Annotated in this window: 381 protein-coding genes, 3 tRNA genes, 2 pseudogenes and 2 riboswitches; of the genes and pseudogenes, 138 read left to right on the top strand and 248 right to left on the bottom strand. The window is 65.6% G+C overall.

Going from position 1 to position 403,098, the window contains the following annotated elements; translation table 11 throughout:
• A partial coding sequence (locus CXY77_RS12170) for a hypothetical protein (RefSeq protein WP_140425524.1) occupies positions 1 to 594 on the bottom strand: 594 nt, incomplete at its 3' end.
• Between the two features lie 289 nt (positions 595 to 883).
• Here CXY77_RS12170 and CXY77_RS12165 point away from each other — a divergent pair.
• The 5 genes from CXY77_RS12165 (at position 884) to CXY77_RS12145 (ending at position 4,544) form a co-directional block, all read left to right on the top strand.
• Entirely contained in the window at positions 884 to 1,756 is an 873-nt protein-coding gene (locus CXY77_RS12165; RefSeq protein WP_104130128.1) for a hypothetical protein, read from the top strand.
• An 87-nt stretch (positions 1,757 to 1,843) separates the two neighbouring features.
• Entirely contained in the window at positions 1,844 to 2,467 is a 624-nt protein-coding gene (locus tag CXY77_RS12160) for a LysE family translocator (RefSeq protein ID WP_092338871.1), read from the top strand.
• Between the two features lie 47 nt (positions 2,468 to 2,514).
• On the top strand, positions 2,515 to 3,018 hold the full coding sequence (locus tag CXY77_RS12155; protein ID WP_233197369.1) for a hypothetical protein: 504 nt from the start codon (positions 2,515 to 2,517) through the stop codon (positions 3,016 to 3,018).
• A gap of 4 nt (positions 3,019 to 3,022) precedes the next feature.
• Positions 3,023 to 3,517 (top strand): DNA alkylation repair protein, encoded by a 495-nt coding sequence (locus tag CXY77_RS12150; protein ID WP_104130127.1) that lies wholly within the window; start codon positions 3,023 to 3,025, stop codon positions 3,515 to 3,517.
• Positions 3,518 to 3,566: 49 nt separating this feature from the next.
• Entirely contained in the window at positions 3,567 to 4,544 is a 978-nt protein-coding gene (locus tag CXY77_RS12145) for an NAD(P)H-quinone oxidoreductase (RefSeq protein ID WP_104130126.1), read from the top strand.
• A 117-nt stretch (positions 4,545 to 4,661) separates the two neighbouring features.
• On the opposite strand, the gene CXY77_RS12140 is transcribed toward CXY77_RS12145, so the two are convergent.
• On the bottom strand, positions 4,662 to 5,870 hold the full coding sequence (locus CXY77_RS12140; RefSeq protein ID WP_104130125.1) for a CdaR family transcriptional regulator: 1,209 nt from the start codon (positions 5,868 to 5,870) through the stop codon (positions 4,662 to 4,664).
• A gap of 284 nt (positions 5,871 to 6,154) precedes the next feature.
• Between CXY77_RS12140 and ald the strand changes: the two genes are divergently transcribed.
• A complete protein-coding gene (gene ald, locus CXY77_RS12135; RefSeq protein ID WP_092338879.1) occupies positions 6,155 to 7,291 on the top strand; it encodes an alanine dehydrogenase in 1,137 nt (378 codons plus the stop codon).
• 98 nt (positions 7,292 to 7,389) lie between these two features.
• Entirely contained in the window at positions 7,390 to 8,856 is a 1,467-nt protein-coding gene (gene cycA / locus CXY77_RS12130; RefSeq protein ID WP_104130124.1) for a D-serine/D-alanine/glycine transporter, read from the top strand.
• 45 nt (positions 8,857 to 8,901) lie between these two features.
• Here cycA and CXY77_RS12125 read toward each other — a convergent pair whose 3' ends face one another.
• Positions 8,902 to 10,692: an NAD(P)/FAD-dependent oxidoreductase gene (locus CXY77_RS12125; protein WP_104130123.1), complete on the bottom strand. Its 1,791-nt coding sequence runs from the start codon at positions 10,690 to 10,692 to the stop codon at positions 8,902 to 8,904.
• Between the two features lie 143 nt (positions 10,693 to 10,835).
• Between CXY77_RS12125 and CXY77_RS12120 the strand changes: the two genes are divergently transcribed.
• On the top strand, positions 10,836 to 12,161 hold the full coding sequence (locus tag CXY77_RS12120; protein WP_104089758.1) for a helix-turn-helix domain-containing protein: 1,326 nt from the start codon (positions 10,836 to 10,838) through the stop codon (positions 12,159 to 12,161).
• Between the two features lie 70 nt (positions 12,162 to 12,231).
• Here the strand turns inward: CXY77_RS12120 and CXY77_RS12115 are convergent, their stop codons facing one another.
• The 4 genes from CXY77_RS12115 to CXY77_RS12100 all read right to left on the bottom strand — a co-directional run bounded on the left by CXY77_RS12115 (position 12,232) and on the right by CXY77_RS12100 (position 15,884).
• Entirely contained in the window at positions 12,232 to 13,791 is a 1,560-nt protein-coding gene (locus tag CXY77_RS12115; protein ID WP_104130122.1) for a PTS ascorbate transporter subunit IIC, read from the bottom strand.
• Positions 13,792 to 13,839: 48 nt separating this feature from the next.
• A complete protein-coding gene (locus CXY77_RS12110) occupies positions 13,840 to 14,112 on the bottom strand; it encodes a PTS sugar transporter subunit IIB (protein ID WP_104089755.1) in 273 nt (90 codons plus the stop codon).
• Positions 14,109 to 14,588, bottom strand: coding sequence for a PTS sugar transporter subunit IIA (locus CXY77_RS12105; RefSeq protein ID WP_092338891.1), 480 nt, complete (start codon positions 14,586 to 14,588; stop codon positions 14,109 to 14,111). The genes CXY77_RS12110 and CXY77_RS12105 overlap by 4 nt, the downstream gene beginning before the upstream one ends.
• Positions 14,589 to 14,723: 135 nt before the next feature.
• Entirely contained in the window at positions 14,724 to 15,884 is a 1,161-nt protein-coding gene (locus CXY77_RS12100; RefSeq protein ID WP_092338893.1) for an ROK family protein, read from the bottom strand.
• A gap of 56 nt (positions 15,885 to 15,940) precedes the next feature.
• Here CXY77_RS12100 and CXY77_RS12095 point away from each other — a divergent pair, with 56 nt between their 5' ends.
• From CXY77_RS12095 to CXY77_RS12080, 3 genes are all read left to right on the top strand, one after another.
• Positions 15,941 to 17,986, top strand: coding sequence for a transketolase (locus CXY77_RS12095; RefSeq protein ID WP_233197368.1), 2,046 nt, complete (start codon positions 15,941 to 15,943; stop codon positions 17,984 to 17,986).
• Positions 17,987 to 19,119: 1,133 nt separating this feature from the next.
• Positions 19,120 to 19,599, top strand: a complete 480-nt coding sequence (locus tag CXY77_RS12085) for a 2'-5' RNA ligase family protein (protein WP_104089749.1) — start codon at positions 19,120 to 19,122, stop codon at positions 19,597 to 19,599.
• Between the two features lie 54 nt (positions 19,600 to 19,653).
• Positions 19,654 to 20,316: a hypothetical protein gene (locus tag CXY77_RS12080; RefSeq protein ID WP_104089747.1), complete on the top strand. Its 663-nt coding sequence runs from the start codon at positions 19,654 to 19,656 to the stop codon at positions 20,314 to 20,316.
• On the opposite strand, the gene CXY77_RS12075 is transcribed toward CXY77_RS12080, so the two are convergent.
• The gene (locus CXY77_RS12075; RefSeq protein ID WP_233197379.1) at positions 20,313 to 21,134 is read right to left on the bottom strand and encodes a nuclease-related domain-containing protein; all 822 of its coding nucleotides are present in this window, start codon (positions 21,132 to 21,134) and stop codon (positions 20,313 to 20,315) included. The two genes, CXY77_RS12080 and CXY77_RS12075, sit on opposite strands and share 4 nt — an antisense overlap.
• Positions 21,135 to 21,400: 266 nt before the next feature.
• Between CXY77_RS12075 and CXY77_RS12070 the strand changes: the two genes are divergently transcribed.
• Entirely contained in the window at positions 21,401 to 21,610 is a 210-nt protein-coding gene (locus tag CXY77_RS12070; protein ID WP_092338902.1) for a hypothetical protein, read from the top strand.
• 4 nt (positions 21,611 to 21,614) lie between these two features.
• Here CXY77_RS12070 and CXY77_RS12065 read toward each other — a convergent pair whose 3' ends face one another.
• Together CXY77_RS12065 and CXY77_RS20160 are read right to left on the bottom strand one after the other, a co-directional pair.
• Entirely contained in the window at positions 21,615 to 22,088 is a 474-nt protein-coding gene (locus CXY77_RS12065; RefSeq protein ID WP_104130120.1) for a heme-degrading domain-containing protein, read from the bottom strand.
• A 52-nt stretch (positions 22,089 to 22,140) separates the two neighbouring features.
• Entirely contained in the window at positions 22,141 to 22,821 is a 681-nt protein-coding gene (locus CXY77_RS20160; RefSeq protein ID WP_158252826.1) for a hypothetical protein, read from the bottom strand.
• A 159-nt stretch (positions 22,822 to 22,980) separates the two neighbouring features.
• On the opposite strand from CXY77_RS20160, the gene CXY77_RS12055 reads away from it, so the two are divergent.
• On the top strand, positions 22,981 to 23,919 hold the full coding sequence (locus tag CXY77_RS12055; protein ID WP_104130119.1) for a DUF1524 domain-containing protein: 939 nt from the start codon (positions 22,981 to 22,983) through the stop codon (positions 23,917 to 23,919).
• Between the two features lie 11 nt (positions 23,920 to 23,930).
• Here the strand turns inward: CXY77_RS12055 and CXY77_RS20665 are convergent, their stop codons facing one another.
• Positions 23,931 to 25,664 (bottom strand): response regulator, encoded by a 1,734-nt coding sequence (locus CXY77_RS20665; protein WP_233197367.1) that lies wholly within the window; start codon positions 25,662 to 25,664, stop codon positions 23,931 to 23,933.
• A 157-nt stretch (positions 25,665 to 25,821) separates the two neighbouring features.
• Here CXY77_RS20665 and CXY77_RS12040 point away from each other — a divergent pair, with 157 nt between their 5' ends.
• Positions 25,822 to 26,475 carry a hypothetical protein gene (locus CXY77_RS12040; RefSeq protein ID WP_104130117.1) on the top strand — a complete coding sequence of 218 codons (654 nt, stop codon included), beginning with the start codon at positions 25,822 to 25,824 and terminating at the stop codon, positions 26,473 to 26,475.
• 76 nt (positions 26,476 to 26,551) lie between these two features.
• Here the strand turns inward: CXY77_RS12040 and CXY77_RS12035 are convergent, their stop codons facing one another.
• Positions 26,552 to 27,181, bottom strand: a complete 630-nt coding sequence (locus CXY77_RS12035; protein WP_104130116.1) for a nuclease-related domain-containing protein — start codon at positions 27,179 to 27,181, stop codon at positions 26,552 to 26,554.
• Between the two features lie 432 nt (positions 27,182 to 27,613).
• On the opposite strand from CXY77_RS12035, the gene CXY77_RS12030 reads away from it, so the two are divergent.
• Together CXY77_RS12030 and CXY77_RS12025 are read left to right on the top strand one after the other, a co-directional pair.
• A complete protein-coding gene (locus CXY77_RS12030) occupies positions 27,614 to 28,492 on the top strand; it encodes a hypothetical protein (RefSeq protein ID WP_104089735.1) in 879 nt (292 codons plus the stop codon).
• A 153-nt stretch (positions 28,493 to 28,645) separates the two neighbouring features.
• The gene (locus tag CXY77_RS12025; protein ID WP_104089733.1) at positions 28,646 to 29,218 is read left to right on the top strand and encodes a hypothetical protein; all 573 of its coding nucleotides are present in this window, start codon (positions 28,646 to 28,648) and stop codon (positions 29,216 to 29,218) included.
• 20 nt (positions 29,219 to 29,238) lie between these two features.
• Here CXY77_RS12025 and rraA read toward each other — a convergent pair whose 3' ends face one another.
• The 6 genes from rraA to CXY77_RS11995 are packed head-to-tail and all read right to left on the bottom strand — an operon-like array spanning position 29,239 to position 34,493.
• Positions 29,239 to 29,706 carry a ribonuclease E activity regulator RraA gene (rraA, locus tag CXY77_RS12020; protein WP_104089731.1) on the bottom strand — a complete coding sequence of 156 codons (468 nt, stop codon included), beginning with the start codon at positions 29,704 to 29,706 and terminating at the stop codon, positions 29,239 to 29,241.
• Between the two features lie 48 nt (positions 29,707 to 29,754).
• Entirely contained in the window at positions 29,755 to 30,558 is an 804-nt protein-coding gene (locus tag CXY77_RS12015; RefSeq protein ID WP_304466265.1) for an amino acid ABC transporter ATP-binding protein, read from the bottom strand.
• A complete protein-coding gene (locus tag CXY77_RS12010; protein WP_104089730.1) occupies positions 30,555 to 31,526 on the bottom strand; it encodes an amino acid ABC transporter permease in 972 nt (323 codons plus the stop codon). The genes CXY77_RS12015 and CXY77_RS12010 overlap by 4 nt, the downstream gene beginning before the upstream one ends.
• On the bottom strand, positions 31,526 to 32,455 hold the full coding sequence (locus CXY77_RS12005; RefSeq protein WP_104089728.1) for an ABC transporter substrate-binding protein: 930 nt from the start codon (positions 32,453 to 32,455) through the stop codon (positions 31,526 to 31,528). The genes CXY77_RS12010 and CXY77_RS12005 overlap by 1 nt, the downstream gene beginning before the upstream one ends.
• A 29-nt stretch (positions 32,456 to 32,484) precedes the next feature.
• Entirely contained in the window at positions 32,485 to 33,594 is a 1,110-nt protein-coding gene (gene menC / locus CXY77_RS12000; protein ID WP_104089726.1) for an o-succinylbenzoate synthase, read from the bottom strand.
• Entirely contained in the window at positions 33,591 to 34,493 is a 903-nt protein-coding gene (locus CXY77_RS11995; RefSeq protein WP_104089724.1) for a chorismate synthase, read from the bottom strand. Before CXY77_RS11995 ends, menC begins: the two co-directional genes overlap by 4 nt.
• Positions 34,494 to 34,594: 101 nt before the next feature.
• On the opposite strand from CXY77_RS11995, the gene CXY77_RS11990 reads away from it, so the two are divergent.
• From CXY77_RS11990 to CXY77_RS11980, 3 genes are all read left to right on the top strand, one after another.
• Positions 34,595 to 36,184: a helix-turn-helix domain-containing protein gene (locus CXY77_RS11990; protein ID WP_104089722.1), complete on the top strand. Its 1,590-nt coding sequence runs from the start codon at positions 34,595 to 34,597 to the stop codon at positions 36,182 to 36,184.
• A 37-nt stretch (positions 36,185 to 36,221) separates the two neighbouring features.
• On the top strand, positions 36,222 to 36,491 hold the full coding sequence (locus CXY77_RS11985; RefSeq protein WP_104089721.1) for an acylphosphatase: 270 nt from the start codon (positions 36,222 to 36,224) through the stop codon (positions 36,489 to 36,491).
• Positions 36,492 to 36,563: 72 nt separating this feature from the next.
• Entirely contained in the window at positions 36,564 to 37,217 is a 654-nt protein-coding gene (locus CXY77_RS11980) for a Pr6Pr family membrane protein (protein ID WP_092338937.1), read from the top strand.
• Positions 37,218 to 37,234: 17 nt separating this feature from the next.
• On the opposite strand, the gene CXY77_RS11975 is transcribed toward CXY77_RS11980, so the two are convergent.
• The gene (locus CXY77_RS11975) at positions 37,235 to 38,644 is read right to left on the bottom strand and encodes an NAD(P)/FAD-dependent oxidoreductase (RefSeq protein WP_104089719.1); all 1,410 of its coding nucleotides are present in this window, start codon (positions 38,642 to 38,644) and stop codon (positions 37,235 to 37,237) included.
• A 124-nt stretch (positions 38,645 to 38,768) separates the two neighbouring features.
• Entirely contained in the window at positions 38,769 to 39,566 is a 798-nt protein-coding gene (locus CXY77_RS11970) for an SDR family NAD(P)-dependent oxidoreductase (protein WP_104089718.1), read from the bottom strand.
• A 145-nt stretch (positions 39,567 to 39,711) separates the two neighbouring features.
• Between CXY77_RS11970 and CXY77_RS11965 the strand changes: the two genes are divergently transcribed.
• The 3 genes from CXY77_RS11965 to CXY77_RS11955 are packed head-to-tail and all read left to right on the top strand — an operon-like array spanning position 39,712 to position 41,788.
• Positions 39,712 to 40,083 (top strand): GntR family transcriptional regulator, encoded by a 372-nt coding sequence (locus tag CXY77_RS11965; protein ID WP_104130115.1) that lies wholly within the window; start codon positions 39,712 to 39,714, stop codon positions 40,081 to 40,083.
• Positions 40,080 to 41,009 carry an ABC transporter ATP-binding protein gene (locus CXY77_RS11960; RefSeq protein WP_092338944.1) on the top strand — a complete coding sequence of 310 codons (930 nt, stop codon included), beginning with the start codon at positions 40,080 to 40,082 and terminating at the stop codon, positions 41,007 to 41,009. Before CXY77_RS11965 ends, CXY77_RS11960 begins: the two co-directional genes overlap by 4 nt.
• The gene (locus CXY77_RS11955; protein ID WP_092338946.1) at positions 41,006 to 41,788 is read left to right on the top strand and encodes a hypothetical protein; all 783 of its coding nucleotides are present in this window, start codon (positions 41,006 to 41,008) and stop codon (positions 41,786 to 41,788) included. The genes CXY77_RS11960 and CXY77_RS11955 overlap by 4 nt, the downstream gene beginning before the upstream one ends.
• Here the strand turns inward: CXY77_RS11955 and CXY77_RS11950 are convergent, their stop codons facing one another.
• From CXY77_RS11950 to CXY77_RS11925, 6 genes are all read right to left on the bottom strand, one after another.
• Entirely contained in the window at positions 41,789 to 43,324 is a 1,536-nt protein-coding gene (locus CXY77_RS11950) for a methyltransferase (protein ID WP_104089713.1), read from the bottom strand.
• A 26-nt stretch (positions 43,325 to 43,350) separates the two neighbouring features.
• A complete protein-coding gene (locus CXY77_RS11945) occupies positions 43,351 to 44,475 on the bottom strand; it encodes an NAD(P)/FAD-dependent oxidoreductase (protein WP_104089711.1) in 1,125 nt (374 codons plus the stop codon).
• Complete coding sequence (locus tag CXY77_RS11940; RefSeq protein WP_092338951.1) at positions 44,475 to 45,173, bottom strand: class I SAM-dependent methyltransferase; 699 nt, start codon at positions 45,171 to 45,173, stop codon at positions 44,475 to 44,477. Before CXY77_RS11940 ends, CXY77_RS11945 begins: the two co-directional genes overlap by 1 nt.
• Positions 45,174 to 46,379: a type III polyketide synthase gene (locus tag CXY77_RS11935; RefSeq protein ID WP_092338953.1), complete on the bottom strand. Its 1,206-nt coding sequence runs from the start codon at positions 46,377 to 46,379 to the stop codon at positions 45,174 to 45,176. It abuts the gene before it with no gap.
• 69 nt (positions 46,380 to 46,448) lie between these two features.
• A complete protein-coding gene (locus tag CXY77_RS11930; protein WP_140425708.1) occupies positions 46,449 to 47,354 on the bottom strand; it encodes a phosphatase PAP2 family protein in 906 nt (301 codons plus the stop codon).
• 64 nt (positions 47,355 to 47,418) lie between these two features.
• A complete protein-coding gene (locus CXY77_RS11925; protein WP_104130114.1) occupies positions 47,419 to 47,646 on the bottom strand; it encodes a zinc-binding dehydrogenase in 228 nt (75 codons plus the stop codon).
• A gap of 246 nt (positions 47,647 to 47,892) precedes the next feature.
• On the opposite strand from CXY77_RS11925, the gene CXY77_RS11920 reads away from it, so the two are divergent.
• The gene (locus tag CXY77_RS11920; RefSeq protein ID WP_104130113.1) at positions 47,893 to 48,831 is read left to right on the top strand and encodes a phosphodiesterase; all 939 of its coding nucleotides are present in this window, start codon (positions 47,893 to 47,895) and stop codon (positions 48,829 to 48,831) included.
• On the opposite strand, the gene CXY77_RS11915 is transcribed toward CXY77_RS11920, so the two are convergent.
• The 4 genes from CXY77_RS11915 to CXY77_RS11900 all read right to left on the bottom strand — a co-directional run bounded on the left by CXY77_RS11915 (position 48,761) and on the right by CXY77_RS11900 (position 54,508).
• On the bottom strand, positions 48,761 to 50,557 hold the full coding sequence (locus tag CXY77_RS11915; RefSeq protein WP_104089709.1) for a stealth family protein: 1,797 nt from the start codon (positions 50,555 to 50,557) through the stop codon (positions 48,761 to 48,763). The genes CXY77_RS11920 and CXY77_RS11915 overlap by 71 nt on opposite strands.
• Before the next feature lie 282 nt (positions 50,558 to 50,839).
• On the bottom strand, positions 50,840 to 52,819 hold the full coding sequence (locus CXY77_RS11910) for a thioredoxin domain-containing protein (RefSeq protein WP_104089708.1): 1,980 nt from the start codon (positions 52,817 to 52,819) through the stop codon (positions 50,840 to 50,842).
• A gap of 36 nt (positions 52,820 to 52,855) precedes the next feature.
• Positions 52,856 to 53,530, bottom strand: coding sequence for a nicotinamide riboside transporter PnuC (gene pnuC / locus CXY77_RS11905; RefSeq protein WP_104089706.1), 675 nt, complete (start codon positions 53,528 to 53,530; stop codon positions 52,856 to 52,858).
• Between the two features lie 144 nt (positions 53,531 to 53,674).
• Positions 53,675 to 54,508 (bottom strand): aldo/keto reductase, encoded by an 834-nt coding sequence (locus tag CXY77_RS11900; protein WP_092338966.1) that lies wholly within the window; start codon positions 54,506 to 54,508, stop codon positions 53,675 to 53,677.
• A 103-nt stretch (positions 54,509 to 54,611) separates the two neighbouring features.
• On the opposite strand from CXY77_RS11900, the gene hrpA reads away from it, so the two are divergent.
• Positions 54,612 to 58,685 (top strand): ATP-dependent RNA helicase HrpA, encoded by a 4,074-nt coding sequence (gene hrpA, locus CXY77_RS11895; RefSeq protein WP_104130112.1) that lies wholly within the window; start codon positions 54,612 to 54,614, stop codon positions 58,683 to 58,685.
• Positions 58,686 to 58,780: 95 nt separating this feature from the next.
• Here the strand turns inward: hrpA and CXY77_RS11890 are convergent, their stop codons facing one another.
• The 3 genes from CXY77_RS11890 to CXY77_RS11880 are packed head-to-tail and all read right to left on the bottom strand — an operon-like array spanning position 58,781 to position 61,442.
• Positions 58,781 to 59,533: an amino acid ABC transporter ATP-binding protein gene (locus tag CXY77_RS11890; RefSeq protein WP_158252828.1), complete on the bottom strand. Its 753-nt coding sequence runs from the start codon at positions 59,531 to 59,533 to the stop codon at positions 58,781 to 58,783.
• Between the two features lie 14 nt (positions 59,534 to 59,547).
• Positions 59,548 to 60,531: an amino acid ABC transporter permease gene (locus CXY77_RS11885; protein ID WP_092338972.1), complete on the bottom strand. Its 984-nt coding sequence runs from the start codon at positions 60,529 to 60,531 to the stop codon at positions 59,548 to 59,550.
• Positions 60,532 to 60,551: 20 nt separating this feature from the next.
• Positions 60,552 to 61,442, bottom strand: a complete 891-nt coding sequence (locus tag CXY77_RS11880) for an ABC transporter substrate-binding protein (RefSeq protein WP_092338974.1) — start codon at positions 61,440 to 61,442, stop codon at positions 60,552 to 60,554.
• A 166-nt stretch (positions 61,443 to 61,608) separates the two neighbouring features.
• Between CXY77_RS11880 and CXY77_RS11875 the strand changes: the two genes are divergently transcribed.
• Positions 61,609 to 62,133, top strand: a complete 525-nt coding sequence (locus tag CXY77_RS11875) for a GNAT family N-acetyltransferase (protein ID WP_233197366.1) — start codon at positions 61,609 to 61,611, stop codon at positions 62,131 to 62,133.
• A gap of 64 nt (positions 62,134 to 62,197) precedes the next feature.
• Here the strand turns inward: CXY77_RS11875 and CXY77_RS11870 are convergent, their stop codons facing one another.
• The 5 genes from CXY77_RS11870 to CXY77_RS11850 are packed head-to-tail and all read right to left on the bottom strand — an operon-like array spanning position 62,198 to position 67,185.
• Complete coding sequence (locus CXY77_RS11870; RefSeq protein ID WP_104130111.1) at positions 62,198 to 63,199, bottom strand: iron-siderophore ABC transporter substrate-binding protein; 1,002 nt, start codon at positions 63,197 to 63,199, stop codon at positions 62,198 to 62,200.
• 50 nt (positions 63,200 to 63,249) lie between these two features.
• A complete protein-coding gene (locus tag CXY77_RS11865; RefSeq protein WP_104130110.1) occupies positions 63,250 to 64,113 on the bottom strand; it encodes an ABC transporter ATP-binding protein in 864 nt (287 codons plus the stop codon).
• Positions 64,113 to 65,162, bottom strand: coding sequence for an iron chelate uptake ABC transporter family permease subunit (locus CXY77_RS11860; RefSeq protein ID WP_104130109.1), 1,050 nt, complete (start codon positions 65,160 to 65,162; stop codon positions 64,113 to 64,115). Before CXY77_RS11860 ends, CXY77_RS11865 begins: the two co-directional genes overlap by 1 nt.
• Positions 65,162 to 66,187, bottom strand: a complete 1,026-nt coding sequence (locus tag CXY77_RS11855; RefSeq protein ID WP_233197365.1) for an iron ABC transporter permease — start codon at positions 66,185 to 66,187, stop codon at positions 65,162 to 65,164. Before CXY77_RS11855 ends, CXY77_RS11860 begins: the two co-directional genes overlap by 1 nt.
• 20 nt (positions 66,188 to 66,207) lie before the next feature.
• Entirely contained in the window at positions 66,208 to 67,185 is a 978-nt protein-coding gene (locus tag CXY77_RS11850) for a siderophore-interacting protein (RefSeq protein WP_104130107.1), read from the bottom strand.
• Between the two features lie 108 nt (positions 67,186 to 67,293).
• On the opposite strand from CXY77_RS11850, the gene CXY77_RS11845 reads away from it, so the two are divergent.
• Complete coding sequence (locus CXY77_RS11845; RefSeq protein ID WP_104089697.1) at positions 67,294 to 68,502, top strand: MFS transporter; 1,209 nt, start codon at positions 67,294 to 67,296, stop codon at positions 68,500 to 68,502.
• Between the two features lie 9 nt (positions 68,503 to 68,511).
• Positions 68,512 to 69,327: an aldo/keto reductase gene (locus CXY77_RS11840; RefSeq protein ID WP_104130106.1), complete on the top strand. Its 816-nt coding sequence runs from the start codon at positions 68,512 to 68,514 to the stop codon at positions 69,325 to 69,327.
• A gap of 3 nt (positions 69,328 to 69,330) precedes the next feature.
• Here CXY77_RS11840 and CXY77_RS11835 read toward each other — a convergent pair whose 3' ends face one another.
• The 11 genes from CXY77_RS11835 to CXY77_RS11785 form a co-directional block, all read right to left on the bottom strand.
• The gene (locus tag CXY77_RS11835; RefSeq protein ID WP_104089695.1) at positions 69,331 to 70,596 is read right to left on the bottom strand and encodes an MFS transporter; all 1,266 of its coding nucleotides are present in this window, start codon (positions 70,594 to 70,596) and stop codon (positions 69,331 to 69,333) included.
• Positions 70,596 to 71,582, bottom strand: a complete 987-nt coding sequence (locus CXY77_RS11830; RefSeq protein WP_104130105.1) for an aldo/keto reductase — start codon at positions 71,580 to 71,582, stop codon at positions 70,596 to 70,598. Before CXY77_RS11830 ends, CXY77_RS11835 begins: the two co-directional genes overlap by 1 nt.
• Positions 71,583 to 71,647: 65 nt before the next feature.
• Positions 71,648 to 72,559, bottom strand: coding sequence for a carbohydrate kinase family protein (locus tag CXY77_RS11825; protein ID WP_158252824.1), 912 nt, complete (start codon positions 72,557 to 72,559; stop codon positions 71,648 to 71,650).
• Between the two features lie 93 nt (positions 72,560 to 72,652).
• Complete coding sequence (locus CXY77_RS11820; protein WP_092338997.1) at positions 72,653 to 73,957, bottom strand: thymidine phosphorylase; 1,305 nt, start codon at positions 73,955 to 73,957, stop codon at positions 72,653 to 72,655.
• Positions 73,954 to 74,379 carry a cytidine deaminase gene (locus tag CXY77_RS11815; RefSeq protein ID WP_092338999.1) on the bottom strand — a complete coding sequence of 142 codons (426 nt, stop codon included), beginning with the start codon at positions 74,377 to 74,379 and terminating at the stop codon, positions 73,954 to 73,956. Before CXY77_RS11815 ends, CXY77_RS11820 begins: the two co-directional genes overlap by 4 nt.
• Positions 74,376 to 75,665: an ABC transporter permease gene (locus CXY77_RS11810; RefSeq protein WP_092339001.1), complete on the bottom strand. Its 1,290-nt coding sequence runs from the start codon at positions 75,663 to 75,665 to the stop codon at positions 74,376 to 74,378. Before CXY77_RS11810 ends, CXY77_RS11815 begins: the two co-directional genes overlap by 4 nt.
• A complete protein-coding gene (locus CXY77_RS11805) occupies positions 75,662 to 76,954 on the bottom strand; it encodes an ABC transporter permease (protein WP_369827308.1) in 1,293 nt (430 codons plus the stop codon). Before CXY77_RS11805 ends, CXY77_RS11810 begins: the two co-directional genes overlap by 4 nt.
• Complete coding sequence (locus CXY77_RS11800) at positions 76,951 to 78,471, bottom strand: ABC transporter ATP-binding protein (protein ID WP_092339003.1); 1,521 nt, start codon at positions 78,469 to 78,471, stop codon at positions 76,951 to 76,953. Before CXY77_RS11800 ends, CXY77_RS11805 begins: the two co-directional genes overlap by 4 nt.
• Positions 78,472 to 78,565: 94 nt before the next feature.
• Positions 78,566 to 79,672, bottom strand: coding sequence for a BMP family protein (locus CXY77_RS11795; protein WP_092339005.1), 1,107 nt, complete (start codon positions 79,670 to 79,672; stop codon positions 78,566 to 78,568).
• 142 nt (positions 79,673 to 79,814) lie between these two features.
• Complete coding sequence (locus tag CXY77_RS11790; RefSeq protein WP_092339007.1) at positions 79,815 to 80,876, bottom strand: BMP family protein; 1,062 nt, start codon at positions 80,874 to 80,876, stop codon at positions 79,815 to 79,817.
• A 43-nt stretch (positions 80,877 to 80,919) separates the two neighbouring features.
• The gene (locus CXY77_RS11785) at positions 80,920 to 82,041 is read right to left on the bottom strand and encodes a mannose-1-phosphate guanylyltransferase (RefSeq protein WP_104089693.1); all 1,122 of its coding nucleotides are present in this window, start codon (positions 82,039 to 82,041) and stop codon (positions 80,920 to 80,922) included.
• A 96-nt stretch (positions 82,042 to 82,137) separates the two neighbouring features.
• Between CXY77_RS11785 and CXY77_RS11780 the strand changes: the two genes are divergently transcribed.
• The 10 genes from CXY77_RS11780 to CXY77_RS11735 all read left to right on the top strand — a co-directional run bounded on the left by CXY77_RS11780 (position 82,138) and on the right by CXY77_RS11735 (position 91,261).
• The gene (locus CXY77_RS11780; protein WP_104089692.1) at positions 82,138 to 83,310 is read left to right on the top strand and encodes a glycosyltransferase family 1 protein; all 1,173 of its coding nucleotides are present in this window, start codon (positions 82,138 to 82,140) and stop codon (positions 83,308 to 83,310) included.
• Positions 83,311 to 83,420: 110 nt separating this feature from the next.
• Positions 83,421 to 83,834, top strand: coding sequence for a succinate dehydrogenase, cytochrome b556 subunit (sdhC, locus tag CXY77_RS11775; protein WP_104089690.1), 414 nt, complete (start codon positions 83,421 to 83,423; stop codon positions 83,832 to 83,834).
• A gap of 11 nt (positions 83,835 to 83,845) precedes the next feature.
• Entirely contained in the window at positions 83,846 to 84,298 is a 453-nt protein-coding gene (locus tag CXY77_RS11770) for a succinate dehydrogenase hydrophobic membrane anchor subunit (RefSeq protein ID WP_092339013.1), read from the top strand.
• 17 nt (positions 84,299 to 84,315) lie between these two features.
• Positions 84,316 to 86,124, top strand: coding sequence for a succinate dehydrogenase flavoprotein subunit (gene sdhA / locus CXY77_RS11765; protein ID WP_092339015.1), 1,809 nt, complete (start codon positions 84,316 to 84,318; stop codon positions 86,122 to 86,124).
• Positions 86,124 to 86,885 (top strand): succinate dehydrogenase iron-sulfur subunit, encoded by a 762-nt coding sequence (locus CXY77_RS11760; protein WP_092339017.1) that lies wholly within the window; start codon positions 86,124 to 86,126, stop codon positions 86,883 to 86,885. The genes sdhA and CXY77_RS11760 overlap by 1 nt, the downstream gene beginning before the upstream one ends.
• Positions 86,886 to 86,998: 113 nt before the next feature.
• Entirely contained in the window at positions 86,999 to 88,024 is a 1,026-nt protein-coding gene (locus tag CXY77_RS11755; protein ID WP_140425522.1) for a YihY/virulence factor BrkB family protein, read from the top strand.
• 9 nt (positions 88,025 to 88,033) lie between these two features.
• Positions 88,034 to 88,891 (top strand): exodeoxyribonuclease III, encoded by an 858-nt coding sequence (locus CXY77_RS11750; RefSeq protein WP_104089686.1) that lies wholly within the window; start codon positions 88,034 to 88,036, stop codon positions 88,889 to 88,891.
• Positions 88,888 to 89,892 carry a tryptophan--tRNA ligase gene (gene trpS / locus CXY77_RS11745; RefSeq protein WP_104089684.1) on the top strand — a complete coding sequence of 335 codons (1,005 nt, stop codon included), beginning with the start codon at positions 88,888 to 88,890 and terminating at the stop codon, positions 89,890 to 89,892. Before CXY77_RS11750 ends, trpS begins: the two co-directional genes overlap by 4 nt.
• 11 nt (positions 89,893 to 89,903) lie before the next feature.
• Positions 89,904 to 90,500: a GNAT family N-acetyltransferase gene (locus tag CXY77_RS11740; protein ID WP_158252823.1), complete on the top strand. Its 597-nt coding sequence runs from the start codon at positions 89,904 to 89,906 to the stop codon at positions 90,498 to 90,500.
• Positions 90,497 to 91,261, top strand: coding sequence for an HAD family hydrolase (locus CXY77_RS11735; protein WP_104089682.1), 765 nt, complete (start codon positions 90,497 to 90,499; stop codon positions 91,259 to 91,261). Before CXY77_RS11740 ends, CXY77_RS11735 begins: the two co-directional genes overlap by 4 nt.
• A 158-nt stretch (positions 91,262 to 91,419) precedes the next feature.
• Here CXY77_RS11735 and glpK read toward each other — a convergent pair whose 3' ends face one another.
• From glpK to CXY77_RS11720, 3 genes are all read right to left on the bottom strand, one after another.
• Positions 91,420 to 92,934 carry a glycerol kinase GlpK gene (gene glpK / locus CXY77_RS11730; RefSeq protein ID WP_092339028.1) on the bottom strand — a complete coding sequence of 505 codons (1,515 nt, stop codon included), beginning with the start codon at positions 92,932 to 92,934 and terminating at the stop codon, positions 91,420 to 91,422.
• 71 nt (positions 92,935 to 93,005) lie between these two features.
• Positions 93,006 to 93,740, bottom strand: a complete 735-nt coding sequence (locus CXY77_RS11725; RefSeq protein WP_092339488.1) for an MIP/aquaporin family protein — start codon at positions 93,738 to 93,740, stop codon at positions 93,006 to 93,008.
• 189 nt (positions 93,741 to 93,929) lie between these two features.
• The gene (locus CXY77_RS11720; RefSeq protein WP_104089680.1) at positions 93,930 to 95,672 is read right to left on the bottom strand and encodes a glycerol-3-phosphate dehydrogenase/oxidase; all 1,743 of its coding nucleotides are present in this window, start codon (positions 95,670 to 95,672) and stop codon (positions 93,930 to 93,932) included.
• A 110-nt stretch (positions 95,673 to 95,782) separates the two neighbouring features.
• On the opposite strand from CXY77_RS11720, the gene CXY77_RS11715 reads away from it, so the two are divergent.
• From CXY77_RS11715 to CXY77_RS11685, 7 genes are all read left to right on the top strand, one after another.
• The gene (locus CXY77_RS11715) at positions 95,783 to 96,757 is read left to right on the top strand and encodes a sugar-binding transcriptional regulator (RefSeq protein ID WP_338061540.1); all 975 of its coding nucleotides are present in this window, start codon (positions 95,783 to 95,785) and stop codon (positions 96,755 to 96,757) included.
• A gap of 59 nt (positions 96,758 to 96,816) precedes the next feature.
• Positions 96,817 to 96,953: riboswitch (FMN riboswitch) on the top strand.
• Between the two features lie 90 nt (positions 96,954 to 97,043).
• Positions 97,044 to 98,078 carry a bifunctional diaminohydroxyphosphoribosylaminopyrimidine deaminase/5-amino-6-(5-phosphoribosylamino)uracil reductase RibD gene (gene ribD, locus CXY77_RS11710; RefSeq protein ID WP_233197364.1) on the top strand — a complete coding sequence of 345 codons (1,035 nt, stop codon included), beginning with the start codon at positions 97,044 to 97,046 and terminating at the stop codon, positions 98,076 to 98,078.
• Between the two features lie 7 nt (positions 98,079 to 98,085).
• Positions 98,086 to 98,733, top strand: coding sequence for a riboflavin synthase (locus CXY77_RS11705; protein WP_092339032.1), 648 nt, complete (start codon positions 98,086 to 98,088; stop codon positions 98,731 to 98,733).
• Positions 98,730 to 99,989, top strand: a complete 1,260-nt coding sequence (gene ribA / locus CXY77_RS11700) for a GTP cyclohydrolase II (RefSeq protein WP_092339034.1) — start codon at positions 98,730 to 98,732, stop codon at positions 99,987 to 99,989. Before CXY77_RS11705 ends, ribA begins: the two co-directional genes overlap by 4 nt.
• Positions 99,989 to 100,465 carry a 6,7-dimethyl-8-ribityllumazine synthase gene (ribH, locus tag CXY77_RS11695; protein ID WP_104089679.1) on the top strand — a complete coding sequence of 159 codons (477 nt, stop codon included), beginning with the start codon at positions 99,989 to 99,991 and terminating at the stop codon, positions 100,463 to 100,465. The genes ribA and ribH overlap by 1 nt, the downstream gene beginning before the upstream one ends.
• Positions 100,466 to 100,498: 33 nt before the next feature.
• Complete coding sequence (locus tag CXY77_RS11690) at positions 100,499 to 100,855, top strand: hypothetical protein (RefSeq protein WP_104089677.1); 357 nt, start codon at positions 100,499 to 100,501, stop codon at positions 100,853 to 100,855.
• A 142-nt stretch (positions 100,856 to 100,997) separates the two neighbouring features.
• A complete protein-coding gene (locus CXY77_RS11685) occupies positions 100,998 to 102,350 on the top strand; it encodes an MFS transporter (protein ID WP_167552410.1) in 1,353 nt (450 codons plus the stop codon).
• Positions 102,351 to 102,403: 53 nt separating this feature from the next.
• On the opposite strand, the gene CXY77_RS11680 is transcribed toward CXY77_RS11685, so the two are convergent.
• From CXY77_RS11680 to CXY77_RS11670, 3 genes are read right to left on the bottom strand one after another with little or no spacing between them, the layout of a single operon-like run.
• Complete coding sequence (locus CXY77_RS11680) at positions 102,404 to 103,228, bottom strand: ABC transporter permease (RefSeq protein WP_233197375.1); 825 nt, start codon at positions 103,226 to 103,228, stop codon at positions 102,404 to 102,406.
• A gap of 11 nt (positions 103,229 to 103,239) precedes the next feature.
• Complete coding sequence (locus tag CXY77_RS11675) at positions 103,240 to 104,103, bottom strand: ABC transporter permease (RefSeq protein WP_104089675.1); 864 nt, start codon at positions 104,101 to 104,103, stop codon at positions 103,240 to 103,242.
• Entirely contained in the window at positions 104,100 to 105,041 is a 942-nt protein-coding gene (locus CXY77_RS11670; protein WP_104089674.1) for an ABC transporter ATP-binding protein, read from the bottom strand. Before CXY77_RS11670 ends, CXY77_RS11675 begins: the two co-directional genes overlap by 4 nt.
• Before the next feature lie 67 nt (positions 105,042 to 105,108).
• Between CXY77_RS11670 and CXY77_RS11665 the strand changes: the two genes are divergently transcribed.
• Positions 105,109 to 107,034 (top strand): ABC transporter ATP-binding protein, encoded by a 1,926-nt coding sequence (locus tag CXY77_RS11665; protein ID WP_369827307.1) that lies wholly within the window; start codon positions 105,109 to 105,111, stop codon positions 107,032 to 107,034.
• An 89-nt stretch (positions 107,035 to 107,123) separates the two neighbouring features.
• Here CXY77_RS11665 and CXY77_RS11660 read toward each other — a convergent pair whose 3' ends face one another.
• Both CXY77_RS11660 and CXY77_RS11655 read right to left on the bottom strand, forming a co-directional pair.
• Positions 107,124 to 110,168 carry a glycoside hydrolase family 38 C-terminal domain-containing protein gene (locus CXY77_RS11660; protein ID WP_104089672.1) on the bottom strand — a complete coding sequence of 1,015 codons (3,045 nt, stop codon included), beginning with the start codon at positions 110,166 to 110,168 and terminating at the stop codon, positions 107,124 to 107,126.
• 194 nt (positions 110,169 to 110,362) lie between these two features.
• The gene (locus CXY77_RS11655) at positions 110,363 to 112,213 is read right to left on the bottom strand and encodes a phosphoenolpyruvate carboxykinase (GTP) (RefSeq protein WP_104089670.1); all 1,851 of its coding nucleotides are present in this window, start codon (positions 112,211 to 112,213) and stop codon (positions 110,363 to 110,365) included.
• A 178-nt stretch (positions 112,214 to 112,391) separates the two neighbouring features.
• Between CXY77_RS11655 and CXY77_RS11650 the strand changes: the two genes are divergently transcribed.
• The 3 genes from CXY77_RS11650 to CXY77_RS11640 are packed head-to-tail and all read left to right on the top strand — an operon-like array spanning position 112,392 to position 115,891.
• Complete coding sequence (locus CXY77_RS11650; protein WP_092339050.1) at positions 112,392 to 113,834, top strand: helix-turn-helix domain-containing protein; 1,443 nt, start codon at positions 112,392 to 112,394, stop codon at positions 113,832 to 113,834.
• A 57-nt stretch (positions 113,835 to 113,891) separates the two neighbouring features.
• Positions 113,892 to 114,863: a nitrilase-related carbon-nitrogen hydrolase gene (locus CXY77_RS11645; RefSeq protein WP_092339051.1), complete on the top strand. Its 972-nt coding sequence runs from the start codon at positions 113,892 to 113,894 to the stop codon at positions 114,861 to 114,863.
• Entirely contained in the window at positions 114,860 to 115,891 is a 1,032-nt protein-coding gene (locus CXY77_RS11640; protein ID WP_104089669.1) for an agmatine/peptidylarginine deiminase, read from the top strand. Before CXY77_RS11645 ends, CXY77_RS11640 begins: the two co-directional genes overlap by 4 nt.
• On the opposite strand, the gene CXY77_RS11635 is transcribed toward CXY77_RS11640, so the two are convergent.
• Both CXY77_RS11635 and CXY77_RS11630 read right to left on the bottom strand, forming a co-directional pair.
• Positions 115,892 to 116,185, bottom strand: a complete 294-nt coding sequence (locus tag CXY77_RS11635) for a hypothetical protein (protein ID WP_104089668.1) — start codon at positions 116,183 to 116,185, stop codon at positions 115,892 to 115,894.
• Positions 116,185 to 116,490 carry a hypothetical protein gene (locus tag CXY77_RS11630; protein ID WP_104130104.1) on the bottom strand — a complete coding sequence of 102 codons (306 nt, stop codon included), beginning with the start codon at positions 116,488 to 116,490 and terminating at the stop codon, positions 116,185 to 116,187. Before CXY77_RS11630 ends, CXY77_RS11635 begins: the two co-directional genes overlap by 1 nt.
• A 154-nt stretch (positions 116,491 to 116,644) precedes the next feature.
• Here CXY77_RS11630 and CXY77_RS11625 point away from each other — a divergent pair, with 154 nt between their 5' ends.
• Together CXY77_RS11625 and CXY77_RS11620 are read left to right on the top strand one after the other, a co-directional pair.
• Entirely contained in the window at positions 116,645 to 117,496 is an 852-nt protein-coding gene (locus tag CXY77_RS11625) for a hypothetical protein (RefSeq protein ID WP_104130103.1), read from the top strand.
• On the top strand, positions 117,493 to 117,837 hold the full coding sequence (locus tag CXY77_RS11620; protein ID WP_092339061.1) for a transcriptional regulator: 345 nt from the start codon (positions 117,493 to 117,495) through the stop codon (positions 117,835 to 117,837). Before CXY77_RS11625 ends, CXY77_RS11620 begins: the two co-directional genes overlap by 4 nt.
• Here CXY77_RS11620 and CXY77_RS11615 read toward each other — a convergent pair.
• From CXY77_RS11615 to CXY77_RS11580, 8 genes and pseudogenes are all read right to left on the bottom strand, one after another.
• Positions 117,797 to 118,579 carry a 3-hydroxyacyl-CoA dehydrogenase gene (locus CXY77_RS11615; protein WP_104089662.1) on the bottom strand — a complete coding sequence of 261 codons (783 nt, stop codon included), beginning with the start codon at positions 118,577 to 118,579 and terminating at the stop codon, positions 117,797 to 117,799. The two genes, CXY77_RS11620 and CXY77_RS11615, sit on opposite strands and share 41 nt — an antisense overlap.
• 43 nt (positions 118,580 to 118,622) lie before the next feature.
• Positions 118,623 to 119,807 (bottom strand): thiolase family protein, encoded by a 1,185-nt coding sequence (locus CXY77_RS11610; protein WP_104089661.1) that lies wholly within the window; start codon positions 119,805 to 119,807, stop codon positions 118,623 to 118,625.
• 66 nt (positions 119,808 to 119,873) lie between these two features.
• The gene (locus tag CXY77_RS11605; protein WP_104089660.1) at positions 119,874 to 120,680 is read right to left on the bottom strand and encodes an RNA methyltransferase; all 807 of its coding nucleotides are present in this window, start codon (positions 120,678 to 120,680) and stop codon (positions 119,874 to 119,876) included.
• Between the two features lie 74 nt (positions 120,681 to 120,754).
• Positions 120,755 to 121,375: a DUF4397 domain-containing protein gene (locus CXY77_RS21120; protein WP_369827313.1), complete on the bottom strand. Its 621-nt coding sequence runs from the start codon at positions 121,373 to 121,375 to the stop codon at positions 120,755 to 120,757.
• 213 nt (positions 121,376 to 121,588) lie between these two features.
• A pseudogene (locus CXY77_RS21115) lies at positions 121,589 to 122,065 on the bottom strand (DUF4397 domain-containing protein); the annotation flags it as partial.
• Positions 122,066 to 122,167: 102 nt separating this feature from the next.
• The gene (locus CXY77_RS11590) at positions 122,168 to 122,995 is read right to left on the bottom strand and encodes an anti-sigma factor (RefSeq protein ID WP_104089658.1); all 828 of its coding nucleotides are present in this window, start codon (positions 122,993 to 122,995) and stop codon (positions 122,168 to 122,170) included.
• Complete coding sequence (locus CXY77_RS11585) at positions 122,982 to 123,536, bottom strand: RNA polymerase sigma factor (RefSeq protein WP_233197362.1); 555 nt, start codon at positions 123,534 to 123,536, stop codon at positions 122,982 to 122,984. The genes CXY77_RS11590 and CXY77_RS11585 overlap by 14 nt, the downstream gene beginning before the upstream one ends.
• A 253-nt stretch (positions 123,537 to 123,789) precedes the next feature.
• Complete coding sequence (locus CXY77_RS11580) at positions 123,790 to 125,271, bottom strand: NAD-dependent succinate-semialdehyde dehydrogenase (RefSeq protein WP_104089656.1); 1,482 nt, start codon at positions 125,269 to 125,271, stop codon at positions 123,790 to 123,792.
• A 279-nt stretch (positions 125,272 to 125,550) separates the two neighbouring features.
• Between CXY77_RS11580 and CXY77_RS11575 the strand changes: the two genes are divergently transcribed.
• The 7 genes from CXY77_RS11575 (at position 125,551) to CXY77_RS11545 (ending at position 132,848) form a co-directional block, all read left to right on the top strand.
• Positions 125,551 to 127,002 carry a fumarylacetoacetate hydrolase family protein gene (locus tag CXY77_RS11575; RefSeq protein WP_104130102.1) on the top strand — a complete coding sequence of 484 codons (1,452 nt, stop codon included), beginning with the start codon at positions 125,551 to 125,553 and terminating at the stop codon, positions 127,000 to 127,002.
• The gene (locus tag CXY77_RS11570; RefSeq protein WP_104130101.1) at positions 126,990 to 127,697 is read left to right on the top strand and encodes a GntR family transcriptional regulator; all 708 of its coding nucleotides are present in this window, start codon (positions 126,990 to 126,992) and stop codon (positions 127,695 to 127,697) included. Before CXY77_RS11575 ends, CXY77_RS11570 begins: the two co-directional genes overlap by 13 nt.
• A 2-nt stretch (positions 127,698 to 127,699) precedes the next feature.
• The gene (gene hpaE / locus CXY77_RS11565) at positions 127,700 to 129,214 is read left to right on the top strand and encodes a 5-carboxymethyl-2-hydroxymuconate semialdehyde dehydrogenase (RefSeq protein WP_104089654.1); all 1,515 of its coding nucleotides are present in this window, start codon (positions 127,700 to 127,702) and stop codon (positions 129,212 to 129,214) included.
• Between the two features lie 159 nt (positions 129,215 to 129,373).
• A complete protein-coding gene (gene hpaD / locus CXY77_RS11560) occupies positions 129,374 to 130,450 on the top strand; it encodes a 3,4-dihydroxyphenylacetate 2,3-dioxygenase (RefSeq protein ID WP_092339081.1) in 1,077 nt (358 codons plus the stop codon).
• A 12-nt stretch (positions 130,451 to 130,462) separates the two neighbouring features.
• Positions 130,463 to 131,248, top strand: coding sequence for a 2-oxo-hept-4-ene-1,7-dioate hydratase (hpaH, locus tag CXY77_RS11555; protein WP_092339083.1), 786 nt, complete (start codon positions 130,463 to 130,465; stop codon positions 131,246 to 131,248).
• The gene (locus CXY77_RS11550) at positions 131,233 to 132,054 is read left to right on the top strand and encodes an HpcH/HpaI aldolase/citrate lyase family protein (RefSeq protein ID WP_092339085.1); all 822 of its coding nucleotides are present in this window, start codon (positions 131,233 to 131,235) and stop codon (positions 132,052 to 132,054) included. The genes hpaH and CXY77_RS11550 overlap by 16 nt, the downstream gene beginning before the upstream one ends.
• A 59-nt stretch (positions 132,055 to 132,113) precedes the next feature.
• The gene (locus tag CXY77_RS11545; RefSeq protein WP_092339494.1) at positions 132,114 to 132,848 is read left to right on the top strand and encodes an IclR family transcriptional regulator; all 735 of its coding nucleotides are present in this window, start codon (positions 132,114 to 132,116) and stop codon (positions 132,846 to 132,848) included.
• A gap of 19 nt (positions 132,849 to 132,867) precedes the next feature.
• On the opposite strand, the gene CXY77_RS11540 is transcribed toward CXY77_RS11545, so the two are convergent.
• Entirely contained in the window at positions 132,868 to 134,145 is a 1,278-nt protein-coding gene (locus CXY77_RS11540; protein WP_092339087.1) for a hypothetical protein, read from the bottom strand.
• Positions 134,146 to 134,381: 236 nt separating this feature from the next.
• Between CXY77_RS11540 and CXY77_RS11535 the strand changes: the two genes are divergently transcribed.
• On the top strand, positions 134,382 to 135,728 hold the full coding sequence (locus tag CXY77_RS11535) for an MFS transporter (RefSeq protein WP_092339089.1): 1,347 nt from the start codon (positions 134,382 to 134,384) through the stop codon (positions 135,726 to 135,728).
• Positions 135,729 to 135,990: 262 nt separating this feature from the next.
• On the opposite strand, the gene CXY77_RS11530 is transcribed toward CXY77_RS11535, so the two are convergent.
• The 6 genes from CXY77_RS11530 to CXY77_RS11505 form a co-directional block, all read right to left on the bottom strand.
• Positions 135,991 to 137,433 (bottom strand): aldehyde dehydrogenase family protein, encoded by a 1,443-nt coding sequence (locus tag CXY77_RS11530; protein ID WP_092339091.1) that lies wholly within the window; start codon positions 137,431 to 137,433, stop codon positions 135,991 to 135,993.
• A 130-nt stretch (positions 137,434 to 137,563) separates the two neighbouring features.
• Complete coding sequence (locus CXY77_RS11525) at positions 137,564 to 138,295, bottom strand: alpha/beta fold hydrolase (RefSeq protein ID WP_233197360.1); 732 nt, start codon at positions 138,293 to 138,295, stop codon at positions 137,564 to 137,566.
• Positions 138,292 to 138,882, bottom strand: a complete 591-nt coding sequence (locus CXY77_RS11520; RefSeq protein ID WP_104089650.1) for an isochorismatase family protein — start codon at positions 138,880 to 138,882, stop codon at positions 138,292 to 138,294. Before CXY77_RS11520 ends, CXY77_RS11525 begins: the two co-directional genes overlap by 4 nt.
• A gap of 19 nt (positions 138,883 to 138,901) precedes the next feature.
• Entirely contained in the window at positions 138,902 to 140,236 is a 1,335-nt protein-coding gene (locus CXY77_RS11515) for a D-alanyl-D-alanine carboxypeptidase/D-alanyl-D-alanine-endopeptidase (RefSeq protein WP_233197359.1), read from the bottom strand.
• A gap of 184 nt (positions 140,237 to 140,420) precedes the next feature.
• Positions 140,421 to 141,407 carry a Gfo/Idh/MocA family protein gene (locus CXY77_RS11510; protein WP_092339095.1) on the bottom strand — a complete coding sequence of 329 codons (987 nt, stop codon included), beginning with the start codon at positions 141,405 to 141,407 and terminating at the stop codon, positions 140,421 to 140,423.
• Positions 141,404 to 142,786 (bottom strand): DHA2 family efflux MFS transporter permease subunit, encoded by a 1,383-nt coding sequence (locus CXY77_RS11505; RefSeq protein WP_092339097.1) that lies wholly within the window; start codon positions 142,784 to 142,786, stop codon positions 141,404 to 141,406. The genes CXY77_RS11510 and CXY77_RS11505 overlap by 4 nt, the downstream gene beginning before the upstream one ends.
• 48 nt (positions 142,787 to 142,834) lie before the next feature.
• Between CXY77_RS11505 and CXY77_RS11500 the strand changes: the two genes are divergently transcribed.
• Positions 142,835 to 143,104: a hypothetical protein gene (locus tag CXY77_RS11500; protein ID WP_092339099.1), complete on the top strand. Its 270-nt coding sequence runs from the start codon at positions 142,835 to 142,837 to the stop codon at positions 143,102 to 143,104.
• Positions 143,105 to 143,114: 10 nt separating this feature from the next.
• Here CXY77_RS11500 and arsA read toward each other — a convergent pair whose 3' ends face one another.
• Positions 143,115 to 144,869, bottom strand: coding sequence for an arsenical pump-driving ATPase (arsA, locus tag CXY77_RS11495; RefSeq protein WP_104089815.1), 1,755 nt, complete (start codon positions 144,867 to 144,869; stop codon positions 143,115 to 143,117).
• Between the two features lie 20 nt (positions 144,870 to 144,889).
• A complete protein-coding gene (gene arsD, locus CXY77_RS11490; protein WP_092339101.1) occupies positions 144,890 to 145,264 on the bottom strand; it encodes an arsenite efflux transporter metallochaperone ArsD in 375 nt (124 codons plus the stop codon).
• Between the two features lie 95 nt (positions 145,265 to 145,359).
• Here arsD and arsM point away from each other — a divergent pair, with 95 nt between their 5' ends.
• Positions 145,360 to 146,124 (top strand): arsenite methyltransferase, encoded by a 765-nt coding sequence (gene arsM / locus CXY77_RS11485; RefSeq protein WP_092339103.1) that lies wholly within the window; start codon positions 145,360 to 145,362, stop codon positions 146,122 to 146,124.
• Positions 146,125 to 146,273: 149 nt separating this feature from the next.
• Here the strand turns inward: arsM and CXY77_RS11480 are convergent, their stop codons facing one another.
• Positions 146,274 to 146,807: a GNAT family N-acetyltransferase gene (locus CXY77_RS11480; RefSeq protein WP_092339105.1), complete on the bottom strand. Its 534-nt coding sequence runs from the start codon at positions 146,805 to 146,807 to the stop codon at positions 146,274 to 146,276.
• Between the two features lie 96 nt (positions 146,808 to 146,903).
• Entirely contained in the window at positions 146,904 to 147,455 is a 552-nt protein-coding gene (locus tag CXY77_RS11475) for a hypothetical protein (RefSeq protein WP_104089648.1), read from the bottom strand.
• Between the two features lie 73 nt (positions 147,456 to 147,528).
• Here CXY77_RS11475 and CXY77_RS11470 point away from each other — a divergent pair, with 73 nt between their 5' ends.
• From CXY77_RS11470 to CXY77_RS11460, 3 genes are all read left to right on the top strand, one after another.
• Positions 147,529 to 147,957: a GNAT family N-acetyltransferase gene (locus tag CXY77_RS11470; RefSeq protein ID WP_092339109.1), complete on the top strand. Its 429-nt coding sequence runs from the start codon at positions 147,529 to 147,531 to the stop codon at positions 147,955 to 147,957.
• Between the two features lie 189 nt (positions 147,958 to 148,146).
• On the top strand, positions 148,147 to 148,416 hold the full coding sequence (locus CXY77_RS11465; protein WP_104130099.1) for an RNA polymerase sigma factor: 270 nt from the start codon (positions 148,147 to 148,149) through the stop codon (positions 148,414 to 148,416).
• Positions 148,413 to 148,961, top strand: a complete 549-nt coding sequence (locus CXY77_RS11460) for a hypothetical protein (protein ID WP_104130098.1) — start codon at positions 148,413 to 148,415, stop codon at positions 148,959 to 148,961. Before CXY77_RS11465 ends, CXY77_RS11460 begins: the two co-directional genes overlap by 4 nt.
• 233 nt (positions 148,962 to 149,194) lie before the next feature.
• On the opposite strand, the gene CXY77_RS11455 is transcribed toward CXY77_RS11460, so the two are convergent.
• From CXY77_RS11455 to topA, 6 genes are all read right to left on the bottom strand, one after another.
• A tRNA-Thr gene (locus CXY77_RS11455) sits at positions 149,195 to 149,270 on the bottom strand.
• 46 nt (positions 149,271 to 149,316) lie between these two features.
• Complete coding sequence (locus CXY77_RS11450) at positions 149,317 to 149,955, bottom strand: TetR/AcrR family transcriptional regulator (RefSeq protein WP_104130097.1); 639 nt, start codon at positions 149,953 to 149,955, stop codon at positions 149,317 to 149,319.
• Between the two features lie 29 nt (positions 149,956 to 149,984).
• Positions 149,985 to 151,520: an alpha/beta hydrolase gene (locus CXY77_RS11445; protein WP_104130096.1), complete on the bottom strand. Its 1,536-nt coding sequence runs from the start codon at positions 151,518 to 151,520 to the stop codon at positions 149,985 to 149,987.
• A gap of 106 nt (positions 151,521 to 151,626) precedes the next feature.
• Positions 151,627 to 152,829, bottom strand: a complete 1,203-nt coding sequence (locus tag CXY77_RS11440; RefSeq protein ID WP_092339119.1) for a DNA polymerase III subunit delta' — start codon at positions 152,827 to 152,829, stop codon at positions 151,627 to 151,629.
• Positions 152,830 to 152,954: 125 nt separating this feature from the next.
• Complete coding sequence (gene tmk, locus CXY77_RS11435) at positions 152,955 to 153,575, bottom strand: dTMP kinase (protein WP_233197358.1); 621 nt, start codon at positions 153,573 to 153,575, stop codon at positions 152,955 to 152,957.
• A complete protein-coding gene (topA, locus tag CXY77_RS11430; protein WP_092339123.1) occupies positions 153,572 to 156,565 on the bottom strand; it encodes a type I DNA topoisomerase in 2,994 nt (997 codons plus the stop codon). The genes tmk and topA overlap by 4 nt, the downstream gene beginning before the upstream one ends.
• Positions 156,566 to 156,771: 206 nt before the next feature.
• Here topA and CXY77_RS11425 point away from each other — a divergent pair, with 206 nt between their 5' ends.
• Positions 156,772 to 157,008 carry a hypothetical protein gene (locus tag CXY77_RS11425; protein ID WP_092339125.1) on the top strand — a complete coding sequence of 79 codons (237 nt, stop codon included), beginning with the start codon at positions 156,772 to 156,774 and terminating at the stop codon, positions 157,006 to 157,008.
• 13 nt (positions 157,009 to 157,021) lie between these two features.
• Here the strand turns inward: CXY77_RS11425 and CXY77_RS11420 are convergent, their stop codons facing one another.
• The 5 genes from CXY77_RS11420 to CXY77_RS11400 form a co-directional block, all read right to left on the bottom strand.
• Positions 157,022 to 157,438 carry an Rv3654c family TadE-like protein gene (locus CXY77_RS11420; protein ID WP_092339127.1) on the bottom strand — a complete coding sequence of 139 codons (417 nt, stop codon included), beginning with the start codon at positions 157,436 to 157,438 and terminating at the stop codon, positions 157,022 to 157,024.
• Complete coding sequence (locus tag CXY77_RS11415; protein ID WP_167552411.1) at positions 157,435 to 157,791, bottom strand: TadE family type IV pilus minor pilin; 357 nt, start codon at positions 157,789 to 157,791, stop codon at positions 157,435 to 157,437. Before CXY77_RS11415 ends, CXY77_RS11420 begins: the two co-directional genes overlap by 4 nt.
• On the bottom strand, positions 157,772 to 157,975 hold the full coding sequence (locus tag CXY77_RS11410; RefSeq protein WP_092339129.1) for a DUF4244 domain-containing protein: 204 nt from the start codon (positions 157,973 to 157,975) through the stop codon (positions 157,772 to 157,774). The genes CXY77_RS11415 and CXY77_RS11410 overlap by 20 nt, the downstream gene beginning before the upstream one ends.
• Positions 157,976 to 158,060: 85 nt before the next feature.
• Positions 158,061 to 159,089, bottom strand: coding sequence for a type II secretion system F family protein (locus CXY77_RS11405; protein WP_092339131.1), 1,029 nt, complete (start codon positions 159,087 to 159,089; stop codon positions 158,061 to 158,063).
• A gap of 42 nt (positions 159,090 to 159,131) precedes the next feature.
• The gene (locus tag CXY77_RS11400) at positions 159,132 to 160,388 is read right to left on the bottom strand and encodes a TadA family conjugal transfer-associated ATPase (protein ID WP_369827305.1); all 1,257 of its coding nucleotides are present in this window, start codon (positions 160,386 to 160,388) and stop codon (positions 159,132 to 159,134) included.
• Positions 160,389 to 160,850: 462 nt separating this feature from the next.
• Between CXY77_RS11400 and acs the strand changes: the two genes are divergently transcribed.
• Positions 160,851 to 162,824, top strand: coding sequence for an acetate--CoA ligase (gene acs, locus CXY77_RS11395; protein ID WP_104130095.1), 1,974 nt, complete (start codon positions 160,851 to 160,853; stop codon positions 162,822 to 162,824).
• A 198-nt stretch (positions 162,825 to 163,022) separates the two neighbouring features.
• A complete protein-coding gene (locus CXY77_RS11390; RefSeq protein WP_158252822.1) occupies positions 163,023 to 164,267 on the top strand; it encodes an acyltransferase in 1,245 nt (414 codons plus the stop codon).
• Positions 164,268 to 164,273: 6 nt separating this feature from the next.
• Here the strand turns inward: CXY77_RS11390 and CXY77_RS11385 are convergent, their stop codons facing one another.
• Together CXY77_RS11385 and CXY77_RS20345 are read right to left on the bottom strand one after the other, a co-directional pair.
• Complete coding sequence (locus CXY77_RS11385; protein ID WP_092339137.1) at positions 164,274 to 164,744, bottom strand: RidA family protein; 471 nt, start codon at positions 164,742 to 164,744, stop codon at positions 164,274 to 164,276.
• Positions 164,745 to 164,746: 2 nt separating this feature from the next.
• On the bottom strand, positions 164,747 to 164,914 hold the full coding sequence (locus CXY77_RS20345; protein WP_166789918.1) for a DUF4177 domain-containing protein: 168 nt from the start codon (positions 164,912 to 164,914) through the stop codon (positions 164,747 to 164,749).
• 71 nt (positions 164,915 to 164,985) lie between these two features.
• On the opposite strand from CXY77_RS20345, the gene CXY77_RS11380 reads away from it, so the two are divergent.
• The 16 genes from CXY77_RS11380 to CXY77_RS11310 all read left to right on the top strand — a co-directional run bounded on the left by CXY77_RS11380 (position 164,986) and on the right by CXY77_RS11310 (position 186,815).
• Entirely contained in the window at positions 164,986 to 167,601 is a 2,616-nt protein-coding gene (locus CXY77_RS11380; RefSeq protein ID WP_233197357.1) for a transglycosylase domain-containing protein, read from the top strand.
• Positions 167,598 to 168,590: a metallophosphoesterase gene (locus CXY77_RS11375; protein ID WP_092339142.1), complete on the top strand. Its 993-nt coding sequence runs from the start codon at positions 167,598 to 167,600 to the stop codon at positions 168,588 to 168,590. Before CXY77_RS11380 ends, CXY77_RS11375 begins: the two co-directional genes overlap by 4 nt.
• A 63-nt stretch (positions 168,591 to 168,653) precedes the next feature.
• A tRNA-Pro gene (locus tag CXY77_RS11370) sits at positions 168,654 to 168,727 on the top strand.
• A gap of 135 nt (positions 168,728 to 168,862) precedes the next feature.
• Positions 168,863 to 170,356, top strand: a complete 1,494-nt coding sequence (locus CXY77_RS11365; protein WP_104089635.1) for a DHA2 family efflux MFS transporter permease subunit — start codon at positions 168,863 to 168,865, stop codon at positions 170,354 to 170,356.
• A 30-nt stretch (positions 170,357 to 170,386) separates the two neighbouring features.
• A complete protein-coding gene (locus CXY77_RS11360) occupies positions 170,387 to 170,860 on the top strand; it encodes a VanZ family protein (protein WP_104130092.1) in 474 nt (157 codons plus the stop codon).
• Between the two features lie 46 nt (positions 170,861 to 170,906).
• Positions 170,907 to 171,785: a hypothetical protein gene (locus tag CXY77_RS11355; RefSeq protein WP_092339148.1), complete on the top strand. Its 879-nt coding sequence runs from the start codon at positions 170,907 to 170,909 to the stop codon at positions 171,783 to 171,785.
• A gap of 47 nt (positions 171,786 to 171,832) precedes the next feature.
• Complete coding sequence (locus CXY77_RS11350; RefSeq protein WP_104130091.1) at positions 171,833 to 172,927, top strand: acyltransferase family protein; 1,095 nt, start codon at positions 171,833 to 171,835, stop codon at positions 172,925 to 172,927.
• Positions 172,924 to 173,490: a YdcF family protein gene (locus tag CXY77_RS11345; protein ID WP_092339152.1), complete on the top strand. Its 567-nt coding sequence runs from the start codon at positions 172,924 to 172,926 to the stop codon at positions 173,488 to 173,490. The genes CXY77_RS11350 and CXY77_RS11345 overlap by 4 nt, the downstream gene beginning before the upstream one ends.
• A 143-nt stretch (positions 173,491 to 173,633) precedes the next feature.
• Positions 173,634 to 175,100 (top strand): O-antigen ligase, encoded by a 1,467-nt coding sequence (locus CXY77_RS11340; protein WP_104130090.1) that lies wholly within the window; start codon positions 173,634 to 173,636, stop codon positions 175,098 to 175,100.
• A gap of 84 nt (positions 175,101 to 175,184) precedes the next feature.
• On the top strand, positions 175,185 to 176,225 hold the full coding sequence (locus CXY77_RS11335) for a GDP-mannose--glycolipid 4-beta-D-mannosyltransferase (RefSeq protein WP_104130134.1): 1,041 nt from the start codon (positions 175,185 to 175,187) through the stop codon (positions 176,223 to 176,225).
• Positions 176,222 to 179,137, top strand: a complete 2,916-nt coding sequence (locus CXY77_RS11330; RefSeq protein WP_104130089.1) for an oligosaccharide flippase family protein — start codon at positions 176,222 to 176,224, stop codon at positions 179,135 to 179,137. Before CXY77_RS11335 ends, CXY77_RS11330 begins: the two co-directional genes overlap by 4 nt.
• The gene (locus tag CXY77_RS11325; RefSeq protein ID WP_104130088.1) at positions 179,134 to 180,363 is read left to right on the top strand and encodes a glycosyltransferase; all 1,230 of its coding nucleotides are present in this window, start codon (positions 179,134 to 179,136) and stop codon (positions 180,361 to 180,363) included. Before CXY77_RS11330 ends, CXY77_RS11325 begins: the two co-directional genes overlap by 4 nt.
• Positions 180,360 to 181,409: a polysaccharide pyruvyl transferase family protein gene (locus CXY77_RS20155; RefSeq protein ID WP_158252821.1), complete on the top strand. Its 1,050-nt coding sequence runs from the start codon at positions 180,360 to 180,362 to the stop codon at positions 181,407 to 181,409. Before CXY77_RS11325 ends, CXY77_RS20155 begins: the two co-directional genes overlap by 4 nt.
• Positions 181,406 to 182,443 (top strand): glycosyltransferase, encoded by a 1,038-nt coding sequence (locus CXY77_RS11320; RefSeq protein WP_158252820.1) that lies wholly within the window; start codon positions 181,406 to 181,408, stop codon positions 182,441 to 182,443. The genes CXY77_RS20155 and CXY77_RS11320 overlap by 4 nt, the downstream gene beginning before the upstream one ends.
• A gap of 549 nt (positions 182,444 to 182,992) precedes the next feature.
• A complete protein-coding gene (locus CXY77_RS11315; protein WP_140425521.1) occupies positions 182,993 to 184,396 on the top strand; it encodes a right-handed parallel beta-helix repeat-containing protein in 1,404 nt (467 codons plus the stop codon).
• Positions 184,397 to 184,901: 505 nt separating this feature from the next.
• On the top strand, positions 184,902 to 186,815 hold the full coding sequence (locus CXY77_RS11310) for a right-handed parallel beta-helix repeat-containing protein (protein ID WP_104130085.1): 1,914 nt from the start codon (positions 184,902 to 184,904) through the stop codon (positions 186,813 to 186,815).
• On the opposite strand, the gene CXY77_RS11305 is transcribed toward CXY77_RS11310, so the two are convergent.
• From CXY77_RS11305 to CXY77_RS11275, 7 genes are all read right to left on the bottom strand, one after another.
• On the bottom strand, positions 186,810 to 188,096 hold the full coding sequence (locus CXY77_RS11305; protein ID WP_104130084.1) for a glycosyltransferase family 4 protein: 1,287 nt from the start codon (positions 188,094 to 188,096) through the stop codon (positions 186,810 to 186,812). The two genes, CXY77_RS11310 and CXY77_RS11305, sit on opposite strands and share 6 nt — an antisense overlap.
• Positions 188,093 to 189,175 (bottom strand): polysaccharide pyruvyl transferase family protein, encoded by a 1,083-nt coding sequence (locus CXY77_RS11300; protein WP_104130083.1) that lies wholly within the window; start codon positions 189,173 to 189,175, stop codon positions 188,093 to 188,095. The genes CXY77_RS11305 and CXY77_RS11300 overlap by 4 nt, the downstream gene beginning before the upstream one ends.
• Before the next feature lie 23 nt (positions 189,176 to 189,198).
• A complete protein-coding gene (locus tag CXY77_RS11295) occupies positions 189,199 to 190,185 on the bottom strand; it encodes a glycosyltransferase (protein ID WP_199181916.1) in 987 nt (328 codons plus the stop codon).
• A gap of 87 nt (positions 190,186 to 190,272) precedes the next feature.
• Entirely contained in the window at positions 190,273 to 191,748 is a 1,476-nt protein-coding gene (locus CXY77_RS11290; RefSeq protein WP_104130082.1) for a polysaccharide biosynthesis tyrosine autokinase, read from the bottom strand.
• Positions 191,749 to 191,853: 105 nt separating this feature from the next.
• Positions 191,854 to 192,771 (bottom strand): alpha/beta hydrolase, encoded by a 918-nt coding sequence (locus CXY77_RS11285; RefSeq protein WP_104130081.1) that lies wholly within the window; start codon positions 192,769 to 192,771, stop codon positions 191,854 to 191,856.
• On the bottom strand, positions 192,768 to 193,823 hold the full coding sequence (locus CXY77_RS11280; RefSeq protein WP_158252819.1) for an acyltransferase family protein: 1,056 nt from the start codon (positions 193,821 to 193,823) through the stop codon (positions 192,768 to 192,770). Before CXY77_RS11280 ends, CXY77_RS11285 begins: the two co-directional genes overlap by 4 nt.
• 224 nt (positions 193,824 to 194,047) lie before the next feature.
• A complete protein-coding gene (locus tag CXY77_RS11275) occupies positions 194,048 to 194,815 on the bottom strand; it encodes an HAD-IIB family hydrolase (protein WP_092339174.1) in 768 nt (255 codons plus the stop codon).
• 83 nt (positions 194,816 to 194,898) lie between these two features.
• Between CXY77_RS11275 and CXY77_RS11270 the strand changes: the two genes are divergently transcribed.
• Positions 194,899 to 195,522, top strand: a complete 624-nt coding sequence (locus CXY77_RS11270; protein ID WP_092339176.1) for a flavin reductase family protein — start codon at positions 194,899 to 194,901, stop codon at positions 195,520 to 195,522.
• On the opposite strand, the gene CXY77_RS20340 is transcribed toward CXY77_RS11270, so the two are convergent.
• From CXY77_RS20340 to CXY77_RS11220, 9 genes are all read right to left on the bottom strand, one after another.
• The gene (locus CXY77_RS20340; RefSeq protein ID WP_199181918.1) at positions 195,467 to 196,486 is read right to left on the bottom strand and encodes an SGNH hydrolase domain-containing protein; all 1,020 of its coding nucleotides are present in this window, start codon (positions 196,484 to 196,486) and stop codon (positions 195,467 to 195,469) included. The two genes, CXY77_RS11270 and CXY77_RS20340, sit on opposite strands and share 56 nt — an antisense overlap.
• Before the next feature lie 396 nt (positions 196,487 to 196,882).
• Positions 196,883 to 197,503, bottom strand: coding sequence for an acyltransferase (locus CXY77_RS11255; protein WP_092339180.1), 621 nt, complete (start codon positions 197,501 to 197,503; stop codon positions 196,883 to 196,885).
• Positions 197,504 to 197,615: 112 nt separating this feature from the next.
• Positions 197,616 to 198,737 carry a Gfo/Idh/MocA family protein gene (locus CXY77_RS11250; RefSeq protein ID WP_092339182.1) on the bottom strand — a complete coding sequence of 374 codons (1,122 nt, stop codon included), beginning with the start codon at positions 198,735 to 198,737 and terminating at the stop codon, positions 197,616 to 197,618.
• Positions 198,734 to 199,723: a Gfo/Idh/MocA family protein gene (locus tag CXY77_RS11245; protein WP_092339184.1), complete on the bottom strand. Its 990-nt coding sequence runs from the start codon at positions 199,721 to 199,723 to the stop codon at positions 198,734 to 198,736. Before CXY77_RS11245 ends, CXY77_RS11250 begins: the two co-directional genes overlap by 4 nt.
• 13 nt (positions 199,724 to 199,736) lie before the next feature.
• Entirely contained in the window at positions 199,737 to 200,579 is an 843-nt protein-coding gene (locus CXY77_RS11240; RefSeq protein ID WP_092339186.1) for a carbohydrate ABC transporter permease, read from the bottom strand.
• Complete coding sequence (locus tag CXY77_RS11235; protein WP_092339188.1) at positions 200,572 to 201,534, bottom strand: carbohydrate ABC transporter permease; 963 nt, start codon at positions 201,532 to 201,534, stop codon at positions 200,572 to 200,574. Before CXY77_RS11235 ends, CXY77_RS11240 begins: the two co-directional genes overlap by 8 nt.
• Positions 201,531 to 202,808, bottom strand: a complete 1,278-nt coding sequence (locus tag CXY77_RS11230; RefSeq protein ID WP_104089607.1) for a sugar ABC transporter substrate-binding protein — start codon at positions 202,806 to 202,808, stop codon at positions 201,531 to 201,533. The genes CXY77_RS11235 and CXY77_RS11230 overlap by 4 nt, the downstream gene beginning before the upstream one ends.
• A 29-nt stretch (positions 202,809 to 202,837) precedes the next feature.
• Complete coding sequence (locus CXY77_RS11225; protein ID WP_104089605.1) at positions 202,838 to 204,151, bottom strand: ROK family transcriptional regulator; 1,314 nt, start codon at positions 204,149 to 204,151, stop codon at positions 202,838 to 202,840.
• Positions 204,152 to 204,323: 172 nt separating this feature from the next.
• Positions 204,324 to 205,013 carry a FadR/GntR family transcriptional regulator gene (locus CXY77_RS11220; protein ID WP_092339194.1) on the bottom strand — a complete coding sequence of 230 codons (690 nt, stop codon included), beginning with the start codon at positions 205,011 to 205,013 and terminating at the stop codon, positions 204,324 to 204,326.
• Positions 205,014 to 205,241: 228 nt separating this feature from the next.
• Between CXY77_RS11220 and CXY77_RS11215 the strand changes: the two genes are divergently transcribed.
• From CXY77_RS11215 to CXY77_RS11200, 4 genes are read left to right on the top strand one after another with little or no spacing between them, the layout of a single operon-like run.
• Positions 205,242 to 206,477, top strand: coding sequence for an aminotransferase class V-fold PLP-dependent enzyme (locus CXY77_RS11215; protein ID WP_092339196.1), 1,236 nt, complete (start codon positions 205,242 to 205,244; stop codon positions 206,475 to 206,477).
• A gap of 47 nt (positions 206,478 to 206,524) precedes the next feature.
• The gene (locus CXY77_RS11210) at positions 206,525 to 207,829 is read left to right on the top strand and encodes a sugar ABC transporter substrate-binding protein (RefSeq protein ID WP_233197356.1); all 1,305 of its coding nucleotides are present in this window, start codon (positions 206,525 to 206,527) and stop codon (positions 207,827 to 207,829) included.
• Between the two features lie 11 nt (positions 207,830 to 207,840).
• The gene (locus tag CXY77_RS11205; RefSeq protein WP_104130078.1) at positions 207,841 to 208,821 is read left to right on the top strand and encodes a carbohydrate ABC transporter permease; all 981 of its coding nucleotides are present in this window, start codon (positions 207,841 to 207,843) and stop codon (positions 208,819 to 208,821) included.
• The gene (locus CXY77_RS11200) at positions 208,818 to 209,654 is read left to right on the top strand and encodes a carbohydrate ABC transporter permease (RefSeq protein ID WP_092339200.1); all 837 of its coding nucleotides are present in this window, start codon (positions 208,818 to 208,820) and stop codon (positions 209,652 to 209,654) included. Before CXY77_RS11205 ends, CXY77_RS11200 begins: the two co-directional genes overlap by 4 nt.
• A 1-nt stretch (position 209,655) precedes the next feature.
• Here the strand turns inward: CXY77_RS11200 and CXY77_RS11195 are convergent, their stop codons facing one another.
• The 4 genes from CXY77_RS11195 to CXY77_RS11180 form a co-directional block, all read right to left on the bottom strand.
• Entirely contained in the window at positions 209,656 to 210,489 is an 834-nt protein-coding gene (locus CXY77_RS11195; RefSeq protein WP_092339202.1) for a class II fructose-bisphosphate aldolase, read from the bottom strand.
• A gap of 23 nt (positions 210,490 to 210,512) precedes the next feature.
• Positions 210,513 to 211,403: a carbohydrate ABC transporter permease gene (locus CXY77_RS11190; protein WP_198412720.1), complete on the bottom strand. Its 891-nt coding sequence runs from the start codon at positions 211,401 to 211,403 to the stop codon at positions 210,513 to 210,515.
• A 2-nt stretch (positions 211,404 to 211,405) separates the two neighbouring features.
• Positions 211,406 to 212,374, bottom strand: coding sequence for a carbohydrate ABC transporter permease (locus CXY77_RS11185; protein WP_092339204.1), 969 nt, complete (start codon positions 212,372 to 212,374; stop codon positions 211,406 to 211,408).
• Positions 212,375 to 212,438: 64 nt separating this feature from the next.
• Positions 212,439 to 213,692: an extracellular solute-binding protein gene (locus CXY77_RS11180; RefSeq protein WP_092339206.1), complete on the bottom strand. Its 1,254-nt coding sequence runs from the start codon at positions 213,690 to 213,692 to the stop codon at positions 212,439 to 212,441.
• Between the two features lie 292 nt (positions 213,693 to 213,984).
• On the opposite strand from CXY77_RS11180, the gene CXY77_RS11175 reads away from it, so the two are divergent.
• Genes CXY77_RS11175 through nagA form a run of 5 tightly spaced genes read left to right on the top strand, consistent with a single transcriptional unit; the run spans position 213,985 to position 218,763 of the window.
• Positions 213,985 to 214,878 carry an SIS domain-containing protein gene (locus CXY77_RS11175; RefSeq protein ID WP_092339208.1) on the top strand — a complete coding sequence of 298 codons (894 nt, stop codon included), beginning with the start codon at positions 213,985 to 213,987 and terminating at the stop codon, positions 214,876 to 214,878.
• Positions 214,875 to 215,846, top strand: a complete 972-nt coding sequence (locus CXY77_RS11170; protein ID WP_233197355.1) for an ROK family protein — start codon at positions 214,875 to 214,877, stop codon at positions 215,844 to 215,846. The genes CXY77_RS11175 and CXY77_RS11170 overlap by 4 nt, the downstream gene beginning before the upstream one ends.
• Positions 215,843 to 216,784, top strand: coding sequence for a 1-phosphofructokinase family hexose kinase (locus CXY77_RS11165; protein WP_104130077.1), 942 nt, complete (start codon positions 215,843 to 215,845; stop codon positions 216,782 to 216,784). The genes CXY77_RS11170 and CXY77_RS11165 overlap by 4 nt, the downstream gene beginning before the upstream one ends.
• A gap of 45 nt (positions 216,785 to 216,829) precedes the next feature.
• Positions 216,830 to 217,618, top strand: a complete 789-nt coding sequence (locus tag CXY77_RS11160) for a DeoR/GlpR family DNA-binding transcription regulator (RefSeq protein ID WP_092339212.1) — start codon at positions 216,830 to 216,832, stop codon at positions 217,616 to 217,618.
• Positions 217,615 to 218,763: an N-acetylglucosamine-6-phosphate deacetylase gene (gene nagA / locus CXY77_RS11155; RefSeq protein WP_233197354.1), complete on the top strand. Its 1,149-nt coding sequence runs from the start codon at positions 217,615 to 217,617 to the stop codon at positions 218,761 to 218,763. Before CXY77_RS11160 ends, nagA begins: the two co-directional genes overlap by 4 nt.
• Here nagA and CXY77_RS11150 read toward each other — a convergent pair.
• Entirely contained in the window at positions 218,760 to 219,545 is a 786-nt protein-coding gene (locus CXY77_RS11150) for a glucosamine-6-phosphate deaminase (protein ID WP_092339216.1), read from the bottom strand. The genes nagA and CXY77_RS11150 overlap by 4 nt on opposite strands.
• 94 nt (positions 219,546 to 219,639) lie before the next feature.
• Here CXY77_RS11150 and CXY77_RS11145 point away from each other — a divergent pair, with 94 nt between their 5' ends.
• Positions 219,640 to 220,350, top strand: coding sequence for a copper homeostasis protein CutC (locus tag CXY77_RS11145; protein ID WP_158252818.1), 711 nt, complete (start codon positions 219,640 to 219,642; stop codon positions 220,348 to 220,350).
• 83 nt (positions 220,351 to 220,433) lie between these two features.
• Here CXY77_RS11145 and CXY77_RS11140 read toward each other — a convergent pair whose 3' ends face one another.
• From CXY77_RS11140 to CXY77_RS11105, 8 genes are all read right to left on the bottom strand, one after another.
• A complete protein-coding gene (locus CXY77_RS11140; protein ID WP_104089597.1) occupies positions 220,434 to 221,513 on the bottom strand; it encodes a YeiH family protein in 1,080 nt (359 codons plus the stop codon).
• Between the two features lie 102 nt (positions 221,514 to 221,615).
• Positions 221,616 to 223,013: a DMT family transporter gene (locus CXY77_RS11135; protein ID WP_140425517.1), complete on the bottom strand. Its 1,398-nt coding sequence runs from the start codon at positions 223,011 to 223,013 to the stop codon at positions 221,616 to 221,618.
• A 111-nt stretch (positions 223,014 to 223,124) separates the two neighbouring features.
• Positions 223,125 to 224,435 carry a UDP-glucose/GDP-mannose dehydrogenase family protein gene (locus tag CXY77_RS11130; protein ID WP_092339224.1) on the bottom strand — a complete coding sequence of 437 codons (1,311 nt, stop codon included), beginning with the start codon at positions 224,433 to 224,435 and terminating at the stop codon, positions 223,125 to 223,127.
• Positions 224,436 to 224,629: 194 nt separating this feature from the next.
• Complete coding sequence (locus tag CXY77_RS11125; RefSeq protein WP_140425704.1) at positions 224,630 to 224,863, bottom strand: hypothetical protein; 234 nt, start codon at positions 224,861 to 224,863, stop codon at positions 224,630 to 224,632.
• A gap of 56 nt (positions 224,864 to 224,919) precedes the next feature.
• Positions 224,920 to 225,807 (bottom strand): aminodeoxychorismate lyase, encoded by an 888-nt coding sequence (locus tag CXY77_RS11120; protein WP_104089592.1) that lies wholly within the window; start codon positions 225,805 to 225,807, stop codon positions 224,920 to 224,922.
• A gap of 195 nt (positions 225,808 to 226,002) precedes the next feature.
• Positions 226,003 to 226,923 carry an anti-sigma factor domain-containing protein gene (locus CXY77_RS11115; RefSeq protein WP_104089590.1) on the bottom strand — a complete coding sequence of 307 codons (921 nt, stop codon included), beginning with the start codon at positions 226,921 to 226,923 and terminating at the stop codon, positions 226,003 to 226,005.
• Entirely contained in the window at positions 226,920 to 227,504 is a 585-nt protein-coding gene (locus CXY77_RS11110; protein ID WP_166789926.1) for a sigma-70 family RNA polymerase sigma factor, read from the bottom strand. The genes CXY77_RS11115 and CXY77_RS11110 overlap by 4 nt, the downstream gene beginning before the upstream one ends.
• A gap of 436 nt (positions 227,505 to 227,940) precedes the next feature.
• Complete coding sequence (locus CXY77_RS11105) at positions 227,941 to 228,570, bottom strand: DNA-directed RNA polymerase subunit beta (protein WP_092339233.1); 630 nt, start codon at positions 228,568 to 228,570, stop codon at positions 227,941 to 227,943.
• A 95-nt stretch (positions 228,571 to 228,665) separates the two neighbouring features.
• Here CXY77_RS11105 and CXY77_RS11100 point away from each other — a divergent pair.
• A tRNA-Lys gene (locus CXY77_RS11100) sits at positions 228,666 to 228,738 on the top strand.
• 254 nt (positions 228,739 to 228,992) lie between these two features.
• On the opposite strand, the gene CXY77_RS11095 is transcribed toward CXY77_RS11100, so the two are convergent.
• On the bottom strand, positions 228,993 to 229,544 hold the full coding sequence (locus CXY77_RS11095; protein ID WP_104089589.1) for a pyridoxamine 5'-phosphate oxidase family protein: 552 nt from the start codon (positions 229,542 to 229,544) through the stop codon (positions 228,993 to 228,995).
• Between the two features lie 209 nt (positions 229,545 to 229,753).
• Here CXY77_RS11095 and CXY77_RS11090 point away from each other — a divergent pair, with 209 nt between their 5' ends.
• The 4 genes from CXY77_RS11090 to CXY77_RS11075 all read left to right on the top strand — a co-directional run bounded on the left by CXY77_RS11090 (position 229,754) and on the right by CXY77_RS11075 (position 235,471).
• Positions 229,754 to 230,236 (top strand): hypothetical protein, encoded by a 483-nt coding sequence (locus CXY77_RS11090; protein WP_104089587.1) that lies wholly within the window; start codon positions 229,754 to 229,756, stop codon positions 230,234 to 230,236.
• A gap of 101 nt (positions 230,237 to 230,337) precedes the next feature.
• Positions 230,338 to 230,826, top strand: a complete 489-nt coding sequence (locus CXY77_RS11085; protein ID WP_104089585.1) for a hypothetical protein — start codon at positions 230,338 to 230,340, stop codon at positions 230,824 to 230,826.
• Positions 230,823 to 231,356 carry a hypothetical protein gene (locus tag CXY77_RS11080; protein ID WP_140425516.1) on the top strand — a complete coding sequence of 178 codons (534 nt, stop codon included), beginning with the start codon at positions 230,823 to 230,825 and terminating at the stop codon, positions 231,354 to 231,356. The genes CXY77_RS11085 and CXY77_RS11080 overlap by 4 nt, the downstream gene beginning before the upstream one ends.
• Positions 231,353 to 235,471 carry a LamG domain-containing protein gene (locus tag CXY77_RS11075; protein ID WP_104130074.1) on the top strand — a complete coding sequence of 1,373 codons (4,119 nt, stop codon included), beginning with the start codon at positions 231,353 to 231,355 and terminating at the stop codon, positions 235,469 to 235,471. The genes CXY77_RS11080 and CXY77_RS11075 overlap by 4 nt, the downstream gene beginning before the upstream one ends.
• Here CXY77_RS11075 and CXY77_RS11070 read toward each other — a convergent pair.
• Positions 235,456 to 236,733, bottom strand: coding sequence for a GAF domain-containing protein (locus CXY77_RS11070; protein ID WP_104089581.1), 1,278 nt, complete (start codon positions 236,731 to 236,733; stop codon positions 235,456 to 235,458). The genes CXY77_RS11075 and CXY77_RS11070 overlap by 16 nt on opposite strands.
• Positions 236,734 to 236,801: 68 nt before the next feature.
• Positions 236,802 to 238,139 carry a DUF445 domain-containing protein gene (locus CXY77_RS11065; RefSeq protein ID WP_104089579.1) on the bottom strand — a complete coding sequence of 446 codons (1,338 nt, stop codon included), beginning with the start codon at positions 238,137 to 238,139 and terminating at the stop codon, positions 236,802 to 236,804.
• A 280-nt stretch (positions 238,140 to 238,419) separates the two neighbouring features.
• Between CXY77_RS11065 and CXY77_RS11060 the strand changes: the two genes are divergently transcribed.
• From CXY77_RS11060 to CXY77_RS11050, 3 genes are all read left to right on the top strand, one after another.
• Positions 238,420 to 239,016, top strand: coding sequence for a DUF305 domain-containing protein (locus CXY77_RS11060; protein WP_233197353.1), 597 nt, complete (start codon positions 238,420 to 238,422; stop codon positions 239,014 to 239,016).
• Positions 239,016 to 239,603, top strand: a complete 588-nt coding sequence (locus CXY77_RS21110) for a multicopper oxidase domain-containing protein (protein WP_338061542.1) — start codon at positions 239,016 to 239,018, stop codon at positions 239,601 to 239,603. The genes CXY77_RS11060 and CXY77_RS21110 overlap by 1 nt, the downstream gene beginning before the upstream one ends.
• A gap of 103 nt (positions 239,604 to 239,706) precedes the next feature.
• A complete protein-coding gene (locus CXY77_RS11050) occupies positions 239,707 to 241,905 on the top strand; it encodes an HAD-IC family P-type ATPase (protein ID WP_369831302.1) in 2,199 nt (732 codons plus the stop codon).
• Between the two features lie 116 nt (positions 241,906 to 242,021).
• Here the strand turns inward: CXY77_RS11050 and CXY77_RS11045 are convergent, their stop codons facing one another.
• A complete protein-coding gene (locus CXY77_RS11045) occupies positions 242,022 to 243,935 on the bottom strand; it encodes a primary-amine oxidase (RefSeq protein WP_104089576.1) in 1,914 nt (637 codons plus the stop codon).
• A 161-nt stretch (positions 243,936 to 244,096) separates the two neighbouring features.
• Between CXY77_RS11045 and CXY77_RS11040 the strand changes: the two genes are divergently transcribed.
• A complete protein-coding gene (locus tag CXY77_RS11040; RefSeq protein ID WP_104089574.1) occupies positions 244,097 to 244,693 on the top strand; it encodes a TetR/AcrR family transcriptional regulator in 597 nt (198 codons plus the stop codon).
• A gap of 126 nt (positions 244,694 to 244,819) precedes the next feature.
• On the opposite strand, the gene CXY77_RS11035 is transcribed toward CXY77_RS11040, so the two are convergent.
• The gene (locus CXY77_RS11035; protein WP_092339249.1) at positions 244,820 to 245,038 is read right to left on the bottom strand and encodes a hypothetical protein; all 219 of its coding nucleotides are present in this window, start codon (positions 245,036 to 245,038) and stop codon (positions 244,820 to 244,822) included.
• Between the two features lie 244 nt (positions 245,039 to 245,282).
• Here CXY77_RS11035 and CXY77_RS11030 point away from each other — a divergent pair, with 244 nt between their 5' ends.
• Together CXY77_RS11030 and CXY77_RS11025 are read left to right on the top strand one after the other, a co-directional pair.
• A complete protein-coding gene (locus CXY77_RS11030) occupies positions 245,283 to 246,248 on the top strand; it encodes a helix-turn-helix domain-containing protein (RefSeq protein WP_092339507.1) in 966 nt (321 codons plus the stop codon).
• Between the two features lie 205 nt (positions 246,249 to 246,453).
• Positions 246,454 to 247,959 (top strand): APC family permease, encoded by a 1,506-nt coding sequence (locus tag CXY77_RS11025; RefSeq protein ID WP_104130073.1) that lies wholly within the window; start codon positions 246,454 to 246,456, stop codon positions 247,957 to 247,959.
• Between the two features lie 162 nt (positions 247,960 to 248,121).
• Here CXY77_RS11025 and CXY77_RS11020 read toward each other — a convergent pair whose 3' ends face one another.
• Positions 248,122 to 249,045: a DMT family transporter gene (locus CXY77_RS11020; RefSeq protein WP_104130072.1), complete on the bottom strand. Its 924-nt coding sequence runs from the start codon at positions 249,043 to 249,045 to the stop codon at positions 248,122 to 248,124.
• Between the two features lie 72 nt (positions 249,046 to 249,117).
• Between CXY77_RS11020 and CXY77_RS11015 the strand changes: the two genes are divergently transcribed.
• Entirely contained in the window at positions 249,118 to 250,014 is an 897-nt protein-coding gene (locus tag CXY77_RS11015; RefSeq protein ID WP_104130071.1) for a LysR family transcriptional regulator, read from the top strand.
• Here CXY77_RS11015 and CXY77_RS11010 read toward each other — a convergent pair.
• Positions 250,011 to 250,952 carry an aldose 1-epimerase family protein gene (locus tag CXY77_RS11010; protein ID WP_104089570.1) on the bottom strand — a complete coding sequence of 314 codons (942 nt, stop codon included), beginning with the start codon at positions 250,950 to 250,952 and terminating at the stop codon, positions 250,011 to 250,013. The two genes, CXY77_RS11015 and CXY77_RS11010, sit on opposite strands and share 4 nt — an antisense overlap.
• Positions 250,953 to 251,078: 126 nt before the next feature.
• Here CXY77_RS11010 and CXY77_RS11005 point away from each other — a divergent pair, with 126 nt between their 5' ends.
• Positions 251,079 to 251,621, top strand: coding sequence for a gamma carbonic anhydrase family protein (locus tag CXY77_RS11005; RefSeq protein WP_104130070.1), 543 nt, complete (start codon positions 251,079 to 251,081; stop codon positions 251,619 to 251,621).
• A gap of 169 nt (positions 251,622 to 251,790) precedes the next feature.
• On the opposite strand, the gene CXY77_RS11000 is transcribed toward CXY77_RS11005, so the two are convergent.
• Together CXY77_RS11000 and glyA are read right to left on the bottom strand one after the other, a co-directional pair.
• Positions 251,791 to 252,675, bottom strand: a complete 885-nt coding sequence (locus tag CXY77_RS11000; protein WP_104130069.1) for a bifunctional methylenetetrahydrofolate dehydrogenase/methenyltetrahydrofolate cyclohydrolase — start codon at positions 252,673 to 252,675, stop codon at positions 251,791 to 251,793.
• A 205-nt stretch (positions 252,676 to 252,880) separates the two neighbouring features.
• Complete coding sequence (gene glyA / locus CXY77_RS10995) at positions 252,881 to 254,173, bottom strand: serine hydroxymethyltransferase (RefSeq protein WP_276326780.1); 1,293 nt, start codon at positions 254,171 to 254,173, stop codon at positions 252,881 to 252,883.
• Positions 254,174 to 254,194: 21 nt separating this feature from the next.
• A riboswitch (ZMP/ZTP riboswitch) is annotated at positions 254,195 to 254,283 on the bottom strand.
• A gap of 198 nt (positions 254,284 to 254,481) precedes the next feature.
• Between glyA and CXY77_RS10990 the strand changes: the two genes are divergently transcribed.
• Positions 254,482 to 255,669 (top strand): LLM class flavin-dependent oxidoreductase, encoded by a 1,188-nt coding sequence (locus tag CXY77_RS10990; RefSeq protein ID WP_104130068.1) that lies wholly within the window; start codon positions 254,482 to 254,484, stop codon positions 255,667 to 255,669.
• Position 255,670: 1 nt separating this feature from the next.
• The gene (locus tag CXY77_RS10985; protein ID WP_092339264.1) at positions 255,671 to 256,315 is read left to right on the top strand and encodes an FMN reductase; all 645 of its coding nucleotides are present in this window, start codon (positions 255,671 to 255,673) and stop codon (positions 256,313 to 256,315) included.
• 81 nt (positions 256,316 to 256,396) lie between these two features.
• Here CXY77_RS10985 and CXY77_RS10980 read toward each other — a convergent pair whose 3' ends face one another.
• Positions 256,397 to 256,984 (bottom strand): hypothetical protein, encoded by a 588-nt coding sequence (locus CXY77_RS10980; RefSeq protein WP_140425515.1) that lies wholly within the window; start codon positions 256,982 to 256,984, stop codon positions 256,397 to 256,399.
• 1,210 nt (positions 256,985 to 258,194) lie between these two features.
• On the opposite strand from CXY77_RS10980, the gene CXY77_RS10970 reads away from it, so the two are divergent.
• From CXY77_RS10970 to CXY77_RS20860, 3 genes are all read left to right on the top strand, one after another.
• Positions 258,195 to 258,683, top strand: coding sequence for a hypothetical protein (locus CXY77_RS10970; protein ID WP_104130065.1), 489 nt, complete (start codon positions 258,195 to 258,197; stop codon positions 258,681 to 258,683).
• 138 nt (positions 258,684 to 258,821) lie between these two features.
• Positions 258,822 to 259,796 carry a DUF222 domain-containing protein gene (locus CXY77_RS10965; protein WP_104130064.1) on the top strand — a complete coding sequence of 325 codons (975 nt, stop codon included), beginning with the start codon at positions 258,822 to 258,824 and terminating at the stop codon, positions 259,794 to 259,796.
• A gap of 88 nt (positions 259,797 to 259,884) precedes the next feature.
• Positions 259,885 to 260,007, top strand: a complete 123-nt coding sequence (locus CXY77_RS20860) for a hypothetical protein (RefSeq protein ID WP_255410018.1) — start codon at positions 259,885 to 259,887, stop codon at positions 260,005 to 260,007.
• A 336-nt stretch (positions 260,008 to 260,343) separates the two neighbouring features.
• On the opposite strand, the gene mnhG is transcribed toward CXY77_RS20860, so the two are convergent.
• The 6 genes from mnhG to CXY77_RS10935 are packed head-to-tail and all read right to left on the bottom strand — an operon-like array spanning position 260,344 to position 266,680.
• Entirely contained in the window at positions 260,344 to 260,688 is a 345-nt protein-coding gene (gene mnhG, locus CXY77_RS10960; protein WP_092339272.1) for a monovalent cation/H(+) antiporter subunit G, read from the bottom strand.
• Complete coding sequence (locus CXY77_RS10955) at positions 260,685 to 260,954, bottom strand: monovalent cation/H+ antiporter complex subunit F (RefSeq protein ID WP_338061543.1); 270 nt, start codon at positions 260,952 to 260,954, stop codon at positions 260,685 to 260,687. The genes mnhG and CXY77_RS10955 overlap by 4 nt, the downstream gene beginning before the upstream one ends.
• On the bottom strand, positions 260,951 to 261,544 hold the full coding sequence (locus CXY77_RS10950; RefSeq protein ID WP_104089559.1) for a Na+/H+ antiporter subunit E: 594 nt from the start codon (positions 261,542 to 261,544) through the stop codon (positions 260,951 to 260,953). The genes CXY77_RS10955 and CXY77_RS10950 overlap by 4 nt, the downstream gene beginning before the upstream one ends.
• The gene (locus tag CXY77_RS10945) at positions 261,541 to 263,148 is read right to left on the bottom strand and encodes a Na+/H+ antiporter subunit D (RefSeq protein ID WP_104089558.1); all 1,608 of its coding nucleotides are present in this window, start codon (positions 263,146 to 263,148) and stop codon (positions 261,541 to 261,543) included. The genes CXY77_RS10950 and CXY77_RS10945 overlap by 4 nt, the downstream gene beginning before the upstream one ends.
• Positions 263,145 to 263,690, bottom strand: coding sequence for a sodium:proton antiporter (locus CXY77_RS10940; RefSeq protein WP_092339278.1), 546 nt, complete (start codon positions 263,688 to 263,690; stop codon positions 263,145 to 263,147). Before CXY77_RS10940 ends, CXY77_RS10945 begins: the two co-directional genes overlap by 4 nt.
• Entirely contained in the window at positions 263,687 to 266,680 is a 2,994-nt protein-coding gene (locus CXY77_RS10935) for a Na+/H+ antiporter subunit A (protein ID WP_104130063.1), read from the bottom strand. Before CXY77_RS10935 ends, CXY77_RS10940 begins: the two co-directional genes overlap by 4 nt.
• A 287-nt stretch (positions 266,681 to 266,967) precedes the next feature.
• Between CXY77_RS10935 and CXY77_RS10930 the strand changes: the two genes are divergently transcribed.
• The gene (locus CXY77_RS10930) at positions 266,968 to 268,527 is read left to right on the top strand and encodes an amino acid permease (protein WP_092339510.1); all 1,560 of its coding nucleotides are present in this window, start codon (positions 266,968 to 266,970) and stop codon (positions 268,525 to 268,527) included.
• On the opposite strand, the gene CXY77_RS10925 is transcribed toward CXY77_RS10930, so the two are convergent.
• On the bottom strand, positions 268,524 to 269,801 hold the full coding sequence (locus tag CXY77_RS10925) for an MFS transporter (protein WP_092339511.1): 1,278 nt from the start codon (positions 269,799 to 269,801) through the stop codon (positions 268,524 to 268,526). The genes CXY77_RS10930 and CXY77_RS10925 overlap by 4 nt on opposite strands.
• Positions 269,802 to 269,997: 196 nt before the next feature.
• Between CXY77_RS10925 and purU the strand changes: the two genes are divergently transcribed.
• Positions 269,998 to 270,858 (top strand): formyltetrahydrofolate deformylase, encoded by an 861-nt coding sequence (gene purU / locus CXY77_RS10920; protein WP_104089555.1) that lies wholly within the window; start codon positions 269,998 to 270,000, stop codon positions 270,856 to 270,858.
• A 149-nt stretch (positions 270,859 to 271,007) separates the two neighbouring features.
• Positions 271,008 to 271,364 (top strand): YrdB family protein, encoded by a 357-nt coding sequence (locus CXY77_RS10915; protein ID WP_233197351.1) that lies wholly within the window; start codon positions 271,008 to 271,010, stop codon positions 271,362 to 271,364.
• 61 nt (positions 271,365 to 271,425) lie between these two features.
• Here the strand turns inward: CXY77_RS10915 and CXY77_RS10910 are convergent, their stop codons facing one another.
• From CXY77_RS10910 to CXY77_RS10880, 7 genes are all read right to left on the bottom strand, one after another.
• Positions 271,426 to 272,082: an alpha/beta hydrolase gene (locus tag CXY77_RS10910; protein WP_104089554.1), complete on the bottom strand. Its 657-nt coding sequence runs from the start codon at positions 272,080 to 272,082 to the stop codon at positions 271,426 to 271,428.
• Positions 272,079 to 273,080 (bottom strand): ring-cleaving dioxygenase, encoded by a 1,002-nt coding sequence (locus tag CXY77_RS10905; protein ID WP_104089552.1) that lies wholly within the window; start codon positions 273,078 to 273,080, stop codon positions 272,079 to 272,081. The genes CXY77_RS10910 and CXY77_RS10905 overlap by 4 nt, the downstream gene beginning before the upstream one ends.
• 216 nt (positions 273,081 to 273,296) lie before the next feature.
• A complete protein-coding gene (locus CXY77_RS10900; protein ID WP_104130062.1) occupies positions 273,297 to 274,532 on the bottom strand; it encodes an MFS transporter in 1,236 nt (411 codons plus the stop codon).
• 279 nt (positions 274,533 to 274,811) lie between these two features.
• The gene (locus CXY77_RS10895; RefSeq protein WP_104089549.1) at positions 274,812 to 278,486 is read right to left on the bottom strand and encodes a S8 family serine peptidase; all 3,675 of its coding nucleotides are present in this window, start codon (positions 278,484 to 278,486) and stop codon (positions 274,812 to 274,814) included.
• Between the two features lie 257 nt (positions 278,487 to 278,743).
• Entirely contained in the window at positions 278,744 to 282,310 is a 3,567-nt protein-coding gene (locus CXY77_RS10890; RefSeq protein WP_233197350.1) for a S8 family serine peptidase, read from the bottom strand.
• Between the two features lie 256 nt (positions 282,311 to 282,566).
• The gene (locus CXY77_RS10885) at positions 282,567 to 284,510 is read right to left on the bottom strand and encodes a heavy metal translocating P-type ATPase (RefSeq protein ID WP_104089546.1); all 1,944 of its coding nucleotides are present in this window, start codon (positions 284,508 to 284,510) and stop codon (positions 282,567 to 282,569) included.
• 121 nt (positions 284,511 to 284,631) lie between these two features.
• Positions 284,632 to 285,846: an NADP-dependent isocitrate dehydrogenase gene (locus CXY77_RS10880; protein ID WP_104089545.1), complete on the bottom strand. Its 1,215-nt coding sequence runs from the start codon at positions 285,844 to 285,846 to the stop codon at positions 284,632 to 284,634.
• A gap of 159 nt (positions 285,847 to 286,005) precedes the next feature.
• Here CXY77_RS10880 and CXY77_RS10875 point away from each other — a divergent pair, with 159 nt between their 5' ends.
• Both CXY77_RS10875 and CXY77_RS10870 read left to right on the top strand, forming a co-directional pair.
• Positions 286,006 to 286,458, top strand: coding sequence for a GNAT family N-acetyltransferase (locus tag CXY77_RS10875; protein WP_104130060.1), 453 nt, complete (start codon positions 286,006 to 286,008; stop codon positions 286,456 to 286,458).
• Between the two features lie 17 nt (positions 286,459 to 286,475).
• Entirely contained in the window at positions 286,476 to 286,799 is a 324-nt protein-coding gene (locus CXY77_RS10870) for an MGMT family protein (protein WP_104130059.1), read from the top strand.
• A 56-nt stretch (positions 286,800 to 286,855) separates the two neighbouring features.
• Here the strand turns inward: CXY77_RS10870 and CXY77_RS10865 are convergent, their stop codons facing one another.
• Positions 286,856 to 287,872, bottom strand: a complete 1,017-nt coding sequence (locus tag CXY77_RS10865) for a LacI family DNA-binding transcriptional regulator (RefSeq protein WP_092339299.1) — start codon at positions 287,870 to 287,872, stop codon at positions 286,856 to 286,858.
• A gap of 250 nt (positions 287,873 to 288,122) precedes the next feature.
• On the opposite strand from CXY77_RS10865, the gene CXY77_RS10860 reads away from it, so the two are divergent.
• The 4 genes from CXY77_RS10860 (at position 288,123) to CXY77_RS10840 (ending at position 293,520) form a co-directional block, all read left to right on the top strand.
• A complete protein-coding gene (locus tag CXY77_RS10860; RefSeq protein ID WP_104089542.1) occupies positions 288,123 to 289,358 on the top strand; it encodes a maltose ABC transporter substrate-binding protein in 1,236 nt (411 codons plus the stop codon).
• A gap of 97 nt (positions 289,359 to 289,455) precedes the next feature.
• The gene (locus CXY77_RS10855) at positions 289,456 to 291,069 is read left to right on the top strand and encodes an ABC transporter permease subunit (protein WP_104130058.1); all 1,614 of its coding nucleotides are present in this window, start codon (positions 289,456 to 289,458) and stop codon (positions 291,067 to 291,069) included.
• Positions 291,066 to 291,968, top strand: coding sequence for a sugar ABC transporter permease (locus CXY77_RS10850; protein WP_092339305.1), 903 nt, complete (start codon positions 291,066 to 291,068; stop codon positions 291,966 to 291,968). Before CXY77_RS10855 ends, CXY77_RS10850 begins: the two co-directional genes overlap by 4 nt.
• Before the next feature lie 1,156 nt (positions 291,969 to 293,124).
• On the top strand, positions 293,125 to 293,520 hold the full coding sequence (locus CXY77_RS10840) for a cupin domain-containing protein (RefSeq protein WP_233197349.1): 396 nt from the start codon (positions 293,125 to 293,127) through the stop codon (positions 293,518 to 293,520).
• A gap of 20 nt (positions 293,521 to 293,540) precedes the next feature.
• On the opposite strand, the gene CXY77_RS10835 is transcribed toward CXY77_RS10840, so the two are convergent.
• The gene (locus CXY77_RS10835) at positions 293,541 to 295,346 is read right to left on the bottom strand and encodes an ABC transporter ATP-binding protein (RefSeq protein ID WP_104089537.1); all 1,806 of its coding nucleotides are present in this window, start codon (positions 295,344 to 295,346) and stop codon (positions 293,541 to 293,543) included.
• The gene (locus CXY77_RS10830) at positions 295,343 to 297,205 is read right to left on the bottom strand and encodes an ABC transporter ATP-binding protein (protein ID WP_092339311.1); all 1,863 of its coding nucleotides are present in this window, start codon (positions 297,203 to 297,205) and stop codon (positions 295,343 to 295,345) included. The genes CXY77_RS10835 and CXY77_RS10830 overlap by 4 nt, the downstream gene beginning before the upstream one ends.
• A gap of 545 nt (positions 297,206 to 297,750) precedes the next feature.
• On the opposite strand from CXY77_RS10830, the gene CXY77_RS10825 reads away from it, so the two are divergent.
• The gene (locus CXY77_RS10825) at positions 297,751 to 298,440 is read left to right on the top strand and encodes a DedA family protein (protein WP_092339313.1); all 690 of its coding nucleotides are present in this window, start codon (positions 297,751 to 297,753) and stop codon (positions 298,438 to 298,440) included.
• Positions 298,441 to 298,601: 161 nt separating this feature from the next.
• Here CXY77_RS10825 and CXY77_RS10820 read toward each other — a convergent pair whose 3' ends face one another.
• From CXY77_RS10820 to sucC, 6 genes are all read right to left on the bottom strand, one after another.
• On the bottom strand, positions 298,602 to 299,681 hold the full coding sequence (locus tag CXY77_RS10820) for a Glu/Leu/Phe/Val dehydrogenase dimerization domain-containing protein (RefSeq protein WP_104130057.1): 1,080 nt from the start codon (positions 299,679 to 299,681) through the stop codon (positions 298,602 to 298,604).
• A gap of 137 nt (positions 299,682 to 299,818) precedes the next feature.
• Positions 299,819 to 301,486 carry a bifunctional phosphoribosylaminoimidazolecarboxamide formyltransferase/IMP cyclohydrolase gene (gene purH / locus CXY77_RS10815; protein WP_104089534.1) on the bottom strand — a complete coding sequence of 556 codons (1,668 nt, stop codon included), beginning with the start codon at positions 301,484 to 301,486 and terminating at the stop codon, positions 299,819 to 299,821.
• Complete coding sequence (gene purN, locus CXY77_RS10810) at positions 301,483 to 302,076, bottom strand: phosphoribosylglycinamide formyltransferase (RefSeq protein WP_104089806.1); 594 nt, start codon at positions 302,074 to 302,076, stop codon at positions 301,483 to 301,485. The genes purH and purN overlap by 4 nt, the downstream gene beginning before the upstream one ends.
• A gap of 10 nt (positions 302,077 to 302,086) precedes the next feature.
• A complete protein-coding gene (locus CXY77_RS10805) occupies positions 302,087 to 303,334 on the bottom strand; it encodes a DUF6350 family protein (RefSeq protein ID WP_104130056.1) in 1,248 nt (415 codons plus the stop codon).
• Positions 303,335 to 303,571: 237 nt separating this feature from the next.
• Positions 303,572 to 304,459 carry a succinate--CoA ligase subunit alpha gene (gene sucD / locus CXY77_RS10800; protein WP_092339322.1) on the bottom strand — a complete coding sequence of 296 codons (888 nt, stop codon included), beginning with the start codon at positions 304,457 to 304,459 and terminating at the stop codon, positions 303,572 to 303,574.
• A 13-nt stretch (positions 304,460 to 304,472) separates the two neighbouring features.
• Positions 304,473 to 305,642: an ADP-forming succinate--CoA ligase subunit beta gene (gene sucC, locus CXY77_RS10795; RefSeq protein WP_092339324.1), complete on the bottom strand. Its 1,170-nt coding sequence runs from the start codon at positions 305,640 to 305,642 to the stop codon at positions 304,473 to 304,475.
• A 252-nt stretch (positions 305,643 to 305,894) separates the two neighbouring features.
• Between sucC and CXY77_RS10790 the strand changes: the two genes are divergently transcribed.
• Both CXY77_RS10790 and CXY77_RS10785 read left to right on the top strand, forming a co-directional pair.
• Positions 305,895 to 306,605 carry a VIT family protein gene (locus CXY77_RS10790; protein ID WP_092339326.1) on the top strand — a complete coding sequence of 237 codons (711 nt, stop codon included), beginning with the start codon at positions 305,895 to 305,897 and terminating at the stop codon, positions 306,603 to 306,605.
• A gap of 58 nt (positions 306,606 to 306,663) precedes the next feature.
• Entirely contained in the window at positions 306,664 to 307,074 is a 411-nt protein-coding gene (locus CXY77_RS10785; RefSeq protein ID WP_104089533.1) for a DUF3054 domain-containing protein, read from the top strand.
• A gap of 19 nt (positions 307,075 to 307,093) precedes the next feature.
• Here CXY77_RS10785 and CXY77_RS10780 read toward each other — a convergent pair whose 3' ends face one another.
• On the bottom strand, positions 307,094 to 307,705 hold the full coding sequence (locus CXY77_RS10780; RefSeq protein WP_104089531.1) for a DUF6518 family protein: 612 nt from the start codon (positions 307,703 to 307,705) through the stop codon (positions 307,094 to 307,096).
• A gap of 66 nt (positions 307,706 to 307,771) precedes the next feature.
• Entirely contained in the window at positions 307,772 to 308,416 is a 645-nt protein-coding gene (locus CXY77_RS10775; protein ID WP_104130055.1) for an NADPH-dependent F420 reductase, read from the bottom strand.
• Positions 308,417 to 308,549: 133 nt separating this feature from the next.
• Here CXY77_RS10775 and CXY77_RS10770 point away from each other — a divergent pair, with 133 nt between their 5' ends.
• Positions 308,550 to 309,050, top strand: coding sequence for a MarR family winged helix-turn-helix transcriptional regulator (locus tag CXY77_RS10770; RefSeq protein ID WP_104130054.1), 501 nt, complete (start codon positions 308,550 to 308,552; stop codon positions 309,048 to 309,050).
• A gap of 154 nt (positions 309,051 to 309,204) precedes the next feature.
• On the opposite strand, the gene CXY77_RS10765 is transcribed toward CXY77_RS10770, so the two are convergent.
• From CXY77_RS10765 to CXY77_RS10740, 7 genes are all read right to left on the bottom strand, one after another.
• The gene (locus CXY77_RS10765; protein ID WP_233197348.1) at positions 309,205 to 310,047 is read right to left on the bottom strand and encodes an FAD:protein FMN transferase; all 843 of its coding nucleotides are present in this window, start codon (positions 310,045 to 310,047) and stop codon (positions 309,205 to 309,207) included.
• Positions 310,048 to 310,056: 9 nt separating this feature from the next.
• On the bottom strand, positions 310,057 to 310,683 hold the full coding sequence (locus tag CXY77_RS20655; protein ID WP_233197347.1) for an FMN-binding protein: 627 nt from the start codon (positions 310,681 to 310,683) through the stop codon (positions 310,057 to 310,059).
• Positions 310,680 to 312,104, bottom strand: coding sequence for a ferric reductase-like transmembrane domain-containing protein (locus tag CXY77_RS10755; protein WP_233197346.1), 1,425 nt, complete (start codon positions 312,102 to 312,104; stop codon positions 310,680 to 310,682). Before CXY77_RS10755 ends, CXY77_RS20655 begins: the two co-directional genes overlap by 4 nt.
• Before the next feature lie 65 nt (positions 312,105 to 312,169).
• Positions 312,170 to 312,328, bottom strand: coding sequence for a hypothetical protein (locus CXY77_RS20150; protein ID WP_158252816.1), 159 nt, complete (start codon positions 312,326 to 312,328; stop codon positions 312,170 to 312,172).
• A 32-nt stretch (positions 312,329 to 312,360) separates the two neighbouring features.
• On the bottom strand, positions 312,361 to 312,627 hold the full coding sequence (locus CXY77_RS10750) for a hypothetical protein (RefSeq protein ID WP_092339336.1): 267 nt from the start codon (positions 312,625 to 312,627) through the stop codon (positions 312,361 to 312,363).
• An 88-nt stretch (positions 312,628 to 312,715) separates the two neighbouring features.
• On the bottom strand, positions 312,716 to 315,253 hold the full coding sequence (locus CXY77_RS10745; protein ID WP_104089527.1) for an ATP-dependent helicase: 2,538 nt from the start codon (positions 315,251 to 315,253) through the stop codon (positions 312,716 to 312,718).
• Positions 315,254 to 315,309: 56 nt separating this feature from the next.
• Positions 315,310 to 316,371 carry a glycerophosphodiester phosphodiesterase family protein gene (locus CXY77_RS10740; protein WP_092339340.1) on the bottom strand — a complete coding sequence of 354 codons (1,062 nt, stop codon included), beginning with the start codon at positions 316,369 to 316,371 and terminating at the stop codon, positions 315,310 to 315,312.
• A 198-nt stretch (positions 316,372 to 316,569) separates the two neighbouring features.
• Here CXY77_RS10740 and CXY77_RS10735 point away from each other — a divergent pair, with 198 nt between their 5' ends.
• Both CXY77_RS10735 and CXY77_RS20145 read left to right on the top strand, forming a co-directional pair.
• The gene (locus tag CXY77_RS10735) at positions 316,570 to 317,388 is read left to right on the top strand and encodes a Bax inhibitor-1/YccA family protein (protein WP_104130053.1); all 819 of its coding nucleotides are present in this window, start codon (positions 316,570 to 316,572) and stop codon (positions 317,386 to 317,388) included.
• A gap of 90 nt (positions 317,389 to 317,478) precedes the next feature.
• On the top strand, positions 317,479 to 317,631 hold the full coding sequence (locus CXY77_RS20145; RefSeq protein WP_158252815.1) for a hypothetical protein: 153 nt from the start codon (positions 317,479 to 317,481) through the stop codon (positions 317,629 to 317,631).
• A gap of 77 nt (positions 317,632 to 317,708) precedes the next feature.
• Here the strand turns inward: CXY77_RS20145 and CXY77_RS10730 are convergent, their stop codons facing one another.
• Positions 317,709 to 318,623 carry a DMT family transporter gene (locus CXY77_RS10730; protein ID WP_104130052.1) on the bottom strand — a complete coding sequence of 305 codons (915 nt, stop codon included), beginning with the start codon at positions 318,621 to 318,623 and terminating at the stop codon, positions 317,709 to 317,711.
• A gap of 44 nt (positions 318,624 to 318,667) precedes the next feature.
• Between CXY77_RS10730 and CXY77_RS10725 the strand changes: the two genes are divergently transcribed.
• Positions 318,668 to 319,222: a MarR family winged helix-turn-helix transcriptional regulator gene (locus CXY77_RS10725; RefSeq protein WP_104130051.1), complete on the top strand. Its 555-nt coding sequence runs from the start codon at positions 318,668 to 318,670 to the stop codon at positions 319,220 to 319,222.
• Here the strand turns inward: CXY77_RS10725 and CXY77_RS10720 are convergent.
• The gene (locus tag CXY77_RS10720) at positions 319,166 to 319,639 is read right to left on the bottom strand and encodes a DUF1990 family protein (RefSeq protein WP_104130050.1); all 474 of its coding nucleotides are present in this window, start codon (positions 319,637 to 319,639) and stop codon (positions 319,166 to 319,168) included. The genes CXY77_RS10725 and CXY77_RS10720 overlap by 57 nt on opposite strands.
• Before the next feature lie 121 nt (positions 319,640 to 319,760).
• Here CXY77_RS10720 and CXY77_RS10715 point away from each other — a divergent pair, with 121 nt between their 5' ends.
• The gene (locus CXY77_RS10715) at positions 319,761 to 321,020 is read left to right on the top strand and encodes an MFS transporter (RefSeq protein ID WP_104130049.1); all 1,260 of its coding nucleotides are present in this window, start codon (positions 319,761 to 319,763) and stop codon (positions 321,018 to 321,020) included.
• A gap of 43 nt (positions 321,021 to 321,063) precedes the next feature.
• On the opposite strand, the gene CXY77_RS10710 is transcribed toward CXY77_RS10715, so the two are convergent.
• From CXY77_RS10710 to CXY77_RS10685, 6 genes are all read right to left on the bottom strand, one after another.
• Entirely contained in the window at positions 321,064 to 321,648 is a 585-nt protein-coding gene (locus CXY77_RS10710) for a GNAT family N-acetyltransferase (RefSeq protein WP_104089519.1), read from the bottom strand.
• A gap of 233 nt (positions 321,649 to 321,881) precedes the next feature.
• Positions 321,882 to 323,429 carry a glutamine-hydrolyzing GMP synthase gene (guaA, locus tag CXY77_RS10705; RefSeq protein ID WP_233197372.1) on the bottom strand — a complete coding sequence of 516 codons (1,548 nt, stop codon included), beginning with the start codon at positions 323,427 to 323,429 and terminating at the stop codon, positions 321,882 to 321,884.
• 83 nt (positions 323,430 to 323,512) lie between these two features.
• Positions 323,513 to 323,947 (bottom strand): DUF3817 domain-containing protein, encoded by a 435-nt coding sequence (locus tag CXY77_RS10700; protein WP_104130047.1) that lies wholly within the window; start codon positions 323,945 to 323,947, stop codon positions 323,513 to 323,515.
• 9 nt (positions 323,948 to 323,956) lie between these two features.
• Positions 323,957 to 324,736 carry an SURF1 family protein gene (locus CXY77_RS10695; RefSeq protein ID WP_092339360.1) on the bottom strand — a complete coding sequence of 260 codons (780 nt, stop codon included), beginning with the start codon at positions 324,734 to 324,736 and terminating at the stop codon, positions 323,957 to 323,959.
• Positions 324,737 to 324,741: 5 nt separating this feature from the next.
• Complete coding sequence (locus CXY77_RS10690) at positions 324,742 to 326,208, bottom strand: cation:proton antiporter (RefSeq protein ID WP_092339362.1); 1,467 nt, start codon at positions 326,206 to 326,208, stop codon at positions 324,742 to 324,744.
• 3 nt (positions 326,209 to 326,211) lie between these two features.
• Complete coding sequence (locus CXY77_RS10685; RefSeq protein WP_233193339.1) at positions 326,212 to 326,745, bottom strand: cation:proton antiporter regulatory subunit; 534 nt, start codon at positions 326,743 to 326,745, stop codon at positions 326,212 to 326,214.
• 134 nt (positions 326,746 to 326,879) lie between these two features.
• On the opposite strand from CXY77_RS10685, the gene CXY77_RS19925 reads away from it, so the two are divergent.
• On the top strand, positions 326,880 to 327,263 hold the full coding sequence (locus tag CXY77_RS19925; protein WP_233197344.1) for a chlorite dismutase family protein: 384 nt from the start codon (positions 326,880 to 326,882) through the stop codon (positions 327,261 to 327,263).
• 48 nt (positions 327,264 to 327,311) lie between these two features.
• Here the strand turns inward: CXY77_RS19925 and CXY77_RS10675 are convergent, their stop codons facing one another.
• From CXY77_RS10675 to guaB, 3 genes are all read right to left on the bottom strand, one after another.
• Positions 327,312 to 329,042: a glycerol-3-phosphate dehydrogenase/oxidase gene (locus tag CXY77_RS10675; RefSeq protein WP_104089516.1), complete on the bottom strand. Its 1,731-nt coding sequence runs from the start codon at positions 329,040 to 329,042 to the stop codon at positions 327,312 to 327,314.
• A 100-nt stretch (positions 329,043 to 329,142) separates the two neighbouring features.
• Positions 329,143 to 330,261, bottom strand: coding sequence for a GuaB3 family IMP dehydrogenase-related protein (locus tag CXY77_RS10670; RefSeq protein WP_104130046.1), 1,119 nt, complete (start codon positions 330,259 to 330,261; stop codon positions 329,143 to 329,145).
• Positions 330,262 to 330,319: 58 nt separating this feature from the next.
• Positions 330,320 to 331,822, bottom strand: coding sequence for an IMP dehydrogenase (guaB, locus tag CXY77_RS10665; protein WP_092339368.1), 1,503 nt, complete (start codon positions 331,820 to 331,822; stop codon positions 330,320 to 330,322).
• A 275-nt stretch (positions 331,823 to 332,097) separates the two neighbouring features.
• Between guaB and CXY77_RS10660 the strand changes: the two genes are divergently transcribed.
• The 4 genes from CXY77_RS10660 to CXY77_RS10645 are packed head-to-tail and all read left to right on the top strand — an operon-like array spanning position 332,098 to position 336,047.
• A complete protein-coding gene (locus CXY77_RS10660) occupies positions 332,098 to 333,363 on the top strand; it encodes a branched-chain amino acid ABC transporter permease (protein ID WP_092339370.1) in 1,266 nt (421 codons plus the stop codon).
• Positions 333,364 to 333,372: 9 nt separating this feature from the next.
• Positions 333,373 to 334,353, top strand: coding sequence for a branched-chain amino acid ABC transporter permease (locus CXY77_RS10655; RefSeq protein ID WP_104089515.1), 981 nt, complete (start codon positions 333,373 to 333,375; stop codon positions 334,351 to 334,353).
• 37 nt (positions 334,354 to 334,390) lie between these two features.
• Positions 334,391 to 335,293, top strand: a complete 903-nt coding sequence (locus CXY77_RS10650; protein WP_233197371.1) for an ABC transporter ATP-binding protein — start codon at positions 334,391 to 334,393, stop codon at positions 335,291 to 335,293.
• On the top strand, positions 335,280 to 336,047 hold the full coding sequence (locus CXY77_RS10645) for an ABC transporter ATP-binding protein (RefSeq protein WP_199181915.1): 768 nt from the start codon (positions 335,280 to 335,282) through the stop codon (positions 336,045 to 336,047). Before CXY77_RS10650 ends, CXY77_RS10645 begins: the two co-directional genes overlap by 14 nt.
• A 181-nt stretch (positions 336,048 to 336,228) precedes the next feature.
• Here the strand turns inward: CXY77_RS10645 and CXY77_RS10640 are convergent, their stop codons facing one another.
• The 4 genes from CXY77_RS10640 to groES form a co-directional block, all read right to left on the bottom strand.
• Positions 336,229 to 337,527, bottom strand: a complete 1,299-nt coding sequence (locus CXY77_RS10640; RefSeq protein WP_092339376.1) for an ABC transporter substrate-binding protein — start codon at positions 337,525 to 337,527, stop codon at positions 336,229 to 336,231.
• Between the two features lie 127 nt (positions 337,528 to 337,654).
• Positions 337,655 to 338,362, bottom strand: coding sequence for an ABC transporter substrate-binding protein (locus CXY77_RS10635; protein WP_140425512.1), 708 nt, complete (start codon positions 338,360 to 338,362; stop codon positions 337,655 to 337,657).
• A 98-nt stretch (positions 338,363 to 338,460) separates the two neighbouring features.
• On the bottom strand, positions 338,461 to 339,411 hold the full coding sequence (gene rarD / locus CXY77_RS10630; protein ID WP_092339380.1) for an EamA family transporter RarD: 951 nt from the start codon (positions 339,409 to 339,411) through the stop codon (positions 338,461 to 338,463).
• 97 nt (positions 339,412 to 339,508) lie between these two features.
• Positions 339,509 to 339,805: a co-chaperone GroES gene (groES, locus tag CXY77_RS10625; RefSeq protein WP_092339382.1), complete on the bottom strand. Its 297-nt coding sequence runs from the start codon at positions 339,803 to 339,805 to the stop codon at positions 339,509 to 339,511.
• A gap of 125 nt (positions 339,806 to 339,930) precedes the next feature.
• Here groES and CXY77_RS10620 point away from each other — a divergent pair, with 125 nt between their 5' ends.
• Complete coding sequence (locus CXY77_RS10620; protein ID WP_104089510.1) at positions 339,931 to 341,136, top strand: class I SAM-dependent methyltransferase; 1,206 nt, start codon at positions 339,931 to 339,933, stop codon at positions 341,134 to 341,136.
• 4 nt (positions 341,137 to 341,140) lie between these two features.
• On the opposite strand, the gene CXY77_RS10615 is transcribed toward CXY77_RS10620, so the two are convergent.
• From CXY77_RS10615 to CXY77_RS10570, 10 genes are all read right to left on the bottom strand, one after another.
• A complete protein-coding gene (locus tag CXY77_RS10615) occupies positions 341,141 to 341,542 on the bottom strand; it encodes a hypothetical protein (RefSeq protein WP_140425511.1) in 402 nt (133 codons plus the stop codon).
• A 93-nt stretch (positions 341,543 to 341,635) separates the two neighbouring features.
• The gene (locus tag CXY77_RS10610; protein ID WP_092339388.1) at positions 341,636 to 342,139 is read right to left on the bottom strand and encodes a DUF4190 domain-containing protein; all 504 of its coding nucleotides are present in this window, start codon (positions 342,137 to 342,139) and stop codon (positions 341,636 to 341,638) included.
• Between the two features lie 84 nt (positions 342,140 to 342,223).
• Positions 342,224 to 343,330, bottom strand: a complete 1,107-nt coding sequence (tsaD, locus tag CXY77_RS10605; protein ID WP_104089509.1) for a tRNA (adenosine(37)-N6)-threonylcarbamoyltransferase complex transferase subunit TsaD — start codon at positions 343,328 to 343,330, stop codon at positions 342,224 to 342,226.
• Positions 343,330 to 343,821 carry a ribosomal protein S18-alanine N-acetyltransferase gene (rimI, locus tag CXY77_RS10600; RefSeq protein ID WP_104089507.1) on the bottom strand — a complete coding sequence of 164 codons (492 nt, stop codon included), beginning with the start codon at positions 343,819 to 343,821 and terminating at the stop codon, positions 343,330 to 343,332. The genes tsaD and rimI overlap by 1 nt, the downstream gene beginning before the upstream one ends.
• The gene (gene tsaB / locus CXY77_RS10595) at positions 343,818 to 344,453 is read right to left on the bottom strand and encodes a tRNA (adenosine(37)-N6)-threonylcarbamoyltransferase complex dimerization subunit type 1 TsaB (protein ID WP_092339394.1); all 636 of its coding nucleotides are present in this window, start codon (positions 344,451 to 344,453) and stop codon (positions 343,818 to 343,820) included. Before tsaB ends, rimI begins: the two co-directional genes overlap by 4 nt.
• A gap of 90 nt (positions 344,454 to 344,543) precedes the next feature.
• Positions 344,544 to 345,311: a sulfite exporter TauE/SafE family protein gene (locus CXY77_RS10590; protein ID WP_104089505.1), complete on the bottom strand. Its 768-nt coding sequence runs from the start codon at positions 345,309 to 345,311 to the stop codon at positions 344,544 to 344,546.
• On the bottom strand, positions 345,312 to 346,334 hold the full coding sequence (locus CXY77_RS10585; RefSeq protein WP_199181914.1) for a zinc-binding dehydrogenase: 1,023 nt from the start codon (positions 346,332 to 346,334) through the stop codon (positions 345,312 to 345,314).
• A gap of 419 nt (positions 346,335 to 346,753) precedes the next feature.
• A complete protein-coding gene (locus tag CXY77_RS10580; RefSeq protein ID WP_092339398.1) occupies positions 346,754 to 348,265 on the bottom strand; it encodes a carboxyl transferase domain-containing protein in 1,512 nt (503 codons plus the stop codon).
• Entirely contained in the window at positions 348,262 to 349,482 is a 1,221-nt protein-coding gene (locus CXY77_RS10575) for a CaiB/BaiF CoA-transferase family protein (protein WP_092339400.1), read from the bottom strand. The genes CXY77_RS10580 and CXY77_RS10575 overlap by 4 nt, the downstream gene beginning before the upstream one ends.
• Positions 349,483 to 349,518: 36 nt before the next feature.
• Positions 349,519 to 350,886, bottom strand: a complete 1,368-nt coding sequence (locus CXY77_RS10570) for an SLC13 family permease (protein WP_104089503.1) — start codon at positions 350,884 to 350,886, stop codon at positions 349,519 to 349,521.
• A 123-nt stretch (positions 350,887 to 351,009) separates the two neighbouring features.
• Here CXY77_RS10570 and CXY77_RS10565 point away from each other — a divergent pair, with 123 nt between their 5' ends.
• Positions 351,010 to 351,711 carry a FadR/GntR family transcriptional regulator gene (locus CXY77_RS10565; RefSeq protein ID WP_104089501.1) on the top strand — a complete coding sequence of 234 codons (702 nt, stop codon included), beginning with the start codon at positions 351,010 to 351,012 and terminating at the stop codon, positions 351,709 to 351,711.
• A gap of 71 nt (positions 351,712 to 351,782) precedes the next feature.
• Here CXY77_RS10565 and tsaE read toward each other — a convergent pair whose 3' ends face one another.
• Genes tsaE through glmS form a run of 4 tightly spaced genes read right to left on the bottom strand, consistent with a single transcriptional unit; the run spans position 351,783 to position 355,645 of the window.
• Positions 351,783 to 352,307, bottom strand: coding sequence for a tRNA (adenosine(37)-N6)-threonylcarbamoyltransferase complex ATPase subunit type 1 TsaE (tsaE, locus tag CXY77_RS10560; RefSeq protein WP_199181913.1), 525 nt, complete (start codon positions 352,305 to 352,307; stop codon positions 351,783 to 351,785).
• Positions 352,300 to 353,370 (bottom strand): alanine racemase, encoded by a 1,071-nt coding sequence (gene alr / locus CXY77_RS10555; protein ID WP_092339520.1) that lies wholly within the window; start codon positions 353,368 to 353,370, stop codon positions 352,300 to 352,302. The genes tsaE and alr overlap by 8 nt, the downstream gene beginning before the upstream one ends.
• 47 nt (positions 353,371 to 353,417) lie before the next feature.
• Positions 353,418 to 353,774, bottom strand: coding sequence for a holo-ACP synthase (locus CXY77_RS10550; RefSeq protein WP_092339405.1), 357 nt, complete (start codon positions 353,772 to 353,774; stop codon positions 353,418 to 353,420).
• A 20-nt stretch (positions 353,775 to 353,794) separates the two neighbouring features.
• Complete coding sequence (gene glmS / locus CXY77_RS10545; RefSeq protein WP_104130045.1) at positions 353,795 to 355,645, bottom strand: glutamine--fructose-6-phosphate transaminase (isomerizing); 1,851 nt, start codon at positions 355,643 to 355,645, stop codon at positions 353,795 to 353,797.
• 34 nt (positions 355,646 to 355,679) lie between these two features.
• Here glmS and coaA point away from each other — a divergent pair, with 34 nt between their 5' ends.
• Complete coding sequence (gene coaA / locus CXY77_RS10540; RefSeq protein WP_104130044.1) at positions 355,680 to 356,636, top strand: type I pantothenate kinase; 957 nt, start codon at positions 355,680 to 355,682, stop codon at positions 356,634 to 356,636.
• Positions 356,637 to 356,731: 95 nt separating this feature from the next.
• On the opposite strand, the gene glmM is transcribed toward coaA, so the two are convergent.
• The 4 genes from glmM to truA all read right to left on the bottom strand — a co-directional run bounded on the left by glmM (position 356,732) and on the right by truA (position 360,170).
• Entirely contained in the window at positions 356,732 to 358,093 is a 1,362-nt protein-coding gene (glmM, locus tag CXY77_RS10535) for a phosphoglucosamine mutase (RefSeq protein ID WP_104089497.1), read from the bottom strand.
• Positions 358,094 to 358,112: 19 nt separating this feature from the next.
• Positions 358,113 to 358,598 (bottom strand): 30S ribosomal protein S9, encoded by a 486-nt coding sequence (gene rpsI, locus CXY77_RS10530; RefSeq protein ID WP_092107287.1) that lies wholly within the window; start codon positions 358,596 to 358,598, stop codon positions 358,113 to 358,115.
• 50 nt (positions 358,599 to 358,648) lie between these two features.
• The gene (gene rplM, locus CXY77_RS10525; RefSeq protein ID WP_092107284.1) at positions 358,649 to 359,095 is read right to left on the bottom strand and encodes a 50S ribosomal protein L13; all 447 of its coding nucleotides are present in this window, start codon (positions 359,093 to 359,095) and stop codon (positions 358,649 to 358,651) included.
• A 136-nt stretch (positions 359,096 to 359,231) separates the two neighbouring features.
• Complete coding sequence (truA, locus tag CXY77_RS10520) at positions 359,232 to 360,170, bottom strand: tRNA pseudouridine(38-40) synthase TruA (protein ID WP_233197343.1); 939 nt, start codon at positions 360,168 to 360,170, stop codon at positions 359,232 to 359,234.
• Between the two features lie 92 nt (positions 360,171 to 360,262).
• On the opposite strand from truA, the gene CXY77_RS10515 reads away from it, so the two are divergent.
• The gene (locus tag CXY77_RS10515) at positions 360,263 to 362,218 is read left to right on the top strand and encodes an acyltransferase family protein (RefSeq protein ID WP_158252814.1); all 1,956 of its coding nucleotides are present in this window, start codon (positions 360,263 to 360,265) and stop codon (positions 362,216 to 362,218) included.
• 4 nt (positions 362,219 to 362,222) lie between these two features.
• Here CXY77_RS10515 and CXY77_RS10510 read toward each other — a convergent pair whose 3' ends face one another.
• The 53 genes from CXY77_RS10510 to CXY77_RS10255 all read right to left on the bottom strand — a co-directional run bounded on the left by CXY77_RS10510 (position 362,223) and on the right by CXY77_RS10255 (position 402,001).
• Complete coding sequence (locus tag CXY77_RS10510) at positions 362,223 to 363,266, bottom strand: GNAT family N-acetyltransferase (protein ID WP_092339414.1); 1,044 nt, start codon at positions 363,264 to 363,266, stop codon at positions 362,223 to 362,225.
• Between the two features lie 38 nt (positions 363,267 to 363,304).
• A complete protein-coding gene (locus CXY77_RS10505; protein ID WP_092339416.1) occupies positions 363,305 to 364,348 on the bottom strand; it encodes a GNAT family N-acetyltransferase in 1,044 nt (347 codons plus the stop codon).
• A gap of 92 nt (positions 364,349 to 364,440) precedes the next feature.
• Positions 364,441 to 364,965, bottom strand: a complete 525-nt coding sequence (gene rplQ, locus CXY77_RS10500; RefSeq protein WP_104130043.1) for a 50S ribosomal protein L17 — start codon at positions 364,963 to 364,965, stop codon at positions 364,441 to 364,443.
• Between the two features lie 50 nt (positions 364,966 to 365,015).
• Positions 365,016 to 366,005, bottom strand: coding sequence for a DNA-directed RNA polymerase subunit alpha (locus CXY77_RS10495; protein WP_104130042.1), 990 nt, complete (start codon positions 366,003 to 366,005; stop codon positions 365,016 to 365,018).
• A 133-nt stretch (positions 366,006 to 366,138) separates the two neighbouring features.
• Positions 366,139 to 366,537: a 30S ribosomal protein S11 gene (gene rpsK / locus CXY77_RS10490; RefSeq protein WP_035834641.1), complete on the bottom strand. Its 399-nt coding sequence runs from the start codon at positions 366,535 to 366,537 to the stop codon at positions 366,139 to 366,141.
• Positions 366,538 to 366,583: 46 nt separating this feature from the next.
• Positions 366,584 to 366,958 (bottom strand): 30S ribosomal protein S13, encoded by a 375-nt coding sequence (gene rpsM, locus CXY77_RS10485; protein WP_092107268.1) that lies wholly within the window; start codon positions 366,956 to 366,958, stop codon positions 366,584 to 366,586.
• A gap of 131 nt (positions 366,959 to 367,089) precedes the next feature.
• Positions 367,090 to 367,203, bottom strand: coding sequence for a 50S ribosomal protein L36 (gene rpmJ, locus CXY77_RS10480; RefSeq protein WP_035834639.1), 114 nt, complete (start codon positions 367,201 to 367,203; stop codon positions 367,090 to 367,092).
• A gap of 67 nt (positions 367,204 to 367,270) precedes the next feature.
• A complete protein-coding gene (gene infA / locus CXY77_RS10475; RefSeq protein WP_035834638.1) occupies positions 367,271 to 367,492 on the bottom strand; it encodes a translation initiation factor IF-1 in 222 nt (73 codons plus the stop codon).
• A gap of 219 nt (positions 367,493 to 367,711) precedes the next feature.
• Positions 367,712 to 367,981: a hypothetical protein gene (locus tag CXY77_RS10470; protein WP_104089492.1), complete on the bottom strand. Its 270-nt coding sequence runs from the start codon at positions 367,979 to 367,981 to the stop codon at positions 367,712 to 367,714.
• A gap of 186 nt (positions 367,982 to 368,167) precedes the next feature.
• Positions 368,168 to 368,950, bottom strand: a complete 783-nt coding sequence (gene map, locus CXY77_RS10465) for a type I methionyl aminopeptidase (RefSeq protein WP_092339522.1) — start codon at positions 368,948 to 368,950, stop codon at positions 368,168 to 368,170.
• 146 nt (positions 368,951 to 369,096) lie between these two features.
• Entirely contained in the window at positions 369,097 to 369,693 is a 597-nt protein-coding gene (locus CXY77_RS10460) for an adenylate kinase (protein ID WP_104089490.1), read from the bottom strand.
• Complete coding sequence (secY, locus tag CXY77_RS10455; protein ID WP_092339425.1) at positions 369,690 to 371,012, bottom strand: preprotein translocase subunit SecY; 1,323 nt, start codon at positions 371,010 to 371,012, stop codon at positions 369,690 to 369,692. The genes CXY77_RS10460 and secY overlap by 4 nt, the downstream gene beginning before the upstream one ends.
• A 144-nt stretch (positions 371,013 to 371,156) precedes the next feature.
• On the bottom strand, positions 371,157 to 371,735 hold the full coding sequence (rplO, locus tag CXY77_RS10450; RefSeq protein ID WP_104089489.1) for a 50S ribosomal protein L15: 579 nt from the start codon (positions 371,733 to 371,735) through the stop codon (positions 371,157 to 371,159).
• Positions 371,735 to 371,917 (bottom strand): 50S ribosomal protein L30, encoded by a 183-nt coding sequence (gene rpmD, locus CXY77_RS10445; protein WP_066597599.1) that lies wholly within the window; start codon positions 371,915 to 371,917, stop codon positions 371,735 to 371,737. Before rpmD ends, rplO begins: the two co-directional genes overlap by 1 nt.
• Positions 371,917 to 372,624 (bottom strand): 30S ribosomal protein S5, encoded by a 708-nt coding sequence (rpsE, locus tag CXY77_RS10440; protein ID WP_369827303.1) that lies wholly within the window; start codon positions 372,622 to 372,624, stop codon positions 371,917 to 371,919. The genes rpmD and rpsE overlap by 1 nt, the downstream gene beginning before the upstream one ends.
• Complete coding sequence (rplR, locus tag CXY77_RS10435) at positions 372,621 to 372,992, bottom strand: 50S ribosomal protein L18 (protein ID WP_092107252.1); 372 nt, start codon at positions 372,990 to 372,992, stop codon at positions 372,621 to 372,623. Before rplR ends, rpsE begins: the two co-directional genes overlap by 4 nt.
• A gap of 2 nt (positions 372,993 to 372,994) precedes the next feature.
• A complete protein-coding gene (rplF, locus tag CXY77_RS10430) occupies positions 372,995 to 373,531 on the bottom strand; it encodes a 50S ribosomal protein L6 (protein ID WP_092339429.1) in 537 nt (178 codons plus the stop codon).
• Positions 373,532 to 373,537: 6 nt separating this feature from the next.
• Complete coding sequence (rpsH, locus tag CXY77_RS10425; protein ID WP_092107248.1) at positions 373,538 to 373,936, bottom strand: 30S ribosomal protein S8; 399 nt, start codon at positions 373,934 to 373,936, stop codon at positions 373,538 to 373,540.
• Positions 373,937 to 374,144: 208 nt separating this feature from the next.
• Entirely contained in the window at positions 374,145 to 374,750 is a 606-nt protein-coding gene (rplE, locus tag CXY77_RS10420; RefSeq protein ID WP_092339433.1) for a 50S ribosomal protein L5, read from the bottom strand.
• Positions 374,750 to 375,109, bottom strand: coding sequence for a 50S ribosomal protein L24 (gene rplX, locus CXY77_RS10415; protein WP_092339435.1), 360 nt, complete (start codon positions 375,107 to 375,109; stop codon positions 374,750 to 374,752). Before rplX ends, rplE begins: the two co-directional genes overlap by 1 nt.
• A gap of 2 nt (positions 375,110 to 375,111) precedes the next feature.
• The gene (gene rplN, locus CXY77_RS10410; RefSeq protein ID WP_035834620.1) at positions 375,112 to 375,480 is read right to left on the bottom strand and encodes a 50S ribosomal protein L14; all 369 of its coding nucleotides are present in this window, start codon (positions 375,478 to 375,480) and stop codon (positions 375,112 to 375,114) included.
• A gap of 34 nt (positions 375,481 to 375,514) precedes the next feature.
• Entirely contained in the window at positions 375,515 to 375,814 is a 300-nt protein-coding gene (gene rpsQ, locus CXY77_RS10405; protein WP_035834619.1) for a 30S ribosomal protein S17, read from the bottom strand.
• A 2-nt stretch (positions 375,815 to 375,816) separates the two neighbouring features.
• Positions 375,817 to 376,161 (bottom strand): 50S ribosomal protein L29, encoded by a 345-nt coding sequence (gene rpmC, locus CXY77_RS20925; RefSeq protein WP_092339437.1) that lies wholly within the window; start codon positions 376,159 to 376,161, stop codon positions 375,817 to 375,819.
• Positions 376,161 to 376,580 carry a 50S ribosomal protein L16 gene (gene rplP / locus CXY77_RS10395; RefSeq protein ID WP_035880247.1) on the bottom strand — a complete coding sequence of 140 codons (420 nt, stop codon included), beginning with the start codon at positions 376,578 to 376,580 and terminating at the stop codon, positions 376,161 to 376,163. The genes rpmC and rplP overlap by 1 nt, the downstream gene beginning before the upstream one ends.
• Positions 376,580 to 377,350, bottom strand: a complete 771-nt coding sequence (gene rpsC, locus CXY77_RS10390) for a 30S ribosomal protein S3 (protein ID WP_092107240.1) — start codon at positions 377,348 to 377,350, stop codon at positions 376,580 to 376,582. The genes rplP and rpsC overlap by 1 nt, the downstream gene beginning before the upstream one ends.
• A complete protein-coding gene (gene rplV / locus CXY77_RS10385) occupies positions 377,350 to 377,715 on the bottom strand; it encodes a 50S ribosomal protein L22 (protein ID WP_092339439.1) in 366 nt (121 codons plus the stop codon). The genes rpsC and rplV overlap by 1 nt, the downstream gene beginning before the upstream one ends.
• Before the next feature lie 26 nt (positions 377,716 to 377,741).
• Positions 377,742 to 378,023 (bottom strand): 30S ribosomal protein S19, encoded by a 282-nt coding sequence (rpsS, locus tag CXY77_RS10380; RefSeq protein ID WP_092107237.1) that lies wholly within the window; start codon positions 378,021 to 378,023, stop codon positions 377,742 to 377,744.
• A 9-nt stretch (positions 378,024 to 378,032) separates the two neighbouring features.
• Positions 378,033 to 378,872, bottom strand: a complete 840-nt coding sequence (gene rplB, locus CXY77_RS10375; RefSeq protein ID WP_092339441.1) for a 50S ribosomal protein L2 — start codon at positions 378,870 to 378,872, stop codon at positions 378,033 to 378,035.
• 23 nt (positions 378,873 to 378,895) lie between these two features.
• On the bottom strand, positions 378,896 to 379,198 hold the full coding sequence (rplW, locus tag CXY77_RS10370) for a 50S ribosomal protein L23 (protein WP_092107233.1): 303 nt from the start codon (positions 379,196 to 379,198) through the stop codon (positions 378,896 to 378,898).
• Complete coding sequence (gene rplD, locus CXY77_RS10365) at positions 379,198 to 379,848, bottom strand: 50S ribosomal protein L4 (RefSeq protein ID WP_092107231.1); 651 nt, start codon at positions 379,846 to 379,848, stop codon at positions 379,198 to 379,200. The genes rplW and rplD overlap by 1 nt, the downstream gene beginning before the upstream one ends.
• A gap of 5 nt (positions 379,849 to 379,853) precedes the next feature.
• Positions 379,854 to 380,513, bottom strand: coding sequence for a 50S ribosomal protein L3 (rplC, locus tag CXY77_RS10360; protein ID WP_092339443.1), 660 nt, complete (start codon positions 380,511 to 380,513; stop codon positions 379,854 to 379,856).
• A gap of 8 nt (positions 380,514 to 380,521) precedes the next feature.
• Positions 380,522 to 380,830: a 30S ribosomal protein S10 gene (rpsJ, locus tag CXY77_RS10355; RefSeq protein WP_035834607.1), complete on the bottom strand. Its 309-nt coding sequence runs from the start codon at positions 380,828 to 380,830 to the stop codon at positions 380,522 to 380,524.
• 481 nt (positions 380,831 to 381,311) lie between these two features.
• Positions 381,312 to 381,761 carry a hypothetical protein gene (locus tag CXY77_RS10350; protein ID WP_140425510.1) on the bottom strand — a complete coding sequence of 150 codons (450 nt, stop codon included), beginning with the start codon at positions 381,759 to 381,761 and terminating at the stop codon, positions 381,312 to 381,314.
• Positions 381,762 to 381,907: 146 nt separating this feature from the next.
• Positions 381,908 to 383,101, bottom strand: coding sequence for an elongation factor Tu (tuf, locus tag CXY77_RS10345; protein ID WP_092107225.1), 1,194 nt, complete (start codon positions 383,099 to 383,101; stop codon positions 381,908 to 381,910).
• Between the two features lie 134 nt (positions 383,102 to 383,235).
• Complete coding sequence (gene fusA / locus CXY77_RS10340; protein WP_092339447.1) at positions 383,236 to 385,350, bottom strand: elongation factor G; 2,115 nt, start codon at positions 385,348 to 385,350, stop codon at positions 383,236 to 383,238.
• Positions 385,351 to 385,474: 124 nt separating this feature from the next.
• Positions 385,475 to 385,945 (bottom strand): 30S ribosomal protein S7, encoded by a 471-nt coding sequence (rpsG, locus tag CXY77_RS10335; protein WP_092107221.1) that lies wholly within the window; start codon positions 385,943 to 385,945, stop codon positions 385,475 to 385,477.
• Positions 385,945 to 386,319: a 30S ribosomal protein S12 gene (rpsL, locus tag CXY77_RS10330; protein ID WP_035834602.1), complete on the bottom strand. Its 375-nt coding sequence runs from the start codon at positions 386,317 to 386,319 to the stop codon at positions 385,945 to 385,947. Before rpsL ends, rpsG begins: the two co-directional genes overlap by 1 nt.
• Positions 386,320 to 386,758: 439 nt before the next feature.
• Positions 386,759 to 387,481, bottom strand: coding sequence for a spermidine/putrescine ABC transporter substrate-binding protein (locus tag CXY77_RS10325; RefSeq protein WP_104089486.1), 723 nt, complete (start codon positions 387,479 to 387,481; stop codon positions 386,759 to 386,761).
• A gap of 115 nt (positions 387,482 to 387,596) precedes the next feature.
• Entirely contained in the window at positions 387,597 to 388,088 is a 492-nt protein-coding gene (locus CXY77_RS10320) for a DUF6121 family protein (RefSeq protein WP_104089484.1), read from the bottom strand.
• Positions 388,089 to 388,205: 117 nt separating this feature from the next.
• Positions 388,206 to 389,309 carry a hypothetical protein gene (locus CXY77_RS10315; protein WP_104089483.1) on the bottom strand — a complete coding sequence of 368 codons (1,104 nt, stop codon included), beginning with the start codon at positions 389,307 to 389,309 and terminating at the stop codon, positions 388,206 to 388,208.
• An 87-nt stretch (positions 389,310 to 389,396) separates the two neighbouring features.
• On the bottom strand, positions 389,397 to 389,528 hold the full coding sequence (locus CXY77_RS20855; RefSeq protein ID WP_255410014.1) for a hypothetical protein: 132 nt from the start codon (positions 389,526 to 389,528) through the stop codon (positions 389,397 to 389,399).
• Positions 389,528 to 390,973: a type IV pilus twitching motility protein PilT gene (locus CXY77_RS10310; RefSeq protein WP_304466263.1), complete on the bottom strand. Its 1,446-nt coding sequence runs from the start codon at positions 390,971 to 390,973 to the stop codon at positions 389,528 to 389,530. The genes CXY77_RS20855 and CXY77_RS10310 overlap by 1 nt, the downstream gene beginning before the upstream one ends.
• Before the next feature lie 312 nt (positions 390,974 to 391,285).
• Positions 391,286 to 391,951, bottom strand: a complete 666-nt coding sequence (locus CXY77_RS10305; RefSeq protein ID WP_092339457.1) for a hypothetical protein — start codon at positions 391,949 to 391,951, stop codon at positions 391,286 to 391,288.
• A gap of 4 nt (positions 391,952 to 391,955) precedes the next feature.
• Positions 391,956 to 392,615 (bottom strand): hypothetical protein, encoded by a 660-nt coding sequence (locus tag CXY77_RS10300; protein ID WP_140425509.1) that lies wholly within the window; start codon positions 392,613 to 392,615, stop codon positions 391,956 to 391,958.
• Positions 392,612 to 393,664 (bottom strand): type IV pilus assembly protein PilM, encoded by a 1,053-nt coding sequence (pilM, locus tag CXY77_RS10295; protein ID WP_092339461.1) that lies wholly within the window; start codon positions 393,662 to 393,664, stop codon positions 392,612 to 392,614. Before pilM ends, CXY77_RS10300 begins: the two co-directional genes overlap by 4 nt.
• A gap of 77 nt (positions 393,665 to 393,741) precedes the next feature.
• Positions 393,742 to 394,584, bottom strand: coding sequence for an A24 family peptidase (locus tag CXY77_RS10290; RefSeq protein ID WP_092339463.1), 843 nt, complete (start codon positions 394,582 to 394,584; stop codon positions 393,742 to 393,744).
• A complete protein-coding gene (locus CXY77_RS10285) occupies positions 394,577 to 396,082 on the bottom strand; it encodes a hypothetical protein (protein ID WP_104089480.1) in 1,506 nt (501 codons plus the stop codon). Before CXY77_RS10285 ends, CXY77_RS10290 begins: the two co-directional genes overlap by 8 nt.
• Complete coding sequence (locus CXY77_RS10280; protein WP_140425508.1) at positions 396,067 to 396,678, bottom strand: hypothetical protein; 612 nt, start codon at positions 396,676 to 396,678, stop codon at positions 396,067 to 396,069. The genes CXY77_RS10285 and CXY77_RS10280 overlap by 16 nt, the downstream gene beginning before the upstream one ends.
• Entirely contained in the window at positions 396,675 to 397,073 is a 399-nt protein-coding gene (locus tag CXY77_RS10275; protein WP_104130040.1) for a prepilin-type N-terminal cleavage/methylation domain-containing protein, read from the bottom strand. The genes CXY77_RS10280 and CXY77_RS10275 overlap by 4 nt, the downstream gene beginning before the upstream one ends.
• Positions 397,074 to 397,156: 83 nt before the next feature.
• Complete coding sequence (locus tag CXY77_RS20920; RefSeq protein ID WP_092339471.1) at positions 397,157 to 397,582, bottom strand: type IV pilin protein; 426 nt, start codon at positions 397,580 to 397,582, stop codon at positions 397,157 to 397,159.
• A 156-nt stretch (positions 397,583 to 397,738) separates the two neighbouring features.
• Positions 397,739 to 398,968 (bottom strand): type II secretion system F family protein, encoded by a 1,230-nt coding sequence (locus CXY77_RS10265; protein ID WP_104130039.1) that lies wholly within the window; start codon positions 398,966 to 398,968, stop codon positions 397,739 to 397,741.
• Positions 398,969 to 400,147 (bottom strand): type IV pilus twitching motility protein PilT, encoded by a 1,179-nt coding sequence (locus tag CXY77_RS10260; RefSeq protein WP_276326785.1) that lies wholly within the window; start codon positions 400,145 to 400,147, stop codon positions 398,969 to 398,971.
• Between the two features lie 132 nt (positions 400,148 to 400,279).
• Positions 400,280 to 402,001 (bottom strand): GspE/PulE family protein, encoded by a 1,722-nt coding sequence (locus CXY77_RS10255; protein WP_092339524.1) that lies wholly within the window; start codon positions 401,999 to 402,001, stop codon positions 400,280 to 400,282.
• A gap of 614 nt (positions 402,002 to 402,615) precedes the next feature.
• Here CXY77_RS10255 and CXY77_RS10245 point away from each other — a divergent pair.
• Positions 402,616 to 403,098, top strand: a pseudogene (locus CXY77_RS10245) (DUF222 domain-containing protein); the annotation flags it as partial.

Genomic DNA, 403,098 nt, shown 5'->3' with positions numbered 1-403,098 from the left:
GCTCGCCTGGGCCCAGGCGATGATCTTCTCCAGGTAGAGCACCCGGTCAACGAACTGCGCCTGATGCCGCTGAAACGGACTTAAGACGCCGCCCGGGCTGCTGTCGGCCGGGTCGAATTGGTCCGGGTCAGCGGCGGCTGAATCTGATTGGTCAGCGGCAGCGGGATGAGCCCGGAGCTCGTCAGTGGCGCCCTCATCCGAGAGGAAATCCGGGAGGAAATTGGCCGCGAGATACTCAGCGTAGAGGATCTCCTCACGGAGCTCCCCATCGAACAGATGCTCGGGCGGCACCGCAGCGAACACCTCGGTCAGGTCCAGGCCGATCGGAATCGGTGGACCGTCAATCAGCACCGGACGGTTAGCCATCGGGCTCACCGATTTCAGGTTGACGGGTTCCGGGCGGACCGGTACGGGGGCATCGTCCGGGGTGAATTCTTCGAGCCCCTCGGCGATCTCGACCCGCCAATCGGCCTGGCACTGCGCCCAGAACGCCTCGAACTCGGCGCGCTCCTCGGGAGTGGAAGGCGGGTAGCCGTGACAAGCGAAGAATGGATCGACGAGGCCCGGCTGGGGGGTGTCGCCGCTCTGGCTCATAGAACAAGTGTACCAAGCCCAACTCCAGAAGTCGAGCCATTCTCACATATTTTGAGATATCCGAGCGAAGCTGAATTCGCACGGACAGTCGCGTTTTCGGGACCGGCGAGTGTTCGCACAGCGGATGCCGTGGGCTCGGACTGCGAAGGCGCAGCCCGCACCCGCACGTGAGAAAGTGCGGCTTGATGCCACATCGCTCATGCCCTCGTCGCCGGATGGAAGCGACTGGGAGGCTTTGCTCAGGTGCGGCTGGGCACAATGGAAACCCAGCCAAACCGAAAGGCCCCCAATGAGCAACCTCCAGCGCATTCTGAGCATGGCATCCAAGGCCCTTGATAAGAAGGGACAGCCGTCCTCCGCTGGGTCAGGCAAGACGGATTGGCGCGAGATGGTGCGCACCGCAGCCGACAAGGTCACCGGAGACAGCAGGCCCACGGCGAACAACGTGCAGAGAAGTGCCACTCCCGTCGTAGCTGCGAAAGCGGCGCCAGCGGTGAGCGCCGAAGACCGCGCGGCCATCGCCCGTTACGACTACCTGCTGCAGACCGCGCAGCCCCAGCAGCTTGAGCAGGTTCACCGCGATGCCTTCGCGCGCCTCACGCCGGTGCAACGCGACGAGGTCAACGCTAAGCTGCGCACAGAGCTGCCGGCCAACGAATATCCGGCATCGACCAGCCCGGAGGACCTGGCCCGGTCGGCCACCCGCGGCGAAGCTCAGAACCCCGGCTTCCTGAAGAAGCTGTTTGCCCGGTCGTCCGTCCGAGGAGCCGGCGGCGCACCTGCCGGAGCGGGTGTCGCCGCGCTCGGGCTCGGTGCCGGCGGGCTACTCGCCGCTGTCGCCGGTGGCGCAGTTCTCAGCAATGTGGCCGGGCCTCTCCTGGACCAGGCGGCCGGCCTCGGCGTCGATTTCGAGAGCCTCGCCGGCGGTCTTGAGGGAATCACCCAGGGCGTCGATGTCGAGAGCCTTACCGGCGGTCTCGAGGGAATCACCCAGGGCGTCGATGTCGAGGGACTCACCGGCGGTCTCGAGGGAATCACCCAGGGCGTCGCCGACGGCGCCGACGAGTATGCGACCGGATTGGGCGAGCAGGTGAAAGAACTCGGGGCGAACTTCGAGATCCCCGGCCTCTCTGCTCTCGGCAACCTGTTTGGCCGTAACTAGAGAGTTCCGACAAAGCCGGCAGCCCGCCTCGGCTCCGCCGGAGTCTCTGTCGCCACCGGCGTGCGCGCTCCCGCGCTACGCTGGCGTGTGCAACTTTCCCTCTGGCTGGCCCTCGTCGGCGCAGGCGTGCTGATCAGCTTCACCCCGGGCGCGGGAGCGATCAACACCATGAACAACTCGCTGACCAGCGGGTTTCGTCGCTCGATCTGGGGAATCCTCGGGCAGCAGGCGGCACTCGTGGTGCACGTGGCCGTGGTGGCGCTCGGCGTGGGCGTGCTCGTGGCCAATTCTCCCGTGCTATTCAATGTGATTCGGTATGCCGGGGCCGCCTACCTGGTGTTTCTGGGCATCCGTCTGTTGGTGCAGAAGCCTGACCCGACGAGGGACCTGGCTGCACCGCGCACGCGCGAACCGGCCGGGTCGATGTTTCGCCGCGGTCTGTGGGTGAACCTGCTGAACCCCAAGGCGCTCGTGTTCTTTCTCGCGTTCATGCCGCAGTTCATTCGGCCCGAGCAGCCGCTGCTGCCGCAGTACCTTGTGCTGACGGTCACCGTGGTGCTGATCGACGTGATGGTGATGTGGCTGTTCTTCGCGGTGGCGGCGAAATCGTTTCAGCGCTTCACGAACACCGCTCGTGGTCAGCTAATTCTCAACCGCACGTTCGGCGTGCTGTTCGTGGCCGTCGCGCTGCTGCTGGCGCTGGTGCATTGAGATGCCGGCAGCAGCTTCTCAGAACGGATGCTCGATACGCTTACTTGATGAGTACCACCGAAACACGACCACCGCGTCCGGCCGTACTAGCGGGGATCGTGGGCTTCGCGGTCGTTATGCTGTATGCAATTTCCGGGGCGCTGCAGATTCTGGTGTGGAATCCGCTCGCGGCGGTGCCGGGCGCAACGCTCGGGCAGATTCGTGCCGACATGGCCCTCGCCGGTGAAAGCCTGAGCGCAAACGGGGTCCTCGCCTGGGCTGGCATCGGGCTGCTGCTGGCCGGGGTGATCCTGCTGGTCGCGACCATGCGCCGCACCAGTCGGGTGTGGCCGGTCGTCGCGGCCTATCTTGTGCTGCTGGTTTTTGCCGCCCCCGGGCATTTCTTCGTCTCGTTCGGCCCCGGTATGTCGCTCGCCGACACGTTCCTGATTTCGGGTGCCGATCACACTACGTGGGGCATGGTCTTGTACCTGGTGAGTGCGGCTGCCCTGCTTACCCTGATCGTGGTGATCATTCGGGCCGCTCGCGCAGTCTCGGCCGGCGCAGAATAGACGAATGAGCGACGCCGGCGACTTCGTAGATCGTACGCTGCAGTACGAAGCGACCTGGGAGCGGGCAGCCGAGTGGCAGGCGCAGCTGGGCGCCGAGCTCGAGGTCTACGGGTCGTCGGTGGGGGCCGTGCGTGGCACCATTCGCGACCTGGCCCGTCGACATAGGAGCATGACCCACGACGAGGTGACCGCGCTCAGTTCCGAACTCTGGAACGTGCCGGTGTTCGAGCGCCGCCTCGCCGCGATCGTGCTGCTGCAGGCGAACGTGACCCGGCTCGACAACAACGACCTCACCCGCATCGAAGGGTTTCTGCGCGGTGCGGCTGTGCCCGAGCTCGCGGATCCGCTCACCTTTGACGTCGTGCTCCCACTCGTGCAGCGGCTGACCGGCGCGAATCGCGCCAGAGCGGATGCAGCGCTGGCGCGGTGGGCGCGAGACGGCGACCCCTGGCTGCTCCGCGCTGCACGCGGTGTGCACGCAAGGATCGCGAGCGAGTAGCGGGGCGGGCGGCGGCATCCGCCGTGAGGGCGTCGCGTAGGCTGCGGGCATGCGCGCAATCATCGTGAACTCTCCCGGCGGGCCCGAAGCCCTGGCCATGCAAACCGTGCCCGACCTCGAGGTCGGCGCCCACGACATTCGGGTGGAGGTGGCCGCGGCCGGCGTCAACCGCGCCGACATCATGCAACGCGAGGGCCGCTACCCGTCACCTCCCGGCGCCCCGGAATGGCCGGGGCTCGAGGTGTCGGGCGTGGTCACCGAGGTAGGCGATGACGTGACCCGCTTCGGCGTGGGCGACCGGGTCTGCGCGCTGCTTCCCGGCGGTGGGTATGCCACCGAAGTGGTGGTGCACGAAGGCCTGGCGCTGCTGGTGCCGCTCTCGATGGACCTCGTAGACGCCGCCGCCCTGCCCGAAGCCCTAGCCACGGTGTGGTCTAACGTGTTCATGAGCGCCGAACTCGCGCCCGGCGAGACTCTGCTCGTGCACGGTGGCGGCAGCGGAATCGGCACCACCGCCATTCAGTTGGCCCGCCTCCTGGATGCCCGCGTGGCCGTGACGGCCGGCTCCGCCGAGAAGCTCGCCATGTGCGCAAGCCTCGGGGCCGAGACGCTCATCAACTATCGCGAGCAGGACTTTGTGACCGAGATCAAGGCCGCTACCGATGGGCGCGGTGCCAACGTGATTCTCGACATCATGGGCGGCGCCTACGCGGCGCGCAACATCGAGGCGGTCGCGATCAACGGTCGCATCATGGTGATTGCCAACCAGAGCAACGAACCGGCCACCTTCGATCCGGCCCGCCTCATGCAAAAACGTGCACGCTACTGGGCCACCACGCTGCGTGCTCGCTCCCTCGCCGAGAGAATCGATATCGTGCGCGCTCTCGAATCGGCGATCTGGCCGTGGATAGCGTCGGGCGAGTTTCGCCCCGTGATCGACGGGAGATTCTCTTTCGAGAACGCAGCGGATGCCCATAGCCGGCTGGAATCATCCGCTCACGTCGGCAAGATCGTGCTGGTGCCCTGACCGGGCACGACACGGGTCACAAACGGTGCGACCGCCGTACACTGCCGTGGGTTATTCGGTCAGTGCAAGTTGCGCAGCCAAGTCGCCGAGTTCGCGGGCCTGCTCGCTCGCATGGCGCTACAGCCGGGGGCGCCCGGCCCAGCGTTCGGCCTTGAGGGCCAGATGCAGCTCAAGGCGAGCCTGACCGCCCAGCGGATCGACGCCGATGAGCGAACGGATGCGCCCGAGCCGGTTGTAAATACTTGTGCGGTGCAGGTGCAACTGCTCGGCGACCTCGGCCACCGAACCGTCCTTGTCGTACATCAGCTCGAGTACCGGCAGCAGCTCCCCGTTGGGGTCGAGTTCGCGCAGCTCGGTGTAGAGGGTCGACTCCCCCGGCGACACGTCCCGCCCCTCAACCGCCAGGAACTGGTACACCCCGATGGCGCGAAACGACACCAGAGCCCCCAACTGGGCGTCCACCCACGCTGCCTGCACGGCGCTACGCGCCTCGGCGTAGGCTCCGGGCAGCCGGCGCAGGTCGGCAAAGGGCTCGCTCAGGCCGAGCAGGGCCGGCGCGGCCGGCTGCCCACCGCGGCGCGAGACTTCCAGCCCGAACCGACGCAGAATCTCGGACTCGTCGATGCAGTCGATCACATCTTGCAGCAGCAAAACAGCGTGCGTTTCGGTGCCTGCGGAGAACAGCACTGTGTTGATTCCGAGCGTGGCATACAGGGCAGAGAGCCGCTGCAGCAGGTTGCTCTCGGCGGAAGTGCGCCGGGCGTTGTTGCCCCGGTCGAGCAGGGTGGCCAGTCGCCACGGCCCGCGCCCGTGCACTCCCGGCCAGCCGCCCACGGACACGACGGCGTCGCGGTCGCCGAAGCAGGCGGCGAGAAATTGCGCCTCGCGGGCACGACGGCCATCGGAATCCGCGCTCGTGCGATTGAGCAGCATCTCGGCGAGTACGTCCAGCTCGGGGCGAATGATCCGCAGTTCCTGCACGATGGAATCGGGTTCGAGTTCGTCATCCTGCTGCAACACCCAGAGATACCCCACTCGGAATCCCCGGGCAAGCAGCGGCACGCACACCCGGCCCAACATGCCGAGCTCGGCATTCGCCGGAACCGGAACAGGCTTGACGGCCCTGGCGATGCCGTGGCTGAGCTGCCAGGCGCTGACATCGGGCGGAACGAGCTTGCTCAGCAGAAAGTTCGTGCGCACGCGGTCGGCCGTAGCCTGATGCGCGCTGTACGCGAGCAGGCCGCCGTCGAGGTCTTCCAGGGAGAGGGCGCGGCCAAGGCGCGCCGCGATGAAGGCCACCGCCCGGTCGATATCGGCCGCGTTCATGGGTTTAATCTTACGCAAGCGTGTGAACGCCAGGCGACAATCGACGCGGCGTGGCGCTACAGATGTCGAACCAGGCCCGCCCGAGGCTCGGGCCATGCTGCGCATCTCCGGGAATAAAACTCCCGGACAAGTACTAATTCCGGGGCGGTGAGACGTGCGGGGGCCAGCCCACGGGAGCCGCTATCAGCAGGGCCCTGCCGCGACAGCCCTCAAAACGCGGGCTTATCGTTTCTACGCTGACCAAAGTCGATCGGCGACGCGCCCTGAAGAAGTAGGAGTTCCCCATGATCATTGGTGTTCCGACCGAAGTGAAGAACAACGAATACCGTGTGGCGATCACCGCCGCCGGAGTACACGAAGCCAAGCTGCACGGCCACACCGTGCTCGTGCAGGCCGGAGCCGGAATCGCCTCCGGGTTCTCCGACGCTGATTACGCGGCCGCCGGCGCCGCGATCGTCGAAACCGCCTTCGAGGTGTGGGCGAGCGCCGACATGATCCTCAAGGTGAAAGAGCCGATCACCGCCGAGTACGTGCACTTTCGTCAGGGCCTGATTCTCTTCACCTATCTGCACCTGGCCGCTGAGCCCGAACTCGCCACCGCCCTACTCGATGCCGGCGTCACCGCCATCGCCTACGAGACCGTGCAGAAAGCCGATCGCTCGCTGCCGTTACTCGCCCCGATGAGCGAGGTCGCCGGACGCCTCGCCGTTCAGGTCGGCTCCGCGTCGATGACCCGCCCCGGCGGCGGCCCCGGAATTCTGATGGGCGGCGTACCCGGAGTACGTGCCGCCAAGGTGACCGTGATCGGCGCCGGTGTGGCCGGCTCCAACGCCGCCGCAATGGCCATCGGCATGGGCGCGGACGTCACGATTCTCGACATCAACATCGACCGCCTGCGCGAACTCGACGCCCAGTACGCCGGACGCCTCAAGACCATAGCCTCGAACGCCTACGAGATCGACCGTTCGGTCACCGAAGCCGACCTCGTGATCGGCTCAGTGCTGATTCCGGGTGCCAAGGCCCCCAAGCTCGTCACCGACGAGCTCGTCTCCCGCATGAAGCCGGGCTCCGTGCTCGTCGACATCGCGGTTGACCAGGGCGGCTGCTTCGAAGGCACCCACGCCACCACGCACGAGAACCCCACCTTCGCCGTGCACGGCTCGATCTTCTACTGCGTGGCCAACATGCCCGGCGCCGTGCCGCAGACGTCGACCCTCGCGCTGACCAACGTCACGCTGCCCTACGCCCTGTCGATCGCCGACCGTGGCGTGCGAGCAGCGTTCGAGCGTGACGCCGCCCTCGCCGGCGGGCTCAACATCGCCGCGGGCAAGATCGCGAACCGTTCGGTCAGCGTGGCTCTCGACCTCCCGCTCGCGGACTGGACCGACCTCGTGACCGAGGCCGAGCTCACCCTCGTGTAGTCGTTGGTAACGGATGCCGGGGTCGGCCGATTTCACCCCGGCATCCCTTACCGTGTTCTCCCCGTGCCAATCGCCTGGACTACAAGGAAGTATCTCCGATGTCGCAATTGAAACCCAGCACTCGATCCGCGCCCAGCGCGCAGCCGCACCTGGCACGCTCACTGTCGAATCGTCATATCCAGCTCATCGCCATCGGCGGGGCGATCGGAACGGGCCTGTTCATGGGATCCGGCAAGACCATCTCGCTGGCAGGACCGTCGGTGATCTTCGTCTATATGATCATCGGCTTCATGCTGTTCTTCGTGATGCGGGCCATGGGCGAGTTGCTGCTCTCCAACCTCGAATACAAGTCGTTCAGCGACTTCGCCGGTGACCTGCTGGGGCCGTGGGCCGGCTTCTTCACGAGCTGGACGTATTGGCTCTGCTGGATCGTCACGGCCATCGCCGAACTGATCGCTATCGCGTTGTACACGAGCTTTTGGTGGCCCGACCTGCCCCTGTGGATTCCCGCTCTCGTGGCGGTCTTGGTTCTGCTGGGCTTCAACCTCACCAGTGTCAAGGCGTTTGGGGAGACAGAGTTCTGGTTCGCCCTCATCAAGATCGTGGCCATTGTCACGCTGATCGTCGTGGGTCTCGTGATGGTGTTCACGCAGTTTCAGTCCCCCGGTGGCTCCCCGGCGCGTTTCAGCAACCTGTGGAATGACGGCGGTATGTTTCCGACTGGCCCGATGGGGTTCATCGCCGGTTTCCAGCTCTCTGTGTTCGCGTTTCTCGGGGTCGAGCTCGTGGGCACCACGGCCGCCGAAGCGCAGAATCCGCAGAAGAACCTGCCCAAGGCGATCAACTCGATCCCCATTCGCATCATGCTGTTCTACGTTCTGGCCCTGATCGTGATCATGGCGGTCACTCCGTGGCGTGAGGTCACGGCCGATGTGAGTCCGTTCGTAGCCATGTTTTCTCTCGCCGGGCTCGGCGCCGCCGCGGCCGTCATCAACTTCGTCGTGCTCACCAGCGCGACATCCTCGGCGAACTCCGGGCTATATTCCACATCGAGAATGCTCTTCGGGCTGTCGGCGGAAGGCACAGCCCCGGGGCGCTTTCATCGTCTGAGTCGCCACAAGGTGCCGGCTAACGCGCTGCTGTTCTCCTGCATGTTTCTGCTGGTATCCGCTGTGCTGCTGTATGCGAACCCGTCGATCCTGGCCGTGTTCACCGTGGTGACGACCATGTCGTCGGTGCTGTTCATCTTCGTCTGGGCGATCATCGTCGTGAGCTACATCGTGTACCGCAAGCGCCGCCCGGCGCTGCACGCGGCCTCCAAGTTCAAAATGCCCGGCGGTGTGTTCATGTGCTACCTTCTGCTGGCCTTCTTCGTCTTCTTGATCTGGGCACTCACGCAGAAGACCGACACGCTGCAGGCGCTGCTCGTGACGCCGGTGTGGTTCATTGGGCTCGCCACGGTGTGGTTCATCATTCGCCGCCGCCCGGAACTGGCCGCCCACCACGAACTTCACCGGGCGAATGTGGAGGCCGACCGGGAGTCGGCACTCGCCTTCCGCCGCTGATATCCGTGACCGGCCGCCAGTAAGCCGCTTTCGGGCTCAGCGCCTTCAGCGCGTGTAGTGAGACTCCTGCAGCTCGTACACCGGGGTATTAAGCCCCTCCATGCGGGCTTTGATCTGCAGCGCAAGGTAGTTGGAGTAGTGCCGGCTCTGGTGCAGGTTGCCGCCGTGAATCCAGAGTTGCGGAACGTTCGTGGGCTTCCACATGTTGCGTAGTTCACCCTCCCACGGCCCCGGATCCTTTGGCGTGTCGGACCCGTATCCCCAGCAGCGCCCCACCTGGTCGGCGACCTCCGGTGAGACCAGATCGGCAAGCCATCCGTTCATGGAGCCATACCCGGTGGCATACACGATGAGATCAGCTTCGAGTTCGGCACCGTCGGCGAGCACCACCGACTCGGGCGTGATGCGGTCGACCTGCCCCGACTTCACCGCGACGCGACCGTCGATAAGCAGCTGCGAGGCTCCCACATCGATGTAATAGCCGGAGCCGCGTCGCAGGTATTTCAGGAACAGGCCCGAACCATCCGTGCCAAAGTCGAGGTCGAAGCCTGCGGCGGTGAGTTGGGAGTAGAACTCGGCGTCGCGCTGCGCCATCTGTTCGAACACCGGAATCTGCGCGGCGGGCAGGAGGCGGTAAGGCAACGACGCGAAGAGCAGGTCAGCCTTTTCGGTGGTCACCCCGTTGGCGAGCGCCTGCTCGGAGTAAAGCCCACCGAGTGCGAGCTCCATGAGCGAATCGCTGCGTGAAATGTGCGTCGACGAGCGCTGCACCATGGTGACGTCTGCTCCGTGCTCCCACAGGTCGGCGCAGATATCGTGGGCCGAGTTGTTCGACCCGATCACGACGGCCTTTTTGCCGGTGTAGTCACCGCCGCCGCCGTGCTGCGATGAGTGATGCTGCTCCCCTGCGAACGACTCCGCGCCGGCGAAGACCGGCGTATTCGGATACCCGGAGACGCCGAGTGCGAAGACCAGCTGCTTGGGTCTCAGGGTGACCGGTGTGCCGTCGCGCACGACCTGTACCAGCCACTCCTGGGCGTCGTCGTCGAAAGTCGCTTTGGTGCATTCAGTGCTCGACCAATAGTTGAGTTCCATGATGCTGGTGTAGTGCTCGAGCCAGTCACCGATCTTGTCTTTCGAGGCAAAGACGGGCCAGTCCTCGGGAAACTTGAGGTACGGCAGGTGGTCGTACCAGACCGGGTCGTGCAGGTGCAGGGATTTGTAGCGATTTCGCCAGGAGTCACCCGCCTTGGCGTTCTTCTCGATCACGATCGTGGGAACACCGAGCCGCTTCATGCGGGCTGCCAGGCCGATGCCGCCCTGGCCCCCGCCCACGATCACGCAATACGGCTGCTCCTCATAACCGAGCCGAGCCTCCTGGGCCGTCTTCTTCTCGAGCCACGAGGTGCGTCCTTTCGTGATTTCGTGCGACACGCCCTGCTCCCGGGTGCGCCCCTTCTTCTCTTCAAAACCCTTGAGCTCCTGCATCGTGGTGAGCAGGGTGTAGCACAATCCGTCGTTCAACCGGAGGTGGGCGCATCCGCGAGCACTACCGGTTTCGAACGTAACCCAGGCCTCCACGGCACCGGCTACACCGGTTGCCGGTTCGGCGAGCGCCCAGCTATGCGGATTTACCTGGTCGAGGGTGGCGGCGAGCATCCGTTCTATGTCGTCCTTACCCTCAAGGGTTTTCAAATTCCACGTGAACGAGATGAAATCCCGCCAGTAGCAGTCGTCAGCGAAGAGCGCGAGGGCTCCCTCGAGGTCACGGTGCTGCAGGGCGGTATCGAACCGGGCGAGCCAGTTCTCGACGATAGTAATTGGTGTATCGGGCATGTCACTCCTTTGTGAACCAGCGAAGAATCGGCCCATTGTCGGGCGCGACCTGTATGTTCAAGTACACGGCCGCAGGGGTTGCACAGGCGTTACACCTGGTCTCTGCTCGGCCTCAACGTCGTATCCAATGAGGGAGACAGCGCATGTCCACAGAGCCCAGCGGCGTGGTTCTCGCTGCTGGCCTGCGTTTTTCTTCGCCCCGCAAATACGAGCGGATGCTCCGCGCTGCCCACGATCACACCCGCGACGGTGCACCACCGCCCGCGATCACCGGCGACGTGTGGAACTCCTGGCAGCGCTCACTCGCCGCCGGCATTGACCCCGACCGCCATCTGCCCCGGCACCTGCATGAGGTGGCGGATGCCGTGGCGCTCCGCCGCGGGCATGCGCTGCAGACGGTGATGCCGGCCCTCAGTGAGCTTCTCGCTGATGAGAGCTCTCAGGGTCAGCATCTGCTCGTGCTGGCCGATGCCCACGGTGAGGTTTTGTGGCGAGTCGGCAGCCGGGCGGCCTTGCGGCAGGCCGATCGGCTGGAGTTCGTGGAGGGGGCCGACTGGTCCGAGGCGGGTGTGGGCACGAACGCCATCAGCGAAGCAGTCCTCAGCGGCCGAGCGGCCCAGCTGTTCTCGGCGGAGCACCTCGTGCGCTCGCATCATGCCTGGGCGTGCACGGCCTCGCCGATCCGAGACCCGCAGACCGGAGTGGTGCTAGGGGTACTCACCGTGTCCGGGCCTCTCCATACGGTCACGGCAGACAGCGTGCGCATGGTCAAGTGTGGGGTGCGCGTTGCCGAGGAGTTGTTGCGGACCGCACAACGGGTGAACGACCGCACAACCAGAACCGTGGGTGCGGTCACGGTTAATCCGACAGCCGGGCACTCGTCAGCGGTCTCCCTCGACTTATTGGGTGAGCACCCGGCGGTTCTCACCGCCGACGGCCACCGGGTACTCCTCTCGCCGCGGCGCGCGGAAATTCTGGCCCTGTTGGAGTCGCGGGATCGCGGCTGGACGGCCGACGAACTCGCCTACTCCATTCACGGTGAGACCGGTTCTGCGGCAACCATCCGCATCGAAATGCACCGTATTCGGCAGGTTCTCGGCGATGCGCTGCAGTCAACGCCGTATCGCCTGGCCCCCGGCCTCCGCGGCACGTCTGACGCGGCGCGGGTCTTGCACCTGGTGCGCCAGGGACAGGTATCGGCAGCACTCGCCGCCTATACGGCCCCGTTCCTCTCCCGCTCAACCGCCCGGGCGATTGAACCTCTGCGGGCCGAGATCACGAGCGCGGTCGGGGCATCCGTTCGGGCCAGCGGAGATGCCGAGCTGCTGCGCCGGTGGTGCGCGACCGAGATGGGCAGCGATGATCGCGCCGCCGTACACGCCCTCGGGCGGCTAGCCGGCCAGGCCGATGCCGCCTATGTGTCGTCACTGGCTCGCCTCAGCCGCATCGACAGCGCGCTCGGCCTCTAACCGGGGCGCCTGCGCTGAGCGTTGTGCCCGCAGGGGCCGCACCGACCGGCGCGGCCCCTGCGTGCCGAAGTTACGCCGGTTTGTCGGCCGGCTCGGCGGTCTTCGCGGTCTCGGCTGCGGCCAGGCGTGCTGCCCTGGCCTCGGCCTTTGTTGCCGCAGCGGCCGCCTTGACGTCGGCTTCGATAGCGTCGACGAAAGCGGTGTGCTTGGCGCCGGGCATCCAGCCCTTGTTGGTGACTTTGACCTGGAAGATGATCGCAGCGACGACCAACACCACGCCGATGAGCACGGTGAGCGTCACGCCGATGGCGGTGTTGTCGCCGAGCAGGCTCACGCCGATGAGCGTGCCAAACCAGCCGAAGTCCGCGTCACCGAAGGTGCTGTTGGCAAAGCCGAAGTTGCCGAGTACGAGCAGCAGAATGGCCGGCAGGATGGTGATCAGGATTCCGTTGACGAAACCACCGACCATGGCACCGATACGACCACCGGTGGCGTTGCCGTAGACACCGGCGCCACCGCCCGTGAAGAAGTGCGGCACCATGCCGGGCAGAATCAGGGCGAGACCAAACACCGGTCCGAGCCAGATGGCCAGCACACCGAGGCTGATCAAGCCACCAGCGAAGGACGCTAGGAATCCGATGAGCACGGCGTTGGCCGCGAACGGAAAGACGATCGGAATGTCGAGCGCGGGGCGGGCACCAGGCACGACCTTTTCGGCGATGCCCTGGAACGCTGGGACGAGCTCGCCGAGGATGGTGCGCACACCGTAGAGGATGATGGCCACACCCACGCCGAACTGCAGCGCCTGGGCGAAGGCGGCCATGATGAACGCGCCTCCGTCGACGGAGCCGAAAATAGCGAGGGCATCCGCTCGGGGAAGCGCGATGAGGCCCCAGATGGCGAAGACCATGTAGATGGCGACCATCGAGACCGAGGTAGCCACCATGGAGTCGCGCAGAAAGCGCAGGTTCTGCGGAAAGTTGATGTGCTCGGTGCTCTTGCTGCGCTTGCCGACGGCCTGGCCGACGGCGCCGGCAGCGATGTAGCCGAGGGTTCCGAAGTGGCCGATGGCGATCGTGTCGTCGCCGGTGATGCGCTTGGTCCACGGCTGGGCGAAGGCCGGCATGACGACCATGATCACGCCGAGCAGGCCACCGCCAATGACGACGACGAGCCAGCTGAGCTCGGATCCGAAGCCGACCGAGAGCACGACCGCGAGCATCATGGCCATGAAGACCATGTGGTGCCCGGTGAGGAACACGTACTTGAGTGGGGTGAATCGTGCCAGAAGCAGCATGACGATGAATCCGACGACGAGCACGTAGGCGCTGGTCGCTCCGAATTCCTCGGCGGCGAGGGCTGTGATGACCTCGTTGGTCGGAATCACGCCCTGCGCGCCGGTGACCTTGAGAATCAGGTCGCCGAGCGGGGTGAGTGAGGCGACAACCACACCGGCACCGGCACCGAGAATGAGAAAGCCGAGGGCTGCCTTGAGGCTGCCGCCGATGATGGTTCCGACCGGGCGGCGCAGGGCGATGAGTCCGACGGCCGTGATGATGCCCACCAGGTAGGCCGGCACATTCAAAATCTGCTGGCCGATGAAATCCAGAATGACTAAGAACCACTCCATGTCGGGGTGCTCCCTCTCTTACTCAGACGTGCGGTTGATGAAACAGGATTATTCGAGTGCGTCGGTGAGTTTCTGGGTGATTTCTTCAAGGTCGAAGAAGTTGTCGATGACGATGACCTGGGCCTCGACGTCGCCGATCTCCTCGGCGAGCTCTTCGCTCGTCAGCACGATCTCGGCGTCGCGCGCCATGCCGCGAGCCACGCCGATGTCGGCGGCCTCAACGTCGGCGTCGATGCCGAGTGTGCGCAGCACCTTCTCGGTGTTCATTTTCAAGAGAACGGATGTGCCGATCCCCATTCCGCAGACCGCGATGATCTTCATGAGAGTGCCTTTTCTGTGAGCAGTTGGGGGTTGGACATGATCGCGAGAACCTCGGCCGGCGAATCGGCCGCCTTGAGCGCGGCGAGCAGGTCGGCGTTCATCAGCACCCCGGCGAGGGCCTGCATCATCTCGAGGTGGCCTTCGTGGTCGGGGGCGGCCAGGCCGATAACGAGCGACACCGGGTCGTTTTTCTTGTGGCCGAACTTCACTGGCTCGTCGAGGGTGACCCAGCTGAGCCCGGCGCGCAGCACGGCGGGCGATGGGCGGGAGTGGGCGATGGCCAGACCGGGTGCGATGACGATGTAGGGGCCGAGCTTGTCAACCGCAGCGATCATCTCGGCCGTGTAGTCGTCGGTCGTGACGCCACCGGCCACGAGCGCGTCGCCGGCCAGGGTGATCGCGGCCTGCCAGTCGGCGGCGACGACGTGGGTGCGAATGGATGCCTGGTCGAGTTCGTCGGCGAGATTGACTGCCATGCCTGACTCCTTGGTTCTGGCCCTCAAACTGCAAGACCACGTCGTCTGCCCCAAAATGTTTGGTGCCGTGTCTCCGAGCCTAATGCGCATTCGGAACTTTTGTCTACAAGTGATCCAAAGTCGGGGTGAAAGTCCTTAGCGCGTGAGGTGACTGATGCGGTCGGCCTCGAACAGGGCGTCCTGCGCGATGAGCGAGGCACCGAGAACGCCGGCCTTGTTGCCGAGCCGGCTCGGCTCCACGGTGAGACCGGTGCCGGAGAAGGCGCGCACGTGCGCGAGGAGGGCCTCGCGCACCGACGACAGGTAGGGGTCGCCGGCCTCGGCGAGCTGGCCGCCGATGACGATCATGGCGGGGTTCAGCAGCCCGGCGACATCGACGAGGGCGTTCCCGATCTCGGCGCCGGCGGCAGCGAGCAGCCGCACGGCATCGGGTGAGCCCATGCGCGACAAGGCAACGATGTCGCCGGTGGTGCGAATGCGGTAGCCGAGAGCGTTGAGCTCGCGGCGAATGGCGTAACCGCTCGCGACGGCCTCGAGGCAGCCGCGCTGCCCGCAGCTGCATAGCTCGTCGCCGTAGCGAAAGCTGTGGGAGAAGTCGCCGGCACCGCCGCGGGCACCGCGGTAGACCCGGCCGTCGAGCACGAGCGCGCAGCCGATGCCGAGGCCAACCTTGAGCACGGTGAGGTCCCGATGCTCCGGCCAGCCGAGCCGGGATTCCGCGACCGCCATGATGTTCACGTCACGGTCGACGGCGAAAATGGCGGTGTAGTCGGCCGAAAAATAGTCCTGCACGAGCACGTCGTTCCACTGCGCGTCGATCTGGGGGGCGGCGAGCCGGCCGGTCGCGGCATCCACTGGACCGGGAACGCCCACGCCGATCCCCCGCACGTCGGCGCGGGTCTTGCCGAGCTGGCGCAATAGGTAGTCGAACACCTGGTTGGCCCAAGTGAAGACGGTGTCCGGGCCTTCCCAGAGGCCGATATCAGCCTGGTCTTCGATGAGAATCGTGGAGACCAGATCGGTCACCGCCACGCGGGTGTGCGAGCCGCCGATGTCGACGCTGAGCAGCAGGCCGGCGTCTGTGTTGATCGCGAAGCTTTCGGCGGGGCGGCCACCACGGGAATCACTCTGGCCGGCGACAATGATGATGCCGGCCGCGAGCAGTTCGTCGAGCCGGCGGGCGAGGGTGATGCGCGACCAGCCGAGTTCGTCGATCAGTGCCGGGCGAGTCGTCGCCAAGCCCGCGCGAATGAGATCGAGCACGACACCCGACCCGGTCGACATGGCGTGGGCCACCGCAGCTCCTTCGATTGACTTAAGTATATTTATATACCAATGTGTAAAGTATGACTGTGAATTCTCGTTCTGTCACCATCGATGCCGATGTTGATCGCTCCGCTGAAGCTCGGGCGGTTGCTGCTGCCACTGCTATTCCTGCCCACATAGTGCAGTCGAAAGGCCACGGCCACGGCGGCACCGCGATGGCGCTCGCCCCACTCTCGCACGTGCTGTACTCCCGCGTGATGCGGCACAGCCCCAGCAACCCACACTGGGTGGCCCGCGACCGGTTCGTGCTGAGCGCCGGGCACGCGAGCCTGCTGCTCTACGTGCAGCTGTTTCTCACCGGCTACGGCCTGACCCTCGACGATATTGCGGCCAGCCGCACGCTCGGTTCGCGTACCCCGGGGCATCCGGAACACGGCCATACCGTGGGTGTCGAGATGAGCACCGGCCCGCTCGGGCAGGGGGTGGCATCCGCTGTGGGAATGGCGATCGCCGCCCGCAAGGAGGCCGCCACCTTTACGCCTGGCTCGGCTTTGCTCGACCACACCGTTTGGGCGGTGGCCGGCGACGGTTGCCTGCAGGAGGGCGTCTCGGCCGAGGCGTCGAGCCTGGCCGGCACCCTCGGCCTCGAGAATCTTGTGCTGATCTGGGACGACAACGGCGTGACCATCGACGGGCCAACCACGGATGCCTTCGCCGAAGACGTGCGCGCCCGCTACCGCGCCTACGGCTGGCGAGTGCTGGAGATCTCCGACGCCACCGACCTCGACGGCATCGAACGGATGCTGCGCCTCGCCGCCACCCGCACCGGTCGCCCCACCCTCGTGGCCGTGTCCACCACCATCGGAGCCCCCTCGGCCGTGTTCGGCGGGCAGCCGGCCGCGCACTCCGGCGGATTCGGGGCCGACGAACTCGCCGCCATCAAACGCTCCCTCGGGTTCGAGGCGCACGCCACACTCGCGCAGCTCGTTTCGCCCGAGGCACTCGCCTTCTGCCGCCGCGCCGTACAGCGCGGACTCGACCTGGAGGCGGGCTGGGGCGCGGACTTCGCCGCGTGGGCCGGTTCACACCCCTTAGCGGCGCAGGCCTGGCTCGCCTTTCACTCCGGCACCGACCAGGCGGCCGCCACGGCGGCGCTCGACGCCGTCGTTATTGCCGCGCCGGGCACGCCGGTGGCCACCCGCAAGACCAACGGCCAGGTCATTCAGGCGCTGACGCCAGCGCTGGCGCTCTGGGGCGGATCGGCCGACCTGAGCGGCTCCACCAACGTGACCGTTCCGGGCACGGCCGTTTCGGCGACCAACCCCGGCGGGGATTTCATCCACTTCGGTATTCGCGAGCACGCCATGGCCGCGATTCTCAACGGCATCGCCCTGGCCGGTCCGTGGCGGCCGTTCGGCTCGACCTATCTCGTGTTCAGCGATTACCTGCGCCCGGCGATGCGACTCGCTGCGCTCATGCGCCTGCCCGTGCTCTACGTCTTCACCCACGATTCGGTCGCGGTCGGCGAGGACGGCCCCACCCACCAGCCGGTTGAGCAGATCGCCTCGCTGCGCACCGTGCCGCGCCTGGCCGTCATTCGCCCAGCGGATGCTGCCGAAACCGTGGCCGCCTGGCGTCGCCTCGTTGCCCGCCCCGACGGGCCAGCGGCACTCCTACTGTCGCGTCAGGACGTGCCGGTCGTCGGCGTTCGCAGCGGGCTCGACGCGGGCGTTGCCGCCGGCGGATACGTGACCTGGCAGAGCGGAACCGGCCTCGACTTAGCGCTGATCGCGACCGGCAGTGAGGTCTCCGTGGCCATTGCTGCGGCCGAACAGCTCAGCGCTGACGGCCTCGCGGTGCGCGTCGTGTCGATGCCGTGCGTGGAGTGGTTTGCCGACGCATCCCCGGCCTACCGCGACGAGGTTTTGCCTTTAGCGGTGCACGCCCGGGTGGCCGTGGAGGCCGGGCGCAGTGACGGCTGGTGGCGCTGGGTCGGCCCTGACGGCGAGGTCGTCGGCATCGACGACTTCGGCGAATCGGGCAGCGGGCCTGAGATCATGGCGCTTAGCGGTGTGACCGTGGAGCACGTGGCGGCGGCGGCGCGGCGGGCGCTGGCGCGCGGCATCCGCTAACACCGACCTCGACCGGGAGACCCGGTCCGTGCAGGCATCTGCCACGATCGCCACGGCGGGCGGGTTGCGCCGTCGTGCGGGTGCTCGACGGCTTCGGCCCTCATCACTTTCGCGGCGCCACGGTGACCGTGGCGACCTGACCCCGGCAGATCGGGCCAGCAGCGCGGTCAGCCTTGTGGCGATGGTGTAGGCGAGCACGGCGGAGAACGAGCGCATGATGATGGGCAGCGGATTGCGGATCGGCGAGCAGACGGCCTGCACGATGCGGCTCCCCGTCGCGCGCTGCACCTCGGAGACCGTTGAGTAGCGCACGTCGCCTGACAGGAATGTCACGGTCTGCGGAGCCGGGCCGCGGCGGCCGTCGGCCACCTCGGTGGCCATGCGTGCCAGCTGGCGAAAACTGCGCTCAAACGCGGCCCAATGCTCCAGATCGACGAGCCGGCGCAGGCGCTCGCCCACCCGGGCCGCGGGCCTGCCCCACGCTCCTGTGGAGACTGCTTCATCCCACGATTCGAGGTGGTGAAGGCCGGGCGGCAGGAGAAAGGGCAGTGAGGTGCCGACCAGCAGGTGCCGAAAGCCGCCGCGCATCCGCTCGTCGAGCCGGGCGGTGAGATCGAGTTCGGTCTTACCGATGTGGGCCGCGATCTCCCGCCAGATCTCGTCGGCGGCGCGTTCCGCCGGCGACATGTTGCCGAGATGCTGGTACACCCAGTAGGAGGCCAGCCCCGCCACGATGCGGCCGTGCCACCATGACGTCGCCTCCATGTCGCGCTTCCAGGCCAGGGACGTGTTCCAGTCGTCGCGAATGTCGTGGTCATCGAAGATCTTCCCCGCATATCATCACGGCGACCCTCAACGGAGTGAGCACGTCGATCAATATCGAAGTCATTCCGACCCCGCGCTGCCACTAGCCGGCGCACTCCTGGCTCTTCTGGCGGGCATGACTGCCGTCATCGCGCTGGCTCGGCGGGCATCCGCTTAGGCGAACCGCTTCCCGAAGCTGGGCCGGCGTGCAGAACTGCGGATGGATCACCAGAATCAGGCAAAATTTTCACTGCAGCACGTGGGTCTGGTCGAGATCTCCGCAGTTGTGAACGACGAGTCGACCACATCGGCCCGTTTAGACTCGGCGCATGCCCCGCCTTGTTGTCGTTCTGCCGCTTACGCCGCTCGAAACCGGAGCGAGCTTCTTCGTCGCCGCCTGGCCGCTGCACATCACCGTGCTCGCGCCCTTTGAAACGGATGCCTCCCCAGACGAGATCGCACGCGCCACCGCCGCCGCGCTGGCCGGATTCCCTGCTATCACCGTGGTCGCCGGGCAGGACGAGCTGTTTGGTCGGCACCATGACATTGCCGTGACGCTGATCGACGAGAACGCCGCGTTGACCAGGCTGCACGACCTGCTCGTTGCCGTGCTGCGGCCACTCGCCACGTCTCCGGCCGGGCCGGCGTTTTCCGGGCCGGATTTTCGGGCGCACGTCACCGTGAAGTCGCAGGGTCGAGTGCACGCGGGCGACGCGCTCAGGCTGACCCAGATCGCGCTTGTGGACATGGTGCCGCGCGCGTCATCGAGCGGCCGCACGGTGCTCGCGACGCTCAAGCTCGGCAGCTGATCTGAACGGGCGGTCTGGCTCGCGGCCACTCCAGCGGCGAGTACGCTCGAAACCGTGCTGTCCCGCGATCTGATTCGTCTGTACCCCGAGCTCTACCACGTGGCCGCCGACGGCAGCTGGCCCGCCATCGAGCGGCACGGGCTGCTCAGTCCGGCCGCGCTCGTGACCCGCTGGGGCGTCAAGCAGGGCGCACCTCAGGCCGCCATTCTCAGCAAGCGACGAGGTGAGTCACGCGTGCTGGAGCATGCGGAATTCGGAACCGCGGTCATCCGTCATCAGAAGGCCATTCATGAGCCGTCGCTCGAGGACGCCCTCGACGATATGACCCTCGCCGAATGGTACGCAGCCCTGAACGACCGGGTGTTCTTTCACCTGCAGCCACGGCTGCTGCGCGACCTGCTGAACGCCCGCTCCTATCGGGACGACGCCCACACCGTGATCACCCTCAGCACCAAGAGTCTGGTCGCCGCGCACGAAAACGAGATCGAGCTGAGCGCGCTCAACTCCGGCTTCGCGCAGCGGCACAGCAAGGAGCCGCGGGGGCGCGACACCTTCCAGTCGATCGAGGACTACAAGCATCCGACCCGGTCGCACGCGGTGACCAAGGGGCAGGATATCGCCGAACTCGCCATTCCGCGCGGAGTGCGCGACCTGCGCGACCACGTCGTACGCGTCGAGCGGATGCGCGAGGGCACGGTTCTCGAGCGCCTCGCCTAGCGCACCGCGAGATACTCGACGGCGGCGACGATCAGGGGTGAGGTGGCGACAGCCAGCACCGTCGCAGCAGCCGCACCGGCGAGCACCGCGAACGTGGTGCGTCGGGTGCGGGCTGCGGCAACCTGCTGTTCGAGTGTGGTGAATCGTGCGTGCAGGTGCGCCGGAGCGAGCGGCTGGGCCGCTGCGCGCCAGGTCGCCGGGTCGTCGATGGCGGCGGTGAGCGCGGCCTGCTGCTCGGCGCTGAACACCCGCGGGCGAGCCACGAGCCACCGGCGCAAGCGCGGGGAGTCGATGACCGTCACGGCATCCGGCTTGCGAGCCAGCAGAATTTTGTGCGGATTGACCAGCACAATAACGGACTGAACCACGGTCGTGGCCGGCAGCACAGCACCGAGCAGTGCGGTGATCTGGGCCGATTCAAACCGGGCATCGCGCAGGTACGGCATGGCGTGATCATTGATCGGAATCGAGCGCAACGCCCCGGTCAGGTCGCGATCCCAGTGCGTCTTGGAATTGATCGAGAAGATTCCACCGGGGCCCACGACGAGGTGGTCGACCCAGAACGCGGTATTGCGAATGGGCAGGGAATGGTAAATGCTGTAGCCCTCAGGGAGCCGACCGAGAATATCGCCGACGATCATCTCGGCCTGCGCGGCGCGCAACCAGCTGAGCTCGTTCGCGTCAAGCGGCGAGGCTCCCAGGGTGCGCGCGATCCGAGAACGTGCCGGCCGATCGGCGTGCTGGCGGAGCAGTTCTTCGACGACGGACTGCCCGGCAAACCCACCGGGAGCAGACGGGACCAGAGTTGCGATGGGCATCACCGAGGCAGCCGGCTCGTGATCACGAGACGGTAGTCCAGGCCTAAGACTTGTCATAGCCACGTTCACTTGCCTCACCACGGGTTCGCACCTCGTACTATCGTGCCACCGGCACCTGCCGATTCAGTGTTCACAATCGGCAGGGCCGCAACATTGGTTAGCAATTAATAAGTAATGCTCATTCGAGTTGCGGAGGCGACGGCCTCCCCCACTCAGCCGGGCAACGTCGGCTAACCTGAAAGCCACCCCACTGATTGGAATTACTCGTGTTACACCTGACGTTCAACGTTTGCGCGATCTCAGGGCTCGCGTTCAGCGGCCTGGCCGTTCTGTTGCTACTGGCCAACTTGCTCTCGGGCAACCAGTTCGTCGACGTCATTCTGCCGGCGGCCGTGGTGTCGCTCGTGATCGGCGGCGCGTTCTCGGTGCGGGCCCGACTGCTCTCGGCCAAGGGTCACCGGCCAGCCAAACGTTAACGGGTCAGGCCGCCGCCAACTGCGCCCGCAGCGCCTCGACGACGAGGGCATGATCGTCGAGCTGTGGCAGCCCGGAGACGCCGACCACGCCCACCATCGACCCACGCACGAACAGTGGGAACGCTCCCCCGTGCGCCGCGAAACGCGTGGGATCAAGTCGGGCATCAACGTCGAAGTCGACACCGCGGCTGCGAAATTTCACGCCGACGGCGAGCGATGAGTGCCCGTAGCGGCGCACGACGGCGAACTTGCGCTCCAGCCAGCCGTCATTATCAGCGGATGCTCCCGCCAGGCCCACCTGGAACACCCGCTGGTCACCCAGCACGATCGAGATCGCGACCGGCAACGCCTGGGCGGCGGCGGTCGTGCGGAGGCGGGTGCCGAGCGCCCACGCATCGTCGTGACTGAACGCGTCGAACTGCAGGGTGCGTTCCTGGTCGAGCAGAATCTGCAGTTGGGCGAGGTCGTCGGTGTGCATCGAGGGTCCAATCCGGGGGCGTCATTGCCGTGCCACCGCGGTCGCCGGGTGGCTAGTCCCCCACGCTACCGGGCCGGGGCAGAATAGTCGGGCGACGACCCCAGGTGAGCGGGTTGTCGATCACGGCGGCGAGTTCCATGCGTTCGATCGGGCGCAACACCTGCGGGCGCGCGGCCAGCCAGTCGCCGAGCGTCGCCGCCCCGAGCACCGGCACTGTGGTCATTCTTCCCGAACGGCCGGTGACCCACAGTACGCGGGCGCCCAGCAGCACCAGCGCCGGCTGCACCGCGGTGCGTAGCGGCAGCCGCCCGCGAATCTGCGTGGTGAGCTGATTCGCGTCGGCCTGTGCCGCCGCGAGATCCGGCGAGCGCCGCCCGGCGACGAGCACGCTCTGGCAATGCACCCAGGCAATCTGACCGTCGCAGAGCTGCGCGTGCAGGGCGAGAACCCCGCCGGGGCCGACCAGCAGGCGCATCGCGCTCGGACCATCAGCATCGAGTGTGGGCAACGTGAATGCGGCCCAATGTTCGGGCAGCGTCGCGAGCAGCCTGTCGACGGCGGATTCAACCTGCGCACGAGCCAGCGCCAAGTCGGTCGGCGTCGCCGCGGGGCGGGACACGCGGCCGAGCAGCCAGGTTGGGCCGGTTGATAATCGAGGCGCTCCGGTGCGCGTCGATTCGGGCAATACCGGGGGCGTCGACAGACGCCGCCGCGTGGAGAGTATGTGAGTCATCGGGCTCCTCGCCGGGTTCTATACCTTGCCAGTGCCGCCCCCGCCACAAGACCCCCAGAATGGGTTACTTTTCACCAAGCGGATGCCGCCACGTCTCGAGGCGACCGGGTCGCACCACGTATATTCGAAGGGTCGTGCCGCGCGGCCAGAAGGAGCCCCATGACCGTTCGACGCCCGACCCGATCGTTCCTGCTAATTGGGTTGATCGTGGGGGTGCTCGCGGCGATCCTGGTGGGAACGTCGGTGGCGGGGTCATCCGTTTCGTCGAATCTGGCCGACCCAACCAGCAGCGGGGCACCGACGGCGACCATCGAGCCCAGGCTGACGGTAACGGCAAAAACCGCGCCGCCGCCCGGGCCCGACAACGCGGCCTTGGCCGTGCTGGCGACCCTGCCGGTGAAGGGGCGCGCGCCCAAGACCGGCTACGACCGTGAGGGAAGCTTCGGTTCGGCCTGGCAGGACCTGGACCAAAACGGATGCGACACCCGAAACGATATCCTGGCCCGCGACCTGACCGTGCTCGTAGTGGCCACTGATTGTGAGGTGCAGAGCGGCATCCTGCTCGGCCCGTACACCGGACTGACCATCGACTTCGTGCGCGGCCAGACGACCTCGTCGCTCGTGCAGATCGACCACGTCGTCGCTCTGTCGAACGCCTGGCAGACCGGAGCGCAGCAGCTGTCGCAGGAGCAGCGGGTGGCGCTGGCCAACGATCCGCTCAACCTGCTCGCCGTCGACGGCGTCACCAACTCGCGCAAGGGGGATGGCGACACGGCCACCTGGCTGCCGCCGCTGAAAAGCTATCGGTGTGCCTATGTAGCTCGGCAGATTTCGGTGAAGGCGACCTATGCGCTGTGGGTGACGACAGCCGAACACGATGCGATGACGCGCATCCTGTCGGACTGCCCGAACGAGGTCGCGACGGCCACCGACCCCGTCGTCGCACCGGCGCCGGCACCGGTGGCCGACCCGCCGAGCGACGTCTTCTTTCAGAACTGCACCGCCGCGCGGGTGGCCGGCGCGGCCCCGGTGCACGTTGGCGAGCCCGGCTACGGCCGCCATCTTGACCGCGACGGCGACGGAACCGGCTGCGAATAGGCCGAGTCTGTTCAGTCGGCGCGCGGCAGCGTCAATGCGAAACGAGCACCGGCCAGCGCGCCAGGGGTCGCGATCGGGCCCAGGCACTCGAGGGTTCCGCCGTGCGCCCTGGCGAGAGCTCGGGCAATCGACAGACCGAGGCCGGAACCACCGCGGTTACTCGCCCGCGACGGGTCGAGGCGCACAAAACGTTCGAAGATGCGCTCGCGGTCGGCCTCGGGCACACCGGCTCCAGAGTCGCTCACCGTCAGCTGCACCGCGCCGTCAACAACGGCCAGATAGGTGCGGATGCTGCCGCCCACCTCGGTGGCGTTGCGCGCGTTCCCGAGCAGGTTGGTCGCAACCTGCGCCAACCGTGAGGCTTTCCCGCTCGGCGCGAGGCGGGTTGTCACGCAGCAGGGTCTCCGCGCTGGCCTGTAGACCGGCGGCGGGGGTGCGCAGCTCGTGCGAGACGTCATGCGGGTGAGTGGACGCAGCGCGACTCCGACCACACCGGTCAGCAACAGCCAGGTCACGACGATGGTGAGCAGGCCGGCCACGACCTCGATCGTGCGCATCTGCACCAGCACCGCGTCGATGCCGGCCTCACTCGAGCTGAGGGTGAGGGTTCCGCCGGCGACGGTCTGGGTGACCGAGAGTCGGTCGCCGCTCTGGGTGACGACGGCGCCCGGCACTGATTCGGCGTGCGGCGGCATGCCAGGGCCACGGTCGGCGCCGGGAGTGGGGTCGGCCCGCCCGTAGACCGTGTCGCCGCCGACCGAGTAGGTCACGGTGACGTCGTCGCCGGTGAGCCGGTTCGCCAGGCTCTGCGCCTCCAGGCCCTGCTCGGCCAGAATCTGCGCGTACCCGGCCCGGTCGATCAGCCGCTGCTGCAGGTCGGCGCGCAGCTGACCGCCGAGCACGAGGTTGATCAGAATACCGACCGCCACCAGCACAATCGTGAGCATCGCCAGAACTGCGGCGACGACTCGCAGTCGCAGTGAGGTGGTGCGCATCGGGCGTACTTTCGTAGAAGGGAAACGGATGCCGCGTGCGCGACGAGCAGACGGCATCCGCTGGTATCGGTGCCGGTCAGGCGGTGAGGCGGTAGCCGATCCCCCGCACGGTGTGGATGAGGCGCGGACCGTTGCGTCGAGTTTTCGGCGGAGGGTGCTCACGTAGGCCTCGACCAGGTTGGGGTCGTAGTCGTCGTAACCCCAGACCTGGGTGAGGATCTGGGTCTTGGAGAGGGTGCGTCCGCGGTTGTGGGCGAGGTAGGTGAGCAGGCGGCGCTCCGTGGCGGTCAGGTCGACCAGCACACCCGCCCGTGTGGCGGTCGCGGCCTCTTCGTCAATGACGAGGTCGCCGACCTGCATGGTCGGGGAGACCAGGCGTCCGGTGCGGCGGAGCACGGCGGTCACCCGTGCCGCGAGCTCGGCCAGTACGAAGGGCTTCATGATGTAGTCGTCGGCGCCGGCCTGAAACGCGGCAAGCCGATCGTCGACCGCGTCACGCGCGGTCACGAAGAGCACGGGTGTGTTGCCGGCAGCCCGCAGCCGCTGGGCCAGGTGCAGCCCATTCTCGCCGGGCAGCATAATGTCGAGCACCGTGGCATCGGGCCGGAATCTGGCGATGCGCTCGGCGAAGTTCTCACCGTCGGGCGCGGTATCGACGACGAAACCGGCCTGAACGAGCGCCTGGCCGATCGCTCTGCGCAGCGTCTCCTCGTCTTCGACGACGAGAACGCGGGCAGGTTCGGTGGGCACGCTCTAACAGTGCGGGGCCAAGCTGAGCGTTTACTATGCTCCTGCTGACCGTTTGGCGACCCCCGGCAAGATTCAGTTCGTCTTCAGATTCGCCCCCGAGGCTGAAAAAGAGAGAAGCCCCGAGTGGGCATCCACTAGCTCACGCGTAGGAGAAATTATGACCCGCACCAACGATTCCCAGCCCACCGACCCGAACGACCCGAACCCGTCGTCCAGCGCCTCGGAGGGTTCAACGCCCGAAACAGCTGCGGCCGCACAGGACGAAACGGCCGCGACCGAAGCCGTCGACTCGCAGTCGAGCCCGCCCTATGACGCTCAGTCCACCCTGCCGTTTGATTCGAACGCGACGGTTCCGCTGCACGATGTGCCGAACGCCGGGCAGCCGCTGGCCAGCGAGGCGCACGCGACCCTTCCGTTCGCGGCCGCCGCGAACGGCTACGCCATGCCGAACGCGCCGTACGACCCGGCCGCCCCGAAGAAGAAGACGGGAGGATCCTGGTACCGCAAGCCCGTTCTCATCGGAAGCGCCGCCGCGGCTGCGCTGCTTCTCGTTGGCGCCGGGATCGGTTTCGGCATTGGCACCAGCGTGGGTTCGAACGCCGAATTGGCCTCGAATAACTCCAGCATCTCCAACGGTCCCGGCGCCGAAGCCGATGGCGACTCGGCCACGGAGCCCGGAGCGGGCCGCCCCGGCGGCGAGGACGGTCCCGGAAGCGGCCCGGCCCAGGGCGGCCCGCGGGAAACCGATGACGGCACCGCACCCGTCGCACCGCACCCGCCGACGGATGCCCCGACCGCACCGACCTCCTAACAAGCACGAGCAGAAGCCGCTCGACTCCGTGCATTGTGCGGCGCCGAGCGGCTTCTGCCGTGCCGTGCCGCGCGGGTTAGAGCGCGCTGACGAGCCGCGGCAACGTCAGCAGCATTTCCAGGGCCCCGAGCGTCGTGAGAACCATTCCGAGCGGCAACCACAGCAGGCGGGTACGACGCGCCCGCGCCACTTCTGACTCAAGCTCGCCGAAGCGCTGCAGAATCTCAGCCGGTTCCAACGCTACGAGGGCCTGCCAGAGCGCGGGGTTCTCGACGAACCCGGAAATTTTCAAGCGGTCGAGGGGGGCAAGCACCGGAGGGAGCCCCTGCAGCCAGGCGCACAGATCGGCCGCCTCGATCACTTTTACCCGCGACGGTTGGGCCTTCACCGTCACGCTCTTGGTATCGAAGAGCACGACCACTCCGTGCACCGACGCGGCGTGCGGAATCCGCTCGGACAGCAGAGTGGTGAGGCTGACCTCCTCGAATTCGGCCGCCCTTATATAGGGAATCTTGCGGGCACCGACCAGCACACTGCGCCCGGCGACCAGTACCGACTTGCGCGCCTGACGGTCGGAGTGCAGGGCAAATACCCCGCCCGGCCCGATCACGAGGTGATCGACGTCGGCGCCGCGCTCACCCACCGGCAGGGAGTGGAAGACGATCCATTCCCGGGGCAGTTCGGCCAGAGCCAGCCCCACGGCAATTTCAGCGCGAGCGGCGTCGAAGCAGCGCGCGCTGTCCGCGCCGAGCGGCGACCGACCAGGCGTTGCACCGGGCTGCGGGGCGCAACCAGGCGTTGCTCAAGCAGGAGCACTTCTATGATCGACTGCGCAGGGCAACGCTGTCGCATTATGGAAGCATCGATGGTCACGGTTCTCCTCTTCGGGTGTTTGAACTTAGCCGTCGGACGGCCAGCCCCAGCAGCCCCCGATCGGGAGCTTGCGCGCGGGTCAGATGCCTGATTTATCGCACTGGGACGGCTTTGTTCACCCCAGTACGGGGGTGGCATCGGCTTGGCTGGACTTTTACCGAATGAGTTGTGCCACGATGACATTGCCCGGTTGTTCGACAGCAACCCCACGGCACGACCAGCCCGGCATGTTGCCGTTGGTCGTAGAAATGACCGGGGGAAATTCATGATCGACAATGATCTGTCGCGCGCGGTCACCAATACGCAGGCCGCGGCGACGGCCGCCGTCGCCGCATTCAATGCCAGCACCTCCCCGGAACAGCCGGAGGGACTCCAAACTCCGTTCACAACGACTGCCCGGGCGACCGCAGCGGCTTCGGCAACGTCCTATGCCACCTGGCAAGGTGTCAGTGAGCAACGCCACATCAACTATCGGTTGTGGGTGCAATCACCAGACGGTCAGAGATACTGCGATTGGGCCCCGCGGGCGTCCCTGCTGAGCCAGGCTATCGCAGCTCGCGACGAGGCCATCCTGGCCGCCTGGCGGTTTGATGCCAGCCAAGTTATCTCGCCGGCAGAGCAGGAGGCCCTCGCCGCCAGCCAGGCCGGCACAACCACGCTCCGGTCGAAGCGCTCGCGATCCATTCGTCGAGGTGGAATTGCCCTCATGTTGCTGTCGCCCGTGGTCTGGGTCTTCGCCTACTTCTTTGTTCTGCTCACCGGCGGTGAAGTCAGCATGCAGGCTATTCTGCCCGTCGCCTGGCTCCTGCTCGGTGCCGGAGTGGTCTTCGCCGGAGCACGAATGGCTCGCCCGCTACCCACCGACGACTCCGACCTCACAGCCGGATTCGCTAACCGGGTGGCCCTGCTCGGGTTCGATCCCCTCACCGAGCCAGCCCGGCTGCCGCGGTTGTGGACCGAGGATCCGAAGGTGGGCGAGCGCCTCGATCAGTTCATGCGCGACTCCTACACGAATTTTCCGACGCCGAGCGAGCTGCCGGCTCTGCGCATTCCCGACGTACGATCGGGGCGCACCGAGGCGTCGATTCAAGTGCGGGCCGTTCTCGATCAGTTTGCCGCAACGGATGCGTTGAATCGCCTCTGACCGATCGGTCGCTCTCTCAACCAGTGAATTACCTGAGCGTGCGCGCGACCATTAGGGGACGTATATTCCTTCGATTATGCTGAAGCTAAGCAACTTAGGCATGGCCTTTTCGGTCCCCTTCGCCTGGGGGCACCGACGTAAGGCACCTGTACCATGAACAAGAAGAATATTCTCATCGCCAGCGCCATCGGCGTCGTACTCGTGTTGAGCGGCGCAGGTATTGCCCTGGCCGTCAGCGATATCGGCGATAACGATGGCCCCCTCTCCGGCGAGACGCTCGACCGTGCGAGTAACGCAGCCCTGGCCGAAGTTGGCCCCGGCACCGTGACGAGCGCGGCGCGCAACGATGACGGCGGCAGCGCCTACGACCTCGAGGTGCGCCTCGAGAACGGCACCACGGTCGACGTGGAACTCAACGACGCCTTCGACGTGGTCTGGGTCGGCGACTTCGACAATGACAACTCGAACAACTCGTCGAACAACAGCTCATCGGCACCGAGCGCGGCGACCGACACGAGCGCCGCCGACCAGGCTGCCAGCGAGCGCTCGAGCGCCGAAGCCGCAGCCCTCGCTGCGATCGGCAGCGGGCGCGTGACCGACTTCGACCGGGACGACGACTGGGACCACGTCTACGAGGTTGAGGTCACCCTCGACAACGGCAGCGACCGCGACGTCGAGCTCGACGCCAACTTCGTCGTCGTGCGCATCGACGACGTTCAGCAGTAACAGCCGTACTCGATCAACGGTTAGCGTTCGACCAGAATCCCGTCTTCGTCGCAGTAGACGGTGCGCCCGGGCGTGAAGGTCACACCGGCGAACTCGACCACGGTATCCGCTGTGCCCGAGCCGGTCTTGGAACTCTTGCGCGGATTGCTGCCGAGGGCTTTCACGCCGAGGTCGAGGGCGCCGATGGCGACCCGGTCACGCACCGCGCCGTTGATGATGGCGCCGGACCAGCCGTTCGCGACCGCGAGGTCGGCGATCATGTCACCCATGAGGGCCGAGTTGAGGGAGCCGCCGCCATCGATGACGAGCACGGCACCGTCACCGGGCGTGGACAGGATGGACTTGAGCAGGGCGTTGTCTTCGAAGCAGGTGACCGTGCGGATCGGGCCGCTGAAGCGGGTTCGCCCGCCGATTGTCTGAAACTGCAGGGGTACGGATTGCAGCTCGTCGCCACGCTCGTCGTACAAATCGGCGGTCAATACGGTCATTGTTCCTCCAGGGTTTCGTTGCTTCCAGAGTAGGCCCGGGCGCGCGGCCTACATGACGCTGTCGAGGAAGGCCTGGGTGCGCGGGTTCTGTGGATTGTCGAGCACCCTGGTCGGAGGGCCGCTCTCCACAACGATTCCGGCGTCCATGAAGACGACCTCGTCGGCGGCGCCGCGGGCGAAGCCGATCTCGTGGGTGACCACGACCATCGTCATGCCGTCGGCCGCGAGGGCGCGCATGACGTCGAGCACATCACCGACCAGTTCGGGGTCGAGGGCGCTGGTCGGCTCGTCGAACAAGAGCAACTTCGGATCCATCGCGAGGGCGCGGGCGATCGCGACGCGCTGCTGCTGGCCGCCGGAGAGTTGGGCGGGGTAGGACTGCGCGAGGTCGGCCAGGCCGACCCGGTCGAGAAGCGCGCGGCCTCGCGACAGGGCGGCGGGTTTCGGCACGCCTCGTACGCCGATCGGCGCCGCCGTGATGTTCTCGAGGGCGGTCATGTGCGGAAACAGGTTGAAGCGTTGAAAGACCATGCCAATACCCCGGCGTTGTTTGGCGACCTCGCGGCGGTTCATCTCGAAGATGCGGCCGTGCCGAGCGGCGTAACCGACGAGTTCGCCGTCGACGGAGATGCGACCGCCGTCGATACGTTCCAGGTGGTTGATGCAGCGCAGAAACGTGCTTTTGCCCGACCCCGACGGCCCGAGCAGACACATCACCTGACCGGCCGCAACATCGAGGGAGATGCCCTTGAGCACCTCGACGCCGCCAAAGCTCTTACGCACTTTGCGGGCGCTCAGCAACGGTTGATGAGCGGATGCCGTCGGGTCAGGTACGCGCTCGCGGTCGGTCACGGGGCATCCGCTCTGTTGGTGGTGGGACGAGGAACTGGACGCAGTATCTTCCACACCCGTGCGAGCGGCGTCGGCGGCAGGGTACGTGCGTTGCCGCGCCCGTAATGACGCTCGAGGTAGTACTGCGGAATGGACAGCACCGAGGTGAGGAACAGGTACCAGCAGCTGACGACGACGAGCAGTTCAACCTGTCGCAGGTTCTGCGAGGAGATCTGGGTGGCGACCGTGTACAGCTCAAGCACAGCGATCACCGAAAGCAGCGAGGTGTTTTTGAGCATCGAGATGGTCTCGTTGCCCATCGGCGGGATGATCACCCGCATGGCCTGTGGAAGCACCACCTTGAACAGGGTGAAGGTGGGGCTCATTCCCACCGAGTACGCGGCCTCATACTGGCCTTCGTCGACCGAGAGCATGCCGGCACGCACGATTTCGGCCGAGTACGCGGCCTGATTGAGCGTGAGGGCGAGCAGCCCGGCGGTGAATGCCGGGATGAGCGTGTTGGTGTCGATAGAGAACAGGGTGAAATCGGTGAACGGCACACCGAGCGATATCTGGGAATAGAGAAGCCCCAGATATCCCCACAACACGATCTGAATGAGCAGCGGCGTACCGCGAAACACCCAGACGTACATCCAGGCCAGCACGGTCATCACCGGGTTGTTGGAGAGGCGCATGACCGCCAGCAAGACTCCGAGCAGTGTCGATATCAGCATGGCGACGACCGTGAGCACGAGCGTGAGCAGCACTCCGCTGAGGATGCGCTGGTTGAAGATGAACTCGCTGATCGTTGGGTGGTGAACGTTTCCGTTGCCCCACAACGACACGCCGAGGCTGACTCCACCGCCCAGCAGGATGGCTGCAACGACCCAGCGCCACGGGTGACGCAGTGGTACGGCGACGATATCGTCAGAGTCAAGGACAGCCGGCTGCAACTGGCTCGCGCGTCGGCTCAGCGTTGTCGGCGCCATCAGGAACCGAGGTTGATGCCGGCCTGGTCGGCCGCGTAGTCGCCCATGTCGTACTTGTCGAGAATCTGCTGGTAGCTGCCGTCGTCCATGACAGACTGCAGCGCGAGCAGCAGGGCTTTGGTCAATTCCGAGTCCTTCTTGAGCACGCCGATACCGGTATAGACGGGGTTATAACCGGCCGGGTTCGCACTGTCGCGAACGACCTCGAACATCGTGCCATCACCTGCCGTCTGCGCGGCGTAGGCGGCGACAGCGGAATCAACCACATCGGCGACGGCCTTGCCCGATCGAACCGCAGTCTGAACATCCGTCTCCAGGGGCAGTTCGGCGATCTTCATCGCGGTCGAACCGCTCTTCGTGCATTCCTCGTCGTAGCCGTGCAGAATCTCGGCCTGCACCGTGGCCTTTTGCACCGCCACATTCTGGCCACACAGGTCGAGAACGGTCGTGATCTTTTCGGGGTTTCCAGCCAGAACCAGAATGGAGAACCCGGCGTGGAAGTAGTCGACGAAGTCGAGCGTGGCCTGGCGTTCCAACGTGTCATTCATGCCCGACATGATCACATCGTGTTTACCGGACTGCAGCGACGGAATAATGCTGTCGAAGGCCTGCGTCTGCAGCTCCATCGTGACACCGAGTTTGGCTCCGATCGCCTGCGCGAGGTCGTAGTCGAAACCGGTGAGGTTCTGGTTTTCGTCGAACATTTCCATGGGCGGGAACGGAATGTCGGAGGCCACCTTGATCACCCCGGCGTCCTTGTATTTCGTCGGCAAGGCCGCAGCGGCTGCCGCGTCGATCTCAGCGGCATTGGGTGTGTTGGCCGGTTCCGGGTCGCTGCTGGCTCCGCACCCGGCCAAGGAGAGCGTTGCGACAACGCCAATCGAGGCGAGAACCAGCCAGGGGGCTCTGCGGCGCTGCGTGTGATTCATGGTTTTCTCCAGACTGCTCGGCGTGATGTTTAGAAGCGGATGTTGGTGGTCGACGCGGTGACGTCCGCGAGCACGTCTGGCAGCACTTCGACACCGATGCCAGGGCCGGTGGGGAGTCGAAGGTGCCCGTTCTCGAGAACAAACGGTACCGTCAGGTCGCGCGCGTAGTACCGGTTCGAGGCCGAGGTATCGCCCGGCAGCACGAAGTTCGGCAGTCCGGCGAGGGCCACGTTCGCCGCGCGTCCGATGCCCGTTTCGAGCATGCCGCCACACCAGACCGGCACGCCGTGTGCTGCGGCGACGTCGTGGATGCGTCGGGCTTCGAGGTAGCCACCGACCCTGGCCGGTTTCACGTTGATAATGCTGCAGGCTCCGAGTGTGATTGCCGTCGCGGCGTCGCAAGCAGACTCGATCGACTCGTCGAGACAGATCGGCGTCGTGATGAGCCTGGCCAGTTTGGCGTGGCCGAGCAGATCGTCTTCCTTCATCGGCTGTTCCATCAACAGCAGGTCGAAGGGGTCGAGCCGGGCGAGTTGGCGGGCATCGGCGAGGGTGTATGCGGTGTTCGCGTCGACCTGCAGCAGAATGTCGGGGCCGAATCGTTCGCGCACTGCGCGGACCGGAGCGAGGTCCCAGCCGGGTTCGATCTTCAGTTTAATGCGCAGGTAGCCCTCGGCGAGGTAGCCGGCGACCGCGTCGAGCAGCTCGGGGATCGAGTCCATGATGCCCACCGACACTCCGGCCGGAACCGTGTCATTGACGGCGCCCAGGTAATTGCCGAAGGACACCCCGGTTTCCTTGAGTTGGGCGTCGAGAATGGCCGTTTCGAGCACGGCCTTGCTCATCATGTGGCCCTTGACCGGTTCGAGGGCGGTGGCGACGCGTTCGGCTGTGAGCCGGTCACCGAGGGCCTGCAGCCGGGGAACCAGATGGTCCCGAATGACGAGGTCGGCGGCGTCGAGAAATTCAGAGCTATAGAGCGGGTCGGGTTCTGAGGCGCATTCGGCCCAGCCTTCGGCATTGGCCGTGGTCACTCGTACCAGCGTTGTCTCACGTTCGGTCGAGGTACCGAAAGACGTTCGAAATGGGGTCACCAGCGGCAGGTGCACTCGGCGGAGCTCGATGTTTTCAATCTTCATTCGTGGTGTCCTTTGTGTTCTGAGGGCTGTAGTAGATACCAGCCGGTGCGGGTCATCGCTGTCGCCGTATACCCCTCGGAGAAGGCGTTTTGGAAGATGGCGCGGGTGCCGGTACGCCAGGCCGCTGCCAGAACCGGATCCTCTGCGCGGAGGGCGACGATGTCGGTCGGGACGCGGCACCAGAGGTCGTGGCCGAGCTCGACCAGGACCGGCTGGCCGTCCGGGCCTGTGCCACATACGGCATCCGCTGTGAAGTCGGGCAGTTCGACGAGCGCAGGGGTCCCCTCGCTGCACACCAACGTTTCGGGCGATTCGAGCAGCCAGAGCGCGACGAGACGGTCGCTTTCATCGTGCGCGTTGATTTCGTCATCCATCTCGCCGTAGAAATTCTCGACATATTCGCTGGCGTGGGCGCCGAGTTTGGTGAGATTGAAACGGGCATTGCGGCTGACCAGGGGGTCGAAGGTCCACGTCATGGTGGTGAGCCCCCGGGTAAGCGCCCAGGCGCGCTGGTGCTGTTTCAGTGCAAACCCGACGCCGGCGTCGCCGAGGCCCGGCAATACCCCGGCGATGAGCGAGTACATCGAGGGGACATCGGGAGAGACGATGGCCGCAGCGGCGCCGCAGAGCAGGCCTTCGCGGTTATAGGCGGCCGTGACGTTACATCCGGCATGGCCGATGCTGCGAAGCAGGTCGGCTGGAATCGGGGGCCCGTGCTGTGAGGTGCCCCAGACTCGAATGAGTAAGTCCGCTATGTCACGGTGGCGCTGCATCGAAGTCTCATCTACGACCCGCACCGCGGCCACGTTCGCCGCCCGCGAAGCGGCCAACTGCGCTTGGCAGACCAGGGGGCTGGGCTCGCGGATTCCGGCGCTGCGAGTGGGGATGTTGATCAACATGGCTTAAGTGTTGCCAGTCGACCCGACCAAGGCTTTAGCGTGCAGCACGAATGATATAGCAATTGTTTGTCGTACAGCACTATCACCGGTAGGTTGAGCCCATGGAGGACGGCCCAAAGCGCGAGCCCGATGGGATCGCGCTGTCCGAGCTACTCGGCATTCTGAATGGTTCCGGGCTGCGCAGCGCTTCGGCAAGGGTTTCGCGGTGGCTGCCGTTGACGAGCCCGACCCTGTTCGATCGGTGGATGCCGCCGACCGGGCCACGGAGCGGCATTCTGCTGGCCATCGGGGTGCATCCGGGCGCGCCGGAGTCCGTGGAGGTCCTGCGTGACGCAGCCCGGATTGGTTTTGGTGCGGTGGTCGTGAAGGCGCTCGCGCAGGACGTACAGCCGCTGGCAACGCTGGCCGACGACCTCGATATTGCGCTGCTGGTTGTAGACGACGAGATCGAATGGCGACAGCTGGAGGCGCTCATCAATGCTGCCCTCAGCACGGCCTCCGAAGCCGGCACCTCACCGGTGACTCTGGTTGTGGGCGATCTCTTCGCGCTGGCAAATGCGATTGCCGCGTCGATCGGCGGCGCGACTTCGATCGAGAATCTGCAACAGAATATATTGGCCTATTCCACTCTGCCGGGTCAGCCCATCGATGAGGACCGGCGCGAGGGTATCCTCGGCCGTCAGGTGCCCGACCTGCCGGAGAATGCCGAACAGTATGCGGCTCTATTTCGAGCTCCCGGCGCCCTGCGTATTGCCGGCGTGCCACCGGCACTCGACCGCCTTGCGGTCGCTGTGCGCGCCGGCACACAGGCACTTGGCTCGATCTGGGTGGTCGAGGCATCCGGCGTCCTCGACGCGGATGCTGCCGGCGCCCTTGAACGCGCCGCCGACATCGCCGCCCTTCACTTGTTGCGCGCCCGGAGCGCTGCCGACCTCGCCAAGCAACAACGCTCGGAGTTGCTGCGGCGTCTGCTGGAGGGAGGCGAAGATGCCCTTCTGGTGGTGCGCCAACTGGGTCTTGATCGCGCCGGGCCATTCACCGTACTCGCGATATCGCCCCGCATCGAGGGCCACGAACTGCGTCTGGACCGGCTGGCGGACCTTGTCGCGATGGCTTGCCAGGCACACCAATCCGGGACCGAGTGTGTGCTGATCGGTAACACGGTGTACGCCGTCTTCAGCGGCGTGGGCAGCGAGACTACGAGAGTGGAGGCGTCCGCCGCACGATTGGCCGATCGGGCAGCGGCCAGTCTGCGCGTGCCGGTACGCGCGTCCGTCGGCTCGCAGGTAGCCAGCGTCGGTCAGATCGCTCGGTCACGCCGCGATGCCGACCTCGTATTGCTGATCATGGCGAACGATGCGGCGCACGGGCCGGTGACCAGTGCGCGCGATGTGCGCAGTCAGCTCAGCCTGCTCGAACTTGGGCAAGTTCTTCGCGACACCCCACGGCTGTTTTCGTACTCGGCACAGGCTGTGCTCGACCTTGATGCCCGCTCAGGTACCGACTATGCCGCGACCCTGCGTACCTACCTTGATTGCGGGCGAGACTCGGCCAGAACGGCCGCATTGCTGTCGGTGCACCAGAACACATTGCGCTACCGCTTGCGGCGGGTGCATGAGCTGTTCGGTATCAACCTCGACCACGCTGACGACACGCTCATGCTATGGCTAAGCCTGCGCGTGGTCGATTAGCTGTTGTGCAGGCCGCCCACCGGGGCACAATAGTCAGGTGATTCGCAAACGAGTGCTCGCCCGCGGCGAGGTGCAGGGCGTCGGGTTTCGTTACCATGCCCGGGCCCAAGCGCTGCACCTCGGGCTGGTCGGGTACATTCGGAACCGGCCGGACGGGTCGGTGGAACTCGAAATCGAGGGGCGGGAGGCATCCGTTGCGCGCATGCTGCACTGGCTGGAAACCGGCCCGCGGTATGCCGTCGTGACCGCCCTCGAGGTGAGTGACGTCGCGGCAACCGGCGAGAGCGAGTTTCAGATCACCGGTTGAGGTCGGGGGCTGCCCGGCGCTGGCGTAGCGTTAGCCTATGACCGCGCGCACGAGCCCCGCCGGGGTACGGGAATGAAAGCGCGCACCGCGTTCGGTGTGGCGCGCCTCGGCCTGACCGCGGTCGAACTCGTGGCCCTCATCGGCTACTTTCAGTACACCCTCGGCGTGACTACCTTCGCCATCGCGAACTTCTTCAGCTACTTCACGGTGCAGAGCGCCATCGCATCGATGTTCGTCTTTCTGACCGCCGCGAGTGTCGCATTGCGGCGATCGACCGACCCGGCCTGGCTCGACATGTTGCGAGCGATGGTGACGACCTACATTCTGGTCTCCGGAGTCGTCTACGGCATCATCGTCTGGCAGTCGTCGAGCGCGAACTATTCCATCGAGGTGCCCTGGTCGAGCCAGCTGCTGCACTTCGTTATTCCGGTCTTGGCCCTCATCGACTGGATCGTCGACCCGTTCAAGGCCCGCCTGCCGTGGAGATATCTCGGCTGGGCCATCGTCTTTCCGGTGTTCTGGCTGGTCTTCACCCTGTTACGCGGGCCCATCGTGGGCTGGTACCCGTACTTCTTTCTCGACGCCCGCCAGGTGAGCGGCCCCGGCGAGACCGTGTTCTACTGCCTGATCATCGTGGTGATCATCACGAGCATTGCGGCCCTGCTCACCTGGATCACAAGGCTCAAGCGGATGCCGCACCACCGACTTGCGTACTGGCGCCCCTGAGCTGTTCAGCTGCACTACTACGGGTCGGGTACCGCCAGGAACGGCTCGAGCGCGGTGAGCGCCGCCGCGAGAAAGTCGTCGTCGTCGAGCTCGCTCAGCCGGGTCGCGTTTTCGGCTGCGACCAGACCCATTAGAACGGGATCGCCGGTCAGCGGCATCATGTTGATCCAGACCGGGAAGTCGGCGTCTTCGCCGACGATGGTCCAGAGGCGGGCGGAGGTATCCCAGAACGGCACGTCGAACCGCAACCAGACCTTGTCGACCACGCCCATGCCGAGCGCGCCGATGGCACCGCGGTGGGCGAATGGCAGCGCCGGCGAGAATTCGATGGCCGCGTTCTTCAGCACACCGAGTGGCACGGTCACGATCACCCGATCGGCGGACAGCGACTCGCCGGTACCAAGGCGCAGGCTCACGCCGTCGTCGTCGTGGGCCACGCGATTGACCACGCTCGAGAGCAGCATTTCGAGGCCTTCGGCGTCACTGGCGAGCAGGGTGGAGTAGCCGCCCACAACGAGCTGGTCGTCGTCGGTGCTCGCGATGTCGGTCGTGTACCAGGCCGATTGCTGGCTCGGTGTGGCCCCGGTCTCAACCTTGAGTTTCGTGGCGATCTCGTACTCGAGCCAGTCGGCATCCGAGAGGCCATCGGCGTTCGGGGTCTTCGACAGACTTGCTTCGCCCGAATCGACCAGGGCACGTTCAACCGAGACATCCTGCTGCTGATTGGCTGCCCAGCTGAGGGCTCCGGCCACGGCCTGAGTGCCGAGTGGTGACACCTCGACGATCGCCCCGGCTCGGGTTCGCACCTCGGGCGTGCGCACGAACGGCAGCAGCTTCACCCCGAGCGCCGTGAGCTCGTCGTCCAAAAAATTATCCGAGGTGTTGTGTACGAACGAGGGACCACGTTCGATCGGAAAGGGCCAGTCGTCGCTGACTGTGTCGATGCGCCCACCGATGCGGTCGCGCGCCTCAATCACGACCACGTTGAAGCCATCGTTGACGAGTTGACGGGCCGCCGTTATCCCGGCAATTCCGGCACCGACAATCGTGATACGTTCCCCCGGAGCCGCGACATCCCGCACCTGGCTGGCCGCCAGCAGACCAGAAGCGCGGGCACCCTGCACAGTGCCGGGCTCATCGGCCGCGGTCGCTTCGCCAGCGAAGAACACTCGGGCATCGACGGCCTGGCCGAGGGCTGTTCGGTGCTCTGGGGTGGCACCGACGCTGGCGTAGCTGAAGGATCCGCGGGAGAAAGGGTCGGCCGACCAGTTGGTTCTGGAGACCGTGAGCGGCTGCGGAACCAGCGAGGGGGTGAGCGTGGTTGGCGCCGGGGATGTCGTCGGAACCGGCGCCGGGGACACGCACGCGGCGAGAGCCAACACGGAAAAACCCGACGCTGTGCCGAGCAGAAAAGTGCGCCGCTTCACGATCGGTCTGCTTTAGAACGGCGGATCCCGGGCGCGCGCCCGCAGTGCTTCAGTACGGCGCCAGTCATGAGACCAAACTACCGCAGACCGTGCCGCTTGACATTTTCTTCTCGAGAGCCGCTGGTTACCGGCGCTCCTCGGCCACGGAGTTACCGCCGTCGACGACGATCACCTGCCCGGTGACGTAGGCGGCTCCTGGCGAGGCAAGAAACGCGATGACGGATGCGACTTCCCCCGGCGTGCCGCTTCGGCCGGCCGGAACCAGCGCACCCTCCAGAGCCTCGCTCGTGAGCTGGGAACCGGTCGAGATCCAGCCGGGCGCGACGGCGTTCGCCGTGATGCCCACTTCGGCCTCGTCCACTGCGAGCGCCCGCACCAGCCCGACCAGCCCGGCCTTCGCTGCGGCGTAGGCGACATCATTGCGGCTGGCCATGATCGACCCGCTCACGCTCGACACCATCACGATGCGACCCCATCCGGCCGCGCGCATGAACCCGATCACCGTGCGAGTGGCATGAAATGCTGTGGACAGATTGATGGCGAGGCCGTGTTCCCACTCGGCCGGACTGGTCAGGATATCTCCGTGACCCATCTCGGCGTCGCCGACCGCGACCATGCCCGCGTTGTTCACGAGAATCGTCGGCTCGCTCCCGGTCGCGGCGAGCGCCACCCGCAGTCCCTCGGTACCGACGGCCGAGTCGAGGGCACAGACGATTCCGCTCGCATCGAGTCCGTGTGCCGTCAGTTCGCGCGCACGGTCGTGCACCCGCGCCGTCGTGCCCGTGAGGATCACCCGGCAACCGAGTTCACCCAGCATCCGTGCTGCGGCGAAGCCGATACCGGTGGCGCTGCCCGCCCCGGTGATGAGTGCGGTGTGCCCGCCGAGGTCGAAGGCGGCCGGGAGCGCGGTTGCGGGAGTCATGGCGTCAGGTTAGTGCCCTCTCACCGCAGACTGTGCCGGTTGACATTTTCCTCTCAAGGTAGTTAGTTAGTCACATGACCAACTAACCAGTGAACCGGCGGGGGCTGGGAATCGGGCAGCAGCATCCACTGAAAGCAGGCAGTCCTTGATCGAAGCGGGCAAACCGATCTTCGTGCAGATCGCGGAGCAGATCGAGAACGACATCATCGATGGCGTCATTGAGGAAGAAACATCCGTTGCGTCGACCAACGAATTCGCGGCCTTTCACCGCATCAATCCGGCGACCGCTGGCAAGGGCGTCAACCGTCTGGTCGAAGACGGCATTCTCTACAAGAGGCGAGGAATAGGAATGTTTGTAGCAACCGGAGCTCGGCAACGACTGGTCGTCGCCCGCACCGAACAGTTTCGGGCCAACTTCGTCGGCCCCCTGCTCAGTGAAGCCGCCAAGCTCGGCATCACCCCGGAACAGGTGGCCGGAATGATCAACATTGAATCGAGAAAGGGCAGTAACTCATGACTGACACCGCTGTGCGCGTCGCCGGCCTCACCAAGAAGTTCGGCGCCTTCACCGCTATCGACGACGTGAGTTTCACGGTCGAACGCAACAAGATCTATGGTCTGCTCGGCCGCAACGGCGCCGGCAAGACTACCCTGATGCAGCTGCTCACCGGACAGCAGTTCGCCACCAGCGGCACCCTCGAGGTGTTCGGCGCCTCCCCCGTTGAGAACGCGCGGGTGTTGCAGTCGCTGTGTTTCATCAAGGAAAGCCAGAGATATCCGGACAGTTTTCGGCCCCAACACGTCTTCGCGAGCGCTCCGTGGTTTTTCGCGAACTGGGACGACGCCTTCGCCGCCCGTCTGGTGGAGGATTTTCGGCTGCCGCTCAACCGTCCGATCAAGAAACTCTCCCGTGGTCAGCTCTCGGCGGTCGGCGTGATTGTGGGGCTCGCCTCGCGCGCGCCGCTCACCTTCTTCGATGAGCCCTACCTTGGACTCGATGCGGTCGCGCGGCAGATCTTCTACGATCGCCTGCTCGAGGACTACGCCGAGTATCCGCGCACCATCATGCTCTCGACACACCTCATTGACGAGGTCAGCAACCTGCTCGAGCACGTTCTCGTGATCGACGAGGGCCGTATCCTCATGGACCAGGACGCCGAGCAGCTGCGCGGCTCAGCCAGCACCGTGGTCGGCAAGAAAACGGATGTCGACGCTTTCGTTGCCGGCCGCGACATTATTTCCCGAGATGGTATCGGCGGGCTCGCCTCGGTGACCGTGGCCGGCCTCGGCGAGGCCGAACGGGCCGCCGCGCGCGCCGCCGGACTCGAGCTCTCGCCCGTGTCGCTGCAGCAGCTGATCGTGCAGCGCACCACGAGCACCACCGGCAGCGCAACCCTTGATGAAACCGAGAGCAAGACCGACGCCTGGAGCACACACTCATGACCGTCACCGATTCGCTGACCGGCACCGCGGCATCCGTTCACCCGCGGAGCGCGCCGGCCCGCATCTGGAACGTGGTGCGGTTGCACCTCATCGACCGCCGAACCTACATCGGTATCCCGTGGCTCATAGTGGGCATGGCCTTCGTGATCACCATCTTCATCGCCCAGATCGTCGGTTTCACGACCGGCGGACTCGGCACCCCCGACGCCATCGAGGGCCAGCGCTACAGCTGGGCCGTGCTCTCACCGCAGTGGTACCTGGTTGTCGTGGGCGTGCAGGCCATCTCCTTCGGGTTTCCGCTCGCGCTCGGTTTCGGCGTCACCCGCCGGGACTTCTACCTCGGAACAGCGCTGCTGTTCCTACTGATCTCGGCCGCCAACGCCCTCGCGTTCGCCCTGCTGACCCAGCTCGAACAGCTAACCGAGGGGTGGTTCATCGACACCTATATGTTCAACGCGCTCTGGCTCGGCATCGACGGGTTCTGGGTTGACCTTTTCTCGTTCTTCGTGATGCAGCTGCTCGTGTTCTTCATCGGGGCGTCGATCGCGACCATCTATATGCGCTGGCGCATGCCCGGCATGCTCGTGTTCTGGAGCTCGCTGGCCCTGGCCATCGTCGGCGCGGTCACGATCATCACCTTCACGAGCAACTGGCCGGCAGTTGCTATCTGGTTCGGCGCCCAGGGAATCGGCGGCATCTTCGCCTGGCTGCTTCTGCCCGCAGCGGTCGCCGGATTCGGCGGCTTCCTGGCTCTGCGCCGCGCGACCCCCAAGAACTAGCTACTTCAGGAAGCCATCGACTAAAAGGGCGCGCACCTTGGGCAGCAGCTCGGCGGTCAGCGCTGGCTCGTCCGCGTCGAGCAGCTGGGCGAGGGCTCCGATGATGGCGCCGACGGCGAGCTCACCGTCGCAGGCACCGACCAGCCCGGCCAGGGCGGTGTCGAGCGGCAACGAGCGGCCGAATCCGCTGCCCTGGTGCAGGGTCATGAGCGTCGGATCCTGCTGTCCTGGCCAGTAGTGGCGCTCTTCGGTGACGTCGGAGGCCACGGTGAGATTTGTGCGCAACAGGCGCGCATCATCCGTTGCCGCCTGCCAGTCGTGCGCGGCGAGACACTCGGCGAGGTGCGCGCCGAGCCCGGCCGGGTTGTGGCCCAGGGCATCGGGCAGGCGCTCGAGGCGACGCAGGCCGGGAGCGGTGCCCCGGGTGGATGCGGTTTCCGGCAGGCGCAGCAGCAGGTAGCCGAAGCCGACCCGACCCACTCCGCGCGCCTCGAAGTCGTTCAGCCAGGCCTTGTACAGCCGGTCGAAATCGGGACCGGGGCGGGTGCCGCCGTCGCGGATCCAGGTCTCGGCATACTCGCCCGGCGTCTGCACCTCGCGCTCGATGATCCACGCGTCGAGGGCACCCGGCGTGAGCCAGCGCTCAAGGCGCTCGAAGGCATCCGTTTCACCGAAGTATTCCCAGTTTCCGAGCAGCTGAACAACTCCGCCGGGCGTGAGGTGGTTGGCGGCGCCGCGCACAACAGCCTCGACCAGGGCATCACCGACCATTCCGCCGTCGCGGTACTCGTAGCTCGGCACTCCCTCGGTCCGCGGGGTGATCACGAACGGCGGGTTCGAGATGATGTGGTCGAACCGCTCCCCCGCCACCGGCTCGAACAGGCTGCCGAACCGAAACTCGATGTTGTCGATCTGGTTGAGCTCGGCGTTCAGCGCCGCGAGCTCGAGCGCACGCACCGAGATGTCGGTCGCGACGACATGCTCGGCGTGCCGGGAAGCGTGCATGGCCTGGATTCCGCAGCCGGTGCCGATGTCGAGCGCCCGCTCAACCGCGCGCGGCATCATGAGCCCGCTCAGGGTGCGCGAGGCGCCGCCGATGCCGAGAACGTGACTTTCGCCGAGCGGATGCCCGAGCGCCAGCTCCCCCAGATCGCTCACGATCCACCAGCTGCCGGCCCCGTGCGCGTCAATGAAGCTGTACGGACGGAGGTCGACGAGCGGGCGCACGAGCGCATCGACGGCGGCCACGAGCCCGAGTCGTTCAGCACCGGCTGCCCCGAGTGTCGGCAGCGCGGCATCGAGATCGACACGCGGAACCGCGTCTCCGAACAGAAACAGCCGAGCCAGCGTCGCGGCGGGCTCATTCCGCCCCAGTTTGACGGCGAGCGTGGCGAGCGCCCGCTGGGCCGGAACCCGCTGGTTGCGGCGGAGGGCGGCATCCGCTTCTATGCCCCACAGTCCGGTCAGGCCAGGAACCGAGAAATGAGCGGCCGCGAGGTCGGTGCGGAGGCGGGGAACGAGAGTTGCAGGAGTCACGGTTCTATTCAACTCGATGCGCGCGGTCACAACCAACGCATGGTGAACGCCCGGACCACCAGTTCGTTGGCCGGCGGCAGCGTGAGACCGCGCACGACGGCGTTGCGAACGCCGAGTCGCAGACCGTGGGCTGGCCGGCCCATCTGCATGTTGAATCCGGCTTGCAGGGCCGCTCGCCGGGCGGCGCGGCGGCGCGTGCGGTCGTAGCGGGCCAAAACGGATGCCGCCGCTGACGGTTCGAGCAGCGCCCGCTGCACCGCCGGCGCGAGGGCCACGGCGTCGAGCCAGCCGAGGTTCATGCCCTGCCCACCGATCGGGCTGATCTGGTGCGCCGCATCGCCGATCAGCACCACGCGGCCCGTGCACATGCTCCCCGCGAGCCGCTGCTGCACGGCGAAGGCGCTGACAGCCCCGAGCGGCTGGGCAACGCTGACTCCTGTTCGGTGACGGATGAGCGCGGCGAAGTCGGCGCTGTCGGCATCCGTTGCGAGAAAATCGGTCATCGCCACCCACCGACGCCGATCGCCGGGCAGCGGAAACGACTCGACCACGCCGCCGCGCTCGAAGTAGAGCACCGCGCCGGTATCTCTCGGGTCAGGATCGGCGAAGTCACCCATGAGATACGTTTCACCGCGGCCGAGCTGCCGCCAGGCGATGCCTGCCGCCTGACGCACGCGGCTGCGCGCGCCGTCCGCGCCGATCACGTAGCGGGTATCGATCGGGCCGGCGTCGGTCGTGAGTTTCAGGGCGTCACCGCGGTCTTGCACCCCGGACACGGTCACGCCGCTGCGATACAGGCCTGGGCGGAGTTGCTCGAACCGATCGCGCAGCAGCGCCTCCGTCTCGTATTGCGGCAGGGCGACCACGAACGGATACGCCGGCGCGACCTTCTCGAACGACATCTGCCCGAGCCGGCGCGAATCGCAGCGCACCTCTCCCGTGCGAATGCGCACGGCCCGCTCGAGCAGGGCGTCGGTGATGCCGATGGCGGCGAGGGCGGCCAGCGACGGCGGGTGAATGCCGATCGCCCGCGACCGGAGGGACGGCGTCTCGCGCTGCTCCAGCACCTCAACGTCGAGCCCGCCGACGGCGAGTACGCAGGCGAGCATGGTGCCGACCGGGCCGCCACCCACGATGACGACGTCACGCATCAGGCCGCATCCCAGCCCAGCACGAGCCGCGACGGCAGGCCGCGCGACACCGTCCACCCAGCGGGCACCGCCGCCCGCAGCTCGACGGCCGTGTAGCTGCGTTGAATCGAAGTGAGCCCGTCCGGGCGAATATAGGAATGCCGAAAGAACGGCCAGGTCGCCGCCGCGAACCCGAGGTACGCGTAGTTGGAACGCTCCAGATCGGCGTGCAGCACGCGCACGCGAGCGAGATCCTCCGAGTCCACGAGCAGCCCCTTCAGCTCGTCCACGCTCAGATGGTGCAGCACGTGATTGGACACCACGAAGTCGAAGCGCGCGCCCTCTGCGACGAGGTCGGAGCTGAGCGCCCGGCGAAACGAGAGGCCGGCGATCTTCGGCTGGCTGGTCGCGAAGACGTGCGCACGGGCATCCGGATCGATGCCGGTCACGGTGAGCCGCAGTCCGTCGCGCACTGCCCAGCGGGCCAGCGATCGCGAGACATCGCCACCGCCGGAGCCGACGTCGAGCAGCGTCGTTTCGGTCGTGGTGGACAGGGTCGGGCGGATGCTGCGGCGATAGATCCCCGGCCAGCCCGACACGACCGCATTGACCACCTGAAAATTCTGGTACGTGCGCGTGAGCATGGCCGGGTCGCACAGCGGAGAATCCATGATCTCCACGGCCCCATGCGCCCGCACGCGCAGTGACGGAAGGGCCATTCAGCCCTCGATCACGGTCATCAGGCCGGACTCCACGGTGAGACCGGGGCCGAACGCCATGGCGCAGACCCGTTCACCGTCGGCGGTGGCTGGGCCGTCGAGAATTGCCTTCATGACGAAGAGAATGGTCGCGCTGCTCATATTGCCGTTGGTGCGCAGCGTCTCACGCGAAGGCAGCAGCTGGTCGGGGCGGAGTCCGAGTTTGGCCTCGGTCTTGTCGAGAATGCTCCGACCACCGGGGTGGATCGCCCAGTGCTCGATCACCGAGCTCAGCGTGGCCGGCGGCGCGAGGGTGAGGACCGGGGCCGCGCTGGCCGCTGCATCCGCTTCACAAGGGACGGCCACGAGCTGCCGGGTGATCGACGCGTCGCGGGCAAACAGGGGCGCGAGGGCACTCTCGATGTGTTCGTCGATGATGTGCGGAACGTAGGTGCTCAGAATCATTTCGAAGCCCTCATCGCCGATTTTCCAGGCCATGTCGCCCTCACCGACCGGGGTGATGACCGTTTCGAACAGGTCGAGACCGAGGGCTTTCTCGCCGGGCAGCGGTGCCCGGGAGCTGACGATACCGGCGGCCGCGCCGTCGGAGAACAGCGAGGAGGCGACGATGGTGTCCGGGTCGCTCGAGGTGCGCAGGTGCAGCGAGCAGAGTTCGGCGCTGACCACGAGTACGACCGCATTCGGGTCGGCCTCGACGAACTGCTTCGCGGTGCGGAGGGCAGGCATGGAGGCGTAGCAGCCCATGAATCCGAGGTGGTAGCGCTGGGTGCTGGCATTCAAGCCGAGTTCGCGCACGAGCATGTAGTCGGGGCCGGGGGCGTAGAACCCGGTGCAGGAGACTGTGACGACGTGGGTCACATCTTCCGGGCGAATGTCGGGGCAGGCGGCGAGCGCCCGGCGGCCAGCCTCGACGAAGAGTTTGGTGGCTTCCGTGATGTAGAGCTCGTTACGCACCCGGGTACTCGGCACCAGCAGAAGTTGCTGCCGCGCATCGAAGAACTGCGGATCGGCCGAATCGTTGTCGAGGGTGAGCTCGGCAATCACGGTATGTCGGGTTTCAATACCCGACACGTTGAAACTAGTGCTGACCAGCCGTTGTGCCAGTCGGCTGAGTCCGGGCTGGGCGGCGAAAATGTCGCGCACCTGCTCCTGGATCAGAATCGTCGGGGGAACTACGGTCTGGAGCGCTCTCAACGTGACGGCCATGAGTTAGTCTCGCACGTGGTTTCGATTGAGTACACCCCTCCGAGGCCGAATCTCAGGGCGTTGGCGAATCTAGGGCAGTCGAGCGAACAGCCGAGTTCCACTCAGCGCGAGCAGCAGGCCGGCGGTCACGATGGCCGCAACCCCGCCCAAGTAGGCCACGATGGTGCCGAGCGTACCGACGCGCTCGAACAGGCTGCTGTCCAGCACGAGGGTCACGATGAAGGCCACGGCGGAGATCGCCCCGCACCCGATCGACAGCCAGCGCACCACGCGAATCGTCGACTGTCGCAGCCCGGTAAAGGCTGGCCATCGTGAGCTGGGGGCGGCAGCATCCGTTTGCGGCACGACACCTACCCGCGGCCAGGCCAGCACCGCCCCGGCGAGGCACCCCCAGAATGCGACCCAGAGCAGGGCTGCAATCACGTCGCTCGGCCGATGCCACTGGTTGGCAAGCGTGGCCACACCGGCCAGCACGGCGAAAGCGGTGCCCCACCCGGCGACCATCGGGCGCATGCGCGGGCTCGCGACCAGAAAGACCACCAGCGCGGATGCCGCCGCCACCGTCGTATGCCCCGACGGGAATGAGTTTCCGGCGTAGCCCTCGACCGCGAGGTCGGGACGGGCCAGAATGCCATACTTCAGCAGTTGGGCCGAGGCAGTCGCCGCCGCTGCCGCGACCAGGGCAACCACGAGGGTGCGCCAGTTGCGGCGCACGAGCGCGATGACGGCGGTCAGCACCACGCCGAATGCCACGGCGATGTCCGGAACAGAGTCCAGCATCCGACCGGTGAACGAGGTAATGCTGCGACGGCCGAATTCGGCGCCGTCATAGGCAAGCTGGTCGGCTTCCTGGCCGGCGTGGCTGCGCACGAAGAACAGGTAGAGACCGATGAAGGCCACGGTGGTAAGCGCGGCCCCGGCGACGTACCCGAGCGAACCCTGTTTCAGGGAGTTTCGAGGGGACCAATTGCGCACGGTCAAGCATGCCACAGTGTTTCTGGGAGACGCGGTTTCTGGGAGACGCGGTTTCTGGGGCCCGCTACCGGGTAGTGAGAACGACTTTGCCGTGCAGGTGGCCCGCCATGAGGTGGCGGTAGGCGTCCTGCACCTGATCGAGCGGGAACACCCGGTCGATCGGCAGCACGATCTCACCGTGCGCAATCAGTGTGGCCAGCGCCTCGAGGTCGTTGATGTCCGCGAACTGTCCGCCCACCTCGGTTACGCCCGCGCACCCGTACCTCACCGCGCCCGGCCTGCGGCTGCTCATCGTGCACGATGCTCAGCACCTCTGGCTCACCAAATTCGTCAATGCGTACGTATCGAGCCATGCCTCAGCCTAGAGGCCCGCTCGTATGTCACCGACCGACCACGAATTGTCTCGCCCATTTACCCCAATTGCTGCACGATTGATGCGTGGCGTACACCGGTTGTTCAAGAACTTCTGATCGAATAGTGTCTACCACCGAGAGGGCATGCCGAAAGAGCGTGCACCCGACAAACGAATGGACGCTCTGTGAGCATTCGAACGGCTGAGTACCCCCGGCCGGACCACTTCCTGTTACACCTGAGCGACACCCACCTGCTGGCGGGAGGCTCAAAGCTCTATGGCAGCGTCAACGCTGAAGCCCATCTGGCCAAGCTGTTCGCCGAGGTCGAGGCATCCGGGGCCCGCCCCGAGGCCATCGTCTTCACCGGTGATCTCGCCGACAAGGGCGAACCGGGCGCCTACGAGCTGCTGCGCAAGATCGTCGAGCCGGCCGCTGCCAGGCTCGGTGCACGCGTCATCTGGGTGATGGGCAATCACGACAATCGTTCGGTTTTTCGCACCGAGTTGCTCGACCAGGCCGCGAGCGAGGCCCCGATCGACCGGTCCTATGACCTCAACGGCCTGCGCCTGATCACCCTCGACACCTCGGTCCCCGGTCACCATCACGGCGCGGTGAGCGACCAGCAGCTGCTCTGGCTCGCCGACGAGCTGCGGGTACCGGCGCCCGACGGCACGATTCTGGCCATGCACCACCCGCCGATTCCGAGCGTGCTCGACCTGGCCAACGCGGTGGAGCTGCGCGACCAAGATCGCCTCGCCAGCGTGCTCCGCGGCACTGACGTGCGCAGCATCATCGCCGGACACCTGCACTACTCGTCCATGGCCATGTTCGCCGGTATCCCCGTGTCGGTGTCGTCGGCCACCTGCTACACCCAGGATCTGAACGTTCCGGTGGGCGGCACCCTGGGTCGCGACGGCGCACGAGCCTTCAACCTCGTGCACGTCTACCCGGGCACCGTGCTGCACTCCGTGGTGCCGCTCGGCCACTATCCAACGCTCGACTACGTCGACGCCGCCGAAAGCGCACGTCGTCTGCGCGCTTCCGGCGTCGAGATCACGCCGTCGGAGACTCTGCCTGCATTGCGTGAGCCGCCAATGACCCGACCGATCCCAGTTCTGCGATAGTGGCAACACTGGCCCGTTCCCACGGTGCCACGATCGGAAAGTACAGCTCCAGAAATTCGGTGACCGCAGCGCGGCGCACCTCGGTGGAAATCTCCGGGTGACTGCCGTCGTTCAGGCAGAACATGTCCTGATCGCGACGCTTGCGCAGGTGATTCATCTGGCGCAGGGCGATGCGTAGTGTCGTCTCGATGTAGAGCGAACGCACCTGAGTTTGGGCGACCGCACGACCGGTCATCAAGGCGTAATAGTGGTACAGCGAGTTGGTGACCGAGATGTCGGTCGCCGAACGAAAACGACTCGCCGCGGTGCGGCTGAAGTCCTCGGGAAATTCCTGTTCCAACTCGAGCAGCACACTCTTGCGCATGGGAGCTGGCGTGTGCTCCAGGTGCCGGGTGGTGACCTTGCCGAAGCGCCCACGCAGCAGCGCCCGGTTCACGCGAGCGGCGTTCTCGAACCCGCTGCGGGTCGGATCGTTCTCGCCGAGGCCGATCCGAGTGGCTGCCTCCACAAACTTGGTCACCCCACCGGGTGAGAAGAACAGCTCCGGACCGACCGGGCGACCGAAGAACATGTCGTCGTTGGAGTAGAGAAAGTGCTCGGCCAGCCCGGGAATGTGGTGCAGCTGGCTTTCCACGGCGTGCGAGTTGTGAATGGGCAGCACGCTCGTGTCGACGAAGAAGTCCTCGCTGCGCATGATGGTGACGCGAGGATGCTCGGAGAGCCACTCCGGCACCGGTGAGTCAGTGGCGATGAAGATGCGGCGAATCCAGGGTGCGAACATGTATACGCTGCGCAAAGCGTACTTGAGCTCGTCGATCTGGCGAAAACGGGCGTCGGAATCGTCACCCTCCCCGATGACATAGGCCTTCATACGTTTGGCACGTTCCCGCTGAAACTCGTCGCTAGAACCGTCGACCCAGCTGAACACCAGGTCGATGTCGAAGGACACGTCGCTGGCCAGGTCGTCGAACATGTTCTGCAAGGTCAGCCAGGTGCGTCCATACAGGTCGATCGTGGTTTCGCGGGCTTCGGAGCGTGGCAGCCGGGTGCGCATGAGCGCGTTCTCGACCGGGGCGATGATTTCATCTTCGCCGAAACGCCACAGCTCGAACTGGAACGCGGTCTGGGCGCCGTAGCGCAGGCGGCCGATCGGTTCGATGCGCGGCCGGTAGACGCGAAAGACGGAGGACTTGCGCAGCGTCATGAGGGCGCCATCGGCGAGCAGAAACTGCTGGCTGACGTTGCCATCGAGCGGCTTGGCGTAGAACGGCTCGTTGGCGAATGCCGCAGTCAGGACCTTGGTGATTTCCTTGCGCCGCTTGCGGTCGACGGCGATGACCGGACGGTTGTGGTCGCCGCGCACGAGTAGAAAGTCGATGCCGGCGTTGGTGAGGGCGTCGTACACGGCCACGAGGTCCTTGACCATGGACTCGTGCGGAGTGTAGTGACCGTTGATGAGGGCGATCTCACCCTTGCGCACGACGAGGTCGTCGCGGTCGAACCGGCGCGTACGGGCATCCGGTGTGATCAGCACCAGCTCCGGCTCACTGCTGAGCGACAGAGTCGGGATCAGGCCGGTGTTGGTGGGTGGTTCGGGTTCACTGGAGTCGTAGCCCACGGAGTCGGGGCGTAAGGCGTCGGTGTCGAAGATGTCACCGCCGAACGAGTCGGGGTCCCCCTGCTCGCCAGTCTCCGGTTGTGCGTCCGGAATATTGCGTGTCGCCATGGTCCTCCTTGAGAAAGTGGAGCACTCCAGCGCGACCAGCCGGGGCTGAAACCGAGGAATGCGGCCGAAAGTGCCGGCGTGAATGGTTCAGAGTGTTTCGCATCGTGGATCTTCTCGAGAAGTGACGAGGTTCTCGATGAGCGACTGGCGTTTGGTGAAACGCGGGGACATTTGTCTTTAGTGTACGTCGCGATGTCGGTAGTTTGCTGCGGCGTCTAGCAGCCAGGGAGATGAGCCCAGGAAATGCGAAATGAGGAAGTGGGGCGAGGTTATACCCCGATGTTAGCGCTTGTGCGGCCGCACCGATTGTTGCGCTTCGGCGGTAATTTCGCTCAGGAGTCTGGCCGTGCCCGCGATCGGTGGCAGCTGCGCCGGGTCAGTGATCGGCAGCTGGCAGACGAAGTCGCGGCAGAGGTACGCGGTGGGTTGGCCGGCCTTGGCCATCCGCGCCAGGAACAGGCCGAAGCCGGCCTCCGCAAATGCTTGGGCCTGTGACTCTGAAACGGATGCGACCACTCGCGCCGCGTGGCGTCGGGCGAGGTCGTGCAGGGTGATGGCCGGGCGGTTTGCCGCGGCGGCACCAAACCGGTCGGGCGAGACGATCACGAGCTGCTCGATCGGGGCGTTGAGTTCGTCGAACAGGCGCAGGGCGGCGCCGTAGGCAAGTGGCCGGCTCGGTGCCAGAGTTGCGACGAGGCCGAGGCCGGCCTGCGCGGCCAAACGATAGCGGTCGTCGCCGGTGAGGCTGTGCAACAGCAGTGCGGCATCCGCTGTGGCGGAGAGTCCGGAGGGGTAGGCACCCTCGGAAGGGTCGATGGCGCTAACCAGGCCCTGCCGGCTGAGCACTGGATCCGCGCCGTTCGGAGAGCGGAAGGCAGGCGCGTCGGTGGCTGCTGGTAGCGTGCTGTCGAGCAGGTGACGAGCCTGGGTGGCGTAGCAAACGTTACCGGTGACGAGCGCGAGTTCGAGGAGTCCCCGTGCGTACATGCCGTAGTCCTCCAGCGTGGCGTTCGCTGTGGAGGTGCGTGCGGCAACGGAGGCACGAACGAGGGTGCCGTCGGCGCGCACGTGGTGTTCGCGCAGGTAGTCGGCCGCGCGGCAGGCGGCGTCAATGAGACGGGGCTGGTCGAAGGCGAAGCCGGCCCGGGCGAGAGCCTGAATCGCGAGTCCGTTCCAGCCGGTGAGTACTTTCGTATCGAGGGCCGGCGGGGTCTGCCGCAGACGGTCGCCCGGTTCGAGTGCGTAGTAGCCGCCCTCGACCCGATGGCCGTCGACGGTGCTTTCCGAGTCTTGGGCGCTGGCAAACCCGCCTCCCGGAAGCTGCATCACGTCACAGAGAAAGCGGGCAATTCCCTCGGCGACGTGACGTACCCACGGTGCGCCGGTGAGCATCCAGGCGCGGGTGTAGAGGCTGAGCAGCTGGGCGTTGTCGTAGAGCATCCGTTCGTAATGTGGATCACTCCAATCACGGTTGACCGCGTAGCGAAAGAAGCCGCCCTCGATCGGGTCGCGAAGCGGTGACGCGCCCATGAGCTTGAGTGTGCGCAGCGCGAGCATTGGCCCGTCGCCGTTCGCGTCGCCGTGCCCGAGCAGAAAGGAGAGAGCAGGGGCCACCGGAAACTTTGGTGCACCGCCGAAGCCACCAAATCGGGCGTCTTCATAACCGACCAGCTCGGTGACCGCCCGGTCGAGCACTGCGGTGCTGGGATGCAGGGGCACCGCGGCGCCACCCGCCGCCGCGGCACCCTCGGCGAGCTCACGCGCCGATTCGGCGAGCAACTCGGCCACCTTGGTGGCGCCGGCCCTGACCTCGGCCCGCCGGGTGTGCCAGGCCGTCGTCACCGCGGTCAGAACGTCGCGAAACGACGGATGCCCCGCCAGGGCCACCGGCGGAAAGTACGTTCCCGCGTGAAACGCCTGCCCGTCGGGGGTGACGAACACGTTGAGCGGCCAGCCGAGTCCCTCGATGAAGGCACTCGCGGCAGAGAGATAGCTCGCGTCGACATCGGGGTGCTCCTCCCGGTCGACCTTGATGCTGACGAAGTGGGTGTTGAGGTACTCGGCAATCGCCGGGTCGCTGAAACTCTCCCGCGCCATGACGTGACACCAGTGGCAGGTGGAGTAGCCGATCGACACCAGCACGGGCACATCGCGCTCGCGGGCTTCGGCAAAGGCTTCCTCGCCCCAGCCGAACCAGTCGACCGGGTTGTCGGCATGGCTGCGCAGGTAGGGGCTGATGGCGTCGGCGAGGCTGTTGGGCATGCTCTATTCTGCGCCCCGTTGCCCGGGCGGGCGAGGTCAGGGCAGCAGGGCAGCCCCGAGCAGGGCGTTGCGGCGGCGTTGAACCCGCACCCAGACCACGAAACCCACGAGGGTGAAGGCGCCGTAGAACAGGTACAGCACGGCCGAGGCGTAGTAGCCGGCGCTGATCAGCAGTGGCACGCCGACCACGTCGACGGCTACCCAGATCAGCCAGAATTCGGTCCAGCCCTTGGCCATTCCGTAGGTCGCCAGCAGCGATCCGGTAAAGATCCAGGCATCCGCCCAGACCGGTTCGAACGAGCCGAGGGCGCGAAAGATGGGGGTGAGCACCAGGGTGCCGGCGACGAGCCCGAGCCCCAGCAGGATGCGGGTGCGGTTACCGGCCCAGTGCGGGGCGACGGCAACGTGCACCGCCGAGTTGCGGCTGCGCTGCCACTGTACCCAGCCGAAGATCGACACGATGATGAACATGATCTGCCGGCCGGCCTGCCCGAGCAGATTGACCGGGTTGGGAGTGCCGAACACAGCGCCGAGAAACACGGTGAACAGCAGGGCGTTGCCGATGATGCCGACCGGCCAGGCCCAGATCTTGCGGCGCATGCCGCCGACGGCGCTCGCGATGCCGAAGGCGTTGCCGACGACCTCGCGCCAGAGAATGGTCTGGGTGCCGATCTGCAACTGGGCGTCGAACAGCCATTCAATCGGGTTCATGGGGATCTTTCTGCGCGCGCGGCATGTGCCGCGCCTGACAAAGCGCGGCGCGTCCAATCTACGCCGCTGCCCGGCCCTCTGCCGCCCGATGACAGAGCGGTGGCCCCGCAGAGTCTGCGGGGCCACTCAAACGGATGCTTCGGGCTAGTTCACCTCGTTGGGGTGCGCCGAGACGCGGCCGGCGCGTTCGAGCGCGGAGATCATGGTGACCTCCGTGTGGGTGAGTTCGAAGTCGAACACGTTGAAGTTCTCAATCATGCGCTCCAGCCGGTTCGACTTGGGGAACAGGATGTTGCCCACCTGCAGGTGCCAGCGAATGACGATCTGCGCGGGCGACTTGCCGTGCGCGTCGGCAGCATCCGTTATGATCTGCTCGTCGAACAGGGGGTACTTGCCCTGGCCCAGCGGGCCCCAGGCCTCAATGTTGATGCCGTTTTCGCGAGCGAACGCGGTGACTTCCGGCTGCTGGTGCGCTGGGTGCAGCTCGATCTGGTTGACCGCGGGCACAATGCTGGTCTCGTGCAGCAGGCGGTCCAGGTGCGGCACCAGAAAGTTCGAGACACCGATGGATCGGGCGCGGCCCGATTCCTGGATCTTTTCCAGGGCGCGCCAGCTCTCTACAAACTTGTCGTTCGCCGGAGCCGGCCAGTGAATCAAATAGAGGTCGACGTAGTCGAGGCCAAGCTTCTCGAGGCTCTCCTCGAACGCGTCAAAGGCCGACTCGGTACCCTGACGGTCGTTCCACAGCTTGGTCGTGATGAACAGATCGGAGCGGTCGATGCCGGAGGCGGCCAGAGCCTTGCCCACGCCCGCCTCGTTGCCGTAGATGGCGGCGGTATCGATGTGGCGATAACCGACCGACAGCGCGTCGGCCACGATGCGGGTGGTCTCGTCAGGTTCGACCTTGAACACGCCGAAACCAAGCTGCGGAATCGTGTGGCCGTCGTTGAGGGTGATGGTGGGAACAGATTTCGTCATCCCCTCACCCTATGCGCCCCGAAAGCCGTGCACCCCCCGAATACCCAGTGTTCACTGACCGCGAAAACGCCCTCGGAGTGCGACGAAGTATTATTGGAGCTTCATGGAAACGCTCAACATCACCTTCCCGCCCGAACTGCCGGTCAGCCAGCGCCGCGATGACATCGCCGCAGCCATCCGCGACAACCAGGTCGTCATCGTCGCCGGTTCGACCGGGTCGGGCAAGACCACCCAGCTGCCCAAGATCTGCCTCGAACTCGGCCGCCAGAACATCGGCCACACGCAGCCCCGCCGGCTCGCCGCCCGCACGATCGCCGAGCGCATTGCCGAGGAGCTCGGCCAGGAGGTCGGGCAGCTCGTCGGCTACCAGGTGCGGTTCACCGACAAGATCGGCGCCGATACCCGGATCAAGTTGATGACCGACGGCATCCTCTTGAATGAGATTCACCGCGACCGCATGCTGCAGAAGTACGACACGATCATCATCGACGAAGCGCACGAGCGCAGCCTCAACATCGACTTTCTGCTCGGCTACCTGCGCCAACTGCTGCCCAAGCGCCCTGATCTGAAGTTGATCATCACCTCGGCCACCATCGATCCGGCCAGCTTCGCAAAGCACTTTGCCGCCGCCGACGGCACCCCGGCGCCGGTGGTCGAGGTGTCCGGGCGCACCTTTCCGGTGGAGATTCGCTACCGGCCGCTGGTGGCCGAGCCCGGCATCGACGACGATGACGACACGACGGATGCCGCTCCCCCGGTCGACCGCGACTACATCGAGGGGATCACCGCCGCCCTCGACGAGCTCGAACGCGAGTCGAACGGTGACGTACTGGTCTTTCTCTCGGGCGAGACCGAGATTCGCGACGCGGCCGACGCCCTGCAGGGTAAATACGCCTCCTCGGCCAGTCGCAACCCGACCGAGGTGCTGCCGCTTTACGGCCGGCTGTCGTCTGCCGACCAGCATCGCGTGTTCCAACCATCGACCGTGGCGGGGGTGAAGCGGCGCATCGTGCTCGCGACCAACGTCGCCGAGACCAGCCTGACGGTGCCGGGCATCCGCTACGTGATCGACGCCGGAACTGCGCGCATCAGCCGGTACAGCGTGCGCTCGAAGGTGCAGCGGCTGCCGATCGAAGCCATCTCGCAGGCCTCGGGCAACCAGCGCAGCGGCCGGAGCGGGCGCACCAGCGACGGCATCGCCATCCGCCTGTATTCCGAGGAAGACTATCTGCGGCGCCCGGAATACACCGAGCCGGAGATTCTGCGCACCAACCTCGCCGCCGTCATTCTGCAGATGATCTCGCTCGGGCTCGGCGATATCGCCTCGTTCCCGTTTTTGACCCCGCCGGATTCCCGCAATATCAAGGACGGCCTCGACCTGCTCGCCGAACTCGGCGCGATCGAGGCAGAGGGAGCCGGCCGCACCAAGAGCGGCCGCGGCCGCGTTGCAACGGATGCCGCAGCCCCGGCCGGCCCGGCCACCCCGCGCCTCACCCGAATCGGCCAGCAACTCGCGCAGCTGCCGATCGACCCGCGGTTTGGCCGCATGGTGATCGAGTCGAAAACCCAAGGCACCAGCCGCGAAGTCATGGCGATCGTGGCCGGGCTCACCATTCAGGACCCGCGGGAGCGCCCGCTCGAGCGGCGTGCGCAGGCCGACCAGTTCCACGCGCGATTCGCTGACCCCACGAGTGACTTCCTCAGCCTGCTCAATCTCTGGAACTACCTCGAGAAGCAGCAGTCCGAACTGGGCTCGAGCGCCTTTCGGCGGCTGTGCAAGAACGAGTACCTCAACTACCTGCGGGTGCGCGAATGGCAGGACGTGCTGCGCCAGTTGCGCCAGCTGGCCAAACCGCTCGGCCTGCACCTCGGTGAGCCGAGCGCGAACCCCGACGGCGTGCACCGCTCGCTGCTGGCCGGGCTGCTCTCCCACATCGGGCTGAAGGACGTCGCCAAGAAGGACTATGTCGGGGCGAGGCAGCAGCGCTTCGTGCTGTTTCCCGGCTCGACCCTCGCGAAGAAGCAACCGAACGCTGTCATGAGCGCCGAACTGGTCGAGACCAGCCGACTGTTCGCCCGCATGAACGCTGTCGTCGACCCGGCCTGGGCCGAGCCGCTCGCCGGCGACCTGTGCAAGCGCAGCTACTCCGAACCGCACTGGGAGATGAAGCAGGGCGCCGCCGTCGTGTACGAACGCGTGACGCTGTACGGCGTGCCGATCGTGGCGCGGCGCCGGGTGCAGTTCTCCCGCATCGACCCGGCCTATGCCCGCGAGCTGTTCATTCGGCACGCTCTGGTCGAGGGCGAGTGGGACCGCGCGTCGGGGCCGCAGTCTGTCGCCGCCGAGAAAGAAGCCGACCGCGGCGGTCGCGGGCCTTCGCGCAGCGAGCGCGTCAGCATCTCCGTGGACGGGGGCGCTGCCTCGGGCGGGCGCGGGTCCGGCGGCGCGCCCGCGGTAGGCTCCAGCGCGAGCCGCGGCGGAAGGCCCGGCCAGACCGGCGACCCCGGCATGTGGGCGTTCGAACGGGCCAATGCCCGGCTGCGGGAGGAACTGGCCGAGCTGGAGGAGCGCACTCGGCGCCGGGACATCCTCTTTGACGACGAGGCTGTCTTCGACTTCTACCAACGGCGCATTCCGGCTGATGTCTCGTCGACCAAGAGCTTCGAGGGCTGGTGGCGCAGTGCCCGCTTCGACACCCCCGACCTGCTCACGATGACCGCCGACGCGCTCGTGGCCGAAGACTCCCCCGAGATCGACGAGGGGCTGTTTCCGCCGAGCTGGCAGCAGGGTGACCAGCGCCTGACCCTCGGGTACCGCTTCGAGCCCGGTGAGGAGGACGACGGCGTAACCGTGCGCATCCCGCTCGCCCTGCTCGCCCGACTGTCGCCGAACGGATTCGACTGGCAGGTGCCCGGCCTCCGCGCCGAACTCGTGACCGCCATGATCAAGTCGCTGCCGAAAAGCATCCGGCGCAATGTCGTTCCGGCCGCCGACTGGGCCACGCGACTGCTCGGCGAGCTGCCCGGCGAACCCGGAATTGTGGAGACTCTGCCGACGCCGGTGCCCGAGGTTTCGTTCGCTGAGACCCTCGCCGCGCTGATTCAGAAGCTCACCTATGTGCCGGTCACCGCACGCGACTTCGAGCTCGGCCGCGTTCCCTCCCACCTGCGCATGACCTTCGTCGTCACCGACGAGCGCGGCCGCACGGTCGCCTCCGACAAGGACCTCGCCGACCTGCAGCGCCGCCTGGTCACCCGGGTGCGGGAGAGCGTCGCGAAGGCGACCAGCGCCGCCGCCCCCGGCAATGCCATCGAACGCGGCGGCATCACCACGTGGGACCTCGGTGAACTCCCCCGCTTCCTCGACACGAAGCAGGGTGACAACACGATTCGCGGGTATCCGACGCTGGTCGATGACGGGGCATCCGTTTCTATTCGCATGATGAGCACCGAGCTGGAGCAGGCCCGTGCGCTGCCCCGCGGGGTGCGGCGGCTGCTGCTGCTCGCGACGCCGTCGCCGGCCGCGTACGTACAGCAGCACCTGACCGCGGCCGAGAAGCTTTCGCTCGCGACCAGCCCGTACAAGAGCACGCAGACCCTGTTCGAGGATTGTCTCGCGGCCGCGGTCGATGACGTATTGTTTCGCGTGCGTCCAGGCGGCCAGGTGTTCATGAAGGCGGAGTTCGACACCATTCGCGACCGGGTGTCGGGGGTCGTGATGGATTCCATGTTTGAAACTGTCGGCCTGGTCGCCCGCATTCTGACCGCCCAGCGCCTGGCCGATAAGGCGCTCAAGGCCGCGACCAGCATGGCGCTGCTGCCCGGAATCAGCGATGCCCGCCAGCAGCTGACAACGCTGGTCTACCCCGGGTTCGTCAGCGATACCGGCCTCGCCCGGCTGCGCCACCTGCCGCGCTACCTCGGCGGAATCAGCGCCCGGGTGCCGAAACTGGTCGACAATCCGAGCCGCGACCGGGTCTGGATGAACGAGACCCAGGCCGCAACCACCCGGTTCGAGAACGCCGGCGGAACCATGCCCCTGAAAGCGGATGCCGCGGCATCCGTTTTGCGCGCCCGCTGGATGATCGAGGAGCTGCGCATCAGCTTGTTTGCGCAGGAGCTCAGAGCGGCAGAGCCCGTCTCGCTGCAGCGTATCCAGAAGGCGCTCGCCGGATAGTTCACGCCCCAGGCCCACCTTATGAACCCGGGCCCAGTCTATAAACTGGGCCCGGGGACGGGGCCCGGGCCCCGTCCCCGGGTGGTGGTGCGGGGCTAGAGCACCTTGGAGAGGAAGGCCTGGGTGCGGTGGTGCTGGGGGTTGGCGAGCACCTCGGTGGGCACGCCGCTCTCGACGACGACGCCGCCGTCCATGAAGACCAGGGAGTCGGCGACCTCGCGGGCGAATCCCATCTCGTGGGTGACCACGATCATGGTCATGCCATCGCGAGCGAGGCCCTGCATCACGTCGAGCACCTCGCCGACGAGCTCGGGGTCGAGCGCACTGGTGGGCTCATCGAACAGCATGAGCTTGGGTTCCATGGCAAGGGCACGAGCAATAGCGACCCGCTGCTGCTGACCGCCGGAGAGGTGCGCCGGGTAGTAGTCGGCGCGTTCGGCCAGTCCCACCCGGGCCAGCAGGGCGCGAGCGTTGGCCTCGACCCCGGCCTTGGACAGGCCTTTGACCCGGATCGGCGCTTCCATGACGTTCTGCAGCGCGGTCATGTGCGGAAACAGGTTGAACCGCTGGAACACCATGCCGATATCGCGACGCTGCCGGGCGGCCTCCTTCGGGCGCATCTCGTAGAGCTTGTGGTTGGCTTCGCGGTAGCCGATGAGCTCGCCGTCGACACTGAGGCGTCCGGCCGAGACGACCTCGAGGTGATTGATGCAGCGCAGGAAGGTGGACTTGCCCGAGCCGCTGGGCCCGACCAGGCACATGACCTCGCCGCGCTTGACCTCGAGCGAGATGCTCTTGAGCACCTCATTGGAACCGAAGCTCTTGGAGACACGGTCGGCGACGACCATGGGGGTATCGGGCATCAGCGGTCTCCCTTGTGCGGGTCGGTGGGGGGAAGCACCACGGTGGGCTGGCCGCTGCCGACGACCCGGGTGACGCCCGTGATCGACGCGGTGGCGTCATCCGCTTTCTTGTCGGGGCGGCGGTCGCCGATGCCGCGGGCGAACCGCTTCTCGAGGAAGTACTGGCCGACCATGAGGATGGAGGTGAAGAACAGGTACCAGATCGACGCGACGATGAGCATCGGCACCGTTTCGAAGGTGACCGCGGCGATATCGCGGGAGCGGGTGTAGAGCTCGAGCGTGAACGGGATAGCCGTCACGAGCGAGGTGGTCTTGAGCATCGAGATGACCTCGTTGCCGGCCGGCGGGATGATCACCCGCATCGACTGCGGAACGATGACGCGCACCATGGTCTGGAACCAGCTCATGCCGAGCGCGGTGGCGGCTTCTTCCTGCCCGCTGTCGACCGAGAGCAGGCCGGCCCGCACGATCTCCGCCATGTAGGCGGCTTCGTTGAGCGCGAGCCCGATGATCGCCAGGATGAACGCGGAGAGCGCCACCCTGGTGGGGAAGGACACCCACGGGTCGGTGAATGGGAGTCCGATGTCAATGGACTGGTAGATCGTGCCGATCAGGCCCCAGAACACCAGCTGCACGTACACCGGGGTGCCGCGGAACACCCAGAGGTAGACCCACGCGATGCTGTTGACCACTGGGTTCGGTGACAGCCGCATGATCGCGAGGGTCACCCCGAGGATGATCGCGATGATCATCGAGTACACCGTGAGCTGCAGGGTCACGAACGCCGCCTGCGAGATGCGCTGGTCGAACAGGTACTTACCGACGGCCGGCCAGTCGTAGGCCGGCCGCATCGCCGCATCGGCGACGAACAGCGCGACAATGAGCAATAACACCACCGCGAAGGTGTTGCGCCACGGGTGGCGCAGGCGAATCGCCTTGATTCCGGGCTCCGTCTTGCCGCCCGGCGCGGCCGTGTCAGTCATGATGTGAGTCGCTTACTGCTCTAGCCGTTGGAGGCGGCGTTGATGGTGATGGTGTCGATGCCACCGTCGGTGACACCCCACTTGTCGAGGATCTTGCCGTAGGAACCGTCATCGACCATGGACTGCAGGGCGGCCTGCACGGCCTTGGTCAGCTCGGAACCCTTGTTGACGGTGATGCCGTAGGGCGCCGTGTCGAAGCTCTCGCCGGCCGGCTGCAGCTTGCCGCCCGACTTGGAGATGGCGTAGAGGGTGACGGGCGAGTCGGCGCTGAGGGCGGCGGCCTTGCCGAGAATGACAGCGTTGGTCGCTTCGTCCTGCGAACCGTAGGGCAAAATCTCGATCTTGTCCTTGCCAGCGGCGAGGCAGGCGTCATTCTTGGCGGGCAGCTCGTCGGTGTATTCCACCGTGCCCGACTGCACGGCGACGGTCAGGCCGCAGGCGTTGTCGGGGTCGACGGTCGTTCCGGCGGGCGAGGCCCAGAGAATGCCGGCGTTGTAGTAGTTGACGAAGTCAACCTGCTTCTCGCGCTCGAGGTTGTCGGTGAACGAGGATTCGCCCATGTCGACGGTGCCGCCGGTGATGCTCGGAATGATGTTGTCGAACGATGCAATCTGGTACTTGGTCGTCAGGCCGAGCTTGGCGGCGATGCCGTCGGAGAGTTCGATGCCCCAGCCGATCGGTGCGCCGGCATCGTTCTTGAACTCGTTCGGCGGGTAGGCCGCATCGGTTCCGATAATGAGCACGCCGGCGCTCTTGATAGTGGCGGGGAGCAGCGCGACGGCTGCGGCATCCGCTTCAATGGTGGCAGCGGCGCCGGGCGTCGTGGCGGCCGGAGTCGAGTTGTCGACACAGCCGGTGAGCAGCAAAACGGCGGCGGCGGCAAAAGCCGGAACGAAATAGCGTGCGCGCATGGCACTTCCTTCTTGATTTGGTCGAAAGTGCGGGATTCGCCAGTGAATCCCACACGCGGGTAAGACTTATCGAGCCTAATGCACACCGGAGCGCGCGAGAATCGAGACGGCACCCCCCATCCGCCGTTTTTTTGACGAGCGGATGCTGCGGATCTATCGTCAAGAGGTGCCCACCACCACCCCGAACATTCTGTACACCTCCCCCGACGATCCGCTCGCCGCTCCTCTCGTGGCTGAACTGTCGCGGGAGTACGACGAACGCTACGGCCTGAACGACGGCATTCCGTCGTCGGTCGAGCTCAGCCGCTACCCGACCCGGCGGTTTCAGCCGGTCGACGGTGGTACTTTTCTGCTCCTGGTCGAAAACGGGCAGGCGGTGGCCGGCGGAGCTTTCATGCGGGCCGACGACGACACCACCGTCGAGGTCAAACGGGTGTGGACGCACTCGGCGCATCGTCGCCGCGGGCTGGCCCGTCAGGTGGTGGCCGAGCTCGAAGCGGAAGCTGCACGGCGCGGCATTCGCTCGATCGTGCTGACCACGGGAGCCCGCCAGCCGGAGGCAGTGGCGCTCTACCTCGCGCTCGGCTACGAACCGCAGTTCGACCTGGACGAGGACTGGGAGTCGATCGGGTATTTGGAGTTTCGCAAGCAGCCTTCAGTCGTCGACGAGTCGGGCCAGACGCCGCTCTGACGGCACGCACACAACGGATGCCGCGCGCCCAGCTGGGCCAGCGGCATCCGTTTTTTGAAGCGTGCTACTGGTTGACGGCGGCGGCGAGCAGGGTGACGTAGTCGTCGAGGCCCCAGCTCAGCGAGAGTCCGGTGGGCGGCGAGACCGAGCTGATGAACGCGGCGCCGACCGGGCTTGCAACCGTGCCGGCCTGCACCTGCGGCATCGCCTGGGAGTAGCTGGCGTCCAGGAACGCATCCGACTGTTCTTGAGTGGATCCGAAGTTGACCAGCAGGTCGCTGGAGAGTTGGTCGAGCTGTTCGTAGCTGAGCGTGTAGTAGAAGCTGGCCTCGTCGGTGGCGAGCTCATCGACGGCGGGGGCGTTGACGAAGCCGAGGTCGAGCGTGAAGGCGACGCGCGGGTCTTCCTTCTTATAGACGTAGAAGGTTCCGTCGCTGTCGCTCGTGAGGGCGATGGTCTTTCCGGCGAATTCGGGGTGCGCAGCGGCTTGGTCAGCGATTTCAGTGTCGATGGACGCAAGCAGAGCGGTCGCCTCGGTGCTCTTGCCGAGTGCGGTGCCCGTGATCTCGATCAGATCGCGCCACGGGGTGGCCCAGGCGTCACCCGGGTAGGCGACGACCGGCGCGATCTTGCTGAGCAGGTTATATTCCTCTTCGGTGATACCGGAATACGCGGCGAGAATAACGTCGGGTGCGGCCGCGGCGATGTCCTCGTAGGGCGGCTCCTCGGTGTCGGGCAGTACGACCGGCATTTCCTGGCCCTTGAGCGCATCGGAGATCCACGGCAGTACGCCATTCTTGTCGCCGCCGTAGCTCTGGAACGGAATCGCCACCGGTATCACGCCGAGCGCAATCGCGTCATCGGCACTGCCCCAGCCCCAGGCTACGACGCGGGTCGGCTGCTCATCGATCGTGGTTTCGCCGAAGGCGTGCTCGATGGTGACGGGAAAGCTGCCGGATGCAGCGGTGTCGGCGGCGGGGGCCGTCGCGGCGGCGGTGCATCCGCCGAGCCCCAGGGCGAGGATGCTCGCTGCGGCCGCGAGCGTGATGGTCAGGCATCGGGACACGAATTTCTCCAGTTCGTTGGCAACAATACTTAGGGTAGCCTACCCTAACTTTAGACCTGCTGGTGTAGCCGGGAACGAGTCGCGGGCGCAGGATCGGCGGGCGCCGGATCAGGGTCGGCCGCTCGCCCGTGGAACCGGCCGATCGGAACGACCATGGGCGCACCACAGACCGGATCTGGCACGATCCGTGCCTCGAGGTCGAAGGCAGAGCGCACGATCTCGGCGGTGAGCGTGTCGGCGGGCGCGCCAGTCGCGATGATTTTGCCGGCGCGCATGACGACGAGGTGGTCGGCGTAGCGGGCGGCGAGGTTGAGGTCGTGCAGCACCATCACGACGGTCGTTCCGTGTTGGCGGTTGCGCTCGAGCAGCAGGTCGAGCACTTCGATTTGGTGGGTCACGTCGAGAAATGTCGTGGGTTCGTCGAGCAGCAGAATCTCGGGGTCCTGGGCGAGGGCCATGGCAATCCAGACCCGCTGCCGCTGCCCGCCGGAAAGGTCTTCGAGGTGGCGGGCTGCAAGCTGCTCGGTGTTCGTGGCGGCCATCGCCGCGGCGACGATCTCGTCGTCGGTACTCGACCACTGCCGAAACCAGCCCTGGTGCGGGTAGCGGCCTCGCCCGACGAGGTCGGCCACGGTGATGCCGTCGGGAGCGATGGGCTGCTGCGGCAGCAGTCCGACGACGGTCGCGACCTTCTTCCCTGGCAGCGCGGCGATGTTGCGGCCACCCAGGGTGACCTGGCCGGCATCCGGTTTGATCAGTCGGGAGAGCCCCTTAAGCAGGGTGGATTTACCGGAAGCGTTGGCGCCGACGATGACCGTGATCGCACCGGGGATAACCTCGAGGTCGAGGCCGTCGATGATGGGCGTGTGGTCGTAGCCGAGGATGATGCCTTCGGCGCGCAGTTGGTGGGTCATCAGGCGCCCTTTCCGGTTTTGTTGCTGGTGGCGAGCAGCCAGAGCAGATAGGGGGCGCCGATCGCGCCCGTGATGATTCCGGCGGGGAGTTCGAGCTGCCCGGGCAGCAGATGCTGTGCCGTGAAATCGGCCACGGCAGTGATGAGGGCGCCAACGAGTGCCGCGGGCACGAGTGCGAGGCCGCCGGTGCCGAGCACGCGCCGGGCGATCGGTGCCGCCACAAAAGCCACGAAGGCGAGCGGACCGACCGCCGCGGTCGCCGTCGCGGCGAGGGCAACCGCGACTACGAGCAGCAGGAGTCGAGTGCGTTCGGCCCCGACGCCGAGGCTTGCTGCGAGGTCATCGCCGAGTTGCAGGGCTTGCAGTCGCCCGTCAGCCAAGCGAATAACCGGCAGCAGCACGAACAAAACGAGGGCCACGACGGCGATGTCCTGCCAGCGGGCGCCGCTCACGCTGCCGACCAGCCAGAGCAGCGCGCCCTGCGCGTCGTTCAGGTCGGCGCGGGACAGCAGGTAGCCGAGCACTCCCTGCACCATGAAGGCGACGCCCACGCCGATCAGCACGAAGCGATAGCCGACCACACCGCCGCGCCAGGCCAGCAGGTAGATGGCGCAGGCGACAATGATGGCTCCGGCGAAGGCGGCGAGGGAGGTGGCGACACTTCCGAAGCCGAGAATGAGCATGCTGAAGACGGCGGCGGCGCTCGCTCCCCCGGTGACTCCGATGATGTCCGGGCTGGCGAGCGGGTTGCGCAGCACGGTCTGGAACAGGGCGCCGGACAGCGCGAACGCCACGCCGACGAGCACGGCGAGGGTCAGTCGGGGCAGGCGCAGCGAGAGCACGATGAAGTTTTCGCCCTGGCTGCCCTGGCCGGTGAGGGTGCGAAGCAGGCCCGGAACGCTGAGCGAGTACGCGCCGACGGCGAGGCTGAACGCCGCGACGACGACGAGGGCAGCCAGGAGTACGAGCACGACGCTCCGGTTGCGCAGGCCGCGCTGGGCGCGCGCGTGCGCCAGGGGGGTAGCATCCGCTCTCTGCAAAGTTGTCATCACAGGCCTGCCAGTTTCACGCGACGCACCAGTGCGATCAGCACCGGCGCGCCGAGAAACGCGACGACGAGACCGGCCTCGATTTCGCCGGGCTGGGCGATGAAGCGACCGAGCACGTCGGCGAGCACGAGCAGGGTCGGGCCGAACAGCGCCGAGAACGCGATGATCAGGCGGTAGTCGGGGCCGGTGATCCACCGGGCCACGTGCGGCACGGCGAGGCCGACGAACACGATCGGGCCGGCCATCGCCGTCGCCGAGCCACAGAGCAGCACGATGGCGACGGCGCAGACGATGCGGGCGGTAATCAGGTTTTGGCCGAGGCCGCGGGCGAGGTCGTCGCCCAGCGCGAGGGCGTTGAGCATGCGGGCGGCCACGATCGCCAGTACCAGACCAACCAGGATGAACGGGGCCAGCGGCAGGGCGGCGTCGAGGCCGCGTGCCACGAGCGACCCGGCCGCCCAGAACCGGTAGCGATCGAAGGCTTCGGTGTCGGCGAGCAGCACGATGGTGATGAGCGAGGTGAACGCGGCGGTCAGCGCGGTTCCGGCGAGGGCGAGCTTGACCGGCGTCGCACCCTCACGGCCGAGAGAACCGATGAGGTACACGATGGTGGCCGCGACGGCGGCGCCCGCGAAGGCGAACCAGACATAGCCAAGCGAGGACGTCACCCCGAACCAGGCGATCCCGGCGACGACGAACAGCGAGGCGCCGGCGTTGACGCCGAGCAGGCCGGGGTCGGCGATCGGGTTGCGCGTGACGCCCTGCATGAGAGCGCCGGCCAGGCCGAGGGCGAGGCCGGCGAGCAGGCCAACGGCGGTGCGCGGCACCCGCAGGTCGAGAATGACGGTGTGGTCGGTCAGGGTGCGGTCCGGGCTGAACAGGGCGTTCCACACGGTGCCGGGGGCGATCTCGCGGGTGCCGACCAGGAGCGATGCGGCCACGCTGAGCCCGAGCAGCCCGACGGCGAGCGCGAAGCCGATGACGACCCGGCGCGGGCGGGCGCGCGGTGACACGGGCACAGCCACGGGTCGATCCGGAGCCAGGGTCATTGAGCTTCGGACCGGCCGAGCCGCCAGTAGCCCATGAAAGCCACCCTTGAGCGGTCGATGCCGGTCTGACTCACCAGAAACCGTCGCAGGAGTTTGATCGTGCAGGATTCTCCGGCGAGCCAGGCGTAGAACCCGGCCCCGTTCTCTTCGGCGGGCGATTCCCAGAGCACGTCACAGTCCACGTCGACCTCAGCGAGCGGCTGCGGGGCCGCCGCGACCGCGGCCTCGACCAGGGCGCGATTGCTCGCAACCCAGCCACGCACTGCGGCGTCGAGGCGCTCTCCGTGCGGCGCCCGATCGCGAGCCAGCCAGGTGATCTCGCACCCTGCGGGCAGAACGAGAGGCAGGGCATCCGCCCCAGTGGGTATCTCGATGAAGGCGTGGGCGCGGCGGCCGGCCGGCAGGCTTTCGAGGATGCTGCAGATGGCGGGGGCGGCGGTCTCGTCGCCGGCCAGCAGCAGGTCGGTCGCCTGGCCGGAGTGCCAGTCGAGGCCGATGGAACGACCCGGGCTGCGCTCGTCGGGGCCGACGATGACGACGTCACTGCCGATGGAAACGCCCTGCAGCCAGCGCGCAGCCGGGCCGAGTGCGCCGTGAGCGGCGTGGGTGACGAAATCCACGTCGAGTTCCCGCTGTTCGGGGCGCACGGCGCGAATCGTGTAGGTGCGAAAAGGGTTGCGATCGGCGTCGGGCAGTGCACGCCAGCGGTCATACCAGCGGCCCGTGGCAATGGTTTCCTCTTGGTCGGCGCCGATATCGGAGAGTCCCCGGCCGGGCAGCGGAAACACGATCTTGACGCGCTGGTCCAGCCCGGCCGTGCCGAAGGTGTCGAACTGTTCACCGAAGAAGGTCACCCGGGTGAAATGTTCACTCAATAAGCGGATGCCGACGACCGTCGCGCGATAGGGCCGGTAGGCCGGGCGGTCAGCGACCGTCGTAGCGCCGGGGCCGGTCACGCTCGGTAAGGTAAGCATTACCTTAGTATGGCATGCCTTGCCTCAGATCAGGCTGTACGGTCTGAAACTGTCCTGGCGCGCTGACTCCCCAGTTTTCGATTCAACCGACCCTAGACTGAAATCATTGTGAAAAGTTACTGGACCCTTCTGCGCACGCCGGGCGTATCCCGCCTGATCGGCGCGCAGTTGACGGCGAGGTTTCCCTTTGGAATGCTCTCCCTCGCCTTTCTCATTCACATCGAGCGCATCTTCGATTCGTACGGTGCGGCGGGGCTCGTTCTGGGCGCGATGAGTATCGGCCAGGCCATCGCCGGTCCCCTGACCAGCCGGCTGATGGGCCGGCTCGGCATGCGCCCGGTCATCATCGCGACAATGTTCATCTGCGCCGTGTCGATCGTGGTCATGGCACTGGTTCCGCTGTCGGTACTGAGCCTGATGCTCATCGGATTCGTCGCCGGACTGTCGACCCCGCCGATCCAGCCGGCCGTGCGCACCATCTACCCCAAAATCGTCAACTCCCGCCAGCTCACCCCGCTGTTCTCGCTCGACGCCTCGGCGCAGGAGATCATCTGGGTGCTCGGGCCGGTGATCGCGACCTTCGTGGCTTTGCAGGTATCGACGACCGCGGGCATCCTGCTCGCCGCGTTCTTTCTAGTGGCCGGCGGAATCTGGTTCGTCTCGCTGCCCGAGGTCGGCCGGGTGCGCATCCCCCGCAGCCGGCGCAAGCTCGGCGTCGTGCTCAAAAAGCCCGAGGTACTGCTCAGCACCATCGTCGGGTTCACGTTGGTCGCGGCCTGCGCCGCCGTGGAAGCCGGGGTGGTCGCGGTGTTCGGCCACGGCAGCGCCGATGCCGGCTGGGTGCTCGGCATCTTCGCCATCGGCTCGCTCATCGGTGGGCTCGCCCTCGGCCACGCCCCGATCGGCCCCTGGGCGCTCGCTGCCCGCATGCTCATCGTCACGATCGGCCTCGCCCTGGCCAGCCTGTGGCTCACCTTCTGGTGGCTGTCCTTTGCTCTGCTTCTGGCCGGAGTCGGCATCGCCCCCGCCTTCGCCGTTCTGTTCGGCATCGTCTCGGCCAGCGTCAAGTTCAGCGACACCGCCGAAGCCTACGGCTGGGTCGGCACCGGCCAGCTGATCGGCGCCGCCATGGGCTCCGCCATTGCCGGGTTCTCGATCGACCACTCCGGACCGGTCTCGGCCATCTACGTCGCCGCCGGCTTCGCCGCCCTGGGCTGCATCATTCCCGCGCTCGGCCGCCGCTGGCACCCCGACCTGCGCGGCCGCGACATCAGCCCCATCCCCGACACCGAGCCCATTCAGATTCAGGTCTCGTAGCATTATGGGATGACCTCCCTCACGCTCAATGACGGCCACGTGATCCCCCAGCTCGGTCTCGGGGTCTATAAAGTAGCGGATGCCCTCGCAGCCGACACCGTCGAGGTCGCCCTCGCCGCCGGGTACCGTCACGTCGACACCGCAGCCCTCTACGAGAACGAGGTCGGCGTCGGGCAGGGTCTCGCGCGCTCGAACGTGCCCCGCGAGGACGTGTTCGTGACCACCAAGGTGTGGAACGACCGCCACGGCTACGACGAAACGCTGAAAGCGTTCGACGAGAGCCTGGCCAAACTCGACCTCGACTACGTCGACCTCTACCTGATCCACTGGCCGGCCCCGACCCAGAATCGCTACGTCGAGACCTATCGGGCGCTTGAGGCGATCCGGGCCACGGGCCGCGCCCGCTCGATCGGCGTCTCCAACTTTCATCCGCACCACCTCGACCGGCTGCTGAATGAGACCGAGGTCGTTCCGGTGCTCAACCAGGTGGAGTTGCACCCGTGGCTGCCGCAAGCCGAGGTGCGCGCGTATGACGCGGCCCACGGCATCCTGACCGAAGCGTGGTCGCCGCTGGCTCGCGGGCGTGCGATCGGCAACCGGGCCCTCGATGCGATCGGCGCCAGGCACGGCAAGTCGGCCGCGCAGATCGTGATCGCCTGGCACCTCGCGCTCGGCAACGTGGTCATTCCCAAGTCGGTCACGCCGGCGCGCATCCGCGCCAACATCGACGTGTTCGACATTTCCCTCGACGCCGACGACCTCGCGGCGATTGCCGGTCTGGAAAGCGGCGAGCGCACCGGCAAGGACCCCGACGACCTCGACTGAGCCCTATAGGGGAACGAGGGCGTCCGGCCCGAGCGGGTCTGGCACGTCTTCGGCGTTCGGCAGGATGCTGATGAACCGGTAGAACACGATGCCGAGCACCGTCGCGACCACGCCGCCAATGATGAAGGGCAGGGCAAGATCGATGCGCCCGACCAGACCGCCGAGCACGCTCCCGATCGGTGTCGCTCCCCAGAGCAGGGTGCGCCACGTGCCGTGCACTCGCCCGAGCAGATGCCCCGGAATGATGCTCTGCCGCAGGGACATCACCAGAATGTTCCAGACTGTCACCGCGCCGCTGCTCACCGCGAAAAAGATCACGGTCACCCACAAGTTGGGCCAGAGGCCAACAATCAGGAACGCCAGGCCGCTCAAGACCAGCATGATCGCCATGGTCGGCCCGGCATTCAAGCGGTTCTTGAGCGGTGCCGTAAAAACCGATCCAACGATGCCGCCGATCGCGCCGCTCAGCATGAAGACTCCGAACCAAGCCTCCGGTACCGCGAGCGGTCCGAGCACGAACAGCACGAAGCTGGCCGTGGCGAAGGAGAACGCGAGTCCGATGGTAGTGCTCAGCAGCCAGAGCGTGACCAGCATGCGGCTCTTCACGATGAAACGGTAGCCGTCGACGAACTGGCGATACCAGGCGGCTTCGGTCTGGTCGCCGATCAGAGCGTGCTGCCGTCCCGACGCGATCTTCGGCAGGAACAGCGCGAGCGCTGCGGCGACCAGAAAAGCCACCGCGTTCGCACCGAGCGGAATCAGCACCGAAACGGCGAACAGCAGGCTGGTGAGCGGCCCGGCCAGAAAATTCTGCACCACGAGCTCGCCGGCCTCGATGCGGGAATTGGCGCGGGGCAGGTCGGCGCGGCCGATGATGCTCGGAACGACCGCGCGGGTCGCCCCGTCGTACACGGTCTCGAACGCACCATAGATGAAAATAAGGGCGTACAGCCAGACGATGGTGAGGGCATCCGTTGCGGTGAGCACACACAGGGCGACGGCGAGGATCATGCGCACGGTGTTGGCGAGTGCGAGGGCGATGCGACGGTCGATGCGGTCGACCAGGATGCCGGCCGGGATGGCGCAGAGCAGCCACGGCAGCATCGCCATGGCCGCGATACCGGCGATCAGCAGGGGGTCGTCGGTGAGCCGCGCCGCGAGCAGGGGCAGCGCGGTGCGCGCGATACCGTCACCGAGATTGCTCGCGAGGCTCGCCGTGAACAGGTTGTTGAAGGCCGGCCCGAGGCCGCCCGACAGGCGACGCCGCATCACCAGCGGGGGTGAATCTGCTCCCGCAGGAGCCGATCGTAGACATCCTGCACGCCCTCGTTAAAGGCGAGGTCAAGTGGTTCGGCAACGCCCGCCGTGGCATTGCCCAGCGCCTGCGCGACCGAGCGAGCGCCGGGAATGACGGCGCTCACGCCGTCGATCTGAGCAACCCAGGCCAGCGCAGCCTGCGCGGGAGTGAGGCCGGCCGGGGCCAGAGCGGCAAATTCAGTCGCGGCCTGCAGGCCTGCCTCGAAGTCGACGCCGGAGAAGGTCTCGCCAACGTCGAAGTGGCTGCCGTCACGGTTGAAGTTGCGGTGGTCGCTCTCGGCGAACACCGTCTCGCGGGAGTATTTGCCGGTCAGCAGTCCGCTGGCCAGCGGCACCCGCGCGATAATGCCGACCCCGGCCTCCCGCGCGGCGGGCAGCACCTCATCGAGCGGCTTCAGTCGAAACGCGTTCAGGATGATCTGCACGGTGGCGACGCCGGGGTGGCTGATCGCGGCGAGGGCCTGGGCGCAGGTCTCCACGCTCATGCCGTAGTTGCTGATGACGCCCTCGTCGACGAGGGTGTCGAGCGCGTCGTAGACCTCGCCCGAGTCGAAGACCGCGCTCGGCGGGCAGTGCAGTTGTACGAGGTCGAGGGTGTCCGTGCCCAGGTTTGTGCGCGAGCGGTCGGTCCAGGCCCGAAAATTGCCAAGCACGAAATTCTCGGGCAGCTGCTCGGCCCGCCGCCCCATCTTGGTCGCTACGGTGATTTCAGCGCCCGGGGCGTCGTGCGCGAGAAAATGCCCGATCAGGCGTTCGCTGCGGCCGTCACCGTAGACATCCGCTGTGTCAAAAAAGGTGATTCCGGCATCAGCGGATGCCGCCAGCACAGCGGTCGCGTCAGCGTCAGACACGGCACCCCAGTCGGCGCCGAGCTGCCAGGTTCCGAGGCCGATCACGGAAACAGTGCGGCCGGTTCGTCCGAGGGTGCGTTTGTGCATAGCTCCAGCTTAGGCAGGGGGCGGTTTCAGCGCCGCAAGAATTTCTGGTCTGGCGGGGAAGGCGCTCAGACCGGGCGACCGCCGACGATCGCGATGGCGCGGGCGGCGAGACGACTACCGGCATCCGCTGCTGACGTCATCGACGCACCCTCGAGCCACGCTGCGACGAAACCGGCACCGAAGGCATCGCCGGCCCCGGACGCGTCGGTCCGGTCACCGCCTGCGGCCGGAACCATCACCGGAGGCTGTCCGTCGACTGCGACAACCGCGCCCTCGGCCCCCATGGTTAGTGCGACCAGCCCAAAACTCTCAGCGAGACGCGTCGCAACGTCGAACGGATCCTCCAGCCCGGTGAGGGCACGCCCCTCGGGAAGGTTGGGCAACAGAACGGATGCCCCCGCCACCGCCCGCAAGAAATGCGCCACCCCGAAATCCGCCAGTTGACCGCCCGACCCGGGGTCCACGACGACGGGCACCCCACGCTCGCGGCATCGCCCCAGGAGGTGTTGGAAGGAATCAACCGTCCCCTCCGGGTCGTGCTGGCCGGAGAACACCGTATACCCGGTGAAATACAGCGCCGCAGCACCATCGAGCAGGGAATCGGGCACGTCGTTCGGAGTCAGAACCCGGTTGGCCCCGCGTTCGATCAGCACGGTACGGCCCTCGTTCTCATCGACAATGACGATGATCGTGCCCGTAGGACGGGTCGCGTCGGGAGTGAGGTGAGCCCGCACACCGAAATCAGCGAGGAAGGCGGCATGGTAGTCACAGTCGATGGCGCCGACCCGCCCGATGAAGTCCACGTCGACCCCGGCATCTCCGAGCCAGGCCGACACGTTGGCCGCAGCACCGCCCGGGACCTGCCGAATCGATGACTGCGTATCGGTATCGACAAGCGGCTCCCGATGCGGTCGAACGACGATGTCGTCGATCACGTCGCCGAACACCACAACCCGTGGGCGTCCACCATCGCTCAAGTTATTCCCCCTTGAATTAGTGCTGGCCGGAATTCTTAGTGGTCGGTCTGGCCAGGCCGCACCGACCCCCGAATGACCGAACATTCTCTGAGCCTAGTGGCCCCCGATGCGCTCCGCGATCAGCGGACCGCCATCCTGCACGGGTTCCCCCGGGTCGCCGATGCGCCAGGCACCCGCGACGGCTTCGAGGGCACGGGCGAACCGTGCTGGCTCGTCGGCGCTGAGCGTGAACAGGGGCTGCCCTTTGACCACGGTGTCGCCGGGCTTGGCGTGCAGGTCGATTCCGGCGGCGTGCTGCACCGGATCCTGCTTGCGCGCCCGCCCCGCGCCGAGCCGCCAGGCACCGATCCCGAACGGCAGGGCCTGCTGTTCCACCAGCACGCCGCTCCGCTCGGCGAGTACGACGTGGGTTTCGCGGGCAACCGGCAACGCGGCATCCGGGTCGCCGCCCTGCGCGCGAATCACGGCGCGCCACTTGTCCATGGCCCGACCATCGTTCAGGGCGGCCCCCACGTCGACGCCGGTGATTCCAGCGAGTGAGAGCATCTCCTCGGCCAGAGCCACGGTGAGTTCGACCACGTCTTTCGGCCCGCCGCCGGCGAGCACCTCGACCGATTCGCGCACCTCATTGGCATTGCCGATGGCAAAACCGAGCGGCACGTTCATGTTGGTCAGCAGGGCGGATGTCGCCACCCCGGCATCCTCGCCGAGTTCCACCATGGTGCGGGCGAGCTCGCGTGAGCGCTCGATATCTTTCAGAAAAGCACCGGAGCCGAACTTCACGTCGAGCACGAGAGCGCTGGTGCCCTCGGCGATCTTCTTCGACATGATCGACGACGCGATCAGCGGAATCGCCTCGACCGTTCCGGTGATGTCGCGCAGGGCATAGAGCTTGCCGTCGGCCGGAGCCAGACCGCTGCCAGCCGCGCAGACCACGCCGCCGATCTCCTGCAACTGTTTAAGCATCTCGGCGTTGCTGAGGTTGGCGCGCCAGCCCGGAATGGACTCGAGCTTGTCCAGCGTGCCGCCCGTGTGGCCGAGGCCACGACCCGAAAGCTGCGGCACGGCCGCGCCGAACACCGCGACGAGCGGCATCAGCGGCAGGGTGATCTTGTCGCCGACACCGCCGGTGGAGTGCTTGTCGGTGGTCGGCTTGCCGAGCCCGTCGAAGGTCATGCGTTCGCCGCTCGCGAGCATCGCCATGGTCAGCGCCCGAATCTCGTTACGGCTCATGCCGTTCAGAAAGATGGCCATGGTCATGGCGGCCATCTGCTCGTCGCCGACGTAACCACGCGTGTAGGCGTCGATCAGCCAGTTGATCTGCGCTTCGCTGAGTTCGCCGCGGTCGCGCTTGGTGTGGATGAGGTCGACGGCGTCAAACGCTTCGATGGTGGTCATTCCGTGTGTTCCTTTACAGCGTGATACTCGGCGAGCTGGCGTGGCCCGAAGGCATCCGGCAGCACCTCGTCAATGGTTTTCACGCCGGAGACGGTTTCAAGCAGCATGCCCGGCGCGGAGTGTTCATACAGAAGCTGCCGGCAGCGACCGCACGGCATGAGAATGCCACCGTTGCCGTCGACGCAGGTGAAGGCCACGAGGTGGCCGCCGCCGCTCCGGTGCAGCGCGGAAACCAGACCGCACTCGGCGCAGAGGGTGAGGCCGTAGGAGGCGTTCTCCACGTTGCATCCGCTGATCACTCGTCCGTCATCGACCAACGCCGCAACGCCCACCGGAAACTTGGAGTACGGCACGTAGGCGGTCTTCATGGCGGTGAGGGCGACCTCCCGCAGCGCGGCCCAGTCGACGGTCACCGTGCTCACTTGATGTACGGTTTTCCGTCGGCGGCGGGGGCCCGCGAGCGGCCGACGAACCCGGCCACGGCGAAGATCGTGACGACGTAGGGCAGCATGAGCATGAATTCACTCGGCACCGGCGAGCCAATGATGCCCAGCACGTTTTGCAGGTTGGTGGCGAAGCCGAACAGAAGCGCCGCGAGGGTGGCCTTGATCGGATGCCACTGGCCGAAGATCACCGCGGCGAGGGCGATGAAGCCCATGCCGTTTGTCATCTCCTTGTTGAACGCGCCGACAGCACCGAGGGTGAAGTACGCTCCGCCGAAGCCCGAGATGACGCCGCCGAGGGTGACGGCAACGAAACGGGTGCGGTTGACGTTGATGCCGACGGTGTCGGCGGCCTGCGGATGCTCACCCACGGCCCGCACGCGCAGGCCCCACTTGGTGCGAAACAGGCCAAAATACACCACGGCAACGGCTACGTACATGATGTAGACGATGATGGTCTGGCGAAAAAGCACCGGGCCGATGATGGGGATTTCGCTGAGCAGCGGAATGTTGAGTCGGGGAAAGACATCGGGTGAGTTGAGGTTGGCGCTCGGGGCGAGAACCTGCGAGTAGAGAAAGCTGGTGAGCCCGATCACAAGCACGTTGAGCACGACGCCGACGATGACCTGGTCGACGAGATACTTGAGCGCGAATGCGGCCAGCACCATGGAGACGAGCGCTCCGGCGACCATCGCGGCGAGCAAGCCGATGTAGGGGTTGCCCGTGGCGGAGGCGACGACCGCTGAGCTGAAGGCACCGGCCAGAAGCTGCGCCTCGATGGCAACGTTCACGACGCCGGCTCGCTCGGACAGCACACCGCCGAGGGCACCGAAGATGAGCGGGGCGCTCAGGGTGACCGTTCCGATCAGCAGTCCGGGCACCGGAATGGTCGATCCCGATGCAGCCCAGGCCAGAAAGCCGACCAGAAACAGCAGGGCGAACAGAATGGTCAGCACGATCGGGATCTTGCGGTGGCGGTAGACCAGCCAGACCGACGCCGCGGCCAGCAGCACGAGCACGATGGCGATGATCACCCCGGTGGCGAAAGTCGGAAGGGCCATCTCGGGCAGCTGAATCAGGTCGCGCGCTTCGGACAGACGGAAGGTGCTGAGCTCGCCGCGCTGGCCTCGTCCGAGCACCACGAACAGGATCAGGGACAGCACGGCAAAGCCGCCGAAGGTGATCGGAATCTTCCAGCTGCGAATTTGTGCCGTCGTCGCGATCGCGGCGGAAACGGGAGCTGTGCTCTCTGCGATCGTGCTCACTTCGCCACCACCTCGTTGCTCTTGCTTGCCTTGACGGCGCTGATCTTGGGTTTTCTCGTGGTGCCTGGCGTCGGAAGGTGGAACATGGCCCGCACCAGCGGCGGGGCAGCGATGAACAGCACGATCAGAGCCTGTACGACCACGACGATATCGATGGGCACACCCTCTGCCGCCTGCATGGAAAACCCTCCGGCTTTGAAAGCACCGAAGAGAATGCCGGCGGCGAAGATTCCCCAGGGCTTAGACCGGCCCAAAAGTGCCACCGTGATGGCGTCGAAACCGATACCCGCGTCGATACCGGAACCGAAACCAGTCGTCACCGTACCGAGCACCTGGTTGATACCGGCCAGCCCCACGAGCGCACCCGAGATGGCCATGGCATACAGGTAGACGTTCTTCACGTTGATGCCTGCTACCCGGGCCGCGCTGGGGTTTTGACCGACGGCGCGAAACTGAAACCCGAGGTTGGAGCGGCTGAGCAGCCACCAGACGAAGATTGTGGCGGCGATGACCGTGAGAAAACCGGCGTGGAGGTTGTATCGGGGGCCAAACAGGTCGGGGAACACCGCGGTGGACAACATCGGCGGGGTCTTCGGGTTATTGCTCCCCGGAGCCTGGAGGGCACCCGGCGTGCGCAGCAAGAACTGGATGAGGTAGAGCGCCACGAAGTTGAGCATGATCGTGACGATCACCTCGTGGGCACCGGTGCGAGCCTTGAGCAGGCCCACAATTCCGCCCCAGATAGCCCCGCCGAGCAGTCCGGCCAGGATAGCGACAATCAAGTGGATGCCGGCCGGCAGCTCGACCGCAAAAGCGACATAGCCAGCGGCCCCGGCGGCGATGAGCATCTGCCCACGACCGCCGATGTTGAACATCCCCACCCGAAAGGCGAGCCCGACGCCGAGGCCGGCCGCGATCAGCGGCGTGGCGAAGGTGAGGGTTTCGGTCAGCGGGCGTATCGCGGTGAGAAAGTTCTGCGCCCGAAAGTTATAGATCGACCCCTGGAACAGGGCGGAATAGGCTCCCGCGACGGCGTCCCACACGGCCTGCAGCAGGTCGGCCGGACGGGAGAAGAAGTACCCGGCCGTCTCCTGTACGCGTTCATTGGTGAATGCGATCAAAATGGCGCCGACCACGAGCGCGAACACGACGGCGAGAATGGAGATCATGGCGCTGCCGCCGGTGATGTCGCGCAGGCTTTGGGTCCAGCGCTCAGACCCGTCCTTCCGGCCAGGTCCGGCAGCCGGAGCGGCGGGAGCCGGCGCTGCCGGTGCCGTCAGGTCGCTCACAGTGCAGCCTCGGTTTCGGGGGCGTGTTCGCCGGCCATCATGAGGCCCAGCGTGGCGCGGGGGGTGTTGCCAGGAACGATTCCAACGATTTCTCCTCGATACATCACCGCGATGCGGTCTGCGAGCGCGACGACCTCGTCGAGCTCGGTGGATACCACGATCACGGGAATACCCGAATCCCGCGTTTCGATAATGCGGGTGTGCACGAACTCGATCGAACCGACATCGAGCCCGCGGGTGGGCTGGGCTGCCACGAACAATCGCAGCTCCCGACTCAGCTCACGGGCGAGCACCACTTTCTGTTGGTTGCCACCGGAGAGCCGGCCAGCCTCCATGGCACTGCCCTGCGAACGAATATCGAACTCGTGAATCTTCTCGGCGGCGAATTTGGCTCGAAATCCCAGCTGGAGGTTTCCGCCCTTCACGAACGGCGCCCCGGAGCTGCGGTCCAGCATGAGATTCTCGGCGATGCTGAAATCGGCGATGAGGCCGTCTTCGGTGCGGTCCTCGGGAACGAACCCAACGCCGGAATCGAGGATGCGCCGCACGCTGTAGCCGCGCAATGGTTTTCCGTCGAGTTCGATCGACCCGGTCACGTGGTGCTGCAGCCCGATCAGGGCTTCGGTCAGTTCGGTTTGGCCGTTGCCCTGCACCCCGGCAATGGCGAGCACCTCACCGGCCTGCACGTCGAAGCTCACGTTGTTGACGACGATCTGGTTGCGGGCGTCGATGACCGTGAGATTCTTTACCGACAGTGCGGTACCGCGCAGCTCCGGCGCGTTCTTGTGCACGGTCAGTTCGACGGCACGACCCACCATGAGTGATGCCAGCTCGGCGTTCGTCGCGGTCGGCGAGGCTTCACCGACAACGGTTCCCAAGCGGATGACGGTGATGCGGTCGGCGACGGCGCGCACCTCCCGCAATTTGTGCGTGATGAACACGATTGAGGTGCCGGACTCGGCGAGCTGGCGCATGATGATCATGAGCTCGTCGGTCTCTTGCGGGGTGAGCACGGCGGTGGGTTCGTCGAACACCAGCACCTTCGCATCTTGGGACAGCGCCTTGATGATTTCCACCCGCTGCTGCACACCGACCGGCAGATCTTCGATCAGGGCGTCCGGATCGATATCGAAGCCGAAGCGGTCGGAGATCTCGCGAACCTTGGCGCGGGCCGAACTGAGATCCAGGCGTCCGCCGAAGGTGGTCTGTTCGTGGCCGAGCACGACGTTCTCGGCAACAGTGAACACCGGAACGAGCATGAAGTGCTGGTGGACCATGCCGATTCCCGCGTTCATGGCGTCGCCGGGACCGGCGAATTTCTGCACCACGTCGTCGAGCAGAATCTCGCCCTCTTCGGCAATGTACAGGCCGTACAGCACGTTCATCAGGGTGGACTTGCCAGCGCCGTTCTCACCCAGGAGGGCGTGAATTTCACCCGACTCGACGGTGAGGGAGATGTTGTTGTTGGCGACCAACGCACCAAAGCGCTTGGTGATGCCGCGAAGTTCGAGCTTCATTCATCCTGAATTCTTGAGTCGAGCATGGCGGGAGTGCACGAGGGTAATGAAATGGGGAGGCCGAAAAATCGGCCTCCCCATTGCTGTCAGCGTATTACTGCTTGGGCGAAGCGGGTGATTCCACCGTGATCGAACCGTCGATGATACCAGCCTTGATCGCGTCCAGCTCGTCGGTCATGGTCGCGGGGACCTTGGATTCGAAGTCGTGGAACGGCGCAACTCCCACGCCGTCGTTGGCCAAGGTACCGACGAATGCGGTGGCATCGAAGGCACCTGTGCCGGCACCGGTGACGACGTCGGACACGCCGACCTTGATGCCCTTGAGAATGCTGGTCAGGAACAGGTCAGCGCCATCCGGGTAGGTCTCGTATAGGTCGGCGTCGACACCGATCATGGCGATGTCCTTGCCCGAGCTCTTGATCGCTTCAATCGCGCTCAGGAAGATCGGTCCACCAACGGGAAGCAGCACGTCGGCGTTCTGGTCGATGAGGCCCTGGGCCTTGGCGAGCGAGTCGACGCCTGCAGCGAAGCCACCGGTGAAGGAGCCGGTCTGCGAGGCGACGTCCCAGCCGACGGTCTGAACGGACGTACCGTTCTGGTCGTTGAAGTAGGTGACACCGTCAGCGAAACCATCCATGAAGATGGTGACCGGGGGAATCTGAAGTCCGCCATAGGTTCCCACGACGCCGGTCTTGCTGTAGCCGGCTGCCGCGTAGCCGGCCATGAAGCCGGCGGGGGCGGTGTCGAACACGATCGGCTTGATGTTCGGCGCGTCTACCTCACCGTTGAAGTCGAGGTCGGCGGTGTCGTCGATGATGGCGTAGTTGACTTCGGGGTTGGCCAGAGCCGACTCGACCGTTGCGGCGGCGAGGTTGAAGCCTACGGTGACGATGAGAGAGCAGCCCTGGTCGACAAGGTTCTGCACGTTCGACTGGTAGTCAGTCTCGGTCGCAGACTCGACCGTGATCGGCGTGACGCCCAGGGACTTGGCCGCTTCGTTGAGTCCTTCGAAACCGAGCTGGTTGAACGACTTGTCGTCGAATCCACCCGCGTCAGAAACCATGCAGGGAACGAAGTCGCTGGCTGCGGCGGAGTTAGTGTCATCGGTAGTCGCCGGCGCCTGGGCACAGGCCGCGAGCATCGCCACTGAGCCGAACATTGCAAGACCGGTGAGTACGGTCTTACGGGTCGAAATTGTCAAGAGGACCTCCAGGGTGCTGCCCAGCTAGATCGCACGGGCGTGGTGCGATCCACGTTACCGAATGTGACGCTGCGCAGATGAGCAATGTGCGTGCGCGGGCGAGTCGTTACCAAGCCGCGACATTACGGAAACATTTCTCCCCCTATTGGGGTGAACTGGGGCCGTTTACATCGATGATCCCGGCTATGATAGCGGCCCGGATCTGATCGACCTCGTCACTGAGTTCGGTGGTCACCAAGCCGGCCTGGTCGTGGAAGTCAGCGATCTCGACGCCGCCGTTCTTCAGCGTGCCGACGAACGCCGTGTTGTCGAAGCTGCCGTCGAGGTCAGAGCCGATGGTTTCCACGACCGCGGCCGACGTGTTTTTGAGCACACTCGTGAGCACAACCGACCGGAACTGTTCCGGAAGCGTCACAAAGCCGTCGTTGTCGACCCAGATAATGGTCACGCCCGGCGTCTCGATCGCGGCAGCGGCCGCACCCTGCCCCACCTGGCCGGCCACCGGCAGAATAATGTCGGCGCCCTGGTCGATGAACGACTGGGCGAGGGCCTTGCCCTTGTTGACGTCTTCGAAGTCGCCGGTGAAGCGGCCATCCTGAAGCTCCTTGTTCCAGCCGAGCACCTTCACGGCAGCCTTGTGCTTGTCGTTGTACATGGCGACGCCGTCGACGAAGCCGTCCATGAACAGGGTGACGGGCGGCTGGTTACCGCCGCCGAAGGTGGCGACGATTCCAGTCTTGCTCACCCCGGCAGCGAGGTAGCCGGCCAGAAACGACGCCTGGGCGGTGTCGAAGACGATCGGTTTCACGTTGGGGGCATCGACGACCTCGTCGACGATTGCAAAGTGCACCTCGGGGTTCGCGGTGGCTTCGGCCAGCGTGGCGTCGGCGAGTTCGTAGCCGACGGTGAGAACGAAATCACAGCCGGTGGCGACGGCCTGGCTCACATTGGGCGCCAGATCGGTCTCCGAGGTCGAGACGATAGCGTCGGTATTGATGTTGTAGGTCGTCGCCGCTTCCTGCAGGCCTTCCCAGCTGGACTGGTTGAAGGACCGGTCTTCGAGGCCGCCCGAGTTCGTGACCATGCGGGCGCAGTAGTCGGGCGCCGTCGCATCCGCTGTCGTGGTGGGTGCCGGTGCCTGCGCGCACCCGGCCAGCAGCAGAGCGGATGCCGCGAGGGCAGAAACAGCAATCACACGACGCATGGACACTCCTTAAGCATGAATTGGAATTCTAGTCAGGAATGGCCTACAGCACATCGCTGGAGCCGGAGAGCTTTAGCGCGTCGACGACAGCCTTGACCTTCTGGGCGTTCGCGCTGGTCGTGACCAGCAGGGCGTCGGGAGTGTCGATCACGACGATGTCCTCCACCCCGATCAGTGCGATCATGCGACCGGTGTGGCTGACCACGATGCCGCTCGACGAGTCGGCGAGCACTCGCGCGCCCTCGCCGAGGATGGCGAGGTTGGATTTGCGGCCGCCGGAGTGCAGCTTGGCGATCGAGGCGAAGTCGCCCACGTCGTCCCAGTCGAACTGGCCGGGAATCACGACGAGCTTTCCGGCAGCCGCGGCGGGCTCGGCGACCGAATAGTCGATCGCGATCTTCTTCAGGCGCGGCCAGACCTGGTCGACGACAGCGCCGCGGGCCGGGGTGTCCCAGGCTTCGGCAAGTTTCATCAGTCCGGCGTGCAGCTCGGGCTCGGCCGAGGCAATCTCGGCCAGCAAGCGGTCAGCGCGCGCGATGAAGATGCCGGCGTTCCACAGGTAGTTGCCGTCGGCGAGGTATTGCTCAGCGACCTCGGGGCTCGGCTTCTCGACGAAGGAGTCGACGGCCAGGGCGGTCGGGGCGCCGTCGATGGGCAGGGGCGCCGCGCTCTTGATGTAGCCGAAGCCGATCGCGGGCTCGGTCGGCTGGATGCCGATCGTGACGATGTAGCCGGCATCCGCTGCCGCAACCGCCTCGGTCACCGCCGAGCGGAAGAGGGCGTCGCCCTTGATGACCTGGTCGGCCGGGAACGATCCGATGATCACGCCGGGTTCGCGCAGCTCGAGAATGGCGGCGGCGAGGCCGATCGCGGCGGTCGAGTCGCGCGGTTCGCTTTCGAGAACGACGTTCGGATCGGCCAGTTCGGGCAGCTGCTGCTCGACGGCGGCCCGGTGGGCACGCCCGGTGACGACCATGATGCGTCGCTCGGTCGAGAGCGGAACGAGGCGATCCCAGGTATCGCGCAGCAGGGTGCGGCCAGAGCCGGTGAGGTCGTGCAGAAATTTGGGGGCATCCGCTCGCGACAGCGGCCACAGCCGGGAGCCGATGCCGCCGGCGGGAATCACGCTGTACAGGCGGTCGATGGGCTCACTGGACGTAATCATTGGATCAGACTATCGGGCGGCCCCGATGCGAGTGCCTGACACCACTGTTCATGCGCCCGTCACCCGGCGGCAATCGTCGCGACTTAACCTCGAACCATGCGGATCGCAGTCATCAGCGAAAGTTTTCTCCCCACCGTGAGCGGGGTGACCACGAGCGTGTGCAAGGTGCTCGACCACCTGGCCGCCACCGGACACGAGGCCCTGGTCATCGCCCCCTCCGGTGCCCCAGCCGAGTATGCGGGTTTTCCGGTGCACACCGTCTCCGCCGTGAACTACCGCGAATTTCCTGTCGGAATGCCGAGCCCGCAGGTACAGAAGCTGCTCGCCGACTTTCGCCCGGACGTGCTGCACGCCGCCTCGCCGTTTCTGCTCGGCGCCCAGGGCATCAGCGCCGCCAACCGGCTCGACATCCCCTCGGTCGCGATCTTTCAAACGGATGTCGCCGGTTACGCTCACCGAAATCACCTCGGCCCCGCAACGGCCCTGGCCTGGCGATTCGTGAAGTGGGTACACGAGGGTGCCACCCGCACCCTCGTTCCATCGTCGTCGTCGATGGCCGCCCTGCTGCGCCTCGGCGTGCCCCGCCTGGCCATGTGGACCCGCGGTGTCGACCTGACCGGTTTTCACCCCAATCTGAAGAACGATCCGGCGGTCGCCGCGCTCCGGGAACGGATTGCGCCCGCGCTCAAGACGGAAGGCCAACGCGATGTGATCGTGGGCTACGTCGGTCGCATGGCCCCGGAGAAGCAGGTGGAGCGGCTTCGTGCGCTGCGCGGGGTGCCGGGCATCCGTTTGGCTCTCGTCGGAGACGGACCGAGCGTACCTTCTATACGGCGGGCCCTCGCGGGCATGCCGGTCACCTGGCTGGGGCGGCTGTCGGGCCGCGAACTCGCCGTCGCCTACGCGAGCTTTGACGTGTTCGTGCACGCCGGTACCGAGGAGACGTTCGGCCAGACGCTGCAGGAAGCGCACGCGGCCGGGCTGCCGGTGGTGGCCCCGCACGCCGGAGGGCCGATCGATCTGGTGGCGCACGGCGAGAACGGGTATCTGTTTCGACCGAATGACGACCGTGATCTCAAGCACTGGGTGTGCCAGCTCGCACTCGACCCCATGCTGCGTGCGCGCATGGGCGAAGCCGGGCGTCGCGCAGTGCTCGGGCGCTCCTGGCCCACGGTCTGCGCCGAGCTGGTCGACTACTACGAGCAGGCCATCGACGAGCGCCTCGCCGTGCGCGCCGGCACTCACGTGCCACCCTCGATGCAACGTTAGGGCACCCTAACTGACACGAGAAGGCGGAGCACTTGTAGACTAACTAAATGTGCTAATAGCGCATTCTCGGTCTCACTTAAGAGCCATAATTCAGCCAGGGAGGGTTGTTCATGCCACAGACGGCAGGAACCCTAGATTCTCAGCAGAAGACGACGTCACGTCGCCCCGCCGGCACCCTGTATCGGGGTAACACGGGCATGTGGTCGTGGGTATTGCACCGCATCACCGGCGTCGCAATTTTCTTCTTTCTGCTCGTCCATATTCTCGATACGGCGCTCGTGCGGGTCAGCCCCGAAGCGTACAACGCGGTTATCGGGCAGTACCAGACACCGATCATGGGTCTCGGTGAGGTCGCACTCGTCGGCGCCATCGTGTTCCACGCCTTCAACGGTCTGCGCATCATTCTGATCGACTTCTGGAACGCCAAGCACCAGCGGGTGCTGTTCTACGTCGTCATCGGCCTCTGGGTCGTCACCATGCTGGGCTTCGCGCCGCGCCACCTCATCAACGTGTTCAGCCACTAGGGGGCGACAATATGACTTCAACAATCGAAGCTCCCCGCAGCCCGTACACCCGCAGCACGAAAAAGAGCGGGGTCAACTGGGAAAAGTGGGGCTGGATCTACATGCGCGTCTCCGGCGTCGTGCTGGTCGTGCTCATCTTCGGCCACCTGTTCGTCAACCTCATGATCGGTGAGGGCGTCAGCGCCCTGAACTTCGCGTTCGTCGCCGGCAAGCTGACCAACCCGTTCTGGATGGTTTGGGACGTCATCATGCTCTGGCTCGCCTTGATTCACGGCGGCAACGGCATGCGCACCCTGGTCAACGACTACGCCACCTCGCGGATCAGCCGCGGCATCCTGAAGGTCGCGATTCTGGTCAGCGTCGTCGCGCTGATCACGCTCGGCACCCTCGTGGTGTTCACCTTCGATCCTTGCCCCGCCGGTGCGCCCGCCGACCTCGTGGCCTCGTTCTGTAAGTCCCTCTAGGAGCTGCACTAACAAATATGACTTCTTCCACAGCGTCCCCGGAGTCCACCGTCGTAGACGGCGTGCACTACCACCAGCACGACATCGTCATTGTGGGAGCGGGTGGAGCCGGCATGCGTGCCGCCATCGAAGCCGGCCCCCACGCCAGCACAGCGGTCATTTCCAAGCTCTACCCGACGCGTTCTCACACCGGTGCGGCGCAGGGCGGGATGGCTGCGGCCCTCGCCAACGTCGAGGAAGACAACTGGGAATGGCACACCTTCGACACGATCAAGGGCGGCGACTACCTGGTTGACCAGGACGCCGCCGAGATCCTGGCCAAGGAAGCCATCGACGCGGTCATCGACCTTGAGAACATGGGCCTGCCGTTCAACCGCACGCCTGAGGGAAAGATCGACCAGCGCCGTTTCGGTGGCCACACTCGCGACCACGGTAAGAGCCCGGTGCGTCGCGCCTGCTACGCCGCTGACCGCACCGGCCACATGATCCTCCAGACGCTCTATCAGAACTGCGTCAAGCGCGGCATCAACTTCTTCAACGAGTACTACGTACTCGACCTGGTCATGACCAACGTCGACGGTGTCGACCAGCCGTCGGCCGTGGTGGCCCTCGACCTGTCGAGCGGCGAACTGCACGTGTTCCAGGGCAAGGCGTTCATCTTCGCCACCGGTGGTTTCGGCAAGATCTACAAGACCACCTCCAACGCCCACACCCTCACCGGTGACGGCGTCGGCATCGTCTGGCGCAAGGGTCTGCCGCTCGAGGACATGGAGTTCTTCCAGTTCCACCCGACCGGGCTGGCCGGATTGGGCATCCTCTTGACCGAGGGAGCTCGCGGCGAGGGAGCAATCCTTCGGAACGCTTCAGGTGAGCGTTTCATGGAACGTTACGCACCGACCATCAAGGACCTCGCCCCGCGTGACATCGTCTCGCGCTGCATGCTCAAGGAGGTCGCGGAGGGTCGCGGCGCCGGGCCCGACAAGGACTACCTGTACCTGGACTGCACCCACCTCGGTAAGGAACTGCTCGAGACCAAGCTGCCCGACATCACCGAATTCGCGCGCACCTACCTCGGCGTCGACCCGGTCACCGAGCCGGTTCCGGTCATGCCGACCGCGCACTACGCGATGGGCGGCATCCCGACCAACGTGAAGGCCGAAGTCTGGCGCAACAATGAGGTCGTCGTTCCCGGGCTGTACGCAGCCGGCGAGTGCGCCTGCGTCTCGGTGCACGGCTCGAACCGTCTCGGCACCAACTCGCTGCTCGACATCAACGTGTTCGGCAAGCGCGCCGGCAACAACGCCGTTGAGTACGTCAAGACGGCCGAGTTCGTTCCGCTGCCGGAAGACCCGGCCAAGGAGGTGCGCGAGCTGCTGGAAGGCATCCGCTCGTCGACCGGAACCGAGCGCATCGCCGTGCTGCGCAAGATTCTGCAGGAAGAAATGGACAAGAAGGCTCAGGTGTTCCGCACCGATGAGTCCCTCGCCGAGGTCACAGAGACCATCCACCTGCTGCGTCAGCGCTACAAGAACATCGGCGTGCAGGACAAGGGTCGTCGATTCAACACCGACCTGCTCGAAGCCGTCGAACTGGGCTTTTTGCTCGACCTCGCCGAGGTCGTCGTCTACTCCGCCCGCAACCGCAAGGAAAGCCGCGGCGGCCACCAGCGCGAGGACTACCTCGTTCGTGATGACGAGAACTACCTCAAGCACACCATGGCGTACCTCAAGGGTGACGCCATGTCGGCCGATGCCGCCGACCACATCAAGCTTGACTGGAAACCGGTTGTCATCACCCGCTACCAGCCGATGGAGAGGAAGTACTAGTGAGTACCGCCACAATCGATAACAAGCCCGTCGTGCCGGAAGAGATCAAATCCTTCACGGTCACGCTCATTATTCGTCGCTTCAACCCGGAGGTCGACGACGAGCCGCACTGGCAGGATTTTGACGTGCAGCTCTACCCGACCGACCGCGTGCTCGACGCGCTGCACAAGATCAAGTGGGAGCAGGACGGCTCGCTGACCTTCCGTCGCTCCTGCGCTCACGGCATCTGCGGCTCGGATGCCATGCGCATCAACGGCCGCAACCGTCTTGCCTGTAAGACGCTCATGAAGGACCTCGACGTTACGAAGCCCATTTATGTGGAGGCCATCAAGGGCTTGCCGCTGGAGAAGGACCTCATCGTTGACATGGAGCCGTTCTTCGCCTCCTTCAAGGCAATACAGCCGTTCATGATGAACAGCGTCAAGCCGGAAAAGGGCAAGGAGCGCATCCAGACGGTCGCCCAGCGCGCGCGCTTCGACGACACCACAAAATGTATTCTCTGCGCGGCATGCACGTCGAGCTGCCCGGTGTTCTGGACCGACGGCCAGTACTTCGGCCCGGCCGCCATCGTCAACGCGCACCGTTTCATCTTTGATTCGCGCGACGATGGCGCCCAAGTGCGCCTCGACATTCTCAACGACAAAGAGGGCGTGTGGCGTTGCCGCACGACCTTCAACTGCACGGATGCCTGCCCCCGCGGCATCCAGGTGACCCAGGCCATCGCCGAGGTCAAGCAGGCCATCATGCGAGGCAAGGCGTAACTGCCCGATTGCATGAAGAACACCCCCGTCGATTCGACGGGGGTGTCTCTCGTTAAACTGGCAGAGTGAAAGAACTTGTAGCGCGCGTCCAGACTTGGCGCCCCGTGCGGGTCGTGACTCATTTCAGCAGCGTGGGCGGCAGTATCTTGGCCGCCGGTATGTCGTATCAGGCGATTTTCGCCATTTTCGCGGCCGTTTGGGTGGGTTTCTCCATTGCCGGACTGTTCTTGACCGCGAACCAGCCCCTGCTGGACGCGCTCTATGCAATCATCAACCAGTCGATTCCGGGATTGATTGGCACCGACGGCATCATTGACCCAAAGCTGCTGGCGGCCGCCGGAATTTTCACCTGGATCGGTGCGATAGCACTGGTCGGGCTGCTGTTCACCGCGCTCAGCTGGCTGTCGGCCACGGCCCAGGCCGTGCGCACCGTGTTCGATATGCCCCCGCAGACCACGTTCTTCGTCTGGGTGAAGCTCCGTGAGCTCGGCCTTGGGCTGGTGTTCGGCCTGGCCCTGATTCTCTCGGCCGTCGTGTCGCTCGCCAGCACAGCCCTGCTCGACGTGCTGTTCAGTGTCTTTCACCTGCCGCAGGACTCGTTCTTCTATGAGGCGTCGGCCCGGCTGATCGGTCTGGCGGTCGTGCTCATCATCGATACGCTCACGCTGGCCGGCCTGTTCCGGGTGCTCTCCCGGGTGCGCATTCCCCCGCGGCGGCTGTTTACCGGAGCTCTGCTCGGTGGCGTCGCTCTCGGCCTGCTCAAGGTCCTCGGCGGCGCGCTCCTCGGCGGCGCCAATCGCAACCCGCTCCTGGCGACGTTCGCCGTGATCATCGGGCTACTGATCTGGTTCAACCTCGTGAGCACGGTCACGCTGATCGCCGCGTCCTGGATTGCGGTGGGCATGGACGACGCGGGGATCCCGCCCCACACCCTGAGCGCCGATGAAGCCGCCGCCAGCCAGCGCCGGCGCATGCACGACGCTCTCCGGCTGACCGCGCAGGGCGAGCTCAGCTCGGCCAGGGCTGCCGTCGACACCTCGCCCTGGTATGTCCGCTGGAGCGCCCGGCGACGGCTCCGCGCGGCCGAGGCGATCGTCGCTGGGTACGCCAAGGCGGATGCGGCTCAGACCACTAAGTAGACTTGGCCCATGTCTTCAGCTAAGCCCCTACGCATTGCCAGCATCAACACGAACGGGGTACGAGCCGCGTACCGCAAGGGGATGGGCGACTGGCTGAATGCCCGAGACGTTGACATTCTCGCGATTCAGGAAGTGCGTGCCTCCACCGAGGACCTCGAGGGACTGCTCGGGCCGGACTGGAACATTCTGCACGATGCCGCCACCGCGAAGGGGCGGGCCGGGGTCGCCTTGGCGAGCCGCGCCGGAGCATCCATTCATCGTGTTGCCTTGGGCGCCGAAGAATTCGACAGCGCCGGCCGCTGGCTCGAAGCCGACTACGAGGTCAACGGGCAGGTCATCACCGTCGTGAGCACCTACGTGCACTCCGGCGAGACCGACACCCCCAAGCAGGTCGAGAAGTACAAGTTTCTCGACGCCATGCTCGCGCGGCTGCCCGAACTGACCGCGCACAGCCCGCTCGCGCTCGTACTCGGCGACCTGAACGTGGGGCACCGCACGCTGGATATCAAGAACTGGCGCGGAAACAAGAAGCACGCCGGCTTCCTGCCGGAAGAGCGGGAGTATTTCGACCGTATCCTCGGAGCGGAAGGCGACCCCCTGTACAACGCGGGTGCCGGACTCGGCTGGGTCGATGTCGGGCGCAAGTGGGCCGGCGAGGTCGAGGGACCGTACACCTGGTGGTCCCAGCGCGGCCAGGCTTTCGACAATGACACCGGGTGGCGGCTGGACTACCATCTGGCCAGCCCGCTGTTGGCGGCATCCGTTGGTTCCTACGCGGTCGATCGGGCCGCGGCGTACGACCAGCGCTGGAGCGACCATTCCCCCGTCGTTGTCGACTATGACCTTTCTGGAGCGTTGAACTCATGACCAAACCCCGCCTGTATTCGGGCATGCAGCCCTCCGCCGAGTCCCTGCAGATCGGCAACTACATTGGCGCGCTGCTCAACTGGAAGTCGCTGCAGCAGACGCACGACGCGTTCTTCTCCATCGTCGACCTGCACGCCATCACCGTGGCGCAGGAGCCTTCAAAGCTGCGGGAGAACACCCGCGGCACTGCGGCGCAATATATTGCGGCCGGCATCGACCCGTCGGCATCGACGCTGTACGTGCAGTCGCACGTGGCCGCGCATGCCCAGCTGGCCTGGGTTCTGAACACCATCACCGGGTTCGGTGAGGCCAGCCGCATGACGCAGTTCAAGGACAAGTCCGCGCGGCACGGCGCAGACGCGACCACCGTTGGCCTGTTCGCCTACCCGACGCTGATGGCCGCGGACATTCTGCTGTACCAGACCGAGGTGGTGCCGGTCGGGGAAGACCAGCGCCAGCACGTCGAACTCACCCGCGACCTCGCGCTGCGCTTCAACTCGCGGTTCGGCGACACCTTCACGGTTCCCGAGGTGGCGATCGTGAAGGAAACCGCGAAGATCTACGACCTGCAGAACCCCGTGTCGAAGATGAGCAAGTCGGCCGAATCGCACGCCGGGGTCATCTGGTTGCTCGACGAGCCCGGTGTGACTCGCAAGAAGATCATGCGCGCGGTGACGGATGTCGATGGCGGCGTGGTGTTTGACCGCGAGAACAAGCCGGGTGTGGCGAACCTGCTCACGATCTACTCCGTGCTGGCCTCGCGCACGATCGAGTCGCTCGAAACCGAGTATGCCGGGCGCGGCTACGGCGATCTCAAGAAGGGGCTGGTCGAGGTTGTTCTGGGCACCTTCGACCCGATTCGCGAGCGCGTCGCCGAACTGCTCGGCGACCAGGCCGAGCTCGACCGGGTGCTGGCGTCGAACGCCGCGAGGGCTGACGCTGTCGCGAACGAGACGCTGGCAACCGTCTACGACCGGGTCGGCTTCCTGCCGCGCCGCTGATGCGTCCGTTCGTGCTGTCATCGCCCGGGGTCGTGCTCGATCAACCGGTGGCCGACGATGCCGATCGAGTCTTCGAGTACTGCCAGGACCCGATCTTCGAGCGCTTTCTGACCGTTCCGTGGCCGTACCGCTTCGAGCACGCCGAAGGATTCCTCAGCGAGTATGTTCCCGCCGGATGGATGTCGGATCGAGAATATACCTGGGCGCTGCGCGAGACGGCCGGGGCAGACCTCCTCGGCGTGATCGCGCTGCGCTTGACGGGAGAATCCGTCGCGGCCGACGCTTCCGTCCACCGGGTGGGGTCCATCGGCTTCTGGTTGGGCGCCCCGCACCGTGGCCGCGGGCTCATCCCCGAAGCGCAACGACTGGTCGCCGATTGGGCGTTCTCATCCAGACTCATCGATGTTCTGCACTGGGAGTGCCTGCTCGGAAACGTCGCGTCAGCCCGAGCGGCGTGGAAGTCGGGGTTTCGGTATTCCGGGGTGGGGCCATCCGTCGCCGCCTACCGGGACGGAAGCTACCCTGACTCGTGGCAGGGCCACCTCGCCGCCGGAGACGACCGTGGGCCACAGCCCGGCTGGCCCGCAGAGACCCTGGGCTCGCGATGATGCCGAGGGTTGTTCTGTTCGACCTCGACGACACCCTCTTCGCACACCGGGGAGCGGTTGCAGCGGGCATTCTGCTGCACCTCGACCGGATCGGCGGCGAATTCGCTACCGGCGACCGGACGGCGGCCACCGCGCTCTGGGATGCACTCGAGGAGGAGCACTACCACTCCTACCTCGCCGGCACTCTGGATTTCGCCGGCCAACGCCGCGCCCGCGCCCAGGACTTCGCGGCGTCATTCCGCGTTTCGTTGACTGACGCCGAGGCTGACGCCTGGTTCGACGACTACTTCCTGAGGTACCGGGCCAGTTGGCGGCTGCACGACGACGCCCTCCCCTGCCTCGATGCGCTGGTGGAGCTTCTGCCCGGAGTGCGTTTTGGCCTCATCACGAACGGCGACCCGGTCTTTCAGGGCGAGAAAATTTGGCGGGTCGGATTGCACGACCGGTTCGAGCACGTCGTCACCTCGGGTGCACTCGGCGTCGCCAAGCCCGACGTGCGCATCTTCGAGCACGCCTGCGCCCTGTTCGGCGTGCCCGTGTCAGAGGCGGTGTATGTCGGGGACCGGCTCCGCACGGATGCTCTGGGCGCGGCTGCTGCGGGACTGACGGGGGTCTGGCTCGACCGCGCCACCCCATCCGCTGTCCCACTGACGCCTGCCGACAAAATAGACGCCGCGCGCCTCCGTATTCTTCGGATCGAGACCTTGGCCGAACTCACCAGTGCGCTCAGCGGGCAGTCAGTGGAAACGCGCCCGGCCTAACTCCAATTCGCGGCCGCAAATTGCAGGAATTATGCGGCTGGGCCAGGTGGAAAGGGGAGACAGAGCGGAGGCCGGATGGCCAGCTGCTCGTCGAGGTGAGATGCCGAAAGCCCGGCTCCGCGTTGGCGGGGCCGGGCTTTGGGTCACACGGGCGGACGCTAGCGCACGTCTTCGTCTACCCAGTCGAGGGTCTTCGTTACGGCCTTCTTCCAGTTGCGCAGGAGGCGGTCGGCCTCGTCCTTGTCCATGGAGGGCTCCCAGCGGGAGTCTTCCTGCCAGTTGGCGCGGAGGTCGTCGAGGCCGCTCCAGAATCCGACCGCTAGGCCGGCCGCATACGCGGCACCGAGGGCGGTGGTCTCGGCGACGACCGGGCGCACGACCGGCACGCCGATGATGTCGGCCTGGAACTGCATGAGCAGGTCGTTCGCCGTGGCGCCGCCGTCGACCTTGAGCTCAGTCAGCGGCACGCCGGAGTCGGCGTTGACCGCGTCGAGCACCTCGCGGGTCTGGTACGCAATGGCCTCGAGCGCCGCGCGTGCGATGTGACCCTTGTTGACGTAGCGGGTAAGGCCGACCAGGGCACCGCGGGCGTCGGACCGCCAGTACGGCGCGAACAGGCCGGAGAAGGCCGGTACGAAGTAGGCTCCGCCGTTGTCCTTGACCGTCTTGGCGAGGTCTTCGATCTCAGAGGCGTTCTTAATGATGCCGAGCTGGTCGCGCATCCACTGCACGAGCGACCCGGTCACGGCGATCGATCCTTCGAGCGCGTAGTGCACGGGGGCGTCGCCGAGCTTGTAGCCGACCGTGGTGAGCAGGCCGTTCTTCGAGTGGATGATCTCGGTGCCGGTGTTGAAGATCAGAAAGTTACCGGTGCCATAGGTGTTCTTCGCTTCGCCCTGGTCGAAGGCGGCCTGGCCGAAGGTTGCGGCCTGCTGGTCGCCGAGGATGCCGGCGATCGGCACCTCGCGCAGCAGGCTGTGCCCGCTCGCGATGCCGTAGACCTCGGATGAAGACTTGATCTCGGGCAGCATCGACTTCGGCACGTCGAAGATGGCGAGGATCTCGTCGTCCCACTGAAGGGTTTCGAGGTCCATGAACATGGTGCGGCTCGCGTTGGTGACGTCGGTCGCGTGCACGCCGCCCTCGATGCCACCGGTCAGGTTCCAGAGGACCCAGGAGTCGGTGGTGCCGAACAGGAGGTCGCCGGCATCCGCTTTGGCGCGGGCACCCTCGACGTTTTCGAGGATCCAGACGATCTTGGTGCCGGAGAAGTAGGTGGCCAGTGGCAGGCCGACCTTGCCCTTGAACCGCTCGACACCGCCATCCGCTGCGAGACGATCGACGATCGGCTGGGTTCGCGTGTCCTGCCAGACGATGGCGTTGTAGACGGGCACGCCGGTGTTCTTGTCCCAGACGACAGCGGTTTCGCGCTGGTTGGTGATGCCGATGGCTTCGATGTCGTGGCGCGTGATGTTCGCCTTTGACAGCGCCTGGCCGATGGCCTCACGGGTGTTGTCCCAGATTTCCTTCGGGTCATGCTCGACCCAGCCGGCCTGCGGCAGAATCTGTTCGTGCTCGAGCTGGCCGGTCGAAATGATCGACCCCGCCTTGTCGAACACGATCGCGCGGGAGCTCGTGGTTCCCTGGTCGATGGCGAGAACGTACTTGGCCATGTGTAACTCCTTTGTTGTTCCAGGTGGAATTTCTAAGTTTAAAGCGGATGCTGCAGAATACGTCGAGTGGCTTAGCCCAGGATGGGTAGCAGCACTCCCGACGAGGCGCCGGCAAGGACGCCACCGATGATGGGGCCCACGACCGGCACCCAGGAATAGGACCAGTCGCTCGACCCTTTGCCCTTGATCGGCAGCAGGAAGTGCGCGATGCGGGGTCCGAGGTCACGGGCGGGGTTGATGGCGTAACCGGTGGGCCCACCGAGAGAGGCACCGATCGCGATCACGAGCAGGGCCACCGGCAGCGCGCCGAGGGCTGCCAGGCCGCCGCCGTCGCCGTTGCGGCCGAAACCGATGACGACGAAGACGAGCACGAAGGTGCCGATGATCTCGGTGACGAGGTTCCAGCCGTAAGAGCGGATGGCTGGCCCGGTAGAGAAGACGCCGAGCTTGTTGGCGGCTTCCGGCTCCTGGTCGAAGTGCTGCTTGTAGGCGAGCCACACCACGACGGCGCCGAGGATGGCACCGATCATCTGGGCGCCGATATAGGTCAGCGTCGATACGACATTGACCGGCACGCCCGAACCGAAGGTGTCGGCCCCACTCGCGACGAGACCGAGGGTGACGGCCGGGTTCAGGTGGGCACCGGAGTTGTAGGCGGCGATCACACCGGCGTAGACCGCGAGGCCCCAGCCGATGGTGACCATGAGAAAACCGCCGCCGAAACCCTTGTTCTTGGCGAGGGCGACGTTGGCGACCACGCCACAGCCGAGTAGCACGAGGATGGCCGTTCCCACGACCTCTGACATAAAGACGACACCGAGATTGTCCACATTGACCTTTCAGATGGGGTGCTGCTGTTCACCGCGCTCGACCTAGTTGTCGAGTGCGGCTGTCGTGCGTTGTGTCTAAAACGTATCGGCGCCCAAGGCGGAGTGAGCCGGTTTCGCCTGCACATTCGTGCAGATTGCCGGCAATCGTCAGCCCCGGACGGGGGGTCAGGCGCCGAAGACGGCGGCCTCGCTGACGGCAGCGAGGTCGACCCCGTGCGCGTCGATCAGGATGCCGCGTGCCAGCTCGATTTCTTCAGCCCGGCGTTCGGCGTCCCAGCCGAGCACGGGGGCGACGACGAGCGCGAGCTCTTTGAGCAGCGGGGTGGTGACCGCGCCGACGAAGGCCATGCTGGTGCGGCGCAGGAGCACGTCGATCAGGCGCACGACGCTCTCGGTCGATGCCAGAAACTCGATCTCACGCCGGCTGTAGGCCGCGTTGTGCTGGAGCGGGGCATCCGCCGGACCGCTTGGGTCGGTCAAGAACTCGATGACCTCGCTGGCCCGCGTTCCGTACCGGGCGAGCAGGGCTGCGGCGCGGTCAGTGCCGACCTCGTCGCCGTGGGCGGTGACCCAAACCTGGTGGGCGGCATCCGTTGCCGGGAAGTTGCGCCCGCCACCGATGGCCAGGCCCTCGGTAGAGACGGTGCGCGGCAGGCCAAGCAGCTTCAGAATGTCGGTGCTCAGGTTTTCGGCCAGGGCACGGAACGTTGTCCACTTGCCTCCGACCAGGCTGAGCAGGGTGCCGTCGGCGGCTCCGGCGCGGGGCAGCGGACGCGACTCGATGCGATAGTCGCGGGAGACGAAACCGGGGGCCTCATCGTCGTGGCGGGGCAGCGGGCGCACACCGGCGAAGCGAAACACGATGTGCGAACGATCGACCTTTACCGTTGGGAAAACGTGCGCGACCAGGTCGAAGAAGTAGTCGATCTCAGGTTCGGTGCACCGAATCGGCTTGGTCATATCGTGCTCGAGGTCGGTGGTACCGACCAGAACGCGGCCCTTGAGCGGGTAGATCAACACGATGCGACCGTCTTCATGCTCGAAGAAGATCTCGCGTCCACCGGTTGCCGCGAGCAGCTCCGGGTTGTCGAGCACCACGTGGGAGCCTTTGGTGCCGCCCATGAAGGTGCTCGGCTGACCGAGGGCAGAGTTGGTGAGGTCGGTCCAGGGGCCACTGGTGTTGACGACGACATCCGCCTGGAATCGGAATTCATCGCCGGTGATGGTGTTGCGCAGGAGCACACCGTTCTCATCCATGCCCGCGGCTTCAACGTAATTAGCGGCGCGGGCGTGGGGACCGGCGTCGAGGCCGTCGCGCAGCACATCGAGGGCGAGACGCTCAGGGTCGTGCATGGCCGCGTCGTAGTAGGTGGCGGTGTACTTGAGGCCGGGGTTCAGCAGCGGCAGGGCGGCGAGCGCCTTGGCACGGCCCTTGAACTCGTGGCGCGGCACGGTGCCGCCGTCGCGGGAGAAGGCGTCGTAGATCATCATACCGAGCTTGATGAGCATGGCGCCGCGCTCAACGTGCTTGGCTCCCTGCTTGTGGGTCAGGAACCGGAGCGGCGCTGCCATCACACCGGAGAAGGTGGAGAAGATGGGAATGGTCGTCTGCAGCGGCTTGACGTAGTGCGGCGCGATCTTGAGCAGGCTGTTGCGCTCCGTCACCGACTCCTTCACCAGGCGAAACTCACCGTTTTCGAGGTAGCGCACGCCGCCGTGGATCATGTGCGAGCTGGCCGACGAGGCGCCGGAGACGAAGTCGTTCTTTTCTACGATGACCACGTCGACGCCCTGCAGTGCCAGATCGCGGAAGGTCGCGATGCCGTTGATGCCTGCGCCGATGATGAGCACCTGGGCGTTCGGATGAGCGGAGATCGCGGTCGAAGTCTGTGAGTTTAAGAACGACATTGTTGTCACCTCTGTCTCGGGCTTGCACTCGACAAGCCATGTGAATAGATTCATTCTGACAGTCCTACATAATTTCTCAACCGGATTGAACATACGTGCAAGGAGCCGCTGTGACCTTCGAGACCGACCCCGTGCAGTCCGACCGCAGCCGCGATGCCCTCACCGCCGCGCACCTGTACTACATGCAGGACCTCACAATGGATGCCATTGCCCAGGAGCTACATACCTCCCGTTCCTCCGTCTCCCGCTTGCTCAGCCACGCTCGAGAGACCGGCCTGGTCGACATCCAAATCAAGTCCCCACTGGATGCCCCGAGTCACCTCGAGCAGCAGATCGAGGCTCGATTTCAGATCACCGCGCACGTCGTTCCGGTTCCGGACAGCGCGAGCGATGTCGATCGGCTCGAGCGTGTGGCCCTGTCTGTTGCACGGATTCTCGGCCAATACTTTGACTCGAACATGACCATGGGTATCGCCTGGGGTTCGACCATGAACGCGATCAGCCGGCACGTGACGCCCAAGCAGACGCACAACTCGCAGATCGTGCAGCTCAACGGCGCCGGAAATATGCGTACGACCGGTCTCGGCTACGCGAGTGAGATTCTCGGCCGTTTCGGAACGGCCTTCGGCGCGCATGTGCAGCAGTTTCCGGTGCCGGCCTTCTTCGACGACCCCGCGACCAAGCAGGCGCTGTGGCGCGAGCGCAGCATCAGTCGCCTGATCGATATGCAGTCCATCATGGATATCGCCCTGTTCGGCCTCGGTTCTCCGTTCTCCGGCGTGATCAGCCGGGTCTACGCCGGCGGCTACCTCGAGCAGGCCGAATTCGACGCCCTCAGCGCGGCCGGCGTGGTCGGCGACGTCGCGACAGTGTTCTACCGCGCCGACGGTTCGGCCGACGATATCGCCATGAACGAACGCTCCACCGGTCCGGACTTCACCGCGCTGCGCCGCACCCCGCGCCGCATCTGCGTTGTGGCCGGTCGCTCCAAGCTCGCGAGCCTGCGCGGCGCTCTGGCCGCACACCTCATCACCGACCTGTTCGTCGACGAGAGCACGGCCCGCGCCCTGGTCGAGGCAAACTGATCGGATATTGAACGGAATACCACGGCGCGCAGGCTGTTGCACTATAACTAGAAGTACTACACGTGCTCCGGGGTCGGTGTAATTCCGAACCGGCGGTTAAAGTCCGCGACCCGTTAGTCCCTTTGACGAGGGACCGACGGTTGAGCTGGTGAAACTCCAGCACCGACGGTTAAAGTCCGGACGGGAGGCGCACGAGTTGGTTGGCCCCTACGGTTGACCGACGGGTTTTAGGCATGATGATGCACACCCACGCCCCCGGAGCTCGTCCGACACGGATGAGGGCGGGATGACCAACAACGCGGCAGTTAACGTGGGCCTGCGGAGCGCCATGCGCCGCGCCCTCGAGCTGGCCGCCCAGGGCCTCGCCACCGGAGTCAACCCGCGGGTGGGCTGCGTAATTCTGAATGCCAACGGCGAGACCCTCGCCGAAGGGTGGCACCGCGGCGCCGGCACCCGGCACGCGGAGGTCGACGCGCTCGCACAGCTCGACCCCGGCGCCGCTCGCGGAAGCACCGTCGTTGTCACGCTCGAACCGTGCAACCATATCGGCCGCACCGGTCCGTGCGCAGAGGCCCTGATCGATGCCGGCGTGGCCCGCGTCGTGTACTCGGTGACCGACCCGGGCCAGCACTCCTGCGGCGGGGCCGACCGGCTGCGCGCCGCCGGCATCGAGGTGCAGGGCGGGCTGTTCGCCAATGTCGGCGAGGCTTTTCTCGCCGACTGGCTCGTCGCCGCCCGCCTCGGTCGCCCGTTCGTCACTCTCAAATGGGCGTCGAGCCTCGACGGGCGCGCGGCCGCCGCCGACGGCTCCAGCCGTTGGATCACCGGCGACGCGGCCCGCCTCGACGTGCACCGACGTCGTAGCGCCTCCGATGCGATCCTGATCGGCACCGGCACCGTTCTCGCCGATGACCCCGCCTTGACCGCGCGCGACGCCGACGGTGTGCTGCTCCCCCGGCAGCCCGTGCCCGTGGTGGTCGGGCGACGCGAGGCGCCGGCATCCTCTGCCCTGTTTGCGCACCCGCAGCAGCCGCTGTTCTTCGACGGCCTCGACCTGCCCGGCCTACTCGCCGACCTGCACAAACGCGCCGTGCGCAGCGTGTTCATCGAGGGCGGCCCAACCGTGGCGAGCGCGTTCGTGGCCGCCGGGCTGGTCGACGAATACCTCGTCTACCTCGCGCCGACGCTGATCGGCGGCCCGCGACTGGCCCTCACTGACATCGGCGTAGCCGCAATCGGCGAGCAGCGCCGCCTCTCTATCCACTCCCTCGACCGCCTCGGCGACGATGTTCTCATCGTGGCCCGACCGCTCACACCCTAAGGAACCCATGTTCACCGGAATCATCGAGGAGCTCGGCCAGATCGAGCGCATCGAGACCACAGCGGATGCCGCCCGCCTCACCATCCGCGGCCCACTCGTGGTCGACGGCGCCGGTCACGGCGACTCCATCGCCGTAGCCGGCGTCTGCCTCACCGTGGTCGAACGCACCCCCGACACGTTCACCGCCGACGTGATGGCCCAGACCCTGTCGATGTCGACCCTGTCTGACGCCAGAGTCGGCTCCACGGTCAACCTCGAACGCGCCGCCCTCGTCGGCGGACGACTCGGCGGCCACATCGTGCAGGGCCACATCGACGGCACCAGCACCGTACTCGCCGTCACCCCCGGCGAGGCCTGGCGGGTGCTGCGATTCAGCCTCAGCGCCCAGCTGGCGCCGCTCGTGGTCGGTAAGGGGTCGATCGCCATCGACGGCGTCTCCCTCACCGTGAGCAACATCAGTCCGGCCACCGATGTGAACCAGTGGTTCGAGGTGTCGCTCATTCCGGAGACCCTCACCGCCACCACCCTCGGCGAACGCGCCGTCGGCGACCGGGTCAACATCGAGACCGACATTCTGGCGCGCCACGTCGAACGGATGCTGGCCCTCGCCACCCACAATTCCCAGCCCGAAGCAGCAACAAGGAGCGCATCATGAGCCTCGCCGATATTCCCTCCGCACTCGACGCCCTGCGCCTCGGCCGACCGGTCATCGTCGCCGACGACGAGGGCCGCGAAAACGAGGGCGACGTCATCATCTCCGCCCAGTTGGCCACGCAGGAGTGGATCGCCTGGACCGTGCGCTACTCCTCCGGATTCATCTGCGCGCCGATGACCAACGAGATCGCCGACCAGCTCGACCTGCCGGTGATGGTGCTCAACAACGAGGACCCACTCGGCACCAACTACACGGTGAGTGTCGATGCCGCCGACCGGCTGTCGACCGGCATCAGTGCCGCTGACCGCGCCCACACCCTGCGGGTGCTGGCCGACCCGCAGTCGGCCCCGGCCAGCCTGCACCGCCCCGGCCACATCCTGCCGCTGCGGGCCCGCGACGGCGGCGTGCGAGAGCGCGGCGGCCACACCGAAGCCGGCGTCGACCTCATGAAACTGGCCGGCCTGGTTCCGGTCGCCGCGATCGCCGAGATCGTCGCCGAGGACGGCGAAATGATGCGCCTGCCCGGCCTGCTCGAACTCGGTGAGCGCGAGGGGCTGCTCGTCATCACGATCAAAGACCTGATCAGCTACCTGGACGAGTTCCACCCGAACGAGGCGCTGCCGACGATCGCCCCGATCATCGAGGCCCCGCGGGTCGACTTCGAGGTGGAGACCACGGTGCCCACCCGGCACGGGGCCTTCCGAGTACGCGCCTACCGGGACCGCTCCACCGGTGCCGATCACGTCGCTTTCGTCGCCGGAACCCCGGTCAATGGTGCCATTGTGCGGGTGCACTCCGAGTGCCTCACCGGGGAGGCCTTCGGCTCGCTCAAGTGCGAGTGCGGACCGCAGCTCGACGCCTCCCTCGACATCATCCAGGCGGAGGGCGGCGTCGTCGTCTACCTGCGCGGCCAGGAGGGGCGCGGCATCGGCCTGATCAACAAGCTGCGCGCCTACGAGCTGCAGGAGGACGGCCTCGACACCCTCGACGCCAACCTCGCGCTGGGGCTGCCCGGCGACAGCCGCGATTACGGCGCGGCCACCAGCATCCTGCACGATCTGGGTTTGCAGTCGGTGCGGCTGCTCACCAACAACCCGGAGAAGGTGCGTCAACTTGAACTGCACGGCGTCGCCGTGACCGAACGGGTGCCGCTCGTGGTGGGTATCGGCGAGTTCAACGAGGAGTACGTCGCCACCAAACGTGACCGCATGGGTCACCACATTTCCAACATCGAAATCATGAACGGAATCGCCTAATGGCTGGAACAGGACCCACAATCAGCGTTGACGGACGCGGCCTTCGGCTCGTCATCGTTGCCGGTCTGTGGCACACCGGCATCACCGACGGCCTCATCGCCGGCGCGACCCGGGTGCTCGAAGCGAGCAACGCCGAATTCTCACTCGTTCGCGTTCCGGGCAGCTTCGAATTGCCCGTCGCCTGCAAGGTCGCGCTCGATAGCGGTGCCGACGCGGTCGTCGCGCTCGGCGTGATCATTCGCGGCGGCACCCCCCACTTCGAGTTCGTTTCGAATGCGGCAACGGATGGCCTCACCCGCGTCGCCCTCGACACCGGCAAGCCTGTGGGGTTCGGCGTCTTGACGCTGGACGACGAGCAGCAGGGCCTCGACCGGGCCGGATTGCCCGGGTCGAAGGAAGACAAGGGCGAGGAGGCGGCATCCGCTGCCCTCTCGACCGCGTTGGTGCTTCGGGAGTTGCGCGGGCACATCGGGTAAGGGACGGCGTCTTTGTGTCTCTAGGCTGAACGCATGGACCTTATACGCAATATTCTGCTCATTCTGCACTTCGTCGGACTGGCTTCGCTGCTCGGCGGCTTTCTCGTGCAGATCAAGCCGATCATTGTCGGCAAGGGCACGATCGTCGCCGCAATGTTCCACGGTGCGCTGACCCAGCTGGTCACCGGCGTGCTGCTCGTCGGCATCATCGAGATGGGTTCGCTCGGCCACATCGACAATGCCAAGATCGGCGTCAAGCTGGTCGTGCTCCTCGTGATCACCGTGCTCGTGATCGTCAACCGCAAGAAGCCGAGCGTTTCATCGCTCGTGCTCTGGGCCATTGGCGCCTTGACCCTGGCCAACGTTGCCATCGCGGTGCTCTGGAAGTAACTGCGCGAAAGCGGGCTAAGGTATTTCGTGACCTCTACACGCGGCCACACCACCATTCGTGCGTAAACGCTTCCGCGGGAAGTCAGATCGACTTGCGGGTTTCGTCGGCGCTCAGCCATCCTTTCGAAAGCGTTCCATCCTCATGTCAACAAGCACAGCGTCAGTATCGACGCCGACTACACCTCTCAATCCGAAGAGTCGCGTCATCATGGCGAGCCTCATCGGCACGACCATTGAGTTCTACGACTTCTACGTCTACGCGACGGCAGCCGTTCTGGTCTTCCCGCACCTGTTCTTTCCGACCGGCAACGACACCACCGCGCTGCTCGCCTCCTTCGCCGTCTTCGGCGCTGCGATGGTCGCCCGCCCGATCGGCGCGCTGTTCTTCGGCCACTTCGGTGACCGCAAGGGACGCAAGGCCACCCTGGTCGGCGCTCTGCTCACGATGGGTATCGCGACCTTTTTGATCGGCCTGCTGCCGACCTACGCCATGATCGGCTGGTGGGCACCGCTCATGCTCGTCATCCTGCGTCTCGCCCAAGGCTTCGCCCTCGGTGGGGAGTGGAGCGGCGCGGCGCTGGTTGCGACCGAGAATGCTCCGGTCGGCAAGCGCGCCTGGTACGGCACCTTCCCGCAGGTCGGCGCCCCGCTCGGCTTCATCATTGCCAACGGCCTGTTTCTCGGCCTCGCCCTCGCGCTGCCGTCGACCGACCCGACCCGTCCGTCGGAGGCGTTCCTCGAGTGGGCCTGGCGCGTGCCGTTCCTGTTCTCGGCCGTGATGGTCATCGTCGGACTCTGGGTGCGTCTGCGCCTAGTTGAAAGTGACGTCTTCACCAAGGTCGTCAAGGCTGACAGGGTTGAGAAGCTGCCGCTCGCTGCCGTGTTCAAGTCCAACTGGCGCGAACTCATCCTCGGCACGTTCATCATGCTGGCCACCTACGTGCTGTTCTACCTGATGACCACCTTCACGCTGAGCTACGGTCGTGCCGCCACCGATGCCGAGGTCCCCGGACTCGGCTTCACCTACAACAGCTTCATTCTCATGATGATTCTCGGCGTGGTGTTCTTCGGAATCTTCACCCTCGCCTCCGGCCCCTGGGCGGATAAGCACGGACGTCGCAAGACGCTCATCATCGTGACCCTGTTCATCATCGTGTTCGGGTTCCTCTTCGTGCCGTTGCTCGGTGCCGGTGACCTCAGTGTGATGCTGTTCCTCATCGTGGGCTTCTCGCTCATGGGCATGACCTTCGGCCCGATGGGCGCGTTGCTGCCCGAGCTGTTCCCGACCAATGTGCGCTACACCGGCTCGGCGTTCGCTTACAACATAAGTTCCATTCTGGGTGCCGCAGTTGCCCCGTTCATCGCCGTCTGGCTCTGGACGATCGGCGAGGGCAGCCCGTTCTGGGTCGGCATCTACCTCTCGGTGATGGGTGTCATCACCCTGATCGCGCTGATCCTGAGCCGCGAAACCAAAGACCTCGACCTGCACCGCTGAGTTCTTTCGGTACGGCATCCGCTCCTCTCACGCTCGGCGTGGGGGGAGCGTTGTCAGTTCAGGAAGAGGGCTTTGAGGCGGCGGGTGGTCGCGAACAGGCCGACCACGATCATCACGGCATAGTAGAGCACGTGCCAGAGCAGCCCAAGGTTGACCTGGCCGGTGGTCAGTGCCCGCACGAGCTCGACACCGTGCCAGAGCGGCAGCGCCTGGATCACATATTGGATTCCCTGCGGGTAGACGCTGAGCGGGTAGAACGTGGCCGAAAACAGAAACATCGGCAGCAGCACGAAGTTGATCCAGTCCATCTGCTGGAACGTCTTCATGTAGCTTGTGACCGCCATACCCACGCTCGCAAAGCCGAACGCGATGAGCAACACGGCGAGCAGGGCGAGCAGCGCCCACCAGGACAGGTTCAGGCCGAGGGCCTGCATGACGAGCATGAATCCGGTCGCGTAGAGCAGTCCGCGCAGCAGGGCGAGCGAGATCTCGCCGAGTGCCACGTCGAGCGGGCCGAGCGAGGTCGATAGCATCCCCTCGTAAAGCTTGGCGAACTGCATCTTGAAGAACACGTTCCAGGTCGAGTCGTAGATCGCGCCGTTCATCGCGGCGACGGCGAGCAGGGCCGGGGCAATGAACGCTGCGTAGGAGACCTGGGTGCCGTCGGCGGTCTGCACCTGCCCGATCAGTGCCCCGAGGCCGAGGCCCATTGACAGCAGGTAGAAGATGGGCTCGACGAAGCCGCTCAGTACGACGAGGGAGTTGGTGCTGCGGGTCGCTCGCCAGCCGCGCGCCATGACACTGCGCGCGTTGCCAGCATAAAGGTGGCCGAACGCGCGCGGCGGGCGAGCGCCCGCCGCGATCGTCGACGGAGACAGCTGCGGCCCGGTCACTTGTTCAACCTGTCGGCCGTGAGGCGGCGGGCACAGATCCAGCCGACGGCCAGCAGCGCGGCGAGATAGAGCACGTGCACGAGGCTCAACCAGATCGGCTCCGGCATACCGTAGGCGAAGACTCGAGAGAGTTCGGTGCCGTGCCAGAGTGGCGAGATCCAGCCGATCCACTGCAGGTACGGTGGCAGCACATCGAGGGGAAAGAACGTGCCCGAGAACAGGGTCATCGGCAAAATGACGAAGCGTTGCACCATGGCGAGCTGTCCGGTGTCGTCTTTGAGGGTGGCCGTGTAGGCCATCACGAGCGCCCCGAAGGCCAGGCCGGTGAGCAGCGCCACGAGCACAGCGACGAACCCCAGTGGCCCCGGTACCGCCCCGAAGACCAGCATGAAGACGAAGAAGATGGCACAGGTGAGCAGCATGCGCGCGGCGACCGAGATGACGATGCCGTTGATGATCTGGCCGGGCTGAATCGAGCTTGCGTTCATGCCGAAGAAGGTGGGGTTCCACTTGAAGCCGAGCATGATCGGGTAGGTGAACTCTTCGGAAGCCACCGCGATCGCACTGCTGGCGAGCAACGCCGGGGCGAGGAAGGAGAGGTAGCTCACCCCGTTGACGGCGTCGTCGCCGAGATTGCCGTCGACCAGGCTTGCCAGGCCTACCCCCATCGCGTACAGGTAGACCAGCGGGCTGCCGATTGCTGTGAACAGCACGGTCTGGGCATACGACCGCATCACCAAAAATCGGTGTTCGGCCACATACCAGGAGCCGTAACGGCGGGTACGCGCGGCCTGCGCGACCGCCGCCGCGAGCGTATCAGAGCGGATGCCGTCGCTCGTATTATCGGAAAGCGTGCTCATTCGATCAGGTTTCGGCCGGTGAGCCGCAGGAACACGTCTTCGAGGCTGGAGCGACGCACGAGGCTGGTGATCGGGTGGAGGCCGGCTGCGGTCATCCGCTCTAATTCATTCTCGCCGCTGTCGCTGTAGACCAGGATGCGGTCGGGCAGCACGTCGACCCGCTCGCCATAGCCCTCGATGCGGCCCGCGACCTCGGCGTTCTGGGTGGACCCGAACCGCACCTCGAGCACTTCGCGCGAGGAATAGCGGCGAATGAGGTCGGCCGGGGAACCTTCGGCCATGATGCGCCCCTTGTCGACCACGACGAGGCGGTCGCAGAGCTGCTCGGCTTCGTCCATATAGTGGGTGGTGAGGAGCAGCGTCGTGCCCTGCTCTTTCAGGCGGAAGAGGCGGTCCCAGAGAATGTGGCGTGCCTGCGGGTCGAGGCCGGTGGTCGGTTCGTCGAGGAGCAGGATGCGCGGGTCGTTGATGAGGGCCCGGGCGATGGTGAGGCGACGCTTCATGCCGCCGGACAGGTCGTCGACCTTGGCGGAGGCCTTGTCGGCGAGCTGCGCGAACTCGAGCAGTTCGTCGGCCCGACGGGCCACCCGGGCGCGCGGCAGCCCGAAGTAGCGGCCGTAGACCAGTAGGTTCTCCCGCACCTTGAGTTCCATGTCGAGGTTGTTCTCCTGCGGAACGACACCGAGCTGGGAGCGAATCTCGGGACCATACCGATTGGGGTCGAGGCCGAGCACAGTCAGGTCGCCGCTCGTGCGCGTGGAGACCGCACCGATCATGCGCATCGTCGTGGATTTACCGGCGCCGTTGGGCCCGAGCAGCCCGAAGGACTCCCCCGGCGCAACCTCAAAGCTGATGCCGTCGACGGCGACGAAATCGCTTGCGTTCTTGACCGGATAACTTTTGACGAGATTCTGGGTGGCGATGACAGGCTCTGGCACAGTTCTAACCTAGACCGCACCGGTGACACTGGGGATTGTTCGCATCTTCGGCAGCTACGATTCTCTGGTGACTACCGCTACCCGTGTGCCCGAATCCGCTGCTGCATCCGCTTCCCCGAGCGCCGGGAAGACACCGCGCGGCCGACGCGGCCGACCCGTTCCCGCCGGTCCCCGCGCCACGTTCAGCCAGTTATTGCCCTACCTGTTCGAGCACAAAAAGGTGCTCAGCGTCGTCATCGTTCTGAGCGTGCTGGGCGCCGCCGCGAGCCTGGCCCAGCCGCTGCTCGTCAGCCAGGTCATCACGATCGTGCAGGCGAATGACCCACTCGGGTCGCTCGTTGGTGTGCTGATTGCGCTCGTGGTCATTTCGGGCCTGATCAGCGGCTACCAGCACTATCTGCTGCAGCGCACCGGCGAGGGCGTCGTGCTCTCCAGCCGGCGCAAACTGGTCGGGCGACTGCTGCGACTGCCGATCAGCGAATTCGACGCCCGCCGCACCGGAGACCTCGTCTCCCGCGTCGGCAGCGACACCACCCTGCTGCGCGCGGTACTCACCCAGGGCCTGGTCGAAGCGATCGGCGGGTCGCTCACCTTCATCGGCGCACTCGTGGCGATGCTCATCATCGACCCGGTACTGCTCGGCCTGACCGTGCTCGTCATCGCAGTGTCGGTGGTCACCGTCATCCTGCTGTCCCGCCGCATTCGCACCGCCAGCACGGCCGCCCAGGTGAAGGTTGGCGACCTCGCGGCCAGCGTCGAACGCGCCATCAGCGCCATTCGCACCGTGCGCGCCGCCAATGCCACCGACCGTGAAGTCGCCGTGATCGAGGAAGACGCCCGCGGCGCTTGGCGCATGGGTATCAAGGTTGCCAAGATCAGCGCCCTCGTCGTACCGATCGCCGGCATCGCCATGCAGGTGTCGTTTCTCGTGGTGCTCGGCGTCGGCGGTTTTCGGGTCGCGAGCGACGCCATCACCATCGCCGACCTGGTCGCGTTCATTCTGTTTCTGTTCATGATGATCATGCCGCTCGGACAGTTCTTCGGCGCGATCACCTCGGTTAACTCCGCGCTCGGCGCGCTCGGCCGTATCCAGGAGATCATCGACCTGCCCGCCGAGGACCAGTTCGACCGGGACATCGCCCCGCTCGCCATGACGGTCGGCGCCGCCAACGAAAAGGTGCGCCCCGAAGCCGCCGCGATCAGCTTCGAGAACGTGCACTTCGGCTATGCGGTCGCTCCGGTCGACGCTGATTCCAACGAAGCGGATGCTGCCGCCGCCGATATCGAGACCGCTCCCCCGTCAACAGACCCGCGGCCGGTGCTCAACGGCGTTTCTTTCGCCGCCCCGCGCGGACTGCGCACGGCGCTCGTCGGGCCGAGCGGCGCGGGCAAGAGCACCATCCTCGCCCTGATCGAGAGGTTTTACGACGTTTCGGACGGCACCGTGCGACTGGGCGGGCTGGACATCCGCTCGCTGGATCGCACCGCGCTGCGCGCCCAGATCGGCTACGTCGAACAGGACGCCCCGGTGCTCGCCGGGTCGCTGCGGGACAACCTCACTCTCGCGACCCCCGACGCCACCGACGAGGACTGCATCACCGTGCTGCACGCGGTCAACCTGGGCGAGGTACTCGACCGCGACCCGGCCGGACTCGGGGCTGCGGTCGGCGAATCGGGAGTGAAACTCTCCGGTGGCGAACGCCAGCGGCTCGCGATCGCGCGGGCGCTGCTCGCGGCGCCACCGATTCTGCTGCTCGACGAGTCCACCTCGAGCCTCGACGGCAAGAACGAGCAGATGATGCGGGAGGCCATCGACGCCGTCGCGGCCGACCGCACCCTGATCGTGATCGCGCACCGCCTGTCGACCGTGGTCGACAGTGACCAGATCGTGGTGCTCGACCACGGCCAGGTCGTCGGCGTCGGCACGCACTCCGAGCTCGTCGTCTCGACCCCCCTCTATCGCGACTTAGCAAAACACCAACTACTGGTCTAGCCCGCCATGCCGGTATTTTTTACCGGTAAATATGCGACACGCCGCACAGATTGACGCGCGATTACTGCGTGTCGCGAAATCTACCGGGGTTACGTGCGCCGAAAGCGCAGAGTGACGAGCTGAAACGGGCGCAGCTCCAGCGTCAGGGCGGCGTCATCGGCCTCGATGACGGCGGCCGAGATGACCGGGCGCTCCAGTAGGTCGGTCTCGAACATTTCGGTCGCGTCGAATGAGCGGATGACGCGGGCCAGGGCCCGGGTACCGTGCGCCTCGTAGACCCGCACGATGACGTCGCCGCTGCCGTCTTCGGCGAGTTTCACCGCCTCGATCACGACGGCCGGGTTGTCGACAGTGAATAGCGGCTCCACTGGCGTGGAACCGACGCCGGTTACGGTGCGGATCGGCAGATTCAGTCGATAGCCCTCATATACCGCGTCGGGAATACTCGCGCCCACGCGCAGAGCAACGCGTAGCTCGTGCCGCCCCTGGTCGGCGGTCGGATCGGGAAAAAGCGGCGCGCGCAGCAGGGAGAGCGACACGGTCGTGCCGATGCGGGGTGCGGCATCCGCTTCTGAAGCGAAGACGGTGCGGGTGATCGAGTGCCCGTAGGTGGAATCGTTGGCGACGGCCACTCCGAAGCCGGGTTCGCCGACGTGCACCCAGCGGTGGGCGACGGTTTCGAAGCGGGCCGCATCCCACGAGGTGTTTGCATGCGTCGGACGGAATATATGGCCGAACTGAATCTCGGAGGCGGCCCGGTCAGCGGCGACCTCGAGCGCGAAGTTTAGCCTCAGCAGTTTCTGGCGCTCGTGCCAGTCGATGTTGAACGTGAGGTCGATGGCACTCGAGTCTTGCGCCAGGGTGACGTCTTGGGTGATAGTCGAGGCACCGAAGCGCCGCGTGACGCGAACGCCGACCTGACCGTGGGGCAGGTGGTCGAGCTGCTCCACCGTCTCGGCGTCGGTGAGCGCCTCGAACAGGCGTGCGTTGGGGGTGTCGATGTCCCAGGCATCCCACTGGGTGGGGGTGTCGCGGTGCAGGGTGAGCAGGTTGGCCCTGGCTCCGGTCGGCACGACCTCGCGCTCGGCGTGGCGATCGTAGATCGAAGTGAAGAGACCGTCGGCGTCGATGGTCACGCGCACGTGCCGGTTCGACAGTACCCAGCCGGCGGGGGTGCGCGCGATCGTGGCGCCAAGAAGGGAATCCGCAACCTGCGTGACACCGCAAAGTGCGGGCACACCCTCCTGGGCGTAGGGCCCCGCGTTCAGCAGAATCGCGTCGTCGCCTGGTCCGCACAGCGCTCGAACGGATGCCTTGATCACCCCTTCGAGCACCCCCGCGACCCGCGCATACTCACGCTCGGCCTGTTGGTGAACCCAGGCGATCGACGATCCCGGAAGAATGTCATGAAACTGTTGCAGCAACACCGTCTGCCACGCGTTTTCGAGTGCCGCGCGTGGATACTCCGCTCCTGACCGAATGAATGCCGTCGTCGCCCATAACTCGGCCTCCCGCAGTAGGTGTTCGCAGCGCCGGTTGCCCTGCTTGGTGCGGGCCTGCGAGGTGAGCGTGCCGCGGTGAAACTCCAAGTACAGCTCCCCCGACCAGACCGGTGGCGCCGCGTAATCGGCCTCCGCCGCCTCGAAGAACCGCCGCGGACTCGACAGCTCGACCGTGGGCGATCCCTCGAGGGACGCGGTGCGGTGGGCGGCGGCGATCATCTCCTCGGTCGGTCCGCCGCCGCCGTCGCCCCAGCCGAACGGCACGAGCGAGGTGTTCGCGACACCCTTTTCGCTGTAGAGGCGTTCGGCCCGGGCCAGTTCGAGCCCGGAGAGCTGCGCGTTGTAGTCGGCGACCGGCGGAAAGTGTGTAAAGATGCGGCTGCCGTCGAGGCCCTCCCAGAGAAAGCTGTGGTGCGGAAACACGTTCGTGTCGTTCCAGGAGAGTTTTTGGGTGAGAAACCAGCGGCTGCCGGCGGCCCGCACGATCTGCGGCAGCGCCGCCGAGTATCCGAACGAGTCCGGCAGCCAGACCTCGAGTGGTTCTACCCCGAACTCGCGCAGGAAAAACCCCTTGCCCGCCACGAACTGCCGCGCCAACGCCTCACCGCCGGGCATGTTCGTGTCGGATTCGACCCACATTCCGCCGGTCGGCACGAAGTTGCCGGCCGCGACGGCCCGCCGCACCCGCTCGAACAGCTCAGGGTAGCCGTCCTGCAGCCAGGCGTATTGCTGCGCCGACGAGGCGGCGAACACGAAATCGGGGTACCGGTCAATCAGGTCGAGCACGTTGGAGAAGGTGCGCGCGACCTTGCGCACCGTCTCCCGCACCGGCCACAGCCAGGCACTGTCGATGTGCGCGTGCCCGACAGCGTGCACCCGGTGCGCGCTGGCATTCGCCGGGCTCGCGAGCACGTCGGCGAAGGCGGCCCGACCAACCGCCGCCGTGCCGCCGACATCGTCGGGGTCGAGAAGGTCGAGGCAGCGTTCCAGCGCCCGCAGAATGTTCGCCCGTCGGGGCGAGGCGGCCGGCAGCTCGCGGCGCAGGCCGTCTAGCGCTACGACGTCCTGCAGAAGGTGCCAGGCCTGTGTGTCGCGCGCTGCGACATCCGCTTGCCGCAGGGTGTAGAGCGGCGTGGTGCCGGCGGTGGCGAGGTCGCCCAGCGGGGTGGGGGTGAAGCTGAAGTCGGCGGCGATATTGGGGTTGGCGGCCGCCTCGATGTACATATCGACAATTTCGCCGGTGACCGTGACGGCACGGTTCAGCGATTCGACGCCTTTGAGGAGTCGCCCGTCTGGGTTGTAGGCCGTGCCCTCGGCCTGAAACCCCGGCACGGCGACCGTGAACCCGAGGTCGACCACGACCTCGATGCGGGTTTCGGCCAGGCCGGCCCACTTGGGCGGCACCGTTCCCGTCAGGTGAAACCACACCGTGCCCCAGGGCCGCCCCCACGCCTCGCCCACGGCAAACGGCGTGAACGGATGCGAGACGGCCTCCGCAAACGAGACTGGCTCCCCCGGCGCCACCCAGGCCGTGACCGTGAGCGGCGCGGTAGCCCCATAGATCGCCGGCTGCAGCCGTTCGCGAACAAACCGATTCATCCGGGCCTCGACGAGTGCGCTGTCGTCATGCATGCTCGCATCCTACGACCGTGGCTGTCGTCGAGCGAGGCGGCGTGCTGACGAGCATCCCCGTGGTGGGGCCCACCTTACGTCCCTGGGCCCAGTTTATAAACTGGGCCCAGGGACGGGGCCCGGGCCCCGACCGCGGTGGGGACGCGAAACGGCCCCGCCACCAGGGGTGGCGGGGCCGTTTCGCGCTGCCGGGACTAGTCCTTGAGGTGGTAACGCACGCTCGCGAGCTCGGCGCGCAGTGCCGGCGGCACCTTGTCGCCGAACTTGTCGAAGTACTCCTCGGTCAAGTCGCACTCGGCGAGCCAGCTGGTCTTGTCGATGGCGAAGAGCTGGTCGACGGCTTCCTTGGACAGGTCGAGACCGTCGAGGTTCAGGCCGTCCTCGGCCGGGAGCAGGCCGATCGGGGTGTCGACGGCGTCGATGCGGCCCTGAATGCGGCGTATCATCCACTCCAGAACCCGCGAGTTCTCGCCGAATCCGGGCCATATGAAGCTGCCATCGGGGCCTTTGCGGAACCAGTTCACCTGGAAGATCGCCGGGGCGTTGGTGCCGAGTTCCTTGCCGACCTTGAGCCAGTGACCCCAGTAGTCGGCCATGTTGTAGCCGCAGAACGGGAGCATCGCGAACGGGTCGCGGCGCAGCTCGCCGACGATGCCGTCAGCAGCGGCAGTCTTCTCGGACGAGATCGTCGCGCCCATGAACACGCCGTGCTTCCAGCTGCGGGCCTGCGCCACCAGCGGAACGTTGGTGGCGCGACGGCCGCCGAAGACGATGGCGTCGATCGGCACGCCGCCAGCAGCTTCCCAGTCGTCGGCGATCGACGGGCACTGGGCGGCCGCAACGGTGAAGCGGGAGTTCGGGTGGGCGGCGGTACGGCCGGAGTCGGGCGTCCAGTCCTTGCCCTGCCAGTCGATCAGGTGCTCGGGAGCCTTGTCGGTGAGGCCTTCCCACCAGACATCTCCGTCGTCGCGCAGGGCGACGTTGGTGAAGATGGTGTTGCCCCACATGGTGGAGACGGCGGTCGGGTTGGTGGTTTCACCGGTTCCGGGGGCGACTCCGAAGAAGCCGGCCTCTGGATTGATGGCCCAGAGACGGCCGTCTTCGCCCTGACGCAGCCATGCGATGTCGTCGCCGATGGTCTCGACCGTCCAGCCGGGAACGGTCGGGCGCAGCATCGACAGGTTCGTCTTGCCACAGGCCGACGGGAACGCGGCGGCCACGTGGAACACGCCGCCCTCCGGCGAGATCAGCTTGATGAGCAGCATGTGCTCGGCCAGCCAGCCCTCGTCGCGGCCCATGACCGACGCGATACGCAGGGCGAAGGACTTCTTCGAGAGCAGGGCGTTTCCGCCGTAGCCGGAACCGTAGGACCAGACCTCGCGGGTGTCGGGGAACTGCACGATGTACTTGTCGTCGTTGCAGGGCCATTCGATGTCGGGACGGGTGATGCCCGACGCGTCAACGAGCGGGTAGCCGACGCTGTGCACGGTGTGCACCCACGGGTCGCCATCTTCGATCATGGTCAGTACGGTCTCGCCCATGCGGGTCATGATGCCCATATTGAGCACGACGTAGGGGGAATCGGTGATCTCGACGCCGAGCTGCGAGATGGGGCCGCCGAGCGGGCCCATCGAGAACGGCACGATGTACATGGTGCGACCGCGCATACTGCCCGCGAAGACGCCGCGCAGTTCGGCGCGCATGGCCGACGGTTCGGCCCAGTTGTTGGTGGGGCCGGCATCCGCTTCATCGTTGGAGCAGATGAAGGTGCGGTTCTCGACGCGGGCAACGTCCTTCGGGTTGGTGCGGGCGAGGAAGCTGTTCGGGCGCCATTCCGGGTTGAGACGGATGAGCTGGCCTGAAGTAACGAGCAGTTTGGAGAGCTCGTTGGCCTCGCGCTTGGAACCGTCGCACCAGACGATGGCGTCGGGTTCGGTCAGGCGAGCAACCTCATCGACCCAAGCCTGCAGGTTGGGGTCGGTGCTGTCCGTACGCGACGGGTACGCATCCCCGTTGGTCTGGAGGGAAGAGTTGGTGAGAGTCATATTCTGGCCTTTCCGGTTGTTCGGGTAGGTGCAAATTTATGGAACGTCGGGCTGCGTTGCTTACTTGACGTTGCGTACGGCCATAATTTCGGCCACAAATCAAGGATGCTCCCCTCTGCAGACGAGAACCGGCGATATTGCCAGTTAAGAATGTTCATTCTTTAGATATTGTTAAGGAATGTCGCCTCAAGCTTCTGATCTGATCACCCTCGGCCATCGCATCCGCCATTTTCGAAGCGAACGCGGCCTCACGCTCGACCAACTCGGTGAGCGGGTCAGTCTCGCGGGCAGCCAGCTGTCACTGATCGAGAACGGCCGCCGGGAGCCAAAACTCTCGACGCTGCAGGAACTCGCGACCGCGCTGTCGGTCGACCTGGCCGAGCTGCTGCGCCGGGAAGCGCCGAACAATCGGGCGGCGCTCGAGATCGAACTCGACCGGGCGCAGAAGAATCCGCTCTACGGCGCGCTCGGCCTGCCGGTCGTGAAAGTGACCAAGGGGATGCCGCTGCCCGCGATCGAATCGCTGCTCGGCCTGCACCGCGAGCTGTCCCGCCGGGCCAGCGAGGCCATCGCCACCCCGGAGGAGGCCCGCCGCGCCAATACGGAATTGCGCGAGCGGATGCGCGAGCAGGGCAACTACCTGCCGGCCATCGAAGAGCTCGTGGAGGAACGGGTGCGCGCGAGCGGCCACATCTCCGGCGCGCTCACGCACCGCGAGGTGAGCGTTATGGCCGATCAGCTCGGTTTCAACCTGATCTACGTGAACGATCTGCCCAACTCCACCCGGTCGGTCACCGACCTCGCCAACGGCCGCATCTACCTGCCGCCGGCCTCGATTCCCGGCGGGCACGGACTGCGGTCGATGGCGTTGCAGGCGATGGGCCACCGATTGCTCGGGCACGAACGGCCGGGCAGCTACGCCGAGTTCCTGTGGCAACGACTTGAGATCAACTATTTCGCGGCGGCGTGTTTGATGCCGCGCGAGGCATCCGTCGCCTTTCTCTCCAACGCCAAGCAGGAACGCGAGCTGTCGGTCGAGGACTTTCGCGACACCTTCGGCGTCACCCACGAGGCGGCAGCGTTGCGCCTGACCAACCTCGCCACGAGTCACCTCGACATGACGCTGCACTTTCTGCGGGTCAACGGCGACGGCGCCCTGCAGAAGGGGTACGAAAACGACGACCTACCGTTTCCGGTCGACGTCACCGGGTCGATCGAGGGCCAGTACGTCTGCAAGCAGTGGAGCGCCCGCAGCGCCTTCACCCACACCAACCGCACCACCGAGTTCTACCAGTACACCGACACCCCCGCCGGCACGTTCTGGTCGGCCACCCAGACCGGGTCAACGGATGCCGGCGAGTTCTCGATCAGCGTCGGCGTTCCGTTCGCGCAGGCCAAGTGGTTTCGCGGGCGCGAGACCACCCAACGCACGGTGTCACGCTGTCCAGACGAGTCATGCTGCCGCCGCCCCAACTCGGATGCCGCCGCGCGCTGGGCCGGCCGGGCCTGGCCGAGCGCCCGGCTGCACGCGCACGTTCTGTCGCCGTTGCCGTCCGGCACGTTTCCGGGTGTCGACGACTCCGAGGTGTACGCGTTTCTGGAGGCGCACGCCGCGGAGTAACGGGACCATATAGTTTGAAGCAGGTAGTTGACCGCTTAGAGTTCACAGGAGAACCGCATGCGCCTGATCGAGGCCCCGTCCAGCCCCGCGTCGCCCACCCGGGCCAGCGAGCCCGACCGCCTCCCCCTGCGCGTCGGCCTCGTGCAGCATCGCTGGCACGCCGAGGCGGCGACGCTCGAGACAGAGCTGGCCGACGGCATCCGTTTGGCGGCTGAAGCCGGCGCGCGCATCGTCTTTCTGCCCGAACTGACCCTCAGCAAATACCCCGGCAACGTGCGGGCTACAGGAATTCCCAAAGCGGATTCCGAGCCGCTCCTGACCGGCCCCACCTACGAATTCGCCGCGGCCCAGGCGCGGCTGCACAATGTCATCGTGCACGCGTCCCTGTTCGAACGGCCGGCTGACACCGACGAACCGAACGACCCGCGCGGCTACAACACGGCCATTCTCGTATCGCCGACCGGCGAGCTGCTCGGCCGCACCCGCAAAACGCACATTCCGGTCACGGCGGGGTACTACGAGGACACCTATTTTCGGCCGGGTCCCGCCGAAGACGCCTACCCGGTCTACGAGGTGGCGGGTTCCCGCCTCGGTCTGCCGACCTGCTGGGACGAATGGTTTCCCGAAGTCTCCCGACTGTACGGGCTCGGCGGTGCCGAGATTCTCGCCTACCCCACCGCGATCGGCTCTGAGCCGCTTTTTCCGAAGTTCGACACCCAGCCGATCTGGCAGCAGGTCATCGTGGCCAACGGCATCACCAGCGGACTGTTCATGGTCGTGCCCAACCGGCACGGCGACGAGGGCGACCTCACCTTTTACGGTTCCTCGTTCATCTCCGATCCGTTCGGACGCGTGCTGGTGCAGGCACCGCGCGGCGAATCCGTGGCGCTCGTGGCCGACCTCGATCTGACGCAGCGCGAGGAGTGGCTCACCCTGTTCCCATTCCTGTCCACCCGCCGGCCCGACAGCTACGCGGCGCTGACGGCGGCGGTCGACCCGGCGCATCCGTTTGGATCGGCGCGCGCATGACCTGGCGCATGCCGGCCGAAACCGCGCCGCAGGACCGGGTCTGGATGGCTTTTCCGGCTGGCGGCTACACCCTCGGGGACACCGCAGCCGACGCGCACGAGGCACGCCGCACCTGGACCGCCGTCGCCCATGCGATCGCCGACTTCGAGCCGGTGACCATGGTCGTCGACCCGGCCGCCCGCGCCGACGCTGTCCGCTATCTGAGTAGCGAGATCGAGGTCGTGGAAGCCGAGCTGAACGACAGTTGGATGCGCGACATCGGTCCGAGCTTCGTGCACGACGCGGATGGCCGGCTCGGCGCCGTCGACTGGACCTTCAACGGCTGGGGCGGCCAGGACTGGGCCAGCTGGGACAAAGACGAGTCGGTCGGTCGGTTTGTAGCGGATGCCGCCGGCGCAGCCCTCGTAACGTCGTCGCTCGTGAACGAGGGCGGCGGCATCCACGTCGACGGCGCGGGCACAGTGCTGGCGACGGAGAGCGTGCAGCTTGACCCCGGACGTAACCCCGGCACCACGACCGCCGACGTCGAAGCAGAATTCCGCCGCACGATCGGTGCCGAGCACGTCGTCTGGCTGCCGCGCGGTCTCACCCGCGACCAAGCCCGGTTCGGCACCCGCGGGCACATCGATATGGTCGCCACGATCTCGTCGCCGGGCACGATTCTGCTGCACGCGCAGAACGATCCAGGGCATCCCGACTACCCGCTGACCCGCGATTTCCGGGCCCTCCTGGCCGCCGAACACGATGCGGCCGGGCGCTCGTTCACCATTATCGATCTGCCGGCGCCCGCCGTGCTGCGCGACGACGAGGGCTTCGTCGACTACAACTACGTCAACCACCTCGTGGTCAACGGCGGCGTCATTGCCTGCAGCTTCGGTGAGGAACGGGCCGATGCCATAGCCCGCGACCTGCTCGCCGCCGCTTACCCGGGGCGACGGGTCGTGTCGGTCGACGCGCGGCCGTTGTTCGCGCGCGGCGGCGGCATCCACTGCATCACGCAGCAGCAGCCGTCTGCACTGCGGGCCTGATCAGGCGTCAGCCGGCCGACGCGCGTTGCGCCACAAGCCGAAGATGAGCGGCAGAACGAGAACGATCCCGAAAATCAGATAGGCCCACTCACCAAGCTCGTTCTGCAGGATCCCGACGCCGGAGACCAGGAGTGCGATCTGGAGCATTCTCCAGACCAATGCTGGAAGCCGCTGGCGCCCCTTGAATTTCACGAAGGTTCCCGAGCCACGGTTCGGCCCCGATATCCTCGAGGCTTCCACGAGACCGAGGGCCGTCGAGATAGCAATGAGAACGACGCCGAGCAGAAGCTCCATCAGCGCTGTACGCCTGCAGCGACCTGCCGATTATGCCAGAACCGCACGAGGTTGAACGGCACCAGAACGGCGATGATGAGCAGCACGAACGCCCAGGGGCCGACCTCGGCCGTCATGAGGTTGGCACCCCAGATCACCAGGACGACCGCACCGATATTCAACAAAGTGGATGCCCGTGGCTGGGTCGGGGCCGTGCGCATCAGCGGGATCACGACCCCGGCGTTGGCGCGGGACAGCCAGACCGCGTAAACGATGCCACAGGCGAACCCGGACAAAACGAAAATCGCGCCGAATATCACTGCCATGCGGTCGTGCCCCCTGACGAGTCGTTTCTACAAGCCTAACCGCAGGGTAACGCCGGTCACGCGTTACTTTCTATTTGGAAAGTACCTGCTAGCCTTCCAGCAGAGCCATGGCGCGGCACCCGCTCGCTGCACCGGCGTGAAGCGAGGAACCACCATGAAGCCGAACGACACGGACCGTCTCGATGCAGCGGGAGCCGCGCGCTTGCTCGAGGCCGGCGCCGTCGCGAGCGCCCGGGCCGACGGCGCTGTCGACCATCGGGTATTGGCCCGGACGCAGTGCGGTATCGCGGCTGCGATGTTCATCTACATCAGCGCATTCCTGCTGCTGTTCGGCAACCAGACGCAGGAGGCTGTGTCGGGAGCAGCATCTGGCGGCTATGCCTACGCCAACGTCTTACTCATTCCCTTTCTCGTACTCACGCAGCTGGTCATGGGAGTGCGCGATCGGGTGCGCGTTCTGCGCGCGCATCGGCCTTACCTCGTCTTCACCCTGATTGGGCTGATTCCGTTCCTCGCTCTTGCCGTGCTGAGTGTTTTCGGCGTGAGCTATCCATGGGGCTTCAACCTCGTCGCTGCCGCCGCACCGGCCGTTCCAATGGTCTGGTTGGGCCTGAAATCGGCCCGCCGGGCGGACCCGCCAGCTACGACGGTCGCACACACCGAACCGGGCCGGCCCGCCCGGATCATGACCGCGAGTCTCGGCCTCTATCTCGGACTCACCGGCATGCTCGCGGCCTTCAACGGGTTCGCTCTCACCGGTCTCGGCCTCATCACCGTGTTGATCGTGCTGCTCGCCCTGTTCTCGTCCCGCTGGGGACTGCCCAGCCTCGGAGCCGCGTGGAGCACCCGCGAATGGACCGCCTACGCCCTCTCGTTCACCCTGCTGGTCACCCTGGCCGTCGTGCTCGCCCGCACCCCGTGGAACACGCCGCTGGTCGGCGTGGTCGGAGGAATGCTCGTGGCCGCGCCGCTGGTGGTCGCGGCCGTTCGCGGCGCACGGTCATGACCGAGCGGCGCCATCCGCGCCATGGGCTCGACGACGCGCTGCTGACCCCCCTGCGCTTCTCGCTCATGGCCGCGCTCGGGCCTGAAGCCGAGATCGACTTCGCGACGCTGCGCCAGTTGCTCGAGACCGACGATTCGGCGCTCAGCAAGGCCATCGCGACCCTTAGGGCGGCGGGCTATGTTGGCGTGCGCAAGGGATACGTGGCCAACCGTCCGCGCACCTGGCTTCGGGCGACCCTAAGTGGCCGGGCAGCCATGCGCGTGCACGTCAGCGCCCTGCAGGCCATCGCCGGCGGGCTGACTACTTCGGCTGCATCCGAATCGCCCCGTCAAGACGGATAGTTTCTCCATTGAGCATGGGATTCTCGATGATATGCCGCACCAGGAAAGCAAACTCAGTCGGGTCACCGAGCCGGGAGGGATGCGGCACCTGGGCGCCGAGGGAGTCCCGCACCGGCTGCGGCAGCCCCTGCAGCATGGGGGTGTCGAAGATGCCGGGTGCAATCGACATCACCCGAATCAGGCTCTGCGCGAATTCGCGAGCCAGCGGCAGGGTCATCGCTGCGACGCCGCCCTTGGACGCGGCATAGGCAGCCTGCCCGATCTGACCGTCGAATGCGGCGACGGAGGCCGTGTTCACGATGACGCCGCGTTCAGCGCCGCCCTGACGGTCCTGGTTGCCCGCGGGTTCGGTGCGTTGCATTGCGGCGGCGGCCAAGCGCACGACGTTGAAGGTACCGACGAGGTTGATGCGGATGGCCCGCTCAAAGTCCTCGAGCGGCAGTGGGCCGTCGCGGCCGACTGTGCGAGCGCCGGGCGCGATGCCGGCACAGTTGATCACGATGCGCAGCGGCCCGTGCACCACTGCGGCGTCGACGGCACTCTGCACGTCGCCCGCGCTCGTGACGTCGCCGGCTACGAACCGGGCGCGGTCGCCTAGGGAGGCCGCGATTTGTTCGCCGGGCGCGCCCGGCAGATCGAGCAGCACCACGAAGGCCCCGGCCTCGTGCAGCGTGCGAACGCAGGCCAAGCCGAGGCCGGAGGCGCCTCCGGTAATGAGGGCGGAGCATCCGTCAATCTGCATTAGAGCCTTTCCATCAAAGGTGTGACAATCGCGAAATCGCGCATTAGAGCCGCTCAATCAGGGTGGCATTGGCCATGCCGCCGCCCTCGCACATGGCCTGCAGGCCCCAACGACCGCCGGTCATTTCGAGGTGGTTGAGCAGGGTGCCAAGCAGTCGGGTGCCCGAGGAACCGAGCGCGTGGCCGAGGGCGATGGCACCGCCGCGCGGGTTGAGGCAGTCGGGATCAGCACCAGTCTCGCGCAGCCAGGCCAGCGGCACGCTCGCGAACGCCTCGTTGATCTCGTAGGCGTCGATGTCGTCGATGCCGAGGCCAGCCCGCGCGAGGATGCGCTGGGTCGCCGGAATCACGCCGGTCAGCATGAGCATCGGATCGCTTCCCACAACGGTGAAGCTATGGAAGCGGGCGCGGGGGTTCAGGCCGAGCTGCGCGGCCCGCTTGGCGCTCATAATCAGGGTCGCCGAGGCGCCGTCGGTGAGCGGGGACGAGTTGCCGGCCGTGACATGCCAGCCAAGCTTCGGAAACCGGGCGGCGAGCGCGTCGGTGCGATAGGCGGGGCGCAGGTTGGCGAGCCCGGCGTGCGAGGTGCCGGGGCGGATGGTTTCGTCCTCGCTGAAGACGCTGCCGTCTGGCCGGGTGACGGCCACGATTTCGCCACCGAAGTCGCCTCGTTCGGCGGCCGCTGCGGCGAGCCGGTGCGAGCGGGCCGCGTAGTTGTCGAGGGCGTCGCGGCCGAGATTCCATTTCTGGTTGATGAGCTCTGCGGACACTCCCTGGTTGACCAGGCCGTCGGGGTAACGCTCGTGCATGAGGGTGCCGAACGGGTCCTGTCCGCCGGCCGTGGAACCGAGCGGCACCCGGCTCATCGATTCAACGCCGCAGGCGATGACGACGTCGGCGTTGCCGCTCATCACGGCCTGGGCGGCAAAGGTGGCGGCCTGCTGGCTGGACCCGCACTGGCGGTCGATGGTGGTGCCGGGTACAGTGTGCGGAAATCCGGCGCTGAGCAGGGCGGTGCGGGTCACGTTGTTCCCCTGTTCTCCGGCCTGGCTGACGCAGCCGCCGATGACGTCGTCGATCAGTGCCGGGTCGAGGTTGTTACGGTTGACCAGTTCGTGCAGCACGGTGGCCAGGAGGTCGGCCGGATGGATGCCGTCGAGGGCTCCCCCGGGCTTCCCCCGGCCCGAGGGGGTGCGCAGAACGTCGATGATGACAGCCTCATTGCTCATGACCCCAGCCTAGGCCCGCTCGGCGGGCGCGTGCCCACCGGACGGTGAGCGGATGCCCGCCGAGCGTTACCCGGACAGCGCCCACATCGCGACGGCGCTCGCTGCGGCGACGTTGAGCGAGTCGATGCCGTGCTTCATCGGAATCTGCACGACGCTGTCCGACGCGGCGAGCGCATCGGGCGTGAGCCCCTCCCCCTCGGCGCCGAGCAGCAGGGCCAGGCGCTCGTGGCTGGTGCCGTCGAAGTCGCGCAGGCTGACCGCATCGGGCGTCAGCGCGAGGGCGGCCACGTGAAAGCCGTGCCGGGTGAGCAGGGCGCGGGTGTCGGTCCAGTCCCCGACGCGGGTCCACGGCACCTGCAGCACCGTGCCCATCGACACGCGAATGGCGCGGCGGTAGAACGGGTCGGAGCAGCGCGGTGTGACCAGAATTGCATCCGCTCCAATGGCACCGGCCGAGCGGAAGATGGCGCCGACGTTGGTCGGGTCCGAGACGTTTTCGAGGATCACGATGCGGCGCGCACCGGCTAGCAGGGTGTCGGCGCTGGGCAGCGCGGGCCGGTTCATCGACGCGATCAGGCCGCGATGCAGAATGTACCCGGTGAGGTCGGCGAGCATTTCTCCTGGGCCGACGAACACCGGAACCTCGGCCGCGTAGTCGCCGAGCACCGCGAGTGCTTCATCAGCCGTATTGCCGAGCGCCAGCACCGACCGCGGAATGTGACCTGCGCGCAGCGCGCGCTCAAGCACAAGGGCCGATTCGGCGATGTAGAGGCCGTGCTCGGTGCCGCGGGCTTTCTTGAGCGCGACATCGGTGAGGTGGGCGTAGTCGACAAGTCGCGGGTCGCTCAGGTCGTCGATCGCGATCAGAGGCATCCGCAAAGTCTAGTGAAAGGCAGAACTCCCGCAGGCCGAAGCCTGCGGGAGTTCTGCTGCACGTGTGGCTCGGATTACTTCGTGGCCACCGTCTGCACGGCGAGCGCGAGGGTACCGTCGGCGAGACTGCCCCAGGCGTAGACGATCGTGTTGGTTCTCTTGGCGATGACCACATCGGCCGGGCCGATGAGCGCTGCGGTCGTTCCGGCAGCGGCAACCGCAGCCGAGATGGTGCCGACCGGCAGCACGAGCACTGACTCGTTCGGATTGGTCAGACCGGTGATGGCCGGGGCACCGTTGGCCAGCACGTCCACGGCGGGTGCGGCCGCGACGTGACGAACCGTGAGCCGACCCTGGCCGGCGCCGGGCGCCGAGGTGTCGTTGGTGAACAGGGCAGCGGTCGGAACTCCGGCCTCACTCAGGTGGGCGACAGCCGTGTAGTTCATACCGGACGCAACCACGAGATCGACCGGGCCGATCACCGGAGCGCTCGCGTCGGGGGCATCCGCTGCGGTGATGGCGAGGGTGTAGCTGCCGGCCGGAATTCGGAACGTCTTCGTAAGGGTGCCGGGTTCGAAGTCGTCGATGACCTTGGTGTTGTCGACGTAGACGTCGACCATGACGCCCGGAACGGCGTGCAGCACCGAAACGGATGCCGGCGCTGCGGCCCGCGTGCGCACCGTCTGCACGAACAATGCGAGGTTGCTGTCGGCGAGACTCCCCCAGGCATAGACGATGGTGTTGGTGCGCGGGGCGATCGTGACGTCGGCCGGGCCGAGCAGCGGCGCGGTGGTTCCGGCGGCGGCAACGACGGCGCTGATTGAGCCGACCGGCAGGTCGAGCACGGCCTGCGACGGGTTGGTCAGGCCGGCGACGGCGACCGCGCCGTTCGCGAGCACGTCAACGGCGGGTGCGGCCGCAACGTGCCGCACTGTCAGGCGACCCTGCCCGGGCGCCAGCGGCGTGGTGTCGTCGTTGAACAGGGTTGCGGTGGGGAGGCCGGCGTCACTCAGGTGGGCCACGGCCGTGAAGCTTCGATTGGCCGTGACCGTCACGGTGGTTGAACCACTGATCGCAATCGCGGGCAGCGGAACGCCGTTCGCGCCCACGCCCACCTCGAGCGGGTTCGACGCGGAGATGTCGACGGTGTGGGTGCCGGCCGCGATCTTCAGCGGGCCGAGCAGGGTTCCCGGCATGAAGTCGTCGACGACGACGCGGCCGTCGACCGAGATGTCGAGGGTCAGCCCGGGAATGGCGTGCAGCACCGAGACGGATGCCGTATCCGGCGAAGCGGATGCTGCCGGCACGGCCGCCTGCGCCGGCGCGAGCCCGGCGAGGGCGACGAGAAGGCCGGCGGAGATTCCGACGGCGAGGGACTTGCGCATTGCTACCTCCAGTGGGTCGTTACGGAAGGCGGCTGTGCCTTCCTGGTAACAACTTCTCCGGCCGGGCGCGTTTCGGATGCATCGGCAGCAAGTATTTCGCAATCAGAGTCTGTGCAGCGCTCCGCGCACGATCGAGTCACCGGAGTGGGCCGGGTCGCCGTCGGCGGGTTCGGCCGACACGTCGACCAGCGGGTACTGGGTGAGGTCGACGCTCGCCGGGATGGTGAAGCGGCCGGTGGAACCGTCGAGGAAACCGATGCTGACCAGGCTGGAGGCATCCGCTTTGAGCAGCCAGACCTCGCGCAGGCCCGAGCCCGGGATGGCTGCCGCGTCGAGGTCGACCACAACCGAGCGGCGGCCGTCGGCGGCCTGCTCGACCCGGGCCGAGCCGCTCGCGGTCCAGCCGGGCAGGGCGTCCAGGGCTGCTTCGGCCACGACCTGCTCGGGCGGCGGGCCGGTGGTACTCGCGACACCGATGGCGATGCCGCCGACCAGGCCGATCACGCCGGCGGCCGCCGCGAACGGCACCCAGCGGCGGCGGGGCAGCAGGCGAACCGGTGCTGGCGCGCTCAACGATTCGGGCGTCGATTCGACCGGCAGGGACGCGACGACCGGCGAAGCGGATGCGCGGGGCGGGGGCGCAGCATCCATCAACTCAGGGGTGCTCGCGAACGACGGCGGTCTGCGCACAGTATCGCTCAGCCCGAGCTCGGCATGGATGCCCGCCCAGACACCCGCCGGCGGCGTGAGCAGCGGATCGGACCCGGCGGCACGACCAAGTTGCACGACCTGCCGCAGGGCGAGGTACTCCTCCGCGCACTCGGCGCAGGCAGCGAGGTGGGCACGCTCGCCGACGCTGGCGCCCTGTTCGGCCAGAGCGAGCAGGTGCAGGTCGTCCGCGGCAATGTGGGCGCCATCAATAGGAGTCATCGGACACCTCCAGCCGGGTGCGGAGGCGGGTCAGGCTGCGCCGCATGTGGCTCTTGACCGTGCCGAGCGGCAGCCCGAGACTGTCGGCGATCTGCACCTGGGTGAGATCGTCGAAAAAGGCCAGGCGCATCACCTGCCGTGGCACCGGTTCGAGCCGGTCGATTTCGTCGCCGACCAGCACCCGGTTGACCACGCTCACGCTGTCGTCGACCCGATGGGCGGGGATGGTCGCCGCGATGGACTCTTCTAGCCGTCGCTGTCGGCTACGGGCCTCGTGGGTGTCGGCGACCACATGCCTCGTGATTCCGATCAACCAGGCCGGCAGGCGGGAACGGGCCGGGTCGAACCCGGATCGCCCCCGCCAGGCGGCAATGAACACCTTCTGGGTGACGTCCTCGGCGTCAGCCGCATTGGCGAGGGAGCGCACGGCGATCGTGAAGACCAGGGGCGACCAGCGCGCGTAAGCCGCAGCGAGGGCACGCTCATCACCGTCCTGAAAGGCGCGGGCCAGAGCCGCGTCATCGTCGGTGGGTGCGCTCACGTGAGTGTGGGTCCTTCGGGCCGAAACACGAACCGGGCAGGGGCGCTTCGGCCGGACACTCCGGGTGTCAACCTCCGCGCGCACCAGCATAGTGAGTTTCCTTCGACTCGGTTGCGGTACCCGCTCGAGCAAAGGGGCCACAGCAGCAAACCCGACGTCGCTTGCTGTGGCCCTTCCCGGGGCGGGAAACCACTTACTCCTCTATTTCTCTCCTCGAGGGCGAAACGGATGCACCCTGCCGCAGCTCACGGCTCTACGGCGTCGGCGTGAGCGTGTACTTCGTCGAGAGATACTCCTGGATTCCCTCGAGCCCGCCCTCGCGGCCGAGGCCGGACTGCTTGACGCCGCCGAACGGTGCGGCGGCGTTGGAGACGACACCGGTGTTCAGGCCCATCATGCCGGTCTGTAGCTTCTCGATCATGCGCTGGCCGCGCGCGAGATCGGTCGTGAACACATAGCTGATCAAGCCGAACTCGGTGTCGTTGGCGAGGCGCACGGCATCCGCTTCGTCGGTGAACGTGCTGATTGCCAGCACAGGGCCGAAGATTTCGTCGCGCAGAATATCGCTGCCGGCCTTGACGTCGGTCAGTACCGTGGGCGCATAGAAGGTTCCCTCGCGCTCGATGGCGGCGCCGCCGGTAAGCAGGGTCGCGCCACGGGTGAGGGCGTCTTGCACCAGGGAATCGGCCTTGGCGACGGCTTTGCCATCGATCAGCGGGCCGATGGTAATGCCGGCCTCTGTGCCACGGCCGATCTGGAACGCTTCAACGCGTTCGGTGATGCGGCGGGCGAATTCGGCGGCGACGGACTCGTGCACGATGAAGCGGTTGGCAGCTGTGCAGGCCTGGCCGATGTTGCGGAACTTGGCGATGAGCGCGCCATCGACGGCCTTGTCGAGGTCGGCGTCGGCGAAGACGACGAACGGTGCATTGCCGCCGAGCTCCATCGAGGTGCGCAGCACGTTCTCGGCGGAGAGCTTGATCAGCGACTTGCCGACCGCGGTCGACCCGGTGAAGCTGAGCTTGCGAAGGCGCGGGTCGGCGATGATCGGTTCGGACACCGCGCCGGACTGCGACGTCGTGATGACGTTAACGACGCCCGCGGGTAGGCCAGCCTCTTCGAGCAGGGCCACGAAGTGCAGGGTGGTTAGCGGGGTGAGCGCGGCCGGCTTGACGACGACGGTACAGCCGGCGGCGAGCGCCGGGGCAATTTTGCGCGTCGCCATGGCGAGCGGAAAGTTCCACGGGGTGATCAGAAAGCACGGGCCCACCGGATGCTGGGTGACGATCATACGACCGGTGCCCTCGGGGTTGGTGCCGTAGCGGCCGCTGATGCGCACCGCTTCTTCGCTGAACCAGCGCAGGAATTCGCCGCCGTAGGCGACCTCGCCGAGCGCCTCGGGCAGCGGCTTGCCCATTTCGATGGTCATGAGCAGCGCGAACTCCTGCTTGCGTTCCTGCAGCAGGTCGAAGGCGCGGCGCAGAATTTCACCCCGCACCCGGGCCGGCGTCGCAGCCCAGTCGGCCTGGGCGGCGTCGGCGGCGTCGAGGGCTGCAGTGCCGTCGGCCACACTCGCGTCGGCGATGGTCTTGATGACGCGGCCGGTGGCCGGGTCGGTGACATTGAGGGTGCGGCCGCCGGTGGCGGCGACCCACTTGCCGTTGATGTAGAGCTGGTTCGGGACGCGAGCGAGCAGCTCGGATTCGTTCGTTGGCGCTTCGGTAACAACCGTCATTGCATCTCCCAATACTTTGTCTGCCCGTCTATCTGACGGTAATAGCCTAGCTGCGCCCACCAACAGGGGCGCTGAGCGCTTGTGGTTCAGCTCAACATCACGGAAACGATCATGCTGGCGTGGTGCGCGGCCACGCTACGCGCGAACCTTAGGGCCGGCTTGTCGACCGGCGCACGGTTGGGGCGTAACGGCGCACCCTCACGCTGAAGAAGGGGTTGCATCTTTCGACTGATCGTATATGATTTCAAATACACACGTAGCGCAGCGAGAGGACATCACATGCAGAACCCCGCACCATTCACCGGCACCCCCGGCAAGGTGATCGCCCTGCACCTCAACTATCCCTCCCGCATTGCCCAGCGCGGCCGCACGCCGGAACAGCCGTCATACTTCCTGAAGCCCGGCAGCTCGGTGAGCGCCTCCGGCACCCCGATCGAACGCCCGGCCGGCACCGAACTGCTCGCCTTCGAGGGCGAGATCGCCCTGATCATCGGCCACAGCATCCGTCGGGTAACCCCGGAGCAGGGCTGGGCGGCCGTCTCCGGCGTCACCGCCGCCAACGATTTCGGCGTCTACGACCTGCGCTACGCCGACAAGGGCTCAAATCTGAAGTCCAAGGGCGGCGACGGCTTCACCCCGCTCGGCCCGACCGTGATCAACGCCACAGACATTCAACCGGATGCCCTCCGGGTGCGCACGTGGGTCAATGGCGCGTTGGTGCAGAACGACACCACGGCGCACCTGGCCTTCGGGTTCGGCCGTCTGGTCGCCGACCTCTCCCAGCTGATGACCCTCGAACCGGGCGATGTGATTCTCACCGGAACCCCCGCCGGTTCCTCCGTCGTGCAGCCTGGCGACGTGGTCGAGGTCGAAGTGGATGCCCCCACCGCGCCCGGCGCGCCCAGCACCGGGCGACTGGTCACGCCCGTCGTCGCCGGCTCGATCGCCATGGCCGAATGCGGCGCCGGCCCGAAGATCGACGATCTGCAACGGGCCGAGGCGTGGGGATCAGCGGAGGCGGCCGGACTGCCCACGAAGACACTTCTGACCGACGAGCTCAAGGCGAAAATCAACTCGGTCGGCACCGCCACGCTCAGCTCCCAGCTGCGCAAACGCGGCCTGAACAACGTCTCCATCGACGGGCTGCAGTCCACTCGGCCGAGCGTGCGCCTGGTCGGGCTTGCCCGCACCCTGCGGTTCATTCCCAACCGGGAAGACCTCTTCATCTCTCATGGCGGCGGCTACAACGCCCAAAAGCGCGCCTTCGACTCCCTCCGCCCCGACGATGTGCTCGTGATCGAGGCCCGCGGCGAGACCGGCACCGGCACCGTCGGCGATATCCTCGCCCTCCGCGCCCAGGTGAACGGCGCCGCCGGCCTGGTGACGGATGGCGGGGTGCGCGACGTCGCCGCCGTCACCGCCCTGAAAATGCCCACCTACTTCGCCAACGCGCATCCCGCCGTGCTCGGCCGCAAGCATGTGCCGTGGGACACCGACCTCACCATCGCCTGCGGCGGCGCGGCCGTGCAGCCGGGCGATGTGATCGTCGGGGACGCCGACGGCATCCTGGTGATTCCGCCGCACCTGATCGAGGAGGTCGTCACCGACGCGATCGAGCAGGAGCGCGAGGAAACCTTCATCGCCGAGATGGTCGCCGCCGGCGAGGGCGTCGACGGGCTGTACCCGATGAACGCGAAGTGGAAGGGACGGTACCAGCAATGGCTGCAGTAACAGCGCCGTCGGTCAGCAAGTCCCAACTCGCCTATCAGTGGGTCAAGGCGCGCATCTCCGACGGAACGTTCACGCCGGGCTACCGTTTAGTCCTGGGCGCAATCGGCAGGGAGCTCGGCGTGAGCGTCGCACCGGTGCGCGAGGCAATCCGTCGCCTCGAAGCGGAGGGACTGGTCACCTTCGAGCGCAACGTCGGCGCGCAGGTCGCCATGCTCGAGGAGACCGAATATCTCTACACGATGCAGACCCTGAGTGTCGTCGAGGGCGTCGCGACCGCGCTGTCGGCACCGTTCATCACGGCCGCCGACATCGAACGCGCCCGCTCGGTCAACCAGGCCATGGCCGCCTCCCTCGAAGACTTGAACCCACACCGGTTCACCGAACTGAACCTCGACTTTCACTCGATCCTGTTTGAGAACTGCCCGAACCCGCACATCCTCGATCTCGTGCACCGCGGGTGGAACCGCATGAAAGTGCTGCGCGACTCGACCTTCAGCTTTGTGCCCGGCCGCGCCCGCGACTCCGTGTCGGAGCACGAAAACCTGCTGCAGCTGATCGAATCGGGCTCCGACGCGCTCACGCTCGAGCTGGCCGCGCGCGCCCACCGCACCGGCACACTGGATGCCTTCCTCACGTACCAGAAATCGCATCACCCCCACACACCATCCGAACCGTCCCCGAGAAAGAGAGCCTGACTATGACGCAGACGTCTGTCCAGACCACGCACTACGTCCCCGCCGACCTGCCCACCAGCATCCGTCATTTCATCGGTGGAGAATTCGTCGACAGTGTCGGAGGCGAAACCTTCGACGTGCTCGACCCGGTGTCGAACCAGACTTACGCCACCGCCGCCGCCGGCCAGCAGGCCGACATTGCGCGAGCCGTCGCCGCAGCGAAAGATGCCTTCGACAACGGCCCCTGGCCGCGCATGCTGCCCCGCGCCCGCGCCCGCGTGCTGCACGCGATCGCCGACGCCGTCGAGGCGCAAGACGCCCGGCTCGCCGAGCTGGAGACCTTCGACACCGGACTGCCGATCACCCAGGCACTCGGCCAGGCCCAGCGCGCGGCCGAGAACTTTCGCTTCTTCGCCGACCTGATCGTGGCGCAGGTCGACGACACCTACAAGGTGCCGGGCCGGCAGATCAACTACGTCAACCGCAAGCCGGTCGGTGTCGCCGGGCTGATCACCCCGTGGAACACCCCGTTCATGCTGGAGAGCTGGAAGCTCGCCCCCGCGCTCGCCTCCGGCTGCACCGTCGTGCTGAAACCGGCCGAATTCACCCCACTGTCAGCGAGCCTCTGGGCCGAGATCTTTCGCACCGCCGGCGTGCCCGACGGGGTTTTCAACCTGGTCAACGGCATCGGTGAGGAGGCCGGCGATGCGCTGGTCAAGCATCCTGATGTGCCGCTCATCTCTTTCACCGGCGAGACCACGACCGGCCAGACCATCTACCGCAACTGCGCCGCGAACCTCAAGGGCATATCGATGGAACTCGGCGGCAAGTCGCCCGCCGTCGTCTTCGCCGACGCCGACCTCGACGCCGCGATCGACTCGACCCTGTTCGGCGTGTTCTCCCTCAACGGCGAGCGTTGCACCGCGTCGAGCCGCATTCTGGTCGAACGCTCCATCTACGACGACTTCTGCGCCCGCTACGCCGCCCGCGCGCAGAGCATCGTGGTCGGCGACCCGCACGACCCGAAAACCGAGGTCGGCGCGCTCGTACACCCCGACCACTACGCCAAGGTCATGAGCTACGTCGAAATCGGCAAAACCGAGGGTCGACTGCTCGCCGGCGGCGGCCGCCCGGAAGGCCTAACGGAGGGCAACTATGTCTCCCCCACGGTCTTCGCGGATGTCGCCCCCACCGCCCGCATCTTTCAGGAAGAGATCTTCGGCCCGGTTGTGGCCATCACTCCCTTTGAAACGGATGCCGAAGCGCTCGCCCTGGCCAACGGTGTGAAGTACGGGCTGGCTGCGTACATCTGGACCACGAACCTCGTTCGCGCCCACAACTTCGCCCAGGCGGTCGATGCCGGCATGGTCTGGTTGAACTCGCACAACGTGCGGGACCTGCGCACCCCGTTCGGCGGCGTCAAGGCCTCCGGCCTCGGGCACGAGGGCGGCTACCGGTCGATCGATTTCTACACCGACTCGCAGGCCGTGCACATAACACTCGCCCCCGTGCACACGCCCCGCTTCGGCGGCAACTAGTCCCTCACCACCCGGGGACGGGGCCCGGGCCCCGTCCTCGGGCCCAGTTTATAAACTGGGCCCGCGTTCATAAGGTGGGCCCGGCCGCAGGACCCGCGCTGGCGGTCTTGATAGCCAGCCCCACGCATCCACTGTAGAAACCTCAACGAGGAGAACCCCATGACACTCAGCCCGATCCCCACCCCCGCCGCAACCCCGCCCGACATCCTGCGCTGCGCCTACATGGACATCGTCGTGACCGACCTGGCCCGCTCCCGCGAGTTCTACGTCGACATTCTCGGCCTCGTCGTCACCGAGGAGAGCGACACCGAGATCTACCTGCGCAGCTTCGAGGAGTTCATCCACCACAATCTCGTGCTGCGCCAGGGGCCCATTGCCGCCGTCGCCGCGATGGCGTTCCGGGTGCGCAGCCCCGAAGACGTCGACCTCGCCGAGGCCTACTATAAGGAGCTCGGCTGCCGCACCGAACGCCGCACCGAGGGCTTTGTCAAGGGAATCGGCGACAGCGTGCGCGTCGAAGACCCGCTCGGCTTCCCCTACGAATTCTTCTTCGCCACTACCCACGTGGAACGCCTCGCCTGGCGCTACGACCTGCAGGGCCCGGGCGCACTGGTGCGACTGGACCACTTCAACCAGGTCACCCCCGACGTCGGCCGCGGCCGCAAATACCTCGAGGACCTGGGCTTTCGCGTCACCGAAGACATTCAGGACGCGGACGGTGTCACCTACGCAGCCTGGATGCGCCGCAAGGACACCGTGCACGACACCGCGCTCACCGGCGGAAACGGGCCGCGCATGCACCACATCGCGTTCTCGACGCACGAGAAGCACAACATCATCTACATCTGCGACAAGCTCGGCGCACTGCGCCAGAGCGACCTGATCGAGCGGGGACCTGGCCGCCACGGCGTCTCGAACGCGTTCTACCTGTACCTGCGCGACCCCGACGGCCACCGCGTCGAGATCTACACGCAGGACTACTACACCGGCGACCCTGACAACCCCGTGGTCACCTGGGACGTGCACGACAACCAGCGCCGCGACTGGTGGGGCAACCCCGTCGTGCCCAGCTGGTACACGGATGCCTCGCTCGTGCTCGACCTCGACGGCAACCCGCAGCCGGTCGCCCTGCGCACCGAGTCCAGCGAAATGGCCGTGACCGTCGGCGCCGACGGTTTCTCCTACACTCGCAAAGACGACGAGTTGGCCGGCTTTAAACTCGGCACCACCCTCTAGAAGGCAGTGCGCATGCTTGACCAGTCAGTCATTGAAGAGATCGCCGACGAACTCGTCGCGGCCGGGCGGACCCGGTCGACGGTTCCCCTGCTGACCACCCGCTACCCCGGCATGACCGTCGACGACGCCTACGCCGTGCAGAGCCTGTGGAAAGAACGCGGCATCGCGGCCGGCCGAAGGCTGGTCGGCCGCAAGATCGGCCTGACCTCCAAGGTCATGCAGGTCGCCACCGGCATCACCGAGCCCGATTACGGTGTGATCTTCAGCGACGAGGTCTACGAGAATGGCGCGAGCATCCGTTTCGACAGCTTCTCTAACGTGCGCATCGAGGTCGAACTGGCGTTCGTGCTCGGCAAGCCGCTGTCCGGCCCGAACTGCACGCTGTTCGACGTGCTGGACGCCACGGACTACGTGGTTCCGGCCCTCGAGATTCTCAGCTCGCGCATCGAGATGGCCGGCCGAACCATCGTCGACACCATCTCCGACAACGCGGCGATGGGCGGGATGGTTGTGGGCGGCACGCCCGTGAAGGTCGGAGACATCGACCTGCGCTGGGTGTCGGCCTTGCTGTATCGCAACCAGACCATCGAGGAATCGGGGGTGGCCGCCGCTGTGCTGAACCACCCCGCGGCCGGCGTCTACTGGCTGGCCAACAAGCTGGCCCAGCACGGAACCAGCCTCGAGGCCGGGGAGATCATTTTGGCCGGCTCGTTCACCCGCCCGATGTGGGTGGAGCAGGGCGACACCGTGCACGCCGACTATGGACCATTGGGAGCCATCACATGTCGATTCGAATAGCCGCAGAGCCGACCTTCCGCGACGTTCTCGCGGGCGCCGCACGCCCTCAGATGGGAATGTGGGTGTGCTCCGGCAGCGCGCTGGTGGCGGAGATCTGCGCCGGCAGCGGTCTCGATTGGCTTTTGATCGACACCGAACACAGCCCGAACGGCCTCGAGTCGACGCTCAGCCAGCTGCAAGCCGTGCACGGCTACCCCATCGTGCCGCTGGTGCGCGCGCCGATCGGGGATCGGATCATCGTGAAACAGCTCCTTGACCTCGGCGCTCAAAATTTGCTCATTCCGATGGTCGACACCGCCGAGCAGGCCCGCGAGATGGTGGCCGCGGTGCGCTACCCGCCGCTCGGCGTTCGCGGTGTCGGCAGCGCCCTCGCCCGAGCCTCCCGCTGGAACCGTATCGACGACTACCTGGCCCGCGCCAACGAGACGATCTCACTGTTCGTACAGATCGAGACAACGGATGCCGTGGCCAACATCGCCGAGATCGCCGGCGTCGACGGCGTCGACGGCCTGTTCGTTGGTCCCTCCGACCTCGCCGCATCGATGGGCTTGCTTGGCCAGCAGGACCACCCCGACATCGTGGCCGCGGTCGAGCAGTGCATTCGCACTGTCGCGGCGATCGGCAAACCCGTCGGCGTCAATGCCTTCGCGCCAACGACCGCCGACCGTTACCTGGCGGCGGGGGCCAACTTCGTGCTCGTCGGTGCCGACGTGGCTATCCTCGCCAGGGCCTCGGAGTCGCTCGCCGCCACCTTCATCAGGCCCACGGGTCTGGCCGGGCCCGAGGTCCCACGACCGAGTTACTGAGCGGCAGAGTTACTGAGCGGCAGAGTACCCGAGCCGAATGCGAGAATAGAAGGGTGTCGATCTCAGAATTCGCCGAGACCGCCGGCAGCCCCCTGCCGGCACCCGCTGCGCACTCGCAAACGCTGTCGCGTGGCATCCGCGTGCTGGAGGTTCTCGCTGAAGCCGACGAACCGATGAGTATCATCGAACTCGCCGCAGCCCTCGACGTGCACCGATCTATCGCCTATCGAATCCTCCGCACTCTCGAAGATCACGGCCTCGTCGTTCGGAACCCGGCCGGACTGGTGCGGCTCGGCCCGCGCCTGGCCGCCCTGGCCCGCGGGGTGTCCCGTGACCTGCAGGCCACGGCCCTGCCGGTGCTCACCCGTATCGCCAACGAGCTCGGCATGACGGCGTTCGTCGCGGTGCTCGACCAGGGCGAGATCTTCACTCTCGTGAGTATCGAACCGCGCAAGGCCCACGCGACGGTTGCGCAACAGCCCGGCACGCGGCATCCGCTGCACCGGGGTGCACCGGGAATCGCCATCCAGTCTGGCCTGAGCGCCGCGCAGTGGGCCGCGCTCGGCCTCCCCGAAACCCGCCGCAGTGAGGCCGGTGAGGTCGCTGCCCTCGGCTACGCTTCGAGCCATAACGAAGTCATTCCGGGCCTGTCATCTATTGCCGTGCCGTTGCTCGTGCCCGGGGAATCACCCGCCTCCGTCGCCGTCGTGTATATCTCGAGTCTGCACTCCCCCACCGACATCGGGGCCGTGCTCACCGCGGCCGCGCGCACGATCGTCGCCGAGCTCGGCTGAGCTGCCCACGCTCAACTGACTACCGCACCACGCACAGGCTCTGCATGCCCACGCGCACGGTCGATCCGACGTGGCGGGCGCGCAGCTGCGACACGATGCTCGGTGCGTCGGCGACGGCGTAGAACTCGGTGTTCTCGGGGGCGCTGGGGTGTCCGTCGGCGGCCCAGCCTTCGGTGATGCGCAGGTACGCGGCTTCCGCGGCGTCGTAGTTGACATCCCAGTCGTCGGCATCGGCGCCGGAGAAGGTGAGCTCCATGCCGTAGCCGATGCCCGTCCCCAGGCAGTCGAACGCATAGGGCGCGGCGGCCACGTCCAGGTCGAGCGCGGGGCCGGGAATTGCCCCCTGTCGCTCCGGCTCGGCATAGGCCGGCCCGAATCGTGCGGTCGTCTGGGCGACGAACGCCGCAAACTGTTGCTCGAGCTCGGCTGCCGACAGAGCCGTCGACGGCTCGGTCGGCAGCTCGATGGGCGGTGACGCCGGCTGCGGCAGGATTTCCACTCCGCCCGATGACGGCGGCACGGTTATCTGGGCGCTGTCGGTCGCCGACGGTGCGATCCGTTCACCGGCCGCGACAATCTTGGCGATGGCCCCCACACCCAGCGACAGGGTGAGCCCGAGCAGCACCACTGCGGCGACCAATCCAGCGACCGCAACGGATGCCGCATCCGCTCCCCCAGACCGCGCGCGAGCCCGCAGCACCCAGCCGACAATCCCCGCAGCGAGGGCCAGCAGCGGAATCACGGCCGCGACAAGAAGCTGCCCGACGTAGATCGGAATCTGAGTGTAAGGGTCGGCCGCGCCGTTTCCGCCCTGGTCGACGCCGATGTCCAGGTAGAGCATCCAGGCCGGCGAGAGTACGGAAACCACCGCGAGCAACCCGCACAGCCGACGCAGTCGACGAACCCGGCGCGAGGGCAGGCTCCCGGCGACGTAGGCGAAGTTCACACCGGATGCTGCCGGCGCAAGCTTCGGCACCAACCACACCCCCGCGAGCACCCCGACCAGCATGGCCGCAACGCCGAGCACGAGCACGACGGAAAGACCAACGGTCACGCCCTCCGCGGTCGCGCTTACCCACCCATCACCCCCGGTTGAACAGAGCATGCGCGGTGGGAAAAAGTCATAGCGCACGAGGTCGCCCGAGCCGTGTACCCGCGCGCAGGTCTCATCCGGATCCCAGGCGCTGAGAACGAAAACGGCCGTGACGATCGGCCAGAGCAGGGTCACGATCAAGCCGGCGATCAGCACGCCGAGCGCGGTGCGGGCACGCTTCACGGCGGATTTCTGGGAAGACATTCCCCTCAAACTACCGCTCAACACCCCTCGTACTGCAACCGGCATGCTCCAGCACGCCCCCGATCGGCACGCACTGTGCTACACCGGCACCCAAAAAAACAACAATACTGACCAAAAGGTAGGTAATCCTGGATTTTCCTGCCATACTGCCCCAGTGCCGGTTTTTCTCCGCACGATCCACACACTTTGCAGCAGCACCCGACCCAGCACCGCAGTGAGATACGAGGGAGTATTCCATGGCTTTAACGACCGAGCGCACGCAGGCAACCAGCGCTAAACGGAACGAAGAACGGCGGGTCCTCGCCGGCACAATGGTGGGTACCACCATCGAGTGGTATGACTTCTTCATTTACGCCCAGGCCGCCGGCCTCGTGCTGGCCGGCCTGTTCTTCGCCCCGCTCGCCGGCGAGAATGAGCCGCTCGCCCAGCTGATCGCCTGGGCCTCGCTCGGCATTAGTTTTCTGTTCCGCCCGCTCGGCGCCATCGTCGCCGGCCACCTCGGCGACCGGATCGGCCGCAAGGCGATGCTGGTCTTCACCCTCGTTATGATGGGCGCGGCCACCGCACTCATCGGCCTCCTGCCGACCTTCGACCAGATCGGCGTCTGGGCGCCCATCTTCCTGATCGTGCTTCGCATCCTGCAGGGCTTCTCGGCCGGCGGCGAATGGGGCGGTGCCGCACTCATGTCGGTTGAACACGCACCGATCAACAAACGCGGCTTCTTCGGCGCCTACCCGCAGATCGGCGTTCCGGTCGGCCTCATCCTTGCCACCGGCGTGATGATCGCCGTGACCACCTCGATGAGCGAAGAGGCATTCCTCAGCTGGGGCTGGCGCATCCCGTTCCTGGTTTCCGTGCTGCTCATCGTCGTCGGCTGGGTCATCCGCCGCGCGGTCGCCGAGAGCCCGGTCTTCAAGGAGATGCAGACCCGCAAGAAGGAATCTGCCGCCCCACTCAAGCAGCTGTTCAAGAACCACTCTCGTCAGGTCATCCTCACCGCACTCATCTTCATCGCCAACAACGCGGCCGGCTACATGCTCATCGCCTTCTTCAGCTCCTACGCCACCAAGCCCGCCGAAGCCGGCGGACTCGGCATGGAGCGCACCCCGGTGCTTATCGCGAGCACCGTTGCAGCCGTGTTCTGGCTCGCCTCGACCATGGCCGGTGGCATCCTCTCTGACAAAATCGGCCGCGTGCGCACCTTCCAGATTGGCTACGCGTTTCTCTTCATCTGGGCAATCCCGATGTTCCTGCTGATCGACACCGGCGACATCGTCTGGTTCGCGCTCTCGCTCATCATCCTGGCGAGCGGACTCGGTCTCTCCTACGGCCCGCAGGCCGCGCTCTACGCCGAGATGTTCCCGGCTCAGGTGCGCTACTCCGGCGTGTCGATCGGTTACGCCCTCGGCGCGATTCTCGGTGGAGCCTTCGCCCCGCTGATCGCCCAGCTGCTGCTCGATCAGACCGGCCAGTCCGTCTCGATCGGCGTCTACCTCATGGTGCTCGCCGCGATCTCCTTCGTCGCGGTGACCCTCGTGAAGGAAACCCGCGGGGTTCCGCTGGGCATCAGCACGCACGAGTAACCAGCTCGCAGTACCTGACCGTGCCGCCCGGCCTCTACCCCGGCGGCACGGTTATTTTATGCTCCCTGTGGCCGGGCGAGCCTGCTCGCCCGGGGACTAATTCAGGAAATTCCCGCGACCCCCGGCGGTCCGCCGCAGGTTTTTGCGGGGCGGGCCCAGACATCCGCTCACCATTCCTGAATTAGCCACCACCAGCCCGGGCACACCGGCACAGAAGTGGGCCCCCGCCGGTGGCGAGGGCCCTGTTTTCCTGAGCGGATGGTTAGCCGTTGATGACCTGCGGCACGCCGAGTGCCTTGAGGCCCTCGACACCGAACTCGAGCCCGTAGCCGGACTGCTTGGCCCCGCCAAACGGAATCATCGGGTGCACCGCGCCGTGCGCGTTGATCCACACCGTGCCGGTTTCGAGGCGAGCGGCGACCGCGCGCGCTGCGACGAGGTCGCTCGACCAAACCGAACCGCCGAGCCCGACGTCAACACTGTTGGCGCGAGCGATGACATCGTCAAGGTCGGTATAGCGGATGATCGGAAGCGCCGGCCCGAACTGCTCCTCCCGCACGAGCGGGTTGTCGTCGTCGATGTCGGCGATGAGCGTGGTCGGGTAGAAGAAACCGGGAGCCGCCAGGTCGGGGTTACCGCCGATGAGCACGCGTGCTCCGGAGTCTTTCGCTGACTGCACGAGGCCGGCGACAATGTCGAACTGGGCCTTATTCTGCAGCGGGCCGAGCACGTTGTTCTCGTCAATTCCGACACCCATCGGCATCTTGGCGGCGACTGCTGTGAGTGCGTCGCAGACCGCGTCGTAGATGTCGTCGTGCACGTAGAGGCGCTTGAGCGCTGCGCAGGTCTGGCCGGTGTTGATGAACGCGCCCCAGAACAGTCCCTCAGCGATGGCCTCCGGGTCGGCGTCGGGAAGCACGATTCCGGCGTCGTTGCCGCCGAGCTCGAGGGTGAGGCGCTTGACCGTGTCGGCCGAGCTCTTGATGATGGCCTTGCCGGTCGCGGTCGATCCGGTGAACATGACCTTGCCGATGCCGGGGTGCACGGCGAGGCCGGCACCGATCGCGCGGCCGCCGGAGACGACGCTGACGAGTCCTTCTGGCAGCATCTGGTTCAGCACTGCCACGAGAGCGAGCACGCTGAGCGGCGTGTACTCGGAGGGCTTGACCACGACGGCGTTGCCCATGCGCAGCGCGGGAGCGATCTGCCAGATCGCAATCATCATCGGCCAGTTCCACGGGCCGATCGCGCCGACGACGCCGATCGGGCGGTAGGTGATCGCCGCGTGGGTGGTGCCGTCGTCGATGAGCACCTCAGACTCCAGCGGGGTCGCCGCAGCCGTGCGCAGCCAAGCGGATGCTCCGCCCACCTCGAACCGCGCGTTCGGACCATTGAGCGGTTTACCCTGTTCGCGGGAGAGCAACTGGGCGAGGGCCTCGGCTGCTGCATCGATCGCGTCGGCGGCGCGCACCATGACGGCGCTGCGCTGGGTGTGCCCGAGCGCGGCCCAGGCCGGCTGGGCCAGCGTTGCCGCGGCGATGGCGGCTTCGAGGTCGTCGACGGTGTGCACCGGGGCGAGACCGACCACCGCGCCGGTCGCGGGGTCGAGAATCTCGCGCGTCTCACCCGTTGTGGGAGTGATGGCGGCGAGCAGCCCGTCGAAGGTGTCGAGTGTCGGGGTGGCCAGGGTGTCGTTCGTTGTCATGAGTCCTCCACATTGAGTGCGGCGTCTTCAGTCCCGCCGTGGCTCCACCGTATGCGCGAGCACCGACATCCACTTGCACGAGAGCGCTACCCACTCGCCATCCCGCGCACATCGTGCACGAGCCCGATGGTCAGGCCAGAAACTCCAGCGCCGCCTGCTTGAACTCACGCGACGTCAGCGCGTTGACATGGGTGCGGCCAGGCAGCTCGAGGTACTGCGCGCCGCGCTCGGCCGCGAGTGCGACTACCCCGGCGGTGATCTGGTCGGCACCGCCGGCGACAAAGAGCTGCGGGATGCCGGCGGGCACGTCGAGCGTGAAACCCGCGACCCCCTGCACGCATGCCAACAGCGCCTCGCGGTCGGCACCGGCCGCGATTGCCGGGCCGAGAACCGCTGCGATGGTCGGGTCGGCGGGCAGCTGACCCGAGACAATGAACCGGTTGACCTCACCCTGGTCCCAGGTCTCGAACAGTTCGAGCGGACCCGCTCCGCCGAGCACGAGTCGCCGCACGCGCTCCGGCGCCAGCCGGGCCAGGGCGGCGACCACCCGCGATCCCATGGAGTATCCGATCACGTCGACCCGGTCGAGTTCGAGGGTGTCGAGCACGGCCACGAGGTCGGCGGCGAGTTGCCGGGGCGCGTAATCAGCGGCACGATGCGGCTTGTCGCTGCGCCCGTGGCCGCGCAGGTCGGGTGTGATCGCCCCGCGACCCGCCTCGCCTAGCGCGCGCACCCAGCCGGAACCGCCCCAGGTGACCGCGACAGTCGAGGCGAAACCGTGCACGAGCAGCACCGGCCGCTCTCCCGGCGTGGCGTCGAAGGCGATGCGCACACCGTCGAGCCGTCTTGCGAACTCCGTCACTCGACGGCGTCACTCGCGGCGAACACCGCGCCGGCGTGCGCCATCTCGGCGAGGGCGGCCTGGGTGGATTCGGCGGCGACCCCGGCCACGAGGTCAGTCAGCACGCGCACGTGCTGGCCGTGCTCGAGGGCATCGAGGGTGGAAGCCCGCACGCAGTAGTCGGTGGCGAGGCCGACGATGTCAACGTCGGTGACTCCGTGCTCGCTGAGCAGTGCGCCCACGGTCTGCCCGGCCTCGGTGGTGCCCTCGAAGATGGAGTACGCGGGCTTGCCCTGGCCCTTGCGAATGTGAAAGGTCACCGCATCCGGTGTGAGAGCTTTGTGATATTCGGCGCCCGCAGTTCCAGCCACACAGTGCACCGGCCAGGTCGTGACGTAGTCGGGAGCAGCGTCGCGGGCGAAGTGACCGCCGTTGTCGTTGCCGATGTCGTGCCAGTCGCGCGAGGCGAAGACGTATTTATAGGCGCCACCATGATCAGCCAGCAGCGCGCTCACGCCCGCCGCGACCGCGCTACCGCCGTCAACCCCGAGCGCACCGCCCTCGGTGAAATCGTTCTGAACGTCGATGATGAATAGTGCACGGGTCACGAGTTCTCCTTACGAATGGTCAGTTGTTGGACAGATTATCGCCGCAGTGGAAAAAGCCGGTGGTCAGGGTGTCGATGGCGATTTTCGCATTCGAACTCACGTTGCCAATGGCGTAAATAGCGAAGGTAAGCGGGGTGCCGTCGGCGGAGTGGATGACGCCGGCGAGTGTGTAGCCGGTGTCGATCCAGCCGGTTTTGGCGAAGACGGCGCCGTCAGCAGCGGAGTTCGCGCCAGCGAAACGGTCGCTGTAGGAGAGGGATCCGCGCGGACCGCCGGCGACCGGCAGGCCGTCGAACAGTACGCCCAGGTTGCCTTCACGCGCGTTGACCTTCACGAACAGGGCGGTGAGGTAGGCCGGCGATACGGCGTTGTTCGGGCTGAGCCCGGAGCCGTCCTTGATGATCATGCCGGTCGTGTCGATGCCATAGGCGGCAAGCCCGCCAACGATGCCCTGCTGCAGTGCGGAGAAAGAGTTGCCGGCACCGTTTTCGATGGCGACGAGGCGGGCGAGCATTTCGGCGATGGTGTTGTCGCTCACGATGAGGGACTGCTGAATGAGCGTGGACACCGGCGCGGACTGCACGGCGCCGAGCTGGGCGGCGCCGGCCGGGGCCGTGGCCTGGCTGATGGCGAGTCCGCCACCGAGGGCGTCGGCGAAGGCCTGCCCGGCCCGGGCAATCGGGTCTTCGCTGCGAGCGGAGGTGCTGCGGGTGGGTTCGTTGCGGTCGCCGTCCACCATGAGGGCCGTGATTTCGGGCATGTAGCCGAGGCCGAGTTCGGTGCGGGCCCAGCCGTCGTCCCAGTCGGGGCCGGAGAAGTAGGAGGAGTCGAGCACGAGGGAGGTGATCGGCGGGTTGGCCGGGTCGGCGGCCCAGGCGACCATGGTCTGGGTGGCGAGGTCGTCGAGGTGGGCTGCCCCGGTATAGAACGGCTCCTGGCCTGTGGGCAGGCGCGACAGTGTCAGGTCTCCGCCGCCGACGAGCACGATCTGGCCGGGTTCGGCGCCCTTCACGACGCGGGTGGTGGCGCGGTAGTCGCTGCCCAGCACGTTGAGCGCGGCGGCCGAGGTGAGTACCTTCATGACGCTCGCCGTGCGGGACGACGTCGTGCCGCCGCGGTCGAACAGAACTTCGCCGGTGGTGGCGTTGACGACCTGCGCCTGAAAATCGGCGAGGCGCGTGTCGGCAGCGAGCCCGGCGACCGAGCAGGTGCGCAGACGGCTAGCCGTCGTTGCCTCGGCGGGCACCGGCCGGGCCGGATCCACCGTGGGCGTCGGGCTCGGAGTGGCCGTCGACGATGAAACAGCGGATGCCGCAGCCGGCTCGTTCCCGCCGGTCTGCGTTCCAGCGAACACTGCTCCACTGCTCCACTGCTCAGCAGTACGAACACCAGGGCGCCGGCGGCGATCAGCCACGCCCGGCGATGCTGGGAGAAGACGGCCGCGATGCCGCCGCGCGGGGCCGTAGAAGCCGTGGCGGGTTCGGGTGTCTGCACTGGTTCGTCCACCTCCGTATGGTATCCGACTGGCCTCGGGCAGGCTATTCGCCCGGGTAGCGCAAGCCGATCTGGGCGCGCACGGAATCGAGGGTCTCCAGGATCGCAACGGATTCTTCGGCCGGCATGATGTCGCTCGAGATTCTGCCGGCCCGAATCAGCGCCTCGACCTCGACCGCTTCGAAGTGCATGCCGCGGCCAGCGAACTCGGCCGGCACAAAGGTCTCGAGCACCGCGCCGAGATTATCCAGCACCCGAAATTCGGTCGGCGAGTACCACACCGAGTTGATATCGATGCGCCCCAGCGTGCCAATGATGGAGGCCGTGGTGGGGCCGAGGGTGTCGCTGGCCGAGAACGTCGTGGCGATCTGACCGCCGGCGTAGCGAAAGATGGTGGCGATCTGGGCATCCGCTCCGGTGGCTTTGAACGAGGCGCTGGCCAGAATTGTGTCGGGCACCCCGAACACGGCGTGCGCGAAGTTCACCGGGTAGACGCCGAGGTCGAGCAGCGCGCCGCCGCCGAGGGCGAGCGAGTTCAGCCGATGCGCCGGATTGTCGGGTAGATCTTGGGTGTGGTCGGCGAGCAGGCTGCGCACGTCACCGAGCGTTCCGGCGGCGAGAACCTCGCGAATACGGGCCATGTGCGGCAGAAACCGCGTCCACATGGCTTCCATCACCAGCAATCCGCGGCTCACTGCGAGATCGACTATCTGGCGGGCTTCACGAGCATTGAGCGCAAACGGCTTCTCGATGAGCACGTGCTTGCCGGCGTTCAGCGCGAGACGTGCATGCTCAGCGTGGAAGGGGTGCGGGGTCGACACGTAGATGACGTCGACCTCGGGGTCGTTCACGAGATCGGCGTAGCTGGAGTGCGCGGTGGGAATGGAGAATTCGGCAGCGAAGGAATGCGCTGAGGCCTGGCTGCGCGATCCGACCGCCTGCACCGTATGGCCGTTCTGCACGAGGTCGTTGGTGAACAGGTGGGCGATGCCGCCGGTGGCCAGGATTCCCCAGCGAATGAGAGCCGTCATGCCTGCAGTTTATCCACGGGCGCCGACATTGCGTTCTGGATGCCGAGGCCCGACACGATTCCGCCGCCAACCAGCAGAATTCCGGTGGCAATCGCGGCCCGATGGAACCCCTCGACGTCGAGCACCGGCCCGACGATGATGCTCGCCGCTGCGATCGCGACGAGTCCCGCCACCCGTGACAGGGCGTTGTTGACGGCCGAGGCGATGCCGGCCCGGCTGGGATCGATGGCGCCGAGGATGGCGGAGGTCAGCGGGGCCACGGTGATGGTCAGGCCCAGGCCGAAGATAACGACGCCGGGCAGCACGCTGCTGAAGTAGATGACGCTCTGATCGACCCGCAGCATGGTGAAGAAGCCGATTCCGGCGGTGATCGGGCCGACGCACATGAACAGCCGCGGCCCGAACCGTCCGGCGAGCCGGCCGACAAGACCCGACAGCGCAATGCTCAGGATGCTGACGGGCAGCAACGCCAGGCCGGCCAGCGTCGCTGAATACCCGCCGACCTGCTGCAGGAACACCGCGAGAATGAACGAGCCGAGCGACAGGGCCGCATAGATGAAGGTCGTGGCCACGTTGCCCACCCAGAAGTTGCGCACCTGGAACAGGCTGAGCGGCATCATCGGTTGCCGGGTGCGGCGCTCGTGTGCGATGAACGCGGCAAAGCACACGAGGCCCACCACGAGTGGAATCAGGATGACCGGGCTGCCCCACCCGAAGTTGCCCTGTTCGATGAGCGCGAAGACGGGCAGGGCCAGGCCGAGCACCCCGAGTACCGCGCCGACGATGTCGACGCGGGTGCCGGCATCCGCTGCAGGGTCGCGGGGAAGGCGCGCCAGCAGAAACAGGGTCGCCGCGATGGGCACGATGTTGATGGCGAACACCAGCCGCCACGACGAGAGATCGACCAGCAGACCCCCGATGAGCGGGCCGGCGATGAAGGCGGTACTGGTCCAGGCAGTCCAGGTGCCGATCGCGCGAGCCTGGCCGGCGCCAGAAAACGTGCTGAAGATAAGCGCCAGGGAGCTCGGCACCAGCAGGGCACCGGCCACCCCCTGCAATCCACGCGCGCCGATCAGAACGAGGGCGCTCGGTGCCAGGGCGCAGAGAACGGATGCCGCGGCGAACCCCACGAGGCCCCAGAACAGCACCCGCTTACGCCCAAACGCGTCGGAGAGTGAACCGGCGAGCAGGATGATGCCGCCCAGGGTGATGAGGTAGGCATCGACGACCCACTGCTGGGTGGCAATGCCGCCGCCGAGCTCACGAGTGATCGCTGGCAGGGCCACATTGATGACGGTGCCGTCGAGAAATGCGATGAACGAGGCGAGCACCGCGACCACGAGAACGAGCCGTTGGGTGCCGGCCGAAGAACTTGTCATGATCCGAGTTAACTCCACCGGCCGCAATATATAGGTCAAACTAGACCAATGATCACCCTGCAGCAGGATGCCGATGGCTTCATCCGCATGAACCGGCACTTTCCCGACAACTCACTCATCAGCATCAGCTTCACCGAGGGGGCCGCGAAGGAATTCACCGGAACCCAGCTGAACGCCATCTTCGACGACGCCCTGGCCGAGTTTCGCGGGCAGAACCGTCTCGAGGGGGCGAAGGGCTTCTCCCGGGCACCCGCGAAAACCGTGCACCCCACGAAGAACATCACCTTCGTGAAGGTGCACCCCGGAATGGCCGCCTAACCTCGACCACTCAGGCGGTTTGCGGCGCTCGGGCGGTCAGCGCGGCGAGCCTGTCGACACCGATCGGTTCGTCGGCCAGCAACGGAACGATCGCGACCCGATCGGCACGGGCGTGCACCTCGTCGATCTGGATGGCCTCGTTGGCGGCGCGCGCCTGCAGAAAAGGCGTCTCCGGGTGCGCTGCGGCGATGGAATTGTTCACCACCCAGCCCCAGGGCTGGATTCCGGCGCGAACGAGGTCGTCCTGCAGCCCCGCGGCCTCGAGCACCGGCGTCGTCTCGGCCAAGGTCACCAGCAACACCTTGGTCAGCGCCGGATCCTGAAGCCGCATCAACGGGGTCACGAACGCCATGCCCTCCCCCATCTGGCGGGCGATTTCCCGGTGATACGCCCCGGTGGCGTCGAGCAACAGCAGGGTGTGACCGGTCGGCGCGGTATCGACAACGACAAATTCGTGCCGCGATTCGTGCACCGCCTGCGAGAACTGCCTAAAAACCGCGACCTCGTCGGTACACGGCGAGAGCAGGTCTTCGGCCAGGGCAGCTCGGCCATCGTTGTCGAGATTCTTACCCTTGGTGGCCATGACGTGATCCCGATACTCCCGAATCGCTTCCTCCGGGTCGATGCGTGAGACGCGCAGCCCCGGCAGGCTCCCGTGCAGGGTCGCGGCCAGATGGGCGGCCGGATCCGTCGTCGTCAGGTGCACGGCGTGGCCGCGCTGGGCGAGAGCCACGGCGAGTGCCGCCGCAATCGTGGTCTTGCCCACGCCGCCCTTTCCCATACAGAGAATGAGGCCGTGCCCGGTCGGTTCCAGCTCGTCGACGAACGCGCCGAGCGGTGCATCCGGCACGTCAACCCGAGTCTGCGAATCGGCTCTGTCAGCACCGGGCCGAAACAGTGTGCGCAGCGCCGCGACGCCCACCATGTTGCCCGCTTTGAGCTCGAGGATGTCCCGCGGCAAGGCTGCCAGGCGTGCGGGAATTCCGCTCAGCGCGGCCTCCTCCCGGTTGCGCACCGCTGTCGCTATCGGCTCGGTTCCAGCTTGATTCGGCAGTACGCCGTTGATCACGACGTAGCCGCCGAGAATGCCGATCTGCTCAAGCTCCCCGAAGGTGCGATCGATTTCGGCCACAGCGGATGCCTGCGCCCGCGCCACCAGCACCAGTCGCGTCCGCGCGGGGTCGGCCAGGGCGGCGACCGCCGCGGCGTAGACCGTCTTGTGCTTCTCCAGCCCGGACAACGGGCCGAGGCACGACGGATCGCCCTTACCCGCGTCGAGAAATTCGGTCCAGGAACCCGGGAGTTGCAGCAGGCGAATCGTGTGCCCGGTCGGCGCAGTGTCGAACACGATGTGGTCGTAGGTCGTGAGCAGGCTGTCGTCGGTGAGCAGGTTGGTGAACTCGTCGAACGAAGCGACTTCGGTAGTACAAGAGCCCGAAAGCCCCTCGGCAATGCTCGCGAGCTCGCGCTCCGGCAGCAGTCCGCGAACCGGGGCGATGATGCGTTCGCGGTAGGCATCCGCTGCCTGCTCCGGGTCGATTTCGAGAGCGCTCAGGCCGGCAATCGCGACGATCGGCGTGACGGTGTTGCCGATGGTGAGGCCAAAGACCTGGCCGATGTTGGAGGCCGGGTCGGTGCTCACCAGCAGCACGCGGCGTCCGCGTTCGGCCAGCTCCACGGCGGCGGCGCAGGCAACGGATGTCTTCCCCACGCCGCCCTTGCCGGTGAAGAACACAAAGCGGGGCGGGTTGTGCAGGAACTTCATGGTGTCAGCTGTCCGTGGTGTCAGCAGCAAGCCGAGTCGGCGTCGCAGCATCCGCTGTCAGATTGTGCGGTCAACCCGAGCTGCGGGCGCTCAGCCAGGCCGGCGAAGGCGAGCAGCTGATCTTTGGAGGGGTAGGAGCCGGTCGCGACGGTGACGCCGTCGACGACGGTGAGCGGCAGCCCGGTGGAACCGACGACGTGCATGAAAGCGCGCACGGTCTCATCCGTCGTGAAAGCGAGCGGATCGGTGGCCAGATTGTGGCGTTGGATGTCCGCGCCGAGCTCCTGCAGATTGCGCACGGCGGCCGTCACCTCCACCAGGGACTGGTCGACGTCGACGCCACAGACGCCGGTGTCGCAGCACAATGCCGGTTCGTAGATTCGGATGGCAGCCATGTCGATCTCCCTCGAAATTTCAGTCACGCTCGCTATATCGATCAGTATCAATGTAGCAGTAGGCTGGTGCCGCCACCTACCGAGAGGATCAACCGATGACCGAGAAATCTGAGATCACCGAGCTCGTTCGCGAGCGCTACGCGGCGGCCGCCCTGCAGCTGAGCGATGTCTCGAGCACGTCCTGCTGCGTGCCCACCGACCTCGGCAACGGCGACGTGTTCGGGCGGGTGCTGTATACCCAGGGTGAGGACGACGAGATCCCCGAGGAAGCGCTCCTGGCCAGCCTGGGCTGCGGCAACCCGACGGCGGTCGCTGACCTGCACCCGGGCGAAACTGTGCTCGACCTGGGCTCTGGCGGCGGCATCGACGTGCTTCTCTCCGCCCGCCGAGTGGGCCCGACCGGCTTCGCCTACGGGCTCGACATGACCGATGAGATGCTCGCGCTCGCCCGGGCCAACGCCGCCAAGGCCGAAGCCACTAACGTCGAGTTCATCAAGGGGCAGATGGAGGCCATCCCCCTGGCCGACGACACCATCGACGTGATTATCTCCAACTGCGTCATCAACCTGTCCGCCGACAAGAATGCCGTGATCTCCGAGATGTTCCGGGTATTGAAGCCCGGCGGGCGCCTCGGCATCTCCGATGTCGTGGCCGAAAACCACCTGAGCGCAGAGGATCGTATCCAGCGCGGCAGCTACGCCGGCTGCATCGCTGGTGCCCTCTCGAACCAGGAGTACCTCGACGCCCTGGCCGCAGCGGGCTTCGTCGACGGGGCCGTGAACTACACCCACGAGGTCGCCGCCGAAATGCACGGAGCCATCGTGAAGGCCGTCAAGCCCGGCGTTCCCTCCGACGCCTGACTGCGGCTGGTTCTGCGGCTACAGGTAGGCGGCCGGTTATCCCGCCCGTCGTGGCACGCCTTTGAGAAGTTGGCACTGGTTTGAACACGGGCCAGCTTCCGCACAACGTGCAGCGAGCGCGCACAAACAGCCGAGGTCGTGCCCGTTCCCTACTTCCGTTCGACGCTGAACAGCTCACACTCCGCGTTGTAGTAGTCAGAGGTCGTCCCTTTGTGCGTCATTCCGATGCGCTGGGCCACAGCCTGTGATGCGACATTGTCCTTGTTGGTCACGGCAGAGATCCGATCGAGTCCCATCACAAAGGCGTGGGCCAGGACGGCTCGCGCCGCTTCACTCGCATAACCGTGCCCCCACGCGTCGGGGTGCAGATGCCAACCGATCTCAATCTCACCAGAGGGACTCAACGGCATCTCCGCACCGGATGCGGGTAGTGGTTTCAGGAGCAACACGCCGAATCGCTGTCCGCTCGTCTTCTCCGTGATCGCCCACAGCCCGTGCACGGGATGCTCGAATGCGGCGTATCGCGCGGCGCGCTCGTTTGCCTCGGAGCGATCAGCCATCACTCGGGGCTTCACACCGATGAAGCGTTGCACGTCCCATCGGGAGTACATGTCGAAGATGAAGTCCGCATCATCGGTAGTGAAACGGCGAAGTGCGAGACGATCAGTCAGCAGTTCTTTCACGTGTCGAGTCTAGGCGGCAGCACTTGCGAATCGCAGGTAAATTGTCCTGCCACAACGTACCGTGGCCGGTTCGAGCACTTAGGCAGGATCAGATGACTACAAAGCTATTGGCATCGACGTGGCCGCTGTCGATGAACGGGTCGACGTGAATACGAACCTGTCGTGTGGATCCCATTCGTACTCGTCGTCGCAACGGTAACCGCGCAGCCACGGCTGGCCGTCGACGACGCGAATGTAGAAGCCTTTCGGGAAAGCGGCCTCTAATCGAAGCGGTGGGGCGGCGACGGTGAGCGATCCGGACGGTGCGTGGCCATTGGACATGACCGTGTCGGGAGCTGCCCTCTGACTGCCGAGCGCCAACCGAAGGTAGGGGGCGGCACCCGATGGGCAGAGGTGGAGGCCGCCCTCGCGGGCTGTCTGAAAGATGCGCGAGAGCACAGCACCGTCCTCCAGCCCCAGTTCGATCAAAGAGTGTTCGACGACGGTTATGGTCTCGCGTTCCGGGCCGTCGAAGATGGGGTCGTCGAGCAAGACGGTCGCCCAGTCGTTCAATTGCACACCCGCTTTGCCCACAGCTTCCCGCAACTGCGGTCGGGTCATGGTGCCGGTCTCGAAACTGAGCGGTTCTAGAAGGGTTGGAAGATGCATACCATCAGCTTCACGCAAAACAAGCACCCGAGCGCACTCTGCGCGATTTGTGTGAACACGATTAGATGGGACGATGAATGCAAATTATCGGTTCTCATCTGACGTTGCCGAGATCGACCGCGACCAGGTGCACCGCTGGATCAGCGAGCAGTCCTACTGGGCGCCCGAGCGATCACGCTCACGACAAGACGCAGCGATTGACGGCTCACGCAACTTCGGCGTGTACGACACCGTGTCCAACCGGCAGGTCGCCTACGCGCGCGTCATCACCGACGGCGTCACGTTTGCCTGGCTCTGCGATGTCTTCGTCGACCCCGCCGTTCGCGGTCACGGCATTGGCAAGGCCCTCATCGCGGGGATTCTCGAGGAGTGCGATCCCCTGGGACTGAGGCGCATCGCCCTCTCGACCAACGATGCACACGGCCTGTATTCCAATCTCGGGTTCTCCACTTTGATCGCCCCGGAGACGTGGATGGAGCGCATCGTCAACCCCGGCGTGTAGCCAAGAGACGACTATCTGCTCCGCGCGTGCGACCCCCGGAGACGTGGGATCTACAACCGCCTTCGCGATACAGAAGATGTCTTTCGCGCCGAAATCCTGCACCCCTTGGCAAAATGAACCGAAGCGTGTAACACTCTGACTGCGGCCGGACATTATTGGGTATGACTGACTTTGACGCAGACGCCAGCGATGCAGACGTGTGGTCGCAGGTGCGCGCGGGCAACGGCCAGTCGTTCGGGGTGCTCTTCGACCGGCACCGCGACCGGGTCTTCCGCTACAGCTTCAGACTGGGAAATCCTCTCGCTCTGTGTTCTCGAAGAGCTCTCGGCACCAGACGTCGGCGAGATCCTCGGCATCGCCCCCGGCGCAGTCCGCGCACGCCTCATGCGCGCCAAACGGCGCCTCAGCCACACCCTTGACATCGATTCCTTGACAGTTTCCTCAGGAGAGACACGATGAATACGAACGATGACAGCCGCCCCGTGTTCAACGAAGCGCGCAGCGCCTCGATGCGCGCGATGCTGGTCGATGTTGCAGAAATCGGCACCACCCAGAATCGTCGATTCCGAGTGGCTCAACGAGCGTGGACCGTCGTGCCGGCCGCCCTCCTGGTGATCGGCCTCTCAGCGGGCATGTTTTTCGCCACCCAACCAGTGACCGATCAGTACTCAGTCGCCTGCTTCGCCCGCGCCGAACTGGACTGGCGCGGAGCCTTCCCCGGCACGACCGGCGCGTCCCTCATCGGCACAACCGATGGCTCAGACGGAGGATCATCCCCCATCACCGACGCCATCGCGTTCTGTTCCGACCTGTGGGCGCAGCACGCACTCGATGCCAGCTCCCCCAACGGAACACCCCCCGGCCCCGGATACGAAGATCGCACCTTCTCCCACCCCGTGCCCAGCCCCCTGACCGAGTGCGTCATGAAAAACGGCGCAGCGGCCGTTATCCCCGGCGGCCCCGACGTGTGCAGCCGACTCGGCCTCGCCTCAAAATCCCAATAGGCCGCCCGCATCGGCACCACCCACGCAGACCGCTGATGCTCGAGAACTTGGCCGGCCTTCTCAGCTACCAAGTTCTAGACACTTCAACACCGCGTGTGCTGCTCGACCCAGTTCAACTCCACGAAGAATGTGAAAACCACCTGGGCGTGGGCAAATTGTGGGCAAATCCGGTAAATTCGGAGAAACATACCACTCAGTCAGTTTTGGAAACCAACTCTGACCAGGAGTTTTAGTGGAGCCGCCTGTCAGAATCGAACTGACGACCTTCTCATTACGAGTGAGATGCTCTACCAACTGAGCTAAGGCGGCGATACCAGAACACCCCATAAGGCACTCGGTGACACAGCAGCCAAGCCTAGTCGTTTCTGCGAGTGATTCTGTACACCTCGGCGAACGAGGCGTCCACGCGCTCCGAGAGAGGGCTCGCACCGTCCCCCTCGGCCCAGCACCGCCAGGCATGACGGATGGCGGCCACGGCCACCAGAGTGAACAGCAGGGCGCGCTGGTGCAGCTCGGCTGCGTCGTGAGCGGGGGCGGGGGCATCCGCTTTGAAGCGTTGCTCGATGATCTGCTGCAACTGGTCTTCGAAGTCGCGCAGGGTGGCCATGCGCATGCCGAACAGGTAGGCATTTTCCCTCATGACCGTGCGTCGCAGCTGGTGGATCTCGCGGTCGTCCTCTGTGCGCTGCAGGCTCTTGGAGAGCAGCACGGCCAGATCGGCCAGCACGTCGTTGTCGGGACCGCCAGCGACAAACACCTCGATATCTTCAGCGGATGCCAGTCCCGGCGCGTCCCCGATGAGGGCGGCGTCTTTGGAGGAGAAATAGTTGAAGAACGTGCGCGGCGACACGTTGGCGACGCGGCTGATGTCTTCGACGGTGACGTGGTCGATTCCGCGCTCGCGGGACAGGGTCAGCACGGCGTGCTGGATGGCCCGCCGGGTGGCGAGGCGCTTGCGCTCGCGCAGTCCGGGCAGTTCAGTATCGATCGACATGCCGCAATTATTTCACAGCACGCAAAAGGCTAGCACTGGGGGTCGGAGGCGGGCACGATTCCGTCCACCAGATACGAGTCGACGGCATCGTTCACACAGGAGTTCGACTTGTTGTAGGCGGTGTGTCCTTCGCCGGTGTAGGTCACGAGACTGCCGCTGTCGAGCTGCTCGGCCAATTGCTGCGCCCAGACGTAGGGGGTGGCCGGGTCGTTGGTGGTACCGACGACGAGAATGGGTGCCGCGCCCGGCGCATGAATCTCGGTGCGTTCGCCAGTGAACTTGTACGGCCAGTCGGCGCAGCCGATGTCGCCGAAGCTCATGAACGGGCCGATCACCGGTGCTGCAGCCTCGAGCTCGGCAGCCTGAGCACGCATCACGGTCGGGTCGGCGTTGTACGGATAGTCTATGCAGTTGATCGCCATGAACGACTCGGTGGAGTTGTCGGTGTAGTCGCCGTTTGCGTCCCGGCCGTTGTAGGCATCCGCAAATTGAAACGCGCCCTCGGCGCTGCCGTGCAGCACGGTGTCCAGCATCGTGCTCAATTGCGGCCACGCGGTGGCCTGGTAGAGCGGGTAGATGATCGCGGTGAGCAGCGCGTTTCCGCCGAGCTGACGGCCGTCTGTGGCGGTGATCGGGCTTGCGTCGACGGATTTCAGCAGCGCACCGATCGTCGTCATCGCGCTGTCGATACTGCCACGGAAGGGGCAGTCCTCGCCCGCCAGGCAGTCACTGAGGTAAGCGCGCAGAGCGTTTTCGAAGCCCACCGCCTGGGTCTTGGTGACCTCGAAGTTACTGGTCGAGGGGTCGACGGCACCGTCGAGCACGAGGCGGCCGACCTTCTCGGGAAAGAGTTCGGCGTAGGTGGCTCCGAGGAAGGTGCCGTAGGAGTAGCCGAGGTAGTTCAGGTGGGTGTCGCCGAGTACGGCGCGCAGCAGGTCAAGGTCGCGGGCGGCGCTCTTGGTGTCAACCGTGCCGAGCAGCGGCCCGGTGCGCTGGGCACACGCCGCAGCGAAGGCGTCAGAGGAGGCTTTCAGCTCGGCGATCCAGGCATCCGTTCCGCGCTCGGCGGTCGTGAGCCCGTAGACGTACTCATCCATCTCCGCGGAGTCATAGCAGGCGACCGCCGAGGAACGCCCGACTCCCCGAGGGTCGAACCCGACGATGTCGAAGCTCGCCTGCAGGGTGGAGTCGGTGGCGTAGTCGAGGGAATCCTTGATGAAGTCGTAGCCGGAACCGCCCGGCCCACCGGGATTCACCAGCAGTGAGCCGATCCGGTCATTGCCGGTGGCGACGTGGCGTACCAGGGCCAGCGAGACATCGCCGGCGGCCGGATCGGTGTAGTCGAGCGGCGCTGACGCATCGGTGCACTGCAGGCCGTCGCCACAGTCGCTCCACTGCAGCACCTGGCTGTAGAACGGGTCGAGGTCGTTCGTCACCTGCTCGCCGGTGGGGGTAGACTCGGTCGGGCCGGCATCCGTCGCGAACCAGGAGGCGCATCCGCTCAGCGCGAGGGTGAGGGCCAGGGCTGTGGCGGTGATGCTGGTGGCGCGAGTGCGTCGGTTCAACGGGTTCCTCTTTCATAGCGTGAAGCGGATGCTGCGGTTCAGGCTACCGAAAGCGGCTGGGAGTCACTGCGTATGGTGGCACTGTGGGCGTCTCACTGGGGGCGTCTCACTGGGGGCGGCGGATCGCCGACACGAGCATCGCCTCGAGGGCGAGAGCCGGGGCGACGTTGCCCTGAATGCGCTGGCGGGCCACGGCGATGGCGTCCATCGTGGCGACCGTGGTTGCTGGGCTGCCGGCCACACTGGCCGTGCGCAGTTCGGCGAGCAGTTCGAGGTTGATCACGGCGTGTTCCCGTCCGAGCTGCACCATGCAGACATCGCGATAGAGCGAGGCGAGGTCGACCAGAATACGGTCGATGCCGTCGTGCAGGCTGCGCTTCGCCCGGCGCTTCTGGTCGTCTTCGAGGTCTTTGATCTGGCTACGCAGCCCCGGTGGCACGGACTGCCCGGCTTCGACACCAAGCGAGCGCAGCATGCCGTCGCGCTCGGCGGCATCCAGCTCGACGGTAATCGCCTTCGCGTCGTCACCGGCGATCGCGAGCAGTCGAGCGGCAGCGTTGACGGCAGACGACACCGAGCGGATGCCGAGAGCCGCGCGTAGGGTCTCCTCGCGTCGTGCCCGCGCATCAGCGTTGGTGGCGAGCCGCCGAGCCATACCGATGTGGCTCTGGGCGAGGCGGGCGCTGAGCTCGGCGATGACGGGGTCGACGCCGTTGCGGCGCACGAGCAGGTCGGCGACGTCGGCGACGCTCGGCACGCGCAGACGAACCGTGCGCACGCGCGAGCGGATGGTGGGGAGCAGGTCGGCCTCGCTCGGCGCGCACAGAATCCACACCGTGCGTTCGGGCGGTTCTTCGAGGGCTTTTAGCAGCACATTCGAGGTGCGCTCGACCATGCGGTCGGCATCTTCGACCACGACAACCCGGTAACGACCGACCGAGGGCGAGTATTGCGAGCGGGCGACGGCCTCCTTGACGGTCTTCATCGGGATGATGACGCCCTCGGTCGTCAGCACGCTGAGGTCGGGGTGGGTGCGCGCCTCCACCTGACGGGCGGCCGCGAGGTCGCCGTCGGGGGTGCCCGGGCTCAGCAGGGCCGCCGCAAAAGCGAAAGCGAGGTTGGAGCGGCCGGAGCCGGGCGGGCCGGTGATGAGCCAGGCGTGCGTCATGGAACTGGATTCGGCGGTGGCGGTGCTGCCGGCCGCTCCCCCGGCATCCGCTGCACCGGTGGTCGACGGCACCCGCTGCGCCGCCGCCCGGAAGATGGCGATCGCGTCGGCCTGTCCCGTTAGGTTGTCCCACACTGCCATGAGTCAAGGGTAACCCGCGCCGCCGACAGGCCGCGTCCGCACTCCCGTAACCGGACGGGGCCCAGGCCCGAGCCCCGGGCCCAGTTTATAAACTGGGCCCCGGGACGGGGCCTGGGCCCCGTCCCTTAAAGAAGGAGGGGGAGGACGCGGGACCGGATGGTGGCGGCGATCTCGGCGACGGGGGCGGCGGCATCCACTACCAGGAACCGGTCGGGTTCGGCGGCGGCCAGGTCGAGGAACGCGGCGCGCACGCGGGCATGAAAGTCGTTCTTCTCCGCTTCGAGCCGGTCGAAGACCTTGTCGTCGGCGTCGAGCCGGGCCCGGGCGGCACGCGAGTCGAGGTCGAGAAGCACGGTCAGGTCGGGCAGCAGTCCTTCGGCAGCCCAGAGCGACAGGTCGCGCACCTCGGAGGCGCCGAGCACGCGGCCGGCTCCCTGGTAAGCCACGGAGGAGTCGAGGTAGCGGTCCTGCACGATTACGTCGCCGCGGGCGAGCGCGGGCCGCAGCTTGGTGCCCACGTGCTGGGCACGGTCGGCGGCGTAGAGCAGGGCCTCGGCGCGCGGGTCGACCTCGCCGCGGTGGTGCAGCACGATCTGGCGAATCTCGACTCCGACATCCGTTCCGCCGGGCTCGCGGGTGCGCACCACGGTGCGCCCCCGCGCTTCGAGCCAGTCGGTGAGCAACTGCGCCTGAGTGGTCTTGCCGGATCCGTCGCCGCCCTCGAGGGTGATGAACAGACCGGTCACGAGACCTTCGGCGCGATCGTTGTCGTGGCGGCGGATTCAGCGGCCGAACTGGCAGGCTTCTTCACTGCAGGCTTTTTCGCAACCGGCTTCTTGACCACGGGTGCGCCGGTCAGCGCGGCCTTGGCCGCCGCATTCTTGGCGCGGGTAGCGGCTGCCTTCTTCGCGGTCGCCGCCTTGGCCGCAGCGGTCGGCGCCTTCTTGACTGCCGGCTTCTTGGCAGCGGCCTGCTTGGCCGGTGCCTTCTTGCGGGGAGCCGCCGGACCCTTGGCCCGCTTGTCGGCGAGCAGCTGCACGGCCCGGTCGAAGTCGATCTCCTCGATGTCCTCCGACTTGGGAATCGTCGCGTTGGTGACCCCGTCGGTCACATACGCTCCGAACCGGCCGTCCTTGATCTTGATCGCCTTGCCGCTCTCCGGGTCGGGCGCTTCGAACTCTTTCAGTGCGCTCGACGCCCGGCGGGCGCCGTACTTCGGCTGGGCATACAGCTCGATCGCACCCGGCAGGTCGATGTCGAAGATCTGGTCTTCGCTCGTGAGCGACCGGGTGTCGATGCCCTTCTTGAGGTACGGCCCGAACTTGCCGTTCTGGGCCAGAATCTCGGTACCGGTCTCTGGGTCGAGCCCGACGACGCGCGGCAGCGCGAGCAGGCGCAGGGCCGTTTCGAGGTCGACGGCGGCCAGGTCCATTGACTTGAAAATGGATGCTGTGCGCGGCTTGTCCGCCGCGGCCACCTTTTTCGCGGCCGGCTTGCGCTTCGGCTTGGCCACGGTGACCTCGCCGGTGACGGGGTCGATCGTCTCGACCGGAGCCACGACGACGACCGGAGCAACCGGCTCGGCCGGTGCCGGCGCGAGCTCGGTAACGTACGGCCCGAAGCGGCCGTCCTTGGCGACGATTTCCTTGCCGTTGTCGGGGTTGAGGCCGATCACGCGGTCGGTGACGACCGGGGCGTCGATGAGCTCGCGAGCCTTGGTGGCGGTCAGTTCGTCGGGCGCGAGTTCCGGCGGGATGTTGACTCGGCGGGGCGGGGCATCCGCTGCCGCATCGGGGTCGATGACCTCGAGATAGGGGCCGTACTTTCCGATGCGCAGGGTGATGTCGTCGCTGATGGCGACCGAGTTGATCACACGCGGGTCGATCTCACCGAGGTTGTCGATGACCTGGCGCAGGCCGCGGTGCTTGTCGCTGCCGAAGTAGAAGCTGGTGAGCCAGTCCAGGCGGTTGGCTTCGCCGCCGGCGATGCGGTCGAGGTCGTCTTCCATCTCGGCGGTGAAGTCGTATTCGACCAGGTCGCCGAAGAATTCTTCGAGCAGGCGCACGACCGAGAAAGCGATCCAGTTGGGAACGAGCGACTGGCCGCGCGGCGTGACATAGCCGCGCTCGGTGATGGTCGAGATGATCGAGGCGAACGTCGAGGGGCGCCCGATGCCGAGCTCTTCGAGCTTCTTCACCAGGCTGGCCTCGGTGTACCGGGCGGCCGGGGTGGTCTCGTGGCCCTTGGCTTCGAGCTCGAGCAGGGTCAGTGTCTGGCCCTCTTCGAGCGGCGGCAGCTTGGACTCGGTCGCATCCGTCGACGCGTTGCGCTCCTCGTCCTTGGACTCTTCATAGGCAAGCATGAAGCCGCGAAAGGTGATGACCGTTCCGCTGGCTCCGAATTCGGCGAGCGCACCCGAGGCGGAGGGGTGCTCCGACGTGCCGGTCGGGCCGGCCGCGATGGTCACCGAGGCGGTTGAGCCGGTGGCGTCCTTCATCTGCGAGGCGACGGTGCGCTTCCAGATCAGGTCGTACAGCTTGAAGTCGTTGCCGCGCAGGCTGGAAGCAAGCGAGGTCGGGGTGCGGAAGGTGTCGCCGGAGGGGCGAATTGCCTCGTGCGCTTCCTGGGCGTTCTTGCTCTTGCCCTTGTAGGCGCGCGGGGCATCCGGAACCGTCTCGGCGCCGTAGAGTGCCGCGGCCTGGGTGCGGGCAGCCGTGAGGGCCTGCTGCCCGAGCGACGGCGAGTCGGTACGCATATAGGTGATGTACCCGTTTTCGTACAGCGACTGGGCGACGCTCATGGTCTGCCGTGCGGTGAAGCGCAGCTTGCGTGCCGCTTCCTGCTGCAGGGTCGAGGTGGTGAACGGGGCTGCGGGGCTGCGACGGTAGGGCTTGGAGGTGACCTTGGTGACCTCGAGCTTCACACCGGGGGCCCGCAGCGCGGTCGTCAACGCCTGGGCGGCGGAGGCGTCCAGTGTGACGGCCTTCACTGTGGGCTTGAGCGCACCGGAGTCGTCGAAGTCGCCACCGGTGGCAATGCGCTCACCGTTCAGTCGAACGAGCTTCGCGTCGAACGCCTGCTCTGTTTCTGAAGCGGATGCTGCCAGTCGCGCCAGCAGATCCCAGTAGCCGGCGGAGACGAACGCGAGGCGCTCCTTCTCCCGGTCGACGACGAGGCGGGTCGCGGCGCTCTGCACGCGGCCGGCGGACAGACCGGGGCCGACCTTGCGCCACAGCACCGGGGAGATCTCGTAGCCGTAGATGCGGTCGAGGATGCGGCGGGTTTCCTGCGCGTCGACGAGGGCGGTGTCGAGGTCGCGGGTGTTGTCTTTGGCGGCGAGGATGGCGTCTTTGGTGATCTCGTGGAACACCATGCGCTTGACCGGAACCTTGGGCTGCAGCACCTGCAGCAGGTGCCAGGCAATGGCCTCGCCCTCGCGGTCCTCATCAGTTGCGAGCAGGAGTTCGTTCGCATTCTTGAGGGCCCGCTTGAGTTCGCTGACAGTCTTCTTCTTGGCGTCGCTGACCACGTAGTACGGTTCGAAACCGTTCTCCACATCGACCGAGAATCGGCCGAGGGCACCCTTCTTGAGCTCAGGCGGCAGGTTTTTCGGCTCGATCAGATCGCGAATATGACCAACCGAAGACAAAACTTCGTAGCCGTCGCCGAGATACGCGGCGATCGACTTCATCTTGGTCGGTGATTCAACAATGACCAGCTTCTTAGTGCCTGGCACCAGACTCCTCTTTATACGTAGTGACCAAATGTGGGCCAAGGCACACCATACACACCGGAATGGAGTGCGCGCCTAATCGACGGGCACGTCTCGGCGCGTCCCGCTCGCACACACGGCGCTCCCAGCCCGTGCTCAGTTCGCTCAGAGCATGCAGCACAACAATCCCAAACCCTTGCTGTTTGCCCGCCCCAGTGCAGAATAGACCCATGGGTACAATGACGGCCACATACACCGCGAAGTTGACGGACGGGCCCCTTCAGGGCAAGACAATCACGACGACTTTTCTCGACTCGGGTGATCCGCAGCCGCGCATCGAGATTCCGGCCGATTCCGGCAAGCGCTATCTCTACGCGCGCGGCGCCGGCCTGGAATTCGAAGGCTCCGACTTCCCCGGCCGCCCGAGCGCGGTCGAGTACCGCTACCTCGAGGTGCTCCTCTCGTAGTTAGCTCGTCAGATCAGGCTGGCGGCCCGGCCCGAGCACTCGCGGAGATGTCGATGCCGTGCACCCGCCGCCGCACCGAAACGGACGCGATCAGTCCCGTTACCGTGCAGCTTGTGACGGTGGTCTCGTTCATCGTGGCGACGGCATCCGCTGCCTCACAGGGGAAGCCCGGGATGGCACCGGAGGCTGTGTCGGCGGCGGCGAGCGCGGCTGCATCGGCCGCGTTCGCGACGGACCGGCCCGCGGTGAGCAGCCCGAGAACCGACACGACGAGGGTTGTCAGCAGCACGGTGGCAGCGAGCACGGCGAGCGCGAGGATCGACCCGGCTCCCCGCTCGGTCGAGCCAGGCCCGGTCTCGGGCCAGACTCCAAACCCGGAAGTTCCGGTCCGGGAGGCCCTGTCGCTCGGCGTGCCGATTCCCTCGCTCATTGGCCGCCGGCCAGAGCGCAGGACTGTGCTTCGAGGGTGAGGCCCGCGAAGATTCCCGGCGCACGCGTGACGACGCGCGCGCAGACGAACTCGCCGCGGCGCTCCGGAGCCAGACTGGCGCCCGCCACGGTTTGATGCACGAGCCCCGCAGCCCGTACCGCGCTGTCGCCGCGGGCGAGCGAACGCGCGGCGCTGGCGGCAGCATCCGTCAACCGCACCTGCACACCAATAACCTGAACAGCACCGAGGCAGCAGGCCAGCACCAGCACGACCGCCGGCAGTGCCGTGGCGAACTCAGCGGTCGTGCTGCCCCGGCTACTTCGCCCACTTTGGCTACCCGATACTGAGGGCACGTCGCACCAGATCGGTGAGCATTCCGCGCACCTCGTCGCTGCGCAGAATGACGATGAGCAGCCCGGCGAACCCGACCGCGGCCATCGTGGCGACAACGTATTCCGCCGTCGCTGCTCCGGCCTCGTCGGCCAGTTTTTTCAGGGTGGTCTTTGTATACACGGACTCGTCTCCTTCGGCGTCCATCGACGCGGGTTGGGCGGCACGAGCACGTTCACTCTGCTCCGATCCGCTGGCGCGGGCGGCGGCATCCGCTTATCTGTGGACAGTTTTAGAACGTCGTCAGGGTGGAGGAGAGCACGCTGAGCAACAACGGCACGACGCCGACCAGCATGAACGCGGGCAACACGCACAGGCCGAGCGGCAGCATGAGCGTCACGGAGAGTGTCGCGGCCCGGCGCTGCCCCGCGCTGCGGGCATCGCGCCGAAGCTGTTCGGCCTCGCTGCGCAGTAGTTCCGCCGCAGGAACTCCCGCACGCGTCGAGAGGTCGAGTACCCGGTCAACCGGGTCACCGACGTCGCCCGCGTCGCCCGCTGCAATGCCGTAGCGCTCGGCGGCAGCCTGCACCAGTGCACGGGAGCGGTCGATGGAACCTCCGCCGCTCATAGCGATGGCCATGAGTTCCAGTCGCAGCCCCGGCGTGAGGTCGGTCGGGCCGGCCCGACGCACCAACGCCCGGTTCCAGCCTGCGGCGGCGAGCATCAGCAGAGCGCCGCCGCCGAGGCAAACCCACCCAGGCACGGTCGCGAACAGGGTGTGCAGGGAGTCGAAGCCCATAAGGCTGCCGAAGACGACCCCGATCAGCGGCAGCACCATCACCAGCCGGGCGGTCGCGCGCGGAGCCGCCAGCGCCACCTCGAGATCGCGCTGCACCTGGGCGAGTTCCCGCAGGGATGCGGCGAGTTCGCGCAGGCAGCCGGCCAGCGGCGCACCAGCCTGGGTTGCTACCTGCCAGGCCGCAGCGAGTCCGAACCAGGCGTGCTCGGCCTCAGCGGCCGCGCCGTTCCGGCGTCGCCCGGGTGCGGCAGTCGCCGGACGTGCGGCACGGCCCTCCGAAGGATTCTCACGGCCCAGCCTTCGTGCCTGACCAGCGATCGCATCGGCCACGCTGTCACCCCGGGCCGCGGCGCGCGCTGCAGCACGCAGGATGCCCGTGGTCCCCGAATCCACCAGTAGTGACGGCGGTAACAGATAGCCCCAAGCGGACACCGGGGACACACCCGCCGACAGCAATACCGCCAGCCGTTGGGTCACTGCCGCGACCTCTTCGATCGGCGGGACAGCATCAGCTCGGCGCACGGTTGTCCCCTGGCCGAATCGTGGCTGGTTGATCGCCCCGCATCAGACCGCCTCGATCGAGAGCCGGTCTCGGCCGTCGAGCGTGAAACGGCCGACGGCGTCGAGTCGGCGTACCCCGTCGGTGCGTTCCAGGTGCAGCACCAGGCCGATCGCGCTCACGGTCTGTCGGGCCACGGCGGAAGCGCTCATGCCGGCGAGAGAACCGAGCGCCTCCAGACGGGCCGGAACGTCTTCGAGCGAATTCGCGTGCAGCGTGCCCGCTCCCCCGTCGTGACCGGTGTTGAGCGCGGCGAGCAGTTCCCGAATCTCCGACCCGCGGCACTCGCCGAGCACGAGCCGATCCGGCCGCATGCGCAGCGCCTCCCGCAGCAGCGCCTCCAGGCCGATGCGCCCGGCCCCCTCCAGATTGGCCTGCCTGGCCTCGAGGGCCACCACGTGCGGATGCCGGATGCGCAACTCGGCGACATCTTCGATCGCGACGATGCGCTCGTTGTCCGGCGCTTCGCCGAGCAGCGCTGCCAGCAGCGTGGTCTTTCCGCTCCCGGCAGCACCGGTGATCAGCAGATTCTGGCGGCCGCGCACAGCGGCACGCAGCCGACCCAATCGGGCAGCGGCTGCCTCCCCCACGCCAAACAAACCGGCGTCAGCAAGTGCACCAAGGCTCCGGTCGGCGGCGTGGGGAAGCCGAATCGAGAGGAGGGTTCCAGTGCTCGAGACCGGTGGAAGCACGGCGTGCACCCGAATGCCGTCGGCCAGTCGCACGTCGACGCACGGGCTCGCTTCGTCAATGTGCCGCCCGCCCAGAGCGATCAGCCGTACGGCCAGCTCGCGCACTTCGGCCTCGCCGAGCTGCCAGGCCGGCGCGAATGCGAGACCGTGCCCGGCGTCGATCCACAGACCGGCATCTCCGTTGACGAACAGATCAGTGGTCTCCGGGGCGGCAGCATAGCTGGCCAGCGGGCCCAGCGCCCGCACGTTCAGTCGCTCGTTGCCGACCAGCGACAGGGTCGTCGGGGTGGTCTGCGGTCTCGCGCCAGCGGCATCCGCTGTCGGCGAACGGTGCCGGGCGGAGTTCACAGGCGGCGGTGCGGCTCCAGAACCCGACGTGCCCGACGTGCCCGACTGTGCCACCGCCGGGCCGACCGGCGGCGCCGCCCAGGGATCGGCCACAGCTGGCGAGCCCGAATAGGCAACGCCCGAGACGGCAGCGCCCGAACCGACAGCACTCGGCATGGCCGACACTGCAACGGCCGCGACCGGAACGGCGTACGACGGAACGGCAACGAAAGGCTGGCCCATGCTTCGACGGTACGGCGAGCCGTGCCGGCGCCGGCTCGGCCGGCACAATCTGTGGACAACCGGCGGGCCGAGGAAGCAGGGGAGGAGCCGCACCGGCACGACTTTTCACCCACATCAACTCCGCGCACCCGCCATAAACTATGGAACCGCTTAAATAGAAGGGGCGGCACCTATTGGGGGGAACAGGTGCCGCCTAGCATCGCGCAGATTGGGGGGAACCGTACGCGATGCTGGTCAAAACTTTCGTTCAGACGTGTTTAGTTTACGCAGCCGCGCTCAAAATGCAAGTCCGATGTCCTCATTAGAGAGGACACTCGGGCGGGGGGTACAAAATCACCCTGAAACAGGGGTCCATTTCTCAGTATTTCGTTTGTGTATACAGAGATTGGCCTGAAACCGGTAGGGTTCAGGTGAGCTGGCAATGTCCTGCATGCACGTACCGCAAAGGAGCGAATTACACATATGACGGTTAAAATTGACACCCTCCTGCACGAATCGCGTCGATTCGCGCCCACTCCCGAGTTCGCCGCGCAGACAGCAGCGACACCAGACCTGTACACCGAAGCGCAAAACGACCCGACCACCTTTTGGGCTGATCAGGCCCGCAATCTGCTGCACTGGCACAAGCCGTTCACCAAGACCCTCGACTGGACCAACCCGCCGTTCGCGAAGTGGTTTGAAGACGGCGAACTCAATGTCGCCTACAACTGCCTCGATCGCCACGTTCTGGCCGGCAACGGCGAGCGCGTAGCTCTGTACTTCGAGGGCGAGCCCGGCGATTCCCGCAGCTACACCTACGCCGAGCTCACCACCGAGGTCAAAAAAGCCGCCAACGTGCTGCGCGGCCTCGGCGTGACAGCCGGCGACCGCGTGGCCGTGTACCTGCCGATGATTCCAGAGGCTGTCATCTCCATGCTCGCCGTGGCCCGCATCGGCGCCGTGCACTCCGTCATCTTCGGCGGATTCAGCGCCGAAAGCCTGCGCTCGCGCATCGACGATGCCAATGCCGTGCTCGTGATCACGGCCGACGGCGGCTACCGCAAGGGCAAGATCAGCGCCCTCAAGCCGGCCGTCGACGCCGCCCTGCAGTCCAACGACTCCTCGGTGAAGAACGTACTCGTGGTCAAGCGCACCGGCCAGGACGTGCAGTGGAACGACCGCGACATCTGGTGGTCCGACGCCCTGGAGACGGCGTCTCCCGAGCACGAGGCCGAGGCTTTCCCGGCCGAGAACCCGCTCTTCATTCTGTATACATCGGGCACGACCGGCGCGCCCAAGGGCATCCTGCACACCAGCGGCGGTTACCTGACTCAGAACGCGTTCACCCACCAGAACGTCTTCGACCTCAAGCCTGAAACGGATGTCTACTGGTGCACCGCCGACGTCGGCTGGATCACCGGACACAGCTACGTGGTCTACGGCCCTCTCGCCAACGGCGCCACCCAGGTGCTCTACGAGGGCACCCCCGACTCCCCGCACACCGGCCGCTGGTGGGAAATCATCGAGAAGTACAAGGTCTCGATTCTGTATACAGCGCCGACCGCGATCCGCACGTTCATGAAGCTGGGCCGTCAGATTCCGCAGCAGTTCGACCTGTCGAGCCTGCGCGTCCTCGGCTCGGTGGGCGAGCCCATCAACCCCGAGGCCTGGATGTGGTACCGCGAGGTCATCGGCAGTAACATCACGCCGATCGTCGATACCTGGTGGCAGACCGAGACCGGCTCGATCATGGTCTCGGCCCTCGCCGGCTTAACCTCGACGAAGCCGGGCTCCGCCCAGGTTCCGGTTCCCGGCATCACCATCGACGTGCTCGACGACGACGGCGTGCACGTGGGCCACGGCAATGGCGGGCTCCTCGTCGTCACCCAGCCCTGGCCAGCCATGCTCCGCGGCATCTGGGGCGACCCCGAGCGCTTCAAGGAGACCTACTGGGACAAGTTCGAGGGCACAACCGGCGCGAAGGACGGCCCGCTGTACTTCGCCGGCGACGGCGCCAGGCTCGACCACGACGGTGACATCTGGCTGCTCGGCCGCGTCGACGACGTCATGAACGTGTCCGGCCACCGCCTGTCCACGGCCGAGATCGAGTCGTCTCTCGTTGCCCACTCGCTCACGGCCGAAGCCGCTGTGGTCGGTGCCGCCGACGAGACCACCGGTCAGGCGGTCGTCGCGTTCGTCGTGATCAAGTTCAGCCAGGCTGAAATTGCCTCGCACGAGGACATCGTCGATATTCTGCGCAAGCACGTTGCCCAGCAGATCGGTGCCATTGCCCGCCCGCGCGACATCTACATCGTCGACGAGCTGCCGAAGACCCGCTCCGGCAAGATCATGCGCCGTCTGCTGCGTGACGCGGCCGAGGGACGCGACGTCGGCGACGTCACGACCCTCGCCGACACGATGGTCATGAACACCATCACCTCGCAGATGAAGAAGTAGCCAGCGAACACCAGCGACGGCCGTCTTCCCTCCGGAAGTCGGCCGTTGCCGTTCCCCCCGGCACCGTAACTCCTGCAATTCACCGCCGCCGCAGATCTGGCCCCTAATTTCACGCGGATGCTTCGCGCGACCCCCACAAATTGCAGGAGTTGTGCAGGCTCCCGCCCGGGAACCAGCAAGGGGCCCTACTGTGTGGACATGACTTCAGCCGCGACACCCGGGCGCGGTCGCCTCGGCCGGCTGGATGCGCTGCGCGGGGTGGCCGCCGTTGTTGTGCTGGTGCACCACGTATCGATGACGGTGCCGCAGATCGCCGCAGCCTACGAGTCGAGTGCTGGCCTGACCGTGTACTCCGTTGGCTGGTGGGCCACCCTGTCCCCGCTCAAGGTGTTGCTGGCCGGCCCCGAGTTCGTGTTGGTGTTCTTCGTGCTGAGCGGCTTCGTGCTCGTGAGGTCCCCGCTGGCTGCCCGCTGGAACGGCGCGCGGTACGACTGGGTGGCCTATTACGTGCGCCGCGTCATCCGTTTGGCCGTACCCGTGCTGGTGTCGGTGGGCCTCGCTGTCATCTGGATCGTGCTGGTGCCGCGCACGGTGGGCGCGGCAGGCGGGCCGTGGCTGGCCCGGCAGGACACACCAGACCTGGGCCTTGGCAATCTGCTGCGGGAAGCCAGCATCATTGGAGAGACCCGGCGCCCCGACATCAACCCGCCCCTGTGGTCCCTGGTCTGGGAAATGTGGTTCTCGCTGCTGCTGCCGGTGTTCGTCGTCCTCGCCGCGTTCACCCGCAGTCTGGTCAGCGCCCCGGTGCGCCGTGTTCTGCTCTGGGCCGCTTTCTGGTGTGCCCTCGCCGGCCTCGGCTACGTCACGACCACCCAGGCGCTCATGTACCTGCCGCCGTTCGCGCTCGGCGCCCTGCTCGCTGCCAACTTTGACGAACTGCAGCGGTGCAGCGAGCGGCTGGCCGAACGGGCCAGCGGTCGCCTGCTAAGATTCGCGCTGGCCGCGCTCGGCCCGTTCCTCCTCGTGGCCTATTGGATACTGCGCCCGCTGACCAACGGCGAGTGGAGCGACGTCACCCTGTCGCTGCGGGTGGCCGGCGCGTTCGTGATCGTCGCGACCGTGGCGTTCTGGCCAGCTGCGCAGCGGGTCAGCGGGCCGCGGCTCAGCGGGCCGCGGCTCAGCGGGCACTGGCCGCGCCGACTACTCACCTGGCTGGGCTCGATCAGCTTCAGCCTGTACCTCGTGCATTTTCCGATAGTGGTGGCCTTCGCACTGCTCGCCGGACCGGGGCGCTGGTGGCTGGGCGCTCTGGTGTCGGTGCCGCTCAGCCTGCTGATGGCGCAAGCGATGACCCGGTGGGTCGAGCGACCGGCACAGGTGTACGGAACGCGCGCCGGGGCATCCGTTTCAGAGCGGATGCCCCGGCTCGCGCCGCGCAGATAACGGCGGTTAGGCGAACGCGACGACGAACTCGATCTCAACCGGAGCGTCGAGCGGCAGCACCGCGACGCCGACAGCGGAACGCGCATGGCGGCCGATGTCTCCGAAGATCTCCACGAGAACGTCGGAGGCTCCGTTGACCACGGTCGGCTGGCCGGTGAATGACGGATCGGAGGCGACGAAGCCGGTGACCTTCACCACCTGGGTGATGCGGTCGAGCGAACCGATGACGCTCTTGATGGCGGCGAGGCCGTTGAGGGCGCAGGTGCGGGCATATTCCTGGGCGTCAGCGGCGGGAACGAGGCCGTGACCGTCACCGACCTTGCCGGCGGCGGGCAGCGCGCCGGACACCATGGGCAGCTGGCCGGCGGTATAGACGAACCCGTTGCTGATCACGGCGGGCAGGTAGGCGGCGACCGGCGGTACGACGCTGGGCAATTCAAGACCCAGTTCGGCCAGTCGGGCTTCGATCTTCGACACGCTTAGGCCTCTTCCTTGCCGGCGAGCGGGCGTTTGAGATAGGCAACCAGGCCGCCTTCGGGGCCGGGGACAACCTGCACGAGTTCCCACCCGTCGGTGCCCCAGTTGTTCAAAATAGCGGCCGTGTTGTGGATCATCAACGGTGTTGTGAGGTACTCCCAGGCGGGCATGTGACTCCTATTTAGGCGGGCGTTCAGATTTGTCGCTTACGCTCAAGTGTATGTCTGCCAAAAATCGAACCGTGAGCGGGGCTCTGGGGGGTTTCCTGGGTCTCGTCGGGATGAGTGCCGTTGCCGGCATTCTCGTGACCGCCGCCGTCGCCCCCGCCGTTGCCCTGTCCGGCATGGCCGCTACGAACACCATCAACGTGTTCGACAGCCTGCCCGAGTATCTCTCCATCGATCGGCTCTCCCAGAAGAGCAACATCTACGCGTCGACCAACGCCGAGGATCCGGTGGGTACCCGCGTACTTCTGGCCTCGTTCTACGAGCAGAACCGGGTAGACGTCGCCTCTGACGCGATCAGCCAGTTCGCCAAGGATGCCGCGATTGCCGGTGAAGACCCGCGGTTCATGGAGCACGGTGGCGTGGACATTCAGTCCAGCTTCAACGGTGCCGTGCAGACTCTGGCCGGCGGCGGCACCCGCGGTGGCTCATCGATCACGCAGCAGTACGTGAAGAACGTGCTCATTCAAAAGTGTGAGGTCATGACCGACGCCGATGCGGCGAAGTCGTGCTACGCCGATGCCACCAAGCCCACCGCCGACCGCAAGCTGCGCGAGATGCGCCTCGCCATCGGCATCGAGAAGAAGTACGAAAAAGCAGACATTCTTCGCGGCTATCTCAACATTGCCGGGTATGGCGGAACGGTCTACGGCATCGAAGCCGCCGCCAACTACTACTTCAACACCACCGCCCTCAATCTGACCCTGCCGCAGGCGGCGAGCCTGGTGGCGATCGTGAATAACCCGGTGAAGTTTCAGCTCGACCGCCCAGACAGCGAAACCAACGGCGCGGCCAACGGCTACGCCGCCAACAAGGTGCGGCGGGACTACATCCTCGACGAGATGCTCAAGTACGACAAGATCGCGCAGGTCGACTACGACGCTGCCATCGCAGCGCCGATCGAGCCCGTCATCACAATACCCAGCACCGGCTGCCAGACCGCCGGCGACAACGCCTTCTTCTGCGACTACGTCACCAAGATTCTCAAGAACGACGTGACCTTCGGCGCGACCGAGGAAGAACGCCTGGCCAACTTTAGCCAGGGCGGGTTCAACGTCTATACCACCCTCGACCTCGACCTTCAGGCAACCTCGGTTGCCGCCCTGAATGCGAACGTCCCCAAGGTCGTCAACGATTGGAACGTCGGCGGCGTCGTGTCGAGCGTCAGGGTCGGCACCGGAGCCATTCTCGTGATGGCCCAAAACAAGGACTACAGCCAGGATCCGGCCGTGCAGGCAACCGGTACCAACTACACGAGCCTCAACTACAACACCGACCACGCCTACGGCGGATCGAACGGGTTTCAACCCGGTTCTACCTACAAGGTGTTCACCCTGGCCGAGTGGCTCAAGGAAGGCCACGCGCTCACCGAGCGCGTCGACTCCCGACGCAAATCCAACTGGGGTAACTTTCAGGACAGCTGCCTCGGCGTGCAAAATTACGACAAGGACGTGCCGCCCTTCAACCCCCGCAACGACGGCGGCAGCAGCGAATCAAACCCCAACTATTCCGCACTTCAGTCCACGACAAACTCCATCAACACCGGCTTCATCGGCATGGCCAAGAAGCTCGACCTCTGCGGAATCCGCAAGACCGCGGAGAACTTCGGCGTGCACCGCGCCGACGGCGGCGACCTCGGCCAGAACGCCGCATCGGTGATCGGCACCAACGAGATCGCACCGCTCACGATGGCGGCGGCCTTCGCCGGAATCGCCAACAACGGCATGACCTGTACTCCCATCGCCATTTCCAAGATGCTCAGCTCCGACGGTACCGAGCTGCCGATTCCCAAGTCGACTTGTACGCAATCGGTCGAGCCGGCTGTGGCCGCCGGCATGCAGTACGCCATGCAGACGGTTATGACGAACGGAACGGCGCGCTCCTCTAACCGCGCTACCTCTCCCCGGCTGCCGATGATCGGTAAGACTGGAACCACCGACGCCGCCAAAGACACCTGGATGAGCGGCGCCACAACCCAGGTCGCCACCGTCGTCGGCGTGGTCAACGTCGGCGGGTCGAACTGGAAGAACCAGCGCACCTACAGTGGCCGTTTGTTCGGCAAGGATGGCTCCACGGCGCGCCACCGCATTTGGCCGGTCGTCATGTCCGCCGCCAACGCCAAGTACGGCGGAGACGATTTTCCCGAGGCGTCCTCCAGCCTGATCAACGCGGTCGCCGTCCCGGTGCCCGACGTGCGCGGCAAGTCGATAGCCGAAGCCAAGACCACCATTGAGGCGGCCGGGTTCCTGTTCGTCGACGGCGGCGTGACCAGCTCCGAGATGCCCGCCGGTACCGTGGCCAACACCGATCCGGCCGGCGGCGCGGCATCCACTCGCGGTGCCACCGTCACGGCCTTCTCGAGTGACGGCACCGGAGTCGTGATTCCCGCGGTTATCGGTAAGACCGAAGCGGATGCCCGCGCCACGCTGTCGGCCGCCCCCTACGGCTTCAGCGTGGCCAAGCTCGAACAGGCCGTGACCGACAAGGCGCAGGACGGCAAGGTGGTGGCGATTCAGCCGGGCGAGGGAACGGCCAGCCGCCCCGGTGACGGGGTGACGATCGTCATCGGCAAGTACACCGCGCCGGAACCGGCCGCATCCGGTCAAGGTGCCAACAACGGAAAGAACGGATGACAGCGCTCCGTAGCCTGGGCGAGGGCGGGCGGCTCGTCGGCGCGTCGCTCGCGGCGGCGGGCGCCTTCGGCCTGGCCGCCTTCGCCTGGGGCGCGCTCGTGGAGCGCACCCGGTTCACCCTGCGTGAGGTGAGTGTGCCGGTGCTCGCGCCGGGATCGGCGCCTATCCGGGTGCTGCACCTCTCCGATTTGCACATGGCTCCGTGGCAGAAGAACAAGCAGGAGTGGTTGCGCAGTCTCGCCGCTCTGAAGCCCGATCTCGTGGTCGACACCGGCGACAATCTCGGGCATGAAGACGGCGTCACGGGCATCGAGTATGCCCTGGCACCGTTCCGGGGAATTCCCGGTGTGTTCGTGAACGGTTCCAACGACTACATTGGTCCGCAGTTGAAGAACCCGTTCACCTACTTCGGCGGGCCGTCCAGCCGGCGTACTGTGCGCCGGGAGGAGCTCGACACCGATGCCCTCCGCCGGGTGTTCGCCGATCTCGGCTGGACCGACATCAACAACGCGGCCGAGTCTCTCGACCTCGCGGACACCCACGTGGAGTTCTTCGGCGTCGACGACCCGCACATCGGCCGCGACCGGCTCGACCTGATCACGCGGGCGATCGACGACCTACGGGCCAACGATCCGCTCGGCGATGACGTCTGGCCCGACCCGGAAGAAGCCGCGGCCCCGCGTTCCACTCTCACGGTGGGCGTGGCTCACGCGCCGTACCAACGCGTGTTGAATTCGTTCGTGAACCACGGCGCCCAGCTCATTCTGGCCGGCCACACCCACGGCGGTCAGGTCTGCGTACCCGGTTTCGGAGCGCTCGTGACCAATTGCGACATTCCGCGCCGCCAGGTGAAGGGTTTGAGCCTGTGGAACCACGGCCTGCGCACCGCCTTTTTGAACGTCTCGGCCGGTCTCGGCACCTCGATTTATGCGCCGGTTCGGTTCGCCTGCCCGCCCGAGGCGACCCTGCTGACCCTGACCGCAGCCTAACTGCCGACTCAATTCGTCGCGGGAGGCTTGGAGCGCCTATACTGGTTGAGGCCCACGGGCCATCGGGGTATGGCGCAGCTTGGTAGCGCGCGTCGTTCGGGACGACGAGGTCGCAGGTTCAAATCCTGTTACCCCGACAGCAGTAAAATCAGCAGAAACATCATAAAACCCCCACTCCAATCGAGTGGGGGTTTTGTTGTAGGATCGCCTGTCGGCATCAGCGTCACTCCTGCCGAGGATCGCCGGGAGACCGGCGCAAAAGGATCTCGCGCATGACTTCTACGCCAGCCACCCCAACAACTTCCGTCGTTCCCCGCCGCGCCTGGCAGGCCCTGATCGTGCTTCTCGCCGGTATGTTCATGGCCCTGCTCGACACGACCATCGTGAACGTGGCGCTGCCGAGCATCCGCACGAGCCTCGATGCCAGCGAAGCCACCCTGTCGTGGATCATCTCCGGTTACGCCCTGGCCTTCGGCCTCGCGCTCATTCCGGCGGGCCGGGTGGGCGACCGGTACGGCCACAAGTGGGTCTTCTTCACCGGCTTGGCCCTGTTCACCCTGGCCAGCCTCGCCTGCGGACTCGCACAAAACGACCTGCAGCTCATCGTCGCCCGGGTCATTCAGGGCTTGGCCGGCGGCATGTTCGTGCCAGCCGTGACCGCCGTCATCCAACTGATGTTTCCGCCGCTGTCCCGTGGCAAGGCCTATGCCATCATGGGCTCGGTCATCGGTGTCTCGACGGCCCTCGGCCCCATCGTCGGCGGACTGATCATCGAAGCCTTCGGTGTGGAGAACGGCTGGCGGCTGGTGTTCTGGGTGAACCTTCCGATTGGTGTTCTCGCCCTCATCGCCACGGTCTTTCTGTTGCCCGGCGGCGCCGCGCTCCCTGAGAAGACCCGGAGCTCGCGGGCGGGCATCGACTGGTTGGGACTCGTGCTCATCTCGGTCGGTCTCGTGGCGCTCCTCGTGCCGCTGATCGAGGGGCAGGACCAAGGCTGGCCACTCTGGACTTTTCTCACCCTGGCCGCCGGCGTGCTGCTCGTGGTGGCGTTCGGTGCCTGGGAGGTGTCCGTCGCCAGGCGCAGCGGCAGCCCGCTCGTGCCTCCGCACCTGTTCTCCCACCCGGCTTTCACCGGCGGTGTCATTCTCGCGCTGGTCTATTTCGCGGCGTTCACCAGCATTTTCTTCACCATTTCCATCCTCTGGCAGGCCGGCCTCGGGCACAGCGCCCTCGAGTCGGGCCTGGTCTCCATCCCCTTCGCGATCGGCACGATTCTCGGGGCCTCACAGAGCGACCGACTGGCCAAACGCCTCGGACGCACCATTCTCGTGGTCGGCGTTGCCTTCGTCACGATCGGCCTGACCTGGATCTGGCTGGTCATGCTGCTGACCACCCCGGGCGATCTGACCAACTGGCACCTGCTGCCACCTCTGTTCATTGCGGGCCTCGGCAGCGGATTCTTCATCGCCCCGAACGTGTCATTCATCGTCGCGACCGTCGATCGCGCCGAGGCGGGCGGCGCGAGCGGCGTGGTCGGCGTGATGCAGCGCGTCGGCAGCGCGGTCGGTATCGCCGTGATCGGCAGCGTCTTCTTCGGAACCCTGACCGTGACCGGCCCTGGAGCGGATGCCCTCGCCACGGCTTTCACCCACAGCGCCACCATGGCCATGGCGGTGAGCGTCGGGTTCGCCCTGCTCGCGCTCGTGCTCGTCTTTGCCCTGCCGAAACGCGTCGCCGGCAACGGCCCGGCCGCTGCCGCCGGGTAAGGCAGAGTTGACGAGTATGCAGGACCTGACATGACCGTGATTCGACGACGTCGGCACAGCCTGCTGCGCCGCGGCGCCCTGTGGATCACGCTGGTCTACCTGGTGCTGCTCGCGCTGATCGCATTCTGGCCCACGCCGGTCGACCGCGACATGCACGGATCAATCGGGGCTTTCGTGACCTGGTTACACGCGCACGGAATGCCGACCCGGTTCGGTTACGACACCATTGAGTTCACCGCCAACATCGCGCTGTTCGTTCCGGTCGGCCTGCTCGTCGTCGTGCTCGCAGGAGCGCGCCGCTGGTGGCTCGGCCCGGTGGCTGGCGCCCTGATCAGCGCCATGATCGAGCTCGGCCAGCTGATTTTTCTGCCGGAACGGTTCGCGACCGTGAACGACGTTGTCGCCAACAGTCTCGGGGCACTACTCGGCACGGGTCTCGCGCTCGTCGTGCTGCGATTCGCCCTCGGACCGCGCCAGACGCCCCACCCGATCCACCTTCGCTAACATTTCGGGTTGGACCTCGTCGTTTCTCTCTGCTACCTTCGGCAGAATGAAGCGTCGAGAGTTTCTCACTTTGTCAACTGCTGGCGCAGCCACGCTCGGCTTGGGTGCGCTCGGCGCACCCGCCGCGTTCGCTGCCACCGCCCCGAAACTACCCGGGGAGGTGTCGCGCCTGTCGAATGTGCTCACCCAAAAGGGACGGAAGCTCTACGACAACGTTGAGGTGGACATCGGCGGCGATCGTGCCCGCCTGTTCATTCCGCAGACAATCTCGATGAACTCGACCGCCGCCATCGGTGCCGTGTGGTTCTATCACGCGGCCTCCAGCTCCCACAACGCGCTGAACGGCGGCTTCAAATACCCGGGCGAATTGGTGGTCGACCAGAACAGCATCGCCATCTGCATCAATGCCGGCGGCACCCAATACACCAACTCCATCGCCACGACTGCCCAGAAGAACGCCTGGACCTACCTGAACTCGCTCTACACCGTGCGTCGCAATTTTCTGCGCGCGACCTCCTTTGGCGGGTCGCTGGCCTGCTACACCTACGGCAAGAAGCTCATCCCCTACATTCGCGGCCTGTACATGGTGAACGGCCTCTATGACAACGAGTGGCTCTACGCCTACGACACCAAGAATCAGGCGCACGTCGGCGACGCCTACAACAACGACCCCACCCTGATCAAGGGCACCAACCCGGCGCGCATCAGCGCAACACCGTGGACCAATAGCCGGGTCAAGGTGCTCGTCTCCGATGATGCCCACCCCGATAACGTCGTCGTGCCGAGCAAGAACGGCCTCGCTCTGGTCAACAAGATCAAGCTCGTCGCCGCCGACACCCAGGTGATGTATCACACGCTCGGCCACGAAACGCCGGGCTTCGCCCACACCGACATGATCAAAACCTTCGCCCAGTGGTCGGTATAACACCGTGGTCGATCTGAGACACCGGACGGTCTAGCAGGGAGGCACTTGTGGCCAGCACAATCGATCGCACCCGGGTCGACTGGGTCGACGGTGCCAAAGGCATTGCCATTCTGCTCGTGGCCCTCGCGCACGCCGTGCAGTGGACGGTTCTCTCCGGCCTCGCCCCGGAGCTGTGGAACAAGATCAACCTGGTGTTCATCGTGTTTCGCATGCCGCTGTTCTTTCTCGCCTCCGGGCTGTTTGCCGGCTCCATCATCAAACGCACCTGGCCGGCGCTCTGGCGCACCCGGCTGAGCCTGCTGGTGTGGGCGCTGCTGCTGTGGACGGTCATCCGTTTCGCGTATTTCTCGCTGCTGCCGAACCCCGCGGGCTTCGATGAGACCAACCCGATCGACCTGCTGCTCGCCCCCGTGCGCCCGAGCAATGGCCTCTGGTTTCTCTACGCCCTCGCGTTGTTCTTCGTGGCCGCGAAACTGATGCTCAATCGCGTCGACTGGCGGGTGCAGATCGGTGTTGCCGCCTTGTTGTCGGTGTTGTTCTTCGCGCGCGCGGACACCGGCAACATCGCCTGGAACGGAATCGGCCGCTACTTCGTGTTCTTTCTGCTCGGCTGCTACCTGCGCGAATGGATCCTGGCCTTCGTGAACCGGCCCAGCCGGTTCGGCGCTCTCGGGCTGGGGCTCGGTTTCGGTGCGGGCTTCCTCGTGCTGGCCGGAGTGATTCTCACCGTCGACGCCCGGGTGCCGTTCATCACAGGCAGCCTCGTGCTGGTGAGCCTCGCCGCCCTCGGCGCCGGCCTGCTCCTGGCCCGGTTTCTGGTGGGCTTTCGCGCGTTCACCTGGCTGACCTATGTGGGCCGCAACACCCTGCCGATCTACGTGGTGCACGTTCTTTTCGTCTCCGCCATCACCAGCCTGCTGCTGCTCGCGCGCGGCCAGGCCTGGCTCGACCGCCTCGCCCCGGTGCTGCCCCTGATCGTCGCCGGAGGCGCCGTCGCTGCCTCGCTGTTGTTCTGGCGCCTGGTGCGCGACCTGCCGGTGCTGCGCTACGGATTCGCCGTGCCGACCTGGTTCTCCGGTCGCCCGCCGGTCGCGGCGGTGAAATCCCGACCAGCAGAGCGGATGCTGCCGCGCAGCGAGTGAGGCACCCCCGTCGGCAGCGCGCGCTGATCGTGCTCACCGGCCTCGTGCTGCTGACCGTGGGCTTCCTGGCCATCACCACGCGAACGGTCATGTTTCCGCGCGAGGACCAACCGGTCGCCGCCGACGCTATCGTCGTGCTCGGCGGACTCGGCAGCGCCGCCGTGGTGGCGAAGGCCGTGCACCTCGCCCAGGCCGGCTACAGCGGAAAGATCTTCATCTCCGACGCGTTCGGCGGTGATACCCGACCGGCGAATCTGTGTGCGCGAGCGGTGCCGGTACCGGGCACGGCGATTACCGTGGAGTGTTTCGATCCACACCCCACAACGACCCGCGGTGAGGCCGAGGCCATCGCGGCGTTTGCGACCGAACGCGGCTGGAACCGGGTGATCGTGGTCACCTCGAGCTACCACGTGAGCCGGGCCCGGGTGCAGATCAGCCGGTGCTACGCGGGGGAACTCGCGGTGATCGGCGCCGCACAGCCGATGGATCCCGGCAAATGGGCCTACCAGTTCGTCTACCAGAGCGCCGGATTTCTGAAGGCGCAGTTCACGCCGTCATGTTGACCCAAATACCGATTTTCACACCATTGCGCTGGTGCTGAGGAAAATTCACGTGTTATCGTTGCGGCTATTCGCACCAATAGTGCTGCGCAATACCCGAACTATTCACTGCGCCAACACTGCGCCACTACTACCCGAGGCGGCCGATGTTCGATTCCACCCTGCGCCGATTGAGGAGCACGCCGGTCGTTCTGGTCGTGCTCGCCGCACTGTTCGTCATTGTGTCCAGCGTCGTGCTGCCCCGATTCATCACCACAGTGGGCATCATTCTGATTCCACTCACCCTTCTCGCCTTTGCCGCCGTCGTCACCCTGTTCCTGCTGCCGGCGCACATCCTGCCGGCCGTCGCGCTCGTCACCTTCGCGCTGATTCCGGCGCGCATCCTGCCGCAGGACGGCCCGATCGGCGCCCTGCCGCTGACCACCATGATCATCGTCATCTGGGCCCTGCGACGCCTGCTGCCAACGAAAACGGATGCCAGCCCCGCGACCCCGCCGGCCCCCTTCCGGTCGGCCACCCGCTACTTCGCCCTGCTGTTTCTGGTCTGGACACTGTTCACCCTCGCGCGCACCACCGACCTGCAGGCGAGCCTGGGTTGGATGATCAGCTTCAGCGCTGCCGTTCTGCTGCCGCTATGCATCGGCACCAGCACCCGAGAGGCGTACTGGATTCGCCGCACCTGGCTGCTGCTCGGAGCCTGGCTCGGTGCCTACGCGGTCGTCGAAGGGGTTCTGCGTTTCAACCCGATTTGGGGCACCCTGTTCTCGGCGCTCGGGCTGACCGACCATCAGCACTGGTCGGTGTATCGGGCCGACGCGTCATTCGGGCATCCGCTCTTCGCGGCCCTGTTTTTTGCCGTCGCCTGCGTCTTGGCCATTGGCATCTGGCTGCGGGAGAACTCCAAGCTCGCGCTCGCCGCGGCCGTCTTCAGTAGCCTCGGCCTGGTCACCACCGTCTCGCGCGGGGCGATTCTCGCCGCTGCCATCGCCATCGGTTTCGCCTACGCGGTATCGCTCGTGCTGCGCGGCGAAAAGCGCTGGGGCAAATTCGCCCTGCTGGCCGGGCTCTTTGTCATTGCCGTGGTGGGATTGTTCCAGTTCGATGCCTTCACCGCTCGCAACAACTCCGTCGAAGCCGAGCTCTCTTCGCAGGCCCGCGACCTCGGCGTGTGGGTGTCGGTACAGGCCGCGAATCTCACCGGCTGGATCGGGTCGGGCCCTGGCACGTCCGGCATCACCGGGCGCCTGTTCAACGAGGTCACCATCGAGAACTCGCTGCTGCAGCTGCTCATCAGTATCGGCCTGCCCGGCCTGGCGCTGTTCCTGCTCATGATCGGCTCGGCCATTGCCCACGCTCTGTCCCGCAGGGCGGTCGGCGCTGCCGCCGCCCTGGCGGCGTACACGGTGTGCATCGCCGGCTTCAACGCGATCGACGCACTGCGCCCGATGCACCTATTGCTAGGCCTGCTGCTGATTCTGGCGCTGAATCCCAGCAGAGCGGATGCCGCCGGCCCGCTCGAATCCGGCCGCGCACCCACTGCGCGGCGGGCATCTGGTGCCCCAAACGGGGGTATGCACGACTCTGACGCAGGAGCTCCCTGCACGCTACGCTAAACCGACAGATTCTCACGTTTGAGTTGATCCGTTTAGCCGCTCTGTTTAGCCGATCCGTTTCACCGGCCCGTAAGGGGAATGGGCATGATGACAGCATTTAATGGACACCTGACAGTTTTACAATCGCTGAGTCCGCCCGACGGCACCACCCGGTACGTCAACCAGGTCGTCGAGGGCGCTCCCGATGCGGTGACCATGCGATTCTTCTCCTGGCGCACCGCGCTGCTCGGCCGCTATGACGTCTTTCACGTGCACTGGCCGGAGCTGCTCATCCGCGCGCCGAGGCCGCTGAAGGCCCGGCTGCGCCGCGGTGCGCTGTACGCCCTGCTGCTGCGCGCCAAGCTGCAGCGCATTCCGATCGTGCGCACCGCGCACAACATGACCCCGCACGAGGCGGCCGGTCACGATGCCGAAACTCGCGCGCTGGACGCGCTCGACGCTCGCACGGCCCTCGTAATCCGGCTCAACCCCACCACACCGGTCGAGCCCGAGTCCCGGGCGGTCACCATTTTGCACGGCCACTATCGCGACCGTTTCAGCGGCATGCCGCGGCCAGACTCGGTGACGGGGCGCATCCTCTATTTCGGTTTGATCCGCCCGTACAAGGGTGTCGAAACGCTGCTGCAGGTGTTCCGGGCGTTACCTCGGCCCGACCTGACGCTGCGCATTGTGGGCCGGCCGTCGAGCGGGCTGGGTGAGATCATCAGCACCGAAACCGCCCGCGATGCGCGGATCAGCTCCGTGCTGCGTTTCGTCTCCGACGAGGAATTGGTGATCGAGGTCGGCGGGGCCGAACTGGTCGTGCTGCCCTACCGCGAAATGCACAACTCCGGGGTGCTGCTCGTGGCACTGTCGCTCGATCGACCGGTGCTCGTGCCGTCGACACCCTCGAACCGGGCGCTGTCCGAGGAGGTCGGCCCCGACTGGATCTACCTCTACGAGGGCGACCTCACTCCGGAGATCCTGCTCGGCACCCTCGAGCGGATGCGCGCGGCCGGCCCGCGACCGCGCCCGCAGCTCTCCGGGCGCGACTGGAAAACGCTCGGCCTGCAGAGCTATCACACCTACCTGCGGGCCCTGCAGCTGACCGGTCGCACCGTGGCTGCCGGGCGGAGCATCCGTTGACCGCCACGATTCAGCCGGGAACCCCCGAGAAGCCCCGCTCGACCGCCGGACTTGGCCGCACCGCGGGGCGCGGAGCATCGACCACCCTGGTCGGCCAGCTCATTCGCATCGGCGTGCAGCTCGGCGGCATCGTCGTGCTCGGCCGACTGCTCGACCCGAGCGACTACGGCCTCGTCGCCTCGGTCGCTGCCATCATCGGCGTCGGCGAGGTACTGCGCAACTTCGGGCTGTCGTCGGCCGCCATTCAGGTGCGCGACCTCAGCCGGCACCAGAAAGACAACCTGTTCTGGATCAATAGCCTGATCGGGTTCGCGCTCATGCTGCTCGCGGTACTGTTCAGCCCGCTCATCGCCACCCTGTACGGCGACGACCGGCTCGTGCTGCTCACCCAGGTGCTCGCCGGAACGTTTCTGCTCAACGGCCTGGCCACCCAGTTTCGCGCGGACCTCAACCGCAACTTTCACTTCGTGGCCCTGGCCGGGTCGGAGATCGGCGCGCAGGTCGGCGGCCTCTTCGTCGGTATCGTGATGGCCCTGAACGGCTTCGGCTACTGGGCTCTCGCCGGGCAGCAGATCAGCCAGGGCATTCTCACCATCATCATTCTCATTCCGGTCACCACCTGGTTTCCCGGCTGGTATCACCGCGCCGCGCCCATGCGCCACCTGATCGTGTTCGGGTCGAACCTGGCCGGTACCCAGCTGCTCGGCTACGCCAGTCGCAACACCGACACGATCGTGATCGGTGCCACCCTCGGTGCCGGCCCGCTCGGCCTGTACAACCGGGCGTTCCAGCTGCTGCTGCTGCCGCTCAACCAGATCAACGGTCCGTCCACCCGGGTGGCCCTGCCGGTGCTGGCCCGGCTGCAGGACGACCCGCCCAAGTACGACCGGTTCATTCTGCTCGGGCAGACGATCATGCTGCACGCGGTCACCATCGTGCTCGCCTTCTCCTGCGCCCAGGCCCTGCCGATCATCAGCATCGCGCTCGGCAGCCGGTGGCTGGGTTCCGCACCGATCTTTCAGATTCTCGCCATAGCCGGATTCTTCGAAGCCGCCGCCTACGCCACCTATTGGGTGTTCCTGTCGAAGGATGCCACCAAGCAGAACCTGTATTTCGCCCTCACCACTCGGCCGTTGCTGGTGGCCTTCGTGCTGGTCGGTTCGCTCTGGGGCGTCTACGGCGTCGCCGCCGGGTACTCGATCGGCGTCGCGCTGATCTGGCCGATCGGCCTCTGGAGGATCAGCCGGGTAACGGATGCGCCGGCGCGCGCCATGTTCCTGGCTGGCGTGCGCGCCATTCTCGGTTACGGTTTCGCCACCGGCGTCAGCTGGGCCGCCGTGCAGTGGATTCCGATCGAGCTTCCATTCGCGCGCGTCGCCCTCGGCGGAGTCGCGCTGCTCGCCGCGATCGGCCTGGTCATGCTGATCTGGCCGATTTTTCGCCGCGATGTGCGCTCGATCACCCAGGCCCGCAACTTTCTGCGCTCCGCGAAGGCGTCGAAATCGGGCAGCCCCAGCGTTGATATCGACACCGACCAGCTGTCCCCCGCCCGCATCCCGGCGCGGACCCGCACGGCCGGCCGCACCCGGATGCGCATCATCCGCCGGTTGGACCGGGTCGTGCACGGCCTGGCCGCGGCATCCGCTCTGCCGTATCTGCGCGACCGCGCTGCGCTGCAACACGCGACCAACCAGCTGCGCTTGTTCGATCTGCGCGCCCAGCGGTGGCATGTTCTCGTCGCACCGCCCGGCGAAGGCAATATCGGCGACCAGGCCATGGTCGAAGCTTTTCTTGAAAACGTGGAGGGACCGGTGCAGGTGCTCGTGCGCCGGCCGGCGGACGTGCGGATTCCCACGCAGCATGCCTCGCGGGCGCACCTCGTACCGATTCCGCACCTGATCTACGGTACCGGGCGGGTACACCGCCAGGCTATGGCCCTGCTGGCTCCGGTACTCGACGGAGCCCGGTCGCTGACCGTGATCGGCGCCGATATCATGGACGGCGCCTACAGCGTGCGCGCCTCCTCCCGGCGAGCGGATGTTGCCAGCCTGGCCCGCAGCATCGGCGTCGAAGCGCGCATTCTCGGCTTCAGCTGGAACGGCCACGCCAATGTGGGAGTGCGCCGGTCGCTCGCCCGGGCCGGCCGGATGGGCACGCGGTTGCAGCTGCGCGACCCGGTATCCAGCGAGCGCGCCCGCACCGATCGCTTCGAGAACGTGGTGGATGTCGCCGACGCCGTGTTCGCCGCCCGCACCAGTTGTAGCCTGGCGGTGACGGAATATCTCGGGGCCACACCGGCCCGGTACGCCGTGGTCAACGCGAGCGCGCTGGTTGGCCGCAGCTTCGACCAGACCACGGAGTACGCCCGAATCGTCACCGCACTGCTGGAGGCGGGGCTCCGCGTGGTGTTACTGCCGCACGTCGTGCGCACCAGCGGTGACGACGCGGCCGCCTGCCGAGCCGTGTTCGACCGGCTGGCCGCCTCTGGCGGGCTGACGGATTCCGGAGTGGTCCTGGTGAACCGGCTGCTCAGCCCGGCCGAAGTGCGCGGGCTGTGCGCCGGCGCCGACATCGTACTGACCGGTCGCATGCACCTGGCCGTGCAGGCCATGTTCCACGAGGTGCCCGCCGTTGCCTTGTCAACCCAGGGCAAGGTCGCCGGCATGATGCGGCTCTTTGACACGCAGGAACTGTGCGTCGAACCGGGCGTCGGCCTAGCCGAGCGCATGATCCCGGTGGCCCTGGCCGTGTTGGCCGAGCGAGAGAGCTATCGCGATCGGCTTGCCGCGCGGCTGCCCGAGGTGCAGCGCCTGGCCGCTCTGAACTTCTCGGGATTGCCGAGTGCAACGCGTTCCCATTCCCCTGCCCTGACGGCCCCGAGCCCGACTCCCCACAGACAAGGCCCCGCATGACACTCTCCTCACCGCCCCCGCCCGACTATGAGCGCGGGCACCCAGCCCTGCGACGCATCCTCTTTGTTATTCCGTCACTGCACGGTGGCGGGGCAGAATTCGTGGCCCGCACCTGGATGGGCTGGCTCGCCGACCAGGGCTACGAGGTGAGCGTCGTGCTCACCGCCGCCGAGGTGAAGCCGGAGTACCTGCCTGACGGGGTTGAAGCCATTTCTCTCTCTGCCCAGCACGGCCATGTGCGGAAAGCCTCCGCGCTGCGCCGCCGCCTGCTCGACTGGCAGCCCGACGTGGCGATATCCCTGCAGGCGCACCCCAATCTGGTGCTGCTGACGACAGCCCGCCTGATTCCGGTGCGACTGCGGCCGCGCGTGCTGGTGAGCGAGCGCAACCTGGTGTCGCTCGGACTGCCCGGTTCGGGCCTCGCCCACCGGGTGAAGATCTGGTTCGCCAAGCGCCTGTATCGGTGGGCCGACCACGTGATCGCCATCTCACATCCGGTCGCCGCGGAAATGGTCGCGGCTTTCGGGGTGCGCGGCGACCGCATCACCGTCGTCGCCAACCCGGCGACCGCGAAGCTGCGCGGAACCCCGCGCGGGCCGGGTACGACCGCGGCGCGGGTCGAGGTGAGTGGTGACGGTACCGCTCCGGCCGAAGCGGGCGGCACGACCATCCTGGAGCGATCCGAACGGCGGCCGGGGTCGGCCAATGGCATTCAAATCGTGCTGGCCTGCCGGCTGGTGGCGCAGAAGCGTCCGCTGCTCGCCATCGCGGCCGCAGCGGAGCTCGCCCGTCGCGGCGTGGCCGTCGAGGTCGTCTCCTTCGGCGGCGGCCCGCTGCTCGACGACGTGCAGGCCGCGGCCCGACAGGAGCACGTGGTCTTTCACCACCGCGGCTGGGTCGAGAACTGGTTCGACCACTTCGGCGACAACGCGGTGGCCCTGCTCACCTCGAGCCGGGAAGGCTTCGGCAATGTGCTCGTGGAGGCCGCGGCGGCCGGCTATCCGGCGGTCGCCGTGTCGGGGGCACTCGGGGTAGCGGATGCGATTGTGCCCGGTATCACGGGGGAACTCGCGCTGTCCGCTCATCCGGTTGACCTCGCCGACGCCATCCTGCGGGCAGCCGAGCTGCCGCTCGACAACATCGAACCCTGGCTGGCCCGATTCTCGGAGGAAGCCAGCGGCTCCGACCTGGAACGAGTGCTGCTGCGGGTTGTGGAGCGCACATGAGAATCTTCGCCTCGGCCATGGGCCAGATCGACAATGTCGGCGACACCGTGTTGCGGCGGGCCTTTCTCGAGGCGCTGCGCGGGGCCGGCGAACTGCAGGTGTTCGTGGGCGCCCGATCGGATGCCTATCTGAGTGGGCTCGGCCTGCACGACGAAGACCGGGTCTACCGCACCAGCGCCGAGTGGCGACGAGAGATTTCGCGGTCGACGCTGCGGGAGGCATCCGTGTATGCCTTCAACTCCGGCGAAATTGAGCTGCAGCGCGCCTACGCGCTGCGCTATCTGCGGTTGGCGCCACACCTGGCGCTCAACCGGCTGCGCGGCGGCCATGCCGTGCACGCCGGGTTCGGCGTGCGGCAGAAGACCGGCTGGCGCATTCCGGTAGCGGCTACCCTGCGCCTGTGCGACCTGGTGGCCTGGCGCGACGCCTACAGCCGTTCCGCGATGGGGCTCGGCCGTATCGCTCCCGACTGGGCCTTCGCCACGGGAGCAGCGGATGCCGACCTGATCGCGTCCACCGCGGATCGCCCGCTGCTCGCAGTCTCGGTGCGCTACAACGGGCGACGCCCCGACGCGGCCTGGCTCGCGGCGCTCCGCGGTCTGGCCGACACTCTCGGGCTCGAGATCGTCACCGTGTCGCAGATTGAACGCGACGGGCCACTCGCCGAAGAACTCGCGGTCTCACTCGGCGGCACGGCCCTGGTCTGGGACGGCCCGGACCATGCAACACAGGAGCTTCGCCTGCGCGAGGTGTACCAGCGGTCGCTGCTCGTGGTGAGTGACCGGCTGCACGCCGCCGTGATCGGACTCACCGAGGGCGCGCTGCCGCTCGTGATCGCTGACGCTGGGCCGTCGAAGGCGGCCCGCACCCTCGACGCGGTCGGCATCAAGGGCGCCACGATCGGCTGGACGCTGCCCGACCCGGCAGCGCTCGAGCGCCGCGCCCGCGACGTGATCAGCCGCCGGGAGCCGATCCTGCGCCACGTCGTGGAGGCCCGCGCTTCTCTGCGGGAGCTGACCGACACCATTCGAAAGCTCACCGCGTGAATGGGGCGCACGCCGCCGGGCGGTCAGAGGCGGTCGCGCATCCGGTCGTGAGCGTCATTGTTCCGGCCTACAACGCGGAGGAATTTCTTCAAGACGCCATCAAGAACCTGCTGCAGCAGACGCTCACCGTTTCCGCCGCCGGGTCGGTCGAGATCATCGTGGTCGACGACGGCTCAACGGATGCGACGGCCCAGATCGGCGCGCGGGCTGCAGCCGCCCACGCCAGCGTTTCGTATTTTCGACAGGAGCAGAACGGCGGAGTCGCCCGCGCCCGGGCCCGCGCGGTGGCTGAGAGCCGCGGCGAATTTCTGTGGTTCGTCGATTGTGATGACGACTGGGCGGTGTCGGCGCTCGAGAAACTCGTGGCGGCGGCGCGGTCGACCGGCGCCGACGTGATCGTCTGCGGCGCCGAATATGTCTATCCCGGCCAGCGGCGCCCGTTGGCTGCGCCCCTGCTGAACGGTCCGATCACCGGCGCCGAGGCTTTCGGAATGCTGCTCGACGGCGAGATCAGCGGACACCTGTGGAACAAGCTGTTCCGCAGGGAGCTCACCCGTGAGATCGAGTTCACCCCGGCCCGGGTGCACTCCGACCTGGCGATGGTGGCCCAACTGCTCGCCGCGGCCGATCGTGTGGCCGTCATCCGTGATGTGCTGTATTCCTATGTCGTGCGCGGTGGGTCGATCATCCGCTCGGGGTCGCGCCGGGCTGAGTCGCTGCTGCTGGTGGAGCAGGCCGTCACCACGGCGGCGATCACCCTCGATACCCGCATCATCGGATCGAACTCGTACGGCTACTTTCGGCTGCGCTACATTCTGCTCTCCGGGCTGAAAGACGCCCTGAGCGGCCCGTACGATGCCGAGGAACGTGACGAGATTGTTGCCGAGTTGCGTTCCCGGCTCACCTGGCGCCTCGTGCTGCTCGCCGCGCGTCGTGGCGATTGGAAGCGCCTCGCACTGGCCGGCTCGGCGAAGGTGAGCGTGCCGCTGCACCGCCGGGTGCTGCGCCTGGCCGCCGAGCAGGGTGAGCGCTGAGCCTGTGGAGGCTGCAGCGGGCGAGCTGCGCAGAGACGTCACGCGGAGAGGCGCCATTCTGGGCGTTTTCACAGGAAAGTGAAACGGATTCGACTTTGGCTCTCGATAGGCTCGGGACCACAGTTCAATCCGAATAGTCCCCTACGATCTCGGTCTTAGAACGCTGAATACGCATCGCACCCCAACGACCCGGCCAGCATCCGGCACGAAGCGAACCGTCGAAAGACTCGCCCGCTACAGATCACCGGAATATCTCCAACCTGACCGAATCGTAGAGATCGACGAACCGATTCTCGGGCGAGAATTCACCCGCTCCTGCCCTGCGATACGGCTCTGCCAGCATCCGCGCCGCTCGCGCACCAGCTGTCCATTCGCGACCCTGACTCTCCGGAGGACTCCACCGTGCACCTGTTCCGCAACCACCCCCAACGCAAACCGGCTGACCGCACGCCGACTTCCCGCACACTCCCCCGCCCGCGCGCATCCACTCGCCACGCTCTGACTATTGTCGCCGCCTTCACTGCGGTCGCCGTGGCTATTCTGGTCCCGATGACCGCCCCCATCCCGGGCATCGAGGCCGCCGCCGCCGGACCGGCCCGAACTGTTATCGACAGTTCCTCGGCCAAGATCACCTACACCGGCTCCTGGCGCAGCACCCGCGATGCCGCCGACCGGGGTGGCTCCGTGCGGTTTCAGTTCAGTGCGGGCAGCGCGTCGATGACGTTCACGGGAACCAGCGTGGCCTTCATCACCCGCACCACCACGAGCTCGGGCAAGAGTACCGTGTCGATCGATGGCAAGGTCGTCGCCACGGTGAATGCGTACTCCGCGAGAACAGTGCACCAGAAGACCGCGTTCAGCACGACCACCCTGTCGAGCGGCAGCCACACCATCAAGATCAGTCGAACCGGCAAAAAGGATGCCCGCTCGAGCGGCACCAACAGCATCGTCGACGCCTTCGTCGTGAACGCCACGACCAGCGTGGCCCCGGCTCCGGAACCCGCGCCCGTCCCCGCGCTCGCGCCGTCGACCGGAGTGCACCGCTATGCCGACTGCCCCGCCGCGACGACGACGGTGCACACCGCCGACGAGCTCATGGCGGCCGTCGACCGCGCACGGCCCGGCACCGTCATCAGGATGGCCCCCGGTACCTACAGAGGCCAGATCGACATGCACGCCAACGGCACCGCCTCCAACCCGATCTGGGTCTGCGGCTCGCGCGACGCCGTGATCAACGTTGGCGGCATCCAGGACAACCACGGTATCCAGGTCAAGAACTCCTCCAACCTCGTGATCGCGGGCATGACCGTGACCAACAGCCTCAAGGGCATCAGCGTAATCAGCGGCACGAACGTGACCATCGCCGACACCCGCATCGACCACATCGGCTATGAGGGCATCCACCTGCGCGCTTTCACGACCGACAGCACGGTCGTCGGCAACACCATTTCGAACACCGGTAAGCGCGACGCATCCTTCGGCGAGGGCATCTACATCGGCACCTCGGAGAACAACTGGTGCGCCCAGACCAACTGTAAGCCCGATCGAACCGACGGCACCCGGGTGCTGTCCAACCGCATCAGCCTCACCGGCGCCCAGCCGATCGAGGTCAAGGAGGGCACGTCAGACGGCGTCATTCGCGACAACGTGATCGACGGCGCCAATGCCATGAGCGATGCCGAAGAGTGGGTCAAGGTCAAGGGCAACGACTGGACCATCGATGGCAACCGGGGCTCCAACAGCCCGCTGCACGGATTCGCAGTCAACGGCAGTGTCGATGGCTGGGGCTTGCGCAACACCTTCACCGGCAACTCCGGGGCGGTGAACGCCGGCGGCTTTGCCTTCTTCATCCACGAGAAGGGCCGTAAGGGGTCGAGCGACACCGACGTGTCGTGCTCGAACTCGGTCACCCGCGCTGGCGAAGGCCTCTCCAACATCGCCTGCACTCGATAGCCGAAATTCTCACGGCCCTCAATGCGCTCAGGGAGCGCGTTGAGGGCCGTTTGTCGCGCGCTCAGCTTCACGATTTTCGAGGTTGACAAAAGACTCAACAGTTTCAGATTTTCTCTAGGCGCTTTCACAGGAATGACGGATGCCACGCCGCGGCTACCCCGCTCGGAGGCCCGCAGGACACGCCCCCGTTTGCGGGGCATAGCCCACAATGGGCAATAGCACTGATCAGGGCGAAATCGTCGAGGTCTTTTCAGTTTCGGCCATCCGGCCACACGGGAGCACCCCGAAGCCCTCCCGCGCGCGCTCGCGCGAGGCGAGGCGCGGCATCCGCTCAGATTGCGCCCACAAACCCATTTACACACGGGTAACGCGCAGCAGTTCAGACGCTAATTGACAAAAAGTGATCACGGCAGCGCGAAGCCGAAGTTCACGAAGATCATGTGCGTCGTAATCCCCCGGGTTCACGGACGCCACCAACTGTCCATGAATTTCCGGAAGGTCCACAATGCTGTTCCCCCGCATCTCACGCCGCGCCATCATCGCCGCCGTCGCCATCGCCGCGCTGGTTCCCCTCACCGCGATGATCCCCGTCGGCGTCGCCTCAGCCTCCGCCGCCACTGCGCCCGCCGGCACCACGGTGGTCGACAGTAGCTCCTCGCAGGTCAAGTACTCCGGCACCTGGCTCACGACGGGCTCGCCGTCCGACCACGGCGCATCGATCAAGTACGCCGGGGCCACGTCGAGCGCCTCGCTCACCTTCACCGGGTCAACCGTGGCCTACGTGACACGTATGACCAGCAGCTCAGGCACCAGTGACATCGCCATCGACGGCAAGGTCGTCGCCACGGTCAACGGCTACTCAGCCTCGACGAAGTACCAGCAGAGCCTGTTCAGCACCTCGAACCTCTCCAGCGGAACGCACACCATCAAGGTGAGCCGCACCGGCCAGAAGGATGCCCGTTCCACCGGAACCAGCAGCATCGTCGACGCCTTCGTCACCCTGGCCCCGGCAGGCACGACGACGACACCGGCCCCTGAGCCCACCCCGACTCCGGTTGCTACCACGGCTCCGGTACAGGCCCCGGCCGGCTCGACCACCTTCGACAGCGCCTCGGCATCGGTCTCGTATGCCGGTACCTGGCGCACCTCCGGCTCGGCCAATGACTCGGGCGGCGGAGTGCAGTTCACCACGACCTCAGGCAGCGCCGCGTTCACCTTTCAGGGCACCAGCGTTGCCTTCATCACCCGTCTGACCAGCAGCTCGGGTACGAGCACCATCGCGATCGACGGCCAGACCGTTGCCACGGTCAACGGTTACTCGGCGACCACGGCCTACAAGCAGAATGCGTTCAGCACCACGAGCCTCTCGACAGGAACCCACACCATCACGGTGACCCGCACCGGCCAGAAGGATGCCCGCTCCACCGGTACCAGCAGCATCGTCGACGCGTTCATCGTGTCGGCCGTGCCGAGCACCGCGCCGACCCCGGCTCCGATCAGCACCCACCGCTACGCTGACTGCCCCGCTGCCACTGTGAACGTGGCCACGGCCAGGGAACTCATGGCCGCGCTCGCCCAGGCCCAGCCCGGAACCGTCATCAAGCTGGCCCCCGGCACCTACAACGAGCAGATCAACATGACCGTCAATGGAACCGCTTCCAACCCGATCTGGGTCTGCGGACCGCGCAGCGCCGTGATCAACGTCGGCAGTATCCAGGACAACCACGGCATTCAGATCACCAACTCGTCCAACCTCGTGGTAGCCGGCATGACCGTCACCAACAGCCTCAAGGGCATCAGCGTGATCCGCAGCAACCACGTCACCGTTGCCGACACTCTCGTCGACAACATCGGCTATGAGGGCATTCACGTTCGCGCCTTCAGCACCGACAACACCATCGTCGGCAACACCATCAAGAACACCGGAAAGCGCGACCCGTTCTACGGCGAGGGCATCTACATCGGAACCTCAGACGCCAACTGGTGCGCTCAGACCAACTGCCAGCCCGACAACACCGACCGCACCCTGCTCATGGCCAACGACATCAGCCTGACGGGCGCCCAGCCGATCGAGGTCAAGGAAGGCACGTCGAACGGCATCATCCGCGACAACGTCATCGACGGTGCCAACGCCATGCCCCGCGCCGAGGAATGGGTCAAGGTCAAGGGCAACGACTGGAGCATCTACAACAACACCGGCAAGAACAGCACCATGCACGGCTTCGCGGTCAACGGAAGCGTCGCTGGCTGGGGACTTCGCAACGTCTTCTTCGGCAACACTGCCCCGGTCGGCGCTGCCGGCTACGGCTTCTTCGTTCACGAGCAGGGCAGCAAGGGTGCCAGCGGCACCAAGGTCTACTGCTCCAACACCGTCACGGCCGCCGGTTCCGGCTTCTCGAACCAGTCCTGCATTTCATAACACACTGTCTGCTCGCCGGTCGAGCGCAACCTGCCAGCTGCGCTCGACCAGCGGAAAGACAGCGGCCGCCGAATAGGTAGTCTCAAAGGCGGATCTGGCCAGATCCGCCTTTTTGGCGCGCCAGGCGGCATCCGTTATCGCGTGCCGAAGCGCCACCTCGAGCGAGTCGGCGTCGCCGGGTTCCACGATCATGCCCACGCCGTTCGCCAGCACGGCCGGCACGCCGCCGACCCGCGTCGCCACAACACAGTTCCTCCGGGCCATGGCTTCGAGAATGAACATGGGCATCGCCTCGTCGCGGGAGGGCAACACGGCGATCGCCGACCGCTCCAGCAGCTTCATCAGTGCCTCATGGCTGAGCGCCCCCACGAATTCGCCGCGGGTCAGCGGTACTGCGGGTTGGTCGACGATGGGGCCGGCAATGACCAATTTCCAGAGCGGATGCTGGGGCGCAAGCCGCTGCCAGACCGCCACGAGCACGTCGACGCCCTTTCGCGTGCTGACCGCACCGCCGAACACCACGAGGGGTTCAATCTCGCGCCGTACCCCATCGGCGACGGCGTTCGGCACGAGCACGACGCGCTCCAGGGGTACGAATTCAGCGGCAGCCACTTGCGACTCGGCCGACAGGGTCAGCACCACGTCGGCCGCGCGTAGGACACGCCCGACCAGGCCGGGCCGTTTCTCGGCAAAGTCGGCGAAGGAGCTGCCGTGAAGCTGAGCGACCGTGGCGAACCCGCGCGCGTGGGCCAGGGCCAGCAGCGCGCCTTCGCGCGCGAAGGACCCGCCCTGCGACAGGTGCGCGATCACCACGGTGCGCTCGGGCCTGGCCAGGCGCAGCACCTTCCAGAATGCGGATGCCGCCAGCCCCGCCGCCCGCACCCCGCCACTGCCGTCGCGCGAGGAGACCATGCGCAGGTCGAAGTCAGCAAAGGAATGTGCCAGATAGCCATTGACGACCTGACTCATACCGCCGGCGACTTCGCCGCTGCGCCCGATGTGCACGGCGAGCAGGCGTTCGGACTGCGCAGCCGGAGCCAACGGCACACGGGTCGGTCCGGGAACGGACTCGGTGCCAGACGCGGAGCGAATCTCGGTGCGGGCGGCGGGGATCGCTGCGGCGGATGGCTGCCCCAGGGCGATCGGCTCGGTGCCGATCGGCTCGGTGTCGCCTGGATCAGATTCGATGCGCTCGACTGCAACAGCCCCGGCCTCGTTCGGTTCGGTGTCGTCCGGCCCGGCATTAATCGGCTCGGTGTCGCCCGCTTCGGCGAGACTCACCGCACGCTCTCGGTAGTAAGCACCTGGTCCAGCAGGCGGCGTACGGTCTGCAATTCGTCCTGGGCCTCGGCCAGCCCAGCCAGGATAGCCACGCGACGGCCAAGCAGATTCTGCAGCCGGGCAGCGATCTCGGCGGCAGACAGGCCCGCGCTGACAATGCTCACGTCGTGCAGTCCGGCTGCGGCGAAATGCCGAGCGATCTTGTCTGACTTGGCGTCGACCAGGAGCGCGGCCGGAACCGCCCCCTCGGTGAGGGCGCCGACGAGCACGTGCAGTCGATCACTCACGGTGAGCGCCGCCCGCCGATACAGGGCGCGCAGGCGCTGTTCCTGCTCGTCGTGCCCGGTGCCGTTCCAGCGCAGCTCCTCGCCGCCAAGGTCGGCGGCCAGTTGGCCGCACTTGTCGTCATCGCGCAACACCTGGGTGACACACCAGATCTGCAGGCCGTTGTCGGCCGCGACGGCACGCACCCCGGCGAGCCAGGCGCCGCTCGGGTACTCGAGGTCGGAGCGCATTGACACGACGAGCACGTCGCGGCGGGCCGTACCGCCGGCATTAGCGTCGCTTGAATCAGCGCTGCTGCCGGCGAAGGCCAGGTCGGGCATGATGCTGCCCTGCCCGAGATACCCGGCCGTCGCTTCGTCCCGCCACAACGACACGTTCGACAGCGCGATGGATGGCCCCATCAATGCTCGCGGCAGCGGCGCGAAGTTTCGGCTGCCCACTCCGACCCGGGCGACGCGGCCGTGTCGGGCACGCACGAGTGCGAGCACCGGCAGCATGGCGAGGTGCTCTTTCATGCCGATCAGGGTCAGCTGGATCTCGCCCGGTTTGAACACGTACGAGGCGCGGCCTCGGGCCGCACTGGCCAGCGCCGCGGCGTACCACCGGCGAAACGAACGATACTGCACGTCGCCCGGCCCGAGGCCGAGCCCCTCGGCATACCCGTCGGGTGCCTCGCCGACATAGACGTGCAGCGGCCCGCTCGCCCGCAACCAGTCGAGCAATTGGCGGCGCAGCAGAATATCGCCGATGTTGTCGTATTGGCCGCGGGCCGGCACGAAGATGTCGCGCAGCATCCGCTGAGGAGATGACCCCTGGCTCATCGGTCGCTGGGCAGCGGAATGCGCACACCGGTGTCGATGGCACGGCCGGCAGCGAAGCGGATGACGTCGGCCGTGAGGTCGGGCGAGTCAACGGCCCTGGCGACGCCGAGATATTCGGCGAGCTCCGCGATCTGCATCTGGTGGTCATCGACGTGTTCACCGCGGTGCTTGCGGCGGGTCACGATCACCGGAAAAATGCCCATTTCGAGCAGTCCCATGAAGGTACCGACACCGGCGTGGGTGATCACGACGTCGGCTGTCAGGGCGGCATCGACGAACTGCGCAGTCGGCATCATCTGGTGCACCTGGCCCGGAAGGTCGGTGCGGTCGGTGGTGAACCCGAGCTGCCAGACGGTGCGCTCATCGGCCAGGCCGCTGGCGAGCACGGCGTCGACGAGGGAGTCGAAGCGGTAACCCTCGATGGTGCCGAGGGTGACGAACAGGCTGGGGCGCTCCGGCGCTGGCCGGATCAAAGAATGGTAGGTGGACAGCACGCTCGGGTGCGTTCGCCACCGGTTGGTGGCCCAGGCTGGATGCTGGGTACGCACGCTGACCAGATGGCTGGCGGCGAGCATCCGTCCGCTGAGCGATGGCCCCTCGACGCGGGAGACGCTCTCGATGTAGAGGCTCGGCACGCCGCTGATCGCGGCCTGCGGCAGCGCCGCGACGGCGAGACCGGCACCGGTGCTCACCGCCCCCTCAAACGTTTCGTGTTTGAGCACACGGCGAACGATGCTGGCCGCGCGCATCATGCCGAGGTAATCGCGCGGACGCACGTACGGCACATGGATGCGCCGCTGGCCGGCCAACAATGACCGGCTCTGCATGGAATCAAAGGTGACCCAGAGCGAACTGGGCGAGGCACCCAGCCCGGGCGCCAACCGCACCAGCTGGGCCAGGTGCCCGCCGGTGGAGGCGACGAGCAGAAGCTTTCGTTGCTGGGAGGGCGACGAATCGATCGGGTAAGACGAGTGCACGGACACTGAGGCTCCCTTCGGGTAACGCCTTTGCGGAACAGTTTCGAACGTGCGTCTTCGAACGTGCGCCAAACGTAAATGGAACGGGTGGATTTACCAGGTGACGCGGGTAGGGGTGTCTGATGGGGCAGACTCGCTGTCGGGCGGGGTCGAACGACTCGCGTCGCTCGCCTCCGCGTCGATCGCGGTGGCGGCACGTGGTGCCGGGCGGGAAGTAGTCGCGAACCCGGCACCCTGCACGAGCGCGTCGGGACCGCGAGTGGGAACCATGGCCAACACGACACCGAGGGGCGTCGTGCCGACCGCTTCGAGGGCGTCGAAGGCGGCGAGCAGTTCGGGTTCGCGCACCCGGTTCGCGCCGACGACCAGAATAGTGCCGCCGGTCCAGCGGCTGAGCACGGCAGCGTCGGTCACCGCGAGCACCGACGGGGCGTCGATGAGCACGTAGTCGTAGCTGCTGCTGAGCACGTCGAGCACCGTGCCCATGGCGGTCGATCCGAGCAGTTCGCTCGGGTTCGTGGGAATTTTGCCCGACGACAAAACGGTGAGTGGATGCTGTGCGCCCCACGATTGCAGGGATTCCTTGAGCTGAACGTCGCCCAGGAGCACCTCAGTCAGACCACGATCGGCGTCGAGGCCCAGGTAATCGGCGAGCCGGGGCGTGCGCAGATCGGCGTCGATGACGGCGACGGTCGCACCGCTCTCGGCCAGCACGATGGCCAGGTTCACGAGCGTCGTGGTCTTGCCCTCGCCCGAAACGGAGGAGGTCACGACGAGGCTGCGACGACCGGTGTCGGCGTCGGCGAACTCGAGGTTGGTGCGCAACACCCGAAACGCCTCAGCGCGGGCGGTGGAAGCACCGTCGGGCGAGATAATCGGGTTGGCGCGGGCTTCGAGCGGAATACCGCCGAGCATGGGAACAACGGTGAGGCGTTCGATGTCGTCGCGGTTGTAGATGCGGCGGTCGAGCAGCCCGAGGATGAGCGCGGTGACCAGTCCGACCAGCAGCCCGATCAGCAGTCCGACGGCGAGGTTGAGGTAAAGCTGAGGCAGCGCGGGGTTATCGGGGGCGACGGCGGGGTCGAGCACGCCGACCGTGACCGGGCTGGCACCGCCGTCAGCGGGCTTCTCCAGCTGGTTGATGACGACGTCGGTGAAACTCTCCGAGACGGCCTGCGCGAGCTGCTGGGCGGCATCCGCTGTAGACGCAAGCGCTGCGATCTCAATGACCGCTGAGCCGGGCTGGGTGGTGGCCGTGACCCGCTCGGCCAGGTCGACCGCGGTCTCATCGAGGCCAAGGCTTGCGATCACCGGGTCGAGCACGCGGGGGCTCGTGGCGACGTCGAGGTAGTACGGCAGCTTCTGCACGACGAAGTTGTTGCCCTGCACGAGGTCACCGGGTGTTGAGCCGTTTTGAATCTGGGCGGCCACGAACACGCGGGTGGAGGCCTGGTACTGCACGGGGGTGATCAGCGCGGCTGCTGCTCCACCGACCACGCCGAGCAGGACGAAAGCAACAATGAGAATCCATCGCTTTCTAAGTATTCGAACCAGTCGTTTCAGTTCCATGGGCACTTCTCCCCGCGTGATCGACGCATCGTGCTTCGGGTGCACGATGACAGAAACCTATGTTGGCATAAAAATCCTCACTTTTGGACCGTCAGTATTGAGGATTTAATCAGTCCGTGACGAGGAGTTAACTAGATTGTCGATCAGAAACTGACGAATACTCGCGCGCGTCGTCTCGTCGAGGAGCTCCAATGCGTGTCGTTTACCGGGTTTCACGTCGAGAATGACCGGTACACCGACCGCTTTGAGCGCGAGGGCCATGGCCTCCCCCTGTTCGACGGGAACAAGTTCTTTTTTTGAAATGGCGATGTAAAACGGCGGGTCGGTCTTGTCCACCGAGTACAACGGCGACGCCTCGCGGGAATTCGGGCAGTCGGTGAAGTCGGAACAGCCGAGGTATTGCAGAATAGAGGTGATCGCCGTTTTTGACGGGTCGCCGAGCAGGAGCCCGTTCTCGGTGAGGTCGACCGCCGGCGACATCGCCACGACCGCCGCGACCCGGTCGCCACTGGTGAGGCTGCCGGTGCCGTTGGTACCGATCGAGGCGGCGATGATCGCACCAGCCGAACTGCCGAACAATCCGATGCGTTCGGGGTCGATGCCGAACTCAGCGACCTGGGCGGGTTCCCGCAACCATTCGAGCGCGTCGGTGACATCGTTCACCTGGGCCGGGTAGGCGAATCGCGGGGCCAGGCGATAGTCCACCGAGAAGGCGGCGATGCCGCCGTCGGCCAGCTCTGAGCAGAGCGCGGTCATGCCGCCGAAGTCTTTCGTGCCGCTGTCGAAGCCGCCGCCGTGAATGAGGATCATGGCCGCAATGGGACTCTTCTTGCCCTTCGGCAGGCAGGCGTTCAGCAGTAGCTTCTGGCCACGGGCTGTACCGTATTGCAGGTCGTTCTGCAGCGCGACCGAGTCGCTGTGCGCGTCGGCGACTGGCGTGGTGGGGGTGGCTGAGCATCCACTGAGCAGTAGACCAGCGGCCAGCAGTACAGCGAATGCCCCGATCAGGCCAGATTTCTTCACAACAGGTCTCCGTTCAGATGAGCCCGACGCGAGACCGATGTGGTCTGGCGTTTGCGGAACGGGCTGACCCAGAGGAACGAGAACCGGCGCAGGAGCTTGGCGAGGTAGAGCGAGGCGACGAGCACGATGGCCGCGAGCAGGAACGGCAAGGCGTTGCCGGCCCGTTCGAGCCAGAGTGATTCGGCGAAGGGCGCGAGCAGCGCGAGGGCGCCGGCCACGAGGAACAGGTGCAGCAGGTAGATCTGAAAGCTGTATTGGCCGAGGGTGTTCATGAAGTTCAGCCATTTCACGCGCACGAGCAGGGTGGCCAAGGCCACGCCCATCGCCACGGCGACCGCGCTTTCGAGCAAAATCAGCCCGGGAACTCGGGAAAGGTGCAGCGGCACGAGCAGCACGGCGAGGCCGATATACGCGGCCACGAGCACGATGGCGTGCCACACCCGCACCCGAGCCGCCAAGCGGTAGACGGCGTGAGGAAAGTAGACCGCGGTGATGAAAAAGAGGAAATTGGCCGCGACGCGGTCCCAACCGACATTGTCGAGGTCGAGCACTCCCGGCGTGGTCGACAGCACGGCCACGGCACCGGCGAGCCCGATTTGCGCCGGGACCGGCAGTTTACGTAGCAGCCAGGCGAGCAGGGTGAAGATGGCCAGAGCCCAGATGAACCAGTAACTGCTCGTGGGCCAGACCGGGAGGAGTGCGATGTTGACCAGGTCGGTCGGGGATCGCTCCGTGCCGCGCAGGTGCGGAACGATGAGGTAGAAGACCACCCGGATGACCGACCAGAGCAGGTAGAGGTAGACCAGGGTGAGCAGGCGGCGACGCCAGAGATCCTTGAAGTTCCAGGTGAGCATGCGCCGGGCGGTGAGACCGGCGATGAAGAAGAACACCGGCATCGGAAAGTAGCTGAGCACGAGGCGCAGTCGCGGCGTGCTGCCGGCCAGGCCGAGGTCGTTGAGAAACAGCGACGAGTGGTAGAGCACGACGAGAATGATCGCCGCGCCCTTGGCGAAGTTGATCCACTCGCGGTTCTCCGCCCGTATCTCTTTCACAAGCGAAATGTACACGAGAAAAACTCAGTATGGAATCTCGACCTTGGTTGTCGGGCCGCTGCGGGCCCATAACCCGACCCTCACACCACGCCATTCGGCATAACTCCTGCAATTCGCGCCGGGCCCGACGGCGCACCCCCGGAAACATGCGGAAGTACGTTTCGGAGGTCAGAAATCGCAGGAGTTATGCCGGGCGTTCAACGTAGAGCGCCTCAGGAGGCGGTTCAGACGGCTACGTAGCGGGGAATCAGGTCATCGAGCAGGGCGGCCGTGTCTGGCCAGCCTTCGACGGCAACGCACTCCACGCCGAGAACCTTGACCGGGTAGTCGTTTCCGTTCTCGTCGAGGCGATCGCCGACGAACAGCATGTCGTCGAGGGTAACCCCGGTGAGGTCTGCCAGACGCTTCATGCCGTAGGCCTTGTCGATGCCCTGCCGGGTGATATCAACGGATGTCGACCCGCCGGAGCGTACCTCGAGGTCGGGCAGCAGAGCCTGCACGGCTTCCCGCAGGGCATTCTTCTTCTCGCCGGTCGGGTCCCAGGCGATTTTGGACGCAACCGGGGCAGCCTGGCCGAGCGCGGAGAAGGTGATCTGCGACCCGCGGTCTTCGAGGATCGGACCCCACGTGTCGCTTTCCCAGTACCCGAGGTCGCGGGCGGTCTGCTCGACGGCCTGGAGCGCCCGCGCCTTCTGGTCGTCGCTGAGATTCTCGGCGTACACCTGGGTCCAGCCTTGGGCGTCGCTCCGGTAGTACTGGGTGCCGCAGGTGGGCATGAGGTGCAGCCGGGCGAGCTTCTCTGCACTAATCTCGGGCAGGTTGTCGATGATCTGCGCCTGGAACTGACCGAACTGGCCGCCAGAAATGATGCAGACCTCGGTGACGCCGAGCAGCTTCACGAGCAGGTCGATCATGGTCGGGTCGAGCGCGGACTTGGACGGCGCGAGCGTATCGTCGAGGTCGAAGGCCACGAGGCGGGGAAGAGTAGGCATCAGGCCACTCTATCGGCGCGGGCCGGTTACCGGCCGGGCGCGGCGCCGGCCACGCGGGCTAAGCGAGTTGTTAGCCTGAGCGGATGCGTACTGACTTCGACCCAGAGACCCTGCCCCGCCGCGACTTCTACCGCCTGCTCAACTCGCTCGTGGTGCCGCGGCCGATTGCGTGGGTGTCGAGCCGTTCGGCCGAGGGTGTCGACAACCTGGCGCCGCATTCGTTCTTCACCGTGGCATCCGTTTCGCCGCCCATCGTGCAGTTCACCTCGGTGGGGGTAAAGGACACCGTGCGCAATATCCTCGCGACCGGGGATTTCGTGGTGAACTTCACGCCGGAGTCGCTGTTTGCGGAAGTCAACGCCACCGGCACCGATTTTGGGCCGGAGGAGAGCGAATTCGATCGCGCCGGGCTCACCCGCGAGCCGAGTGCGACCGTGGCCGCCATGCGGGTTGCCGAGTCCCCCGCGGCGATCGAGTGCCGTCTGCATTCCACGCTGTCGATGGGTGATTGCACTCTCGTTTTCGGCGAGGTGACGCACGTGGTGGTGTCGTCTGCGGTGTTGGACGGGGAGCATCCGCTCATTGAGAAGCTGCGACCGCTGTCCCGGCTCGGCCTGGACGAGTGGGGAACCATCGGCGAGGTCAAAGAGGTCAAGCGCATTCGGGCGAGCGACTGGCCGCGCGAGTTTCGGCCGCGCGAGCGCTGAGGGCCTGCCGAATCTCGCGCTGGCGCGTGCAGCATTCGACCAGCTTATGAGCGCCCCCACACACGAATGGCCGATCGAGCGGATGCCGCCCCCCGCGGCAACTAGGCGGCCGGCGGGAACAGGGCCTCCGCCAGCAGCGGGCCGAGCTGGTTGCTCGCCTCGCGCACGAAGTGCTGGCCGTCGAAGAACGCCGGGCAGGTGTTGTCGACACAGAGCCACGGCACGACGTTGACGTACTGGGCGAAGTCGCCGAACTTTTCGAGGCTCCCTGCTCGGTCGCGACCACCTTCTGGTAGAGGCTCGAGGGGCTGTAGGTGCAGTCGGCGGGGGCGCTCGTGAGGGTCTTGCACTCGGCGAACGGCGTGCTGGCCGGCGGCGGGGAGAGCACAGCGACGTGGTCGGTCGACCCCTGCACGGCCGTGATCGTGTCAGCGGTCGCGGTCTGCCACTCCGTGAGGGCTGCGACTCCCTCGTTGCCGCTGGCCAGGCGCACGATGGATCCGGCCAGGCTCGACATGATCACGAGATCGGGCGAGAGCCGCGCGACCTCGTTGTAGACCCAGGAGTGGTGGTCGTCGCAGGTGGCGGCCGAGGCGTCGGAGGCGTTCTTGGGCGCCACCGAGATGTTGACGGCCGGGCAGGAGAACATGGTCAGCGACTGCACGTTGTAGCCGAGCGGTTCGAGGGCGGCGCGGATGGCGGGCATGTAGCTGATGGCCATGGAGTCCCCGAGCAGAACTGCGGTTTTGGTGGCCGCAGGGTCGCCGTAGACGCACCCCGCGGCGTTCTTCTCGCTGACCGATAGGCAGTTGTCGTCGACCCATTCCGGGGCGCCGGAGCTGTCGCCGAGGGCGCCGAAAGCGGGGGGTGGTCGCCGGCCAGGCGGTCGACGCCAGTGCTGCGGCGATGTCGGACTGCCGCGTGGCCAAGAGGGTAGCCGGTGCGTCGGGCGTTTCGGGACCAACGTCCGCGCCGACCGGGGCCGGGTCGGCCTGGGGGGGGGTGGAGGACGTTCCGCCCCTCAGAGCGATAAACGACACCGAGACGATGACGAGGGTCACGACGACCAGGGCACCGATCCAGGCTTGGGCTGGGGTGATGCCGAAGTGGCGTGTGGTGGCGGGGCGGAGCATCCGTTCTCGCTTTCGGGTTTGGGCAGTTTCGAGCCAGAGCGAGTGGCGGATGGGGTCCTCGACGAAGTGAAAGGAGAACACCGAGAGGGCCACCATGAGTACGACGGTGAGTGGCAGGTAGACCGGTGAGTCGGTGGCGAAGACGGTGGCGAGCAGAATCACGACCGGAAAGTGCCACAGATAGAGGGAGTAGGAGATTTTTCCGACATAGCGGCTGACCGGGTGGGTCAGCAGAAACAGCAGGCGCTGTTCGGGCTGTCCGATTCCGGCGGCGATAACCAGGGCTGCTGCCCGTCGCGGGCGAAGATCACGATGAGCAAGAACGGCCAGACGAAGTAGAACTGTTCCTCGACCGCGAGCGACCAGTAATGCTGCAACGGGGAGACGGCGTTGGTGGCCTGCAGGTAGTCGGTACCGACGGCGGCGAAGTGCCAGTTGGCCACGAACAGGGCCGAGTAGACGCCGTCCCACAGGGTGCTGAAGGCGCGGGCGCCGGGCAGCAGCAGGTAGCCGATGGCCACGGTGACGACGAGTACGAGGAGCGAGACCGGCAGGATGCGGCGGATGCGGCGGCGGTAGAAGCCGACGAGGGAGATGCGGCCGGTGCGGGCATGCTCCTTGAGCAGCAGGCTCGTGATGAGAAAACCGGAGATGACGAAGAAAATGTCGACACCGATGAATCCGCCGGAGGGCCAGCCGAGCAGGTGATCGAAGATGACGACGATCACGGCGACCGCGCGCAGGCCCTCGATGTCGCCACGAAAGGTGCGCGTGGCGGACTTGCCGCCGGTGGGCCCGGCCGGGTCGGGTGCGCGCTCGTGGCGCTCCAAGGTGGACTGAACGGACATGTATAGCCTCCGACTCGGGTTTCGGAACTGGTACCTGTTCGGCCCGACTGTCGGGCACGCCTTGCGATTATGACGCAAGCTCAGCTATCGGGGCAAACCTGTCGGCCGAGTTTTACCTGATTGACACAACCTCGCCGGTGCGCGCCGACTCCTGCGCGGCAAGCACGATTTTCAGCGAGCGGATGCCCGCGGCCCCGTCGGGCTGCCCCGCCCGCCCGGCACGCACCGCGTGCACAAACTCGTTCAGGAGCAGTTCGTCGGTGTTCTTGCCGTAGCCGAGAAACACGGCCTCATCGGCCCCGACGCCGCCCACGTGCTGCGCAAACGGATCGATGTCCGCGATCCCCCGCGTGCCGACCACCTGAAGGGTCAGTCCGCCCCAGGTCGGCGCGTTGTCGGGCTGGCTCCAGGAGCAGTCGATCGTGGCGACGAAGCCGCCGGCATAGCTGATCGTGACTAGTCCCCCGGTTTCGGCGCGAACCTCGGGCTTGTCGGCGTGCAGAATGCGGTTCGACACTGCCCGCACGAACTGGGCTGTCAGCCCGGTCAGGGCATCGAGCAGGTCAGCAACGTGCACGATATGGTCGACCATTGCACCGCCGCCAGAGAGTGCCGGGTCGGTGAACCAAGCCCGGTCCCCGACCGGAATCTGACCGTTGTTCGTGCCGGTCGCCGCGAGCAGCGCGCCCAGCCCACCGGCCTGAACGAGTTCGCGCAGCCGGGCGAAGGCGGGCGAGAACCGCACCGGGTAAGCGGTCATCAGCGTGACGCCGGCCGCGTCGCAGGCGGCCTGCATGGCGAGGGCATCCGCCAGGGTCGTGGCCAACGGCTTCTCGCACAGCACGGCCGCGCCGGCCAGGGCTGCGGCTTCGACCAACGGACGGTGCCGGGCGTTTTCGCTCGTCACGATGACGGCGTCGGGTTGCCAGACGAGCAGTTCGGCGTAGCTGTCGACGTAGCTGACGCCGAGGTCGTCGGCGAGGCCCCGGCCACGCCGTTCGGCCGGCTCGTTGCCGCCGTCGGGGTCGGAGGCGCGCAACTCGACGTTCGGCATCGACTGTAGCAGTGCCGCATAGCCAGCGGCGTGCACGTGGGCGAACGACATCAGGGCTACGCGCAGGGGGCGCTCAGACAGCGGATGCTGCGGCGCGACCGCGCTCGACGCGGCTTGCCCGGACAACGAGGAGGTCGGTTGCACGGACGCGTTCGGTCGGGCATTCGCGACGGCTCTCATGCCGCCACCGTCTCACGCACGACGGACTCGCTTCGCCCGGACGCGATCGACGCGTTCGCGGCGGCGGCTAGTTCGACCGCGCGGGTGGCGTCGGCGAGGCTGACCCGCGGGGCAGGTCCCCCCAGGGTCGCGGCGGCGAACTCCCGCAGTTCGCTCAGGTACGGGCTTTCGCCCAGCGACGTGTCCGGGCGCATAGACTGCGTGCCGGCGACGGGCGCGCCGAGGTCGAAGCGGAGCGAGGCATCCGCTCGGGAATCGTGCTTCAGCACCCCGGTCGAGCCGGCGATCGAGAAGGACGTGGCGAAGGTGGTGCCGGGCGCGCCCCAGACTCCGGTGACGTAGCTGAGCGCGCCGCTTTCGTGAGTGAGCACGACCTGGGCGGTCTCGCATCCGTCGCCCACGGACTTCACGGCGTACACCTCGGTGACCTCGCCGGCGATCCAGCGGGCAATGTCGAGGTCGTGGATCATCTGGTCCAGCACGATTCCGCCGGACTGTTCCTCATCGGCGAACCAGCTCGCCCAGGTGGGAAACTCGCCGATGCGACTGAACCGCAAAATGGCCGGCTCGCCGATCGTTCCGGCGGCGACGGCGCCTCGGGCCAGGGCGTACTCGGGAAAGTAGCGCACAACGTGGGCCGGGTGCAGCTGCTTGCCGACGAAGGCGGCGAGCTCGGCGAGAGCGGCGGCATCCGCTGGGTGGAGCGCTATGGGCTTTTCGCAGATGACGTGTTTGCCGGCGCGGAGGGCGCGTTCGGCGAGGCGATAGTGCGTTGGAGTGGGAGTGCAAATGTCGACCACGTCGCACGCGTCGAGCAGCTCATCGAGTGAGCCGACCGCGGTGATGCCGTACTGCGCGGCGACCTCGGCACCGCCCTCGAGCGAGAACACGGTGACCCGCGCGCCGAGGGCGAGCCAGGCCGGAATGTGCACGTGGGTGATGCCGCCGGCACCGATGAGGCCAATGTTCACGAGAAGTCCAGACATATAAGGGGTGGTGCTACTTCGAGCCGCTGAAGGCGAGGCCTTCGACGACGCGACGCTGCAGAACAATAAAGAGGATGAGCACGGGCGCCATCGCGAGTACGCTCGCGGCCATCATGACCGGGTAATCGGTCGTGATACTGCCGGCAAGCGTCGCCAGGCCGGCCGAGAGCGGCATTTTCTCGGCGTAGGTCGTGACCACGAGTGGCCAGAGCAGGTCGTTCCACGACCATAGGGTCGTGATGATGACCAGGGCGCTGATGCCCGGGGTGGCTAGCGGAAGCATGATCTTGTAGAAGATTTGGACCGGGTTGGCGCCGTCGAGCCGGGCGGCTTCTTCGAGTTCGATCGGCAGGCCGAGAAAGATCTGCCGCATCAGGAACACGCCAAAGGCGCTGAAGATGCCGGGCAGGGCGATGCCGATGATGGTGTTGAGCAGGCCGAGGTTCTGGATGATCTGGAACTGCGGAATGAGGTACACCTGCGGCGGCACCATGAGAATCGAGAGGATGACGCCGAGAAAGATTCCACGGCCGCGAAACCGCATACGGGCGAACGCGTAGCCGGCCATCGAGCACAGCACGACCTGGCCGATCACGCGGATGACGGTGATGCCGACCGAGACGCCGAACTGGTCGAAGAACGGCAGCTTGGTGAAGACGTCGACGAAGTTGCCCCACTGCAGGTCGCCCGGCCAGAAGGTGGGCGGCACGCTCATCACCTGGTCGTTGGTGGAGAGCGAGATGACGAGCTGCCAGATGAACGGGAACACCATAATGAAGCCGATGATGCCGAGCACCAGGTGGGTGCGCACGCTGTTCGCGCCCTGCTGGGCCGGGGAGAGGGACTGTTTAGACATAGTTCACCCACTTTTTCTGCATCCGAAACTGGAAGAAGGTGACGATGCCGATCGTTACGAGAATGACCATGCCGATCGCCGCGGCATAGCCCTTGTCGTTTTGAATGAAAGCCTGGTTGTAGAAGATGTAGACCAGCGACTGGCTCTGCACCAGGGCCGGGTTGTACTGGCCCATGATGGCGTAGAGCAGGTCGAACAGCTGAAACCCGTTGATCACCGAGATGATCGTGACGAAGAACAGGCTCGGCGTCACGAGCGGCACGGTTATCGAGGTGAACTGCTTCCACTTGGTGGCGCCGTCGAGCTGCGCCGCCTCGTAATACTCCGGTGAGATGTTTTTCAGGGCAGCACCGAGAATGATGATCCCGAACCCGAGCGACGCCCACATTCCGACAACGCCGACCGAGACGATCGCGAAGCCGGGGGTCGAGGTCCAGTACGGGCCATCGATATCGACGAGCGAGAGCATCCAGTTCAGGATGCCGAAATCACCGTTATAAATCATGCGCCAGACCAGGGCGACCGCAGTGGGCATCGCGATGTAGGGCATGAAGAACAGCACGCGATAGAACGACGCGAAGCGCAGGCCGGGCTGGTTGACCAAGTTGGCCATGAGCAGCGCGATCGGAATGCCGGCCAGCACGATGACCGTGTAGATCAGGGTGTTGATCAGGGCCTGGGCCACGTTTCCGTCGGCCAGCATGGTTTGGTAGTTGTCGATGCCGACGAATTCTTCGCCGCCGAACGGGCCGGTTTCGGTGAAGCTCAGGTAGCCGGTCTGAATGATCGGCCAAATGTAGAAGCCGAGCACACCGAGCAGGGTCGGCAGCACGAACAACCACGGCCAGTAGCCGTCGAAGCTCTTTGGCTTCTTTTGCGGTGTTGTTGCTACGGGCACCGGGAGGTCGGCGGGATCACGGCTCTCGCCGACCGCGCTCCCGGTGCGCAGGGTCATTCCTTGGCCAGCGCTTCGTTCATTCGAGTGGCGAGCTCGTCAGCGACATCTTCAACGGTGCGAGTGCCGGAGAAGGCCTGCGGCAGCAGCTCGTTTTCAATCGTGGTCCAAGCCGCGGTGTCCTTCGAGATGGGGAATGGGTAGGCATAGTTGTCGGCTTCGTCGATGAACACCTCGAGGTCGAAGTGCTCGACCGAGTCGAGGAAGGCTTCGCCGGCGCCGATGAAGGCGGGGTTGGCCGCTCCCATTTCGGCCTGCAGGGTCTGCGCTTCTTCGCTGCCGAGGTAAGCCTGAAAAGCCTGTGCGGCCGACTTGTGCTCGCTGCCCGCCGAGACCACGTTGGCGAGGCCGTGGATGACAGTGGCCTGCTTCTCGTCCTGAGGCAGCGGGGCCACGTTCAGGTCGAGGGTGTTGCTTGCCGACGCGAGTTCGGCGACGCTCCAGGTGCCGGACCAGAAGAACGCGGTCTTGCTGCTGGTGAACCACGCGTTGTGAGGAGTGTCGGAGAGTTGCTGCAGGTTTGGGCTGGAACCGTCGGCAATGAGATCAGCCCAGAACTGCAGGCCGCGAATCGTGTTCGGGTCGTCGTAGCCGCTGGACGTGCCGTCTTCAGAGAGGATACTGCCGCCCGCCTGCAGAATCGTGTTGTAGTAGCCCTCCTGGCCGCCGGTCAGGCCGGTCGCGACGCCGTAGACGCCCTGGTCGGCGAGGGTGTCACTGACGGTTTTGGCGGCCGTAGCGAAGTCGTCCCAGGTCCAGGTTTCGTCGGGAATTGCGACGCCGGCCTCGGAGAGAATCGCCTTGTTATACCAGAGTGCGACCGTGTCGAAGTCCTTGGGCATGCCGTACTGCACACCGTCGAAGGAATAGAGGTCGTTGAGCACCTCGACGTAGTTGGCCGGGTCGACATCGCCGTCGTCGATGAGGTCGGTCATCGGTTCGAGCTGGTCGTTGGCGGCGTAGAGCTGAAAGTTGGGGCCGTTCATCCAGAACACGTCGGGCAGGGTGTCGCCGGACGCCTGGGTCTGCAGCTTGGTGAAGTACTGCGCCCACGGGGTGATGTCGATCTTCACCTCGATCTTCGGGTAAATCTTGTTGAACGCGGCAATGTTCGCCTCGAGCGCCGGAATCTGGTTTTCGTCCCAGATGGCGTAGCTGATCGATGCTGCCGAGTCTGCGGTGACGGCTTCATCGGATGCTGCGGGTGCCGAACACGAGGTCAGCGCGAGCGCGGCGACCAGCGCGAGCGGCGCCAGTCTGGTGATTTTTCTCATTGGGTTCCCCTGCCGTGTTTAATGGATGGTCAGGAATGTGGGTGGGTGGCGGTGCCGGTGTTGGCGTTCGAGCTGCTGCCGTTCGCGCTGGCCGCGTGGGTTGCGAGGCGGGCGCCGAAGGTGGTCGGGTCGGGCCGGGCTGATTCGGGCCGGGCGGCTTCGGCATCCGCTTCTGTGACAGGGATGGCGGGCAGGCTGAAGCGCGGCACGGCGATGTCTTTCGCGCCGTAGAGCCGCTCCGAGACGACTTCGAGGGCGCGCACGAGGCCACCGAGGGCGACGCCGGTGCGGCCGAGCGCCGAGGAGACGAGCGGCGGCTGCGTGCTGCGGGTGACCAGCAGGGCCAGTTCAGTCTGCAGCGCGCCGAGCAACACCGGCCCGGCGGACAGCCCGCCGCCGATCACGATGAGGTCGGGGTCGACGGTCAGCCCGACGACCGCGATACCGCGGATGATGCGGCGCGCGAACCGGGTGACCAGCTCGAGGGCGTCGGGGTCGCCGACCTGGGCTGCCGCGAAGACGTCTTCGGGGCTTTGGCCGAGGAACGCGCCGAGCACGCTGGTCTCGTGCACGTCCTGGTAGCCCCAGCCGGTGGATTCGAGGTCGCCGACCTCGCCGGCGGCAAAGTTGCGGCCGCGGTGCAACGCTCCGCCGAGGATGATGGCGGCGCTCACGCGGTGGCCGACCATGATGAAGACGACATCGTCGGCGTTTTGTGCCGCGCCGGCGTGCAGTTCGCCGAGGGCGGCCATATTGACATCGTTTTCGACGGACACCTGGCAGCCGAGCTGTTCACTGAGGCTCGCAGCGAGGTCGAGGCCGCTCCATTCGGGCAGTACGTTGCTCTGCAGAACGCGGCCGGAGGCATCCACTATGCCCGAAATGCACACCGTGACGGCGGTGAGCCGGCTGGCGTCGAGTTCTGCGAGTGCGCGTTTCAGGGTCGCGGCGGCGAGGGCGAGGAGTTCGGAGCCGGTGATGTCGGTCGTGATGTCGGTCGTGATGTCGTGCAGGGCGGTGGCGACGATGGTGCCGGCGAGGTCGCTGACCAGCACGGTAACCCGGTGCAGGCCGAGGTCGAGGCCGGCGACGTAGCCGGCGGAGGCGTTGAACGCGACGCGGCGGGCGGGACGGCCCTTGGCTGCGGTGGTGGTCTGCTGCTCGTGTGTGACCAGGCCGTTGGTTTCGAATTCGGCGACGATCGACTCGACGGTGGGGCGGGAGAGTCCGGTGAGGCTGGCCAGTTCGCTGACCGTGAGCACGCCGTGGTCGCGCAGGGCGCCGATGCAGGCGGCGGAATTGCGCCGGCGAAAGGCCAGCATTTCACGTTCATGCAGTGCCATGGCGGTCCCCTCACCTCGTAGGGCGAATTATGCAAGTCGTTTGCATAATTACGTCTGAGTTCAGAGTAGACACGTTGGCGCGGTGTTGTCAACGACTCGGGCACCGTTGCTGGCTGCGTCGCGCTGCAATATTCCACTCAGCAACGGCCGAATGCGGAGTGAGGGCGACCCGCTACGGAGTGCGCACGGCCGGCTGATAAAAGCGCAGCCACTCGACCGTTTGGGCCACGTGGGACGCCGCGGCGGCAGATGCCGCAGCAGGATCATGCAAGACGATTGCGTTGAAGATGGTCCGATGGCCATGGTCGCTGACGCGCCGGATTTCCGCGCCTTCCGGCAGCGCGAACAGTTGATAGGCGCGCGAACGGGCGCGAAAGACGCCCAGCAGAACGGTCAGTGTGGGGTTGCCACTGATCCGATCAATCAACGCGTGAAATTGAGCATCAAGCTCGGGGGCAATTTCGGGGTCGGCGGCGGCCTCCATGGCCTCGACCAAGTCGAAAAGCTCCGCGGTTTGCTCCGGACTTATTCGAGCAGCCGCCTGGGCCGCAGTATGCGACTCGAGGACACCTCGCAATTCGTACATGTCCAAGAGTCCAGACAGCGGCAGAAGGTCGACGGTCAGCGCCAAACTCCCCATGATTTCCTCGGGACGCAACTGAGAAACGTATGTTCCCGACCCATGCCGTGACTCGATCACGCCCAGGGCCGACAGCATGCGCACTGCTTCACGAAGAGACCCGCGCGATACGCCGAGTTCACTCAAGAGAGCGGTCTCCGATGGAAACTTCTCTCCAGCGCCGAGACGTCCGGACGCGATCATGTGACGCAATCCGTGGAACGCGATGTCTACTGCCGACATGCGTGGATCCTTTCGTCCAATCGCCACTACCGATAACCCCAACTAATTCTAAGCGGGAGGCGAGCTGACACGTTCCTCACCCGACAACACTTTATCTCAACTCATCTGATGACTTTTTGGAACAATCCCGATAGAGTCCTGAAAACAGCCATGAAAGTGGGGTGATCCAGAGAGTCATCACACGTCTTGTCATAGTTTGCGAGCCACGAACATTGAAATAGGAAGCACATGCTGACCTCTCCAGTCGCGCCACCGCGTGGATTGACACTTTCGGACGGCCGTCCAGCCCGGGCCGCCTGGTCTCTCGATCCACGAACCATCCACATCAACCACGGGTCGTTTGGTGCTGTGCCCGTCGTCGCCCAGGAACATCAAAATCAACTCCGCGCGCAGATGGATGCCAACCCGGTAGCGTGGTTTCCAGCGCTGCCGGCCATGGTGAAAAGCACCCGCCGCGAAGTTGCCAAGTTTCTCGGCGTAAGCGAAAACGACACCGCCCTCGTGCCCAATGCGAGTGCCGGAGCAAGCGTGGTCTTCTCCAGCCTTCCGGCGAAGATCGGACTGGAGATCGTCGTCACCGACCACGGGTACGGAGCTGTCACCATGGGTGCCGAGCGGTTGGCCCGCCGCTGGAACGGCACGGTACGTACGGCGCATATTCCGCTGGATGCCACCGCAGCCGAGGCTTATGAGGCCATTGTGGCCGAGCTCAGCGCTGCCACCGGGCTGATTATTGTCGACCATATTTCTTCTCCCACCGCCCGATTCTTGCCGGTACAATCCGTCGCCCGCGAGGCGCGCCGTCGTGGAATCCCGCTCCTCGTCGACGGAGCGCACGTGCCAGGGCTGTACGAGGACCCGCTCAATAAGCTGGATTGTGACTTCTGGATCGGGAATCTTCATAAATTTGGCTGCGCCCCGCGCGGCACATCCGTTCTGGTCGCCCGGGGCCCACTGGCGGCTGAGCTATATCCACTCATTGATTCCTGGGGCGCTACCGAGCCCTTCCCCGACCGCTTCGACACCCAAGGTACCTTAGACCTCACGAGCTACCTCGCCACGACGACGGCCCTGGATTTCATCGGGCGAACTTGGGGATGGGATGCCGTGCGCACCTACATGTCGGATCTTGCGGACTACGCCGAAGAGACCATCACCGCTGCTTTTGGTGCGATTACCGGCGAAGACCATCACGTAGATGTCGGCATGCCGGTCAACGCGCTCAGACTCGTTCGTCTGCCCGACGGGATCGCCACGACCCACGACGAAGCGGACGCGCTCCGCGATCGAGTCTTACGTGAACTGGGCGTCGAAGGTGCCTTTACGAGCTTCGGCGGGATCGGCTACTTCCGTTTGTCGGTGCATGTCTACAACACTGCTGCCGACTTTGACTATTTCGTTGAGCACTGCGTTGCCGCACTCACCGAATGGGCCCAGGTCCCTTCTGCTACACCATCGTCATAGGGCGTTGACCTCAAGAATCGTCCGATCTCAATGAAAAGAGGAATGCTGTGATTCACAAGAAAACGTGTGCATGGACCGGCCTGGGGCTCGCTACGGCCCTGGCGCTTTCGGGGTGCTCTGCCGCCTCGGATGCTGCGGATGGCACCGTCAACCTGCAGATGGTTGAAAGCCTGACCAACCCGGCCCGAACCGACGTACTCAAGGGTCTGATCTCAGATTTCGAAGCGAAGAACCCCGGAATTACCGTGGAATTGATCTCCCCTCCCACCGAGCAGGCCGACCAGAAGATTCAGCAGATGCTTCAGTCTGGTACCGGGGTCGACGTTCTTGAGGTGCGCGACATCACGGTTGGACCGTTTTCCACCAACGGCTGGCTGTACGACATGTCCGATGAACTTGCCGGCTGGGACGGCTGGGACGACCTGACCGTGAACGCTGCCAAGTACGCGACCAACGCGGACGGCAAGTCATATTACATTCCCTACGGTTTTTATGGTGCGAGCCTGTTCTACCGAACCGACCTCATCAAGGAGGCCGGCTTCTCGGCACCACCCACCAGCTGGGACGAACTTCTCACGCAGGCCACGGCCTTGCAGGACGAGTCGAAGAGTCAGTTCGGCTACGCTTTTCGCGGCGGCAAGAACGGCAATACTAACGTTGTACTGGCGATCGAGGCTTACGTAGCGGACCAGATCGACCAGGACAATGCTTTTAAGCTCACCGACGGCAGCACGATCTTTGCCGCGCCAGAAGCTGCTGACGCCCTTGAGACCTACTTCGCTCTCTTCGAGAATGCGTCGCCACCCTCGTCGGTCGCCTGGGGGTACCCAGAAATGGTGGAGGGGTTCGCCAACGGTTCCACGGGATTCCTCTTACAGGATCCGGAAGTAATCGCGACCCTCGAACAAGCGCAGTCGATCAGCGTCGATCAGTGGACAACGGCCCCGATGCCGACCGGACCGACGGGTAAGGCGATTCAGCCCATGGCCACCGCCGGCTGGGGCACTGCAGAGTCCAGCGAGCACAAGGCCGAGTCGGCCAAGTTGATCTCCTTCCTGTCGGAAGGCGATGCGTCGACCACTTTCACGCAGAAGAACAGCCTCGTTTCCATTCTGAAAGACGCCGCAGACAGCGACTTCTACAAGACCGGCGCGTGGGCCAGCTACGTAACCATGAACGAGAATCCCGATACCTACATCACTGCCGTCCAGCCGCGCGATTCTTCATGGTGGACCGACTGGATCCAGAAGTCCGACTCTGAACTACAGCAGGTGCTCATCGGCCAGATGACTCAGAAGGAACTTCTCGCCAGCTGGGATGCCTACTGGGTCGAAAAGTGGAAGAACGCCTAGGCGGAACTTCCATGACGTCTCCACGTACCGAAACACTGGAGCGCGCGGCGACTTCGCCGAGCGCTCCACGACGGCCGGCCCCGGGAACACGACGTTCGCAACGGCGCACTTTCACCGTTCGCAAAAGCCTGACTATTCTGGCGTTTCTCTCCCCCGCCCTGATATTCGTGATCATCTTTGTGTATTACCCGATGATCGCGGGCAGCCAGATGGCGTTCCGCAATTGGAACCTGAGCAATCTCACCGACACCTCCTGGGTGGGATTCAAAAACTTCGCGGCGATTCTGACCGATCCGGTCTTCTACACCGTGCTGAGAAATACAGCTGTCTGGGTCGTGGCTTCTCTCGTGCCGCAGTTCGTGATTGGTTTTGCTCTCGCGCTTTGGCTCCGACGTAAATTTGCCTTTCGAGGACTTTACCAAGCCCTGATCTTTTTCCCGTGGGCGATCTCCGGTTTTCTGATCGGCATCTTGTTTCGGTGGATGTTCAACAGTGAATTCGGCGTGATCAATGACCTACTGTCGAAAGTCGGCCTCACCGATCAAGCGATACCGTGGCTCGCTGACCCAACGACGGCCATGGTCGCCATCATCATCGCGAACGTCTGGTACGGCGTTACATTCTTCACGATCATGATCCTTGCCGCTCTTCAATCCGTTCCGGAGGAGCTCTTCGAGGCCGCAGCCCTCGACGGTGCAGGAAAAACGCGAACTCTCTTTCGGATCACCATTCCCTACATTCGCACCACGCTCGCGCTGACGGTTCTGCTGCGTGTGATTTGGATCTTCAATTTTCCCGACATCATCTTCGGCATGACCGGCGGCGGTCCAGCGAATCAGACCCACATCATCACGACCTGGATGATTGCGACGACCCAACGCGGCGACTACGGGCAGGCATCCGCTCTGGGACTCATTGTCGTGGGGATCCTGCTTATCTTCTCCATCTTCTACCTCCTTGCGATTCGCGAGAAGAAAGCGGTCACCACATGATCGACAGGGAAACCCGGCTGGCCCGCACCATTCGCATCGTTTTTCTCGCGATCTGGCTCGCAATCACGATCTTTCCGCTCTACTGGATCACGATCACGTCGTTCAAAGGCCCCGGGGCGATCTTCAGCTTTCCGCTGACCTACTGGCCAGAAGTCTTCTCGCTCGAGAACTACGTGAACCTCTTTAGCAAGGCGCAGTTCGGCACCTATCTTGCCAACAGCCTCGTGATCGCTGCGGTGGCCGCCACCGTCGCGACGCTCATTTCTTTGCTCTCGGCATATGTCCTTGCCCGGTTCGAATTTCGCAGCAAGGGCGCGCTGATGATGGCGTTTCTGGTCACCCAGATGATCCCGGCGTTCATCGCCCTGGGCCCGCTTTACCTGATGATGTCGCAGCTGGGGTTGGTCGACAATAAGTTCGGACTCGTGCTCGTCTACATCGCGATTTGCATACCGTTTTGCACGGTGATGCTGCGCGGGTTCTTCGCCAACGTGCCGGATGCGTTGGAAGAAGCGGCAATGATCGACGGATGCTCCCGGCTGGGCGCACTCTTCAGAGTCATCGTTCCCGTTATGAAGCCCGGGATCGTCGCCGCGTTCATCTTCAATTTCGTAAACTGCTGGAACGAGTTGTTTCTCTCGGTCACGCTGATGAACCGTGACCAAAACAAGACGATTCCGACTGCCCTGAATGGGTTCATCTCAAGCTTCAACATCGACTGGGGCTCGATGTCAGCGGCAGCGGTTTTGACGATCATTCCGACCATGGTCTTGTTCGCCTTCGCCAGCCGATACATCGTGCAGGGGCTGACTGCTGGGGCGGTCAAGGGATAACCTACGCGGCGAAAAGTCGCACCAGGCGGGCTGCTTCCTGTACAACGGCGGCACGTCCGGCTGCCCCGTACCTGCGGCTGTCAACAACCGCGGCATTCGCTGCGAGATAACCGCGAATCGCCTCGGTGAAGTGTTTGTTCAGCTGCGTCGAGACGTTGATCTTGGTCATGCCGGCTCGAATCGCCTTCACGATGTTCTCATCGGCAATGCCGGATGACCCGTGCAGGACCAAGGGCACGTCGAGAGCGGCCCGCAGTCGCGCGATCAAGCTGTAGTCGACTGCTGCCACGCGTTCCGTCATGGCGTGCGATGAACCGACTGCTACTGCCAGTGCGTCGACACCGGTGCTGCGCACAAACGCGGCTGCTTCACCCGGGTCCGTTCGCACGCCCGGTGTATGGGCGCCATCTTTGCCGCCAACCGCACCCAGTTCAGCCTCCACATACACGCCGCGAGACTGCGCGTACTGGGTGATTCGCGCCGTGATCGCGACGTTTTCATCAAATCCCAGATGCGCTCCGTCGTACATCACGGACCCAAAGCCGAGTTCGATCGCCTCGTAGACGAGTTCTTCATTCTGGGCGTGGTCGAGATGCACTGCGACCTCGACGGCTGACGCTCGCGCCACCGCCAGGGTGGATAGAGCGATCGGTTCGAGTCCGCCGTGATACTGGGCGCAGTTTTCTGAGATTTGAAGTATGACCGGAAGTTCGGCCTGCTCGGCTGCTGCGACGAGCGCCTCGGCCGTCTCGAGATGGAGCACGTTGAACGCCCCAATAGCAACCCCGCGCTGATAGGCCGAATCCATGAGGCTTCGGGTGAGGACTAACGTCATTCGGTCTCCGAGAACTTGATTGGTTACTTGACGCTGCCAGCGGTGAGACCACCGATGAGGCGTTTTTCAATGAGCATGAAGAGCACCACGACCGGCACGATGGCGACGATGGAAACACCGAAGACGTAGTGCCAGCTGGTTTCGTACTGCCCCACGAACTTGGTCAGGGCAACGGCCATGGGCTGGTTGCCCGCCGTCGAGAGGATGACCAGGCTTGCGGCGAATTCGTTCCAGCAGGCCACGAAGGTGAACACGATTGCGGTGACGATGCCCGGCCAGACGAGGGGGAGGTTGATCTTGAACAACACCGTGAGGCGACCCGCTCCATCCAATTGCGCGGCTTCGTCTACTTCCTTCGGGATTCCAGCAAAAAAGCTATGCATGATCCACACAGCAAAGGACAGATTGAACGCCGCGTTGATCAAGATCATGGCGAGCCAGGTATCGGAAATGCCCAGGAACCCGAACTGACGAAAGAGGCCGGAGGTGAGAACGGCCGGCTGCAGCATCTGGGTCACAATCACCAGGAACATGAAGACCAGGCGTCCGGGAAAGCGCGCCCTGGCCGTGTAATAAGCGGCCGGTAGTGCAACGAGAAGTACCAGAAGAGTTGCGAAAACGGAGATGACAATCGTCGAGATGAGGTTCTGCACCAGCGGGGTCTCGGGTGTGAACCACATGGTGAGGTAGTTCTCCCAGTGCCATTCCGTGGGGAAATAGGTGGGCTCAACCGAACGAATCTCGCTCTTTGTCTTGACTGACCCGAAGAACATGATCAGGTAGGGAATCACGAAAATGAGCAGCACCACGGCGCCGGCAACCATGCGCCAGATCACTGTCGAAAGCGGAACCTGATCAGCCGTGTATCGAGGTTTGCGGGCAGCGCGCGGCGCCGACGTAAGCAGGGCGGTCATAATCAGACCTCTTTCATAGGCTTGACGACCTTGACGTAGATCGCCACGATCACGATCACGATCAGGAAGGCAACGACGCTCAGCGCGCTGGCCACGTCGATCTTGTGCTCATTCTGGATGTACTTGAAAATCATCGTCATGACCGTGTCAGCGTCGTAGCCGGGAATCGACCCGGTCATGATTTTGAGGATCGGCAGCGAATTGAAGACGTTAATGATGTTGATCAAGACAGCTACGGATAATGCACCGCGCAGTTGTGGAAGGACTATCCCGAAATAGGTGCGGATGCGACCGGCACCGTCCATTTTGGCGGCCTCGAGAATATCGCCGGGTACCGATTGCAGACCGGCGAGAATCGTGTAGGTCGTGAAAGGGAGGGAGACGAAAACTGCAATGCCGATCGACCAGCTGAAGGCACTGACCGGGTTCTTGGTCCAGCCGTATGGTCCGTCGATCAGTTGGATGTCGACGAGAAACTTGTTGATGATGCCGATGTACCCTTCGAGCCCGTAGTAGACCACGAGCGTGGTCATCACCACGCTCGCTGCCCAGGGGATGATGACGGCGAGGCGCACGATCTGGCGCCCGGGAAATGACTTGTTGAGAAACTGGGCCAGGACCAGCGAGATGAGAACGGTGAGAGCCACGACGGCAACGACCCAGATCAGGGTGCGCAGCATGATTCCGCCGAGCGGGGTGAATTCAAGGAGCGTTGCATAGTTGGCAAACCCGACGGGACCCTTGTCGAGACCGCTCAGGCTGATGTCCCTGGTGGAGTTGTAGAACATGACGACGGCAGGGAAGAGTACGACGCCGAAGATCAGGACGAGTGCCGGCCCGATCCACGGCAAAGCGGAGATCAGATCGGACAGGCGGGTACCCGCTGCTGCACGCTGACGCGCAGGCCCCGAACGGGGACGGCCGGTGGCCGTCCCCGTCTGGGTCGGTGGTTCATGAATTGTTTGAGTCATTTCCTAATCCACCGATATTCCTTGTGATCAACTTGGAGCGAGGTCGCGCACGGCGCGAAGGCCGCTAGCCTTCGTCTGACTTGGCCTGGATTTCGGTGAGAACGGTCTGCGCATCCTTGCCTTGGGCCAACTGCCCGATCAAGCTCTTGAACGCGGCATCCGTCGCCGACCAGTTGGGGTTCGTGCTCGGGTAGAACTGAGCACCGGGCAGCGCCTCGATGAACGGCGCCAAGGCCGGAGTGTCGCCCATCGCGTCGGAACCGGACTGGGTGGTCGGGAGGAAGTTCTCGGCGGTCACCCACGGTACGTACTGGTCAGCAGCGTAGAAGAAGTCCAGGAACTTCGTGATGGCTTCCTGCTTGGATCCGTCATTCTTGAATGCCATGAGGTGATCGGCGACCCCGAGGGTGAAGGCCTTGCCGTCAACCGTGGGGATGGGGTTCACGGAGTAGTTGAGTGCAGCATTGCCCTCAGCGATCTGACCGACCGTCGGCGGAAGCCCGATGATCATACCGATCTTGCCCTGGACGAAGACGTCCATGAGAGGGCTGCGGTCAGTAGCTCCCGCATCCGCCTGCGTCGCGCCGGCGTCGACCATCGTCTGAATGAACTTGGCAGCCTCGAGGTTTTCGGGGGTGTCGATCGTGATCGCACTGGCATCACCGAAACCGCCACCGGCACCGTAGAACCAGACCGCCGATTCCGCCTGTGCCTCTTCGGACCCGAGCGGCAGTCCGTACCCGGCTACTCCCCCGCCGATGGCGGAAATCTTCGTGGCCGCATCCAGCAGCTCACTCCATGTCGTCGGGACTGCGGTCACGCCGGCCTGTGCCAACAGGTCTTCGTTGACGAAAAGCGCACGGGCCGAGGCGAGCAGGGGCGCGCCGAATTGGACGCCGTCGACGGAAGCGTTCTCAACAAACGAGGACTGGAAATCAGCGAGGGTGTCGGCCGACACCACTTCGTCGATTGGGTACAGCAGGTCATCCGCGGCAAAACCCGCAAACGGGCCGCCGTTCATGATGTCGGGCGCTGCGTTTCCCTGAACCTTGGTCGTGATGACATCGGTCAGGTTGTCCCAGGACTGCACCTCGAGGTTTACCGTGATATCGCTGTTGGCGACTTCGAAGTCGGAGATGACGCCTTCCCACAGTGCCTGCGTGTTGTCCGAGTAGCTGGGGACCAACAGGTTCACGGTCGTGCCCGATCCACCGGACCCGCCCGATGCGTTGCCGCCACCAAAACCACAGGAGGCTAGTGACATCGTGGCCAGCGTCGCTGTCACGACGATGCCACCCAATCGCAGAGACTTCTTCATGTCTGATTTCCTTATCGTCTGATGATGCTTGTTGACTGTAAAAGCACCTGAACAGTCACATCCATTCAGGTTTTGACTAGTTTGGCGCTCGGGTCGTGTCGGCACAACTGTTGATATCAGATCGTTACGTGACGTTAAAAAACACTTAGAGTAGTTGCTAGTGATTGATTTTCTAGCTCTACAATCATTAACAGTCAGAAATGACCGCGAATTTTCAGATCAGCCTCATTCCACCTGAATGATCGCAACCAATCAATCCGAAAGATCCACAACTTACCGAGGAGCCACGGTCATGACGACATCCACCGAAGAACACATCGCGACGGAACTGGCCTCACAACCCGAGACCTGGGCGCGTGCCGTTGCGATGACCGCTGAACAGCGGCTGCTCCCCGCTCCTGGGCAGAAGGTCGCCATGGTTGGCTGCGGCACTTCCTGGTTCATGGCCCAGTCCTACGCGGCCTTGCGCGAGGGCGCCGGCCACGGGGTGACGGACGCTTTCTCGGCCTCCGAGGCCTTTGTCGATCGCGATTATGACGCCATCATTGCCCTCACTCGCTCCGGGACCACGACTGAAGTGCTCGACATTGTGAAGGCACACCGCGGTCGAACTCGGATCATTGGAATCGTCGGCGACACGACCTCGCCGTTCGTTGACGAGGTGGATGACCTCATCACCCTGCCGTTCGCCGATGAGCAGTCGGTCGTGCAGACTCGATTCGCGACCACGGCGCTCGCCTTTCTGCGCGCGAGCCTCGGCGAAGACCTCAGCACGGCCATCGCTGACGCCGAGTTGGCGGTCGCCGACGAACTCGATGACGGGATCATCGGCGCAGAACAGATCACCTTTCTCGGCCGGGGCTGGACCGTCGGTCTGGCTCACGAGGCCGCACTCAAAATGCGCGAGGCGACGCAATCCTGGACCGAGTCTTACCCCGCGATGGAATATCGACACGGTCCAATCAGCATCGCCGCCCCCGGGCGCATCACCTGGATGTTCGGCGCGGCGCCCACTGGTATTCGAGAGGATGTGCTCGCCACCGGCGCACGCTTCGAAACGAGCGCCCTCGACCCGCTCGCCAACCTCGTGCGCGTGCACAAACTGGCTCTGCTCCGCGCCCGCGCCAAGGGCCTCAACCCCGACCTGCCTCGGAGCCTGACGCGGTCAGTCATACTCGACTCGTGACCAACTTTCCCGCGGCCGTCTCAATTGAGCCCCTCGGGGATGGTGCAGCCGTCGTCGCCTTCGACATTGGTGGAACCGACATCAAGGCCGCGCTGTTCGATGCGTCCGGTGCCATGCTCGGTCTGACCCGCGTCCCCACACCGCATCGTGGTGTGCACACCGTCGATGCCGTGATGCAAGAAATTGCGGAGCTCACCGCCGGTTTTGCGGCGGACTTTCCGCTCGTGCAACCACTGGCGGTCGGGCTTATCGCCCCGGGCATCGTCGATGACGATCGGGGTATCGGGATCCACGCGGCCAATTTGCAGTGGGCCGATGCCCCCTTCAAACATCTCGCCGAGAAACGTCTGGGCATGCCGGCCTCGTTTTCCCACGATGTCCGTGCAGCCGGGGAAGCGGAATTCCGGCTCGGCGCAGCCCTGCCATACCGCGATGTGGCCGTCGTCGTGATCGGCACCGGCATTGCGGCGTCGCTGTTCATCGGGGGGCGACCCCATTCGGCGGGAGGATACGCCGGTGAGCTGGGGCACTCCATCGTCGACCCGGCGGGCGAACTGTGCGCCTGCGGTTCGACCGGCTGTCTCGAAACTATTGCATCGGCTGGTGCCATCGTGCGCCGCTACGAGCGGGCGACGGGATCGAAGATGCCCGGCGCCAAAGAAATCATTGAGCGAGCCCGCAACGGCGATTCCGAAGCCCAGTCGATCTGGAACGACGCCCTCGACGCCCTCGCTTTGAGCATTGCGCAGCTGGCAGCGGTGCTGGCCCCCGAGGCCATTGTGATCGGCGGCGGGCTTGCTCAGGCCGGTGACGCACTTTTGGTCCCGCTGCGAACGCGCGTTGACAACCTCCTGAGCTTCCAACGACTGCCGGTCGTTGTCGCGGCCAGTATCGGTGAAAATGCCGGACTTCTCGGGGCGGCGCTGCATGCCCGTGCTGCCGCAGTTGCTGCGGGGATGCGCCCGTGATCGTCACGGTCACGCCGAATTCCGCGGTGGACCTCACGTACTTGCACCCGGACATCCGTTTTGGGGAAACCAACCGGGTGCCCACCGCTGTCGCTCGTGCCGGCGGTAAAGGACTCAACGTGGCGCGGGTCATCCACCAGCAGGGTCATCCCGTGTTGGCTGTCGCGACGGCCGGAGGCCGCACCGGTCAAGCACTCGTTGATGACCTCGTGCAGGCGGGCATTCGCCATCAGATCGTCTCCGTGCAGTCTGACACCCGGCGAACCATCGCTCTCGTTGATTCTGACCGCGAACAAACCACGATCTTGAACGAGCACGGCCAGAACCACACGCCGCAGGAGTGGCTCAGCCTGACCGCGGGAACGACGGCTGCCCTGGCCGGCGCTCGATGCCTGGTGGGGTCCGGCAGTCTGCCGAGCGGTGCCGATGACACCTTCTATGCACAGCTGGTGGACCTGGCGCGCGAACGCGGGATTCCGAGCATCATCGATACGTCTGGGCCGGGGCTCCTGGCCGCAGCACGTTCCGGTGCCTCTGTGCTCAAGCCGAATCGTGAGGAACTTGCCGCTGCCACCGGGATCGACAACCCGGTCAATGGCGCCCGTGCTCTGGTGCGGTTGGGCGCAGGACTAGTCCTGGTGTCGCTTGGTGAGCGGGGCATGCTTGCCGTCTCGCGCGAGCATCCGCTTTCATCGTTGCACGCACGACTACCGCGAGTGCTGGCGGGCAACGCCACGGGTGCCGGGGATGCGGCCGTGGCAGCCGTCGCGGTCTCGTTAGCGGCGGGAATAACGAATGCCGAATCCCTGTTGCGGCAAGCCACCGCCTGGTCTGCCGCCGCCGTGCTCATGCCCCTGGCCGGAGAAATTTCTCCTAAATATGCGAGGTTCGTCGAGGAACTCGTCGTGGATCGCCTTGTTGACGAACCTCGGCTATAACGTCGGGATAGATTTGCAACTGAGAAGCTTGAGAAACGAGAAATCATGAACCGCGCCGAGCGTCTGATCGCTGTGCTGGACCTTTTGGCTGAGTCGGGCCATCTTGAGGTCGACGACATCATCACGAAACTCCAGGTATCTGCCGCGACGGCGCGACGGGATCTCGACACGCTCGCTTCGCAGCAGCTACTGACGCGAACGCGCGGGGGAGCGACCGGTCAGGTCGTTGCCTACGATCTCCCGGTGCGTTACAAGCGGGAGCAACACGCCCCGGAGAAGCAGAAAATTGCGGTGGTGGCGAGTTCGCTCGTACAGCGCGGGGATGTCATTGGTCTCTGTGGTGGCACAACCAGTACCGCTATCGCGGGTGTGCTCGTTGCCCGCGCAGACATTATGGAGGCCGGGCCACAATCCAATCTGACCGTCGTCACGAATGCCATCAACATTGCGGCACAGCTCGCCATGCGGCCCCAAATCAAGACAGTCGTCACCGGAGGGGTGGTGCACTCGCGCTCCTATGAGCTCGTCGGCCCGTACAGTGCCGAGGTGCTGAATCAGGTAACACTTGACCTCGCGTTCATCGGCGTCAACGGCATCGATCCGATTCGCGGCGCCACGGTCAATGATGAACGAGAAGCCGCAGTGAACTCGCTCATGGCGAGGCGTGCCACCAAAGCCTTTGTGGTGGCAGATTCGAGCAAGATTGGAACGACGGCTTTTGCCACCCTGGGCGCCCTGACGGTATTCAGCGCGTTGATCACTGACTCGGGAATCACCGCGGATCAGCTGTCGGCGTTCGCCGAGGCGGGACTCGAAGTCATCGTCGCCCAGTGACACACGTTATTCACTCCGCCCGGATGATATCGGGAGGCGCAACCACGCCGGACTCGTGGGTTGCTTTCTCCGGCGACTCGATCAGCGCTACCGGAACGGGTGCAACCTGGCGCGGCCTGGCCACGGCCACCACCAGCGTCACGGACGCTGCCGGTCGCATCCTCTCGCCGGGTTTTGTAGATATCCACTGCCATGGGGCCGGAGGCGCCGCTTTCGACGACGGTGCGGAGGGCATCGCCACGGCGCTGCAGGTGCACCGCCGTCACGGTACAACCCGGAGCGTCTTGTCGCTCGTGACCGCTAGTCAGGCGGATCTCGAGCGGCGGGTCGCGATTGTGGCTGACCTGGCGCAGCACGATGCGCTCATTCTCGGCGCCCATCTCGAGGGGCCGTTTCTTGACCAGACCTATCGTGGCGCCCACGACCCGACCCTGCTCAGTGCACCGGATGCGAAACGGATCGATCGACTTCTCACGAAAGCTCAAGGACAGTTGCGTCAGATCACGCTGGCCCCCGAGCTGCCAGGAGCGGTCGACGCGATTGCGCAACTCGTCGACGCTGGTGTTGTGGTGGCCGTGGGGCACAGTGCCGCTGACTATTCCACAACGCTCGCGGCCTTCGAGGCAGGGGCGACGATTTTGACCCATGCTTTCAATGGGATGAAAGGCATCCATCATCGCGCGCCTGGACCCGTGGCTGCCGCGACGCATGCCGCAGGCGTCACCCTCGAGATCATCAACGATGGCGTTCATGTGCACCCGGAAGTCGTGCGGCTGGCCTTCGCGGGCGCGCCCGGCCGAATAGCCCTGGTAACGGACGCCATGGCTGCAACTGGTGCCTCGGATGGGGCCTATCTTCTGGGCTCGCTCGCCGTGACGGTGACCGATGGCGTCGCCCGGCTGACCGATGGCGGATCGATTGCCGGATCGACGCTGACTCTTGATGTTGCGCTGCGCCGAGCAGTCACCGAGGCGGGCGTGCCGATCGCCGAGGCTATCTCTGCGCTCACGGAGACACCTGCCCGAGCCATCGGTCGCGGTCACGACCTGGGGTTGCTGACCGTTGGCTATGCGGCTGACGCCGTGCTGCTTGGCGCGGATCTTGCTGTGGATGCGGTGTTTGCCGCCGGGCGCCAGCTGACTTAGATCGTTTGCCAAGCTGGGCGGTTCGCCCAGATGTACTTGTAGTAGTCGAGGTTGACCATTTTGCTCGCAGCCGCTTCGTCGACGACGACGGTGACGTGTGGGTGCAGCTGGATGGCGGTGCCGGGCTGGCTGGCTGAGATGGGTCCTTCAACGGCCGCGGCCAACGCTGCCGCTTTGCCTTCGCCGAATGCCAGCAACACCAGGTGTCTGGCTCGAAGGATCGTTCCGAGCCCCTGGGTGATGCAGTGCACGGGAACAGCGTCCGGCGAATCAAAGAACCGGGCGTTGTCTGCGCGGGATTTTCTAGCGAGCGTCTTCACGCGCGTGAGGGACGCAAACGAGGAACTGGGCTCGTTGAACCCGAGGTGCCCGGTTCGACCAATGCCGAGTATTTGCACGTCCACTCCACCCGCCGCGACCAGTGCTCGTTCGTATTCAGCACCAGCAGTGGAGAGCGTGGCAACGTCGCCACTGGGCACGTGGACGTTGGCCGGGGACAGGCCCAGCGGTTCGATGACGTCGCGCGCGATGACCATTCGGTAGCTCTCGGGGTGGCCCGCCGGTAGCCCGACGTACTCGTCGAGCGCGAAGCCTCGCACTTTCGAGACGTCGAGAGGACGCTCCGAGAAAGAGCGGGCCAGCGACGCGTACACCGGCAGGGGTGTCGATCCGGTCGCCAATCCGAGCACCGCGTCGGGCTTGGACTCGATAAGTGCCCGAATCGACTCGGCGATCAGGTCGCCGGCTGCTCGTTTGTTCTCAACAACGACGATTTCGGCCAATGGGGTCTCACTTCCGATGTGATTGTATTTGATTCTATAATACAGCTAATAATCATTTGCAATCATTTCTAAATCAATGCGGCAGGACACTTTCATGCACACACTCGTCGAAATTTGCATCGATGACCTGGACGGTGCGCTCGTGGCCGAACGAGCCGGAGCCGACCGGGTCGAATTGTGCGGCAATTTGATCGAGGGCGGCACCACTCCGAGCATCGGGCTGCTCAGGCGTGTCCTCGATTCCGTCGAACGTATTGGCGTGCAGGTGATGGTCCGCCCGCGCGGCGGCAACTTCGTGAACTCGGCGTCGGAGCTCTCGGTGATGCAGGCCGATGTTCGGGCTATTCGGCGGGACGCCGACGGCGCTGCTGTGCGGGTCGGCCTGGTGTTGGGTGTGCTGACGCGCGACAACCAGATTGATCAGACCGCGATGCGTCGTTTGATCGCGGAGGCCGCAGAGCTGCCGGTTACCTTTCACAAGGCTTTTGACGATGTGAACGATCTGGGCGCCGCCCTCGAACAACTCGGCGAACTCGGCGTTGAACGTGTTCTCACCTCCGGTGGACAGACCACTGCATTTGACGGCGCAGGGGCGCTGCGTGACCTGGGGCGGCACGGCTCGGCCGTGCGCATCCTGGCCGGCGGCGGGGTTCGGGCGCACAATGTGGCAGCGCTGGTGGCATCGACCGGGGTCAGCGAGGTTCATCTGCGCGCCCAGGTTGCTAGCCCACTCGGCACGGGAACTTTGGCCACGGACTTCGACATTATTCGTTCGGTGATCGGGGCGCTCGCCCGGTCGAACTGATTCGGGAGCAACCGCGGCGTTCGCCCGGCCGTCTGCCGCGGGTCGGAGCAGGTTTTGCAGCGGCTTTTGAAGCGGGGTGAAAGTCAGGAAAGCTGCACGGCCCCGAAGGCCAGAACCGCGATCAGCGTCCAGGACACCAGCCCGACCGCGAGCGCTCGACTGCCCGTGCGCAGCAGGGTGCTGAGGTTGACGGCCGCACCGAGGGCGAAGAGCGCCATGGCCAGCAGTGCGGTCTGCACCAGGTCGGCGACCTCGAGTACCTGATCGGGCAGCGGAGCGAACGTGCGTATCAGCATGGCCACGATGAATCCGGCAACGAAAAGCGGAACGATCGGTGGAGGCTTCGGCCGGTTGCTCCGGGTGGCCGGTTCAGACACAGCGGCGTCGCCGGCAGTCGGGTCGCCGGCAGCAGACCTGGATACATCGGAGGCAGCGGGAGCGGCGGCATCCGCCTCGAGAGTGGCAAGCCGGTGGCGCTCGACGATGGACGCGACGGCCACGACCGGGGCGAGCATGAGCACGCGGGTGAGTTTGACGACGAGGGCCACCGCGAGCGCGCCCGAGCCGGCAATTTGCGCTGTCGCGACGACCTGGCCGACGTCGTGCACGCCGGCGCCGACCCAGTGTCCGAATTGCAGACTGCTCAATCCGAGCGGATGCCACAGCAGCGGCAACACGGCGATCGCGAGGGTTCCACACAGGGTCACCAGGGCGATCGGGGTGGCGGTCTCTTCATCTTTGGCCTTGACGACGCCGCTCATGGCGCCGATGGCGGAAGCGCCGCAGATACTGAATCCGGTGGCGATGAGCAGGGGTTGATGGCCGGGCAGGCCGAACCAGCGGCCGAGACCGAGGGTACCGGCGAACGTGAGCAGCACGATGGCGACGGTCGTCACGATGGTCACCCAGCCGAGAGCTGCTATGTCGACGAGGCTGAGTTTGAGGCCGAGCAGCACGATTCCGAGCTGCATGAACGGTTTGGCCGCGACGGCCAGCCCGGGCGCGAGGGCCCCGGCGAGCACGGGACGTGCGGCCGGGATCTGGCCGACGACGATTCCGAGCACGACGGCCATGGTCAGCAGCGGGACCGCGGGGACGGCGGCATGCACGCCCCAGGCAGCGAGGGCGGCGAGGGCCGCCACGAGTACTCCCCGAAGCCACATTCAGACAAGTCTAGGCGCGCTGGTTCGCTGGACGGGGCCCAGGCCCCGTCCGTGGGCCCAGCTTCTAACCTGGGCCACGGTTCATAAGGTGGGCCCGGAGCCTCAGACCGACACGCGCCGCAACACCGGCGCCAGGCGCGCGGCGAAGACCTCGGCCTGCTCGACGCTGGCCGACGTATAAACGCCCGACGCGTCGAGAAAGTTCAGGCTGCCGAGAAATCCGGCGTCGTCGACGATGACGGCGTTCACTGTGGCGGTCAAGTTCGGTGTGGTGAGCGCTCCAAAGCCGCCCGCCTCGTCGTCGGCCAGAAAGGAACGCTGCCCGATGACACACTGCTCGACCCAGTTCGGATCCAGCTCCGACGAGATTCCGCCGAGCTGGTAGACGTGCGGCCGGCTGGAGTACACGCGTATCAGATCCTCGAATTCGTCCCGCCAGAGTGACACGGTGACCAACTGGGCGCCGACGGCATCCGCGGCCTCGATGGCGATGTCACAGAGCTGGGCGGCAAGATCCGGCGATAGCGTGAGGTCGGCCACGTCTTCGTGCTCGCGCGGAAGTCCGATGATCGGCACCGCGCCGGCGAGAACACCGACGATCGGAATCGCCCCGGTGAGCAGCCCGAGCCCCGCCTGCTTGCGCCGCGACGTTGCCCGGGGGAGCATAACGACCCCGAGCAAGGCCGCGCCTCCCCCGACCAGCGCGGCAATCGTCGGCACTTCGCCGAGCAGCAGCCAGCCCAGGAGCAGCGAGAAAATCGGCACGATCAGCAGCAGCGAACCGCCCTCGGCCACGCTCGTGCGCGACAGGGTCTGGTTCCAAAGGCAGTAGCCGAGCACGGTGCTGACGACCACCAGTACCACCAGCGCCACCCAAACGGATGCCGTCAGCCGACTGGGATCGACCGCGAACCGGGCCGTGGGCAGCGCGGTGAAACCGCCGATGGCACAGCCCCAGAACACGGTTTCGATGGGAGATACCCGCGCGAACAGCGGCTGCTGCACGATCAGAAAGACCGACAGCAGCAGAGCGGCGCCCACGATGAGGAGGGCGGTGCCGTTGAACCCGGTCGCGCTTCCGCCGCCGAGGGTGATCACGATGACGCCGCCGACCGCGATGACCATGCCAAGGTAGCCGAGCCGGGTGGTGCGTTCGACGAGCACGAAGTAGCCGAGAATGAACGCGAACACCGGCGAGATATTGAGCAGCAGGCTGGTGGTTCCCGCGGGAACGGTGGCCTGGCCGAGGTTGAGCAGCATGCCGTAGCCGGCATAACCGCAGAGCGAGACGGCGATCATTCGCGGGATATCGTGGCGCCGCAGCGTGAGCCGCTGCCGGGTGATGAGCAGATAAAGGCCGATGATGGCGGCGCCGACGAGAAAACGCACGGCGGTGAGATCCTGCGGGGAGAGCGCTGTGAGGGCTTCACGCGTGGCGACATACGTCGGCGCCGTGGCCGCGACCATGAGCATATCGGGTCGAGCCAGCCAGCGTCGCACGAGACCCGATTCCCTTGAAGTGTGTCTCGAGACTAGTGCAACGCGGCCGGCCCAGGTAAGAACGCGTTCAAAACTGGGCCCACGGACGGGGCCCGGGCCCCGTCCGAAGTACTACGGGCGACCGAGGCCGTGATAGGTCCAACCGGCAGCACGCCAGGCTGCGGGATCGAGGGCGTTTCGGCCGTCGACCACGGTCTTGGTACGAACGAGCGCACCAGCCCAGACCGGGTCGAGGTGCCGAAACTCGGGCCACTCGGTGACGAGCACGACGGCATCCGCTCCCCGCAGGGTCTCTTCGAGCGACTCCTCATAGTTGAGTTGCGGATGCCGCGCCCGCGAGTTCTCGATGGCCTGCGGGTCGGTCGCCACCACGTCGGCACCCAGGCCGCGCAACTGCACGGCCACGTCGAGCGCCGGCGAGTCACGCACGTCATCGGAGTGCGGCTTGAAACTCAGGCCAAGCACCGCGACCTTGGCGTTGTAGACGCCGTCGCCGAGGGCCCCTACGGTCAGGTCGACCACGCGCTGGCGGCGACGCAGGTTGATCTTGTCGATCTCCTTGAGGAAGGCTACGGACTCGCCGCGCCCCAGCTCTTCGGCGCGGGCGGTGAAGGCACGGATGTCTTTGGGCAGGCACCCACCGCCGAAACCGACGCCGGCGCCGAGGAAGCGGCGACCGATGCGGCCGTCGTAACCGATGGCATCCGCCAGCTGGGTGACGTCGGCACCGGTGACCTCGGCGATCTCGGCCATGGCATTGATGAAGCTGATCTTGGTAGCGAGGAACGCGTTCGCGGCGACCTTGACCAGCTCCGCGGTCGCATAGTCGGTGATGACCAGGGGGGTGTCGGCAGCGAGCGCCGTGGCGTAGATCTCGTTGAGCAGCGCGGTGGCATGCTCGCCTTTATCGCCCGGAGCGACGCCGTAGACCAGGCGGTCGGGGCTGATGGTGTCCTGCACGGCGAATCCCTCGCGCAGAAACTCGGGGTTCCAGGCCAGCGAGGCGCCGCTGCCGGACTCGATGAGCTCGGCCAGGCGCGCGGCGGTTCCGACCGGAACTGTGCTCTTGCCCACGACGAGGTCACCGTCGGCCAGGTGCGGAATGAGCGATTCGATCGACGCATCGACGTAGCGCAGGTCGGCGCTGTAGCTGCCGAGCTTCTGCGGGGTTCCGACGGCGATGAAGTGTACCTGCGAGCCGGCGGCATCCGCTATGTCGGTGCTGAAGCGCAGGCGACCGCTGTTCATGGCGGACGTGAGAACCTCGGGCAGGCCAGGTTCAAAGAAGGGTGGCTTGCCGATGGCAAGCTGGGCGATCTTGACAGCGTCGACATCGATACCGATGACCTCGTGCCCCAGCTCGGCCATGGCCGACGCGTGCACGGCTCCCAGGTAGCCGCATCCAATGACAGAAATTCTCATTTATTCCTTTCGGTCCTCCCAGAGCATAGTGGGCGCTGCACGTCACCCCAATTCGAGCAGGTTAACAAACGGATGCCGGGCCGTCACGCACGTACCGCCGGTAAAATTTGCGACTCGCCGTGATTCGGGCAAGATTTGCCCGGAGAGTCGCAGATCTACCGGCGTTACGTACCAGCGAATGACGCGCGCGCGGGTTACGCGGTGGCCACCACGCGGCGGCGCTGCAGCCCGGTTTCGGCGAGGCCGGCAAGCAGCACCAGCAGGGCACCGCCGAGCACGCTGCCAAGGTCGACGCCGGTTTTCGCGAGCGACGAAGCGGATGCCGGTTCCACAACGCGCACGCCCAGGTCGAGCACGCGGGTTGATCCGTTCGGTGCCAAGCCGACGACCTGCAGGGTGTGCAGTCCGGCTGCGATGCTCGTGGGCACGGCGAAGTTCTTACTTACCGGCATAACGTAATAGCGGATGCCGCCCTCGGCTGCGCCTACGCCGTGCGGCCCAGCAGGTACGCGTTCAGGGCGTCGGTCAGCGCCTGATCGGCGGGAAACGACTCGCCATCGAGGGCGACCACGGACACGGCGAGGCGCACGCTGGAGACGAGCCAGGCGGCATCCGCGTGGCGAAGTTCCTCAAGCGTGACGTCGCGGTATTCCACGCGTGAACCCTGCGCGCGCAGGTAGTCGAACATGCTCTGCTGCGTGGTGCCGTGCAGAATAGCGCCGCTCGGCGCGGGCGTCACATACTCGCCATTGATGCGCAGCACGACACTTGAGGTCGGACCCTCCATGACGGAGCCGTCGGTCGTGAGAAAGATGGTGTCGTCGGCGCCACGACGGTGCGCCTCGCGAATCGCCGCCATGTTCACCGCATAGCTGAGCGTTTTCGCGCCCATCAGCAGCCAGGGGGCCTTCTCGGCAGCCCCGCGCGGATAGCCGCGGTCGAGAGTGATCACCCGCACGCCGTTCGCGCGCACCGCCGTGAAGTCCGACGCCGCAGCCGCGTGCAACCAGGCCGTGGGCGCCGGACCGTGCTCGACGCCGCGGCTAAGCACGAACTTGAGGGCGATCTCGCCCCGCTGCGGAATGCGCGACACGGCGTAGGCGATCGCGGCCCGCCACTGCTCGGCATTCGGCACCGGAAGCTCGCAGATGCGCGCAGAGTTGCGCAGCCGGCTGATGTGCGGCTCGACCTCCTGCGGGTGGCCGTCGACGACGGCGAGGGTCTCGAAGATTCCGTCGCCGCGCTGGGTGCTCAACTCGCCGACGCGCAGCGCCGGGGCGGTCGATTCCATCTCGTGGAACGTGTCGCTGAAGTCCTGCTGCAGCGAGTCGGCGGGCACGGGGTCGATCAACAGGGTGAAGGGCAATCTCATGCCCCTGAGCCTACTTCGCGCCCGGCTTGGGTGGGCATCCGCTCCGGTGAAACGGATGCTTCCACCCGGGCCCTCCGCGTCGCCCGCGAGGGGACGCAAGAGCGCGGAAAAGGACGGATTGCGCCTACTCACAGGCTGGCGGCCTACCTGGGGCCGTCGCGGCGTCGGCGGCCGAGCTGAGGCCGCCTCGGCCAGTTAGCTCTGGAACGCGACGATGGGGTTGGTCGTGGGCTGGTCGGATCCGCCGTTGGGTTCCACGGTGACACCCACCTGGTCGCCGGCGTGCATCGTGCCGTCAAGCACGCGCCAGGCCGTACCATCGCCGGTCGAGTCGAAGGTTCCGGCCGAAGCTGCGCCGTCCCCGTTGATGTACCAGAGTTGATAGTCCTGATCGCTCGGCAGCACGGGCAGTTTGTCAACCAGCACCGCGGAGATTCCAAGTTTGTTCGACCAGACCAGGGTTGCTTCCTGCCCGTTAGCGGTGGTCGTCGCGGCGCGCTGCGAGTCGTCGGCCGCGTTGATTTGGGCGAGTCCGGAGGCCTGCTGGGACTCGAACTGGTTGCTGTTCAGCACCTGACCGAAGAAGGATCCGCCGATGAACAGCGCGACCGCGGCCGCGGCGGCCAGCATGAACTGTGCCGGACGCTTGAACCAGCGGGCCTGGGCCCGCTCGGTTGCCGTTCGGTGCGGGCCGGAGCCGGTACCAAAATTGATGTCCGTGACCGCCGACGCGGAGCCGGCGGGCGCGCCGCCACCGGAATTCGGCGTCGTGGAGGTCGGCCCGGCGGGCAGGGTCGGGGTGGCGATCGGGGCAACGACGGGAGCTGCGTTGGTAACGGAGGCGAGGGCATCCGTTGTGCCGGCCGTAAGCGGCGGAAGCTGCGGGGTCGACGCGAGCAGGGACATGAGGTTCGCCTTGAGCGCGGCGGACGGCTGCACGGGCGCCACGGCGAGGCCGAGGGCCACCGCGGTGTCATTCAACTCGGCAGCCTCGATGCGGGCCCGCTCGGATTCGGCGAGGTGCGCTTCAAAGGTGGCCGTGTCGTCGGCGTCGAGGGCGTGCAGGGCATAAGCGCCAGCCAGATCGGCCGGGTGCTGCTCGTTACGGCCGGTCATGATGCCACGCCCAATTCGTCGCGCAGACGGATGAGGCCATCGCGCAACCGCGTTTTCACGGTGCCCAAGGGAATGTGGAGCATATCGGCGACCTCGCTGTGACTGAACCCGCCGTAATACGCGAGGCTCACAGCCTGACGCTGCAGCTGAGTCAATCGAGTCATCGCCCTCTCCACCCTTTCATGTTCGAGTCGTACTTCAACAGTTTCGGCCACGTGATCGTAGGCAACGGCCAGGTCACGGATTCCAATTTTGGTATCACGGTCGCGTCCGGCCTGCGACGACCGAATTCGGTCGACCGCTCGCCGGTGTGCCATCGTGAGGATCCAGGTGCTCGCGCCACCACGCGTGGGTTCGTACCGCGACGCCGACTGCCAGATCTCCAGGAAAATCTCCTGAGTCACTTCTTCCGACTGTGCGTGGTCGACGAGCAGACGCTTGACCAGGCCAAGCACCCGCGGGGCGATCTGGTCATACAGTTCTCCGAATGCCGATTGGTCGCCGCGGGCCACACGTCCGAGCAACTCCTCCTTGGTGGCAGGGGCTGGCGGCGCGAGGTCTCCGGCGGGATCAACAGTCATGAGATCTAGCATGTCAGGTCTTTTCCCGTTGTATGACTAGGGTTCGGTGCGAAGTCGATAACGGATTGGTCTTGGCGGCAAGCAATTCGCCAAAAGCGGATGCCTGCGGCCGCGCTGCGCCGCCGGGACCGGTATGACGCCTCGCGGGGCTGAAGAAGGTCGGGCCGCAGAGCACCTCTCGGCGCGAGGCCGCTCGAAGCGGCGAATAATGGAACCCGGGATTACTGCGGCCCGACCAGACTCCAGTGTATTCGAGCGGACCGGCCGGCGTCGAATGTTCGCCCGTGGCGCACAGGTTGCGCACGTCCGGGCCCACCTTATGAACACGGGCCCAGTTTATAGACTGGGCCCGTGGACGGGGCCTGGGCCCCGTCCACGGTGAGAAGGTGCGAGACCAGACTCGAGCGGCAGCCCCTGCGCGAAGGGCTAGGCCCACCTACTCCAGGGAGTCGCGGCGCCAGAGGCGCGCGCAGGCGGCAAACTCGGCCGCTGTCGTGGAGAATCGCAGGGCTCGCGTGGTCAGCTCCGACGAGCGGTGCGGTTCGGTCAGCTCGAGATCGTCGGCGATGCTCGCGGCCCCGACGGCGGTGACCCGACAGTAGGCGGCCCCACGATCCAGCGCCACCGCGAAGTCGCCGGTGAACAGTCCGCGCAGAATTTCATCGGCGAGGATCATGATCTCGGCCGGGCCAGTGGGCACGGCGGCGCCCGCGACGAGCGGATCGATCGTGGCGGCGGCATCCGTTCCCCGTTGGTACAGGTACGCGCACCCCTCCGGATCCTGCCGAATCAGCATACGAATGAGATAGATGCGCCAGAGTGCGCCCGGCAGGCTGCGCGGCGTGGCCCGCGACCACAGCTCAGCGACAGCGTCGATTCCGTTTTCGTCGGTGTAGGCGACCAGGCGTTCGACAGTCTCCGGGTCGGGGTCGCTGCGTACTCGGTTGAGTAGCGCCTGCGCGGTCTCGTGCGCGACGCGGCTGATGGCCGCCGGATCGTCGCCGCCCTGGAATGCCTCGAATTTGATCCCCGCGAACAGGGTGGGCTTGTGAAAGTTGTCGGCCACGGCGGGTTCTCCTTCGGGTTCAGACGGCGGTTTTTTGCTGTCCCCCACGCTACCCAGAAAAGCTGAGCGCGAATCCACGGTAGATTAGAACCTACGGGCCTCTAGCTCAGTTGGTAGAGCAAAGGACTTTTAATCCTTGGGTCGTCGGTTCGAGCCCGACGGGGCCCACAATGATCGCGCACGTGGCGCGGCAGATGCGCACTGAATCCGTTGGATTCAGTGCGCATTCGTGTTTCTGCGGGCGACAACCTGGTCTGTAGGCGCGTTTCCGGCCCTGCCGGTGGCTAATTCAGGAAATCTCCCGCTAGCTCGGGCCGCTGCCCAGGGTTTCGCCGGGCGCGTCGCATCCGCTCGACCGGATTTCCTGAATTAGCCCCCCTGAAACCGTGGAAGAGTGGGGAGAGGATGCCGCCGGGGCCGGCTCAGAGCACGTAGCGGTGCCGAATATGGTGGCGGTCGGCGCTCGCCTGCCAGAACTCGACCTCGGCGGGATGCAGTTCGTAGAGCTGCCAGTCGGGATTGACCCGGCCGTCGGCCCCTGGGCGTTGTTCCCAATCCAGAGCGGATGCCTCGGCCGACAATAGAGACACCTCACCCACCACGCGCACCTGCCTCCCCAGGCCCGCCCAGTAGAAGTTCATGGCAGCTCGCGGGTTGATGCCGAGCTCGCGGCCCTTGCGGGAACCCCGTGTGCTTGCGAACTGCCAGGCTCCGAAGTCAACACCCGCTGCCGCGCCAGAAGCCGCAGGCTCGATGTTCTTCAGGATGAGCATGCGGGACGAAACGACCGCCTCCGCCGTGGCCGTCGCCAGGCTGAACGCGTGCGGCTGGGGCACGCCGACGGCGAGCGCATTCTCGAACCAAGCGAGAAAGAGTTCGACCGGATCCTTCGGTGCCAGCGCCGGGTCGAAGGCGGGCAGACGGTCGGGAAAATCCGGAAGGGCGCGAAGCCGGTGACGCAACGAATCACTCACGATTCGAGCCTAATGCCACTTAGTTTGGGCGAGGTTAACTCCTGGCCGGTAGTGCCGAAGGTCCCCACCTTCGAGGGACTAGACACCCAGTTGTGGGTATTACCCACACGGGTCCTCTGGGCGTAGGTTCGAAGTCGATCGACGCGATGCGACAGATGGCAACACTCTCACGTGGTGAATCACACAAACCTTGAAACTGGGAGTACTCCATGCGTAAATTGTCCAAAAAGGCATTCGCCGTTGCCGTGACGGCGGCCGTTCTGGTCGGCGGATCCGGCGTCGCTTTCGCTTTCTGGACCGCGGGCGGTTCGGGAACCGGCACGGTGGACGTTGGCACGATCACGGCAATCACCGCCGAGCAGACATCCAGCGTGACGGACCTCATGCCGGGCGTTGCTGCCCAGACGCTGAGCGGAACATTCACCAACACGAACACCAGCCCGGTCTACGTCAGCACCGTGACCGCGAGCATCGACAGCGTCGTCAAAGACGCCGCCGCTGTCGCAGGTACCTGCGATGCCTCTGACTTCACGCTCGCCAACCCTGTCATGCCGGTCGACGCGGAGGTTCCCATCGGCGGCGCCGGTAAGGGAGCCTGGACCGGGGCAACCCTCGCGTTTAACGACCTGTCGACCGTCAATCAGGATGCCTGCAAGAACGCGACTGTCAACCTGCTCTACACAATCGCCTAGAAGAGACACCGCGCCTGAATTGGGGTTGGGCCGGGCGGCCCTGCCCCTCTTCGCGCGGTGATGCGCCGACTTTTATTCACTGCCAGACCGAGGAATTCACGATGAGTGCCGCCGCGCGCAACCGCTTCGTACTCGGCAGCGCCCTCGTCGTCGCCACGGGGACGGTCGTTTTCTGGGTGTACTCGCCCGGCTTCAGCATTGCGAGTTCGGAGCTCGACATCAATGCGCACGCCACCGTGATCGGGCCGTTGAGCCCGGGTATTTTGGTTCCGATCGACCTCGAGTTCGACAATCCGCACCACTTCAACCTTGACGTGATCGATCTGCGGGTGCTCATCGACGGCGTCGATGCACCGAATGCGGATGCCGACCATCCGTGCACGGCGGGTGATTTCGAGGTATCGCAGACCACCCTGGCGGCCGCCCTGACGATTCCCGCCCACCTCACGCGCGCTCTCAGCGAGCTCGACCTACCCCGGGCAAGCTGGCCGCGCGTGGGCATGCGCAGTTCCGAGACCAACCAGGACGGCTGCAAGGGTGCACTGATCACCCTGAACTACTCGGCCACCGGAGCGGCGACCCTACTGTGAGCCCGTACACCCTTCCGCAGCTTCCGAAACAGGTGCGGCGCAGAATTCCCAAGGAGATGATCCTCGCCGGGGTGTTCTTCATGATCGCTATGAGCCTCGGCGGCGTGGCATATTCGCTTTGGTCAGCATCGGGCCGGGGAAACGGCACAGCCGCGGCCGGCACGACACTGCCCGTCACGCTCCGCTACGCGACCCCCGCCGCAACGCTCTACCCGGGCAGCGCCACAACCGTCGTTTTGCGGGCCACAAACCCCAACGACTTTGTGACGCACATCGGGTCGATCTCTCTCGACACCAGTCGAGGTTCCAGCGCCATCGTCGCCGATAGCGCTCACTCGGCGTGCGCGACCAGCGCCCTGAGCTATTCCGTGCAGACCAATGGCACTGCCGGTTGGAACGTTCCGGCCCAGGCCAATGCGGTGCCGGGCTCGCTTGCCATCTCGCTGCCGAACGCCCTCGCGATGAGCGCGGGGGCGGCATCCGCTTGCCAGGGCGCGAGCTTCACGGTCTATCTGGTGGCCGGATCATGACGCAGGCCCGCCACCGTAGGCCGCTCTACAACGCGCCGTCCACCCGCACCCGATGGTGGCGCATGGTGCGTCGGCTGATCGCTGTGCCGCTCGCCTTCGCCATGGCCAGCGGTGTGGCGTGGGCCTATTGGAGCGCGGGATCCGTCGCGGGCAGCAGCGGGGCATCCGCTGCCAGCAGTGTCAACGCCGGCCCGACCCCCACCGCGAGCTCCGCAAGCAGCACGGTCACCGTGACCTGGGCGGCGTCGACGCTGGCCGACGGCACCACGGCCGTGAGCGGCTACAGCGTGAGCCGGTTTGATTCCACGGGCACGAACGCACAATCAATGCAGAGCTGCACCGGCACCATCACCGCCACAAGCTGCACCGAAACGGGTGTTCCGGCCGGCTCCTGGTCGTACCGGGTCACTGCCCTGTTCGCCACAGACTGGAAGGGCGCGGCGAGCGCGAAAAGCAATATTGTCGTCGTCGAAACAACGGCGCCCGTGAACTGGCTTGCCCTGTCGTCTGGCACCGCCAACGCCTACAAATCAGGCAGCACAATCTACTATCGCGGCGCCGCGCCCGGTTCGTTCACGCTGACGAACTCGGTAACGGATGTCGGCAGCGGCCCGGCCTCAAGCTCTACCGCAGCCCTCGGTGGCACCAGCACCGGCTGGAGCCACACCCCGAGCACGGTGTCGACGCCGACCAGCGGACCCTACGTGTCGGCGGCGTTCACCTGGGCGGCCGGGACGACGAGCGCGCCAACGGAGACGGTGACCGGCCGCGACGTGTCCACCAACACCACGCCGACTACGCTGATCTACTTCAACGACGCGTCTGTCCCGACCGGGGGCACTCCGGCTTACACCGCCGGCTACCAATCCGGACGGTCGGTCTCTATCGGCTACGCCGGCACCGATACCGGCTCCGGTGTGGCGACCCAGCAGCTCCAGCGCAAGCAGTCGTCACTGAGTGGCGGCGTGTGCGGCAGCTACGGCGCCTGGGTGAATATCAGCAGCTCCGTGCCGACCACGAGCTACACCGACAACAGCGTCGCTGCCGACCTCTGCTATATCTACCAGTACGTCGTGACCGACCGGGTCGGCAACACCGCGACATTCACGAGCTCGAACGTGGCCATGATCGACTACGCCGGAGCCGTGGCAGCGACTACGGGAATTGTCGGCCAGTGGCGTTTGGGCGAGGCTGCGGGCACCGGGTCGTCGTCGGATTCCTTCACCGGCCCGGCCGGGTATCTGAAGAATCACCTGAACGAGCAGTCCGTGCAGTGGGCGGAACTCGACAGCACCGACAGCCGGATTCTGGGCGGTCGTGCCATGCGGGTTGGCACCGGCTATTCCCTGAACTACCTGCCCACCTCCCCAACGAGTGCGAACTACGCCGTCGAAGCCGATCTCTACAGCGCCAGTACGCTGGCCGGCGATGTGATTGGGCTGGTCGGCCGAATGAATATCTCCAGTTACAACCTGTATGCGGGCGGTTGGTTCGGCAACGCCGATGGCAGCGGTGCCTGGCGAATCGCCGAAGCCTCCGGCGGAAATTACACGCTTCCGTCCTCCGCCACGAGCACTGCCCAGTCGGCACTGGTCGTTGGTGAGACCTACCGCCTGCGGCTGGAGGTCAGCGGCACGAGTTCAACGGCACTCAACCTCTACGTCAACGGTGTATTGAAGGCGAGCTACACGGATGCCTCGTCGCCGATAACTTCGAGCGGAGTCGCCGGCTTCATCGATGGGATTCCCGATAACCGGGCGACCAAGACCACGTCCACGGGGCTGCAGCTCGACCACTTCGAGGTCGTCCCCCTCACCTACCCCCGAATCGTACCGAGCGTCGGCACAAATGTCGGTGACTACCTCAGCGGTCCGTCTCTCGGCGCGGCCGGTATCGACGCGTCCCGCGGGGGAATAAACACGGCAGCCTCCTTCAACGGCACGACCAACTACGGTTCAATCGCCAACCCGGTTAGCTCGGCCTTCTCGGTTGAACTGTGGTTCAAATCGACGCAGGGCCTCGGCAGCGGATGCACGGCCTGGTCGCAGGGCGCCGGCCTGGTCGATGCTTCGTCAGCACTCGCCCCGCACGGATTTGGAATTTCCCTCTGCGCGGACGGCTATGTTCTGGCCGGAACCGGCACGACCACGGTCAAGAGCGCCTCCGGCGGATACGACAACAATGCCTGGCACCATGTCGTGCTCACCCGGGCGTCGAATGTGCTCGTGTTGTACGTCGACGGCGTCAGCGTGACATCCTCGTCTGGCACCGCGGCCTCGTTGGCCAGCCCGTTCAACATCAACATCGGACGCCTGCAAACGGGCACCAACTACTTCGCCGGCACCCTCGACGAAATCTCCGTTTACGGTGCCGCACTGAGCGCCGCTATCGTCAGCAATCACTACCAGCTCGGAAACTCGCCGGCGGCAGATATCACCGGACCGTCCGGCGGGTCGGCGGCAATTATCGGCCTCACCGGCACTGGCTCGGCGTATTCCACGTCCACTTCGCTCAGCCTCACCCTCAACCCGGGAACGGATGTCGGTGGGCTGGCTTCCGGCGCCCACCTCGACCGCGCGACGGCCACGTTGTCGTCGTCCGGCACCGCCGACGGCAGCTGCGGCACGATGGGCAGTTTCTCCGTCGTCGCGACCGACCCGGCGGGAACCGTAACCGACACGGTCACGTCCCCTGGCTGCTACCAGTATCGCTACGTCGTGCTCGATACCAGCGGCAACTCCACCACGTATACGGGCGCGGTTGTGAAGGTCGACAGCACGGCGCCGTCAACGCCGACCTTTTCGTCTTTTGCGGCATCCGCTTCGACCAACAGCTATTGGAGTTCCACGACCGGTACCGTCTACTACCGGTCGGGCCAGACCTCGGGATCATTCACCGCCACGGCAAGCGCCACCGACACCATCTCCGGGATCAAGGCCTACAACTTCACCGCCCCCGGCGCCAATTGGACCTCGAGCGGCGGCGGAACGACCGGCGTGAACACCTATTCGTGGACCGGTACCCCGTCGGGCAGCGTGGGTAGTGTGACCGCCACAAACAACGCTTCGCTCACCTCGGCCAGCGCCGCCTTCACGCTGACGCCCGACAACACCGCGCCGAGTGGCGGCACCGTCACGCCTCCGAACGGGACGATCACCAGCTCGACGACCAGTATTGGTTTTACGACGGGTACGGATTTTGGTGCCGGTCTCAGCACGCGCCTGCTGCAACGGGCATCCGCTGCGCTGACCGGATCGACCTGCGGCGCGTACTCAACATTCGCGACGATCACCAACGGAACGAACCCCGGTTCGACCCCGGTTTCAGACACCGTGTCCGGCGGGAACTGCTACCGGTACCAGTACGTCGTGGCCGATAATGTGGGCAACACGGTCATCGCGGCCAGCGGCAGTGTGCTCAAGGTGACGTCGAGCTACTTCACGACCGTCTCGGGCACAACGGGACTCCTCGACTATTACCGCCTGGGCGACGCGTCGACATCGACATCGACGACGATCGCCGACAGCAAGGGAAGCAGCCCGGGTACCTACTATCTCTCGCCGACACGCGGAGTCACCGACTCTGCGATTGCGGGCGACACCGCGGTCACGTTCAACGCATCGGCGTATCAATACGGGAGCGTTACCCGAAACATCAGCGGAAGCATGTCGATCGAGTTCTGGTTTAAGTCGAGTCAGGTCTTCGGTTCACCGTGCGACTCCTGGTGGCAGGGGGCCGGCCTTGTCGATGCTGAAGTTAATGGCGCAGCCTACGACTTTGGAGTGTCGCTGTGCGCCGGCAAAGTGGTCGCCGGGGTCGGTGGCGGGCAGAATGGCAACGACACCTCGATCGTGTCGGGCTCGACCTACTACGGCGCCTGGACTCACGTCGTCTTCACGCGCAATATCTCGACCGGTGCTCTCGTGCTCTACGTCAACGGCGCAGCGGTGGGTACAGCGACGGCCCACACCACCGCTCTCACTGCACCCACCGCCATCACACTGGGGAGTCTCCAAACGCGCACGAACTACTTCACCGGCAGTCTGGACGAGGTCGCCTTCTACAACACCGTTCTCACCGCTGCCCAGGTGAGCGCACACTACGCCGCGCGGTAGTCCGAGCTGACGACCGGCGACGGCTCCCGCAGTTTCCGCTGCACCAACAGCGCGAGCTCGCGCAGCAAGACCTGGTCCACCTCAGCCAGGAGGCGAGGCGCGGAGTCGAAGACGCACAGGGCGCCAATGCGCTCCCCCGACGGCGATTCGATCGGAAAACCGGCATAAAAGCGGATGCCCGAATCGGCCAAGACCAGCGGGTTACCGTGGAAACGGTGATCGTTGCGGGCGTCTTCGACCACGAGCGCGCCCGCACCCTGAATGGTGTGCGCGCAGAACGAGTCGGCCCGCGGAATCTCGGTGCCCTCAACTCCCACCCGGGCCTTGTGCCAGTGCCGATCACGATCGATGACGCTGATCACCGCCGCCTGGGTGTCGAAGAGTCGCTGGGCGAGCGCGACGATTTCATCGAATCGGGCCTCTGGTGCTGGGCCGATACCCAGGCCGTCAACGGCGGCCTGCCGGGCGCGCTCGCGCCCCAAGGCATCCGCTTGGCCGGCATCACCGCGACGCGTAATGCCGAGGCGTACCGAGTCGAGGCTGTCGGCCATGGCACTGGCCAGCAGCACCGCCCAGAGTCGGTAGTCGGCGGCAGTGCGATGGCGGTCAGGGGTGATCGTCGCGCTCGGCGAAAACGGGACGAAGGTCGTGCGCGGAGCTTCGGCGGCGAGCCGGGCGCTGATCTCGTTGAGGTCGGCAGCCGACCGATCGGCGATCGAACCGAGCGAGCGGTTGAAGATCTCAATGCTGCGAATGGGGGGAATGCCGAGGAGAAAAATCTTGGTGCTGCGCGACGTTTCGCGTTCCAACACCCGTAGCAGGTGCAGGAGCCGCTCGTGCCACTCCGGCTTGCTCGTCAGGTCGAGCGCCTCGTTGATGCCCAGCGTCACCACGACCGCATCGAAGCGGCCGAGCCGGGTGCCGACCACGGCGGCCAGGGCGGATTCCGCGGTCATCGTGCGGGTGGCCACGAGGTCGATGTCGACGCCTCGACCGGTACGCACGGACAGCTCCCGGGCGAGCGAGCCGGGCAGGGCAATCTGATGGCTCAACACGCCCCAGCCGACCGCTGGCCCGCAGCCCAGGATCAGCACGCGATCGCTGTCGATTCCTGGCGCGTGGGCCTGCGGGGCGTCGCTCGGACGGGGCAGATGGCGGTCTTGGCGTTCGGCAGATGCCGCCCACACGCGCATGAGCGGGCGGAGTACCCACCGGGTGAGATCGTGAATTTGGTGCCTTTCGGGAACAGCAGGAAAATTCATTCTGCCCCGAATGGGGGATCCCCGAATACCACAAGGCTCATTTTCAGCTAATTCGCGGGCTGGGGGGCCTAAACCAGCCCAGCCACCGCGTTTGCGAGGGTGAAAATGCCCAGGCCAGCGAGGGCGCCGACCACGGTTCCGTTGATGCGGATGAACTGCAGGTCGCGACCCACCTGCAGTTCGATCTTCGCGGCCGTCTCCGCGGCCGGCCAGCGCTCCACGGTTTCGGTGATCACTCCGGCGATCTCGTGCCGATAGTTCGCGACGATGTAGCTGGCGGTGTCGGCGAGCCAGCGGTCGATGCGCAAGCCGAGGGCAGCATCCGTTGTGAGGCGGCGACCGACGTCTTCGAGCGTCGAGCGGATGCCGACCCGCAGCGCGCTGGTCGAGTCGTCGAGGGCCTGAGTGAGGGAAGCCTTGATGGCCTCCCAGGTGTCGCCGGCGAACTCCCGCAGCTTGGCATTGTCGAGAATCTCGTCCTTGAGATTTTCGACTTTGGCGATCATGGCTGATTCATATTGCAGGTCGTGCATGACCTCGCTGAGGTACTCGTCGAGGGCTTTGCGCACCGGATGCCTGCGGTCGTTTCGCGCGGACGCCACAAACGCAAGCACCTCCCGGTAGGCCTTGTCGTCGACGAGTTTGTCGACGAAGCCGGGCAGCCACGTCGGCAGCCGCTGCGACACCACGCGCCCGAACGCCTCGGGATGGGCGCGCAACCAGCCGTCGGCGCGGTCGAGCAGCAGGTCGACGGCCGCGTGCTGCTGCCCGCTCGTGACGAGGCGCTCCCCCACCTTGCCCAGGCTCGGGCCCCACTCGGGCTTCACCAAGTGTTCGCGCGCGACGGATTCAATGAGGTTCTTGATGGCGTCGTCGCCGAGCAGGTTGAGCAGGCCCTGGCCGGCGACGGCGAGCTCGTCGGTGAGGCGTTCGGCGTTGGATGTAGTGGTGAGCCAGGCGCCGAGGCGGCGGGACGGCTGCATGGATTCGAGTTTGCCGCGAATGACGGTTTCGGAAAGAAAATTGGTCTCAACGAATTCGCCGAGGCTCGCACCGATCTCGTCTTTGCGGTTGGCGATGATGTTGGTGTGCGGGATTTTTAGCCCCAGCGGGTAGCGAAACAGGGCGGTCACGGCGAACCAGTCCGCGATCGCGCCGACCATGCCACCCTCGGCGGCGGCGCGTACGTATTCGAGCCAGGGGTAGCTCTCCTGCAGGGCGAACGACACCGTGAAGATGACGGCCATGAGGGCGAGCAGCCCGGCCGCGAGGCGCTTCATGCTTCTCAGGGCGGTACGGCGTGCCTGGTCGTTCGGAGATTCTGCGGGGGACGCGGTTTCTGTTGTCGCGCCCGAGGTCTGGTCGGGGGCGACTTGTTCGTTGCCCGGGGTTCTGCTCTGCGCCATGGCTCAAGCCTGCCCGATTGCGGGGCTGCGCGGGTGCACATTTGGGCGCGGCGTGTTCGAGGCCGTGCCCGAGGTGTTCGTGCGTGGGTTCCTCGCCAAACCACCCACGATGACCTGAGACATCAACTGCCCACGATGTCGTGAGACATCACAAACTCACGGCTCGACGAACGCCGCGGTCACGAACTCACGGCTCGGTGGGGAGCGCCGGACCGATACTCTGAGGGGGTATGCGATTCGCTCGGACCGCATCGCATGCGTCGACGGAGGTGATCTGAGCGTGAAAGCTGGTGTTGCAGCCTCCGTTTCGCACCGGCGCACCGCGCTGCTCGCGCTTCTGGCCCTGGCCGCCCTGGTGCTGAGCGTGCTGGCCATGCACTCCGCCTCCCCCGAGGCCGCCCCGAGCACGGCGGCATCCGCTTTCAAAAGTGACGACGTGATGTTCGCGCAGCAGATGATTCCGCACCACGAACAGGCCGTTGAGATGAGCGATGACCTGCTCACCAAAGACGGCGTCGACCAGGACGTCGTCGATCTGGCGACACAGATCAAGGCCGCGCAGGCGCCCGAGATCGAAACGATGCAGGGCTGGCTCAGCGACTGGGATGCCACCGAGGACGGCATGGCCGGGATGGACCACGGCACCGGCGGCATGATGAGCGACGACGACATGATGGAGCTGCAGGACGCCTCGGGAGCGGATGCCGGAGCGCTCTACCTGACCCAGATGATCATGCACCACGAGGGCGCGATCGCGATGGCCAGGGCCGAGCTGAACGATGGGGAGAACGCCGACGCGCTCGCCCTGGCCGAGGCGATCGTGAGCTCGCAGACCGGCGAGATCGCCGTGATGAACGACCTGCTCGCCGCACGCTAGTGACCGTCACGGTGAGCCGTCGTCGGGTATTGACCATTGGGGGCCTCGGCCTGGCCGCAACCGCCATCGGGGCGGGGGCGGCGTGGCAGCTGTGGCCCGACGGTTCGGGCGGCGCGTCGGGCGGGCCCGAGTTCGTGCAGCCGAAGGAACTGTCCAGCTCGGCCGGTGAACTCACGGTGAAATTGGATGCCGCACCCGTTCGAGTTCACCTGCGCCCTTCGACCGTGACGGCCCGGCGCGAGTTGGTGTTCGCCATGGGAATGGGGTCGGGAATGGGCGGCGGCATGATGACGCCCACGATCAACGGGCAGGTTTTCTCGGGCGACCGGGTCGACCTGACTGTGGCGTCGGGCAGCGTTGAGGAGTGGACACTGCGCAACGACAGCGGAATGGCGCATCCGGTGCACCTGCACGTCTGGCCGGTGCAGATCGTGGAGCAGAACGCACGGGCGGTGTCGGCAGCCGTCTGGCAGGACGTGGTGAACGTTCCGCCGCTCGGCCAAGTGCGGGTGCGCATCGCGTTCGACGACTTCGGCGGTCGCACGGGCTACCACTGCCACATTCTCGACCAGAGGACACCGGCATGATGGGCGTCGTCGAATCCCGTTAGCGTGTGCGTTCGGCCCCCTGTGGGTATACCCTTGGGGGGTATAAGTTGCATTATCGAGAGAATCGGCATCGAGGAATGACATGACGCAGCCCGACCTTGGCAGCACGGATCACGAAATGATGGACCACGGGGCCATGAACCACGGAGCCATGAACCACGGCGACCATGTCGGGCAGTTCCGGCGCCTGTTCTGGACCATGCTCATCATCGCGGTGCCCGTCGTGGGGTTCAGCCACATGTTCTCTATGCTGGCCGGCTATGCTTTGCCCGATTTCGTGGGGATCATGTGGATCTCTCCTGTGCTCGGCACCGTCATGTACGTCTGGGGCGGCCGCCCCTTTCTCACCGGCGCGGTCAGCGAGCTGAAGGCCCGTAAACCCGGCATGATGCTGCTGATCGCGCTCGCGATCACGGTCGCGTTCCTCGCCTCCTGGGGCGCGAGTCTCGGCCTCATCGACGGCGAGCTCGACTTCTGGTGGGAACTGGCCCTGCTGATCGTGATCATGCTGCTCGGCCACTGGATCGAAATGCGGTCGCTGGCGCAGACCTCCACTGCCCTGGAATCGCTCGCCGCCCTGCTGCCCGATGAGGCCGAGCGGGTCGAGGGCGACGAGATCGTCTTGATCTCGCCGAGCGATCTGGTGCTCGGTGACCTCGTCGTGGTGCGTCCGGGCGGGCGAGTGCCGGCCGACGGCCAAGTCACCGAGGGAACGGCCGACGTCGACGAATCGATGATCACCGGCGAATCGCGGCCGGTTCAGCGCTCGGTCGGCGACCAGGTCGTGGCCGGCACGGTCGCGACCGATTCCGCCCTGCGCGTGCGGGTCACGGCGGTCGGCGACGACACGGCGCTGGCCGGAATCCAGCGTCTGGTCAGCGAGGCGCAGAACTCGTCGTCGCGGGCGCAGCGCATCGCCGATCGCGCCGCTGGCTGGCTGTTCTGGTTCGCGCTCGGCTCGGGAGTGCTCACGGCGATCGTCTGGACCGCGCTCGGCCAGCCGCAGGATGCCGTCGTGCGCACCATCACCGTGCTCGTCATCGCCTGCCCGCACGCGCTCGGGCTGGCGATTCCGCTCGTGGTGTCGATCGCGACCGAACGCGCCGCGAAGGGCGGCGTGCTGATCAAGGATCGCCTGGCCCTCGAGAGCATGCGCCAGGTCACGTCGGTGCTGTTCGACAAGACCGGCACGCTCACCAAGGGCGAGCCCACGGTCAGTCACGTTGCTGTTGCCGACCAGGTCGCGAGCAGCGAAGCGGATGCCACGGCTCAGGCCGCGCAGACTGACGCAGATTCGGCTGGCCCGGGTTCGGTCGAGGCGGGCACGTCGGCCCGGGGTTCTGCTTCGGGTTCGGATTCAGCCGCCACTTCACGATCGGTCTCGACACCGATCACCGCCGACGACGTTCTCGCGTGGGCGGCGGCCGTGGAGGGTGACAGCGAGCATCCGCTTGCCCGTGCTATCGTCACGGCGGCGCGAAACCGCGAGCTGACCGTGCCGCGCGCGACCGAGTTTCACACTGCCGCGGCGGTCGGGGTGACCGGTCTGGTCGACGGGCACAGCGTGAGCGTCGGCGGTCCGAGCATGCTCGACGAACACGGAGCCCGGCCGCTGCCTGAGACCGTGGCCTGGCAGCGTCAGGGCGCGATCATTCTGCACGTGCTGCGCGATGGCGTGGTCGTGGGCGCGATCGGTCTGGCCGACGAGATTCGCGAAGAGTCGCGGCAGGCCGTGGACGCGCTGCACCGGCTGGATATCGAGGTGGTCATGATCACCGGCGACGCCGAAGCGGTCGCCCAGTCCGTGGCCGCCGAGCTCGGCATCGACCGGGTGTTCGCGGGGGTGCATCCGGAAGACAAGGCGCGTAAGGTAGCCGAGCTGCAACACGAGGGCCGCCGCGTGGCCATGGTCGGCGACGGGGTGAACGATGCCCCAGCGCTCGCGCAGGCCGATGTCGGCATCGCGATCGGCGCCGGAACCGACGTGGCGATCGCGTCGGCCGGCGTCATTCTCGCGAGCGACGACCCGCGTTCGGTGCTCTCGGTCATCGAGTTGTCGCGGGCGAGCTACCGCAAGATGAAGCAGAACCTGTGGTGGGCGGCCGGCTACAACCTGCTGTCGGTTCCGCTCGCTGCGGGCGTGCTCGCCCCGATCGGGTTCGTGCTGCCGATGGAGATCGGGGCGCTGCTCATGTCGGTGTCGACGGTGGTAGTGGCGCTGAACGCGCAGCTGCTGCGCCGTCTCGACCTGCGGCCCGAGGCGAGTGTGCAGGCGCGGTAGCGCCGCGCTGACGCATCCGCTCACCGGGCCCACCTTATGGTCAGGGGCCCAGTTTATAAACTGGGCCCCTGGACGGGGCCTGGGCCCCGTCCGCAATGCGACGTGCGCGACACGGGTCAGTGGCAGTGACCACCGGATGCCGGGGGCACGTTAGCGGGGACGTCCAGCACGGGGCTGCGGTCGAAGAAGCCGTCGGGGCGCAGCTTGAAGCCCACGGTGTCGACCGGCATGATCGGCCAGTCCTCGACCCGCGGAAAGTGGGTGAGGCCGAAGGTATGCCAGAGCACGATGTCCTCGCCGTCGATCGCTCGGTCGGCCGCAATGTAGGCGGGCAGCCCGGCGCCGCCGGCGTGCTGGTTGACGAAGTCACCGGTGGGATAGCGTTCGTCTTCGGCGAAGCGGGTGACCCAGAGGCCCTTGGTGGCGAACGCCGCGCGCTGGGCCACCGACGACTCCGGGTCGGCCAGCAGCACGGGCAGCCCCTGCGGGTGCAGCTTGTACGCGACGGGTTCGCCGAGGCGATTGAGGGAATTGGGGTTGGAGACGTGCCAGGTGCGGCCGATGGCGGCATCCGCTTGTCTGACGCCCTCGAGCTCGGTGGCGAGCACGGTGCGCTGGCGGGTGAAGGCGTTGCCGCGCTCGTTGCCGGGGCCTATCGGAACGCGCACGACGTCTTCTTCTTCGACCCGGTTGGTGTCGCCGTCGAGGGCCATGTCGAGGCGGGCGCTGAACAGGTGCTGGTGAAAGGGGGCGCCGAGACCGGGAGCGATTTCGGAGGCGTAGGGATAGCCCTTGCCGGCGTAGGCGCTCGTGAAGACGACGCCGGTGGCCTTCGCCTCGAATTCGATGGTGCCGTCGAGGTAGAGGTACCAGTAGAAGCCGTAGTCGTAGTTGCCGACGGTGGTGAAGAAGCTGATGACGAAGCGGCGGTTGCGGCGGGTGTATTCGATGCCGCTCCACAAATCGCTGTGCTTGGCGAGGATGCTCCAATCCTCTTCGTGCATGCAGATACCGTTGCGAATCTCGCGCGGGTTGCCGAAGCCGTCGGTGATGACCGGGCTCAGGTAGGTAATCTCGCCGAGGCAGTCGCAGCCGAGTTCGAGCGAGTTGGCGTACTGGCCGACGAGGTATTCGCCGGTGTCGAAGTAGTTCTGCCAGGACCGCACGGGGGCCGGATCGCCATACGGCACGACCATCTCCGCGATCGACGCACGACGGATGATGGAGCGTGTCTTCGCGCCGTCGCGAAAGCCGATGTTGTGCAGCACGACGCCCTCCCGCACGTCGAAACCCACGTCGAGGCTCCATTTCTCCCACTCGATGTGGTTGCCGCCGGTGACGGTAAAGCTCACGCCATCGGGCTGGGTGATACTGATCGGCTTGAGCGTTTCGCGCAGCGGGCCGGTGAGGGCGGGATCGGTGAAGTTGCCGTGTTCGGCGGGGATGGGAACGACGCCGAAGTCGAGCACCTGGTCCACGGTCTTCGCGACGATGTCGACGTAGGCGACGAGGCCGTCGATCGGGTGGGCCCAGGCGCTGTCCTCCGGAAAGTTCTGCACGAAGGCGAGGCCGCGCAGAATGCGGCGGCCCTTCTCGTTCGGGTATTCGAATACCCCCGCGGAGAGGGGAGCGACGCGCACGGTGGCCACGTCGAGGCCGCGGGCTGCGAGTGCGGCCAGCCAGCGGGCATCCGTTGTGAGGAGGTCTTCGACGGCGCCGAATTCTTCCTCGAGCACGGGCAGTTCACCGGTGAGCGCGGTGTCGAGGGTGACGCGGGACTCGACGGTGCCGTGGGTCGCCGAGACGATCACGTCGGTGGGGGCTGCGCCGGACACGTCGTGCAGAAAGACCCGAAAGCGACGGTTGATCTCGGTGGCACCTCGCGGCGGGTCGAGCAGGCCGAGATAGGCAACCCGAAGACTGTCGCCGAACAGGCCGGCGTCGGCCAGAATCGTGCGCACGGTTTGCAGTTCCTGCGCGGTGGGAAGTGCAAAGTCGGTGACGATGTCGGCAGTCTCGGCGGTGAGCATTGCGTCTCATTTCCTGGATCGGCCCGGCGGTTGCAGCTCCGGGGATTTATTTCCTATGGTTGTAGAATATAAATGGTCAGCGCTGCTGCTGGCAAGCCTTTCGAGAATCTTTCTGACAAGCTGATGCTCCCAGCTCTAACCGCACCACCAGAAGAGGGCCAATGCCGAAAGTCGTCGATCACGACCAGCGTCGCGTCGAGCTGGTCAATGCCACCTGGCGCATCATCGCCCGGCACGGCATCGAGGGCGCGACCCTGCGCGAGATCGCCACCGAGGCCGGATTCGCCAACGGCGCACTCAAACCCTACTTCGGCACCAAGGACGACCTGCTCACCTTCGCCTTCGGGCACGTGTTCAGCCAGACCAACCTGCGCATCGAGCGCGGGGCCGCTGGCCTGACCGGGCTGGCCGCCGTGCGCGCCTTCTGTCACGAAATTCTTCCGCTCGATGAGACGCGTGTGAGCGAGGCGCGCATCGTGATTCCGTTCTGGCAGAAGGCGCTGACCAATGCGGCCAAGGCGCAGCTGCACGATGAGTCGATGCTGCAGTGGCGCCTCGCGCTGCTCGGGCACTTGGCCGAGGCACGCGCAGCCGGCGAGATGCACACGGCTCCTACCGACACGGATGTCGTGGGTCACCTCCTGAACGTGCTGCTCGGCGCGCAGATCACCGCTGCGCTCTCCCCCGACGAGCACGCCCCGGAACAGCTCGTGGCCCAGCTCGACGGCTACCTGCACCTGCTTTCGACCGGAGATTAGCGCTCTGGGTTGCTCGGTTGCCACAAGCTGCCCGCGCAAGCGGATGGGCGCGCCCGACGCTCATGAGAGCGCCCGAAACGGGCAGCCGCGCGCGCAGCCGTTGGCAGCGCCAACGACGGGCCAGGCTCACTGTGTGGGCGCGTCATCCTTCGATTGGGACCGTGAGACCCGCACCGGAAGCAGAGTCCACAGGAAAGCGGAACCGCAGGCAGCCGACAACGCCAGGAGTGCGCCCTGGTCGAAGACCACGCCGAACACGGCGAACAGGGCGGCGGCGGCCAGAGATACCCACCCGACTCGATTACGGATCAGCTGAGCAGCGGCCAAGCGAGCATCGTCATCCATTTTTTCGCTCCACTCGCGACCGGTCAATCACTCTCCGGATACTAGCCAGTTCCGTCGATCTGCGTGCAGATCTATTTTCGCCGAGTGTCGAAAAAAAATGACAAGGGAGCCGTGCAGGACTACATTGGCTCCAGACGATCATGAAACTCCCCCCGAGGGCCGATCTGGTCAGGACCCGGCGAAGGAGCTGCTCGTGACGATGACGGTTGTGAACTCGGTAACGGGCGCCGCAGGCACGAGCACCATGCCACCCGAGGACACCGTTCCGCTGACCGCCCCAACCGACCGAGTGCAGTGCGCCATCGCCGACTCCTTCTCGCAGTGGCGCACCCTCGTGTCGCAGTCATTCGTTCCGCTCGAGGTGCGCAGTGCCTCCCGTAGCTTTCACGGCACCTTGCGCTCGCGCGTGCTCGACGAGCTCTCCATCGTCGAGGTCACCGCCAACGGGCACCAGGTGATTCGCACACCGTCGCTGATCGCGGCATCCACTCGACAGTATTTCAAGCTGAACCTGCAACTGACCGGCACCGGCTTGCTCGTGCAGGACAACCGCGAGGCCACCCTGCGCCCCGGCGACCTGGCCGTGTACGACACCAACCGGCCATACACGCTCGAGTTCGAGAAGGACTTTCGCACTCTCGTGCTCATGTTTCCGCACGACGTACTCGACCTGCCGGCTGATTCGGTGGGCCAGCTCACCGCCGTGCGGCTGCCCGGCGACGCCGGACTCGGCCGCCTGATCAGCCCATTCATGGTGCAGCTCGCGGAAAACCTCGACGTGCTTTCCGGCGCGAGTGGGCACCGCCTCGCCTACAACGCCGTCGACCTGATCGCGACCATGTTCGAGAGCGAACTGAACCTGCGCCGCGACCCGGTGGCGGGGGCGCACGGCGACCTGCTGGGGCGCATCCGCTCGTATGTGGATGCCCACCTGGGCGACCCGGAGCTGTGCCCGGCGAGCATCGCGAGCGCCCACTTCATCTCGACCCGGCACCTGCACAACGTTTTTCACGAGGCCGACAACACCGTGGCGAGCTGGATCCGCACCCGCCGGCTGGAGCACTGCCGCCGCGACCTGCGCGACCCCATTCTTGGAGACCGCTCGGTGGGCACCATCGCCGCTCGCTGGGGCTTCGTCGACGCCGCGCACTTCAGCCGCATCTTTCGCACGGCTTTCGGCGAAACGCCGAGCACCTACCGTCGCGTCTGAGCCCGCTTTCGCGGTCGCGCGGCACGCTTCGTCGGCGTGCGCCTCGACGGCAGGCAACCGTCACAGCATGCGCAATTCGACAACTGCGGTGCCGCAAATGGCAAACGGTTTGGCCCAGAGATTGCCACGCTGATAGCCACAGGTGAAGCGGACGGAGCGTGCATCCGTTTTGCGCACCCGACCTCTTACTCAACGAGGAGTAGCCATGACCCAGACCAAGCCCGACCAGGCGACAGCACCGGAAACGGCCCTGCACAAGGGCCGACTCGGCGTTCTCGGCATCGTCTTCTTCGTGGTCGCGGCCGCGGCGCCCCTCGTGGGCATGACCGGCGCGGTGCCCGTGGCGATCGTGCTCGGCAATGGCGCGGCGGCCCCCGGCGCCTACGTGGTTGTCGGACTCACCCTGCTGGTGTTCAGCGTCGGCTACGCCGCGATGAGCCAGCGCGTCACCAATGCCGGTGCGTTCTTCGCCTACATTGGCCGGGGCCTGGGTCGCCACCTCGGCACCGCATCGGCGTTCGTGTCAATTCTCGCCTACCTTGCCGTGCAGCTGGCCCTCTACGGATTCTTCGGCGCCCTCATAGCCGGCCAGGTGGGCGTGCTCCCCTGGTGGGCCTGGTCGCTCATCTCCTGGGGCATCGTGACCCTGCTCTCCCTGCTCAGCGTCGACGTCGGCGCCAAGGTGCTCGGCGTGCTCATGCTGCTCGAACTGACCGCGCTCGTGGTCACCGCGGTCGCCATCCTGCTCGACGGCGGGCCGGAAGGAATTAACTTCTGGGCCTCGTTCAACCCCGCCGCCATCGTTGCCGGCGGCCTGGCCGGCTCGGCCGGCATCGCCTTCGCGTTCGCCTTCGCCTCCTTCATCGGCTTCGAGGCCACCGCCATCTACGGCGAAGAATCCAAGGACCCGAAGACCGTCGTTCCCCGCGCCACCTACCTCGCCGTCGTCGTCATCACCGTTCTGTTCGGCCTGACCGCCTTCGCTATGGTGACCGGCATGGGCGCATCGACCGTGGTTGAGAAGACCGTCGAACTCTCGACCGTCGCGGGCGTTCCTTTGGCAGACCCGGCCGCAGTGCTGTTCGCACTCGCGACCCAATACGTGGGCCCGTGGATGGCGACGCTCATGAGCATCCTCGTGCTGTCGAGCCTGTTCGCCGGGCTGCTCGCCTTTCAAAACGCCGCGAGCCGCTACCTGTTCGCGCTCGGTCGCGGCGGCGCGCTGCCGGGGCCGCTCAGCACGGTCAACGGTCGCGGCGCGCCGAGCACGGCGTCGCTCGTCACGTCCGTCATCACCGGCGTCGTGCTCGTGGTGTTCGCGGTGTTCCAGCTCGACCCGGTACTCAACCTGTTCTACTGGTTCAGCGGGCTCTCGGTGATCGCCATCGTACTTATCGAGATTCTGGTCAGCATCGCGATCATCGCGTATTTCCGCCGCAACAAAGGCACCGAGAATATCTTCCAGACGGTGATCGCCCCGGTTCTCGCCACGTTCGGCCTGCTGCTCGGCGAATACCTGTTGATGAGCCACTTCGGACTGCTCGCCGGCACCGTGGCCGACGGCGTTGACCCGACCACCACCTCCTGGGGCCTCAGCACCATCGGCTGGGTGCTCGTGGCTCTGCCGTTCGCGTTGCTGATCGGCGGCTATATCTTCTCCCGGCTGCGCAACCACGAGAACGATGATCTGGTGCGGGACGTGCTGTCCTAGCTGCGACATCCACTTGGTGAGTGCCTGCGGCCTTCGAGCCGCAGGCACTCGTCGTTGGTGGAACGGATTCCTGGCCGCGCGCCGAGCCGTGCGCGAGGTGTCCCGCGAATCGGACTGGTGGGCATACACACGTGGCATTCTTCCTCCACCCCCAGCGGATGCCTACCCGACGCGCAGGCGGTGACTCGCCTCGATGCGCTGGCCCCAGAACGTACCCACGATGATGAGCGCGGCCCCGGCGGCGCCGATCAGGCCGAGGGTTTCGCTGCCGAGCGACACCCCCACGAGCACCGCCCAAATTGGCTCGGTTCCCATGAGCAGGCTGGCCCGGGCCGCCGACGTGCGGCGAATCGCCCACATCTGCGCGAGAAACGCGAACACGCTGCAGGCCAGGCCGAGGTAGAACACGCCGATCCAGGCGGCCAGGTTGAAGGTCGTGACGGCGGTGACGAGGCCGGGAAGATCGAACGCGGTGAAGACCGCCGCCCCGACCAGCGCCTGCAGCAGGGTCAGAGTGATGGTGCTGTCGCTGCGGCCCCGAACGAGGTGGCCCATCATGGTGACGTGCAGGGAGCGCACGACCGCCGCCGCGAGAATGAGCAGGTCGCCCACGTTCGGCTGCGCGAATCCGTTGCCGGAGACGAGCAGCGCTACCCCCACGACCGCGAGCACCGCCGCCACGAAGAAGGGGCGCGGCAGCCAGCGGCGGGCCGCCACCGACTCGAGTACCGGGGTCATGATGATCGTGAGGCTGATGATGAGCCCGGCGTTCGTGGCGGAGGTGAACGCCACACCTTGGGTCTCGAGCCAGAGGATGCTCGCCTGAGTGACCCCGAGCAGCAAGCCGACCCCGAGCGCCCGCCAGGTCGGAAGGCGTTCGCGCCGCACGACCCAGACGATCACGAGGGCCAGCGCCGCGACCAGAAAGCGCAGCGCGAGCACGACTGACACGCTCGCCTGCTCGGTCAGCATCTTTGCGCTCAGGTAACTGCCACCCCAGACCAAGGCCACGAGCAGCAGCACGAGGTCGACGCGGTAGCGTCCTAGGTGCGGCAGCAGAGTACGGCGGGTCAGAACGGAAGTCATGAGGCAATGGTGCGCGACGGCATCCGTTAAGTCTAGACACCATTTTATAAACGGATGCTTTAGCCTGAGCTTATGGAATTGCGCCAGCTTGCCGTACTGCGGGAGCTCGGCGAGCGCGGAAGCGTCGCCGCTGTGGCCCGCGCCCTGCACGTGTCGTCGTCGGCGGTCTCGCAGCAGCTCAGCGCCCTCGAGCAACGTGCCGGCGTCAAGCTCACCGAGAAACACGGCCGGGTGCTCCGGCTGACCCCTGCCGGCGTCGCCCTGGCGAGCGCCGCCGCCGACGTCTCGACCGCGATGGCCCGGGCCGACGAGGCCGTGGCCCGGTTTCAAAACGACCCCGGCCTGCCGGTGACCGTGAGCGCGTTCCACAGTGCCGGGCTGGCCTGGTTCGGCCCGCTGCTGAACCGAATGCACTTGAGTGGCGGCCCGACCGTGGGCTGCGGCGACGAGGATGTGCCGCGGGAGCGTTTTGCGGCGCTCGTCGCCGACTATGACCTGGTGATCGCGCACCGGGTGCCGCACGATCCGGCCTGGCCGAATACCGTCGCGGTCACGCCGTTGCTGTTCGAGCCGCTGGATGTGGCCGTGCCGGTCGGGCATCCGCTGGCCGAAAAGGTATCGCTCACCCTCGACGATATTCGAGACGAGCCGTGGGTCACCGGTCACGTTGGGTTTCCGCTCGCCGAGGCGGTGAACGTGGTCGCGGCGGCGGCCGGTCAGCCGCTGCGCATCGCGCATCGGATCAACGAGTTCTTCGTGGCGACGTCGGTTGTGGCGACCGGGGCGGCCATTGCGCTGCTGCCGCGCTACACAATGGCGCCGCGACAGGGCGACGGAGTCGTGCTCGTGCCGTTTCGGGGCCTCACTGTGGGGCGGCAGATCGACGTGTTGAGCCGCCCGGAACCGCTCGCCCGCGCCTCGGTGCGCAGGGTGCTGGCCGAACTCGTCGACGTGGCCGGGCAGCGTTAACGCAGCTCAAACCCGTCATGACGGATGCCCCAGCGCACGATCCACTGCTCCCCCGGCTCTACCCAGTGCAGGCCGGCCCCGGAGTTGAACGCATCGGCGGGAGCGGTCATCGGCTCGATCGCGATCGCGAGGCCGCGCACCGGCTCGCCCGCACCCTGCGTGACCGGAAAGATGCGCGGCGTGAACACCTGCACGTAGCGCATGCTTTCATCGCCCCAGAGGGTGAGGCTTCGGCCATCCGGCGCGGTGAGGGTATGTTCGGCACCGACTCCGACGCCGCCGAAGCCGTCGTCGAGGTCTAGATCCCCGACCAGGGCGCCCGCGCGCAGGTCGAAGCGGGTGCCGTGCACCGGGGTCTCACCAATGGGGTTGAGGCGGTCGTCGACGTCGAGGTGGGTCGCGGCATCCACGCGCACGATGAGGTCGCCCGTGGGCACGTCTCCGATCTTCAAAAACGGATGCGCCCCCACGGCCACCGGCGCGGGCTCCGCTCCCACGTTGCGCACCCGATGCGTGACCTCGAGCCCGCTGGAAGTGAGCGCGTAGGTCACCTCGGTCTCAAGGTGAAATGGGTAGCCGGACTGCGGAAAGACCGTCGCCGCCAGGGTTACCGTGTCTGTGCTGCGCGATACCTCCCGGTACGGCGCGAAGCGCAGCAGCCCGTGGCTGGCGTTCTGCTTGGCCGGCTCAGTGAGAGCGAGCTGGCGGGTGATTCCGTTCTGAGTCCATTTGCCGTCACGAATGCGATTGGGCCAGGGCACGAGCACAATTCCGGCCGCCATCGGCGGTTGCACTGACTCGTCGAAGGTCTCCACCAGGTCTATGCCATTTACGGAATATGCGCGCAGTCCCGCCGCGACCTCGGTCACGACGGCGCGAGCGGGGCCGCTCGGGGTTTCGCGGGTCAACTCATACTGGATTCCGGTGGGTGCACGCATCCGCTCAGTGTATTGCGGGCGGGGCCGGGCATGCCCGACGCGATATAGCTCCGACCCGAGCCGCTGCGGGGTCGCAGGTGCAAACCGAGCCGAGTGGCGCCATCCCTCGGCAGTAGGCTGACGCGTATGACTGCTGACAACGCCGCCCGAATCATCGTCCTGCCGAACACACCGGCTCCAACCATCGCCGAGACCGCGTTCGTCGCTCCCGGCGCCGTGATCGTCGGCAACGTCACCCTCGCCGACCGGGCCAGCGTCTGGTACAATTCCGTGCTGCGCGCGGAACTTGCGCCGATCACGATCGGCGCCGGCTCCAACCTGCAGGACAACGTCTCCTGCCACGTCGACACCGACTTTCCGCTCACCCTCGGCACCGGCGTCTCGGTCGGGCACGGCGCAGTGCTGCACGGCTGCACCATCGAGGACAACGTGCTCGTCGGCATGGCCGCGACCGTTCTGAACGGAGCCATCATCGGCACCGGATCGCTCGTGGCCGCCGGAGCCGTCGTGCTCGGCGGCACCGTTGTTCCCCCCGGTTCGCTCGTGGCCGGTGTTCCCGCCAAGGTGCGGCGCACGCTGACCGACGAGGAGATCGCGAGCATCCGGCACAACGCCACGAGCTACCTGGAACACACCGAGCTGCACCGCGCAGCCGTCGCCCAGCAGTAGCGCAGGAGCCGAGCGGGTGCCGCGCCGGCCTGAATGTCGCCCCCATACCGGAGGCGTCGTTCACAACTGCGGAAATTCCCGTTTCGAGCGGGCGAGACGCCCTGATTTCGCACAAATATTTGCGAAGTTTCCGCAGTTACGCACACTTACTCCGGTACCACAGCTGGCGTTACGCCAGCAGGGACTGCTCGGCGGCCTTCACTACGTTGGAGAGCAGCATGGCGCGGGTCATCGGGCCGACGCCGCGCGGGTTCGGCGACAGGTGCCCGGCCACCGAGGCCACATCGGGGTGTACGTCGCCGGTCAGGCGGCCCTTGCCGGTGACCGGGTCCGTCACGCGGGTGACTCCCACGTCGAGCACGGCGGCACCCGGCTTGATCCAGTCGGCCTGAATCAGGTGCGGCACGCCAACGGCGGCCACGACGATATCGGCCCGACGCACTTCGCCGGCAAGGTCGACCGTGCGCGAGTGGGTCAGCGTGACGGTCGCGTCGAGGCCCTTGCGGGTGAACAGCAGGCCGAGCGGGCGCCCCACGGTGAGGCCGCGGCCGACCACGACGACCTTCTGGCCCACGATCGGCACGTCGTAACGACGTAGCAGCTCGACGATGCCGGCCGGGGTGCACGGCAGCGGTGAGCGCAGTTCGCCCTCGATGCCGAGCACGAGCCGCCCGAGGTTGGTCGGGTGCAGGCCGTCGGCATCCTTCGACGGGTCGATGAGCTCGAGCATCGCGTTCTCGTTATGACCAACGGGCAACGGCAGCTGGATGATGTAGCCCGTGACTTCGCGACTGTTATTGAGGTCGTTGATCGCCGCGCGCACGTCGGCGCTCGTCGCCGAGCCGGGCAGGTCGATGCGCAGCGACTCGATGCCGACCTCGGCGCAGTCGCGGTGTTTGCCCGCCACATAGGTCTCAGAACCCGGGTCATTACCCACGAGCAGGGTTGCCAGGCCGGGCACGACGCCGTGCGAGCGCAGCGCCGCGATGCGGTCCCGCAGCTCGGCCTTGATGTCGGAGGCGGTCTTGACCCCGTCGAGTGTGATTGCCGTCATCGTGGATCCCTACTGTTGTGGTTCAGTTCGGTGCCGTACTTCGGTTCGCTTGGACGGGGCCCAGGCCCCGTCCAGTGGTGATTACCGGGTGCTTGCCGGGTTCATCGCAGGCGGGCGACAGCGGATGCCCAGCCGAGCGGCCGGCGACATCCATCTGCGAGAGCGGATGCCGCGGGCCAGTCAGCGGCATCCGCTTCGACGAAAGTTACTGCTGCAGGCCGGAGTAGAGCGGAAACGCCTGCGTCAGAGCGCCGACGCGGGTGCGGAGCGCTGCGATGTCGGCGCCGGGCTTGAGAGCCTCGGCGATGACGTCGGCGACCTCAGTGAACTCGGCGTCGCCGAATCCGCGGGTGGCCAGGGCGGGCGTGCCGATGCGGAGGCCCGAGGTGACCATCGGCGGGCGCGGGTCGAACGGAACCGAGTTGCGGTTCACGGTGATGCCCACCTCGTGCAGGGCATCCTCGGCCTGCTGGCCGTTGATCTCGGAGTGGCGCAGGTCGGCGAGCACGAGGTGCACGTCAGTGCCGCCGGTGAGCACATCGATGCCGTGGGCACGCGAGTCGTCGGCGGTGAGACGGTCGGCGAGGATGCTGGCACCGCGCAGGGTGCGCTCCTGGCGTTCCTTGAACTCGGGCTCGGCGGCGAGCTTGAACGCGGTCGCCTTGGCGGCGATCACGTGCATGAGCGGGCCGCCCTGCTGGCCGGGGAACACGTTCGAGTTGAGTTTCTTGGCCAGGGCCATGTCGCGCGAGAGGATGAACCCAGAGCGCGGGCCGGCGAGGGTCTTGTGCACGGTGCTCGACACGACGTCGGCGTAGGGCACGGGCGAGGGGTGCAGGCCGGCGGCGACGAGTCCGGCGAAGTGGGCCATGTCAACCCAGAGCAGCGCGCCGACCTCATCGGCGATGGCGCGGAAGGCCTCGAAGTCGAGGTGGCGCGGGTACGCCGACCAGCCGGCGATGATGACCTTCGGCCTGCTCTCGAGCGCCTTGTCGCGCACGACATCCATGTCGACGCGGAAGGTTTCCGGGTCGACGCCGTAGGCGACCGGGTTGTACAGCTTGCCCGAGAAGTTGAGCTTCATGCCGTGGGTGAGGTGGCCTCCGTGGGCCAGCTCGAGGCCGAGAATCGTGTCGCCGGGGGTGGCGATGGCGGAGAGCACTGCCGCGTTGGCGGTGGCGCCAGAGTGCGGCTGCACGTTCGCGTAGGCGGCGCCGAAGAGGCTCTTGGCGCGGTCGATGGCGAGCTGCTCGGCGACGTCGACGTACTCGCAGCCGCCGTAGTAGCGGCGCCCCGGGTAGCCCTCGGCGTACTTGTTGGTGAGCACGGAGCCCTGCGACTGCAGCACGGCGCGCGGAACGAAGTTCTCGCTCGCGATCATTTCGAGGTAGTCGCGCTGGCGACCGAGCTCCTGCTCGAGCACGGCGGCGATCTCGGGGTCAACGACCGAGAGCGGTTCGTTGAAGGTTGACTTCAAGACAGTGGCGGAATCAGGCACGGAGTTCTCCTTATATATGGATGTTGCGGCCCAGGCGTGCGGCCACTAACCGTGTCAGTCGCTCCCCGATGGTGACCCATCTTCGTGCTACGCCAGTTGCGACCCGATTAGTATATCAGCGGATGCCCGCGCCCGCCGCCCAAACATCCGCTCGCGCCTCGTGGCACGCGTCCAGGAAGCTGGCACTGGTTGCAACGCCTGCCAGCTTCGGGGGCACGTGCCGTGAATCTCGAAGGCCGGGAATAGCCGCGCAGGTTCTACCGTTACGATAGATATACATGCAGACGCATAGAAAGTTGGAGGATGGCATGCAGTTCGGAATCTTCACGGTCGGGGACATCACCAGCGACCCCACCACGGGCGACACCCCCACCGAGAACGCCCGGATCAAAGCCATGGTCGCCATCGCGCAGAAGGCCGAGGAGGTCGGTCTCGACGTCTTCGCCACCGGCGAGCACCACAACCCGCCGTTCGTGCCGTCGTCGCCGACCACCATGCTCGGCTACATCGCCGCGAAAACCAAGCGCATCATCCTCTCCACCGCGACCACGCTGATCACCACGAGCGACCCGGTGAAAATCGCCGAGGACTTCGCCATGCTGCAGCACCTCGCCGACGGCCGGGTGGACCTCACCCTGGGCCGCGGCAACACCGGCCCGGTCTACCCGTGGTTCGGCAAGGACATCCGCGAGGGCATCCCGCTCGCGCTGGAGAACTACGCCCTGCTCCGCCGGCTCTGGCGTGAAGACTTCGTCGACTGGGAAGGCCAGTTCCGCACCCCGCTGCAGGGTTTCCAGTCCACCCCGCGCCCGCTCAACGGCGTGCCCCCGTTGGTCTGGCACGGCAGTATCCGCAGCCCCGAAATCGCCGAACAGGCCGCGTACTACGGCGACGGATTCTTCTCCAACCACATCTTCTGGCCCGCCTCGCACACCGCGAAGATGGTGCAGTACTATCGCCAACGCTTCGAACACTACGGCCACGGCACCGCCGCACAGGCCATCGTCGGGCTCGGCGGCCAGGTGTTCATGAGCAAGAACTCGCAGGATGCCAAGCGCCACTTCCGCCCGTACTTCGACAACGCCCCGGTCTACGGCAACGGCCCGAGCATGGAGGACTTCACCTCGCAGACCCCGCTCACCGTGGGCAGCCCGCAGGAAGTCATCGACCGTACCCTCGGATTCCGCGACTACGTCGGCGACTACCAGCGCCAGCTCTGGTTGATGGACCACGCCGGCCTGCCGCTGAAGACTGTACTCGAGCAGCTCGACCTGCTCGGCGAAGAGGTCGTGCCCGTGCTGCGCCGCGAGTTTGCGAAGAACCGCCCGGTCGACGTACCGGATGGCCCCACTCACGAATCCCTGCGCCTCGCCGCCCACACTCCGGTTGCCGCTACGACCGCGCTGCCTGACGACCTCGACACCGCCGCCGCCATCGCACCCGCCCGAACCGGCGCCGCCTTCGGCCTCACCCGCACCACGCAGACCGGAGCCTGAGATGACCACGACCGAGCGCACCCTCGCGGTCGTTTCGGCCGGCCTGAGCCAGCCGTCATCAACTCGGCTGCTCGCCGACAAGCTCACCGCTGCCACCGTGGCGCGGCTGACCGACGAGGGTGTCACGACCCAAGTGGTGACCTACGAGCTGCGCGACTACGCGCAGGACGTGATGAACAACATGCTCACCGGTTTCGCCAGCCCGCGGCTGCAAACGATGATCGAGGCCGTCACCGCGGCCGACGGCCTCATCGCCGTCACACCGATCTTCACGACCAGTTACAGCGGCCTGTTCAAGACGTTCTTCGACGTGATCGACAACCGCTCTCTCACCGACCAGCCGGTTCTGATCGGCGCGACCGCGGGAACGGCCCGGCATTCCCTGGCCCTCGACTACGCGCTGCGCCCTATGTTCACCTACCTGCACGCCGTTGTCGTGCCCACCTCGGTGTTCGCCGCCTCGGAGGACTGGGGCAGCGGCGACGGCGGAGTGGACAGCCGGCTGGCCACCCTGCCCGCCCGCATCGAGAGGGCGGCCGGTGAGCTGGCGACCTTGGTGGCCGCGTCGGACCGGTCGAGCCGCGTGCCCGACCCGTTCGAGCTGCCGGCCGGCTTCAACCCTGCCGGTTTCAGCCCGTCTCGATAGTCACGGCACTCGTTCCAGGTCATGGCACCCCTACGTAGAGTGCCCTGATCTCTAACCGGTGCCGCGACGCGGGCAGGTACGTCAGCAGCCGGGTCCGCGAGGGTTGGCGTTGCAGTCTTCGGCCACGAGCACAGTGGATTCCGTCGCCGCGACCACGGCGAACGGCGCGGAGGGTACGGTGACGATGCCGTCGACGGGTCGCCAGCCCTGGTCGCCGAAGCTGTAGTCGGCGCGGTAGTCGACAGTGAGGGTGACCGAGTAGCTGCCTCTCGCGGCGTACTTGTGGCTAGTGGGGGTGCTGGAGAATTCGGTGAGGCCGAGGTCGGCCCAGCTCGCCCCACCGTCGGCGGATACCGCTGTCGTGCCGTCGCCGTAGTCCCAGCGGTAGCCGATCGGCGTGAACATCACCTGGGCCGGTTCGCCCAGCAGTAGTCCTTCGCCGATCTGAGCGGATGCCGCGGCCCAGAAGTTCGCGGCCAGCCCAACGATCGCCCAGCCATTGGGCTCCATGCCGGTGGGGGCGGGGTAGGCGGGAAAGTTCTGCAGGTCGGAGACCCGCACGATGGTGTCGGGAGAGCATCCGGCGCACGGGACCGCGGGTGCGTTGTGCTGGGCCAAAGGCAGAAATGTGCCGTTGCCGCAAGGAATCGTTTCGATTCCGGGCTTCATCGGGTCGCCGTTTGCGCACACTGTCGGCAGCGCGGGCGTGACCGACCCTCCACCGGAACCGTGCTGCTTGCCGGCAGACTTGCCGCTTCCTCGTACGCTAGACCCCGTGGCGGTCTCTGCGGTCAGGTCAACGCCCGGTCCGGCCACAACGGCATGCGAAGCGGGACATGTACCGTCCGTTGTTTCAGCTCGGGTACACCCCACAGCGGTTGCCGCTACTGGAGATCCAATAATGCCGAAGGCTACGAGCGCGATGCAAGCACTCAACAGAAGTTTCGACCGGACCATACGTTTTCCTTATCAACTAAGAGATGAGATGAGTTCGAATCGCTGGAGACGAAAGTCACCTGTAGCGGAATGCGAGTGAGCCGGTCGCTCGGCGTGACATCGATACCAGACGCATCGAACAGTCGAAGGCCTGAAACATCGGAACACATGTAGACCTCGACTTCTGCGTGGCCATCGCCTGCGTCTGTATACCTAATGAGCGCAATTGAATCAAAGGTGGAAGCACCTTCCCCAAGATGCCCCGCTGTCGTGAAATTCGCGAGTCCAGCGACAACCTGTGGCAAGTAACTTCTACTGACTGACGTGCTCAGCGCAGTCAAATTGTCGGGGCTGGTTTTGTGCGTCATCACGTCGTCCGAGAACGACGCATATGCGGCGTAAGCCTCAGTGGCCGTGGCCAGGGCCTCGTCGTTTGAGGCGAAGACGGGGGTAGTGTCGGTCGGTGCCGCCATCGCGTCAGGGACTGGCTTGGGTGTGGCGCTGGGTGCTGGGGCGGGTGTGGCGGAGCATCCGCTCAACGCGCCGGTCGCGAGGGCTATCAGGAGGGCGCTGAGCACGGCGTTGTGCAGCGTTTGGTGACGCGAGGGGTTTCGCATGGGGTCAGAGTAGACGGGTTACTACAATCCTGCCGAGTGTTTCCACAGGCTGGTGCGGAGGTCCAAATCAGGCTATGGGCAAAGCGAAACCCGAACCTCGGGTCGCCGGGCATCGCGTTTCGACCGTGCAAACCCCACGGGACGGGGCAACACCAACGTGCGCTGGGCCACAACGATCGTTCCGGTCAGCGTCGAAGAACGAGAGATCGCCGAAGACTCATCGACTTGTCGAAACATTTCTTTGGGTTTTCTTTGCCGGTTTTGCCGGTGTTGTGCTTTTATAAGTGACATTTTCTCGTGTCGGTGGTTGGGTGTTGAGTTGAAGCATGAACAACCTGGCGATGGAGCTCACTCGGGCGGCGAATGCTGTCGCCGCTCTCGGTGGGTCCAGCGCTGAATTCGCCGGACTGTCCGATACAGAGGTGCTCGCCGCGCGCGTGCCGATTGCGGCGTTGTTGCGGCTGACGAACACGGCGGCCGCCCTGCTGGCGGGTACGAACGCGGAACGGTCCCGGCCGCAGCTAGGACAGTCCGGTTTGGCAGCACGGCCGGGGTTCGGCAACCCGACGTTGATGGTGCAGCACGCCACCGGTCTCAGCCGCATCGAAGCGGGACGGCTGGTCGCCGTCGGCGTGCTGATGAGCGAGACGGAGACGGCCGAGCGGGACGCCGCGGCAGCCCGCGAAGCGGCGCAGGCCGCGCAGGCAGCCGCGGAGGCCGCGGAGGCCGCGGCACAGGTTATGGCAGAGGCTGCCGCGGCCGCCGCTGTGGACGCGGCAGCGGAGGCACAACAGGCCAAGTGGGAAGCCGCTTAGTGGGAGGCGCGGGAGACCGATCGGGCCGCCGCGCGGGCAGAGCTCCACCCCGACCTGCCGCTGCCCGCTGCTCCGCCCTGCCCCGTTCCGGTTGTCACCATCGCCCCTGTAGTCTCCGTCACATCCGTGCCTCCGGTTATGCCGGTCATCCCGCCAGTGGTGGTGCCGTGGCAGGCGCCGATCATGCACGCCGTCGCCGACGGTATCTTCTCGCCCGGCGTCGGCGACGCCCTGCTGCGGGGCCTGGGCACCCTCGACCAATCGATCACGGCCGAGAAGCTCGCCGCCGCCCTGCAGCTGCTGCTGGTCGAGGCTCCGGGGATGAACACCGAGCAGGCCTACAAGCGCGCCAGACGGCTGCGCGACGAGCTCGACGCGGCGAGCATCCTGGCACGGGAGAAGCAAGCCCGCGACGACACCACCTGGTCGCTCTGGCGGCGCGCCGACGGCGTGGTCACCCTGCACGCGCTGCTGCCGCCCGAGCAAGGCGAACTGTGGATCGCCACCTACGACGCCCTGACCAGCCCGCGCCGGGGCGGGGTGCGATTCGTCGACCCGGACCGGGCCGCGTGGGTGCAAAGCGTGAAAGACGACCCGCGCACCGTCGACCAGATCGCCGCCGACAGCTTCACCCAACTGCTCAAGCTCGGCGCCGACGCCGACCCCAGCACCCTGTTCGGCGGCCTCCGCCCCGTCGTGCAGATCATCGTCGCTGAACGCGACCGCCCCACCACCGGTACTCCGGCGCCGACCGGTACGGTCGGTACCGCGGATGCCCCGCCCGCGACGCCGGCTGAAACCACGGGCGCCACCCAGACCACGAAGAACACGCGCGCGGCTAAGGCCACCAGCACCACCGGGCCCTTTGGGTACTTTGAGGGAAGCCCGGCCCCCCGTATCGAAAGAGACGATCGACCGACATCTGTGCGACGCCGGTTACCTCGGCATCCTGTTCAGCCAGGACGGCCAGCCCCTCAACGTCGGACGCGACGAACGCCTGTTCAACCGGGACCAACGCCGAGCCCTCGCCGCCCGCGCCGGCGGATGCCGCTGGCCCGGCTGCGATCGACCACCGTCCTGGTCGGAAGCGCATCACGTCGAAAACTGGGCTGACCTCGGACTTTCTAACATCGACCACGCCATCCTGCTCTGCGCCCACCACCACCTGCTGCTCCACAACAAGCACTGGAAGATCCTTCTCTTGGGAGGCTTGTACTGGCTGCACCCCCCGGTCGAGATCGACCCCGAGCAAACGCTGATCGCGCTGCCCAGCAAGAACCCCCTCCTGCAGGTGCCCCTCTTGCAGGAGCCCATGCTGCTCTAGCCGCCGCGGTAGAACGTTGCCCGTGCGCCACCGCAAGCCGGGTCGCGTTGGACGATGCCGGTCTCGGCGAGCTCGACCAGCGACATGTCAGGGCCACACACGCAACGTCACATTGGACGATGGCGATCTCGTCTTGGGCCCACCTTATGACCGCGGGCCCAGTTTATAAACTGGGCCCAGGGACGGGGCCCAGGCCCCGACCGCAAAAAGAGCACCGACGCGCGACCCGACAAACACCCGTGCGGCGCACCGGTCGACGGGTCAGCGGTCGGCGGCGCACCGGTCGACGGGTCAGCGGTCGACGGGTCAGCGGTCGACGGGTCAGCGGTCGGCGGGTCAGCGGTCGGCCCGGCGGTCCTTCAGCTCGTCGACAATGAGCAGGTCCGGCCGCAGGTGCTCGGTCTCGTACGCGGCCCGGCCCACCAGGTGCGCGGCCATCGGCGCGGTCAGGGCTTGGAAGACCACAATCGCGACCACGAGAGTCACGGTTCCGACCGAGAAATTGTTGATCGCGACATCCGCTGTCACCGCCATGAGCCCGAAAATCTGCGGCTTGGTCGCGGCGTGCAGTCGCGACAGTACGTCGGGAAAACGGATGAGCCCGATTCCGGCGGCCAGGCACATGGTCGCGCCGGCTAGCACGAGAATTGCGGTCAGCACATCGTGCAGAACGGCGCTCATGCGTTGTCCCGACCGGGCAGAAAGCGGGCGACGCTGAGCGAACCGAGCACCGCGAACAGCGCCAGCACGAGCAGCACCGGCAGGGTGTCGGTGTGCCGGTTCAGGGCCATCTCGGCGCCGAGGGCGCAGATGATGGTCGCCACGAGCACGTCGGAGGCGATGACCCGGTCGAGCACGCTCGGTCCAATGACGATGCGGTACACCGACAGGAGCGCCCCGACCGCGAACATGACCGACGCGACCACGGCCACAATCTGCAACATCATGACAATTCCTTTCCTGATCGACGAGCACTGAGCCGGTTTGCGGGCAGCACCCCGCGCATCCGCTCGACGTCTTCGTGCGAGCCGAACCCGCGCACGATGCGCCGTTCGGTGTCGAGTACGCGCCGCCGAAACTGCTCGATATCGCTGGCGCTCTGCATATTCAGCACGTGCAGGTACAGGATGGACGATTCCCGGTCGATGTCGACGACGATCGAGCCGGGCACGATCGAGGTGGCCACCGCCGTCCAGGTGAGAATTAGGTCGCTGCGCGTGCGCAGCCGTATCTCCAGGATCGCGTTCGACGTGACCAGCCGGGGCTTGACCGCGAGCCAGGACACGTCGACCGACGCCCGCACGATGTCCACGATGAGCCGCACGAAGAACACCACGGTGTGCAGCGGATGCACGCGCCCGCTCAGCTGCACCGGCACCAAATAAAACGCCACGGTCACGACGATTCCCACGACGAGCCCGACCAGCAGGTTGAGCCAGGAGAACTCGCCCCAGAGCAGCATCCACAGCACGATCAGGGCGATCAGCGGCGGAATTTGATTGCCGACGGCTTCGAGGCGCTCGCGCGGAGTGGTCACTTGGCGCCGCCCTCGAAGTTGGTGCCCACATTACTGTCGGCGATCGACCCGGTTCCGTTCGGGAACACGGCATCGATGTAGGTCGACGGCGAGCTGATGTTGGCGGCGGCCCGGGTGGCGAGGTCGAAGATCGGACCGGCGAACACGGTCAGGCCGAGGGCCAGCACGAGCATGGACGTGGTCGCACCGACCATGAGCGGGGAAACCGTCTTCTTCAGCACGATGCCCTCGTCCTGCGGGTCTTCCACGAGCGACGCCGACATCGACGAGGTGTAGTCCTTCACTTGTTTCTTCGGCCGCCAGAACGCCATGTTCCAGGCCCGGGCCAGGGCGTAGAGGGTGAGCAGCGAGGTCAGTGCGCCCACGCCGATCAGCACGTAGATGATCGGGTCGCCCACGATCGTGCCGGCCTGAAACAGGGCGATCTTGCCGAGAAAGCCGGAGAACGGCGGGATCCCACCGAGGTTGAGCGCGCCCAGAAAGAACAAAATGGCCACGAGCGGTGACGATTTCAGCAGTCCGCCGAGCCGCGACAGCGAGGTGGTGCCGCCGACCCGGTCGATCAGGCCCGCCGCGAGAAACAGGGTGGTCTGCACGGTGATGTGGTGCACGACGTAGAAGATGGTCGCGGCAATGGCGAGTGGGGTGCCGATGGCGATGCCGAAGAGCATGTAGCCGATGTGGCTGACCAGGGTGAATGAGAGCAGCCGTTTGATGTCGGCCTGGGCGAGCGCTCCCAGAATGCCGACCAGCAGGGTCAGCCCCGCCACGATCATGAGTGGCATCGAGAACTGATTGTCTGGAAAGAACAGGGTCTGGGTGCGCAGGATCGCGTAGACACCGACCTTGGTGAGCAGCCCGGCGAACACCGCGGTGACCGGCGCCGGGGCGGTCGGGTAGGAGTCCGGCAGCCAGAACGACATCGGGAACACGGCGGCTTTCACCCCGAAGGCGATGAGCAGCAGCAGCCCGAGGATCAGCTGAATGTCGGCGGGGAGGTCGGGCATCCGCTCGGCGATGAGGGCGAGGGTGACCGTGCCGGTGGCCCCGTAGATGAGGGCGATCGCGCTGAGAAACAGCAGCGACGAGACCAGGCTCACGACGATGTAGGTGATGCCCACGCGAATGCGCGCGCCGGTACCGCCGAGGGTGAGAAGCACGTAGCTCGCCGACAGCAGCATCTCGAAACCGACATACATGGTGAACAGGTCACCGGCAACGAAGGCGTTGAACAAGCCGGCGGCCAACACGAGATACGTGGGGTGAAAGATCGAGACTGGAGTCTCGGTGTCACCGTCGACGATGCCCTGGCCCACCGCGAACAGCAGCACGCCGAGCAGCATGAGCGCCGAGATGAGCAGCATGAGCGCCGAGAGTCGGTCGACGACGAGCACGATGCCCCACGGCGCTTCCCAGCCCCCGACCTGCACCACGACGGTTCCAAACCGGTCGACCAGCGCAAGCAGCACTGCGCTCATCACCGTGGCGGCGGCGAGGCTCAGCACGCTCACCAGCACCTGCAGGCGACGACGCTGGCCGAGCATCAGCGCGACGGCGGCACCGAGCAGCGGCAGGCAGACGATGAGGGGTACGAGGGCGGTCATCGCGCATCTCCCTCGGGCTTTTTCGACGCAGCGCGAGCGGATGCGCCGGCGCTGCCGGCCGCATCCGCTTTGCTGGAGACGGTGTCTTCATCGCTCGTGGCGCCGTCGCCGCGCTCGAAGTCATCGATCGACTCGGCGACCGCGTCGTCATCATCGGAGGAGGAGCGGAAGGTGGCGTCGGCTTCGTCGGCACTCTCGGTGGCGTGCTCGTCGGTGAGGGTGTCGCCCTCATCGCCGAGCTGGGCCAGCCACCACGAGCGATAGATCAGGGCGAGCAACAGCGCGGTGATGCCGAAGTTGATCACGATCGCGGTGAGCATGAGCACCTGCGGAATCGGGTCGACCATGTCGGCGACGCTCGAGCCGGTGACGATCGGCGAGCTTCCGGGCCGGCCGCTCATGATGAAGATGAGCAGGTTGGTGGCGTTGCCGACGAGTAGGAAGCCGATCAGTACCCGGGTGAGGCTGCGTTCGAGCATCACATAGACGCCGGCCGCGTACATGACGGCCATCACAATGACGAGGGTGAGGGAGGCGCTCATTGGGATGCTCCTCCGTTCGAGGAATCGTTCACGGGGCTGATGCTCACGCCGGCAGCCGTGTCGGTGGGAGGTTCGGCGTCGGTCGCCGGGGCCGGTCGCGGCCCGACCTCGTCATTTTCGCTCTGCCGGTCGATTTCGCTGCCGAGGCTGCGCAGAATGTCATAGGTCAGCCCGATGACAACGAGATACACGCCGATATCGAAGATGGTAGAGGTACCAAACGACAGGTCACCGAGCACGGGCACGGACGCCGTGAAGTAGGCCGATTCGAGCGGGATCCCGTCGAAGAACAGCGAGACGACGGCCATTCCCACGGCGAGAATCACTCCCAGACCCAGGATTTTGCCTGGATCGATCGGCGCCGCTTCGCTGAGCTCGTAGCGTCCGCCGGCCAGATACCGGGCCACCAAGGCCAGGCCGGCCAGCAGTCCGCCAGCGAACCCTCCGCCGGGCAGGTTGTGACCGGCGAACAGCAGGTAGATCGACACGATCATCGCGGGGTGGAAGAGCAACCGCACGAGCACTTCAATGAGAATCGACCGGCTGCTTGGGTCGTTTTTACGCCCGGCGAGGAGAAAAGCCTGCCGGGTGACGGCGTGGCCCTCACTCGATAGCTCGGGGTCGGCGACGACGCGACGACGGTTCGCCACCGAGCGCAGGCTGCGGGATTCCTTCAACCTGGGCACGACCGAGTTGCGGCCCGACACGAACAGCAGGCTCGCAACGCCCGTGGCCACGACGATGAGCACCGAGACCTCACCCATGGTGTCCCAGGCGCGAATGTCCACGAGCATCACGTTGACGATGTTGTCGCCGTGCCCGTCGTCGACCGACAATCGGGGCAGTGCGCCGGCGATACTCGCGAAGTCCCGCGCCCCGAGCGCGATGAACCCAATGGTGCCCATGACCAGGCCGACCAGGCTGCCGATCAGCAGGCGACGCTTGCGGCGCACCGGTTTGTTGTGCTGGGCGATGTTCGCGGGCAGTCGGCGCAGCACGAGCACGAAGATCACCAGGGTGATCGACTCGACTAGGGCCTGAGTGAGGGCGAGGTCTGGTGCCCCGTGAAAAGCGAACAGGGCGACCAGGCCGTAACCGGTGACGCCTGCAAGAATCACGGCGGTCATCCGCTGCCCGACCCTGGCCGCCATCACCGCGCAGATTCCCATAATCAGGGCAATCAGTACCTGACCTGGGTAGTCCCACAGCACGATCGCGTCCGGCCAGGTGCGGTTGACGAAGGCCGCAAAACCGAGGGCCAGCACGAAGACGGTAAGGATGGTGCCGAGGTACTGCGGGAGTCCGCCCTGCTGCGCGAAGTGGGTGACGCGGGCCGCGATGCGGTCGACGGCGCGGATGGCCTTGCCGTAACCGCGGCCGGCGTCGATGTAGTCGGGAACCCTCGCCTGCAGTTTCGACACGCCGCGGCGGGCTCGAAACAGCAGCGCGCCGAGCAGCAGCACGGCCGCACTCAGGTAGAGGGCCGGCTCGAGCCCGTGCCACAGCGCGAGATGGTACGGCGGTTCGGTGACGCTGCCGGCGCCCGGAACGGTGTCGGCATAGGGCGCGAGCAGCGGATCGAGCATGGAGGCGAACAGACCAAGACCAATGGTCGCGACGGTGAGCACCCCGGGCGCGAGCAGGGTGTCCCAGGGGCTCGCGTGCAGCACGGTCTGGGGCTGTTCCTTGCGCCTGCCGAAGGCCCCCCAGAAGAAACGGATGCTGTATGCCACCGTCAACACGGACCCGACGGCCGTGCCGATGAGCGCCGCGTAGCCCCAGCCGGACCCGCCGACGCCGGCGTCGAGCAGGGAGGTGAACACAGCCTCCTTGGCGACGAAGCCGAACAACGGCGGCAGGCCGGCCATCGACGCGACAGCGATGAGCGCGATGACGGCGAGGCCGGGAGCTGTGCGACCGACGCCGCTGAGCTTCCGCCAGTCGCGGGTGCCGGCCCGGTGGTCGATCACGCCGACGACGAGGAACAACGTGGCCTTGTAGAGGGCGTGAGCGAGCAGCAGAGCGGCGCCGGCGAGGGCGGTGTCGCGGGTATTGAAGCCGATCGCGATCATGAGAAAGCCAAGCTGGCTGACCGTGCCGTAGGCGAGCAGAAGTTTGAGGTCGTACTGGCGCAGGGCCCGCCAGGCGCCGACGACCATGGTCCAGACGCCGAGGGTGACGAGCACCGGCAGCCAGCCGTCGCTGTCGGCGTAGCCAGGGGCGAGCCGGGCGACGATGTAGATGCCGGCCTTGACCATGGCGGCGGCATGCAGGTACGCGCTCACCGGGGTCGGCGCGGCCATCGCGGCCGGCAGCCAGAAGTGGAACGGCACCAGCGCACTCTTGGAAAGCGCACCGACCAGGATCAGCAGCACGGCCCAGGTGCCCATGGTGCCCGTCACCGGGTTGGCCACGATATAGGCGAGGCTCGTAGTGCCGGAGGCGACCGAGATCATCACAACACCGACCAGCATGACCAGCCCGCCGAAGGTCGTCACGATCAGCGCCTGCAGGGCGGCGCCGCGGCTCTCGCGTTTATGCGTGTAATGCCCGATCAGCAGATAGGAGAGCACGCTCGTGATCTCCCAAAACATGAACATGATCACCAGGTCGTCCGCGGTGACGAGGCCGTACATGGTGCCGGCAAAGGCGAGCAGCAGCGCGGCGAACCGGCCGAGGCTGGGCTCATCATCGGTGAAGTAGCGGGCGCAGTACACGAGAACCAGGGCGCCGATGCCCGTCACGACGAGGGCGAGCAGCCAGGCCAGCGTGTCGACCCGAAAAGACAGGCTGATACCGAGCTGCGGAATCCACGGGATCGACTGGGTCACGGCCCCGCCGGCGGTGACCGTGGCGGTCTGGGTGAGCGTGTACGCGAAGGCCCCGGCCGGCAGCAGGGCGATCAGATAGAAGACGCGGGTGCCGAGACGCCGGGTAAGCCAAGGCGTGAGCACCGAAAGAACGACAAACGCGAGGAGGAAAAGAACCATGCGGCCTCCAGGCTTGTCAGGTCGGGGTATGAAGGTCTAGTCTACCCGCCTACAGGCGGCCCCCCGCCGGGGGTTCTGGCAACGCGCTCAGCGCAGGGCTCGGGGCCGCAGAGTAGGGTTGCGCTATCCCCCGGCCGACGCCGCACACCGCCAGAAGCGCGCGTGCGTGCAGTTTCCGGCCACTTCCCGCGCCACTCGAATCGTTTCTCACACGAAGCCTTCTGCGTGACCGGCCAGCGAAATCGAGTACCGTTTTGAGCCCCACCCGCGGCCAGCAGCCCTCATCCATGCCCGCGTCGGGCGATTCGTCGTCGGAACCGCACGGTCACCACGACCACGCGATTCCGCCCGAAGAAACCCCGTTCGAGCACATCGAAGACGCCCTGAGCGTGCACGAGGATGACGCCCTGCACAAGGGACTCAAGTCTCGCCACGTGCAGATGATCGCGATCGGCGGTGCGATCGGCACCGGCCTGTTCCTCGGTGCCGGCGGACGCCTCGCCAGCGCCGGTCCCGCCCTGGTGTTCGTCTACGCGATCTGCGGTTTCTTCGCCTTCCTCATCCTGCGGGCGCTCGGCGAACTGGTGCTGCACCGCCCGAGCTCCGGCTCCTTCGTGTCGTACGCGCGCGAATTCTTCGGCGAGAAGACTGCTTTCGTCACCGGTTGGCTGTACTGGCTCAACTGGGCCATGACGGCGATCGTCGACGTGACCGCGGTGGCGCTGTACATGAATTTCTTCGCCACCTACTGGGCGCCGTTCGGCGAGGTGCCGCAGTGGCTGTACGCCCTCGCCGCACTCGCCCTGGTGCTCTCGCTCAACCTGCTCTCGGTCAAGGTGTTCGGTGAGATGGAATTCTGGTTCGCCCTGATCAAGGTGCTCGCCATCGTGGCATTCCTGATCGTCGGAACCTGGATGGTCATCTTCGGCACGCCGCTCGACGGGGCCACCGCCGGTTTTGCGCTGATCGGCGAAAACGGGGGCTGGCTGCCCAACGGGCTGATCGCATCCGTTCTGGTGGTGCAGGGCGTTGTGTTCGCGTATGCCTCGATCGAGCTGGTCGGAACGACGGCCGGGGAGACGAAGAACCCCGAGAAGGTCATGCCGAAGGCCATCAACACGGTCATCATTCGCATTGCGGTGTTCTACGTGGGGTCCATTCTGCTGCTCTCGCTGTTGTTGCCGTACACGGCATATAAAGCCGGCGAAAGCCCGTTCGTCACGTTCTTCGGCACGATCGGCATCGACGGCGTCGACGTGATCATGAACCTCGTCGTTCTCACCGCGGCCTTGTCGTCGCTGAACGCCGGTCTATATTCCACCGGGCGCATACTTCGATCGATGTCGCTTGCCGGCTCAGCGCCGCGTTTCGCGGGCAAGATCAGCCGCAACGGAGTGCCGTTCGGCGGCATCCTGCTGACCGGGGTCGTGACCCTGCTCGGGGTGGGCCTGAACGCCATCGTGCCTGACGAAGCTTTCGAGATCGTGCTGAACATGGCGGCGATCGGCATCGTGAGCGCCTGGGGCATGATCGTGCTGTGCCAGCTGAGGTTGCAGGCCTGGGCCAAACGCGGCATTCTGGTGCGCCCGGTGTTCCGCATGCCGTGGGCGCCGTACTCGGGCTATCTGACGCTCGTGTTCCTGGCCGGTGTGCTCGTGCTGATGGCGTTCGACTGGCCGGTCGGCACCCTCACGATCAGCTCGCTCGTGCTCATCGTTCCGGGACTGATGATCGGCTGGTACGCCTGCCGCGGTCGCATTCTCGAGATCGCCGCAGCCCGCGACGGCTTCACCGGCCGCGTGCCGGTCGTGGCCAACCGTCCGCTCTCCGACCGTTCGCGCGACTAAGCGGATGCGGCCTGGCGCGCCTGGGCGCGCTGCGTCATGAGGTCAGTGACCACCACGAGCACGAGGGCAACGACCAGCAGCCCCACGTAGACCAACGGCACCCGCTCGAGCCCGACGCTGTCGATCAGCACCGCACCGAGCAGTGCACCACCGCCGATGCCGGCGTTGAACGCGGTGGTGTAGAAGGCGCTTGCGGTATCGCGGATGCGCGGCGACGCGGCGTGCAGCATCCGGGTCTGCATCAGCGGAGGGAGCATGCCGAACGCCATGCCCCAGAGCACGAATGCGATGAGCGCCACCGGCAGGGTCGCCGTGAACGCGGCGAGCAGGCTCACGCTGAGGGCGCTCACGGCGAGGCCGAGAATGAGGCCGAGGCTCGGGCGCGGGCCGAAGACCGTGCCGACGAGCAGTAGTCCCACCGCGCCGGCCACACCGTAGGCGAACAGCATCGGGGCCAGCAGTTCGGGGTCAATATTGAGCCCGTCGAGCAGGAACGGCGCGATGTAGGTGTAAAAGCTGTAGTGGCCGATCATGGTGATGCCGGTGATGATACAGATCAGCACCACGGCCGGCACGGTCGCGTCGCGCGGCTGACGGGTTTTCGGTGCGTGAGCGGATGCCGCGGCGCCGGTGGAATACCGCGCGACCGGTGGTAGAAACTTCCAGACCAGAACCGCACCCACGAGCATCAGGCCGGCGAGCACGACGAAGGAGAGCCGCCAGCCGAGCAGGTGTCCGCCCGCGGTGCCGAGCGGCACCCCGAACACGAACGCGAGCGTGCCGCCGGCGACCGTGATCGAGACGGCGCGACCGATCTGCGCTTTCGGCACGAGGTGCCCGGCATAGGCACCCACCACCGACCAGAACAGTCCGTGCGCGACGCCGCCGAGCACGCGCGCGGCGACGACGAACTCGTAGGTCGGCGCGATGGCGGTGAGAATATTGCTCACCGCGAAGATGATGAGCACGACGATGATCAGCCCGTGCCGCGGAAAGCGGCGGGTCCAGATGGCGACCGGTGCGCTCGTGAGCACCACCGTGAACGCGAACCAGGAGACCAGCAGCCCGATCTGCGATTGGGCGACACCCAGGCTGCGACTCATCTCGGGGAGCAGCCCGGTCGGCAGCATTTCACTCGTGACCGAGAGAAAAACGGCGGCAGACAGGGTCATCAAACCGACCCAGGGAAACGGCGGTTCAACCCGGTCTGAGCGAACGGACGGCGCGACCGGGATCGAGCCGGTGGGCAAAAAGATATTGGCGGTGTTGGTCATGGCTGCATTCGAACTGGGCCGAAGAGGACGACCGGTGGGACCATTCACACCGAGATCGAAGCCACTCGACTGCGCGCCGACGTGCGCGCCCGGGGCCGACTTGTTCAGTGCGACCAACAGGTAGTCTACCCAAAGCCGGTGAGGCGGCAACTGGGCGGGCCGCGGCATCCGCTCTCACGCCGGGTATTCTGGCCCAATGACTTCTTCGACCCCGCACCACTGGGTAATCACGCTGGTCTGTGCTGACCAGCCCGGCATTGTGCACGCCGTCAGCGGCGCGATCGTGCTGGCGCAGGGCAATATCTCGGAGAGCCAGCAGTTCTCCAGCGATGACACCGGACGGTTCTTCATGCGGTTGCAGGTGCAGTCGCCGGCGACCAGGCCCGAGCTCGAGGCGGCGCTCGCGCCGGTAATCGAACGTTATGCGATGGCGTCGATCATCGATGTCGTCGGGCGTCCGCTGCGCACGCTCGTGCTCGCTTCCTCGGCCGGTCATTGCGTCAACGATCTGCTGTTTCGCCAGCGCGGCGGGCAGCTGCCGGTGGAGATTCCGCTCGTGCTCAGCAATCACGGCACGCTGCGCGACCTCGTGGGGTTCTACGGGGTGCCGTTCGAATCGCTGCCCATAACGGATGCCGCCAGCAAGGCCGACTTCGAAGCGCGCGTCATCGAGGCGGTCGACGACCTCGACATCGAACTCGTCGTGCTCGCCCGGTACATGCAGATTCTGTCGCCGGAACTGTGCGCGCGGCTCGGCGGGCGGGCGATCAACATTCACCACTCGTTCCTGCCGGGGTTCAAGGGGGCCAACCCCTACCGCCAGGCGCACGCGCGCGGCGTGAAGCTCATTGGTGCGACCGCGCACTTTGTGACCGGCAACCTCGACGAGGGTCCGATCATCGAGCAGAACGTGGTGCGGGTCGATCACTCACGCACTCCGGCGGAGCTCGTGTCGATCGGACAAGATGAGGAGAGCCGCACCCTCACTCAGGCGGTCAAGTGGTTCGCCGAGAACCGCGTGCTGCTCGACGGGGCCCGCACGATCATCTTCAAGTAGCGGACGGGGCCCAGGCCCCGTCCACGGGCCCAGGTTATAAACTGGGCCCAGGGTCCGGGCCTGGGCCCCGTCCGCAGCGCGGGTCCGGAACGCGCGCCCAGAATGTGCGCCCGGAACGCGAGGCCACAGCGCATCGCTAGGATTGACTAGTGACAGATACGCGCGACCTGCCGAAAATCGGCCCCAACGACATGCTCCGGTTCGTGCTCGAACTCTTCGCCTTCGTCAGCCTCGGAATCTGGGGGTTCGTCGCCTGGCCCCTCCCCTGGCCCGGCATTCTGTTCGGCCTCGCCACTCCCGCCTTCGCCATCCTGGTCTGGGCGCTGTTCCGCTCGCCCCGGGCCGTGTTCCGCCTCGATCCATTCGGCAAGGCCGTCATCGAGATCGCCATCTTCGGCTCGGCCGCGCTCGCCTGGTGGGATCTGGGCCTGCCCATCATCACCGTAATCTTCGCCGTCGTCGCCACGGCCAGCGGCATTATCTCCGGCCGTAAAGAGCTTCGCTAACCCCTCCCACTAGAGCAATGCTGAACGGGTCAATCGGGCACGTGCGGTGCACCCTCGCCGGCTAGGCCAACCAGGCGACCGCAGCAGCGACATCGGATTCGGCGATACCGTGGCCACCGGCGCGCAGCTCCTGCTGCACCCGCGCGCCCTGCGCTTCCAGAACCTCCACGAGGCTCTGCACACTGGCAAGCGGTGCCATCGGGTCGCTGTGACCATTCAGCAGCAGCACAGCGGATGCCGCCAGCTCGCTCGCCGCGACCCGCGCGCCGATCGCATGCTTCACCTCGCTCGCATCCGCTGACACGTCGAGCGGGTGCATCCCCGAGAAAGCGATCACCCGCGCCACCACCTCGGGATGCAGCAGGGCCAGGGCGAGGGCGATGTTGGCGCCGTTGGAGAACCCGACGGCAACGAGCGAACGGTCGCCCAACTCGTAGTAGTCCCGGGCCCAGACCAGGAATCCGGCTAGGTCGTCGGCTCGCCGGGCGACATCTTCGGTATCGAAGACACCTTCCGACAGCCGACGGAACCAGCGATTCATGCCGTTCTCTGCCGCGCGTCCGCGTGGGGCGAGCACTGAGGCCGTCGGGTCGAGCGCGGCGGCGAGCCCACTGATCTGCTGCTCGTCGCCGCCGGTTCCGTGCAGCATGAGCAGTACCGGAGCGTCGGGCGAACCCGCCCGAAACAGGTGCGGCCAGTCCGGTGTCACGTCACTCATTCGTGAGCCGCGGCGGCTGCCAGCGCCGCGGCATCCGCCAGCCCCGGGTTGTTCTCGGCGGGCACCGTGACGGGCGCGACCGCGTTCTCGATGGCCTCACGGCTCGGCTCGAGCCACGGCGGAAGCTTAAGCGACCGACCGAGTTCGAGCAGCGGCTCATCGATGTCGAAGCCGGGGGTGTCCGTGGCAATTTCGAATAATACGCCGCCGGGTTCGCGAAAGTAGATCGAGGTGAAGTAGTCCCGGTCGAGAATGGCGGTCACACCGTAACCGCTGTCCACGAGCTGTTCGCGCCATTCGGCCTGGGTGGCCCGGTCGGGCACCCGGAACGCCACGTGGTGCACGGTTCCGCCAGCGGTCAGTCCCGGCTCGCCGGCCGGGTCGGCGAGCACGTCGACGAGGTTGCCGGCCGCACCATCACCGGCCCCGACGCGGATGCGGCCATCCGATTCGGAGATGACATGCATGCCGAGGTCAGCCGTGAGCACCTGCACGGTCTTCGCCGGGTCGGCCACCGTGAGCACCGAGGAGTGCTGGCCGCGCACCGCAAATTCGGCGGGAACGGATGCGGAATCCCACGGATTGCGCGGATCCACGGTCGACGATGCCACAAGGTCGAGCTGCAGGCCGTCGGGGTCGCGCAGCGAAAGGCGCTCCTCGTGCGAGGAGTGTCCGGTCACCGCAGATTCCACGCCGAGCGCGGCGAAGTGTGCTTTCCACCAGCCGAGGCTGCCGGCCGGAACCGAGAACGCGGTGGTCGTCGACTGCCCGGCACCGGTGCGTCCGCTGCGAATGCCGGCCCACGGAAAGAAGGTGAGTAGTGATCCGGGCCGGCCGGAGTCATCGCCGTAGTAGAGGTGATACGTGCCCGGGTCGTCGAAGTTGACGGTTCGTTTGACGAGGCGCAGGCCCAGTCCGGTCACGTAGAAGTCGATGTTGCGCTGCGGGTCGCCCGCAATCGCGGTGACGTGGTGCAGTCCGCTGGTCTGGACGGTCATGGCTAGTCTCCTTGGCAGATCAATCGTTCGTTGTTTATGCAAACGCATGTATCTGCTGTGGTATTCCCACTCGTCCCATGCCCGCCGGAATTCGTGCGCGCGTTTTCGGGGACTAGTTCAGGAAATCGGTTTCGCTGGCCAGGGAACGCCTCCGACTCCTGCGGAAGCTCGGTGGGCCGCGCCGGACTTTCCTGAATCAGCCACGCGCATCCGCTGTTACGCGACGGCGAGGCGCTCCGACGGCATCCGCAGCGCGTACGCCGCCGCAATGACCAGGAAAACCCCGCCCACCGCGAACCCGGCCGAGAACGAGAGGGTATCAACCAGCAAGCCGGCGACGAGCGGACCGACGATCGCACCGGCATCCGCGCACATGGAGAACACCGACACCGGGCGTCCCCCGCGAGCGCCGGCAGCATCGCCCACCGCTGCGGCCGGCGCGGTGCCCATGAACGCCGCGGCGACCCCGTAGACGCAGAGCAGGACACCGAGCACCCAGATGTTCGGCGCGAACGAGATGGCCACGATCGCCAGCCCGGCCACGGTGAATGCCCCGATGATTGCCGGTTTACGCCCGACCGTATCGACGAACCGGGCGGCCGGCGCCAGCGCGAGTGCCTGGGCCACCGCCGCGGCCGCGAGAGCGATGCCGGTCCACGAGCTGGTCCCGCCGAGCACCACCACCACAAACAGCGGAATGAGCGTCGTGCGCACCCCGAGGGACGTCCAGCCCTGGGCGAAGTTGGCGATGCAGGCCGCGCGAAAGCGCTCGTCGCGCAACACGGTGCGAAACGGCGTGCGCACAGCGGATGCGTCGGCCGCGGCGAGCGCGCTGCCCCGCCCGCCGGAACGCAGCAGGAACAGCCCAACCAGGCCCGCCACGGTGAGGGTGCCAGCGTAGAAGAAGAACGGTGCGGTCAGGGAGATGGTCGCGAGCAGGCTGCCGATCGCCGGGCCAGCCATGCCACCGATCAGGAATCCGCCCTGATAGAACCCGATCGCACGGGCCCGCCGGCCCGGCTCAGCCGTGCGCAGCAGCAGTGTCATGGCCGACACCGAGAACATGGCCGAGCCGATGCCGCCCGCACCGCGCAGCAGCAAGAGTTGCACGTAGCTGTCGGCCGCGCCGACCAGTCCACTGGAGAGCGCGACAATTCCGATGCCGATGGCCAGCACGCTGCGCTCCCCCGCCCAGTCGATCAGGCGGCCACAGGCCGGGCTGAACACGAAACGCATAAGCGCGAACGCCGAGACGACCGCACCGACCTCGAGGTTGCCGACCCCGAAGCTCTGCACGTAGACCGGAAGCACCGGAACCACAACCCCGAACCCGACCATCACGAAGAATGCGATGACGCCGAGCACGATCACGTCCCGGTTCAGCCGCGGCTTCGGGCTCGCGCCGGTTGCGCCCGATCCGGCTACAGCGGATGCCCGGGGTCGCCCCCGCATCCATCCCGCCGCTCGCATCCCTACAGCTTAAGCTGCCGCGTGCCCCCCGGGCCCGGAAAGTACGAACACGCACAACTCGTGACACGCGTGAAGGCGACGGATGGCGCATCCGTCGCCTTCATCGTCGCCCGGGCCCACCTTATGACCACGGGCCCAGTTTCTAAACTGGGCCCAGGGACGGGGCCTGGGCCCCGTCCAGAAAGAGACCGGGACCCGTTGGGAACGAGACGAAGCTCGGGCCCCGTGCAGATTGCACGGAGCCCGAGCACCGGCGGCGGGCTACCGCACGACCAGCAGGGAGCGGGCCGGGCTGTTCGCGGCGGCGACCGCGTCGTTGCCGGCGTAGTGCCCGACCACCTTGTACAGGCCGCGACCGAGCTTAGGCAGCGTGACGCTGCCGTGCCCGTTCGCGTCGAGCGTCACGGTGAACCGGCGCTTGTCGACCGTCACCGTGGCGGTGTCACCGACCTCCCCCTTGCTGGTGACCGTGACCGACACGGTGACCCGGCTGGAGAAGAAGACGGCCCGGTGGTTGAGCGTCACCGCGACCTTGGCGGCATACTTCACCAGAACACCAGCCGAGGTGACCGCTGCGCTCGGCCCGCCCGGCACCAATGCGGCCACGACCACGGTCAGTGTCGTTCCGGCGAGCGCCTTGGTCGGCGTGAAAGTGGCTGACGTCGCACCCGTGATGTCGACGCCGTTGCTCTGCCACTGGTAGCCGAAGATAAGACCTTCGACGTTCCACTGGCCGGGGTCAGCCGTCAGAACCGACCCGATCTCCGGCGTACCGGAAATGCTCGGCGCCACGGTATTCACCGGGGCCTGGGTGTTGTCACCCTCGCTCGCCGCAATGGCGAGAATCGTCGAGGCTGTGCTGTCGCCGTAGTCGACCACACCGAGGTACGGCGTGTTCGGCACGAGACCGGCCCAACTGAGCGTGTACGTGATCGGCACGCCCTGCGGCCCCTGGATCGTCGGCGGTGTCGCGGTGAACCCACTGGTGGGAATCCCCGACGCGACCGAGAAGGTGTTCACGTCGAACGCCGTCGAACCGGAGAAGACGTCCACAACGACCTGGTAGAAGCCGGCCTCCGGGGTGGGGATGTCAACGTGCTCATCGGCGGACCCCGTAGCCGACTGCCAGCCGGCAACCGGGTTGCCTCCCGGGCCGTCGAGCAGCAGCACGAACAGGTCGAGGTCGGTCGAATCGTCGACGGCGTTCAGGTCGAACCGGGCGAGCCGGCCTGTCTGAATCTCCACCTCGTAGGTGAACTGGTCGCCGGTCGCGCCCTCACCGCTGTGCGCAGCGGACGGGTCCGCGGCGTTGTTCTGGTGCACCCCGTTGGCCAGGCCGCTGAGGTTCAGCGCGACCGGTTCTGACCCGCCCGGGGCCACGGTGATGTCGATCGAACCGTCGAGGCCGGTGCCAGCCACCTCGGTGGGGGCGACGACGGTGACCGGACGAACAGCGATCGGGCTGTGCACCACGTCGAAGAAGTCGCCCGGGTCGCCCGAACCACCGTTTCCGAAGCCCCAGTCCAGCGAGCCGGTGGCGTACTGGTCGAGCGGAGCATCCGTTCGAGTGAAGGTCACCGTGTAGCTCTGCTTCTCACCCACGGCGCTGAAGGTCATCTCGGCCGGAGACACAACGGCGGTGATGCCGGGGATCTCGATCGGGACGGCCGTGTAGGTGCCCACCCGTACGGCGGTCACCGTGCGGGTGATGGTTTCGGGCGCGGTCAGCGCTCCGATCTGAATCGACGGCAGGTTCAGGTTGCTGGCGTCGATCGGCTCCACGCCGGCGTCGAAACCGATCCCCTGCAGGTAGGCCAGCCAGTCGGCTGGACCGCTCTGGTAGACCAAGCCCGGAAAGTCGAACGAGGACGGGTTGACCTGCCCGGCACCCTGCGCGAACGGGTCGGTCACCGGGGCACCGGTAGCGTCGACCGTGTTCTTCGCGGTCGTCATCATGACCGACTTGATCTCGGCCGGGGTCGCGAGCGGCCGAAAGCCCAGGATCAGTGCGGCGAGGCCGGCGATGTGCGGGCTGGCCATCGAGGTACCCGACTCGAACTGGAACGTCGGGTCGGCACCCTCCGCGTTGGGGCCGTCGGCCAGAATGCTGACACCGGGCGCCGCGATATCGGGCTTGAGCAGGTCGCCGCCGTCGGCGGTCACCGGCCCGCGGGAGGAGAATCCGGCCATCTGGGGCACCGGCGTCTGCGTGGCGGTCGTGTTGTCGGGTGTGAACGTGACGGTCGCGCCTGCCGTTGCGGCGTAGGCGAAGACCGGGTCAAAGGCCGGGGCGTCCAAGTGGATGCTCGGCACCGAGTGTTCGTCGGTATCGACGTCGGCCGGTGTGCGGTTGACCAGCAGCATGCCGCTGCCGCCCGCCCGCAGCACCTCGGCCGACTTGGCCACCCGGTCGTAGACGCCGCGCTGGCAGAACACGATCCCGCCGGCCACCTTGGCCGGGTCGAGTGCGCCCGGCGCGCAGAGCAACGCGTCAGCTGGGTCGAAGCCGTCCACCGCTACGAGGTCGGCCCGCAGCAGGTTGCCGGAGAGCGGGGTGGCTCCCGGCGTGCGGTCGACGGTGATCGAGGCACCGGCATACGCCGTACCGTCACCGAGCGTGGCCGTCGCCTCATACGACGGAATCGTCGTCGCGGCGACCGTGGTGATCCACGGTGACGCGTTCTCCACGGTGGATGCCGTTGGACCGTCGTTACCAGCGGATGCAGCCACGAAAATGCCCGCCGCAGCAGCGCCGAGGAAGGCTTCGTCGGTGGGCGAGAACGTGGTCTGCGCGGGGCCGCCGCCGATCGAGTAATTGATCACGTCGACGCCGTCGGAGATGGCCTGGTCGATGGCCTTCAGAATGTCGGTGTCCGTGCAGCCGTCGTCGGTCGTGACGGTGTTGTCGGGGCCGGACCAGCACACCTTGTAGGCGGCGATCTTGGCAGCCGGGGCTACCCCCGAGATGTTGCCGAAGTCGACTCCGTTAATGGTCGTCGGTATGTCGGCGTTGCCGCCAGCGGTGCTCGAGGTGTGCGAACCGTGACCGTCGCCGTCCCGCGGGGAGATGTATTCACCCGTTGACGCGTCGCCGATCTGGTCGGCTCCGAAGCCGTCGAGAAAGTACCGGGCCCCGATCACCTTGGTGCTGCAGGCACTCGCAGCGAACTGCTCGCCGGTCTGGCAGGTGCCGGTGAAGGTGGTTCCGTCAGCCTTGTTCATGGTGATCGTGTCACCGTCGAGCCACGGCTCCTCGCCGGGTGTCGTGCCGAGCGGCGAGCCGGCGAAGGACGGGTTCTCCGGGGCGATGCCGGTGTCGAGCACTCCGATCACCACGCCCTTACCGGCCTCGCTGGTTCCGCCGAGCTTGGACCACAGTCCGTTCGGTCCGCTCAACCGCAGAAAATCGGTCGACGACTCGGCGGTCACGTGTCGGAGGGCGTCGGGTACAACCGACACCACGTTCTTCTTCACGGCCAGGGCCGCCGCCTGCTTGCCGGTGAGCTGCGCTGCGAATCCGTTCACGGCGAGCGTGTAGGAATACGCCACCTTGGCATCAACGGATGCTGCCACCTCGCTTTGGATGCGCGTCAAGTAGTCCTTGTAGGTCTCGGCCGAGCGGCTTTGGGCGTTGAGCTTGGCCCCGGCATCCGGCATGGTGGCCGAGAAACCGTCGACTCCGCCCTGATACAGCGCAACGGCCTCGTCACTGAGGGTCACGATGTAGCGTCCGGCGGTGAAATCCATCCGCTGTCCGCCGGGAGAGGCGATGCTGCCGGAGAGACCGGTCGCTGCGGGGGCGGCGCCGGCGGGCAGGGTGCCGCCGACCAGTACGGAAGCGCCCACCAGGGCGATGGTGACGGTGGCCGCGATTGTGGCGCGGCGGCGCGTGCGGGATGTTGGCGCTGGGTTCAGCGCTGAATCCGGCGCAGACATCGTGCGCCTGAAGAAAGAACTCACGTGGGTGTCCAATCCGATAAGGGTGCGAGGTGGTCTCGTTCCACAACAGGAACGTGTCGCTGTCCCGATGCGCGGGACAGTTCGCTGGTGACCGTAGCGCGCTCGGCGACCCCCGGATAGGGGCATTCCGCAGGTACCGCAGGCTGGGGGTGCGCAAGCGGGCACACGCAACGCGCGCCGCGTGCATCCGCTTGAAAAACGGATGCACGCGGCGCGCGCCTGGCGCTCGCCTGCTACCGCACGGTCAGCGTGCGCGGCTTGCTGTTCGCCGCGGCGACGAGGTCGGTGCCGGCGTACTGCGCCACAACCGTATAGCTGCCGCGGTCCAGGTCGGGTAGGGTCAGCGATCCCTTGCCCTTCTGATCGAGGGCCACGTCGTAGCTCTGATCGTCGACCAGAATCTGCACTGTGCCGAGCGGCGCCGAGCGCGGTGCGTCGGTCTTCACCGACACATTGATCGTGGCGCCCTTGGAGTGCGGCTTAGCCTTCGAATCGACCTTCACATCAACGGTGGTGGAGTACTTCACTACGACCCCGGCCGAGGTGGCCGCGCCGGCCGGAAGCCCGTCGGCCCGGGCGGTGACAAGCACCGTGAGCGTCTTGCCACCGAGCGACTTGGTCGGCGTGTAGTCGACCTTGGTGGCCTTCTTGATGTCGCGACCATCGGCCTGCCACTGATAGCTGTAGGCCAGCCCGGCGAGGTTCCACTCTCCCGCCAGAGCGGTCAGTTCCGCGCCGACGACGGCGGTGCCCTCGATCGACGGCAACGCCGTGTTCACGGGCGCTTCCGGCTCGGGAGCTGCGCCGCTGGCGACCGAGACGACCGTTGAGACCGAACTGTCACCGTAACCGACGAGACCGAGGTAACCGGTCTCGGGCAGAAGGCCCGACCAAGACAGCGAGTACGTCGCCGCCACGCCCTGCTGGCCCGCGACGACCGGTGGTGCGGCCGCGAACGACCCCGCGCCGGGGCCGGCGAGCACCGAGTAGGTGTTCACGTTGAACGCGGTCGTTCCGCTGTAGACGGAGTTGATCACCTGGTAGAAACCGGCTTCGGGGTCGACCAGGTCGATGAGTTCATCGGCCGATCCGGTCGCGGACTGCCAGCCGGCCACCGGAGAACCGCCGTCACCGTTCAGGCGGTAGACGATCAGGTCGAGATCGGCGGTCTGGTCGACCGCGTCGAGGTCGAACCGGGCGAGCTGGGTACCCTCCGGTACCTCCACCTGGTAGCTGAACTCGTCACCGGCGGTGCCGGATCCGGTGTTCGGACTGGCCGGGTCGGCCGGGTCGCTCTGGTGCAGTCCGGCCGCGAGGCCGATCAGGTTCAGCGCGATGTCCCCGGTGGCTCCGGGGGTGATCGACACGTCGACCGAACCGTCAACCCCGGTGCCGTTGGCGGTGGCCGGCGCGACGAGGGTAACGGGCTGAATGGCGATGGGACTGTGCACGAGCGTCCCTCTGCCGCTCACCCAGTTGAGCGAGCCGGTCGAGAACTGATCGAGCGGGGCATCCGTTCGGGTGAACGTCACGGTGTAGCTGGCCGATTCACCTTCAGCGCCAAAGCTCAGCGTGGCCGGCGAGACGACCGCGTCGATGCCCGGTACCGTCACCGGCTGGGCGGTGAAGGTGCCGGCCTCGGTGCTCGTGACGGTGCGGGTGATGGTCTCCGGCGCGGTCAGTGACCCGATCGCGATGGAGGCCAGGTTGAGGTTGCTCGGGTCCACCGGGTCGGCGCCGACGTCATAACCGATGCCCTGAATGTAGGAGTACCAATCCTCGGTGTCATTCAGGTAGAGCAGGCCCGGTTCGAACATTCTCGTCGGGTCGACGTGACCTGCACCCTGGGTGAACGGGTCGGTGACGGTGTCGCCGCCCGCATCGACGGTGTCATACGCGCTCGTCATCATGGCCGACTTGATCTCGCTGGGGGTGGCGAGCGGTCGTTCACCGAGATACAACGCTGCGAGTCCGGCGATCTGCGGGCTCGACATCGACGTACCGGAGAGGAACTGCCAGGTCGGCTCGCCACCCTCGGCGTTCGGACCGTCGGCGAGAATGGCCACGCCGGGCGCGGTCACGTCGGGCTTCAGAATGTCGCTGCCGTCGGCGAGTACCGGCCCATGCGAGGAGAACCCGGCCACCTGCGGTGTCGGCGGCGTGTAGCTGGTCGTATTCCCGTCGGTGAATATAACGGATGCCGCGGCGCTGCCCGCGTAGGCATACGTCGCCTCCCAGTATGTGGAGTCGAGGTGGATGGTGGGCACGCTGTGCTCGTCGGTGTCGACCGAGCCGGGAACGCTGTTCACGAGCAGCGTGCCGATGCCGCCGGCCCGCAAAACCTCGGCGGACTTCGCGACCCGGTCGTAAACGCCGCGTTCACAGAGCACGATGGTTCCGGAAACGAGCGCCGGGTCGAGGGAATCGGGGCCGCAGAGCAGGGCGTCGGCCGGGTCGTGGCCTTCCGCCGCTACGAGGTCACCACGCACGAGAGTGCCGGCCAGCGGGGTGGCGCCCGGGGTGCGGTCGACCGAGATCGAGCCGCCAGCGTAGGCGGTGCCGTCACCGAAGGTGGCGGTGGCCTCGTAGCCGGGGATAGTGCTCGCGGCGACCGTGGTGATCCACGGGGAGGCGTTGTCGAGCGTCGACGCACCGGGGCCGGAGTTGCCGGCCGAGGCGGCCACGAAGATGCCCGCTGCGGCCGCGCCGAGGAAGGCCTGGTCAGTCGGTGAGACCGTGGTGTCGGCCGCTCCGCCGCCGATCGAGTAGTTCAGAACGTCGACGTTGTCGGCGACGGCCTGGTTGATACCGGCCAGCAGGTCGGAGGTGGCGCAGCCGTCGTCTCCGCCGGGAGCAGCCGTCCAGCAGACCTTGTAGGCGGCGATCTTGGCGGCCGGGGCGACGCCCGAGATGAGGCCGTAGTCCAGGCCGCTGATGGTCGCGGTTACGTCGTGGTTGCCTCCGGCGGTGCTCGCGGTGTGCGACCCGTGGCCGTCGCCGTCGCGCGGCGACAGGTATTCGCCCTCGTCGACCCCGCCGATGCGATCGGCGCCGTAGCCGGTCACGAAGTAGCGCGCACCGACCACCTTGGTGCTGCAGTCCGAGGCGTCGAACTGCACGCCGGTGACGCACTCGCCGGTGAAGACGGTGCCGTCGCTCTTGGTCATGGTGATTGTGTCACCGTCGAGCCAGGGCTCGTCACCGGCCGTGCCGCCGAGTGCGTCGCCGGCGAACGAGGGGTTTTCCGGTGCGAAACCGGTGTCAAGCACGCCGATGACGACGCCCTCGCCCGCGGTGTCGGCGCCGCCGGTGGACGCCCAGACGCCGTCATCGCCGGAGAGTCCGAGAAACTCGGTCGACGAGGTAGCGGTCAGGTGCTTGAGCTCGTCGGGCGAGATGGCCACGACGTCTTTCTCGGCCGAGAGCCTGGCCGCCTGCGCGGCGGTCAGTTCGGCGGCGAACCCGTTCAAGGCCAGGGTGTAGGAGTAGTCGATCGTGGCATCAACGGATGCCGCCACCTCCTTTTGCTTACCAGCCAGGTAGTCGGAATAGCTCGACGAGGCGCGACTGTGCGGATCGAGGCGGGAGCCGGCATCCGGTGTGGTCGGTGCAAAACCGTCGACACCGCCGGTGTAGGTGGCGACAGCGTTGTCGGCCAGGGTCACGATGTAGCGACCGTCGGTGAAGTCGGTGACCGGGCTGCCCGCGCCGATGATGCCGCCAAGGCCGGGAGCCATCGGGGCGGCTGCGGCACCGCTCACGCCCACGAGGGCGGCGGCGGCGACGAGGGTCGTGGTCACGCAGAGCGCCATCACCCGCCGCATCTGGTGGGGAGCGAAATACGGGCTTTCGGGCGGGAGTGTGGTTCGCCTGAACTGTGATCTCACGTGCGTTTCCAATCGGATCGGAGTGCGCTAGCCGCTCTGCCCCAGTTCGGGGCACAACGTGCTCGTGAACGTATCGCACGGGCGACACCCCCGTACAGGGTGCAGAATGCTCGGTAACACGATCGTTACCTTGACTAATGCTCAATTCAGGCTCGGGGCAGCCCCTGAATCAGACGGGTCTGTCTACTGTCGGGAGTACCGGCCTGTCTGCCCTTTCGCTGGTTTCCAGTGGGGCCGATGCACCGCCAACGGATGCCCGCCGAGCCCGCACGGCATCGCGCCGACCGCCAATGGCGCGCAGCGCGTTCAGAATGGTGATGAGGTCGACGACCTCCTGGCTGATCGCTCCGGCCGTCGCCGGTATGAGGCCGAACGCCGCGATCACCATGAGCACCACGCTCAGGGCAATCCCCAGCCAGATGCTCTGCAAGGCAACACGAACGGTGTCCTGGCCAATGCGCACGGCCCGCACGGTGCGCGAGATATCGTCGAGCAGAATGACCACGTCGGCCGATTCGCTCGCCGCCGTCGAGCCCTTGGCCCCCATCGCGATGCCCACGTCGGCGACCGCGAGTACGGGAGCGTCGTTGACGCCGTCGCCCACCATGATCACCGGGCGTCGGGTCAGCGCCCGCACAGCGTCGACTTTGTCACTCGGCAGGCAGTCCGCTCGCACGTGCACAATGCCCACCTGGCCGGCCACGTGCAAAGCGGTAGCGCGCGCATCGCCGGTGAGCATGAGATTCTCCCGCACGCCGAGACGGGCGAGGTCAGCGACGCTCTGGCGGGCGTTGTCCCGCACCCGGTCGCTGGCCACGATGCTGCCGGCGAACCGTCCGTCCACGGCGACGTACATGGCCAGCTCGCCGCCGGCAAGGTGCGTAGCCGTCGCATCCGCTGCCCCGTCATTGATGAACGAAAGTTTGCCGACCCGCACGGTTCCGGGGGCGAATCGGGCCTCGACGCCGAAGGTTGCGGCCTCACTGGCCGAGTCCGCCGTGTGCAGCGCGAGACCGCGCTCGTGCGCGGCGCCAAGAACGGATGCCGCCAGCACGTGACTTGAATACTGCTCGGCCGACGCCGCGAGAGTCAGCAGCTCGTCAGCGCTGAAGCCCGCTTCGGGGCGCACCTCGCTGATCGCGGGCGTGCCGTAGGTGAGCGTTCCGGTCTTGTCGAAGACGACAGTTTTGGCGCGGGAGAGGGCTTCGAGCACGCCGGCGCCCTTGACGATGATCCCGTTCCGCGCTGCCCGACTCATGCCGCCCATGAACGCGACCGGCGCGGCGAGCAGCAGTGGGCACGGCGTCGCCACTACGAGCACCTCGGCGAACCGCACCGGATCGTTGGACAACGCCCAGGCCAAACCGGCCAGGGTGAGAGCGCCCACCGTGAACGGAACGGCGTAGCGGTCGGCGAGGCGCACCACCGGGGCTTTACTGCTTGACGCCTCCTCGACCAAGGCAATGATGTGCTGGTACTGACTGTTCGCGGCGGTCGCCGTGGCCATCAGGGTGGCTGCGATTTGCCCGTTGATGGATCCACTAAGTACCGGGTCTCCGACGCTGCGTTCAACCGGGAGGCTCTCGCCGGTAAGCGAGGACTCGTCGAACGCGGCAGTGTCGCTCTGCAGTTGCCCGTCGACCGGCACGATTTCCGACGGGCGCACGAGCAACAGGTCGCCGACACGCACCTCGGTGGCCGGCACATCCGTAGCCTCACCCGAGTCAGGGTCGAGGCGATGAGCGATCTGAGGCGCACGTTTCAGGAGCGCGTCGAGTTCTCGCGCAGCGCGGCCAGCGGCATAATCTTCGAGGGCCGCGCCGCCCGACAGCATGAGCACGATGAGGAGGGTCGCCACGTATTCACCCACGAGGATGGTAGCGACGATCGCGATGATGGCGAGCAGGTCGACGCCGAAGCTGCCCCGGACCAGTTGACGTACCATCCCGACGGACGAAACGAGGGCGGCAACGATGCCGAACCCGCTGAACAGCCAGCGCACGGCATCCGCTTGACCGAAGATTCCGAGCGCGAGCGCGAGCCCGAGCAGGCCGACGAGCACCGTGGCGGCGACGAGCGGATATCGGCGTGCGAACACGAGGAGGCGGGACATGCCTGCATTCTCCCGCGCGGTGCAGCCGAGCGCCACCGAGGAAAGCCTCGCCTGCAGTCACGCAGAACGCACGAAGGCCCCGACCGATTACGGTCGAGGCCTTCCGAGACGCTGGTGCTGGCTACGCCAGGCGGGTCTGCAGGTTCTCGGCGAGCGAGGCGAGGAACTCTTCGGTGGTCTGGTAGCCCTGGTCGGGCCCGACCAGGAGTGCGAGGTCCTTGGTCATCTTGCCGCTTTCGACGGTCTTGATGACGACGTCTTCGAGGGTCAACGCGAACTCGGCCAGGGCCTTGTTGTTGTCGAGCTTGGCGCGGTGCGACAGACCGCGGGTCCAGGCGTAGATCGACGCGATCGGGTTGGTCGAGGTGGGCTTGCCGAGCTGGTGCTGACGGTAGTGACGGGTCACGGTACCGTGGGCGGCTTCAGCTTCGACGATCTTGCCGTCGGGAGTGGAGAGCACGCTGGTCATGAGGCCGAGCGAGCCGAAGCCCTGCGCGACGGTGTCGGACTGAACGTCGCCGTCGTAGTTCTTGCAGGCCCAGAGGTAGCCGCCCTCCCACTTCATGGCCGAGGCGACCATGTCGTCGATGAGGCGGTGCTCGTAGGTGAGGCCGGCCGCTTCGTAGCCGGCCTTGAACTCGGCGTCGAAGATGTCCTGGAAGATGTCCTTGAAGCGACCGTCGTAGGCCTTGAGGATGGTGTTCTTGGTCGAGAGAAAGACCGGCACGTTGCGCTCGAGGCCGTAAGCCAGGGTGGCGCGGGCGAAGTCGGTGATCGACGAGTCGAGGTTGTACATGCCCATGGCGACGCCGTCGCCCGGGGCCTCGAACACCTCGAACGTGGACGGCTCGCTGCCGTCCTGCGGGGTGAAGGTCATGCTGAGCGTGCCCTTGCCCTTGAACCGAAAGTTGGTGGCCTTGTACTGGTCGCCGTAGGCGTGACGGCTGATGATGATCGGCTTGTTCCAGCCCGGCACGAGGCGCGGGATGTTGGAGATGACGATCGGCTCGCGGAAGATGGTGCCGCCGAGGATGTTGCGAATGGTGCCGTTCGGCGAGAGCCACATCTTCTTGAGACCGAACTCTTCCACCCGCGCTTCGTCGGGCGTGATAGTCGCGCACTTCACGCCGACGCCGTGCTTCTGAATGGCGTGGGCGGCGTCGATCGTGATCTGGTCGTTGGTTTCATCGCGCTTCTGGATGGAGAGGTCGTAGTACTCGAGGTCGATATCGAGGTACGGGTGAATGAGCGTTTCTTTGATGGCATGCCAGATGATGCGGGTCATCTCATCGCCATCGAGCTCGACTACTGTTCCCTCAACCTTGATCTTCGACAAAAATATCTCCTCTTTATTCAGTGTGGCCGTCACGACCACCGTCAAGCTTACTAGAGGACGGTAACTATCTTGACATCGAGATAAATTTGCGAGGTGAATTGCGGGGGCCAAACGCCCTCTCGACTACCGGCGACCCCGGGCGCACGTTAGCCTGAACACATGGGTGAGCTGAAGCTGGAAGAATTATCTGCACGAAACATCGTCGCGGCCAACAATCTGAGCCTCAAGCCTGGCCAGGAACAATTCATTGCACCGGTCTCGTATTCAGTCGCCGCCTCGGTGATCAACCCGGCCACCTCGTGGCAGCGCGTGGTACTTCTCGACGGCGTCGTCGCTGGTTTCATCCACGGCAACTTCGACCCGAACTCCGAGCACGAAGAATTTCGCGCCTGCATCTGGCGCATCAACGTCAACGCGGAGACGCAGGGTCAGGGTGTCGGCAAGTTCGCCGCTGAAGCCCTCGCCGCTGAAGCCCGTGATCGCGGCTTCGACCACGTCAACGTCATCTGGGAGCCCGGTGCCGACGGCCCGGAGGCCTTTTTCCACCGCCTGGGCTTCATCGATGTCGGCGAGACCCAGTACGGCGAAGTCATCGGCTCACTGAAGCTCTGAGCCGCGTCGAGCCTCAGATGAGCACGCCTGAGCCCGACGACTTCGTGTCCCGGGTGCTCGGCGTGGTCGATTCCATCCCGCCCGGCCGTGTGATGACCTACGGCGGCGTGGCCGCGCAGCTCGGTTCCCGCGCGGCCCGCGCGGTCGGGCACGTCATGGCTCGTTACGGCTCTGATGCGGCCTGGTGGCGGGTGATTCGCGCCGGCGGGCATCCCCCGATCGGGCATGAGACCCAGGCGCTACCGCACTACCGCGCCGAAAACACGCCGGTTCTCATCACGAAAACGGATGCCGCGTATCGAGTCGACTACGCCGCCGCCCGCTGGTCACCGCCCGCCTAACCTGCCCGCGTAATCTGCCCGCGTAATCTGCCCGCGTAATCTGCTCGCGGCCGGGATTACTCCGGCGGCCGCGCCGTACTGGCGCGCACGATGAGCTCGAACGGCATGTTGATATTGAGCCCGGTACGCGGCTCCGGGTGCGGTCGGAGTTCTTCCATGAGCACCTCAACGGCTTTCTCGCCCTGCTGCCTGGGAAACTGCGCGACCGTGCTGAGCCCGAAGAAGGCTGCCTGTTCGTGGTCGTCTACCCCGATCACCGACACGTCGCGGGGCACAACGAGTCCGAGGTCGCGGGCGGCGAGCATACTGCCGATGGCCATTTCGTCGGAGGCGGCGAAAATGGCGGTCGGGCGTTCGTGCGGCCGCCCAAGCAGTTGCTTGGCAGCCTGGTAGCCGCCGGCCGTGGTGAAGTCGGCCGGGCGGTAGTCCTCCCGGCGCGCTTCGATCCCGGCCGCCGCGAGCGCCGCTTCGTAGCCGAAGCGCCGGTTCGTCGGCAGGTTGAAGTCCAGGTCGAATGCCTTGTCCCCGCCAATATGGGCGATTCGGGTGTGGCCGAGAGCGATCAGGTGTTCGGTCGCCAGGCGTGCCACGGCGAGGTCGTCGACGGTGAGCGTCGGCACGCCCGCGAGTGGGCCGCCGACCCCGACGAGCGGTTTGTCGAGGGCGTGCAGCCGGGCCACCTCGTGCTCGGTCAATTCCAGCGAAACCGCGATGACGGCATCCACTCGCTGGCGCAGCAGGAAGTGTTCGAAGACGCTGCGGCGGGCCTCGAGCCCGCCCGTGAGGTTGTAGAGGGTGAGGTCGTAACCGTGGCGTTGCAGGGCCTGCTGGGCGCCCTCGACGACACTCGCGAAGAACCACCGGTTCAAAAACGGTACGACCACACCGATGTTCTTCATGCGACCGGAGGCGAGGCTCGACGCTGTCGACGATACGACGTAACCGAGCTGGGCAGCGGATGCCTCCACCCGCAGGCGCGTGGCCGGCGACACGTTGTGGGCACCGCTGAGAGCGCGTGACACCGTCGCCGTCGAGACCCCGGCGTGACGGGCGACGTCCGCGATTCCAACCATGATGCCCCTCGTCGTGCCGCCCTCGTTGGCGGCGTAGTCGATATGCTACACATTTTCCGATCACTGCAAGCGTTTGCAGGATGATCCGCACAGAATTCGCGTTCTCCACGATTCGTTGCAGTTCTGTGACCAGAATGGCGCGTATTCGGGCTAACCTCGATCAAGGCCGGGATGCAATCGCTTGCAAACCGGGTCGGAATCAGCCCGCCTGCATCGCCGCAGGCACTATTTTGCGAAAGGCTCCACACCAATGACGGTGAACACCAAGAACCTGCTCCGCCTCGGCGCCCTCCTGGGCGTTGCAACCCTCGCCCTCGCCGGATGCTCGCCCGCGTCATCCGACGACACCGCCGGCGACGCCGCTTCCGCGAGCACACTGACGGTCTGGATCGACGCCGAACGCGTCGACGCCCTGAAACCGGCCGCGGCCGCGTACACCGAGAAGACCGGAGTGGAGGTCGACCTCGTCTCCAAAGACAATGCCACCCTCAAGGATGACTTCATTCAGCAGGTCCCCACCGGCAAGGGCCCGGACATCACCATGGGTGCCCACGACTGGCTCGGTGAACTCGTCACCAACGGTGTCGTCAGCCCGATCGAACTCGGCGACAAGGCAGACGATTTCCTCCCCGTCGCCATCACGGCATCCACGTACGACGGCCAGGTCTACGAGCTGCCCTACGCCGTCGAAAACCTCGCCCTGCTGCGCAACGCCGACCTCGTGCCCGAGGCCGCCACCTCCTACGACGACATGATCGCCAAGGGCACCGCCACCGGCGTGACTTACCCGTTCCTGGTCGAGCAGGGTGTCGACGGCAACCCGTACCACCTCTACCCGTTCCAGACGTCGTTCGGAGCTCCGGTCTTCGGCACCGACTCAACCGGCGGCTATGACGCCGCCCAGCTCGAAATTGGCAACACCGGCGGTGAGGCCTTCGCTGCATGGCTCTCCGCCCAGGGCAAGACCGGTACCGGCGTGTTCAACACCGAGATCACCGGTGACATCGCCAAGACCGCCTTCACGTCCGGCGACGCCGCCTTCTGGCTGACCGGCCCGTGGAACGTCGGCGCAGCTCTCGACGCAGGAATCAACCTCGCGGTCGACCCGATCGCCGCTCCGTCGACCGGCGCCGCAGCCCCCTTCGCCGGAGTGAAGGGCTTCTTCATCAGCGAGCAGAGCGAGAACAAGGTCGCCGCCAACGACTTCCTGGTGAACTACATGGCCACCGAAGACGTGCAGACCGCCCTGTTCGAGTCGGGCGAGGTCCTTCCCGCGCTGAAGGCATCCGCCGAGGCAGCGTCGAGTGATCCCATCGTGGCCGGCTTCGCCGCGGTCGGCGCTGAGGCCGTGCCGATGCCCGCCATCCCGGCCATGGGCCAGGTCTGGCAGTTCTGGGGCATCGCCCAGGCCGCCATCATCAACGGCGAAGACCCCACCGCGACGTGGCAGAAGCTGGCCGCCGACGTGCAGGGCGCCATCGGCTGACCGGCACCATCCGCAGAGCAGCAACCGCACCACCGCGGGGTGTGGTCGCCCGTCGACCACACCCCGCACGAGAGTTGAACCCGACGAAAGCTGAACCATGCGCACCGATGACACCGACGTCAGCACGACCAAACCGTCGAAGCGGCAGCATCGCGCGGCTATGGTCGCGGAAGCAGCCTCCGGCGGCCTGAAAGCCATCCTGGTCAAGATGGCGCTGCTCGGCGTCGTGGACGCCGTCGCGCTCTATGGCCTGTTCATCCTGTTCCTGCAGCAGCAGTGGCTCATCTTCGCGCTCGTCGCCCTGGTCACGCTCGTGGTCAACTGGATCTACTTCACGCCCGGCAAGCTCCCGGCCAAATACCTCACCCCCGGCGTCATCTTCCTGGTCGTGTTCCAGATCTTCGTCGTGGGCTACACCGCCTACATCGGGTTCACCAACTACAGCACCGGCCACAACAGCGACAAGGCGCAGGCCATCTCGGCGCTCATGAGCAGCGCCCAGGAACGCGTGCCCGACTCCCCCAGCTACGCGGTCACGGTGCTCGACCAGTTCGGCACGCTGAGTTTTCTGGTGACCGAACCTGGCGGCGAGGTGAGCCTCGGCTCGGCCGACAGCCCGTTGGCGCCCGTGAACGATGCCACCATCACCGGTGGTGAGGCCGTCGGGCTCGACGGCTACACCACCCTCAGCTTCCAGGACATCCTGTCGCGCACGGCTGAAATCACCGCCCTCACGGTGCCGTTCTCCGACGACCCGAACGACGGCGCCCTGCGCACCAACGACGGCAGCAGCGCCTACCTCTACCTCTCCTCGCTCGTCTACGACGAGCAGGCCGACACCATGACGGATACCCAGACCGGCACGGTCTTCTCCGACACCGGTGACGGTGCCTTCGTCTCGGCGACCGGTGAGGAGATGCTGCCGGGCTGGCGCATCAACGTGGGATTCGACAACTTCGCCCGCGCCTTCACGGAAAAAGGCATTCGCACACCGCTGATCAGCGTAACCCTGTGGACCATCACCTTCGCCGCCCTCTCGATGGCGACGACATTCTTCCTCGGGCTCTTTCTCGCCATCGTTTTCAACGACATGCGCATGAAGGGTCGCAAGTTCTACCGGGTCGCCATGATCCTGCCCTACGCCTTTCCGGCATTCCTGTCCGCACTAGTCTGGGCCGGCATGCTCAGCGAGAGTTTCGGCTTCGTCAACCAAGTGTTGCTCGGCGGGGCGCAGATCCCCTGGCTCACCAACGAATGGCTGGCCAAGATCAGCATTCTCGTGGTGAACCTGTGGCTCGGGTTTCCGTACATGTTCCTGGTCTGCACCGGAGCCCTGCAGTCGATCCCGGCCGAACTCGAAGAAGCCGCCACGGTCGACGGCGCCAGGCCCTGGGCGGTGTTCCGGCTGATCAAGCTGCCGCTGCTGCTGGTGTCGGTCGCGCCGCTGCTCATCGCATCGTTCGCGTTCAACTTCAACAATTTCAATCTCATCTACATGCTCACCGGTGGCGGGCCGCGCGATGCCGCGGCCGACGTGAATGTCGGGGCCACCGACATCCTGATTTCGATGGTCTACAAGGTCGCCTTCACGGGGCAGGCCCGGGACTACGGGCTCGCTAGCGCGTTCTCGATCATCATCTTCATCCTGGTGGCGGTCATCTCGGTCATCGCCTTCCGCAAGACCAAGGCACTCGAGGAGTTGAACCGATGACATCCGTCGACGAGGGCACGCGGGTGATCCCGCAGAAACGACCGTTCACGTTCAAGCGGTGGTTCGGCCGCACGGGGTGGCGGCACGCGATCGGCATCGTCATGGTCGTCTTCTCCGGCTTTCCGCTGCTGTACGTACTCTCGGCTTCCCTCAACCCACAGGGAACCCTCACCGGGTCGAACGAGCTGTTCTCGCAGGTGGGTTTCGAAGCCTACGCGCGCATTCTCAACTCCCCCGATGCCCCGTTCGCCCAGTGGTTCGGCAACACCATCGTCATCGCCGGCACCACCTCGATTCTCACCGTCTTCCTCGGCGCTCTTGCGGCATATTCCTTTTCGCGCATGCGCTTCACCGGTCGTCGGGTTGGACTGCTGACCCTCGTGCTCGTGCAGATGTTCCCCCAGCTGCTCGCCGTCGTCGCGATCTTCCTCGTGATGAGCACGATCGGTGACCTGTTCCCCGCGATCGGCCTGAACACCCAGGTCGGGCTGATCATGGTCTACCTCGGAGGCGCCCTCGGCGTGAACACCTACCTCATGTACGGCTTCTTCAACACGATCCCGTCGTCAATCGACGAGGCGGCCAAGATCGACGGGGCGAGCCACGCCCGCATCTTCTTCACGATCATTCTGCGGCTGGTCGCCCCGATCCTCGCGGTCGTCGGGCTGCTGTCTTTTATCGCGACGACCAATGATTTCGTAGTCGCCAGCGTGCTGCTGATCGACCCGGAGAAGCAGACCCTCGCCGTGGGCCTGTACAAGCTCGTGTCCAACCCGAACTATGCAGACTGGAGCGCGTTCTCGGCCGGCGCTGTGCTCGCCGCCCTGCCGGTGATGGCGCTGTTCCTCTACCTGCAGAAGTACATCGTGGGCGGGCTGACAGCTGGCTCCGACAAGTAGGTTTTTCAGCCCTCCGACCGGGTGACCGGGGTCGGCTCGACCGGACCCTGGTCTAGCCGGAACGGCGGGTACTCGTCGCGGCGGGGTGATCGGGCCGGTCGCATCCACTCGACCAAATGCGGGCGGCTGCGGCACCGTGCCCGCGCCCCCGGGCTCACGCGGCTTCGGTGTGAGCTGTCGACCGAGGCCGATGGCGCCGGCCACAACGAGGAGCACACCGATCAGAAAGAGGATGCCGCCCCCGACCAGGAGTCCCACAGCGATCGGTCCGAGCAGATCGGTGTGCACACCAGCGGAGAGGTTGACCGCGACCCCGGGGCTGCCGTCAGCGTTCATCACGACGACGGACCAGTCGCCGGCGGCGGGCTTCCAGATGATTTCCTGGGTGCCGGTGCCCGTGGCCGATTCGGTCCAGAAGCTCTGGTCCGTGGGAGCGGCCGCTGATTGGGTGCCGGGAACGTCGAGGTAGTCGACCCGGAACGGAGACGTCCGTACCTCGCGCAGCTCGCTGTGGTTCACGTCGGCGAGGTAGGTATCAACGTCGGCGCGCGGCGCGATGCCGATGAAGACGTCCTGGTCGGTCGCCACATTGCTCGCCTTAAGGCGCAGCGTGGCAATGTCGAACCCGACGCCGGTCGGTACTCCGAGGTCCTTGCCAACGTCCAGGTTCGGCGAGGTGATCGCCGAGGAATCAACAGTGAAGGTCTCGGCCTGCGTGGTGAAGTAGCCGTCATCCCCCTGCGCGGCGGTGACGACGGCGAGCGCCGTACCCCCGAGAGCATGCCGGCGCCGACCAGACCCAGCACGGTGCCCAGAATGAGCATGATGATCGGTCCGGGCCTGGCCCCTGACCGCGCCCGCAGTCGGGAGGTCGGCGGGGTTGCCGCTGGTGGGGTCTGCGGGGAGGGCGTGAAACTGCTCATCGTCTGGCAGCCTTTCTCGTGCGGTGCATGCCGATGGACCAAAGTTGCGCTGCTAGCCTCCCGCACCTCTGGCGATCGCACTAGTGACGAAAGACCCGTTTCGTCGAGCGGATGCCTCGGCCGATCGCCTGGCCCGACCGTCTGCGCAGGCCGCTGGCGCGGATGCCTGGGCCGTGCGGCCAAGCCGGCGCCACCTCCTGTGCAGGCAAGCGGCGCGGTGCTACCGTGCTGGAATGCAGAGCGATCCGGTCGTCACCAACCCCCAGTTCTACCGGGTGATTTTCGAGAACGAGCGGGTGCGGGTGCTCGAGTACCTCGACCGGCCCGGCGACGAAACCGTGCCGCATCGGCACCCCGACAGTGTCATGTTCACCCTGACCGCCTTCCAGCGGCGTCTGTCAAGCGGCGGCCGTTCCGTCGACGTCGACCTGCCGGAGGGCGTCGCTCGCTGGCTTCCCGCCCAAAAGCATTCCGGGTCCAACATCGGCGATACGGCCACGCACACCATCTTTGTCGAGCTCAAGGAGCCTGTGCCCGCCACGCTCACCCCGGGCACCCCAGGCACCCCAGGCCGCCCGGAGCCCCTCGGTCCAGACGCCACCGAGCGCCGTGGTCCCCTGCTCGATTAGTGTCGGCGGCCTCGCCCGCTCTACACCAGGGAGTCGCGCCAGGCGGCGTGCATCGTCGCGAAGCGCCCGGTTCCCGAGATGAGGTCGTTCGGGGTGCCGTCCTCCACGATGCGCCCGTGTTCCATCACGAGCACCCGGTCGGCGATCGCAACCGTCGACAGGCGGTGCGCGATGATCACGGCAGTGCGATCGGCCAGCAACGTCTGCAGCGCCTCCTGCACCAGCCGTTCACTCGGAATGTCGAGCGACGACGTCGCCTCATCGAGAATGAGCACCGCCGGGTTGGCAAGGAAAGCGCGCGCAAACGAGATCAGCTGACGCTGTCCGGCCGACACCCTCCCGCCGCGCTTGTTGACGTCGGTGTCATACCCGTTCGGCAGGCTCTCGATAAAGTCGTGAGCACCGACGGCGGCCGCGGCGGCGCGGATGTCGTACGCCGAGGCATCCGGTTTGCCGATCGCGATGTTCTCCGCCACCGACCCACTGAACAGGTAGGCCTCCTGGGTGACCATGACGATCGCGCGCCGCAGGTCCTTGGGGTGCAGGTCGCGCAGGTCGACGTCGTCGAGCCGCACCCGGCCATCCGTCGGGTCGTAGAAGCGGCTCATGAGCTTGGCGAGCGTGGACTTGCCCGCACCGGTCGACCCGACCAGGGCGATGGTCTGCCCGGCCGGAATGTCGAGGTCGAAGTGCGGCAGAATCTCCCGATCGGCCTGGTAGGCGAACTGCACGTTCTCGAAGCGCACCCGTCCGCGGGCCTCCCAGAGGTCGACCGGGGCGACCGGATCGGGTACGCCCGGACGTTCCTCGAGCACACCCGAGATCTTCTCGAGCGCCGCGGCGGCCGACTGGTAGGAGTTGTAGAACATCGCCATCTCCTCCATCGGGTCGAAGAACCGGCGGGTGTAGAGCAGTATCGCGAGCAGCGCGCCGATGGCGAGGTCGCCGTCGGCCACCCGAAAGCCGCCCACCAGCAGCACGGCGGCGACCGTCACGTTGCCGATCAGCACCAGTCCGGGGTCGAAAACTCCGAACAGCTGGATCACCCGCGCGTTGACCTGCCGGTAGCTCTCGACGAGTTGTCCGAACACCGACTCGTTGTGCTTCTCGGTGCGAAACGCCTTCACGGCACGAATGCCGGTCATGGTTTCAACGAAACGCACGATCAGGCTCGCCGACGCGACCCGCGACTGCCGGAACAGGCTCTGCGAGCGCACCTGGAACCAGCGGGTGAGAATGACCAGCGGCAGGAGCGCACACAGCAGCACGAGTCCGCTCGTGCCGTCGAACAGCACCAGGGCGATCGCGGTGAACGACATATAGAGGATGCCCTGCACCAGCTGGTTGATCCCCGAGTCGAGCAGCTCCCGAATGGCGTCGAGGTCACTGGTCTGGCGGGAGATGATGCGGCCCGAGGTGTACGACTCGTGAAATTCGAGGCTCAGCTTCTGCGTGTGCACAAACACGCGCTTGCGCAGGTCGATCAGCACGGCCTGGCTCACTCGGGCGCTCAGAACGGTGTACCAGGCGATGAGCAGCGCGCCGAGCACCCCGGCAACCAGGTAGATCCCGCCGGTCGCGGCCAACGGCATCCAGTCCTGCTTCAGTAGCGCCGGTAATCCGCGGTCGATGCCGAACGCGATCAGGGCCGGGCCGGCCACCTGCGCGGCGGTCGAGACGACCACCACGAGCATGGCGAGCACGACCTTGCCGCGCACCGGCAGCAGCAGCGAACCGAGCAGCCGCAGCGAACGGGCCCGAATCTGCTTGCTTTCAGCCTTGGTGAAGTCGTGGCGTTCCTCACCCTGTACTCCGGTGACGCTCACAGTACTTCCTCCGCTCGGATCGATTCTCGGCGTTCTTCGTCTTCCAGACTGGAGATGACGAAGGTGTAGTGCGGGCTGGTGCGCAGCAGTTCGGAGTGCGTACCGACCGCCGTGATGCGGCCGTCTTCGAGCAGCGCCACCCGGTCGGCGAGCATGACCGTCGACGGGCGGTGCGCCACGATGAGCGCCGTCGTGTCGACGAGCACCTCGCGGAGCGCGTTCTCCACGAGCGATTCGGTGTTCACATCGAGCGCCGAGAGGGGGTCATCCAAAATCAAAACGGATGGCCGCGCCGCGACCGCGCGCGCCAGGGCGAGGCGCTGCCGTTGCCCGCCGGACAGACTCATGCCCTCCTCGCCGACGAGGGTGTCGACGCCGAGCGGCAGGTCGTGCACAAAGCCGGCCTGGGCGATCTGCAGGGCCTGCGCGAGCGCGGCATCCGCTTCGGGACTGTTTTCGGCCAGGTCAGCGCGCCCGAGCAGCACGTTGTCGCGAACGGAGGCGGAGAACAGCGTGGCGTCCTCGAAGGCCATCGCCAAGTGGCGGCGCAGCTCCTCACGGCTGAGCGCGCGCACGTCGACACCGTCGAGCGTCACTGAACCGGCCGTCACGTCGTACAGCCGGGTGGTCAGGGCCGTCAGCGTGCTCTTGCCCGAGCCGGTGAGTCCGACCAGCGCCATGGTCTCCCCCGGTTCGAGCACGAGGTCGATGCCGTCGAGCAGGTCGGGAAAACGCTCCGGCGAGTCGGGGTAGCGAAAGTGCACGTTGTCGAACGCGAGCCGGCCGAGCGGCGCGTTCAGGATGACCGGAGCGGCCGGGTCGGTGATGTCGTTCGGGGTGTCGAGAATGTCGAAGAACCGGTCGGTCGCGGTGCGCGCGTCGAAGGTCATCGACAGCAGAAAACCGATCGATTCCACCGGAAACCGCAGCACCGTCGCCGTGGCGAAGAATGCGAGCAGCTCGCCACCGCTCAGGTCGCCCTGACTGGTGAGCCAGACGCCGGCGACGAGGCAGAGCGCGAACGCCACATCGGGAACCAGCAGCAGCCAGAGCCAGATGCCGGCAATGGCGCGGGCTTTCTCGATCTCGGTGCCGCGCAGGCTTTCGGCCTGTGAGGCGAAGTTCTTGAGCGCGAACGAGCCACGACCGAAGGCCTTGAGCACGCGAATGCCGTGCACCGATTCCTCGACCGCGGTGGCGAGGTCGCCGGACTGGTCCTGGCTGCGCCTGGCGATCACCGAGTATTTCTCCTCGAAGACGTAACCGTAGATCCAGATCGGAATCGAGCAGACCACGAAGATCACGCCGAGCAACCAGTGCATCCACAGCAAAATGACGACGCCGACGACGATGGTGAGAAAGTTGACGACGAGCAGCACGAGCCCGAACGACACCCAGCGGCGGATGAGGTTCAAATCGCTCACGGCGCGCGAGAGCAGTTGGCCGCTCGGCCAGCGGTCGTGGAAGCTCACCGGAAGGTCCTGCAGGCGGGCGTAGAGGTGGTTGCGCATGCGCGCCTCGATGTGGGTGCCGGGTGTGAGCACGAACCAGCGGCGCAGGGCGATCATGATCGCCTCGACCACGCCGAGGGCGAGCACGATCCACACGGCCGGCCAGATCTGTGAGGCGCTGTCGCCGGAGCCGACGCTGCTGAGCGGGCCGTCGACCAGCCAGGCCAGCACCTGCGGGATGGCCAGGGCCACGAGACCGGCCAGCAGCGCGGCGACCATGCCGAGATAGATGCGCGGCAGGGCCGGTTTGGCATAGGGGTAGAGCCGTTGCAGGCTGCGAAAGGTGTTGCTGCGCACGGCCGCGTCGTTGGTGGGAGGCGGCGGTGCCGGTGGTGCAGTGGTGGTCATGGTCCAGTCCTGATTGTGGTGCGGGGTGCGCGTGAAGCGGATGTTTGTGGTCACCAGACCGAGTGGTCGCCACCCGAGACGCTCGCGCCATACGGCGCTGGCGGGTCGGCGATGCCCGGTATCGAGCGGTGGGTGCGCGTGTACAGAACGCGCAGGCAGCGAGCTGCCGGGCTGAACGAGCGAATCGCTCGTCGTTGCGGGGTGAGTCGCGGCTAGCCGACGAGACGCACGGCGGCGGCGGGGGACCCAGCGGAGACGCCAAAGTGTGCGCCGTCGGTCGCAATCGCTGCGAGCGTGATCGGTGCTGTCTTTGTCATGTCTGCCTCCTGGGCGCCTCAAGAATATGTGTCAGATGCCCCCCGGATCAGGCAGCCTTTCAGACTATGGCGGAACGGGGGCAGAACGCAAGGTTTTTCTGGGGTGGGGGCATCCGCGGGGCGGAATGGCCACCCGGCATTTCCCAGCCTGAGGTCACGTAGTCTGGGTTCTGCGCCTTTTCTCGGCATGGCCATGCCGCGCGCGCTCGCCCGTTGGAAGGATTCTTCATGCTGCCCACCCTCTTCGGAATCGATTTTCTCGACTCTGAGTGGCTGATCCACTCGTTTGGGTCCTTCGTGCTTCTGGGCGTCGCCGCGGTCGTGTTCATCGAGACCGGTTTCATCGTTTTGTCATTCCTGCCGGGTGATTCCCTGCTGTTCACCGTTGGCTTGCTCACCGCGACCGGCGTTGTTCCGCTGCCGATTTGGGTGACCTGCCTGGTGGTCTTCATGGCCGCCTTCGCCGGTGACCAGCTGGCCTATGTCATCGGCCGAAAAGCCGGCCCCGCGGTGTTCTCGCGGGAGAAGAACCGCTTCTTCAACCCGAAGAACGTGGAGCGCACCAACGCCTTTTTCGCCAAGCACGGCGGCAAGTCCATTATTCTGGCCCGTTTTCTGCCGGTCTTTCGGGCCTTCGTGCCGGTTGCCGCCGGTGTCGGCAAGATGCGCTACGGCAGCTTCGTGACCTACAACGCCATTGGCGCCTTCGCCTGGGGCGTCGGACTCACCCTGGTCGGGTTCTTCCTCGGCCAGATCGCCTTCGTCGAGAAGTATTCCGAGTTCTTCATCATCGGCATCATCCTGCTCTCCGGAATCCCCATTCTCACCGAACTGGGCAAGGCCGCACGCACGACGCTCAAGGAGCGCCGTGCGGCCGCACGCGTCGTTCCGACAATCCCGGCCGACCTCCGCGAGTAGTGCCCCGGGCGCAGACCGCAGACCACGTTGTCGCGCGGCCGAAAGCTGCACCGGTGGCCTCGAGCTGCTGGCGCGACCGACCTGCCAGGCGCGCCAGCAGGTTTACCTAGCGCCAATAGCTCTCGGCGCTCGAAGCGGGCGCGCCAGGGCGAGCGAACGGGCTACCGGGCGGCGCCCAGCCGCGCCGCGGCGAGCATCTCGGCGGCGGCGAGCGTCGTGATCTCGTTGGCGCGGGCATCCGTGAAGATCTGGGTCAGCACGGAGCCGATGCCCGCGACGCGCGCGGTGATCTGCGCGAGGTCGGCGTTCGGTTCGCTCGCCATGGCGAGGTAGACGACCCCGCCAGCGTTGACGACGAAATCCGGTGCCCAGAGGATGCCTCGCGCATCCAGCTGGGCCGCCCCGGCCGGTGTCGCAAGCTGGTTGTTGGCGGCGCCGCAGACGCCGAGCACGTTCAGCTCCGCGATGACGGATGCGCTCAGTACGCCGCCGAGGCCGCACGGCACGAACAGGTCAGCGTGTACCCGGTGGGCGTCGGCGACGGACACCCAGCTGGCTCCAAGTTCGTCGGCGACGGCACGCTTGTCGGGGTTGATGTCGGTGACGGTGAGGGTGGCGCCGGCTGCGGCGAGTGCCCGCGCGAGGCGTCCGCCGACCTGGCCGAGTCCGGAGATGACGAGGTGGCGGCCCGGCACCTCGCGGCTGCCGAACAGGGCCTCCAGGGTGGATTCGATGCTCGAGTAAACTCCGGCCGCTGTGGCATCGGCTGGTTCGCCGACTCCGCCGCTCGCGGCGGGCAGTCCGCAGACGTGGCTCGTGCGTCCGGCGACGATGGCCATGAGTTCGGCGCTCGTGCCCACGTCTTCGGCGGTCATGTAGGCACCGTTCAGGCTTTCGATGGCGTCGCCGAGGTCGAGCATGGCCAGGCGTTTCTGGGCGTCGGTGAGTACGGTGCCAAGCGGCAGGTAGATCACCGATTTGCCGCCGCCCAGGTTCAGACCGGCGGCCGCGTTCTTGAGGGTCATGGCGGCGGAGAGCCGCAGAGCGTCGGCGACCGCGTCGGTCCAGCTCGCGTACTGCCAGAGGCGGGCGCCGCCGAGGGCCTGGCCGAGGCGGGTGGAATGAACGGCCACCGTGATCAGCAGTCCGGAGCGTTCCCCGGTCGTGATCAGCACTTTCTCGTGGGACAGTGTTGTCTGCGCGAGGGAGTCGAGGGCGGCGGCTGGATGCGTGAGGGTCATGGAAACTCCGTTGTCTCGGGCTTTGTGGGCCGAATGCGGCGGAGCCGGTGTGTGGCACCGCCTCGAACAGGATAACCGGCCCAGGCATGCAAAAAGCACCCCCGATTCAATATCGCGCGGTGCTTCTCGCGTTTGTTCTAGTGGAAGAAGTGACGCTCCCCGGTGAAGTACATCGAGACACCGGCCGCGGTGGCCGCGGCGATGACCTCGGGGTCGCGCACCGATCCGCCGGGCTGCACGACCGCCGCGATGCCGGCGTCGAGCAGAACTTCGAGCCCGTCAGCGAAAGGGAAAAACGCGTCCGACGCAGCGACCGATCCCTCGGCGCGTTCGCCAGCCCGGCTCACAGCGAGGTGACAGGAGTCGACCCGGTTGACCTGGCCCATTCCCACACCGACGGATGCCCCGGCGTGCGCCAGCAGAATCGCGTTCGACTTCACGGAACGGCAGGACTTCCACGCGAATTCCAGGTCGGCGCGGGTGGCAGCATCCACTTCGGGGCCGGCCACGAGAGTCCAGCCGGCCGAGCTGAAGCCCTCAAAGCTGTCGGTCTCTTGCACGAGCAGGCCGCCGGAAATCTGGTGCAGTTCGAGCGAGGAACGCTCGTAGTCGGCCGGCAGTTCGAGCAGGCGGATGTTCTTCTTCTTGGTGAGCAGTTCCACCGCGGCGGGTTCGAAACCGGGGGCGACGAGCACCTCGGTGAAGATCTCGCTGATGGTTTCGGCCATGCCGAGGGTGACGACGCGGTTCGCGGCGATCACGCCGCCGAACGCGGAGATCGGGTCGCAGGCGTGCGCGCGCAGGTGCGCGGAGGCGATGGCATCCGGTGCATTGGGCTTGGCAACGGCGATGCCACACGGATTGGCGTGCTTGACGATGGCGACGGCCGGCTCACTGAAGTCGAAGGCGGCGCGCACCGCGGCATCCGCGTCGACATAATTGTTGTACGACATTTCCTTGCCGTGCAGCTGCTTGGCCTGGGCGATGCCCCGGCCGCCTTCGCCCACGTAGAGCGCGGCAGCCTGGTGCGAGTTCTCGCCGTAGCGCAGAATGGCGTCGCGGGTGACCTCGATACCGAGGCCGGCGGGAAAGGTGGATTCCTCTTCGTCGTCGTCGTCGATGGTGGAGAACGTGACGTCTTCGCCCAGCGCCTCGGTGTCGTCCTGCCACTGGTCGTAGACGTTCTCGGTGAACCACGCCGAGACGCTGAGGTCGTAGTCGGCGGTGTGCTCGAAGGCGAGCGAGGCGAGCTTCTGGCGCAGTTTGAGGGTCGAGCCACCATCCGCGACGGCGGCGATGATCTCGCCGTAGTTGGCCGGGTCGACGACGATGGCCACGTTCGCGTGGTTTTTAGCGGATGCCCGCACCAATGCCGGCCCACCGATGTCGACCTGCTCGATCACATCGGCCGGCTCTGCGCCGCTCAGGGCGGTCTCGACGAAGGGGTACAGGTTGACGACGACGAGCTGGAACGCCTTGATGCCGAGCTCTGTGAGCTGAGCTTCGTGCGTTTCGAGCCGCAGGTCGGCGAGGATGCCGGCGTGCACGCCGGGGTGCAGGGTCTTGACCCGGCCGTCGAGGGACTCCGGAAAGCCGGTGACCGCCGCGACATCGGTTACGTCTACGCCGGCGGCGCGAATGGTGGCCGCCGTCGAACCGGTGGAGACGATTTCGACGCCATCCGCTTTCAGGGCTGCGGCGAGCTCGACCAGGCCGGACTTGTCGCTCACGGAGATGAGTGCGCGCTCGATTACGATCTGGTCGCGGTTACGGTACGAGCTGGGCGCGTTGGTGTGTCCACTCATGCGTTGGAGTTCTCCTTGAGGTTCATGTGTCCGTTGGCGATGTCGAGCACGGCCTGGATGAGCAGGCGACGCTCGACGATCTTGATGCGATTCTGCAGGGAAGTTTCGGTATCGCCTGGCAGCACGTCGACGCGTTCCTGCACCAGGATGGGGCCCTCGTCGACACCGTTGTCGACCACGATGATGCTCGCACCGGTCTGCACGGCCCCGGCAGCGAGGGCGTCACGCACCGCGTGTGCGCCCGGAAATTCGGGGAGGTAGGCCGGATGCGTGTTGATCAGGTTCGGCGACAGCGCGGCGACCACGCGCGGCGGCAGCAGGCGCATCATGCCGCTGAGCACGACCAGGTCGGGCTGCCACTGCTGAATTTGCGAAAGTAGTTCGTCGCCCCAGGCGGCGCGGTCGGGAAACGACGAGAAGGGAACGGAGAAGGCCGGGATGCCGAATTCGACGCCGAGTTCGAGGCCGTCGGCGTCACGGTCGGCGCCGATCGCCACGATTCTGGCGGGAAACTCGGCGTCTTCTGACGCCTCCAGCAGGGCTCGCAGATTCGATCCTCCGCCGGAGATCAACACGACAATAGACAGCACGGTCTCGAGCTTACCGTTTGGCGGCACGCACCGAGGGGAGCCGAACGCGGCCGGCCAGCATGCCGAGGGCCGCTGCAACGCCGATTTCGGCTGCCGCGAGGGCGCCGACCAGCAGCGGATTTGGCCCGACCAGGGCGAGGCGACCGGGGCCCATGGCGCCCGCCGACCACCAGGCCAACAAGCCGAGGAGCGCCCCGCCGACGACGCCCATGCCCAGTCCGGTGAGCACGTGCTCGAGGCTGGTGCGCTCTGGCGCTCCCCGACGGTCAAGAAATTGCCGGGTCACGACGGCGAGGATAAAGCCCAAGAGCACGGGCACGAGCAGCCCGAGAAAGCCGTAGGCCGGAGTGCCCTGCGGCAGCGCACCGAACAGCGGCAGACCGGGCAGGGTGCCAACCACGGTGCCGATCGGCGAGACGGTGGTGCCGACGCCGAGCGCGATGCCGGGCCCGACGAACCAGGCGGCGGCCCAGATCACCAGGTTGGGAATGAGTGCGAGCTGCGCCAGGGTGATGGTGGCGCCGCCGAAAACGCCGGCCTGAACCGCCTCGTAGAGCCCGATGATGGTCGCGTAGTTGAGGGCGATGAGCGCGGTCACGGCCACAGCCGAAACGATGAGAACGCCGGCGGCGGCGGCGGTTCCGCCGCGCAGGGCGCCCTCGATGACGGTGCGAGTGGTCTGCGGCATGCGCTGGTACCACGAGCGGATGCCGCGACTCACACGGTCCCGACCCTCCACGGCCCCCGCAGCCTTGCGCCGCCCCAGTTCGGCCCCCACCAGAACTCCGGCAGCGTAGACGAGCGTCGGCAGCAGCAGCCCCTGCAGTTGGTTGGGTGCCACCGTTTTCGACACGGCGGACAGGGTCACGAGCGCGGCCAGAATGGCATACGTGCCCACGGCGACGCCGACGCCGGTCCAGCGGTGCGGGGTCTCGGCCGCGCGACGGCCGGTGTGCACGCCCATGAGCACGCTCAGCATGGCGAAACCGAGCGGCACGACCGAGATGAGGAAGGGAGTGTCGGCGCCGGCCAGGCCGAGGGCTGCGGCGACGTCGGGGCCGAGTTGCACCGTGAGGTCGACGCCGTTGCCGAGCAGCCAGATATCGGCGGCCGCCCGCCAGAACACGAACCATTCCACCGACAAGCCGAAATGGGCAGCCCAGAGTACGGTGAGCGGCACCATGGCAATGCCAATACCAATGGCGACAACAAGTAGAGCCTCGAGAGCGGCGAGCAGGGCGGTCGTTATGCGGTTCATCCGTTGCGAGCCTATATCGCCGGGCCGACAATGCTCACCAGCACGCGCCCACGCTGAGCTTCTACCCCGGCCTCCGTTCATAACTGCGGATATTCTGCCGTCGCGGCTCGGGCGCGCGCGAACCGCCGCGTCGTCGCGCGGCCCGCCTCGGGCATCCGCTGAAATATCCGCAGATTGGAACGCCACGCGCGCAAAAGGGGCCCGCCGACGTTCCGGCGAGCCCCTCATTAAAGCGATCTACAGTGCGGCGAGTGCCTCGCGCAGCAGGGTGGCAGCCTCGCTCGGCGTCTTGCCGACCTTGACTCCGGCGGCCTCGAGGGCCTCCTTCTTGCCTTGGGCGGTTCCGGCTCCGTCGGAGACGATGGCGCCGGCGTGGCCCATGGTCTTACCCTCGGGCGCGGTGAAACCGGCCACGTAGCCGATGACCGGCTTCGTTACGTGCGCCTTGATGTACTCGGCGGCCTTCTCTTCAGCGTCGCCGCCGATTTCGCCGATCATGACGATCGCCTTGGTCTCCGGGTCGTTCTCGAAGGCTTCGAGCGCATCGATGTGCGTGGTGCCGATGATGGGGTCGCCACCGATGCCGATCGCGGTGGAGAAGCCCAGGTCGCGCAGTTCGTACATCATCTGGTAGGTCAGCGTGCCCGACTTGGAGACGAGTCCGACCGGGCCCTTGACGGTGATGTTCGCCGGCGTGATGCCGACGAGTGCCTCACCGGGCGTGATGATGCCGGGGCAGTTCGGGCCGATGATGCGGGTCTTGTTGCCCTTTTTGATGGCGTAGGCCCAGAACTCGGCCGAGTCCTGCACGGGAACACCCTCGGTGATGATGACGAGCAGCGGAATCTCGGCGTCAATCGCTTCGATGACGGCGTCCTTGGTGAACACCGGCGGTACGAAGACGATGGAGACGTCGGCGCCGGTCTTCTCGATGGCTTCTTTGACGGTGCCGAAGACGGGGAGTTCAACGTCGCCGTGCACGACAACGCTGCCGGCCTTGCGAGCGTTGACGCCACCGACGACCTGGGTACCGGCCTTGAGCATGAGGGCGGTGTGCTTGGAGCCCTCACCTCCGGTGATGCCCTGAACGATGACCTTGGAGTCCTTGTTGAGGAAGATTGACATTCTGAGTTGTCCCTTACTTCGCTGCGTGGGCGAGTTCGGCGGCCTTGGCGGCGCCCTCGTCCATGGTGGCGGCCAGTGTTACGAGCGGGTGGTTCGCCTCGGAGAGGATGCGACGACCCTCCTCGACGTTGTTGCCGTCGAGGCGCACCACGAGCGGCTTGTTGGCGCTCGAACCGAGCTCGGCGAGCGCGCCCACGATGCCCTTGGCGACGGCGTCACACGCGGTGATACCGCCGAAGACGTTGACGAACACGCTCTTGACCTGCGGGTCACCGAGAATGACGTCGAGGCCGGCGGCCATGACCTCAGCGGATGCTCCGCCCCCGATGTCGAGGAAGTTGGCCGGCTTGACGCTGCCGAAGTTCTCGCCGGCGTAGGCGACGACGTCGAGGGTACTCATGACCAGTCCAGCGCCGTTGCCGATGATGCCGACTTCACCGTCGAGCTTCACGTAGTTGAGGCCGGCAGCCTTGGCCTTGGCTTCGAGCGGGTCAGCCGCAGCGGCATCCTCGAGGAGGGCATGCTTGGGGTGACGGAAGTCGGCGTTCTCGTCGATCGTGACCTTGCCGTCGAGCGCGATGATGTCGCCCTCTTCGGTGAGGACGAGCGGGTTGACCTCGACCAGGGTCGCGTCTTCACCCTTGAATACGTTGTACAGCTTGACGAAGACCGGAGCGACTTTGTCGACGAGGTCGGCCGGGAACTTGGCGTCGATCGCGATCTGCTTCGCAACGGCGAGGTCGATGCCGACCATCGGGTCGACGGCCGTGTAGGCGAGCGCTTCGGGCTTCTCGACAGCGAGAACTTCGATCTCCACGCCACCCTCGTAGCTGGCGAGCGACAGGTAGGACCGGTTGGACCGGTCCAGCAGCACGGAGAAGTAGAACTCCGCCTTGATGCGGGCGCCGCCGGCCACCATGACGCGGTGAACGGTGTGGCCCTTGATGTCCAGGCCCAGAATGTCGCGACCGGCGGCCTCGGCGTCATCCGGAGTCTTAGCTACCTTGACGCCGCCGGCCTTGCCGCGGCCGCCAACCTTGACCTGTGCCTTGACGACGACAACGCCACCGAGCTTCTCGGCCGCTGCACGTACTTCGGCGGGGGTGTCCGCGATGATGCCCGGCAGAACCGGCACACCATATTCCTCAAAGAGGTCTCTCGCTTGGTACTCGTAAAGATCCACGCTGCTCTTCCAATCCGCGTCTTGGCGATCACACCGCCGGTGAAGATATATGAGGTTGTTGGTAACAGCAGTCCGGCCGTAAATTAGCTCGACATCAAGACATACTGGCCCTTGAAAACTCTATCGCGTGAATTGAACGTCACGGCGCACACCATAGGCGCCCGAAACGGCGCTGTGCCGCCACAAAATGCCAGCGCGAAGGCTAGCCACACCTTGCTGGACGACGCCGCCACCGAGTGCTTATCTAGTGCTATGACTGATCTTGCTCAAGCGGTGGAACCGCACGCCGCCGGGCTCGCCTCCCGGCTGAACTGGTTGCGCGCCGGTGTTCTGGGCGCGAATGACGGCATCGTCTCCGTCGCCGCCCTCGTCGTCGGAGTCGCCGCCGCGACCACCGATTCCAATGTGATTCTCATCGCCGGTGTCGCGAGCCTGCTCGCCGGCGCGATTTCGATGGCCCTCGGCGAGTATGTGTCGGTGAGCAGCCAGCGCGACTCCGAACGCGCCCTCATCGCCAAAGAAACCTGGGAACTCGAGAACGAGCCCGACGAGGAACTCGCCGAACTGGCCGGATTCTACGAGGCCAAGGGGCTCTCCAGCCAGACCGCCCAACAGGTGGCAATCGAGCTCACCGAGCATGACGCCCTCGCCGCGCACCTCGAAGTCGAGCTGCACATCACCGAGCAGGATGTGTCGAATCCCTGGCACGCGGCGTACGCATCCGCTATCGCATTCACCGTCGGCGCTGCACTGCCCCTGCTCGCCGTGCTGCTGCCACCGGCCGAGTGGCGCATCGGAGCCACTTTCTTCGCGGTGCTGGTGGCCCTCGTCATCACCGGCTGGCTCAGCGCCCACCTCGGCAACAGCCCCAAGCCGCGCGCCATCGCCCGCATCGTCATCGGCGGCATTCTCGCCCTCGCGGTGACCTATGTCATCGGTGCGCTGATCGGCGGCGGCATCTAAGACGATGGCTCACAGGCAACTCCGGGTTACGCCCTCATCGCGTGGATAGGCTGAAAATATGGCATCACTGCACATCGGGGCTGGCCCCATTCCTCGATCATCAATCCGCACCGCTGGCGTGCTCGACGCGGTCCTCGTTCTGGCCTTCGCCGCGATCGGCCGTCTCAGCCACGGCGAAAGCCTGGCCGGCATCGGCGTGACCTACTGGCCGTTCCTCGGCGGTCTGATCATCGGCTGGCTGGTGCTGCGTGCCTGGCGTCACCCACGCACGATCGTCTGGACCGGCATCGGCATCTGGATCGCCACCGTGGCCGGCGGCCTGCTGCTGCGCCTGGCCAGCGGCCAGGGCGTGCAGCTCAGTTTCGCGATCGTCACGACTATCGTGCTCGGCGTGTTCCTGCTCGGCTGGCGGGCCATCGCCGCGCTCGTGCAGCACGCCTCTCGCCAGCAGATGCCGACCCCCGCCTAGTCTGTCGGCCGCAACGGTTCTAGCCGGCGGCGATTGCGTCAAAGAGCAGGTAGACGCCGAACAGGCTGGCCGCCATCAGAGCGGCCAGCGCGAGCGCCACTGCCCGGTCTGGCCAGCGGCGACCTCCGCCGAGAGCCAGGAGCAGGCCCAGGGCGCCCTCGCCCCACCACTGCGGGCCGCCGATCAGCAGCGCGCCGTAGAACGCCTCGCCGAGGACGAGCCCGCTCATCACGGCCAAACCCAATCGGTGCGCGAGCGGATGCCGTCGGCCGGCCAGGCCACCCGCCAGCCCACACAGCGCGCCGGCGCCGATGGCGACGATCCCCCACAGCACGAGCACGCGGGGTGGCTGCGACTCCGGGCCGAGCACGGCCCAGGTTGCGACCATCGCCACCAGCGCGGTCACGCCAAGCAGGATCGCGCGCGACCCGCGGGTTCGGGTCAGCGCTGCAACGGTGAACGGAAGCAGGCCCCACAGCGCGCTGGTGTTGGCGAGCGTGGTCCACGGCTCCGGCAGCACTGCATACAGCGCGCGGGCCAGCAGCCCGGTCGCGATCCCGGCGCCGACCGCCACGAGCAGACTGCGGGCGAGCGTCGCTGGCCGACGCATCCGTTCGTCGGTCAGGGTCATGCTGCGAGCCTAGGGTGTTGCACGCCGCCTCCTGGGCGGGCGGGCGGCGCCCAGCCGGATCTGCGCCTAGGCGAGCACCTTGAGGCCGGTGTTCCAGTTGTACGAGGCGTGTGCCGGGTTGACCTGCAGGGTCATGATGAGCAGTTGGAAGCCCTCGAGCTCGCGGGCGCGACGCAGCGGTCCAACATCGATGGGGTTGAGTCCGGCGTCGGCGACGAACGACTCGACGGCGGCTTTGGCCGTGTCGGAGTCACTCGCGACGAACACGTCGAGCGGCTGGCCGGCGACCGACCCGGTGACGAGCGTGCCAGCGAAGGTCGTGTTGAAGGCCTTAACGATGTTGACGCCGTCAGCGGCGAGCTTGGCGAGCTCTTCGGCCGCTGAGGTGCCGGGGGCGACGGTGAGGGAGTCGAAGGTCGTGAAGTCGATCGGGTTGGTGATGTCGATCACGGTCTTGCCGGCGAGTGCGGCGCCGTAGCCGGTCACAAGGGTGCGAGCCGCGTCGTAGGGAACGGCGAGCACGACGATGTCGCCGTCGACGGCAGCGAAGTCGACCGGGCCGCTGGTAACGGATGCCCCGAGTTCGGCAGCGAGCGCCGCCGCCTTGGCCAGGTCCTGGCCGAGAATCTGCACGCTGCGGCCGGCCGCCACTGCACGGGTTCCGATGCCGCGAGCCATGTTGCCGCTGCCGATGATAACGATGTCAGTCATTAGAATTCTCTTTCTATTGGGGGGGTGAGGCCTGTTGGTCATGTTCACGATGTGGATGTTACTTACTTGAAGCAACAACTAAAACCTAGGGCTTTTTAGTTGAAACGTCAAGTCAACTGGTAGATTGTCTGTTATGACTTCCCCTCCCCAACGCACCCCGGAGCCGCGCTGGCTCACCGAGGACGAGCGCATCGCCTGGCTGCGCCTGATGGCGGTCACGATGCTGCTCCCGGCCCGCCTGGAGTCCGAGCTGAAACGTGACGCCGGCCTCAGCCACTTCGAGTACTACGTGCTCGCCATGATCTCCGAGAACGACGAACACTCGTTGCCGCTCAGTGAACTCGCCTCACGCACCAACTCCTCCCTCTCCCGGCTCTCGCACGTGCTCACCCGCCTGGAAACGCAGGGCTACATCACCCGCTGTGCCTCGCAAGCGGATGCCCGCGCCTCCCTGGCCCGCCTCACCGAAACGGGCTGGCAGAAGGTCGTCGCCAGCGCTCCCGGCCACGTCGATGAGGTGCGCACCGTGGTGTTCGACCCGCTCACCGCCCGCCAGGTCGGCCAGCTCAGCGAGATCTGCGGTCGACTGCTCGGCACCCTCGACCCCGACCACCGCCTGCTCGATAACGACTGACCAAGCACGACCGGTCAGCCACGACCGAACAGCTGATCAGTACCGGTCGTCGTTGTCGAAGTCGAGATCGGCGTAGGCGTCTGGATCCAGATCGAGGTCGAAGCTGCGGTCGATCAAGCGCCAGGTACAAACTGTCCGGGCAGTCTGAAATGACCTATTCGGCCCGGCGCAGCCCCGGTGTCGCGAGCAACTGGCCGTCACGCAACACGGCGAGAACATCGATGGGAAAGCGCTCGGTCATTTCGTTCAGCGTCGCCTCGCCGCCAGCCACGATCGCCGTCGCGAGCACGTCGGCCGTGACGATATCGGCGGCAAAAACGCTCACCTGGCGAAACGGCGACGGCTCACCGTTCAACGCCGTCCAGATGTGCTCGCCGCGTTCCGCGCTGCCCGAGGTGGCCACGGCTCGAAGCGGATGCCGCAGCGGCACGCTCGCAATCACGTCACCCCGATCGAATGGATTGACGATCGCCACGACCCATTCGAGGTGCTCGGTCACCGCGGCCGGCGCCGCCACTCGATGCCCGGTCGGCATCGCACTGTCGGCGGACTCCCACGCCTCAAATCGTTCGCCCGGCTGACCACTGACCAGCACGTCACCGCCGGCGTTGATCGACCAGTCGGCGAAGCCGCTCGCGATCAGGGCCGCCCCGGCTTCGGCGATGGCGAGCGCCTTGACCACCCCGGACAGGTCGATCACGCCATCCGCACGATGCGGAGTGAATACGCCCCGGGTGCGATCCCGCCAGTCCAGCGTGAGGGCGTAACAGTTGCGCAGGCTCTCACTCGCGTCGGTCAAACGGATGTCCCCGCGCGCGACCCGAGACAGCTCCGAGTCGTCTCGGTAGAGGCTGAATTGCTGATCCCAGCGCCGAAACACTGTCTCGACCAGGTCACCGGCAGCGGTATCGGCAGCGAAATCGCCGAGTCGCAAACTGACGACGGTGCCCATCGTTGCAAAGGTGAGCGCGGGCATCCGCTCAGAGTCGCGGCACACGGCAGGCACCTAGAACCCGGCCGTATCGAGGGCCGACTGCAGCGACCGCAGGTAGCCCTGGGTCGTGTAGGTGGCGCCACTCACGTTTTGCACGCTCGCGGATTGGGCCGCGAGCACCTCGGAGCGCAAGATCGGCGCGGCCTGGTTGCTGATGGCAACCGATCGGCCGCCACGGTTGGTCAGCTGCAGCGGAGTGACCTCGGTGATCGCCCCGTTGGCGATCGTCACGGACACCTGCATGTTGCCGAACTGGGTGGCGACGACCGAGCCGGTGAAGCTTCCCGATTGCGACGATGCGGTCGCCGCGGTGGCTGCAACCGCGTTGGCAGCCGCAGCTGCGTCGGCCGCGGCTGTTGCTACTGCCGCCGCATCCGCTGCTGCCTTCGTCGAGGCAGCAGTGTTGGCGGCATCGGCCTGGGCTTGGGCTGTGGCCGCAGCGTCGGCGGCCGCTTTCGCGGTCGCTGCGGCCTGGGCGGCGGCATCCGTTGCGGCCGAGGCGGCGGCGGTGGCTGCGCCGGTACCGGTGGCTGCGGTCAGGCTCTGCGAGGCGTCGATAGCCTGCGAGCCGAGCTGCCAGCCGATGCCGACGATCGAGACGGAGGCCAGTGCGGCCAGTGCTACGGCACGTGCTCTCACCAGTCAAACCTTTCGTAGTGGATCTGCTTCTTGGGGACCCCGCCGGCGCGGGCGTCTCGCACAACGGCGTCGGTCCACGGGCGGGGACCGCAGATGTAGATATCGCAGTGGAGCAGTTCGGGCACGATCTTGCGCAGGGTGATGCCGGCGCGGGCGGCATCCGCTGGCAGCCAGGTACTCACGCCCTTGGGACGTTTTCCGGCGATGATGCGCAGTTCAGCGCCGCGCACCCGGCACAGGTCGGTCAGCTCGTCGACCAGGTAAGCATCGCCGAGGCTGTGCGAGCGCAGCAGCACGGTGGCGTTGCCCGGCGCGAACGATACCGTTTCCAGCAGCGAGCGGATGGGGGCGACGCCGATGCCGGCGGCGATCAAGACAACGCGGGGCGACGTGCGAGCGTTCTCGGTGAAGAGCCCGTACGGGCCTTCGAAGCTCACTCGGGTGCCGCGCTTCAGCTGCGGAAGCTGCTGCGAGGCATCGCCGAGACCGCGCACCGTGATGCGCAGTCCGCGCTCGCTCGGCGCTGACGACAGGGAGAAGGGGTGCGCCTGCCACCAGAGTCCGTGGGACCAGAACCGCCAGACGAAGAACTGCCCGGAGGTCGCCCGGAGTTTGTCCAGCTGCCGGCCGGTCAGTGTGATGGAGACCACGCCCGGAGCGACGGCGTCGATGCGGTCGACGATCAGCTGATGACGCAATGACCGGGAGACCGGAAGCAGAAAGCGAAACACGATGATGGAGCCGGCGACCGCCACGTAGAGGGCGAGCCAGTAGTAGCGGGCAATGGCCCCCTCGCTGAGCAGGTTGCCGATGCTCAGCTGGTGCGGGATGGCGGCCAGCACCGAGAGGTAGGCGAGTAGGTGCACGGCGTGCCAGGCCTCGTAGCGAAACTTACGGCGCACGACCACGAGCGAGGTGATCACGACACCGAGCATGAGCGCGAGGCCGAGGAAGGCGAGCGGCATGTCGGGCAGGGTCGTGAACATGTTCCAGACCTCGACGAACACGTTCACGTTTTCGGCGAGGGCATAGCCGGTGATGAGCAGCGCCGCGTGGCCGAGGATGAGATAGAGGGCGGGCTTGCCGAGCGACTGGTGCACGGCCATGGCTTGGTCGTGTCCGAAAGCGCGGTCGATCGGGGGCAGCCGCGCGGCCAGCACGAGCATCACGAGCAGCAGGTCGGTTCCGACCAGTCCGGCGACGATTCCGAGCGAGGTGAAAGCGTCGGCCGGAGCGGAGAACTTGGCTGCTCCCCCGTCGGCGAGAAAGATGGCGATGACGATGGCGACCGACGCCACGCAGAGAATCTGCAGGCTGTCGGCGAGGCGCATCCGCTTCTGGTAGGCGGGATGCTGCAACGCCGTACGGGTGCGGCGTGTGGGCGCCTGGCCGGTTCGGTTGGTGCGCGTGTCGAGGCTCATGAGTAGAGCATCGACCGGGGGGCCATCGAACAGCTATCGATAACCTGTGAACAGTCTGTGTGTCGTCAATGCCTGTTTTTCAGCCGGACTCTCGCCCGCGCGAGCAGCACGATCACCAGGGCGAAGACGCGGCGCAGCACGGTCTCGAGCACGCGATCGACCAGCAGCGCCGGAACCGGTACCGGGCTGGTGAGGTGCAGCACGGTGAGGGCGAGCGGGGTCACGAACAGCAGGGCGGCGCCGTAGTGTCGGCCGATCAGAATCTCGGCGCCGAGCTGGCCTGACGGGCCGGGCAGCAGATGATCGCGAGCATGAGTGTGCCGGCAACGGTGACCGTGCGCAGCCGCACCCGGTAGGGCTCGTTCCGGCCGAACAGCGCTGTCATGGCGCCGAAGGCCGCGTAGGCGGCCCAGTCGAGCTGGCCGGTGAGCACGAGAACGGTGAGTGGCAGCGCGGCGGCGACCGCTGCCCGGGTGGCGACCTCGAACTGGAAGGAGCGCAGGTTGAGCGCCCACTGCCTCAAGGATTCGGGCTGGCGCAAGGAATCGGGCTGGCGCAGGGATTCGGGCTGGCCCGGTTCCGGCCCTGGCGCGGGTTGAACGGGGTGCTCGCTAGATCTTTTCGATCGGGGCGATCTTGATCAACAGCTTTTTGGCGCCCGCAGTGTCGAACTGCACGTGCGCGATGCGCTTGGTACCTTCGCCGGTGACCTGGTTGACCCGGCCCTCGCCGAAGTCGTGGTGGCGAATGCGGTCACCCGCCTGAAGCTCGAGGCCACCGTTGTCGCGCACCGTTCCGGTGATCTTGTTCGCCCACTCCGTCTTCGGCTTGCCGGGCGGCAGGCCGACCGGTTGTTTGCTGGTGCCGTAGCTGCTGCGCCCGCCGTAACCATCGTTCGAGCCGGTGCCCAGTGAATTACCGAACCCACCGAAGCCACCGTCGCGTCGCGCATTGAGGGCTCGCGGCTGGGTGCCACCACGGGAATTGGCCATGCCCGGCGACTGCTTCCAGTCGATCAGGTCGGCCGGAATCTCCTGTAGGTATCGACTCGGCATGGCCACGTTGATGTCGCCGAACTGAGCGCGGGTCATGGCGAGGGAGAGGTAAAGCCGTTTGCGGGCGCGGGTGATGCCCACGTAGAACAGGCGGCGTTCCTCGGCCGGGCCGCCGGGCTCGTTCGCCGACATCTGGTGCGGAAGCAGCCCCTCTTCCACTCCGGTGAGGAACACTGCCTCGTATTCGAGGCCCTTCGCGGTGTGCAGGGTCATCAGGGATACGGTTCCCGAGGCATCGTCGAGGTCGTCGGCGGCGGCCACGAGTGACACCTGGGTGAGAAAGTCGACGAGACCGCCGTCGGGGTTCTCCTTGTTGAAGTCCTTGGTCTGGGCCACGAGCTCTTCGATGTTCTCGGCGCGCACCTCGTCTTGCGGATCGCGGCTGTTTCGTAAGCCGGCGAGCAGCCCGCTGCCGTTCAACAGAAATTCGAGCACTTCGGAGACGTTGGCACCGCCGACCGGCACGCCGTCGTCGGTGACCGAGGTCGGTACCAGCATGAGCGCGGCGGCATCGAGCAGTTCGGCAAGTTTGAGGATGGCGCCGGTCACCTTGGGGCCGAGGCCGAGCGCGGCGGAATTGCGCATGGCTTGGCGAAAGGTGAGTTCGTTGTCGTCGGCGAAGCTCGACAGACCGGTTTCGGTGGCCGGGCCGATGCCGCGCTTCGGGGTGTTGAGGATGCGGCGCAGGGCGAGTTCGTCGACCGGGTTGGCGACGGCGATGAGGTAGGCCAGGGCGTCCTTGATCTCGGCCCGCTCGTAGAACTTGGTGCCGCCGACCACCCGGTAGGGGGTCGCGGAGCGCACCAGGATTTCTTCGAGCGCTCGGGTCTGGGCGTTGGTGCGGTAGAACACGGCCATGTCTCGGTAGGCCATGCCGGCCGCGTGCAGCACCTGGATTTCGTCGGAGACGAACTGGGCTTCGTCGTGCCCGGAGTAGGCGGTGAAGCCGACGATCTTCTCGCCGTCGCCGCCGGCGCTCCACAATTTCTTGTCTGTACGGTCGAAGTTGTGGCCGATCACGGCGTTCGCCGCCGAGAGAATATTCTGGGTCGACCGGTAGTTCTGCTCGAGCAGAATCACCCTAGCGCCCGGGTAGTCCCGCTCGAACCCGCTGATGTTGCGGGTGTCGGCGCCACGGAAGGCGTAGATCGATTGGTCGGAATCGCCGACCACGGTGAGTGACGCCCCGGGGATGGCGCCGGACGCGTCGCGCAGGTTGCGCACGTGCACGCCGTCGTCTTCCATCTCCTGGGCGAGCTCGGGCGTGACCGGTCGGGTGAGCTCGTGCACGAGGGCGTACTGGGCGTGGTTGGTGTCCTGGTATTCGTCGACCAGCAGGTGCCGAAAGCGGCGCCGGTAGAGCGCGGCGACCTTGGGAAAAGCACGGAACAGGTAGACCGTCTCGCCGATGAGGTCGTCGAAGTCGAGCGCGCTCGCTGCGCGCAGTCGGGCCTGGTACTGCCGAAAAATCTCGACGAACATGACCTCCTGCGGGTCGCTCATGTTGGCGTTGCGCGCATAGGAATCGGCATCGGCGAGCTCGTTCTTGAGCTTGGAGATCTTGGCGCCCGCTGACCCCGGCGTGAATCCGTAGGTATCGGCGTCGAGGCCCTTGATGATGCGCTTGAGCGTGACCTTGGTGTCGGCCGAGTCGTAGATGCTGAACGTGCTGGACAGGCCGATCTTTTCGGCTTCGCGGCGCAGGATGCGCACGCAGGAGGAGTGGAAGGTGCTGATCCACATGCCGTCTGAGCCCTGCCCGAGGATGGCGTGCACCCGCTCGCGCATCTCGGCGGCGGCCTTATTGGTAAAGGTAATCGCGAGAATCTGGCTCGGCCAGGCATCGCGGGTTTCGAGCAGGCTCGCGACGCGACGGGTGAGCACACTGGTCTTGCCCGACCCGGCGCCAGCGATGATGAGCAAGGCCTGGCCGCGGTATTCCACGGCCTCTTTCTGCTGCGGGTTGAGCCCGTCAAGCAAGGGACTCTGCTGCGTACCGCCCGGGCCTGCATACCCATTGGAATCGAGAATGATCGGCGTGGCCGAGCGGCCGGTGGTGACGGGTGCGGATTCCGCGTTCAGAGGTGTGGTCATGTCGGTTTCCAGTGTAGGCGAGGCCCCTGACACGAGGCCGGGATGACGCCCACGGGTCAGCGCCGCTCGTCGCGCACGTGCACGGCCAGATCGGGGTGGTCGGCGAACACCCCGTCGACGCCCGAGTCGAAAATCAGGCGAAACTCGGATTGCCAGTGGCCGAAATCCGCCTTTCGGGTGCCGCTCTGAAAGGTTGTCTCCAGAAACTTGTTCTCCGGGCGCAAAGTCCAGCAGTAGACCTCCAGTCCGGCGGCGTGCGCATCCTCGACCAGAGCGGAGGCCCCGATCACGTCACCCGCGTCATCCGTTTTGAGGATGAGCGACTTGGGAACGCTGATGCCGTCCACCCCGATGTCACTCGTGGCCGTGCTCGAGCCCATGCTGCTGCGGGAGCCGCCGGCCGAGCGGCCCGCCGCCAGGCTCGAGAGCCCGCCAGCGGTGAGGTGGGCGGCGTAGCTGAGCGCACCGGCCCCGTACTCGGCGAGTTGGTCGGCCGGGTGCCCCTGGTCTTCGAGCAGAAAGATGCGTTTGCCACGCACGCCCTGGGCCCGAACCTGCGCGAGCACGCTCGGTTCGAAGCTCTCCACGGTGAGCCGGTCGGTGTTCCAGCCTGCGGCGGAGACCTCGGCGGCGAACAGCTCGGGCAGTGGCAGGTCGAGGCTCGCGAAGTAGTTGCTGTGCTTAATTTCGGCCACGATACCGAGCACCCGGTCGGTGTGTTCGGCTGCGTCATCGACCAGGTCGAACAGGTCGCGCAGGCGCAGGATCGGCTGTTGGTCGTCGAAGGTGGTGTTGCCCTGCCGCAGGGCGGGCAGTCGTTCCCTGGCCCGCAGGGTGCGCAGTTCGTCCCAGGTGAAGTCCTCGGTGAACCAGCCGGTGACGAGCGTTCCGTCGATGTGTTTCTCGGTGCGGCGAGCGGAGAATTCGGCGCGGGTGGCGACATCCGTTGTGCCGGAGATCTCGTTTTCGTGGCGGATCACCAGCACCCCGTCGCGGGTGGCGACGAGGTCGGGTTCGACCGCGTCGGCGCCGAGGCCGAAGGCGAGGTCGAATGCGCTGCGGGTGTGCTCGGGCCGGTGCCCGCTCGCCCCGCGGTGGCCAATCACGATCGGTTGCATGGTTTCAGGCTAACAACGGGGCCAGAACGGATGCTGGGGGCCGGCATCCGCTCACAGCGAAATGGGTGCGAAACACCGCCTGCAATGCTGCAAATCGGCTGATCCCCTGCACATTCGCACGTGCTCTCGGGTACCGTGGAGGAAGTGCCGCACCAGGCGCACCCAAACTCCACCAGCTGATTGTGAGTACAGCAACACATGGCATCCTCCAACCCCGCTTTCTCCCGCAACGAGGCGTTCGGCCCTCGCGGCGCAGTGGCGTCGTCGCAGGCCCTCTCGGACAACGATCTGCAGTCGATGTACAACCGGCCCTCGGCCGGTGCGCAGGACACCGAACGCATGACCTACGAAGACACCATCACCAAGACCGGCCTCGGCTTCGCGCTGCTGCTCGTCGCGGCAATGATCTCCTGGGTTGCTACCCCGGTGCTCCCGTTCCTGTTCATTCTGGGTGCCATCGCCGGTTTCGTGCTCGGTCTGGTCAACACCTTCAAGAAGGAGCCGTCCGCTCCGCTCATTCTCGCCTTCGCCGGGGCCCAGGGCCTGTTCGTCGGCGGCATCTCGCGCGTCTTCGAGGACCTCTACGGGGGCGTCGTGATGCAGGCGGTTCTCGCCACCCTCGTAGTCGTCGGTGTCACGCTCGCCCTGTTCAAGAGCGGCAAGATCCGCGCCTCGAAGAAGGCCACCAAGATCTTCCTGGTCGCCATGATCGGCTACGCCGCGTTCTCGCTGATCAACTTCGGCATGATGCTGTTCGGCGCCACCGACCAGGCCTTCGGCATGCGCAGCCAGAGCATTAGCATTCTCGACTTCGACATCAAGCTCGGCATCCTCATCGGCCTGCTCGCTGTACTCCTGGCCGCGTACTCGCTCGTGCTCGACTTCGACTTCATCCAGAAGGGCGTCAACAACCGCCTGCCGCGCAAGTACGGCTGGACCGGCGCGTTCGGCATCATCATGACCGTCGTCTGGCTCTACGTCGAAATGCTGCGCATCTTCGTGCTGACCCGCGAGTAGCGGCATCCGCTTGATCAGGCGCCCTCGTTATTTCGGAACGGGGGCGCTTTTTCGTACCCCACGCACGCCACACTGTGGTTGGCTTAAGCAATGAGTTTCACTGACCTGCACGCGCTGCTTCCCCTCGAATCCACCGGCGTGAACGCCACGTTCGGCTACATCGGCAGCGGCATCGTGCTCCTCGGGCTCGCCTGGGTGGTCGTGCTCGCCATCCGCCGCTACCTCAAAGCGCCCAAAGACTGACTAAACGGATGCCCGCGCCGGGGTCATCCCATGTGCGCCCCCAATATCGGCAGTCGCTACGCCGGTTACCGTAGCGGTCACCCGTTTCGGGCGCGGCCACGGGCAAACCTGGGTCGATGCAGGGAGAAACCGCGTTTCGGGGTCCTGGCGACGATGACGGCCGCGATCGAGCCGAGCACGATGACGATTCCCGCGATCTGAATCGGGGCAAGGTGCTCTCCGGCGATCGCCCAGCCGAGCACGATGGCCACGACGGGGCTCAGCAGGCCGAGGAATGCGATGGTGCTCGCGGGCAGGCGCGCAATGCCGTGGAACCAGGCGACGTAGGCGAATGCCGTGCCGGCCACAGCGAGGTACGCGTAGCCGGCGAGGTTGGCCACGGTCAACGGCGTGGTCGGAAGGCCTTCGAGCAGGAGCAAAACGGGCAGCAGGCTGAGCCCGCCCGCCATGAGCTGCCACGAGGTCGTCGCCAGCAGCGGCGCCGGCTGCCCCCACTTCTTGGAGAGCACGATGCCCGAGGCCATGCAGACCGTGCCGCCGACAGCGGCCAGGATCCCGATAGCGTCAAGCCTCGCCTGCGATTGGAGCACGATGAGGCTGACGCCGAAGGCACCGGTCGCGCCGCTCGCCAGAACGCGTCCGGTCATCCTCTCGTGCAGCACGCGACTGGCGAGCAATGCGACCACGAGCGGCTGCAGGCCTCCGACGATGGCGGCCACTCCGCCAGGGAGCCGGTAGGCCGCGATGAAGAGCAGCGCGAAGAACGCCCCGATGTTGAGCACGCCGAGCACCCAGGACTTCCACCACCATTCGCCGCGCGGCAATCGGCGGCAGAGCACCAGGAGCAGCAGCCCTGCGGGGAGCGCGCGCAGGAATGCCGCGAGCAGCGGCCGATCCGCGGGCAGCAACGCCGTCGTCGTCAGATAGGTGGTTCCCCAAAGAACGGGAGCCAGGGCGGTGGTCGCCAACAGAAGGAATCGGTTGCTAAGCACTTAGCTATTATAGCTAAGTGCTTAGCAATTGATAGTGTGGAACCATGACAGACCAGGTCGATCGAATCCTCGAGCAGTGGAGCACCGAGAAGCCCGACCTGGATGTCTCCCCGATGGCCGTCATCGGCCGCTTGAGTCGCACCGCTCTGGCCGTCGAGTCCCGCCTGGCCGCGACCTTTGCGCGGTACGGCCTGGACGCATCCTCTTTCGACGTGCTCGCGACGCTGCTGCGGAGCGGTGCGCCCTACCGGATCTCCCCGGCGGCACTGGCCCGCGATGCGATGATCTCGACGAGCGCGGTGGCCCAGCGCCTGAACAAACTTCAGACGCGAGGTTTGGTCAGCCGAGAGGCGAACCCCGACGATGGCCGCGGTACCCTGGTCGCGCTGACGGATGCCGGTAAGCGGCTCATCGACGCCGCCCTGGCCCCGCACGTCGAGACCGAGCGAACCATCACCCAGATTCTTTCTGACGACGAACAATCGCTTCTGGTGGGGCTGCTGCAGAGGATCAACGCTGCGGCAACCCACGGACTGAACGAATCAGCGCAGCGAACGCAGGTAGCGCCGGCGAACGATGAGTTGAGCGACCCGAAGTAGTGGGTAGAGGGCGCGCCACGGCTGCTGCGGGGCCGCCCGCGTCAGCGATCGCACCGTGAGATGCACTTCGTTGCCGTGGCGGTGCACGATGAACGCCTCCTCGCCACTGACCGGATGCCCGGGCAGCGTTCGATAGGCGAACCCGACCCGGTTCGGCTCGTCGACGACAGAAACGACCTCCACCGGTTCGACGACGGTCAGCGCGATCAGGCGTGCCGTGACGATTACCCGGTCGCCGGGCGACACCGGCGCCGCCGAATCCACGGCAAACCCGCTCGCCGTCTTCACCCGCCAGCGCAGCACATCCCCGGCGGCGCGCTCCCACACCGCGTCACCGCTGCCCACGACCGCTGACACTTCCGAGCGCCGGAATTTCGGATCGCTCGCCGGCCAGTCGTGAAGTTCAGGGCTGGTCATGATTCTCCTTCGCGCCGAGCCTTAGGGTGTGGGTCATCTGCCCAGTCAATCGCAACGGTGACGGTTTCAGTCCGGGGTTCGCCCGCAGCGCACCGCGTGAATCCCTGCGTAGACTCGGGTTATGTCGCTCGGTCGCCCATTTCGAGCGCTGTGGGCATCGAGTGCCTCCTCGAATCTCGCTGACGGAGTCGCGTTCATCTCGATGCCGCTTCTCGCGGTGTCGCTCACCGACGATCCGCGGTTGGTCGCGGGTCTGGCCACGACGTACGCCCTGGTGCGGCTCCTGGTCGCGCTGCCCATCGGGGTATGGGTCGATCGAGTCGATCGGCGCACGCTGCTGATTGGCGCGAACCTCATCCGTGGGTTGGCGGTGCTCGCCCTGGCTGTCTCCGTGCAGTTGGACCTCGCAACGTTACCGCTGCTCTACGCGGCGTTTGCGGTCGTCGGAACGCTGGAGAGCGCGGCGGACAACGCATCCGTTTCGCTGTTGCCCGGGGTCGTACCGGTCACGCAGCTGGATCGCGCCAATGGTCGCATTTCAGCCGCGCAGCTGATCGCCGATGAGTTCGCCGGACCGCCGCTGGGTGGACTGCTGTTTGCCGCCCTGGCCGCCGCTCCCCTGTATCTCATGGGCGGGCTGTGGGCTGCGGCCGGGATTCTCGCCCTGGCGCTGCCGATCCGGCGGCTCGGTGGGTCGAGCCCCGACCTCACCCTGCGCCAGCCCATTTTTCGCGAGGCGATCGAGGGTGCGCGATGGCTCGCGGGCAACCGCGCGGTTGGCGGGCTGGCGCTGATCGGCGCGCTTGCCAGTGTGGGCTACATGCTCCCCTTCTCGATCCTCGTGCTGTTCGCCGGGCAACGCCTCGCCCTCGATGCCCTCGGTTACGGGGTGATCCTGGCCGTTTCAGCGCTCGGCGGATTGGTCGGTTCGTTCTCGACAGCACGAGTCGTTGGCACGATGGGCTACCGGCGCACGATTATTGCGAGCCTCGTCACGGGGGCGGCAGCACTGTTCGCGCTGTCGATCGCCACCAACGGAGTTGTTGCCGCTGTGTTTCTCGCGGTCTACATCCTGCACGCCGTGGTCTGGGGAATCTGCGCCACCTCCCTCCGGCAACGACTCGTGCCCGACGCCCTGCGCGGACGGGTGAACGCGGCGTCCCGCGTGCTCAGCCTGCTCGGGCTGGCGCTCGGTTCGGCGCTCGGCGGCCTGCTGGCTGTGGTTGGCCTTGCACTGCCGATCGCCGTCGGTGGCGGAGTCTTCGTGTGTTGTGCGGTGCTGGCTGTCATCGTGCTTCCCCGCGATCCTGCCCCTGATCATCCAATGCCAGTCAGGCCCGGTGACAACACCCCCCGGATCATCAATGACTGGGGGCAATAACCATGCCGGGCCTAACAGGCCAACACCCTTCAGAAGCAAAGCTTCAAGGGCTACCTACAAGGTAACGGGGGCTTGGCGCCCGCAATCGCAAGAGATATTGGCGGCAGACGTACACACGGGAGTAGCGCTGACGAAGCTCATCCTCGAGTTCGAAGCGCGCGTGCATGAAGGCGTGCACGGGTGTGGACAGTCCAGCGGGAGACTCAAATCCGTCGTCCCCGCTCGCTGACTCCTTGTAGACGTGCAGGTAGCGATAGTTCTCCGCGAATCCTGCCGAGGTGTACCAGTCGTTTGCACTCGCGGTTTCTCGCGTCCAGGCATCGAGCGACGTGACTCGCTCCGGCAGCCGCTGTACGGCATGCCGTAGGAGCTTTGAGGCGATTCCGTGGCGTTGAGCATCCGGATGCACGGCTATTGAGTCGATCGTCGCGGTGTCGCCGTCGATCTCGACGTCGATCAGTCCAACGACGACGTCGCCCCTGCAGGCAACTAATTCCACACGAGCACTCGCAAATGTTGTCTTGCAAATTTTGACCTCGTCATAGTAATCGGTGTCAAAAAAACTCAGCAAGCGGCAGGTGAGCCAGCTTCGTTCGTCGGAAGTACGGTAGTCCCGTATCTGTAGCATCGTGTCCCTGATCGTTGAAAAATTCGGTGCTCAATCGCGCGGAATGCACGAGAGCGCGGAACAATCAGGAGCGGAACATGATTCGACTGTACTGCGCGCCGCTCTGCCAAGGCAACCGCATCGCGGTGGAAGGAGTATGAGCGCACCCGTTTCGGGCGCGACCACGAGCGGATGCCGGCGCCGGGCACACAAAAAGGGCCGACTCTCGCGAGCCGACCCTTTTTACTGCGCGATCACTCCCACTCGATGGTTCCCGGCGGCTTGCTCGTCACATCGAGCACGACGCGGTTCACGCCGTCGACCTCGTTGGTGATGCGGTTCGAAATCTTGGCGAGCAGGTCGTAGGGCAGGCGAGTCCAGTCGGCGGTCATGGCATCCTCTGAAGACACCGGGCGCAACACGATCGGGTGACCGTAGGTGCGGCCGTCGCCCTGCACGCCCACCGAGCGCACATCGGCCAGCAGCACGACCGGGCACTGCCAGATCTCGCGGTCGAGGCCGGCGGCGGTCAGTTCGAAGCGAACGATCGCATCCGCTTGACGCAGCAGGTCGAGGCGTTCCTGGGTGATCGAGCCGACGATGCGAATTCCCAGGCCGGGGCCGGGAAACGGCTGGCGCTGCACAATTTCGGCCGGCAGTCCAAGCTCGGCGCCGATCGCGCGCACTTCGTCTTTGAACAGGGTGCGCAGCGGTTCGACCAGTTCGAACTTGAGGTCGTCGGGCAGGCCGCCCACGTTGTGGTGGCTCTTGATGTTGGCGGTGCCACTGCCGCCGCCGGATTCGACGACGTCGGGGTAGAGCGTGCCCTGCACGAGGAAGCGGATCGGGTCGCCGTCGATTTCCTTGGCTTCTTCGATAAGTTCGGCCTGGGCCTGCTCGAAGGTGCGAATGAACTCGCGGCCGATGATCTTGCGCTTGGTCTCAGGGTCGCTCACACCTTCGAGGGCCACGAGGAACTGCTCACGCACGTCCACGGTGACCAGGCGGATGCCCGTGGCCTTGACGTAGTCTTCCTCAACCTGGCGGCGCTCGTCCTGGCGCAGCAGGCCGTGGTCGACGAACACGCAGACCAGCTGGTCGCCGATCGCCTTGTGCACGAGGGCGGCGGCGACGGCGGAGTCGACTCCGCCGGACAGGCCGCAGATGACCTTGCCGGTGCCGACCTGGGCGCGAATCTTCGCGACCTGCTCGGCGATGACGTTGCCGCTGTTCCAGTCGGGGTTGATGCCGGCGGCGCGGTGCAGAAAGTTCTCGAGCACGTGCTGCCCGTTTTCGGAGTGCTTGACCTCGGGGTGCCACTGCACGCCGTAGAGGCGCCTGGCGTCGTTGGCGAACGCGGCGACAGGGGTCGAGACCGACGAGGCGAGCACGGTGAAGCCCGCCGGCGCCGTGGCAACCGAGTCGCCGTGGCTCATCCACACGGTCTGGTTGCCCGGCTGGTTTGCCAGCAGCACGTTGTCGCCGTTGCTCACGGTGACCGGGGTCGAGCCGTATTCGCGGGCGCCGGTGTGGGCGACGGTGCCGCCGAGAGCGGTCGCCATCACCTGGAAGCCGTAGCAGATGCCGAGCACGGGCACGCCGAGCTCGAAGATCGCGGCGTCGAAGGCGGGCGCACCATCGGCGTAGACGCTTGACGGGCCCCCGCTCAGAACGATTCCGCGCGGGTTCTTGGCGAGAACTTCGGCGGCGGTGATCGTGTGCGGCACGATTTCCGAATAAACGGATGCCTCCCGCACGCGCCGCGCGATCAGCTGCGCGTACTGCGCACCGAAATCGACCACGAGAACGGGGCGATCGAGGCCTGAGTCGGCGACCGCAGCTGAATCGGCGCGTGAGGCATCCGCTGATGCTGTGTCGACGACACTCACGAACGCACCTCGGCGGCCTTTTTCGCTTCGAGCTGCTCGAGGGAACGTTTGACGCGGCGGGTCATGGGGCCTTCCAGGAAGAACGAGAGCGTGGGGATGATGCCGCCGAGCGCAATCAGCACGAAGAGCGGGAACGGCCAGCGCATGAGACTCCACAGCCGGAAGTCGGCGAACAGGTAGAGCACGTAGAACCAGCCGTGCACGATCAGGATGATCGTGCTCAGGTTGATTGCGGCGACCATGTCGCGCGGCACGAAGGCGAGAAAGCCATCGGCGCCGTTCATTTCGAGTTCGTAACCGAGAATGAACTTGGCATAGACCTCGGCGCAGAGCAGCAGCAGAAAGACACCGGTGATGATGGACGACACCTGGTAGAGCCGAAGCGCACCGGGGATTCGGGAAATATCGGCGGGCTTGGGATCAAGTGGCATGGGGTAATTCTATGCGCCAGCGCTGGGAGTGCTTGCAGAGACCAATTCGAGCTCGGCCTCTTCCTGCTCGCGCTCCAGCGCGTCGCGCACCAGACGATACCAGAGGAACACGGCGAATCCGGCGAAGACGACCCACTCGATGGCATAGAAGATGTTCAGCCAGTTGAGCGACTGATCAACTTCGGGCACCGGGGAGTCGATTTTGTCGAGTCCGCCCGGGGCTTCGGCGGCGACGATATACGCGGAATACACGGACTCGTCGGTGAAATCAGCCCACAAATTGATCAAAGCGGATGGCGCCACCTTGGTCAGTTCCATTGAGTCACCCTGCGGGTCGGGCAGCTCGGGTGCCTCGCCGGTGAGGAAGCGCCCGGTCAGGGTAACCGGGGTGTTTTCCGGTTCCGTTTGCAGCGCATCGATGACAGCCTGGGCGCTGACCTTATCGGGGGCCCAGCCGCGCGCGACGGCGATACTGGCGGCAGCATCCGTTTGAAAATGGCTGACCACCCAGAACCCTTCGACGCCGCCGTTGAAGCGTGTCGAGATGAGCGTGTCGTCACCGGGCACCCAGGTGCCTTCGGTGCTGACCATTTGGCCGGTCGCGATCTGCGTCACTCCCCCGTCGGGCTGCGCCACCTCGGCGAGAGGCTTGACCTGTTCGGTGCTGCGCTCCACCACCACGCCGGATTCGATGGCGCGCTCGAGCTGCCAGTGCCCGAGCAGGGCGAACGCCGCGGCAACGCCGAGGGCAAGCAGCAGTGCAGCGACCCAGCGGGGGCGCACCATCATTCTGATCACGAATAGTCACCTGTGTGAGTTTCTCGCCCGGGTTTGCGTGCCGGCCGGTCGGCCGCGTCGTCGGGTTCTGGGGAATGCTGACCGAGCGCGAAATCAGCCATGGAATCTACATCTGAATGCGAGCGTTTCGCTCTGGCAACCGTATCTTCCGCCGGTTGGGAATTAGCCGAGTCGCGTTTGGCCGTACGGCGGGTGAACTCGTCGGCATCGGCCGCCTGGGCGGCGGTCGCCGCCTCGACCAGCGCGATCTCTTCGTCGAGCATGGGGTTGCGCGGTGCGCGCGGCGCAACAGATGCCGGCACCCGACGACGCAGCGCCGATCCGATCTTCTCGGAATTCGCCGCGAACAGCGGGCCGAGTATGGCCATCGATAACACGTAGAGCCCGGCGAACGGTTGCAGCCGCGGATCCAGCCCGGCCGACACCGACAGCGTTGCCAAAATGAGCGTGAACTCGCCGCGGTTGACAAAGATCGCGGCGGTGTTCAGTGCTTCGCGTGGCCCCATCTTGTGCAGCCAGGCCAGCAGTGCCCCAGACAGCAGACTGAGTACGAAGGTCATCACGATGGCGATCAGCACGACTCCGATCACCGACCCGAACTGGGCTACGTCGAGGGCGAGTCCGAAGTTGAGAAAGAAGAATGCCGCGAAGATGTCGCGGAGGGGCACGGCGACGCGTTCGATTCTGGCGCGATAGCTGCTCGCGCCGAGCACGACGCCGATCAGGAACGCGCCGATCGCATCCGTCACGCCGATGATCTCGCCGATGCCGGCGAACAGCACCACGAGCCCGAAGAACAAAATGGTGAACAGTTCGTCGTCTTTGGTGCGCATCAGGCGCGAGACGACGCGGCCGCCCCAGCGGGCGAGCGAGAACATGGCCACCAGAAACAGGAACGCGATGGAGAGCTGCAGCACGATCGGCCAGATCTCGGTTTCACCGCTCAGCACGACCGAGACGATGGAGAGGTAGATGGCGATGAAGATGTCGCCGACGACCGTCACGCCGAGGATCATCGGGGTCTCTTTGTTAGCCAGGCGGCGCAGTTCGATGAGCAGTTTGGTAATGATGGCGCTCGAGGAGGTTCCGGTCATGCCGGCAATGACGAGGGCTTCGCGGGGGCCCCAGCCCACGAGCAGGCCGAAGATGAAGCCGGCGCCCATGTTGATGAGCACCCAGGATCCGCCGGAGATGATCAGAGTCTTGGCGTTGCCGAAGAATTCTTCCTGGTCGAATTCGAGGCCGAGGCTGAAGAGCAGCAGGATCAGGCCGAACACGGCGATGAGTTCAATGTCGCCGGACTGAAAGTCGAGGGGGAAGAAGTCGGTGTTCGGGCTCGCGAGAACGCCCACGATCATATAGATCGGGATGGTGGGGAGCCCGATCATTTTGCCCAGGCGGCCAAGAACGTAGGCGACGACGAGCAGGATGCCGAGAACGAGGAGGTCTTCGCCCAGGTGCATCGGTTATCCCCCGGGTGGAGCGTCGACGGTTTTCGCCTTCACTTCACCGGTGCGGAAGAACGCGAAGGCCTTGACGACCTTTTCCGGCGAGCCAGCGACGACGAGGGTGTCGCCGGGAAAGACCTTGAAGTCGGCGGCCGGTGCCGGGTTGGCGGATTCTCCGCGCACGACGGCCACCACGGTGAGTCCGGCGATACCGCGATCGGCCGGGTTGCCAAGCGCCTGGCCGGCGATGTGGTCTTCGTAGTCGACGGTGAACCAGTCGATGCTGAGGCCGGGAATCTGGTCGAGGGCGCTGAGCGACTCGGTGATCTGGGTGCCGCCGAGCAGCTCGGCGAGGGTGTGCGCCTCGTCTTCGTTGAGCCGAAGCGAGACCTTGCTCGCGTCGGGGCCGCCCTCGTCGTCAGCAAAGGTAATGAGGTCGCTGTGGCCGGAACGGTGGGCGATGACGCCGACCTTGCCACCGTCATCCGTTATGAAGGTGTGCAGCACACCCACGCCGGGAAGTTTGACCCGCCGAACATCAACCATTGTCATGACTCCTGAGGTTTAGGGGCAGTGCGCTCATTCTACCGGAGCTGCTTTTTTCCGCCGCGCGCGGGTTCGTGCCGACGACATGCGTCGCGCGCCCGGTTTCGCCGACTGAAGCGACGAGTTCTCCCGACTGGGTTTTGCGCGGCGCCGTCAGCAATCAGCGCTACACGACCGCCGCAGAACTGACGCGACTGAACGCGCAGTCCCCGGCGCTGGGCCGACCGGACGCCACCGTGGCCTCGCTCATTCCGATCACGAAATCGAACGCGTGGTGGGAACTGGCCCAGGACGAACGACGAGCCATCTTTGAGGAGACGAGTCATCATATCCGCCGCGCCATGGACTATCTGCCGGCCGTGGCCAGGAAGCTGCATCACTGTCGCGACCTGGGCGGACCGTTTGATTTTCTGACCTGGTTCGAGTTCGCCCCATCAACGCGGCCGCATTCGACGATCTACTGGCTGAGCTGCGGGGGACGACGGAATGGACCTTTGTCGAGCGCGAGGTCGAGGTGCGCGTGACCCGAGGACCCCGGTAGCGCACCCGGTCGGCGGCGCCTGCGGCGCGCGCTAGTTCGTGACCACGATGTCGGGGGCCTCGAGGCGCACCCGGTCGGCGGATTCGTCGTTCGGCTCCTCCTGCGAGGCCCGCTCGGCGGCGACCCGGGTGAGATAGAAGCCGACCTCCCGGTCGATGCGCCCCTGGTCCCAGCCGAGCACGTCAGCCATGAGAGCTGCGGCGACCGGCGCGGCCGACACCCCGCGGTCCCAGGCCTCGATCGAGATGCGGGTGCGGCGCGCCAGCACGTCCTCGAGGTGCAGGGCACCCTCGTGCGACGCCGCGTAGACGACCTCGGCACCGATGTAGTCATCGGCGCCGGGCAGCGGCTCGGCGAGCGCCGGGTTCGCCTTGATCAGGTCGAGCAACTCGTCGGTGAGGGTGCCGTACCGGTTGAGCAGGTGTTCGACCCGCACGGTGTGCAGTCCGAACGCCCTGGCGATCTTGCCGCGCTTGTTCCAGGCGGCCTGATAACCCTCGGCGCCCAGCAAGGGGATGTCCTGGGTCGCCGACGCGGGAATGCGACCGTCGAGAGCCGACGCCGCGGCATCCACTGCGTCCTTGGCCATGATGCGGTAGGTGGTCCACTTGCCGCCGGCGATGACGACGAGGCCGGGAACGGAGTGCCCGACGAGGTGCTCACGGGACAGCTTGGAGGTCTGGTCGCTCTCGCCGGCCAGCAGCGGACGCAGCCCGGCGTAGACGCCCTCAACGTCTTCGCGGGTGAGCGGAACGCTCAGCACCTCGTTGATGTGCTCGAGAATGTAGTCGATATCCGCCGCCGTAGCAGCGGGGTGCGCCTTGTCGAGGTGCCAATCGGTGTCGGTCGTTCCGATGAGCCAGTGCCGGCCCCACGGGATGACGAAAAGTACGCTCTTCTCGGTGCGCAGCAGCAGTCCCATGGCGCTCTGGAACCGGTCGCGCGGCACGACGAGGTGCACGCCCTTCGAGGCCCGCACCTTGAAGGTGCCGCGTTCGCCGACCATGCGCTGGGTGTCGTCGGTCCAGACGCCGGTCGCGTTCACGACCTGCTTGGCCCGCACGTCGAAGTGTTCGTCGGTCTGCAGGTCGTGGGCGCGCACGCCGACGACGCGCTCCCCCACCTTGATGAAGCCCTCGACCCGCACCCGGCTGGCCGCGTGGGCTCCGTAGAACGAGGCGGTGCGCACGAGCGAAGACACGTAGCGGGCGTCATCGACCTGGGCGTCGTAGTACGTGATGCCGCCGACCAGGGCGTCATTGGCGAGGCTCGGAATGAGCTTCTGCACCTGGCTCTTGGACAGGTGGCGGTGGTGCGGCACTCCGGGCGGACGACCGCCGGTGTAGGAGAAGATGTCGTAGAGCAGCATGCCGGCCCCGATGTAGAAACGTTCGGTGAAGCGTTTCTTGAGCGGGTACAGAAACCGCACCGGCTTCACGAGGTGTGGTGCGATGCGCTGCAGCAGCAGCCCTCGTTCGGTGAGCGCTTCGCGAACGAGACGAAAGTCGAGCTGCTCCAGATAGCGAATACCGCCGTGCACGAGCTTCGAAGACCGGCTCGACGTGCCCGACGCCCAGTCCCGGGCTTCCAGAATGCCCACGCTCAAACCACGCGTGACGGCATCAAGGGCTGCGCCGGCACCGACGATGCCGCCGCCGACAACGAGAATGTCGAGTTCCTTGTCTTTGAGCTTGGCGAGAGCGGCGATCCGCTCCTCAGGCCCCATTTTTGTGGATCGGGTGACCGAATTGTGGGACGTCATTGCTACTCCTGTTCAGACTCAATGTTCAAGACGAGAGGTCAGGGCGTGCTGCGACAACAGTATTGAGGGTTATTTACGAAAAGTTCCGCTATCTTCGACGCTAGTTCACTCGGTACGGCGCGACAACCACTTCAACCCGTTGAAATTCTTTGAGATCGGAGTAGCCGGTGGTCGCCATCGACCGACGCAGCGCGCCGATGAGGTTGGCGGTGCCGTCGGCCACCGGTGCCGGGCCGTAGAGAATCTCCTCGAGCGGGGCCACTGTGCCCACCTGCACGCGCTTGCCGCGCGGCAGTTGCGGGTGGTGAGCCTCGGCGCCCCAGTGGAATCCGCCGCAGGGAGCATCCGTTGCCCGGGCCAGTGCGGTGCCGAGCATGACAGCGTCGGCGCCACAGGCGACGGCCTTGACGATGTCGCCCGAGGTCCCGAGGCCGCCGTCGGCGATGACGTGCACGTAGCGCCCGCCGGACTCGTCCATGTAGTCGCGACGCGCGCCGGCGACATCCGCTACCGCGGTCGCCATCGGGGCGTGGATACCGAGGGTCGTGCGGGTGGTCGACGCGGCTCCCCCACCGAAACCGACCAGAACACCCGCGGCGCCGGTGCGCATGAGGTGCAGGGCAGCCGTGTAGGTGGCCGCGCCGCCGACGATGACGGGAACGTCGAGTTCGTAGATGAACTTCTTGAGGTTGAGCGGTTCCTGGTTCTGCGACACGTGCTCGGCCGACACTGTCGTGCCGCGAATCACGAACAGGTCAACACCGGCGGCGACGACGGTTTCGTAGAGTTCCTGGGTGCGCTGGGGCGAAAGGGCACCGGCCACGGTGACGCCGCCCGTCCGAATCTCAGCGAGACGTGCGGTGACGAGCTCGGGCTGGATCGGAGCGGAGTACATCTCCTGCATGCGCGCGGTCGCCTTATCGGCGGGCAGGCTGCGAATTTCGGCGAGTAGCGGCTCCGGGTTTTCGTGCCGGGTCCACAGGCCTTCGAGGTCGAGCACGCCGACGCCGCCGAGCTGGCCCATCATGATAGCTGTGGTCGGCGAGACGACGGAGTCCATCGGGGCGGCGAGCACGGGAATGGCGAACTGGTAGGCGTCGATGGTCCAGCCGACCGACACGTCCTCCGGGTCGCGGGTGCGCCGGCTCGGCACCACCGCGATGTCGTCGAAGGCATATACGCGGCGAGCGCGCTTGGAACGGCCAATCTCGATTTCCATGGTTCCAGTTTAGAGGGAACCCCCGACATCCTCTTTTCAAGCGGATGCCGGACCCTCCCTACCGACGGTAGTTCGGGGCCTCGACCACGATTTGCACGTCGTGCGGATGCGACTCCTTGAGCCCGGCGGGCGTAATGCGCACGAACTTGCCCTTTTGTTTGAGCTCGGCGATGGTGCGGGCGCCCACATAGAACATGGACTGACGCAGGCCACCGACGAGCTGATAGGCCACAGCGGCGAGGGGACCGCGGAACGGAACTTGGCCCTCGATACCCTCTGGGATGAGCTTCTCGTCACTGGGAACGTCGTTCTGAAAGTAGCGGTCCTTCGAGTACGACGTCTTGGTGCCGCGGGTCTGCAGAGCGCCGAGCGAACCCATGCCGCGATACGTTTTGAACTGTTTGCCGTTGACGAACACGAGTTCGCCTGGACTTTCGGTGCAACCCGCGAGCAGGGAGCCGAGCATGACGGTGTCGGCACCGGCCACGAGGGCCTTGGCGATGTCACCGGAATACTGCAGTCCGCCATCGGCGATGACCGGAATGCCGGTTTCGCGAGCGGCGAGGGACGCCTGGTAGACCGCGGTGATCTGGGGAACTCCCACACCGGCCACGATGCGCGTGGTGCAGATGGAGCCGGGGCCCACGCCCACCTTGATGGCGTCGGCGCCCGCGTCGATGAGAGCCTGGGCGCCGGAGCGGGTGGCCACGTTTCCACCGATCACGTCGACGTCGGCGAAGGCCTTATCGGCCTTCAGCCGACGAATGATGTCGAGCACCCCGGCGCTGTCGCCATTGGCGGTGTCGACCACGAGCACGTCAACGCCCGATTCGAGCAGGGCGGTCGCGCGCTGCCAGGCGTCGCCGAAGAAGCCGATGGCCGCGCCGACGCGCAGGCGTCCGGCGTCGTCCTTGGTGGCGAGGGGATATTCCTCGCTCTTGTCGAAGTCCTTCACGGTGATCAGGCCGGTGAGCTTGCCGTTGGCGTCGATCAGCGGGAGCTTCTCAATCTTGTGCTTGGCGAAGATGGCGAGGGCGTCTTCGGGCGCCATGCCGACCTTGCCGGTGATCAGCGGCGAGGTCGTCATGACCTCGCGCACCCGGGTGAGGGCCTTCTTGGCGTACGGCACGAAGCGCATGTCACGGTTGGTGATGATGCCCACCAGAATGCCGTCACCGTCGATGACGGGCAGCCCGCTGACGCGGAACTGGCCGCACAGGGCGTCGACTTCGGCCACGGTGGCGTCGGGCGAGGTGGTGACCGGATTGGTGATCATCCCAGATTCGCTGCGCTTGACCAGGTCGACCTGCTCGGCCTGGTCGCCGATCGAGAGGTTGCGGTGCAGAATGCCGAGGCCCCCCTCGCGGGCCATGGCGATCGCCATGCGCGTCTCTGTGACGGTGTCCATGGCGCTGGAGAGCAGCGGCAGCGACACGTCGATTCGCCGGGTCAGGCGGGATTTGGTGACCGCCTCGCTCGGAATGACATCGGTGTGCCCCGGCAGGAGCAGCACGTCGTCGTAGGTGAGCCCGGTGAATCCGAACGGATCTGGCTGATCCATGAAACCCCTTACCTGTAGCTGAAAAACAGAAAATTAACCGGAAAGTCACGAAAATTAACCGGTCCTCCAATGTTAAGCGTGTTTGGGTTCATCACATTCCGCACACCATTGTCAACACGGTGCGGTGTTTCGAAACTTATAGGACATAATCGGCAAATACTCTCAACAGAGAAGTTGGCAGTAGTCACCCGGCGCCCGCCCGGTTACCCGTCGGTCGGCACCAACATGGAGGTCCCGTGCACCCCACACATACGGCTCAAAGATACATACCCAGGATGCTCGCCATCCTGTTTGTGACGCTGCTAGCAGCCTTCACCATGGCCACATTCTCGGCAGGCAGCGCGCAGGCCGATGCGGTCGGTACGGAATACAACTTCACTATCTCCGGCAACGTGCAGTTCAACGGCAAGGCCCTCGACAAGGTGGCCATCGCCGTTGACGGCAACGGCTACCAGGCCAATACCGTGACGGACGCCGAGGGTAAGTGGGCCATCGGAGTTCCCGAAAAGGGAACCTACAAGGTAACTCTCGATGAGGGAACCCTGCCCAAGGGCGTTATCGTCGCCAAGGGTGGCAATGTCATCGACGCGGAGTTCGGACTCACCGACCGCCGCTCGGTGAACTTTTTCCTCGGTGAGGGCACCCGCAACACTGTCAGCTTCTTCGACCAGTTCGTCAACCGGTTTGTCAACGGCCTCAACTTTGGCCTACTGCTGGCCCTCGCGGCGATCGGAGTGTCGCTGATCTTCGGAACCACCGGGCTGAGCAACTTCGCCCACGCGGAGATGATCACGTTTGGCGCGTTGATGACCTTGGTCTTCTCGGTGCAGTTGGGCCTGCCGATCTGGCTCGCCATTCTGATTGCCATTCTGCTCAGCGGCGCTCTCGGGTTCGGCCTCGATGCGGTGATCTGGAAACCGTTGCGCCGCAAGGGCGTGGCGGTAATTCCGCTCATGATCGTGAGCATCGGGCTCTCCCTCGCACTGCGCTATCTCTACCAGTACTTCTTCGGCGGCAGCACCAGCCAGCTGCCGGGTGCCGGCATGGCCGACCTCAAGTTCGGCGCGATCTCACTCTCCCCGATCGACCTCGCCAGCATGAGTATCAGCATCGTCGTGCTGCTGGCCGTGGCCTACTTTCTGCTGCGAACCCGCATCGGCAAGGCCACCCGCGCCGTCTCCGACAACCCCAGCTTGGCGTCGGCGAGCGGCATCGACGTCGACCATGTCATCCGCATCGTCTGGGTGGTCGGGGCCGCACTCGCCGGACTTAGCGGCGTTCTCTGGGCCTACTTCCGCCCCGGCGTCAGCTGGGACATGGGCTTTCAGATGTTGTTGCTGGTCTTTGCCGCTGTGACCCTCGGCGGTCTCGGCACGGCGTTCGGAGCCCTCGTCGGCTCCCTCATCGTCGGCCTCTTCGTTGAACTGTCAACGCTGTGGCTCCCGTCCGACCTGAAAGTGGTCGGCGCCCTTGTTGTTTTGATCTTGGTGCTGCTGTTTCGACCGCAAGGCATTTTGGGTCGCAAAGAGAGAATTGGTTAGGGGTTCACGATGGACTGGGGAGCAATCTTCAATAACGCCGCCGTCGAGCTGATCAGCCCGACCACGGCCGCCTACGCACTCGCCGCCCTCGGGCTCGCCGTGCACTTCGGCTACACCGGCCTGCTGAACTTCGGACAGGCCGGGTTCATGGCCCTCGGAGCCTACGGCTACGCCATCTCCATTTTGACCTTCGGGTTTCCCGTCTGGGGAGCCTTTCTGGTCGGCGTGGGGGCATCCGTGCTGTTTGCCTTGATTTTGGGTATTCCCACGCTTCGGCTGCGCGCCGACTACCTCGCCATCGTCACGATCGCTGCCGCCGAGATTGTGCGGCTGTTGTTCACGACGAACACTTTCGCCTCCGTCACCGGATCGGCCAACGGCCTGAGTGGGTACAAGAACGAGTTCGCGGCGCTCAACCCGCTAGCTGATGGCAGCTATGGGTTCGGGCCGTTCGAGAACAACGCCTACGACACCTGGCTGCGCATCGTGGCCTGGTCGATCGTGATTATCGCGGCCCTGCTGGTCTGGCAGATCATGCGCAGCCCCTGGGGCCGCGTCATCAAGGGCATTCGCGAAGACGAAGACGCCGTGCGTGCCCTCGGCAAGAACGTCTATGCCTACAAAATGCAGTCGCTCATTCTCGGTGGTGTGTTCGGTACCATCGCGGGAATGATTTTCGCGCTGCCGCGAGCGGTCGTGCCGTCGAATTATCAGACGACTCTGACGTTCTTCATCTACGCGATTCTGCTGCTCGGCGGGGCCGCCACGGTGCTCGGCCCGATCATCGGTTCAATGATCTTCTGGGTGCTGCTGTCGTTCTTCTCGGGTTTCATGGCTCGGGCCGTCGAAGCAGGCTGGTTGCCGTTCATGACGTCCATTCAGGCCGGCCAGCTGCGCTTCGTACTGGTGGGAGTGGCGATCATGTTAATAGTCATCTTCAGACCGCAAGGTATCTTCGGCAATAAGAAGGAGTTGGCTTTTGTCCGATAACGCTGTTCCGGCCGCTCCCCTCGAGCCGCCCGTTCCCATCACAAAGCCGGTCAAAGCGACCGGCCTGCACATCGGAGAGCCCGCGCCCGGCTGTGCGAAGGTCGACCCGATTCTGGTCGTCGACAACGTGCGGCGCACCTTCGGGGGGCTCACCGCGGTCGACGTCGATCACGTCGAGGTTCCGCGCGGCGCGATCACAGCACTGATCGGCCCGAACGGCGCCGGTAAGACGACCCTGTTCAACCTGTTGACCGGTTTCGACAAGCCCGACGACGGAAAATGGACCTTCAACGGTCGCTCCCTCGCTGGTGTTCCGGCGTACCGAGTGGCCCGCATGGGCCAGATTCGAACCTTCCAGTTGACCAAGGCGCTCGGTCTGCTCACCGTTATGGACAATATGCTGCTCGGTGCCAAGGGCCAGACCGGCGAGAACATATTCCGCGCATTGATGCCGTTTCTCTGGCGCAATGAAGAGGAGGAGAACCGCGCCAAAGCACTCGATCTGCTCACCCGGTTCAAGCTCGATACCAAGAAAGACGACTACGCGGCGAGCCTCTCCGGCGGGCAGCGCAAGCTGCTCGAAATGGCCAGAGCGCTCATGAGCGATCCGACCCTGGTAATGCTCGACGAACCCATGGCCGGGGTCAACCCGGCACTGACCCAGTCGCTGCTCGACCACATTCTCAACCTCAAGGCGCAGGGCATGTCCGTTCTCTTTGTGGAGCACGACATGCACATGGTGCGCCACATCGCCGACTGGGTGATCGTAATGGCCGAGGGCAAGGTGGTCGCCGAGGGCGACCCGCACGAGGTCATGAAGAACCCGGCCGTGATCGACGCATATCTCGGTCAGCACCATGACGAAGACATTGGGGAAGACCCCGATGCCGAGATCGTGCACGTTTCAGCCATTAAGGAGTTGCTCGATGACGAACGCTAATCCGCAAATCGTGCCGGCACCGACCGAAACCCGGGACGCCGTCGTCGAGGTCAAGAGCGTCACCGCCGGCTACGTCACCGGAGTGAGTATTCTCAATGCCTGCTCCCTCACCGCCTACGACGGCGAGCTGATCGGCATTATCGGCCCGAACGGCGCAGGCAAGTCGACGCTACTCAAAGCCATATTCGGCTTGGTGAAAGTGCGCGACGGCGAGATCCTCCTGCGCGGCAACAACATCACCAATCTCAAGGCCAACAAGCTCGTCGCCCAGGGCGTCGGCTTCGTGCCGCAGAACAACAACGTCTTTCCGACCTTGACCATTCGCGAGAACCTCGAGATGGGCATCTTTCAGAAGCCCAAGGGTCTGATCGAGCGGCTCGAGTTCGTCACCGAGATCTTCCCGGAGCTCAGTAAACGGATGTCGCAGCGCGCCGGTTCGCTGTCGGGCGGCGAACGACAGATGGTCGCCATGAGCCGCGCGCTCATGATGGGTCCACACGTGCTGCTGCTCGACGAGCCGAGCGCCGGCCTCTCCCCCGTGCGCCAGGACGAAGCCTTCCTCCGCGTGAAGGAGATCAATAAGGCCGGCGTGACCACGATCATGGTGGAGCAGAACGCTCGTCGCTGCCTGCAGATCTGCGACCGCGGCTACGTGCTCGATCAGGGTCGCGATGCCTACACCGGCACCGGACGTGAGCTTTTGAACGACCCCAAGGTGATCGGCCTGTACCTGGGTACCCTCGGGCAGGATTAGCGCTCTCACCCCCTGCACGAGCCTCCAGCGGCGTCCGAGATCACCTCGGGCGCCGCTTCTGTATGTATGCCGGCAAACGGATGCCACGGCTCGCGCTTCAGGATCGGCTCACGTGTACGCAGAAGGGCCCCGGCCGAAGCCGGGGCCCTTCAGATCGCTCAGTAGAGCGGGAGCGGTGGAGCTAGTTGATGCGCTTGTACATGTTGTCGGCACCGAACTGGTAAATGCCGATGGTCGCGCCGGTCGGGTCGCCGTTCTCATCGAACGTGATCGGACCAGAGAAGCCGTCATAGTTGACCTGCTTGCCGGCCTTCAGATCCGCAGCAGCGGACTTGAAATCGGTGGCCTTGGTGCCGTCGCCGGTGCCGCCGGAGACCTGACGCAGGTAGCTCGCGATCGAGGTACCCGAAACGTCGTTGCCCGCATAGGCGGCCAAGGCGATCAGGACGACGGCGTCATAAGACTCGGCTGCGTAGCTGTAGTCGGTCAGCGTCGGGTCGACCGTCAGCAGGCGGTCGGTGAAGTCGCCGAGCGATGCCGTGTCGAGGCCTGGCAGCGTGCCCTTGGCGCCCTCGACGAGACCGGGAGCGAAGGTTGTGCTGTAGTCGGAAAGGTTGCCGTCAACGAAGTACAACTGCTTTCCCGGGAAACCGGTGGCCACGAGGTCCGGAACGATGACCTTGGCCTGGTCGAACGTGATCAGAGCGATCGCGTCGGGGGCCGCAGCGGTGACTTCGGCGATCTGCGCGGAGAACGACGGGTCGCCCTCGTTGAACAGTGCGGTTGCGACGACCTTGCCGCCAGACTTGGTGAACGCGTCGCCAACGTACTTGGCGAGTCCGGTCCCGTAGGCGTCGTTGAGCACGATCAGGCCGAGGGTGGCGTTGCCGTCGTCAGCGATCTGGGTGCCGAGTACTTCACCCTGGAGCACGTCGGAGGGTGCGGTACGCCAATACAGACCCTGGTCGGCATAGGTCGTGAACGCGTCAGAGGTGTTGGCCGGGGAAAACTGCACAACGCCAGCACCGGTGATCTGGTCGATCACGGTCTTGGAGACGCCAGATGAGGCCGCTCCGACGATGGCTGTCACGTTCTGCGAGAGCAGGTCGGTGACCGAAGTTGTCGCGGTGTCGGTCGTCGTGTCGCCAGAGTCGCGATAAATCGCTTCAACCTTGATACCGAGACCGGCCGCGTTGACGTCCTGCACGGCGAGCTTCACTCCGGCTTCTTCGGGCGGGCCGAGGAAGGCCAGTCCACCACTCTGCGGAAGAATAGTGCCGATCTTCAGGGACAGGTCGCGCGCTCCGGAAGCGACCGGCTTGAAGTCGGATGCCGCTGTGGTTGTGGCCGCGTCGGTGGGTGTGGTCGCAGCGCCATTGCTGCAGCCGGTGAGCAAAAGGGCGCTCACGCCGATGAGGGCGACACCGGTAACGAGGGTACGAACTGAGCGGGAAGCCGAGGCCTTCGCGAAAACGCTCATGTTGCTCCTTGATTTATAAAGAGGGGTAAGACTGGTCAGCCGGTTGACTGCCGTGGTGTCAGAGTAGGCAATCAAGGGCCCAGAAACATACCCCCTGATGAGAGAACTTTGTAATGCGACCAAATCGTTACGAACGACGGCCGGTAATCCCCTGATAATCAATGTTCTGTTTCTCCGTCATGGCGAAGACGCACTCTGCCCAGGAAGCGCACACGGCGCTTCCTGAAATCACCTGGGGCCAGCCAGCCTCGAGCGAGGAACCGCCGTCGTCGCCGGTGATGACGGCGGCCAGGGCGGCCGTCATCACTCCGTCGTAGGCCTCTGCACCGCCAGCGGTGGCCGTCAGCGTCGGATCGGCGGTCTTGAGTCGCGCGGTGAACTCGTCCGTGGCGGCGAGCGGAGTTCCACCATTGGCAAAGTCGATCAGGGGAACGATGGCCGCGCTGCCAATCAGTCCATCAGCATCCGCTGGCAATGCCGTCGTCGCGTCCCACAGCACCAGATCGACGCCGCGCGTCGCGAGGTCGGCGTAGGCGGCGGCGAGGTCGCCGGCCACGTTGCGGTGGATGAGCTGCACGGGCTGGGTGGGCGTTGTCTGGTCGGCGAGAATGTCACGCACGGCGAGTTCGGTGCCGGCTACCTGAGCGGCACCGCTCGCGGCATTATCGCCGGTCATGGGAAACAGCGTGCCGATGAGAAGCGTGCCGTCGCCGGTGGGCGCCGTGCTGGCGACGAGTGTTGGGGTCATGCTCGGCTTGGCGGCCGACGCACCGGTGCAGCCGGTCAGAGCCAGGGCAAGCAGCAAGACGGCGGCGATCATGGGGCGAACGGGCATGTGGATCCTCTGGTGCTGGGCTGAGCTGGTGCTGTTTGGTCTGGGCTGGCGCGTGCTGTTGGTTCAGCGTATCGGCTGGCCGGGCCGGGCCGGGCCAGCTAGGCGGGTTCGAGGGTACTGCGGCGGGGAGTGCGGCCGGAGGCCACCATGTCGACCGTCAAAATGATCAGGGCAACCCAGACCAGCCCGAAACCGAGCCAGCGTTCGAGGGGCATCGCCTCGTTCAGGATGAACACGCCCACCAGAAACTGCAGCACCGGGGCCACGAACTGAATGAGCCCGAGCACGGTCAACGGCAGGCGCCGCGCGGCGGCAGCGAACAGCAGCAGTGGTACCGCGGTGATGATGCCGGCCGCGAGCAGGCCAGCTGTATGCCAGGGCGACACCGTGCCGAAGGTGAGCCCGGAAATGCCGGAGACCACGACCAGTTGGATGACGGCGACCGGTGCGAGCCAGGCGGTCTCCAAGGTGAGGCCGGTGACGGCATCGACGCTCGGGCCCACGCGCTTCTTGATCAGACCGTAGAGTCCGAAGGAGAAAGCGAGGATGAGCGAGATCCACGGCAGTGAGCCGTACCCGACGGCGAGCACGACCACGGCGAGAAAGCTGATGGTGATGGCCACCCACTGCAAGCGGCGCAGGTGTTCCCGCAGCACGAAGACGCCGAGCAGCACGGTGACGATCGGGTTGATGAAGTAGCCGAGGGCCGCTTCGACCACGTGACCGGTGGTCGCGGCAATCACGTAGGTCTGCCAGTTGATGAAGATGAAGACCCCGGCCAGGCCCATGGTCAATACCAGGCGCCGCTGCCTGAGGGCCCGCCCGAGAACCGTCCAGGTGCGGGTCACCGTGATGATCAGTACGCAGAAGACCAGGGAGAACAGCACCCGCCAGGCCACGATCTCAAAGGCACCCGACGGTGCGAGCAGCAGAAAGTAGAGCGGCAGCACACCCCAGAGGGCGTAGGAGAGGCCGCCGAAGATGAGTCCGGAGCGATGCGTGCCGGCGGCGGTACCGGTCGTCGCGACTGGGCTTACGGCATCCGACATGAGGGTCCTTGACTCGGCAGAGGTGAAGAAAGCAGAAAACTCCCGGATAGCGAGGCTATCCGGGAGTTTTCAGTCTAGAACGACCGACTGCTTGGTGTTAGCGTACGACCACGGCGAGCACGTCGCGAGCGGAGAGAACCAGAAGGTCATCGCCACCGAACTTGACCTCGGTTCCGCCGTACTTGGAGTAAATCACCTTGTCGCCGACGGCGATGTCGAGGGGGATGCGGTTGCCGTTGTCGTCAATGCGGCCGGGGCCGACTGCAACAACTTCGCCCTCCTGGGGCTTTTCCTTCGCGGTGTCAGGAATGACCAGACCTGATGCGGTGGTCTGCTCGGCATCGACCTGCTTGATGACGATGCGATCCTCGAGCGGCTTGATGGAGACCGACACGGTTGACCTCTTTCTAAGATTTGGGTTAGCAGACTCACAGCGAGAGTGCCAAGTGAAGTTTAGGGGGGTTCTGGCACTCACGCAACGTGAGTGCCAGATGGGGGTCATTTTGGTAGCGTTGCAGCATGGATCGAACCGAACTCGTTGAGCTGCTTTCCCCCGCGAGTTTGCGGCTGCTGGACTCCCTGCCGCCTTACGACACCCACGGCGACGTGCTGAAGCTCGTGAGCGATCTGCGCAAGGCCGGGCACGCGCCCGGACTCGTGTCGGCCGTGCTCAGCCAATCGCGGCTGCGGGCAAAAGCCGTCCTCAAGTTCGGTGAATTCGCCGAGCGGATGCTCTTCACAGAGGCCGGCCTGGAACAGGCCACCCGGCTGCGTGTCGCCGCCCTGCACGCGGGCCGTTTCAATGGTCTCGGCGCTGCGCTCGGCCGCACGCCGCGGGTCGCCGACCTCGGCTGCGGTATCGGCGGCGACGCCATGGCCCTCGCCGCGCTGGATCTGTCGGTCGTGGCCGTTGATGCCGACGAGGTCACGGCGACCGTAGCAAGCTTCAACCTCGCGCCGTTTCCGAACGCCTCGGCGCTGCAGGCCGATGCCGAGACGGTCGACCTCGAAGATTTCGACGCGGTCTGGCTCGATCCTGCCCGCCGCACGAGCGGGCACAGCAACACGACGCGACTGACCCGCTCCGAGGATTACTCCCCCTCGCTTGACTTCGCCTATCTGCTCGCGACGAAGCTGCCGCTCGGTATGAAGCTCGGGCCCGGCCACGACCGCGACCAGATTCCGGTCGACGCCGAAGCACAGTGGGTGTCGGTGGACGGCCAGCTGGTGGAGATGGGGCTGTGGTTCGGCGCTCTCGCCCGCCCCGGCATCCGTCGGTCAGCCCTGCTCCTGACAGCAGACGGCAGGCACGAACTGACTGCATCGGACGACAGTGCAGACGTCGATGCTAGCAGCCTCGGAAACTACCTCTACGAGCCGGACGGCGCGGTGATTCGGGCACGCCTGATTGGCGATCTGGCCCGCTCGCTGGATGCCCGCATGCTGAGTGAGGGCATCGCCTACCTGACCAATGACACGCTCACGCCGACGCCGTTCGCGAGCGCTTTTCGGGTGCTCGAAACGCTCCCCTTCGATGAGAAGAAGCTGCGGCTGGCGCTGCTGGAACGGCGTATCGGCACCCTCGAGATCAAGAAGCGTGGCGTAGACGTGGATCCGGCGACACTGCGCACCCGGCTGAAGCTCAAGGGGCCTGAAGCCGCAACGTTGATTCTGACCAGGGCGGCCGGGCATCGCGTGGCGCTGCTCGTGGAGCGCGTGCGGTAGCGGATTACAGCAGCGGCAGCACGATCTGGCTGATGTAGACGATCCAGCCGGCCGCCAGCAGAACCCCGACGAGACCGCTCACGAGGCCACTCCGCCAGAGCGTGCGCGCCCGATTCTCGGTGGTGCGCGCGATCAGCGCGAGAGTGATCGCAATGAGAGCGATCGGCAGACCAAACACCCCGACCACGCCGAGTGCGAGACCGAGAAGGCCACAGACGACGGAGGAGACCGCGAGCCGACGGCGGCCGGTGATGCGCTGCACCTCGGCCTCGGTGTAGCTGTACGGCACGAACTCGGTAGGAGCGGTGACCGTCGAGGCCCAGTCCAACTGGCTGCCGGGTGGCCCGGGAGGGCGCGTATATTGCAGCTGCGCCGAAGCCTCGTCGTGCGGATGGGGTGTAGTCATGGCTGTCCTCTGGCCGCGCATACGGTCAGCTTGTGGGGGTGGCCCCTGTCGATCGAAACGTGCCGCGTGGCCCCGAAGGGGCCACCTGCGTGGCTAGTAGTTGTAGCTCGTGCCGGTGGAGGCCGCCGCGAGTAGCAAAATGATCGTGAAAGCGGCGAAGATAGCACCGCCGAGAAGGCCGACGTAGCCGAGGATGGTTCCCCAGAGGGCGAGCCCGTGTCCCTTTTCGCCGGTCTTCTTGATCTGGCTCAGGGCGATGTGGCCGGTGATGATGCCGACCACCGAGATGAGAAGGATCGAGGTGACGAGCGAGATGATCGAGAGAACGTTGTACTTGTCCTGCGGGTTCTGCTGGCCGTAGGGGTTCTGGCCGTAGGCCGGCTGCTGGCCATACGCGGCGGGCTGCCCGTAGGCGGGAGCCTGGCCAGATCCGGAAGCGGCCGGAGCGCCGGGTGCCGGGTAGCTCGGAGCGGCCGGGTAGGCCGGCGGCAGGCTGGAGTCGGCCGGAGTCGAACCCGTCGGGTCGCTGCTCGCCGGGCCGCTGCTGGTCGGTTCGCTGCTGGTCGGATCGACGGGGGGCTGGGTGGGATCAGACATCTGCGGTCTCCTTCGTGCGGAATGTTCGGGGTCGCAGAGCCAGAATATCCCGTGTGCCCGCGCGTGGGCGAATTCTGTGGCAGATCAGACCTGAATCTGGCCGACCGGCAGGGTGGAATCGGCGCCGAATTGCAGCGTTGAGGGCTCATGCCCGGCCGTGATGAGCTGCGCACCGAGGGCTGCGATCATGGCACCGTTGTCGGTGCACAGGGAGAGGGGCGGGATGCGCAGAACGATGCCGGCAGCATCCGTTCTCTGGGTGGCGACCTCGCGCAGACGCTTGTTGGCGATGACACCGCCGCCGAGCAGCAGCCGCGGTACGCCGTAGTCGGCGCAGGCGGCGAGGGCCTTGGTGAGCAGAATATCGACGACCGCCTCCCGAAAACTGGCCGCGACATCGCCGATCGGCACGGGTTCGCCAGCGTCCTGGCGCTGTTCGACGAAGCGAGCGACCGAGGTTTTCAGGCCGGAGAAGGAGAAGTCGTAACGGTGCACGGCCATGTCCTTGGGCTGGCTGAGTCCGCGTGGAAACCGAATGGCCTTCGGGTTGCCGCCGAGCGCGACCCGGTCGATCTGCGGTCCACCGGGGTAGGGCAGGGAGAGTAGGCGCGCCACCTTGTCGAAGGCCTCGCCGGCGGCATCGTCGATGGTCTCGCCGAGCAACTCGACGTCGCTGACCAGGTCGCGCACGAGCAGCAGCGAGGTGTGGCCCCCGGAGACCAGCAGGGCGATCGTCGGGTACTCGAGCGGAGCGGTGTCGCCGGTGTTGGTGTCGCCGGTTTTGGTGTCGCCGTGCCGAAGCTCTCCCTGAAGCAGGTCGGCTCCGACGTGGCCGACCAGGTGGTTGACCGCGTAGATCGGTTTGTCGAGCGCCACGGCAAGCGCCTTGGCGGCCCCGACGCCGACCATGAGCGCGCCGGAGAGTCCGGGCCCACAGGTGACCGCGATGGCGTCCAGATCACTCAAGCGGATGCCCGCCTCGGCAACGGCCGCGTTGATGGCCGGCACGAGCTCGTCAAGGTGCGCCCTGGCCGCGATCTCGGGCACGACACCGCCGTAACGGGCATGTTCGTCCATTGAGCTCGCAATGGTGTTGGAGAGCAAGGTGGTTCCGCGCACGATGCCGATGCCGGTTTCGTCGCAGGACGTTTCAATGCCGAGCACGAGCGGATCAGCGCGGTTTATGGTCATCACGAGGTCTCCACAAGCATAGATTCCAATTCTGGAATATCGAGACGCATGACGATGGCATCTACGTTGTCCGGCTGGTAGTAGCCGCGGCGCACGCCAACCTCGATGAATCCGAGGCGTTCGTACAGGCGCTGGGCACCGGGATTATCGGCCCGCACCTCGAGAAAGATCAGCCGGGCGCCGCGCTTCCGGGCCTCATTGATGAGCGCCTGCATGAGTGTGCGGCCCAGGCCGCGTCCGCGTGCGGATTCGGCGACCGCGATGGTCTGAATGTCGCCCTCGACGGCTCCCCGCGGGGCGAGCAGGCCGGCGTAGCCCTCGACCGCGCTTGGTTCGTCGGGCGGAAACGCCACGAGGTAGAAGCAGGCGGGGTCGCCGAGGTCGCGCGCCATCATGGTCGGCGACCAGGCGTCATGGACGAAAGTGGTCGTCTCGAGGTGCATGATGGCTTCAAGATCGGCCTCGTGCGCGCGGCGCAGCTGCCAGGTCATCGGCTGACTCGCTTCGGACCGTTTGAGAGGGTGACGTCGGGCGAGCGCAGGTAGAGCGGCTCATTGGCCGCGAACGGGCGTCCGTGGGCGTAGCTCAACTCAGCGACCAGACCGAGTTCACCGGCCGACACTGTGGCGGCGTCCAGGCGCGGCCACCCGGCGTGCAGCCAGCCCTCGTCGTCGAGGTCGGCCGGTTTGGCAAGGCCGGGCTGGCCGACGCGCACGGGCAGACCAACGGCATCCGCTTGGGAATAGGCGCTCCAGTAGATTTCACGGCGGCGAGCGTCGGTGACGACGACGAGCGGGCCGGAGTGGCCGCGGCGGTAGTGGCCGTAGGCGATGGCGTCGTGGCTGATCACCGGTACGAGCGGAGTGCCAGCCCCGAGGGCGAAGACGCGGGCCGAGGCGATACCGACTCGCAGGCCGGTGAACGGGCCTGGACCCATGCCGCCGACGACGCCGGAGAGGTCAGCCGGGGCGACATGCGCTTCCTGCAGGCATTCCAGAATGAACGGGCCGACGATTTCGGCGTGACGCATCGTGTCGGCTTCACCGCGTTCCGCGATGACTCCGCGGGCAAGGTCGACGACGGCGACGCTCGTGCCGGCGGAGGTGTCGATGGCAAGTAGCACCCGTTCAGCCTAGCTTTCATAGGCCAGCGCTTCGCGCGGCTGGCTTTCATAGGCCAGCGCTTCGCGCGGCTGGCTTTCATGGGGCCGCGATCAGGTCAGAAAGAGCACGACGGCGGCTGTCAGAGCAACGATCACCAGGATCGCACGCAACACCGGAGCCGAGAGCCTTCGCCCGATGCGGGCACCGAGCCAGCCACCGAAGGCGGAACCAACGCCGATCAGCAGAGCGATCACCCAGTCGACCGTGCCGCTGGAGATGAAAATAATCGCAGAGACGAGGTTGGCCATGCCGGCCAGCACATTCTTGGCACCGTTGGCCCGGTGTATGTCGGTGGACCACAGAATACCCAGCAGTGCCAACAGCACCACTCCCTGCGCTGCGCCGAAGTATCCCCCATAGACCCCCGTGCCGAGAATGCCGAGCACGAGGCCGAACGTGATCGGCCGAGTGTCGGTCGTGGTGCCTTCGGGAGACTTGCGCCGCACGTAACGGGCCACGCGGGGCTGGATCGCGGAGAGCAGCGCGGCGAGCAGCAGCAGGAACGGAACGACCGCCGAGAAGGCCTCCTCGGGCAGGACCAGCAGCAGCAACCCGCCGATCACACCGCCCACGGCCGAGAACACCGCCATCCAGGCCACGGGCCGCCACTGCGATCGCAGTTCCCGGCGATAACCGTAAGCTCCGGCAATCGACCCGGGAACCAGACCAACCGTGTTGGATACGTTCGCCGTGATCGGAGGGATACCGAGGGCGAGCAGGGTGGGAAAGGTGATCAGGGTTCCAGCGCCGGCCACCACATTGATGATGCCCGCGGCAATTCCGGCGACCAGGATGATCGCGCCTTCAAGAAGTGTCATTTAGTGAGAGTTTCCCGTGTTCGAATTCTCGGCGGCCGCGTCGCCAACGGCGAGCACAATCTTGCCGAGGGAGGAGTTGGTGCGCATCAGAGTCTGGGCCGCATCGGCCTCGGTCCACGGCATGATCCGGTCGATGAGCGGTCGAAGAACCGGCGAGCCAAGGTCGACGTCGGCACGCAGCGCGGCGACGAGGTCGATCTTGTCCTGGGTGGAGCGGGTGCGAAAGGTGACCCCGTGCAGGGCGAGTCGCTTGTAGGCGAGCATTTCCAGGTCGAGCGTGCCCTCGCTGCCGCCGAGTCGCCCCACCCCGATGATGCGGCCGGCGATGGCGGCCGAGCGGATATTGTCGGCCAGGTAGGGTCCACCGACGTGGTCGACGATGACGTCGGCACCGTGGCCATCGGTCAACGCCAGCACCTGCTCGGCGAAGCCGTCATCGTCGACGACGAGCACCTGGTCGGCACCGACCGATCGGATCAGCGTGGTCATGCCCTCCGAGCGGGTGGTACCGATCACGAGCCCGGCACCGAGGTATTTCGCGAGCTGAACACACTGCAACCCGACAGAGGACGCTGCGGCGTGCACCAGCACGGTCTCACCGGGCTGCAACCGACCGTGGGTGCGGAGCGCGTTGTGTTCGGTCAGGAGTCCGAGAACGGCCGCCGCCCCCTCGGCGTAACTCCACCCGTCGGGAATCGGAATCGGCAGGCCCGCATCGACGACGATGTGCTCGCTGAGTCCCCCGCCGACGATGGTCATGACGCGATCGCCGACCCGCAGTGAGGTGACGTCCGAACCGATCTCGACGACTTCACCGGCCGCGTCGAGCCCGACCACCGGCGGAGGGCTTCCCGGAACCGCCGGCTCAGGGGTTCCGGAGCGTTGGGCCAGATCCGCCCGATTCACCGATGCCGCGTGCACGAGAATGCGCACGTCGCGCGATCCTGGAACCGGTACCGCGCGTTCACGCAGCATCAGTTGCGGTCCGTCAGTCCCCGGTTCGACCAGAATCGCTTGCATCATGGACGTGTCCTTTCGTGGCCAACATCGGGCAGTCTGAGGGCCCCTGCTCGTCTCGTTCGATTATCGCCTAGGCAAGCCTTGACAAGAATTCGGCCCGGCGGTGTGGTCGACGGTTTACTGCTGCTCATTGTGCCCGAGGAAGCCTTTTGCTCGATGGTGCCGTTTTTACTGTTGCTGGCCGCGGTGCTCTTGGCAGTCCAGCCTCGCGTGGCGCGTTACGGCACCGGGGTCTACGGCGGATACTTCAGCTCCGCTCAGGGCGTGGTCCTGCTTGCGCTGCTGGGCATACTCTGGTCCACCGACATGCACCGAGCCAACGGGGTGAAAAACGTTCTGGCCGGCATGGCAAACCTGGACCGCGGGGTAATCGCCGAACGGGGCGCAACCGACACCATGCGCCACACCGAAATGACGAGGGGTCAGCGACCGAGGGAGTGGTACCGGGCCAGGCGGCGCGGAAGTAGCTCATCAACGGGCACCGTGGAGAGCGCGGACAGCTCGTATTCGATGGCCGACGCCAAGCGCTGGCAGAACGCCCGTCCCTCGTCTGCGGCGTCGGGGCGCTCGTCCACGATGTGGTCGACGATCCGATTGGCGTACAGCGAGGCCACGTTCACGCCCTGCGCCTCCGACATGGCCGGCGCGAAATCAGTGTTGTGGTGCACGATGGCACTGGCCCCTTCGGGAGGAAGCGGCGACAGCCAGGAGTGCTGGGCGGCGATCGTACGATCGGCGGGCAGCAGCGCGAGCGCCCCACCGCCGGCACCCTGTCCAAGCAGCACGGACACGGTTGCCGACCGCAGGCCGATCAGCTCGTGCAAAGATCGGGCAATTTCCCCGGCCATGCCGCCCTCCTCGGCCTCCTTCGACAGCGCGGCGCCGGCGATGTCGATCACGGTGAGAAGCGGAAGCCCGAGTTCTTCCGCAAGGCGCATGCCGCGGCGGGCCTCCCGCAGCGATCCGGGGCCCATCCTGGTGTCTTGCGACGGCCGCGGCCGGATGTGCCCGAGCACGATGCAGCTCTGCTGCCCGAACCGTGCCATGGCGAGCATGAGCCCCGGGTCCTTCTCACCCTGGCCCGTGCCGTTCAACGGCAGCACGTCGTGCGCGCCGTAGGCGAGCAGCTGGCGCAGGTCCGGTCGCCGCGGGTTGCGCGAAATCAAAATGGATGACCACGCGCCGCTCGCTGCCGGCCGCACGTTCAGGGTCTCCGGTGCCGCCACCGGCGTAGAGGCCCGGTCGGTAAGGATTGTGAGGGCGCGGTGCACGATCTCCGGCAACTGCTCCGGCGGCACAACGGCGTCGATCAGCCCTTGGTTGAACAGGTTTTCGGAGACCTGCACGTTTTCCGGAAATTTCTTGCCGTACAGCGCCTCATAGACCCGAGGGCCGAGAAACCCGAGCAGCGCGCCCGGCTCGGCCACCGTCACGTGCCCGAGTGAGCCCCATGAGGCCATCACCCCGCCCGTGGTGGGGTGCCGCAAGTACACCAGATACGGATGCCTCGCCTCGCGGTGCGCGCGCACGGCCGCGGTGATCTTCACCATCGACAAAAAGGCCAACGTGCCCTCCTGCATGCGGGTACCGCCGGATGCCGGTCCGGCCAAGACCGGCAACCCCTCGCGTGTGGCCCGTTCGATCGCGTTCACAATCCTGTCGGCAGCAGAAAGCCCGATCGATCCGGCGAGAAACGCGAACTCGCTCACCACGATCGCCACCCGGCGGCCGCGGATCAGCCCCTCGCCGGTGAGCACCGACTCGTCGGTGCCGCTCTTCGCTCGGGCCTTCACGAGGTCGGCCCGGTACTCCTCGTTCGGGGCGGGGTCGACCACGGGCTGATCCCAGCTCGTGAAGGAGCCGTTATCGAGCACCACGTCGATGAGCTCCGTGGCGTTCAGGTGGCGAGTTGTGAGCGCGGATTGAGAAATCACAGTGAGATACCTTCCAGTGAGCGGTTGAGCCAGGTGCGAATGTCGGTGCCGTGCTGGTCGAGCACCGGCGGAGCGGAGTGCATCGTGTTCGTTGTCTCGACCGTATCGGCGGGTCCGAAGAACCGAAGCGGTGGACCGGGGAGGCTGATCCGGCCGAGCACCTCGTGTTCAACGTCGATCAGCAGCCCCTGCGAGAGCACCTGATCCCATTGATAGACCTCATCCAGGGAACGCACCTTGCCGGCCGGGATTCCGGCGTCGGTCAGTTTCTTCAGCAAGGTCGCGGCATCGAAGTGGGCGAAGGCATCCGCTATGGCCTCCTTGAGACCCTCCCGATTGCGCACGCGCTGCGCGTTGGTGGCCCACTCGGATTGCGCAGCATCGAGCCCGAACTCGGCTGCGAAGGTGGCCCAGAGTTTCTCACTGCCGATGCTGATCTGCACACTGCCGCCGCGGCAGGGAAAGAGCCCGTAGGGAGCGATCGACGGATGGTGGTTGCCCTGGGCCTCCGGCACCTCTCCGGCCACCGTGGCGCGGGTACCCTGGAAGGCGTGCACTCCCACCAGCGCGGCGAGCAGTGAGGTGCGCACAATCTGTCCCTGACCCGTGCGCTCGCGCTGAAGCAGCGCGGCGAGCAGTCCGAACGCGCCATACATGCCCGAGAGCAGATCGGCGATCGGCACGCCCACACGCTGCGGGTCGTCGGGGCCAGAGCCGGTGAGGGACATCAGGCCGGCCTCGCCCTGGAGAATCTGGTCGTAGCCGCTGCGGCTCGATTCGGGGCCGTCGTGGCCGAAACCGGTGATCGAGAGAATCACCAGCGCCGGGTTGAGAGCGTGCATCGCCTCGGGCGAGAATCCGAGCCGGTCGAGCACCCCTGGACGAAAATTCTCCACCACAACGTCCGCGCGCAGCAGCAGCTCGCTGAGCACCTCCCGGCCGTCGTCACTCTTCAGATCGAGGGCGATGGATTCTTTATTGCGATTGCAGGAGAGAAAATACGTGGATTGCGGATCGTTCGCGGGGCCCACGAAAGGCGGGCCCCAGCCGCGGGTATCGTCTCCCGTGATGGGGTTCTCCACCTTGATCACGCGCGCGCCGAGATCGGCGAGCATCATGGTGGCGTGCGGGCCGGCAAGCGCGCGGCTCAGGTCTACGACGAGATAGCCCGACAGCGGGCCCTGCATACCGGTTTCGGAGCGGATGTTGGTACTCATGTTCGGTCCTTTCTCAGTATTACGGCAGGTGGCGGGTTACAGCCAACCGGGCAGCACGAGCACGGCCCAGGCGATGGCCGGCCCGGCCACGACGACGATTCCGCTGTAGGCGAGAATCTGCTTGTAGAAGCGGTCCTTGTCCACGTCGTCGGGGGCGTTGGCAAGCACGAGAGCACCATTGGTCGAGAACGGCGACACGTCCACGATGGTCGACGCGACGGCGAGCGCGCAGATCACGCCGATGGCGCTGATATCCCCGGTAGCGAGGAACGGCACGGCGAGCGGAATCAGCGCAGCCAGAATGGCCGTTGACGAGGCGAAGGCCGAGACGACGGCACCGATGTAGCAGATCAAGAGTGCCGCAAGCAGGGGCATGCCGAGGTTGGCCACCGCTCCCGATACGTATTCGATGGTGCCGGCCTCTTCGAGAACACCGACGAACGTGAGCATGCCGCAGATGAGCAGCACGGTCGACCAGCTGATCTTATTGACCGCGCCCTTCTGCGCCGCGGGCGAGACGAGGGCGAGGATGACGGCGATTGTGATGGCAACGAAGCCCACGTCAACTTTGAAGCCGAGCGCGATCACGGCGAGGGCGATGAGGCCGGCCACCGTCACAAGCTGAGGGATGCGCTCTCCTCGGGTGGCCGTGGCCTCGACTCCGTCGCCCGCGGGGTCGCGGGGGCCGTAGATGCCGGAGCCGAAGCCCTTGAACGCCACATCACCGCCGGCGCGCGCACCGACACTTACGGCCATGCGCGCTTCGGCGGCTTGCTCCACGAAATGTCCGACCCGGCTCGACATAAGGTTTCGGCCACCGAGAACGATGAACAGCACGACGGCGATCAGAAAGTTGAAGATGAGGCTCGACAGAAACACCGCTGTGGGGCTCGCGTCGAGCCCGGTGGTCGAGATGAGGCTGTTCACGATCACGCCGTAAACGGCGATCGGCGAGAATCCGCCGCCCTGCGCGCCGTGGATCACCATCATGCCCATCAGCAGCGGGCTGATCTTGTACCTGCGGGCAAAGCCGAGCGCAATCGGCGCCACGATGGCCACCGCGGCCGGGGAAAGCGCACCGACGGCCGTGATCACGGCGGTGATCACGAACATCACCCAGGGGATGAGGGCCACCCGACCGCCGACGAGCCGCACTGCGCCGCGCACCAGCAGGTCGATCGTGCCGTTGCCCTGCGCAATCGCGAACAGGTACGTAACCCCGACGAGCGTGAGGAACAGTCCGCCCGGGAAGTTGGCGAGAATATCGGTGGTCTCCATGCCGAGAAAGACGGCACCGAGCAGAAAGGCACCCACGAAGGCCAGCGCACCCATGTTGACGGGCAAAAGCGTGGCGATCAGAAACATCACCGCCAGGATGATGATTGAGATAACGGGAGCGGACATCGTTGTTCCTCCATAGGTTCAGGTGAATGTGGGCTATTGGCTCACTGGACTAGCCTCCTAGACAGTAGGCGACTTTGTCAAGAGCCGTGTAACCTTGGGTCGAATACTGATGGGGAGGCAGACATGACGAGGGATGCAATACCCCAGCCGCTCATGCGCGTCACGAAACCACGCCTGTACGAACAGCTCGTGGCCCAGCTTCTCGCCTACATCGAGTCCGCCCGCCTCGGCCCCGGCGACCTGTTACCCGCCGAGCGCGACCTCGCCGAACGCCTCGGCGTTTCCCGCGCCACGCTCGCCCAGGCCCTCGTGGCTCTCGAAGTGCTCGGCGTCATCGATGTTCAACACGGCACCGGCGCCGTTCTCGTCTACCGGCCGAGCATCGCAGCGGTGATCAGTGGGCTGCGGGAGCACCGCAACCGGCTGCCCGAGATTGTCGAAGCCCGCACCACCCTCGAGGTCAAACTCGCCGAGCTCGCCGCGGAACGCCGAACGGATGCCGACCTGCTCGCGATCGAGGATGCGCTCCGGGCGATGGCAGAGGAAATCGCCGTCGGCGACCGCGGGGCGCACGGCGACGAGCTCTTCCACCAAGCCGTCACTGCGGCGGCTCACTCCCCGGTGCTCGCCCAACTCATGACGTTCATCGCAGAGATGATACTCGAAACCCGGCTCGAATCCCTCGCTCAGCCGGGCCGGCCGGAGCAGTCCCTCGCCTCACACCGCACCATCACCGAGGCGATCCGGGCGCAGGACGCCACAGCGGCGACCGCGGCGATGCTCTCGCACATCGAGCTCGTCTCCGACGTAGCCCTGCTCAAGTAGGGGAGAACGGGCGTCCCGCCGCAGCCCGATCAGAGCGAGAGTAATCGAATAGTGGGCGCCACGGCCCAAGGTCACGGCATCGAGTCGGCCAGACGCGTCCAGCGCTGGCCGTGACCCGTGAGGGTCAGGGTGCGCGGTTCGTCAAGGTCGTGATCAAGGTCGAGAAAGGATGCCGCCGCATCCGTTTCACGCGCTGCCTCCGCGCGACCCTGCGGTCGCTCGATCTCGATGTCCAGCCAGGATTCGGTGATGCCGTCGAGCAGGCCGCGGCCCCACTCGACCACCACGATGGAGCGGGCGAAATCAATGTCGAGGTCGTCGAGTTCCATGGCACTACCGAGGCGGTAGGCGTCGACGTGCACGAACGGCGGCCCGCCGACCAAGCTTGGATGCGTGCGGGCCAGCACGAAGGTGGGGCTGGTGACGGCTCCGCGCACCTGCAGCCCCTCGCCCAGGCCGCGGGTGAGGGTGGTTTTACCCGCCCCGAGTGGTCCGGTGAGCACGACGAGGTCCCCGGCCTGCAGGATGCCGGCGAGGATCACGCCGAAGCGATGCATCGCCGCTGCATCCGCAATCGTACGAACGAGCTCAGCCATTGAGGTGCCGCCGGATCACCCGGTGCCCGATGCGGGTGACGATCTCGTAATTGATCGTGCCCGCTGCATCGGCCCAGTCGGTGGCGCTCGGCGCACCGGTGGCCGGGTCGCCGAACAGCACGACCTCATCGCCGACGGCGACGCCGGGGTTGTCGGCGCCGAGGTTGACCACGAACTGGTCCATCGCGACCCGACCGACCAGGGGATAGTTCTCGCCGTTGATGTGCACGAGCGCCGTTCCCGACGACTGCCGGGGAATGCCGTCGGCGTAGCCGAGCGGCACGAGCACGAGGGTGGAATCCTGCGGCGCCCGCCAGAGGTAATCGTAGGAGACACCGGCGCCGGCGCTCACCCGGCGTACCAGGGCCACCCGGCCGCGCAGGGTCATCGCCGGAACCAGCCCGAGGTCGTCGCTGCTCGCATCCTCAAACGGCGACAGCCCGTACAGGGTGATGCCGAACCGCACCATGGTGAAACGGGCGGCCGGCAACCGCAGGGCCGCAGCCGACGACGCGAGGTGCACGAGCGTGGGGGTCAGGCCGGCGGCGCGGGCAGCCGCAACGCCGCGTTCAAAACAGTCCAGGGCGTTCTGGTCGTCCTCGGCCGAGGCGTTGGCGAGGTGGCTCATCACACCGTCGACGCGCAGCAGGCCGACCCGCTCTAGGGCGGCGGCGAGCGCGAAGACGGCGGCCCAGTCGTATTCGTGCACGCCGTTGCGGCTCAAGCCGGTCTCGAGTTTCAGGTGAACGGATGCGGCCCTGCCGAGTTCCGCCGCTGCATCCGCTACCTGCTGCACCTGACGCACAGACGACAAGGCCAGGGTGACGTCGTCGTCGATGGCGGCGCTGAAATCAGCGTCGGGGTCGTGCAGCCAGGCCAGAATCGGTGCGTCGATGCCCGCGTCTCGCAGGGCCAGGGCCTCGTCGATGTCGGCGACGCCGAGCCAGTCCGCCCCGCCGGCCAGGGCTGCGCGCGCCACCGGAAGGGCACCGTGCCCGTAGGCGTTGGCTTTGACCACCGCCATCGCGTGCGGGGTGCCGGCTACGGCGCGCAGGTGGGCCATGTTGTGGCGAATGGCGGCGAGGTCGATCACGGCCTCGCGAAAGCCGGTCACGCTTCACCCTCCGCGACGACGAAGGCGCAGGCCACGCCGGCGTCGTGGGTCATAGTGACGTGCACCCGGCTGATGCCGCGGCCGGTCAGCGCGTGCAGGGCAGCCCCGCTCAGCTTGAATTCGGGGTTGCCGTGCGGGTCGTTCACGATTTCCATCTCTTGCCAGGTGGCCCCCGCGCTGTCGCCGAGGGCCTTGATCAGGGCTTCCTTGGCGGCGAAGCGCGCCGCGAGGGAATGCACCGGCAGATTTCGTTCGTTTTCGGTGAACAACCGCGGCACGAGGCGCGGTGTGCGTTCGACCTGGCGGGTGAAACGCGCCAGGTCGACCACGTCAACCCCGATGCCCTTGATCACGCTGCTCGATTCAACGTGGCTTATTCGACCGTGACGGACTTGGCGAGGTTGCGCGGCTGGTCGACGTCGAGGCCCTTGGCAATGGCCAACTCCATCGCGAACATCTGCAGCGGCACCACAGCCAGCAGCGGTTCGAACAGGGGGGCCGCGAGCGGAATGTGAATGACGGTGTCGGCAAACGGCAGCACGGCGGCGTCGCCGACCTCGGCGATGGCGATGATGCGGGCACCGCGGGCACGGATCTCCTGGATGTTGGAGACGACCTTCGGGTGCAGGTGGGCGGAGCCGCGCGGGCTCGGTACCACCACGAACACCGGCTGGCCGGGTTCGATCAGCGCGATCGGGCCGTGCTTGAGTTCTCCGGCGGCGAAGCCTTCGGCGTGGATGTAGGCGAGTTCCTTGAGCTTGAGCGCACCCTCGAGCGCGATCGGGAACCCGACGTGACGGCCGAGGAACAGCACAGCGCGGGTGTCGCTCATCCAGCGGGCCAGCTGACGCACCTCGTCTTCGACGCCGAGAACGGCCTGGATCTTCTCCGGAATGGCCTGCAGTTCGGCGACCTGCACGGCCTGTTCGGCCTCGGTGAGGCTGCCGCGCACGCGGGCGAGGTGCAGGGCGAACAGGTAGAGCGCGGTGATCTGGGCGACGAAGGCCTTGGTCGAGGCCACTGCGACCTCGGGGCCGGCGTGCGTGTAGATGACGGCGTCGCTCTCACGCGGGATGGTCGCACCTTGCGTGTTGCAGATGGAGATGGCCTTGGCACCGAGCGACATGGCGTACTTGACGGCCATGAGCGTGTCCATGGTCTCGCCGGACTGGCTGATCGAGATCACCAGGGTATCGGCGCTGAGCACCGGGTCGCGGTAGCGGAACTCGTGGCTCAGTTCAACGTCCACCGGCACCTGCGCCCACTTTTCAATGGCGTACTTGGCGGTCTGGCCGGCATACGCGGCCGTGCCGCAGGCGACGATGACGATGCGACGGATGCCCGCGAGCACGTCATCGCCGAACGCGGTCAGTTCGGGAACGACGACCTGGTCGTCATCGATGCGGCCGCGCAGGGTGTTGGCGACGGCGTCCGGCTGCTCGGAGACTTCCTTGGCCATGAAGCTGGACCAGCCGCCCTTTTCGCTGGCGGAGGCATCCCAGGCGATGTCGAACTCTTCCGTCTCGACGGGGTGACCGTCGAAGTCGGTGACGGTGACGGCATCCGCTGTGATCGTGACGATCTGGTCCTGGCCGATGGCGACGGCGCGGCGGGTGTATTCGACGAACGCGGCCACGTCGGAGCCGAGAAAGTTCTCGCCCTCGCCGAGGCCGATGACGAGCGGGGAGTTTCGGCGGGCACCGACGACGACGCCGGGCTGGTCCTGGTGCACGGCGAGCAGCGTGAAGGCACCGTCGAGACGGGCGACGATGATGCGGAAGGCTTCGGCCAGGTCGCCGACGCGCTGGTATTCGCGGCCGAGCAGCACCGCGGCGACCTCGGTGTCGGTCTCACCCAGAAAGGTGTATCCCTCATTGAGTAGTTCCTCGCGCAGGGGGGCGAAGTTCTCGATGATGCCGTTGTGGATGAGGGCGAGCTTGTTGTTGTCGCCGAGGTGCGGGTGCGCGTTTTCGTCGTTGGGTCCGCCGTGGGTGGCCCAGCGGGTGTGACCGATTCCGGTCGTGCCGTCGTTGATGGGGTGAGCCTTCAGGTCATTGGTGAGGGCCGACAGCTTGCCGGCCTTCTTGGCGGTGTTGAGTACACCGAACTCATCGATGACGGCTATTCCCGCGGAGTCGTACCCACGGTATTCGAGCCGTCCGAGCCCGCCCATGAGAACGTCAACGGTTTTATTGCTTCCGACATAACCTACGATTCCGCACATGGAAGTCGATTTTAGTCGGACTAAGCTTGGGGGAATGTACGATCCGGTGCTGGCCCCTGTATTGAACGGTCACGGTACCCCTTTTGTGGAGCTCGACCGGGCCGATTGGGCGGCCCTCGCGCCGACCACTCTGCTGCCGCTGAAAGAAACCGAGATCGTGCAATTGCGCGGCATCGGCGAGCCGCTCGACATCAACGAGGTGACGGATGTCTACCTGCCGCTGAGCCGCCTGCTCAACCTCTACGCGGCCAATGCCCGCACACTGCACCGCGCGACCAGTGGATTCCTGGGCGAACGCGCCCGCCCGACCCCGTTCGTGATCGGTGTGGCCGGCTCCGTCGCGGTCGGTAAATCCACGACCGCCCGATTGCTGCGGAAGATGCTCGCCCGCTGGGACGACACCCCCCGGGTGGAACTGGTCACGACCGACGGGTTTTTGTTTCCGAACGCCGAGCTGAACCGCCGCGGGCTGATGGAACGCAAGGGTTTTCCGGAGTCCTACGACCGACGGGCCCTGCTGCGCTTTGTGAGCGCGGTAAAGAGCGGCGCCCCCGAGGTGCGCTCACCGTTCTACTCGCACCTCAGCTACGACATCGTGCCCGACGCGCAGATTGTGGTGCGCCAGCCCGACATTCTCATTGTCGAGGGTCTCAACGTGTTGCAGCCGCCCGGCCCTGGGCACGGCCTCTCGGTCAGTGACCTGTTCGACTTCACCATCTACGTGGATGCCCGCACGCAGGACATTGCCCGCTGGTACGAGGAGCGTTTTCTCAAGCTGCAACGCGGCGCGTTCGCCAACCCCAACTCGTTCTTTCACCGTTACGCCGACCTCACCGAAGATGAGGCTCGCGGCAAGGCGCGCAGCATCTGGACCAGCATCAACCAGCCCAACCTGCTGCAGAATATTCGCCCCACCCGGTCGCGGGCGACCCTGGTGCTGCGCAAGGACCCCACGCACGCGGTCTCCACGGTGCTCCTGCGCAAGGTCTGACCCGTCCTGACACGGACGGGGCCCGGGCCCGAGCCGTGGGCCCAGTTTATAAACTGGTCCCGGGGACGGGGCCTGGGCCCCGTCCCCGGGACGGACTAGAGGGCCAGGCGCTCGCGGACCACGTCGGCCAGGGAGTGCGCCAGGCGGTCGGCGGTGTGCTGGTCGGCGGCTTCCACCATGACCCGCACCATCGGCTCGGTGCCCGAGGGGCGCAGCAGCACGCGACCGGTGTCGCCGAGTTCGGCTTCAGCGGCGAGCACGGCCTCGGCGATGACGTCGTCGGCGCCGAGACCCTTGTGGTTGACTCCGCGCACGTTGACCAGAATCTGCGGGTACACCGTCATAACGGATGCCAGTTCGGCCAAGGTTTTACCGGTGCGCGCCATTTCGGCCACGAGGTGCAGCCCGGTGAGGATGCCGTCACCGGTAGTGGCGAACTTGGTCATGATGACGTGACCGCTCTGCTCGCCGCCGAGGGAATACCCGTGGGCGTTGAGTTCTTCGAGCACGTACCGGTCGCCGACCTTGGTCTGCACCATGGCGATGTCGTTGGCCGCCATCGCCTTGCGCAGGCCGAGGTTGCTCATGACGGTCGCGACCAGCGTGCGGTCTTTCAGCACACCGCGTTCGGCCATCGACACGGCGAGAATAGCCATGATCTGGTCGCCGTCGACGATGTTGCCATCCTTGTCCACGGCCAGGCAACGGTCGGCGTCGCCGTCGTGGGCGATGCCGACGTCAGCGCCGTGCTCGAGTACGGCTTTGGCGAGGTTGTCGAGGTGGGTGGAGCCCACACCGTCGTTGATATTGAGGCCGTCGGGGTCGGCGCCGATCACCGTGAGGCGAGCACCGGCATCCGTGAACACCTGCGGTGACACACCGGCGGCGGCGCCGTGCGCGCAGTCGAGCACGACGTGGATGCCGTCGAGGCGGTGCGGCAGGGTGGTGAGCAGGTGCACCACGTAGCGGTCTTCGGCGTCGGCAAAGCGACGAATGCGTCCAACGTCGCCGGCGATCGGCATCAGGGTGTCGCGACCGATGTAGCTCTCGATGCGGTCCTCGACGTCGTCGGGAAGTTTGGTTCCGCCATAGGCGAAGATCTTGATGCCGTTATCGGGGGCCGCGTTGTGTGAGGCAGAAATCATCACACCGAAGTCGGCCCCGATGTCGTTGATCAGAAAGGCTGCAGCTGGCGTGGGGATGACCCCGGCGTCGAGAACGTCGACACCGCTGGAGGCCAAGCCGGCCGAGACGGCGGCGTTCAGGAATTCACCGGAGATTCGCGGGTCGCGGGCGACCACGGCGACGGGCCGGCGGCCCGCTTCAAGACGTGCTTGGGCACGACGTCCCTTGGTCAGCACTGCGGCGCTGGCCTGGGCAAGGCTCAGGGCCAGGCCAGCCGTGAGATCACGGTTGGCCAGGCCCCGAACGCCGTCCGTGCCGAACAGACGAGTCATTTCGTCGTCGGCTATCGGGTTAGCGCTTGCTGAACTGAGGAGCCTTACGGGCCTTCTTGAGTCCGGCCTTCTTACGCTCCTTGACTCGAGCGTCGCGGCTGAGGAAGCCGTTCTTCTTGAGGATGGCACGGTTGTTCTCTTCGTCGATCAGGTTCAAGCAGCGTGCGATGCCGAGGCGAAGCGCGCCGGCCTGGCCGGACGGGCCACCACCGGTGATGCGGGCGATGACATCGTACGAGCCGAGCAGGTCGAGAACCTTGAACGGGTCGTTGATGAGCTGCTGGTGCAGCTTGTTCGGGAAGTAGTCAGCGAACTCGCGGCCGTTGACAACGATCGTGCCGGAGCCGGGGACGATGCGCACGCGGGCGATGGCCTGCTTGCGACGGCCGACGGCTGCGCCGGGAACGTTGAGGACGGCGCGGGGCGCCTTGGTTACGGTTTCGGCCGGAGTCTCGGTGGAGTAGCTCTCCGGAGCCTGGTCAATCTGGTCTGCGATCTTCGCCACGATGATGGGAATCCTTTTTATCTAAGAGTCGAGAAGTCTGGTTGCCGGCGCTACTGCGCGACCTGGCTGAGGGTGTACGGCTTGGGCTGCTGAGCGGAGTGCGGGTGCTCAGGGCCGGCGTAAACCTTCAGCTTGGTGAGCTGGGCGCGGCCGAGCGAGTTCTTCGGCAGCATGCCGCGGATCGCTTTTTCAACCGCACGGGTCGGGTGCTTCTCGAGCATCTCGGAGTAGTTGGTCGCCGTGAGGCCGCCCGGGTAACCGGAGTGGCGGTAGGCGATCTTCAGGTCGAGCTTCTTGCCGGTCAGGGCAACCTTCTCGGCGTTGACGATGATGACGAAGTCGCCACCGTCCATGTGCGGGGAGAAGGTGGCCTTGTGCTTGCCGCGCAGCAGGATTGCCGCGTGGCTGGCCAGACGTCCGAGGACGATATCGGTGGCATCGATGACAACCCAGTCGTGCTGGAGTTCGCTTGCCTTGGGGGTGTAAGTGCGCGTCACTGTTGTGCTGCTTTCTTCTTTTTCGAACGGAGGTGTTCGTGAATCCCGCTCCGGGCGTGTTCTAAAGGAGAACACTGTCGATGGAGGGCTCACGTTCGGGTGCCGCGCTGCAACGCACAGACACCAAGGGTCAACACTAGTCGGAGGCGACCGCGGACGCAACTTGCCCAGGAAGCGAGCGCCGGTTGCGCGTGTCGATGGCGCGCTGCGCCAGGGACGCGTCGTCGGGGTAGCCGACGTCGATCAGGGTGAGGCCGTGCGCCTGCATCACCTTGAACTCGCTGATGCGGTGCTTGTCGAAGTGCAGGTGCGCGAGAGTGCTGCCGTCGAGGCGCCCCTCCCCCACGGCCACGCAGGCGCCGACCATGGCGCGCACCATGCTGTGGCAGAAGGCATCCGCTTTGATCGTGGCGATGATCAGGCCGTCGTCATCGCGCGACCAGCTAAAGTCCTGCACGGTTCGGATGGTCGTCGCTCCGGGGCGCGGCTTGCAGTAGGCGGCGAAGTCGTGCAGGCCCACCAGCGTCGCGGCTGCGGCGTCCATGGCCGCGAGGTCGAGTTTAAACGGATGCCACGTGGTGCGCAGCCGCTGCTGCGGGTCGCGTAGGGCGAGGGGGTCGCTGATGCGGTATTCGTAACGGCGCCACATGGCCGAGAACCGGGCATCGAAGCCGCCGGGCACGACCGTGGCGCGGCGCAGCACGATGTCGGGCTTGGTCACCAGGATGCCGCCGAGGCGGCGCAGCACGGCAGTGCCGAGGTCGACCGGCGGGCGGTTTCCGGTACCGCGCTGGATGCGCACCAGGGAGTGCGCCTGCTCGGCGGTGAGGTCGAAGTGGGCGACCTGCCCGCGGGCGTGCACCCCGGCATCCGTTCGGCCGGCGACGATCAGGGTGGGGTGCGGGGGAAAGCTCTGCAGAATGCCGGCAAGGCCATTTTCAATGTCGGCCTGAACGGTTCGAAAGCCCGGTTGGCGGGCCCAACCGGTAAAATCAGTGCCATCGTAGGAGAGGTCAAGACGGATGCGCGTGGAGCCGAGCGCAGCGTTCACGGCGCGGGGCACAAAAAGATTCACGAGGGTAAGCCTAGGCGGCGCGCTCGGGTTATCGTTGAAACCGGCCCATGGCCCACCCCCATAATGAGTGCCAAAGAAACCCTGTGTTGCCCATGACTCGTTCCCCGCGTTTGTTCCCATTCACCGGGAGAACTCGGCCAGCGACCGCAACACTCGGGCCGGTCAACACTCCCCTGCTGGGGCCGACGAACGCCCCGCGCAGCTCTCGCCTGGCCGGCCTCGACGGCCTGCGCGCGCTCGCCGTCATTGCCGTCGCGCTCTACCATTTCTTTCCGGCGATGCTGCCCGGCGGTTTCATCGGCGTTGACGTTTTCTTCGTGATCAGTGGTTTTCTGATCACCGGACTGTTGGTCTCCGAGCACACCCGCACCGGGCGCATCTCGCTCCACCGGTTCTGGCAACGCCGCGCCCGCCGGCTGGTGCCCCCGCTCATTCCGGTCGTGCTGATCAGCTGCACCATCGCCTTCGTGATCGGCGGCGACGTGCTGGTCGGGCTCGGCGCGCAACTCGTCGGGGCCAGCACCTTCGGCTACAACTGGGTGTCGATCGCCAATGATGCGAGCTATTTCAGCGTCAACGAACCCGAACTGCTGCGCAACCTGTGGTCGCTCGCAGTGGAAGAACAGTTCTACCTGGTCTGGCCGCTGCTCCTGCTGGGCGTTCTGCTGATTCGCCGGCCGCGCGTTCGGCTGGCCATCGTCACCACGCTGTTCATCGCCTCGGCCCTGTGGATGGGCGTGCTGTACCAGCCCGGAGCGGACCCGACCCGGGTGTACTACGGCTCCGACACCCACAGTTTTGGCCTGTTCGCGGGCGCCGCCCTGGCCCTGCTGCTCCGTCGACCCAGCGGACAACGCAACGAAGTGCCCCGACTGCGTCCGTGGCTCGGCGGGGCTGCCATCCTGACGATCATCGCCTTCGCACTCTGGCTGCCGGAAGACGGCACCGCCACCTACCGCGGCGGCCTCGTCGCAGTCTCCGTCGCCACAGCCGTCGCCATCTGGGCGGGAGTGCGCGGCGGCCGGTTCGGGCGTCTGCTCGACGCGGCCCCGCTCCGCTACCTCGGAGAGCGCTCCTACGGCATCTACCTGTGGCACTGGCCGATCCTCGTACTGGTGCAGCTGCTCTGGCCGGCATCGTCCCGCGCGAGCAGCCTGCTGCCGATCGGCCTCGTTGCCACGGTCATCACCCTGGTCTTCGCCGCAGTGTCGTACCGCTGGCTGGAAGTGCCGATCCGGCAGGTCGGCGTGCGCGGCAGCATCCGTCAGATCGGCGCGCTGTGGACCGGACCCACCCGTCGCCGCCGCCTGATCGCGGCGACGTCCGCCCTGTCGCTGCTACTGGTCGGCGGCACCACCGCCGCCGTCGTGGCCGCGCCGGCGCAGACCTCGGCGCAACTCCGCATCGAACGGGGTCAACGGGCAATGGATGCCGCGGCCCGGGCCGCCGCGCAGGCTGCGGCCTCCGAGGCTGCCCGCCAGGCCACCGCGACCCCAGCCCTGGTCGACGGACCGATCACCGCGATCGGCGACTCCGTCATGCTGGCGTCGGCTCCGGAATTGCAGGCAACCTTCGCGGGCATGACCGTTGACGCGTCGGTCTCCCGCGGGATGTATTCCGCAGATGACATATTGCTGGCGCTGCAGGCGGCGGGCCAGTTGCAGCCGGTTGTGGTGATCGGGCTCGGCACCAACGGGCCGATCACGACCAGCGAACTCACCGAGATTCTGCGCATTCTCGGGCCCGACCGGCAGCTCGTGCTCGTGAACGCCTACGCCGAACGGGATTGGACCGACGGCGTCAATGCCAGGCTCGCCGAGTTCGCTTCGGGCAATCGCCGGGTCGAACTCGCGAACTGGCACGACGTGATCGCGGGGCGACTCGACCTGCTGGCCGGCGATCACGTGCACCCGGGGCCGACCGGCGGCCAGCTCTACGCCGACGAGGTGCACGCCGCGGTTCAGCGTCTGGCGGCGGTGCCGCCGCTGCCGGACACCAGCTGGTTGATGCGTGATTCCGACGCGCCAAGTTCGCCGCCCTACCGCTGACACTTCAGAACTCGAGCACGTAGGCGAGCTCCCGGTTGGTGGCGAAGAAGCCCATGCCCGTATACAGGTCGAGCGCGCCGGTCGGGCTCGCCGAGTCCACGTCGAGGGTGGCCCGCTCATGCCCGGCGGCCCGGCTGGCGGCCAGCTGCGCGGCCAACAGGGCCTGCGCGATGTGGCGGCCGCGCCATCCGCTCAGCACGCCGACCAGTCCGATGTAGCTGCTGCGGTAGCCGGCCGCCGCCCAGTCGTCTTCGTTCACGCTCGACATGACAAAGCCGACGACGTGTTCACTGCCGTCGGGCTCGGTCGCGAACGCGACGAACGAAAGGTCGTTGGTGAACGACGGCCCGGTGACGTAGGCGTTCCAGCTCTCGTCGGGAATGGGCTGGCTCGACCAGTGATCCATGAAGGCGGCATCACGCGCGGCGTGCACGGCCGCCGACAGCTCGGGCGTATACCCGGCCACGCGGATGCCCGCGCCCACCGTGACCTCGCGGATCGGGTCGGCGAGCAGGCGGTCGAGGGTGAGAAAGTAGCGCGTGCAGGCCAGACCGAACCGTGCGTAGAGGCGCCCGTTCTGGGGTGCACGCTCGTCAGAGAACGTGGAGATCCAGCCTGGGAGCATCTTGCCAGAGGTGGCCAGTTGCTGGTGGGCGCGGGCGACCTGCCAGCCCAGCAGCTCACGGCCGATGCCCCGGCCGCGCAGCGCGGGCAGTACCCCGCCGCTCAGGTTGGCTTTCACCAGGGTTTCCTGCCCGGGCTGCAGCACGACCAGGCCGTCGGCGACGACGTGACCGTCGGCGTCGAGAGCGACGAGGGTGTCGGTCGCCGGGTCGACGAACGAGAAGTCGAAGATCTCGGCGATCTGATCCCGCTCCAGCACATAGTTGGGGTGGTCGGCCCGGCCGATTGCCTTCTCCAGCTCCCAGATGGCGTCGATATCGTCGGACGTCGCCGGGCGCCACAGTGCGACCTCGGCATGCTCAGGAACGGGCAGCTGCGCGGGAGCGGTCACGCGCGCAGAGAGTGGAGTCGTGTGATCGGTCATGCTTCACCCTATCCGCGCCGTCCCGAACGGGGCGAGACTCAGAACTCGAGCGTGTACGCCATCTTCTTGTGGGTGGGCACGAAACCCATGCCGGTATACAGGCCGAGGGCACCGGTGGGGCTGGCAGAGTCCACCGCGAGGGTCACTCGTTCGTGGCCGAGTGCCTGCCCGGCAGCCAGCTGGGCGGCCAGGAGGGATTGCGCGATGTGGCGGCCGCGCCATCCGCTCAAGACGCCGACCAGGTCGATATAGCTGCCGGTGAACCCCTGCATGGCCCAGATATTCTCATTCGCTGTCGAGAGCACGAAGCCGACGACCTGCTCGGTGCCGGCCGCGTCGGTGCCGTAAGCCACGAATGACAGGTCGGGGCGAAACCATTTTCCGCCCACGAAGGCATTCCAGTTTTCGTCACTCATCGGCTGGCTGCCCCAGTGGTCCATGAAGGAGTCATCTCGGGTGCGGTGCACCTCGGCCGAGACCGCCGCGGTATACGCGGCGACACGGATGCCGGCGGCCGGGTCGATCACGCGCACCGACGCATCCAATGGGCGTTCGAGGGTGAGAAAATAGCGCGCGAGGCTGAGGCCGGCGTGCTCGAACAGGGCGGCGTTCTGCGGGGAACGTTCGTCGGCGTAGCTGAGGATCCAGCCGGGCAGCGTCGTGGTCGAGCTCGCTAGCTGCTGTTTCGCCCGGCCGAGCTGCCACGCCAGCAGCTGGCGGCCGATGCCCCGGCCGCGCAGTCGGGGGTGTACGCCGCCGATCGGCATCGAGCGCACGAGGCTGACCTGGCGGGGCGGGAACATGACCATGCCGACCGCAAGGATGCTGCCGGCGGCGTCGATGCCCACGAGCGAATCGAGCTCCGCATGAAAGTGGGAGTAGCCGAAGTCGGCGGCGATCGCACCGCGAGCCGTGAGGTAGTTGGGGTGGTCGACTTCGCCCATGGCCCGGCGCAACTGCCAGATGCCGTCGATGTCGGCGGTGGTGGCGGGCCGCCACGCCGCGACATCCGGGTGCTGCGGAAGAACCGGAGCCGGGGCGACCCCCACGCGTTCGGCCAACGAAGTCTCGTGTAGATCCATCCCCCAACCCTATCTTTCGTCGAGAGCGCAAAAAGTGCCCGATTGAGCGATCCAATCGGGCACTTTTTGCGCTCTCGCGAGCGGGGGTGATACTACTTCTTGTCGGCCTCTGCTGCAGCGTCTTCGACGGCTGCATCTTCGACGACAACATCGTCAGCGACGACGTCCTCGACTACGACGTCCTCGACTACGACGTCCTCGGACCCGATGGGGGTCGCGGCAACGGTCGCGGTCTTGGAGCGCTTAACCTTGGGGGTCAGGGGCTCGAGAACGAGCTCCATCTGCACCATGGACGCGTTATCACCCTTGCGGAAACCGAGCTTTGTGATGCGGGTGTAACCGCCCTGGCGCTCGTTGACCTGCGGGGCGATGACCGTGAACAGCTCGTGCACGACGGTCTTGTCGGTGATCGTCGCGAGAACGCGACGACGGGCGTGCAGGTCGCCGCGCTTGGCGAACTGCACCATGCGCTCGGCGAGCGGACGCAGGCGCTTGGCACGGGTCTCGGTCGTCTTGATCGACTTGTGGGTGAACAGGGCCGCGGCCAGGTTCGCAAGCATGAGGCGCTCGTGCGCCGGGCCGCCACCGAGACGGGGGCCCTTTGTGGGCTTAGGCATGGGTAATCTCCAGTATCAAAAAATCGAAAGGCAGCGTTGAAGCGCGAGCCTTAGTTGGTCTCTTCTTCGTAGCCGCTGTAGAAGTGCGCGCCGTCGAATCCGGGAACCGAATCCTTCAGGGACAGGCCGAGCTCAACGAGCTTGTCCTTCACTTCGTCAACCGACTTCTGCCCGAAGTTGCGGATGTTCATCAGCTGGGTCTCCGACAGGGCGACCAGTTCGCTGACATTGTTGATGCCTTCGCGCTTGAGGCAGTTGTACGAGCGCACCGACAGGTCGAGGTCTTCGATCGGAATCGAAAGCTCGGTCGAGAGCACAGCGTCAACCGGCGCGGGGCCGATCTCGATGCCCTCGGCGGCGGTGTTGAGCTCGCGGGCCAGGCCGAACAGCTCGGTCAGGGTGCGGCCAGAGGATGCGATGGCGTCGCGCGGCGAGATGGCCGACTTGGTCTCCACGTCAACGACGAGGCGGTCGAAGTCAGTGCGCTCTCCGGCACGAGTTGCCTCGACGCGGTAGGTCACCTTGAGCACGGGCGAGTAGATCGAGTCGACCGGAATCTGGCCGGCTTCGGAGAACTCGTTGCGGTTCTGGGTGCTGGAGACGTAACCACGTCCACGCTCAATGGTCAGTTCGAGTTCGAACTTCGCCTTGTCGTTGAGGGTTGCGATGACCAGTTCGGGGTTGTGCACCTCGACGCCGGCGGGAGCCGAAATGTCAGCGGCGGTGACCTGGCCGGCACCCTGCTTGCGCAGGTACGCGGTGATCGGCTCGTCGTGCTCGCTCGAGACGACAAGTTGCTTGATGTTCAGGATGATCTCAGTGACATCTTCCTTCACCCCGGGAACGGTGCTGAACTCGTGCAGCACGCCATCGATACGGATGCTGGTTACAGCAGCGCCCGGGATCGAGGAGAGCAGGGTACGGCGAAGCGAGTTGCCGAGGGTGTAGCCGAAGCCAGGTTCGAGCGGCTCAATAATGAACCGTGAACGGAACTCCGAGATGTTCTCTTCGGTGAGCGTTGGACGCTGTGCAATAAGCACTGTTGATTCCTTTCGGCTAAGTGTCCGCTATATGACACTTGCAATGACGAGAGAGTGAAAAGTTGAAAGAAAAGAGTCCCGACGAGGCTCGGCAGCAACGAAGTGCCGAGCCCGTCGAGATACAGCGAGTGCTTTAGACGCGGCGGCGCTTCGGCGGACGGCATCCGTTGTGAGCCTGGGGCGTCACGTCGTTGATCGAACCGACCTCGAGGCCAGCGGCCTGCAGTGAACGGATCGCGGTCTCGCGGCCTGAGCCGGGTCCCTTGACGAACACGTCAACCTTCTTCATGCCGTGTTCCTGCGCCTGGCGGGCGGCCGACTCGGCGGCCAGCTGTGCGGCGAAGGGGGTCGACTTGCGCGAACCCTTGAAACCAACCTGGCCCGACGAGGCCCAGCTGATGACGGCACCGGTCGTGTCGGTGATCGACACGATCGTGTTGTTGAAGGTGCTCTTGATGTGGGCCTGGCCCACAGCAATGTTCTTCTTTTCTTTCTTACGCGGCTTCCGTACGGCCGACTTGGGTTGTGCCATGAATTTCTCCTGAATCCTAAAGGCGTTAGCGGGCTAGGCCGAGGGCCTAGCGCGCCTTCTTCTTGCCGGCTACGGTGCGCTTCGGGCCCTTGCGGGTGCGAGCGTTGGTCTTGGTGCGCTGTCCGCGAACGGGCAGGCCCTTGCGGTGGCGAATGCCCTCGTAGCTGCCAATTTCAACCTTGCGGCGGATGTCAGCGGCAACCTCACGGCGGAGGTCACCCTCAACCTTGAAGGAACCCTCGACGTAGTCGCGGAGAAGGACGAGCTGGTCGTCGCTCAAATCCTTGACGCGGATGTTTCCGTCGATTCCAGTGTCGGCGAGGGTCTTGAGGGCCCTCGTACGGCCAACACCGTAAATGTAAGTCAATGCAACTTCCACGCGCTTATCGCGCGGGATGTCGACGCCGGCTAGACGTGCCATTGTGTCTCCTGTTAGTGATGGAGGTCTGTAACAGCTCCTGTACACCGGCCTCCAACCGATGGTGTCACCCTCACGGGCTCCCGGAACTGCTAGTAAATATTCAGTTATTCAGGTAAATCTCGAAGGGAGACTTAACCCTGGCGCTGCTTGTGACGCGGGTTCTCGCAGATGACCATCACGTTGCCGTTACGGCGGATGACCTTGCACTTGTCACAGATCTTTTTGACGCTGGGCTTGACCTTCATGGTGATTCCTTGTTTTTCGCTGTCTTCGTACCCGCGGGATGCCGAGGGCCGTTACTTACAGCAGTCGTTACTTGTAGCGGTAGACGATCCGGCCGCGGGTCAGGTCGTACGGGCTGAGTTCTACGATCACGCGGTCCTCCGGGAGGATGCGGATGTAGTGCTGGCGCATCTTGCCCGAGATGTGGGCAAGAACTCGGTGGCCGTTTGACAGCTCAACGCGAAACATCGCGTTGGGCAGAGCTTCGACTACTGCGCCCTCGATTTCGATGACACCGTCTTTTTTGGCCATACCCTCACTGTCGCTCTGTATTGATTGCTGGTCATGCGGGATTGATGCCTGACACGCCACAAAAGACGACACCAGACACCAAGGATCAATCCTATGGTATGAGATTGCCTTTTGGCAATTCAGTCCTATAATCTCCCGCGCACCAGCGTCCCCGACTCGGCGGAAGCAGGTATGGCCGCAGGAGTCAGGGGCGCCGGTGGGCGCGGCTCGGGTTCTGGTTCAGCGGCTCACCCGCTGGGCTGCGGCGATGTCCCGGGTGACCGCGTCAAACAGTGGATGCCCCGGCGCCAGCCCGCAGACCACCTCCGCAATCCGAGGCGCAGCTTTCCCGGCCAGCAGGCGCTGAAGCTCGGCGGTCTGCGAATCGCCGGGTACGTCGAAGCGGAAAGCCGCGCGAATCGCCTCCAGCAGGGACACCGCGCTGCCGCCGCCTTCGGCGAGCTCCGCCGCCGGCCCGATGAACCGCTCAGACCGGCTGAGTGCGCGCATCGGCTCTCGCCCGGCCCTGCACGACCGTCCAGCCGGTGCGGCGACTCATTGACGGAACGGCGTCTGACGACCCGGTCGGGCTCGACCTCTAAGCCCCGCCGGCCGATCTCCCGCCGGAACTGGCGAGCACCCTCGCCGACCGAGCCGACGGCCACTTGATGGACCAGTAGCTACGCGATCAGCCAGCTACGGAATTGGGACGGGAACGATTCCGAACTGGGCGAGGCCGGAAGCTCCGCCGTCCTCGGCGGTGAGCACCCAGATGCCGTCCTTGTGCACGGCGACGCTGTGCTCCCAGTGCGCTGCGGCCTTGCCGTCGCTCGTGGCGACGGTCCAGTCGTCGTCGCGGGTGTAGGTGTCGATCGAGCCGAGCACGACCATCGGCTCAATGGCTACCACGAGGCCCGGCTTCACATCCGGGCCCTTCTGGCGCACGCGGTAGTTGAACACCGGCGGGGCTTCGTGCATGGAACGGCCGATGCCGTGGCCGACATAGTCGGTGAGGATGCCGTAGGTGCCCTGCGACTCGATGTAGTCCTCGATGGCGTCGCCGACCTCGTTCAGGTGGCGCGCGGTGTGCAGTCGGGCGATACCGTGCCAGAGCGACTGCTCGGTCACGTCGGAGAGCTTCTGGCGTTCGGCCACGAGCTCGGGGCGCGACTCGTCGGGGAGCACGAAGCTGAACGCAGCGTCACCGTTCCAGCCTTCGATGATCGCTCCGCTGTCGATCGAGACGATATCGCCGGCGCCGAGGCGACGTGCAGACGGGATCCCGTGCACGACGTCGTCGTTCACCGAGGCGCACACAGTGTGGTGGTAGCCCTGTTCGAGTTTGAAGTTCGGCTTACCGCCGAGCAGGGCGATGGCGGCCTCAGCAGCGGCATCAAGCTCGAGCGTGGTCGCGCCGATGACCATGGCCGCGCGGGCAGCTTTGAGCGATGCCGCGGTGGCCAGACCCGGTGCCACCATGAGGCGCAGCTGGGCTGGGTTCTTGTAGATGGAACGTCGAAGACTCACTGATTTCCTACAAACTAGCTCCGAGAACGGGAGCGATTATTCAATTGGTGGTGCACATGATGATGGGCCGGGCCTTTCGGCCCAGCCCCAAACTGTTGCTAGAGAGTGCTGCTGCCCTGGAGCAGGCCGCGTTCGGCCAGCGCAGCGAGAATGCGGTCGGTGACCACTTCAACGGCACCGAGGCCGTCGATGGTGACGACGAGGCCGCGGGCGCTGTACACATCGATGAGCGGAGCGGTCTGCTCAGCGTAGACGTCAAGACGGTGACGGATGACCTCGGCAGTGTCGTCCGCGCGGCCCTGCTCGGCTGCGCGCTTCAGCAGTCGGGCGACAACCTCGTCGGTGTCGGCGGTGATCAGAACGACCACGTCGAGCTGGGTGCCGCCAGCAACGAGCAGGCGGTCGAGCTCAACGACCTGATCGGTTGTGCGCGGGTAGCCGTCCAGCAGAAAACCGTTGGTGGCATCCGATTCTTTCAGACGGTCAGCGACGATCGCGTTGGTGAGGGTGTCCGGCACGTAGGCGCCGGCATCCATGAACGACTTGACCTCGAGCCCCAGCGGGGTGTTGTTGGTCACGTTGTAGCGAAAGATGTCACCGGTGGAAATAGCGGGAACGTCGAAGGCGAGCGCCAGACGCTCCGCCTGGGTGCCTTTGCCCGCGCCGGGCGGGCCGATCAGTAGTAAGCGCGTCATTTAAGAAGCCCCTCATAGTGTCGCTGTTGCAGTTGCGAGTCGATCTGCTTGACCGTCTCGAGCCCCACGCCGACGACGATGAGAATGCTCGCGCCGCCGAACGGAAAGTTCTGGTCGGCGCCGATAACCGAGAACGCGATCAACGGGATGAGCGCGATCAGGCCCAGATAGATCGAGCCGGGGAGCGTGATTCGGGTCAGCACGAAGTCGAGGTACTCGGCGGTCGGGCGGCCGGCGCGAATGCCGGGAATGAACCCGCCGTACTTCTTCATGTTGTCGGCGACTTCTTCGGGGTTGAACGTGATGGCCACGTAGAAGTAGGTGAAGCCGATGATGAGCAGGAAGTACATGGCCATATACAGCGGCTGGTCGCCGCCGGTGAGGTTCTGCGAAATCCAGACTACCCAGGCCGGCGCTTCGGTTCCGGCGGCCGGCTGGTTGAACTGCGCGAGCAGGGCTGGCAGGTACAGCAGCGAGGAGGCAAAGATCACGGGGATCACACCGGCCATGTTGACCTTGATCGGAATGTAGGTGTTGTTGCCGCCGTAGGTGCGTCGGCCGACCATGCGCTTGGCGTACTGCACTGGTATTCGCCGCTGCGATTGCTCGACGAAAACCACGCCGGCGACCACCAATATTCCGACGATCAGAACGATGATCAGGGTGTCGGGACCCTGCTGCTGACCGATCGAGGCGAGCGAGCCGGGGAACAGGGCGGCAATCGAGATGAAGATCATGAGCGACATGCCGTTGCCGACGCCGCGTTCGGTGACGAGCTCACCCATCCACATGATGACGCCGGTGCCGGCGGTCATCGTGATGACCATGAGCATGATGGCATACCAGGCGTCGTTGGTGATCAGCTGCGTGCACTCGGTGCTGGCGGATGTCCCGAACAGGGCGCCGCTTCGAGCCACCGTGATCAGCGTGGTCGACTGCAGAATACCCAGGGCGATGGTGAGGTAACGCGTGTACTGGGTCAGAGTGCTCTGGCCCGATGCACCCTCTTTATAGAGAGTGTCGAAGTGGGGGATGACCACGCGCAGCAACTGCACGATGATCGAGGCCGTGATGTACGGCATGATGCCGAGCGCAAAGACGCTCAACTGCAGCAGGGCGCCACCACTGAACAGGTTGACGAGCTCGTAGAGGCCGCTCGTGCCCTGGTTGGCTGCGAGACACAGCTGCACATTGCCGAAGTCCACGAACGGGGCCGGTACGAACGAGCCCAGACGGAACAGAGCAATGATGCCCAGGGTGAAGCCGATCTTCTTACGAAGGTCGGGTGTGCGGAAGATCCGCGCAATGGCGCTAAACAAAAAGGCCTCCAGATTTTTACGCAGATCGACAGTGCATGTCGATGTAAAGCGGCAGATCGACTTAAAACGATCGAGCTTGTCGAATCACACCAAACGATTTACTCGATTGACGGATTCGACAAGCTCGATTGAGCGTCTTCGGACTTACTTTACAGATCCACCCGCGGCGACAATTTTCTGCTCAGCTGAAGCAGAGACCTTGTCGACCGTCACGTTCAGCTTAACGGTAATTTCACCGGTTCCAAGAACCTTGACTTTTTCGTTGTCACGAACCGCACCCTTGGCGATCAGGCTGGCAATGGTGACATCGCCGCCGTCCGGGTACAGCAGTTCGAGCTTTTCCAGGTTGACAACCTGGTACTCGACGCGGAACGGGTTCTTGAATCCACGCAGTTTCGGGGTGCGCATGTGCAGAGGCATCTGCCCACCCTCGAAGCCGACGCGCACGCTGTAGCGTGCCTTGGTGCCCTTGGTACCTCGACCCGCGGTCTTACCCTTGGATCCTTCACCACGGCCAACGCGCTGGCGGGCCTTCTTCGCTCCGGGAGCCGGGCGAAGGTGGTGTACCTTCAGCACGTGCTCGCGGGGCTCAGTCGGTTCTGCTGCAACGGCTGCCTTTTTGGGGGCAGTAGCCTTCTTCGGTGCTGCGGCCTTTTTGGGGGCAGCAGCCTTCTTCGTGGCGGGCTTGTCGGCTACCTTGGTAGCTTCCTTCTCGTCAGCCATTAGTCAATCTCCTCGACCTTTACGAGGTGAGCGACGGTGTTGACGTAGCCACGGTTCTGCGAGTTGTCCTCGCGGATGGTGACGGCGCCAATGCGTCGCAGACCCAGGCTGCGAAGAGTGTCGCGCTGGTTCTGCTTCTCACTAATTTTGGACTTGATCTGTGTGATCTTCAGCTGGGCCATCAGGCACCTGCCTTCGCGGTTGCGGCCGCTGCAGCTGCAGCGGCGTCGGCACGAAGAAAACGGGCCGGAGCCACGTCTTCATAGGCGAGGCCACGGCGAGCCGCAACCGCACGCGGCTCTTCGAGCTGGTGCAGTGCCTCGACCGTGGCGTGCACGATGTTGATGGTGTTCGACGAACCGAGCGACTTGCTCAGCACGTCGTGGATGCCAGCGCATTCGAGTACGGCGCGCACCGGGCCACCGGCGATAACGCCGGTACCTGCTGCTGCCGGACGAAGCAGAACGACGCCGGCTGCGGCTTCACCCTGCACGGGGTGCGGGATGGTCAGGCCAACGCGAGGAACGCGGAAGAAGTTCTTCTTCGCTTCTTCGACGCCCTTGGAGATAGCGGTCGGGACCTCGCGGGCCTTACCGTATCCAACGCCGACCAGGCCGTTACCGTCGCCGACGACGACGAGAGCGGTGAAGCTGAAGCGACGACCACCCTTGACGACCTTCGACACGCGGTTGATGGTGACGACGCGCTCCAGGAACTGGCTCTTGTCGGCATCGCGGCTTCCGCGGTCCTTGTTCGGGTTGCGCTCACGGCCACCACGACGAGCCTCGCGAGGCTCGTTCTGCGGCGGGGTCGTGGAGGCAGCGGTTTCAACCGGCGCCTCGGCAACGGCAGCAACAGGTGCTGTGGTTTCGATCTTTTCAGTGCTCACAGGTTCAATCCACCCTCTCGAGCTCCCTCAGCGATGGCTGCGACGCGTCCTGCGTACTTGCTGCCACCACGGTCAAATACAACGGCTTCGATGCCGGCGGCTTTCGCACGCTCAGCAACAAGCTCACCGACCTTGCGGGCCTTGGCGGTCTTGTCACCATCGAAGGTGCGCAAGTCCGTTTCGAGCGTGGATGCCGACGCAAGGGTGAAACCCTTGCTGTCGTCGACGACCTGCACGAATACGTGGCGAGCCGAGCGCGTGACGACGAGGCGCGGGCGAAGAGCCGTTCCCTCGATCTTCTTGCGAAGACGTGTGTGACGACGTCCGCGGGCTGCGGCCTTGCTCTTGCCTCTAGTTCCGAGTCCCATGGTTACTTACCGCTCTTTCCGGCCTTGCGGCGAACAATCTCGCCGGCGTAACGCACACCCTTGCCCTTGTAGGGCTCTGGCTTGCGAATCTTACGGATGTTGGCGGCAACCTCGCCGACGGCCTGCTTGTCGATTCCGCTGACCGTGAGCTTGTTGACGCTCTCAACGGTCAAAACGATTCCGACGGGCGGCTCGACGACGACCGGGTGCGAGAAGCCGAGGGCGAACTCAACGGAGGTGCCCTTCTGCGCCGCGCGGTAACCGGTACCGACGATTTCGAGACCCTTGGTGTAACCAACGGTTACGCCGATGATCTGGTTGTTGATCAGGGTGCGGGTCAGACCGTGCAGCGAACGCGACTGGCGCTCGTCGTTCGGACGGGTGACGAGAACGTGACCGTCCTCGATCGACACCGAGATGGGGTTGGAAACGACGAGCGCGAGCTCGCCCTTCGGGCCCTTGACGGAGACGGCCTGGCCGTCAGCCACAACCGTGACCCCAGCGGGGATCGGGATGGGGAGTCTTCCAATACGTGACATTCTCAGTTACCACACGTAGGCGAGAACTTCTCCGCCTACGCCCTTCTTCTCAGCCTGGCGGTCGGTGAGCAGACCGCTGGAGGTGGACAGGATGGCAACGCCGAGGCCGCCGAGAACCGTGGGGATCTCAGTCGACTTTGCGTACACGCGGAGGCCGGGCTTGGAAACCCGCTTGATGCCTACGATGGAGCGCTCGCGGTTCGGACCGAATTTGAGGTCCAAGGTGAGGGTCTTGCCTACTGTTGCATCCTTGACGGTCCAGGCGGAGATGTAACCCTGAGCCTTGAGGATGTCAGCGATGTGCGCTTTCAATTTGCTATGCGGCATCGACACTGTGTCGTGGTACGCCGAGTTCGCGTTGCGCAGTCTGGTCAGCATGTCTGCGACCGGATCTGTCATTGTCATTTTGTGGTGCCTTTCTCGCCTGGTTTCGCCCATCCGTTACACGAATGACGACCTGTGGTGGTGAGGAACCCGATCGGTTGATCGGATTCCGGGGTGAAAATCTGTGTGCGCCCAGTGAAAAACTGTGGGCGAGGCCAACCATAGTTGGGAGCTTGCAAGCGCAAGCTCCCAACTCTAGTTGAATTTGTTCCTCTGTAGTGAGGAACTGCTACTTGACGTCGTCCGTCTTGAACGGGAAACCGAGCGCCTTGAGCAGCGCGCGACCCTCGTCGTTGGTCTTCGCGGTCGTGACGACCGTGATGTCCATGCCGCGAACGCGGTCAATGCGGTCCTGGTCGATCTCGTGGAACATGACCTGCTCGGTCAGACCGAAGGTGTAGTTGCCCGCACCGTCGAACTGCTTGTCGGACAGACCGCGGAAGTCACGGATGCGAGGAAGGGCCAGGCTGAGCAGCCGGTCCAGGAACTCCCACATGCGGTCGCCACGAAGTGTGACGTGGGCGCCGATGGGCTGTCCCTCGCGCAGTTTGAACTGCGCAATGGACTTGCGGGCCTTGGTGACCTGCGGCTTCTGGCCGGTGATCTTGGTGAGGTCAGAAACCGCACCGTCCATCACCTTGCCGTCGCGTGCTGCTTCTCCGACACCCATGTTGACGACAATCTTCGTCAGGGTGGGGATGCGGTGCACGTTGGTGAAGCCGAGTTCTGCGGAAAGCTTGGCACTGATCTCATCGCGGTACTTCTGCTTCAGACGCGGCAGGGCCTTGACGGGCGCGGCTCCGCCTGTTCCTTCAACAACTGCGGTGTCAGTCATTAGAGGTCCTTCCCTGACTTCTTGGCGTAACGAATGCGGACCGTCTTGGAGACGCCGTCCTTCGTTACCTCTTCCTGGCGGAAGCCGACGCGGGTCGGCTTCTTGGTCTCCGGGTCGACGATGGCAACGTTGGACACGTGGATGGGGGCTTCGAAGGTCTCGATGCCGCCCGTCTTTGTGCCGCGCTGGGTCTGTCCGACGCGAACGTGCTTGGTCACGAAGTTGATGCCCTCAACGAGGACACGGTTCTTCGTGGCGTCGACGGAGATGATCTTGCCCTGCTTGCCACGGTCTCCGCCGCGAGCCTGGCTGCGGCCGCTGATGACCTGAACGAGGTCACCCTTTTTGATTCTGGCCATGATTAAATAACCTCCGGTGCCAGCGAGATGATCTTCATGAACTTCTTGTCGCGAAGCTCGCGACCGACCGGTCCGAAGATTCGGGTGCCGCGGGGGTCACCGTCTGCCTTCAAGATCACTGCAGCGTTCTCATCGAACTTGATGTAGGAGCCGTCTGGACGACGGGTCTCCTTCTTGGTGCGAACGATGACAGCTTTGACGATGTCACCCTTCTTGACGTTGCCGCCCGGGATTGCATCCTTGACCGTGGCGACGATGACGTCTCCGAGGCCGGCGTAGCGACGGCCTGAGCCACCGAGAACGCGGATGGTCAAGAGTTCCTTGGCACCGGTGTTGTCGGCAACTTTGACTCGTGATTCTTGCTGAAGCACTTTATAACTCCTTTACGTCAAGTAAGCGCGAGGCTTACTTGGCCTTCTCAAGAATCTCGACCAGGCGCCAGCGCTTGGAAGCGCTGAGCGGACGGGTCTCACTGATCAGGACCAGGTCGCCGATGCCGGCGGAGTTCGCCTCGTCGTGCGCCTTCAGCTTGGATGTACGGCGGATGACCTTGCCGTACAACGGGTGCTTCACGCGGTCTTCGACCACGACAATGATGGTTTTGTTCATCTTGTCGCTGGTCACGTAACCACGCAGCGTCTTGCGGTAACCGCGTACGAGCTCGGTGGCTTCGCCCGCGACGACCGTTTCGTCAGTCTTCGCCATGACTAGGCCTCCTTCGTCTCGACGGCCTCAGCTGCAGCGTCGTCGGTGGACTCCACTGCGGCCTTGGCCTTCTTGGTCTTTTTCTCGCCCTTTTCAGCCTTGGCCGGAGCCGGGGCTACGACCGGGGTGGCACGAATGCCCAGCTCGCGCTCACGGAGAACCGTGTAGATGCGAGCGATGTCGCGCTTGACCGCGCGGAGGCGGCCGTGGCTTTCGAGCTGACCGGTGGCCGACTGGAAGCGCAGGTTGAACAGCTCTTCCTTGGCCTTCTTCAGCTCGTCGAACAGCTTCTCATTGTCAAAAGTATCGAGCTCGACTGAGGCGAGCTCCTTGGTTCCGATCGCCATTATGCGTCGCCCTCCTCGCGCTTGATGATGCGTGCCTTGAGGGGCAGCTTGTGAATTGCGCGGGTCAGCGCCTCTTTCGCAACGGCGTCGGTGACACCGCTGAGCTCGAACAGAACGCGACCCGGCTTGACGTTGGCAACCCACCACTCGACCGAACCCTTACCGGAACCCATGCGGGTTTCGGCCGGCTTCTTGGTCAGCGGGCGGTCGGGGTAGATGTTGATCCACACCTTTCCGCCACGTTTGATGTGACGCGTCATGGCGATACGAGCGGACTCGATCTGACGGTTGGTCACATACGCGGGGGTCAGCGCCTGAATGCCGTACTCACCGAAGGACACCGTGGTGCCACCGGTAGCGTGGCCGGTGCGACCCGGGTGGTGCTGCTTGCGGTGCTTGACTCTACGTGGAATCAACATTATTTAGCCTCAACTCCTGCTGCGACCGGTGCCGCTGCCGGAGCATCTGCACGAGGTGCACGGCGCGGTCGATCGTCACGACGCTCGGGGCGGGACGACTTAGCGTTGGCCTGCTCGCGAGCGAGTTCCTTGTTGGTGATGTCGCCCTTGTAGATCCAAACCTTCACGCCGATACGGCCGAAGGTGGTCTTGGCTTCGTAGAAGCCGTAGTCGATGTTCGCGCGCAGGGTGTGCAGGGGCACACGGCCTTCGCGGTAGAACTCGCTGCGGCTCATCTCGGCGCCACCCAGACGACCCGACACCTGGATGCGAACACCCTTGGCGCCGGCGCGCTGTGCACCCTGCAGGCCCTTACGCATCGCGCGGCGGAAAGCCACACGAGCGGAGAGCTGCTCGGCAATACCCTGCGCGACGAGCTGGGCATCCTGCTCGGGGTTCTTGACCTCGAGGATGTTCAGCTGAATCTGCTTGGCGGTGAGCTTCTCAAGGTCAGAGCGGATGCGCTCGGCCTCCGCGCCGCGGCGACCAATCACAATGCCCGGACGGGCGGTGTGAATGTCAACGCGAACACGGTCACGAGTGCGCTCGATCTCGATACGGCTGACGCCGGCACGGTCAAGGCTGGTGCTCAGCAGGCGACGGATCTTGACGTCTTCTGCAACAAAGTCAGCGTAACGCTGACCTGGCTTGGTCGAGTCAGAGAACCAACGCGATACGTGATCGGTGGTGATTCCCAGACGGAAGCCGTAGGGGTTTACTTTCTGACCCATTACTTCGTACCCTCCTCAGGAGTGGTGAGCACAACCGTGATGTGGCTGGTGCGCTTCTTGATTTCGAATGCGCGACCCTGGGCACGAGCCTGGAAACGCTTGAGGGTCGTACCCTCGTCAACGAATGCCCGGCTGATGAACAGGTCCTGCTCGTCCAGATACGTGTTGGCTGCATCTGCTTTGACTCGGGCGTTGGCGATGGCCGAGGCCACCAGCTTGTAGACCGGGTCGGAAGCGCCCTGGGGCGCGAACTTCAGAATTCCCAGCGCTTCGTGCGCCTGCTTGCCGCGGATCATGTCAACGACGCGACGAGCCTTCTGGGGGGTAACGCGGATGTGACGCACGCGTGCGATCGACTCCACCATTTCTTCTCCTCCTTCACGTCCCCGCGTTAGCGGCGACGGCCCTTCTTGTCGTCCTTCACGTGTCCACGGAAGGTGCGGGTGGGCGCAAACTCACCGAGCTTGTGTCCGACCATGCTCTCGGTGACGAACACCGGGATGTGCTTGCGTCCGTCGTGCACTGCGATGGTGTGTCCGAGCATGTCGGGGATGATCATCGAGCGGCGCGACCAGGTCTTGATTACGTTCTTGCTCTTGGCTTCGTTCGCCGCGAACACCTTGCGAAGCAGGTGGTCGTCAACGAAAGGGCCTTTCTTAAGACTTCTTGGCATCGTCTACTCCTACTTACGCTTCTTGCCGACGGTGCGGCGACGAACAATGAGCTTGTCGCTTTCCTTATTCGGGTGGCGGGTGCGCCCTTCCTTCTGGCCCCAGGGGCTGACGGGGTGACGTCCACCGGACGTCTTACCCTCACCACCACCGTGCGGGTGATCGACCGGGTTCATGGCAACACCACGAACGGTCGGGCGAACGCCTTTCCAGCGCATACGTCCGGCCTTGCCCCAGTTGATGTTCGACTGCTCGGCGTTGCCGACCTCGCCGATCGTCGCGCGGCAGCGAGCATCCACGTTGCGGATTTCACCAGACGGCAGACGAAGCTGGGCGTAGACGCCCTCCTTCGCAACCAGGCGAACCGACGAACCGGCGGAGCGGGCCATCTTGGCGCCACCACCCGGACGCAGCTCGATCGCGTGAATGATGGTACCGGTGGGGATGTTCTTCAACGGCAGGTTGTTGCCGGGCTTGATGTCAGCCCCGGCTCCAGACTCGATGATGTCGCCCTGGCTGAGCTTGTTCGGCGCGATGATGTAACGCTTCGTGCCGTCGATGAAGTGCAGGAGCGCGATGCGCGCCGTGCGGTTCGGGTCGTATTCAATTTCAGCGACGCGGGCGTTGACGCCGTCCTTATCGTTGCGCTTGAAGTCGATCACGCGGTACTGGCGCTTGTGGCCACCACCGATGTGACGGGTCGTGATGCGGCCCTGGTTGTTACGCCCACCGGTCTTGGAGAGCGGACGCAGAAGCGACTTCTCCGGGGTGGAACGCGTGATTTCCGCGAAGTCGGCAACGGATGAACCGCGTCGACCCGGAGTCGTGGGCTTGTACTTACGAATAGCCATTAGTTATCCCTCTGCCTTGTCGCTTAGCCGACGGCCGTGAAGATGTCGATGGAGCCAGACTTGAGCGTGACAATGGCACGCTTGGTGTCCTTGCGCTTGCCCATGCCGAACTTGGTGCGGCGAGTCTTGCCCACGCGGTTCAGGGTGTTGATCGAAGCGACCTGCACCTTGAAGATCTTTTCGATCGCGAGCTTGATCTCCGTCTTGTTCGAGCGGGGGTCAACGATGAAGGTGTACTTACCCTCGTCAATCAGGCCGTAGCTCTTCTCAGAGACAACCGGAGAGATGATGATGTCGCGGGGGTCCTTGTTGGTCGCGATAGTCATTATGCGGCCACCTCTTCCTTCTTGGTCTTGCTCTCCACGAACGCGTTGAACGCGCCGGTGGTGAAGACAATGTCGTCGCTGACGAGCACGTCATAGGCGTTGAGCTGGTCCCACGAAAGGATGTGCACCGTCGGGATATTGCGAATGCTGCGCAACGTGGTCTCGTCGGTACGCTCGAGAACAACCAGCACGTGCTTGCTCGTGGCGATCTGCGTGAGCAGCTCCAGGGCAACCTTGGTGTTGGGGGTCTCAGCCGTGAACAGTGCCTCGACGATGTGCAGGCGGCCACCGCGGGCGCGGTCGCTCAGTGCACCCTTGAGGGCTGCGGCGATCATCTTTTTCGGGGTGCGCTGGTCGTAGCTGCGCGGGGTCGGTCCGTGGACGATTCCACCACCGGTCATCTGAGGAGCGCGGATGGAGCCCTGACGAGCGCGACCGGTTCCTTTCTGCTTGAACGGCTTGCGGCCGGCACCGGAAACTTCTCCACGGCGCTTGACCTTGCTCGTTCCCTGGCGTGCGGCAGCGAGCTGCGCAACAACGACCTGGTGGATGAGAGGAATGTTGGCGGGAACGTCGAAGAGCTCGTCGGGAAGCTCGGCAGAGCCTGCCTTCTTGCCCTTGGCGTCAATGATGTCGAGTGCTGTAGCCATAGTGACTAGGCTCCCTTCACTGCGTTGCGAACGAATACGAGGCGGCCACGGGCACCGGGAACGGCACCCTTGACGAGCATGAGGCCCTTGTCGGCGTCAATAGCGTGCACCTTGAGGTTCAGCACGGTTACGCGCTCGCCACCCATACGACCGGCCATGCGCATGCCCTTGAAGACACGGCTCGGGGTCGAGGAAGCACCGATGGAACCGGGCTTACGGTGGTTGCGGTGCGAACCGTGAGAGGAGGAGACACCCTTGAAGTTGTGACGCTTCATAACACCGGCGAAACCCTTACCCTTGCTGGTGCCCATGACATCAACCTTGGTGCCGGCAACGAAGACACCGTCAACGGTGAGTTCCTGGCCCAGGTTGTAATCAGCGGCATCCGCGGTACGGAGCTCGGTGATGTGGCGACGAGGCGTGACGCCGGCCTTGTCGAAGTGACCGGCAAGGGGCTTGTTGACCTTGCGCGGGTCGATGGGGCCAGCGGCGATCTGAACGCCGTTGTAGCCGTCGACGGCCTTGGTGCGGATCTGCGTGACAACGTTCGGCGCGATCTCGATGACGGTAACAGGAACAAGCTTGTTGTTCTCGTCCCACACCTGGGTCATGCCGAGCTTCTTGCCGAGGAGACCCTTGGTGGTCTTGGTATCGGAGTAAGACATCGCGGGCCCTAGAGCTTGATCTCGATGTTGACGTCGGCCGGAAGGTCGAGGCGCATGAGCGAGTCAACAGCCTTCGGGGTCGGGTCAATGATGTCGATCAGACGCTTGTGGGTGCGCATTTCAAAGTGCTCCCGGCTGTCCTTGTACTTGTGAGGGGAACGGATGACACACACCACGTTCTTCTCGGTCGGAAGCGGCACCGGGCCGACGACTGTAGCGCCCGCACGGGTCACTGTGTCGACGATCTTGCGCGCCGAAATGTCGATGACCTCGTGGTCATACGACTTAAGTCGAATGCGGATCTTCTGTCCCGCCATGTCGAACTCTCTCTCTGTCGAGGCGTCTTACAGACCACGGCAGGATTTGCCGAGGTTGCATTGGACGCCGTAGTAGCACTGCTGCTATTAGCACCACTGTTCATATGTCAATTTTGATTCACGCCAAATAATCGACGCTCATCGTCAACGCCGACTCCCAGAAGCAGAACCTGGGGGACGGCACGGTTTTACCCACGCCGACCAGATCGTTGATTTATGCTGCGCTCTGCTCCCTGCGGCCTAGCCTGCGATCTGCACAGTTCGACACGTGTTATTCGAAAGGGTGTGACGCGACTATGCACTGCCTGGCAGTGATTCCGGCGACGCGTAGCGCACGCCGAAAGTGTTGAACTAGAAGAGTCTGCCACACAGTTGCCATTACATGCAACCCGGGCGTGTCGCGCGCGGCGTGTCGCGCGATTTACCAGCGGATGCCCGCGGCCGACCAGCCACGAGCATCCGTTTTAGTGCGGCGGGTGACCTAGCCCTGAACGATTCCGGCGGCCACTCGCGGGCTTTGCTCCGGGCAGCTCTTGGCGGTGGATTCGGTCAGCACACGCTGGGCCATGATCTGACGGGATTGGTCGGACAGGCCGGTGGTCGGGTATTCGGCGAGCACCTTGGTGATGATCTCGGGAATCGACAGGGCGGCATATTGTTTAAGGCTGTCGCAGACCAGCACGCTGTAGACGCTGACGGTGCTGGTCACGATGCCGTCGAGAATCTGCTGTTCGGTCTGGGCTGTTGGCGCTGGTACGGGTGTGGACGTGGCAATCGCCGACGGCGTCGGCGTCTGCGTCACCCGGGCGATCGATGACTGGGCAGCGGGAGCGGACCCGGCCAGGCGGGGCACGATCACCACGGCGAGAATGGCCACCACAACGATCGCGATCCCCAGGAGGATGCGCATTTCCAGTTTCGATATCTGCATGCGCAGACCATAACCGGATATTCCCAATCCCGCGTCGGGTAGTGAGCGATCGTCATCCGCTTGAAATATTCGATTGCGTCAGGGGTGCAAAAAAGGGGCCGAACCCGAAGGTCCGACCCCTTTTCTTCAGATCTAAGTAAAGGAAATTACTTGATGATCTTGGTCACCGTGCCGGCGCCGACGGTGCGGCCACCTTCACGGATAGCGAAGCCGAGGCCCTCTTCCATGGCGATCGGCTGAATCAGCGCGACAGTCAGGTCGGTGGTGTCGCCAGGCATGACCATCTCGGTGCCCTCGGGCAGCGTGATGACGCCGGTGACGTCCGTGGTGCGGAAGTAGAACTGCGGGCGGTAGTTCGCGTAGAACGGGTTGTGACGGCCACCCTCGTTCTTGCTGAGGATGTACGCGGTGCCCTCGAAGTCGGTGTGCGGCGTAACCGAACCCGGCTTGACGACGACCTGGCCGCGCTCAACGTCTTCGCGCTTGGTGCCACGAAGAAGAAGTCCACAGTTCTCGCCGGCCCAAGCCTCGTCGAGCTGCTTGTGGAACATCTCAATACCGGTAACCGTGGTCTTCTGCGTCGGGCGGATGCCGACGATCTCGATCTCGGAGTTGATCTTGAGGGTTCCACGCTCGGCGCGGCCCGTAACAACGGTGCCACGGCCGGTGATCGTGAAGACGTCCTCGATCGGCATCAAGAACGGCTTGTCCTTGTCGCGGATCGGGTCCGGAATGAAGTCGTCAACAGCCTTCATGAGCTCAAGGATGTTGCCGGTCCACTTCTCGTCGCCTTCAAGCGCCTTGAGTGCGGAGACCTGGATGACGGGGGCGTTGTCGCCATCGAAACCCTGGCTGGAGAGAAGTTCACGAACTTCGAGCTCGACGAGCTCCATGATCTCTTCGTCATCAACCATGTCGGCCTTGTTCAGCGCGACGAGCAGGGTCGGAACGCCGACCTGCTTGGCGAGAAGAACGTGCTCACGGGTCTGAGCCATCGGGCCGTCAGTAGCGGCAACCACGAGGATTGCGCCGTCCATCTGAGCAGCACCGGTGATCATGTTCTTGATGTAGTCAGCGTGGCCCGGAGCATCGACGTGCGCATAGTGACGCTTGTCGGTCTCGTACTCAACGTGCGAAATGTTGATCGTGATGCCGCGCTGGCGTTCTTCCGGAGCCGAGTCAATCGACGCGAAGTCGCGCTGAACGTTGATCTTGGACGGGAACTTATCGGCAAGAACCTTGGAGATCGCTGCAGTCAGCGTGGTCTTTCCGTGGTCAACGTGACCGATCGTTCCGATGTTTACGTGCGGCTTTGTCCGCTCGAACTTGGCCTTGGCCACTGTGGGTCCTCCTCAGGACTCGCGTGCAAATTCACGGCCGCCGTTATGAGCGGCCGGTATGCGCTGGATGTGTCTACTTATGTTACTAGGGCCAGGTGGCCGAAGCGATTTTGGCCCGAAGGCCACCTTAGGGGCTATTCGCCCTTGTTCTTGTTGATGATCTCGTCGGCAACTGCCTTCGGGACCTCCGCATAGCTCTCGAACGTCATCGAGTACACCGCACGGCCGCTGGTCTTCGACCGCAGGTCACCGATGTATCCGAACATCTCCGACAGTGGAACGTGTGCGCGAATTACCTTCACGCCCTGCGCATCCTCCATGGTCTGGATCTGCCCACGACGCGAGTTGAGGTCGCCGATTACGTCACCCATGTATTCCTCAGGGGTACGAACTTCGACGGCCATCAGCGGCTCGAGCAGAACGGGGTTCGCCTTACGAACGGCTTCCTTGAAGCCCATCGAGCCAGCAATCTTGAAGGCCATCTCCGAGGAGTCGACGTCGTGCGCAGCGCCGTCAAGCAGGCTGGCTCGAACGCCCACCATCGGGTAGCCGGCCAGGATGCCTACGCGGAGCGCATCCTGAATTCCAGCATCCACCGAGGGGATGTACTCACGCGGGATACGACCACCGGTGACCTTGTTGAGGAACTCGTACGACTTCTCAGCAGTGATTTCCATCGGTTCGATCGCGATCTGAATCTTCGCGAACTGGCCGGATCCACCGGTCTGCTTCTTGTGCGTGTAGTCGTGACGCTCAACGGCCTTGCGGATCGTTTCGCGGTACGCCACCTGGGGCTTGCCGACGTTCGCCTCAACGTTGAATTCACGCTTCATGCGGTCGACCAGGATGTCCAGGTGAAGTTCACCCATTCCCTTGATTACCGTCTGGCCAGTTTCCTGGTTCTGTTCGGTACGGAAAGTGGGGTCTTCTTCGGCGAGCTTCTGAATGGCAAGGCCCAGTTTTTCCTGGTCCTGCTTGGTCTTGGGCTCGATAGCGACCTCGATAACCGGGTCAGGGAACGTCATGGACTCGAGTACGACCTGGGCATTCGGGTCGCACAGGGTGTCGCCCGTGGTGGTGTCCTTGAGGCCGATGACCGCGTAGATGTGACCGGCGGTGACGAAGGCCACCGGGTTCTCCTTGTTGGCGTGCATCTGGAAGATCTTGCCGATGCGCTCCTTCTTACCCTTGGTCGAGTTGATGACCTGGGCTCCGGAGTCGAGACGGCCCGAGTACACGCGCACGTAGGTGAGGCGACCGAAGAACGGGTGCACCGCAACCTTGAACGCGAGCGCCGTGAAGGGCTCCTCGGCGTCGGGGTGACGCATGATGACCTTTTCTTCGTCGCGCGGGTCGTGGGCCTCAATGGCAGGCACGTCGAGCGGCGTCGGAAGGTAATCGATGACAGCGTCGAGCATCGGCTGAACGCCGCGGTTCTTGAACGCAGAACCACACAGAACCGGGTAGATCTCACTGTTGATGGTGAGCTTGCGGATGGCGCCCTTGATCTCGGCAACCGTCAGCTCTTCGCCGGCGAAGTAACGCTCCATGAGGTCGTCGTCGGTTTCGGCAACGGTCTCGAGCAGAAGCTTGCGGTACTCGGCAGCCTTCTCCACGAGGTCGGCGGGGATCTCTTCGATGGCGTACTTCGAGCCCATCTCCACGTCACCCTTGGAGTCGCCGCGCCAGGTCAGTGCGCGCATCTGAACGAGGTCAACGACACCCTCGAACTCAGACTCTGCACCGATCGGCAGCTGGATGACCAACGGCTTCGCGCCGAGGCGCTTGATGATGGTGTCGACCGTGAAGTAGAAGTCGGCGCCGAGCTTGTCCATCTTGTTGACGAAGCAAATGCGGGGCACGTCGTACTTGTCGGCCTGACGCCACACGGTTTCGGACTGGGGCTCAACGCCCTCCTTGCCGTCGAACACGGCAACAGCACCGTCGAGAACGCGGAGCGAACGCTCCACCTCCACGGTGAAGTCCACGTGTCCGGGGGTGTCGATGATGTTGATCTGGTTGTTGTCCCAGAAACAGGTCGTCGCAGCGGAGGTGATCGTGATGCCACGTTCCTGCTCCTGAGCCATCCAGTCCATCGTCGAGGCGCCGTCGTGGGTCTCGCCGATCTTGTGGTTGACACCCGTGTAGAACAGGATGCGCTCAGTCGTGGTGGTCTTGCCAGCATCAATGTGAGCCATGATGCCGATATTGCGGACCTTACTCAGGTCGGTGAGCACGTCAAGTGCCACGGGGGTCCTCCGGAAGGGTAGGGGTGGGAATGCGGAACAAGGCCTTGAGCATCCGCTTAGCAGCTGGGCAGGCGCGTGTTTCACACGCGCCTGCCTGCTGATCAGGAATGCTCGATGGTTCTAACTACCAGCGGTAGTGCGCGAAGGCCTTGTTCGCTTCAGCCATCTTGTGAGTGTCTTCACGACGCTTGACAGCGGCACCGAGGCCGTTGCTCGCGTCGAGGATCTCGTTGGTGAGGCGCTCGGTCATGGTCTTCTCGCGACGCGCCTTGGCGTAGCTGGTCAACCAGCGAAGGGCCAACGTGTTGGCGCGGTGCGGCTTCACTTCGACGGGCACCTGGTAGGTGGAACCACCGACACGGCGCGAACGCACCTCGAGGGTCGGACGAACGTTGTCGAGTGCCTTCTTCAGCGTGACGACGGCATCCAGCTCGTTCTTGGCGGAGACTCCCGCGAGGGCATCGTAAACGATGCGCTCGGCGAGGCCCTTTTTGCCATCGAGAAGGATCTTGTTGACGAGCTGGCTGACGATGGGGGCACCGTAAACCGGGTCGGCAATGACAGGGCGCTTGGGAGCGGGTCCTTTACGGGGCATTACTTCTTCTCCATCTTTGCGCCGTAGCGGCTGCGGGCCTGCTTACGGTTCTTGACGGCCTGGGTGTCCAGTGCGCCGCGAATGATTTTGTAACGCACACCGGGGAGGTCCTTAACACGGCCTCCGCGCACGAGCACCATGGAGTGCTCCTGCAGGTTGTGGCCCTCGCCGGGAATGTAGGCGGTGACCTCGGTGCCGTTGGAAAGCTTGACGCGGGCGACCTTGCGAAGAGCCGAGTTCGGCTTCTTCGGGGTGGTGGTGTAGACGCGGGTGCAAACGCCGCGCTGCTGCGGGTTGGACTTCAGGGCGGGAGCCTTGGTCTTGGTGACCTTGGGGCTACGGCCCTTCCTGACCAACTGCTGAATGGTGGGCACTAATTACTCCTTGATATTGCTGCACGGTGACAGCTTTGTGATGGTTAGCATTCGATCTTGTCCTGACGGGTGGGATCGAGTTCATCTGGACCCGCTTGAACCCACACGATTGCTCGCGCGTGTTTTGGTGGGTATGCCGTGGGGGCGTGGTCTTTGACCAGCCCTACATGTGTGGAATCTCGCACCTGTGCTCTCAAGAGGGCATAATTCAGGCGCACGACAAAGCGCACACCGGGTAATTCTAGCCCGGCTGAGCCTCCATGGTCAAATGGGTTGCGCCCCGCGTCAGGCCCGCCGCCGCGCGGCCCTTTTCCCCGTTTAGCACTGTCAGAACAGGCCCTCTGCGGACGGGGCCCGGGCCCCGTCCGTGGGCCCAGTTTATAGACTGGGCCCGCGTTCACAAGGTGGGCCCGGACCGAGAACGGATGCTGCGGCTCGGCTAGGGATTGCGCGGCCACAGCGGCGAGTCGAGGGTGCTCTCGAGGTCAGCCAGCAAGGCCTGCACCTGGGGCTCGACGAACTCCGCGATTGCGGCGAGCAAGCGGGGCTTTTGTTGGGCGAGCTGGGCGCAAACCCGCAGGCCGACCTGGGTGGCGAACTCGTCAGCGAGGGCCATCTCGGCCTTCAGGGCGGCCTTCTCTTCGGGGCTGAGCGGCGGAAGCGGTTCGAACGGTGTCGGGGCGGGGAGCTCGAGCTGGAGTTCCTGCTCTGCGGCATCGAGCGAGGACGGGGGTGCCGGCTGGGGTTCGGCGGGCTGCTGGTCGGCGAGTTCGCTGAAGGTGAAGAGGTACGGGGCATCCGCTGCGGGTTGCGGGTCGAGATCGAGCCCGCGAAACTCCGGTTCGAGGCCCTCAGCCGGCCGATAGGCCTGGGCGGATTCGCGGCGCTCGCTCAGGTTGAGCTCGTGCGCGAGCAGCGGCAGATTGCGCTCGGTATATTCGTCGACCGAGGCGTCGATGACGATCTTCATGCGCATGGAAAGGGCGTGCTGAACGACGTGGGGAACGTCGACGGCGAGTCCGGCGGAGGCGATGATCGGGGATCCGAAGCATCGGCGGCACAGGCGGGCACGGCCGCGGTGCGTTGCGGGGCGCCACCGGGTGATCCAACGCAGCCAGTTCTCAACCTCGTGGTTGACGCGCGACTCGATGGACCTATCCATAATTCATAAGGTTACTCGTACGCGGGTCGTGCGCGAGATGCCAACATCGGCCCCATGAATGGGGCTGCTGAGGGTGCCGCGCGCGCGAGACGTCACGAAACGCCCCATCAGCGCGCTAGTTGTCGTCGTTCTTCTCCCAGGGCCACTCGGGAGCGCCGGAGCCAGCGGGTTTGGCGAGCAGCACCACGAAGAACAGAAAGGCGATGAGCCAGCCGCTCACGGCGACGGCGATCGCGAACGGGCCCATCATTTCGCCGCCGATGAAGATGACCGAGCGAAAGAGTTCGCCGGCGCCGAGGCTATAGACCACTCCCCCGGAGACGCAATAGCCGAGGTAGGCGGCGACTCCGGCAATGAAGATCGGCAACGGCGGAACCTGCGTCAGCCGTTCGGGCGAGCGCAGCACCGCGCTGAGCATGACCCAGACCAACGCGAGGGCCGCTGTGGTGACCATGATGGGGCCGAGGAGGGCGCCGGCATCCGTTTCGTTGATGACGTCACGATTGAGCAGCAGACTGAGCACGCCGAACGCCGCGACGATGAAGGCAACGTAGAGGGCGACCGAGAAGGCTGCCATGGTGATCGCGTACTTTCGATATTCCCGCATGGCTCCAGCGTAGGCCCGCCCGCCGGCTACCGGTGCCGGACGGGGCCTGGGCCCGAGCCATGGGCCCAGTTTATAAACTGGGCCCATGGACGGGGCCTGGGCCCCGTCCGCAAGGAGCTAGGGGCGGGAGACCTGGGGGCCGTCGGCGAGCAGGCGCTCATACTCGGTGCGGGCCTCGAGGTTCTTCGCGGTGACGCGGCGTCCGCGGCGGGCGATCCAGGCTCCGGCCCAGATCGGCACCTCGCGGGCGATGAGCCCGGCAGCGATGGCGCCGGGGTTCAGCCACAGGGTCGATACGATGCGGCTGAGTTCGGTCGGGGTCAGGCCGTCAGACTGGCCGTCGATCACGAGGCCGAGCATGGCCCCGCCGATGTAGGAGAAGTACACCACGACGCCGACGAAGAAACCGAACAGCACGTACGCCCACCAGCCGCCGCGGTTGACCAGCACAATCAGGGCGGCATAGGCCAGGAAGAAGAAGATGACCGGAATGTAGAATCTCGGCAGCCCGACGAAGGACGTGAAGGTGCTCACGGTGACGGCCATGGTCGCGCTCGTCACGCCGATGATGATGAACGCCGCGACGGCGTACAGCACCGCGAAAACCACCGTGGCGAGCAGGGCGATCAGAATGCCGCCGCCCCGGTTGCTGCGGTCCTTGGGCTTGGTGGGTGCCTGCACGTAGATCGGCGACTGGGCCGGGGGCGTGTACGACGGCGGGGTCGAGACCGGCACGTCACGGGGGGCCTCGACGACGGAGTAGTCGATCGGCGTCTCCGCGGCGGCGGCCGTTCCCACGGCGAGCGCGACCGGCACGACGGGCGACGCCGGCTCTGACTCAATGGCTGTGCTCGTGGCCGGAACCGTTTCGGCGGGAGTATAGGAGTCGGAGTAGTCGTCGGCAAGGCTCGGTGCGTCGGCATCGCGGGGCGCGACCGGAGCGGCCGTTGACATGGGGGCCAGGTTGCGGGCGTCGGCCGAAGCGGATGCCACGTCGGCGCGCTCGGCAGCGCTCAGGTTGGCGTTGATGGCGTCATAGTCGATGACGATGGGTTCCTGAACGGGCTCGGCGAGCGAAGCCGTTGGCTCGACCACGACCGCGGCGTGCTCGGGGGCACCGCTCTGGTCGGTGGAATCCTGCTCGGGCGCGCTCGAATCGGGCGCTGCGGCAGCATCCGTTTCCGGGTTCTTCTTGCCGTCGGTTGGCGTGTTGTCGCTCATGCTGAACTCCTCGTGGCCTTCGCCGTGACTGACCTCTACTGTACCAAGGGCACAGCAAATGCCACGGAGACTCGGCGCGCCGCCGCATTATCCAGCGGATGCCGCCGCCGGCGCCACCAGCGAATACGCCTGCCCCGAGTTGAGCACGTCGACTCGCCCTTTCACGTTCGTACCCCGGGTGTCGCGACCGGTGTAGCTGAAGACCAGTGTCTCCGGCATCAGAGAACCGCGCGGGAAAAGCCGGCGTCGTAGTCGGCAGCGCGGCCGGTGTCGTAGCCGCCGCTGCTGTACCCGCTCGCGCCCGCGAAGGCGAAGGCTCCGCCGCCCGCCGCCGACTCGGTGCGGTGAATGAGCAGCTCAACGCCGATGACATCGTGGGCCTTGGCGAGCGCGGCCGTACGGGCGATCTGGCCGGCGTTGACCAGTTCGGCGAGGTGCTGGTCCATGGTGTGCATGCCCTTGTCGCGGCCGCTCTGCATCATGGATTCGATCTGGTGCGTCTTGCCCTCGCGAATGAGGTTGGCAATGGCCGGCGTGGTTACAAGCACCTCGGTCGCGGCAACCCGGCCGGAACCGTTCGCCCACTTCACCAGGGTCTGACAGACCACGCCCTGCAGGGTCTGGGCGAGCTGCGCCCGCACCTGGTTCCGCTGGTGCGGCGGAAACACGTCGATGATGCGGTCGATCGTCTGGGCAGCGCTCTGCGTGTGCAGGGTCGCGAAGACGAGGTGGCCGGTTTCGGCGGCGGTCAGCGCTACCTGAATCGTCTCAAGGTCCCGCAGTTCGCCGATGAGAATCACGTCGGGGCCCTGCCGCAGCACGTGTTTCAAAGCGGATGCGAAACTCGCCGTGTCGTGCCCCACCTCGCGTTGGGTCACGATTGACTTTTTGTGCGCGTGCAGAAACTCGATCGGGTCTTCCACGGTGACGATGTGGTCGGCCCTGGTGCTGTTCACGAGGTCGACGAGGGCGGACAGGGTGGTGGACTTCCCAGAGCCGGTAGGCACGGCCACGAGCACCAGCCCGCGAGGCAGCGCCGCGAACGTGGCCACCGATTGCGGAATTCCCAGGGCCTTGAGGTCTTTGATCTCGCTCGGAATGAGCCGAAAGACCGCACCGACTGCGCCACGCTGCTGGTGCACGTTGACTCGAAAGCGGTTGGACGTGCCGCTGACCGCGGTGTCCTCGAGCGTGTACGCGAAGTCGAGTCCGTGGTCGCGATCGAAGCTGGTCTGCTGGGCGCGGGTGAGAATGCTGCGGATCGCGAGGTCTGCCTTTTGGCGCGACCAGGCCGGGCCAATGCCCACCGGGCCCAGATCGCCAGCGCGGCGAATGCTCGGCGGAGCTGCGACGGAGACATGCAGGTCGGAAGCCTTGCGTAGCACAACCTCGGTGAGCGCTTCGATCAGGTCGGTGTCTGGAGCGCCGAGCACATCGGGCTCCGCCTGGCCGACGCTTCGCAGAATGCGGTCGCCGGGAACACTGCGTAGCGCCATGCGCGTGCGCCTGCGGTTCGTGGGAAGCACGCGAATTTCGTCGCGGTGGGTGGCGTTCACTGCGGCGGAGGCCGAAACCGGGGTGAAGCCCACCAGATCGGCGTAAAGCAGGCCAGCGCCTGGCGACGCGGTGTGGTCGATCAGCGCAGAGTTTTTCGGGCCGTCCATGAGGAATCCTTTTCGCAAAGCAAGTGTCGGGTACTGACTGCCGCGGAACAGGTACGGCCGTGCGGGTAGATCACGAGCGGATGCCGAGGGTGCGGCACACGGTCGAGGCAGGCCTCGCGAGTGGAGCCAGAGGGTAAGTCTTGTTCGCGAGAGGCCTACGTGACTCGCAACGCTATTGAGACTGGCGGTTTAGCGGTAGTCCCGCGATCTGGGGGTCTGCGGGCGGGCATGGGCAGCCGCCTACAGACGCTGGCAGGAATGCGAAAGCCCCCGATACTGGAGGTATCGGGGGCTTTGGAGTGCTGCGCCAGGTTACTCGGCGGCTGGTGCGGTGGGGTCGACCAGCACGTAGATCTCGGCCGCAATGGTGACGGTGGCCTCCCCCGCGCTCGCTCCCGCGCCGGTGGAGAAGGTCTTGATGGCAATGATGCGATCGCCGTATTGCAGCCCGGAGAGAAAGTCGAGCACACTGGCATTGGTGCCGCTCGCCTCGATGGAAACCGGCACCGAGATGTAGTTCGCGGGCGACAGGCGCGGGCTCATCGTTGGAGCCGAGTCGGCGCCCGCTAGGTCGGCAGTGGCCGCGTCGGTACTAGCTGCGGCGGCCTCGGGAGCGGCGACCGGTTCGATCGGCACGTAACCGGTGCCGTCGCTGATCGAAATCTGGTCGAGCGTCACCTGGTGCTCGGCGGCAATGGCGTCGAGCTGCGCCACAAACGCGGGAATGTCGGCGGTCAGGGGAATGCCGAGCTGCAGCTCAGCCAGATTATTCTTGAGCACATCGATGTGCGCGAACTCGTCCTTCAGGGTGGCGAGGGCCAGCTCGTGCTGGGTGTTCTGGGCTTTCACGTTGGTCAGTTCGCGGGCGGCAGCACTGGCCTCTGCTACTTTCGGCGCGATACCGAGCAGCGTGCCGAAAACCACGACGGCGCCCACGATAGCGACCCAGGTGAGCCCCCAGAGTCGGTCCCTATTCATCTCTCTACTCCTCTGCGGCAAAGCGGTTCGACAACGCGGCCGCGTTGATGTTGAGTGCGAGACTCACGACATAGCTGCCGTCTTGCGAGCGAGAAATGGATCCAGGGCTCGCGTCGGCATAGCCGGGCAGGTCTTTCAGGCCGACCAGCCACTGCGGCACCGTGGGCAGCCCCGGGCTGGTGGTTTCCAATGCGAGTGAAGCAGTTCGGGGTTGAGTGAGTGGCACCGCGCTCTGAACAAAGCCGGCCCAGGGTGACGACGTGGTCACAGTGACTGAATCGATCGTGACGTCGGCCGGCAGGATGGCGCGAATATCGGCGAGGTAGGCCTTCCAATCCACCTCGGTCGACAGGCCGAGACCACGCACGGCCAGGGTCGTGTCGTACTGGTCCTGCACCCGACTCACCTCGGCGAATTTGGTGGTCTCCATGAGGATCGCATCGGTGCGCAGCGTGGCTTCCGCCAAATCGTTCTGGTTTAATGCCGCCGTCACGGAGACCGCGCCGATGCCCGCGCCCATGATCACAACGACACCCATGAGGGTGATGGTCAATGCTCGGTGCAGTGCTCGGTTCGCTCGCCGGGCCAACAGATCCGGGGGGAGCAGATCTGCGCGCGGCTCCCCGCCGAGGATCAGCTCCTGCATATCCGTTGCCCGTTTCATGCTTTGCTCCCCAATGCCAGTCCTAGTGCGGCAACAAAGGTGCACTGGGAATTCTCCAAGTCTGTTTGATTGACGTCGGGTCCAAGTTCCAGCCCGCCGTAGGGCTGCGCCGGAACGACCGGGAAACGGGTCAATTCGCTGAGCGCGGCACCGAATCCGTCGAGTCGGGCACCACCGCCCATGAGCACGATGCGGTCGATCGGTAGCTCCGGCCGGTTATTGGTGAAATACGCGACTGTGTTGCGCAGGCTCTCCAAAAGTTCCGAGGTGATCTCCCGAATGATCGTGGTGGCTATCTCATCTTCGGGTGCCGCCTCCTTTGGCAGACCCAGCCGCTTCTTGAGCACCTCGGCCGCCTCCTCGTCGATGCCGAGGCGCACGCGTAGCGCTTTGGTGAGCTGATTACCGCCGGAGGGAATCACGCGCACGAACTGCGGCACGCCGTTCGAGGAGATGAGCACGCTCGACGAGCCGCCACCGATATCAATCTGCACGATCACGTCGGGGGTGGTCACTGCACGGTGAATGGCACGACTGCGAGCGAACGACATAATGTCAACGGTGACGGTGTGCAGTCCGGCCAGCTTTACGGCCTTGATGTGCGATTGCACGACATCTTTCAAGGAGGCGATCAGCAGGCCGGAGATTTGCGGGCCAGACTCACCATCACTGTCGACTTCGGCAATCGGGTAGAAGTCGAGCAGCGCCTCGGCGGTGGGAAATGACAGCAGGTCCTGCGCCTGAAAGGGCAGCGACTCGCGAATGCGGCGCAGCGACATCTTGGGCACGGTCAGGTTGCGCACGACCATTCGGTGGTAGCCCATCCCGAGCACGACGTCTTTGGTGGTGAAGCCGCCCCTCGCCCACATTCGCTGGAGCGCCGCGGCGACGACGGCCGGTTCCAGCACTTCGCCGCGGCTGACCGCACCGAATGGGAGGGGCTCTTCGTGGCAGCGCACGAGCACGGGGTGATCCGTCTCGCCATCCCGCAGTTCTACGGCCCGCACGGCGGTGGTACCGATATCGATTCCGACCACGCGTGTAGTCATTTGTTTCCCCCAGTGAGAAGTTGGTTCGTAAACGGTGGTCGAGGAGCGGGTCGAATGGTCGTGGCGGCAGCTGACGGTTAAGCGAGGCCGTACAGGGTGAGGTAGCCGATGGATATCTGGTCGCCGAAGAATACGCCGATCCAGGCGCCCAGCAGCATCCACGGGCCGAACGGAATACTGCTGCGGCGCTTGGCCTTTCGGCTGAGGAGCAGAAGGAGTCCGAATACACCGCCGAGCAGAAAAGCGCCGAAAGCGCCCACGATGAGCGGCGCCCAGCCCAGATAACCCAGGTAGAGACCGAGCAGGCCGGCTAGTTTCACGTCGCCGAGGCCCATGCCGCCGGGGCTGATCAATGCCAAGGCCAGGTAGAGGCCGAACAGTGTTCCGGCCCCGATGAGGGCGGTGAGCAGGCGACCGGGCTCGCCGGCCACGAGGGCGGCTGCCCCGAGCAGTACCGCGGCCACCGGATACGCGGGCAGCAGAATGCGGTTCGGCAGGGTGCGCGTGTCGAGGTCGATCATGGCCAGGGCCACGCTGATCGCCGCCAGGTAGAGAAACGCCGCGAGCACGATGAGCTGAGTGGCCAGGGTGTTGGTGGCGGTCGTCACGGCCGCCCAGCCGAAATTTGCGGACGCGAACACCCAGAGAGCGACGACAGCGAAGAACACCGCGGTGCCGAGTTCGATCATGGGGTAGCGGGGCGGGATGAGTGCCTTACAGTCGCGGCATTCGCCGCGCAGCACGAACCAGCTCAAGACTGGAATATTGTCATACGGCCGAATGCGCGCACCGCAACTGCCACACGCACTCGGCGGGGAAACGATGGAGCGGCCAGCCGGTATGCGGTAGATTACCACGTTGAGAAGTGAGCCGATTACGGCGCCAAGAATACCGAAGATCCCAGCAACGGTGCTAGCCATTCAGGTCTCGAATCGACTCCCGCGCACCTAAGGCAGGCGTCCCTCCACCGGTCGATGTCGCGCCTGGAAAGCCGACCTCAGCGTAGGTGTAGACGCCGGATGTAGCCAGTTTCACGGTACCGCCCCAAATCTGACCACGCCACTGGGACGAAGTGGAAATGTTTACGTTGCACGGCGTATAAACCATCACATCAACATTGAAGTTGACTTTAAATGATTCGATTACCGAAAAATCCTCGGCCTTTGCGTTACATTTTGACTTGCTGTTTGGCGACTTGTCAGAGGTTACCAACCACAATTTGTGCTTCGAAGCAGCATCGATCTGAGCGCTGTTACGAAATTGAAAGTTGTCCGCGATAATTGCGATGTCACTGCCAAGATTCAGTATCCCCGTACCTGAGACGTCAACCCCATTCGCGCATTCAATGATCCCAGGAGCGCCAGTCAGCGCATCGGCAGCAGCTTGCAGGGCGGCCAGATCACAGATCCCTCCAAGAACGACCTTATTTTCAAAGTAGTTCCATGCCATATCCTTTTGGCTTTTATCGTTCACGAACGTGCCGATTGTCGATGAATACTTGTACTTCAGGTCGTACCATCCCGGTGCGGCGAGGCCGGAAACCGGTCCAGGTTTGGTCTGCGATGAATTTCCGATCAAGCTGCCGAGAATACCGCTCGTTTCACCCGCCGTGAGACTTCCGCCGACGACCGTACCCGGACCAATCGCGGCAAGCCCTGAAACCCAGACATTGCCGCTAACCTGCGCGGTCGACGATGTGGTCAATCTGGCAGCAATCAGGCTTTGGTGGACAAGTGCGGATCCACCGATTGTGGCATTGCCCGATGCCCACACGTCTCCGAACAGACCGCAGGATTCTCCGAGGATGACGTCGCCCGCATGGACTATCAGATCCACGGTGTTTGCGCCCGAACTGATGCAACTGGCGTCACCCTGACGCACATAGATCGCAGCACCCGGTGCATGGATGGTCACGGACTCGATGATGGAAAAGCCGAGGTCAGCGTAGATCGCGATGCCGGCGCTCGGGCTGCTGCCCGATACGGCCACAGAGTAGACAGCCTCGACGCTGCGGGTGGTGCCCGCCGCTTTGCCACCGAGGCCGGCAGCCCCTGCGGTACCCGTCGAAACCATCTTGACCTGTCCCATCGCCGCTGGGCAACCCTCTTCCCACACCGGAGCCCCGCTATCCAGATGCGAGAAAATCACCTCGAATTGAGGCGCAGACCTCCTGAGCCGGTTGTCTTCGACGAGGGGGCAACCAGTGCTGAGCTGGACCACTCCGGCAGCGATCCCCGCCTCGGCCGCAGCCTGCGCCTGCACGCCGGCGAGGACCGAGGTTGTCAGTCCGAGCGATTGCAACGACGAAGAGGTTACGGTAAGGGTAACGATCACGAGCACGGCCATCACGCCAATCACAGCGATCAGCACGCTCCCGCGCTCGCCAGCGCCAGACTCCGGGATCACCCTGCGAAGCATGTTTGTCCTATCTCTAGCGTTCCTTGCGGCTTGATCGTCGTATCTACTCGGTCCGAAGTAGCTGAGCCGACTCCAAGGGACAACTCGACTTCGTCTCCGTTAAATCCGACGGTCGCCTCATTAATTAAGATCCTGTGATTGGTCCAACTGACAATCTCACTACTATTCGGAGCCTTCAATGGCGTCCCGGTTGCGGTTTCCTTGGAGTAGACCGAGCCGTCGTGGAAGAACCATGCCTGGCATGTCCAAGTGAGGTCTGTGTTTCGCCCTGCCGTCTTCACAATTAATAGATCCTGGCCTCGAACTGTGATCTGGTTTGCATTGCGCACGTCGGCCCTAATCGCTTCAACGATCACCTGCGTCGTGTTGGTCGTCTGTACGGCTGAAACGAGCTCCCGTTCCGCGCGCAAAGTAGTGACCAGAAAACCGCCAACCAGGGTGAGGATCACCCCTGCCAGCGAAGTGTAGATAATCAACTCGACCAGCGACATACCGTCCTGGCCTGGCGCGCTTGCGGTTGCAAGCTTCTCGGCCTGGCCAACAGTCAACCTTTGTGCCTCTGCACCACGGTACCGGGCCAAGAACCACGTGGTCACGGTGAAACCAGAATGAGCGTAACGACCTGAGCGAGCACACTGCGGTCTGTGCGATCGATGACGGTGCTGGTGTACTTTACCATCGCGGAAACACCCGTCGAGCATCCGTCGGCGAGTTCCCACTCTCCGGTAACGGCTAATCCATCGTGCACTGATGCGGTGCTTGCGGGAAGCGGATTACAGGTGACTGCCAGTGGTCGCGCCTGCTCCAGATCCGCGCTAAGTAGCTGAGTTGCCGTTGCGATCGACGCGTTGGACGCAGTGAGGTGCATAGCCTGCGTGAGCACCGGCAGGAATACCAGTGCCATAAGGCTGAGAAGAAACATCGACACGATGACTTCAACCAGGCCGAAGCCGTCGGAACGTCTGCTGGACTCAACGCCGAGCACAGTCATTCAACGTTCCTTTCACTTATTCATTCTGATATCTCCAGCACGAAGCGAGAGCGCCAAATTATCGACGCCCCCTACTCGAATTTCTAGCTCTTTTTAGCCGAGGTTGATTCCGTGATTGTGTGCTCGTTTGTGCCGGCTTGCCCGGCAGTGTCCACGTATGTTCCAGTCAGTAAGAATGCGTCCGGGGTGGCTGCAACGGGCGCAGCGGCTACAACGCTAATTTTCTCGCTGGCGGAGTACCCGGGAAGGGTTTCCAGTGCAGCTACGGCGGCGTCGACCGTTGAACCTTCAGCCACTGAGACGGAAATTGCGGCCTTCGCCTGCGCCAGTTGAGTAGCCACGGCGCTGTCCTTCGCGGAATCCTGCTGGCCGATGTAGATGGGAATTGCGATCGCGGAGAGAATGCCGAGGATGAGAACGACCACGAGGAGCTCGATGAGCGTGAAGCCCTTCTCCTTGTCGCCGAGGGCCTTGCGCTTGGCTAGGACGGTCGTGAAGAAGCGGTTCATGTGTGTGTTTCCTTTGAGTGATTCTGCAAGGAGTAAATCGGCGGAGTTACTCCGTTGTCAGCTTAGATTCAAGCCCCAGACCGAACCTTGTTTTTTCGGGGGGCTGACTACCCCCACTGGGAGTGCAGCCCAAACGGGGGCTACTTGCCTCGCCGGCTATTTGACGTAGTCGAAAACACTGAACATGGGCAGGTACAGCGACACGACCATGCCACCGATGATCACGCCGATGACGGCGATCATGAGCGGCTCGATCAGTGCCGTGAGCTGCTCCGTGGTCGACTGCACCTCCTGGTCGTAGAAGTCGGCGATCTTGGTGAGCATCTGCTCGAGCACGCCGGCACCCTCTCCCACCGCGATCATCTGCGTGACCATGGCCGGAAACACCGGCTCGAGTGCGAGCGGGGTCGCCATTGAACGACCCTGGCTCACCGATTCCTGAACTTTGATCAGGGCGGACTCGATGACATAGTTTCCCGAGGTCTCCCCTACGATCTTGAGCGAGTTCAGAATGGGCACACCGGCACCGATCATCGTGGCGAAGTTGCGGCTGAAGCGAGCGATGGCGAGCTTGATAAGTAGCTTGCCAAACACCGGCAGTTTGAGCTTGAACGGGTCGAGTACCCGCCGCACGGCCAGGGTGTGCTTGTTCTTGCGCCACCAAACGGAGAACACGATGACGGCAATGAGCAGCACCGGGGCCACCCAGACCATGCCGTTGGAGAGCGCGACGAGCACCCGGGTGGCCGGCGGTAACTCGCCACCTAGATCAGCGAACATCTTCTCGAACACGGGAACGATGAAAATGAGCATGCCCACCACGGCGAGCACGGCCATGATCAGCACGATCACGGGGTAGGCGAGCGCGCTCTTGATGGTGTCGCGCAGCTTCACCTCGCTTTCGAAGTTGTCGGCAATGGAGTTGAGGGCGTCTTCGAGAAAACCACCGGACTCGCCCGCGCGCACCAGGCTGATCATGATCGGCGGAAACACCACGTCCTGCTTATCGAAGGCTTCGGAGAGCGACACGCCGGTTTCGACGTCGCTGCGAATGACAGCGATCACCTGGGCGAGCTGCTTGTTCTCGGTCTGCTCCGACAGAATATTGAGCGTGCGCAGCAACGACAGCCCCGCCGCGGTCATTGTCGCCATCTGACGGCTCATCACGGAGAGGTCGCTGAGTCCAATGTGCTTTTGAAACCCCGGAATGCTCAGATCTGCGTGAAGACCCGTGAGTTTATGGGCCGGCGTGATCGAAATGGGCGAGAGCCCCATGGTGCGCAGTTGCAGCAGCACTGCCCGCTCCGACGCTGCGTCCATGCGGCCCTTGACCACGCGGTCGCGGGAGTCCCTGCTGGTGTAGCTGAAAGAGCTTTCGGTGGACATCTAGCGCCTTCCGGACGAGAACGAGTCATTGAAGTCAATTTCGCCGTTGCTCAGGCCGCCCACCGGGGTGTCCGGGGGATCAACCCTGTGCACGAGTTGCTTGAGCACGTCGACGTCCATGGCCTTCTCCTCTGCGGCCTGCCGAGTGATCTGGCCGGCCTCGACGAGTTCAGCGAGGTGCTGGTCCATGGTGTGCATGCCGAGGGTGCGCCCGGATTGCAGGGCTGAGGCAATCTGGTGGGTCTTGCCCTCCCGCACCAGGTTCGCGATGGCGGCGGTGGTCACCAGAATCTCGGTCGCGACCACACGCCCACCGCCGATCTTGCGCACGAGGGTCTGGCAGACCACCCCGCGCAGCGTCGCGGCGAGCTGCGCGCGCACTTGCGCCTGCTGGTGCGGTGGAAAAACGTCGATGATGCGGTCGATGGTCTGGGCAGCATCCTGAGTGTGCAGCGTGGAAAACACGAGGTGACCGGTCTGGGCGGCGGTCAAAGCCACCGAGATCGTCTCCAGGTCGCGCAACTCGCCGATCAGAATGACGTCGGGGTCTTGGCGCAGCACGTGTGTGAGAGCGGATGCGAAACTGTGCGTGTCCTGCCCCACCTCGCGTTGGCTGATCATGGATTTCTTGGCCTCATGAATGAACTCGATCGGGTCTTCCACCGTGACGATGTGGTCGTCCCTGGTGCGATTCACCAGGTCCACCATTGCGGCCAGCGTTGTGGTCTTGCCGGAGCCGGTGGGACCGGTGACCAGAACGAGGCCTCGCGGCAGGTGAGCGAACCGCGCCACCGATTCCGGAATACCCAGCTCGGCCAATGATTTGATCTCATTGGGAATGAGCCGAAAGGCGCCCCCGACCGTGTTGCGCTGCTGGTAGAAATTGACTCGAAAACGCGTGCCCTCCACCGTGTGGGCGAAATCGAGCTCGAGTTCCTGGTCGAATTCTTCGCGCTGCTCCGGCGACAGAATGCTGTTGAGTGCGGAAGCGACCTTCTCCGGCGACCAACGATCCCACCCGGGAATCGGCCGCAGGGAACCGTCCACCCGGATGCTCGGCGGTGCACCGCCAGAAACGTGCAGGTCGCTCGCTCCCTCGTCCAGCACGAGACGGAGCGCCCGGAGCAGGTCGGCATCGGGCATGGGTGCGCTGAATTGGGCTGATGATTCGGAACGCATAAGCCTCCTCGAACGGATATCAACGGTGGAGGCGGGCGGGTCATCGGATTCCTGGACGGCATAACCGAGATCGGGCGATCTCACTGCGGGACCTGCGCGGTCCGTCGGGGGCGAACCGGGGCATCCCGGAAATTAGGAAACAACACGGAGCACCTCGTCGATCGAGGTCAGCCCGAGGGCGACCTTGGCCCAGCCGTCTTCACGCATGGTGATCATTCCCTGCTTGCGGGCGGCGGCTCCGATCTGCGCGCTCGAGGCGTGCGCCACGGTCAGCCGCTCGATCTCTTCGGACACCGTCATGACCTCGTGAATACCAAGCCGTCCACGGTAGCCGGTCTGCGAGCAACTCGAGCACCCGGTCGGCTTGTAGATGATCGTGCCCGTCGTGGTGGGGTCGATGGCCGGGCCGAGATCCGGCATGACCGTCGAACGGTTCGAGACGTAGCCCACCGTTGGGTTGACTACAAAACCCAGATAGGCCAGGTCGGTGCGCTCGTCGGGCACCTTGCAGCGGTCGCACAGACGCCGGGCCAGTCGCTGGGCCACAACGCAGTCCAGGGCCGACCCCACGAGAAAGGGCTCGATGCCCATTTCGATTAGTCGGGTCATGGCGCTCGGCGCGTCGTTGGTGTGCAGGGTCGACAGTACGAGGTGACCGGTGAGCGAGGCCTCGATGGCGATCTTCGCGGTCTCCTGGTCTCGAATCTCACCGAGCAGCACGACATCGGGGTCGGCGCGCAGAATGGAACGCAGCGCAACGGCGAAGGTGAGGCCCGCCTTGCGATTCACCTGCACCTGGTTGACCCCTTGCATGCGGTATTCCACCGGGTCTTCAACGGTGATGACGTTGATCTCCGGGCGATTGATGGCGTGCAGGGTCGTGTAGAGCGTGGTCGACTTGCCCGACCCGGTCGGGCCGGTGACCAGAATCATGCCGTACGGCTTGGTGTACGCCATCTCGTACTCGTTGAAGTTGTCGGTGAGCAGATTGAGGCCGTCCATGCTCATCGACGAGGTGGCGTTGTCGAGAATTCGCAGCACGACCTTCTCTCCCCACACCGTAGGCAGAACGGCGACGCGCAGGTCGACGGTGCGCCCGTTGTGGTGCACCGACATGCGGCCGTCCTGCGGTTTGCGACGCTCAGCGATGTCGAGGTCGCTCATGATCTTGATGCGCGAGATGACGCCACCGGCGATGGTCGACGGAGCTCGCTGCATCTCGTGCAGCACCCCGTCTATGCGGTAGCGCACGCGCACATCGTTCTCACCGGGTTCGATGTGGATGTCAGAGGCTTTGTCTTGAATGGCCTGGCTGACCAACAGGTTGACGAAGCGCACGATCGGAGCGGCGTCATCCGTTTCGTTGGGACCGGCAAACTCCTCGGGTTCTTCGCTGTCGGCGGTGAGAGTGGTGCTGAGGTCGATCAATTCGTTGTCGGCGCGGTGATAGCGGGCGATGGCCGCCTGCAGGTCGGACAGCTCGACGACAACCGGGCTGACCCGCATGCGCGCTGCCTCGCGCACGTCGTCGACGGCGAACACATCGCCGGGGTTGACCATGGCCACCACGAGGCGACCGTCTTCAAAGGCGATCGGCAAAACATTGGCCCGGTGGCAGACGGTGGCCGGCACTTTGGCCACGGCGAGCCGGTCAACCGGATAGTCCAGCAGCTCGACGAAGGGCAGGTTTTTCTGCTCGGCGCGTGCCCTGGCGAACTGCAGCTCGGTGATGGTGCCGGCCTCCACCAAGTTGCGCACGGCGGCTTCATCGGCGCGATCGCTCAACCGAACGGTGTCAAGTCCCTCCACCGGCAGCAGTCCGTGCACGATCAGAATTTCGGTCAGGCTGGTCACGTCTGCGCTGCTCCCCCGGTTCTCAGTCATCTCAATGCGCTCGTGTGGAAGCACACCGCAGTCACGGCACGAGACTGACTCTTTACGTTATCGCGGCGGGTAAAGGCTGAACCAGTTCCCGCCGATGGTACCCGTGCTTTTGTCGACCCCAGTTCAGGGGGAAACTTTGCCCATAATTGATGATTATGCCTCTACTGCGGCCGGGTTACGCCCCACGAAAGCGGGTGAACGGCTATTACAGGAGGGCCGAAGTGACCGTTTCCCGCACTTGGCTTTCAGAAGAAACTTTTGAACTTTCGTTTGTATTTGACTGAGGTTTACTCGTCTTTAGGGGCGATTCGGGCTATACTTGTGGGTGAAGGAGGCACCGACGCCATGACCATCACCGCCCCGCCCGCCCCGCCCGCCACAGCCGGCTCGATGCCGCAGGGTTCTCGCGTTGAAGCGGTGGCTCAGGCCGGTGCCATTCTGGCGGCAGCGTTGGACGATGTGCGGTTCGGTCACCTCGACGATGCTGAAGCTGTTGCGGTTCTGACGGCCCTCGAAGAACTCGGCCGCAAGGTCGATGGTGCCCAGTACCAATTAACCGCGCACGCGCCACCACCGACATCGGTGTGCGCGCCGAGATCGACCTTGGCAACGGGTCGCTGGCGTACCGAAACGGATGCCGCAACCGGGTCGAGTTCATCACCCAACTCGCCGGCATCTCGGGCCGCGAAGCCAAACGGCGCCTGAAACTCGGTGAGACCGCGGTGGAACGTACCCCGCTGGGCCTGCCTGTCCCGGCGCGGTACCCGGTCATCGCCGACGGCCTGACCAGCGGGGAACTCGGGGTGGAATCGGCCGAGATCATCGCCAGCACCCTCACCGCGTTGCAGGGGAAGGTCCTGCCGGATGACCTCGAGGGGGTTGAGCGCGCCCTCGTCGCGACCGCCACCGGGGCCAGCACCGCGGAAACCGCCGGGCTCCCCGGCGCAGGCATCCGCTTCGCGCCCGACGTACTGCGCGTGCAGGCAATGGAATGGCAGGCCCGCCTCGACCCCGACGGCACCGCCCCCAGCGACGACGTGACCGAGGCCAAGAGCACGCTGACGTTC

The organism is Cryobacterium sp. N21, from assembly GCF_002929575.1.
Classification (GTDB): Bacteria; Actinomycetota; Actinomycetes; order Actinomycetales; family Microbacteriaceae; genus Cryobacterium; species Cryobacterium flavum.
Note: the sequence above shows the minus strand (reverse complement) of the source record. Positions and strands in the feature narration are given on the sequence as shown.

What these genes read in the sequence shown, in the direction of transcription:
- CXY77_RS12165 (WP_104130128.1), top strand. Translation starts at nt 884, where the DNA reads ATGAGCAACCTCCAGCGCATTCTGAGCATGGCATCCAAGGCCCTTGAT.
- CXY77_RS12155 (WP_233197369.1), top strand. Translation starts at nt 2,515, where the DNA reads ATGAGTACCACCGAAACACGACCACCGCGTCCGGCCGTACTAGCGGGG.
- CXY77_RS12150 (WP_104130127.1), top strand. Translation starts at nt 3,023, where the DNA reads ATGAGCGACGCCGGCGACTTCGTAGATCGTACGCTGCAGTACGAAGCG.
- CXY77_RS12145 (WP_104130126.1), top strand. Translation starts at nt 3,567, where the DNA reads ATGCGCGCAATCATCGTGAACTCTCCCGGCGGGCCCGAAGCCCTGGCC.
- CXY77_RS12140 (WP_104130125.1), bottom strand. Translation starts at nt 5,870, where the DNA reads ATGAACGCGGCCGATATCGACCGGGCGGTGGCCTTCATCGCGGCGCGC.
- ald (WP_092338879.1), top strand. Translation starts at nt 6,155, where the DNA reads ATGATCATTGGTGTTCCGACCGAAGTGAAGAACAACGAATACCGTGTG.
- cycA (WP_104130124.1), top strand. Translation starts at nt 7,390, where the DNA reads ATGTCGCAATTGAAACCCAGCACTCGATCCGCGCCCAGCGCGCAGCCG.
- CXY77_RS12125 (WP_104130123.1), bottom strand. Translation starts at nt 10,692, where the DNA reads ATGCCCGATACACCAATTACTATCGTCGAGAACTGGCTCGCCCGGTTC.
- CXY77_RS12120 (WP_104089758.1), top strand. Translation starts at nt 10,836, where the DNA reads ATGTCCACAGAGCCCAGCGGCGTGGTTCTCGCTGCTGGCCTGCGTTTT.
- CXY77_RS12115 (WP_104130122.1), bottom strand. Translation starts at nt 13,791, where the DNA reads ATGGAGTGGTTCTTAGTCATTCTGGATTTCATCGGCCAGCAGATTTTG.
- CXY77_RS12110 (WP_104089755.1), bottom strand. Translation starts at nt 14,112, where the DNA reads ATGAAGATCATCGCGGTCTGCGGAATGGGGATCGGCACATCCGTTCTC.
- CXY77_RS12105 (WP_092338891.1), bottom strand. Translation starts at nt 14,588, where the DNA reads ATGGCAGTCAATCTCGCCGACGAACTCGACCAGGCATCCATTCGCACC.
- CXY77_RS12085 (WP_104089749.1), top strand. Translation starts at nt 19,120, where the DNA reads ATGCCCCGCCTTGTTGTCGTTCTGCCGCTTACGCCGCTCGAAACCGGA.
- CXY77_RS12075 (WP_233197379.1), bottom strand. Translation starts at nt 21,134, where the DNA reads ATGCCCATCGCAACTCTGGTCCCGTCTGCTCCCGGTGGGTTTGCCGGG.
- CXY77_RS12065 (WP_104130120.1), bottom strand. Translation starts at nt 22,088, where the DNA reads ATGCACACCGACGACCTCGCCCAACTGCAGATTCTGCTCGACCAGGAA.
- CXY77_RS20160 (WP_158252826.1), bottom strand. Translation starts at nt 22,821, where the DNA reads ATGACTCACATACTCTCCACGCGGCGGCGTCTGTCGACGCCCCCGGTA.
- CXY77_RS12055 (WP_104130119.1), top strand. Translation starts at nt 22,981, where the DNA reads ATGACCGTTCGACGCCCGACCCGATCGTTCCTGCTAATTGGGTTGATC.
- CXY77_RS12040 (WP_104130117.1), top strand. Translation starts at nt 25,822, where the DNA reads ATGACCCGCACCAACGATTCCCAGCCCACCGACCCGAACGACCCGAAC.
- CXY77_RS12030 (WP_104089735.1), top strand. Translation starts at nt 27,614, where the DNA reads ATGATCGACAATGATCTGTCGCGCGCGGTCACCAATACGCAGGCCGCG.
- CXY77_RS12025 (WP_104089733.1), top strand. Translation starts at nt 28,646, where the DNA reads ATGAACAAGAAGAATATTCTCATCGCCAGCGCCATCGGCGTCGTACTC.
- rraA (WP_104089731.1), bottom strand. Translation starts at nt 29,706, where the DNA reads ATGACCGTATTGACCGCCGATTTGTACGACGAGCGTGGCGACGAGCTG.
- CXY77_RS12010 (WP_104089730.1), bottom strand. Translation starts at nt 31,526, where the DNA reads ATGGCGCCGACAACGCTGAGCCGACGCGCGAGCCAGTTGCAGCCGGCT.
- CXY77_RS12005 (WP_104089728.1), bottom strand. Translation starts at nt 32,455, where the DNA reads ATGAATCACACGCAGCGCCGCAGAGCCCCCTGGCTGGTTCTCGCCTCG.
- menC (WP_104089726.1), bottom strand. Translation starts at nt 33,594, where the DNA reads ATGAAGATTGAAAACATCGAGCTCCGCCGAGTGCACCTGCCGCTGGTG.
- CXY77_RS11995 (WP_104089724.1), bottom strand. Translation starts at nt 34,493, where the DNA reads ATGTTGATCAACATCCCCACTCGCAGCGCCGGAATCCGCGAGCCCAGC.
- CXY77_RS11990 (WP_104089722.1), top strand. Translation starts at nt 34,595, where the DNA reads ATGGAGGACGGCCCAAAGCGCGAGCCCGATGGGATCGCGCTGTCCGAG.
- CXY77_RS11980 (WP_092338937.1), top strand. Translation starts at nt 36,564, where the DNA reads ATGAAAGCGCGCACCGCGTTCGGTGTGGCGCGCCTCGGCCTGACCGCG.
- CXY77_RS11970 (WP_104089718.1), bottom strand. Translation starts at nt 39,566, where the DNA reads ATGACTCCCGCAACCGCGCTCCCGGCCGCCTTCGACCTCGGCGGGCAC.
- CXY77_RS11960 (WP_092338944.1), top strand. Translation starts at nt 40,080, where the DNA reads ATGACTGACACCGCTGTGCGCGTCGCCGGCCTCACCAAGAAGTTCGGC.
- CXY77_RS11955 (WP_092338946.1), top strand. Translation starts at nt 41,006, where the DNA reads ATGACCGTCACCGATTCGCTGACCGGCACCGCGGCATCCGTTCACCCG.
- CXY77_RS11945 (WP_104089711.1), bottom strand. Translation starts at nt 44,475, where the DNA reads ATGCGTGACGTCGTCATCGTGGGTGGCGGCCCGGTCGGCACCATGCTC.
- CXY77_RS11940 (WP_092338951.1), bottom strand. Translation starts at nt 45,173, where the DNA reads ATGGCCCTTCCGTCACTGCGCGTGCGGGCGCATGGGGCCGTGGAGATC.
- CXY77_RS11935 (WP_092338953.1), bottom strand. Translation starts at nt 46,379, where the DNA reads ATGGCCGTCACGTTGAGAGCGCTCCAGACCGTAGTTCCCCCGACGATT.
- CXY77_RS11925 (WP_104130114.1), bottom strand. Translation starts at nt 47,646, where the DNA reads ATGAGCAGCCGCAGGCCGGGCGCGGTGAGGTACGGGTGCGCGGGCGTA.
- CXY77_RS11915 (WP_104089709.1), bottom strand. Translation starts at nt 50,557, where the DNA reads ATGGCGACACGCAATATTCCGGACGCACAACCGGAGACTGGCGAGCAG.
- CXY77_RS11910 (WP_104089708.1), bottom strand. Translation starts at nt 52,819, where the DNA reads ATGCCCAACAGCCTCGCCGACGCCATCAGCCCCTACCTGCGCAGCCAT.
- pnuC (WP_104089706.1), bottom strand. Translation starts at nt 53,530, where the DNA reads ATGAACCCGATTGAATGGCTGTTCGACGCCCAGTTGCAGATCGGCACC.
- CXY77_RS11900 (WP_092338966.1), bottom strand. Translation starts at nt 54,508, where the DNA reads ATGACGAAATCTGTTCCCACCATCACCCTCAACGACGGCCACACGATT.
- hrpA (WP_104130112.1), top strand. Translation starts at nt 54,612, where the DNA reads ATGGAAACGCTCAACATCACCTTCCCGCCCGAACTGCCGGTCAGCCAG.
- CXY77_RS11890 (WP_158252828.1), bottom strand. Translation starts at nt 59,533, where the DNA reads ATGGTCGTCGCCGACCGTGTCTCCAAGAGCTTCGGTTCCAATGAGGTG.
- CXY77_RS11885 (WP_092338972.1), bottom strand. Translation starts at nt 60,531, where the DNA reads ATGACTGACACGGCCGCGCCGGGCGGCAAGACGGAGCCCGGAATCAAG.
- CXY77_RS11880 (WP_092338974.1), bottom strand. Translation starts at nt 61,442, where the DNA reads ATGCGCGCACGCTATTTCGTTCCGGCTTTTGCCGCCGCCGCCGTTTTG.
- CXY77_RS11865 (WP_104130110.1), bottom strand. Translation starts at nt 64,113, where the DNA reads ATGACCCACCAACTGCGCGCCGAAGGCATCATCCTCGGCTACGACCAC.
- CXY77_RS11860 (WP_104130109.1), bottom strand. Translation starts at nt 65,162, where the DNA reads ATGACAACTTTGCAGAGAGCGGATGCTACCCCCCTGGCGCACGCGCGC.
- CXY77_RS11850 (WP_104130107.1), bottom strand. Translation starts at nt 67,185, where the DNA reads ATGCTTACCTTACCGAGCGTGACCGGCCCCGGCGCTACGACGGTCGCT.
- CXY77_RS11840 (WP_104130106.1), top strand. Translation starts at nt 68,512, where the DNA reads ATGACCTCCCTCACGCTCAATGACGGCCACGTGATCCCCCAGCTCGGT.
- CXY77_RS11835 (WP_104089695.1), bottom strand. Translation starts at nt 70,596, where the DNA reads ATGCGGCGTCGCCTGTCGGGCGGCCTCGGGCCGGCCTTCAACAACCTG.
- CXY77_RS11830 (WP_104130105.1), bottom strand. Translation starts at nt 71,582, where the DNA reads ATGCACAAACGCACCCTCGGACGAACCGGCCGCACTGTTTCCGTGATC.
- CXY77_RS11820 (WP_092338997.1), bottom strand. Translation starts at nt 73,957, where the DNA reads ATGACCACCATCGAAGCGTTTGACGCCGTCGACCTCATCCACACCAAG.
- CXY77_RS11800 (WP_092339003.1), bottom strand. Translation starts at nt 78,471, where the DNA reads ATGAAGCTCGAACTTCGCGGCATCACCAAGCGCTTTGGTGCGTTGGTC.
- CXY77_RS11790 (WP_092339007.1), bottom strand. Translation starts at nt 80,876, where the DNA reads ATGCGTCGTGTGATTGCTGTTTCTGCCCTCGCGGCATCCGCTCTGCTG.
- CXY77_RS11785 (WP_104089693.1), bottom strand. Translation starts at nt 82,041, where the DNA reads ATGATTACGTCCAGTGAGCCCATCGACCGCCTGTACAGCGTGATTCCC.
- CXY77_RS11780 (WP_104089692.1), top strand. Translation starts at nt 82,138, where the DNA reads ATGCGGATCGCAGTCATCAGCGAAAGTTTTCTCCCCACCGTGAGCGGG.
- sdhC (WP_104089690.1), top strand. Translation starts at nt 83,421, where the DNA reads ATGCCACAGACGGCAGGAACCCTAGATTCTCAGCAGAAGACGACGTCA.
- CXY77_RS11770 (WP_092339013.1), top strand. Translation starts at nt 83,846, where the DNA reads ATGACTTCAACAATCGAAGCTCCCCGCAGCCCGTACACCCGCAGCACG.
- sdhA (WP_092339015.1), top strand. Translation starts at nt 84,316, where the DNA reads ATGACTTCTTCCACAGCGTCCCCGGAGTCCACCGTCGTAGACGGCGTG.
- CXY77_RS11750 (WP_104089686.1), top strand. Translation starts at nt 88,034, where the DNA reads ATGTCTTCAGCTAAGCCCCTACGCATTGCCAGCATCAACACGAACGGG.
- trpS (WP_104089684.1), top strand. Translation starts at nt 88,888, where the DNA reads ATGACCAAACCCCGCCTGTATTCGGGCATGCAGCCCTCCGCCGAGTCC.
- CXY77_RS11735 (WP_104089682.1), top strand. Translation starts at nt 90,497, where the DNA reads ATGATGCCGAGGGTTGTTCTGTTCGACCTCGACGACACCCTCTTCGCA.
- glpK (WP_092339028.1), bottom strand. Translation starts at nt 92,934, where the DNA reads ATGGCCAAGTACGTTCTCGCCATCGACCAGGGAACCACGAGCTCCCGC.
- CXY77_RS11725 (WP_092339488.1), bottom strand. Translation starts at nt 93,740, where the DNA reads ATGTCAGAGGTCGTGGGAACGGCCATCCTCGTGCTACTCGGCTGTGGC.
- CXY77_RS11720 (WP_104089680.1), bottom strand. Translation starts at nt 95,672, where the DNA reads ATGTCGTTCTTAAACTCACAGACTTCGACCGCGATCTCCGCTCATCCG.
- ribD (WP_233197364.1), top strand. Translation starts at nt 97,044, where the DNA reads ATGACCAACAACGCGGCAGTTAACGTGGGCCTGCGGAGCGCCATGCGC.
- CXY77_RS11705 (WP_092339032.1), top strand. Translation starts at nt 98,086, where the DNA reads ATGTTCACCGGAATCATCGAGGAGCTCGGCCAGATCGAGCGCATCGAG.
- ribA (WP_092339034.1), top strand. Translation starts at nt 98,730, where the DNA reads ATGAGCCTCGCCGATATTCCCTCCGCACTCGACGCCCTGCGCCTCGGC.
- ribH (WP_104089679.1), top strand. Translation starts at nt 99,989, where the DNA reads ATGGCTGGAACAGGACCCACAATCAGCGTTGACGGACGCGGCCTTCGG.
- CXY77_RS11690 (WP_104089677.1), top strand. Translation starts at nt 100,499, where the DNA reads ATGGACCTTATACGCAATATTCTGCTCATTCTGCACTTCGTCGGACTG.
- CXY77_RS11685 (WP_167552410.1), top strand. Translation starts at nt 100,998, where the DNA reads ATGTCAACAAGCACAGCGTCAGTATCGACGCCGACTACACCTCTCAAT.
- CXY77_RS11675 (WP_104089675.1), bottom strand. Translation starts at nt 104,103, where the DNA reads ATGAGCACGCTTTCCGATAATACGAGCGACGGCATCCGCTCTGATACG.
- CXY77_RS11660 (WP_104089672.1), bottom strand. Translation starts at nt 110,168, where the DNA reads ATGCATGACGACAGCGCACTCGTCGAGGCCCGGATGAATCGGTTTGTT.
- CXY77_RS11655 (WP_104089670.1), bottom strand. Translation starts at nt 112,213, where the DNA reads ATGACTCTCACCAACTCTTCCCTCCAGACCAACGGGGATGCGTACCCG.
- CXY77_RS11650 (WP_092339050.1), top strand. Translation starts at nt 112,392, where the DNA reads ATGTCGCCTCAAGCTTCTGATCTGATCACCCTCGGCCATCGCATCCGC.
- CXY77_RS11645 (WP_092339051.1), top strand. Translation starts at nt 113,892, where the DNA reads ATGCGCCTGATCGAGGCCCCGTCCAGCCCCGCGTCGCCCACCCGGGCC.
- CXY77_RS11640 (WP_104089669.1), top strand. Translation starts at nt 114,860, where the DNA reads ATGACCTGGCGCATGCCGGCCGAAACCGCGCCGCAGGACCGGGTCTGG.
- CXY77_RS11635 (WP_104089668.1), bottom strand. Translation starts at nt 116,185, where the DNA reads ATGGAGCTTCTGCTCGGCGTCGTTCTCATTGCTATCTCGACGGCCCTC.
- CXY77_RS11630 (WP_104130104.1), bottom strand. Translation starts at nt 116,490, where the DNA reads ATGGCAGTGATATTCGGCGCGATTTTCGTTTTGTCCGGGTTCGCCTGT.
- CXY77_RS11625 (WP_104130103.1), top strand. Translation starts at nt 116,645, where the DNA reads ATGAAGCCGAACGACACGGACCGTCTCGATGCAGCGGGAGCCGCGCGC.
- CXY77_RS11620 (WP_092339061.1), top strand. Translation starts at nt 117,493, where the DNA reads ATGACCGAGCGGCGCCATCCGCGCCATGGGCTCGACGACGCGCTGCTG.
- CXY77_RS11615 (WP_104089662.1), bottom strand. Translation starts at nt 118,579, where the DNA reads ATGCAGATTGACGGATGCTCCGCCCTCATTACCGGAGGCGCCTCCGGC.
- CXY77_RS11610 (WP_104089661.1), bottom strand. Translation starts at nt 119,807, where the DNA reads ATGAGCAATGAGGCTGTCATCATCGACGTTCTGCGCACCCCCTCGGGC.
- CXY77_RS11605 (WP_104089660.1), bottom strand. Translation starts at nt 120,680, where the DNA reads ATGCCTCTGATCGCGATCGACGACCTGAGCGACCCGCGACTTGTCGAC.
- CXY77_RS11590 (WP_104089658.1), bottom strand. Translation starts at nt 122,995, where the DNA reads ATGACTCCTATTGATGGCGCCCACATTGCCGCGGACGACCTGCACCTG.
- CXY77_RS11580 (WP_104089656.1), bottom strand. Translation starts at nt 125,271, where the DNA reads ATGACGGTTGTTACCGAAGCGCCAACGAACGAATCCGAGCTGCTCGCT.
- CXY77_RS11575 (WP_104130102.1), top strand. Translation starts at nt 125,551, where the DNA reads ATGCAGAACCCCGCACCATTCACCGGCACCCCCGGCAAGGTGATCGCC.
- CXY77_RS11570 (WP_104130101.1), top strand. Translation starts at nt 126,990, where the DNA reads ATGGCTGCAGTAACAGCGCCGTCGGTCAGCAAGTCCCAACTCGCCTAT.
- hpaE (WP_104089654.1), top strand. Translation starts at nt 127,700, where the DNA reads ATGACGCAGACGTCTGTCCAGACCACGCACTACGTCCCCGCCGACCTG.
- hpaD (WP_092339081.1), top strand. Translation starts at nt 129,374, where the DNA reads ATGACACTCAGCCCGATCCCCACCCCCGCCGCAACCCCGCCCGACATC.
- hpaH (WP_092339083.1), top strand. Translation starts at nt 130,463, where the DNA reads ATGCTTGACCAGTCAGTCATTGAAGAGATCGCCGACGAACTCGTCGCG.
- CXY77_RS11550 (WP_092339085.1), top strand. Translation starts at nt 131,233, where the DNA reads ATGTCGATTCGAATAGCCGCAGAGCCGACCTTCCGCGACGTTCTCGCG.
- CXY77_RS11540 (WP_092339087.1), bottom strand. Translation starts at nt 134,145, where the DNA reads ATGTCTTCCCAGAAATCCGCCGTGAAGCGTGCCCGCACCGCGCTCGGC.
- CXY77_RS11535 (WP_092339089.1), top strand. Translation starts at nt 134,382, where the DNA reads ATGGCTTTAACGACCGAGCGCACGCAGGCAACCAGCGCTAAACGGAAC.
- CXY77_RS11530 (WP_092339091.1), bottom strand. Translation starts at nt 137,433, where the DNA reads ATGACAACGAACGACACCCTGGCCACCCCGACACTCGACACCTTCGAC.
- CXY77_RS11510 (WP_092339095.1), bottom strand. Translation starts at nt 141,407, where the DNA reads ATGACGGCTCTCATTCGCTGGGGAATCCTGGCCACCGGCGGCATCGCC.
- CXY77_RS11505 (WP_092339097.1), bottom strand. Translation starts at nt 142,786, where the DNA reads ATGACAAGTTCTTCGGCCGGCACCCAACGGCTCGTTCTCGTGGTCGCG.
- CXY77_RS11500 (WP_092339099.1), top strand. Translation starts at nt 142,835, where the DNA reads ATGATCACCCTGCAGCAGGATGCCGATGGCTTCATCCGCATGAACCGG.
- arsA (WP_104089815.1), bottom strand. Translation starts at nt 144,869, where the DNA reads ATGAAGTTCCTGCACAACCCGCCCCGCTTTGTGTTCTTCACCGGCAAG.
- arsD (WP_092339101.1), bottom strand. Translation starts at nt 145,264, where the DNA reads ATGGCTGCCATCCGAATCTACGAACCGGCATTGTGCTGCGACACCGGC.
- arsM (WP_092339103.1), top strand. Translation starts at nt 145,360, where the DNA reads ATGACCGAGAAATCTGAGATCACCGAGCTCGTTCGCGAGCGCTACGCG.
- CXY77_RS11475 (WP_104089648.1), bottom strand. Translation starts at nt 147,455, where the DNA reads ATGCATCTTCCAACCCTTCTAGAACCGCTCAGTTTCGAGACCGGCACC.
- CXY77_RS11470 (WP_092339109.1), top strand. Translation starts at nt 147,529, where the DNA reads ATGAATGCAAATTATCGGTTCTCATCTGACGTTGCCGAGATCGACCGC.
- CXY77_RS11465 (WP_104130099.1), top strand. Translation starts at nt 148,147, where the DNA reads ATGCAGACGTGTGGTCGCAGGTGCGCGCGGGCAACGGCCAGTCGTTCG.
- CXY77_RS11460 (WP_104130098.1), top strand. Translation starts at nt 148,413, where the DNA reads ATGAATACGAACGATGACAGCCGCCCCGTGTTCAACGAAGCGCGCAGC.
- CXY77_RS11450 (WP_104130097.1), bottom strand. Translation starts at nt 149,955, where the DNA reads ATGTCGATCGATACTGAACTGCCCGGACTGCGCGAGCGCAAGCGCCTC.
- CXY77_RS11440 (WP_092339119.1), bottom strand. Translation starts at nt 152,829, where the DNA reads ATGGCAGTGTGGGACAACCTAACGGGACAGGCCGACGCGATCGCCATC.
- CXY77_RS11425 (WP_092339125.1), top strand. Translation starts at nt 156,772, where the DNA reads ATGGGTACAATGACGGCCACATACACCGCGAAGTTGACGGACGGGCCC.
- CXY77_RS11420 (WP_092339127.1), bottom strand. Translation starts at nt 157,438, where the DNA reads ATGAGCGAGGGAATCGGCACGCCGAGCGACAGGGCCTCCCGGACCGGA.
- CXY77_RS11410 (WP_092339129.1), bottom strand. Translation starts at nt 157,975, where the DNA reads ATGGACGCCGAAGGAGACGAGTCCGTGTATACAAAGACCACCCTGAAA.
- CXY77_RS11400 (WP_369827305.1), bottom strand. Translation starts at nt 160,388, where the DNA reads ATGGGCCAGCCTTTCGTTGCCGTTCCGTCGTACGCCGTTCCGGTCGCG.
- acs (WP_104130095.1), top strand. Translation starts at nt 160,851, where the DNA reads ATGACGGTTAAAATTGACACCCTCCTGCACGAATCGCGTCGATTCGCG.
- CXY77_RS11390 (WP_158252822.1), top strand. Translation starts at nt 163,023, where the DNA reads ATGACTTCAGCCGCGACACCCGGGCGCGGTCGCCTCGGCCGGCTGGAT.
- CXY77_RS20345 (WP_166789918.1), bottom strand. Translation starts at nt 164,914, where the DNA reads ATGCCCGCCTGGGAGTACCTCACAACACCGTTGATGATCCACAACACG.
- CXY77_RS11375 (WP_092339142.1), top strand. Translation starts at nt 167,598, where the DNA reads ATGACAGCGCTCCGTAGCCTGGGCGAGGGCGGGCGGCTCGTCGGCGCG.
- CXY77_RS11365 (WP_104089635.1), top strand. Translation starts at nt 168,863, where the DNA reads ATGACTTCTACGCCAGCCACCCCAACAACTTCCGTCGTTCCCCGCCGC.
- CXY77_RS11360 (WP_104130092.1), top strand. Translation starts at nt 170,387, where the DNA reads ATGACCGTGATTCGACGACGTCGGCACAGCCTGCTGCGCCGCGGCGCC.
- CXY77_RS11355 (WP_092339148.1), top strand. Translation starts at nt 170,907, where the DNA reads ATGAAGCGTCGAGAGTTTCTCACTTTGTCAACTGCTGGCGCAGCCACG.
- CXY77_RS11340 (WP_104130090.1), top strand. Translation starts at nt 173,634, where the DNA reads ATGTTCGATTCCACCCTGCGCCGATTGAGGAGCACGCCGGTCGTTCTG.
- CXY77_RS11335 (WP_104130134.1), top strand. Translation starts at nt 175,185, where the DNA reads ATGATGACAGCATTTAATGGACACCTGACAGTTTTACAATCGCTGAGT.
- CXY77_RS11325 (WP_104130088.1), top strand. Translation starts at nt 179,134, where the DNA reads ATGACACTCTCCTCACCGCCCCCGCCCGACTATGAGCGCGGGCACCCA.
- CXY77_RS20155 (WP_158252821.1), top strand. Translation starts at nt 180,360, where the DNA reads ATGAGAATCTTCGCCTCGGCCATGGGCCAGATCGACAATGTCGGCGAC.
- CXY77_RS11315 (WP_140425521.1), top strand. Translation starts at nt 182,993, where the DNA reads ATGACCGCCCCCATCCCGGGCATCGAGGCCGCCGCCGCCGGACCGGCC.
- CXY77_RS11310 (WP_104130085.1), top strand. Translation starts at nt 184,902, where the DNA reads ATGCTGTTCCCCCGCATCTCACGCCGCGCCATCATCGCCGCCGTCGCC.
- CXY77_RS11300 (WP_104130083.1), bottom strand. Translation starts at nt 189,175, where the DNA reads ATGCTGCGCGACATCTTCGTGCCGGCCCGCGGCCAATACGACAACATC.
- CXY77_RS11290 (WP_104130082.1), bottom strand. Translation starts at nt 191,748, where the DNA reads ATGGAACTGAAACGACTGGTTCGAATACTTAGAAAGCGATGGATTCTC.
- CXY77_RS11275 (WP_092339174.1), bottom strand. Translation starts at nt 194,815, where the DNA reads ATGCCTACTCTTCCCCGCCTCGTGGCCTTCGACCTCGACGATACGCTC.
- CXY77_RS11270 (WP_092339176.1), top strand. Translation starts at nt 194,899, where the DNA reads ATGCGTACTGACTTCGACCCAGAGACCCTGCCCCGCCGCGACTTCTAC.
- CXY77_RS11255 (WP_092339180.1), bottom strand. Translation starts at nt 197,503, where the DNA reads ATGTCCGTTCAGTCCACCTTGGAGCGCCACGAGCGCGCACCCGACCCG.
- CXY77_RS11250 (WP_092339182.1), bottom strand. Translation starts at nt 198,737, where the DNA reads ATGAGAGCCGTCGCGAATGCCCGACCGAACGCGTCCGTGCAACCGACC.
- CXY77_RS11245 (WP_092339184.1), bottom strand. Translation starts at nt 199,723, where the DNA reads ATGTCTGGACTTCTCGTGAACATTGGCCTCATCGGTGCCGGCGGCATC.
- CXY77_RS11240 (WP_092339186.1), bottom strand. Translation starts at nt 200,579, where the DNA reads ATGTCTAAACAGTCCCTCTCCCCGGCCCAGCAGGGCGCGAACAGCGTG.
- CXY77_RS11235 (WP_092339188.1), bottom strand. Translation starts at nt 201,534, where the DNA reads ATGACCCTGCGCACCGGGAGCGCGGTCGGCGAGAGCCGTGATCCCGCC.
- CXY77_RS11230 (WP_104089607.1), bottom strand. Translation starts at nt 202,808, where the DNA reads ATGAGAAAAATCACCAGACTGGCGCCGCTCGCGCTGGTCGCCGCGCTC.
- CXY77_RS11225 (WP_104089605.1), bottom strand. Translation starts at nt 204,151, where the DNA reads ATGGCACTGCATGAACGTGAAATGCTGGCCTTTCGCCGGCGCAATTCC.
- CXY77_RS11220 (WP_092339194.1), bottom strand. Translation starts at nt 205,013, where the DNA reads ATGTCGGCAGTAGACATCGCGTTCCACGGATTGCGTCACATGATCGCG.
- CXY77_RS11215 (WP_092339196.1), top strand. Translation starts at nt 205,242, where the DNA reads ATGCTGACCTCTCCAGTCGCGCCACCGCGTGGATTGACACTTTCGGAC.
- CXY77_RS11205 (WP_104130078.1), top strand. Translation starts at nt 207,841, where the DNA reads ATGACGTCTCCACGTACCGAAACACTGGAGCGCGCGGCGACTTCGCCG.
- CXY77_RS11200 (WP_092339200.1), top strand. Translation starts at nt 208,818, where the DNA reads ATGATCGACAGGGAAACCCGGCTGGCCCGCACCATTCGCATCGTTTTT.
- CXY77_RS11195 (WP_092339202.1), bottom strand. Translation starts at nt 210,489, where the DNA reads ATGACGTTAGTCCTCACCCGAAGCCTCATGGATTCGGCCTATCAGCGC.
- CXY77_RS11190 (WP_198412720.1), bottom strand. Translation starts at nt 211,403, where the DNA reads ATGACCGCCCTGCTTACGTCGGCGCCGCGCGCTGCCCGCAAACCTCGA.
- CXY77_RS11185 (WP_092339204.1), bottom strand. Translation starts at nt 212,374, where the DNA reads ATGACTCAAACAATTCATGAACCACCGACCCAGACGGGGACGGCCACC.
- CXY77_RS11180 (WP_092339206.1), bottom strand. Translation starts at nt 213,692, where the DNA reads ATGAAGAAGTCTCTGCGATTGGGTGGCATCGTCGTGACAGCGACGCTG.
- CXY77_RS11175 (WP_092339208.1), top strand. Translation starts at nt 213,985, where the DNA reads ATGACGACATCCACCGAAGAACACATCGCGACGGAACTGGCCTCACAA.
- CXY77_RS11160 (WP_092339212.1), top strand. Translation starts at nt 216,830, where the DNA reads ATGAACCGCGCCGAGCGTCTGATCGCTGTGCTGGACCTTTTGGCTGAG.
- CXY77_RS11145 (WP_158252818.1), top strand. Translation starts at nt 219,640, where the DNA reads ATGCACACACTCGTCGAAATTTGCATCGATGACCTGGACGGTGCGCTC.
- CXY77_RS11140 (WP_104089597.1), bottom strand. Translation starts at nt 221,513, where the DNA reads ATGTGGCTTCGGGGAGTACTCGTGGCGGCCCTCGCCGCCCTCGCTGCC.
- CXY77_RS11130 (WP_092339224.1), bottom strand. Translation starts at nt 224,435, where the DNA reads ATGAGAATTTCTGTCATTGGATGCGGCTACCTGGGAGCCGTGCACGCG.
- CXY77_RS11120 (WP_104089592.1), bottom strand. Translation starts at nt 225,807, where the DNA reads ATGAGATTGCCCTTCACCCTGTTGATCGACCCCGTGCCCGCCGACTCG.
- CXY77_RS11115 (WP_104089590.1), bottom strand. Translation starts at nt 226,923, where the DNA reads ATGACCGGCCGTAACGAGCAGCACCCGGCCGATCTGGCTGGCGCTTAT.
- CXY77_RS11110 (WP_166789926.1), bottom strand. Translation starts at nt 227,504, where the DNA reads ATGACTGTTGATCCCGCCGGAGACCTCGCGCCGCCAGCCCCTGCCACC.
- CXY77_RS11090 (WP_104089587.1), top strand. Translation starts at nt 229,754, where the DNA reads ATGCGTAAATTGTCCAAAAAGGCATTCGCCGTTGCCGTGACGGCGGCC.
- CXY77_RS11085 (WP_104089585.1), top strand. Translation starts at nt 230,338, where the DNA reads ATGAGTGCCGCCGCGCGCAACCGCTTCGTACTCGGCAGCGCCCTCGTC.
- CXY77_RS11075 (WP_104130074.1), top strand. Translation starts at nt 231,353, where the DNA reads ATGACGCAGGCCCGCCACCGTAGGCCGCTCTACAACGCGCCGTCCACC.
- CXY77_RS11070 (WP_104089581.1), bottom strand. Translation starts at nt 236,733, where the DNA reads ATGAATTTTCCTGCTGTTCCCGAAAGGCACCAAATTCACGATCTCACC.
- CXY77_RS11065 (WP_104089579.1), bottom strand. Translation starts at nt 238,139, where the DNA reads ATGGCGCAGAGCAGAACCCCGGGCAACGAACAAGTCGCCCCCGACCAG.
- CXY77_RS11050 (WP_369831302.1), top strand. Translation starts at nt 239,707, where the DNA reads ATGACGCAGCCCGACCTTGGCAGCACGGATCACGAAATGATGGACCAC.
- CXY77_RS11045 (WP_104089576.1), bottom strand. Translation starts at nt 243,935, where the DNA reads ATGCTCACCGCCGAGACTGCCGACATCGTCACCGACTTTGCACTTCCC.
- CXY77_RS11040 (WP_104089574.1), top strand. Translation starts at nt 244,097, where the DNA reads ATGCCGAAAGTCGTCGATCACGACCAGCGTCGCGTCGAGCTGGTCAAT.
- CXY77_RS11035 (WP_092339249.1), bottom strand. Translation starts at nt 245,038, where the DNA reads ATGGATGACGATGCTCGCTTGGCCGCTGCTCAGCTGATCCGTAATCGA.
- CXY77_RS11030 (WP_092339507.1), top strand. Translation starts at nt 245,283, where the DNA reads ATGCCACCCGAGGACACCGTTCCGCTGACCGCCCCAACCGACCGAGTG.
- CXY77_RS11025 (WP_104130073.1), top strand. Translation starts at nt 246,454, where the DNA reads ATGACCCAGACCAAGCCCGACCAGGCGACAGCACCGGAAACGGCCCTG.
- CXY77_RS11020 (WP_104130072.1), bottom strand. Translation starts at nt 249,045, where the DNA reads ATGACTTCCGTTCTGACCCGCCGTACTCTGCTGCCGCACCTAGGACGC.
- CXY77_RS11015 (WP_104130071.1), top strand. Translation starts at nt 249,118, where the DNA reads ATGGAATTGCGCCAGCTTGCCGTACTGCGGGAGCTCGGCGAGCGCGGA.
- CXY77_RS11010 (WP_104089570.1), bottom strand. Translation starts at nt 250,952, where the DNA reads ATGCGTGCACCCACCGGAATCCAGTATGAGTTGACCCGCGAAACCCCG.
- CXY77_RS11005 (WP_104130070.1), top strand. Translation starts at nt 251,079, where the DNA reads ATGACTGCTGACAACGCCGCCCGAATCATCGTCCTGCCGAACACACCG.
- CXY77_RS11000 (WP_104130069.1), bottom strand. Translation starts at nt 252,675, where the DNA reads ATGACGGCAATCACACTCGACGGGGTCAAGACCGCCTCCGACATCAAG.
- CXY77_RS10990 (WP_104130068.1), top strand. Translation starts at nt 254,482, where the DNA reads ATGCAGTTCGGAATCTTCACGGTCGGGGACATCACCAGCGACCCCACC.
- CXY77_RS10985 (WP_092339264.1), top strand. Translation starts at nt 255,671, where the DNA reads ATGACCACGACCGAGCGCACCCTCGCGGTCGTTTCGGCCGGCCTGAGC.
- CXY77_RS10980 (WP_140425515.1), bottom strand. Translation starts at nt 256,984, where the DNA reads ATGAAGCCCGGAATCGAAACGATTCCTTGCGGCAACGGCACATTTCTG.
- CXY77_RS10970 (WP_104130065.1), top strand. Translation starts at nt 258,195, where the DNA reads ATGAACAACCTGGCGATGGAGCTCACTCGGGCGGCGAATGCTGTCGCC.
- CXY77_RS10965 (WP_104130064.1), top strand. Translation starts at nt 258,822, where the DNA reads ATGCCGGTCATCCCGCCAGTGGTGGTGCCGTGGCAGGCGCCGATCATG.
- mnhG (WP_092339272.1), bottom strand. Translation starts at nt 260,688, where the DNA reads ATGAGCGCCGTTCTGCACGATGTGCTGACCGCAATTCTCGTGCTAGCC.
- CXY77_RS10955 (WP_338061543.1), bottom strand. Translation starts at nt 260,954, where the DNA reads ATGATGTTGCAGATTGTGGCCGTGGTCGCGTCGGTCATGTTCGCGGTC.
- CXY77_RS10945 (WP_104089558.1), bottom strand. Translation starts at nt 263,148, where the DNA reads ATGACCGCCCTCGTACCCCTCATCGTCTGCCTGCCGCTGCTCGGTGCC.
- CXY77_RS10940 (WP_092339278.1), bottom strand. Translation starts at nt 263,690, where the DNA reads ATGAGCGCCTCCCTCACCCTCGTCATTGTGATGGCCGTCATGTACGCG.
- CXY77_RS10935 (WP_104130063.1), bottom strand. Translation starts at nt 266,680, where the DNA reads ATGGTTCTTTTCCTCCTCGCGTTTGTCGTTCTTTCGGTGCTCACGCCT.
- CXY77_RS10930 (WP_092339510.1), top strand. Translation starts at nt 266,968, where the DNA reads ATGCCCGCGTCGGGCGATTCGTCGTCGGAACCGCACGGTCACCACGAC.
- CXY77_RS10925 (WP_092339511.1), bottom strand. Translation starts at nt 269,801, where the DNA reads ATGACCAACACCGCCAATATCTTTTTGCCCACCGGCTCGATCCCGGTC.
- purU (WP_104089555.1), top strand. Translation starts at nt 269,998, where the DNA reads ATGACTTCTTCGACCCCGCACCACTGGGTAATCACGCTGGTCTGTGCT.
- CXY77_RS10910 (WP_104089554.1), bottom strand. Translation starts at nt 272,082, where the DNA reads ATGAGTGACGTGACACCGGACTGGCCGCACCTGTTTCGGGCGGGTTCG.
- CXY77_RS10905 (WP_104089552.1), bottom strand. Translation starts at nt 273,080, where the DNA reads ATGACCGTCCAGACCAGCGGACTGCACCACGTCACCGCGATTGCGGGC.
- CXY77_RS10900 (WP_104130062.1), bottom strand. Translation starts at nt 274,532, where the DNA reads ATGCGGGGGCGACCCCGGGCATCCGCTGTAGCCGGATCGGGCGCAACC.
- CXY77_RS10895 (WP_104089549.1), bottom strand. Translation starts at nt 278,486, where the DNA reads ATGTCTGCGCCGGATTCAGCGCTGAACCCAGCGCCAACATCCCGCACG.
- CXY77_RS10885 (WP_104089546.1), bottom strand. Translation starts at nt 284,510, where the DNA reads ATGTCCCGCCTCCTCGTGTTCGCACGCCGATATCCGCTCGTCGCCGCC.
- CXY77_RS10875 (WP_104130060.1), top strand. Translation starts at nt 286,006, where the DNA reads ATGGGTGAGCTGAAGCTGGAAGAATTATCTGCACGAAACATCGTCGCG.
- CXY77_RS10870 (WP_104130059.1), top strand. Translation starts at nt 286,476, where the DNA reads ATGAGCACGCCTGAGCCCGACGACTTCGTGTCCCGGGTGCTCGGCGTG.
- CXY77_RS10865 (WP_092339299.1), bottom strand. Translation starts at nt 287,872, where the DNA reads ATGGTTGGAATCGCGGACGTCGCCCGTCACGCCGGGGTCTCGACGGCG.
- CXY77_RS10860 (WP_104089542.1), top strand. Translation starts at nt 288,123, where the DNA reads ATGACGGTGAACACCAAGAACCTGCTCCGCCTCGGCGCCCTCCTGGGC.
- CXY77_RS10855 (WP_104130058.1), top strand. Translation starts at nt 289,456, where the DNA reads ATGCGCACCGATGACACCGACGTCAGCACGACCAAACCGTCGAAGCGG.
- CXY77_RS10850 (WP_092339305.1), top strand. Translation starts at nt 291,066, where the DNA reads ATGACATCCGTCGACGAGGGCACGCGGGTGATCCCGCAGAAACGACCG.
- CXY77_RS10840 (WP_233197349.1), top strand. Translation starts at nt 293,125, where the DNA reads ATGCAGAGCGATCCGGTCGTCACCAACCCCCAGTTCTACCGGGTGATT.
- CXY77_RS10830 (WP_092339311.1), bottom strand. Translation starts at nt 297,205, where the DNA reads ATGACCACCACTGCACCACCGGCACCGCCGCCTCCCACCAACGACGCG.
- CXY77_RS10825 (WP_092339313.1), top strand. Translation starts at nt 297,751, where the DNA reads ATGCTGCCCACCCTCTTCGGAATCGATTTTCTCGACTCTGAGTGGCTG.
- CXY77_RS10820 (WP_104130057.1), bottom strand. Translation starts at nt 299,681, where the DNA reads ATGACCCTCACGCATCCAGCCGCCGCCCTCGACTCCCTCGCGCAGACA.
- purH (WP_104089534.1), bottom strand. Translation starts at nt 301,486, where the DNA reads ATGAGTGGACACACCAACGCGCCCAGCTCGTACCGTAACCGCGACCAG.
- CXY77_RS10805 (WP_104130056.1), bottom strand. Translation starts at nt 303,334, where the DNA reads ATGAACCGCATAACGACCGCCCTGCTCGCCGCTCTCGAGGCTCTACTT.
- sucD (WP_092339322.1), bottom strand. Translation starts at nt 304,459, where the DNA reads ATGTCAATCTTCCTCAACAAGGACTCCAAGGTCATCGTTCAGGGCATC.
- CXY77_RS10790 (WP_092339326.1), top strand. Translation starts at nt 305,895, where the DNA reads ATGACTGATCTTGCTCAAGCGGTGGAACCGCACGCCGCCGGGCTCGCC.
- CXY77_RS10785 (WP_104089533.1), top strand. Translation starts at nt 306,664, where the DNA reads ATGGCATCACTGCACATCGGGGCTGGCCCCATTCCTCGATCATCAATC.
- CXY77_RS10780 (WP_104089531.1), bottom strand. Translation starts at nt 307,705, where the DNA reads ATGACCCTGACCGACGAACGGATGCGTCGGCCAGCGACGCTCGCCCGC.
- CXY77_RS10775 (WP_104130055.1), bottom strand. Translation starts at nt 308,416, where the DNA reads ATGACTGACATCGTTATCATCGGCAGCGGCAACATGGCTCGCGGCATC.
- CXY77_RS10770 (WP_104130054.1), top strand. Translation starts at nt 308,550, where the DNA reads ATGACTTCCCCTCCCCAACGCACCCCGGAGCCGCGCTGGCTCACCGAG.
- CXY77_RS10755 (WP_233197346.1), bottom strand. Translation starts at nt 312,104, where the DNA reads ATGAGCCTCGACACGCGCACCAACCGAACCGGCCAGGCGCCCACACGC.
- CXY77_RS10745 (WP_104089527.1), bottom strand. Translation starts at nt 315,253, where the DNA reads ATGACCACACCTCTGAACGCGGAATCCGCACCCGTCACCACCGGCCGC.
- CXY77_RS10740 (WP_092339340.1), bottom strand. Translation starts at nt 316,371, where the DNA reads ATGCAACCGATCGTGATTGGCCACCGCGGGGCGAGCGGGCACCGGCCC.
- CXY77_RS10735 (WP_104130053.1), top strand. Translation starts at nt 316,570, where the DNA reads ATGGCATCCTCCAACCCCGCTTTCTCCCGCAACGAGGCGTTCGGCCCT.
- CXY77_RS20145 (WP_158252815.1), top strand. Translation starts at nt 317,479, where the DNA reads ATGAGTTTCACTGACCTGCACGCGCTGCTTCCCCTCGAATCCACCGGC.
- CXY77_RS10725 (WP_104130051.1), top strand. Translation starts at nt 318,668, where the DNA reads ATGACAGACCAGGTCGATCGAATCCTCGAGCAGTGGAGCACCGAGAAG.
- CXY77_RS10720 (WP_104130050.1), bottom strand. Translation starts at nt 319,639, where the DNA reads ATGACCAGCCCTGAACTTCACGACTGGCCGGCGAGCGATCCGAAATTC.
- CXY77_RS10715 (WP_104130049.1), top strand. Translation starts at nt 319,761, where the DNA reads ATGTCGCTCGGTCGCCCATTTCGAGCGCTGTGGGCATCGAGTGCCTCC.
- CXY77_RS10710 (WP_104089519.1), bottom strand. Translation starts at nt 321,648, where the DNA reads ATGCTACAGATACGGGACTACCGTACTTCCGACGAACGAAGCTGGCTC.
- CXY77_RS10700 (WP_104130047.1), bottom strand. Translation starts at nt 323,947, where the DNA reads ATGCCACTTGATCCCAAGCCCGCCGATATTTCCCGAATCCCCGGTGCG.
- CXY77_RS10695 (WP_092339360.1), bottom strand. Translation starts at nt 324,736, where the DNA reads ATGATGGTGCGCCCCCGCTGGGTCGCTGCACTGCTGCTTGCCCTCGGC.
- CXY77_RS10690 (WP_092339362.1), bottom strand. Translation starts at nt 326,208, where the DNA reads ATGCACCTGGGCGAAGACCTCCTCGTTCTCGGCATCCTGCTCGTCGTC.
- CXY77_RS10685 (WP_233193339.1), bottom strand. Translation starts at nt 326,745, where the DNA reads ATGACAATGGTTGATGTTCGGCGGGTCAAACTTCCCGGCGTGGGTGTG.
- CXY77_RS10675 (WP_104089516.1), bottom strand. Translation starts at nt 329,042, where the DNA reads ATGACGTCCCACAATTCGGTCACCCGATCCACAAAAATGGGGCCTGAG.
- CXY77_RS10670 (WP_104130046.1), bottom strand. Translation starts at nt 330,261, where the DNA reads ATGGAAATCGAGATTGGCCGTTCCAAGCGCGCTCGCCGCGTATATGCC.
- guaB (WP_092339368.1), bottom strand. Translation starts at nt 331,822, where the DNA reads ATGGATCAGCCAGATCCGTTCGGATTCACCGGGCTCACCTACGACGAC.
- CXY77_RS10660 (WP_092339370.1), top strand. Translation starts at nt 332,098, where the DNA reads ATGCTCGCCATCCTGTTTGTGACGCTGCTAGCAGCCTTCACCATGGCC.
- CXY77_RS10655 (WP_104089515.1), top strand. Translation starts at nt 333,373, where the DNA reads ATGGACTGGGGAGCAATCTTCAATAACGCCGCCGTCGAGCTGATCAGC.
- CXY77_RS10645 (WP_199181915.1), top strand. Translation starts at nt 335,280, where the DNA reads ATGACGAACGCTAATCCGCAAATCGTGCCGGCACCGACCGAAACCCGG.
- CXY77_RS10640 (WP_092339376.1), bottom strand. Translation starts at nt 337,527, where the DNA reads ATGAGCGTTTTCGCGAAGGCCTCGGCTTCCCGCTCAGTTCGTACCCTC.
- CXY77_RS10635 (WP_140425512.1), bottom strand. Translation starts at nt 338,362, where the DNA reads ATGCCCGTTCGCCCCATGATCGCCGCCGTCTTGCTGCTTGCCCTGGCT.
- rarD (WP_092339380.1), bottom strand. Translation starts at nt 339,411, where the DNA reads ATGTCGGATGCCGTAAGCCCAGTCGCGACGACCGGTACCGCCGCCGGC.
- CXY77_RS10620 (WP_104089510.1), top strand. Translation starts at nt 339,931, where the DNA reads ATGGATCGAACCGAACTCGTTGAGCTGCTTTCCCCCGCGAGTTTGCGG.
- CXY77_RS10615 (WP_140425511.1), bottom strand. Translation starts at nt 341,542, where the DNA reads ATGACTACACCCCATCCGCACGACGAGGCTTCGGCGCAGCTGCAATAT.
- CXY77_RS10610 (WP_092339388.1), bottom strand. Translation starts at nt 342,139, where the DNA reads ATGTCTGATCCCACCCAGCCCCCCGTCGATCCGACCAGCAGCGAACCG.
- tsaD (WP_104089509.1), bottom strand. Translation starts at nt 343,330, where the DNA reads ATGACCATAAACCGCGCTGATCCGCTCGTGCTCGGCATTGAAACGTCC.
- rimI (WP_104089507.1), bottom strand. Translation starts at nt 343,821, where the DNA reads ATGACCTGGCAGCTGCGCCGCGCGCACGAGGCCGATCTTGAAGCCATC.
- CXY77_RS10590 (WP_104089505.1), bottom strand. Translation starts at nt 345,311, where the DNA reads ATGACACTTCTTGAAGGCGCGATCATCCTGGTCGCCGGAATTGCCGCG.
- CXY77_RS10585 (WP_199181914.1), bottom strand. Translation starts at nt 346,334, where the DNA reads ATGATGCAAGCGATTCTGGTCGAACCGGGGACTGACGGACCGCAACTG.
- CXY77_RS10575 (WP_092339400.1), bottom strand. Translation starts at nt 349,482, where the DNA reads ATGAGTACCAACATCCGCTCCGAAACCGGTATGCAGGGCCCGCTGTCG.
- CXY77_RS10570 (WP_104089503.1), bottom strand. Translation starts at nt 350,886, where the DNA reads ATGTCCGCTCCCGTTATCTCAATCATCATCCTGGCGGTGATGTTTCTG.
- CXY77_RS10565 (WP_104089501.1), top strand. Translation starts at nt 351,010, where the DNA reads ATGACGAGGGATGCAATACCCCAGCCGCTCATGCGCGTCACGAAACCA.
- tsaE (WP_199181913.1), bottom strand. Translation starts at nt 352,307, where the DNA reads ATGGCTGAGCTCGTTCGTACGATTGCGGATGCAGCGGCGATGCATCGC.
- alr (WP_092339520.1), bottom strand. Translation starts at nt 353,370, where the DNA reads ATGGCCCACCTGCGCGCCGTAGCCGGCACCCCGCACGCGATGGCGGTG.
- glmS (WP_104130045.1), bottom strand. Translation starts at nt 355,645, where the DNA reads ATGTGCGGAATCGTAGGTTATGTCGGAAGCAATAAAACCGTTGACGTT.
- coaA (WP_104130044.1), top strand. Translation starts at nt 355,680, where the DNA reads ATGTACGATCCGGTGCTGGCCCCTGTATTGAACGGTCACGGTACCCCT.
- glmM (WP_104089497.1), bottom strand. Translation starts at nt 358,093, where the DNA reads ATGACTCGTCTGTTCGGCACGGACGGCGTTCGGGGCCTGGCCAACCGT.
- CXY77_RS10515 (WP_158252814.1), top strand. Translation starts at nt 360,263, where the DNA reads ATGACTCGTTCCCCGCGTTTGTTCCCATTCACCGGGAGAACTCGGCCA.
- CXY77_RS10510 (WP_092339414.1), bottom strand. Translation starts at nt 363,266, where the DNA reads ATGACCGATCACACGACTCCACTCTCTGCGCGCGTGACCGCTCCCGCG.
- CXY77_RS10505 (WP_092339416.1), bottom strand. Translation starts at nt 364,348, where the DNA reads ATGGATCTACACGAGACTTCGTTGGCCGAACGCGTGGGGGTCGCCCCG.
- rplQ (WP_104130043.1), bottom strand. Translation starts at nt 364,965, where the DNA reads ATGCCTAAGCCCACAAAGGGCCCCCGTCTCGGTGGCGGCCCGGCGCAC.
- rpsK (WP_035834641.1), bottom strand. Translation starts at nt 366,537, where the DNA reads ATGGCACAACCCAAGTCGGCCGTACGGAAGCCGCGTAAGAAAGAAAAG.
- rpsM (WP_092107268.1), bottom strand. Translation starts at nt 366,958, where the DNA reads ATGGCACGTCTAGCCGGCGTCGACATCCCGCGCGATAAGCGCGTGGAA.
- rpmJ (WP_035834639.1), bottom strand. Translation starts at nt 367,203, where the DNA reads ATGAAGGTCAAGCCCAGCGTCAAAAAGATCTGTGACAAGTGCAAGGTC.
- infA (WP_035834638.1), bottom strand. Translation starts at nt 367,492, where the DNA reads ATGGCCAAAAAAGACGGTGTCATCGAAATCGAGGGCGCAGTAGTCGAA.
- CXY77_RS10470 (WP_104089492.1), bottom strand. Translation starts at nt 367,981, where the DNA reads ATGCGCGCACTCAGCCGGTCTGAGCGGTTCATCGGGCCGGCGGCGGAG.
- map (WP_092339522.1), bottom strand. Translation starts at nt 368,950, where the DNA reads ATGGTGGCACCGGGTCTGGCCACCGCGGCATCGCTCAAAGCTGCCCGC.
- CXY77_RS10460 (WP_104089490.1), bottom strand. Translation starts at nt 369,693, where the DNA reads ATGACGCGCTTACTACTGATCGGCCCGCCCGGCGCGGGCAAAGGCACC.
- rplO (WP_104089489.1), bottom strand. Translation starts at nt 371,735, where the DNA reads ATGGCTGACGAGAAGGAAGCTACCAAGGTAGCCGACAAGCCCGCCACG.
- rpmD (WP_066597599.1), bottom strand. Translation starts at nt 371,917, where the DNA reads ATGGCCCAGCTGAAGATCACACAGATCAAGTCCAAAATTAGTGAGAAG.
- rplR (WP_092107252.1), bottom strand. Translation starts at nt 372,992, where the DNA reads ATGGGACTCGGAACTAGAGGCAAGAGCAAGGCCGCAGCCCGCGGACGT.
- rplF (WP_092339429.1), bottom strand. Translation starts at nt 373,531, where the DNA reads ATGTCACGTATTGGAAGACTCCCCATCCCGATCCCCGCTGGGGTCACG.
- rpsH (WP_092107248.1), bottom strand. Translation starts at nt 373,936, where the DNA reads ATGACAATGACAGATCCGGTCGCAGACATGCTGACCAGACTGCGCAAC.
- rplE (WP_092339433.1), bottom strand. Translation starts at nt 374,750, where the DNA reads ATGACTGACACCGCAGTTGTTGAAGGAACAGGCGGAGCCGCGCCCGTC.
- rplX (WP_092339435.1), bottom strand. Translation starts at nt 375,109, where the DNA reads ATGGCCAGAATCAAAAAGGGTGACCTCGTTCAGGTCATCAGCGGCCGC.
- rpsQ (WP_035834619.1), bottom strand. Translation starts at nt 375,814, where the DNA reads ATGGCGAAGACTGACGAAACGGTCGTCGCGGGCGAAGCCACCGAGCTC.
- rpmC (WP_092339437.1), bottom strand. Translation starts at nt 376,161, where the DNA reads ATGGCGATCGGAACCAAGGAGCTCGCCTCAGTCGAGCTCGATACTTTT.
- rplP (WP_035880247.1), bottom strand. Translation starts at nt 376,580, where the DNA reads ATGTTGATTCCACGTAGAGTCAAGCACCGCAAGCAGCACCACCCGGGT.
- rpsC (WP_092107240.1), bottom strand. Translation starts at nt 377,350, where the DNA reads ATGGGTCAGAAAGTAAACCCCTACGGCTTCCGTCTGGGAATCACCACC.
- rplV (WP_092339439.1), bottom strand. Translation starts at nt 377,715, where the DNA reads ATGGTGGAGTCGATCGCACGCGTGCGTCACATCCGCGTTACCCCCCAG.
- rpsS (WP_092107237.1), bottom strand. Translation starts at nt 378,023, where the DNA reads ATGCCAAGAAGTCTTAAGAAAGGCCCTTTCGTTGACGACCACCTGCTT.
- rplB (WP_092339441.1), bottom strand. Translation starts at nt 378,872, where the DNA reads ATGGCTATTCGTAAGTACAAGCCCACGACTCCGGGTCGACGCGGTTCA.
- rplW (WP_092107233.1), bottom strand. Translation starts at nt 379,198, where the DNA reads ATGACTATCGCGACCAACAAGGACCCCCGCGACATCATCATCTCTCCG.
- rplD (WP_092107231.1), bottom strand. Translation starts at nt 379,848, where the DNA reads ATGGCTACAGCACTCGACATCATTGACGCCAAGGGCAAGAAGGCAGGC.
- rplC (WP_092339443.1), bottom strand. Translation starts at nt 380,513, where the DNA reads ATGTCTTACTCCGATACCAAGACCACCAAGGGTCTCCTCGGCAAGAAG.
- rpsJ (WP_035834607.1), bottom strand. Translation starts at nt 380,830, where the DNA reads ATGGCGGGACAGAAGATCCGCATTCGACTTAAGTCGTATGACCACGAG.
- CXY77_RS10350 (WP_140425510.1), bottom strand. Translation starts at nt 381,761, where the DNA reads ATGCAGATATCGAAACTGGAAATGCGCATCCTCCTGGGGATCGCGATC.
- rpsG (WP_092107221.1), bottom strand. Translation starts at nt 385,945, where the DNA reads ATGCCCCGTAAAGGACCCGCTCCCAAGCGCCCTGTCATTGCCGACCCG.
- CXY77_RS10325 (WP_104089486.1), bottom strand. Translation starts at nt 387,481, where the DNA reads ATGGATAGGTCCATCGAGTCGCGCGTCAACCACGAGGTTGAGAACTGG.
- CXY77_RS10320 (WP_104089484.1), bottom strand. Translation starts at nt 388,088, where the DNA reads ATGCGGGAATATCGAAAGTACGCGATCACCATGGCAGCCTTCTCGGTC.
- CXY77_RS10315 (WP_104089483.1), bottom strand. Translation starts at nt 389,309, where the DNA reads ATGAGCGACAACACGCCAACCGACGGCAAGAAGAACCCGGAAACGGAT.
- CXY77_RS20855 (WP_255410014.1), bottom strand. Translation starts at nt 389,528, where the DNA reads ATGCCGGAGACACTGGTCTTCAGCTACACCGGTCGCGACACCCGGGGT.
- CXY77_RS10310 (WP_304466263.1), bottom strand. Translation starts at nt 390,973, where the DNA reads ATGGACGGCCCGAAAAACTCTGCGCTGATCGACCACACCGCGTCGCCA.
- CXY77_RS10305 (WP_092339457.1), bottom strand. Translation starts at nt 391,951, where the DNA reads ATGAATAGGGACCGACTCTGGGGGCTCACCTGGGTCGCTATCGTGGGC.
- CXY77_RS10300 (WP_140425509.1), bottom strand. Translation starts at nt 392,615, where the DNA reads ATGAAACGGGCAACGGATATGCAGGAGCTGATCCTCGGCGGGGAGCCG.
- pilM (WP_092339461.1), bottom strand. Translation starts at nt 393,664, where the DNA reads ATGACTACACGCGTGGTCGGAATCGATATCGGTACCACCGCCGTGCGG.
- CXY77_RS10290 (WP_092339463.1), bottom strand. Translation starts at nt 394,584, where the DNA reads ATGGCTAGCACCGTTGCTGGGATCTTCGGTATTCTTGGCGCCGTAATC.
- CXY77_RS10285 (WP_104089480.1), bottom strand. Translation starts at nt 396,082, where the DNA reads ATGCTTCGCAGGGTGATCCCGGAGTCTGGCGCTGGCGAGCGCGGGAGC.
- CXY77_RS10275 (WP_104130040.1), bottom strand. Translation starts at nt 397,073, where the DNA reads ATGACTGTGCTCGGCGTTGAGTCCAGCAGACGTTCCGACGGCTTCGGC.
- CXY77_RS20920 (WP_092339471.1), bottom strand. Translation starts at nt 397,582, where the DNA reads ATGAACCGCTTCTTCACGACCGTCCTAGCCAAGCGCAAGGCCCTCGGC.
- CXY77_RS10265 (WP_104130039.1), bottom strand. Translation starts at nt 398,968, where the DNA reads ATGTCCACCGAAAGCTCTTTCAGCTACACCAGCAGGGACTCCCGCGAC.
- CXY77_RS10260 (WP_276326785.1), bottom strand. Translation starts at nt 400,147, where the DNA reads ATGCGTTCCGAATCATCAGCCCAATTCAGCGCACCCATGCCCGATGCC.